We start from the raw sequence: 461,373 nt of genomic DNA on the forward strand, positions 1-461,373 counted from the left end.
AGCCATCACATCCGTACGTTGAGTGATGTTCATGGGCGAAATGCCCATCTCCACTTCCGTTATCCACGAACCATTTTGTACAGTGTGTGTCACCGATCCCACAAATATCTTCCCATTGAACCGTGCTCCCATGCCGGTCAGTTCGATGATACATCCCGGTGTAACAGATGCATTCCCCTGAAAAGAGAAGGTACCCCTGAAACGTGACAATCCCGTTTTCAACAATGTGGCATCCGCCCAGTTTTGCAGTACATCCTTTGCTGATAGCGCATCTGTCTGTAAAGTCACTCTATCCGTACCGGCAACAGAAAGAATATCTGCAGTCGAAAGATTTCCCTGCTTATTTAAAGAAGGAGTTGCCGCATTGGCAATAACTGCTTTCTGAGTAATCGGATCCCATCCCACGCTTTCTACTTTTGAAAATTGGTCTTCGACATACAGCTCACCGTCAAATGAAAGCAAGTCCGTGCCATACTCCACTTTCAGAACCGGAGCCTCCGACACTTTAGGTTTACCCACGGTTACTTTATTTCCGTCTGTTATCACAATCATACCACAGACATCGGCCCGTGACAAGGCAAAATCCCAATCGGTGCAATAATATTGTACCAGTTGAGTATGTTCCACATTCGTACCATCCACATCAACCGACAACCCGCAATCGGAAAGAACCGTTACAATGGCATCACTGTCTTTCTTCTTCTCAAATACCCGATTCTTACGGGCTACGGTAGCCTTGACCGCTTCGTTCTTACACTCTATAATTAATAATGCGGCCGCTTCCGCTTCTCGTGGAATATAGATTCTTTGAGCCACGACTATACCTTCAAAAACCGAGTTGTCCGTGCATTCATATCCCAACTCAATCTTTATTTTTTGACCGGGTTTGAAGTCGTCCGACTCACTTTCCGGCACATTCGATTTAGGCATATCCCCGGCATAAATCTTCAGTACAGCACTTCCTATCCGATTTACCTCACGACATACTTCTATATTTTTAAACTGATATTTATCACTTATTTTAGTCCCGTTGCTATAAACGGTATATGTGACCAGTTTTCCGGCATTTTTACTTAGTGAATTATCATTCATAGATTTCTATTTACTCGTTAGTTAATGGTGGAAAAAACAACTGTGTTCCGGGTTCAATGTACCTGAAACCCGTAAGCCCATTGATGCGCGCCACCTCCGTACAATAGGCTGTATTATCATAAATCTTCCGACAAAGGTCAGGAAGTGTATCTAAAGCGATGGGCACTCAAAGTATTGAACGTTCCGTCCTTATACCCGATAATTTCAAGTTTTTTAAGCCATCCGATATCCATTTTACCTGTCCTTTCTGATTTTTCCCGTTCTCATACTCCGGTTCTCCTGTCTCAATTCCTCGACCACTTCCCGCTTCATCTTCTCCATCCACTCCTTCGGGAAAGTCTCCTGTGGAGCCTTTTTAGACTCCACAGGAGTTCTTACAATTACTTCCTTAATAATAATAGGCATATCACAATACACGATTTACAGAATAATACGCAAACTCAATCGTCTCAATCGCTACATCATTTTTCTTTGAATCGAATGCGCCAACCTCCCACTTCACCGGATAGGCATCCGTAATCAGCCACCCGCATGCAGGCTCACCGAAAGCTCCCAACAGAGTCACCATAATCTCACTGGTCAATACCGGAGTGGTATACTCCATTTGCATCGTCGCTGTTGTCCACATCGACAGGGCACTTAATCCCAATCGCTTCATAGGTCTTTTACATACCAAGTTTCCATGTTTCCGGTAGCCCGGTAGTTTCACTCTCGGCCCTCCACCCTCTTCTATTTCTATGGTTTCCAACTTCATGGTAAGTCCGGATACTTCAAGAAAAGCCATATCCGGAATGGGAAAAGGAGCCAGAAACTGTACATTGAAGTAGAATACAGTAGGAGGCGGTATGATATGTCTAATTCGAGCATTCAGCTTATTTTTATTATCCGTTTTCAATAGTTATTCCTTCGTGCGCTATATCTAACTGCTCGATAGCCGCCTCGTTGCCATCCGACTTCAGGCTGACACCGCTCACTTTGATAGGCCACGCATTGGCAAGTTTCCATACCATTGTCGGATTTCCTTCCTCGTCCAGCAAACTGATCGTAACCGTCTCTCTTTGAATGGTATTCATCTTGATGGTATTAAACCAGTCGAATAGCTTGTTGTCCTGAGCGAAAACTCCTTTTTTCAGAGTGACATTGCTATATTTCTTGATGCCCGCCATCTTGATTGTAGAAAACTGCGGACTGTTTCCATGTCTGTACTCTATCACTTGTGCCTCAGCATCCATTCCCGAAACTTCTTTAAAGGCAATCTCACCCAAACTGCCAATCTTCACTTTGAAATAGAACACCGGCAACGGCCATACGCTATCTTGTTTTTCTCCTGCCATAATCTTTAGTATTAAATTATAAATAATCTGTTTATCTTATTTCGATAAAGGCCAAAGTGTTTTTCAGAAAGACTTAGACGTTTTCTGAAAAGACTTAAGAGTTTCAGTCCGAAGACTTAAGTCTTTTTGTTGAGAAACACCTTGCCTCCTCCTCCGCTAACTTTTTTGCATCTGCTGCTGGAATGTGATTTCGATAAACTCTGCCGGACGGACAATAGCTACCAGAACCGTCACGCGAAGAATACCCTCCAGCACATCTTCTGGAGTCATTGTGTCTCCCAAGCCGACATGTACGCTGAAGGCATCATCCGGAGTAGCTCCGGCCAGTCCTCCCCGCTTCCAGATACCGGTCAGGAAGTTTTGAATCATACTTTTCAGGTTCAACCAGGTAGACGCCACATTAGGCTCGAAAACATACGCCCGGCTTGCATTCTTCACCGACTCCTCAAGCATGATCATGGTACGGCGGACGTTAATATAACGCCAATCGAGCGAATTACCGTCCAATGTACGGGCACCCCATACCTTGATTCCTTCGCCCACAAACGTGCGTATGGCATTGATGGCTTTACCCGACAAAGGTACGTTCAGGTCTTCCTGTTCATCATGGGTGATATTCACAGCCGGAGAGATTACTGTATTAACCGAGACATTGGCAGGTGCTTTCCACACTCCTCGTGTGTTGTCCACCATTGTATAAATGCCCGCCATTGCAGCCGAAGGTGCAAGCAAGTTAAGTACCCTTTTGAGTTCCTTTAGCACGGCTATGTAGATCGGACAAATCAACATCAGCGTTTTATGCAGCCCGTCTTGTTCCACGTCAGTCATCTCCGTACCCAGTTTATCAATCTGTTCTTTTATCAACTGCTTTTTATCTTCCGGCTGTCTCTTCAATTCTTCTTCAAGCAATGCTTTCAGACTTTCAGCATCCAGGTTCAGGAAAGACAGGTCGCGATCCTGTACGACAGAAGTGTTAATCCAGGGATAATATGCGGCCCCGAAGTCGAGGAAAGCACTGCCTATCTTTTCGCGGAATTCATTCACCACATCTCCTTTAGGATCCCGACGGTCCTTGTAGCCGTCGTATATATCCAGAATCGTGATACGATTGCGCATCTTGTATCCGCAATGGCTCAGCATAGCAGTCTGCACACCGTAACATAATTCTTTGTCTTTCAGATTGACGGCTTCGGGACACAGTACCATTGTCGGTTCCTGCTCTTTCAGTAACGTGTCGATACCTGCCTTGAACGCATCAGCGTCGAGGCTGTCGGCTGTATAATCACCTACGGAAACAATGTAGCAAGACCTCCCGCCGTTTGCAAAGAACATCAACATGTGGTAGTACAGAGTAAAAGGTACACTGATACGCTTTGCCACCATTTTTTTAGTTCCGCAAACCATTGTCGGCATCTCACCGTCGGCCGCATCCTCCAAAGTAAACAAAGGAGTCGGCGCTCCTCCAAAAAAAGAGTGATATTCGGCCATCGAAGTGATACGGAAAGGTTTGTTCAACAACGAAACGTTACCGTTCAAAGCCATTTCGGTATACCCGATAAAAGCAGGCACATCCGTAGCCACTTCAACTGTCGAACTCGGAAATGCACTTTTCTCGACGATATATACGCCGGGTGTTTTCATTGGCCCCATAAGCATTTAATTTTTATATTAAGAAAATCGGTCTATTTCATATATACAATAATCGGCAAAGAATATCCTTATAAGTGTCGCCCATAATATTTCCGGGAACCGGATAGGGCAGTTGACGAAAGATCCCCCTTTTACCGGAAGGATAAATTTCCCACAGCCGCAAACGGTAATCCGGAAACTCTTTCATCTTCACCTTTTCTTTCGATCGGAAACGTATTACTTTCTTTCCCATAAAATCAACCTTTACAGGACCGTCAAACAGAATCGTATTCTCCATATCTTCTATCATCAATTTCCGTTCTGTATTTTCATCACGAAGCAAAAACAAATATTCCACCTGTCTATTGAAAGAATTAAATACAAGTTCGGTTTCATAAGGCAATGACTGATCCCTGATCTTATCAAATGAAAAAACAAGTCGAAAACAAACTCCGGGATGCACCGGCACCAGAGCTTCGTGGAGGGAGTTCATCATAATAGGTGCCCTGCTCTCCGACAGTTCCAGTTGTTCACATGCGCCTGCTAAGTTCCAGTCCCAATCCGTCACATACGATAACGATTTATCTTCCACACGAAAATCAATCACTACCCTGTCTCCCTCGGCCGGTTGTCCATGGTCACCGTCCAACGAAAACAAAAGCCATCTGCCGTTGCCATCATAACGCCACATCATTCCCCGCCTAAGTAAAAGCCGCCGCGATTCGTCCGATAAAATCAACGATAGCCCTCTCTCCGGAAATACCTTATAATATTCATGCTTCAGCCGAAGACTCCAAATAATCTTTATCATTTTTTTACGGTCGACTTATTGTCCGTTATATCTGCTATCACCTGTTTCACTTCACGGCCATCAAATGTCAACCTCCTGATTTTACAGAAGATAGAAGGATAGTATCGTCCACCAAACAGTGTCCATACATTACTTTGATCCTGAAGTGAAGGAGTTATCATTTCGATGGTATACTTTGTGTTTTCTACCATAAAAACTGGGTTAGACTGAAGAAAAGTAATTGCCAACGAGAGGGCCGACAGAGATTCACGATATCTCTTTTCATTAAAAACAGCAGCTATGATCACATCCAGGTTAACATGTATGAGCGGATAAGACAAACCGGAAAACTTTCCTGAAGTTCCCACTTTTCCCATATTCATCCCTTGGGCAGTTTCGCGCTCCACGTTCAACAAAGAGATCTGTATTTTACATGGTTCTTCGTCTACTTGTGCTCCGATCGCTCCAACCTCTACCATGCCTTCCGGCCGATGGAAGTAAGTTTCCATGTATTGTTCCATTTGACCGGCATACATGGTCAATATCCGGTTTATCATAATTTCCTACATTTTAGTCAACAAACATACTTTGCAACAATCTTCCGAAAAACATTGTTACGCATTCCCAAATTAAAACATTATATTTTTATTATGCAAATAATTAATAAAGAAAAAACACATGATTTTAAGATACTTAATTAAAAAGCGTCCGGTATCCCATTACAGGATAAGCGGACGCTTTTTATCATCTATGATAAACCGGATACCCTTCCGGCTTCAATTAAGACAGAAAAGAGATCAGCACCCCTGCCGCTACAGCAGACCCGATCACTCCCGAGATATTGCTGGCCATGCAATATTGCAATACATGATTTTTAGGATCATATTTCAAGGCAATGTCATTGGCTACACGGCTGGCCATAGGAACGGCACTAAGTCCCGTAGCACCAATCAGCGGATTAATCTTTTTCTTCGTAAACAGGTTCACCAGTTTCACAAAGAAGATACCTCCTGCTATAGACAACGCAAAAGCCAGGAATCCTCCTACTACAATACCGATAGTCGTCCAGTTCAGGAAGGCTTCACTCGTCATAGTGGCTCCTACCGACAAACCCAGGAAAATGGTTGCCGCATTCATTATACTATTTGAAGCCGCATCAAACAGACGGAAAGTATTGGCACCGATCTCTTTCACCAGGTTACCGAACATCAGCATACCGATCAAAGGCACTGCACTCGGTACAAAAAGAGCTACAACCGTAGTCACCACAATCGGGAAAACAATCTTCAGTACGCGGAGATTTTTAATTTCCGTTTTCGAAGGGTATTTCTTTTCCTGCTCTTTCATATTAATGCTCAGTTCCTTCTTGGTACACAAAAGCCGAACGACCAATGGTATGATAACCGGAACCAGTGCCATATAAGAATAGGCGGCAATGGCAATCGGACCCAACAGATGAGGAGCCAACTTGATGGTGGTAAAGATAGCCGTAGGCCCGTCCGCACCACCGATAATTCCCAAAGAAGCCGCTTCACTGGGTGTAAATTCCATCAGGATAGCTACCAACAATACGGTGAAAATACCCAATTGGGCCGCAGCCCCGAAAATCGACAGACGCAGATTGCGAAGCATCGGCCCGAAGTCCGTCAATGCTCCCACTCCCATAAAAATGATCGGGGGAAGAAACCCTGTCTTTATAAGCATATAATATACAAAGTTCATCAATCCCAATTCATGAGCAATATCATGGAGAGGCATCTCCCAGATATTCTTCATTACTCCGTTCACCAGGATCATGCCATTCTCGTCAGCCTGTATCACTCCCATCCCTCCGCCGGGGAAGTTAGCCAGCAATACTCCAAAGGCAATCGGTACCAATAAAAGTGGCTCGTATTGCTTCTTTATACCCAGATACAAGAGAACGAAGGCGATGACATACATCACCAAAAACTGCGGTTCGGCAACAATATTGCTGAAAGCAGTCATATCATATAATTTTTCAAATATTCCGTTCATCATCCTATCTTCATTAATACATCATCTTCAGAAACCGTATCGCCGGGATTTGCAGAAATAGCTGTTACCGTTCCACCAAATTCAGCACGGATGGCATTATAGGTTTTCATTGCTTCCACGTAGCAAAGCACATCACCTTCTTTTACCGCATCGCCTACCTTGAGCGGAGTCTCTTGCGCATTCTTCACCAGGAAGAATTTTCCTTCGAGCGGAGAAAGCACCTCTTTTCCCTCACCTGCAGCAGCAGACGGCTGTGAAGCCGGTGCAACAGGCAGTTCCGTATCTCCGTAAGCAACTGTCACCCGGTAAGCTTGCCCGTCTACCTGTACTGTAAGTGTTTTGGGTTTTGCCTCTTCAGCAGGTGCCTGTTCTTTCTCCGCCCTGCGTTTTGCCACATCGGCCAAGAAATCTTCTTTCGCTTTCCCGCTCTTATAAGCTTCATATTGAGCCGGATGCATCGCATATTCAAAGAGTTCTTCATCGTCCTCGCCTGTCTCCCACTTCTTTTCTTTCATCAGTTTGCGATATTTGTCAAGATCGTCCGGATAGTTATCCTGCGGATTTCCCTCGAAGAATTTCCTTCCTTCTCTCTCGGCTTTCTCTATTATCTCAGGAGCGAGCTTGCCCGGCAGGCGTCCGGCTTTACCCAGAATCATATCCCAAATATCATCAGCGATCATTCCCCAACGCTCTTTTCCTTTCTCCATCGCGATAACATTCATCATCGAGAGATTTTTCACATACTGGCTAAAGGGAGTTACCAAAGGAGGATATCCGACGCGGGGCCATACATAAGCCACTTCATTGAACAACTTGATCAGAAGCTGATCTTGTGTCATGAAAGGAAGATTGTGTTTTGCCTTATACTTATTAATGGATTCCAGATTCGTTTCCAAATCCGCCATCAGGCTTCCCATCATTCCGCCCGGAAGTCCCGGAGCTATCAATAATGAATTCATCAGCCGGTTTTTCGGACTGATATACAGCCCCAGAAAGTCGTCCATGAATTCCTGAATCAGGGCCCGCACCTTCATATAGGCCTCCATATTAATCTCAGGCACCCGGAATCCCGCATCCTTCAACATGGCCTGCACACTCAACAAATCGGCATGTCCCGTTCCCCATGACAACGGTTCCATTCCGACATCCACATAATCACACCCGGCCTCACATACTTCCAAAATGCTGGCCATATTAAAACCCGGTCCCGCGTGACTGTGATATTGAATAGGAATATCGGGATGTGCTGCTTTGATATTTGCCACAATCTTGCCTAAAGAAACGGGACGTCCGATACCTGCCATGTCTTTAATGCAAATCTCGTCCGCCCCCAATTTAATTAATTCTAATGCCATGTTGGTGTAGTACTCCACCGTGTGAATCGGCGAATGGGTGATGCAGAGTGAACACTGCGAAATCATTCCCGCTTCTTTGGCATAAGTGATGGAAGGTGCAATGTTACGTACATCATTCAGCCCACAAAATGTACGGGTGATATCCGTCCCCTGTGCTTTCTTTACTTTATAAAACAACTTACGCACATCGGCCGGGACAGGGCTCATACGAAGCCCGTTAAGGGCACGATCCAACATATGGGTTTGTATTCCGGCTTCATGGAAGGGCTTCGTCCATGCACGCACAGATTTATTGGGGTTCTCACCAAACAATAGATTTACTTGTTCAAAACCACCGCCGTTTGTTTCTACCCGGGCAAAACATCCCATTTCAACAATAGCAGGTGCTACCTTCACTAACTGGTCTACCCGAGGCACATATTTACCGGCAGACTGCCACATGTCTCTAAAAACCAGACTAAATTTTACTTCTCTTTTCATTTCCGTTTTCGGTATTATTCTATAAGATTAATTTTCAGATTTTCTCGATTTTAGTCACTTTCCCTTTTCCTTGTGTCACTACATTGACAGCCGCTGTAATGGCTGCAACAATATTACCGGGAATAGGAGCTGATACTTTAGCTCCCTGTTTCACAAGAGGTTGTTCCTCAGGGGCATATTTATTAACTAAAGAGATGAGTAATTTTCCTAAATAGATCACAAGAAGGAGAATAGCAAAGACAGTTGCCATTCCCACTACCATCAGCAGAAGCGCTGTTTCCAGATTTTCCATATAAATTAAATTATTAGTAAACAATGTCGATTTGCAAAAAATCGTTCGAATTTAGCAATAATTTATTAATAAGTGAAAGACAAAAAACTTAAAAAACACAAAAGCGACCAGACGGCTCAAAATGTGTAATTACATTTTAAACCGCCTGATCGCTTTCATCTTAGCTCTAATTTTTTACTTTTGCACTATGGGTATCGGTGCAGCCGCAGACGAAATAAACCCTTTCAGACTCTTCAAATAATCGATAAAAGCCGTAGTTGTTTCAAGTTTCTGATTATTAAAATCTCCTATTTCATAACCTGAAAATAATTTGCTGTCATAACCGTCACCACCGGAAGTAATGAAAGCATCCAACACAACAATACATTTATCGTCATCACGGATTATCTTATTGGTACGGCAGTCGGTTATCGTTTCAATATTTCCTTTAGAATTCAAATGTAATTTTAAGTAAGAAGTTTGCAGAAAACCATTTTTATTTCTGCGTCCATCGTCCAATAATTGCTTCAATCGTTCACCCGTAAACCGATAAGCCACCACATTGCCACCGAATGGAAGCACATTACCGGCACGCAGCCTTGTGACCTTTCCGGCCGGAATACCGGCACGTAAGCCCCCGTAATGATTCACTCCAATCACAGGTAATTTTTTCAGTTCATCCGCCACACATTCACTTTGCAAGAAACTCTGCACGTAGGCAGCAGTCACATAAGCTCCCACAGATGTATAGTCCCACTTATTAACGGTACGGTCATGGATCAAAGCATCCTCATCGCTGGCAAAGACTCCATGGAAATCGTTAAACGATACAAGTGACAAGGTATCTGTCACATTTCCCTTGACAGCAGGTATTACAGTATTCGATTTATGCTCTTTCCCTTTTCCACTTTGACAGGTGTCTGTGCTCCTACCCCCGTAAAAAAGCATAGCATCAACCCCAATGAAGCAATCTTCCGGATATGCAATTTTTCCATAAGTATATTCTTTTATTTATCAGCTACAAAGGTGAAAATTTATTGGATGCAACACTATATGTCAAAATTGGACGCTAACTCTATTTATATTTCATTAAATTGCTGTAAGAAAATTATAAATAAACCCAACTAACTAACAACTAATATGATTCATTTTCGGACACCCTCAATGATCATCGCATCATTCTACCATCTGATTTGATAATAATGTGGTATATTAAATCTATTGCAGCATTTATATCATCCAAATCACAAAGTTCTACGGGCGTATGCATATATCGGCAAGGAATGCCTAAACTTATTGTTTTGATGCCACTTTGAGTTTGTTGTAAAACAATCGCATTTGTACCGCCTACAGAAATCGGTCTTGCAGAAATTTGATACTTAATATTCTCTTCTTTTGCAATATCCTCTATTAGAAATGTCAGAAGAATAGTATTGTCAATACTTTTATGAATGACAACACCTTTCCCCAAAGAGATGTCTCCAAACTTCGATTTGGGGCAATTTGGAACATCTGTTGCAAAATCCACATCAATACTAATCGCAATATTGGGATTCATATTATATCCACAGATTATTGCACCTCTATGCCCGACTTCTTCTTGTACAGAGGCAACTCCGCACACTTGATAAGGCGTCCCTTTGTATTTAGATAATCTCTTTATTACTTGACTTATAATGTAAACACCGACTTTATTATCAAGCCCTTTAGATGAAATTCTTTTATCAGATAGGTATATCATATTAGGTTTCCATGCAACAACATCACCTATCGAAATCTTACTTTTTACTTCATCAGAACTTAATCCTGTATCAATCCACAATGTATGTAAATCAATATTTTTATTACGCTCTTCAGGACTTATTAGGTGTATAGGAGTTTTTCCTATTATACCATGAATTTCCTCTCCTAATGATGTTTGGATAATTACTTGTGAACCCGGAATGCACTGTACATCAACACCTCCATTTCGACGAATATAAACGTATCCATTATCATCAATATATATCACTTGGAATCCTATTTCATCTATATGAGCTTCTAATAAAAACTTTAGCTTTTTCTTGTCGTTACACTCATTTACTATGTTGGCATAGCAGTTCCCCATAATATCGGTATCCGTTGAATCGACATACGGAACAATATAATCTATAAAAAGTTTCCCTGCTTGATTCTCAAATCCCGAAACACTATTTATTGACAATAAACTATTTAGAAAATCCAATTCCATACGATATAATAATGAGTTATCTATTTAATCTTGCTCTCGTTTATTCTAAACTTTTTTCCAAATAACAGATAAATTATCGTCAAAGTTTTGATAAACAGCCATACACTCTTCCTCTACATTTTTACATTCATCAGTGATAATAGCACTTGTCCTAATAATGTTGGCAATTTCTTGAAATGACAATTTACCAGCAGACAAGGTAATCAAAGCATTTTCCAAATTACTATTCTTAATATTATCCCCTGATTTTGATATACGATAGAACGCAACTCCATCAGAACTTAAATGAGTGGTTCTATATGGTATTGCACACGATATATCCCTTTTGCATATGTCCTTAAATCCACAAAAACCGCCTCGGGCTATTGGCTCGAAATAATTTCTGTAATTTGCTTTTGATTTCAATATCATAGACCACGGCGTTTCGATGGAATAATTAGTATATAGATAAAAAATTTCTTGAATCTGTTCGTATGAAATAGATTCTATTAAAGATAAATATTCTTTATCAATCTCATTATTAAATTTATTTCTTAGTTGCCAAATCTTATATTGGTTCAGCTGCTCAGTTTCAGCAAAAACAAAGGAACAGCTTGCACCTCGTATGCTTCTTTTATCTATAATTTTCAAACCATACTCTTCAGGATGATTATACATTGGGGAGCCTGGTGTTGGAGTAAACACCGACGAACTAACCTCCACATGTCCTGGAGCAATATGTATCAATTTCTTGGCAAAATTTAATGTTTTCTCAAAAGTGTATTCTGTTTCAAACGCTCCGCCAATTATAAAGTTAACATAGATATATGGGATTCCTGCTTCCGCTATTTTTTGTGTAACAAACTCCAATTGCTCGATAGTTACTCCTTTTTTATATGCATCCAATATCTCTTGACATCCCGATTCTCCACCCAATTGAATTTTAACCAATCCCGCCTGTTTTAATAAGGGCAGAATATCTATATTTTTAGATAAGACATCAGCTCGTGCTTCGCAATACCATTTAATTCGACCTTGGTATTTATCTATCATTCTATTACAAAATTCCTCTGTTCGTTTCCTATTTAGAATGAATGTGTCATCCACAAGATTGATATATTTAATATCGTAAGTTTTAACAAGATAATCTATTTCTTCTAAACAAGAATCTATACTGCGAACACGTAAATTTGTATGCTCACGACCACCTTCATAACAAAAAGCACATCGTCCCATACACCCACGTCCTGTTATTAATTGAGAAAAAGTTACTTTGTCTGGATCTAAACAATACTTTTCCCTTTTAGGATAACCGAATTCATCTATGTTAGGATTTTGTTTCTGTGGTTTTGTTACAATTAATTTCTTGGACGAATTACAATAAATCAGCCCATCTATATTTGTAAGAATGTCTTCGCCCAATGCCTCTGATTGTATCAGTTTTAGGAATGGTACTTCTCCCTCTCCAATAATCCCACAAGTAACATTAGGGACTAATTGCATCGTCCCATACGGGTCACCTGTGACTTGGGGACCTCCAAGAATAATGTGAAGTTCTGGACAGTTTTTTTTCAACAAAGGTGTTAATGCTCTTAGCGCCCATACATTATCACTGTCCACATAAAACCCCAAAATACGGCATAAGGTTTTATTTATTAGTTTTGGAAGTAATTCAGAGATTTTATCAAAAGAATTATAGTATTTTACCTTTACATTATACCCATATCTGTCTGCATATTCCGCAAGGTAATATTGACCTAATTGACCTATGCAATACGAGGAAAGCATATCAAAATAAGGATTAGCAGACAATTGAACTAATAGTGCGTCAATGTTTGTTATTCTACCGACAACTTCATTTTTATTTTTCATAAATCCGTCCATCTAAAGTAATTTTACTTTCTAAAAATTGCTGATAAACAATGATGGGTAAAGTAAATATTAAAAGTCATTATATATCAATATTGACATTATAAAATAAAAATGGAGTCTGCTTAACCTTACTTGTTAAACAGACTCCTGCGAAACATTAGTCGCCGCCGTAGCCACAGATACTACAACCAGATGCGCACTCAACGTCAGCCTGAAGCTGTGCGATCTCTGCCTCATTAGAGTTTACCAATGCTACAGCATCCAAAAGCAATTCATTGTTTAACATATTATAAATGAATTAAAAATAACGCCTCCACTTTACGGCTATCGGCTTCTCCGGTTTCCTTATTCTGTTGCATAAAATTTCTTCTCAAAATCACAACACACTTGATAACACTTGATTGCTGCTTTAAGATTCAAAAGTTCCTGAGAATTCAAGTTGTCCTTATTCTGCATATATTTCCTGATTTGGTACGAACTTACAACCTTTGCTTCAGCAAGCATTATTTGACAAGTCCTTCTATCTCTATGACTGACATCACCTCTTTCATTGAAATTGCGTGCGCAACATGTTCTGCATAATTTTAATATGTCACATTTCATGCATTCATCATCAACGAATCTTGAAAAATCAGAGAAATCAATAGTATTCAGATAATCCAATATATCAGTTTTCCCATTAACATTAGGTAAAAAATGATGACAAGGAAACAAACGTCCTTCTACATCATATGCTACAAGTTCATCTACCGCACCGCATGTTTTTCCGTACTTTTCATTCGGCTCGTTATTAAGCAAATGAAGATAGGAAGCTTTCTTAAAAAGATTGATAGGGTTAACGCCTGGATGGGAAAGATAATAATCTGCAATCCTATTTAGCTGTTCTTCATATAGCTTTCCATCTCCTTTCTGCCAATCCTCACCCTGAGCCGGTTTTGCTTCAATATGGTAACCTTGTTCATGAAAATATATCAGTTCATCGGCAAATTTCGAAAAAGATTTTCTTGGTACAGTCATACTCAAGAAGCGATGGGGCATAGTATCTAACACCCAATTGATTGGTAATTCCGATGAATGGCAACCTCTATTACATTCCTGAACATCATCTTTACCATCAACAGACATAACAAGATTCAATTTCTCTTTATGTGCCTTAAACCAATCTTTCTTTTCATCATCAAGTAAAGTTCCATTAGTGGTTATGAAAATATCCACTTTGACATCTGTAATCGTGTCCCATATCCATGTACACAATTCTTTTATCAAATCGAATTTCAACAATGGCTCACCTCCAAACAAGTTAAATCGTACACCATCCTTATTGTTCGACTCACGTGCCAATTGAACTTCTCTTGACACAACTGACTTTGCAGTTTCCAAAGTCATGTTTTGAGACGTTTTATACTTCTGATAACAATAGATACAATTAAGATTACATCTATATGTCAGCAGCAAAAAACACACTTTCTGCATAATTCAAATATTTTAATGTTAAGTTCTTATATCGTAGCTATTTGATAATTCTTAGCGTTTTCGCGCATAGGTTACATTGTGACATTTATTGCATACCCAAACTTCAAAGTCTCCATCCTTCCCTGTAACATCTGTATCATAGCTTCCACAATGGGCACACTTATGTCCACCTACAGATTGAGCGTGCGACAATACTCCTATCAAAAAAAAACCTACAAGAAGTCCTACCCACCAATAAGATGATAATATACCTGCAGTTATACCACCAATAATTCCTATTATCCAAATTAAAGCAGGAAATTTTGCCATCAAAAAGCCTATTATTCCATACAAAAAGCAAAGGACAAAAAAACCTATAACTATTCCGATAATTGTTCCCATATAAGTTATTTTAGCATTATTCTAAATAGCCTTTAAACGAGGGTATTGAAAACAAAAAATGTTTCAATAGACGTTCGTCTTTTGAAACACCTTTTTTGTAAACAAATCAAAAGCAAGAAATAAACAAAATCAGACAGATAATAAATAGGTTTTTATTAATTCATAAACAACTATATATTAGTCCATTAATGTGATAAGCAAAAGAGAAAAATCATTTTTTTTTATTAAACATTTTGTAGTTCTAAAAATACCCTCTATCTTTGCGTTCAATTAAACGAACGTCTATTGAAACACTCGCTTTTTCATCTAATACAATACTATATATCAAATATTTACTCTATCAAAAGCGTTCATTTTTTCTTTAATTCCGCTTTTATTTGCCTGCCGATAGATTCCTTTCTACCTTTGCAACAAATTAACAACATTTAGTTATTAACAAAATAAAAGAAATTATGGACAAAGAAAAAGGATTATTTCAGATTGCGGACAAAAGTGTAAAAAAACGCCATTAGCAAAACACAAAAACCTAATACAGAATCAGTTAAAAAAGTCAGAGGTAGAAAAGAAGGAAAACCAATAGAAGGAATTACTTCGCACAAAGCAGAGCTTATCAGAGTGTTGATAGAATCTTACATAGAGGATGCAAACATACAAAAGATCAATACATGTCAGGCTTCACTCGCACGCTACATCTACGAAAAAGGACTAATCGGAAACATTAAAAACGGAATATTTAAACCATTATCCATCAGTTCAATATTGGTCTACATCAGCAGCATTTGGGAAGAAATAGAAAAAGACAAACTGCACAAAGCCATCATCCACAAAAATACGCACAATGAATTATCATAATCCGCCTTACATGAAACGCCCCCTATCTTCGTGGCGATAACATTTTATCAACTTAAAAAATATACGTATGAAACGGAAAAAAAGACCGGCATCACAAACTGAAGCCATGAAACTGAGATGGAAGAGACGGATTGTCTTTGAGAAAGGATATACCGAACAATGTGCCGAATGGATGGCGGAGCGCCTGGAAGCGTTGACCGACCACCTGCAATACGGGCACGCAGCCATCGCTTATCAGAAGCAGAACGGAGACTTCAGGTTGGTGAAAGCGACACTGATCTACTATGAAGCGGAATTCCACAAGAAGTATGATCCCACACAAATTGAAGGTGCAGTAGTCTACTGGAATGTGGACGAACAGCGATGGACGACATTCCAGGTGGAGAACTTCATGGAATGGAGACCGATCGTATAGGGCGCCACCACAGATTACACGGATTTTCACAGATGAATGATTTCTATTTTGAGGAATCAAGTGAAAACGTCTTTGGGAATCCGGTGTAATTCGGGATAAAAGTATTACGGATAAAAAAACAACTAATCTAAAAAAACAATGGCAATAGCATATGACGGGATCAACTATTTCCCGATAGGCGTAAACTTCATGGAAGAGAACGCAATGGAAGTGATAGAGGCAAAATACGGAATAAAGGGGTCGGCAATCGTACTGAAGCTGCTTTGTAAAATATACAAGGAGAGATACTTCATCCGTTGGGATGAGGAGCAGTGCCTGATCTTTGCCAACAAGGCAGGAAGGGAAGTGCAGGCCGCTGAGGTACAGGGGATCATCGAAATTCTCTTCATCAAAGGGATACTGGACAGAAACAGTTATCTGGAAAACGGAATACTGACTTCGGAAAGCATACAGAAGGTATGGCTGGAAGCTACGAAGCGGAGAAAGCGAGAGCTGTCGGAGCTCCCCTACCTGATGGTGAGACCGGAAAAGGAAAACGGCAAACCGGACAATGCATCCACACAACAGGAAATTGAGCAACTCAAGCCGCTTAAAGAAGGGAAAGCATCTGCCGGCACAGGAAATGTAGTACATGATGTAGCCGTTAACGCAAAAAATGCATGCAATTCCGGACAAAGTAAAGTAAAGAAAAGTAGAGCAAAGGAAAATAAAGAATTACCCCCCTCAGCTCCCCCCAAGGGGAAGGAGGAAGAAAGGATGGAGGATTCTGCTTCTCTCCCGATACCGGGATACGCTTTCAATACGATGACGCACAATTATCCGGGACTGACAGATACACTAAAAAGATTGGGGATTAACGAAGTGAGCGAAGTAAATGCCATTCTCAGGCTGTCGGACTATGGAAGAAAGGGAACGACGGTGTGGCGGCTGATTGCCAACACTTGCTGGAGCGATATAGGGGCTAAAGGAAGATATCTGATAGCGGCGCTAAATAAGGCAAAAAGGAAATAAACGGATAGTGCAAATCCTCCGTGTATAGTTGACAAAAAAGCAAGTATATCGGTTCCAGCCTGCAGAGACCTTCAGTGAGGCAAAGAAGTAAAAATCAAACTTAATAAGCTGAAATACAAACCATTAAAAATTCAAGACATCTGTCAGTAAAAGCTTTGTTTTAACACAAAGTTAAAGTTTATTCTTTGGATGCAAATAACAAGTGTTTTAAATGCAAAAGACTTGTTATTTGCATTTAAAAATAAAAATGGCCGGAAAAGAGGTTAACAATGTTAATTGTTACGATATTATTCTCACCTAGGGATATGTCCTTTATACACCATTAATATAGAACAAATCGTATTACCTATTTTCGATTTGGAACGTTCTGTTTGTGATGCGATTAAGTATCGCAACAAAGTAGGCATTGATGTGATGGCAGAAGTTATTCAAACCTATCTAAAGCTACCAGAAAGGATTATATAGAGAATCACGTTGTCCTCAGTTCTGCATTTGCAGAGAGCCTCAATTTGAACATCAGATGGAATGCGTTTATAAAAAGACTTAAGGCATCAACTCAACTTACTTTTTCTGAAGTGACAAGTTATCTTCAAGATCAACTCAAGCCTTATTGGGAAAAATTGAAGTAACAAGAAGGATAATATCTTATTCCTGTCACATGGAAAAAAAGTTTAAACCAGCATTACTCCTTGATATGTTGATATGTTGTATGAAATTATATACCAAGTGCCAACTTACGAATTCATCAACTAAAAATCCCTCAATAAGCCCCTATTCCGGGCTGCGAGGTGATAAATTACAATAAACTGGCAATAAATTCTTATCTTTATCACAGCATAAAGAGAGATTTTGAACTATCTTTGTGGTAGAATAGATTAGCAAACAAGCAGATCTATATAGTAAATCATATATTAACTACTTAAAAATCAAAAGAGAATATGTCAATGCATACTTGGTTTGAGTGTAAGATCCGTTACGAGAAATTGATGGAAAACGGAATGAACAAGAAAGTTACTGAACCTTATCTCGTGGATGCACTCAGCTTTACAGAAGCAGAAGCACGCATTATTGAGGAGATGACTCCGTTCATTACAGGAGAATTTACCGTATCGGATATCAAACGAGCCAACTATAGTGAACTTTTCCCCAGCGAAGAAGAAGCTGCTGACCGCTGGTTTAAGTGTAAACTGATTTTTATCACACTGGACGAAAAAAGCGGTGCCGAAAAGAAAACATCGACTCAAGTTTTGGTACAGGCCGCCGATCTGCGCGATGCTGTAAAGAAGCTGGATGAAGGTATGAAAGGTACAATGGCTGATTATCAGATCGGTTCTGTTGCTGAAACAGCAATTATGGATGTATATCCGTATAGTTCTGAGCCTAATGATAAACCGGAAGTATAATAAATGAATACGATTCACCACAGAGTACACGGAGGACACAGAGTTTTAATCTCTTGTTTATTAAGATGTTTAAGAGAAAGATATTCTCTGTGTTCTCTGTGTCCTCTGTGGTGAATAAAACTCAAAACCAATACAAAATGAATGTTACTGATAACTTAAAGCAGGTCCTGGCCGAATTGCCATCCGGCGTTCGACTGGTTGCGGTTTCGAAATTCCACCCGAACGAAGCTATTGAAGAAGCTTATCGTGCAGGACAAAGAATTTTCGGAGAAAGCAAAGTGCAGGAGATGACAGGCAAGTATGAAAGCCTGCCCAAGGACATTGAGTGGCATTTTATCGGGCACTTGCAGACAAACAAAATCAAATATATGGCTCCGTATGTGTCCATGATTCATGGAATCGACTCGTACAAGTTGTTAGCGGAAGTAAATAAACAAGCTATCAAAGCAGGAAGAGTCATTCGCTGTTTGCTGCAAATACATATTGCCCAGGAAGAAACCAAATTTGGTTTCAGTTTCGACGAATGCAAGGAGATGTTGAATGCCGACGAATGGAAAGCACTGGCAAACATACAGATATGCGGACTGATGGGAATGGCTACCAACACAGATTCGAAAGAACAAATCGAACGGGAATTCCGTTCTTTAAATTGTTTCTTCCACGAAGTGAAAAAACAATATTTTGCTGACGAACCGACTTTTTGCGAACTCTCAATGGGGATGTCCCACGATTATCACCTCGCCATTGCAGAAGGCAGCACGCTGGTAAGAGTAGGAAGTAAAATTTTCGGGGAAAGAGTTTATTAATAATTGAAACAATGAAACAGAAAATTCATTGAAAAACCATTAACAATAATTACCATGGCCGACTTAAAAACAACCTTTGCGGGATTGACTTTAAAAAATCCTGTTATCATCAGTAGTTCGGGACTCACTAACAGCGCTGCTAAAAACGCTAAGCTGGAAGCAGCCGGTGCAGGAGCTATTGTCCTGAAATCACTGTTCGAAGAGCAAATTATGCTGGAAGCTGACCGCTTGAGAAACCCGTCTTATTATCCGGAAGGAAGTGACTATCTGGCTGAATATATCCGCAATCACAAACTGGCTGAATATCTGGAACTGATTAAAGAAAGCAAAAAGGCCTGCACCATTCCCGTCATTGCAAGTATAAACTGCTATACTGACTCAGAATGGATAGACTTTGCCAAGCAAATAGAAGAAGCCGGTGCAGATGCGCTGGAAATCAACATTCTTGCTTTGCAATCGGACGTCCAATATAAATATGGTTCATTTGAACAGCGTCACATCGATATCTTAAGCCATATAAAGAAAACGATTCGTATTCCGGTTATTATGAAGTTGGGCAGTAACTTTACGAATCCGGTAGCCCTGATCGATCAACTATATGCCAACGGTGCAGCGGCAGTTGTTCTCTTCAACCGTTTCTACCAACCGGATATTGATGTAGAGAAGATGGAGCATACTTCAGGAGACGTGTTCAGCAACGCGTCCGACCTTTCGGCAACCCTGCGTTGGATAGGCATTTCTTCATCATTGGTTACTAAAATAGATTATGCCGCTTCGGGAGGTATTCATAAACCGGACGCAATCGTAAAAGCCATTTTAGCCGGAGCATCTGCCATAGAGGTATGCAGTGCCATTTATCAGAACACCAACTTGTTTATAGGAGAAATGAACCGTTTTTTGGGTGCATGGATGGAAAGAAAAGGCTTCAAACACATCTCGCAATTCAAAGGTAAATTGAACGCCAAAGATGTAGAAGGTATCAATATGTTTGAACGTACCCAATTCCTGAAATATTTTTCTGAGAAATAAAGATAATAACGATGAACGGTGAACAAGCTTCACAGCTTGCTCACCGCTCTTTTTAATCCATAGTTCTTTTTAAATTCAAATTTCATTGAGACGCTTCAGGTCTGTAATTGGCCTACAAAAATTTCTGGTAAGCTTTTGCTAATTTTTCATCATAACGATTCTCCTTATAAGCAGGACCATTGTAACGTCTGGCAAACTCTGCCCAGTCTTTGGCTTGCAAAGCGGGAAGCATTCCGGATTGTTTGATAAATCGGGCAGACAATATTAACTGGCTGCATTCACTCGCACACATAGCTTTTACAAAACTGTCGACACTCTTCTCTCCGCAGGCCGCATAGTTAAAACCCATAATCTGGAACATCCCCCAACTGGCAGAAGCATCCGCTGCTTCATGATTGATTTGGCGGGCTTGTTCCAAACGATCGTATTCACCCATACCGCCTTTATAATGTCCTTTCTCCCATTTGGGATAAAGAATGTTTTCATTCCCTTTCACATGCGATTCAGGATTGATATTCCGCTTTTTCAACTGATTCCAGAAAATATGACCTTCGAAAAGGATAGCGGGCTTACCGGGAGAAAAGAATCCTCCTTTTCCGCCTGTCTCCACTTGCTGTACGGCTTTTAAAGCAGCCACTTCCACATCGAGCAATCGGGCGACAAGAACGAAATCTTCTTCTGTCAAACGTTCAGTAGTGGGACGTCCTGTAAAAAACAGGGATTCCCAAGTACGGTATCCCACGATCCCATCAGCATCCAGTTGGCTTTTCTGTTGAAAATCAACAACCGATTCTTTCATTTCCTGTGTGAAAATCCGGCTTTCATTCACTGAATAGCCATTGCGTTTCAGCCCCTGACACAACAAGAGAGCTTCTTCGCCTTCATAATCCAATTTAATCGTTTTCATATTCCAATTAGTTTTTATTTATCATCTCATCTGTCCTGCCTTTTCCAGCTCGTAAAGCGACTTATAGGCACGATATATAAACTGGAAGAATTCATAACCGGTAAAATAACCGTCTGTACCAATACCGCTATTTCCCGATGAAGTACCACTAAAGAATTTTCCGTCCGGCAGAATGTCCGTCTGGACAAGTTTGGGATAATAAACTTCTTTCCATAATTTCATGTCTTCACCTGAGAATGAAGCACATCCTTTTTCTGCCGGAAATCTGTTCACGTACTTTTCCAGCATTGCCGCACACTCCATCAGGAGTTTTTTTTGTTCATTGGCGTTTGCGCCCATTTTATTTAATATAGGATTCATACTCTTTTATTTTTTAATGTTTAATTCAAATCTTATTTCACTAATCCTGGGTTTAAGACCCATATAGTCAATCTTTAAGACCGCAACTGTATTTTCCTTGTTACGACAAGTCACCTTGTTAGTAAAATACAAATTCCCGCTTTCGTCCGGAAAAACAGCAGTGCAATGCAAGTGCTCTCCTGTCTGGCGATAAGTCAGCAAACGCTGATCGCACATACGCAAGAAAAACAAAAAGGCATTTACAAAACTATCGACATGGATAATCCGTATTTCGGGATGATAACTACTGAGAGGCTTACCGACCAGTTTGTTATCTTTCAACAGAAAACAACGTGCCTGTTCCGCACATTTGTCTGCCGACATCGCAACGGAAGGTTCATTTATCGTTATTTCAGCTGCATTATCCACTTCCGGCTGAGGAACGGCTTCCGAAACTACAACAGTTTCCGTATTTTCCTTTCGGAACGGATGGCGGATCTTCTTCCCCACCCGTTTGAAAAAAGTTAATTTCATAGTCCGTACACTTAGCCGTTGAATTTGCTCTTTCTCTCCAGATTCTCTTGTGCATTCTGCACTTTCCGTAATGCGTCAAAAGCCGGTTTTGATTTCATACGGTCTATGTTCAGACGCAAGTGACAGGATGGACATTGCAAGGCATTGGATGTCAACAACTCAAAAATCGATGTTTCAATAAACGTTCCGCATTGCGGACACTTCATCCCGGCTTTCTGTTCACGGGCATGTTCTGCTACATTATTCATTTCTTTCCTCCTTCCGTTATTTCTTCAGTTTCAGTCTCTTCTACTTGCATATTGCTTGCCGTCAGATGTAGTAAGTTGGACAATCCGGCAGGCACATCTGCCTGACGCATCTTCACCTTTACTTTCATATTCGCCGACAAGCTCTGCTGCACATTTGAGGTGCTGCTGCCCTCTCCCTGTTTGGGAGCCAGCGAAGCCCGGAGTTTAAATCCTCCCCCGCTTTGCGGCTCACTCACGCTTTTGCCTTCTTCCAGCGAGAATTTCTCTTCTGCTGTCTCCGATAAAGCATCCAGGATTTTAATATCAAAATCGAAATCCGCCTCCTGCACTTGTAACAGTGGCAAAGGTACCAGCGTAAGTATCGGGATACTCACACTTTGTTTTCTTCCTCCACCGGCATCCTGACTCTGATAGTTGAACGTAAGCATACGTATCTTACCGGTCCGTCCTGTTGCAGGATCATAAGATTCAAATGCTATTTTCATCAAATAATCCAGATACCTTTGCGAAGATAATGAATCTGCTTCAATTGTTGCGATCAAAGGACCGGCAATTAATTGCTGAAGTTCCATTACCTGACTACTAACGCTCCTAACTTTCTTTTTATCCATATTGTACCAATTGATTAGGATTGATTATCGCATCACAAAATCTTCCAATAACGAATCATCGTCCGTTTGACTGACTGAATAATTGCGAGGACTGAACTTGATCTTAAAACTGTGTATCGCTTCTTCTGGCATATTCATCAGTTCATCAGCCGTGATGGCCACATCCAGCTGTGGAAATGAATGAAGGCTCTTGAAGTTAGCGTCTACCGAGAGCTTTTTCACAATAGCTTCCATCGCTTTTATAATGTTCTTTTCAGCGGTATCACGAAGTTTTTCTCCATCTTCTCCGGCAAAAAGATCATCAAGGTCCGTATCATAAAGAAACTTTTTACGCACGACATCCGTCAGCCTGCTGATCACAACATCGTTGTTCACAGAACCATTACTGCTGTCTACGGCATCATAGAGGTTATTCCGGAAAGAGTTTCTCATATTACGGCTCAGAAAAGTGCAGAATTCCTGATGAAGTTTGTTTTCTTTTTTAAGCCGTTCAAAGAAGTGTTTCTCTCCTTCATTTCTCTCTATATCCGAGGTCATCACTGTAGTGACGGCACTGCTGATAGCTACCCTCGCAACCTGTTCGCACAGTTCCTTGAGGAATTGACGGAACTTATCATATTTGATATTAAACTGTTGCTGACTTTCCGATGCACTTTTCACACCATATTTTAAATCCAGTTCCATATCGCTGACCATGACATTAGGCAGTTGAAAATCTTTCGCCTTTCCGTCTTTCCCGTAAGAGTCGCCAAGCGACAATGAATAAAGGTTGGCCTCGTGCTGTGCCGAAACAATATCACGCAATATAGAGCCGATTACTGAACTTAACTGAGCCATATTATGAGTTCTTAAGTTTTTAAATTAATGTTAAGCCTGTGTCCCAGTCTGAGGAGCTGCCGTATCTTTCTTCACTTCGATAATAACTTCCTTCTTGCTTCCCTCTGCTTTAACAGTATATTTACCTTCCGGCAAATCGATAATTTTACTGTCACCACTTACCTTAAAGTCAGCAGCGTTGGCACCGGTTCCGGAAATAGTCAGTTTTTCAGGAGCCAACAGACCGTTAGGATCCTTATAGGTAGCAATCAGCTGTACTTTCTCTTTGCCATCTTCAATCAGCAGCAAGTTGCTGTTCACTTCCAATGTACCGGTTGGATCGGAAACATCCAATGAATTACCCAGCAATTCCAGGATTTTAGAAAGACCTGCAGGCATACTGTCCTGTCCGGCTTTTACAGCCACGTCCATGGTATACTCTACACTGTACTTAGAATCGGAAGTCGCTTTAGAGTCCTTTTTCGATGAATAGCTTGCATTCATATTGGCATTCATCTTGAAGCATCCCAATCCCAAACTGGCCGAAGCCTTCAGGGCCGCATCTTTGGATACTGACTCGTTTGTTTCTGCTGCCGATGAAGAAGAAGCACTGATATTAGCCTTAAAATTGATGTCCACTTCACGGATTGCAATATAAGGAATAGGAACGATAGTCAGCAACGGAATATTCAACTGAACCAGGCGTCCGCCCTGAATGAATGAGAACGAAACGTTAACCGCTGTTTTCTCACCGGTTTCCGGATTCACATTAATACCCACGTTCTGAATAAACTCCCAAGTTGTTTTTGCTGCCAAAGCCTGTGCTTCCACACATGCCTTCAACGGGCCACCAATAATAGAACCAAACGGAATCGCCTGCAACGCACTGGTTGCAACTTGCGACGGTGTTTTGTCAACTGCCATAATAATTGTTTTTTAAATTTGTTACTTAATTGTTTTTTCTCTTTTGTAAGCTTACGATGCAAAGGTAGTGCACGTTCTTTGCGTAGTAAATTTTTAATTTTAGACGGAGCCGGATTTCTTCCCACTCCCTTTCGTCACTTTCCCAATGCCCGTTTTGAATAAATCTTATGGAAACAGGCTTGAAAGTCCTTTTTGTGAGATTCACTCACCGGCAACATCTTTTTCCCGATGTGTACGTAGTTACCGGCAAACCCGGTCACTTTAAAAAGATTGATAGCATACGACCGGTGGATCCTTTTAAATTTGTTACAAGGCAGATCATTGTTGAAAACACGATCCAAAGGATAGCTCACTGTTATCTCGGCACCATCCTCCATATAGATTACACAATAACTTCCGGATGCTTCCACCCATAAGATTTCATCCAGAAGCACCCTTCTGTACTCATCACTGAAGTACACAAAAATAGCATTATCAACCAATGAGTTTTCCGACTCACCACAATAACAATACGGTTTGATCAAGTTCTCTTTCATAATTATTTTATTGTTAGTTAACTGAAGTACGTCCATGCGATTATTTAGCATAATCTCCTCCGGGAGAAAAGTACAAAGTATGTTTCAGGCTGTCATAATAAAACAGAATACAACCCTCTGCCCGGATATACCCTTTTGTGGGTGAACTAAGATGAAGCGGATAGCGGACCGGACAGACTCGTCCGTCATTAATGCGATGATGAACAATAGCAAAATATCCTATGCTGTCTGTCCCTAATGTTATGTCCGGACGGTCTGTGGATGATTTCCATCTTCCATACATACCGTCCGGCATTTCTACCGGACTATGTCGGCAGCTTAAAAACACAGGCATGATAAAGACAAAATACAAAAACAGCCTGTATAGACCTCTATTTTTGCTCATAACTTAACTTATTAAATTTCATTTAGTGCAAAAATAGGATTTTATTAACTTATAGAAATTTTACGTTCTGTATAGTGCGCTTTTTTTTCCGAATACCAGATTATTCTTTCCGAAAGTATTCTTTTATAAGAGACATATAAAGTTTAAAACACCCTTTTATCAATAGAAAAACAAATATAAATTCACTTTTAATACTGAAATAAAAAAATACCATTTTATATTAATATCTGTCAATGTGTTTCTCCCATAGGTTTATACAGGATGGCATTGATACGCTGTTCTTCATAAATAATTAATTGATGGGTAACCTCTGCAAGATCAGACTTCATGTGATATAGATAAGTACGCCCGGTTAATCTTTCTTCCATAATCCGTTCCAACTCCTTACCTATATTATCAGAAGGATCGATCTCCATAACACGTGGTATGACGGCTCCGGAAACAGCAGATTCTCCTTCCTGCCCCTGCAAATAATCGTATTGGGACAGCGTATAGTCCATCAACTGCTCATAGTTCAGTTTTTTCCGGGAAGCCATCGTCTCCGCCAAAGGAATATAGTAAAGAATATCTTTGATAAAAGAACTGTATTCAGTCTGTATCCGACGCACCAATTGCATATATTTTTGCTCTTCCGGCGAAAGGCGGGAGGAGGTGAAAGAAAAGGATGCAGCAACCATCTGATATTCGAGGTTTTTGTTGATCTCGCTCAAGACCTCTTTGGCATATGCATAATTCTTCATGGATATGGATGAAACGATGGTATTCAACACATAGAGATCAATGGATTTCAGATTCTCTGCCAATTCTTGTTTAAAACCGGTAAACCAATCTTGTTGCTGAGTATAGATGATGGTATCCAACTGCAAAAGTTTCAGGTCATGGTGGAGTACACCGGTTTGACGAAGTGTCTTGTTTAAAATCAAGATTGAAATGACTCCGCCAATGATTCCTCCGATGTAACTACCTCCGAAACCAATCCAGGTGGGCACATCATCCGCACCCGGCATCAGGGTCAACGGATTCAGTCTGATCAATGCCCAGTTGATCGGAAAAGGAAGTACAAGAGTCAGCCCAAGCAAAATAAGAAGATCCTTCTTACCCAAAGTGAAATTGTCTGTCTGCATAGATACTTACTTAAAAAAAACAGTGATCAGTTGTTCCAGTGATTCGCCTTCCAGAAAGTGCCAATGATCTGTCGGTAATCGCAGGACAGAAGCATTCGGATAATATTTGTTCCACAATCTTTCGCAATTGTCATATTCAGTCCGGAATATACGGTAGTTTTCCTCTGTCCATACCTCTTCGGGAGACAATCCGGCCTGTTGATGGAATAATCCGGATAACAACACAATCACCTCTCCCTGATAAATCAGGTTGGGAGTCGTACTGAAATAAATATCAATGATTTCGTTCCGTTCACGTATCATCTCGTCAGTATCTCCGGGGAATATCAGTAAAGGATAATTCCGGCACAAAGCGGGATTCTGCCAGGCCTGTCCGTCGAGTGCGAAAACCTTCGGTGTTATCCCCATAGAACGGCGTAACAACTCGGCCAGGCCGATTGCCAGTTCGGCACCCATGCAGAAACCGGTAAGCGCGTAAACAGTACGTTCCCGGATCATTGGTTGTACCGCCCGGGCATAATATTCCAGCAATCCCGTAACATCCGCGGCCACTTTCCAGAAGTGATCGTAAACAGCATCTATCACAAGAATATCATATTTTTCGTATAAGCGGTCGGCAAAATGAAAATACCAATGATTGAAATAAGCAGACCCGCAAACCAGAATGATAACCGGCTTCTTGAGATTTTGCTGCTTATACCAATAAACGGGTTCTTGCCTGGGAACCACCAACAGCCGGCGCAGAGTATCGGTAGCATAAACGGCAGATACACTAATCGGGCATCCTCTTTTATTTGCCTCGGTAACCAGCCTCAGTATATCCAACGAAGTCATTCCGAGGTCATCAATCAAACCGGCCTCAACACTGACCCGGGGTAAATTCAGCATTTCCTTCAAAATATCACATAAAATGATTTCTCCCGGATGAACCGGAGGGACATACTCCAACTCCACCGGAGCAAAAGGCGGGAGTGAACGAGTGTCGATCTTATCATTCATTGTACGCTGAAAACGATCTACCACCTGCCATAAATTAGGTATCATGTAATAAGGAAGTTCCGACCGCAAACGTTCTTTTACATCTTCCGGATGAAAACAGCCGGGCACTGATGGTTGCAAGTAAGCACCCAATAATTGCCGTCCATTCTGCTCTACCACCACTACGTGAGCTTTCTCAACCTCCGGGTCCTTATTCAGGCATTCCGTTATCTCACTCAGTTCAATACGGAATCCCCGCATCTTGACTTGTGTGTCCTTTCGTCCGATAAAACGTATAGAACCGTCAGGCTGTTGCCGAACCAAATCGCCCGTCCTGTACAACCGTTCCCCATGATAGAAGAGAAATGATTTTTCATTCAACTCTTTATTCCCGATATATCCGGATGAAACCTGTGGACCACTCAAATAAAGCTCTCCTGTTGCTCCACCAACCACCTGTTGAAGATCTTCGGACAAGATATGGCAGGTGGTTCCTTCCAGCGGATAACCGATATTGTCGTACGAAGTCTCATCATTTACAATCCGTATGGTGCTGAGTACCGTATTCTCTGTCGGACCATAGACATTCATCAACCGGTATGGCTGTTGTTTCAGCCTATTAAACAACTTTTCACTGATAGCCTCAGCACCAAACAGCAAAGTCTTCATGAACGGAAAGTCAAGATTGGCAAACATGCCCAATAATGAAGGAGCGAAAAAGGCCACATTCACTTGCTCACGCCTGATCAGTCCGTCCAGCAAAGAAATGTCCCTGCGTTCCGCCTCCCCCGCCAAAACCAAAGTCCCCCCAATCGGCACACACATCATTAATTCTAATATGGAGGCATCAAAACTGATACTGGCAAAGGCAAGATACCTGTCCGAGGGGTTGGCTAAATGATAAAGTTCCGTATTCATCAGGTTCTTTGTAAATGTCCCCAGATTGGAATAACTGATCTGTACCCCCTTGGGATTTCCTGTCGTCCCGGAAGTATATATGATGTAGGCGCAATCATCGGGGAAGACCTCGGCATATCCGTCAATGGAGGGGCCGGAGAGTGCTGACAAGTCCAGATGAAGCTGGCAGGCTTCCGGAATTCCACTGACTCCATCCGGTGAATCGGTCAATAACAAAACCATACCTGCATTTTCGGCCATGTATCGTTTACGGTTATCCGGCAAAGCAGGATCTATGGGCAGATAAGTCGCCCCCAATCGAAAGATGGCCATAATAGCAGGAACCAGCGTTTTATTCCGTCCCATACAAACTCCGATACAGACATTACGGAAGCCGGATGCATGAGTCACCGGAAAATGTTGACGGACAATTTGTGCTATTTTCCCGGAATAACGTTCCAGTTCCTGATAAGAGACAGTACCGTCTTTCGCAATGACGGCCGTTTGGTCACCCCAAGTAGAGAATGACTGAAAAAAAGTTTCTTGAATATTTGTTTTCATTATTGTTTTTTGATTTAGAAATTATACAATATACTACCGGAAATCCACCGTCCTTTCTGCCGGATGGGGATATTTGCTCCTCCGCATTCATATCGGTTATTAAAGAGATTTTCAACTCCCAGACTGCCTTCTATCTGTTTGTACCTGCATCTGGTAGTGAAAGAGAAAACAGTATAGCCCGGCAGGCGGACAGTATAATTGGTGGCATCTCCGTTGAGTCCGTTTTCCAATACGCTGACCTGTGTATAGCAACGGCTATTACAATTCATTTTTACATGGGCAGACCAGTTCCATATTTTCTTCTTTACCAGGAAATAGCCGGCTACAAGGTTCACGGAAAAATCCGGCACATTGTTAACCGACCCGTCGGTAACAAAGAAATTGGTATAACCCAATACTCTCTGATAGCACAAGTTTGCATCCAGATTTAATCGGTTTGCCCGGTAACGCGTGGTTACCTCGATACCTCCCATATCCAGCAGACCGGCATTTTCGTAAATACGGGTTTCCGGTTGGGTAAACAGAAAATGGGAAGCCCGGTTGTAGAAAAGGTTGCATTCAACATCTATATGAAAGGGGCGATAATGATAGGCACAAGTCAACTGGTACGAACTCAGATATTCAGCCTGCAGATTCTCGCCACCGGAGTAAGTATCCATATCGTTGTTTCTGTAATAATAGGGTGCATCGACAAACGACCTGGAATAACTGGCTTTCAGATTCAGTCCGTCCCGAAGATAAATAAGCGATACACGGGGAGAAAAGGCCTGCATTATCCGGTTATTTCTCCGTTTCTTATAGTCGTATCTGATTCCGGCATTTACAATCCAGTTTTTATGCAGATTATGTTTGAATTGAAGAAATACGTTTGCGTTCATTTCGTGACCGGTGTAAAGCCGCTTGTCGGTCCATGTCCTGACTATTTCTCTGAAATTCATACCTTCCAGGTATTCAGAATCATAAAGTGCATACCGATTCCACTCCACGCCGCCAAGCATATTACCTTTTCCGTATCTTCCCCAATCGTAAGTATAGCTCACACGAGTGTTAAAGCCAACATTGAAGTCCATCCAGCGGATGTATTGAAAAACTCCACGATCCGGAAAAATGAGTTTGGTGCTGTCATTGGGATTGAGGTAAATAGGGTAATCCTGCAATGTATCTCCTGCGGTTTCATAACGTACATTTTTGTTCCAGTCGGTGTAGAACGTCGTACTGAAACTCACATTTTGCCACGTACGACTGTAAACCGCCTGCTCTCTGGCCGACCATCTGGAATATCCCGGACCGGCACCATCAAAAGTGCGGAACTTCTTATAAGAGTAGGGTGAAGCAAAAAGCCACATGCTATAAGGCTGCCTTTTTTTAGCATAGTTCATACTAAAACTGAAAAGTAAGTTTCCCCGTTGCAGTTTAATGCCGCCATCCAGAGCGGGCAGTTCGGAATAACCGTCCAGATAAATAAATCCGTCTCTCGGATAAAGGGCATATTGTTTGCCGGCAGGGACAAAAACCGGCTCTCCCGTTGCACGATACAAGGAAAACCATGCCATAAAATCCATGTTCATGTCGTGTTTGCCCAATAACAAGTCAGCAGCCAGCTGCCCCCGGTCTCCGGCACCGACAGATACGGCACCATTACGAATGTCCACCCCGTCCTTAGTGACAATGTTAATCACGGCTGTCAGCGCCACGCTACCGTAAAGCGAAGAAGCCGGTCCGCGAAGCACTTCTATCTGTTTGACTTTAGCCAGGCTAATGCCATAATCCGGCGAAACAGCATTCGTGATGTAACTGTTCAGGCGCTGCCCATCCTGCATAACCAGTATGTTTTCCTGTCCGGACGAATAGACTCCCCTCATAGCCAGATTCATCTCTTCATTGGAAGACAAACCGGATATGCCGGGAACATAAGCAATCAATACGTCACGCAGGCATCGGGCATGAATAGCCCGAATCATCTCCTCTGTAATCAGAGTGACAGGTACAGGAGCTTCTTCCGGAGTCTCCACCTGTTGCGAAGCCGTGACCAAGGTTACTTTAGTCTCCCTGTGCTTCCTGACCATGTCCGCAAAACGTTCCGGATCCTGTAACGAGATATAATAGTAGGGTTCGTCCTTCAACAACAATGAAACATATTGTTCCGCTTCTGCAAAACGGTCCAAAGCCAGAAGACATAAAGCAGTCAGGCGGCATGCCTCGGTGCGCATCGTCCCCCGAAAAGACGGCAGATTCTCCTCCAATATACGGCAGGCTTGATCAATATCTCCAGTTTTATAAAGCGCTTCTGCCCTTACAAATGAATTTCGGACACTGTCTGCCGATTGTGCTGTCAGTTGCACGGCAAAAAAACAGGAGAAGATATATAACAACAGGTAGCGTTTCATGTGACCGGGATGATAAAACGAAAACAAGTATATTCATGTTGAACCGAATCAAACAGCACCTTTCCGTGATGTTTGTTTTCTATAATATCGCGGACGATCGACATTCCGAGCCCTGTCCCCTGCCCGACCGGTTTAGTCGTAAAAAAAGAGTCGAACAATCTTTGCTTGACTTCCGGACTCATACCTTCTCCATTATCACGGATGGTAAGCACGATTCTTTTATCCAGCTTTTCCAGACTCACCGTTATCTCAGGAGAATATCCTTCGGGAGTATCCTGCCATTTTCTCCATACCGCATAGCAGGCGTTGTTCATCACATTCAGCACTGCCCTGCTGAAATCCTGCGGAATCAGCCGGACCGGAGGAATGTCTTTGGCATAGTCTTCATGAATGGCAATATTAAAATTCTTGTAGTTGGCACGCATTGCATGATAAGCCAGCCACACATATTCTTTGGTCAACTTCTGTATCTGTGAAGGCATAAACTCATCATCCTTACCCCTGGAATAGAGTAGAATGCCACGGATAATACTAATAGCCCGGTCACCATGTTCTCTGATCTTGTCCATGTTCTCACGTAATCCGGAAAGTATATCTTTAATATCTTCCAGCGATTCTTCCGGAATACGGTTCCCGGTTTCATCAACAATGGTATCCAGATCGGACAACAACTGCCCGGACAATTTACTGAAATTAATGACAAAGTTCAGTGGGTTCTGTATTTCGTGGGCTATACCGGCACTCAACAATCCCAATGACCCCAACTTTTCCTGTTCTCTGAGCCGTGCTTCCAGCTCTTCAATTCGTTTTTCTTGTGAAATGTTTCTTTCCATAATCAATCTTTTTAAGTACTATATCATTATTAGCTTATATAATCTGACGGGATACTACGCTGTTAATCAAAACAGTGCATTTACCGACTTATTACACCGGCAGGTAAATGCTTTTATGCCGGCATGTAAATGCTTTTACGTCGGCAGGTAAATGCCTTTACGCCGGTATGTAAAAGCATTTACCTATGCTTGTAAAAAGCAGGATGAACGGACGTTCCGTCCGGAAGGTACAGATCATCCTGTCCCGTCCTCCCATAGAGGCAAAGTAATGGCAAACTCCGTATATTCATCTTTCTCTGAGCGTACTGCTATCTTTCCACGATGATTGAGTATGATTTCCTTGCTCAGATACAATCCGATACCTGCCGCCTCACCGGTTGTCTTCGTTGTAAAGAACGGATCGAAGATTTTCTCAAGAATACTTTGTTCAATGCCCACCCCATTGTCGTATAAGCAGATGACTGCCTGTCCGTTTCGGCTTTCCAATGACAGACCAATCTCAGCCGGATATATATTCTTGCCATACTTCTTGATTATGGCATACATGCCGTTGTTAAGAAGACTCATAATGGTTTTCCCCAGTTGCTCGGCATTTCCGTTAATGAACAATGGTGTATCGGGAAGAGAAGTCCGGACTGAAATGTGCATATCACTGATCTCCTTCCGGTAATAACTCTCCAGCAGTTCCATGTCTTTCCGGCACAAACCCGTCAATTCTATCTTCTCCAGTTGCTTGTTACGGTCTTTCAAAACCTCCTCCATAGCCTTCAGCACACGAGTAGTATTGCTTCCGTGTTCTTCTATTTTTGCCAGGTTATCTTTCATCATGGCTATGACATCTACCGAATCCAGATAAGTGTCTTCATCCAAAAGCTTTTGTGCACTTTCCAGGTTCTGATATAAATCCTGCAATAACCCCGAAGTCAGGTGAGAAAAATTATTAATGTAATTCAACGGATTCAGGATACGGTCGATCAGCCCTTGTGTCAGTTTACCGACAGTGGCCATTTTCTCTTGTCGCACCAGATCATCTTGTGCCTGCCTCAGCTCTTTCAATGCCTCTTCCAGCTTCAGGGACTTTTCCTCTATTTCATTTTTTTGCCGCACCAACTGTCCGGTACGTTGGCCTACAAGATTCTCTAACCTTTCCTTCTCTTTCAGCAAGTTGTGCATCCGCCATTTAAACAGCAGGAACAGTATCCCTCCCAAAGTGACGGCATACAAAACGAGGCTATACCACTGTAAGTAAAAAGGAGGTGACAGCGAAAAACGGAATTGTTTTATTTCGCTTATCGTACCGTAAATATCACGTGCCTGCACGCAAAATGTATATGTACCCGAAGGAAGATTGGCATATTCCTTCTCTGTCCGGTAATCCCACGAACTCCATTCCGGATCGTAACCGACCAGACGGGATCTATATTCATTGGAGCCCGTGAAACAGGCCGCATCCGTGGCAAACGAGAAACGAATGGCGCGGACATCATCTCCAAAACGGGATATATCGTCGATACGTTGGTTTGCTGCCTCCGGATTTATCGGTAAATCCCCTCCCCGGTATATGGAATCGCGGTTCAGACAAACCTCACGAAGATAAATACGAGGAACAAACGGAGTAAACGCCTGTGCTTTGCCAAGATCCATCCGGATCAAACCAAAATCCCCCCCAAACCAGGCTGCATTCCTTTCTTCTATATAAATTACCCGCACAACATAGTTTCGAATTGCATGCAGGCATTGGTTTAATTTCCCGGTATTGTCCTGCGGATGCGTCACTTGCAACTCTTTACCCTTCAGATTCGTTTGCCAATTGTATCCGCGGCTGTCCGTATATCCGGTCATCACTTCTTCGTTTCCCCTTGGCTGAAGGACGAAAGAAGTTCCATCTCCTTTCTGCAGATAGATTTCTCCATACATGGTTTTTGCCCATACAGAATGATCTTTTTTCACTTCCAAATGTACCACCTTCTCAATTCCGGAAACTCTCCCGACCTTCCTTGTCCGGGTAGAATACCGATAAATCCCGTCCATAGCTCCCATTAAAATATCGGTGCCATCCGCGAATGCCAACGAATAGGCTGCAACCTCTGTAAGTTTTCTCAAACGGTCATAATCCCCGACAACATATATCCCATCACTGGTAGCCGCATATAACTCTCCTTCCGGAGAAAGCACAAGTTGCCAACAAGCTTGCGTAATCCCCCTGACAGGTACAAAGACATTGTGCCTCCATACATATAACCCCTGTAAGGTGCCGGCATACAGCATCCCCTTGTAGTGGATGACTGACACGACCTCTCCTTTCAAACCTTCATAGGAAGTAAAGCGGCTGAAAAAAGAAGGAGTGAATACATGAAATACCCCATTATCAGTGGCCCCCCAAAGGTTCCCCCGCCCATCGGTGGCAACAGAAGATACGGAATTGCTGCACAGACCGTTATTCTCGGTTATAGAAAGTAGTTCTTTCCCTTCACTGTCGTTCACCGACAATCCACGGCCGATGTCCTCCAATGTCGTTTGCTTCTGCCACTTCTCCTGCAACTGAACCGGAAGTATCTGTGTGGGAAACAGGAGGGTATCTTCCTGAACCGTATAGCATCGGCCCGATGTCGTTTTCAGGTAAATAAGTCCGTCAACTTCCGCCATATCATCCAATTCACCGAAAGAAGAAGGGTCCAGATCGGACACAATGGTTCTCAACACGACACATCCGCGTTCATCACGCTCTATCCTTCCGAATACATTGTATCCTCCTGCCCATATCCTATCCCCCGAATCGCGGAACAGACGGGTGACACGGGAAAATCCGGGCGTATAGATTGTTTCCCAACGATTGTAATCATAATGAAGAATACCCTCGAAATTGGCAAAATAAACATTCCCGCAGCTGTCACACACAACGTCGAAATTACGATTGTGCGCCTGATACACAGAAGACGGATAGTTCACAAAGAATGGAACTCCTTCTTGTGAATCCGCACATGTCGGGCAAAGACACAACATCAATAAGAGTATCTTTTTCATGGCTGGTACGTTTTTAAATAATAAGATTCAAATGGTATTTGCTTACCGACATAGTACTCCCATTCTTCCTGTGTGAAGTCGCGTCGCAATCCCTGACGGACAACAGTAGCCATATGATCGGGCGAAACGGGTATCCGGTATAACCGGCCCTGTTCGTCTCCCATAAAAATGGATGTACCATCCGGATGAAGGCAGAAAGTGTGAATCCATCCACTGCTTGTCATAATTACAGCAGATTCCGTCTTCCCTTTATGAAGATCCCATAAACGAAGCGTACAGTCATAACTGCTTGAAAACAGTTTATTCCCTTTCCGGAAAATGGCGGTGACGGCAGCCTGGTGTCCGATCAGCTTTTGCTGGACATTCCCATCTTTGTCACATATTAAAATGGTTCCTTCCCTACACCCCACGGCATACCTTTCATCAGAAAGAGAGCAAAAAGAGGTAACCCTCCCCCCTTGCGACCACCCCTCTATAAACCGGACAAATTGACCGGCAGATGAAAGCAAGGCTACTGTTCCATTCTTTAAAAAGACATAGAGGTTATCTCCTGACTTCCCGACACAAGTGACCGGATACTCCGGCTGAAAACAAAGCTGTATCTGATGGCTGATACAGTCAAAAGCATAAATACCCGTTGCAGAAATAGCTAAAAGCCGGTCGGAAGCAGCCGGAATCAATTGCCGGTATTTACCTTCAGGCAAAAGGTAAGCAGCCATACCGGCAGAATTCACGGAGACGAGGCATCCGTCATAGGACAGGGCATACACCAGAGAATCCGAATGGATCAGCACATCCCGAAAATCATAACGGGAATCACTCAACAGAAATCCGGATGTGTACGTTTGTCCATCTCCCGACTTCCAACATATCATTTCACCGTACTTACTGACAGTGACCAATCCCGGCAGAGAATCCCGGCAAGTCTGCGGGTTTCCAATTGTTTCGTGCAACAACCTGATGCCGGTGATAGCCCCCTTGTGTCTAAACCAAAGTTGATCTTGCCTGCAAGATAAGGACAAAGCGTTGAAGACAGCCGGATGATACACATCACCATCATAGTGTTTTGTGAACTGCCAGGAAGTATATGCCAGCAACGAGGCCAGTTCCATGTTGCCGGACCGGTATTGGGTGACAGAAAGCGTACCCAATGAACGTCCCAAGGCCAGAAAAGCCAACGTATCGGCCACTCTCTTCGATTGTTCAGCCTGTAGTTGTCGTTCCATTGCCAGATTCTTCTGTTCATCCGCCAACCGATAGGCTTTCTCAGCCTCCCATTGTGCAGTAAATGCCTTTTCACGAGCTATTTCCGCCTGCTGCTGCATTTGATTAGCTTTCCGAGTCTGCGCGACAGCTTCCTGCCTTCTCTTTTCGGAAATGTCTTTTTGCTGATAGGCAATCTCCTCCATTTGCTGACTGACACGTTGGATAAGAACCGACTGCCTTTCTTTGTCCTGAAACTCCTCCAAAGACAAAGTCAGACGGTCTCTCTCCAATTCCGAATGACGATAGGCCCGGTATAAAACCAGACAAACGGTTAACAGTACACAAGGGACTGCTATGATCCAACGGATTATATTTTGGCTTAACTTGATCATCATACAGGTTCATCTTCCGATTGTGGATACTTCTTTTTAATGGTTAACCGATTCTCTTTATTGACGTAGGCATACGCCACATCATCCATCATTTCACGTACCAGAAAAATCCCCAATCCCCCTATCTCACGCTGTTCCGGCGGTAATGAAATGTCCGGATCGGCTTTAGCCAGAGGATTGAACGGAACACCTCCATCTATGAATTCCAGGACAATCTCTCCACCTTCATCCCATAAACACAGAGTCAGGTAACCGTCCGTTTCCTGCGGATAAGCATAATTGATAATATTGACTATTATCTCCTCACTTACCAAACGGAGGGCATAAGACAGGGAGGGATGTGAAGTAACTTCACGGCTATGCATCAGCATATCGAGAATTTCATCCAACCTCCCGACGACAGGGCGAAACTGAAGTAACGTCATTGCTCAGGTATTTTTTAAGATTGTGATAATTCGTCAAGGGTCTGATAGAAACGAAAAAACTTATCGAATCCGGTCATGTGCATTACGTCCTTAATCTCTTGCGACACACCGACAAGACATACATTCCTGCCTTTAGCCTTTGCCAGTTTAAAGGCGTAGAGCATAACGCGTAATCCGGCACTGGATACGTAGGAACAATTGCTGAGGTCCAACGCCACAGAATGCCCTTGCTCAATAAGAGCTACAATTTTAGTTTGTTCGTCAGCGCTTGTATTTGAATCCAAAACGGCACCAACTGGATGGATTTCATACTTTTCCATAGTTTTCTTATTTTTTAGTATTATCTGATTCGTTGAAGAGACAGTAAAGTGATATCATCGGACTGAGGATAATCTCCGGAGAAAGCCCTGACAGAGTGGAGCACCTGCGTAACTACCTCTTTCGCTGAAGTATCTTCTTGCAAAGCACCCAGAACTTCCTGCAGTTTGCCTTCCGAAAATTGTTCGCGTTTATCATTAAAGGCTTCCGTTACCCCATCGGTATACAGAAGTAGAGTATCTCCGACTCCAAACTCCAATGTATTACTTTCAAATTCAATGTCATCGAACACTCCGACCACAAAATTGGAAGCGACGGGCAAGTACGCTGCCGATCGGTTTCTCCGAAGAATAGATGGAGGGTTATGTCCGGCATTGGTATAATCCATTACACCGGTCCTACAGTTATAGATCCCATAAAAAACCGTCACAAACATAGAGTCCATACTTTCTTTGCACAGCAGCTTGTTGGCATAAGTGAGACATTCAGCCGATGATACTCCCCGGAGAGCGGTTGCCCGAAGCAGTGTCCGGCTAACGGCCATGAACAAGGATGCGGGTACACCTTTCCCGGATACGTCGGCAATCACCAGACCTATGCGCTCGTCGTCAATCTGGAAAAAGTCGTAAAAGTCACCACCTACATCTTTGGCCGGGGTCATGGAGGCATAGATATCGACCATTCCCGCCAATTCAGGAAAAGGCGGAAAAGAACGGGGAAGAATGGTTTGCTGGATTTCTCCTGCAATGGCCAGGTCATTCTTGATAGACTCCAGTTGATTGTGTTCCTGCTGTGACTCCCGGATATAACGGACTTGTTCGATTGCTTTTTCAATAGTCCGCGACAAGTCTTCCAGATCTATCGGCTTGGTAGCAAAGTCGAATGCCCCTTTATTCATGGCAGAACGTATGTTGTCCATATCTCCATAAGCAGAGACCATAATACATTTCATCGCCGGATTTTTCAATTCATTGATCTTGGCCAGCAAGGTCAATCCATCCATCTCGGGCATATTAATATCACTCAGGATAATATCGAAATCAGGAGTTTCCAGAAGTTTCTGTAAAGCCTCCAACCCATTATGGGCAAAGGCAAACTCGTATTCACCTTTTCGTATCTGTCGCCTGAAGTACTGGGTAAGCAATACCTCTAAATCGAATTCATCATCTACACTTAATATTTTTGCAGCCATATCTGTGATTATTTATAAATTTCAATTTTCTATTCAGACTTTTATGACGGCAAAAATAGAGAGTGCCCGACCCGGTTACAATTTTATATTTTAAACCGGAAGAATGTTTTTCCGAATGAACGCTATTGTCTTATAAGCATACAGGGCCGCATGTCCTTGTCCCTCAAGGAAAGCAATCAAAAGACCGATCCCTCCTTTTAAAAGGAACTATAGCTTATTCGGAATTTATATTTTCAGGATAGGGCTTTTCTTTTCACTTTTGCTGTCGTAAGCTTACAAAGAATAAATAAAAACGGGCGGAACCGAAAAGCCGGAAATAGAGTAGGAAGAAAGTTCTCTTCAATACAGGAGAATAAAATATTTCTCAAGAAGAATTATGATTAAAGTAAATTTCTCGAAACCGCTGCTGATTCAATCAGTAGCTTTCAAAGATGTATTCCTTCGGATGGATGGAAATGGAATTACCCAAGCCAATGGTGCAGGTGCAGGAAAAGTAAGTTGCCAGAAAAATATGTCTCCTACCGGAGCATTTAAAGTACAAGAACAGAAAAATGGTACGTTTACCATTGAATCAGTAAAGTATCCCGGGGTATTTCTCCGCATGGACGGAAGTGGCATTCGTGGCTTTGCAGGATCGGGTGCAGGACATGTAAACTGTCAGTTTGGAGCGAGTGACTGGGAACACTTCAAGCTGCACGAACAGAACGACGGTTCATATACCATTGAATCAGTTGCCTTCCCGAATGTATTCCTCCGCATGGACGGAAATAACCGGTCGGGTAAAGAAGAAGATTTCGGTACAGTAAACTGCCAATACGGAGCAAGTACCTGTGAAAAGTTCTATTTATTGAATATGCCTGAAACAGGCAAAGTAAAAGATATGTTTAACAAATTTGCGAAATAGCAGAAGGTATTAATACATAAAAAAATCAGAAGTTATAGTTAAACCTATAGCTTCTGATTATATAATTAAGATCAAGATATTCCGGCAGGTTCTGATGATTAGTCTTTCTTATCCAATGCCTCAAAACAAGAGTTTTTACTCACAAACTCCGGAACAATATCTTTCATGGCAGCTACGATCTTCATCTGATCATAGGTGTAACTTACATCGATTAATTTCTGGATTCTCTCTTTCACTTCGTCATAATCATACTCACGCACAGTGGCAATCATAATCTTTTCGTGGTAAGTGGGCTTGGTCAGCTCTTTCACGTTGAGCAACTCTTCGTACAGCTTCTCACCATGGCGCAAACCGGTAAATTCAATCTTCACGTCCGTACGTCCCGAAAGGCTGATCATTCGCTTAGCCAGATCGACAATCTTCACGGGTTTACCCATATCGAAGATGTAGATTTCTCCGCCATTACCCATACTACCGGCTTCCAATACCAGACGACAAGCTTCGGGTATAGTCATGAAATAACGGATAATCTCAGGGTGAGTAACAGTTACAGGACCTCCACGCTGAATCTGATCGCGGAAACGGGGAATAACCGAACCGTTAGAGCCTAATACATTACCGAAACGAGTGGTAATGAACTGCACCGAACGAGTGCCTTCCTTCTGTAATTTTTTCGCTAATGACTGTACATAGATTTCACAGATACGCTTTGAACATCCCATTACATTGGTCGGATTGACAGCCTTATCCGTAGAAATCATCACAAATTTCTCCGAACCGAATTTAACAGCAAGATCGGCAAGCGTACGTGTACCCGACACATTAATCTGAATAGACTCCGACACGTTGTCTTCCATCATCGGCACATGCTTGTAGGCGGCTGCATGAAATATGTATTGAGGCTTGTATTCACGGAAAATAGCTTCCATGCGGGTAGCGTTCGATATATCAGCAACAATCGTCTCAGCATCGATATCACGCCAACGATCTTGTAATTCCAGACGAATGTCATGTAACGGAGTCTCAGCCTGATCAATCAGGATCAACTTATATGGGTTGAAAGATGCAACCTGACGCATAATCTCACTACCAATAGAACCGGCAGCACCGGTAATCATCACTCGTTTACCTTCCAAATGGGAAGCAATCTTATGAATATCTACCTCGATAGGTTCGCGTTGCAAGAGATCTTCAATCTGTATTTCCTTCAGTTGGGTTTTATTGAGTGATTGTCCGCCCCATTCGCTCAGAGGAGGAGCGGTCAGCAACTTCACGTTATTAGAGAGCAGCGTATCAATCATGTCGGACTTTTTCAGTTTCTCCATCTTAACCGGAGAAACGATGATGGTATGCACATCACGGTCGTTCATGTTTTCAATTAGTAGTTCGTCGTTTGGAAATACCTTAGCTCCCATCATAACTTTACCAATCAACTCCGGCTCGTCGGCTATAAAACCACGAAGACGATAATGATTACGCAAATTTACACGCAGAGACTTGGCTATGTTCACTCCGGCCTCTTTGGCACCATAAATAAATACGTTAGTGGTATGACTACCATCGAAGTTGAGCACTTCAAAAAACATCTTAACTACTATACGCGAACAAGCCATCATGGCAAAATTGATCACGTACGCCATAAACAGCACGCTGATGGCACCAATCCGGACACCCAGATAAGCGTCCAGCAGAACACTCAGAATCATCAGTACCCCATAAGAGACCGTAAGCGACACAAAAATGCGCATAATGTCCACAAACGAAGAAAAGCGAAGTACATTTGAATAGGTACGGAATACCCGGAAGAAAATCAAATTAGCCACTACTGTCCAAAGAATGGTCTTATCTATCGTAGACGAATCCAGAAAAATGCTGCGAAAATCGTAACGAAGCGAATAGGCAAGCAAACAGGATGCGACAATAATAAATATGTCAATCAATAGGATAGTCCAAATGGGCAGTACCTTCGCGGAAAGATACCGATGGAAAAAATTCTGTTTCATTTGTTTTACAGTTTTTGTTTTAGGCGGTGCAAAGATACACTATTTTCACTAACCCGTGCGTTTTTATTTGACAAAATAAAGTTTTTAACACAATAAAAGTGGAATAATAGTGTAAAAAAGGGACGGAATTCTCTTCTTCCGTCCCTTTAAAATATGGATATTACATTAAGTTACTTGCCAATTCACTCAATTCGCTGCGTTCACCTTTCACCAGATTGACATGTGCAAACAGGTTCTGATCTTTCATGCGATCGATCATATACACCAGACCATTAGACTGACTGTCCAGATAAGGTTGGTCAATCTGTTGGATATCTCCGGTAAACACCATCTTGGTTCCCTCTCCGGCACGGGTGATAATAGTTTTAATTTCGTGTGGGGTCAGATTCTGTGCTTCGTCAATTATGCAGTAGGTTTCGCTAAGGCTTCGTCCGCGAATAAATGCCAAAGCCTCGATCACCAATTGCTCGCTCTTCTGCATATCTTCCAACCGCTTCACTTCGGTAGAGTTTGAGGCAAACTGACGTTTTATTACATTCAGGTTATCGAACAGGGGTTGCATATAGGGTGCTACCTTTTCAGTCGCATCTCCCGGAAGGAATCCCAAATCTTTATTGGAAAGGGCCACAATAGGACGTGCCAGCAGAATTTGTTTATATTCAGTAAGTTTTCCCAAAGCTGCGGCCAGGGCAAGCAATGTTTTACCGGTTCCGGCCTTACCTGTCAAAGCCACCAGTTTTATATCGGGATCATTCAGAATTTCGAAAGCGAAACTCTGTTCCGCATTACGCGGTTCGATTCCATAATTTTTCGTTTTATTTACCCGGCAGACCATGTGTGTAAAGGGATTGTAACGGGCAAGCACACTGCTGCGATCACTCTTAAGAATGAAACATTCGTTGGGACGAAGAATGTCCTTAAAATCAAATTCATTGATATCCAGCCCTTCTCTGGACGAGTAAATACGGTCGATCAACTCCGGTTCTATGTTTTCGAATACCTCGTTCGATTTTTCGAAAACATCGACATTCACGACCTTATCGGTGATATAGTCCTCGCAAAGTATCCCTATGGAACGGGCTTTCATCCGTAAGTTGACATCCTTAGTCACCAGGATATTTTTCATTTTCGGATATTTCCGCGCCAGAAACTCGGCTACAGCCAATATCTGATGATCCGGTTTACGGGCAGGAAACGATTCATGTACTTTAGGAGCTTCCGAATCACCTGTTATAATAAACAACTTGCCCAGTCCTTCGCCCAAAGGGGCGCCATGGGTGAACAGGCTATCGTCGGTTATTAAATCAAGTTCGCGCACAAACTCACGCGCATTGTAATTGATTTGTTCATTACCTTTCTTGAATTTATCCAATTCTTCCAAAACAACAATCGGAAGATAAATATCATTCTCCTGAAAATTCTTCAGGCAATTGTAGTCGTGGAGAATAACATTCGTGTCGAGCACAAAATTTTTCTTTGTTCCCATGATTCTTAGATTTAAATGTTGATATTTGCAATCAAAAAGACAATCGACACCTCTGTGTTGAATTGTTGCAACTAAGATAACAAATAAAAAGGCAAACAAAAGAAGTTGCCCGTTAAATATTATAAAACATGAATTATCAGGAAACTTTAGACTACCTATACAACAGCGTTCCCATGTTCCAACAGGTAGGAAGCAGTGCATACAAAGAGGGACTGGGAAACACCCATGCATTAGACGAATATTTGGGACATCCTCACACCACGTTTCAAAGTATCCACATCGCCGGGACTAATGGAAAAGGCTCTTGCTCACACACATTGGCAGCAATTTTGCAGTCGGCCGGATATAAAGTCGGGCTCTATACTTCGCCCCATTTAGTCGACTTCCGCGAACGTATCCGCATCAATGGCGAGACCATTTCACAAGAATATGTGATCCGTTTTGTGGAAAGCCACCGTTCTTTTTTTGAACCATTGCATCCTTCGTTCTTCGAGTTGACTACAGCCATGGCATTCCGATACTTTGCCGACCGGCATATCGACGTAGCTGTAATCGAAGTTGGACTGGGAGGACGCCTGGATTGCACCAACATCATTCATCCGGATTTGAGTATTATCACCAATATCAGTTTCGACCACATGCAGTTTCTGGGCAATACACTGGCAAAAATAGCGACAGAAAAAGCAGGTATCATAAAAAAAGGTGTACCGGTTGTCATTGGTGAAACAACCGAAGAGACTAAGCCCGTATTTTTGCAGAAAGCTCAGGAAGTGGAAGCTCCTATCATCTTCGCAGAAGAAGAACAAAGACTAAAAGGAGCAACAAAATTCAAAACCTGTACGAACAGAAAATGGACAGAATGTCCGGAAAAACACTCCAGTGCTGTACAAGCAGAAGAAGCAGAAGCTGTTTCCGGCTGGATCTACGAAAACGAGACATATCCCGAACTGGAAGGAGTATTGGGAGGTTCATATCAACTAAAAAACACAAATACACTTCTGTCTGCTCTTCCCATCCTGAGGAAGTCAGGTTATAAGATCAGTGACAATGACGTAAGAAACGGTTTCCGGCAAGTAGACCAAATGACCGGACTACAAGGACGCTGGCAAAAATTGAGAAACTCTCCCACCATCATTTGTGACACGGGACACAATGTAGCAGGTATCTCTTATATCGTAGAGCAACTAAAGCAAATGAAATATGAACGTCTCCACATGGTCATCGGTATGGTGAACGACAAAGACGTCAGTGGAGTGCTGGCCTTACTGCCTAAAAATGCAGTCTACTATTTCACCAAAGCGAGCGTCAAAAGAGCTCTGTCAGAGACTCTGTTACAGCAAATCGGAGCCTCTGCCGGACTGCAGGGCAACACTTATCCTGATGTTCAATCGGCTGTAAAGGCCGCACAAGAAAAAAGCCTCCCGGAAGACTTGATCTTCGTAGGAGGCAGTAGCTTTATTGTAGCCGACTTATTATCGTGCCGCGATACACTCGATCTCGACTAAAGCATCTTTAGGCAAGGCTTTCACGGCAACAGCCGAACGGGCGGGAAATGCGCCTTCAAAATAAGTTGCATATACCCCATTCATTCCGGCAAACAAAGACATATCCTGGAGGAAAACTGTCGTTTTTACAATATCTGACATGGTCAGACCGGCAGCCTCAAGGATATGTTTTATGTTTTCAAGAGACTGGCGGGCTTGTGCTTCCACACCGTCGGGCATCAGCCCCGTAGCTGCATCGATAGGAAGCTGACCGGAAACAAATACCATTCCATTCGCTTCAATAGCTTGACTGTAAGGACCGATAGCTCCCGGTGCCTTATCACTGCAAATTACTTTTTTCATTTTACTTGGTTTATTAATGATTGACATTTATGGTAAAGTTGATATCCTGAGGATGATAAAAAACTCCTATCAGGAAAGTTCTTATGAAAACAAAGATAAGAAAAAAATATAAGAGCTATGCAGTATTTGGCAAACAAACGTATTTATATATATGAATACACAAAAGAATCAGAATAACTTTAACCGAATAAGACCTAAACTTTAACAAAATGGAGATGTTAGAAATGGATCTCCCCCATAAAGAAAGAGGTTATCGCAATGACGATAACCTCTTCTCTTTTATATTTCCGGCACTTTATTTACAATGCTTCTTAATCAGTTCATCCACATTAGGATCGCCAAGTTCTTTTGCTTTGGCAAAACTTGCACAAGCCTCTTTTTCTTGCTTCAACTGAATCTGGCAAATTCCTAACAAACGATATGCTTCGGCATATTTCGGATCAACAGTCAATGCATCTTTCAATACTTGCTCGGCCTCCGCATAGCGTCCCACACGCAGGTTGACCACTGCCAACTCTGCCCGATAAGTGAGATCTTCCGGATTCAGCTCGATTGCCTTTGTGATATCATCCAAAGCACGCTGGAATTGTTTGGCTTTGAAGGCAGCCTGTTCCCGATAATAATAAAACAAATCGTTAACGCTGCCATTCACTGCATTGAAATATGCATCATAATCGGCCAGCGCCGGACGATACTTTTCTACATTCATATACATCTGGGCACGTTCCAACAGATAGGGAGCCAAATCTGCTGTAATGGGCGTCGGACAATGGGCAATACAACTATCCAGCAAAGCAACGACCTCTTCGGGAGCAGCTTTACTCAATTCCTTTGCCTTGGCAGCACTGAAGAAGGAAGCCGGAGATGCCAATTCGGTTCCGTTCACTTTGTCATAGCTGGTAAATGCACCGGCATAATCCTGCTTGGCAAAAAGAATATCTCCTTCAAGTTGACGGTATACAGGTAAATCCTGAACAGCTATCGCGCTGCGCACATCCGCCAGAGCCTTATCATATGTCCAATCCTTATAAGTGGTTTCAGGTTTACTCAATTGGTAGTTGTATATCAACTTGGCTATGTTATAATAAACATCATCCTTTTTCTGTGCAACCTTCAGGGCATGCTCCAAATCGGCAGCCGCTTTGTCCATATCCTTACCTGCAAACACATAGTTCCCTGCACGGCGAAGATAGCCATCCGCACTGTTCGGGAAAGTTTTGATAAAATCATCAAGGGCAACGGCATAAGCCTCAGGAGTAGTTTGCGTAGAAGCGATAAACAGGTAAACCAAAGCCTGATCTTCATCTTCAGGTAAGCCTTTCTTTATACCGATTGCATTCAGTGCGGCATCGCTCAGTGCAAGAGCATTGATATTCTGTGACATGGCAAAAGCTGCACCTGCTGCATAACTAATAGAGGTAGTATCCTGTCCGGAAGCTTTTTGTGCCACTCCGAACACTTTACCGTCCGCTGTCGTTACCGGACAACTTACCATCTTATCTTTCAATACCATATCCAGTGTATAATAATGATATTTATCACCACCGATATTATCCACCTTTTTCACTTTGCCACTGGTCACGTTTCCACCTTTCTGAGTGGAATAAGGTAACAGATAGACTTCGGCACCTACAGCCGGAGCTACAGTGGACACCTGTAATGCCGGTACCTTCTTTACTGTAATGCCGACACGGAACTTTATGATATCATACATATCATTGGCTCCCAGAATACATTCAACCGGCATTTTCTCTCCTTCGGAATTAATGATAACAGCACGCTGAGCTCCTTTAAACAAAGAATAGTCAGACAGAGCCACTCCGTCTTCGGTCACAAAAAATCCGTTGCCGGTATTCTGAATTTTGTCGTCTTTATCATACGTAACGATGGAAAACACCGATCGTTTCGCCTTCTCTACCCATTTGGGGGCTTGCGCTACACTCCATTGTGACAGGAGACAAAGCACAAATGTGAATAATATGCTCTTTTTCATGTATTTGAATGTTGTTTTAGTTTGTACGTTGTTTCACGCCTTCATAAATCAGGATACCAGCGGCTACCGACACATTGAGTGACTCAATACTGCCCAACATCGGAATCTTGACCCATTCGTCGCATAACGCAAGGTTATCGTACGAAACACCGGTATCCTCGGCGCCCATAATGATGCACATCGGACCGGTATAGTCGGCCTTCGTATAATCATAATCACCCTTTTCGGTAGCAGCCACAATGCGGAATCCACTATCTTTCAGATATTGTAAAGTTGTCTTTAAGTTCTGTTCACGACAGACAGGCAAAGTATGCAGAGCTCCGGCTGAAGTCTTCATCGCATCCGCATTGACCGTAACACTTCCTTTCGCAGGAATAATGACAGCATCCACTCCGGCACATTCGCAAGTACGGGCTATGGCACCAAAATTACGCACATCCGTAATCCCGTCGAGCATAACAAAGAACGGACTCTTACCTTCCTCAAAGAGGAAAGGTACCATATCTTCGGTCTTCTGATACGTCACCGAAGATATGAATGCCACTACACCCTGATGATTTTTACGGGTGATGCGGTTGATACGTTCCACCGGGACGCGCTGAACAGGAATCAGCGTACCTTTCAGAGCAGCAAACAGCTCCTTGGACAAGTCACTCTGAATGTCTTTCTTCACCAAAATCTTGTCTATCTCTTTACCAGCCTGAATGGCTTCAATCACGGCACGGACGCCGAAAATCATTTCGCTTTTATCAATCATGTAATTGTCTGCATTTTTAGAGTATGCAACTCGCCAATGTTCATTGCACGCCACTATATACTTATTTTATTATTTTTCTCTCTTTCAAAGAAGGTTCCAGCAATGCCCTTGCATTGCTTAGTGCAGCCTCGGTCAAAGTGGCACCACTCAGCATATGTGCCAACTCTTCTACCCGTTCTTCGTCAGTCAGACGACGAATATGGCTATTCGTTTCCGTATCATTATCCCGCTTGTATACCTTATAATGGGCACGTCCACGGGCAGCAATCTGAGGCAAGTGGGTGATACTGATCACCTGCCTGTTTTGTTCACCCATCTCTTGCATGATGTCCGCCATGCGATCTGCAATCTCACCGGATACTCCGGTATCGATTTCATCGAACACAATAGTGGGCAATTTTACGGCTCCTGCTATCATTGCCTTGATAGACAGCATAACACGAGCTATTTCACCACCGGACGCAACTGAAGATATACTCTGCAGCGCTCCGTTCTTATTGGCAGAGAATAAGAAGTTCACCGTATCTTCTCCTTGGGGACCCAATTCTTTTTTCAGCCCCATTTCCACCTGGAAGCGGACATTGGGCATTCCCAAAGGAATCAGACGAGCTGCCATCTGCTTTTCCACTTTACGGGCAATCTCCGTACGGGCCTTCGTCAGGACAAACGCTTGTTTCTTTACCTTATTATATTGCACATCTCTCTGTTCCGTCAATTGAGCTATCCGATCATCATACGAAGTAATGGCAGCAAGTTTCGTTGCATATTGCTCTGAAAGGACGATCAACTCTTCTACTGTCTGAACACGGTGTTTTTGTTCCAAAGAATAGATCAGGTTCAACCGGTCATTCACTTCTTCCAGCCGGGATGGATTGAACTCGACACTCTCTCCCTGATCCGATATTTCCTGAGCTATATCTTTCAGTTCTATATAAGTGCTCTCCATCCGTTCAGCCAATTCTCCGGCAGGCTGGTATACCCGCTGCAATCCATTCAGAGTACCCAAACTCTCTTTCAAAGCAGGCAACAGTCCTCCTTCGTCTGAGGCAAGAGTTTGCTCTACCCGATATAATCCGGCTTTGATATCTTCGGCATGTGCCAATGTTTCGGCCTCCTGTTCCAATTCTTCCTGCTCTCCGGCAGAAAGATGTGCCTCCTCCAATTGTTCTAACTGGAAACGGATATAATCTTCATCCGTTTTGCTCTGTTCGGCCAGTACAATCAGTTCGTCAAGTTCTTTACTGAGCTTTTTCCATTCCTGATATAAATGATGATATACATCCAAAGCCTCTTCGTTGTGGGAAAGTATATCAAGTACATTGAGCTGAAAACCTTCTTTGTTAAGCAACAGATTCTGGTGCTGCGAATGTACATCGATCAATTGCTCGCCCAATTCTTTCATTTGTGTGAGCGATGCAGGCGTATCGTTAATAAATGCTCTGCTTTTACCGGAAGACTGTACCTCACGGCGAAGTATACATTCGGGCTCATACTCCAGTTCGTTCTCTTCGAAAAAAGCTTCCATATGATAAGCTGATATATCGAACCTGGCCTCAATAATACATTTCGAAGCACCTTGCCGAATAGCCTTCACATCAGCACGCTGTCCGAGTAAAAGTCCGATTGCGCCCAGAATAATGGATTTCCCGGCACCGGTTTCACCGGTAATCACAGAAAATCCGGTTTCGAAACGGATATCAAGTTTCTCAATCAGAGCATAATTCTGGATGTATAATGAACGTAACATAAATCACAATTCTTTTATCATTCGATCAATAATATCTCTGGCTACTTCAGTCTTGGATTTTAACGGATAATCGGTTCTGCCTCTACAACTGAGAATACTGATTTTATTTGTATCGTAACGGAAACCCGCACCTGCATCATTCAATGAATTCAGCACAATAAAATCGAAGTTCTTCCGGATCAGTTTTCCTTCGGCATTACGCTGTTCATCATTCGTTTCAAGAGCAAAACCGATTAATTTCTGCCCCGATGTCTTCAGTTTACCCAATGCAGCGGCAATATCGTGGGTGGGCTTGAGATGTAACATCAAATCATCTCCCTCCCGTTTTATCTTCTTATCGACTACAACATCCGGAGTAAAATCTGCTACTGCAGCACATAATATTCCGGCATCCACCAATGGGTATTGCGCCATAGCAGCCTCATACATTTCCTGAGCAGACTCCACATCAATACGGGTAATGTGTGAATGATATACCTTCTGTTGCACCGGTCCGGCTATCAGCACTACCTCCGCTCCGCGACGGGCACACTCCTCTGCTAATGCAAATCCCATTTTACCGGAAGAATAATTACCAATGAAACGTACCGGATCAATCTTTTCATAAGTCGGTCCGGCTGTAATCAGCACTTTCTTTCCAGCCAGCTCGCCCGTAGAGGAAAAGAACTCATCAAGTACCCGGATAATATTCTTCGGTTCTTCCATGCGCCCCTTACCTACCAAATGGCTTGCCAATTCTCCCGAAGCCGGTTCAATGATATGATTACCGTATGAACGCAGCGTATCCAGATTCTTCTGGGTACTGGGATGCGCAAACATATCCAAGTCCATGGCCGGAGCGATAAACACCGGTGCCTTCGCTGACAGATAAGTCGTGATCAGCATATTGTCTGCTATGCCATTTGCCATTTTACCAATGGTAGAAGCCGTCGCAGGCGCTATCAGCATAGCATCTGCCCAAAGCCCCAAATCTACGTGGCTGTTCCACGTTCCGTCCCGCTGGGCAAAAAACTCACTGATAACAGGCTTACTGGTCAAAGCGGACAAAGTTATCGGAGTAATAAACTCCTTTCCGGCAGGAGTAATTACGACCTGTACCTCCGCTCCCTGTTTAATCAAGCCGCGTATAATGTAGCAAGCCTTATAAGCAGCAATGCTACCGGTAATGCCAAGTATAATTTTCTTTCCGTTCAGCATAGTTATTTTCCCGTTAACTCACGCAGGCGAATCTTCGTCAACATGGCTTTTGTATTCAGCGTAAAGTCACTATTGAGAATCCAACTGTAATATCCGGGATCTTTTTTCAGCACTTCACTCACCGACTGGCCTTTGTATTTGCCAAAATTAAAAACCTCCACTCCATTGTCATCATACACCATACGTCCGGCAAAATCCACATTCTTGTTATAGCTTGAGTAATCGGCCAGGAAAGACATATCGTTTTGCAAATCTTCCGGATAGCGGTCAAGTTGAGCCATCAGGACCTCGTACGTGGCGCGGGTATCGGCTTCCGCTGTATGTGCATCTTCCAAATTACGGCCACAATAGAATTTATAAGCAGCCGAAAGAGTACGTTGTTCCATCTTATGGAAAATTACCTGTACATCAACAAATTTGCGCTTACTCATATCAATATCAACCCCGGCACGAAGAAACTCTTCCGCCAACACGGGAATGTCAAAACGGTTGGAGTTGAAACCAGCCAGATCACAACCTTCAATGTCATTCGCAATGCTTTTTGCCACCTCCTTAAAAGTAGGACAATCAGCTACGTCAGCATCAAAAATACCATGAACGGCAGATGATTCGGCAGGAATAGGCATTTCGGGATTAATACGGAGAGTTTTCGACTCTTCATTCCCGTTCGGATATACTTTAAGATAACAGATTTCTACAATTCGGTCTGAGTTGATGTTAGTCCCGGTCGTTTCCAGGTCGAAAAAGACAATAGGGTTCTTTAGGTTGAGTTTCATTATTTATACGGTTTTGTTTAAATTCACCACAGAGGACACCGAGTGCACAGAGCTTCAATTCCAAAGAATGATGCCTCTGTGATCTTTGTGTCCTCTGTAATGAATCCGATTCTATTTCTGTTCCGCAGTTAGTCGTTCAGCATCATCGGCATCAGCAGCATCAACAAATCTTCGTTTTCTTCCTGTTCTACCGGAATAATGACACCTGCTCTTGACGGATCAGCCAATTCGATAATCACTTCCTCTGCCGAGATATTATTCAGAATATCGATCAGGAAAGTAGATTTAAAGCCAATACTCATTGCTGCACCCGCATATTGGCACACCTGTGTTTCCTCTGCAGAAGTAGAGAAATCAATATCTTGAGCCGAAACCACGATCTGGTTTTCCTGCATACGGAGTTTGATAAGACTGCTTGCCTGTGAAGAGAAAATAGATACACGACGCAAAGCACCTATCAGCTGCATACGGTCTACCGTCACTTTGTGCGGATTGTTTTGTGGAATCACTGAATTATAATTGGGGTAGCGTCCTTCAATCAGACGGCAAACCATACGATAACTTTCGAGCGTGAAGACAGCATTGCGTTCGTCAAACTCGATCACCACCATACCCGATTCCTTAGGCAACAGGTTCTTCAACAAAGTTGCCGGTTTTTTGGGCAAAATAAATGCAGCACGTTCATTTCCGCGTGCAGCCAATGTTTTACAACGTACCAACTTGTGTCCGTCCGAAGCTACCATTGTAATGTCTTCAGTCGTAATGTCAAAGTAAATACCATTCATCACCGGACGGAGTTCGTCATCGGCAGTAGCAAATACCGAACGGTTAATGCCTCCCAGCAATATCTGTGCTTCCATCTCCACACGAACCGCATTATCACCGAGTGTAGCCGATTGCGGAAACTCGTCGGCATTCTGCCCCATCAGGCTATATTTACCATTTTGGTACTGTACCGTAATTTCATAGGTATCCGGCTTTATTTCGAATGTCAACGGTTGTTCCGGAATCTCTTTCAATGCATCGAGCAACGTTTTTGCAGCGACGGCAAACTTTCCGTTAGAATCACTCTCGTTCACCTCAACTGAGGTTACCATCGTAGTTTCACTATCAGAAACAGTCACAGACAGTGTTCCGTCCTCCAACTGAAAGAGAAAACAATCTAAAATAGGCAGCGCATTTTTTGAGTTTATCACACGGCTAACAGCCTGTAAATGGCTGGAAAGTGCAGTACTTGAAACGATAAATTTCATATAATCTGTGATTTTAAATTTTATATTTTTGCAAAGCACAAAGTTACAAAAAAGATCGAGGCAGCACAATAAAAGAGAAGAAAAAACAGGAGAATATTCGTCGGATATCCCTAAAAAATTGTAACTTCGCCGCACAATTTAAAATTATCGCAATGGAATTTACAGGAAAAATTATCGCTATACTCCAGCCCAGAGGTGGAGTTTCTAAGACAAGCGGCAACGAATGGAAGGCTCAGGAGTATGTAATCGAAAATCATGATCAATATCCAAAGAAAATGTGTTTCGACATCTTCGGAGCAGACAAAATAGAACAATTCAACATCCAGATGGGTGAAGAGTTGACCGTATCATTCGATATCGATGCACGTCAATGGCAGGATCGTTGGTTCAACAGTATCCGTGCATGGAAAGTAGAGCGTGTAGGCGCAGGCGCACCCATGACTCCGGGAGCTCCGGTTCCTCCTCCGGCACCATCTTCAGCACCGGAATTCATTGCCGGTGATGCAAAAGACGACTTGCCTTTCTAAGCAAACATGCCTTAGTATAAGACACAAAACCCCGAAAGCTATCCAATTTCTTTCGGGGTTTTGTGCCTCTTACCGTAGTCAGGAAACATCGTCAGAATCACCTTTATAAATCAAAACCACATTAGGATAGACAACTCCGTCAGTACAGGTAAACTGTGCAGAAAGAATAAAATGACGAAAGAACTCCTGATTGCGAAAGAAAAATGCAGGTATCAACCTGACGTAGTTCTCCGGCTGGGAAAAAGTTTCTCCCAAGTCAGCCACCATCATAAAGTTATATGACGGAGAAAGATTTACTACCGCTTCCTCGTATCCGGGAGTATCGTTCAGAATTTCTTTTTTATCCAGGCAACGGACATATGTGGCAAGACTCTCCGCATCCGGAGCCAAAATCAGTCTCTCTCCATAGAAACAAGCATAGACATATAAGGCAGATTCCGTAATTCCGGTCAATTGCGTAAACAATGTATTACGTGGCAACACATAAAGCGTATAAGCTCTTGAAGGCGTTTTACAGAAAGTAGTACGTGGCTTCGGAGGGCCGTCCACTTCTTTCGGAGCACTCCGGAGTACTCCTTGCAACACCCGCTCAGCCTGCTGGACATCCTTCAAGGGAATAGTCATCACCGCACAAGGATTCGCAAGAGTGTCCGCCGAATGGAACAGGCAGGTCACAAGTTCGCCTCCGGCATTATCCTTGAGGAATGCAAGCAGTTCTCCGTCCCGGTCCCTGATATAGTCTGAATAGGTTGATGTTGTATATTCCTGCCGGGCAGTAAAGTCAAGCATCGCCTGCATATCCGTCACCGACCGTTTATTGAAAAAGAAAGTAGAAGCCGGCAGGATGTCTCCCGGAAAGTCTTCTACAGGTTGTTGTTGCCGAAGCACGTTCATAAAAGTCATACAGGTATCAGTATCATGACTGACTCCAGAAAAGTAAATGGCATCCCCGTTCATTTTCATATCAAATTCGGTCCATCCCCCCAATTGTGTACACGAACGAATCCCATCGGTAGCCTTGCCCATACTCAAGGGTTGCATACGGGCATAAATAGTAGCCGCTACACGGGCACGCTTGTCTTCATGCACTTTTACAAAAGAGCTGTCGGTCAGCAAAGACTTTTTCGACAAACGTGCGTCGATCACTTGTTCTATCAGCTTCTTCTGATAGCTCACCGCCAAAAAATCGGAAGTGAAGTAGCAAGCTAAAAAGCTATCATCCGGCATCGGATAGATGCGTATCTCCTCCCCTTTATAATCAAACAGTTTTGATGGGAAACTGCTTGAACAGTATTTACGTATAAATTTCTCCACTAACTCATAATCACCATTTCCCAAACTGCAATACAACACCTGGTTGCGGTCATTATCCGGCTCATGAAAGCTCAACAACACCTTATTCATCTGTTTACTCAACCCGTGAGGCGTATCTTCCAACAATGTATAAAGATGGAGTTTCAAATAAGAAAATAATTTGGAAATATAAAGGAAATGCTGATCTTTGCTACAACTCAGTTCATTGATACTCTGTATCATCCCGGCAAGATCATCCGTTTCGAGAACCACAGTGGCCGAGCGCGGAACAAGCGTATAAAGATTAAAGTCTTTACGCCCCTCAACCGCCGATAATCTGAAAAAAGAAAACATAGCAAAGCCTGTACACAGTAGTACAACAGACGAGATTACGGCTATTTTCACTATCGTACGGAGTTTCATGGCATTCGTTGTTTATCGGCTCACTGCAAAAATAATAAATTCTCCAAATAAAACAAAATATACTTAAAGAAAGAATTATTAAGCATTAATCACTAACATTCTATTTCAAGCCCGTCGAATGCAAAATGCACAAGCGGAGGAAGTAGTTTTTCCACATCTGCCTGAAGTCCGATATGATGACTCATGTGAATAAACCAGGTTTCCTTTGCCCCAATGCGTTTCACAGCCTCCAGCGCTTCAGAAAGGCTTTGATGGGTGTTGTGTGGTGCTACACGCAATGCATTCATCACCAGCACATCTACCCCTTGTAACTGCTCAAACGATTCATCGGGCATGGTCAGCATATCAGTAATATATCCGAGCTTTCCGATCCGATATCCCAGAATGGGCAGTTTGCCGTGCATTACCCTCAAGGGTAACACTTCGGTATGATTAACAAGAAACGGACGATTGGGTTCAATCTCACGCAAAGGAATATTCGGAACTCCCGGATAAGTATGTTCCACAAAGCAATAAGGCATCCGGCTACGCAAACGCTCAGCCGTATACGTTTCGGCATAAATAGGTACCTCTCCGAAACGACAGAAAGGACGTAAGTCATCCAAACCTCCCACATGGTCATAATGTTCGTGGGAAATCAATACGGCATCAATTTTACCAAACGGGACATGTAACATCTGTTCCCTGAAATCCGGACCGCAGTCCAGCAATAAAGTAGCATCCCCGGTCTGCACCAACGCCGAGGTACGAAGACGATGATCTCTCGGATCTTTTGAAGTGCAAACCGCACAAGTGCATCCAATCTCGGGCACTCCGGTAGAAGTCCCGCTACCAAGTATTCTTATTTTCATTTCAGATAAAATTCACCTCCGGATGAATATCTATTCCAAACTTCTCTCTAACCGAAGCGCGTACTGCATCCGAAAGTGCTATAACATCCGCGCCTCTGGCTCCTCCGCGATTCACCAGTACCAGCGCTTGCTTATCATGTACCGCTGCCGGCCCCAAAGCTTTACCTTTCCAGCCACACTGATCAATCATCCAACCGGCAGGAATCTTTATCCGGTCGGCATCTATTTCGTAAAAAGGCATATGTGGATATTCTTCTTGCAACGCTTCAAATTTGATGCGGGACACAATCGGATTCATAAAGAAACTTCCCGCATTACCCATCACCCGGGGATCCGGCAATTTCTCCTCACGGATGGCGATAATCACCCGGCGCACGGTCTCCAATGTCACCGTAGGATACTTCTCCAATTCCCGGCGGATAGTACCGTAATCCAACGTATAATATTCCTTCTTACTTAACTTAAAGCTGACATAAGTGACAAAAACACTCTTATTTGCAGGACGCTTAAAGATACTGTCCCGATAGGAATATCCACACTCCGAAATATCATAAACACGTTCTTTCCCCTCAATGTTCAAGGTTTCCACCCGCACAATCAGATCTTTTACCTCAACCCCATAAGCCCCGATATTCTGCACCGCACTGGCTCCCACTTCTCCGGGAATCAGGGAGAGGTTTTCCGCACCGTACCAATTATGCTTCACGCAATAATCCACAAAGTCGTCCCAGACTACACCTGCACCTACACGAACGACAATTTCATCATCCGTTTCGTCCGCCACCTCTACTCCTTCGATACGCGAGTGTAAAACAGTACCTTCGTAATCTTTAGTAAACAGCAGGTTACTGCCCCCCCCAATGTGCAAATAAGGAGAAGTCACTTGTCCTGAATCAATCAACCGATGCAATTCATCCACTGAAGCGTACTCCAAAAAACGAGCTGCGGACACATCGATGCCAAAAGTGTTATGTGATAAAAGAGAGTATTTTTGTTCCATAATCATAAAAAGCAATCACTAAATACTTGTATCCTCAAACTTATACAGTTCCCATCCGCTGTCTTTGCGCTGAAAATAGAGGATATTGGAGAACCCGTTGCCAATACCTTTCAATGCCAATATCTTGCGTGAAGTATTGTCATCATTCTGCTGTCCGTAATTAATATTCGAAAGCTTATCAGTAGGCAATACCGGCTTAAAGGCAAACCACTGGTTCAAGTCAAGTGTAGTTTCGAGTATTGAGAAATCGTCATCCGGATCGGTGGTAACAAACGCAAGCGGCTGCCGGATTCGGTGACTCTGGAAGATACTGTCTGTTGCAAAGTGCCCATAGAATTCGACGAAATCCTCGTTCTCGCTTTTCTCAATCGGACGCAGATTGATTGCTTCAAGCATCCACGCCCCTTTAATTCTTTCAAAATAATATTTCTTCACCATTCGTTTCTTGATGAAAATCCATTCCACCTGAACGGAAGTGAGTGAAGTATCCCCTACCATGTCCATGTCCTCTTCCCGGTCGAAGAGCAAGGTATAATAACTCTGTTTAGTAAACAAGTCATCGTGCTTCCAGTACTTCTTATCAATTTTTGAAGCTCGTTCTCCGCTGTAGTAGGGCAACGGAAACACTACGCGCTGCCTTTGCAGAGCGTCATCAGAAGCAAAGTTATAGATAAAGTCGTCAAACGATTCGTCAGCTTCAATCGGTTTAGGTTCGTCCGAAGCCTTCTCTTTATCAATGGAGTCGGCTTTGTTCACCATAGCCGAATCTACCAGATGTGTAATAGATGCAAAGGGGTCAGCGTCAGTCTTTTTGTTGTTTCCACATGCGGCAAACAACACCAGGACGGTGACTCCCGCCATTATTGTTTTCATTTTAATAGTTAGCAATGTGTCGATATTCCCATGTGCCAACCGGTTTTCAAAACCATTTCATTATTCCGGCGGGCACATGGGCCTATATCATCACATTATTTTAATTTAGCTCTTAGTTTTTCAAGCATATCTACTGTCATACTCTCCAAATCGTAAGCCGGTTTCCAGCCCCACTCTTCGCGGGCACAAGAATCATCCATACTGTCAGGCCAGCTGTTGGCGATGCGCTGTTTCAGCGGGTCTACCTTATATTCCATTTCAAAGTCAGGAACATGTTTCTTGATGGCAGCATAAATTGTTTCGGGTGCAAAGCTCATAGAAGCGATGTTGAAAGCATTACGGTGTACCAGTTTCGTCGGATCAGCTTCCATCAGCGAGATAGCTGCGTTCAGCGCATCCGGCATATACATCATATCCATCAGTGTTCCTTCCGGAATCGGACAGATAAACTTCTCTCCTTTTACGGCAGAGTAGTAGATGTCTACTGCGTAGTCAGTCGTACCACCTCCCGGAGGTGTCACATTCGAAATGATTCCCGGGAAACGCACGGCACGTGTATCTACGCCATACTTATTAAAATAATAGTCGCTCAGCAACTCCGTGGTTACCTTGCTGATACCATACATAGTGCGCGGACGCTGAATGGTATCCTGCGGTGTCTGCACGTGAGGTGTGCTTTCGCCAAACGAACCGATCGAACTCGGAGTAAACACGGCGCATTTGTTTTCGCGGGCCACTTCGAGTACATTCCATAATCCGTCGATACCGATTTTCCAAGCCAGTTTGGGCTTCGATTCGGCCACAACAGACAGCAGGGCTGCCAAGTTGTAGATTGTGTCGATATTATACTCCTTCACTACAGAGGCGATCATCTCCTGATCTGTTACATCGACTACCGCCGACGGACCGGATTCTTTCAATTCCCCTTTGGGCTCTGCCCCGTGAATATAACCTGCTACTACATGTGTGTTTCCGTAGCGTTTACGTAGTTCCATCGTGAGCTCCGAACCAATCTGGCCGGTTGCTCCAATTACCAAAATATTTTTCATTATCTTTACTAATAAGGTGTATTAAGCTAAATGGTGCGCAAAGTAAGCACTTTTTTTTCATTTTTATACCAAATATATGTTGTTTATTCCAAGAAAAATTGTGTCCTTTGCAAAAGAAACTAAAACCCCAAACACTATGTACGGTAAAATGAAAGAACACCTCAGCAACACGATTGCTGAAATTAAAGAAGCAGGCCTCTACAAAGAGGAACGCTTAATCGAAAGTGCACAACAAGCTGCTATCACTGTTAAAGGCAAGGAAGTACTGAATTTCTGTGCCAACAACTACCTTGGATTGTCTAACCATCCCCGCCTGATCGAAGGTGCAAAGAAGATGATGGACCGTCGTGGATACGGTATGTCTTCTGTACGTTTCATCTGCGGAACTCAAGATATACATAAGGAGCTGGAAGCCGCAATTTCAGACTATTTCAAAACCGAAGACACTATTTTGTACGCAGCTTGCTTTGATGCCAACGGCGGTGTGTTCGAACCGTTGTTCACCGACGAAGATGCCATCATCTCCGACTCACTGAACCACGCTTCTATCATCGACGGAGTACGTCTTTGCAAGGCAAAACGCTATCGTTATGCCAATGCAGACATGGCCGACCTGGAACGTTGCCTGCAGGAAGCACAAGCCCAGCGTTTCCGCATTATCGTTACCGACGGCGTATTCTCAATGGACGGTAATGTAGCCCCAATGGACAAAATCTGTGATCTGGCCGAGAAGTACGATGCCCTGGTGATGGTAGACGAATCTCACTCTGCCGGTGTAGTTGGTGCAACCGGTCATGGAGTAAGCGAACAGTACAACACTTACGGACGTGTAGATATCTACACCGGAACTCTGGGTAAAGCCTTTGGTGGTGCTTTGGGCGGATTCACAACCGGCCGCAAAGAGATCATCGACCTGCTTCGCCAGCGCAGCCGTCCGTACCTGTTCTCAAACTCACTTGCTCCGGGTATTATCGGTGCCAGCCTCGAAGTATTCAAGATGCTGAAAGAAAGCAACGAAATCCATGACAAACTGGTAGAAAACGTAAACTACTTCCGCGACAAGATGACTGCAGCCGGATTTGACATCAAACCGACTCAGAGTGCTATCTGTGCCGTGATGCTGTACGATGCCAAACTGTCACAAATTTATGCAGCCCGCATGCAGGAAGAAGGTATTTATGTAACAGGTTTCTACTATCCGGTAGTTCCGAAAGACCAGGCACGTATTCGTGTACAGATTTCAGCCGGTCACGAGAAAGAACACCTCGATAAATGTATCGCTGCATTCATCAAAGTAGGTAAAGAATTAGCTGTATTGAAGTAAACCTTTATTTCTCTTCCATTGTTATTGTATATAAAAGTATGATAACAATGGAAGAACTTACACTCACGACACCCGCGCTGCTATTTTCAGCCGTTTCACTTATTCTTTTGGCATACACCAACCGTTTTCTCTCGTATGCCCAATTGGTACGCATTCTTCGCGACCGTTATATGGAAGATCCCTCTGATATCAATGTAGCTCAAATTGAGAATCTGCGCAAACGCCTCAACCTGACCCGCATGATGCAGGTGTTCGGCATTGCCAGCCTATTCTTCTGCGTAGTTACCATGTTTCTTATCTACATCGGGTTGTTCCTGCTTTCCATCTATATTTTCGGATTTGCACTGCTTCTGTTAATCGCCTCTTTAGGCGTTTCTCTCCGTGAGATACAGATATCGACTCGTGCCTTGGACATCTACTTGAGCACAATGGAAGGAAAACTAAAACATTAAAAATTACTTTTCCACACCACGCCCATAGGAGCCACATAAATAAAGTTCCGCTCCTCCCCACCGGAAGCAAGCGGAACTTTCACAAACAAAACAACAGATCGTTTATAACTTTATCAATCCATACCGGTCAGTCAGCCCGCTCCTGAATGCAACGCAGGGGAATCGCTTCACGTTCATGTCCACCATACACAATACTACCTTTGTCTGTCGGAGTCACCCTAACCTGAAAATATTTCACAGTACTCCCCCCACTGCCACTTAACGTATTCCCACACCAGATAAGCGCACTCTCTCCAATATATTGAAACTCTTGGTTCAGAAAATAGTATCCCGTAAACCGTATATAGGTACTCTGCCGCCCATCCGTATCATAAGTCAGTATCATCCCTCCATCTGCCTTTAAGCTTGCCGGGTTCTTCACATTTGCAAGAAAATCCCCTTTACCGGCCGATTGGCTTACATTCTTAAATAACGAAAGGTAGTTTTCAATCTGCGCCACACGCCATCCGGCAGGACACGGATCATGAACCGTCTTCGGAGCATTCCAGATATTTTTGTAGGTAGAATTATTCTCGGAATTATCAATCCAACTCAGGACATTTGTCTTTTTATATATGTTCAACGGATTCTGGTAAGCCGTCCGGTAAGTCGCCTGAGCATTTACAGCCGGATCAAAAGGCAGAAAAGTGACTCCATCCGGCTTATATAAGCTTAATATTCCCACAATCGGTTTTGCAATCGGAGAAGGAAGATCCACTTTCGTGATCGGCTTATTCGAATAACTGCTCGGATACGGATCTTTCCTTCCCCATTGATAATGGAATCCATGTGTCTTAAACTTCTCCACATCCGACGGCGGCACGCCGGCATATCCGGCCATAGCCCCCAGATTACGATCCATCATCGGTAACTGGTTTCCATGATTGCCATATGTAAATTTCAGTTTTCTTTTAGTCAATGGCTCTTGCACATCCGCATCACCTGTCGCGTCCGGGCGGTAGTCCGTCACCCACACATGCCAGCTCCAGAGTATCTTACCATCCGCACCATAAGCGGCAATCACCCCGCTACCACCGGTAGTGCCCGGAGCCACACGGCAATAAACACGGGCTTCCCCTTTATTCTTCACCGGATATAACGTCGGATCGGTTCCATCTGTCCGTTTCAAATCCACGATGTTCGTATGGTCATCCTCCGAAGTTACGATTCCCATTACCGGCTCACCGATGTCTCCATCCTCTTTGGTCTGCCAGAGCAGTTTCATCGTAGTGATTCCTCCGGAAGCCTCACACCAACCTTTCAATACATCGTTCGTTTTATCCGGATCTCCATTCTGTTGGTATGCCAGCGGATCAAAGCAGAAGCCACCTCCGGCGGATACCATAAAGCAATTGGCCGTAGGCACAAAGTTTTCATTATTTTCCGAAGCGGGTACAGGGTTGATATAGGTCACCCGTTTATCACTTGTCGGGATACCGCTATGTGCAAAGTTCACCGTATAATCATAATTCGCATTACTCTTAATGTCGAAATTCGTCGACTGCCTCCCGCCGATATAAACACGATAGTCCAGTTTAACTTTTGCATCCTGATCGCTCACCGCGACAAAGTTAAAGAAAGAACTTCCTTTAGGAGCATTCTCTTTTGTCCGTTGGGTTTCAGAGTTCGCTGCCGGTTTCTCTCCGCGCATATTGGCCGGTACCCAGCAAGAGTAACTTCCGCTTTGTGCCACATTTTTTATCTGCAAAGTAGTAAACTGATCCAGGATAGAAGGATAATTTCCCTCACTATCGGGGGTAGGGATAACCGCATAGTTCAACGGGACACTTTGGAGCAACAGTTGTTTCAAAGTATATCCGCTCACAGCATATGTCCACTCCACGGTGAGCCGGGCAGCCAGACGCTTCAGCAGCAAACGGGTATCATAGCTCCCCTCCGGACTCTGAATCACATACTTACCATCTACTTGCGCCACATTCACATGCTCCAGATAGAGTACATAAGGCATCTTCTTCATATCTTCACTATTCGAAGGATCAATCGCATTGATCACCGACGCATCTACCTCCATCGCCTGCACATCCGATAAAGATTTGTTATTACTCAGTGTAGCTATGGCATTTCCATTACCCCGCGCCACTAACAGCAATTGACAGCCATTCTTAGGAGTTAATGTCACGTTAAAACTCTGACCGATCTTTACATCACCGTATGCTCCTCCATTCAAACGGGCTTTTGTTTGCCCATCATACTGGTAGATTTCCAAATTATATAACTGGTCGGGTACGTCTGTCGAAGCACGAGTCACCGCCTTTAATGATCGTTTCACATCAAAAGCAGCTTTGCTGCTTTCAACGGCGAGCCGTTGAGGCGAGCCGTTGAGGCGAGCCGTTGAGGATTCATCATCACTTGAATCTTCGGCAAAGCCGAAGACCATCGATACCGTCACCTCTTCACCATCCGCCGGAGGAACCACCGGCTCTTCCGTTCGGTCCTCACATCCGCTCAATCCGCCGTTCAGTACCATTAGTCCCAACAGCATCCACCATTTGTTTTTCAGTCTCTGTTTCATATCATTATTTTTAAATTACTGTCTAATCCCGAAACCCCGGAAAACAGTCCGTCCCGCCTTGTGCATCTCCAGATACACAAAGCGGGACGGAAAACTATATTGTCCTGTCAGCCCTGCCTACTTAACTATCAGCCATTCCCCTAAATTACGCTGTTCCGCATCGAACGAAACACCAACCTTTACCAGTTTCCTGCCATCAGCCCCGTAAGGGAACGAATACCCTTTTTCCTCAATCTGCTGTAAAGCCGCCTCGGCACTGCCGTTCAGTTTGAATTCAAAAACATATGTATAATCAGCTGTTTTCACCACAGCATCCGCACGCCCCCGGGCAGAACGAACCTCTGCCTCCGTAAATTGTCCCATCAGCTTGAATACAAGATAAAATACCACCTGATAATGACGTTCCGTCTTTGTATTCAACTCATAAGGGAAATCAGCAAAAAAGCAACGCAGACGTTCAAGAAAAGCCTCCACATCACCACTTGTCAGCTCCCGGACAAACTTACCTATATAAAAAGCAGTATCCGTAGAAGCCACCGGAGTATAAAAAGGAGCCACAAAGTTAAGGAAGCCATACTTCACCTCTTCGTTGGGGAAGCCAAGCGTATACAGCCCGAATTGCGGATCATACTTCTTGATGGTAAGATAACCACTCTGATAAATCATCGGAACCGGATTATGTATATCGGCACAGTCGTCACTCAATGAAGCCGAGCTCACTTCAATACCATCCAGGTCACGCAGGTCAAAGTCCGTCTTACGCAACATTTCAGCCAGAAACGTAGGAGTACCACTCGCAAACCAAGCGTTCTCAAACAGACCGGTCGAAAAAGTATTCAGTACACTGAAAGGATTGAACATACCTTCCCAGTTACGATAATTAAAATGATAACCGTCATATTGCCGCCCAAGCTTATCCATTGTCTCTTCATACGTCAATCCGTTGCCTCGGGCAAGAGATTGAAGTTCCGGAGCAAAAACGGCTTCTATTTCCGCACGGGTCATACCACACAAAGTAGTATATGCCGGATGCAGACTGATGTCCTGCAATTGGTTCAGATTACTGAAAATACCCATTTGAGCAAACTTGGTCACTCCCGTGATAAAGACCAACTGCAAATAAGCATCGGCACTCTTTAGCACAGTGTAGAAAGCTGTCAACGTCTCACGAAAGTCACGTTGCAATTCCGGATTATCAAACGAGCGAAGCATCGGCTTGTCATATTCGTCTACCAGCACCACTACACGCCTGCCTGTCTGTTCATAGGCACGGCGGATGACGGTCATAAAACGAATCGAGTAACTTCGGTTAATCTCTGTTACCCCGTATTCCGCCTCCCACGCTTCAAGCTGGCTTTCGAGCAGATTGGCCAAGCGCTCGTTACTGTCATATTTCTCTGCATTGAGATCCAGGTGCAACACCGGATACACAAGCCAATCCTGCTCCAACCGCTCAATGGCAAGCCCCTTGAACAAGTCTTTCTTTCCCAAAAAGTAAGCTTCCAGCGTAGAGAGCAACAAGCTCTTGCCAAACCTCCGGGGACGGCTCAGGAAACAGGGGATCCCCGCCTTCGCCAGCCGGTAAACCAGTTCTGTTTTATCTACATAGAGATACCCTCCGGTACGAAGCTTCTCAAAGCTCTGTATCCCAATCGGAAGTTTACGGGACATCGTATTACATATATCCATATCGCCTCTGTTTTTTATATCATTGCTACTACACACAAAGATACTAATTGTTTTCCGTTATTCCAGTATGTCAAAGAGCAAAATTGATTCTTCTGTCAGTCCCTTTCCTGTATGCAGCGCAAAGGAAGCATCGCACTCAAAGTCCCTCCATTATTAATTCCATTGATACCTCTCCGTTGACTAGAGGATGTAGAAACCAACTGTAAATGCCTCGCCTGATAAGTATTACCAATTTTAGCACAATTACAGCACCATATAAAATCGAAATAACCTATTTGAACAAACTCTCCGTCAGCATAATATCCACACAATCGGAAATAAGTGACCTTCGACTGATCTGTCTTATCATATCGCAATACAAAACCTTTATCGTCCCCTTGCGTATTATAATTACTCATATTCATATTATTAGTCGAATAGCTCGGCAACGTCCCGCTATAATCCTTATCACTGAACAAAGAGTAATACTCCTCCGCCTTCGCTACCCGCCATCCGGCCGGACACGGATCATGCACAGTTTTAACGGTAGCAGACCAGGCACCGGATATCGAATTGGTGACCTCACTCGTGAACCAATACTGGCTTGTCGTCGGTTTATAGGCAGTCAAAGGATTCTGATATGCCGTCCGATAACTGGCTTGTCCGTTGTATGACGGATTAAATGGTAAAAACGTCACCCCGTCTGGCTGATATAAACTCATGATACCCACTATCGGTTCCGTTATTTTTTGCGGTAATTTTACAGTTATAATCGGTCTGTTCGAATAACTGCTCGGGTACGGGTCCTTTCTTCCCCACTGATATTGAAATCCATGCGCTTTAAACCTCTCTACATCCAAAATGGGAGCCTTTACATACCCTGCCATAGCTCCCAAATCCCGGTCCATCATCGGACGCTGCTCTGGATGGTTGCCATACGTAAACTTCAGTTTTCTTTTAGTCGACGGTTTCTGCACATCCACATTACCCGTAGCGTCCGGATGATAGTCCGTCACCCATACATGCCAGCTCCAAAGTATTTTACCATTATTATCATAAGCTGCAATCACACCGCTGCCGCCCGTTGTGCCCGGAGCCACACGGCAATAAACACGAGCTTCCCCTTTACCCTTCACCGGATACGACACCGGATCGGTTCCATCTGTCCGTTTCAAATCCACGATGTTCGTATGGTCATTCTCCGAAGTTACGATACCCATCACCGGCTCACCGATGTCTCCATCCTCTTTGGTCTGCCAGAGAAGCTTCACCCTAACGATGCCCCCCCCTTGGCACCAGTCCTTCAAGGTTTCATTCGTTGTCTCTGCTCCGTCACTCTGATAGGCCAGCGGGTCAAAGCAGAAACCCGTACCAGGGGCCACCATAAAGCAATTGGCCGTCGGCACAAAGTTTTCATTATTCTCCGAAGCGGGTACAGGATCGATGTAGGTCACCCGTTTGTCATTCGTCGGGATACCGGTATGACCAAAGTTCACCACATAGCTGTACTCCGTATTATTGTTCAGGCTGAAATCCGAGGATGTTTTCCCGCCGATGTACACACGATAGTCCAGTTTCTTTTTGGGATCCGTTGCATTCACGGCTACAAAGTTCAGAAAAGAGCTTCCCTTCGGCGCGTTCGCTTTCGTGCGCTGCAAATCGGAGTTTGCAGCAGGAGATTCGCCACGTACATTGGCCGGGATCCAGCAAGAATAAGAACTGCCTTTACTCATATCGATCTCTACTGTATGAAACTGATCCAGAATAGAAGGATAATTTCCCTCACTATCGGGGGTAGGGATAACCGCATAGTTTAACGGGACGCTCTGCAACAGGAGTTGTTTCAGTTCATATCCGCTCACGTTGTAGTTCCAGCTCACCGTCAGCCGTGCAGCCAGGCGTTTCAGCAACAGGCGGGTATCATAACTGCCCTCCGGACTCTGAATGACAGCCTTACCGTCGGTGCCCGTCACCACGTTTACGTGTTCCAGATGGAGCACATAAGGCATAGCGTTGATAGCGTTTGCCGTCGAAAGATCGATCTTATTGATTACTGAAGACTTAACGTCCATACTCTTTACATTATCCAAATTCTTATTAATTAAACTTCCTACCGCACCCCCATTTCCACGTGCCACCACCAGCAATTGGCAGTCATTCATCACATTCAGCGTCACATCCAGATGGGTGCCGAGGGTTATATCACCATAGTTTTTACCAGTCTTATAGGTCCCGCTTGCATCGTATTGGAGTATCTCCAGGTTATACAGCTTATCGGGAACGTCCATGACACTACGAGTAACCGCGTTCACTGCCTGCGTTACATCAAAAGCAGCTTTGCTGCTTTCAACGGCGAGCCGTTGAGGCGAGCCGTTGAGGCGAGCCGTTGAGGCGAGCCGTTGAGGCGAGCCGTTGAGGCGAGCCGTTGAGGCGAGCCGTTGAGGATCATTATCACTTGAATCTTCGGCAAAGCCGAAGACCATCGATACCGTCACCTCTTCACTATCCGCCGGAGGAACCACCGCCTCTTCCGTCCGGTCCTCACATCCACTCAACCCTCCCAGAAGGATCACTCCTCCCAAGAGCATTAACCATTTATTCTTCCAAGTCTGTTTCATATCATTATTATTCTTGTACACATCGAAACGGATAAGGTTCACCGAGAACTCCCCAACCATTAGCCGGAGTAGTCAATTCTCCTGCCGCTATTTTTGTATAATATATCCGGTAGTTATTGCCAGTCTTTGCTATCGTATTCGTTCCTTCGTATCCGGCGGCACTTCCATTAAATATCAAATTTCCATTGGCAAAAGACCGGTATGCCGTGACCGGGAACCAGGCTGTATTATCTTCCGTACGGGGAGAGGGCACACCACTTCCACCGGATACATTATACAGACGTCCACCCCGCTCGTGTGCACTACCATTTTGCACAAACGCTCCATTCGCATTAAACCAATACCCCTGCCCCGTGTTCCAGCCCTTGTACACTGTTTGATAGGGAGTCTTCCATCCTGCCGGACAAGGGTCATAAAGAGTTTTAGAGTTATTATACAAATACTGATACTCCGCGGTAGTTTCATTCAAACTATACCAAGAGCACCTGCTATTGTTCTGATCGCTGCCCGAACCTGTTATAATATGATCAGGATGCTCAATCACATATTGCAGCGTATTGCCATTTACTAATGTAATATTGGAATAAGCGACCTTTCCCAGTTTTACCCCTCGTCCTTCTCCGTCATAAATAACGTTGAGTTCATTCGCCGTTCCGTCTATCGACCCCAAGAACGGGTCCTTGCGCCCCCAATAGAACAGATAGCCTATCCGCTTTGCAAATTCCAGCAATGAAGCATTCTCACCGGGAAATCCTCCGGCAGTCGCGCACAGGTTCCGGTCCATAATAACTTTCCCGACATGCGCTCCTCCATCTTTGAAAGCATCAGTAGCATACTGATGTACACTCCCGTTCTGAGTCAACTGCTGTGCCTGGGCATAAGTGACAGAGGAAGTAATCCCCTGCGGTACATAATCGGTTATCCAAAGGTGCCAGCTCCATACAATCGTACTGCCGGAATAGGCAGCAATCAAGGCATTCCCCCCTTTGCTCACCGGCACTTTAACGTGGATACGGGCTTTTTGCAGATCACCTCCGTCGGTGATACGCGCCAGATTTGAATGATCGTCTCTACTGATGGCATACCCCATCACCAAATCGCCCGACGTAGCATCATCCTTGGTTTGCCAGATCAACTTAACATCCGTTATTTTTTTGTTATCGGCCAGCGTCGCACCATCCGTCAGATGTGTATTCCAACCACTCAACGGAACATTGTAACCATTCATCCCCGCTTCGTGCTTATACGGATTAAAACAGATATTCGTACCGGGCTTCATCATGAAGCAGTTGGAGGTCTCCACCAGGTTGGTGCTTAGCACCGGACTCTGATCTAACAGTTGGATGCGTCTGTCGGCCTGATAATTAGTCGATGTGATATGCACATCCCAGTTATAATCCTTATTCTCGTAAAGGTTGAAGTCCGTTGACTCCCGTCCGCCCAAATAAGCACGGTAGTAGAGGCGCTCCTTCTTCACCTCGTTGTCCACCACTAACTCCATGTACGAAGCGGCGGTAGGCGCATTCTCTTTCGTACGATAATAGGCAGAGGTAGCCTTGGCCGAAGTGCCCCGCACATTGGCGGGTATCCATACGGTTTTCTCTCCCCCCGCCAGATCAGCGGCATTCGTCAGGCGATAATAATCGACATACTCCACCATTTCGTCCGGATAGGTTTTCCCCCACTTCGTGTCTGTCTTCGCAGGAAGCAGACGGAAGGCAGCCGGCACCTGGCAGAGTTTTACCTCTTTCAGCACATACCCCTTTTGGGTGAGGTTTTTATCACCCACCGTCCAGGTCACTTTCAGCCTGGCAGCCAGCCGTTTGAGCAGCAAGCGGGTATCATAGTTGCCATCCGGACTCTGAAGTTTGCCGTCGGCCGTCACGTTGACGTGAGGCAGATGAAGTATATAGGGCATTTTGTTGATATCGGCTTGCGTAAGTCCGCCGGCCGGAATGGTATGTTTGAAGAGTGTAGTATCCATCATCTGTTTCTGCACATTGGCAAGGTTACCGCTAATGGCAGGTGTCGTATTCCCTTGCCCGCGGACTATCACCACCAACTGGCAATCCGTGGCTTGCTGCAAGGTGAGGGAAGTGGGAGCGGTAGAGAAATTCGCTCCGATTGGGACCGTCTCCTTATATTGTACGCTTCCCATCAGATTACCGCTCTGGTTATACTGCATCAGGTGGAACTGGTAAAGCGCGTCCGGACGGGTGACTTCCCCGGTCCGGGTCTTCGCCGCAGGCAGCAGGCGTGCGCTGAACGCTCCGCCCTCTCCATCCTCTCCGGCACGCGTATCGGCGGGCACCGAAAGCGCGTATCCATCCTCCTCGTCGGCAAAACCGAAAGAAAGAGAAACTTCTACCGGATTTCCTTCACCGGCTGCCGGAACAGACTCACTGAACCGCTCCTCACAAGACGTCAACCCCATCAACAGGGCCGTTACCGTGAGCATACATCCTAACCTATTCATACAACTGCTGTATTTCATCTTACCTCCTTCGTATTATCTAAAATTCACTTCATTCGGGATGATTTCCACTTCATCGAACATGATCACGTTACCATCCGTGATGGTCACCCTTACGTCCGCACTATTGGCTCCGCTGATGTTGACGGTCAAATCATACAGATAGCCCCGCTGGATATTATAATCATTCATTAAGTTACCTCCCAAATAAATACGGTATTTCATGCCGATTGCATCCGTTGCACCAGGATAAGTATAAGTTCCCTCCAAATCCAGATACGTGCATCCCGTCAACGCTCCACCGTCTCCCGGTCCTTTTCCTGTCAGGTTCTTTTCAGCGAAACTCCCCCCTGTACCTGTACCCCGAAGATTCTCAGCCATGTGGAAACTGCGGGTTGTGTTCACCGGAAAAACACTTGTGCCATCCGTAGATTTAATTTCCACAACTGAACCGCTAACCGACGACAGACCGGGATACCGAGCTGTCAATGCTCCACCCCCACGTGCATAAAGCGCACTCTTCTCAGGCAAGTTATATACTTTTAAAGCAGTGATTGCCGCCTTTGCACCATAGTTTGCTCCCTCCGTTGAAGTTATATCGGACGAAAGCCTCCATGTCACGTTTACCTTGGCGAATGCACGAAGCAACGGAGCTACCACCACCAGTTTACCCTCGGCACTGGCCGATGTCAACGGGCCGGAAGACAGCAAAGTAGGATTGCTACTCTGAAAATCAACAGTGACCGCTTTCAGTTTCGATTCTTTTTCAATTTCGCTGCCATCTGCAACCGTCTGTTCCGTAAACAAATCGGAACCGGCATTGGCTATCACGTAAAACCGGCTTGCCGCTGTCGAGAAGTCCGAAGTAGCAACTTCAATAGTCATGTTATCCTTCGGAATGCTCAGCTTTGAATTATCAAAATACTGGGCTTTCAGAAATGTTCCATCCACCAGCTGCGTTCCGCCGTCACCAGTCGTACTGTATTGCACTACCCATACATTATCAATCATCACCTCGTTCAGCGTTCCTCCTCCCCGTGTGTTCACCTCCAACACTCCCGGCAAACTCAACCGGAAGACCATGTTTCGCGATCCGGCGGAAGTCTCTTCCTCAGTGCAGCCTCCCATCGACGACAATAGAACCAATGCCATTGCCACTTGTCCCCAGAGATTCCTGAATCCTATTTTTACTCCATCCATATTGCTATTATAACTTTGTCTGTTTCTTCAAAACGATGATCCGGAAAAGCGTATCTATCCCTTTCCCAAATCATCGGTATTCAGCGTAATTGTATTATATTCTTTCACGGCCAGCGTCAGATCGGTTGGTTTCAGAATACCATAAAACGTTAACGTAAAGTCGAACTGATAAGTCATTCCCGGCAACAGCACTTTCTGTATCTCGGCAGGGAACGAACTGACATAAGGGGTATCCGTATAATAATCCACTGTCAGATCTACATCGAACTTTATCAACGTCGAACCATCAACGGGAAGCACTACCTCTTTGCTGCTCTCACGCCATGCAGTCGGATTTCCACCAGCCGGTTCCTGAAACGATTCAAAAGCGAATGAAGATTCATAACCGGAAGCTGTCCCCCATGCCGGTTGTCCCAGCGTATAAGCCAGCGAAGGCGGCAGTCCTGTTATGGTCACCCTATTGGCTTTCAATTTTTCCACACGTACCGGCGAGCCGTCTTTGGCTCTTACCCTCACCTGCACCTGTGCCCCCATTCTCTTAAACGGATTGGGCAGCGTCACGCTCATGTGGCTCTCTCCCATCTGGTTGGGTTGTACCACGATCCCTTTCAGCGTAGTATACATAAAGTCTTTGCCGTTCCCGACCGGAATCGTACCGTCCGTCTTTAGTTCCGGTACTTCGGTCGAGGAGTTATACGACACCAGATAAAGATCGTACGTCCCGCGATATAAATAGAGTTCACCCGTGGCCACTCCATTCTTCACCGTATAGGTCTTACCGTCCAGCGGTTGGGTCTTTGTTGTGGAAGCATTGGCCGGAAAAGCGTAAACCTGGAATGTCTTTCCGTCCGCCATATCCGCCGGATCACCGTCCACACGCGTCGACGCCTCTCCTGCCACCAAGCGGCAGAGCCGGAAACTGAGTGCCACCGGCTCTCCTTCATCTCCGCCGGAACCGGACGCCCCGGGCATGTCATCCCCCGAACACCCAGACAGCCCAAGACTCCCCAAGCAGCAAAGGCCACAACCTATCCAATATTTCAGTCTCTTATTCATCATCGTTCTATTTTTGTCACCACAGATTACACAGACTTCTCACGGATTAATAATTTATCCTGGTTGATATTGAAGAGTAAATAATCTGTGTTAATCCGTGTAATCTGTGGTGAAACTTAAATTCCAATACTCGTGTTCTGGTTCGCGTCACTCTTCCAGTCATCTATCTTCACCGAACTCAAGCTGCCCCCCATCTTGTCCACCGTAATCTGATAGACGTAGTGGTAACCGGCTTTCCATTCAGCACTTACCGATTTCGTCTCAAACGCATGGGCGTTTTCTGCCGACTCACCATTGATGCGAACCTTCAGGCGGAACGAAAGCACAGTTTCCTTTCCCGTCATCGGGGCTGTCAGGCAGCTCACATTCGGTGTAGCCTGCTGCTCTTTCAGCACGACCGGCCTTGCCGCATCGGCAAGCGTCAACAGGGAGGTGGACGACAGGCCATTGAGGACACCGGTCTTCAGGTTCATTGTACCCGTACCCGACTGCAAACGGCTGGTTCCGCTCTGTATCTCTATCTGCACCAACTCCAGCTTATCTTTATTCGCCGAAGCCGACTTCACAATCCGGAAGCTGACCTTTGCCAAAGCGTGCTTCATCCTGAAGCTGACCGCCCGGGCACCCGAAGTGGCCGTGACCGGTGCCAGCCCCGAAGCGGGAGATACTCCATAGAGATAGTCCGGCTGATCCGTCGCCAGAAAATCGGTGGCACCGGCGGTAGTCATCACCGATACGGGTACAGTGTGGTTGCCGTCAGCCTGATGGGTCACTCCCGCCACCGGAGGATGACAGGCATACAGAAGGGCATTGGCGGTAATCACCGGAGCAGGGTCCGCGCTCCAGGAGTTGTTCTGCAGCCGATACTCCGAAAACGGATTGCTGCCATAAGCCACGTGAGCCTCAGTAGTGGCATATACACTGATCGCCTCGACGGTGGTGACGGCCGCACGGGTGGCGGCACTTCCCTCTCCGGTTTCCACTTCCACCCCGGTCAGCCGCAAAGGGCCGCCCGCAGGCAACGGATCGTCCGCCCCGCACGAGGTGAATAAGGCTGCGAGTAGCAGTACGGCTCCCATCGTGCCCTTATGGGCTTTCCTATTCTTCATCGGTCTATATTCTTTCTGTTTCATCTCTCTTCTTTTCTCAGGTTGCGCTTCCCACATTTTCTTCCGCCACATCGCTGAAAGGCGCCACGGTGACACCCGTCAGAATCAGTTCGTTGGTGGCGGTGAAGTTATATTGGTAGTTATATCCCGCCTGTAGCGTAAACGGTGACGTGTCGGTATAAGTCTTTTGCGCCTCCGTCGTCGTTTTCAGCCTAATGGTGAACTGCCGCGAGCCGGGACAGACTATCGCCACATAGGTATGGCGAACGGAAGCCGTCGTGCTTCCCGAGGCGCAATACGGGGTTATGGTTTCCGAGGCACCTGTATCGGTACGAATCCCCGTCCCGGACAGAGAGGCGCTCTCAGGTGTCTGCGACGACTGATAAGTCACCACCACAGTCACCTTCGCCGCTGCCGGCGCAAAGGTGAAGCTGCATTTATTTCCGTTCAATACTCCTGCCGCCGTCAACCGGTTGCTTTTCCAGAAATTGGTTGGCGTGCTTTGATCGGCAAGGATACCGCTGAATTCCTCCGGAAAGGAAGCCGCAAAAGACTCTGATCCGGTAGTGGTCAGCGCTGTTTGTCCGTCGGCCAGCCCCCAGCCACCCTCCGCTTTGCGCTGATAGAGTGCACTTTCGGCAGCACCACCGGATTTCGATATTTTTATCCGGTCGCCGGTGACGAACGTCCGTTTGTCATAGTCAGTCGCGTGCGTGTCCCCGGCACGGGTCTCTCCTTGTCCTATTTCCGCCGATACTTCCAACGGAACAGGCAACGGATCCCCTTGGGCGCACGCCGCCAGAGCCAGCGCAATCCATACTCCTCCTATCCAATTCGTTCTCTTACCGTTCATTATTCATCATTTAATTTACCACAGAGTGACACAAGGTCACACAGAGGTTATTCGTTCATAATTCATTGTTACGTGAGACTTCCCGTATGCGACTCTCCGTTCTCCCATCCTTTGATCTCTTCTCCTACGGGCATCAGGATGTTGTTTTGCAACGTAAGGGTGTAACTGTAATGGCTGCCCGCCTTCCGCTCGCAAGTCAGGCTGGCGGTATAGCTCACTCCGTTGTAGTCGGTCACCGTAACGGTAACCTTCTTCTGCTCCGGCGTAGGTGATTCGGCTGTCAGCGGTGACAGGATGCCGTGCCAGGTGTATTTCGTCTCGTCCGGACGATACAGGTAGATATCTTCGTCAGCGGTTCCGCCGCTATAAAGCCCTTGACCTTGCACGGTCATATATGCGAAGGGTTGTGTCAACGCATTCTTACCCTCAAATGTCAATGTCAACTTGGTGTTGCGGTGCACAAAGGCATTCTCGCCTCCCGTGAAGGAGAGCACCCCGGTTGCACCGGAAGTCACCCCGGCACTGGTACGGAGCAAGTTACTGTTGCGGTAGTTCTCACCGTCCACACCTCCCGTTTTGTTTCGTTGATCGGCATAAATGCCGGAGTAATCGGCGGGATACATAGCCTGATAGGTAGCTCCCGACTCAAAAAGCAATTCCGAGCCCGCTGCCGAAGGGGTCCACTCTCCTGTGGCGGAAAGCGTATAATCCACCGGAGCAGACGAACTTCCGCCGCGAGTACGGGTGATACGGATGCGGTCGGCAGTAACGAAAGTGCTGCGGTCGTAACCATTGTCGGCGGCAACGGCACGGGTGGGCGCCATCGTCCGCGCCGCATCCGGCACACCTATTTCGGCGGTCACCGTCAGCGGAGTTCCCTCCGGTACGGAGGGCAACGCCGTGTCGTCGGCACATCCGGCCAGCACCGGCAGCAGACACACGATATAGAATTGAATTGCTTTCATACACATCATTTAAAAAATTATCATCCTATCGGCTCCATATCCTGGTCCACCGGAATCTCAGCATTCCAAGGCAGAATGGCCGCGTCCTGCAAGGTCAGTCCCCGCTTACCCAGCGTCAACGTATATATGTATTGGTTTCCCCGATCCCATGCCTGATTGAAGACATCGGTCGTAAGGGTCAGTTCACGTTCGGTGGCGGTGTTACCCAAACCGGCTTCGCCCAGCCGCAAAGTCAAAGTGACCCGTGCAGACGATGCTGCCGCCGTTTTCGGCGCCACCAGTCCATAGGCCACGGTAACAGCTCCGGTGGTTCCTATCTTCTGCGGGTTTGCCGAAGGGGTGAAGGTTAGCTTACCACTTGCAGACAATCCGGATAGCGTCCCATCCGATAAAGCCATCGCGCCCGAAGTGCCCGTAAGAAAAGGTGTAGCGCCTCCCTCGGCGGTCAGGTGAACGCTTTTTACATAGTCATACACCGCATCCGCAGGCCGGTCAGTCGCATTCTGGATGCGAAACACCAGTTGTGCCAACGCATGTTGCAAGTAAATGGCAGGAGTGGCACTTTGGCTGTTGGCAGTGATGGGCTCAGCCGATCCCTGAGTGGAAGTGGCGGAACCGTACAGATAGTCATGGACGGAACAACCGTAGTCATTGGCTCCGTCAAAGGTCTGCCCCTCAGGCAGAGTTACCGGAAGTGTGGGCAGAGTGGTTCCGCTACCGGCCGTCAACGTCACGGTGGCAGGCGACCAGGCATGGAGCCTTGCCGTCCGGAGACTGACATAGGTAGGCGGGGTGCTGCTCCAACTGTTGCCGGAACCTTTGGTAAAGGTGGCTCCCGTGGCACTGCTACCGGGATAGAGACTACCATCCGGAGCTGCGAGGTAGATGCCGATGCTATTGATCCGGTCTGCACCCGTACCGATGCCATTGACAAGGGTACGGCTGGAGACGAGGGTAGCACCGGCATGAATACCGGGACGCAAGGGGACGCGGTCTCCGTCGGTGGCGGAAGAGTCTTCGCCGGAACAGGCACCGAAAAACAGGGCTACGCTCCAAAGGAGTAAAAAGGTAAATGGTCGGGTCATCTATTATTTGGTTTAATTCACCACAGAGGGACACTGAGTTTCACAGAGTTTTACTGTTCTAAACTGTTCATCATTGATCATTGATCGCTGGTCGTTCATTGTTGATCGTTCCGTCCTCTGTGGTGAATGTATTTCATAACTATTGTTTATTGTATATCTAAAGAACCTCCGGGTGTTTCATTCCACTTAGTTACGGTCACGTTAGTGATAGAGAGTTCTTTACCACTGAGCTTGACGGTGTAGAGGTAATTGTTTCCGGCTGTCCAGGCATTCGTCGCAGCATTACCGAGACTGACCGCATAATCCTGATTGTCAATCTTAAGGGTGACCTCTACATTCGTTTTGTCCTGCGTCGATTCGGGCAGCACCAAGATACTTACTTTTTTCGAAGCGTTCTGGGCTGTGGTTCTGGCAGCGTCAGTGTCAGCCGAGGCTTTCTGCAAAGTATAATTCGAGATACCTCGTGTATAGGTCACTGCCGCAGGACTGCTTCCCGGGGTTATCGCACCGTCCGAGATCTTCATTGTAGGATTGGTACCACCACTATTTAGTATAGTGCCGCTTTTGTTAGCAAGCACCAACTTGGTTAACGCACCGGTATTCTTATAAGTATGATCCGCATATACCCGGAAACTGACCATGGCAAGGGCATGCTTCATGGAGAGAGTGACTTTTCCGTCTTTACCGGATACACCTTTTTTATAACTGGCTTTCGGAGTACTTGTTTGGTCGGCATACATATAGTCCACTTCTCCGGGAGCTGTGACAATCGCATCTCCGGTAGCATTATCAGCAGCGGTGATCTTTGAATTTTCATTAGACTCTGTCCCCGGAAATACGGAGATATTCACGGTAGAATTAGCAGTCACCTGCCCGCTTCCGTTCACCTTCAAAGCTTCACCGGATGTCGCAAGCACCCCGCCTGTCCCCGGTTTATAGGCCGGATAATGCGCATAAATGTTCGCCTCTTCTGCCGAGAGATAAATCTTATCCGTACCGCTATTACTCCAACTGCCACCACTATAGGCATAGAGCCCGTAATTATTCGTCGCATTGTTGGTCGTCGCGTTGCTTGCGTATACCGCGATGCTTCCCATCGCAGCTCCGTCCGTAGCCGCATCTGTGCCTTGTATCGCGCTGCGTGTCAGTGCCACCTGCGGTGACACCTGCAATTCTACTCTTTCCTCTTCGTCCGGCCCTTCTTCGGGCAATGCGCTCTCACCGCACCCTACGGCAAGAAGCATTGCCGGAAGAGCAAGCAGCCAATGAACTTTCATATTATGGTTCATCATGTTTCGTTTTTCCTTTAATATATAATTCGTTTTTCTTTTGAGTTCACCACGGAGGACACAGAGGACACAGAGTTTTTTTTAGTCTTTCTATCTATTACCTCTTGAATAAATCCCCTCTGTGTACTCTGCGTACTCTGTGGTGAAATTACTCTGTGGTGAAATTATTCCGCCTCCAGGTCACCGTCCACCGTCACCGTAGTCCACGGTTGCACGGTCACGGAGGTAATTCCTAATTCATGGTCACCGATGGTCAGCGTCACGGTATGGGACATGCCTGCCTGCAACAGATTCTCTCCGGCGGCGTAGTTCACCGTTAAACCGCTGAACGTGCCTATGGAAGTTTCTACAGTCAGTGTATAGGTGTCGCTCGCCTGTAAAGGGGGCACCTGTATCGTTCCTATTTCCACGGGAACGGTGCCGGTCACCTCGGTTCCCGGTCCGGCAAGGCTCAGTGAGAGTCCGGCGGGATGTTCCTCCGTAGCGCTGAACACCGGCACTCCCGTAGCCAACGTCAAGTCCGCGCAAGGCAGCGCCCCGTTCACCGTAATCCGGCGGATGCTTACAGCCACTCCGTCCGTCAGGCCCTTGCAGGCTTTGAAGCAGAGCTGTGTGAGCAGATGGCTGAACTCCAGCGGACGGTCCGCCTTCAAGCGGTTGCCGGCAAAGCGCTCACCTTCCCACTTGTTGCCACGAAGCTCGGCGGCATAAAGCAGGTCGGTCTGTCCCGTAAGCACGAAAGACGCCACGCCGCTTACCGGAACGGCCGCCGGAGCGAAAGCGGTCAGGTAGAGCCAGTCGCCCGAAGGGGGGAATACAGGCCCGGCTTCCGCCGCCGCTTTCCACTCCATAGCGCCGTCAGTCTTGACCGTGGCGTCCCAAGCGCCTTCGTATGCCTCCGATAAAGAAGCGTAGTCACCCTTCACAGTAGAAAGTGCCACCGTAGCTTCGAACTCCTGTTCCGGCAGATTGCCGGCAGCGGCATCCCTCGACAGCGCTCCGTCCCGGGCACAGAGCTGCACCGGGACCCTCTCTTCCGTCAAGAGAGAGTCGCCGGCGGCCGTACAGCCGGAAACCCATGCGCCCAGCAGGGCGAAGAGGCCTATCTGTGTAAAAGAGTGTTTCGTCAACATGGGCAACAGAGAGATTTATTCTAATGTCGCGCTGCCGTCAGCACCGGCCTTCCATGGAGTCACGGTAGCGGTAGCCGTCACTTTGGTAGCATTCGCACCCTTCGGCTCTTTCACTGTCAAGGTGATCAGGTGGGCTTCGCCTTTCACTGTAGCCAGATCGTCTCCGCCCGCAGCCTTAACGGGCACATTGTGGAAAGGAATGTCTGTGCCACCTACATTGATAATGGCGCAAACCGTCAGTTTAGCCGCAGGACGGATCATGACCGGTGTACCCACTTTCACGGCTTCCGCCGACAACACATTGTTAGAAATGCCCGGGACAGGAAGAGTACCGCTATTGATATTATCCCACGTCACATCGCCATTGGTGGCGTTCACCATGGTAGGACGATAAGCCTCCTGCACCTCAATGCTTTTCAGGCTGACCGTTTTACCTGCCCACTCTCCTTTGCTCTCGGCAATCGGTTCCAGTTTCATCGCAAAATTAAGCTGAGTGGTGAGGTGCTCAAAAACCAGGGCGGCTGTTTGCGATGCCCCGCTGTTGCCGGCCGCTACTTCCTTCGCATACATCACGTCCTGCTGTCCGTCTGTCTGAAGGATCTTTACTGTAGTCGCACTCACCTCGCCTGCGGGAGAGACTGCCGTCAGGAAAGAATTCTCACTCGTATTTGACGCATGATAGTAAAGAGTAGGGTTCAGCCCTAAATCGGCGGCAGAACCGCCTACCGTGAAAGTGGTGTTCGACACAGTGGCGCGTGCATTCAGCGCTCCGTCATCGCCAACCTCGTTCTTGGTGACCGGAGTAAAACCCGACCAATTTCCCGATGTTCCGTCGTGCATCAGCACGGTAGCTGTCACCTCGGCTCCTTCGGTAGCCACAGCACGGCTGGTGGCCAGGCCCTGTACGCTCTGCGACACCCGGATAGGAGTTGCGTTCACCGGACTCTCGGGCAGACTGTCCGTGTCATTGCTTGAGCAGCCCGCCAATAGGAATGCCATGGCCGCTACACTTAATTTCGTTTTCATCATTTTTTTTTAAGTTTATAGTTAATAATATAGTTGTTATTTTAAGGATTCACCGTTTACCTTGCTCCCATCCAGTTCGCCGCTTCCCGGTTTCCCCGCCTGCCACTCTCCTACTGTGGCCACGGCGCTTATCTCTGCAGGATCGGGTGCTGAAGGTGAGGGTAACTCCACCTTCACCGTATACGAGATGCCTCCCTCGCCTGCCCCGCCTCCTTCGAAACGGATGGGAAGTTCCCGGTAGACCCGGTCGTGCGTACGGTCATCGTCCACGGCCAGCGTCAGGTCGAGGGTGAACGTAGCCGAAGGTTGCACCAATACATAGCCCGGAAGAGAAAGTTTGCCATCGGTAAACCCTAATCCGTCCCCTCCTTCCTCAACGGTATAGATGGGCACCGAAACCGTTTCATCCGCAGCGGTAAGCAGTTCCGTAGCAAGCGAAAGGCTGACCTCGCCCGCCAGACCATTGAGGTGGAGCTCACGGATGCGAAACCCTTCGGTGTTTTCCGCCTCGATGGTGAGGGCAAAACTGAGCCGGGTCAGCAGATGGCGGTACATCAGCGATTGTTCTTCCGCCGGACCGAAAGGTGACGACAGCGAACCGGACTGTTCCCCGGTCAGCATCAGGTCTTCTTCGCCCGTGAGCCGGTAAGTCAGGCTGCCGTCCGCCTCCAGGGGAGCCGGGGGATAATATCCCCTCAGAAAGAGCGCCGAACCGTCAGCGGGATAATAGCGTTCGGGGGTGAGGCGGATTTCGTTGTCCGTAGCCACCCCGTCCCAAGCACCGTCGTACTCTCCCGTGCGGCTTCCATAGGCAATGCCCACAGAAGTTTCGCCAAAGGTGCTGACCAACGCACGGGTGCGGATGCCTGTGTAAAGCCGGATGGGGACAGGCTCTACCTCGGGACGCGGCTCAAGGGTGCGCTCGGTGCAGGAGCAGAAGCAGAAGCCAATAAGAGCGACCACTTTTATCATATATTTCGGCTTGAATATCATATTCCCAATTTTCTTGTTTTAGTTCACCACTATTATTAAAACCTATATCCCACGCCCACGTTGATCCCCGTCAGCCCCCAACGAACGGACGAGGCATCGTGATGATAGTATGCATGGGGCGGCTCGTTGTCATAGGCCTTCGCCGAGGCATTACGATAGCCTCCACGCACTCCGGCTTCTATCCCCCAATGGCGTGACAGGGGCAGATAGACACCGAAAGAAAGTCCGGTATGCCAGTAGCATCCCGTGCGGCTGGCACCTGTAGCGCCCGCATCTCCCGAAGGTGAAGGCTGATAGTCGAAGTCGCCCAGTTGCCCGTAAACTCCCAGATAGAACCGGCGGTAACGCCCGTCTCCCCTAAGCCACAGGCGGGGTTCGAGGCTAATGCCCGAAACACCCCAGAAACGGTGCTCCTTCCCCCCTTTCCAACCGGAATATGCCGCCGAGGCCACCACTGACCAACGACGGGCAAAGCACAGTTCGGCAGCCAGGTTGGGACGGAAAGCCGCCAAACGGCCCTCCGGCGTCAGACCCGCCCAGTCGGACAGATTGGTTTTCAGGGAGAAGATGACCCGCGAGGGCCCGACCTGCGCAGGGTATGCGTGCTCCGCCGCGAGCGGGCGGGACTGTTCGTGAAGAGCGGGTACCGGGCACGTTCCGCCCTCCGGCAACGAAGGAGCCCGTGCGGGCAAAAGCGGATAACGGGAGGCATACCCGGCATAGCGGGAACGGCTCAGGGTATCGGCCGCCAACGGTTCGCGCAGGCATACCACCACCACATCGCGCTCCTCGTCGGGACACGGCACGGCATGGTTGTGTGTCACAAACCAGGCTTCTTTCATCCCCTTGCGGGTGATAAGTTCGGATTTCACACGGCTGCTGCGTACATAACCCAGCCGGAGATTATCGCGCACACTGCTCCCCGACGTACAGTAACCGTCTACGTAGATGCGCATCTTTCCATCCACGATGGAGGAACGGAAAGCGGTGACTGCCGCAAAAAGCCGTTTCAGTTCGTGGTCGTTGCCACGATAGTCGGCATACAGCACATCACGCCCCTGTACAAAACGGAATGTATGCAGCGAATCGCACCGCCGGGCAGGGCAAACGCCGCCCCCTTGTCCCAAGGCAGGGGCGGAAAGCAGAAAGACATATAGGAGCAGAAGTAAAATCCGGTTCATGGCAGACAATCTCTAAAAATCAAATTACAAACACAATTCCGTCAAATGAATCTCACCGAAGATGCTGCGCATCATCTGGTTGACCACACCCATACGGGAAGCGACTACCCCATAGCGTCCGTAGACACGCTGTTCGTCCACGTCGGGAGAAACCGGGTGTACACCCTCGTTCAGTATCAGCAAAAGGGATAAAAGGTTGACAGACTCCAAAGGCTTACAGAGTTCGTACGACTCCGGCTTATCCGGAGCCTCCCGACAGACACAACGAACCAAGCCTCCGCCTTCTAATTGAAGCAGAAGTACGGAAGCATCTTCAAAAATACAGTCAGCAGGATGGTAAGGACAGCCGCAGGATGTGTCCCGATAATAGATATAACGCAAAAGCCTGATGGCTTCCTGAGTAATTGCTGTAAGCATATTTTCTTGTTTTGTTGTGTGATGGCCGTTACTTTGTAGGTAACGGCACATGACAGACCGAAGTGTCAGCGGGCGTCTTACTCTCTAAACATCAGAAATAAAAACATTTATACGTTTAGCAACCGGCATAAAATGTCAATATCGCATTTAAACATTTAAATGTGAAAGCCACTCACATGCGGTTTTTCTTCATAAAAAGATAAAAAGGCAGGTAAAAAAGACAGTATGGAAGATTATTTGGAGATTTAAACGAAATTATTTACGGTTTTATTTGGATATTTGCTTTGTTTTGTTCACTTTTGTGCAATTATATTCGTGCCGTTACCTACAAATTAACGGCTGATTATCAGCCAGATACTACTACACAGCAGCATTCATCTGTCCCATGGTGTACTTTATGATTCCTTCGTTGACACGGTTCAGCTCTTCCTCTTCAAAAGGTTTCAGGTACGTCTCCGTCACTTTAACGGACGAGTGCCCCATAGCATTGGCAATCAAGCCTATCGGTACTTTTTGACGGAAGGCGGTTGTTGCCCATGTATGGCGGATGGTATACGAACTGATGCGGACACCCAGCCCCAACACCTTGGAAAGCCTGTCCAGGCGATGGTTGAACTTGCGGAGTTCCCGTTGATACGTTTTATATCCCGCCTCGCTCCCCCATTCGCAAGTCCCCAGGATGGGGAAAAGATAGTCCGATCCCTCCTGAGGGTTTGCATCGAGATCGATCAGAGCCTGCGTCTCCGCCGAAACAAGGGCAGTCAGCGCACGCCCCGTCTTCTTACGCTTGTACGTCAGCCGCTTCTTGGGCTGCAAGCCCTCGGCAGGCAGATAGGCATAGTCGGCAAAAGACATCCCACGGAAACGATACATCAGGCTGGCGCGTACGCATGCCGTACGAAGCGACTTGGGAAGTGCGGAAAGGTCGGCATTGAGTATCCTGCTCATGACATCGGGTTCGATGGCACGCTTGATACCGGCACGCGTACCGGTGCCAACGTCGCTGAACAGCATAGGGTCATAGTCCTCTACTATCTTCTCGCGAACTGCCCTGCGATAAGCGGCTTTGAGCATACGGAGGTAGGTGGAAACCGTATTCTCCCTCTTACCCGCTCCCCTCAAATGATTTTCGTACCGTTTCAGACATTCGGGCGTGAGCACACCGAACGGAACAGCCTTATTTCCGCAAAAAGCGGAGAACGACTTCATGGCACAATCGTACACGTGGGCAGTGCCGTAACGCCCGCCCGACTTCATCTTTTTGACCAGAGAAGCCAAATAAAATGTTAAACTTTGTTTTTTCATATTTTATCAATTTAATTACAAATAACACCTCTCGCGCGTTCCGGTTCATTGCGGGCGCACGCGATGAAACATCAGGACAAATGACCAAATGCCCGATAAACAGAGGGATCGGGGGAAAAAGAACTATTCAAAAAATTCATATATCTTTGCGCCCCAAAATGTAAATTAACTGCTTTTCGGCAGAAATTATAAACATTTAAATGATTTAAAAACATGAACAATCAACACCCAAACTGGCTACTCGAAGGATTCCATCCGATATCCACCGTAGCCGTCGCTTATTTTCCGGACTTACAGGCCAACAGTTCAGCAATCCGCCGCTTCCGCAGCGAAATACAGAAGCACCCCCGACTTGCCCGGGAACTGGCGGAAGCGGAATACCACCCGCACACCCTGATGCTTTCTCCCAGACAAATCAGTATCATCATCCGGCATTGGGGCATGCCGGACGAAGCAGGATTATTGATCACCCGAAACCCGGAATTGAGGGAGACTCTGCTCAATCGTGACCGGAAATTCGACTGATATATTCATATATCTTTTTTTGTTAGTATTTATTATATGGCCCACCTGATATTTTTGAAGGGTGACAAGACACCGCATAAACATCTGTGAACCAAACAATAAGAGGCAGAGAAAAGGTGGCTCCGGCACTGGCCCACCTATGGAGGACGAAACGGGGAGGAAACGGAGCCTCAAACGCAGGCAAACAGAGCCTCCGTCACAGGCCGACAGAGGCTCTGCCGGAGAGAAACGGAGCCTCTGTAGCCACCCTCCCCAGCCTATCCCCCCGAAAAACAAACAGGAAGCAACAGAGAATGACTTGTTCCAACCAATCAGAACCCGTTTTTTGGAGAGAGGGCGAAGGGAGGGTACTTTTGCGGAGAGTTCACCACAGAGTAGCACAGAGCGACACAGAGTTTTTGTTTCTTTTTGATAACCGGTACACTTGAAAAAATATTTTCTCTATGTTACTCTGTGGTGAGAAATCAGATTAGAAATCCATTAAAAACAAAACTGCCATGAAAACACCAACTGTCGAAATGCTGAAAAAAGGCTATATCGTCATCCCAAAATCTCTGTTAGAAAACTATTTCGCCACTCACGGACAAACAGAGGGGCGATTCGAAGCCCTGATACGGGTATTGATGAACGTCAACTACTCGGATACGGAGTGCGACTCGTGCGGACAGCACTTCATCTGCCACCGCGGAGAATCACCTCACAGCCTGCTCCACTGGGCGAGCCTGCTGGGCTGGAAACGCACGCAAACCCGGCACTTCTTCAATGCAATGATCAAAGAAGGCATCATCGAGCGGCTACCCTCTCCCAACGGAATGATGCGGATACGAGTCAACAACTACGACTTATGGACGGGGAAGCTGAAAGCGTATGAAACGGGAAACAGTTCGTCGGACCGGAGTTTCCACCTCTTCTGGGAAAAGTATCACGAGATGACGCAAACAGCCAAAGTAAACATCGGACGTGCAAGGCGCGAATGGAAAAAGCTGAGCGAACCCGAACGACAGGCAGCCATCGAAAGCGTGGAGGAATACTATTGTCACTTGAATGACACACGGTTCTGCAAACAAGCAGCGATGTATCTGGCGGATAAAGCGTTTCTGAATGAATATGAAATGTAAGGTATACGCGCGCGTACATTATATATAAGCGAATCAGGGTTCACCACAGATCTCACAGATTAACACAGATTTAAATTTAAAAGGGGAACACCGAAAAATAGAACCGGAACTATGAGAGAAATCAATCGCTCACCACAGAGTACACGGAATACACAGAGTTTTAATGCTAATGAACGGAGTTCACCACAGATTACACGGATTAACACAGATTTATCTATTTCTCAATCTGTGTTAATCTGTGCAATCTGTGGTGAACAACCTTATCGCTGACCGAGCTGAGAGTCGATAAAGAAAATACCGGAATCACCGGCTCTCTTAATCTTATCGATAATGCCCTGTGCAGTAGCTTCTTCTTCTACCTGTTCGCGAACGAATCCCCAAAGGAAATCCTGAGTCGCTTTATCTTTTTCGGCTGCGGCCATGTCGACCAATGCATCCACTAATTTCGATACATGGCGTTCGTGCTCAAAGACGTGTTCAAACACTTCGAGGGGAGTACCCCAACCGGTAGGAACAACATCTACCTTATCTACTTTGGCCGTACCGCCACGTTTAATAATATATTCGGCCATGGCATAAGCATGCCCCATCTCTTCTTGAGATTGCTTCTTCATCCAATGTGCAAAACCGCTAAAACCTTCTCTTTCAAAATAGAAAGACATAGACAAATACAGATTAGAAGACCACATCTCGGCTGTAATCTGTTCGTTAATTGCATTCTGTAATTTCTCTGAAATCATAATCGTATTCATTTTAAGTTATTAAAATCACTACAAAAATAACAATTTTAAAAGATAGATTGTTCGGAGATTACACTAATTCCTCCGAAGTATAGCCCTTCGGTAATTCACGGCAGTTATAGCCGGAAGCCATAATCTCGCCATAAGCACCGGCGGAGCGAAGGGCAATCAAGTCGCCACGCTTCACCTTATTCAGATCGACGGCTTTGCCAAAAACGTCGGACGACTCACAGATGGGACCTACCACGTCGTAGGTTTCAACTGTCGTATCCTCGGAAGTCAGGTTCTCCATCTTGTGATGGGCCTGATAGAGTGCCGGACGAATCAGGTCGGTCATACCGGCATCGAGAATGGCGAACTGCTTGTTGGTGCCTTGCTTGACATAAAGCACCTTGGAGATCAGCGAACCGCATTGTCCCGTGATGGCACGCCCCAGTTCGAAATGTAAAGTCTGGTGCGGACGAAGTTTCAGATGTTCATCGTACGTACGGAAGTAGTCGGCAAAGTCCGGAATGGCCTGACGATTGGGGTGATCGTAATCAATGCCCAGTCCACCGCCTACGTTGATATGTTCCACGAGGATGTGACGGGCTTCGAGCTTATCCTGCAACTCGTTGACACGGTTGCAAAGCGCAATGAAATCCCCCATATCGAGAATCTGCGAACCGATGTGGAAATGAAGACCGATAAACTTCACGTTCTTCATGCCCAAAGCCACGTCGATCACCTTATCCATATCGTGCATGCTGATGCCGAATTTGTTTTCGGCCAGCCCGGTAGTGATATTGGCATGGGTATGCGCACCGACATTGGGGTTGATGCGGAAAGCAACGTTGGCTACTTTGCCCTTGGCAGCGGCCAGTTCGTTGATGACTTCCAATTCAGGAACCGACTCGACGTTGAAACAGAAAATATCGTAATCGAGTCCCAGGTTGATCTCCCAATCAGCTTTGCCTACACCGGCAAAGACGATCTTCCCGGCAGGAAAACCGGCTTTGATGGCAGCACGGATTTCACCTCCGCTGACACAGTCGGCACCCAGTCCGCTTTCGCGGATGATGGTCAGTACCTTGGAATTGGCATTGGCCTTGACGGCATAGTGTACACTGAAGTTGTCGTAACGTGCCACCTCACGGTTGACGCACGCCAGCGTGTCGCGAAGCACCTTTGTATCATAATAATAAAAAGGGGTCTGCAACTCGCGGAATTTATGAATGGGAAATACAGTTTTCATGTTGAAAAGTGACTAATGAGGTTTAAGTTGGAATCACCACAGATTACACGGATTTTCACAGATTAATAATTTATCTCGTCGATATTTTAAGATTAAAAGTTCTGTGTTAATCTGTGCAATCTGTGGTGAACCTAATTCATTTCTATTTGCCGTTGAACAGCATATCGCTGAGCGACTGCAAAGCAACCTTCTTGTCGCACTCACGAATCAGGAAGGAAATATTATAGTTGCTACCGCCAAACGAAATCATACGCACGGGAATGTCGCGCATAGCATCGAGCGCTTTGGCTTCGAAACCTACGTTCTCCCACTCCAGGTCGCCTACGACGCAGATGATACACATGTCTTTGTCGACTGTAACGGTACCGTATTTCTTCAGGTCGTCCAGGATTTCGTTGAGGTGCTTGGTATTGTCGACAGATACGGAAACTCCTACCTCCGACGTACAGATCATATCGATGGAAGTCTGGTAGCTCTCGAAGATCTCGAACACCTTGCGGAGGAAACCGTGAGCAAGCAGCATACGGCTCGACTTGATCTTGATAGCAGTAATATTGTCCTTGGCAGCTACTGCTTTGATCTTACCTTTTTCCGTATCGTTGGAGATCAGTGTGCCCGGCGCAAGAGGGTCCATGGTGTTCAGCAGGCGGACCGGAATGTTGGCATATTTGGCAGGCTGAATACAGGTGGGGTGCAGAATCTTGGCACCGAAGTAGGCCAACTCGGCAGCTTCTTCAAAATGCAGCTGGCGCACCGGTGCTGTTTTGTCGACAATGCGCGGGTCATTGTTGTGCATACCGTCGATATCGGTCCAGATCTGGATTTCGGAAGCACGGATAGCGGCACCGATCAGTGAAGCGGTATAGTCGCTTCCACCACGCTGCAAGTTGTCAATCTCGCCATAAGCATTGCGGCAGATGAAGCCTTGGGTGATGTAAATTTCAGCATCCGGATAGAGTTCCAGTTGTGCTTGAAGTTTATCTTTAATATAGATAGGATCGGGTTCCGCATTCTTATCTGTACGCATATACTCCAAAGCCGGAAGCAATACGGATTTCACGCCACACTCCTGCAAGTAGTAGTTGACCATAGCGGTAGAGATCAGCTCGCCCTGTGCCAGCACCACTTTCTCTTCGAACAGGGTGAAGAGGTCTTTGGTGTACGAACGGATATAGTCGAAATGAGATTTTATGATCTCCAACCCTTTCTGTTTATACTCCTCAGTAGCGTAAAGCTCGTCAACATGCTGTTTATATTTAGCCTCCAGCTTATTGATAATCTCGTTGGCACCTTCCGGATTCTTCTTGTACAGATAGTCGGAAATCTCCACCAATGTGTTTGTTGTGCCCGACATAGCCGAGAGGACAACAATCTTTCTTTCACCATCGGTAATCAATTTGGCCACTTCCTTCATCCGCTGTGCAGAGCCTACGGAAGTTCCTCCAAACTTTAAAACTTTCATTTTCGTTACTGTGTTAAAATTAGTATGTATATTAATTATTTTCTCTTTTCACAAATTCGTCCGTCACATTGACAATGCGGTGTTCGGCACACCGGTATACCTGTCCGGGATATTCGGTAACCAACTGGAGATTATGGGTGGTCATCACTACCAATGATCCCGCCTGACAGATGTTGTGCAGCAGTTCGACAATGGCCTTTCCAGTCTCCACATCGAGGTTCCCGGTAGGCTCGTCCGCTAAGATAATCTCCGGCGAGTTGAGCACGGCACGCGCTATCACGATGCGTTGCTGCTCGCCACCCGAAAGTTCATTAGGCAGTTTATAGCCCTTATTCTCCATCCCGACAAGGTTGAGCACCTCAGCGATGCGCTCCCTGATCTCTTGTTTATTCTTCCACCCGGTAGCGCGAAGCACGAATTCAAGGTTGTCGTTCACTGTACGGTCGGTGAGGAGTTGAAAATCCTGAAAGACAATGCCCAGCTTGCGCCGCAACTGCGGAATGTGCTTGCGTTTGATGGATGTCATCCGGTAACCAAGCACTTCGGCTTCGCCGGAAGCCACATCAAGCTCACCATAGAAGGTCTTGAGCAGACTGGTCTTGCCGGAGCCTACTTTACCCACCAGGTAAACGAACTCACCTTTGTGCAGTTGCAGATTGACATCGCTCAGCACACAGAGTTCCTGCTGATGTATCTCTACGTCGGTATAGTGAATCAGTGTTTCGTCCATGAGTCGCTATGTCTTATCTGCAATTCGCGTGCCAGATCTTCGATGCGGTATCCTTTGGAAGTCAACAATACAATCAGGTGATAGATCAGATCGGAACCTTCGTAGATCAGACGGTCGTCTGTGCCGTTGGTGGCTTCGATCACGGTTTCTACCGCCTCTTCACCTACCTTCTGGGCAATCTTGTTGATACCGGACTCGAACAGGCTGGTGGTATAGGACTTCTCGGGCATCTCTTCGTGACGTCTGTCAATGAAATCCTGCAGCAACTTGAGGAACATGACAGGTTCTTCGTTCTTCTCTCCCCAACAAGTATCAGTTCCGGTATGGCATACCGGACCGACCGGATTTACCTGAATCAGCAGAGTGTCTTTGTCACAATCTTCTTTGATAGACACGACATTCAGGAAGTTACCGCTCTCTTCGCCTTTAGTCCACAAACGGTTCTTGGTACGGCTGAAAAAGGTTACTTTCCCGGTTTCAACAGTTTTCTCGTAAGCCTCCTTGTTCATGAAGCCAAGCATCAGCACCTTGCGGGTGTCGTTGTCTTGTATGATAGCCGGAACGAGTCCGTTCATTTTATCAAAATCTAAATCCATGGTTCTTATGTTTTCGGGTTCACCACAGATTACACGGATTTTCACTGATTAATCTTTGATCTCTCTGATTATCTACGATTAAAAGTTCTGTGTTAATCTGTGTAATCTGTGGTGAACTCTTATTTAATTCATTTCTATATCGTCTTTTATCTTCAGGCTAAGATTTGCTTACGCTTTCTACCTGACGGTAATTCCCTGGCCGCAAAGATACGATTTTAATTCGGGAATTTTAATTTCTCCGAAGTGAAAAACACTGGCTGCCAGTGCGGCATCTGCTTTACCAAGTGTAAAAGCATCGCGGAAGTGCTCCATCCGGCCTGCTCCGCCCGATGCGATAACGGGTATGGAGAGTTGGGAAGCCAGCTCCGCCAGGGCTTCATTGGCGTATCCGGTCTTCACTCCATCGTGGTTCATACTGGTAAACAGCACTTCACCGGCTCCGCGCTCCTGAGCTTCTTTGGTCCACGTCATCAGTTCTTTGTCAGTCTCGATACGCCCACCGTTGAGATAACATTTCCATCCGTTTCCGGTCTGTCTGGCATCTACAGCAAGCACACATACCTGTGACCCGAAATGCTTGGCAATATCGTCTATCAGCTGCGGATTGCGAATGGCGGAAGAGTTAATGGAAATTTTGTCGGCACCGGCATTGAGCAGGCGGTCTACGTCACTCAGTTCGTTGATCCCTCCCCCAACGGTAAAAGGAATACTGATATTGGCAGCAATCCGCCGGACCAGTTCGGCAAAAGTCTTACGCCCTTCATGACTGGCGGTAATATCAAGAAACACCAGTTCGTCGGCTCCCTGCTCGCTATAGGCACGCCCCAATTCTACCGGATCACCGGCCTGGCGGAGGTTTACGAAATTCGTCCCTTTCACGGTCTGCCCGTCTTTGATATCGAGACAAGGTATAATTCTTTTTGCTAACACGATTCTATATTTACGATTTTACGTTTGATTAATGGTTGACCACAAAATTACACAGAACTCCAAAGAGCGCAACGATTAGAGAAAACAGAACTCTGTAAAACCCCGCATTACCCTGTGGTTAAATAAATGCCTGAAGCTCTTTAAGAGTGATACGCCCCTCGTAAAGAGCCTTGCCGAAAATGACGGCAGGCACCCCGGCTTCGTGCAACGCTTCAATATCGGCCACACTACTCACTCCACCACTGGCTATCAGGTAAAGGGTGGGATGCTCTGTCAGTATCTCCTTATATAGTTCGAGGGAAGGTCCGGCCAGCATACCGTCACAACTGATGTCGGTACAGATCACCTTTTCAACGCCCTTTTTCGTATAATCTTTTAGAAAAGGGAAAAGTTCACAGTCACTTTCGTCCTTCCAACCGTTGACAGCTATCTTATGATCTTTGACATCGGCGCCCAGAATGATTTTTTCACTACCGTAACGGTCTATCCAACGACAAAACACATCAGGGTTCCTGACGGCTATACTGCCGCCGGTAACCATCTGCGCCCCGTTCTCAAAAGCGATTATCAGGTCTTCGTCGCTCTTCAGCCCACCGCCGAAATCGATAATCAGCGAAGTGCGGCTGGCTATCAGGTCGAGTGTCCGGTAGTTGACCACATGATGTGAAGCAGCACCATCCAGATCCACAACGTGCAGACGCCGGATGCCGTTGGCCTCAAACTCCTTGGCAACCTCCACCGGGTTTTCATTATATACCTTTTTGCTATCATAATCTCCCTGGGAAAGGCGTACACACTTCCCGTCGATAATATCAATGGCCGGAATTAATTCTATCATCTGTCTGTTCTCAATTAACGGTTTAAACTTCCGGGGGAATCAGAGCTCCAGGAAATTCTTTATAATTCTCTCACCCGCCACCCCACTTTTTTCGGGATGAAACTGGGTGGCATAGAAGTTATCTTTATGCAAAGCGGCACTGAAAGGGTGGATATAATCGGTCTCGGCAGCCGTAAACTCACTGACGGGTACATAATAACTATGTACGAAATAAACAAATTCATCACGGGTGAATCCTTTGAACAAGTCACTCTTCAACTGACCGATGGTATTCCATCCCATGTGGGGTACCTTATCCTCGTGTTTCCGGGGCACAAAACGTTTCACGTCGGTATCGAAAATCCCAAGGCAACCGACGTTCCCCTCTTCGGAGAAACGACACATCAGCTGCATGCCCAGACAAATGCCCAATACCGGCTGGCGGAGTTCTTTAATGAAACGGTCCATACCACTCTCTTTGAGATGAAGCATAGTAGTCTCAGCCTCCCCCACCCCGGGAAAGATCACTTTATCAGCGGCTTTCAACACCTCTTTGTCAGAGGTAATCACCGCTTCCACTCCCAGGCGTTTCAATGCATAGTCCACAGAACGGATGTTACCTGCATTATATTTGATAACTGCTACTTTCATTTTAATGTACTACATTTAGTCCGCAAAAATAACGAATTATTGCAAAACCACGAAAAATCGGAGCAAGAAGTTTGAATTAAAAGATAGATTTATAACAGATAGAAAGATTTTCGGCATATAAAACGAATAAGTATTATCCGAAAGGGAAAACAGAAGGAAAACAGGAGACCAATTACACTATTATTTTTTCACACTTTTTTTTCAAACTAAATGGCTTAAAAATGAGGAACTAAGCCAAAATCGCTTCATTTTTTTCAAAAAACTTTTCGCTCAGCTATTGCAGGTTTCGGAAAAATGCCTACCTTTGCAACCGCAATCGAGAGAGATAGCGATTAAGAAATGAAATACTGGTGCGTTAGTTCAGTTGGTTAGAATACATGCCTGTCACGCATGGGGTCACGGGTTCGAGTCCCGTACGCACCGCATCTCAAATCTTAATAAAAAAAATAAAATTGGTGCGTTAGTTCAGTTGGTTAGAATACATGCCTGTCACGCATGGGGTCACGGGTTCGAGTCCCGTACGCACCGCGAAAGCAAATAGCAAATTAAAGCAAAGCTCTGAAATTCAAGGATTTCAGAGCTTTTTCTTTTTTCCTGCTTCGGCAAAAAATAGCGGTTTTAGGCAGTCCTCACGTGGCTTATTCGTGGGACTTTTTGAAAGCTGTTTTTGCTCCCACGAATTGACGCATTTGTCTTTGATTGTCAGCATTTTGCGTAGCTGGTTTTTGAGCGTAACAAACTAATTTTGTACCACTTAAAAATCAAAGAATTATGGGAGCAGTGAAAAGAAACACATTAAGCGTATTGTTCATCATTAAGAAATCAAAACTTCTGAAAAACGGTGAAGCTCCTGTTTGTATGCGCATCACCGTAAACAAGCGAGTAGCCGAAGTTATGATTAAACGGAGTATTCTTGCAGACTTATGGAATCAGAAAAAGGAATGTTCCAAAGGAAAAGACCGTGTAGCCACCGAACTGAACCACTATATCAATACGGTTCGTGCCAAAGTATTGCAGATACACCGTGAACTGGAAATAGACAACAAACCGATAACAGCCGATATAATAAAGGATTGTTTCTACGGACGGGACAAGGTTCAGCGCAGCTTGCTGGAAGTGTATGCAGAGCATAACGAAAAATGTCGTGCTCTGATTGGCAAAGAATATACGGAAAGCACAGTTACCAAGTTTGATACTTCCATAAACCGGCTGAAAGAATATATCCGTAGTTGTTACCACCGTGATGATATAATGTTGGCAGAACTGAACGGGCAGTTTATCCGTGATTTTGATTTTTGGCTGAAAACGGACAAACATTGCCAAAATAACTCTGCATTGAAACATTTGAAGAATTTGAAAAAAGTTATCCGCATTGCCTTGGCTAACGACTGGATAAAGAAAGACCCGTTTTACGGCATCCACTTTAAGCAGGATGAAGTAAATGTGGAGTTTCTTTCACGTGAAGAACTGGATGTTCTGATGAACAAAGAATTTACTATCAAACGGTTGGAGCAGGTAAGAGATGTTTTTGTCTTTTGTTGTTTTACCGCGCTCGCTTTCGTGGATGTGCAGCAATTAAGCCGTGAACACCTGATAAAAGACAATAACGGTGCTTTGTGGATACGCAAGGCACGACAGAAAACCAATCAGATGTGTAATGTTCCCGTTTTATCTATTCCTCAAAGGATATTGAGGAAATATGAAGATAATGTAGAGTGCATAAAGAAAGGAGTACTTTTGCCCGTAATCAGTAATCAGCGCATGAACGCCTATCTGAAAGAAATTGCTGATGTATGCGGCATAGCCAAACGGCTGACCACTCATGTTGCACGTCATACTGCGGCTACCGTTGTTTTTCTCGCCAATGATGTATCAATGGAAAATGTATCTAAGATTTTGGGACATTCCAATATCAGAATGACACAGCATTATGCACGGGTATTGGATAGCTCTATTATGCGTGATATGGTAAATGTAGAAAAGAATTTTATCTGAAAAACACAACAATATAAATAGCTATTAAAGCTATTTATATTGTTTCGACTAATTTCTTTATAACAGAATTACTAATTTCTTCAGAAGTGAATTTTATTGATTTAATTATTATAATATCCTTCAAAATTTTAATTAGGGATAAATAACCTACAATAGCGGGAGGGTAATTAAACTCTTGAGAATGTTTATCCATTTCTTCAAAAATGTGTTTGATGCCCTCTTTTGCCGTTTCATTGTCTAATAAACGTACTGCTTCAATTTCTGCACGCCATTTCATTATATATTGTTGTTGCTCATTCATGATTTGTTTTTTATATTGGCAAATATACATTAAATTTTGCAACTCGATATTTTTTTCCAAATAATTGCATTGTAATACTATTGTGATTTTCCAAAGCTGAATAAAACATTAACAAAGGTAAGCTCCGTATTCCGTCCGTTCAAGCCCAAGCCCTACGGGTTTGAAAGAAAATCTCCACACCTCACGATGTTCGGGTAGTATTTTCTTCCAAAGGCTTGCACAGACGGAATACTACACTAATACAGTTAATGTTCTTAGTCAGTTTCGGAAAAAATGTGTTTTTTAAGGATGATAGGTTATTCCTGCTGTTCCTTGTTGTAGTAGGTCTGCAAAAGCCGTTCTATATCGCTTTGACGGTAGATAATCTTTCCTTTTATCTGAATGTATGGGATAACGCCCGTATCTCTCCATTCTTGCAGCGTGCGGATGCTTACTTTCAGACATTTGGCTGCATCCCTGTTACTTAGAAACTTTTCACCGTTCAAATGTGGTTTGTTTTCCTTTGCCAGTCGGCTGATACCATCTAACATTCTTTCCATAGACTGAAAGAAATCCTTAATTATCTCACTATTGCTGTTTATAAGTTCCATATTGTTATACCGTTCTATTGATTTATAATTGGTTTGAATGATTGACATACGCATCTGTCAGTTACGCAGATACTCGCCATAGTAGGATATGGAAATACTATCTTTTACCGCATCATAACTGATATAAAGCCGTTTAAAGGCTTCAACGATAAAATAACGGCTATCTTCTTTCTGTATCTCGTAAATGGCTGGTTTTGCCTGTCCGTTATCTGATACATAGAGCATCGAAAGGAAATGTATTTTCTTGCTTTGGTATATCATTACCGTAGGATGAAGATTTAAACTTTCCCATATTCCGACAATAGCAGACAATTTGAATGACTGGTTTACTCCCGTATTATTTTCTTCTTTCTTTTCCATAGGACAATATTTATTTATTGTTTGATTTATAATTCGCTTTCTTGTTTTCCGTACATTCTGCAATCAGTCTTTCAATATCGGCAGATTTATAGTACAGTTTGTTACCGATTTGAGAGTAGCCCAGTTTGCCACTATCCCGATAGTTCTGCAAACTTCGGATGCTGATACCGAGCAGGGCACACACTTCACGACCTGATAGCCATTTATCCGGCTGACGGGTATTCTCTTTACAAATCCGTTCCACCTGACTGACAAAGCCGGAGAACCGCCCACACACCTGTTTAAAGGTCTGTTCCTCAATAGTTACGATATTCATATGTCTTTCTCTTTTGGCTGGTTGAATATCCCTTTTTGCATTTCTTCCCGATAGAGAACCGAAAGAATATCATTGTGCGTATTTAGATGCTGTTCCAGTACATTATCAATAAAATTGCCGATACTTATCTGTTTGCCTGTAATCACGCCTACAATCTGCATGATACGTTTCTGTATCTCTCCACTTATGTACACGCTTTGACGGTTGCAGACTGTCCGCTTTTGGAAAAATACCGCTTTGTAGCTTTCCTTTTCCTGTTGTAATGATTGATTTGCTTCTTCCATACTTTTAATTTTTAATGGTTTATAAATAGGTTGACTGATTTCTGATACTGATTAAAAGAAAGTGAACCAGTTTTATAGCTGCATTGCTTTATCTTTAAATAGCTTCCAAATACGATTTAAAGCCATTTCTAAATATTGTTTGGCAGTCTTATGTATTGCTTTCATTCAATCAATTTTCAGCAAAGAAAAGGGTAAAAACAGACGCTTTTCAAAATGGGGCTGCTTTGTCCGTTTGTGTCGCAATTTGGCGTTATACGCTATATTTCAGGGATAAAAGGCTGTCTGTAATTTTGCAACCGATAAACAGACATAGGAAGAAGCCGAAACGCTTGCTTGGGCAATCTGACCGTAGGGAAGATTTTTATGTTCATTAGAACATAGCAAGTTGTGTTTTGAGGTCCGCACTTCGTTTTTTGCACCTCAAAACCTTGCCACCTTATCGGGTGGTTAGGTTTACTCCGAAGTCGTAAACCTTGTAAAAATTATAATTATGGAACAGAAAAAGAAGTCATTTAACAAAGGTGGACGCAAGCCGAAACTTGACCCACGAACACACCGTTATTCGTTCAATTTGGACGATGTGGAAAACGCCAAATTCCTGTCATTCTTTGACAGGTCAGGTTATACGGTTAAAGCGCACTTCATTAAGAATTGTATTTTCGGTAAGTCGTTTAAGGTAATAGTCAGGGATAAAAGTAAGGTTGATTATTACATTCAGCTAACACAATTCTACTCACAATTCAGGAGTATAGGACAGAATTATAATCAGGTAGTGAAAGAACTTCATTCCAATTTTTCAGAAAAGAAAGCACTTGCTTTGCTTTACAAACTGGAACAATGCACGTTGGAACTGATAAAGACCAATGAAATGATAATAATGTTAAGCAGACGGTTTGAACAGTCCTATCAAAAAGAAGGGATAATATCGGCAGATGAATAGAAACAACTTGCCAAAAAAGAAAAATCCCGGAGTTGCCACGTGTACAACTTCGGGATAGTTTCTTTCTTAGTTGTCCGTTCCGTGTTGTTTTTCAAACTTGCGGAGCGTACCCACATCAAACCTTTCCTTTATGAACTCACGCACATCGGAAGCTCGATAATAAGCTTTTCCGCTAATCATCATAAAGGGCAGTAGTTTCTTGCTTCGCAATCGCTGTAATGTTCGGGTACTCACTTTGAACAATAGGCATAAATCCTGATTATCCAATAGCTTGTCACCCGGCATTACTTCGGGATTGGTCTGCAAACTCTTTACATCTTTTCCTACTTCTTCCAGTTTATCGAGTAGTTTTTGCATCCAGTCTTTAAACTCATAATTATCTACATACATATTTGCTTCATTTTTCAGGTTATACTTATATGATTACCAATCGATTGATGAAGCAAAGTTCAGAAAATGGAAGCAAAGAAATTACAGGGTAGTATATGCTACCCCATATAAATTGATGCTAAGTCATTGATTATCTATACCCTTTATTTTCGTGTTCCTTTCGGATAAAGGCTATTAATCCATTAAGAAATTCCGTTAGTTTGATAGATTTTCGCTTTATAACATCTTCATGTTTTTGGTAATAGTCCCCCAATTTTATATTAAAGAGCCATTCAAAGGCTTTACCTAAGTCTGTCAGGTGAACGGATTTTCCATTCTGATATACGATGCGTTTAGAAAGAAATAAACCGCTGACTATTTCCATGATATTGACAAGGCTCGTTTTGTCAGCCAAATGGAGAGGGGAAAGAAACAACTTGTTTGCGTGCTGTTTGAATTGTTCCGGGTATTTAATGCGCCATTTTACAATGCGCATTTCAGTGTTTAACAGTCCTATTGCTTCATCAATCAAATGCAAATAGGGCATTTTTTTCTTGCTCAAACCGCACACGATACGATTTAAGACGGTGTAAACCAAAGGAAAAATAACGTAGTAAAACGCTATAATCCTGTTCGTTGATACTAAAATCGGCTAAATGTATAGCCAATTCTTTAATGGCTTCTACAAATTCAGATGTAGAAACTTTGCGATGCGAACTTTCTGACAATAGTCGGAAAAATCTCTCTTGTAACATATCTTTCATATACTTTTATATTTAATGGCTACCAAATTGATAGCCCAATTCACTATTTGTATTAGTTTTAGTTAGAAGATATATAACTTTTTAATTGAAATAAATTAGGAGTTGCAACGCCATATTTTACACCACTATCTATTATGTCATCTATCATTTGCCTTATTTCAGCAGGAGAATGATTTATATGTCCTTCAAACATAAGTTGCAGAGCATCATTACTATAAATTTTCTTTGCTATTGGCACACTGATAAATAAAGGTAAAAGATATAATCTGTTTGCTTTTTCTGTTTTAGGATTGATACCCATTTTTTTACAGATAGATAAGCCTTCCCGAATAGCTTTCATTGCAGTTCTTATAATAGGTATGTTTTCTATAAATTGAGAGGCACTTCCGGCACTCATTATTCCGGCTGAAAGACCGGTAGCGACAGCATAATGTGTAATTAACCATACTAATATTTGATTAGAAATAACAGGTTTTAAGTCTGCTTTATCCAGTGCTACAAAAAGTTTTTCTACTCGTGGAGTTATTCGCCCATCTTTTTCCCCTAATGGGGTATTGGAATATTTTAAACCTGAAATAGCACAATGTATATTTTTATCTTCTTTTCCACCCCCGACCATAAAAGGAAAGGCAAAAAAGTATTGTTCAGGATTGAGATATTTATCTATTTCTGTAAAAACATCCCAGTTGTTTTGGAAAAATACGATATTTGCTTTTCCTGCTGACTTTGAAAGAGTTGGCAATATATTTGATAATTGCAATTTATTGGTGGCGACAATAATATATTCAAATTCATTATTTGACGAAAGTTCGTCTATTATTGTAGGCTTAAAGATTATATCGATATCTTTTCTTATTTGCTCTCTAAAGTCAGAACAAATAATATGAATACCATCTTTTTGTACAAGTTCTTTTTGCCCTTTACGCACCAATACAGTAACATCATATCCTACTTTGGATAATTGCCAGCCATAAGTACAACCTACTACGCCAGCACCGTATATCAATATTTTCATAAAGTGATATTGTTAAGTTTTTTATTTTCGTTGATAAATACAGAATTGAATACCGATAGATTTTCGGCATAAGTATCACAACTATCGAGTAATTGTTTAGGGGTATAACCCGTGAACATTTTAAACTCCTTTATTAAATGTGATTTATCGTAATATCCACAATCATAGGCAATTTTACTTATACTGATTTGTGGAATTGATTGCAAAATATGGAATGTCTTTTTAAATCGTGTGATTTGGATAAAATCTTTTGGATTTAGTCCTATATATTCAGCGAATATTCGTTTAAATTGCTTATATCCTAAACAAGCCGTTTGAGATAAAACGGATATATTTCCTTCTCCTTTATTGATATTTTGAACAGTAGTCATAATCCTGTTGGCGTTGCATGGAATATTTTTGCATAGTCTATTTAATAAATATTCTTCTATCAATCTGACCGTTTGATAAGTATCAGATGCTTCATTTATTTTCTCTTCCAATTCTACTAAATAGGTATTATCTAATAAATCAATGCCTATATTTTGATTAGTAAATTCTTCCATAGAATATGGAAAAAACATCCTGCACCCGATAGGCTGAAATAGAATAATGACCATATCTAAGAAAGAAAATTCTATGTTTGAATAAGTACTGATTTGTCCACTTATATAGGATTGTGGCTGTATCCCCTTATGAAAAGAAGAAATAATTTTGTTTCCTTTATGAAAAACAAGTGCTACGCAACCTGCTGGGATAGAACGCTGAAAGCCTTGCTTTACATCATCTATCCTTAAAAACCAATATTGCTTTATATAAGGAGCGAGCAATTTGGTAGGTTGTATTACTTGAATGTTCTCCATTTTGCCTTAACTATCAGACAAAAGTAAGATTTCTTAGATTGATAATAGGTGTAAAAAAGGGACATTCTAACAAAAAAGCCCTAAAAGCTAATAGAAAAATGTATCAGAATTGATTTTTAATCTCTGTTTGCTATAGAATTATTGAAAGAATACAAAGTAAATTAGGAGTAAATAAAAAAATAGTGCCCTACTTTTTCTAAAAAATATTTTTGTAATCATTTGAACTCTAGGAAATTAGCCAACAATATAATGGCGTTTACAAATTTGCGTTCTTATTAGCCATACCCAAAAATGAATAAAGGTCAAGTTTGATTGTGTATATTATTAATATTTTCTATTTAAAAATTTGCTTAATTCGTTGTAACGTAATACTTTTGTAAGTAACAAAAGACAATAATACTATGGTTAATAAAAAAGTAACATGCTATTCAGTGAATATTCCAGAAAGCATGGATTTTGTACAACTCCTTTTAGATAACGAAGAATCTTCGTTAAAACCCTTTGTTCTTGATCAATATAGAACAATCGAACTTAAATATACTCAAATACAGAAAAATGGAAGTATTGTTGGTCTATTTGTAACTACAAGTCGAAAAAATATTCCACCAGCTCATAAACCTGGAAATGGAGACGATTATACAGCATTGCCCTTAGATGATGGACAAGGCTTAGCCTATCCTAATGTATTTTTATATGATCCCCAATCTAAAGTACTATATTTAGAGACAAATAGAATGGGAGTTAGTCCGTCAAAAATATGTGCATATTTTGAGGCGAGGGCTATTAGAGACTCTATTCCTACTTTTTGGATTGAAATCAGTCCTCTTTTAAAAAAAGAGGCGTATGAAAGAGTTGAAAACATGGTGAGAATAAAATATGTAAATTTGAAATTAGCTAAACCAACCGGGCTTCTTAGAAATAATTTGTCTAAAGGGTCATTAAGAGGATTGGCAAGTATATCCGATCAGCTTAATGCAGATAAATATATGCAGTGTTCTTTTACTGCGGATAAAGTAAAAAGCTTAAAGAAAGGGGAAATCTTAAATATTATAGATAGTTTTGGACGTATTCATTCAGAGGCAACAGAATTAGGGCGAGAAAAAGGTAATAAACTTATAATTAAAGGAAATATCTTAGATGAAGATGGAACTGAAATAGAGGATATTGTAGATTTTTTACTAAATAAAATTGATTTTCGTTTTTCAATAGAAGAACCTATTATAGCTTCAAACCTTCAATTTATGGATAGAAAAAATGGTATTAATACGGTTTATATGAAACTTTATAATGAAGTTTCTACTGTGGTAGATAGTATTCAGCGTTTAAGAAAGGAGTAAAATATATTCAAAAATCTATAACTTAAGAATATGACCATATTCATAACAAATATCCATATTGCAACAAATATATTGTAATAAGGTATTTGGATTTCTAATGTTAATAAAAGCACACAGGTTAAGATAACAGATAAAAAAGAATATATTACTGCTGTCTTATTGTATTGTATTAACTCTGGAAATCTATTAGTATCAATTAAATTTTTAATAGCGGAATTGTTTAACTGCATCAAAGTTACCATCGTTGTCAATAAAAACCCAAAAACAATGCTTTCCGCTGTAACTAAAGCTGATATAAATGTTTTATCAAAACATTTATAATAACACTTATCTATTATTTCATTATCTTTAAAAAAGTACAATAGCAAACATATCATAGAAGAAAATAGTAATGGATATAATTTCTCCCATTTGTTGGATATGTATAATTTTATCTGTTCAAACATACTAAGTTTCTTTATTTGCAGTAAAGATACAATATTTTCCTGTAAAAATTATAGGCTATTTATGGTTATTATATGAACTATTTCGTATTTTTGTACCAACTCAAACAACCACCGCAACACCAAGCAATCCAAAGAATTGCACACGTGGGGTTATTAGTGGGAGAAAGAATTAAAGAGCTTGCTAAGATATTGAGTACGTGAAGAATAGAAGAAAAGTTCATCTTCCGTACGCACCGCAGATATTAATAATAATTTTATATAATCCTCTGTTTTATCAAAGAAAACAGAGGATTTTTAGTATATCTATCAAAATACAGAATTAAAAGCACCAAAGCCTTCCTTATTGCATTCAAAAACCGACACGACTAATACAAAAGCAAACCACCTATCCGGAAATTAAAAAATAACTTTTGTCCAACATATTTAAATACATGCCGAACAAAAGTTATTCATAGCAGACTACATCACGCACAAAAACAATCAGTTCGCTTCCATTTGCTTATCAAACGCTTGTTGAATCAACTCCATGATATCATCCAATTCATTCATATTCGAAATACCAACTTCTACATCCCCATTACCCCATCGTCCCAAGTTGGATACATCTTTGCACAAACCTTTTGGATCAAGTATATCTGCAAATGCTACATTTAGAGAAAGGCGCAACCGGGATTTCTGAGGCACGACATCCACAAAATTAGTATAAGCCTTAAAGGCAATATACAACTTCTTGAGTTCCTCCTTTACGGAAGGATCTATATTCATGATCCTTCTGCGCAAAGCCTGAAACAGAGCAAGTATGTCCCCCTTCAGATATTCATAGTGCTCCAACGTATACTCTGCAGAATCTCTCTCCGCAGATCTATAAACTTCGAGTGTCTCCGGCGATAATAACGGAAATCTCCATATTTCTTTAGCTTTCTCAGCCAATTGCCCTGCACGCACAAGTATCTGCTCTTCGTTCCACGAACTGATTTTCCTCAGATATGAATTGAGGCGAATAGGAGAATCGTCGAAACCTCCCTCCATACTCTTCTTTTCTTGGAACGGACGATCACTCAATTCCGAATTATAACCAGTCAGAGTCAGATTACCAAGTGTGTGTAAATATTTACCCTGAACTTCTACCCAACCTTCCCCTAACATTTCTTGCCACTCGTGTGATAGATTAGGATTTTGGGGCATGACATGCTCGATGGTATAATCAGAAATATTCACCATCTCCTTACGCTGAAAATTTTCCAACCGATTTAAAAGGTAGTTCCTGTTACGGAAATTATAAACATCTTTGGTTTGTAGGAAAGTAGTGAACTCCGTATCGTTCGGAAAGCGCTTATAACTATCCAGCAATAGGAATGCAGCTTTCAGGCCATCCATATAATTCGCTTTATCGAATGACTTATAGAGAGTAGCGAACGTCTTATTCAGGCTATTTGTCGGTATACCGCAAATGGCGCGTCTGAACACATAATTCTCAACCAGACAAAGAGCTTCGTAGAACTCGTCCCTACTGATAACTTCGTTGACATAATCGTTGTACAACGGTAATAAAAACGGGTAACTAACGTCAACCCTCAACTGGCTGATGCGTTTGAAAGCCCCGCAAAGCTGCTTATCCGGCTCTTTGTGAAGCACCATGTTGACGTAATATCCGGAATAAGTATAAATGTCTTTGACTACTTCGCTGATCGTATCGGGAGCTTTACCCCCTATCACATAGGCCTTGAAAGCATCGTACACCATATCGATACGAGGAATGGTGCCTGTCTTCACTGATAAGTAATCGCGCATGAAGCTATTAAACAGCGCCGCATATTCACTACCATATCCTTGTTCCATAGGATACCAATAAGATTCATAAAGTGAGGTCTGCAAGTGAACTTCTTGTCCCATCAGCACGTAATTGCGAATCAAGTCGGCTTGTGATAAATCAAGTCCCGTACTGTTCATACTTTCAAATATCAATTGTGGGTTGTCCTTCTCCTTTTCAAGAGCCACATCCACAACAAACAGTCGCTGTACCCCGCTATAAATAGCTACCACATTCTCCTTGTTTATCTTACTTTTAAAGAAATCATAGTTTTCAATGATGCGTTGTGACATCCCCTCGGACTGAGGAATCCCCTTCAATAAATTTATATAGGTCTCTTTATCTCTGCGGGTCAGCAGAAGTTTATACCGCAATTCATTATCTTCTTCCGGGTTAATCAGATAATAGTTCTGAAGTTTAGTGAAGCTGGTATCTATCTCTACTGCATTCTCTTTTATAAAATCGGCAATAGCCGCTATCAGCAAAGAGACGGTGGTCAAGCGCTGCTGTCCATCAATAACCAGAAGTTTAGGCACATCGGACACTGTATGTATACTCTCCTGAAAATAAACGATAGAACCGATAAAGTGCCCCTGCACGGCAGAATCGTTGCTAATACGCAAAATATCATTCAACAATTGATTGCATTGAACCAGTTGCCAACTGTATGTACGCTGATAAATGGGAATCACAAACTGTCGTGGTCCCTTTATAATACTTAAAAGATTATTGGAAGATGCTTTCATAGATTATGCTTATTTTACAATAACAAAAGTATTCTTTTTCCCGATTATAAGAGAATAAAATAGGAAAATTATCAATAGTTTCCTGTTTTTGTCCGTTCATTGACCAATAATATTTCTCACTACCTTTGATTGAACATAATAGAGACAGAGCTTAATGATTGTCCACAATTGAACAAGGAAGTCAGTTTCCATGATAAAACTACAAAATTTAAAAAGGAACTTAAAACTCTGATTAAAACATGGGACAAGTGCACGAAGGACTTGAGAATCTTCTTGTTCGTAGACAATATTGATAGATACTCTGAGAAGAAAATCATCCAATCGATTGATTCTTAACTCAGAATATTCTATTACCGATATTTAATAACAAAAAATTTACTAATCAATCAGTATAATAAGATACATCGAGAGAATATCTGGATCAGCAGCAAATATTTACGTCACTTAATCGAATTGTTAGTACTGGTCAGTAAAACTAAGGATGTATCTTTTGTCATCAGGCAAAAAGAGGAAACACAGGGAAATACGGTTGAAACATATTCCATCACTTTACTAAAAGATATCCATGTGAACCGAACAAACTACGCGATTCTATTGAATGTGCCCGATACACGGTTATAGCCTATTGAGAGCCGGCCATAGACTTGGGAAAATACATATAACTCGAAAAAAATACATTTTTTTTGCTCACTCCTGAACAAAATTGATTTCTTCTGCGTTTATAATTATGCAAATCGGCCTGAAGCGCTTTATGCCTATGGGAATATCCATAATAGTCGCACCGTATGCCTCCCCGGCATAGACAGGTAAGATTGCATAGTAGTTTTGTCGTGTTTTATTTTGTGTTTGTGTTGTGACGGTGCTGCGATGTGAATCGAAGTACCGTTTTTTTTGTACCTACCTCTCAGAAGCTAAAAGATTTACCATAAAAGAAGCAGAATACAGAGTAACGGGTTAAATGTTCCGATGGACGAATTGTCCGTCGATCCAGAACGTGGCATGCTCAGAACGGAACTTCAGTAAAACGTATTCCGGATCAGTCGGTCCCTTTGGAAAATGGGCGATAAACCAGTCTTGCCAATACTTCTGTTTGAGTCCGGCATCCGTCACTACCTCCACTTCACCCGTCAGGGCAACGCTATTCCCTTGTTCGTAGAAACAAAGACCCGCTTTCGGGTTGCTCCGGAAATCTTTCGTTTTCACAGAATGTTCTCCGGTTGCCATCCAAATCTCAGAAATACCTTCCGAAGCAATCTTGCTCAAAGGGACAGGGCGGGGATATCCCTCTTGATTGACTGAACTGAGTATTACCGTTTCACAACCTTGCAGCAAATCTACTGCTCTTTCGTTTAATGATTTCATTGTATATGATATTTAGATTGATAATCCCTGCAAATATAAGCTTGCCCACCTACCCCGGCGTTGTAAAAAAACGACTTTTGCAGAATAAGAAGCAGACTAAATTTCTTACAGACATAGTTTATTTTACGCTCGCGATACAATGCCTGTACCCGAAACCAAATCCGAAACGCTTTTTTAAAGGAGATTTCCTTTATCACCCAACCGATATTTTATTTCTCAATATACGTCAGCAGCCCCTCTTGCGGTAAGGTCGGAGAAAGGAATGATTCTGCCGTACCGCCGGACAGTGTCTTAACCTCTTTCAGGAAGTGCGAAACATCGTAATATCCGGCATTCACCGCTACCGAGAGCAGGTTATTTGCCTCCGTCGTACTTTTCAGCAGATCGATCGCCTGCCTGAACTTCACAATCCGACTGTATTCTTTAGGGGTAAATCCGGTAAACAGCTTGAACCGCCGTTCCAGATGCCGTTGACACAAACAGGCATCTTCTGCCAGCAAACGGATCTCCCGCTGACCGTGGTACAAATGAATGTGGTTTACCGCAAAAACAATCTGTTTGTCCACTACATCGTGCTTGTACATCGACCGCACCAATACTGTCTCAATACACTGAATCCTGCTCCGCAAATCCGGAAGCTCGTAGAGTCGCTCTGTAAACGAATTATCGAACAGCTTGATTCCCAAGTCGGCACTGCCGATCCGCTGACCGGCCAACTCCTGCACGGGCAAGTCCATGAATCGGAATAATCCGCAAGGATGAAAACGAATACCAACCATGTGAACCGTTTCGGTATACGCAACCAACTCCGAATAACGTTTCATCGGTCCCACGAAAAACGAACGGCAAGACGGCATGATCCGTCCTTCGTTGCCTACCGGTTGTGTTATCCCGCCCAAAGCGAAAATCAAATCGGTACACCCGTCCGGCAGGACGTTGATACGCATCCCATACTCAGGACTTCCTTTGAACTCCCAGATTTTATCGACGTAAGGAGCCAGCAGTCCACAAGGTTGATATTCTCTATACATACTTCAATTTCGGGCAAATATAGTGAGAATCACTCACACCTGCTATTTATCCGAATACAAACCGATATGGTTTCCTTCGCTATCGGCAAAAACAGCGAAATGTCCCCTGCCTTCAGCGTCGATCTTCGTCTCGGGGATAATGACTTTCCCGCCTTTCTGCAAGACACATTCCAGCGACTTGCCGATCTCTTCGCAATAGAAGTGAATCAATGTTCCCCGCTCCGAAGGCAGGAAATCGGGTGCCCACGACACCGCTCCCACCGCTTCGCCCTGCTCCATGAAGCAGGCCATCTTCTCCTCTTCATACTCCGAGACCGCCAATTTGATGTCCAACACTGTTTCATAAAATCCTACCGCCCGGTGGAAATCTGCCGCCGGAATCTCAAAAAACGCAATAAACTTTTCCATTTTCTTTATATTAATAAGATGAATACTGTATGCCGGAAGTCACGTCTCCCAAGCACACCGCAAAAGTAGGGCAATGCACCCGCCCCGGATAGTAAAAAACAGACATCATTCCTCCACGGAAAAATAATCGGAATAAGGAGCGCAAACAGCTAAGTATTCCGCCGGAGTATATCCCGAGAAGAGTTTGAACTCCTTAATCATGTGCGATTGGTCGAAAAAGCCACATTCGTAGGCCAGTTGCGCAAACGAAATGCCCGGCTGGCATTGCAGGGTGTACAACGCCCGCTGCATCCGCACAATGCGCAGAAACTCCTTGGGAGTAGCGCCTACATACTCCGCAAACACCCGCCCAAACTGCTTATTGCTCAGGCAGGCTACGTCCGCCAGTTGTGCCGTACGGATGTACGGATGGAGGGTTACCGCCTCCAAAGCGGTCGAAACCCGCTTCATGTTGTATTCGGAAAAAGCGTAGAGACGGCTTAACAGAAACTTTTCTATCAGGCGGATGCACGCCGCCTGATCCGGCATATCGGCTACCCGCCTGCCCAGATCAACCAGCTGAGGATCGTCCGTCTCTTCGGTATTTACATTCATCCCACGAAACTCGCTAACAGGCATGTGAAGGAAAGCTTTTGCGGCAAAGGGCTGAAAAACGACTACGATCATCTCCAGCATCCCCGTAGACTCGACATCGGAATAGCCGAACGCCTGCCCGCTGATGAAAGAAGAGGGTTGCAACCGGCCTTCGGTCAGCGAAAGCAGTTGCCGCCCCCGGTGAAAGACCATCTGGACGCACCCCACGGGCAGCGTCCGTTCGGATACCGGCGCAAGCGCATCGTCGCTCAATACCCAGTAATGCCGGACATAAGGGACAAGTGCCGCACCAGGTTTTATGATTCTGAATGATTGCATAGACTACAAATATATTGTTTTTTAGATCATCACGGCAAAGATAAGGTACGGGAAAAAGAAGGGATAGGAAAAAAGAGACAAAGAAAAGCAAGAATGGACAAACGCAGCTGATATTTAGAACGTACTTTTGTCCACCAAAACAAACAGGCATGAATATACAAGAAAGAAGCAGGATAGAATATCATTCCAGGATTAATAGGGTGATGGATTTCATCGACCGGAACCTGGAGCAACCGATCGAACTGAAAGACATCGCTGCCGTTGCCAACTTTTCACCCTTTCATTTCCACCGGATATTTACCTTTCTGATAGGTGAAACACCGACCGACTACATCCAGCGTCTCAGGGTAGAGAAGGCAGCATGGAAATTACAGAAAGATCCCTTCCCGTCCATCACCGAGATTGCTTACAGCTGCGGTTTCGGCAGTACATCCCTGTTCTGCCGGACCTTCAAAAAGTATTTCGGCATCACCCCTACCCAGTTCAGCCGAACGGATAAGCCGGTCTATGTATTCGAAGGAAACCTATTTAGCAAGAACGGGCAAGCGATCCGCAAGAATATGACACACAGTGCAGTGGCAAATTTCGACCTTTGCGGTGTAAAACTAAAACAACTATATTTTATGGAATCAATTGTAGAAGTAAAAGAAATGCCGGAAATGAAAGCGATCTATTGCCGCCACATCGGCCCGTTCCACCTGATTGGCCAGGCTTACGCAAAATTGGGACAATGGGCAACACCCAGGGGATTGTACACGCCTAATGTTACTAAAACCGCTACCGTCACACACGACGATCCTTCGATCACCGATGAAGACAAAATCAGGCAAAGTGCCTGCATCATTGTCGACAAAGAGGTGAAGGTAGAAGGCGAAATCGGTAAGATGACGATTCCGGGCGGTCAGTATGCAGTCGGGCATTTCGAACTTGGAATGGACGAGTTTCAGAAGGCATGGAACACCATGTGCCATTGGTTCACCGAAAGCGGCTACCAGCAAGGAGATGGATGTGCGTATGAATTGTACCACAACGACTACACCACCCATCCGCAAAAGAAACACATTGTTGACATCTGCATACCGGTAAAACCATTATAGATCAAAAGAAAGGTATGGAAGACTACCTTAAAGTAGAATTTAAGAGTTTAGTATCTTATTAGATTGAAACCACTTTAAGGATAATTCCCTTGTTTAAATATGAATATATTAAGTACCAATGCATATTTAGTTATCAATATCAATTTGAGTATAATATTAAAGACCAATAAATTATACTTCTAATAGATTCAGCTAATCCTGATTAACTACTTAATAATATTAGATGAAAGCAAGGGAATTAGTATGTTTCGACTTACAGCGTTATAAGTAACGCTGCCTTATTTTCCTATTATATTCTCTTTTTTTAAAAGAATCGTATCTTTGTGCATCTATAAACCTTTTAATCCTTTCGCCCATGATAGAAGCTCCCGAAGCTCGCCTGCTGTGCGAGCAACTGAACAAAACCGTATGCGGCAAACGAATCACGGATGTATTCGCCCAATATACACCACATAAATTTGCCTGGTTTTATGGTAAACCGGAAGAGTGTGCCGAACGCCTGGTTGGCAAGACCATTGACAAAGCCTGCCCACAAGGCGGAATGGTCGAACTAACGGCTGGAGACACGATGTTGGTTTTGACAGACGGGGTCAATCTTCGTTATTTCGAACCGGGAGCGAAGTTACCCTCCAAACATCAACTGCTGGTGGCATTCGATGACGAAAGTTGCCTGTTAGCATCTGTACGGATGTACGGAGCACTGTTGTGCTTTACCCGAGGGCATTTTGACGCACCATTGGCCGCCTATTACGAAACGGCCAGAACAAAGCCACAAGTGATGTCGGACGCCTTTGACAAGGAGTACTTTCTTGGATTGGTAAATGCGCCGGATGCACAGAAGAAATCGGCAAAAGCTTTTCTGGCCACGGAACAGACAATTCCCGGACTGGGCAACGGAGTATTGCAAGACATCCTGTACCATGCGCATATCCATCCAAAAACAAAGATCGACAAACTGGGCGCAGAGGAAAAGGAGAAAATGTACGAACAAGTGAAAGAGACACTACAAGATATCTACCGCCTGGGCGGACGAAGCACCGAAACTGATTTGTTTGGAGTTCCCGGGCAATATGTAGCCTCCCTGTCAAAAAATACAGCGGGACATGCGTGCCCCAAATGTGGTGAAACCATTGTGAAAGAGAACTATCTGGGAGGAAGCATTTATTATTGCAGGGGATGCCAGGTAATGAAATAAGCCCCTCACAGTCACTATTCAATTATAAAAACAAAAAAAAACAATGAAACAAGAAGTATTATTTATCATTCTCAACGAGTATGCCGATTGGGAAAGTGCTTTCGTAGCAGCGTCCCTTCATTCCGGACTAATGCCGGGCAGTGAAATCAAGTACGTAGTCAAAACAGTAGCCCCCACTTTGGATCCGGTCTGCTCTTTGGGTGGTTTCCGTACTCTGCCGGACTACAGTTTCGACAACCTTCCTTCCGATTATGCTGCCTTGGTCCTAATTGGTGGTATGCAATGGCAGTCTCCTGAAGCAGAACGTGTATTCCCCATCGTCCAGGATGCTTTTGAAAAAGGGAAAGTGATTGGCGGTATCTGCAACGCTGCTTCATTTCTGTGCGCCCATGGCTTCCTAAACAATGTTAAGCATACCGGAAACACCCTTGCCGTGCTCAAACAGTGGGGCGGAGAACGATATACCAACGAAGATGGTTACCTGGAAAAGCAAGCTGTCGGTGATAAGAACATAGTTACGGCAAACGGTACCGGTTATCTGGAATTCACCCGTGAGTTGCTATTAGCATTGAAAGCCGATACGGAGGAAAAGATCGAAGCATTTTATGATTTCAGTAAGAATGGACTTGTGAGATAGCAACATGTTCATCAAGCATACGGGACAACATGAAAAAAGGATTCACCATACTGCTTCTTTTACTCTCATTGGCAGAAGTGTACGCACAAACAGAATTCACAACCAGCCTGTTTGATTCAAGACGTAACCGGATAGTGCCGGTAGCTGTTTACCGGCCAAAAAAAGAAAGCGCCAGGACCGGAGTCATTATATTCAACCATGGATATGACGGAAACAAGAACGATAAATCGAACCAGAGTTATTCATATCTGACTCGTTTTTTGGCAGAAAAAGGATATTATGTGATAAGTATCCAACATGAATTGTCCGATGATCCTCTTTTGGCTATGGAAGGAAATTTTATGGAAACCCGTATGCCTAACTGGAAAAGAGGAGAAGAAAATATTCTCTTTACAATCCGGGAGTTTAAGAAGCTAAAACCGAACCTGCAATGGGAGAAACTTTGTGTGATAGGTCATTCAAACGGAGGCGATATAACCATGCTCACCGCAACAAATCATCCGGAACTGATAATGAAAGCTATCTCAATGGACCACCGGAGAATGATAATCCCAAGAACACAAAAGCCACGGATATACACGTTGAGAGGATGTGATTATGATGCTGATCCGGGTGTACTCCCAACCAGCGAGGAGCAACAGAAATTTCGAATAGAAGTTGTGCGACTGGATGGAGTTACACACAGTAACATGGGAGAAAACGGATCGGCAGAACAACACGATCTTATTAACCGACACATATATATGTTCTTAAATAACTAATTAATTTTCATGATATTATATAATACGCCATGACGTACCATGATACAATAAAACCCATAATCATAAGAAATCAGATCTATGAAGCAACAAGAAACTAATCCAGACAGCCTAATTGAGAACTATCTTCCGGCAGATTATTATGACTCCTTTTCAAAAGAGTTGCATAATAAGAATGCAATCTCCACTGACGAGTTTGCAGATATAGCTTTTAACCAACTACCCTTCTGGATTATCCGGCTTCTAAAAGTAAGAAATAGTATAGTCAAGCCTCTCGGACTCAATACAAACAAACGAATCACGGATATGGAGTGTGAAAGAAATCAACACGAAATAATCTTTGGCATGTCCGATAAACACTTGACTTTCTACGTATCCCTTTGGTGTAAGGTTTCCGAAACCAACAGCCAAACTTTACGAATCACCACGATAGTCAAATACCACAACCGTTTGGGAAAACTCTACTTTTTCGTGATTCGTCCTTTCCATAAAGTTATTATTCGATCATTATTGGAGAGAGTAGGAAAAAGGTATAAACTTATATCTCTGGAGAGAGAAGCGTCTTGATATCATGTAATTAAACATACTTTTTTATTGTTCCGAAATCTTTTTTACTACCGGTTTATCCGCTTCCGCCCAGTCCAATGTTACCATCTCCCCAGGAGAGAGCCACTGTGCAGCAATATGTTCTTTCAATACATATTGCTCCCCGATAGGATGACATAGAAAAGCGTGCATCGTAATTTCGAAATCAGGATAGATGTGATGGACTGTCAAAAGCTTTTCTCCCACTTCGATAGTATAATCCATTTCTTCCATAATTTCTCTTTGAAGTGCTTCCTGCAAAGATTCACCTTTCTCCACTTTTCCACCCGGAAATTCGTACCTGAAAGAAGTATATGAAAATTTAGTCCGTCCCCGTTGTACACAAAGATATTTTCCTCCAGATCTGATAACGGCTGCTACGACTTCTATACTTTTCATAATGACTGCGGTATTGGGTTTCGAAGATAATGGATGCAAAAGTAATAAAAGAATGTGGGAAAGGAGGAAATAAATATTCAGAAAAGCATATTTATAATGCTCGGTACATTTTTGTAAGACATATTTGTTACTGCAAAGAATTTTATGTAGATTTGTGGGATAACAATATGAACACTATGGATTTTAATAAAGTCACAAAAGAAGCTGTAATACAAGCTTTACAAGATATCAAGAAAAATGGCATTCCTAAAAATGCACACTCTTCTACTTATGACATTTTATATAAAGGCAAAAGATTTCCACCTAAACTGGTGATGGAATATGCATATCAGCATTCTACTGGAACACAAATAACCAGAAAAGATTTTGAAGGAGGAGAAAAAACACCATGTTTTAATAGATTGAAAGAATTAGGATTTACTATAGTTCTTAAAGATAAAAATTCAAACTTCTATGATATACTGATTAAGTTTATTGAACAAGCTAAGACTAAAAATCAAAAGTATAAGGACTACCCTAAAGAGTTTCTGGGACTGAATGTAAGTGTTAGTTTTGGCATAGGTGGACCTTCAAAAACTCCATGGATTTCTTTTTTATACAATGGACAAAAGACCCAACATGGTATATACCCTGTATACTTATATTACAAAGAATATAATACACTTTTTTTAGCGTATGGTGTAAGTGAAACCACTCCGCCAAATATAGAGTGGAAGTTTAACACTACTCCTGAAACAATTTCCAATTTCTTTGAAGAAAAAGGAATAAAACCTAAACGATATGGAAATTCATATGTATTTAAGGATTATGATATTAACAATTTAAATCCTTCTACAATCAATAAAGATTTATTTGAGATCATCGAATATTATAAAAATTTAATGGTTTCATATACAGAAACATCAACTAATACTAATGAAATGCAGAACCCTAATATAAATATAGATTATCAGGCTATTCCGGCTAATCTAAGACAATTTGTCACTGCTATCAAATCGAAACCATTCATACTGTTAGCTGGCATTTCAGGAACAGGAAAATCTCGTATTGTCCGCCAATTAGCTTATGCCACTAGTGGAGAAAGCCCGGAAAAAGTTCAAAAGCCATACAATTACGAAATGATATCTGTGCGTCCTAATTGGCATGATTCCACGGAATTGTTAGGATACATAACTCGGGTTTCCGGCAGTCCGGAGTATATAGTAACTGATTTCCTAAGGTTTATAGCCAAAGCTTGGTTCTACGAAGAAGTTCCATTCTTCCTTTGTTTGGATGAAATGAACCTAGCACCTATAGAACAATATTTTGCTGAGTATCTTAGCGTTGTTGAAAGTCGAAAATTGAGAAATAACAAAATCGTTACAGATCCAATAGTACCTCCATTGACAACTTGGGATAAAGCAGATCAGAAAACACTTGTTTCTGACCAAATACTTAAGGAATTATTTCATGATTTTTGGACGAATGAAGGTTGGAATGATTCTGCAGTAGCTACCCGAATTGAAAAACTGAAAAAGCAATTCAAAAATACAGGTATTTCTATTCCTCAGAATCTGATTGTTATGGGAACTGTTAATATGGATGAAACGACTTATAGTTTTAGTCGCAAGGTGCTAGATCGTGCAATGACTATTGAAATGAATCATGTAGACTTAGATAGTGGTCTCAGCAAAGCACAAGATAATATTACTCCTATCCCAGCTAAGGCACTTTTACCCGAAGCTGTTGAGGGATATGATGTTTATGAACAGAATCCAGAAATATGTAAATCTATTATCAAATATCTGCAACAAATCAATGATAAATTAGAAGGTAGTCCATTCAAAATAGCTTACCGTACACGCAATGAATTCCTTATTTATGTTTTAGCAAATTTACCATATCAAAGTAAAGATACTCAGGAACAGTGCATCACTCGTTCGCTCGATGAAATGACCTGCATGAAAATATTGAGCCGAATCGAAGGAGACAAAAACAAAGTTGGTACAGTATTGGATGACTTACATGCCATAATTCAAAAGAGAATCGAAGCTGGTGGGATTAGTTCTGAGAAATCTATCGCCCTTGATAAAATCCGAAGAATGAAAAATAAGTTGGAAACAGCCTATTACTGCGACTTTTGGAGCTAATCACTAACAAAAAGTTATGGAGGAACTACTCAAACTGAATCATCCGGACTATGAATTAATGGTCTATTGTCCTTCTTATGATAAAGTATTTAAGAAGGCACAAACTTGCATGCGAGTGAGGCAGAATGATGAAGCTCTTTACTCTATTTACACGTGGGATAAAGATGCATCAGCCCAAATCAATGGAGAGCAATTAATACAAGAAAAGAAGCACCGTTCTATCTTTTTTGAGAATACGGATTATCAATTCTGGATCAGTTTTAAAAGAATAGATATAGAAGATGCTTGGATCAACACACCTTTAAAAAATATTCAAGATAATTTTATGTTTAACCAAAATAATCAGATACTATTTGGGCATCTCAACTATGGTAACGATATTGGTAGAGCTGAATTTAATCTCGATTATAAACTGAAGAATGGGGAAGTAAAGCATTCAAATCTTTGTTATGATGTACTCTCAATCAAATTAGACTATCATAAAGACCTAAAAAAGATTATAGACGATATTGAGAAAGAATATCGAATGCTGTCTATTGACTTTCTGCGAAAGACATACTACACTTTTGATATAGATGCAACGGGTGAAACACCAGATATTATCTGGTGGAATCTATTTAAAGATATTCAAACGGACTTCATACAAGCCGTAAAAAGCATTGTAGACCGACCTCGTAATCGACTGATACAAGAAGAAATCTATCTTCGAGCTGACAAACTGAAACGATTAACTCCGCAGCTGGAAATACAACTGACTGAACATTGTAAAAATCCTGCGCACTTATACCGTACCGAACGCCCTATTGCCAGCATAGATACAATGGAAAATCGTTTTCTGAAGTACTGTATTATCTTTATTACCGAAAAGTTCTCAGACTTAAAATACAGAATCTTTAATAGCTACAAGCAATTGACAGATAAATACATTGCTGATCTGAATCAACAGCAGGAAGAATTACAACGATTAGTTCACCACCCATTTTTCAGAACAGTAGGTGAATTTCGCGGATTCGCACAAGAATCTTTGATACTAAAACAAGCTACTGGATATTCGGAAGTTTATCATGATTGGATCATATTAAGTTGTGGATATGATCTGAAAGAAGGAGCTAATAAGCTAGAGTTAAAGGACATAGCTAAATTATATGAAATATGGTGTTTCATTGAACTCAAGAATATTGTTAAAGAATTATTAGGAAACGAAGTCGAGACGAATTATTCTAAACGACCTGAAAAGAAGTTCATTACCCAATTGGGAAAAGGGAAATTATCTAGAGTCATTTTCTCTAAGCACAACATTGAGTTAGCAGAAATTTGTTATAATCCTAAAAGTAATGTTGGGAAAGAACAACAGTCAACAATTATTCCGTGTACAACCTCATATACAGTCCCACAACAACCAGATATTATCTTACAACTGGCAAGACGAGATATCAAACAGGGTATTAAACTCACCTATTTATTCGATGCAAAATATAGAATAGGGGATACTGAAGATAATGTAGACACTCCACCAGATGATGCAATCAATCAGATGCACCGTTATCGAGATGCGATATACTACATAGATGAACATACAAAACAGCTAAAGAAAGAAGTTATTGGTGGCTATATCTTATTTCCCGGAAATGGTGAAGACAGTGCTGTTGAAGAAATGAATTTCTATAAATCTATTGAAAAAGTAAACATTGGTGCTTTTCCTTTACGTCCACAGGATAATGAAAGTAAAGAATTGCTTAGAGGTTTTCTTAAAAGATTGATTTGGGAGTATCCAACCTATCAGATCTTAGAACAAACTTTTACTCACAAAGAAACAATGCTTACCTTTAATCAACCTGGAAGTGTTTTATTAGTTCCTATTGCAAAAAGCCGACCCTATTTCAAAGATTTCAATGAACGTAATAAAGAGATCCATTATTACTTTGGCAAAATCAAAATGGGAGGTGTATATGAACGTTTGAATTTCCAAAAATACGACTATTTTATTCCAGTAATTGAAGGAAAAATCAGGGATGTCTATCGTATTGAATATGCATCAGTTAGACATCGGAACGACATTCCTAGAATAGAGATAAAAGACACTGTGAATCTTTCTGATTTTAGAATTTATATGAAACTCACTTCTCCCTCTTATTTAACGGGTGCAAAACGATTAGTTCCTATACATTATTCAAAGGTTGATTATAAATGTTTTTTTAAAGAATATAATTCAATAACGGAAGTGATAAATCTTATAACTGAATAGATATAGGCAAATACCAATAATATACCGCCATCCCCACCTGCAATACCCCAATTACCGGTATACCATACTTAAATTTTATGCCGAAACGTATACATCCCTGCCCATGCACCTAACGAACCTCCCGCTACGGCTATTCCCAGCAGGTGGACTTCGGGAGTACGCCATCGTTTTCGGGATGCGTTCCGTTTATCGATACCGTACATAACAAAAGAAACGGTGTTCACGATTACCAGATATAAGATAAGTAACTTCAACGGTTGGCTCTTTTTTAATTCGCCGGCAAAGATACGCATTTTTAATCAAGCCCGATTTGTCGGCCGAAAGATTCTCTGTATCTTTGCCCGCATGGCAGAGAGAAACGAATTACATAAAAGGAACAAGCATAACGGACAGTACGATTTTTCAAGACTGATGGAAGAGTATCCCCCGTTGAAGAAGTTCGTTGCACCGAACGCATACGGGACGACAAGTATCGATTTCTTTAATCCGCAGGCGGTGAAGGCACTCAACAAAGCCTTGTTGATAAGCTGTTACGGCATACGATACTGGGATATTCCTAAGAATTACCTGTGTCCGCCCATTCCGGGAAGAGCAGACTATATCCATTACATAGCGGATTTGATTCAACCCGAAAACCCGATACAGACAGAAGCAGCTACAAAAGCCACTCACCCATGCAGGTGTCTTGATATCGGTGTAGGTGCCAACTGTATCTACCCCATTATCGGACAAACAGAATATGGATGGACCTTCGTCGGTTCCGATATTGACCCTATCTCCATCGATAATGCACGAAAGATCGCGACTTGCAACCCGGCACTGGCCCATAAAATAGAACTCCGGCTGCAACGGGACAGCCGAAAGATATTTGAAGGGATCATTGCTCCGGATGAATACTTCGATGTAACCATCTGTAATCCTCCTTTCCACAGTTCCAGAGAAGAAGCTGAAGACGGGACGCTGCGTAAACTCAGTAGCCTAAAGGGGAGAAAAATAACCAAAGCCCGGCTCAACTTCGGAGGCAATGCCAACGAACTCTGGTGCGAAGGTGGAGAACTTCGCTTTCTGCTGACCATGATCGAAGAGAGCCGAAACTACCGAAAGAATTGCGGATGGTTCACCAGCCTGGTATCGAAAGAAAAGAACCTGGGTAAACTGACCGCCAAACTCAAATCAGTCGGTATATCTGAACATAGGATTATCGAGATGCATCAAGGTACTAAAACCAGCCGGATTTTGGCATGGAGATTCTGAGAAAGATATAGTTACTAAATTAGCAAGTATCTACTCAAATCTTTCAAGGAGGCGGCCTTAATAAAAGATCATCCGCAATGCAGAGATATCATTGAGGTTAAACAGTTTATCACTCCAAACAAACAAATTCCGGAAAGCGTGTTTTAACACTGTATTAAAACTTGTTTTCTACAAACAAAAGACTTGTCCTTTAACTGTGAAAAAGAAGTCCTTTGTTTGCAAACAATCAGAATCATTCATTCCGAGTTAACACTGTTAATAGGAAAACGATACATTATTATGAACATATTAATCCTTAGCAATGCTGACAGTTGCCGCAGCCGGATCGCACAGGCTCTTCTTTCCTCGCTTGGAAAAGGTATGAAAATATATTCTGAAGGAGCAGTTGCTCCCGCGATGTACTTGCGGAGCCAACGACTTTTGCAGATGTGAGTGAGGGAAATTACTCCCTCACCTCTTGCTTTATCAGCCGTGTCACGCTTGTAATATTTCGCTTGTCTTTATTCAGGATATAAGTATATTTGTAATCGCTTGCCCGGTAAGAAGTAGGCGAACTATTCACCAGGATAATATTCCGGTTATTGGCAAAGTCCAAAATACCTTTAATATTATTGGGATGCAGTTTTCCGATCTCGTCCATCATGCAGTGCAGCTTGAAATCGTTGAACTGGTGCGATGCCTTTTCCTTGAACACATTCAGCAACATGATGTTAATCATGGCCTTCACCAGAATATCCGTTCCGTCGGAACCTACATTTGCCAGTTTCTCCACCCATCCGCTGTCATTATCGTTCTCCACAATGCGAAACTGAAGTTCGAAAGTATCAGAAAGCGTCAGTTCCTTTTCCTTGTTCAGTGCCAGTTCTTTCACCAGCGACTGCAATAAACTTACCGCCTGCCGATTCTGTTCCACAAGCTCCTCCTGACCGAACAGGCTAAACATGCCCAGAGCACCCGGTTGATTCCGGTCGCAAAACTCTTTGATGGTAACAAAATGTTGCATGATACGATTGCCACTGGGCACAATCTGTAAGGCAATGCTTTTGATGACCCCGGCGAAATTGCGTTCCACAAAGTCACTGTTGATGTCGTTGATAGTTTTGCGAATCAACCCTTCTTTTGAAAGCATATCCGCCGTCTCTTTCCCGATCCGGTGAATCAAGTCGGTATATGCTTCATTCGAACGACGTTCAAAGTCAATGATCTTATCATTATCAATGAACTCTTTGAGATCGGCAGCAAAGGTCATAAACTCATCGCGCTTTGTAAGACGTGTACGGAAGTTGAACGTATTCTGTTCGGAGAAGTTACCCGTAAAGCGGCCGACCGCTTCCCGGAAGTCCTTCTCTTGTTCAATCTGCCGATAATGATTCTGTGTCAGCTCCTCTATCACTTTTTTGCAACGCTTCACACTCTCTGCTTCCACTCCCGTTTGCAGTACAGGCGGACAAATATTGAGTGTTTTGAAGTTCTCAGTCTCCCGGATATCCTCTTCTAAATGCTTCAGGCGGGTATTTGTCTCAACTAATTGCTTGTTCAGTCCCGTTACTTTCTGATTCAGTTCTTCTTCCTTCAAGCGGAACTTCTCTTTCTCACCGTCCAGTTCTTTCTCGGCCAACTGCTTTCCATTTCTGAATTCGTCCATACGGTCGAAGAACTCCCGCTTATCCTTTTCGTAATCGTAAACCAGACGGCGGTGCTGCTCGATAAACGCCAACTCCTGTTCCGTGCGGGCCACTTCATTACGCAGGGCAGTGATACGTTCCGTATCCACCCCTTTTCCGGAAAGTTCATGCAACAGGTCCTTATCCATTGTCTCCAGCAGTTCATCGGTTTTCTTCTTTTCAGAAGCAATGGACTGATGAATCTCCTCCTGCTTGTTACGGATCAGAGTGTCTTCTTCCTGCATTCTCTGGTTACGTTCCTTCTCTTTCTGGCGGATTCGGGTTTCAAGTAAGTGATTGAACTGTTCCAGTTCCGCCGCTGACTCCTGCAAACTGTGTGTAGCCTCAGCCAACTGTTTTTCCAACTGTTCCAGCAATATACGTTTCTCTTCGCCTGCCTTCTGCTCCAGCATGATTTCATCTGCTTTCAGAACCTGAATACGCTTGTCATTCTGTTCCATACAGTAAGCGGACCGAGCCATCTCTTCCTTATAAGTATTAAGGACAGTCTGGTGTTTCTTCCGGATGACAGCCAGCTCTTTCTCTTTTTCCTCTATCGACTTCTCAAGATTCTGCTGCCATTCATGTATCTCCTTACGGATTGCTTCCTGCTCTACGGCATACTCCTGCACACTTTTCACTTCTTTCCGGATAGCCGAAAGATCGAGTTTGATGCCATAGAAAGAGTCTTGTCCGGTATCCGGAACAGATTGGGGATTGAGTTCCTTACTGAATAAAACAAGTTTTTCGTCTACCACCTTACCAATGGTATTCTCCCATCCCGGACAATTTCGGCTCAACCATTCATAGAGTGATCCCTGACAGTTATCAAGTAACCGGTCTATCTCCGCCACTTTTTCTCTACCAACCGCAATCTGCTGCTCTATTTCCTTCTGACGAACGCCCGACTGTTGCTCACAGGCAGCCTGATCCAGTTCCCATTGCCGACGTACCAGCCCCATTTGTTGTTCTGCCTCTTTCAGCTTCAACCGGTATTCGTGATTCTCCTTTTCCAATGCAACGCGTTCCGTCCGGCAGGCCTGTAACTCTTCTTCATGGAAAGTCCGGTGCAGGCACTTCTCCCGTTCCATCTTCAACTGATAGATGCCCTCTTTTTTCTTTTCTGTCTGCTCTCGCAGGAGGGTCAACTTCCCTACCTCATGCTCACGCACCTCTTTCAATATTTTATCGTACTCCTTTCGTACAGCCTCCTTACGTTCGATAGCACGTAAATGGAGCGTATTCAGCTCAGCATTTTTACCGTTACGGAAACGTTCAAAGGCACTGGAAGCCTGTTCCTTCAGTAGCTTATACTGGCTGTTGATGTCGTCAAAGCGGGCAGTCAACATGGTCAGCTGCTCCTCCAACATCTGTTTGTGGAGTATGGCTTCGGGCTCCGCATTCACCCGGTCGCACACATTATAAATATCCTGCGACTCATACCGTTCCTTTCGTTCACGCGCAGTTTTCAAGTTCTCGTTCTGTACCCTGACAAGCCCCAGCAAACGGTCGCGCTCACTCTGGAATTTCCCGGAAAGTTCCTCAAGCTGGTGTTTCTCTTTTGCCAACTCTTTCAACAGTTCCTCTTTCTTCTGTTGCAGTGAAGGGAGCAGTTCCTGTGCCATCCGGAAAGTATAATTCAGTTCCCCAGCCAGCGTACGCGCCTGTTGCTCCAGATAATGCATTTCCCTATAAAGCTCAATTACCCGGTCAGCCTGCCGGCGAACAGTAACCTCGCCGTTCTTGTTCTTCCTGAACCACTTGCTGATATCGGTCACCTCTTCATCGAACCGTCGCAGATGATGGGCATATTGCCCCAGATCGATACGCACATCTTCTTCGTTCAGTGACATGATGATGGTTTGCTTGATAAACTCAGCATCGAGCTTTGAATTCAGGAAAACATTCTGAATGGTACGCGGTATATTCTGGTACTGACGGCTCTCGGTAATGGCAAACTTCCGTAACTCCGGAGGAAGCCCCCGGTTGTTGCCGAAAATGATGTCACGATACTCCTCATACGTCTCTACGCGACGGCTCTTATAGACAAAGCTGCCAAGGGCATCGCGTATCTGATCCCACTCTTCGTAAGCCTTTCCTTCGGGAGAAATAAAATATTCTTTTTTGTAACCCGTTCCCAGAAAACGGAAACAAACTCTCCCCTGGGAGCGAAAAGCCAACACACAATACGATGCATCGTCTACGGTCACTTCATAAATAATATATGAATTGAGGTACGGAAAGTAATATTCGTCAAAGCTCTTTTTCTCTTTTGATATGCCCAGCTTCGTCTTGTCGGCATTGTAAAAGAAAAGCAGCGCACGTAACGCCGTACTCTTCCCCACCCCCTGTGTACCGATAAAGTGGACATTGCCGTCTATCTGTATTTCGGCATATTGTATACGGGCACTATTGATGAAAACAATTTTATTCAGGTATCTCATTCTGTATTTCTTCTGATATGTTAATACAAGCGACCAACTCTTCCAGATAGCCGAAAGCCGCTACTACTTTATAGGTGGAAGTGATCTCGTTCTCCAATTCAATGAAGCCGTCACGTTTCAAGTCATTCACTATTTTATCGATCATCTCTTCGTGCTTCTCCCGTCCGACAAGTTTCTTCAATCCGGCGAGTTTCTCTTTCAGTTCCAGGTCGGTACCTACTTTTACGACCATATCGGCCGGCTGGAAACGGAATCCGGATGAAAAAGCCGCATCGTAGGTTTTAATGAAATCAAGCACATCAATCCAGCGGGTGGCAATCTCTAACTTACGCTCCAGATCGACTTTATTTTCCCGACGGGAGAAATAATAATATTCATTCCCGCTCTCAAGGATAAAGTTGATGGCGGCAAAGAAATCGTACAACTCCGACTGATTATCTTCGATCACCGCATAGAGTTGGCGGATATTGGGATTGGTACTGTCGGAAGAGATGAATCCTCCTTTACTCAGTATTTCAAATATTTCAGCAGTTTGTTTAATCATTACTATAATGGTTATGGGTTCGGGTTCACCACCGAGGAGACAGTGGACACAGAGAATATCTTTCTCTTAAACATCCTGATAAACAAAAGATTAAAACTCTGTGTCCTCTGTGTCCTCGGTGGTGAATCGTATTCGTTTCTAAACTATTTCGCCTGTCCTTTCCGAATAAATCAGTGCATATTCCACCCCACCCATTCTGCCATAATCACCGGTGATACGGAGTTCTTCGTAAAACTGGGATACAATCTGGCAGTAGAACGTTATCCGCTCATCAAAAGAAACCTCTTGTGCGAAAGGATAGGCAGCCACAAACGAAAACAAATCTTCTTCAGCCTGCATAAACCGCTTCTTCACTTCCTCCAGATTGATATAAGCCTCTTCCGATATATGGGTCTCAAGAGAGTCTTCGGCAATACTGCCGGCCACATTCCGGGTCAGGATGGCACGCTTGCCGATCATGGTTATCACTTTACGGATGCTCTCCAACACTTCATCATCATTACGAAGATATTCTACGGAAAGACGTAACGGATAAGCCGGTGCAGGTTCGAACCAGACACTGTCTTTCTGCATCAACACCTCGCAGATATTGGTTCGTTCCTCCAGTTCGAACTGATCTTTCAGGTATTTCAGCTGCCGGATCTTAACCCGGATCTTGTTCTGATACTCTATTTTGTTCAGATAGCTGATAATCTGCTTTTGTATCTCGATCAGGTTGTGGAAACATTCATTGAGCTGTATCCGTACGTTTGCCACCACAAGCCCCAGTTCCTCGTCCGGTATCCGCCGGAAGAAGCGGTCTTCTTCATTGGCAAGAAGCTCCTCGCTCACTTTTATCAATGCCTCGATATCCCGCCGTTTCTCGTCCAGGCGAACCAGTTTTTTCTTCTTGATCTGATAGTTCGGCTCATTCTTGAAAGTGCTGTCGATGTTACGCTTCAGGTCGATCACATTGCGCAAGGTAGTCAGGGCGATATTACGTAATATCCGCTTGATGGTACGCAGATAGGTAGTTTTCCGTTTCTCGTGGTTTTCTTGCTGATAATAGGAGATAGTATCTTTGAGATAACTGATATGCTCGTTGACAAACGAAGTGTTGATCTCTTCATTCACTTCGAGTACCTGCTCGAAGAAATGCAGATAAATATCCTCCATCTCAAGAAACGAACCATTCTCACGAAGCACTCCGTGATCGATCAGGCTCTGTATACGTTGTAGTTTATATTCTGTCAGTTCCAGTGCATATTCCCGCCGGAAGGATTGCTGTTTCCGCTTGCTGAACATCTGTTTCAGCAGGAGCTGTTCTCGGCTCATCATCTTCAGCAACTCGTCGATAGAGTGAAATGTAGTCATGTATAACGGCTATAAGCTTTTCAGGATTCCTTATCTTATCAGTTTTTTCTTCATTCCCCGGGCTAACTCTTCCTTGATAAAAGTCATCAATGGCTTACCCACTACAATAAACATGACCGCTACCAGAATCATCAGAATGCCAAGCATTAATCTGGGAGTCAGCCGTTCGCCAAAAATCATCACCCCGAAGAAAAGTGCCGTCACCGGCTCCAATGCTCCCAAAATGGCAGTAGGCGTAGAGCCGATGCTATGAATGGAAACAGCCGTACATACCAATGATATGACGGTAGGCAAGAAAGCCATGGCAAGAATATTGCCCCAGGCAGGAAACGAAGGAACAGCCTGAAGATCCGCGCAGAAATTCAGGCGGACTATATAAATGGAAAGACCGAACAACAGCGCGTAAAAAGTCAGCTTGGCCGTAGACATCAACTTCAGCGTGGAATGGTTGACACCGACTATATAGACAGCGTAAGACAGTGAGGAAAGGATAACGAGCAACATGCCGACCAGACTCAGTGTTTCGCCTCCCTCCCCTTTGTAAAGCAGTCCGATGCCGGAAAGGGCAAGCAGAATGCAAAAGACGGTCAGCAACGACACTTTTTCGTGGAAAAACAGGAACATGATAAGCGCCACCATCACCGGATAGACAAATAAGATGGTGGAAGCAATGCCTGCATCCATGTGCTTATAGCTCAGAAACAACAGCAGTGAAGAGGCAGAAAAAAGCAGTCCGCCTGCAACCAGAGGCAATATCTCGTTCCTTTTCAGGGCAAACGACTGTCCCTGCACTTTCATCAGAATCCCCAAAATAAGTACGGCAAACCCGTAACGATAGAACAATACAGAGTCCACCGACATTCCTTCTTTATAGAGCGGCAGTGTAAACAACGGATTCATGCCGTAAGTAGCAGCAGCCACAGCTCCGCAAACAAATCCTTTAGCCTTACTATTAATATTCATTATTATATTCAATTTTCGGGGTGCAAAGATACAGTTTTTTGGAGATGTTGGTTACTTTTGCGTCAATTCTAACAGAGATTAAAATTGAGCAAAAACCGTATTGATCAGGAAAAGAGAGTGGTAGAGCTGATGATCCGTCTTTACTGCCGTAAAAAAGAAAAGAATGTCACGCTTTGCCCCCAATGCGAAGAGTTGCTTCGCTATGCGCATGCCCGGCTGGACCGCTGCCCTTTTGGGGAGAAAAAGAAAGCATGCAAGCAATGCAGCGTACACTGCTACAAACCTGCCATGCGAGAACGGATGAAACAAGTAATGCGTTTCTCCGGTCCCCGAATGCTGATTTATGCACCTTGGGAAGCAATCAGGCATCTGTTTGGATAAGCAGGCACAGAGAAGAATATTATTATTATAATTGCATTATTACTTTATAATAATTATCTTTGCTTATTAAAGTAACGAACCATGACTATCATCAGAAACCCCTTTATAACCAGTGGATATGTATCTTCCGATTATTTCTGTGACCGGGAGAAAGAGAGCGAAACCCTGATCCGGGAAGTAAGCAACGGAAACAATCTCGCCCTGATCTCTACCCGGAGAATGGGGAAAACCGGATTGATTCAGCATTGCTTCCGCGAAAGGAAAATCCGGAAGGACTACTATACCTTTTTTATAGATATATATGCCACCAAATCACTTCGTGACTTTGTATTCGCACTGAGCAAAGAGATTCTGGAAGAATTAAAACCTTCCGGCAAGAAAGCTTTGCAACTCTTCTGGAAAAGCGTCAAATCATTGCATACAAGCGTATCTTTCGACATCAACGGCACTCCTTCACTGAGTCTGGGACTGGGAGACATACAAGCTCCGGCAACAACGCTGGACGAAATTTTCCATTACCTGAACCATGCCGACAAGCCCTGCCTGGTAGCCATCGACGAGTTTCAGCAGATAGCCGGATATGCGGAGGATAATGTAGAAGCAACCTTGCGCACCTATGTCCAGCATTGCAGCAATGCCCATTTTATCTTTGCCGGAAGCCAGCGCCACATCATGGGAAATATGTTCCTCACCCCTTCGCGCCCATTCTATCAGAGTGTTTCCATGATGCATCTTGAAAGTATTCCTTTGGCAAAATACACTGCTTTCGCGCAACTGCACTTCGCCCAAGCAGGAAAAAGCATCACCAATGAAACGGTTGAAACCATCTACCGACGATTTGACGGCATCACCTGGTACATGCAGAAAGTGCTCCACACACTTTACGACATGACTCCCGCACAGGGAACCTGTGAAGTGAAGATGGTGGAGGAGGCCATCCGCCAAATCATCGACTCGTTCAAATTCACCTATTCTGAAATACTGTTCCGCATACCGGAAAAACAGAAAGAGTTACTAATCGCCATCACAAAAGAGGGAAAAGCGAAGGCCATTACTTCGGCAGCTTTTATCAAGAAGTACAAGCTATCCTCTTCCAGCTCCGTACAATCGGCTCTGAAAGGTCTGCTCGAAAAAGATTTCATCACTCAGGAGTTGGGAATATACCAGATATACGATCAATTTTTAGGTATCTGGCTAAAAGAGAACTATTAAGTCCTTCAAAAGCCAAACACTCCAAGAAAGAATTTCCAATAGATTTCTTTCAAAAAGACAGTAAAACCCCTTATCTGCCGACAGCCTCCATTTACAAAAAGAGACAAATAGAGAGATGGAGCGACAGATAATGAAAAAACATGCAAGGACAAGTCTTTATTCTCTCATAAAAATGCAATAAAAAGCAGATATATGCAGTCCCCCACTCTATCAGAGCCTTTGTTGACAGCAAAGAAAGGGTGCGTTAGTCCCAAACGGACGGTGCATTGGCTTCAAAGAGACGGTGCGTTCCTCTACGAGCAACGCCGCACGGGTAAAAAAGAAGAGTAAGATGGGCTGTTTACGAACTATCAGAGCCACCGTGCCGCACGAATCAAATCTACTAAAAGAAAGTAATCACACACAAAAAAGATCATTTACTAAGATCATAAAAACATATATCACACAATTTTCCAACAATATCCCAAATTCTCCATCACACTGCTTTACCTTAATCCTCCTACAAGCGTTTTTTCAGCCGCCACATCCTCCGGCATGAAACCAAGGCTGCCTGAGAGTGATAGAATATACAAAATGACATTTTATCGCCGCTACAATTTCCCCTCCTTTATTCTGCCAACCTTATAAAAACAGCATTTTAAAACGGAAGGTCGCATTTTAGAAAGATTTAATTATCTTTGTTGCCGCAAACCCAGTTATATTTCACCTTTTCGTAAGGAAATGATATACACAGCATCTTCCGCCGCCGACCAAACCGCCTGCTGGATTACAGGCATTGTTATTGCTGCCCTGATCTTTCTTTTTGTGAAGTTCGCGGCAAAAGGCAGCAAACCATTGGAGAAGATAATGCTGGCATCGGGCTGCGTAATCGTACTGCTGACTACACTCATCGTCAAGGTGCCGGCACCCGGCAGCTTCAACCCGGAAACCGGATTTTCGGAGAAAGAAAGAAGAAAAGACAGACGGATACTCATACGAATATTCTCGTCCATCGGGCTGACAGCCCTGTGGTTCATACCGATACGGAACACTGAATGGTTCGAAGCCCTGATTGAAAAACATATCTGGGTGACTCCCGCAATGCTGGCAGTGTTCCTACTCGCAGGATGGATCCTTACCGGACAACTGACCCGATGGTACACAAAAGAGCGCCGGACGGATAAACACACCGGACGGAAAAAACGTTCTTCTCAAAGAAACAGAACACCATAAAAGTAAATTCAAATATGAAACGAGCCGTTATCATAGGAGCTACTTCAGGCATTGGACGTGAAGTAGCCAAACAACTTCTCCTACAGGGCTGGCACCTCGGTATTGCAGGGCGCCGGCTTCCGTCACTCGAAGCTTTGCAGAGCAGCGCACCGGACCGCGTAGAAGTCGCCGCACTGGACGTTACCCAACCGGATGCAGCTCCCAAATTGAGTAACCTGATCAGGCGAGTCGGAGGTATGGATCTGTTTCTGCTGAGCTCCGGCATCGGTTATCAGAACATAGGGCTGAATCCGGACATCGAACTGGAAACTACCCGTACCAATGTGGAAGGGTTCACCCGTATGGTGGACACTGCTTTCAATTACTTCCGTGAGCACGGCAGCGGACAACTGGCTGTGATCAGTTCCGTTGCGGGGACAAAGGGATTGGGAGTGGCACCTGCCTACTCTGCCACAAAGCGTTTTCAGAACACCTATATCGACGCACTGGAACAGTTGGCATGTATGCAAAAACTGAACATCTGTTTTACGGACATCCGCCCGGGCTTTGTGTCTACCGACCTGCTGAACGACGGAAAACGTTATCCGCTATTGATGCAACCGGAAAAGGTAGCCCGGCAGATTGTACGGGCATTGCACCACCGGAAACGAGTGGCAGTGATCGACTGGCGCTATGCTGTCATTGTCTTTTTCTGGCGGATGATTCCGCGCTGGATATGGAAACGGCTGCCGATACGGACAGGAAAGACTATGTGACAAGAATATATATCCCTATTGAATAATTCATTAAAAACAAAGAAAGAATGGAACAGAAATTTTGCCAGAGCTGCGGTATGCCGCTTAGCCCGGAAGTATTGGGAACAGAAAAAGATGGTAGCAAGAACGAAGAATACTGCACCTATTGTTATGCCGACGGACATTTCACCGTGGATTGCACGATGGACGAAATGATCAACCATTGCGCACAGTTCGTTGACGAATTTAACAAGGATTCGGAAGTGAAAATGACGAAGGAAGAGGCCATTGCGAATATGAAGCAATTCTTCCCGATGCTGAAGAGATGGAAACAGTGAAACATAACTCAAACAGACATCTGTGACGCATAAACAAAGGAGAGTGTGTCAAAACTCACCACAGAGGGCACAGAGTAACACAGAGTGAATTTTAAGTCATCGATGATTAATATTCTAATCTGTGGCAATCTGTGTAATCCTCTGGTGAAAAGGCGTTTGACACATCTCCTGCTGTATCGGAAGAGGTACCGTTTATTCCACCGGATGCCGCTTCAGCCAGGCTACAGCATACGAACATGTCGCTTTCGGTTTCAGACCTTGTCCGGCAGCATATTTGTAGGTTGCTTCTACCAGAGCTGCCGCAATCCCCTTTCCTTCCAGAGGGGGAGGAACGATGGTATGCATAATGTCCAGCGTTCCATCTTCTACTTCATACTCCACAAAAGCAGTCATTCCATTCTTTTCCAGTTCAAAACGATTCCGCTCCGGGCGGTGAGTTACTTCATATTCTTCCATTTTCCAATCTCCTTTTTGTTTAGGTTAATATAGATTATTTAAAATTCTTCTCCCTCTGCTCCACCCAAATCAACTTATCCACATCATACCCCCTGCGGATGGCAGCATCCAGTAATTTCTTCTTTATCTCTTCCGGCAGAATGGGCGTACGGCTCAATATCCACAGATACTTGTCCGAACTGCTGCCGATCAGTACATAATTATACTCCTCCTGATCCAATTCCAAAACATAATAGTCTGAATAAAAGGACAGAAAAAAGGATACCTTCAGTTTGCCCGGTTGCGACGAATCGGGAACCTTTGCCCGTCCTTCCGCTGTTTTACAGACATCATACGGCTTTTTATGCTTACATCCCCGGTTCTCTACGCGAACGGTTCCGTCGGGCAGCAATGTGTAAGTTGCCGTCACCTCCGACAGTCCCCGCTCAAAGCGGTGGTCGAAACGGGCTATCTCGTACCATGTACCCATATAACGTTGCAGATCCAGTTCGTCCACCGTACTGTGGTCCGTGCCCTCAAAAAAGGCTTCGATGGTCGGTTTATCAAAGCGGAAACCTGCCTCGAGCAAGCGTGTGGGACGCACATTCTGCCCCGACGTTAAGAAGGAAGCCGCTTCACCATATTGCATCCGAAAAAACCAACGTGGTATCACCACCTTCATCCAGGCATGATAGCGCGCTGCCATCGCCCGGGTAAACGCATATTGTGAAACCTGTTGCGGAACCACCAGATTGAACACTCCGCTTAATACTTCGTGGTTGATGATGAACTCCATCGCACGGCAAAGATCCTGGATTCCAATCCAGGGAAAAGGCTGTGTGCCCGGAGCAATCACACCGGCTACCCGTGCTATCCGAAGCGGACGCAACATCTGCTCCATTGCCCCGCCATCGGGTGAGAGCACTATGCCAAAACGGGTGATAGCCAGCCTTGTCTGTGAAGGGCAACGGCGAGCCTCTTTCTCCCAGGCGTAGCAAAGTTCCGCCAGGAAACCGCTGCCGCGAGTATTGGTATATTCGTCAAACGTCCCATCTTCCGGATAATATCCTACGGCAGAGGCGGAAATCATTAACCGCGGCTTTGTCTTTACCGCATCCATGGCCCGGATGATGCGATGCGTCACCTTGATACGGCTGTCATAAAGCTCTTTCTTATACTCCGGCGTCCAGCGTTTACTGATGGGTGCTCCTGCCAGATTGATGACTACATCGCAATGCGACAAGGCCTGAATTAAATGTCCCGATGTACCTTCACGAAACATGGGTCTCCCCAGAGGGACTATCCGGTGCCCCCTTTCCGTAAGGTACTCTGTAAGATGCTTGCCTATGAAACCGGAGGCCCCGCTAATTGCTATATTCATCTGAATCTCCTTTTTTTAGGAATATAACGCAGGCAAAGCGGGTAAAGTTCACCTCATAGTCATCTTACGCAACTCTTCGAGCGAACCGTTAAATACATTCAAATCTACATCATGGTGAATACCGGGCACACTTCCGATATCTGTATGCTGCCAGAAATGCCATTTTCCCTGATACTTCACCGAGTCGACATAGTAATGGGCAATCCAATAGGGATAGGCATTGAAAAGCGAATCGTCCAGATAGTGGGTTTTGAATTTATATGAAGTATAGAGGATAGGCTTCACACCATAATGCGCTTCCACCCGGTCGAGCCATTTCTTGATGCTCTGCTGCAACTCCTTCTTAGATTTCTTGCCTGACAGCTCCACATCGAGCACCGGGGGAAGATCGCCACTATCGAGCTTTACGGTACGGATAAAAAAGTCAGCCTGCTTCAAGGCATCCGTACGGGGAGTAAAGAAATGGTAGGCCCCACGGATAAAGCCATGCTGGCGTGCCTGTTCAAAGTTTTGCTTGAAGGTATCATCGCCATGGTCGCCTCCTTCGGTGGCCTTCATAAAAATAAAGTGAAGCGGGAAATCAGTCTCCTTGTTCTGTTTCAGTTCCTCCCAGTCGATGTTTCCCTGATAATGGGAAATATCGATACCATGCACTTCGTAACCACAAGGAATGCAAACGCCATACTCTTTCCGCCCGTAGCATTCTTTCCAGCGATAGGAATAAGGACGGATAACGAAATAGTAAAAAGCAACAGAAAACAGACCGACAACAACGAGCGCAAGGGTGTTGCGCAACCAAACAGGCATGGTACGGGAGGCTTTCTTTTTCGCTTTTCTCTTCCGTACCGACGTATGGCGACGGGGAGCGGGTTTATTAGAAACAGAAGTGGTTCGTGAAGACTTCATTGATTGTATTCTTATTTTGAGTTAGATTCATTTCTAAATAGTGCCATCAGCTTCCGCCCTGACCCATTCCAGATAAATGCCCGGATCAGCCTCTGCTGGAGGAGCGATAAAGTGAACATAACTAATTCCGTTTTGCGACTTGTTTCTGAGTGGAAGACGCAGGGACCGAAGCCGTCCGTCTACCCGGACACGTGCCTGCGGACGTTTCTGAGACAAATCCCATTCCAAAGAAACTTCATGCCAACGGTCATCTTTCACTCCCAGTTGCTTGCGGGTCAGAGGAAGTTCGTACATCGATTCATAGCGGGCCACGGTGTCCGAAGGATTCATCCAGCGGTCATTCAGTAACAATGAAACCGAATGGCTTCCCTCTGGAATACGCAGGCTGGCAGTGAACGTCCCTTTCTTCATTGCCGGGAAGTTCCACACTGCCCCACGTGTATCTGCTACCAGCGAGGCATCCGGCTGATAAGACAAATGGAGCACCTGACAACCCTCTTTCTCGGGATGGGATTCGAGCCGGCACCCCTGTATGCGGTTATAGGCACAATGACCTTTAATACCGTCGATATAATTGAATGTGCTCCATTGAGAAAGAGAATCGCTGAAATTATTAAAACGGCTTTTCTCGTACAGCCAATTCACGTCGAACATCATCATGGCACGATGAAGGGGATGTTGACCGATGGACGCCAGCACCTTGCCCGGAGCTACTTCTACAAACTGCGCCTGATGGACACCACGGTCGATTCCACCGCCATTGACAGCATAATCGGAGTCATTGCGCATGGGGTCCATATAAAGTTCACGAAAACCTGTCCACGTCTTGCCGTCATCATCGGACACAGCTACGTGAGTCACGTCGCGGTTGGTGAAAACATCATCCCAGACACCATTCGTCCCTTCTTTTTCAGGCAGAGGAGTAGTATTGCACCAGAAAAGTAACAGTCTACCATCGGCCAACCTGCCAAGGGTGGGCATCGTGATAGTACCGTAAAAAGGCGAAGGTTCCGATTCACTCCATGTCAGACCGCCATCTTGCGAGAAAGCCTGGTAATGGCGGTCCTGTGAAGTACGCATCAGCATCCAGAGTGTTCCGTCTTTCAGTTCAACCACAGTAGGCTCCACAGCACCGTGATTCCAACGAATACCTTTGTGGAAGCCTCCTCCCCGATGGTCGGGCGAAGTGACTGTATTCGAGCACTTCCAAGTCAGTCCGTCATCATCGGAAACGTAAGTATAACAGCCTTTCGGTGTCACGCCTCCATGGGCAGCCACCACAATACGCTTGCCGTTCTTGATAAAAACGGGTGGTTTAATCATGATGGAACTGCGATCGGCCACTTTCGTAAGGGTACGTCCGCCTGCCAGTCCACCGGAAGTACGAATGCAATAAACACCCATCGCCCCCATATCTACCAAACGGATATACTCTTTGCTCACAGGGCTTTGACGGTCTGCAAAAGGCATCTCTTTAGCCCGGTTTACCCGTTTCCAGGTCAGACCGTGATCGGCACTCGACAGATAAACGGCTCCTGCCACTGCCTGTTCTCCATAGTTATAGTGTCTTACTTCACCATTGTCAAGAAGCGACAGACCGATATAAGCATCGGAAGGCGGAGTAGCTACTTTCAAGGGAGCACAGACCGAATCGAGCACTAACGGACGGGCTTGCTGCGCCTGCCCCGAAAGGAAAAAACCTGCCGCCAGCAGGCATAGAGTAGAAAGTCGTTTCATCATATAAATAAGGATATTCAAATGAACTAAAAACCCACCGAAGGGAATTGAATCAATCCGCCCCGATGGGTTTCTGTTATTGTAATGCGGAGAACAGCTTACTTAGCCTGTTCCAGCTGCAATGTCTTAGTCGGCTGGTCGCAAACTTCTGTCGGACCGAAGTACTGGATCGGACCCGGATAAACGTAGTCTGTAGTCAGCGCCCACTGATCGCGTTTGGCAGCAAATGTCAGGAACGGTTTGCCATCCAGTTTCACCAATGCTTTCTGGATTACCGGCTTCATTTCACCGTGACGACGTTCCATGTTCATCATCATCGTGATAGGCACACCGCCTGCGATCCATTCGGCAGCAGGGGCAGTTGTGTTGCGTACTGATGACATGTAACCGGTCTTACCGTTGGCAATCAGCATAGAAGCTGTATAACCCAGTGAATAGCAGTAGTCGGCATCGTAGTTTGACGGAGCAGCACAACGTCCTTCGTAACCGAAGAAGTGGTGCTGTGCAGCAAACTTGCCTACATATTTGCCTTCTTCTTTCCACTGAGCCAGTTTCGTACCAACCATTTCAGACAGCAATTTTTCTGTTTCGATCAGTGATACCTGTACGTTTCCGTGCGGGTCGCGGTCCAGAGAAAGCTGACGTGCCACACCTTCGGGAAGGCTTGCATAGATGTCAGCATTTTCTTTTGACAGCTTGCTGATAATATATTCACGCTGACGAGAACGTTTGATGTTGGCGAACTCAACTGCGTTAGCAGCCAGGAAATCGTTCAACTCAGCGATCAGACGTTTCATAGCCGGGATAAATTCAACCAGACCTTCAGGAATCAGCACAGTACCGAAGTTGTTTCCCTGAGCAGCACGGTCAGCCACGATCTTGGCAATGTAAGTCACTACATCATCCAATGACATGTCTTTTGCTTCTACTTCTTCAGAGATGATACATACATTAGGCTGAACCTGCAAAGCACATTCCAGTGCGATGTGAGAAGCCGAACGTCCCATCAGTTTGATGAAGTGCCAGTATTTACGTGCTGAGTTACAGTCGCGCTGGATGTTACCGATCACTTCCGAGTATACTTTACATGCAGTATCAAAACCGAACGAAGTTTCGATCATGTCGTTTTTCAAGTCACCGTCGATAGTTTTCGGGCAACCGATCACCTGTACACCGGCATTCTTTGCAGCATAATATTCAGCCAGAACACAGGCATTTGTATTGGAGTCGTCACCACCAATGATTACCAGTGCTTTGATACCCAGCTTATTGATGATTTCCAGACCCTTCTCGAATTGTTCCGGAGTTTCCAGTTTGGTACGTCCTGAGCCGATGATATCGAAACCACCGGTGTTGCGGTATTCGTCAATAATATCGGCAGTCAGCTCCATATAGTTATGGTCAACCAATCCGCCGGGACCCAGGATAAAGCCGTACAGCTTATTGTCTTTGTTCAGTGTTTTGATACCGTCGAACAGACCAGAGATTACGTTATGTCCGCCCGGAGCCTGTCCTCCTGAAAGGATAACACCTACATTCATGGCAGGAAGCTGGATAGCTTCACCTTCTTCGAATTTAATCAACGGCATTCCGTAAGTGTTCGGGAACAGTTTCTGGATAGCTTCCTGGTCGGCTACAGATTGTGTAGCTGCGCCTTCAACTGCTTTTACTGAGCCTTTCAGCGCTTTCGGAAGTTTGGGCTGGTAAGCAGCCCTGGCAATTTGCAATGCACTTTTAGTCATTTTCTTTATCTTATATTTAAAGGTGTTAGTAATTCGAACTTAAAAGCGTCGCAAATTTCGTGTTTTTTTCCGAATTATGAAAGAAAATGGTGATTTTGTTCTCTGCGGGTATGCCACAGAGCAAACGAAGGGCACAGAGCTAAAATCAACGATCTGAACTCTGTGCCCTTCCCGGCTACTTAAAGGTATATCTTACTTCCTCTTTAAAACGTCACCACTGTCTTGTCGCCTGTAGCAGAGACGGCATACACTTTAAAGCCGTCCTTCCAGGCTGTTTTCATGGTAAACGTAGCAGTATTTGAGGGTGCTAATACTCCATCGGAGATACAAACCTTTTTACCCGTTTCATCCACTACTTCATAAGCTACCACATTTTTCCAATTGGTCATGGTAAATGTCGAACCGCTTCGCGTAGCTGTTCCGGATATTATTCCGGGTTTGGTTTTATAGAGTTCTACCGAATTATCAGTTATATACTCTAAGGCAACATCCGGTTTCGGATATCCCAAAGCCTCTACACGCTTTTTTATCTCGTCGATACGGGACTGAGTGACAGTAAGTTTTCCAACTCCATAATCGTCCAGAGTGACATCTATCGGAGTCAGGAATCCCCATTTCGTGAAGAAATCCAGCAAATTGGCTTTAGCTATCAAACTACAGATATACACAAACTCAGTCTGTTGCTCTCCGGCAGTCTTCAGGTTATCGTGCGTACGTATATATTCGTATACATCCGGATAGAATCCTCCTTTATCAGCCTGCTGAAGCGGTGTCTGCCCAAGCACTTTGCCGAAATAAAGCTCCAGTTGCCAGAAAGGAACGAGTTTGCAGAAAACATCACTGTCACTGCCAAAGTTTCCGTGAGGAGCACCTGCCGCGATGATCTGGGTCCAGGCTTTGGAATATCGGTTCCGGCTACCATCTCCCATATTTTCTGTCTGCAGGCGTGAAGGCTGCCCGAAAATCGTAGTCTGAATATACTCCGACATAATGTTATTCGTCACTTCCGTAGTTCCCAGCCATTTCAATCCGGGACGTGTCTGGTTGCAATGCCCTATTTCATGTGCAGGCCCCCAGCATGAAGAAGTTTTCAGTTTATCCACATTACAAAGTTCCGCCAGTGTACCGTCATTGTACGCGGTGTGATAACTGGTGGCATACATATAGCTGGTATACATCACATGCAGATACATGCGGTTTTTAAACAATTTATTATACTTATACAGCCCCATCAGTTCCATCTCCGAATTCACGATCTGATCATAAGCATCGATCAATGCTTTTCCGTCCGGAGTGTGAGCACGGAAGCGCTCGGTAGGAAATGTGAGATGTGCATAATGTCCCACCACATCAAAATACTTATCGACCGCATTGCTCAACAATTTATTCCAATCGGAAGCCTGATGTTTGGCTACATCGAAATACCCGTTCACCTGTCCGGAAGCAATGTGTATCTTTACAGGCTGAGCTGTTTCATAGTCAGGGGTGTGATACAAAATATACATCAATCCTTTATTCCGGGCCGTAATCTTGTTGGCTCCTTCAGACAACGGATAGAAGGTACCTCCGAAGCCGTCACCACCGGGGACGTCAAGGTTCTGAATCACTGCACTGATAATTTGCCCGTGCGTATCGCCGACCAAGACCATCAACTGTTCCCCGTCTTTTACCGAAATTCCCGTAGGATTGTCGCGCAGGCTGTAGGGACTGGTCTTATGTGTTTTCGACTGATCATCCGGATTGGGCCACGCTTTATAATCTTGAATACGGAACTCTGTCGGATACTTACCTTGCTTCATATAGTAAGCTATGTTCTTGTAGAATGAATAAGGACAGTTTTCTATCTCTTCATCGGTAAGTCCGGGCTTCAGCTCAGAACAAGTTACATCAGTGAAAAGAGTTAACGGGTCAAATGCTCCCGGATTCTTTTTATAAAATTCCATTTCGGCACAGGCCGCAAATCCCTGTCCGTCTCCCGAACCTGATTTTACAATAAACTGAACGGATGTGACGCCGATTTGTGCCTTCGGAAAATTAATACGGACTGCGGCATTGGTACCTCCAAAGTTCTTAGTCATTACAGTATTCCATTCATCGGCCCCTCTGGTATTCGCATTTGACTTCACACGGATCTCTACTTCCTTGAAGTTACCATTCGGTCCCGAAGTACGGGGATAATATATAAAATAATCCATATCCGAACCCGCAGGGAAATTATAAGTCAACGTGATAGGAAAATAATGCTCTCCTGCGTTATTCCAATTAGAGTGGTAAATAGTACTCATATCTCCATCGAATGATTTATCGATATTCGAGCCTCCCTGGAAAGAACTTGCCTCGCCCGATTCTACCGGAACCTTAATATCGTCTTTAATACCTTCCATATCTCCGGATTCATATTCTCCCAGTCCTTTTTGAGTAACAGATACCAGAGCCTCAAGCTCTCCGCCTACCTCTTTTACAGTAATATTGCCAGTGCGTTCACCGTCTTCAGGATTGGCCAAGACAATATATCTATGTGTTGTAGTCACCATTTCGGATGCACGCGTATCCGCCGGTTTTTCTTTGACCCATTCCGGCAATGTAATCGTCACCGGCACGTTTGTAGTTACATCGAACGCAATATCACTTCCGCTGGCCTCAACAGTAAATGTCTGTTGGGATATCAGAATAGCAGGATCCGATCCCAATTGGCGTACGTTAACAGTTTCCGTCAATGCATCGGCAGTCACTCTGATCACTGCCTCTCTGGTCTCTTTCCCGTCATATCCGGATACATTCACCGTCAATGTACTTCCGTTGACAGCAACCGAACACCAGTCCTTATCAGACCGTGCCGTCCAATTATCCGCATCGGTGACAATAGCAATGTCACGGGTCCCTGCGTCACTTTTAAAGTCAATTGCAGACTGCGCCACCTCAAGGGTGGTCGATGTTACCATTTTCTCTTCTTCGGCAGAACAAGCATACAGCAACAAGGGCATGATTGCTGCAAAAATCATTGAAATTAGATGTTTCTTCATGTTATTAGGATAAATTAAACATAAGATAAATAAAACAAAGGAAATACAAATTTTGTTCTGGTAAAAAATGTCATTTGTATTTCCTTTTTGATAATTATTTGATTCTTCTATTTAGCATTCAGCCGACAGCCACCGGCTGCGCAGACTCATGCTACTTTATTTAGTCCCTATTGAATCCTGTTTTATTCAATGGTAGTCTCTCCGGTTTCCGGATCATAGGTTTTCACAATTACTTTAGAAAGGGCGAGTTCAGCCAGCGCAATCCAATTGGAACCGCTTGTAGACGATTTCACCTTAAACCAGAGATAACGGTAAGACGCACCCGCTTTTATAATATCCGACTCGTAAGATGCAGCCTTGGTATTGGGCAAATCACTTAAAGACGCCAACAGGGTTGTCTGGCTTTCATCGTAATTCTTTCCATCAAAAGTATTGCTTCCCAGAATATCCATCTCTTTGGGATTATCCTTATTGTTATTATCACGACAAACATAAGAGAACAGGAAAGTAGACAAAGCATTCTCCTCACCCAAGTCAACCACAATGTAATGTGGGAAAGGTGTGGGACTGCTCCATGACATGTGAAAATAAGTGTCGTTCTTTCCATCTATCAGATTGGCGATAGGACCTTCACTGCTTTCCTGATCATCCGTATACAACTGTTTAGCGGACAAAGTCACATCACTCCGGTCTGTTTTAATCTGCTTCGGGGCAGGCAAGGCCCGTGCTGTTATACTGCAACTCTGTGATCCTTCCCCCGCACGGTTGCATGGTTGCAGTGTAAAGTCAATGTCGCCATAGCGGTGCAACAAGTTATCCACCAGCATGGTATCGCTCTTCACACTCGCAAGTCTCAGGCATTTCTTTCCGTCTTCCGGCAACGTATAAGTCACTTTCACATAATAATAATTGGAATCAGCCGGCACTGTCCATTTCAGTTTTATAGCCCCGGCTTTGGCTTCAGCCGACAGTGAATTCTGGTCTATAGTGGTCGGCATGGGGTACTTCTCGTCACTGGAGCACCCTGTCATATTTATCAGGCCCAGTATCGCACATAGGCCAAGCAGTATTTTTTTCATCTTCAATTCTCTTTATAAAGATTAATAACCCGGATTGTTTACTAATTTTTCATTTCTATTAATGTCGTCAGAAGGTATCGGCAGCAGATATTGAGTCGGTGCCTCAAACTTACGTTCAAAGTCAATCGTCTTAATTGCCGCAAAATCTTCAATAGTGGTGGCGGCGATATTCAATCCCTTGGCTTTAGTTCCAAAATATTGCTCTGCCAGCAACCAGCGACGCATATCCCAGAAATTCTGATTCTCAAGATAGAGTTCGTTCATTCTCTCCTGACGAACAATCTGACGGAGCTTTGTCTGATCCAATGCAGCAACGCCACTCCATGCATTTTCTACCGTGGGGATACCGGCACGCTCTCTTACTTTATTCAAGTATTGTTTGGCAGTTTCCAGATCGTTGGTTTCCACACACGCTTCGGCATATGCCAGATAGAGGTCTGCAAGACGGATAATAGGCCAAGGATATGTATTCAGATTGGTCGAATTGGTAGATACAACCGTACTGGGGTCGACTCCTTTTTTATTCAGATAACCACTTGGAGTATAATTTCCGGGACGTTGTACGGTCGCAGTACCACGGCTACAGTTACCTCCCAAAACAAAATCACATATTAATCTGCTGTCCGAATTGTCTTTTTTTCCGTTACTCATCACATAAGCGGGATTAGTCGACCCGTTCATTACTTCGTAATATCCTCCCTGAAAAGCTACCCAAGCATAAAAACGAGGTTCACGTTCCAGATTGAACAGAAGCGTTTTACTACCTTCATGGGCCTCATCAGCATGGTCAGCATCCACATTTACAATCTTCAATTTGTCTTTATCTTTATACTCCGGATCTTCATCCCAAGGCAAACCGTTCTTGGTATAGAAACGATTCAACATAGTCCATGTCGGACCGATACCATTCCATGCCCAGCCATCAGTCACAAACGGCAATGACTTATTCTGTATACCGTATGAACCTTCGCTACGGGTTTCTGCAAGCAGTACTTCCGGATTACGAGAGTCCCAATCGACCAAACTGGTACGTAGACATCTTACGGGGCCGGCTGCCGGATAAGGGTTCGCATCCTCATTACCTATCTTATAGTCTTGCTTCGTATACAAAGCATGCCCATTCTGCTCGGCAAGGTCAATCGCCTCTTTTATGGCTGTTCTCGCTTTTACCCATTTGTTGGGATCGTAAGTAACAGGCATTAACATGTTGCCCGATTTGTCCGCAAAGTTACTGTAGAATGCCGAGTTTCCGTTGAACAACGGAGAAGCTGCATACAACAACATCTTAGCTTTCACCGCTTTTGCTCCCACACTGGTTGCCAGTCCGTAATCTTCTTTATTGGTACGTATGGCAGGCAATGAAGCTGCAGCTTCATCCAACAGATTGCATATCCACTCTACACATTCGTCATAGGGAGTCCGAGGCAAATATTCTGCCTGCGAAGCATTTACATTCGGCAGTTCTTTAATCAGGATAATAGGTCCGTAGCAACGTGCCAATTGATAATGATAATAAGCAATCAGGAATTTAACCTGTGCAATATAATCAGCCTTCACACTTTCAGTCAGATCGGGTACCTTGTCGACATTCTCTAAAAACAGGTAACATTGGCGCAATCCCTGAAAGAATGTATTCCAATAAGAAATCACCGGCGACGAAGCCGTATAGTTTCCTTTCGGAAAACTGGCAAACGTTTCATGTTCAAAAGCTGTAATCACTTCATCTCCCGTCAGCAAATCAAGACTTGCCGACGCCACATTGCTCTGAGGCAGATAACCATAACAAGAATAAACAAAATTCTTTGCTGCATTCCGATCTTTAAATGCATCTTCCTCGGTCGTTATTTCATCAGGAACGATATTCAGGAAATCACATGAACTATATCCCAGCATCAGGAAAAGCAGGAACAGGAGTTTATATATTATCTTCATAAGTATTTATTATTTAAAAGTTAATTGAATACCAACATTATATGTACGCTGTGTCGGATATTTCATACCGGCACCTCCACCCATTTCGGGATCCCACAACTTAAATGGAGAAAAGGTCAGCAGGTTACTTCCATTCACATAGATTCTTGCCCATTTGAAACGATAGCCAATTTCCGCATTCCGCAATTTCAGGAATGAAGCATCGCGCAGCCAATAGGAAGATGATGCAGTATTGTTGTTATTATTATATTGTGTCAACCTTGGATACTTTGCATTCGGATTCTGGTTATCTTTGCTCCAATGGTCATCAGCAATCCACTTCAGGACATTACTTTTACTCTGTGTTCCAAACGGTTCGAAACCACTCATCATTAGTGACACATGGGTTTGTCCCTGGAAGAAGAAAGAGAAGTCCCAATTCTTCCACGTAACAGAAGGGCCGAATCCGTATATTATCTCCGGAATTGTGGGATACCCCAATACCACTCTGTCATCCGATGTTATTTTCCCATCATAATTTCCGTTAGCATCCGGCTGGTCCACATATTTCACATCTCCCGGCGCAATGGCAATATTGCCGATAGTCGACTGAGGATTATTGGCAATATCAGCCTGATCAATATACAGCCCGTCTGCTACATATCCCCAAATCGAGTTCAAGCTCTTTCCAACCTGCGACAATGCCGGACGAAGTCCTGCCGCTTCATCGTATTTCAAAACTTCATTGTGCGCATAGGTGAATGTTCCTTTCATCTGGATAGAGAGGTCCCGGTTCACCTGTTTTCCGTAGTCCAAAGCAAGATCAAATCCCGTATTCTTCACTTTAGCAAAGTTACCGTAGATTTTAGTATTGGCAGTCCCCAAGTAATTCGGTATCGAATTTTTCTGTTGGAAAATGTTATCCCTGATCTCCCTGAATCCGTCGACAGTAATATTTAATGAATTGAAAAACTGCAAATCGGCACCCACATTCAGTTTATGTCCCACTTCCCATGTAAGTTCGTTATTCTGGAAACGATTATAGGTAGGACCCGATAATGAAGTTGTACTCCCGCCATATCCGGTTGTATAAGACGGGCTGCTGTTCAGATTCACAATTGCCAGATAAGCAAAACGATCGCTACCAATCTGGTCATTACCTACCAAGCCATACGAACCACGGACTTTGAAATTGGAAATAACCGGTTTAATAGATTTCCAGAATTTCTCTTCACTGATATTCCATCCCAACGATATGGATGGAAACAATCCCCAACGATGTCCTTTGGCAAAACTTTCGGAACCATTGTATCCGGCATTTACTTCAAGCATATAACGGTGATCGTAATCATATGACAAACGTGCGGCAACGCCCATCTTACGTTTGGGAAGTGAGCCAATAAGACTGCTGTTTACATTTGTATTATAATCATCCTGGTTATAAAGCAGCATACCGCTTACATTGTGTGAACCGAAGGAACGTTCGTAATTAAGATATCCCTGAATGTAAAACCTGCGGTCGCCGTTAGTACCAAAGAAAGCATCCATCGTATGATTGCTCGGTTCACCGATAGGTGTATTGGTAAAATCATAGGAACCGTCTTCATTTTGTTTATAGTCGGAAAGCTGGTAACTATTGTATCCCTGCAGACGGAACTTCTGATTGTAGCTCCAATTTTTAAATGAGACCAAAGCCCTGAAGCTCAAACCTTTCGTAATAAAATCCAGTTTCTGGTCCCAATTCACATTGGCCACTACCGTGCTCTCGAATGTATCTTTATATCCTGCACTTGAAAGGGCTACCGGGTTGAGCGGTTGATAGTTACCTGCAAGAATACCTCCCCAATGGTACCATGTATCCGATCCTTGCGGAAACATAACCGGGAAATCAACAGGATTGGTTCCCATAATAGCACTGAATATATCTCCTACTCCATTTCCGTCCTTTGTAGTCAAAGGGCCATGCATGTCATTCAACTGCACATTCAGATGCAGCGAAATAGTAGAAGACTTTGACAGATGAAAATCCACGTTGTTCTGAAACGCATATTTCATATAGTCTATATTGTTTTTATAAGAGAAGAAATCACTGGAACGATCCTTCAACATACCGGTTTCATGGTTCATATTGACATTCATAAAATAAGTGATTTTAGAAGTACCCCCACGTACATTAAAATTCGCCTTTTGATTGAATGTTGCATCTTTGAAGACTTCTTTATACCAGTCTACATTAGGATAGATATAGGGATTCAGATTATTGATCGTACCGTTAATTCTTTCATCAGAATAAAGTACGGCTCCTGTTCCCTGATTGGTAACCGCTTCGTTGTACAAACGCATATATGTAGGTCCGTCAACGATCTCCGGTTTCTTAATCGGAGTATTCACATATCCTTCTATACGCACGCCAATGATCGGCCTTTCAAGATCACTACCCGATTTGGTTTTAATAATAAGTACACCGTTGGCTCCACGAGTACCATACATCGCCGATGCCGTAGCATCCTTCAATACAGAGAAACTTTCTATTACTTCAGGATCCAACGAATTCAGGTCTGCTTTAGACACTTCAACTCCGTCTAAAATAATCAAAGGAGAAGTCGCCCCATTCATCGTCGCAACACCACGAATAAAAAAATCGGCAGAATTCTGACCGGGCTCACCACTACGCTGGTAAGCAATCACACCTGACAGGCGTCCGGCAAATGAAGAAGAAAGATTGGCGGAAGGCACCAAAAGGTCTGAAGGACGTACGGACTGAATAGACCCGGTGATAGTCTCCTTCTTTTGTCCTGTACCAAACGCTGTCACCACCACTTCATCCAACTGCTGGGCATCTTCGGATAGGGTGACCGAAATAACCTTTTGGCTACCTACTTTCACTTTCTTGGTAACATATCCTATATATGAAATTTGTATTTCATTTTTAGGAGTTGCCGCAAGTTCAAACTTACCATCCACATCGGTAATAACGCCTGTAGTAGTACCCAGTAGCTGTACAGTTGCTCCAATGATAGGTTCACCGGTTTTAGAATCTGTTACCACACCGATAATTTTGGCTTTTTTTTGTTGTGTGCTTTCCGTTTTCTCTACTTTAAGAATAACCTCATTACCTTTAATGACATAACTGATATTGCTCCCTTTAAATACTTCGTTCAGGACGTCGTTGATGGAACCTTTACAATCGATACTCTTGAGATTTGTGTTTTTCAAATCATTAGCGTTGTAGAAGAAAGTATATGTACTACTTTTCTCTATAAGCCGGATGGCTTGAGGAATGGTGAGAGACTGACCTTTAACCACAATCTGTCCTTGCGCAGCAAGTGCAGACAACGGATAAAGCAGCAGAGCCATGACGATGTATTTAAGACACCGCTTCTGGCAAGAAAATAAAAACTTGTTCATGCTTCAATTTTTAGATTTAACATTGGGTTAATAAATATTAGTTGTAAATAAGAATTCCTTCATTCATTTCTTTGCTTCTAAGATTCAGGCTAAAACAGATTTTATCAATAACGTCTTCCAAAGATTCATCATAGCGGATACTTCCGGTGAAAGCACAATTTTTATTCACTTTGTCGCTAATGGTGATATGAGAGCCATACATTTGATTCATAATACGGGTTAAGTGTTCCAAATTAAATTGGGTAAAGTTATAGCGCCCGTTTTGCCATTCTATGTTTTCTATCCGCCTCAGCTGAGTTCTTGCACTAACAGGATTATACACTAATTCCTGGAGTGGTTTCATTGCTATTTTATCATGGGTGGATTCTATATTAAATTCAATGCTCCCATTAAATAGTGTAATTTCATTCGCATTAGGGTTATTCTGTTTTATCAGAAAGCAGGTTCCTTTCACTTCGATAAATGCTTTATCAATGTATACTCTGAATTTACTACCCGAATTCTTGCGAACTTCAAAAAGTGAATTGCCTTTCAGCCATACATCCCTGCATTCTTTAAAGTTTTCGGCAAAACGTATGGAGCTCCCCGGCTGCATCCATACTTTCGAACTATCCGGCAATAGATACATTCTGCTTTCTTGTGCCGTAAATTCAATATATTTCTCTATTTGAATTCTACCCGTATTAGAGTACATCCAAAGTCCACCCACGATCAGAACAAGAGCTACAGAAGCAGCGATATACCATAGTTCTAAAGGAACTAACGTTATTACACATAAAAAAAACAAGCAATTATTATTACCGGACAAAAACCACATATAGCACTATAAAACAATAAATTAACATCCATAAAAACCAAGATATGTATGCTATCGATATCATCAGAGACGATTTTCAATTAAAAAGTTATAATTCACATGTGGTGGTAAGCAGGTCTGTTGTGTATTTAGTTTTAGATAACACAAAATAGATTTAAGAAATGGATAAAAACAACAAGGAAATAGATCTGATCAAAAAACTATTATCAGATCGATTAGACAAAAAAGGACGTAAAAAGCTCTATCATTCGAATTTGATAAAGAAACAAATGAGAAAACAATGGAATGAAAACAAAAATAATCCGGTAGATACAGAGATTGGAAATCAGATATGGAATAAGATCGAGAACAGATGCAAAAAAGTTCACAAAAGAATAGTTCCTTTAGAACTTATCCAATAAATATATGTTGCTATTATTTTATTTATATAATAAGTGGATACATTATTCTATTAAGTCCATATAATAAGACAATACAGCTATCATAACATAATATCAATTAAACAAAATATGTTATTTTTTAATATTCTTGTAGAAACTGCATCTATTTAGAACAAAAAGATTACTTTTGCACCTCTAATTACTAAAACAGATGCAAGAGAAAGAAACAGTCAGGAAATTAAAGCATGGCGATCAGGAAGCATTTGCTTTTTTATACAATCATTACTGGAAACAGGTCTATAATTTCACAAAGCTTTATTTCACCGCTTCAATGGACATTGAGGAGATTGTGCAGGAAGTATTTGTGAAAGTATGGGAATCTCACCATTTTTTAGATGAAAACAAAAGTTTTGAGGGCTATCTCTTTATCATAACCCGGAATGTTATATTCAATCATTCACGTAGATACTATAAAGAAACAGCCCTCAAAATAACTGCGATACAAGCAGTCGAGGAATCTTATGATATGGAAGGAGAACTGGATGCCGCTGACTTAAAGAAATACATCGATGAACTTGTCATGCAACTTCCTCCCCGCCAACAAGAAGTATTCCGTATGAGCAGGGAGCTGCACATGAGCAACAAAGAAATAGCAGAACATTTTTCTATTACCGAAAAAGCAATAGAGCGGCATATCAACCTGGCTCTGAGATTTCTAAAAAAGAATCTTAATCTTTTCATGCTGTTCATGGGAGCGTGACTAAAATCGGGATTCCATTATTTTATCTGCCATCCACCTCCCAGTGCCTTATACACCTGTACCACAGCAATCAGTTCATCCCGCATCGCATTGCTAAGTCCGATCTGGGCATCGAAATACCCACGCTGGGCATCGAGTACATCGAGATAATTCGTCACTCCATTGATATATTGCAATTGCGCCAGATCTACGTAACTCTTAGCCGAACGTTCCAATTTGGCACGAAGATCATATACTTCCTTGATTTTATTAAAGTTCACAATCGCGTTCCGAGTCTCTTTGAAAGCGGTCAGGACAGACTTTTCGTAGCTGTGCACTTCAGCCTCGTAAGCAGCTTTCTTAGCTTTGAGGGCAGCACGATTTTTACCCCAGCCAAAAATTGGTGTAAGCAAAGCGCCCTCCATTATACTATAAGGCGACTTCAACAGCTCGGAAAGTGCAGTGCTCTCCGATCCTACCCTGCCGGTAAGTGAAATGCGTGGAAACATATTTGTATAGGCCACCCCTACCCGGGCATTGGCGGCAATCAATTTCTGTTCAGCCTGACGAATATCAGGACGGCGTTCAAGCAGTCCTGAAGGCAAACCGACAGGTAATTCCTGCGGAAAATTGAACTCCTGCAACAAGCGGCTACGTGTAATCTTATTGGGATACTCACCAGCAAGGAAAGCTATATCATTCTCTTTCAACGAGATTTTACGCTCCAGATCGGGTACCAACGTAGCAGTACGTGCCAACTCTACCTGCGACTGGCGATAAGAAGTCTCGGAGGTCAATCCCCCTTCAAAGCGGATACGGGCAAGGCGCATCCCCTCTTCACGTGCCTTCAACGTTTGACGAACAATGTCCAGTTCGGTATCAAGAGCCACCAGTTCATAGTACGCCTGAGCCACTTCAGCTACAATAGTCATCCGAAGAGCGCGTTGTGCCTCAACGGACTGAAGATACTCGGCAATGCTGGCGGAACGTGCCCAACGAAGATTTCCCCAGAGATCGAGCTCCCAGGAGAAAAGAAGTTGCGCCTCGAAAGTATCGCTACGTTTGAAAGCATCTCCACCATGGTTTTCGTTTTCCCGTTCAGCAGTCACCGTACCTTTAATATCCGGCAACAGATTTGCTGTCGAAATGCGTTTTTGAGCTGCCATTTCCTTGACACGGGCAGCGGCTATCAACATATCTTTGTTATGCTCCAGTGCCCGGTCTATCAGGCTCCGGAGGGTACTGTCAGTATAAATCTGCCACCATTCCCTATCTCCGAAGCTCAGGGTATCCTGATGCTGTGCCAGACTATCGGGCAAGTTAAGGTCGGGACGGACATAACTTTTTCCTATCTTGCAAGAACCCAGGGTAAATGCAGTTAGTAAGAGAGTAATATATAAATAGCTTCTTTTCATAATTCAATCAATTTTCTTTTTAGACTTGAACGGTAACTTCACGTTCACATTCGGCACATTTCTCAGTTTTGCTTTTGTTTTATAGACCAGTACGAAGAAGAACGGAACAAGGATAATGCCCACTACAATGGCAAAAATCATTCCGAAGAATACTCCCGTACCGATGGCCGCACGGCTTGCCGAACCGGGACCGGTTGCCAACACCATCGGAAGCATACCCAGTACAAACGCGAGCGAAGTCATCAAGATGGGGCGGAAACGCAATTGTGCCGCATGGATGGCTGATTGCACCAGATCACCTCCCCGGTCCACCTGTACTTTCGCAAACTCTACAATCAAGATGGCATTCTTGGCCGCCAATCCGACAAGCATCACCAATCCGATCTGGAAATAGACATCATTTTCCAGTCCGCAAATCCATACCCCCAGATAAGCCCCCAAAGCGGCTACCGGCAGCGAAAGCAATACGGCAATGGGCACTGTCCAGCTTTCATACTGTGCAGCCAGGAAGAGAAATACAAAAAGGAACACTAATGCCAGTACCAATCCGGTCTGCCCACCTGCCTTTTTCTCTTGATAAGAGAGACCACTCCATTCCAAGCCGATATTATCAGGCAGATGGTCACGTGCAATCTGCTCCATAATCTCCATAGCCTGACCGGAACTATAGCCCTGCGCCGCCTCACCACGAAAAACAGCAGTGGTAAACATATTAAAACGTTTAATGCTACCCGGGCCGGTGGTATACGATGCGTTACCCAGAGAAGTCAGCGGGATCATCGCTCCATTAGAGGCCTTCACAAAAAACAGGTTGATATTGTCTTTATGTTCCCTATAGGGTGCTTCAGCCTGAATGTATACCTTATAAATACGGTTGAACATATTGAAGTCGTTCACATAGACCGATCCCGTATAGGCTTTCATGGTTGAGAAAACATCCGCCAGAGGCACACCAAGCATCTTCACTTTATCGCGGTCTACATCGAAGTAGAGTTGTGGGATATCCGACTGAAGTGAGGAGGAAAGTCCTGTCAGCTCCTTGCGTTGGGAAGCGTAATACATCAAAGTATCCGCTGCCTGCACCAAATTATCGAAAGTAGCTTCACCACGCGCTTCGAGTTGCATTTCGAACCCACCCGAGGTTCCCAAACCGGGAATGACAGGAGGAGTGGAGAGATAAACCTTACACTCCGGATACTCACTCAGATCGCGACGAACGTTTGTCATAATCTCGTCTATCGAAGTATTCTTGCGGTCTTCCCACGGCTTCAAAATTACGGTTAACTCACTCCGTGCCTGGTTGCTGCCCACACGGGGACTGCTTCCGGTCACATTCTGTACATATGCTATATACGGATTCTTTTCCAGATAAGTGATGGCACGATCCGTTACCTCCCGGGTACGCTCCAGCGTAGCCCCTTCGGGCAACTCCAATTCTATCTTGAAATAGCCTTGGTCTTCCACCGGAAGGAAACTTGTCGGAATCAGACGGTGAATCAACAGAATACCGATCAGCACCACCCCGAAACCGGCCAATACACGACGCGGATTACCAATTACCCGGCGGATAGCGACTACATACTTATGATTGCCCACGTTCAACCAGTGGTTGATTTTGCGGAAAACAATGTTCTTCTTTTTACCGTTATCCGGTTTCAGAATCAACGAACACATGACCGGACTCAGCGTCAACGCCACTACAGTAGAAATCAGTACGGATACAGCAATGGTAATAGTGAACTGACGGTAAAGCTGCCCCGTAATACCGCTGAGGAAGCTCACCGGAACAAACACCGCACAAAGCACCAGAGAAGTGGCAATCAACGCACCCGCCAATCCGTTCATGGCTTTCTTCGTAGCTTCGTACGGTGAAAGTTTCTCTTCCTCCATAATACGCTCCACGTTTTCCACCACGACAATGGCATCATCCACTACAATACCGATAGCAAGAATCAGCCCCAACAATGTCAATATATTCAGCGAAAAGCCAAAGATCAACATGAAACCGAACGTACCGATCAATGAAATAGGAACGGCAACTATCGGGATCAACGTAGCCCGCCAGCTCTGCAAAGAGAGATAAACGACGAGCACCACAAGAACCAGCGCCTCAAACAGGGTTTTGTATACTTCATGAATGGACTCGGAAATATAAGTCGTCATATCGAATGGCACCTCATAGCTCAACCCCTCCGGGAAGTTCTTGCTGATTTCATCCATCGCTTCCTTGACACTTTTTGCAACTTCCATCGCGTTAGCGCCCGGAAGCATATAAATGCCCAGAACGGCAGCATTCTTGCCATTGATCCCACTCTCCGTACTGTATGAAGAAGCTTCGAGAGAAACCCGTGCCACGTCACGCAGACGGATGATAGAACCATTCGTATTGGCACGGATCACAATGTTCTCAAATTGCTCTACAGTAGAAAGGCGTCCTTGTGTAGTGATAGGAATCGTTACATCGAGTCCCTTCACCGGCTGCTGACCAAGTACACCTGCAGCCGACTCACGGTTCTGATCTTTCAGCGCATTCTGTAAATCCTGTACAGTCAGTCCGAAGTTTGCCAGTTTATCCGGTTCCGCCCATATCTGCATGGCATAGTAACGGCTACCGATATTCGAAACACGTCCCACTCCCGGAATACGACGGATTACATCGAGTACATTGATCGTGGCAAAGTTACTCAAATAAATTTCGTCGAACTTCGGATCAGACGACATCAGCGTAAGGGTCATCAACTGGCTGGGTGCCTGCTTCTCTACGGAGATACCGTTCTGAATAACTTCAGCCGGCAAACGGCTTTCCGCCAGTTTCACACGGTTCTGGATTTCTACGGCCGCCAAATCCGGATCGGCAGAAACATCAAAAGTAACCGTTGCCGAAAATCCGCCGGAATTGGAACTGTTCGACTCCATATAAAGCATACCCGGTGTTCCGTTAATCTCCTGCTCGATAGGAGTTGCCACTGCCTGTGAAACCGTCAATGCGCTGGCTCCCGGATAAGAAGCACTGATCTTCACTACCGGAGGAGTGATCTGAGGATACTGGTCGACAGGCAACATGGTCAGACCAATGATGCCGATAATGACAATCAGTATCGAGATAACGATCGAGAAAACAGGTCTATCTATAAAAAAACTAACTTTCATATTCTATAAGGCCTCACCCCACCCCTCTCCCAACGAGAGGGAGGAAGAGTTTCTTTTAAATTATACGTTCTTATTTATCCACACTTGCCCTCACCTTCATTCCCGGCGTCAGTTTGTGATATCCTTCTATTACCACTTCTTCGCCTGCGGCCAATCCTCTCTCCACTACAAGTTTATTGCCAAATTCAGGTCCCAGCTCTATAAATCGTTTCTCTACCGTCGAATCTCTGCGCATGGTATAGATATAGGCTCCACCCTTCTCAATAGTTACCGCCTTGTGCGGCACCACAATCGCTCCTTCGCGTACATCCAGCAACAGCTTTACCTTTGTGAACTGTCCCGGAAGCAACACCTGCTTCGGATTCGGCATCTCTGCCCGGACTGAAAAAGTACCTGTCTGGGGATCTACCTGAGGTTCGGCAAAATCCACATATCCCTTGTAAGGATACACCGTATTGTCTGCTAATGTAATAGTGATGTTCGGCTGCCAGGAACGAGAAGAGTCCTGTTGCCCGATATTAATATTGCGTTCTTTGCTCTTCAAATAATCCAAAGCAGTCATACTGAAATCCACCAGTACAGTGTCACTTTTCACAACTGTAGCCAACAGCGATTTACCACCCGGTCCCACCAGAGTTCCCAAGTCCACGTTACGCTCACTGATATGACCCGACAGCGGAGAACGAACCAATGTATAACCCAGTTCTAACTCGGCCTGTGCCAGATCTGCCTCGCTCATTGCGACGGTCGCCACCGCACTTTCATAAGCTGCCTCCGCATTGTCCAGATCCAACTGACTGGCCGCATTTTGCGCATACAACGGCTTGATACGTTCCAAATCCCGTTTTGCCTTCAATGCTTGTGCTTCATCTTTTTTCAATTGTGCCCGTGCCTTATCTGCTTTGGCACGATACTGATCCTGATTGATCACAAACAGCACCTGATTTTTATTCACATACGTTCCTTCGGCAAAAAGCATACTTTCCAGATATCCTTCCACCCGCGCCCGAACTTCGACAAACTGTTGTGCACGTATACGCCCCACATACTCTCCGAAAATCTCTACATTGTCCCTTTCTGCCGGTTCTACAATCACAGTAGGTATCTCCGGCTTAGCTTTATGTGGCCGCGTCAGAACCCAGTAAATGCCTACCACCAGAGCCAAACAGACGATGCCCACTATTGTTCTTTTTCTCCTTAGTTTCAGCTCTTTTCTCGTTAAAAATAGTCTCATGCTTGTTTGTATTATTAAAATTAACTTATCCTTTCTTAGCTACTTTACAAATCAGATACCAAACTATATCCCGAATATATCTTTTTAACTAAAAAGCTCTCTCCAATGCCCTGCAGAAGCTGTTTTAGTGATTTTCGGAACATAACCGCCACTTATCCAAAGTGTGGAATCGTGTCCCTGATTGGGGAATTATTCCACAAAAGGGGCGCAAAGATAATTCTTTTCTGCATAAGTTCCATAACTTGCACTTTTAGTGTCATTCACTACTTACTTTGCAAATAATAATATAAATTTGTAGTGCATTCATAAAAATAACACTATAATGAAAAAACATTTGTCACTGATATTAGTTCTGTTACCGGCTCTTTTTCTGGCATTGCCCGCTATGGCACAGCAACGTAAAAAAGTCGGAGTGGTACTCAGCGGAGGAGGTGCGAAAGGGGTAGCACATATCCAGGCTCTGAAAGTCATTGAAGAAGCCGGCATCCCAATCGATTATATAGTAGGCACCAGTATGGGATCCATAATCGGTGGATTATACTCCATCGGATATACTCCGCATCAACTGGACAGTATGGTACGCAAACAAGACTGGATGTTTTTGCTCAGTGATCGTGTAAAGCGTAGTGCCATGTCACTCAACGAACGCGAAAAATCAGAAAAATATGTCTTTTCATTCCCCTTTACCAAAAGCCCCAAAGACGCCGTTTCCGGTGGAATCATAAAGGGACAGAATCTGGCCAACCTATTTACGGAACTGACAGTAGGCTATCATGACTCCGTTGATTTCAACAAACTGCCTATCCCCTTTGCGTGCGTATCACAAAACATCGTAAATGGCGAACAGATTGTATTCCACAATGGAGTGCTTGCCACAGCAATGCGAGCCAGCATGGCGATTCCCGGAGTGTTCACACCTGTGCGCAAGGATAGCATGATTCTGATTGACGGCGGCATGATTAATAATTATCCCGTAGATGTAGCCAAATCGATGGGCGCCGATGTTATCATCGGTGTAGATGTGCAAAACAACTTGAAAGGGATCGACAAACTTAACAGTGCTCCGGACATACTCTCCCAAATCATTGACCTGACTACCAAAAACAATCATCAAAAAAATATCAGCCTAACCGATACTTATATAAAAGTGAACGTTGAGGGATATTCTTCGGCCAGTTTTACCCCTTCGGCCATTGATTCTCTGATGCACCGGGGAGAAGAGGCAGCTCGCAAGCAATGGAACTCCCTGCTCGCTCTTAAAAAGAAAATCGGTATTGCAGACACTTTCAAACCCGAGTCACATGGTCCTTATACCTTATTTTCAAGCACCCGGACTTTGCCAGTGAAGGAAATTACTTTCTCTGATGTAGAAGAAAACGACAAGAAGTGGTTAATGAAAAAATGCAAACTGCAAGAAAACAGTGAAATCAGCATGCGACAGATTGAACAAGCGCTATTCATTCTGCGCGGGAACCAATCTTACTCAAACGCCAGTTACACGTTAACCAATACCCCTGAAGGCTATAATTTAACCTTCCTGTTAGAGAAAAAGTATGAGAAAACCATCAATGTAGGTCTCCGCTTCGACTCGGAAGAGATAGCTTCGCTATTGATAAATGCCACAGCACAATTAAAGACCCACATTCCTTCCAAAGTTTCTGTTACCGGACGACTGGGCAAACGATACATGGCCCGGGTAGATTATACCCTGGAACCCATGCAACAAAGAAACATCAATTTCTCGTACATGTTCCAGTACAATGACATCAACATTTATGATCATGGCGACCGTGCCTACAACACAACTTATAAATATCATCTGGGTGAATTCGGATTTTCGGATGTGTGGTATAAAAATCTCCGGTTTGGATTCGGCGCACGAATCGAGTATTTCAAATACAAAGATTTCCTTTTCAAGAAACCGGAATTTACAATGGATGTCAACTCCGAATACTTCATCAGTTATTTTGCGCAGTTACGTTACAACACCTTTGACAAAGGATACTTCCCATCCAAAGGCAGCAACTTCTCCGGTGCTTATTCATTGTATACGGACAACTTCGCCCGATATAACGGACATGCCCCCTTCTCCGCACTCAGTGCCTCCTGGGAAAGTGTGTTCTCTGTCAGCAACCGTCTGGCCCTGATCCCGGCTATTTACGGCAGAGTACTGATCGGGCAGGAAATTCCTTATGCCTACGAGAATGCGTTGGGAAGTGACGTGTTCGGACGTTATTTGCCCCAGCAACTCCCGTTCGCCGGAATTTACAATATAGAATTAACGCACAATTCCGTTGCCGTGGCTTCTCTAAAGCTGCGCCAACGCATGGGTAGCAAACATTATATAACGTTAGCCGGAAACTTTGCCTTGAGTGACGATAATTTTTTCAAGATCCTGAAGGGCAACCGGATTTACGGTTGTAGCATCGGATATGGCTTGGACAGCATGTTCGGTCCATTAGAAGCATCATTGGGGTATTCCAACCAATCCAAGGACGTAGGATTTTACGTAAACCTGGGATTTTCTTTCTGACAATACCAACCTCTTTCTTCCGGCAGGGGGTGTAGCCCCACGAGGTAAAGGGTGTAGCCCTCCCGCCAATAGGGTGTAGCCCCGGCATACGGATGGCTACACCCTCTGCTAAAATGCGTCTGTAACCACCAAACAACAAGACAGACATAGCACGGAATTATTTAATTATTTCAAATTTATTACTCAGAACCGAAGAAAGTCGTTATCTTTACCGAAAATATTTTCTATATACTCACATAAAACATTTAGAATTATGGCAAAGAGAAGAGAACTTAAAAAGAACGTAAACTATATCGCAGGTGAATTATTTTCAGAGTGTTTGATCAACAGCATGTTCGTACCGGGTACAGATAAAGCAAAAGCTGACGAACTGATGGCGGAAATCCTGAAAATGCAGGATGAATTTATCAGCCGTATCAGCCACACCGAACCGGGAAATGTGAAAGGATTCTACAAAAAATTCCGTGTAGACTTCAATGCAAAAGTAAACGAAATCATTGACGCCATCGCGAAACTGAACTAAGAATGAAAAAAGCAATATATAGCTTTATTTACTATCGCCTGCTGGGATGGAAGATGAACGTGACAGTACCCAAATATGATAAATGTGTAGTTTGCGCAGCTCCCCATACCACTAATTTAGATTTGTTTATTGGTAAACTATTTTACGGTGCCATGGGAGGAAAGACCAGTTTCATGATGAAAAAAGAATGGTTCTTTTTTCCTTTAGGGCTGCTTTTCAGAGCTGTAGGAGGTATTCCTGTAGATCGTAGTCGCAAGACCTCATTGGTAGAGCAAATGGTTCATCACTTCAATACCAGCAAAAAGTTTCACCTCGCTATTACTCCCGAAGGAACGCGTAAACGCAACCCCAACTGGAAAAAAGGTTTCTATTACATTGCGCTCAAAGCACAGGTACCCATTGTCCTGGTCGGCATCGACTATACAACCAAGACCATTACGTCGACTAAAGCAGTCATGCCAAGTGGAGATATTGACAAGGACATGCGTGAAATAAAACTTTATTTCAAAGATTTCAAAGGGAAACACCCCGAAAACTTCTCCATTGGAGACGTTGAATGATTTATGAAAATCTCGATTGTACAAACAGATATTATCTGGAAAAATAAACAGGAAAATCTCCGTTTGCTCCGCGAAAAGCTACTTCCTCTTCGCGGAACAACGGAGATTGTTGTTTTACCGGAGATGTTCACAACGGGATTCAGCATGAACAGCCGGACATTGGCCGAACCGATTTCCGGTTTCACCATCCGGACCCTCAAAGGGTATGCCGCAGAGTTTCAGTTCGCATTGGTCGGAAGTTTCATCTGCGAAGAAGCAGGTGCTTATTATAACCGGGCCTTTCTGATTACTCCGGACGGTCAGGAATTTTACTATGACAAACGCCATCTCTTCCGCATGGGATGCGAAACTGAACACTTTTCGGCAGGCAACCGGAGGGTGATCGTCCCCTATCGGGGCTGGAATATCTGCCTTCAGGTCTGTTATGATCTTCGCTTTCCTGTCTGGAGCCGGAATATAAACAACGAATACGACCTTCTTATTTACATAGCCAGTTGGCCTACTCCACGCATCCATGCATGGAATACACTACTTTGCGCACGCGCTATCGAGAACCAATGTTACGTATGCGGTGTGAACCGTACAGGACGAGACGGCAACGGACTTCACTATCCGGGATATTCAGCCTTGTATAGTCCTAAAGGCGAGATACTGACAGGGACTCCCGACTCAGAAGAAAAGATACAAACCATCGAACTTGATATAGAAACCCTCACTGCCTTTCGCCATAAATTCCCCAGCTGGAAAGACGCAGACTCTTTTCTCCTTTATTAAATCTACAGGACATAATTTCCGCATTTAATAAAAATATCTCTTGAATTATAGTATATAAATGCAAAAAAGTATCTAATTTTGCCAGACAATCAATTTATTGTACCAAAAAACAAACCCTAATTTAACTCATAACACGAATGTTAACCCAATTAATTAACGCACGTATACTCACCCCCCAAGGATGGATGAAAGACGGTTCCGTGCTTATCAGAGACAATAAGATTTTAGAAGTCACAAACTGCGATCTGGCCGTTATCGGAGCTGAACTTATTGACGTCAAAGGTATGTATGTAGTTCCCGGTGGGGTAGAAATCCACGTGCATGGTGGTGGAGGCCGCGACTTTATGGAATGTACGGAAGATGCCTTCCGGGCAGCGGTCCATACTCACATGAAACATGGCACTACAAGTATCTTTCCTACACTTTCATCATCTACAGTCCCCATGATCCAGCAAGCTGCTGAAACCTGCACCAAACTGATGGAAGAGAAAAACAGCCCTATTCTGGGACTGCACCTTGAAGGTCATTACCTGAACATGAAAATGGCAGGAGGACAAATTCCCGAGAACATCAAGAACCCTGATCCGAATGAATATATTCCGATCGTAGAACAGTATCATTGCATCAAGCGCTGGGACGCCGCTCCGGAACTTCCGGGAGCCATGCAGTTCGGAAAATATATTGCTGCCAAAGGCATTCTCCCTTCCGTGGCACATACACAAGCCGAATTTGAAGACATCCGTACGGCATATGAAGCCGGATATACCCATGCCACCCACTTCTACAATGCAATGCCCGGTTTCCACAAGCGCAGAGAATACAAGTATGAAGGTACAGTCGAAAGTATTTATCTGTTGGATGATATGACCGTAGAAGTAGTAGCCGATGGAATCCATGTACCTCCTACTATCCTGAGACTTGTATATAAAATAAAAGGTGTAGAAAGAACCTGCCTGATTACAGACGCCCTTGCTTGCGCCGACAGTGACAGCAAAGAAGCTTTCGACCCGCGTGTTATTATCGAAGACGGAGTATGTAAGTTGGCCGACCATTCTGCTTTGGCAGGAAGTATTGCCACAATGGACCGCCTGATTCGTACCGTCGTACAGAAAGCAGAAATTCCATTGGAAGACGCAGTCCGTATGGCTTCCGAAACCCCGGCACGTATCATGGGTGTATACGACCGTAAAGGTTCCTTGCAAAAAGGCAAAGATGCCGATATCCTGGTACTCGATGAGGACCTCAACGTAAGAGCCGTATGGGCCATGGGTAAGCTGGTGCCTGAAACCAATACGCTGTTTTAATCGAATAGACGTTTTTTGAACATAAACGGTGAACAATGAACAGACCATTATAACGCAGCCTGTTCATTGTCCACCGTTTATCGTTTAACCTTCATCGTTTTATCACTCCCCTCCTCCTCATTTATAGGTAAAAAAAGATTTTAATTTAAATTCCCTGTCAACCTTATCGCATAGTTGATTGTTTTTATATATATTTGTTCAGAGTTTCCGATAACGACAAAGACTCAGTCAAACTTAATTAATAACAAACTTATGAAGACAAATCTTAGTTCTCAGATTACACTCAACAGGGTCTCCCCCAGGTATTATAGACCGGAGAATGCATTCGAGAGATCGGTATTAACCCGATTAGAGAAAATTCCTACAGATATTTATGAGTCTGTGGAAGAAGGTGCAAATCATATCGCTTGCGAAATAGCACAGGTCATTCGCGATAAACAAAAAGCAGGACGTTTCTGCGTACTGGCATTGCCGGGTGGAAATTCACCACGCAGCGTATACACCGAATTGATTCGCATGCACAAAGAAGAGGGACTCAGTTTCCGTAATGTAATCGTATTCAATATGTACGAATACTATCCATTGTCCCAAGACGCTATTAACAGCAATTTCAACGCATTGAAAGAGATGTTCCTCGATCACGTTGATATTGACAAGCAGAATATCTTCACTCCGGATGGTACGATCGCTAAAGATACCATCTTTGAATACTGCCGCCTGTACGAACAGCGCATCGAGAGTTTCGGCGGTATCGATATCGCCTTACTAGGCATCGGCCGCGTAGGTAATATCGCTTTCAACGAACCAGGTTCACGCCTGAATTCTACCACCCGATTGATTCTGCTGGACAGCGGATCACGCAATGAAGCATCCAAAATATTCGGAACCATTGATAATACGCCAATCAGTTCCATTACAATGGGTGTGGCCACTATTCTGGCAGCAAAGAAAATCTATCTGCTGGCATGGGGTGAAGAAAAGGCGCACATGGTGAAAGAGTGTGTGGAAGGTAATGTAACAGATACCATTCCGGCATCTTATTTACAGACTCACAACAATGCACATGTAGCCATCGACTTGTCGGCAGCTTCCAACCTGACACGTATTCAGCGTCCATGGCTGGTCACCTCTTGCGAATGGAACGATAAACTGATCCGCAGTGCTATTGTATGGTTGTGCCAGTTGACCGGAAAACCAATCCTGAAACTGACCAACAAAGACTATAACGAAAACGGACTGAGCGAACTGCTTGCCCTATTCGGATCTGCTTATAACGTAAATATCAAGATATTCAACGATCTGCAGCACACCATCACCGGATGGCCGGGTGGCAAACCGAAGGCAGACGACACCTATCGTCCCGAACGTGCCAAACCGTATCCGAAACGGGTTGTCGTATTTTCTCCACACCCCGATGATGACGTGATCTCCATGGGAGGTACGATTCGCCGTCTGGTAGAACAGAAACATGAAGTCCATGTAGCATATCAGACTTCCGGAAACATTGCCGTAGGTGATGAGGAAGTAGTTCGTTTCATGCATTTCATCAACGGATTCAACCAAATCTTTATAAACAGTGAAGATCAGGTGATCAGTGAAAAATATGCCGAAATCCGTAAATTCCTGAAGGATAAGAAAGACGGTGATATGGATACACGCGATATCCTGACCATCAAAGGCTTGATTCGTCGTGGCGAAGCACGTACAGCTTGTACCTATAATAATATCCCACTGGAACGTTGTCACTTCCTGGATCTGCCTTTCTATGAAACCGGTAAAATCCAGAAAAATCCGATCAGCGAGGCTGACGTAGAAATCGTCCGCAATCTGCTCCGTGAAGTGAAACCTCACCAGATTTTTGTAGCCGGTGACCTCGCTGACCCGCACGGCACACACCGTGTGTGTACAGATGCCGTATTTGCTGCTGTAGACCTTGAAAAAGAAGAAGGAGCCGAATGGTTGAAAGATTGCCGTATCTGGATGTATCGTGGTGCATGGGCCGAATGGGAAATCGAAAACATCGAAATGGCTGTGCCTATCAGTCCGGAAGAATTGCGTGCAAAACGTAACTCCATCCTGAAGCACCAGTCCCAGATGGAAAGTGCTCCGTTCCTGGGTAATGACGAACGCCTGTTCTGGCAACGTAGCGAAGACCGCAACCGGGGTACCGCAGCTCTTTACGACAGCTTGGGATTGGCCTCTTACGAAGCAATGGAAGCATTTGTGGAATACATTCCACTATAATCAGAGCTTATTAGTGAAATAAAAATAAAGAAGAGTGAGGAGTTTGAGACTCTTCACTCTTCTTTTCTTTAATAAAAAGACAAATCATACATGAAACAAGAAGAATATCTCCGTCTTCTCCCTGTCGAGGGAGCATATAATATGCGCGACTTGGGAGGTTATCCCGCAGCAGGCCATAAACACGTAAAGTGGAAAACATTTATCCGTTCGGGCGATCTCAATAAACTGACAGAATCCGACCTGGCCTATCTTGCCTCTTTATCCATCCGTACGGATATTGACTTCAGAAGTATACAGGAAAAGAAAGTGGCAGCAGACAGAATACCGGCAACGGTAACGCAATACATTCCTCTGTCCATCGAAGCCGGTGACATGACCGACATGGCTCACTTCAACCTGAACAACATTCCGAAAATACTTGAACAGGCATACGTCTATATCATCCAAAATGCCCAGGATACTTACCGGGAGTTTTTCCGGATTGTTTCGGAAGAACGGAACACTCCTCTTTTATTTCACTGTTCGGCCGGAAAAGACCGTACCGGTATTGCTGCCGCATTATTATTGGGAGCATTGGGTGTAGACAGAAAAGTGATTATGGAAGATTATATGCTGTCTGCCGAATACCTAAAAGGCAAATACGATGCGATCGTACAGGCCCATCCCGAATTCGCGCCTCTTACCACCGTGCGTAAGGAATATCTGGAAGCAGCCTTCCAGACTATCGATTCCGATTACCAAGGCCTGGAGAACTTCCTGAGAAACCAATTAGGAGCAGATATCGACAGACTAAGGGCATTGTATACCGAATAAACGGTTCATTACCAGTCTGAATTGCTAATGACTTATCGGGATCACCGGTTTTTCATTTATTTCTTCTATTTTTGTACCCGGACTATTACTCAACCGAATATATGAAAAAACTATGTATACTCCTCCTGTTGCTTCTTACGGGCACAGGTATCTTATTTGCGCAAGAAATTGAAAAGAGCGTAAAAGAACGGCTTAGCAATTACTTTGAGACTTACATCCCGGCATCTGCCAATACCGGAAGTAGTAAGTTAAAAAGCGTAGATATTGACTTTGAAGGTAAAAAACTATCCATCTATGCTTCCGAAAGTTTTGCTTATCAGCCCTTTCTACCGGAAACAGTAGATGAAATCTACCATCAGATAGCAGAGTTACTTCCGGGTCCCGTACGCTTTTTCCGAACCACGGTTTATGTCAACGACCAACCCATCGAAGAGTTAGTCCCCAACTTCTTTCGTGGGAAAAAGAAAGATAAGTCGCGACTCTCGAATGCGGAATACAAAGGAGCACCTTGGGTAAAAAATGTTTCCCGCCCCTATGAAGTAACCAAAGGACTGCAAAACCGTCACATCTCCCTCTGGCAAAGCCATGGCAAATATTTCAAAAACGATAAAGGCGAATGGAGTTGGCAACGTCCACGACTGTTCTGTACCACAGAAGACTTATTCACGCAATCTTTCATCCTGCCTTATGTCATTCCCATGCTTGAAAACGCCGGAGCTAATGTTTATACTCCGCGTGAACGGGATACTCAGAAAAATGAAGTGATTGTAGACAATGACACCCGAAACGGTTCCATCTATCTGGAAATGAAAAGCCGCAAGGCCCGTTGGAATCAAACAAACGGTTATGGATTCGCACAAAGAAAATCTGTCTACAAAGATGGAGAAAATCCCTTCCTGACAGGTACCGCACGCTTCACCCGTACAGAAAAGAAAAAGAATAAGGCATTCGCCGAATGGATCCCTACCATTCCCGAAGCGGGAAATTATGCGGTATATGTATCTTACCAAACACTCCCCAATAGCGTTAGTGACGCCAAGTATCTGGTATTTCACAAAGGTGGTGTAACGGAATTCAAAGTCAACCAGAAGATAGGCAGTGGCACATGGGTATACCTTGGTACATTTGAGTTTGACAAAGGCAGCAATGATTACGGCATGGTGGTACTGAGCAATGAAAGCAATGAAAGCGGAGTTGTCTGTGCCGACGCCGTACGTTTCGGCGGAGGAATGGGAAACATTGTCCGGGGTACTACAGTGAGCGGATTACCCCGCTATCTGGAGGGTGCGCGTTATTCCGCCCAATGGGCAGGAATGCCTTATGACGTTTACGGAGGAAAACAGGGAGAAAACGATTATGCAGACGACATCAATGCACGCTCCAACACCATCAATTATCTGTCGGGGGGCTCCGTATTCAATCCCGTACAGAAAGGATTGGGTGTACCGTTAGAAATGAATGTGGCACTGCACAGTGATGCCGGATACAGCAAAACGGGCGATATAGTAGGGTCACTCGGCATCTATACAACCAACTTCAATAACGGACTGCTCAACTCGGGAAATAACCGATATGCTTCGCGGGATCTGGCCGACCTCATGCTTACCCAAATACAAAAGGATATTCGTGCCAACTTTAATATACAATGGACCCGACGCAGCATGTGGGACCGCAATTACAGCGAGACCCGCCTGCCTGCCACCCCATCCACCATCATCGAGTTACTGTCGCACCAGAACTTTGCCGACATGAAACTCGGACACGATCCGAATTTCAAGTTTACCGTAGGACGCGCCATTTATAAAGCCGTACTGCAATTTGTCAGCAGCCAGCACAACAAAGAGTATGTGGTACAACCACTTCCCGTAAGCAACTTTGCCATCGGATTCGGTAAAAAGAAAAATACTCTGGAACTTTCATGGCAGGGAGAGAATGATCCATCGGAACCCACTGCCCGTCCTCGTGAGTATATAGTATACACCCGCATCGGATATGGTGGTTTCGACAACGGGGTACGTGTGGACAAGCCTTCGTACTCTCTAAAAATAGAACCGGGCCTGGTTTATTCATTTAAGGTTACGGCTGTCAACCGGGGAGGAGAAAGTTTCCCGTCTGAAATTCTGGCGGCCTACAAAGCCAAGCGAGAACACGGAAAAGTGCTTATCATTAACGGTTTCAATCGGTTAAGCGGACCGGCAGTTATTGACACACCGGATGAAGCAGGCTTTGATCTGGAACAAGATCCCGGTGTCGCCTACCAATATAATATTTCGTTTTGCGGAGCACAAACAGACTTTGATCGCTCTCAAGCCGGAAAAGAAGGAAAAGGGAGCCTGGGTTATAGCGGCGGCGAACTGGAAGGAATGAAAATTGCCGGGAATACCTTCGACTATCCATTTATACATGGCAAAGCGATTCAGGCTGCCGGAAACTACAGTTTCGTTTCATGCAGTGACGAAGCCGTTGAAAACGGACGTGTCCAACTGGAACACTATCCGATCGTAGATTTCATTCTGGGCCTGGAGAAAGATGATATCCAAAGTGATCCGGCCCGCAAAACGTATTATAAAACATTCTCTTCACCTATGCAGCGCTTACTGACAGCTTATTGCCAGTCAGGAGGAAACCTGCTTGTCAGCGGATCCTATATAGGCAGCGACATGAGTAATTCGCAAGGTAACCGAGAATTCACAGAGACTGTACTGAAATACGGCTATCAGAGTTCATTAAGTGATACCCGTTCCGGACAGATCACGGGCCTGGGACGTACCATACAGATTCCCCGCTTGCTTAACGAAAAGTCTTATGCGGTAACTGCTCCCGACTGCATTGTGCCGGTAGGTTCTGCTTTCCCGGTATTCGCATATCAACCCGGGCAACGCAGTGCCGGAATTGCCTATAAAGGAGATTATCGGGTATTCGCAATGGGATTCCCATTCGAAAGCATTGAAAGCGAAACGGACCGTGCCACAGTAATGGCAGCAATACTAAAATTCTTCGGAGAAAAATAAACTTTCAATAAACATGGTTATGTCCCGGCATTGGGTATTAGTCTTTTGTCTGCAAAGAACTTGTTCTTTGCAGACAAAACTGTCATAATGTCTGTTATTTACGTGAATTTATTTTAAGACTTACTGCCATCTGACATAATGGCTGCTATCGTTTTTGTTCCTGTCATCATTCGGTTGTCCCATTACCATTACTGTTTTTGCCATCTTATCTTTTTCTAATTTCATAATAGAGTCTTCTAATCTGATTATTTATGGTTGGATAATCATTTGTGGCATTTTAGATGAACCAATTTTTTATAATTATGAAAACAAAAATGTTTTTTTTAGTAGTAGTCATGCTACTTTGTAGAGGCGTAGCTTATGCATACAGCCCTTCCGTGAACGTTCCGATTTTAAAGGTGGAAGGAATCGAACAAGATATTCCACCTCCTCATGTTCCGCCTCCCCCACTGCCAAGCCAGGTCTTTCTTCATGTGGGCGAAATAGCTGAAATTCCATATCCCATGTTTGGAGCAATGGTATGGGAATGCGACAACCCGCCGGAAGGCATAGAACAGGAAGCGTCATACGTACTTGGCTCCATGATTATTCTGCGCATCAGAGGAGTTTTGGCAGGAAGATATCAGGTTAATATGAAATGGTACAATCCGCTCAATCCGGGGCAGCCCCCATTAGGACGGCAAACCATTCAGATTATTGTTCAGCCATGGCCTTGACAATTGACGGATAAACAGTCATAAGGTTCCCTCCGTGAGCATGTCTGCTCACGGAGGGAATTCTATGAAAATATGAATTCATCAAAAAAAATCCCTGCTGCATACTCCATTCTTCATTTTAAATTCTATCTTTGCTCCTAATAATAACTATTAAAATAAAAACACTATGTACACAATACAAGCAAATCCGAGCGGTACACGCAGCATGGAAATATCTGAAGAGAATTTGGTAACCATCGAAAAATACTCTCTATTCCAGCATCTGATAGACAGCAATGGCATTGTAGATGAAGCCGTTCTGGAGAAGCTGAAACTGAATATACGTTCGCTGATAGCAAGTCAGGAAGAAGACAGTAAGGACCTGCTCGACCTCTGCATAGACGTGATTTATCACAATAATATGAAAGCATTCGGGTTGCAGCAACTCATCAAACTTTATCTCACCTGGCTATCGAAGCAGGAAGCAGAAGAAGAGGAGGAAGTATGATTACCATTGATACCTGCGGAATGACAAACTATAGCCCGTTGATTCCGGCCATAAAAGCGATGTGTAATGCCAGTTCCGGTGACAAGATGGAGATTGTAACGGATCAGGTAGCCGCATTTCAGGATCTTAAGGAATATTTATCAGAACAAGGTATCGGATTCCGCGAAATATATGATGGAGAGCGGATGACTTTACAGTTTACTATCTTATGAGCGAAGTACAAAATAAAATAAAGAAATGGCCGGTAACGGCAATCAAAAAAATAAAAAATACATTCGGTAGCGCAGAAAAGTTCTACGCTACCGTTTATCTTATTGCCCGCAACGAGCATCATTGTCAAATGATGGGAGTAGCCGGAGCCGAACAGCGCTTAAAAACGATTCATGCCTATCAGGGTATGATTCGTTTTATGCTTGATGAAGAAGGACTTAACGGTAAGGAAGTTCTTGAAGCCATAGCCAGCGACTATCTGGAGGATTTCGTGAACTATCGTGAGCAAGACTTCGGAATGACCAACGAGGAATTCATTGCTATTATTAAAAGAATCGGCTGAGCGCATGAATTTATTCCTGATTATTTTGGGCAGTATCTGCCTGCTTGTCGGATTGGCTGGATGTATTGTCCCCATGTTGCCGGGACCTCCTGTTGCCTATCTGGCATTGGTATGTCTACACTTCACCGATAAAGTTTCCTTCACTATTCCGCAACTGTTCCTTTGGCTGTTCATTGTGGTACTGATACAAATACTCGACTATTTCATTCCAATGTTTGGAGTGAAAAGGCTCGGAGGTACTTCATGGGGCAAATGGGGGTGTATCATCGGTACCTTTGCCGGTATTTTCCTGTTTCCTCCCTGGGGGGTATTCATCGGTCCGTTTGCAGGTGCAGTAGCAGGCGAATTGCTGGGCGGTAAAGAGACCAAATACGCCCTGAAAGCCGGATTCGGAGCATTTGCAGGTTTTCTGTTGGGTACTGTGCTGAAGGTAGCCGTATGTGGTTGGTTCATCTTCTGCTTTATCCGTGCCCTCGTATAGCAAAATTATCCGTATCTTTGCTCCCATGAAAGAATATCGACTTACTGATTGGTTACCCACCACTAAGAAAGAAGTAGAGCTTCGCGACTGGGACGAACTGGATGTCATCCTTTTTAGCGGTGATGCTTATGTAGACCATCCTTCCTTCGGAGCGGCCGTCATTGGTCGTATCCTTGAAGCCGAAGGTTTACGGGTGGCCATCGTACCTCAGCCCAATTGGCGTGACGACTTGCGCGACTTCCGCAAACTGGGACGTCCCCGCCTTTTTTTCGGCATCAGTGCAGGTTGCATGGACTCCATGGTGAACAAATATACAGCTAATAAACGTTTGCGCAGCGATGACGCCTACACACCGGACGGACGTCCGGATATGCGACCGGAATACCCCTCAATCGTGTACAGTCAGATCCTGAAAAAACTCTATCCCGATGTACCGGTCATTTTAGGAGGTATTGAAGCAAGTATGCGCCGCCTCAGCCATTATGACTATTGGCAAGATCAGCTTAAAAAAAGCATCCTTTGTGAAAGCGGTGCCGACATGCTGATTTATGGTATGGGTGAAAAGCCCATTTGCGAACTGGTCCGCAGATTAACAACACACAATGAATACCGGGACAGTACGACTTCACCGTTTAACATCTGTCGTTCTTCACTGACTACTATTCCGCAAATTGCTTATCTGACCGATGAATATGAGCCTGATGAGCAAGATATTGCCCTCCATTCCCACGAAGAATGCCTCGCTGACAAAAAGAAGCAGTCCGCCAATTTCAGGCACATTGAAGAAGAAAGCAATAAATATGCAGCAGCCCGGATTATTCAAGCTGTAGACAACAAAGTAGTAGTGGTAAACCCACCCTATCCACCGATGACACAGGAAGAATTGGACCATTCATTCGATCTTCCTTATACACGCTTACCCCATCCCAAATACAAGGGAAAACGTATTCCGGCTTACGACATGATTAAATTCTCCATCAATATCCATCGGGGATGTTTTGGAGGATGTGCCTTTTGTACGATCTCCGCCCACCAGGGAAAATTTATTGTGAGCCGAAGCAAAGAGAGCATTCTGAAAGAGGTAAAAGAGGTGGTACAACTACCCGACTTCAAAGGAAATCTTAGCGATTTAGGAGGACCTTCTGCCAACATGTATAAAATGGGTGGAAAAGACCTGGCACTTTGCAAACGTTGCAAACGTCCTTCGTGTATCCATCCCAAAGTATGCCCGAACCTCAATACAGATCATCGGCCATTGCTGGATATCTACCATGCAGTAGATTCTTTACCGGAAATCAAACGGAGCTTTATCGGCAGTGGAGTACGCTATGATTTACTGCTTCATCAAAGCAAAGACCCTTCCGTCAATAAAAGTACGGCGGAATACACCCGCGAACTAATAGCACGCCACGTCAGTGGCCGCCTGAAAGTAGCACCGGAACACACCAGTGACCGGGTACTGAGTATCATGCGTAAACCTGCCTTCAGCCAATTCGGGGAGTTTAAAAAGATATTTGACAGAATCAACCGGGAACTTGGCTTACGCCAACAATTAATCCCCTATTTCATCTCCAGCCATCCCGGATGTAGAGAAGAGGATATGGCAGAGCTGGCAGTAATTACCAAGCGGCAGGATTTTCATTTGGAACAGGTGCAGGACTTCACTCCCACCCCTATGACCGTAGCTACCGAAGCCTGGTACACCGGCTTCCACCCATACACACTCGAACCGGTATTCAGTGCCAAAACCCAACGGGAAAAATTGGCCCAAAGACAATTCTTTTTTTGGTATAAACCGGAAGAACGACGGAACATCATCAATGAACTGCGCCGCATCGGACGGGCAGACCTGATAGACAAGTTGTACGGAAAAAGATAATTCATGCTTTATTCACTCCGGAGAACATAGGAGACACAGAAGTTTTGTTGTTTAAAGATAAAATTTATCCTCTGTATATACTCTGTGTCCTCCGAGGTGAACTGTCTATTCTTTTTCTCTCACCGGCAATGCCACTATCTCCTGAAGCACACTGACGGCGGTTTCCACATTCGGAATGTCTTTCACCAACATAGACCGACGTCCGTTCTGCTCCCTCAAATCGCATCGGCGGGTATATTTCATCATATAATCGATCATCTTGCCAAAAGCGGCACTCTGATAATACGGGCTATCCGGATTGCTGACAAAGAACAGAGTCATACGCCCCCCTTTCAGGAATACTTTTTCCACTCCCAAACGTGCAGCCAGACGCCTTAGCGGTACAATACGTAACAATTCCTCCGTTTCGGGAGGAACAGGGCCAAAACGATCCTCCAACCGTAAACGGAAAGCATTTACATCTTTATCAAGAGTCAATCCGTCCAATTCACGATACAGTAACATACGTTCGCTGCTGCCTGTCACATAATTGGCCGGTAACAACAATTCCAGATCGCTTTCCACCTGACACTCTTCTACAAACTCTTCACCACTTATGATGCCTTCCCCCTTTAATTCGTCGGCATAGAGCTCTGCAAATTCATCTGTTTTCAGTTCATGTACAGCCTCGGATAATATTTTCTGGTAAGTTTCATAGCCCAGATCAGCAATAAAACCACTTTGTTCGGCTCCCAACATATTTCCTGCACCACGAATATCCAGATCCTGCATGGCAATATGAATGCCACTCCCCAAATCACTGAAATTCTCAATAGCTTGCAGACGACGTTTAGCTTCAGGCGTCAACGACGATAACGGGGGAGCCAATAAATAACAAAAAGCTTTTTTATTGCTACGTCCTACACGTCCGCGCATCTGATGCAAGTCACTCAGACCAAAGTTCTGAGCCTGATTGATAATAATAGTATTGGCATTCGGTATGTCGATTCCACTCTCAATAATGGTGGTGGCAATCAACACATCATAATCATAATTGACAAAACCGAAGATAATCTGCTCCAATTCCACCGGCTCCATCTGCCCATGCCCGATAGCAATCCGGCAATCCGGAATACGACGGAGAATCATCGCTTTGAGTTCCGGGAGATTGGCTATACGATTATTGACCAGAAAAACCTGCCCATTGCGGCTCATTTCAAAATTAATGGCATCGGCAATCACCTCTTCACTGAACGTATGCACTTCCGTCTGTATCGGATAGCGGTTGGGAGGCGGAGTAGAAATCACACTTAAATCACGTGCTCCCATCAATGAAAACTGCAACGTACGCGGAATCGGAGTTGCCGTCATCGTCAATGTATCCACATTCACTTTCATCTGGCGCAGTTTCTCCTTGACCGACACACCGAATTTCTGCTCTTCATCAATGATCAACAGGCCAAGGTCCTTGAACTTGACATCTTTACCCAGAATACGGTGAGTACCGATCAGAATATTTACATCTCCGGTTTCCAATCCTTTGATAACTGCCTTTGCCTGTGCTGCCGTACGGGCACGACTGAGATATTCTACCCGACAGGGAAGCCCTTTCAGACGGTCACGGAAAGTCTGGAAGTGTTGGTATGCCAATACCGTAGTAGGCACCAGGACGGCTACCTGCTTATTGTCCGCTACAGCTTTAAACGCGGCACGTATGGCCACTTCTGTCTTGCCAAACCCCACATCTCCGCACACCAACCGGTCCATCGGCATATCCCGTTCCATGTCCTGTTTCACATCTGCCGTAGCTTTACTCTGATCGGGGGTATCTTCATAAATGAACGAAGCTTCCAGCTCCCGTTGCAAAAAGCTGTCGGGACTGTATGCAAACCCCTTCTCCTCACGACGTTGTGAGTAAAGTTTAATCAGATCACGGGCTATATCTTTAATCTTTGTCTTGGTACGCTCCTTCAACTTCTCCCAGGCACCGGTGCCCAACTTGTTCAACCGGGGAGCTTCTCCTTCTTTCCCTTTATATTTTGAGACTTTATGCAACGAGTGGATGGAGACAAATACCACATCTTCATTCTGGTAAACCAGTTTCATCACTTCCTGCGTCGTATCTCCGTTAGGAATACGCACCAGACCGGAAAAACGTCCTACTCCATGATCGGTATGCACCACATAATCGCCGGGAGTAAACTGATTCAGTTCTTTCAGTGAAAGAGCAACTTTTCCCGAACGGGCTTTATCACTCTTCAAGTTATATTTATGGAAACGGTCGAATAATTGATGATCCGTAAACAGGCAAAGTTTCAGAGTGTCATCCGCAAACCCCTCATGCAGTGTCCGTTCCACAGCTGTAAACTGAATCCGGTCTCCACGGTCCTCAAAAATAGCCCTGATACGGTCTGTCTGTTTCGTACTGTCACTACAGATATAAAGTGTGTATCCCCGGCTCAGATAATCTTTGAAAGACTCTGCCACCAAATCGAAATTCTTATGGAAGATGGGCTGTGCCGTAGTATGGAAAGTCAACGTGGCATCCGGTGTACCGGTTGGCTTGTTGCCAAACTCCATCCGCCGGAAATCTAAGGCACGGACAGTAAATTCACTACCATCAATCAGTTTGCCTTCCAGAGTGATGCCTCCGTTCTCTTCCGCCTCTTGTGCAGCAAGAGCCTGTGGTGTAAGCGATTCATCGTGAACAGCCTGAATGCGTTCCCGCAACCAGAGAAAATCACGCATTGCCAGAGTCGTGTCTTTCGGAATAAAGTCAAGGAAAGAAGTAGTAACTTTTCCGGTTACGGCAAGGTCGGGTACAATGACAATGCTTTCCTTTTTCTCTTTCGATAGCTGTGACTCTACCTCAAAAGTACGGATACTCTCCACATCATCACCAAAAAAATCGATACGATAGGGATACTCGGACGAAAAAGAAAATACGTCAATAATACTGCCGCGAACAGCATACTGTCCCGGTTCATACACATAGTCGACATACTCAAACCCGTAACTATGTAATACATCCGTGATAAAACCGGTGTCCACCTTCTCGCCCACATGTAACTTCAATGTGTTTTCACTCAATTCCTGGCGCGAGACTACCTTTTCGGCCAACGCATCCGGATAAGTGACGATGCACAACCCTTGCTCACCTTTCTGAAGCCGGCTGAGTACCTCGGTACGCAATATCTCGTTGGCCGCATCTTTTTGTCCATACTTCACCGAACGGCGAAACGAAGAAGGAAAAAACAAAATCTGCTCCGTACCCAATACCTGAGTAAGATCATGATAAAAATAACCGGCTTCTTCCAGATCACCCAATATGAAAACAAACGGGCAAGGACTCTTCTCTACCAGTGCCGAAGCGAATAAGGAAGCAGCGGAAGCATACAGGCCACCGCAATAGATATGTCTGACTGCGGGCTCCCCCAACAGTTTGTTCAAGGCTTCCACATTCGGATGCCCGGCATATTGATGTTGCAGTTCAGTAATCGTCATAAATAGCATTTTAGTCCATCACAAACGCACCAACTCACACAGATCGCTCAAAATCAATTTCCAATCTGTGTGAATCCATGTAACCCGTGATGCAAATTCACCGCAAAAGTACTAAATTATCCTTAGTTTTAATGCGCTATCTTTGGTTAGTAGCGGAAAAGCGTTACATTTGTCTTCAAATTTAGACACAATATGCAGACATCGGACAGCATCGTAATCATCCCTACCTACAACGAACGGGAAAACATAGAGAACATTATCCGTGCCGTTTTCGGACTGGAAAAGATTTTTCATATTCTTATCATAGAAGATGGCTCTCCGGATGGAACCGCCACCATCGTAAAAACCTTGCAGCAAGAGTTCCCCGACCGTCTCTTTATGATAGAACGCAAAGGAAAACTGGGATTGGGAACAGCATATATCACTGGGTTCAAGTGGGCACTGGAACATTCATACGAATACATTTTTGAGATGGACGCCGATTTCAGCCACAACCCCAATGACTTGCCACGGCTCTACGATGCTTGTGCCAACCAAGGAGGAGATGTAGCCATCGGTTCCCGCTACGTAAGCGGAGTGAACGTAGTGAATTGGCCGATGGGACGCGTCCTCATGTCTTATTTTGCATCTAAATATGTTCGCATCGTTACCGGACTACCGATACATGACACTACTGCCGGTTTTAAGTGTTATCGTCGTCAGGTACTCGAAACCATCGATCTTGACCACATCCGTTTCAAGGGTTACGCTTTTCAGATAGAAATGAAATTCACCGCTTACAAATGCGGGTTCAAGATTATCGAAGTACCGGTGATCTTCATTAACCGTGAACTGGGCACATCAAAAATGAATAGCAGTATTTTCGGAGAAGCGGTATTTGGAGTTATCAAACTGAAAGTAAACAGCTGGTTCCACAAATTTCCGCAGAAAACAAAATGAATTAAGATATGAAAAGAACATTAATACAAAACGCCATCATAGTAAACGAAGGACGCTCCGCACGCGGTTCGGTAGTCATCGAAGGTGAAAAAATAGCCGAGATACTGGAGAAAGGACAGAAACCGGCCACTCCCTGTGAAGAGACAATCCATGCCAACGGATGCTATCTGCTTCCGGGTGTCATCGACGATCATGTGCATTTTCGCGATCCGGGCCTAACCCATAAGGCCGACATATCTACCGAAAGCCGGGCTGCAGCAGCAGGAGGGGTAACCTCTATTATGGACATGCCCAATACCAATCCGCAAACCACCACACTGGACGCACTCAATGCCAAGTTCGATTTGCTTGCCGAGAAATGCAGTGTCAACTATTCATGCTATTTCGGAGCAACAAACAATAACTATACCGAGTTTGACAAACTGGATAAAAGCCGTGTATGCGGAATCAAGCTCTTTATGGGATCAAGTACAGGCAATATGCTGGTAGACAAGATGAACAGCTTGCTGAACATCTTCAATGGAACCGATTTGCTGATTGCCGCCCACTGTGAGAATCATGAAACAATTAAAAAGAATACGGAAAAATACGTAAGAGAATATATTGAAAAATATCCTTATCAGTACTACCATGTTCACCACGAAACCCTTCCGATGGGTTACCATGCAAAGATACGTTCGATAGCAGCCTGCTACGAGTCGTCCGAACTGGCTGTACGCCTGGCACGCATTGCAGACGCTCGTCTGCATATCCTGCATATCTCCACAGCCAAAGAGCTTTCTCTTTTTGATAATGATATTCCATTGGAAGAAAAAAGGATTACGGCAGAAGCTTGTGTTTCGCACCTGTTATTCGACTCTTCGGATTATGCGGAATTAGGTACACGTATCAAATGTAACCCTTCCATCAAAGCTAAAACCAACCGGGATGCACTTCGTCAGGCTGTCAACTCCAACCTGATAGACGTGATTGCCACCGATCATGCACCACACCTGCTCAGTGAAAAAGAAGGAGGCCCGTTAAAGGCAATGTCAGGCATGCCTATGATCCAGTTCTCTCTGATCAGTATGCTTGAACTGGTGAACGAAGGTATCTTCACGATTGAAAAAGTCGTTGAGAAAATGTGCCATGCACCCGCCCAGATATATAATATCCATAACCGCGGTTTCATTCGTCCCGGTTATCAGGCAGACCTGGTACTGGTTCGGCCGGACGCATTATGGACGGTAAGTGCAGAACAAATCTTAAGCAAATGTGGATGGAGTCCGCTCGAAGGACGTACCTTTGACTGGAAAGTAGAAAAGACATTTGCCAACGGACACCTATTGTATACTGACGGACAGGTAGATGAAGCTTATCGCGGACAAGAAATCTATTTTAAACGATGAACAATTTCTGAACGATCAACCATCTAAATGATAAACAAGGAGAAGGGGGTAAACCGGGAACGATAAATGCAGAAGAATGGGAAATATATTGAAAGATAAAAGCAGGACCTTCGCGATACGAATGGTAAACCTACATAAGTCTCTGAATGAAAGAATTGTTATTTAAAACCGAATATTTATCTGAAACTAAATATTCAAGCATGTTTGCCAACGCAAACGGATCAATGAAACTTATTATCACCAGCATTAAAACAGTCAAATATGGAAAAGCATAACCCGTCATCATCCCCCGTCCATCGTTCAGAAACCGTTGATCGCTCAGCGTTTGAAAACCGTCTATCGTTCAGTGTTCATGATTTATCCCCCTACATCAACTGGATTTATTTTTTTCACGCCTGGGGGTTTCAGCCGCGTTATGCCGCCATAGCCAATATCCACGGATGTGACTCCTGTCGTGCTTCCTGGCTGACAACCTTTCCGGAAGAAGAACGGGGCAAAGCTTCCGAAGCCATGCAACTCTATAAAGAAGCCAACCGGATGCTGGACGAATTGGACAGGGACTTTGAAGTGAAAAGCGTTTTTAAACTTTGCCCGGCCAATGCCGACGGAGACAACCTGATTATCGACGGTATCACTTTCCCGCTGCTCCGGCAGCAAGTCAAGAAAAAAGAGAACGAACCTTTCTTATGCCTCAGCGACTTTGTACGCCCTCTGTCTTCGGGAATCACTGATACAGTAGGAGTTTTTGCCTCTTCCATTGATGCGGATATGGAGGGACTTTACGAACAAGACCCTTATAAACATCTTCTGGTACAAACACTCTCCGACCGTCTGGCCGAAGCTGCCACCGAAAAGATGCACGAATATGTCCGCAAAGAAGTATGGGGGTATGCAAAAGACGAAAATCTCTCTATTCCCGATCTTCTTGTCGAAAAATACCAGGGTATCCGCCCTGCTGTAGGCTACCCATCTTTACCCGATCAGTCTGTAAACTTTATTCTCGACGAAATTCTTGATATGAAACAGATCGGTATCCGCCTGACAGAGAACGGAGCTATGTATCCTCACGCTTCAGTATGCGGATTAATGTTTGCACATCCGGCTTCTCACTATTTCTCGGTGGGGAAGATCGGTGAAGACCAATTGGCGGATTATGCCGCGCGAAGAGGAAAAAGCGTTGGAGAGATGCGTAAATTTCTGGCAGCAAACTTGCAGTAAATCTTTTCTTTCGATATATTTGTAACTGATCCTATACTTTAAAATAGAAAAAGTTATGAAAAAGGTTCTTATTCTGTTATTATGGTTACTTCCCTCCTGTAGCGTAGTGATCCTTGCACAGACTCAGCGGATAGCGGGTACTGTTGTAGTTGGTGACGGCCAACCCGCCGTCGGTGCCGCCATTGTTGTCAAAGGCACTAATATTGGTGCCGTAACCAACGTGGATGGCAAGTTTATAATAGCAGAAGCACCTGCTTCAGCACAGCAGCTTGTTGTCTATCACGTAGGCATGGAACGCAAAGAGGTAGCCGTAGCTCCCAACGTCTATATTCAGCTCCAGCCCGTAGAGAAAGGTTTTTCATGGAATGTGAAAGCCGGAGTCAGCCTGTTCAGTTTCCGCCGCCCGGACGGCTTGGACGAACGCACCGGATTCAGTGCCGGTGTCGGTGCGGAATATAATTTCAGCAGGCATTGGGCTATCCAATCGGGACTGATGGTCACCAGCAAAGGAGCAACTGCCGAGTACGACGGGTATTCTCCGCTGTCCTCGTCTACCGAACCTATCTCTTATAAAGCCAAAATAGCTCCTATTTATCTGGACATCCCTATTCTGGCAGCTTTTAAGATGGATGTGTCAAACCATGTTAAGTTTGTAATCAATATCGGACCTTATTTAGCCGTAGGCATGGGTGGAAAGTATGAACTGACAAACAAAGGCGGCCATAAAGGTGAGTCGCATAACCCTTTCAAATCCTACTCTTCCTTAGCTGAAGCGAAAAATAAAGATGCCTTGTTGAAACGTTTCGACATCGGGGTTCAGGGAGGCATCGGTTTTGAAATATGGAAACATTACCTGGTCAATGCCTCTTTCCAGCACGGATTCATGGAGCCGGTTAAAGGAGGAACACTGTACGCAGGCGATACCGAGAAACATTACCCGATCGGAGGGATTCTGACAGTAGGATACAGATTTTAAATACAATACGTTATCACCACAGATTTCACAGATTATCACAGATCATAATTGCCAATAATCTGTGAAAATCCGTGTAATCTGTGGTGAACTTAGAAACGATATCCTATTTCAAAAGCGACATCCAGAAAACCTTCCGAGTGATTCCATGAAGTACACCCCACTCTTCCGGTTCCTCCTATCAGGAAGTGCCCGTATTCCACTCCGATTCCATAGGCAAATCCTCCGGTAAACCGTTTGCCGAACAATGACTGGCTTTCAGTAACATATTCCACTCTATTATAATTTCCACTACTATCATAAGAACGCTTGCGAAATTCTTTCTTAACGTCTCCACTGATCCCCAAGTCAATATAAGGACCGAAACTGAATACCAGATTCAGATCATTTCCTATTCTATACTTCAGTGCAAACAGTAAAGGAATCTCCAGATAGAATGGATTGTAAGTACCACTCACCTGATCATAAGAAACGGATGAAGAGCCATCACCGTTATTTTCCGTATAATAATCATAGAAATCATGCCCTTTCATTTTACGGGAAACCAACAAAAGCGAGGGTTGGAAAGCCCAGTGTTTCGACATCCGGATATCGGCCCCTACCCCTCCATAGATACTAAGACCGTCTTTCAGTTTCGATTCGGGTCCTTGCATAAACTTACCTGCTCCAATTCCAGCCTTCACGATCAACGAGAAGCGTTGCATCACTTGTGTACGCATTTGTATACGCATCGGGAGATCTACATATCCGCTGCGTTTACCTTTTGTCACCTGTAGTGAGTCGAAATAGACAGGTACTTCCTCCAGTACAAAAACTCCATTTTTATCGGTGACAGCCTGTTGGTTCGTACGTTTCAAGGTAACTACCGCCCCGTCTACCGGATAGTAATCTTCATCCACGATCTTCTCTACCACTTTTTGTTTTTGGGCCATAACGTCTGTCAGTGCCAGGCAGACCAATGCCAATGCTATATATCTTTTCATATCTTTTTATTTTTTACATTCAACATCCGATTATTCATATCCGCTTGATCAGAAACGGTAAGTAAGTCCCAAAGTAAGTGCCAGGTTATGTTCTTTCGCTTCAAAACCTTCATCATCCTGTCCCAAACACATACTCTTTCCAGAAACACCTACCAACCACTTCTTGTATTCCACACCTATGCCATAGGCAACACCAAAGCTGAAAGGATGTAACAAAGAATGTTTCCCGCCATAATAATCATATTCATACTCTTTGCTATAAATGTCATACTCTTCATCGGGTTTACCTGTTTCCGTAGCTTTTACTTTTCCTGCAAAGCCATACGAAAACACAGGTCCCACAGAAAAGGTCAGATTCATTTTACGGGCTACCGGATAACGAAGAATGAACAACATCGGCAAATCCAATGAAACCGGATTCCAAGTTTCCTGATATTTCACACCGTTTCTTTCGGCATTGAACTCTGCTCCACGGTTACAAATTTGCAGAGTAGGCTGGAAAGCCCATCGTTTTGACATGCGTACTTCGATACCTAAACCAAACTCATATCCCACCTTAAAATCGGAACCATATGTAGTGTACTTACTCATGCTGATCCCGGCATGTGCCACAAACGAAAGCTTCTTACGCTTTCCGGTGAGCTGTACCGGTACATTCAGGTCCACTTCCCGGGTCTCCATACCGATGGAAGTAACAATCACCTTTTTGACCGAAAGAGGAACTTCCTGCAAGAAGAACTTACCGTCGACATCGGTTATTGTGCTGATATTGGTCCCTTTGGCTGTGACTAATGCCCCCACAATGGGTTGCTGCTTTCTGTCAAATACTACTCCTTTTACATCGTGTGTCTGTACCTGGGCCATCACGGTGATTGCACAAATACAGGCAATCACTCCTATTATTATTCTTTTCATTTGTTTTCGTTCTTTAAATCTATATTTTATTCTGCAGGGATCTCAATGGTCCGGTAATTACTGTAACTAATCCCTACTCCATTTTTCGCATAAACACGGAAAGCATAAAGCGTCCCGGGACGCAATCCGGTAACGATTTCATCAAACGTCTGTCTATAATCATCAGTAAAAGGTACTTCTATCATCTGTTCATTCGTCACCACTCCCGTTTCCTGTGAATAAACGCCATAACTATAACCATAATTTGTAATAAGGAAATCATTTGTATAGAAAGAAGCATACAACTCTACCGCCGTACCATTATATTGATACAACGAAAAATTATTGATAACCGGCTCTGTACCCCGTTCGGTCGTGAACTCAGCCACCGGCCCATAGCCTGTCCCCTCCTCAGTAGTCACATAGGGGCGTATATAATAGTGGGTAGCAGGTAGCAGGTCCATCACCTCCACCTCAAAATTAGAGTAATTATACATCCGCGTTCCCCGTGCCAATGCCTTCTGATCGGTAATTTCCGGCAATTCTTTGACTGAACTATAACAAGCACCTTGCTCTATAATTCCGGCATCGGTTTTAAAACGTACTTCCGCAGATAAATAATAACTGTATCCTGTGAACTGGGTATCGTGTACAATCAGTTTTGGCAGACCAGAAAGGCGGAATGCTTTTACTTCACTAAAACGTTCTTTGTTTGAATTTTCGCCCAATACATGATCCAGCAACCCCGGGCGTCCGCTATAGCCATACTGATAATCGTTCATTGCACAATAATAAGTTTCGCCCAAAGTCAGCATATCCGGATCCAGAAAAGCATAAAAGGTATTTCCTGTATTATGACGGATATAGGCTTCCATAATCACTTCCTTCATTTCTTTATCTTTAGCAATCAGAAACCTGGGATAGTAATAATGACCTGCTTCCCCACCTGTCACTTTTCCTATCATGACAGCGTCTGCCCGATACAGTTCTTCTGTATTCACTCCCATAATATCAGATAGCAGATTTACGGAATCTTGTGAAAGCGTAGCCATATCACAAATGCGCTCCAGCGTCAATGTTGTCTTGGAAGTTTCCATGGCTCCCCAATAATCCCCCTTATTGTCACAGGAGGTGGCCAGCAATGCCATCAGGCAGAGCAAGCCCAGTAATCTTCTCTTGTTCATCTTTGTCTATTTATAGTGTTAATTGCCGGCAAAGTTACAATATTTATTATAAATATAACAAAAGAAAACAGTTTGATTCCAAACAAATCCGAAGTACCTCTGTCCTCTCTTCCAGTGACATACAAGAAGACGTGACAAAGCCACATATCCGAAAGAAGCATTACAAAGATACAGAGACAAACTGTTGTGAAGAAAGCATGATTCAGGTATGGATGGGATATTATGGAACGCAATATCCCAGCATCCTCCTGTAGGGAAAAGATCCGGCCATTCCCATTCTGTCCGCCATTATCAGGCAGGACAAAAAGACCAATGGGTATGTATGATTTTCCACTGTTCAGACGAATCCAGTTTATATACTTCCGTACAATGCATCCTGAATGTCCGGTCATCTCTATAAGCTTCATAATCATATGCCAGAACAGCGACATCGGATGACAGCAATACAGTGGGTTCTATCATATTATACCTGTCGATCTCGACTTTTCCCCGAATGCTGTTATAATACTCTTCCAGAGCCTTTTTACCTTCCAGTTTGTTCTTGAAAGCGGGGTCGATATAGACAACATCATCAGATGACAGTTCTATAAACCCATCCGGGTTTCCACGATTCCATAACTTCAGAGCTTGTTCTTCCAAAGATAAAATAAAGGCCTTCAGGTCCTCGCTATTTGAAGCCATACTTGTACATCCAGTCATAAAAATACGGATTTATTTAAAACGTTTCATACTTGACAAACTCCGTCACCCACAGATTCTTATCGTTTCCAAATATAATAAATATCCGGAAATAGTCCAAATTCCCACTAATTTCCGCTTTTATTTTGTGATTATTTCCTTTCCTTTGCGACTAACCATACAAAAGTAATCCCGAAAAGAAGACAATGAACCCCACCAGTCCGCCGCAAGCCAACGAACCCGTAGAACAAGAGTTCCTCTCCGTAGTCAGGGAGTACGAGCGGGTGATTTACAAGGTGTGCTATCTTTATACCACCCAGCACGCCACGCTCGGCGATCTTTATCAGGAAGTGATTCTCAATCTGTGGAAGGCTTACCCCAGATTCCGGAAAGAGTGCAAAGTCTCGACCTGGATTTACCGGATCGCACTGAACACTTGCATCAGCTTTATCCGCAAAGAGAAAAACATTCCGGAAATCGTGGCACTCACCCGCGAAGCCGACTGGCTGACGGAAGAAAAAGACGAACTGACGGAAATGCTCCGGCAACTGTACCGGATGATCAATCAACTGGGACAACTGGATAAGTCGATCATATTGCTTTATCTGGAAGAGAAAAGTTACGAGGAAATCTCGGAAATCACCGGACTGACAGTGACCAATGTAGCAACCAAGCTGAGCCGGATTAAAGACAAACTAAAAAAGATGAAAAAGGAGGAATAAGATATGGAACTGGATGATCTGAAGAAATCGTGGAACGCACTGGATGAACACCTCAAAGGCAAGGAGTTCATCAAGGAAGAAGAAATGAAACAATTGTTGGGACGCGCCCGGAACAACATTAACAGCATAGAACGGTTCAACAGAAAGCTGCGTTTTGCCGCAATCGGCATACTGGCATTGGCAGTGATCTTCTGGATATGTGATGATGCACTTACGGACTTTTATTATTGGATCGCCCTCTTCCTGTGCATCCCGGCCCTTTGCTGGGATTTGTATTCCGCCCATTACCTGGGGCGGACCCGGATAGATGAAATGCCTCTGGTCACAGTAATCTCCCGTATCAACCGATATCACAGATGGATGGTTCGCGAATGGATCATAGGCATACTCTACCTGCTTGTGATGGCTACCTTTTTCTCTTTCTACAAACAGGTCTGGCAATACGGTGCTGCAGGAATCATCAGCAGTCTGATCGTGTGGGCCGTCGGACTTGGAATCTGCCTGTGGGTGTATCGCCGGAACCTCAGACATATAAAAGAAATAAAGAAGAACCTAAACGAGTTAAAAGAATTAAATCATACAGCTTAACTTAAACCGTACTTTACAAATTCTCTCTAACTTTGAAGAGGCGTTCGCAAGTCCCCCCGAGACATACCCTACGCCTCTTTTTATTTATTCAACCCATAGCTAAGAAAATATGCTGCAACGAGTTTTAGGCTTTCTGATCGTAATCCTTGTATTGCCGGACATTTACATTTACCGGACATTTATCAAACAAATGACTCTAAGTCTTTTTTGGCGAATCCTTTACTTCTTCCCCACTCTTTTCCTGATGGCGGGAGTAGTATCGTTAGCTTTCTTTGCCAACTATGAATACGCCGAACAACATACGTTATGGATAGGACGCTTCGCCGTTGTCTTCTTCTTGTTTGCCTCTCCGAAACTGCTCTTTACGATCTGTTCCATCATCGGACGCCCGTTCAACCGATGGCTGCACTGGCCCCGGACTCCTTTTATAGCAACCGGACTGGTACTGGCCGTGCTCAACGCAGTCCTGATACTTTATGGTTCGATGGTGGGCAAAGACCGTTTTGAAGTAAAGGAGGTCACCTTCCGTTCTTCCCGCTTGCCCGAAGCTTTCAACGGATACCGCATTGTCCAGTTGTCGGACATACACATCGGGAGCTGGCAAGGAAATGCCAAGAGCCTGCAACAGATGGTGGACCTGGTTAACGCGCAAAAGCCGGACTTGATCGTATTCACCGGTGACCTGATAAACAACCGGGCCATAGAATTGGACGGATTTGAAGAGATACTCTCGCAACTACATGCCCGGGACGGCGTATACTCCATCCTGGGAAACCATGACTACGGCCCCTACTATCGATGGAAAAGTAAACGCGACCAGGTAAACAACCTGAACGACCTGAAGAAACGGCAAGCCGACATGGGCTGGGTATTACTGAACAACGAGCACACTCTACTGCACCGCGGAAACGACAGCATCGCCCTGATCGGGGTAGAAAACGAAGGAGAACCTCCTTTCTCACAGCACGGTGACTTGCCCAAGGCACAGGCAGGAACAAACGGCCTGTTCAAGCTGTTATTAAGTCATAATCCTACACACTGGAGACGTGAAGTGTTGCCCGAATCGGACATCGACCTGATGCTGGCGGGACACACGCATGCCATGCAGCTGGCCATCGGACATCATTCACCTGCTTCCTGGATCTATCCGGAATGGGGAGGCATGTACAAAGAAGGCAACCGGGGACTATACGTAAACGTAGGGATGGGATTCGTCGGACTGCCTTTCCGTTTCGGGGCATGGCCGGAGATTACCGTGATTACACTGGATAAATGAAAAAATACTGGCAAATACTGAAAGGCTACAAAGCAAGTCTGCTGGCATGTCCGCTACTGGTACTCGTGTCTGTAATGTGCGAAACCATTCAGCCGATGTACATGGCGGATATTATAGACAACGGAGTGATGCAGCGGGATCTCTCCGTCATTACTGCCGTAGGCGGAAAGATGGTACTTATCTCCATTGTCGGACTGATATTCAGTATTGCCAATGTATATGTCTCTTCGCAAGCCTCCATCGGTTTCGGAACCGATCTGCGCACCAAGCTGTTCGGCAAGATACAACAACTCTCTTTTTTCGATATAGACCGGTTCAGTACGGCTTCACTGATCACCCGGCTGACAAGTGACATCAGCCGCATTCAGCAAGTTATCCAGGTATCGATGCGTCTGATGCTGCGCTCTCCGCTGATGCTCGTCATGGCAGTGTTCTTCGTGGTACGTATCAACCCGGAACTGGCAGGCGTCCTGCTGGCTGCCATCCCGGTGTTGGGTTTCAGTGTATTCTTCATCCTGCGGAAAGGGTTCCCCTTCTTCTTGAAAGTGCAACAGAAAGTAGACCAACTGAACGAGGTGGTACGCGAAAACCTGATCAACATCCGGGTAGTGAAATCATTTGTGCGGGAGGACTTCGAAGCACGCAAGTTCAAGGACAAGAGCAAAAGCCTGCGCGACACGGTGATTCACGCTTCCAACATCATTGTCGCCATCTTTCCGGTGATGCAACTGGTGATGAACCTGTCGATCATCGCTATCCTTTGGATGGGTGGGCAGAAGGTGATGGCAGGAGAGTTGAAAGTGGGCGAACTGATATCATTTGTCAACTATCTGGCACAAGTGCTGATGTCGTTGATGATGCTGTCCATGATTATCATGACTTATGCCCGTGCCTCAGCCTCATCGAAACGTATCCTGGAGGTATTGGATACACAGCCTTCACTGACCGATACGCCCGAAGGAATGCGTAGCACCCGGCAGATCGAAAAGGGAGAGATTCGCTTTGAGAAGGTCAGCTTCCGTTATGGCGGAGGCGAGACGGATGTGCTGCGGAACATAAGTTTCCACGTTCGTCCGGGCGAGACAGTGGCTGTGGCAGGTGCTACCGGATCGGCTAAAAGTTCGCTCGTACAACTGATCCCCCGCCTGTATGATGTCAGTTCCGGTGAAATACGGATTGACGGCATCCCCGTACAAGACTACAACCTGCACGAACTTCATGCCCGCATCGGCATGGTGTTGCAGAAAAACGAGCTCTTTACGGGAACCATTGCAGAAAACCTGCGGTGGGGAAAACCCGATGCCACACAGAAAGAACTTGAAGAGGCCGCACGTGCCGCCGAAGCCCATGAGTTCATCCGCTCGCTGCCTGCCGGATATGACACGCAGTTAGGACGGGGCGGAGTAAACCTTTCCGGCGGACAGAAGCAACGCATCTGCATCGCCAGGGCTTTGCTGCGTAAACCCAAGATATTGATACTGGATGACAGCACCAGTGCCGTAGACTCTGAAACAGAACTCCGCATCCGGAACAACCTGAATGCATGGCTGCACGATACCACGGTGCTTATCATCACGCAACGCATATATACCATGCAATCGGCCAACCGGGTCATTCTGCTGGACGACGGAGAGGTAGAATCCATCGGAACACCGGAAGAATTGCTGGAACGCTCGGAGATGTACCGGGAAATCTATCACTCACAACAAATCGTTATCTGACCATGGCACACGGAGATCATCTGAAATACAGCGGAAAGCCTAAGGCGGGAAAGAAAACTTTCCTCCGCCTGGTATCGTACGTGGCCTGCGACCGACGGTTGCTGATCGTAATCGGTGTACTGATCGTTGTGAGCATCGCAGCCAATCTCACCGGATCGTACATGCTCCGACCGATTATCAATAACTACATCCTGCCGGGAGACTTCCACGGATTGGTACGCATCCTGCTGATACTGGCAGGCATTTACCTGACAGGGGTAGCGGCTACTTACATCGAATATATTCTGCTGAATAAGATCGGGCAACGCACCGTAACCCGGATGCGCGAAGAACTGTTCGGAAAGATGGAACGCTTGCCTGTCAAATACTTCGATACCCATCAGCACGGAGATGTCATGAGCCGGTACACCAATGATATAGACCGTATCAGCGACGCACTGACCGACAGCCTGTCCGACATGTTGTCGAGCGCACTGACAGTTGCGGGCATTTTCTGTCTGATGCTCTTCATCAGTCCGATACTGACAGCAGTAACACTGATTACTGTCCCCCTGATGTTCCTCAGCGCCAAAGGAATCGTAAAACGAAGCCGGAAATACTTCAAAGCACAACAGGAGTCATTGGGGATGATGAACGGCTATGTGGAAGAAATGATCAGCGGACAGAAAGTGGTGAAGGTCTTCGGACACGAACAAAAAGTGGAAACGGACTTCGGGATACTGAACCAAAGCCTGAAGGAGAAATCGCTGAAGGCACAATTCTACTCGGGTCTGATGATGCCGGTCATGCAAAACCTGAATACGCTGAACTATGTGATCATCACCATCGTGGGAGCCTTACTGGCCATCTTCCGCGGGTTCGACGTGGGCGGACTGGCGGCTTTCCTGCAATATTCCCGGCAATTCGGACGCCCCATCAATGAACTGGCGAGCCTCTACAACAGCATACAGGCAGCCATTGCCGGAGCCGAACGCATCTTCGAGATCATAGACGAAGCACCGGAGCAGGAGGATGCGCCGGATGCCATCACACTCGAAAAAACAAAAGGAGATGTAGCCTTGAAGAATGTATATTTCGGCTACCGTCCGGAAAAAACCATCCTGAAAGGAGTATCCCTGCATGCGGCCGCCGGAAAGAAGATAGCTTTGGTGGGCGCTACCGGAGCAGGAAAGACAACCATACTGAACCTGCTGCCGCGCTTCTTTGACATTCAGTCCGGAGAGATCACCGTCGACAATCATCCCATCGACCGTATCAGGCGTGACAGCCTTCGCCGATCGATGGCCATCGTACTGCAGGATACACATCTTTTCACGGGTACGGTACGGGAGAACATCCGTTTCGGCCGCCTCAACGCGACCGATGAAGAGGTAGTGGCGGCTGCACGGCTGACAGCGGCCCATTCATTCATCAAACGTTTGCCACAGGGCTACGACACGCTACTCGAAAATGACGGGGCAAACCTGAGTCAGGGACAACGGCAGCTACTGAACATCGCCCGCGCGGCAGTGGCCGATCCGGCCATCCTGCTGCTGGACGAGGCAACAAGCAACATCGATACACGCAGTGAAATACTGATTCAAAAAGGACTGGACCAATTGATGCAAGGACGCACCAGCCTGATTATTGCTCACCGCCTGTCTACCATCCGCAATGCTGATACGATTCTGGTGCTGGAACATGGGGAGATTATCGAGCAAGGCAGCCATCAGGAGTTACTCGCACTGAAAGGAAAATACTACTCGCTGAACGAAGAGCAGTTCAAGTAAAGTATCCGCCACAAAGGAGGATATGGAGGAGAACCGGGTTCGATATCCGGGACAGGGGAAATATCATAAAGAAAGGAATCACGACAGATAGGAATACATTAAGAAAGGAAATAAGCTGTTTTACAAACAGACTCTCTTTTAACAAACGGCAAACCAGAGGAAGAAAAGCCGGAAAGCCGGTCTTACGGAGATGAAGAGCCGGGGTTGAAGAGGTGAAGAGCCGGGATTTTCGGCAAAAGCAGTAAGCATTTCCCGGAAAAGAAGTAAGCATTCGGTCCGAAAGAAGTAAGCATTTTCGGAATATGCTTACTTCTTTTTCAAATATCTCCTATTGTTCTTATTCATTACATCTGTTGTTAGCGTTTTTTTAGCTTATCGGACCTGTTTTTTCTCCAGTTGTGAGTCCTTACAAGAGTTTACCCGAACAATAAAAAGACACGGTTCTTCCTTTCTTACGTACGTTACGGAAGAGATTGCGGAGCCTCACTTACATTCTACCGGCAAACACGAAAATTTTCTTTCCATCCGGTAATCAGAGAAGCTAAAATAAGGCGTTTTTTCCGTTCAGCTCGCCGTCCGCCCTGAAAAAACGCAGCCAAACGATTTCCGATTATCAATTTGTCAAAGTGATAGCACTCTTCCCATTCGCCGCACGATGGAGTTGTACCTGTACGGCAATGCGCTCACTCATCTCCTGCACATGCGAGATAACTCCGATCTTCCGTCCTTGCATCTGCAACTGCTCGAGAGCTTCCATCACAGTGCGTAAACTATCGGCATCGAGCGAACCGAATCCTTCGTCGATGAAAAGTGACTCCACTCTCAGGTTATTGCTCGAAAGAGACGACAGCCCGAGAGCCAGCGCCAGGGAGATAAGAAAAGATTCTCCGCCGGAAAGAGAGTAGACGGTACGCACCTCGTCACACATATCGCAGTCGATCACTTGCAGGGCGAGTGTTCCCGGCACCTGCTGCAAACGGTAACGTTTCGAGAGATAAGACAGATGTTTGTTGGCATGCATCAGTAACAGATTCAACGTATAGCTTTGCGCAATCACCTTAAATTTTGTCCCGTCCGCACTGCCAATCAGTTTATTGAGTTTTCCCCATCGGTTGGCCGTCTCCTGTTTTTCGGTCAGTTCCTGTTCCAGCTGCCTCAGCTTCTTCTGGTTTTGCTCCTGTTGCAAAAGACGTGCCTCTACGGTGGACAGACGACGTTCCGTCTCCTGATTGGTTGCTTGCTGGCGGGCGATCGTCTCCGGCAGATATTCCGGATCGGCTATCTGTTCTTTCCGAAGCATCAGTTCGTCGATGGAACTGTTCAGTTGCCTGATCTCTCCCTGTATGCCGGAAATACGCGACTGGACTTCTTCTCCCTCCTTGCGCACCTGTTCCAGGGAGTCGTTTAATTGTTTCTCTTTTTTCCGAATAGCGGCTTCCGCATCCTCGACAGATTTGCCTTTCAACAGAGGAGCCCGTTCCTGACGGAGAGTTATCAACCGCTCACTGACCACCCGGAACTGTTCCCGAGCAGTCATCTCCGCCGTTTTCAGTAACGTAAATTGCTCTTTAGCAGCCAGAACCTGCTGCATCAACAGATGGCAGCGGGCTACACCTTCACGCAAAGCCTCACAAGCCGAGCGAAGTGTCCTGATCCGCTCCTCGTGCTGTTGCCATTCCTTATGGAGTTGCTGGTATTGGCGCATTTTCTCTGCGAGCAGATTTAGCTTCCCTTGTACGGTATGCAGTTGTTTCTCAAAATAGTCCGGATTTTGCTCCTCTTCCGATGAAGGACGTTTCTGCTCAACCTCCTGGAGCAACGCCTGCAACTGTACGGTTATCTGTCCGGACAGTTCCGTCTGATGGAGCAAATCCTGTTTCAAGGCGATATTCCGGTTATTTAGTTGCTGATACTCACCAGATGCGGTTTGATACTCCAATTCGATGTTATGATACAGGGTATGGACTACCTGCTCCTCGTTTCTATAAGGATGATCAGTGCTCCCACATACCGGACACGGTTCATTCTCACGCAAATTCTGCCGCAATGTCCGAACGTCCTTTCCCATCGCGATACGGGCATTCTCAAAAAGGCGTTGCAGCACTTTCAGTTCAGTCTCCTTCTCCGCCAACCGGGTGGTCAGAGCGGCCATTTCTTTCCGCATCTGTTCTTGTTTGTGCACCACCTCTTCCTGCTGTACTTTCAGACGTTGGGCTTCTGTCCTCGCCTTTCCCCATTCCAACATTTGCTGGCGGGCATTCTGCAAACGGGTTTGTTCCTGCATCCATCGGGCTTGCTCGTCAGTCACCGCTTCAACCCCAAAAGCGTTCAGACGGTTCACACGCTCTTCGTTCTCTTTCTGAAGAATGGCAAGGTGGTCTTCCTGCTCTTTCAGCCTATTCCGAACAGATTCAAGAAACAGCCCCGTCTCTTCCGTAACCGGTAGATCGATCTCTCCCGTCAGGTTCTTCAACGCATGGCAGGAAGTATGCAGAGTTCCCTGCACAGATTGCAATTTATCGGCTTGTGCAGTCGCTGCCTTTTCAGCACCTTGCAGTATCTCCTCCGCCTGCTTAGATTGGCTGACCAGTGATTGGATCTGAACATCCAGTTCACGTGCCCGGCTAAGATCGGGTTGCACGGCTTCGCACTGTTCCCTGAAGTGAATAAGATAGTCGGACTGGCGTGTGTGTTCTTCCCGGAGCTTCTTACTTTTTTCTTCATCCAGCCGCATGTCCTGCACTTTCTTATCACGCTGCTCCTGTTGCAACTTCAAAGTATGCAGCACCGATAGTTGCGCATTCAATTCTACCAAGGTTTTACTTCCCTGTTCACGAAGGTTGGTCAGACTCTCTTTTTCGGTCCGTAGAAGAGTGATTTCCTCTTCGGAAAGCAGTTCGATCAGGGCGGCATTGCTTTTCAACAGATTCAGTTCTGCATCAGCTGTTTTGCTACGCAGATAGATTTCACTGGAAATACGGGAGTATATCTCCGTTCCGGTCAGCTTCTCGAGCAACTCGGCTTTGGCGGACTCACGGGATTTCAAGAAAGTAGCAAAGTCATTCTGGGCAAGCAGCACCGTACGGGTGAACTGTTCGTAAGTCAAACCGACCAAAGTCACCAATTGTGCCAACAACTCTTTCCTTGTTCCCTGTAGTTCCTGATTGGCAGTCAGATCGGTCACTTGTATCGTCTGCGACCGCAGAGAACCGTTAGCCCGGCTTCCTGTCCGGCGTACCGACCAACGAGAACGATAACAGTGTCCGGACGCTCCTAAAAAATCAACCTCGGCAAATCCCTCTCCCGTCCCTCTCCGAAGGATATTCTTCACATCGGCCTGATTCACCCGACTTTCACCGATATCTGACATATAAAGACTCTCGACCGAAGCGGAAAAGCGAGGTGTCTTATCATACAGTGCCAGACAGAGTGCATCCAGTATTGTCGATTTTCCGGCTCCCGTAGGACCGGATATCGCAAAAATCCCGGCAGAACGTAAAGGCTCGGCTTGGAAATCAATTTCAAAGGTTCCTTCTATGGAAGCCAGGTTCTTTAATCGTATGGTTAGTATCTTCATGGTTATTCGGTTTGCTTTCACCACAGATTACACGGATTAACACAGATCAATAGATGATCTCGTTGATAGTAAAGATTAAAAGATCTGTGTGAATCCTAATGGTGATCTGTGTAATCTCTGGTAATCTGTGGTGAATTCCTATTTGATTCATTCTAAATTGATGGTCCGGCAAGCCTCCTGGAACAAATTTACCAGTTCTTCCGGCATCTCCGCCTGGTAACTGTTCTCAAAGGTTGCTTTCACAATCTGTAAGGGATTCATCTCCTGCAATCCGGCGGTCAGGACTTCTTCTTCCACGCTCCCCTCTGCCGCCTGCCTGTAAGAAGAAACAATACGGGCCAGCCGGACCGGCTTGCCTTCCAGTATTTCTTCCACTTGCTGCCGCAACATCGGCTCCGGTTCGCTTAGTTTCACCTTGACTTCTAGATAGGGCATCGGTTCATCTTCCGGTAGTTCCAGCCCGCGCAATTCATCCAGCACCTCATCCGGAGCCGCAGCTTCTGTGGCAGGGATACTTAGCAAACGCACCAACGGAGTATATTCAAGTTTCTCTATCTCAACCGCCCAACCTTCATCCAGGGTCACTTTTACCACTCCGTGGTGATAATGCTTCTCGGCAAACGACATAGGTAAGGGACTACCGGCATAACGGATATTCTCCCTTCCCGATACGCGCTGAGCCTTATGGATATGCCCTAAAGCCGTATAAACAATCTGTTCGGGAAAAGACTCGGGCGATACACTCTCCAGACCACCGATGATGATGCGCTCACTATGATCTTTCTCGGCAATCTCCGAACCGGTTGCCAGCAGGTGTCCGACAGCCACCAATGCCTGTCCGTCAGTCCGCTTCTTCAACGCATATTTCAACAAACGGGCATACAGTTCCTTCACCCCTTCCGCATACGGATTGCCTTCAGTCTCTACCACCGGATAGTCTCCCTGTCGCAAGAAAGGTACCGCCAGGCATAGTGCTTCTACCTCCCCCGCCGCATTCTTCAATTCTACCAGCAAATGCTCATAATCTATTTTGCCATTCTGTTTACGGACAATCCCCTTAATCTCCGTCCGCATCTCCTGCAACAACGGCAGAGGTGACTCCAACCGGGCAGCCGAATCATGGTTTCCGGCTACAATGACCAACTGCAATCCCGGGTTCTCGGTTGTCACCCGGTGAATGAAACGATAGAACATTCGCTGCGAGGCGGCAGACGGATTGGAAACATCGAAAACGTCTCCGGCAACAATCAGTACATCAATTTTGTTCTTAGTCAGGACACCGGCCAGCCAGTCCAGAAAGTGTTCATGTTCCTGTGTCCGGTCATATCCGAAAAAGGTTTGTCCCAAATGCCAATCGGCTGTATGTAGTATACGTATCATGCTATTGAAATTTGAAACAAAGTTAGCAATTATTCAGGACAGCAATATTATTTTGTTTATTTTTGCACAAGCTAAAATCAAAATCATTATGAAGATACTATACTATATTTATCAAATCTGCATTGCATTGCCCATTTTGTTAGTATTGACTATCCTCACGGCGATTGTCACCATCATTGGTTCATTATTGGGAGGTGCCCACATCTGGGGATATTATCCGGGGAAAATCTGGTCACAGTTGATCTGCCTTTTCCTGTTGATTCCGGTAAAAGTGCGTGGACGCGAAAAGCTACATGGAAGGACCTCTTACATCTTCGTACCCAATCATCAAGGCTCGTTCGACATCTTCCTCATTTACGGCTTTTTAGGACGTAACTTTAAATGGATGATGAAGAAAAGTCTACGTAAAATACCTTTTGTAGGAAAAGCATGCGAAAGTGCCGGACATATTTTCGTAGACCGGTCGGGTCCGAAGAAGGTACTTGAAACCATTCGCCAGGCCAAAGACTCTCTGAAGGACGGTGTGTCATTAGTGGTCTTCCCGGAAGGGGCACGGTCTTTCACCGGGCATATGGGATATTTTAAGAAAGGAGCTTTTCAACTGGCGGACGACCTCCAACTTGCCGTAGTTCCTGTGACCATAGACGGATCTTTTGAAATCCTGCCACGAACCGGCAAATGGATTCACCGCCACCGCATGATTCTGACCATACATGACCCTATCCCCCCGAAAGGTCGGGGAGCGGATAACATTAAAGCTACCATGGCAGAAGCCTATACTGCTGTAGAAAGTGCACTCCCCGATAAATTCAAAGGGATGGTGAAGAATGAAGATCAAGACTTATAAACGGTTTTGAACGATGAACAGGATTCACCACAGAGAGCACAGAGTAACACAAAGTTTTTTTATTGATAAGCAGGGATATTCAGTAAATGTCCCTGCTTAAAGACACAAAAAAGGCAACTAACCCGCAATGAATCAGTTGCCTTTAATTTTCTTATTTTAGGAATATCCCCAATCAATAACTTCATTTCTTCTCTGTGTTACTCTGTGCCCTCTGTGGTGGAAAGAGTATTTGTTCATCGTTTCCCCACTCTCTTCTTCAGCACAAATACCGGAAGGAAGAAGAAGATTCCGATGATTGACATAACTAACCCACCGATGGTTCCTGCGGCCAATGGAAACCAGAATGCTTCCTTATCTGTACCTACCATGAAAGGAATAAAGCCAAGGATCGTAGAGACAACTGTCAGGAAGATAGGAATGATCTTCGCATTCCAAGCCTTGGTATAGGCCCTCAAGGCCGACATTCGGGGAGAACGTCTACGAATGGCGTTATACTCGTTAAGAATATAGATACTGGCGTTCACCGTAATACCACACAATAAAACAAACGAAGCAAAACCTCCCTGGTCAAAGTTCAGCTTAAACCAATAGAACGTCAGGAATACACCGATATATGACACCGGAATAATAAATATGATAGCCAAAGGCTGTTTCAATGAATTAAACAAGATACTTGTCGTGAAAAAGATAATGGCAATCACTACCAGCAAAAGCAGATATTGCTTATTATCTTTCTTTCCCCATCCCCAGCTATCCCGCTCCGATTGAGCCGTATACCCCATCGGGAGTTCTTTGTTAAACTCCTCCAGGTCACGTTTCAGAATTTTATTTCCTTGTTCCCCCGAACCGATATATTCGTATTGCAGGCACAACCTGTATTGCTGATTCTCTTTGGCAACCTGTTGCGGCATTTGTCCCTTTTCCATAGTAGCCAGTTCAGACAGTTTATACTGTTTGTCATCCGTTCCGTACGGAAAATATTGCATGGCCCAAATGTCATACTCCTGAGACTGTTTGGAGGAAAGCTTTATTTTTTCCGAACCATTATCCGCCACTACCGATCCGATCTCCATATTCTTACCATAAATAGGGCGGATCGTAGAGAACAGAATATTGGCATTGATGTTCTCCTGTGCCATACGTTCCCGGTTGAGGTCAAAGTAGAACTCTTGATAATCGTCTTTCCAATAAGAGAAATAAGAGTTTATTATAACTTCCTTGATCCGTCGGTGAGTCAGCAATTTGGCTTTCAACTTCTCAGCCCATTCATACAATTCATCGTAATTGTATCCATACATCTTCACCTGGAAGGAACCGGCTCCCTCACGCACATCATTACTGAACCCCTGATCCTGCAAACCGTATACCCCCCAGCTGCCTCCACCCAATTGCAAGGCTTTGCTGATAATATTTGCCTTCAGTGTATAGGGGAAACCGCTATTCTGATGCTCTTTGGTAAAATAGACATTAATATTACCACGACGGGCACTGTACACCGAAGTCTGGAACTGTTTGATTTCCTTAAACTGACTCAGATAAATCTCCATCTTTTTGATCAGTTCATTCATCTGCTCCAACGTACTGCCGTTCGGAAGATTGGCATGAACATACAATACCACTTCTTCGTTCCGGGTGAAATAACTGCCTTCGTATACCTTCTGGATAAACAGGCGCAAACTGCCTCCCAGTGCTTTGTCCACAACCGGTTTCACTTTTTCTTTGTAAGTAGATGATCCTAAGGTCTTGTTATACCACTCCACGGCACGCCCTTCACCTTCCATCTTTTCCGGCAGCATAAATACCGGAAGTCCGAACAACAGTACCAACAAGATGCAGACAACCACACGCCAACGGCATAATTTACGTATCATCCAGCCATAGAAACGGGTAAAGTAAACTGTTATTCTCCGCGGAAGAGAAGCACGAAGAAGGAAGAAACGGGATTTGGTCTGACGGCGCTTTCTCTTTCTTAACCCGATCTTTTCGATCAGAGCCGGTACGAAGAAAAGAGCTACGAACAGAGATACAGCCAGATTGATAATCACTACGGCTGCAAAATCTTGCAGATTCAACCGTATCTTCTCGTCAAGGAAGAAAATGATGACCAAAGCTCCCATTGTAGTCAGGGTCGCAGCCAGAATGGACATAAAGGCTTTCAGGTTACGCCGGTGCAGGATATGGTCGGTCATCACAATCGTATTGTCTATCACCAGATTGAGCGAAACCGTAATACCGGCGAGCGAGTAGAGCTGCATTTCCAGTCCGAAAAGGTAATAGAAAATCACCGCCACGGCTATATTGATACTCAGACTGACCACGATCAAAAACAAATAGCGTGGATTCAACGTGATAAGCAGCACAAAAAACAGCAGAATCAGGACCGTAAGCCCGGTACGCAAATAAATCTTATTCAGCTCTTCGTGAATAAATTCCGTAGCATCGTAGCTTGTGTGGATCTCATATCCGGCAGGCAACACTTTCTGTATCGCCTCCATCTCTTCTTTAACCTGTGTACTCAGTTGCAACTGGTTGGCAGTTTCCTCGGCTGTAATCGACAAATAAATGGAGTTAAGTCCGTTGATACGATAATAGCTCTGAGGAGCTTCCTCCATGTGGCTCACCGTTACAAGCTCGTTCAGACTGATCAATTTTCCTTCTGTACTTTTCACCCGGATACGGGAAGCATCGAATCCTTCCTCTTTATATTCGGGCATCAGGGCCAGCCGGATCCACTCTTTACCACCTGAAGCCGACTCGATATTATAAGTACCCAGAAACTCTTTTTGATAATAGCGGGCAACAGCCTGCTGAATATCGCTCAAAGAAATACCCAATCGTCTCAGTTGTTCGCTATCATACTCCAACACCCACTCCATGGGTGTGGCTCCGCTCAAGTCTATCTTATAGATACCCTGAATCTGTGCCAGCCTCGTCTTGATATGTTCATCGGCATATTGCTGAATCAAGATGGGAGTAGAAGGAGCATTAAGTGTAAACGACATAAAAGGACGTGAGGCATTATCGTCCGGACGCTTCATCCTGATATAGGGATAGCTCACTCCGTCGGGAAGCTGAGGCCAGGTCTGCCGGATAATGGTTGATGCCTCAAAACGTACCGCATCTATATCCGCATACTTGTCCAATTCAATGGTGATGCTCCCCGAACCGTTATCGGAGGTAGAATAGATGTTCTTTATACCTTTAATACGTGCCAACATGGCCTCCAGTTTACTGGTTGCCTCTATCTCCACTACCCTCGACGAAGTGCCGGGCATACTGAACTGTACCGTAAAACCCGGTAAAGTTCTTGAAGGATTCAGTTTTACGGGGAGCAGGGGAATCAAGGCCAAACCAATCAACGCCACGCATATAAAGGCGACAATCAGCGTGAAAGAAGAGGCTTTCGTCTGCGCTTTTATTTTAGAAGGATTATCCATCGTTTCAATGTTAGGTAGCACTATCTCACCAATTGTCCCCCCGCATAGTCAAACTTTTCAGTCAGCGGGATTCCGGTAACAAAGTCATGCAACGTCAGTTTACGTATCTTATAATAGTTCAGCCAATAGTTCTGTAAAGCGGAAATATAGTTCTGCTGTGCTTCCTGCTGACGGTTCAGGGACAGAGTCAGACTGTTGATGTCCGCTTTCCCGATGATAAACCGCTGGCGGGTTTCGTTATAAGCCAGAATGGAAAGATCAAGTGCTTCTTCGGCACTGGTTATCAGGTTTTGCTGGATATTGAAATCGTTTACAGTCATAATCACTTCTTCATCCAGACTGATTTCATCCTGACGGGCAGAAGTCTTCACCACATTCAGGTTATTGCGGGCCATGTTATACTTACCCTTTCTTACCCCCCAGTCCACCAATGGAATGCTGACACTGACCGACACCAAATCCTGCTGCATGGGTTTATGGTACACATCCCCAAAGTTATCAGCTACCTGGTTGAAACCGATACTGGCGTTCACACTCGCATTAAAACGTGATTCTTTTTTGGTTTTATCCACATTGCGTTCGGCTTCAAGTACATTCTGCTTCAATCCCAGTAGCTGAGGATTGTTTTCATGTGCCATCTGCAAAGCCTTATCCACAGGTATCACCAATTCCTGCGGACGTACGGGCAAATCGATATCAATAACCGTATTCTTATCCAAATTCAGGAAAGAAACCAAAGAAAACATAGCACGTTTCAAGGCACTCGCTTTATTTTGCAATGTATTGCGTGCATTTACCACGTCCAGTTTCAATGTCAACAGGTCCGCCTTCGAAATGGCTGCTATCTTCTGACGCTGTACTCCAATGCTGTATAACGTATCCGACGACACCATATTCTCTTTGGCCAGATTATATTCAGCCTGCGCCATTGCCAGGTTAAAGAAATAGGTAGTAGCCTGCACGGATACAGCCTCCACATTATATACAAACTCCTTCTTTACTTTCTCGTATTTAAGGGGTTCTATTTTTCTTTCCCACTTGAACGAATTATATCCTACCAGACTTTGTGAATATCCCAGTCGGATGGGCACACTGGTAAACTGTGTCGACTTACTTCCGCCAAAACTGCGCATATATCCCAATTGAGATTGCAGATAGAAAGTACCACCCGTCAAGTCGAAATTCTGCTGGATAGCCAGATTACCGGAAGCATAAAACGACTGTTGACTACGATAAACATCCAAGTCATTTTCCGAATCGTATCGCTTGGTAATATCCCGGTTATATTCGGCGGGAGTCATATTCAAAGTAAGGCTCGGCAGACGGTTGGCCTTGTAAGTCCGGTACTCCCAGTAACCGGAAAGATACATATTCTGTGTGCGGAATGCTTCCAGTGAACTATCATTGGCCAATTGTATCGTTTTCTGCAAATCAAGTTTTATATGATCCTGAGACTTCGCTACAGAAACTCCAAGCAGCAAAGTTGCCATTACTATATAATATCTTTTCTTCATATCTATCGTTTTACTTTATTTCTATAAATAAACCAGTACAGTAAAGGGATGATAAACAAACTCACCAGTGTACCGATCGTCATGGTACCAATCATGGCAATGGAAAGCGGCTTCTGAAGCTCGGATCCAAGGTCGTACGAGAACAGCAACGGGACCATTGCGAAGATGGTGGTCAATGATGTCATAATGATCGGACGTAATCTTCTGCGCCCGGCTTCGTGAATGGCTTCCAGCAAAGGTACCCCTTCTTTACGCAATTCATTAATAGCATCCAACTTCAGGATAGAGTCATTGATCACGATACCGCAAGTCACAATCAACCCGATGGCCGACATCAGATTCAATGTATGTCCGCATATCCAGAGCAGTACCAATGCAAATGCCACGTCAATCGGTATTTCCATCAATACCAGCAAGGGTTGCATAAAGCTCTCGAACTGGGCTGCCAAAATAAAATACATCAGCAACAATGAAATGAACAGAATCACGACCAACTCGTCCAGCATCTTCTGATTGGAAAAGAAACTACCGGAAAAGCCGATGTCCCAATCTCCTGTTTCATTAGTCACTTCTTTCACCTCAGTCATTAACTGTTCGGCATCCTCCACTCCATAGAATTTATAAGGAATATACTCTCCGTTTCTTCCGGCCGTGATGCTCTTTAAATCTTCGGCGGGAGTTACCTTTATCAACTCACGCAAGGGGATGAAGTTCACCTCTCCCGTCTTACTATCCGGTTGGGTCTGAATCAATGTTTCCTGCAAAACCTGATTGACCGTTTTTTCGTCTCCTGCAATGCTGATAGGCAGATATTGTTGATAAGAATGCAACATAGCTACACTGTTCTCTTTGAAAGCAGTTCTCAGCACCCGGTACAGTTCATTATAAGAGATTTGATACAACAATAACTTTTCCTGGTTAATGCTAAGGTTCAACTGATTTTCGAAAGCAATACCCGTCGGAGGTATTCCCGTTTTTTGCCTGAACGTCTGTTCCAGTCCGCGTAAGGTACCAGGTTCGGGTGCCTTGTCTTTATTACGGGCATACAACTCGGCCACAATATCAGCCTCCCCTGTCACAAACAGTTTTTCAAAAACAGTCTCCGGTGGAGAAAACGAAATTACCGCCAAGGGATAGCGCTCTTTCAGCCTTTTATAAATCTCTGACTGCAACGGAGCAATCTCCTTCGAAGTTTCTGTCTTAAAATACAGTTCTGCCTCTGATGACGACAACTCCTGCTCACGATTTAAGATGTAATCCTGCAGTCCGATGGAGGCCGTCTGCTCTACAGATTGCCCCTGCAACTCACGGAACAACTCGTCTACACGACGCTGATTTTCGTCCACATGGATGTTCTCGTTCCATTCGATACGGGTGATCAATTCATTTTCATCGATGTCCGGCATTCTCTCCTTATCAATAAAGAAGAAAAAGAAAATACATAGCGGGAAAGAAATAACGCAGAACAGTACACTCAGCGTTTTATGGCTAAATACCCAATCGACTCCTTTATCATAGAAACGATCCAAGGTATGTTCTTTCAACGGATTGTTAATCTTCAGCCTCAGCCACTTCGGCCCTCCTTTTATTCCGGTACGATAGACCAACATATACAAAACAGGAAGCAACATGATACCTGTAAAATATGAAACCATCAGTCCTACCGTTACGGCAAAGGCCTGATCGTAAAAAATAGCACCTGCGATACCGCTCATAAATACCAAAGGCACAAATACGGCAATTGTCGTAAAAGAAGAACTAAGCATAGGAGTTACCACCTCGCTTGTTCCTGCCACACAGGCTCTCCTCAACGAATAGCCCTTTTCCCGGTATTGTGATATATTTTCAGTTACAATAATCGAACTGTCGATCATCATACCCAATGCAAGGATCAATCCGGACAGGGAGATGATGTTGAGAGACATCTTACACAAGTAGAAAAACAAGAAACTGATGACGATGGATACCACCATACTCAGTCCAATAATAAAAGGAGATTTGATATCGCCCAGGAACAGTACGGCAACAATACAAATAAAGAAGAAACCAAGTGAAAGATTCTGCTGGAGATTGGATATCGTATAATCCAGCAGTTCAGTTTGATTTCGGCTCACACTAAACTCGATATCCGGATAGATCTTTTTGAAATAGTCCATCGTTTCCGACAGTGCCTCCTTCATTTTATCCATGTTTTCGTCAGCTTGCTTAATGATGGCAAGAGTCACCGCTCTCTTTCCGTTCGAAACGGATACTCCTTTTTCTTTAACCGGCACCACCGCTATGCGACAGAATTCTTTCAACTGTATGATACGGTCTCCCTTCCGGATATAAATGTTCTCCACATCTTCCGAGGTACGAAGTAAAGTAGAAAATTTAATGTTGTATTCATAGTATCCATCCCGCACAGTCATACTCCCCGGCTCCACATTGTTTTGTGCCAAAGCCGTTTCAATATCTTCAATAGACAATTCGAGCATAGCCAGTTTGTCCATATCAGGCACAATCTGCAACTGTCTTTCCAATAATCCGGTAACGTCTACCATTGCCACTTCGGGCAATTGTTCGATACGGCGCTTGATGACCGATTCGGAAAACTCACATAAATTCAGAAATGCCCTTTGATCTGTCTCTTCATAAGCACTGTCCGTCTTCAGGGTCAGGTTCAGATAGAACACCGGAATATCGGTTGCACTTGCCTTAATCACCTTCGGACGGTCTGTATCTTTTGGCAGATAATTCATAGCCGCATCAATTTTTTCATTGACCTCTATGAACGCCAAATCCGTATTGGTACCAAAATCAAAATTAAGCCGGATAATACCTGCACCATCACGTGTTTCGCTGGACATGTCTTTCAAAGCAGCCACTTGAATCAATTGCTGGCGGATAGGCTTCACTACTGTGTTTTCCAATTCACGTGCCGAAGTATTCTTCGCTGCTACCTGTACGGTAATCTCTGGGATAGAGATATCCGGCAGCAACGATACCGGCAACGTGAAATACGTCACCAACCCCACTATGAAGCAAGCCGTAAAAGCCATCAATACGGCAATGGGACGTTGTATCAGGAATTTAATCATAATTGTTTTGTGTTAGTGATTCATCCTTATTCAATGATAGTGACCGGAGCTTCGTGTGCCAGATTGATGTTTCCGGTTACAATTACAGTATCTCCTTCTGTCAGTCCATCGGCAACACTATAGCTGTCAGCATTTTCCAGAGCGGTATGAATATAGTTCCACTGAGCCATCTTTCCATCTTTCAAAGTAAACACAACCTGTTTGCCCGACCGAAGCACCACTGCACTTTTAGGAATCACCAACTGCTCTCCCAACGAACGGTGCACACTGACACGCACATTCATTCCGCTAAACAGTCTGCCTGCCCCGTTCACCCGGGCTTTCACCTTCACCATTCCTTTATCGTCCACCAATGGATTGATTTCCGATATATTTCCTTCATGTACTGTCGCCGCATCAGAATAAGGTTTAATCACCACCTTATCTCCATTCTTTATTAAAGGCAACTCACTTTCCAGCACGGTAAAGTCTACTTCCATTCCCTGCATATCGATCACCGTACAGAATATTTCCGAAGTATTCGCCAGATTATAAGGCTTCGAAAACAAGTTAGCAACTACCCCGGCAAAAGGTGCTATCAATGTAGCATGCTCTGCATTGTATTTTGCCATTTCATATTGCGATTTACTTTGGTCATAACCACTCTTCACCTTCGCCAATTTCATGGTTTCTTCAGGTACCTGACTGATATCATCTGCCGGATAACCTTGACTGATAAGCACATCACGCAACTCGAGCTCGGATTTTTTCAAAGCATCTTCTGCCTGTGACAACAGATTGTCAAGTTTGAACTTATCCAACTCTGCCAACTTTTGTCCCTTCTGCACCCGGTCTCCGTTCTTCACCCAAATATGAGCTATCACCTCACCACTTTCAAATCTCAGATCAGCCATTCCCTTGGCAGATACTTTTCCATTACTCACCAGTTCATGGTTGAATACCTGCTTCTTCAAGGTCATAACGGACACTTCATTTTTCGTGTCGGGCAACACAGTTTCCACTCCTTTTTCAGAAGCACTTTCTTTCTTCTCACCGGAACAAGCTGTCAGCATTGCCAATGCCAGGCAAAGCGTATAGAAGGGATATTGGTTTTTCATAATGTTATTAAACTTTTCTCTATTAATTTATGGTTGCAAATATAGTTGGTTATTTTCTAACACACAAAATAAATGGCGGACTAAATTCTGCTGGCACACTGCCATTAAAACACTGATAATTTGCCATTTACGATTTTTACGTTACAAACAGAGGTGGACAAAAAACATTTCACCCCGGTTAATCCGTAAAAAATCAGATAATCCTATCACATTTCATCCTCTATTCTCACTATTATGCTCATTCCTCTTCACGGTAGAAACCTGCTTATCTGATATCCTATTTCCGGAGAACAAATATAGCCGGCACTGAAACCAAAGCCGGAATGACCTCAATCGAGACCCTAAATATAATTGCTAATATTTAAAATGCCAAAAGAAAAAGCAGACTTTTTTTGCATTTAAAACATATTAATCATTTACTTTTCTGCTTTTTACGATTTTTTCGTTACTTACATTTACAAGTAACTTCCTAACTTCTTCTCTCATCTCTCTTACGGCAGTCGACTGCACTTTAGGTTCTTTAGTCAAGACCAATTCCGCCATTTTCTGTAATTTATCCCGTTGTAAATACTCAGGAACAGCATACAGTTTTGCCAGCAAGTAATATGGATAAATCCGGCCCGGCAATAAATGAGTGGAACGTAATAACCATTTTTCGGCTTCAGCATATTCTCCCTTTTCCTGAAAATTCTTACCAATAATATTTAGTATCATCGGATCGCAACTTCGGGTAGAAGCCTCTTTTAATAATAAGATTGAAGCATCCGCCTCCTTTAATTTATGCAAACAATGCCCGTACTCAAATAAAAAGGCCCCTCTTTTCTTCAACTTCGGATATAAACGCTCATAGCCTTCTTTGGCACTTTGATAAGCTCCTGCCTGATATAACATGCGACAATTAGCCCAGTCTTTACACTCTTTATATACGTCCGCCTGCTGCCAATAGTATCCGGAAATCCCCAATACACAGGCAAAGACCAGTTGCCAGGCAAGAAAACGATCTGCGACACAAGCCATCAATAAAACCACGAAAGAGATAACAAAGGCGGGCAACTGCATCGGATAAGAAGAAAAAGCAAACACCAGCAACGAGATTATTCCACCACATGCGCCTAAACGCTTCAAGCCGACACCTCGCCACAGGCAAAAACCAACAAAAGCCAGGAAACAGAACAAAACCGGAATTCCCCGTTCGACTGCAATCTGCAAATATTCATTAAAAGCATACTCCGGACTTCCTGCCACCAGTTCTTCACGTAGAGAATAATCTCCTTTTGCAAAGTAAGTTTCCTGAGCTGTCCCGTATGCAAGTGCAAAACTCCCTTGACCATACCCTGTAAATGGTTTTTCCATAACAGCCTGCGTACTGATTTTCCACATGAACAATCGTCCACTGGCTGAATCTTTTTTCAGATAAAACAGACAAACTCCCCCCACCAGCACGACTATGCACAGAGCCGAAGCAATTGCTATCATCTTTGCTTTTTTACGCATCCATATCCTCTTCAGATGTACCGGCCAGGACTTATGTACACCATATACCCAAATACCGGAAACAATGGCAGCCAACCATGCCGAACGGCTCATACCTGCCGGAAGCACACAAAGTATAAGAAACAATACTGCCAATGTCCCATAATATCCGGTCCACTCGATCCAGTTTTTATTTATCCTTTTTCGCAATTTTAGCCATTGATCCAGACAAAGCGGAAAGACCATGGCCAGATAACCGGAATAAGGCCCCGGATTAAAAAAAGACCCGGTCAGGGAATATAGAGAATGATGGGAAGAAGTAAAACCATAAAGTTGTCTTAATCCATAAACAGCCTCGGAAGCGGCCAACGCTATAAGACTCCAGACAACTACCTGATAAAAATCCCTCCCCATATCATACCTCTTTTTATAATAGACAAAAGCCAACAATAAAAGTCCTGTAGCAGCCCCCATAGCGGCCTTTGCCAGATAAGCCCATTGTCCGGACAGTTCACCTGCCGGAAGCATCGGATCATTTACCCATACCACAGACAGCAATGTGCACACTATCGCTAAAAGTCCCCCACGGAGTATAATATGTATATAATCTACCTTCATCTCCGTCATTTTATTTTTTTAAATACCCTATCCCAACGAATTTTTTCACGCAAAGGATCATCCGAACGCCATATCGTAAATGCTCTTCCCACAATATATGATTCGGGCAGCATGCCCCAGTAGCGGGAATCTTTTGAGTTTTCCATATTATCCCCCGATACGAAATAATAATTCTCCATAAACTTATATTCTCTTATCACACTATCGCCCAGACAAACTGAATTCCCCTTTTGTTGCAATCTCTTTTTCTGTTCCCAATGAATCAATCTTCCATAAAGTAAACGGGACAACGTATCAATCTTCACTACCTGCCCCTTTGCCGGCACCGGAAGAGGACCGAACTCCTGAATGGTCCATCCCAAACGTCCGTCCCACGGAAAAGCATCTATCACAATCCCTCGCGAATCCTCTCTTCTGACCCGGGAAATCCGATGTTGTGCCTTCACATTCCCCAAACTGTCTTTTATCCCCTTGATATGATAATATCCCCTGCGTATTTCCAACGTATCTCCCGGAAGAGCAATGCACCGCTTCACATAATACTTCATTATATCGAATCCGATACTATCACTCCCATCCTGATAAGGGAAATTAAATACAAGCACATCGTTCCTTTTAAACGAGCCAAAGCCCGGCAGACGATAGATAGGAACGTCCTCACCCCGTAACGATGCAAAGATATTGAACAGTCGTGCCCCTCCGGTCCATTTATCCACTAATATCTTATCTCCCGAAAGTAAGGCCGGTTCCATCGAGTTTGAAGGGATCTTGAAAGAAGTCAAGCAAAATACCTGTAATACCATCCAGGCTACAAAAGCCACACAAGAATAGAAACAGATATTCACAATCCAGTTTCCGATTCGTTTCATCGTTTTCATCCAAACTTCTTTCTTCATATCTACATATATATTTTAATACGATCTCCCGTCAAGAATCGAAAGTAAAAGAGACCAAATAAAATTCCCGGGTTTTAGAAAAAGCAATCCCATAAAGTTTATTAGGTTCCCGGATCGAAGCACAAATTCTCAGAATGAGGCAATCAGTATTATATTTGATTAATTCCCGGCCGTCCCAATCAAAAACAGATAAGTTATTGAATAAATTGGGATTCTTGTCACCTATAAATACACTATAAACCTTTTCATCCGTGGCACATAACGCAGAGAAGCCCCAAACAGTCTCCCCTGTGCTTTGGATAGTTCCGGATAAATATTGCACAACCGGAGGATAAAATTTTCGGATTGCTTTTAATTCTATGCCTTTTGATAAATCAAATAATTCAAGGACTCCTCCATATAAAGTTCCCACAACCATTTTTTTACAATCCGGAGATACCGCAATTGCAGGCGATGACCAAACGGCACGTTCTTCCGGAGTATCTATAGGAAAATCACTGTAATCAGCCACCACTTCGGCATCTGCCAGCATCTGAAAACGTTTTTGCTGATCCGACTTTGTTCCCAACTGACCATCCACCAGAAATTTATCATCCCGAAGTCCCCACACCCGGCGTACTGTAGCTCCTAAATTATAAAAAGGCTGTTCTTCTATCAATGTTCCCCAATTATCATCCTCTTTATCAAACTGATAAGTCAATAACTTCATAGAAGATTCATCATACACCGAAATGTTCTTTTCACGTGCATCATAATAGCACATGTTTGCAGTAGTCACTTCACCCGGTCCCTGTCCCCTTCTTACAAAACTTCCAAGCAATTGGCCTGTGCTCTTATCATATACTTGCAACCATGTATTATCAACCAAAGCCAATATAAAGATATAGTCCTCACTAACAGCCATATCCAAAGGATAGCTAATCAGCAGTTCGTCCGACAAACGATGAGCATGTATGTTCTTTACTTCCGGAAACGTAGGAGGTGCATAAGCACTATGTTGTTTCTGACAAGAACACAAAATAGTTATTAAACAAACACACAATAACAACTTCTTCCACATATATTAGTCAAGGCTACATATTATGATATTTTTTCTATACTCGCAAAAATAATACATTTTAAATTATAAACACATCTTATTCGTAAAAACATTACCAAATGTTTTAGATCCTGTTTAAAAATGATTGAAACAAAAGATTAAGAAGGTTTCCGTATTGTGCAATCCTGTGGTGAAAAGACACTTTCCTACAAAAAACGCATTTCGATCTTCCATCTTCCACCTTTTTAAGTTTAATTTATTAATAATCAATACAATAGCATGGTGGAAGATCGTGTTTTTAAGCCATTTATCTTCCACCTCCATCTTCCATCTTCCACCTCCGTTTTTAAGGGATAAATAAGCTATAAATATCTGATATGCACATACATATAGTTGGTTTTTTATCTATTTATGTCTATTATTGTATTTTGTTTTTCTTGCTATCTTTAGTGAAAATGGTCTTTTCTTTATCCCGTCCCGCATACCTGTGCCCATGAGCCCAGGTATGCAGGCCCATAAGCCCGGGTACACAGGCCCACAAGCCCGGGTACACGGACTCAGATAACGGTGCAGAATAAAGACGTAATATTCTTATTATAAGCGTGTTAATAAAGCAATATTTTCGATATCATTTTAGAATAATCTTCGTTGTGGATATGGATAGTTTGTTCAAAACTGTTCCCTGGATCCCCAAAATCCCACTCTACTTTTTTAGGATTGCTAACCTGCAATACTATCATTTATATTCCTTTTCAAAAAAGCCTCTGACTCCGAAATACATCCACCACAGCCCACATTAGATATAATCACAATATTTCCATACTATATCCAGTTTCCTCATAATTTTAATAGTTCAAATGTTTTAAAACGCATTATATCATCATCTTCTGACTCCACTTGAATGTGAAATCCATCCGGACCGACAAAACATTGATTTAATAAATAAAGTTCTTGGGGTAACATTGTTTCTCCCACAATTTGAAAGTTCTTATCTAAAATAGTCACTGACATTGGTTTGCGTAGCACCCCCTCTTTAGGATCAATACTACTGTCTGGATGTCCTGCCAAACGATAGTAAACCTCTCTATATGAGTCATAGTGAATACATCCATAATTCAAACTATGGACATAGTGATCTCTATCGGCTTCTGGAGAAAAATGTTCGAAATCAAGACTTTTCTCAACTGGTTCAATAACGATATCTTCTTTGGTTCCGGCATAAAACTCATGATATTGCAGTGAGTTTACATGATGTACTCTTATATTATGATCGGCAGCAAAACTAATAACCAGTTCATTATTAGGAGACAAGGTATAATAAGGGAAACGATATGTAAAACTTCCTCCCCAATTTCCAGAATGATACATAGATGGATAACTATCAGAATACCTAATAGTGTTCTTCTGCAAATTATAGAAAGCCATCACAGGACGATTTGAATCATTCTCACCCTCAAATTCATAAAAAAGAGTTCCGGACAACAACAATTCATCACCTATTTTTAAAATAGGAGAATTTGTACGCGGAAACAATTCAGAAGGTGCAAAAATGGAATCTCCTTTCAAACGTCTGACAATGTCTATTCGTTTCTTATCTTTCACATGACTACTATCATTCGTCAGGTACAGATAACGTGTCATCCTATCATACAAATAAATCGAATCTTTATTCAAAAACAAGTATGAAGTAATACTGCCAACTCCATTCGAGCCCTCCTGCTCAAACCTAATCTTACCCATATTTTTCACAGTCCCGTAATCATACAGTACAATCGAGTTATCATAGTTATTTATAAACGAAAAAACCAGTTTTCCATCCATATAGATCAATTGTAAATAATCTGATAATTGAACCGTTTCACTGTCCAACGGAAAACATTTATCTTCCTTCGCTACTAATGTATAATCATCAGTTCTATGAATTACAGTTTTCTTATCCTGCTGACAAGAACCTACAACTATCCCCAATAAAACTACAAATACAAAACTCCTAATCATTATCATAATACCAATAAAATGCTATATTTATACTATACTAAATTATCAATTCCGCTCAGATTTCCTTTAACGATGCTACAATCCCTTTGACCTGTGGAAGTAACTCCAGAAACATAGAACAGGATGAGAAACTAATATAATACACGCATTTATTCCCTTGCAAATACCATTCGACTTTCTGTAGCGCTGATAATTCATTAGTTTCCGGATGGCGATCGGCTTTATAAGAAGAGACAATCATCTTTTTTCTACCATTAATCGATCTATATATAACCTTTACCCGAGTAGCATCTGCTAATGCCGAAACACTGTCTCTCTCAAATATTTCCTGATAACATTTACAGTTTTGTACTTCTATAATAGTCAAAACAGAACCACAACGATCTTTACGCTTAGAATATACCCTCATAAACTTTGTCGTTTCATACCCTTCTCTTCTACGCCTCAAAGGTTCATCACAGGAACGCACAGCAGAAGGGCGATTCCATCCTTTAGGCACTTCAATCACATACGTCTCACCACGCAAAAGATCTCCGTGGGGTTGAGAAACTTGCGCAACAACCTGAGCACAAAATAAAAAACTTAAAAGAAGCAAGGCTGTCAATTTCATAACTGGGGTAAATTGAATACATAAATATGATCTTCGTCCTCCACAAAAACGCCATAAATCTTATGTGCAACTTCATCAACAGCAAAAGTGTTAATAAAACAGTCGAGTTTATATTGTATGAGTGGTTTCCCTTCCCAATCAAAGACTTGAATATTAGGGGTTGTTTTCCTATCCTCTACATCTTCTGTTGTCATATCCAGATTTAGCGTATAAATGTAATTATCCGTCGTGTACACACATATAGGATGTATAAGCCTCATATTATCATCTACCTCCGGACATTCCTGTCCCGGGAAAAGATCTAAAATTACATCTCTTTTTAGTTTTCCATCCTGGCCATAAATTCTGAAACGGCGTATATGTTGGTAGAACGAAACGAAACAACTCTTATCAGGCTTGGCGACGGTCATCTTTATATACGCTTGATTCCTGCCCAAAACAGATCCGAAACGTTCCTCTGTTTCGGGATATTCTCCCCATGATTCATGATTTCCGTCAGGATAAAGAAACCTAAATTCTTTTTCATTCTCAAAGCCGCCATTACAACAGTAGCTGCTATCGGAAATACTTATCAAGTCATTAAAACAATTAAATCCATAATTTAAAGTCGAAGTCTGTACGGTAGCTTTATCTTTCTCAACACTAATATGTTTCAGGTTAATTCCGTCTAACATGACAAATCCATTCTTTTGATATTTCACAGGGGTAATAGAAGGGAGAACGAAATCATTCGGTCCCTGCCCCTGTGTTCCAAAACTATATTGAAAAGTCAAATCCGGCAAATGGAAGCATTGAAACATAGTATCCATTTTTTCATTGAATACTATCAGATTACTATCACATAAAACTAAACTCCGTGGATACAATAACACCGAAGGAACCTGTATTCTATCGGATTTCAAATTTATGGTATGCTCAAATTGAGCATAATGCATAATCCTATCAGATTCTATACAACTTGATACAGTTATCAATAAAATCACCCATAAAATTCCACGAACTCTCAATCTTTTTTTCATGATAATCAAACTTTTATGTCAGCTTTACGCCACAAAGTTTGAGAAAAAAAAGGGCTTTAAGGGACAATTACAGGTCAAAAAGCAGTAAATTCAGGTCATTTGAGCATTTGTATCATACCCGACAAAGAAAATCAACATAGTTTTCTTTTTATGGTCTGATATTTTCATCTTTCTACCACTTCACAAAGAAAACCTGCCGACCTGCCTCGTTCCGAAATACAGTTTCCTCTTTTCCTCTTGATAAATTTCGGAGCCAAAGCACTGCATTTTGGGGAATATTATCATAATGCAATGTTAATTCTGTAGCCACTTGCTCACCCAACGAGATCCAACCATTAAATCCATCCTGATAATACAACTCATACTGATCTCCTAACCGAATAAAGTTATCATCGTTACGAGGCATATAGACAATCTTTCCGATCTTTTCCGCTTTCCCTAAATCAAGTGTCACAAAAGCTCCTTTTTCTTTGGTGAGAAAAAAAGTTAGCCCATCGCCATCATTCACTTTTAAACTATCGAACCGGTCATCCGCAATAAAAGTATTACTGCCACCAACAACTTTCGCAGAAAGCTTCTCTTGATCATCTGAATTTCGGAACAACTGTAGTTCAGCCAGTTGAAGTGGCTTATCGGGAGGTGATGTGTAACGAATATACCGATACTTCTTTTCCGATGGCGGATAAGCTGCCTGATAGCTTACTTTAGGAGTATCTACTATCTGATACAGCAGGCAAGCATCCGAGAAGTCCAAATGATTAGCCCCTTCTATCTTACTTCCCACCACAGCACTGAGATAATCTTTCAGATATTGCCGTAACAAGAATTTACGATTCAGATCCATACTTTCTTTTTTGGAAAAATCAGGCTTATGATACTTCACCTCTCCCTTTTCATCCACAAGAAAAGGGTATCCGGCCGCTACCCACTTAAGGCCATTAAAATAAAGTGGTTGAAACAAAATGCCCGGTTCCACATTTGTAAATGTAGCTTTGTTTCCTTTCTGCAATGTAATATCTATTGGCATACACCCTTCCAACGTAAACACGCCTAAACAAATGTATTTCTTGTTAACCTGAGAATCAATTTCGATTTCAACCTGGTTTGCCGGAAAATAATCATCAGTCACATCTTTCAGATACGGATCTTTCAGTGGGAACGGAACCGACTGATCACGCCGGATACCCGATATCTTTTCTTGCTGCGCTCCAAAGCATTGCCTGTACACCTTCCCTTTTTCACGTTTATCATTTCCTCCCCGTTCCACTTTAGTCTGAATAAACCAGAAAGGTACATATCCCCCTGTTGTATCCCTCAATACATTCCAGACATGTCCGGCCCCTTTCCCGGGACCATAATGATAAATGTCTGTAGCGGCGGGAATACCCAGAGCACGTAAGACATAAACCGTAAAATCACAAGAAGCCTCACAACTTCCAACCCTATTGGCCAGCAAAAATCCTGCACCCAGATGCGGTAGTTCCAGCTCGACACTATACCTGAAATCTTTTTCCTGACGCAAATAAGCTCCCAAACAATCAGTAGCTTCCACAACATCTGTCCCTTGGTAGAGTGAATCCAATATAGATTCATAACGCTCTTTATACCAACTACGCCACTCCTCTAAAGGTTCATCCCCGACCCGATACGGTAAAATCAACTCGCAAAAATCATCAAACGGCAAATATTTATTCCAAGGTCGTTTTTCCCAAACCTCAAATGCTTGATCAATGTGATGAATCAGGAACTCAGCTCTAATTACCTTAGCATCATATACCCTTTTTAAAGTCCGATAAGAGAAATGCTCCCACTTTTTACGAGCTTCCTTATTTACCCAACCATCCGTATGTACTGTAGCCGCATGAATTGCTTTTAAAGTATCCAACTGCCACCCTTCATAACTAAAATAACGAGGCATATTTTCAATCAGAAATCGTGCGGCATCCTGTTTCAGCCCGCTATCCTTATAGTGTTCCAAAACTTTCTCAAGTTCTCCCCTATTCTCTCCGGCAAACTCCAAAGCATACTTCAGCCGCTTGTTCTCCGTACAAGAACAGCAGACAACAGCACTCAATAATCCGCAAAGCAAATAGATCTTCATCATAATTTTCTTCTTTCCAGACATAACAAGTATATAAATTTATATACTTTCTTGATTATCAAATAATTAACAAGGCATCAATCCACAATAGCACTAATAAGATATTTATTTAAAAAAAGTTCTCATTCTATTCGAAATTTATAAAAAACAAAACGTATATCATTTTCCGTTTCCAAAGGTAACTTACGTACTCCATAGTACCAACCGTTGTTATATCCAAGAAACATAAAATAATCAGGCATATCCACATCAGCCAACATGTTTGAGTTTTGATAAAACTGTATTCCAGTTTTTCTTGTAATCCTTTCTTTCACATAAGTTCGAATTAACATGTTAGTTTCCGGTACATAATCTAATCCAGCACTTGAGCCAACAGTTTTATAATCTTTCATAAATGTCTTTCCCTCATCAAGCTCCGTAGTCTGTGTATAGTTACGATTAATATTCCTACCTTCAAACCCCATAGTATAAATAAGCTTATCCGGATATAAATACACATAAATTAACGAATCCACGTAATGATTCACATACACAGTATCTCCCTTCATTGCAAAACGAAAAGACTCAAAATGCGGTATAGGTTTTTCATGATAAATTTCAGGCATTTTCCCTGTAACACGTTCAACCATCATAGTATTTACATTTAACTCACCAAAAATATGCAATTTGTCATAACGATCTGACCCTATCTGCTTCTCTGAAACAAAACGATCTACTAAATTTACAGGGAAAATTAGAATAGAATCATTCAGATAGTAGAAATCAACTCCATAATCAGTTAAATATATCATATTATAAACTCTTGGAGACTCATAATCTTTACATATCCCATCCCAACCAAAATCAACTTTCCCATGATGAAACAATTCATGGTCCCACCGTTTAAAAGAATGGAGCATGATTGAATTATCAACAATTAAACACTGTTCTTTTTTATTACGAACAGGATAGGCAAACATAAACTCATTTAATTCTCCAGGACCATTTCCTTTTCTAAAATACTCTGCAATAGAATCTCCAGAATTAGCCTTATAGTCATAAAACTTAGAATAATATGTATCAGCAAATGTTATAATAGAATCAACCAAATAAAAATTTCCCCAACCACTAGTATAACTAGCATCAACAACTACAGAATCCAAATATATTTCTTTATTTGACAAACGTTCTCCTGAATGAAGAATATCTTCTGCTTGCCGATTACATGCAAACAAAAAGCCTACGAACAACAAAAAGATTATTTTTCTCATAACATAGATTTTAACTTTATATTAAAAAGCCGGCTTACAATGAATTGCAGCAAGTTTACCAACTACTCCTAGAAATAAACCATTGAACAAAATCGCCCCCCTTGGTTATTTGTCCACCACAACCCGATCGTCAGCCGGCAATATTTTTAGCTTTATTTAGCGTCTCCTTTTATCTTCAGTTGCAAAGGCGAAGATTCCGAATTGCAATAAACCGTGATTGTTTTGTTAAAATGCTCCGGATGCTCAGCTTTATAAGTTACCGCTATATCTATCGATTTTCCTGATTGAACCGGTTCTTTTGAATACTCTACGGTAGTACATCCGCACGAAGTGTTGATATCATCAATCACTAATAGATTCTTACCGGTATTCTGTATAGTAAAAATACATTTTTGTTCTTTCTTAGAATCGAAAATTCCCAAATCCACTAATGTGTCTTCAAGCTCGACATCAGTCTGAGTGCGATTTTCTTTTAAATCAGCTTTACCACCGGAAATAATCTTTAAATACAAATCTTTTATTTGAGGATTTTGCACAGGATTACCCATTGCCACAACCTTATTATCTTGATTAAGTAAAAAGGTCTGGAATCTTACATCTGAAGGAAAATGATTTAATTGGTTGAAATGATCAAGAGTATCAATGCAAACCGGATAAGTAAATTTATCCATCCGCATAGTATGATATATATCTCTACCATTCTTAGAAAAAAAGAAAAACAAAAACTGCACATGCTCAGGCTGCACAGAATCCATATAGTGAATTAACTCTTTCCATTTAGATAAATGTAACTTACAACTGGTGCAACCGGCAGAATCAACATAGGCGACAATCTTATATTCGGTGTCTTTTATACGAAAATCAACATTCTCTTTACCTTGAATACTAAAATACATTTTCTTTGGAAAAACAATTTCCTTATTCATCCATTCTTTCAAAATAGACTCCGCTTGTTTCTTGTTCTCATCTTTACAAGAAAACAAAAAGGAAAAAGCTAACAATACATACAAATATTTCATAAATATCTACTAATTTATATCCAAATCGAGAAAATAAAAGGACCGCTCATGATTTGAATTAATACCACAAAAAAGATTTCGGCCGGAATCGATAAAAAAGAAAAATATCTTTTCATCCAAACGATAACGCGCTATTGGCCTGCCTTCCCAATCTACTATAACCAAACTGGATTTCTCACCTTCCGGACATAGCAAATAAATGTATTTATCGGTAACAAAACAGTCTCTAATAAACGTCGTCCAACGATTAGGGTCTGCATCCACAACATATTTATTAGGTGCATAATCAAGACATACATCGTGCAATAACCGAGCACCCGAATCATAAATCCGAAAACGACGGGTCCTCACATAGTTAACTAAAATGCGACTTCCATCCGGTTTTGGCCATACACCGTGCGCATAAGCAAACTTAAAGTCAAATATCGTTTTAAATCTTACCCCAGTACGTTCAGGATAATACCCTTTAGGATATAAAACATTGCTTTCAGCATCAAGCATGTAGAACTCATTTAAATTAGTATCATTATAAGAAGGATCTGTATATGCATAAGCTATATATATTTTATCATTCAATTTCTTAATGTTAGATAATCGAATTTTATTACTATCATACAGAAAATGAGTTGTCGCTTTCTGTAACAAATCCTTATCAGTTAAATGATATACACGTAACGAATCATCTTTTACTAAATAAAAGCCTTCGTTGCATTTAGCTAATATCTGTTTATATTCTGACAAGCTGCCTGTATAGCTCAAAAATCTCATTTCCGGATAAGCAAACACGGCATAAATAGAATCTGAAGTCGACGTACGAACCAATACCCGCTTATCACCATCCCACACCATACACCGTGCATTTACCTGTATAGGATCCATCTCTACTTCAGAAAGCATAACAGTAGTATCTTTCAAAAGGAAAGACGAACAATAAGTAACAGGTACATCAACCTCCGCGGGTTTACATGAGACAAAAAGTACACAAGCTATCCCAATGCCCCCAAGCCAATTTCTATAAATCATATTTCGCCAACACAAAATCAGGATTAACTCCTATCGCATACAGGGCATTGCTTCGTCCGTCGGCAGCAATACGCATTACAGGCATGCCCAAATCTACTATTTTCAGTAATTTGCCATTATAATCATATACAAAAACCGTACGGGGACATTTACTTGCATTACGTCCAACAGTCCTTTCATCCAACGGATCAACTTCCCGGTCGCGCTCCAGAGTAACAATATACTCTTTAGTCATACATATGTCTCTCACTCCCATCACACTACGATCAAACCTAATTGCCCCATCAACAACAGAATAGTTTTCTTTTTCAGGCATACGCTCCCATAATAACTTAAAATTGTCTCCTTCCTTTTTATATAAGGCCAAATAAGAAAAATTAAAAGGACCAAAAGCAAGCAGTCCACGATCTTTATCGTAGGTTTTATAAGTACCCATATGCTGTTTCACTTCACGAACCGGATAGACTCCAAATGTAGATTCTTTCCCATTTGAACTCACTTTGAAATAATCGTTCTCGCCATTTTCTGTTTCAATCAGATACAGTTGTTTGTCCAGTTTAGCCATTCGTATATTCCGGTCAAAATCTGATAAAGACATAAAAGGTTCTTTTCCGGCAATTAAACTGTCAATAGATAAATAGCCTCTGGTTTTCCCGTTAGCATCATGAGCGGCAATACAGCGATTAATGGAAAAGCGATTGATCAAAGGACTTACAAATTCCTGCGGACCCTCTCCCTTCTGTCCCATAGAACCGATATATTTTCCATCGGAAGAACGATGTACATGCAGAAACTTGTTATCAGAGAAAGGATCAGACCATACTAAATAATCATCTATTAGCAATAAATCACCAGGCATAGTCGTCAAAAGACTATCATTCATTACCTGGGGTTGTAAACTCATCTTATCAGGTACATCTGTGGATGTACAGGAAGTAAACACTGTTAAAACAGAAATAATATAAAAAGCAATCTTGTACATAACTATAATAAATAGATAAAAAACTTCTTATATCTCACCTCTTATTTTATTCAAACATAAGACAAATGCCCCTTGATCTATCTTGTTTTTTAACTCAAAGTTCAATTCATCTGATTGAGAATAGCTCGAATATATATCTTTATTAAAATAAGATACCAAAAAATTAGATCCTATAGAAGTAATCGGAAGATTAATATTCTTACAAGAAAAATCAGCTAACCTATTTAAAGCCATTTCATCTCGTTTCTGATCATAAATGAAAGTATACAATTCCCCTTTCTTATTAAGAACCCCCATTATCATACTATCAATCATAACCGGTGGGCAAGCTATGTAGCAATAATCTTTATCCGAATCCAGTAGAGCATTGATATCTTTCAAATCCTCCGCAACAATATTATAATCGCCAAAATCAAAGTGAAGAATCTGCTTATTTTCACCTTTGCTTCCCAATATATATATATTATTATTTATGACACGATTGTAAATTACATCATCACCAACAGGAATCATTGGAGAGAAAAATTCATAATTGCTATCTATATTTTTATCATATTCCAATGCCGTGGCAAGAAGAGCAAACTCATTATCAGTATACGCTATTTGCTTGCCTAATGTCATATCATCCTGATTATATGGAGCCAATCCAAATAGAAATCCATCTTTAGTTGCCTGAAATTGTTCTGCCTTAAATGATATCGGATAATCTCTCAAAAAATTTGATTCTTTACCATATACAAGTATTTTGTTACTCGCACTATCATAAATATAAATGCTCCCATCTTTTTTTACACAAAAATCCGATAAAGAAGCAAACTCTCCGGGGCCCCCACCTAAATTTCCTATTTTTCCTAATATATTTCCCTGCATATCATACATAAGCAATCGCTTCAGATAAGTATCAGCAATATAAATAGTATCATTTAAAATGATTATTTTATCTAACTGTCCTAAAACAAGATCGTTTTCAACATCTTCTGCTAATGCTATTAACAAAGTTGTATCTACCACATTTAATCTCTTGAAATTTTCAAAAGAAACTTCACTGAAATCAACACGAATGTTACTAATTAACGCTGACTTGTTTTTAAGTTTTTGATCACAAGCTGTTAATACTAAAGTTATAATCAAAAATAAATAAAAGATTCTATTCTTCATACATCTATATAAAAAGTAGTAAAAGCATATCATAAATCTCTTTATCAGTATTTATGATATGCCATACATTTAATAAGCACAATCTACCTGATTCTCATTTTTACAATATTTTTTTCCTAAGAAAGGATTTCTTGTTGGACCATGATTATGAGTACCAGGTTCACCACCTCCTGTAGCCAATGCTTCAACATTAGCTAAAGCCAAATCCGACAAAGTGGCTTCCGCACTCTGGCCCTGATAAATATTGTAACCTGTAAACAGTGCAACAACAGCGACTATCGGTATCGCAAATATTTTTTTTTGCATTTTTCCAAATTAATATAAATTAAAGACTAAACATTTTCTGTCTCCTTTCTCGGAAGAGCTAACTCCCTCCAGCAGAAAATCTAAATGCTTCATTAATATTTTTCATCAGTTTTTTTTTATTATGCTTGTGCCTGTTAAACCTCCTTTTCTAAAGGTTGTCAGGAGCGGAGAAATAGCTTCCCTATCGACAAGTCGGCTTCACCCGCTCCTTTTCGAACCTGTTACACTTGACCTTAACTAAAGCGGAACTCCACAATGGGCTGGTCATTATTAACATCTGTCGCTGTAATAGTCTTATTTTTTTCATCTACATGGAAACCTGTGATATAACGATCTAAGGTGTATTTACACAAAGGTTCACCCTCAAGATTAAATACATAAATATACTGTCCACCGTCTGTAGCTCTTCCTTCCTTCTGGTGTTGCGCCATGATCTCTTTAAATGTGCGTCCATGAAAAATAGCATAAATAGCATCATCTGTAACCTGTACATCCGAGAATCCCATGATCCCGTCAGGAATTGCATAGCCACCTGCCAACTTAAATTCCGGCTCCCCTTTTGGACCTTGACAGACTTTATGAGAACCATTTTGAAGATTATAAATTTCAAGAACCTCTCCTAATTGAGTAGCAGCAATCAACACACCATTGTGAGGATTGTAGTCGATAAAACTACGCCAAGCTTGTGCCAAAGCCGGACGAGCTTCCTTCAAGGCTTCTTCATTGGAAGAAGGAATTGTTCCACTTTTCTTCAAGAACTTTCCCTGCCGGTTCACCCAGCAAAAACGACTATCTCCCGAATAGTCGGGAATTAGAAAAGTAGTATCATTGAATGCAACAAAATCGAGAGCACGCAGAATGCTGTCTTTATCGAAAGAGATCGCTTCTGCACGCAGAAGCGAATCTCTATCCGAAACAAACTCAAACCTAGTTAACTCGCCTTTGTTGGCATCTAAAGTCCAATACGAACCATCTATACATTTCACTGTTTCTACTGAAAGCATCTCTTCCGGTGAGTCTCCCCGCCTGCCAAACGAAGACAGATAGTGGAAATCAGGGTAATGAAAAAGATGACAATACACATCACTACCATGTAAATCCAAGACGACCGCCTGATCACCGGATACATGAATCCGAAACGGATAACGCATATAAACAGAATCAAGCTGAATGACCTTGGAGTGTAGTGTCTCTTCCTTAGGGAAAGAAGCATACAGCACTCGATCTTTTGGCAAATCCGAAGTGCACCCGGTAAATATTACCAAAAGAACGAGAAATGTCAGATAGTATTTCATAATTCTTATTACCGATAATATAATACTTTGGATCCGTCATTGGGACAAACCACTGAACCATATCCAAAACATATAGCAGGTGAAGTCCCTTCACCTGTCGCCAATGCCTCTATGTTCATCATTACTAATGATGAAGGATTTTCTCTCTTTTCTCTTATAAACATAGAGACTATAACTACTGTAATAACGGCCAATACTGCCAAAATCTTTATTTTCATTTTACCAATAAATTAATAAATATCAGCAAAGATAAGCGAGCAGACAAAAGCATGCAAACATTCTACGTCAACACTTTTATTGATAACGTCATTTTATTTGATGACGTCTAAATATCAATATATTAAGTTCTAATAAAGTAGTAATTGATTTTATCACTAATTCAACAAATAAGGCGGTAAATTAAAACTTTTAAAGTAACTTTGCAGCACCAACACAAGATATGGCAATATGAATAAAAGAATATTTTTAATAATCGGAGTCATTATACTATTTATTATGATTGCTATGGGTGCTTCAACCTATACAATTATCCACTCCCTTATTCAAAAAGAAAAAGAAACATTCAAGCCACAAGTCGAAAATATTTTAAAAGAAGCAGTAATTAACAGCATAGCTCAAAAGTGCAAGGATTTACCTTTGAATGGACTTAGTAATTCACCTAAGAAAATAGGAACATACGAAACTCGTACTTTTTGTTCAAAAGATACGCTATTTACTTATCAACATAAAATTCAAGATATCGATACCGAAATATTCTTCGCCCGCCAATTAGGGTTACTTATGATGGACCGTTTACAAAGCTATGATATAGAAGATCTAATAATTAAGCACTTAAATAAAAACGATATACAGGGATATGTCAATACCGGAATCATTGTTTCCAAACATCTACAGAGAGAAATATGGAGTCAGCCCCCAAGTAGTATCCCTCATAATTCAGAAAAGATTATCTACCATTTGGAGGATGAAATTATTAGCGTAGATTACATTATGTATATCGACTATAATTTCTCAACTTTGTGGAAGCGAATGCCTAAAACCAATATCTACATCAATTTAATAGTGGAACTGATTCTCATCTACATCATCATTCTGTTTATACGGTATCATAGGAAGTATCGAAAAAAGACATCAGTACCAGCAGCCGATACAGCAGAGCCTGCACCTCATATCATCGAAACCATACCAGTCGGCAGTAGTGTAGAAACAGAAAAGCAAACTAATTCTACCATAAAAGAAGAGTTATCATTAAAGGATCAATTTGTTTTTGAAAAAGATTTTGTCTTATTCAACAACCATCCGATCAAAATGCCTAATCAGCAACAAAAAATATTAACTTTTTTCTTAAACAGTCCAAATTACAGAATAAATAAAAGTGATTTAAAGAAAGAATTCTGGCCTCAAAATGCTGATCCAACCAATAATATGACAAGTGCCATCAACAAATTAAAAAGAATTTTGGAAGAAATAGGCAGCAAATATACGATCATAACAGATAAAAAGAACGAAGAATGTTATATATTGGTAGATGACAAAACCACATAAAAACAGGAAGTTAACATTGTAACTTTACGAAGTTAACATCGTAATTGCAAGAAATTAACTTCGTAATTGCAAGAAGTTAACTTCATAAAATTACGATGTTAACTTTTTGTAGACTATCTTATTAATTTCTTCCTCTTCATAAGAACCCTAAAAGCATACAGAATAAAAAAATGTGCGAGATACATCACGCACCCCGCACATAGCAACCATTTAAGTATTAAACAATTAAACTAAAAACATATGATAGTACTATATAAAAAAACAAGTCCCAATCCAGTGTTACATCAATGTTAACACCGAGATGAAACTACTCTTAGAATTTTCTCACACATATACTCATTCTCCTGTAGGAGTTTATTAGAGCAACTTTTCAACTCAGACTGCTCCATTTCAAATGCCTTATTTATCGCAATAGATAAATCATATAATGGAAAATACCCTCTATCACTCTGAACAGGTTTTGCAGTAAAACCGGCAACATATTGACTCATAAACGTAGCATCAGTAACTAAACCATTCCAACCATAAGAATCAACAATAATCACAGGCTTATGATTTAAAACAGCTTGAGCAGCGAAAAGTCCATCACTTATGATTAAATCAGCCTTCGAAGCATGCTCCATCACTTCGGAGGTCTGGCATAGCTGCGCTTGGAAAGTTTGTACAACCCGAGTGAAATCACGTAATTTCAAATCGACTACAGACGTAGTACTCCACGTGGAATATCCTTTCAACAGAGCTAAGACCCTCAATATAGAATGAAACTCATTAACCCAAATCAAAATAGATTTCTTTTCATTATCATCCACATTATTCGTCCATCTGTCATGAGAGGGCAACAAACAAGTATCACCCATTAATTCATTGATTGACAACAAATTGTTTTGCAAATTCATTTCTTTAACACGAACATACTCTTCATCTTTAAAAGTGATAATCAAAGGATAATTTACCCACTCTTGTTCACTTACTTCCGATGTATAGTTCACGTCATACCCCGCACCTTTCAATAAGGAAACCAAGGCTTCCTGATTACCTAATTGCGTATACGTTCTGTCGCATGTTGATAATAAAATTCTCTTCATTATAACAACTATTCTACAATAAACTGTCCATATACATACCCACCAGCTGCATTGGTAAATTCAAGCACATAAGTTCCCGGAGTTAAATCAGCAATAGAGAACGAAGTAACCTGACTGGCAGCTGTTACATCCATAGAAGACGAATAAACTTCTTTTTTAGCATCAGTAATTTCTTTCACTGCAATATCTACATTACCTATAGCTTCTATAAACTCAATAGATAAAATAGTACCATCAATATCTGCAGAAATAGGAATGGATGGCTTTAAGGAACGAGTTCCATTATCAATCAATTCACCATCAAGAACAATAGGTCTACGGAGGACTTGAGTTGACATAGCACATATGGATTGCCCAATGAGCAATACCATAATTAACGATAAAATAACACGCAATTTCATATTCTATATTGTTTTGGTTTCGTCAAATGTAGTGCATTTGAATAAGATAACAAAAAAAATTACCCGGACAAATACAGGAAGGGTTAATACAAGATAATATACTATATATAAACAATTTAAGTAATCGAACATAGATATATACCCGGACAATTCAAATCTGCCAAAACTAATATTTTCGCAAAAAATCATCCAAATCATCGGATGTAGATAAGTTTAATCGTTTTTTTAAACGTCCTTTAGCTTTTGTCACCGACTCAGAAGTTGTTAGAAAAGCGAGCCCCAAAACATCATGCGTAATGCCAAATCTCAGCAAGCAACAAATTTCAAGATCGTGCTTAGTCAAATTAGGAAATTCCTTCTTAATACGCATGATGAAATCATTGTGTAAAGCATTGGAAAGATGAAACAACTTATCCCAATCACCATCCAAAAGTTGTTTTTTATCAGGATTATTATCCATATCCTCCTTCTTTCTCAACATAAGCAGTATACGAAGTCCTTGCATGTAGATAGCATAAAGATCATTATCGTCACTATCTGGTATGTTCCCTTTCTTTTCAACTAAATGAATAGATAATGTCTTATTCTGGTCCTCAAGCACAGACACTTTTCCTTGCAATTCTCCTATCTGATTTCGATAATCTTTTAATGTTTCTTTTTGTAAATTTCTATAATTGAGTATTTGCTCTTGATACATCTCTATCTCAGTAGCATTCTGACGAATCCTTTGGCTGATATCTCTGATTAACTTCTGGTTAATTCGATATTTATAATAAATATATATAATGACTAATATAGCAATAAAGCCTACAAATGAACCTGTCAAAAGAATATTCTTTTTCTCAATACTGGCTTGCAAACTTTCTTTTTGCCATTTTTCACTATCATATTTACTCCGCAAATCAGCTATGGTATTTCGAATATCAATATCTTGAGTTATTGATTGTAAAGAGTCAGCTATATCTTTATAACCAATAGCTACTCCAAAGTTATTTAATTCTTTCTCTAAATCATATAAACATTCACAAGCATCTCTCTTTACAATAATATTTGGACTTTTAAGACATAAAGCTAAATACATTTTAGCCTCTTTTAGCCGATTCATATAAAGATATAAGTTTCCCAAAGCTAAATAACCTGAATACAGGTTGTCTTTATTAATTTCCCTTTCTATAAAAGATAAAAAACAATTCTCAGCGCCCAAATAATCATTTGCAGACCGATGTATTACTCCGACTTCTAACAATATCGAGGATGCAGACGGATATTTTTTAATATCAGCTATATGCAAAGCTTTATCAAAATAGTGATATGCACTATCCAATTGTTCTTTATATAGAAATACCCTACCGATATTCCTATAAGCAAAACTAATCCCTAAAGAATCTGGTATTTGAGAATAAAATTGTAAAGAAGCTCTGAAGTCATTTAATGCAGCATCAAAAAGCTTTTGTTTTCTATTTAAGTTTCCTATTCCCTCAGACATCAATCCTAACAATTTATATTCATGGCTATTTCCTAATACATCTTTCGCCTTCAAATAAAATTTCATAGCGTCTTCCACTTTATCAAGACTTTCCATCACTCTTCCATAATAATAGAAAGCTTTTCCTTTGGATACAATATCTTCAGTATAAGATCCATAATAACCAACCGCAAATTTAATGAGGGAATCCGAAGTAAATTTCATGTAATTCTTGTCCATAGCCTGAGTCATTAGCAGGCTATAATCTGCTTGAGCTTTGCCATGAAGGCTTTCAGGAGTTGGGATGTGCTTTAAAATAGTCATAGCACTATCCGGATCAGATTCCATTATTCTCTCAGCTTGAGACAATGATAATACAACTGTATCCGGTGTCGAATGACATGATACAACCAAAAGACCAAATAAAACAACAAAAAGATAACTAAATCGTAAGTGCGTGTTCATTTTCATTAAGTTTTTCGCAAAAATACGGAAAAAACTTAAAGTTTAACGATTTAAAGTTGCATTTTGTTCCATGCGCTGATGCTCTTCAATCAGCTCCATGTTTGATTTCGCTTTTGTAATAAAATCTTTTACTAATTTATTATTTTTAAAAGAATAAGGAGCATCTTTCATGATGTCCTCAATTTGGGGAGTCATAACCGGATAAGGCAAAGTACTGCAAAGCATCATAAATACACTTGGACCTAAAACCGTTTCGTAATTATCGGAAATAAATTTTTTGATAAAACCATTCATATCCTGCATCAACGAATCACCTTCGTGAGTCAGTTGTTCATGAATATCTGCCAAGTCAGCACCATCCATCACCATGCGTGCCTCTTTACGTTGCAACTCTTCTATCTGGATATCTAATGAGTTCTTTTTATCAATAAAAGCATAAAGTGCATTGTTCAAGGAGGTGCCTTTCGCAACCAATTCAGTATTTGTAATTGAAACTTGAATATTACCTTTTTCAATTACCAAAGGCATGATACTCTCGTCGCCAATATAAAGTGTAGCCATCACTACCGAATCCACTTTGCCTTTCATCGAAAACAATCCATGTATCACTTCTGCAGAATCAATATTAAGCCACTCACCGTTCTGAAGCACTTTAATAAAAAGCATCTTACCATCCAGGCTGGTTACAGAAGAGGCGCCTTCAATCTTATACTTACGGCTACAAGAAGTGAAAACAAAAAGCAAAAGTAAAAAAGGCAATACTTTATTCATAGGATACACAACTTTTTCGGTGACAAAGGTACAACGGATTCGTAAGCAAATGAAACATTTTATCAATATTTAAAACTTGTAAGACTCTTTTCTTTAATAATCCTTATAAACATCTATATAAGGACGGATTTTTCATTTACTTTATCTAAATTTGCACTTTCGGAGTTGACAAATAGTCAATGAGTTATTGAATTAGTCAGCCCGTTAACCCGTAAAATTGTAATCGTATAATATAGAAAATGTCTACTACCTACGCACCCTTTGCCAAGCCGCTATACGTAATGCTCAAGCCCGTAGGGGCTGTATGCAACCTTGCATGTGATTATTGTTATTATCTGGAAAAGTCCAGACTTTATCAAGAAAATCCCAAACATGTGATGAGTGATGAATTACTCGAAAAGTTCATCGAACAATACATCAATTCGCAAACTATGCCGCAGGTACTCTTCACCTGGCACGGAGGAGAGACATTGATGCGTCCACTCTCTTTCTATAAGAAAGCGATGGAACTGCAAAAGAAATATGCTCGCGGAAGAAGCATAGACAACTGTATACAGACCAACGGTACCATGCTAACCGACGAGTGGTGCGATTTTTTTCGTGAGAACAATTGGTTGGTAGGAGTTTCGATAGATGGGCCTCAGGAATTTCACGACGAATACCGAAAGAACAAACTTGGAAAGCCATCGTTTGTGAAAGTCATGAATGGTATCAATCTTTTAAAAAAGCATGGAGTAGAATGGAATGCCATGGCGGTAGTGAATGATTTTAATGCAGACTATCCGCTCGACTTTTATCATTTTTTCAAGGAGTTAGATTGCCATTATATTCAGTTTGCCCCAATAGTGGAACGAATTTTCCCCCATAAAGACGGACGCCATCTGGCATCCCTGACACAACGGGAAGATGGAAAAATAGCTGAATTCTCCGTTACTCCTGAACAATGGGGAAACTTTCTCTGTACACTTTTCGACGAGTGGGTGAAAGAAGATGTAGGTAACTATTATATCCAACTTTTCGACTCTACTCTTGCCAACTGGGTAGGAGAACAACCGGGTGTCTGTTCTATGGCAAAAACTTGCGGACATGCCGGTGTAATGGAATTCAATGGTGATGTATATTCATGTGACCATTTTGTGTTTCCGGAATTCAAATTGGGAAACATTTACAATCAGACTCTGGTAGAAATGATGTACAGCGAACGCCAGACGTCTTTCGGACAAATGAAACAGAATTCACTGCCCACCCAATGCAAGGAATGCGAATTTCTGTTTGCCTGCAATGGCGAATGCCCTAAGAATCGTTTCAGCCGCACAGCAAGCGGCGAACCGGGGCTCAACTACCTGTGCAAAGGATATCATCAGTTCTTCAAACATGTGGCTCCTTACATGGACTTTATGAAAAATGAACTAATGAACCAACGTCCGCCCGCTAATGTGATGGATGCTATCAAAGGAAACAAATTGATCATAGATTAAAATAGAAAAGCAACAAATCATACTAATTTTTTAATAAACTAATGAACAGACTCAAACTTTACTTACTGGCGCTGACTGCGTTGGTCGTTTGTTCCGCAAAGGCGGACGAGGGTATGTGGTTACTGCAACTGATGCAGGAACAACACTCTATCGATATGATGAAAAAACAGGGACTGAAACTTGAAGCCCAAGACCTGTATAATCCGAACGGAGTTTCACTGAAAGATGCTGTAGGTATCTTCGGTGGGGGATGTACCGGAGAAATCATTTCACCGGAAGGATTGATATTAACTAACCATCACTGCGGATACGCTTCTATCCAACAACATAGTTCTGTTGAACACGATTATCTGACAGACGGCTTTTGGGCAACCTCAAGAGACAAAGAACTGCCTACACCGGGGTTAAAGTTTACATTTATCGAACGTATAGAAGACATCACTAATATCGTAAATGCCAAAATCGCCGCAAAAGAAATCACCGAGACAGAATCATTCAGCAGTGCTTTTCTCAATAAACTGGCCAAGGAATTGTTCGAAAAGAGTGATCTGAAAGGAAAAAAAGGAATCGTTCCGCAAGCATTGCCTTTCTATGCCGGAAACAAATTCTACATGTTTTATAAGAAAGTATATCCGGATGTACGCATGGTTGCCGCCCCGCCTTCATCAATCGGCAAATTCGGCGGAGAAACCGACAACTGGATGTGGCCACGCCATACCGGTGACTTCTCAATGTTCAGAATCTACGCCGATGCCAACGGAGAACCGGCAGAATACAATGCTTCCAATGTACCCTTGAAAACTAAAAAGCACCTGAGCATTTCTATCAAAGGGCTGAAAGAGGGAGATTATGCAATGATTATGGGATTCCCGGGAAGTACCAGCCGTTACCTCACTGTATCGGAAGTGAAAGAGCGTATGGAAGCAAGCAATGCTCCCCGTATCCGCATCCGCGGCACCCGTCAGGACGTACTGAAAGAAGCCATGAATGCCAGCGACAAAGTACGTATTCAATATGCCAACAAATATGCAGGTTCCAGCAATTATTGGAAAAATTCTATCGGTATGAACAAAGCCATTATCGATAATAATGTTTTAGGCACGAAAGCAGACCAGGAAGCAAAATTTGCACAATTCGCCAAAGAAAAAAATAACACTGACTATATACAGGTTGTATCTAAGATCAATGAAGCCGTATCAAAAACCTCTCCGATCAAATATCAGCAGACCTGCCTGACCGAAACATTCTTCGGCGGTATTGAATTTGGCAGTCCTTATCTGGTGATGGATAAACTGAAAGAAGCGTTAGAGCAGAAAAACGACTCTAATATTCAGGCTAACATCACGGTATTAAAAGAGGTGTTTGACAACATCCATAATAAAGATTACGACCACGAAGTGGATCGTAAAGTAGCCAAAGCTTTGCTACCACTTTATGCAGAGATGGTTCCTGCCGGACAGCGTCCCGCTATCTACGAGGTGATTGAAAAAGAATATAAAGGAGACTACAATGCATACGTGGATGCAATGTATGATACTTCAATTTTAGCAAATCAGTCTAATTTTGATAAGTTTATCAAAAAGCCAACTGTAAAGGCAATCGAAAAAGATATAGCCACACAATACTCACGTGCTAAATTTGATAAATATACCGACCTGGCTGCACAGATGGGCAAACTGCCGGAAGAACTGGCTTTATTACATAAAACATATATCCGTGGACTGGGTGAAATGAAATTGCCTACACCATCTTATCCCGATGCAAATTTCACAATCCGACTGACTTACGGAAATGTGAAGCCATATAGCCCCAAAGACGGTGTATATTATAAATATTACACAACAACCGATGGAATCCTTGAAAAAGAGAACCCGGAAGACCGTGAGTTCGTGGTCCCGGCCAAACTGAAAGAGCTGATTGAGAAAAAGGACTTCGGACGCTACGCATTACCGAATGGTGAAATGCCTGTTTGCTTCCTATCTACTAACGATATTACCGGTGGTAACTCCGGAAGTCCGGTACTGAATGAAAATGGAGAACTGATTGGTTGTGCGTTTGATGGTAACTGGGAATCACTGAGTGGCGACATCAATTTCGATAACAACCTGCAACGCTGTATCAATCTGGATATTCGCTATGTACTATTTATTCTTGAAAAACTGGGAGGATGCGGACATTTGATTAACGAAATGACGATTGTTGAATAATGATGAAAAAGCAATTATTATCTACTACGTTCGCACTGATGGCACTGACCATCAGTGCCGACGAAGGAATGTGGATGCTTACTGACCTGAAAGCGCAAAATGAAGCTGCTATGATGGACCTTGGATTACAAATCCCCATTGAAGAGGTTTACAATCCGGACGGAATAGCTTTAAAAGATGCTGTTGTGCATTTTGGAGGCGGATGTACCGGTGAAATTATCTCAGCAGAAGGATTGGTACTGACCAACCACCATTGCGGATATGGGGCGATCCAGCAACACAGCAGTGTAGATCATGACTATCTGACAGACGGATTCTGGGCAATGAGCCGAAACGAAGAGTTACCATGCAAAGGACTGACAGTAACCTTTATCGACCGTATTCTCGACGTAACGGACTATGTAAATGAACAGCTCAAAAAAGATGATGATCCTAACGGAGTCAATTATTTGTCTCCCAAATATCTGGCAACGGTTGCCGACCGTTTCGCAAAGGCGGAAAAAATCCAAATCACACCGGCAACACGCCTGGAACTGAAACCGTTTTATGGCGGTAACAAGTACTATCTGTTTGTAAAGACCGTCTACAGTGACATCCGCATGGTAGGTGCTCCTCCCTCCTCTATTGGCAAATTCGGAGCTGACACAGATAACTGGATGTGGCCGCGTCACACAGGAGACTTCTCTTTATTCCGCATTTACGCAGACCCAAGTGGCCAGCCGGCAGAATATTCTAAAGACAACGTGCCCCTACAAGTAAAAAAACACCTGACAATTAGTTTGGCAGGAGTAAAAGAGGGTGACTTCACCTTCGTTATGGGATTTCCCGGACGTAACTGGCGCTACATGATTGCCGACGAAGTAAAAGAACGGATGCAAACCACCAACTTCATGCGCCATCATGTACGCGAAGCAAGACAAGTTGTACTGATGGAACAAATGCTGAAAGATCCCGCGGTGCGCATACATTACGCAAGCAAATATGCCTCTTCAGCTAATTACTGGAAAAATGCCATTGGCATGAACGAAGGGCTTGTTCGCCTGAAAGTGTTGGATACCAAAGAAAAGCAACAAGAACAGTTATTGGCAATGGGACGTGAGAAGAAAGATGATTCTTACCAGAAGGCCTTCGACGAAATACGTTCGATTGTAGCTCACCGCCATGATGCGATGTATCATCAACAAGCTATTAACGAAGCATTGGTAACTGCACTTGATTTTATGAAAATCCCTTCAACCGACGGATTGAAAAAAGCGCTTGAAAGTAAAAATGCTTCAAAAATTAAAGAAGAAACCGATAAACTGAAAATTGCAGCAGATAAATATTTTGCATCTGTCCCTTTCCCGGAAGTAGAACAAATCGTAGGCAAAAAAATGCTCGAAACCTATGCCGGATATATTCCGGAAGATCAACAGATCGGTATTTTCAAAGTAATAAACAGCCGTTTCAAAGGAGATAAGAATGCCTTTATCGATGCTTGCTTCAAGTATTCAATCTTCGGGTCGAAAGAAAACTTCGACAAGTTTATCGCTCGTCCTACCCTGAACAAACTCGATAAGGACTGGATGGTTCTCTTCAAATACTCCATCACAGACGGATTGCTGCAAACAGCTCTCGCAATGAAAGATGCCAATAAAAACTATGATGCCGCCCACAAAGTATGGGTAAAAGGTATGATGGACATGCGCCAAGCCGCCGGCACACCTATCTATCCGGATGCAAACTCGACTCTCAGATTGACTTATGGTCAGATATTGCCGTACGAACCTGCTGACGGAACAGTATACAACTACTATACGACTCTGAAAGGTGTGATGCAGAAAGAAGATCCTGGCAATTGGGAGTTTGTAGTACCCACCAAACTGAAACAACTATATCAGGCGAAAGACTTCGGACACTACGCTATGAAAAACGGAGAAATGCCAGTATGTTTCATTGTCAATACAGACAACACAGGAGGAAACTCCGGAAGTCCGGTATTCAATGGAAAAGGTCAACTGATTGGTACCGGATTCGACCGTAATTATGAAGGTTTGACAGGAGATATTGCTTTCCGTCCTTCTTCACAACGTGCAGCAGTGGTTGACATCCGCTATACTCTATTTATTATTGATAAATATGCAGGTGCTTCACATATCATCAAAGAACTCGATATTGTGGAATAATATAAAAAGAGAGTGCACTTCACTTAAAGTGTACTCTCTTTCTTTAAAATATCAATGGAAGTATTTCTCAATAAAATTCTTCACTCCCACTGATTACCTGATAGCTTCAGACAAAATCTTCTACCAAATACATCTCTTCAACCATATCTTCCATGGTTTGTTCCAGATTTATTACCGCTTCTTCAGGTGAATCACCATACGCATTACACTGCATACTTACAGTAAGCCAGGCATAATAACCTCCATCGGATGTACGTTCAAGCACATAATCAGTTTTATTCAATTTCATATCGGAAAATAATTAGTTAATGTAGGTACAGTAATGACCGACTGCTGGTCGATAAGTCGTTCGAGTTCTCCTATAATCTGCCGCTCACTACTACGGGCCCAACGAATAAACTCTTTGTTGGGAACATACGTCCCGGCAAAACGTAGCAACGACTCCAAATCAAAAGATTCGCCAATAATTCCGGCACCGGACCGGTAAGCATCATAGGCATTGCAATCCTGTTCGATATGGGCAGGTACCATTAGTACAGGTTTTCCCAAATACATTGCCTCACAAATAGATTCAAAACCGGCCGTACTGGCATATGCTCTGCAACCGGCCATTCGGTTGAGGAATTTCACATCATCAATCTGGTGGAAACTTAGGGTAGCATCTACCTTGATTACCTCGTCAACATCCTGTTTATCCCAGAAAAAATGCATAGGTACTTCAGGATGTAAGACATGAAAGGCTTCTACACTATCTGCAAAACCGGAATTAACCATATATCCGTGAATATAATTGCCTTGTTCCGGTTGGATGGCAGTCACTTCCCTACGAAGCAGAGGAGGAACGACGGTTATACCTTCTGCTCGGTCCGGATTCATCTTATGGAAAGAAAGCGCTAACCGCCTATTGGCACGCAGACTCGTCAAACGTGTAAAAAAGCGAAGTATGGAAAGTTGGATCATAGATTTCCGTGGAAACTCAAAGTTTTTATGCAAGAACAGATATTGATGCCCGACGCAGACATAAGGAACAGAGGGACGGAAGAGTGCGTAGGTAAGTCCGGTCAGAAGTTCGTAGAAGTTGATCACGACTTCCGCCCCTGTTTCCTTAATACGCTGATCGATATAACACATGCTGCGAAAGTATTCCGGTGTACGTATCAGGTTATAAACAAAACTCTTTTTCAGATTAGCCCGCTTATTTTCAGTGGTAGGCAAAAAATTCGGACTAGTGAAGCGCTTTACGGGTGCCTGAATACTTCGGTTAAAGAAACCGGGTAAAGTACGTGATGAACTTTTCCCGACAAGTACTTCCACTACTTCGTGTCCATTACGCAACAACATATCTTCCAGAGTAATGGCTTGGGTAAAATGTCCCCTCCCCTCTCCTTGAACGATAAACAAAAATTTCATGATGCTTTAGTTATTGGTGTAGTTTTTTTCTCTTTGTTATTATTTTCTTTCAATAGTTCACTATCAAAATAACGGATAGTCCAGTTTCCTTCTTCATCTTCTGTCAAAGCCGAAAGTGTTTCTACCCAGTCACCCGAATTAAGATAATGAATACCATCACAATAAGTATTGGCAGGGTGATGAATATGCCCGCATATCACCCCATCACACCTTTTAACTTTTGCCAGTCCTACAAGCTCTTTTTCAAAATCAGAAATATAAGAAACAGCGGTCTTCACTTTATTCTTGATAGATTGAGAAAGAGAATAATAAGGCTTACCCTGCTTCATTCTGCGGGCGTTATAAACTTTATTCAACCACAACAGAAAAGTATATCCAGTGTCCCCCAGTTTCGCCAACCACTTCATTTGGGTGGTCACTGTATCGAAAATATCTCCATGGGTCACATAATAACGTTTGCCATGACTCTCATAGATGCAGTCTTTCACAATTTGGACATTATAAAAGTTCAAAGGTGCCAGATTATCCAGAAAGTCATCATGATTGCCACGAACATAAATCACCTGTGTTCCGAAATTCTCCATCATTTTCATAATCACTTTAAAGAAGTCCGTATGTTTAGCTTTCCATTTGCCCAAACCGCTTTTCTGTAAATGCCATCCGTCGATGATATCACCATTCAGGATCAGGCGGTCACAATTAATCGATTTCAAAAAGTGAGTAACCTCTTCTGTTTTGGAATGCTGTGTTCCCAGATGAATATCCGAAAGAACTACTGTGGGATAATACGTGCGTAAATGCATAACTTTTTGTTTTTTCGTTACGCAAAGATCCTGTTTCCAGATTACAGGAGGATGAATGCAAGGTTACTATATGATGAACAAAATCGGGGTTTCTCTGTTATTATAATAAAACAAATAGCTATATTTGCCCTGTCTAAACGAGGGCTTATATTTATCAAAAGAAAGGAAAAAATTATGGAAAAATTCGAAGATTTGATACAGTCACAAAGTCCCGTTTTAGTAGATTTTTTTGCAGAATGGTGTGGACCTTGCAAAGCAATGAAACCGATTCTTGAAGATTTGAAACAACAGATAGGAGAAAAAGCCCGCATTGTAAAAATAGATGTGGATACCCATGAGGACTTGGCGGTAAAATACAGAATCCAGGCAGTGCCTACTTTCATCCTTTTCAAAACGGGAGAAGCAGTCTGGAGACATTCCGGTATGATCCAAGGTAGCGAACTGAAAGGAGTTATTGAACAATACACAATAAAAGACAAAGAATGAAGAAAGTATTATCATTAGTAGCTTTGGCCATGATCAGCACCATTATGTTTGCTGTAAACGATGGAGCCAAGACAAATCAAAACAAAAAGGAAGCAAAAAGCGGTGAAGTCATTGTGATGAATAAAGAGATGTTTATCAACGATGTGTTTGATTACCAAAACTCAAAAGAGTGGAAATACAAAGGTGATAAACCTGCTATCATCGACTTATATGCCGATTGGTGTGGTCCTTGCCGCATGACAGCCCCTATCATGAAATCGCTCGCTAAAGAGTATGACGGGAAGATCGTGATATATAAAGTGAATGTAGATAAAGAAAAAGAATTGGCTGCCCTGTTCAATGCAACAAGCATTCCTCTTTTTGTATTTATTCCCATGGAAGGCGAACCTCAATTGTTCCGTGGAGCAGCAGATAAAGCCACTTATAAAAAAGCAATAGACGAATTTTTGCTGAAACAGAAATAAAGTTTTAATAAAAAACATGATAAAAGGGTATGGTGTCGTCTTTGGCAAACCATACCCTTTTATCAATTACTTAAAGTATCCAACCGGATGATTCATCATCGGAATCTGACCATCTTTCAATTTCAAAGCACTTCTGAGCCGGGTTGTATCCATTGTTGCGCGTGGAACCGTAGCCAGTCGCGCTGCGGAACAAAATAATGAAATATTCTGAGAAACAATCCCTGCATCCATAGCTCCTGTCATTTGAGTGCGATTATTTTTCACATCTCCCAATTTTGATAAATCACTGACCAGTACCAATGATAGCGGAGCACTATTGACAAAAGCCTGTCCCCCTGCAACTGCCGAACGATAATCGCCCTCAGAAATCAAGTTAAGCTTATGTCCTTTAGCATCATACAAATAAGTACCTTGCGGAAGGACTACGTAGATATCGACATCTTGACGATTCATGGCCGACGGAGCAGTGCGCTTGCCCTCTGCCGGACGACTAATTCCATTGGCGGCCCACAACAGGTCGGATAAATCGGTGTTGCTCAGAGCTTGGGAAGCATATTCACGGACAGAATGGCGCTCGGATAACGCTTTCATTAACTGTCCGCTACGATTTATATTGGGCTTGGGCAGCTGAATCACCTGATCGGCAGCATAAATTGTCATTGACAAAAGAAGAAAACACACTAAAGACTGTAGTTTTTTCATAATCCTTTTTCTTTTAAGTGAAATACAAATATAAAAAAATCATCAGTTAACGGCCCCATTTCAAAAGAAAGTTTAACAAAAAAGGCCTGTATCCGTATAGATACAAGCCTTTTTCTATAATCATCTATATGATTTATTTCTTACCGAAATAACGGTTATAAAGTCCTTCAAAACCTTTACCGTGACGAGCTTCGTCTTTACACATTTCGTGCACTGTATCATGGATAGCATCCAAATTCAAAGCTTTAGCACGTGTAGCAATGCGCTTTTTATCTTCGCAAGCACCGGCTTCAGCATTCATTCTCTTTTCAAGGTTTGTCTTAGTATCCCATACGCAATCTCCCAGCAGTTCGGCAAACTTAGAAGCATGCTCAGCTTCTTCCCAAGCGTAACGTTTGAAAGCCTCAGCTACTTCAGGATAGCCTTCACGGTCAGCCTGACGGCTCATAGCCAGATACATACCAACTTCAGTACATTCGCCCATGAAGTGATTGTTCAAGTCTTTGATCATTTCTTCGTCACAACCCTTAGCCACACCGATTACGTGCTCGTCAACAAAAGTGAGTGCACCACCTTCTTCTTCAACAACTTCTACGAATTTGCTTGCAGGAGCTTTACACAAAGGACATTTCTCAGGAGCTGCGTCACCTTCATAAACATAACCGCAGACAGTACATCTAAACTTTTTCATTTCGTCTTAATTTTAAATTAATTAGTCAATACGTATATCATTTAAACAATTCTTACAAATACCTTTATAATAGTAATGCATTTCACTTACTTCATGTCCATTCATTTGAAGTCCTTCTACTTGTTTCATTTCAACCTGGCACTTCAAATCATAAATACGTCCACAACGTTTACACAAAAAATGAGCGTGTTGTGAAGTATCTCCGTCAAAATTGGTATTCCGTTCGTCGATAGTAAGCATTTGTGCCGCTCCCTGTTCCGAAAACAGTCTAAGAGTATTATAAACCGTTGTCTTCGAAAGTGTTGGCATAGAGGGAGATAATGCAGTGTATATTTCATCAGCCGACGGATGTGTCCTATGTTCCATCAAATAGTTCATGATAGCAATACGCTGCATGGACGGTTTAATGTTATGCTCTAATAATCGGTTGTATGATTCCATCTTCTTCCTCTTTTACAAAATTGTATTCATTACAATTTTAAATCTGATGCAAAGATAAAGAGTTCTTTTATTTTCGCAAACAAAATACGGATATTTTTTTGATAAAATAGAAAAACGGCATACAAAATGACTTTTGCATGCCGTTTCTTATGACAATAATATGTACGTATTAAACTCCTTTGGGATTTTCACCATATTGGTTGCTGCCCGGCTGTCCATCCTGGATAGTCAGGAAGAGATACCAAAGGCTACCGATTACCGGCACAAAAGTGATAAACAACCACCATCCACTTTTACCGATATCGTGCATACGACGCACGCTAACAGCAATCATAGGCAGGAGCATAGCCAGATAATAAAGCCCTACAAATACACAAACTGTACCTAAAATGCCATCAATAATACCTGCAACAATAGCGAAAATAGCCATAAACAAGACAAACATCCAGTATTCACGTCTTCTGGCTCTTCCGTCAAAGTCTTTCCACTTCTTCAAAACATCAATGTACTCTTTCATTTTTCTAATTCTTTTAATAGTTAATAATTGTTGGTATTTTGTGTTTATTTCAATAAACCGCTGCAAATATAATAACTATTATTTGTATTTTTTATATTTTCTGCGTTTATTTTTAGCAAAAAATAAAAGGGGAAGATTGTTTCTTCCCCTATAGTACAATGTAAAAGCCCTGTATAAGCCAATCTACAATCCTCTGTTCCGTAACAAAGGTTCTATACCCGGTTCCTTTCCGCGAAAGTTCTTATACATATTCATAGCATCGTCAATTCCTCCCGGAGTGAGAATATAGCGACGGAATCTGGATGCTACTTCCTGATTAAAAAGATCTCCAGTCTCCCTATAGGCTTCAAAAGCATCACTATCAAGCACTTCAGCCCAAATATAGCTATAATAACCAGCCGTATATCCACTATTCATAATATGGTTAAAATAAGTAGTACGATAACGGGGAGGTATCTGATTCGGCAACCCTCGTTCTTTAAGTACAGTTGTTTCAAATTTAACGATATCCATATCTCCGGGAATTTCTTTGAGCACATGATAATCCATATCAAGCAAAGAAGCAGCAAGATATTCGGTCGTAGCAAATCCTTGTCCATACTTGCCACTCTTATCAAGTTTTTCAATCAAAGCAGAAGGAATCACCTCACCGGTCTGGTAATGTTTTGCATATACCTTCAGTACTTCCGGCTCAAATACCCAATGTTCCATAACTTGGGACGGTAGCTCTACAAAATCGCGCGGCACTCCGGATACTCCATAAAAACGTACATCTTTAAACAAATTGTGCAATGCATGCCCAAACTCGTGGAATAAAGTGCTGGCTTCATCTGCACTGAGCAAAGCAGGCTGACCCGAAGAGGGTTTGGTGAAGTTGCACACAATTGTTACTACCGGTGCCAAACGTTTGCCGTCACGATAGGTTTGAGAGCGGTAAGTCCCGCACCATGCACCTGCTCGCTTGCTTGAACGGGGAAAGAAATCCATATAAAGCACCCCCAGATGACTACCGTCCTTATCTTTGCACTCGAAAGCCTGTGCTTCTTCATGCGGTTTTGGTATGTCATTTATTTCGGAAAAAGTGATACCATAAAGTTTATTAGCCACATAGAAGGCGCCGTCACGAACATTATTCAATTCAAGATAGGGACGTATTTCATTTTCGTCCAGACTGAACTTTGCTTTCTTTGCTTTCTCAAAATAGTAGCGCCAGTCCCATCCTTCAGGGGTGAAGTTAGCTCCTTCTTTTTTAATTTCAGCCTGAATGTCAACTAACTCTTCCTTAGCTTTCGCAACTGCAGGAGTCCAGATCTGATTCAGTAAACGATACACATTCTCCTCGTTCTTCGCCATACGGTCTTCCAAAACATAAGAAGCATAATCGGCATATCCCATCAGTTTAGCTTTCTCCAGACGTAAAGTAACCAATTTCTTCACAATTTCATTATTGTCTGTCTCGTTACCATTATTGCCACGATTGATGTATCCCTTAAATATCTTTTCACGCAACTCACGATTATCTGCATATTGCAAAAAAGGCATCACACTCGGATTGTGTAAAGTAAAAAGCCACTCTCCTTCCAGCCCCTCTGACTTAGCTGCTTCGGCTGCAGATGCCACGAGACTTTCCGGCAATCCGGCAAGGTCCTCTTCCTTATCTATAACCAACCGGAAGGCATTGGTTTCTTTCAGCAGATTCTGCCCAAAAGTCAACTGCAACATTGAAATCTCGCTATTCAACTGGCGCAACTTTGCCTGGTCAACAGAATCGAGATTAGCACCTCCACGAACAAATTTCTTGTAAGTCTCTTCCAGTAATTTATTCTGTTCTTTATCTAAACCCAATTGCTCGCGTCGTTCATAAACCTCTTTCACACGAGCAAACAGAGCAGGGTTCAGACTAATATCATCACGGTGTGCCGAAAGCAATGGGGTAAGCTCTTTGTTTAGGGTCTGCATTTCATCGTTCGTATTACAACTGTTCAACCCATAAAATACTGTATTCACCTTATTTAATAACTCTCCACTCTGATCGAATGCAGCAATAGTATTATCAAAATCCGGAACCGAACGTTGATTTACAATAGCATCGATTTCTTTTTTCTGCTCTTCCATCCCTTTCAGGAAAGCCTCTTTGTAATGCTCTACTTTGATCCGGTCGAACGGTGGAACACCAAAAGGAGTTGAATACTCAGCCAGAAAAGGGTTTCCGGCATCGGTGGCTGCTTTCTGTGCACTTGTGCCGCAAGCAGTCATCACGGCAGCCATTCCGGCAGCCATAAGCATCTTCTTCATGTTTTTGTGCGATTTAATATTATAATGTATCAATTCAAATTTGACAAAAATACAAAGATTCGATTTAAATGCCTACTTTTGCCGGTAGAAATGATAAACCCTGATAGAAAATGAACTACGGATTCGTAAAAGTTGCGGCGGCTGTTCCCCGCGTAAAGGTTGCAGATTGCAAATTTAATTCAGAAAGACTGGAGGGTCTTATTGCCATTGCCGAAGGCAAAGGGGTGCAGATCCTTACTTTTCCCGAAATGTGTATTACCGGATATACCTGCGGAGATTTGTTCGCCCAGCAACTTCTGCTTGAACAAGCAGAAATGGCGTTAATGCAGATTCTGAACAATACCCGCCAGTTGGACATCATTTCTATATTGGGTATGCCGGTAGTAGTCAATTCCACGATTATCAATGCCGCAGTCGCTATCCAGAAAGGCAAAATACTGGGAGTAGTACCTAAAACCTATCTACCTAATTATAAAGAGTTTTATGAACAGCGTTGGTTTACATCTGCTTTGCAGGTCTCGGAAACCAGTGTACGTTTGTGTGGACAAATTGTTCCGATGGGCAACAACCTGTTGTTTGAAACAGCAGAAACAACTTTTGGAATAGAAATATGCGAAGACCTTTGGTCTACGGTTCCTCCAAGTTCTTCACTGGCGCTGCAAGGGGCTGAAATCATTTTTAATCTTTCTGCCGACGATGAAGGGATCGGCAAGCATAGCTATCTTTGTTCTCTGATCAGCCAGCAATCCGCACGGTGCCTCTCCGGTTATGTTTTTTCATCCAGTGGTTTCGGCGAATCAACGACGGATGTGGTTTTTGCAGGAAACGGACTCATATACGAAAACGGTGGCCTGCTTGCACGAAGTGAACGGTTCTGCCTGGAAGAGCAATTAGTTATCAGCGAAATAGATGTAGAATGTATCCGTGCCGAACGCCGTATTAATACAACTTTTGCTGCCAACAAAGCCAATTGCCCGGGTAAAGAAGCAATCAGAGTCTCTACGGAATATACCAACAGTAAAGATCTGAATCTTACCCGTACATTCAACCCACACCCTTTTGTTCCACAAGGAGCTGAACTCAACAATCGTTGCGAAGAAATCTTCTCCATACAGGTCGCCGGACTGGCACAACGCTTAGTACACACAGGAGCCAAAACAGCTGTAGTGGGAATTTCCGGAGGGCTCGACTCTACACTGGCATTATTAGTATGCGTCAAAACATTCGACAAGCTGGGATTATCCCGTAAAGACATTTTAGGTATAACCATGCCGGGGTTCGGAACGACCGACCGCACTTATCATAACGCCATCGCTTTGATGAACTCGTTAGGGATTTCGATTCGCGAAATCAGTATTAAGGAAGCATGTATCCAGCACTTCAAAGACATCGGACATGACCTCAACGTACATGATGTAACATACGAAAACTCACAAGCGCGCGAACGCACGCAAATCCTGATGGATGTAGCCAACCAAATCTGTGGATTAGTAATCGGGACGGGTGATCTCTCTGAACTTGCATTGGGATGGGCCACATACAACGGTGACCACATGTCGATGTATGGCGTCAATGCAAGCATACCCAAGACACTGGTACAACATCTTGTACAATGGGTAGCTGAAAATGAAGTCGACGGGAAATCTAAAATAACCCTGCTGGACATTGTAGACACTCCTATCAGTCCTGAACTGATACCGGCAGATGATAATGGAGAAATCAAACAAAAAACGGAAGATCTGGTAGGTCCTTATGAACTCCACGACTTTTTCCTGTACTATTTTCTGCGATTCGGCTTCCGCCCGTCGAAAATATACTTTCTGGCACAAACCGTATTCAACGGAATATACGATGCTGAAACCATAAAAAAATGGCTGCAAACCTTTTTCCGCCGGTTCTTCAATCAACAATTCAAACGTTCGTGTCTGCCCGATGGTCCAAAGGTAGGAAGTGTCTCCATCAGTCCGAGAGGTGACTGGCGTATGCCAAGCGATGCCAGTTCGGCTGCATGGTTGAAAGAAGTATCCGAATTGTAACAATGACGATACCTCTTTTTAATATGATGTCGCGACCTTTGCAACGTCATATTAAAAAGAGGTAAAGTTATGAAAAGACAATTTATTTTAGCATTTGTACTATTTGTATCCAGTATTGCCCTGAACGCTGCAAATTCAGTGCCGGATGATGACAAATCCGACAACAAGAATAAAGCGGAAGTAAGCTCAGTCGTAAAAACAACATGGGAGTTCTATTCTGCCATTAAACAGCCATCGGCAGAAGCACTGGCCAATGTAACTAATTACAAATTCGGACAAGAAGCCGGTTATCTCTATAACCAGTTCATGAATATCTATGTGGTAAGGGAAGAAGTAGTTCCGGGTGATCCTACCCGTCGTACCGTCATTCGGAAACCTACTATCTACAATGCCGTACGTTCTATCGAAAAACAACTGAACAGAGAACTCAAAAGTAACAAAATGGGGCAGGAACAAGTAACTGCCGAATTTACAAATGTACTCAAAATAGCCATCTCTGCTTTCGACTCTGAAACCGAATCATTCGAAGACGTTTTACAACAAAATCGCAAAAATGCAGCCGCCCTTCTTTCCGTTTTCCAAAACGTAAAACTAACCGATATTTAAACTTTTTCAATAGGTAAACTTATACTTGTAGCAAGCCTCGGACAATGGTAAATCTCTTGTCCCGGCATCTGCTATGCCCAAACACTAAATTAGTACATAACTTATGAACAGTAAATTTTATCTGTTTCTTTGTTGTATGTTTTTGTGCACATCACTTGCTTTTGCACAGACAATCAAAGTAACAGGAACAGTAACAGACAAAATGGGACCGGTAATCGGTGCCACAATCATGGTAAAAAACTCAACGAACGGTACGGTCACCGACATAGACGGACGTTACCGTCTCGAGGCCTCCATAGGTGATATCCTGACTTTCTCTTTCGTCGGATACAATACGGTAGAAAAAGAAGTGAAAAGCAATAATCCTATGATCAACGTTGAACTGACAGACGATGTACAGGCTATAGATGAAGTAGTAGTAACTGCTATCGGTATCAAACAACAAAAGAAAAAGATCGGTTACACCACCCAGCAAATCAACAGTGACGTGTTGAATGCAACTCCCAACCTGAATGTCGGTTCTGCACTTTCCGGGCAAGTAGCCGGCTTATTGGTAGCCAATCCGACCGGTATTTTTCAGGCACCAAGTTTCAAATTACGCGGTAATACTCCTTTGATTGTATTAGACGGTGTTCCGGTAGAAACGGACTTTTTCGATATATCGAGTGAGAACATCGAAAGTGTCAACGTGTTGAAAGGTACAGCAGCTTCGGCGTTATATGGTTCACGCGGAAAAAACGGAGCTATCTTAATTACCAGCAAAACAGCCAAGAAAGAAGGGTTGGAAATCAACTTTTCCACCAACAATATGATTACTGCCGGTTTTGCCGTATTACCCGAAACACAGCATCAATATGGTAGTGGTTCGAACGGCAAATACGAATTTTGGGACGGTGCCGACGGTGGTATCTCAGATGGTGATATGACATGGGGTCCCAAACTAAACGTCGGGACCAAAGTAGCCCAATGGAATAGCCCCATCCGAGACAAAGTGACCGGGAAAGAAATTCCTTGGTGGGGAGATGTGAAAGGGACTCAATATGATGACAAATCACGCTACGAACGAGTTCCTATCGACTGGGTATCTCATGATAACCTGAAAGACTTCCTGCAAACAGGATTAGTAACCAACAACAACATCTCTATCGCCTATAAAGGAGAGAAAGCACGCTACTTTGTAACCGGACAGTATGCTTATCAAAAAGGACAGGTACCCTCTACACAAATGCACAGCGGAGGGGTCAACTTCAACTCCACTTTCGATCTTGCTCAAAACCTGCAACTTGACGCCAATCTGGCGTATAACAAGGTGGTTTCTCCAAGCTATCCACGCTATGGATACGGACCTAAAAACCATATGTACACCATTGTTGTATGGATGGGAGACGATGTGAACGGTAAAGAACTCCGTAAACATAAATATGTTCCGGGACAGGAGGGATATCGCCAGGCCAGCTATAACTACGCATGGTACAACAACCCTTATTTTGCCGCCGAAGAGCTTCAGCAGTCGGAAAACCGTGATGTAGTGAACGGTCAGCTACGTCTCAATTATCAACTCCTGCCCAACCTGAACATTCAGGGACGCGCAGCCTTACGTCAGAAGACAATTCTACAGGAAATGAAAGTTCCCAAAACTTACATGAACTATGGTGACTCACGTGAAGGCGACTACAAAGTCTGGAATGACCACCAGACCAATGTGGATGCTGATATACTGGCTACCTATACACAAGACCTTACTCCCGATATTCTTTTTACACTGAATGCGGGTAGCTCTGTATTTTACCGAAATTACCGTCAAGAGTACCAGTCTACCGACGGTTTGATCGTTCCTTTCGTATACAGTATCAAAAACACCCAAGGACCATCCATTACCGATGCCAACCGGAACGAGAAATCCATCCGCAGTATTTATGGCTCTGTCAACCTCGACCTTTATAAATATGCTTACCTGACCCTGACGGGACGTAATGACTGGTCATCCACTCTCGCAAAAGGCAGCAATTCTTACTTTTATCCTTCCGTAGCAATCAGTACAATGGTGTCTGAATATGTCAAACTACCTACATTCATGGATTATCTTAAAATGTATGGCTCATGGGCAGTCGTTTCTACCGACTTGTCTCCATACCAGATTATATCTACCTACACTAAAGATACCAACTATGGTTCAAACCCGTCTATCTCCTATCCCTCGTCTCTGGTGAACTATTACATCAAACCCCAGAAAACGACCTCTTGGGAAGCAGGTTTATCAACTTCTTTTTTCCGGAACCGTCTCTCCTTCGACCTGACATATTATCACACGATTGACGAGAACCAGATCATCGACCTGAACATATCGAATGCTTCGGGTTTCACCAGCCGTAAAGTGAACGGTAATCAATATACCACTAACGGATGGGAAATCATGGCAAACGTACAGGCAATCCAAAATAGAGATTTCCAATGGGAATTTGCCCTGAACTGGAGCAAAAGCATAAAGAAGCTGACAGAAATATATGGTGGACAAAAAAAATTCGGTGACTTGAAAGTAGGCGACCGTGCCGACGCATTCTACGGTTCACAATGGCAAAAAAGTGCTGATGGAGAACTGATTCTCGATGAAAATGGCATGCCGACCAAAGACGCCTACAAACAATATCTGGGACATCTGGACCCCAACTTCCGTATGGGTATGCAGAATACGTTCCGTTATAAAGACTTCACCCTGTCTGTCGATCTGGATGGTGCGTACAAAGGAGTCATCTATTCCGTACTGAGCGAAAAGTTATGGTGGGGTGGTAAACATCCGGAGTCTGTTGAATACAGAGATGCACAATACGCAGCCGGACATCCGGTATATGTGCCCAACGGTGTAGTGGTAACCGGAGGTGAACTGAAACGTGACATTGACGGAAATGTCATCTCGGATACCCGTACATACAGACGTAATACAACAGCCGTCGATTGGCAGCAATGGTGTCAGAATTACCCTTATCAGGCTTATGTGTCATCCAAAGAGAATGCGAAGTTTGCCAATGTATTCGACCGTAGTTACATTAAATTGCGCCGAGTAGCCCTGACCTACAACTTCACTAAATTACTTTCAAAACAAAGTCCCGTGAAAGGACTGACTGCCACAATCTTCGGCAACAATCTTGCTGTATGGAAGAAAGTTCCTTTCGTCGATCCTGACTATACGGGAGACAGCAATGACGGAGGGGCCAACGATCCTACTGCACGCTATATCGGTATGGGAGTCAACATAAAATTCTAAACATGTTATGAAACCAATAAGAATTTATAAAATGAAAAAGATATTATTATTTATGGCATCCATATGGATGTGCGTATCCTGCGGAAACCTGGAAAAGATGAATATAGATCCGGACAACGCCACTCAAACCCATCCCAAACTTTTGCTGACACAAATCAGTATGAATGCATTCAAAAGAGGAACCGACGGAATGTATGCTACTAAAAAAGTGATTCAGACTGACGGAGAAAGTGCCGACCAATACTACAAATGGACACGGGGAAGCTTTGGCTACTACGATAACCTGAGAAATGTACAAAAAATGGGTGAAGAAGCCGAACGTGTGAACGCTCCGGTATATACGGCGCTTACCAAATTCTTCCGTGCCTATTACTTCTACGAACTGACCTTACGCTTTGGGGACATTCCTTACCGCCAAGCCTTAAAAGGAGAAAAAGAAGAGATCTATACTCCTGAATACGATACTCAGGAAGATGTTTTCACGGGCATCCTTCAAGAACTGAAAGAGGCAGATGAAATACTGGCAAATGACGCCTCTGTAATTGATGGTGATATTATTTACAATGGTAATGGCAATCAATGGAGAAAGCTGATCAACTCTTTCCGGTTGAAAGTACTGATGACTCTTTCGAACCATACGACTGTGGGGAATCTTAATATTGCCTCCGAATTCAAGGCCATTGCAACAGGCAGCCCACTAATGGAAAGCCTGACCGACAACGGGCAGCTGGTTTATCTGGATCAACAAGGGAATCGATACCCTCAGTTTAACGCACAATGGTCCGGCTATTACATGGATGATACTTTTATCCAACGAATGCGTGAACGTCGGGATCCACGGCTTTTTATCTTCAGCGCACAAACCAATAAAGGAAAGACTGAAGGAAAGGCCATCGACGATTTCAGCTCTTACGAAGGAGGTGACCCGGCAGCTCCTTACAGTGATGCTATCATTAAAGTAAGTGAAGGAACCATATCACCTATCAATGACCGTTTCCGCACAGACCCTATTGTAGAACCAACCATGTTAATGGGGTATGCAGAACTGCAACAGATTCTCGCCGAAGCTGTCGTACGAGGATGGATCAATGGCAATGCGCAAACATATTATGAGAATGGTATCCGTGCCTCTTTCTCCTTTTATGAAACACATGCCAAAGCCTACGCCTCTTATCTCAATGCCGATGCGGTCAACCGATACTTACAGGAACCTTTGGTCGCCTTCGGCAAAGCTGCCAACGTAGACGAACAGATAGAGCGCATCATTATGCAAAAGTACCTTGTAACCTTCTATCAAGGCAACTGGGATTCTTTCTACGAACAATTGCGCACTGGTTACCCGGACTTCCGCCGGCCTGCCGGAACAGAGATCCCTAAACGTTGGATGTATCCGCAAGGTGAGTACGACAACAACGGAGCTAACGTAGAAGCGGCCATCATGCGGCAGTTTGGTACAGGAAATGATAAAATCAATCAAACCACCTGGTGGCAAAAAAAAGACTAACCCAAATTCAAAAAAGTTATAACGATGAAAAAAATAATTCTAAGCAGTGCACTGCTACTGGCAAGCTTATGCGGACAGGCACAACAGGCTCCAGAAAAAATAAACTTCAATAAGAACGGAGAATTCAAGATTGCACAGTTTACCGATATGCACCTGGGACATGACCAGGAAAAAAACATGATTGTAGCAGACATGATAAAAGAAGTACTTGACTCTGAAAAGCCGGATCTTGTGGTTTTCACAGGAGACATTACCACGATGGACGAGGTCAGCCAGGCATGGGAAGCCATAGCCGGCGAACTCGCCACTCGCCAGCTCCCCTGGACTGCCGTCTTGGGTAACCACGATGATGAATATGCAGTAAAACGGGATGAGATTATACGTATCATCCAGCAACAACCTTATTGTATGATAAAAAACATCGCTGAAGGTATTAAGGGAGAAGGTAATCACATTATCCCAATCTATGGTTCGGCAGATAACAAAAAAGTAGCTGCACTGCTCTACTGTCTGGACACGAATGCCTACTCAAAACTCAAAACAGTGAAAGGATACGATTGGATCGGACAATCACAAATCAACTGGTATACCCGTGAAAGCCAAAAATATACCGAGCAGAACGGAGGACAACCTCTGCCCGCATTAGCTTTCCTCCATATTCCATTGCCGGAATATACTCAGGCATGGGAGTCATTTGATACCAAACGATACGGCGACCGCAACGAGAAAGAATGCAGCCCAAACATAAATAGCGGAATGTTTACCCAAATGCTGGAATGCGGTGATGTGATGGGAATTTTTGCCGGTCATGACCATGTGAACGACTACATCGCTACACTTTACAATATCGCTTTGGGGTACGGACGCGCTTCGGGCGGTAAAAACACTTATGGTGACAAAACACCCGGCAGCCGTATGATCGTTCTTAAAGAAGGTAAACGGGAATTCGACACTTGGCTTCGTGAGAAAGAAAATACGGAAAAGCTAAATGTCTGCACCTATCCGGACTCGTTCGTGAAAAAGAAATAGAGATCCTTCTTTTTCAGCTTACACAAAACGTTCTATAAGGAAAGTTACAGAGTTATTCATAAATCCCCCTTTTATAATAAACGTGCATTTATTACAAAAGGGGGATTTATAATTAAAAAAGCAAAGATAATCCTTAATTCTTTACAGTACCCCTTTACTGGATGGCAATTCAAAATGATAAATATCCCGTTTCAATGCCATTTTCAGTGCACGGGCCAAAGCTTTGAAAATACCTTCTATCTTATGATGTTCATTCTGTCCCTCGGCTTTGACATTCAAATTCATCTTGGCAGCATCGCTCAACGACTTAAAAAAGTGTAGAAACATCTCAGTGGGCATCTCTCCTATTTTTTCACGTTTGAATTCGGCATCCCATACTAACCAAGGACGACCTCCGAAATCAAGGCATACCTGGCAAAGGCAATCATCCATGGGTAAAGCATAGCCATAACGTTCAATTCCACGTTTACTGCCCAGCGCCTGATAAATACAATCGCCCAAAGCTATGGCCGTATCCTCTATGGTATGATGCTCGTCTACCTCCAGATCACCCTTCACCCGAATGCTCAGATCCATGCCGGAGTGCTTACCGATCTGCTCAAGCATGTGGTCGAAAAAGCCCAATCCGGTAGAAATTTCACAGGCACCATTACCATCCAAGTTGAGAGCTACCCAAATATCCGTTTCCTTTGTCGTACGATGCACTTCTGCTTTTCGTTCTCCTGCAAAAAGAAATTCAGTTATCCGGTCCCAGTCTGTAGTAGCAAGGACACAGTAGGATTCTAACCCCTTTTCTTTCAATAAGTCAGTGTTCTCCTGAAGATAGATAGCACAGCAACCTAAATTTTTGGCAAGTTCGACATCTGTCGGACGGTCACCTATGACAAAACTGCCTTCCAGATCATATTCCGGATTAGAAATGTATTTAGTCAGCATACCGGTACGCGGCTTCCTCGTAGGTGCATGATCTGCCGGCATACTACGGTCTATCAATATATCATCGAACGTAATACCTTCTCCCTCTAAAGTTTTCAGCATCAGATTGTGGGCCGGCCAGAATGTCTCCTCCGGAAAAGAAGAAGTACCCAGTCCATCCTGGTTGGTCACCATAACAAATTCAAAGTCGAGTTTACTATGGATAAATCCCAGATTACGAAAGACTTTAGGATAAAACTCAAGCTTCTCCAAAGAATCGAGTTGATAGTCGATGGGAGGTTCGATGACAAGAGTGCCATCACGGTCTATAAACAGTACTTTTTTTTTCATTTTTCCTATTGATATTTTTTCAGTGCTCCAATCAGTCTGGCATTCTCAGCCCGTGTACCTACAGTTACACGAAGACAATTACCACACAATGAAATGGAATTTCTGTTACGTACAATAATTCCCTCTCCCACCAGGTAGTTATAAATCTTCACCGCATCGGTTACACGCGCCAGGAAAAAATTCGCATTCGACGGAAACACCTGTAACACGCAAGGCAGCTCAATAAAAGCTTCTTCCAGATATCCCCTCTCCTCTTTCAACGTTTTTACCCAACGTTCTATCTCGTAATATTTGTGAAGCATCTCTATAGCTTGCTGCTGGGTCAACTGATTCACATTATACGGATATTTAATTTTGTTCAGGATTGCGATAATCCCTTCGGAAGCAAAGGCCATTCCCAAACGAATGGCTGCGCACCCAAATGCCTTGGAAAAGGTCTGTAGAACAACCAGATTCGGATATTTATCCAACTCGGATAAGAATGACGGTTGGTCAGAGAAGTCATTGTAAGCTTCATCCAAAATAACCAATCCTTCGAATCCGCCAATGACCTTTACTATCTCAGAACGAAGCAGATCGTTTCCCGTGGGATTATTAGGAGAACAAATAAAAATCATCTTTGTCCGTTCATCCGCCGCCGCCAACAACTCTTCAGCCGAAAACTGGAAATCATCGTGGAGTAACACTTTGCGATATTCCACATCATTGACATCGGCACAAACCTGATACATGCCGTATGTAGGATCAATGGCTACTACGTTATCTTCACCCGGTTCACAGAAAGCACGGAATACCAGGTCGATAGCTTCATCACTGCCATTCCCGAGAAATATATGGGCGGGAGGTACTTTTTTGATTTTGGATAACTCCGATTTCAGATCCCGCTGCATCGGATCGGGATAACGATTGTGCGGTAAGTTATAGGGATTCTCGTTAGCATCCAAAAAGACGGATGCAGCCGCTCCGTTATATTCGTCACGAGCCGAAGAATAAGGTTTTAGCCTCCAGATATTCGACCGGGTTAATTCTTGCAATGTTCTCATTTTCTTATCTCCTTTAATCTAACGGTTACTGCATTTTTGTGTGCATCCAAATGTTCATTTGCAGCCATTACTTCGATAGCCGGACCAATAGCAGCCATTCCATCAGGAAGTATCTCCTGAAAGGTAATTTTACGGATGAAACTGTCGAGACTTACCCCACTATAAGCTTTGGCATAACCATTCGTTGGCAGGGTATGATTAGTTCCCGAAGCATAATCACCTGCACTTTCGGGAGAGAAGGCTCCCAGAAATACAGAACCGGCATTAATGATCCGTCCGGATACTTCCATGTAATTCTTAGTCTCAATAATCAGATGTTCTGGTGCATAAGCATTAGTCAATTCCAGCGCCTCATCCATATCCTTCACTAATATCAACTTACTGTTGGCCAAAGATTTCTCGGCAATGTCGCGGCGGTTCAGATAGCCCAACTGTCGCTCAACTTCATATACGACTTCCGTTTGCAATTTTTCAGACGTCGTAATCAACACAGCCTGACTATCCACTCCATGTTCCGCCTGAGACAGAAGATCAGCGGCAACAAACACTGGATTAGCAGATTCGTCAGCCAGCACTTCTACTTCTGAAGGTCCGGCCGGCATATCAATGGCTACATCCCTCAAGCTGACAAGTTGTTTGGCTGCTGTAACATACTGGTTTCCCGGACCAAATATCTTATAAACCTTAGGAATACTCTCTGTTCCGTATGCCATGGAAGCAATGGCCTGTACTCCACCCGCCTTAAATATTTTGCTGACTCCGGCCAGATGGGCAGCAAAAAGGATTGCCGGATGCACTTTCCCATTTTTGTCAGGTGGTGTGCAAAGTACAATCTCTTTGCAGCCGGCAATCTTGGCAGGAATTGCAAGCATAAGCACGGTAGAGAATAAAGGAGCCGTTCCTCCGGGGATATATAAGCCGACCTTTTCAATGGCTACTGCCTTCTGCCAACAAGTAACCCCTTCCATAGTATCTACCTTTTTTCCCTCAAAACGCTGTGCAGCATGGAAAGCTTCAATATTGCGTTTAGCCAGATAAATGGCAGCTTTCAATTCTATAGGAACCTCTTTTTCAGCTTCTTCAATCTCTTCGAGTGTAACGGCCAGTGAAGTGAGTTCGGCTTTATCAAACATAGCTTCATACTCCATCACCGTCCGGTCTCCACCAACTCTTACACGATTAATAATATCACGTACAGTATCAAAAAGGCTTTCTGTGTTGAGTACGGGCCGCTTCAGAATTTCATCCCACTGCGATCTATCGGGGTATTTAATCAGTTTCATTATTTTTTAATTAAAAGTTCAACAAACAGACTCGCCTAAATAATCATCTTTTCAATAGGCAATACTAAAATTCCCTCTGCTCCCAGTGCTTTCAGTTTACCTATAATCTCCCAAAATCGTTTTTCATCAAGTACTGTATGCACAGAGCACCAGCCTTCCTGTGCCAATGGCATTACGGTAGGACTCTTCATCCCCGGCAATACGGCAATAATATCGTCCAGCTTATCTTTAGGTGCATTCATCAATACATATTTTTTATCTTCGGCTGTTTTCACGGCATCCATACGGAAAAGCAATTCGTCCAATACCTCTTTCTTCTCTTTACTCATATTCTTATTGCCTATCAGCAGAGCTTCCGACTTCATCACGACCTCCACTTCTTTCAGACGATTGCTGACCAACGTAGAACCGGAACTGACAATATCAAAAATAGCATCCGCCAGTCCGATGCCTGGAGCAACCTCTACAGATCCGGTAATGACATGAACCTCGGCTTTAACTCCATTACTTTTCATAAAATTATCCAGAATTCCCGGATATGAAGTAGCAATTTTCTTTCCATTAAACCAACTTAGACCGGGATATTCAATATCTTTGGGCATAGCCAGAGATAAACGACATTTGCTGAATCCAAGACGCTTAATAATTTCTGCGTCTTCTTGTTTTTCTACGAATTCATTTTCTCCCACTATACCAAGATCAGCAACTCCCGTAGCCACAGATTGTGGAATATCGTCATCACGGAGGAAAAGCACCTCAATTGGAAAATTAGACGACTGTACGAGTAAAGTACGTTTAGTTGTGCTCAGTTTGATGTCTGATTCTTCAAGAAGGGCCATCGTTTCTTCAAAAAGGCGCCCCTTGGCTTGTACTGCGATTCTTAACATAATTACAATATCTTAATTTACAATTTAAATTCAATATCCGGAAAATAAAAAAGGCCCACCTTATCGGTAAGCCTCGTATTCTATCATATATATACACAATATCATCCTGCCCACCGAGTTATTCGATCGAGTAATGATGATGGCGATGTGTAATAGTAATGTTCATATCTTCATTCTTTATGCGACAAAAATAAACTATTAGTTCCGAATCACCAAACAATTATCAGAAAAACTTCCGTTTTTCTTTCAAATCAAAGGGAGTATCTCTTCATCTTCTACTCCACATGATAAAAAGTGCATCTCTTCTTTAGCTTTTTCCTTCGGAAAAGTGAAATAAGTGCAGATCGCTTCCGTACACAATTCTCCATTTTTGTTATAAAGACGTGCCTCTATCAGTACAATATTGCGTTTCACCTCTTTAATATGTGCCTTGAGTACTACATGCGAATCATTAGTATTGATCGACTTACGATAGCGAGTTTCCATTTTCGATGTCACTCCTGTCGTCTGTAACTTCCGGAGAACCACCCAGGCACAGATTTCATCGAGAAGTACCGCCTGAATGCCTCCATGCAACGTATCAATCCATCCTTGGTATTCGGGACGCGGACGCCAGATACTTATCACTTCATCATCCTCTTCATAAAATTCCATTTTCACACCGGCTTCATTGTTGGGAGCACAACCAAAGCAATTATATCCTTCCATTCCCTTCCAAGGATTAATAATCTTTTTCATACTTTCCTATTTTAAATTGCTCAAAGATATAAATCTTTTTGTAAAATGCACAATTCTCGCTACCAGAACTTTATCTATCATTCATTTGTTATACGAATATTCTATTGAAGAAAGGAAAAATATGAAAACAGTAGTAGACAAAGCCTCCTCCAGAGGTTATTTCAATCATGGCTGGCTTAAAACCTACCATACATTTAGCTTTGCAAACTATTACAACCCATCGAGAATGCATTTTGGCGCATTGAGGGTGCTGAATGATGACAGTGTAGCTCCATCAATGGGATTTGATACACATCCTCACCAGAATATGGAAGTGATTTCTATTCCCTTGAAAGGTTATCTGAGACATGGTGACAGTGTAAAAAACACCCAAACCATCACTCCCGGCGATATCCAAGTAATGAGTACGGGTAAAGGTATCTTTCACAGCGAATATAATGGCAGCGATAAAGAACAGTTAGAATTCCTACAAATATGGATATTTCCGAGAATCGAGAATACAGAACCGGAATATAACAACTACGATATCCGCCCCTTACTGAAAAGAAACGAACCGGTTTTGATTATCTCGCCTGACGGTAAGGTACCTGCTTCCATCAAACAAGATGCCTGGTTTTCCATGGGAACATTTGATGCCGGAAAAAGCTTTGAATACAAATTGCACCAAGAAGGCAACGGAGTTTATATCTTCATCATCGAAGGGGATGTGAAGGTTGCAGATAATCTGTTATCAAAGCGTGACGGTATCGGACTCTGGGATACGAAGAACTTTAAAGTGGAGGTAATCCAGGAAGCAACTTTATTGTTAATGGAAGTACCAATGCGATAAAGCAATAATAAAACATAAGAAAGGCTGCCCCGCTTTATGCGAAGGCAGCCTTTCTTTTCATTCATTGAACACACTATTTATTTTTCTTTCCGGTAGTTCTCAAGTCCGGTCTGCAAGAAGTCTATATACTTGGATATATCTTCATCATAAGCATATGACTTGTTCAGCGGCTTACCTTCATTATCAATCAGAACATAAAAAGGCTGGGCATTGGCACCAAATTTCACACGCTGCAGATAACTCCATTTATCACCTACCGTACGCAGAGTACGTTCTGTTCCATTCTCTGTAATCTTCACCGGTTCGGTAAGTGGAGTCTTGTTATCAACATAAAGGGTAATCAATACATAATCATTATTGATAATGCTACTTACCTTCGGATCAGTCCATACGGCAAGCTCCATCTTACGACAGTTCACACAACCATATCCTGTAAAATCGAGCATCACCGGTTTGTTATGCTGGCGGGCATATTCCATACCCAAGTCATAATCGTCGAACTTAGCATGTACCTCATTGGTATAAAGATTAAAGTCCTGAGTCTTCATAGGTGGTGCAAACGCACTGACAGCCTTCAAAGGTGCTCCCCACAGGCCCGGAATCATATAAATGGCAAAAGCCAAAGAGATCAGTGCCATGAAAAAACGAGGAACGCTCACTTTCGTATCATCGTCATCGTGTGGAAACTTGATCTTGCCTAACAGATAAAAACCAAGCAAAGCAAAAATCACAATCCACAAAGCAAGGAAAGTTTCACGATCCAGAATTCTCCATCCATATGCCAAATCGGCAACAGACAGGAATTTTAGAGCAAAAGCCAATTCCAAAAAGCCCAATGTTACTTTAATCACATTCATCCAGCCTCCTGACTTAGGCATTGATTTCAGCCAAGACGGGAATAAGGCGAATAAAGTGAACGGCAGAGCCAGCGCAATGGCAAAACCGAGCATACCAATCGCAGGAGCAACTACGCTGCCGGTAGTAGAAACCTGTACTAACAGGAATCCGATAATAGGGCCTGTACAAGAGAAAGATACAAGCGATAATGTAAATGCCATCAAGAAAATACTCAGTAATCCGCTGGTAGCTTCTGCTTTACTATCTACAGCCGTACTCCATTTTGCAGGAAGTGTCAGTTCGAAAGCTCCAAAGAAAGAGGCGGCAAATACGATCAACATCAGACAGAACAGAATATTGAAGACCGCATTGGTAGAAAGAGCATTCAACGCACTGGCACCGAATATCAAAGTAATGGCAAGTCCCAATGCCACATAGATCACAACGATAGATGCACCATAAGTCCATGCATCACGGATACCTTTCTTTTTATCTTTGCTCCTTTTTAAAAAGAAGCTTACCGTCATCGGTATAATAGGCCATACACAAGGAGTAAACAAGGCCAGCAAACCTCCCAGGAATCCTGTAATAAAGATATAGATCCAGGACATATCTTCCTGAGAATTTGCTTCTCCGAACTTCTTCAAATCATTAATAACCGGCTTCCATAAATCAATGCTGCCTACAGCAGAAGTTACAGCAGTAGCTACCGGTTCTATAATACTATCAGAAACTGATGCGACAGGCTCTTCAACCGATGCTGCAGGAGTCTCTTTTACCGAAGCTGCAGAGGTCGCAACCGCCTTACCCGAAAGTTTGAAAGGGACTTGTGTAGGAGGCAGGCAATTCTCATCGTTACAAGCTCCGTACTCCAGATAACCTTCAATCGAATAATCACTGCCGGTAAACTTTATCTTTTGTACGAACTGGGCCGTCTTTTCAAAATAACGCACTTTCATTTCGAACAGTTTGTCAAAGCTCGAAACTTCTTTTCCCCTCGGGGCCAATTTACCAACCACTTCGGCACCTGATATCTTCTCTACATTAAAAGTTGCAGAGATAGGGCCGCCATCACCCAGATCGGTAGAATATACGTGCCAACCGGCATCAATCGTACCAGTAAAAACGATTTCCGCTTCAGCTCCCGACAGGGTTTTCAGCTCTGTTTTAAACTTTACAGGCTCTTGTATCTGCGCCTGTGCCGTAAACACAACCAGCAGTAAAAGCAGAAAAGAGGATAATTTTTTCATTCTTTAAATTGTTTATGATGTTTCTAAAAATATAACAGCTATCCAAATTTCCGGGTTTGAGTTTTCGGCAAATCTTAAATAGCTATCATTTTTTATAACTAAAATTCATAATCTACACACGCCCGGCTCTCTTTCGTTTCCGCCAGAATTTTACCGGCAGCCACATGTTCGGGATGGGTAGCGTAGAACTTTACATCATCCAGATTATCAAATTCACTATACAACGCAATATTCCAGGTTTCCCCCGGGTTCATATTCAGCCCGACCTCAATCTTACGGATCACAGAGATTTTAGCAGGCAATGCTTCGATAGCCTCTTTAAAACTATTCATCACAACGAGTTTCTTTTCTACAGAAACATCGTCTCTTAACTTAAATAATACAATGTGTTTTACCATTACGTTGTTATTTTAATTATTTGTTTTTATATTTGTCAGCCAAAGTTGTTTTTTACAGTTGCAAAATTACTCTATTTGTTTCAAATATACACTATAAAAGGATGTTAATAATAGGAATAGCAGGCGGAACAGGCTCAGGAAAGACCACCGTCGTACGGAAAATCATTGAGAGTCTGCCGGCTGGCGAAGTAGTATTACTGCCACAGGATTCATACTATAAAGACAGCAGTCATGTGCCGGTGGAGGAACGGCAGAACATCAATTTTGATCATCCGGATGCTTTTGAGTGGAGCCTTTTGTCTAAACATGTTTCCATGCTGAAAGAAGGCAAGTGCATTGAGCAGCCCACCTATTCCTATCTGACCTGTACCCGTCAGCCCGAAACAATACATATTAAGCCACGTGAAGTTGTCATTATCGAAGGTATCCTGGCCCTATGCGACAAAAAACTGCGTAATATGATGGACCTGAAAATATTCGTCGATGCCGATCCGGATGAACGGCTGATACGCGTCATCCAACGTGATGTAGTGGAACGGGGCCGTACGGCAGAAGCTGTAATGGAGCGATACACACGCGTCCTGAAACCCATGCATTTGCAGTTCATCGAACCTTGTAAGCGTTATGCCGACCTGATTGTCCCTGAAGGGGGAAGCAATCAAGTAGCTATCGATATATTGACCATGTACATCAAAAAACACATCGGTTAGTCATGAAACGGCACCTCGTAGTTTACTTTCTCTTTTTCCTGCTCTTCTGTATACTGTCCTGCCGTAATAAGCAGGTAATCGTTACAGAAGATACCTCGGCACACGATCTGGAGCAAATCAAAGATAGTGGCGAACTCGTCGTTCTCACTCTTTACAGTTCAACATCTTATTTCATTTACCGTGGGCAAGACATGGGTTTCCAGTATGAGCTCAGTGAACAATTCGCTAAAAATTTAGGCGTAAAATTACGCATAGAGGTTGCCAAGAATGTACCGGAATTAATCCGGAAATTGCTGAATGGTGAAGGAGATCTTATCGCATATAATATTCCAATTACCAAAGAATTAAAAGACAGTCTGATTTATTGCGGTGAAGAAGTGATCACCCACCAGGTGATTGTTCAACGAAACACCGGAAAAATAAAACCACTGAAGGATGTAACCGAATTGATCGGCAAAGATATATACGTGAAACCTGGCAAATATTACGAGCGGTTGGTCAATCTGAATAAAGAGCTTGGCGGGGGTATTCATATTCATAAAGTAACTAATGACAGCATTACCGCTGAAGATCTGATAACTCAGGTTGCACAAGGTAAAATCCCCTATACAGTTGCGGATAATGATGTAGCCAAACTGAATGCTACTTATTATCCCAATCTGAATACCGGCCTTTCTATCAGTTTTGACCAACGGGCTGCATGGGCAGTGCGTAAAGATTGCCCGCAACTGGCAGAAGCAGCAAACAAATGGCATAAAGAAAATATGACCTCACCTGCGTATACAGCCAGTATGAAAAGATATTTCGAAATCAGTAAAGCAATGCCCCACTCTCCCATCTTGTCCCTAAAAGAAGGCAAAATCTCTCACTACGATAACTTATTCAAAAAATACGCCAAAGAGATTGGCTGGGACTGGCGCCTGCTGGCATCTTTAGCTTATACAGAATCCAATTTCGATACTACTGCCGTATCATGGGCGGGAGCAAAGGGATTGATGCAATTAATGCCTGCTACCGCACGTGCAATGGGAGTCCCACCGGGAAAAGAACAAAATCCGGAAGAAAGTATCAAAGCTGCCGTAAAATATATTGCAGCCACAGACCGTAGTCTGAGTATAGTTCCGGATAAACAGGAGCGGATTAAATTTATCCTCGCTTCATATAATGCCGGATTGGGACATATTTTTGACGCTATTGCACTGGCAGATAAATATGGCAAAAATAAAACGGTATGGACCGATAATGTAGAAAATTACATCCTACTGAAAAGCAATGAAGAGTACTTCACCGATCCGGTGTGTAAAAACGGATATTTTCGTGGAATAGAAACATATAATTTTGTGAGAGATATCAATTCGAGGTACGAATCGTACAAGAAAAAAATAAAAAGCTGAAATGCTTCTAAAGTCTGCAATCAAAAAAATTGCAGACTCTTGACAACGCATTTCTATTTTTTTCCTTTTCCTGTCAGCAAACTTATAATGATAACAGCTACCACTGACAATGGTAATGCAAACAATATAGGATCTATCATCGGAAAAGGATAGGTTTCAATCAACACATCCTTACCGAAAATCCATCTGCATACCCCCATAGCTGCCGCTTCTTTCTGATGAAGAAAGGCTAAAGCAAATAAGCTTCCTATAGTTCCTATCCAAAGGCTTGCCATCACTCCCTGCCGGGTAGCGCGTTTCCAATATAAGGCACAAAAATATGCGGGAAGGAAAGCTGCTGCACAGATACCCATAAAAATAGAAGTTCCACGGGCAATAATATCATTGGGCAACATATAACAAATGATATAACTCACTAATATTGAAAACAGCACTCCCAGACGAATTACATTAGTCAGTTTGCCACGTGAACGAGGCTTGTAAGTACCATAAATATCAGAACCGACCGAGGCACCCATCGTATGGAACTGTGAACTCAGTGTAGACATACTGGCAGAAAGAATGCAAAGCATGAAAAGTGCGGCAAACCAGTCCGGCATTGCTTTATTTATAAAGTATGGAATAATTTTATCCATATCTTTGACTGCTTCTGTAGCCACTACACCTTCGGTTTTAAGAAAGAAAAGATTACTTAGTGCCCCTGCATGATAAATAGCACCTACGGTGATAATCAGGAAAAAACATCCGATAAGGACTCCCCGGTTCAGTTGTTTACTACTCTCTACAGTCATAAAACGAACCACCAGTTGAGGTTGAGCAAGACAACCGATCCCAACTCCCAGAATCAAAGAAGTGACCAATGTATACCATTGAGGTGAACCGGTAACAGGCATGGCAGTCCATCCCTGATGTCCTAACGCTTTGAATTTCTCCGGAACCAAAGGAGCAATATCTGTCAGCGCCTGATTAGCTTCCGTAAAGCCCATATCCAGTACCCGATACAATGAAAAAAGCAAGAACAGCATACAGCCAAACATAATAACCGCCTGCAAAGCATCCGTATACATCACACCCTTCATTCCTCCAGCTATCACATAGGCCGCTATTACCAGGGTGAATATCAAAAGCGAGACATTAAAATCAATCTGAAAAATCTGTTCGATAAAAACTGCTCCTCCCTTCATTACCACTGCCGCATACAAAGGCATTCCAAGAAAAATAACTGCGGCCACAAACACCTGTATCCCCCGTGAACGATAATGCCTGCCCAACAATTGTGGAAATGTACTAACATTCAGTCTGGCTCCCATCCTGCGTGTCCGGAGGCCGAAAAAGATAAACGCAATCACCACCCCGATAAACATATTCAGAAAACAAAGCCACTGAATACCCATACCGAAGGCAGCAGCCACCCCACCAAAACCGACAATGGCAGAAGCAGATATGAAAGTAGCACCATAAGAAAGTGCCATGACAAATGGATTCATCTGTCGTCCCCCTACCAGATAATCACTGGCGGAAGTTGTCTTTTTATAACCTAAAAAACCAAGATAAGCCAATGATAGCAGATAAGCTATCACAATCAGTCCAAGTGTAAATGTATTCATCGTGTTTTATCTTTTTCGTCGTCTTTATTCCAATATTTAAGACCAAACCAGGCAGCAAAAAGCACACATACTACCGAAAGCAGATATGGCAAAATGATAAGAGAGTCGCTTATTCCAAACATTCTTGTATTAGATTTCGATTAATATTGGTGCAAATGTAAGGAATTTATTGAAATGGAAAAACAAAATGCAGAATTTATAAAAAAGAAAAGGAACAAAAATAAAAAAAGCCGCCTCTTTTTATCAGGGCAGCTTTCAGAAAAATCAATTTACGGTTTAATATTTCTCGTAATGAACCTTCTTCTCATCGTATTTCTGCTTAGGTTCCTGCAGAGCAGCCGGATACCCGAAAGGAATCACACATAAGGGCACTATGTTTCCCGGAAGCTCCGTATACTTGCGGACAACCCGGATGCGGTCTTCATAAGGATAAGCAGCTGTCCATACTGCACCCAATCCCTGAGCCTCAGCAGCTAACAGAATATTCTGCGCAGCAGCCGAACAATCCAGATACCAATAAGAAGAACGGGCTACATCACCACATACAACAATGGCATAACGAGCCTGAGTCAACATCTTTGCATAAGGCAATGCAGAAGCCATAGAATCGAGAGCAACCCGATCAGTGACCAGCACAAACTCCCAGGGACGAAGGTCTTTTCCTGACGGAGCAGCCATACCGGCACGTAACATCAAGTCTATTTTCTCTTTCTCTACTTCCTTATCCAGATAAGCACGTACACTCTTACGCGCAAAAATATTATCCAAAGCAGCATTGGATGCTGACGGGACTTCTTTTGGGGAAGAAGATGAACAAGCAGCGAATGAAATCATCCAAAGCAATCCAATCGCCCATGCATAAATCACTTTCTTTGTTCCCATAGATTCTTTTTTATCAAAATAGTTTCAACCTTTTTTCTTGAGCTTCTTTCAATGAAACAGTTTCCCGCTTCATCAGACCACTCTTATCACGGAGTACCTGATATTCACCAGACAGCTCCTGCGCCAGTTCTTCTTTCAATTTCGGACTCATCAACCGGGCAGCGACACCGGCATTCTGTGAAGCATCTTTCAGATGAACCACCGGTGCATGATATACCGGAGCAATTTTCAGTGCAGTATGTAGTTTGGATGTGGTTGCTCCACCTATTAATAATGGAATATCCAGTCCGGCTTTCTCCAACTCCATAGCCACATGCACCATCTCCTCCAACGAAGGAGTAATCAATCCACTAAGGCCTATCATATCTACCTTTTCCTCTATGGCTTTTTGGACAATCGATTCAGCCGGCACCATCACTCCCAAGTCAATGATATCATAGCCGTTACAAGCCATCACAACCGAAACAATATTTTTACCGATATCATGCACATCTCCCTTCACTGTAGCCAACAGAACCTTTCCGGCAGAAGAGGTCCCTTCCACCTTTTCCGACTCTATGACCGGTTGTAAGATTGCAACGGCTTTCTTCATCGTACGGGCTGTTTTTACCACTTGCGGAAGGAACATTTTACCTTCACCGAACAACTCGCCTACATGATTCATTCCATCCATCAACGGTCCCTCAATCACATCTACCGCCTTATCGTATTGTGGCAAGGCTTCTGCAAGATCTTCTTCCAGAAAATCTCCGATCCCCTTTACCAAAGCATATTGCAACCGTTCTTCTACCGTCCCGTCCCGCCAGGCATCATGCTTCACCGGTTGTCCTGCTGAAGCATTACCTGCCGAAGCCTCCTTCAAATTATCAGCCAATTCAATCAATCGTTCGGCAGCATCAGGACGCCGGTTCAATACCACATCCTCTATTCTCTCAAGCACATCCGCCGGAATATCCGTATACAGCACAGAAGTACCAGGGTTTACAATCCCCATATCCATACCTTTCTGAATGGCATGGTAAAGGAATACGGCATGCATAGCTTCACGAATATAATTATTTCCACGGAATGAGAACGATAAGTTACTTACTCCTCCGCTGATATGTGCTCCGGGAAGATTCTTTTTAATCCAGGCAGTTGCTTCTATAAAGTCTACCGCATAATTATTATGTTCCTCAATACCTGTTGCTACAGCCAGCACGTTCGGATCGAAAATGATATCGTGCGGGTTAAACCCAATCTTATCTACAAGTAAACGATAAGCACGTTCACAAACTTCTATTTTACGGGCAGCCGTATCAGCCTGTCCTTTTTCGTCAAAGGCCATCACTACTACAGCCGCGCCATACTGACGAACTGTTTGAGCGTGTTCAAGGAATTTTTCCTCTCCTTCTTTCAACGAAATGGAATTCACAATTGATTTTCCCTGGAGACACTTCAAGCCGGCCTCGATAACCTCCCATTTTGAAGAATCGATCATCACAGGGACACGAGCTATTTCAGGTTCCGAAGCCACCAGATTCAGGAAAGTTGTCATCTCTTCTTTCGCATCCAGCAGTCCGTCATCCATATTGACATCGATAATCAGCGCCCCGTCTTCCACCTGCTGCCGGGCTATAGACAATGCTTCATCGTATTTCTTTTCATTTATAAGACGGAGGAACTTACGGGAACCCGCTACATTGCAACGTTCACCAACGTTGACAAAGTTAATTTCAGGCTTTACTTCCAGCAGTTCCAATCCCGAAAGCCACATACAATCCGGCCTACGAGCCGGAACATGCGGTTTGGCACCGGCAATCAACGCGGGATATTCGGCAATATAAGCATCGGTAGTACCACAGCATCCGCCGATAATATTAATCAAACCTTCATGGATATATTCTTTTACTTCATGTGCCATATCCGCCGGGGTCTGGTCATATTTTCCCAGACTGTTAGGCAAACCTGCATTCGGATATGCACTGATATAGTAAGGAGCACGTGCGGCCAGTTGCTCCAAAAACGGCTTCAATTGCTTTGCACCAAATGAACAGTTCAGACCGACAGAAAAAATATCGGCATGTTGTACCGAAGCCAAAAAAGCTTCCAGTGTCTGGCCGGAAAGAGTACGCCCCCCTGTATCAGAAACCGTCACCGACAACATAACCGGTACTTTAAGCCCGGTTGCCTGCATAGCACGCTCCGCTGCCAGAATAGCAGCTTTTGCATTCAGCGTATCAAAAATAGTTTCTATCAACAAAGCATCTACCCCACTTTCAAGCATCGCTTCCATTTGCTGTTGATAAGCATCGGCCATTTCATCATAAGTCACGGCACGATAGGCCGGATTATTCACATCCGGAGACATGGAACATGTTTTATTGGTAGGACCAACCGAACCGGCCACAAAACGAGGTTTATCGGGATTGAGTGCCGTATATTCATCGGCTACTTCTCGTGCCAGCTTCACAGCCGTCTGATTGATTTCACGCACATACTCCTGTACATGATAATCGGCCATAGAAATTGTGGTGGAACTAAATGTATTCGTCTCAATGATATCGGCACCGGCTTCCAGATATTTACGGTGTATATCCTGAACCACGTCAGGGCGTGTGAGACAAAGTAAATCATTATTCCCTTTCAGTTGACCGGGAATATGCGCAAAGCGCTCACTGCGGAAATCCTCTTCTCTAAGATTATATTGCTGAATCATAGTACCCATAGCTCCATCCAATATAAGGATACGTTCGGGTACCAGCTGTTGAATAGTTCTTTTCATTGCTAAAGGTACAAACCTATCATCGTTTAAACATTCTGTCCATATCGCGACGGTCGTCTTTTTCTTTCAAAGCCTCCCGCTTGTCATATTGCTTTTTACCTTTTGCCAAAGCCACAACTACTTTGGCCAGACCTCTTTCATTAATAAACAAACGAACCGGGACAATGGTAAATCCGGCGTCTTTCGTCCCTCGTTCCAACTTATTCAGCTCCTTTTTGCTCAGTAACAATTTACGGTCACGTCGGGCCGCATGGTTATTATACGAACCATAAAAATATTCGGCAATGTGCATGTTCTTCACCCACAATTCACCTTTCGCAAAATAACAAAACGTATCTACAAGACTTGCTTTTCCCAAACGGATGGACTTAATCTCCGTTCCTGTCAGCACAATACCTGCTGTATAAGTATCGATCAACTCATAGTCGAAAGTAGCACGTTTATTCTTTATATTTATAGGAGCCAGTTTCATTTTATTTTCTTAATTTAATATAGCTGTTAGCTTGTTGAACACAACTTGTATTACCGCCGGACATAGTATTAACAAAATCGACGAGAAAATGGTGTAACGCAACCGATTCTTTTCTTCCACCAGCATCACGACTCTTGCTCCTTCCCATACCACATAAACGATATAAAACTGGAGCAACCAACCGATAATACTGAAATCCGGAAGCAATCCGGTCACTATATGCAACAAAAAGGTGACAACTAATGCATAGCCTGCAAACTGCTGTGCCAAAGGGATATCATTGGACATGCCAAACATTTTTATCCCCATCTGATTGATGGCATAAGCTGCCAGAAAATAGCCTCCGAACAAAGCTACCGCCACTGCACAACACTGCGTCATGGCCAATTGAAAACTTTGCGGTCCTCCCCATCCATTGGTCCACAAAGCACCAATGAATACGGATAAACCGCATAAACCAATCATAGGATAGACAAAAACAGTAAGAACTGCCCGCCTATCCTCTAAACGAATTTCCTCCCAAGCCTTGGCCGGAGAGGAAATCAATGACATTGCTATTTGAAATAATGCTTTGTAATTCAAATTATTTAGCGGTTTTGTATTCTATTTCATACTCCTTCACTGTAGTAGAAGAATCTTCTATTTTATTGTTGTATTCATTCTGCTGTGCCACCACAATAATTTTGGCTGGTTTATCTTGTCCACTCTTCTGCTTATATTCCCTCAAAAATTCAGTGATATCATAAGCTTTAAAGCTGGAAGTACGTGTCGCACGTTCTACTATAGCAGTAGTTTCATCATTAACAGCATAACGCAAATGGAGTTTCAGTTCTGTAGCACCTAAAGTAATATCATCTGTATAGCAAACCAGAGTAAAAGAATGTTTAGCGAGTTCATTCTTAATATCTTCCGGAGTACTTACATTTTTCACACGGTAAAGTACCGGCAATACAATTGTATTTTCACTAAACTGGAATGGGGCTACCGTTGAATATCCTGATGCAAAACTCAATGAACCAATTGGTGCATTAGTAGTCACATCTCCCGAACCACCGACAGCCGTAGTAGTAACTGCAGGAGCATCGATTCCAGTCGGATCTGCTAAAAGTGTAACCTTAATCTGTTTAGGATTTGTCGAGAGGTCCTGACCTTCATCAACCTGACAATAAATATAGGCCATTCTTGCACTCAATGTAACAGGAACCGTGTTAGTGGGTATAAGTTCCGTACCGGCGGCATCTATAAACGTAACATAACCCACTCTATCATTCACTTTCACCACACCAGCCCACTGCTGAGGACCGTTTTCTCCGGAATCCATACATGAAGTAAACATAGTACCCATCAACAGGGTTAAGGCCAACACCATTAATTTCAATTGTTTCATAAATCTATTTTTTAGAGTTTGCAAAGATATAAATTCTAATTCACAATAAGTAAATGCAGAGACTTAAAAAATACTGCATCCATCACTTAACTATTTTTGCAAACAACTCCAAATGATCGTCTACATAGCTTGCTACCAGTGCTGTAACCTCCTCCTCAATATCCAGATATTCTTCTTCAAGATCATCAAAGGCCTCATATTGCTCGTACATCGCCATAAATTCATCCTCCGTACGCTCTTTCTCCAGATCCTGGCGATGAGCATCGTATATTTTCTTAGCTTTATAAACCAACTTCGAGAAATCCTCGGCTCCCCACAAACGCATCACTTTTGCAAAAGGATTATCAAAGATATAACCTCCATACCCATTCTGAATCAATTGACAAAAACCACCAAACATGACTTCATCCCGAAAAATCTGATAGGCCAACAAAGAGTGCTGCTCTCCTGTCAATAGTGGCATTGTTTCGGCAGTAAGCTCCCCGCCAATCACTTCTTTATACTTATCTGTAAACACCTGAATAAATTCATCCATTCCCTCGCCCGCAGCTTTTTGCAAGGAGGCATCCGTAACTTCTATCATTTCCACTATATATAATAAGGTGAATTCTACATTTATAAATATCAGGAAACAAAAATACGGAAAAATATGGTTCAGAAAGGCTTTTTGAAGAGTTTTTTAGAAACTGTCCTATTTTTAAAGCCCATAATTAAAAACTCCCCAATCGCTTTGGGATATATCCCTTGAGCTCTTCAATGGTTCTCTTACGGGATAATTCTTCATCTTAGCGGCTGAGATGAAGCTTTATTACTTTCTCTAATAAGGTTATTTTCAATGATGCAACGACATACCAAGATATACGCCTATACAGTAGGGTATCAACCAAATGCACCACACCACAATACTGAAACGATTGAAATGTTCTTTAGCCCTTTCACTCCCCTTCACATACGTCCAGATAGCCCACATAGCGTGAACAAACATCAACAAGATAGCGATAATGCCGGTCACAGTATGTATTTCATCATGCAGGTGTGTGAGTCGCGCAATATTCTCCATTAAAGCTGTTCCCACAGAATCAGCCAATAGCCCCAATAAGAAAAAGACCAGATGCCAAAATTTCAGTTTCTTCTGCAACCGCTCTCCCCACACTCCTATTGTGTAAAACACCAATGCAGAAGTTATCACACAAATGGCTGCTATTAAATAATGTATATCTACTTCATTCAAATTCATAACCGATCAATTTTTCTCAAAAGAAACAAAGAATCAGAGTAATAGTTCAACAAAATAAAGATTATCTAAAATGTCATCTCCACATTACAATCTAACGAAACCGAAATTTCTATTTTTCTCTTTTCATAAAAAAGTAATAAAACCCGATTTGCAAAAACAAATAAAACGACTACCTTTGTGAGCGATTTGAGAATCGTGACTACGTATTTTTAATTATATCACTTAAAAAAAGAGCTAATTATGACTTATTCACACGAAGTGGAACACATGTGTGTTGTAAAGAAGGGTCCTAACCATGGACCGGCTCCCATACCCGAAGAAGGAAAATGGGTAAAATCAAAAGAAATTGTTGATATTTCAGGTCTGACACACGGTGTGGGTTGGTGTGCTCCTCAGCAGGGTGCATGTAAGCTGACTCTGAACGTAAAAGAAGGTATCATCCAGGAAGCTCTGGTTGAAACTATCGGCTGTTCAGGTATGACTCACTCAGCTGCTATGGCTGCTGAAATCCTCCCGGGAAAAACTATCCTCGAAGCATTGAACACAGACTTAGTTTGTGATGCCATCAACACTGCTATGCGCGAACTCTTCCTGCAGATCGTTTACGGACGTACTCAGTCAGCTTTCTCAGAAGGTGGTCTGATCATCGGTGCAGGTCTGGAAGACTTGGGTAAAGGTCTGCGTAGCCAGGTAGGTACATTGTACGGTACTTTGGCTAAAGGTCCTCGTTACCTTGAAATGGCAGAAGGTTACATCAAGACAATTGCTCTTGACAAAAACGATGAAATCTGCGGATACGAATTCGTCCACATGGGTAAATTCATGGACGAAATCAAGAAGGGTACTGATGCGAATGAAGCATTGAAGAAAGTTACCGGTACTTACGGACGCTTCACTGCAGAACAGGGAGCTGTTAAACACATTGATCCACGTCACGAATAATATAAGGAGGAAAAGAAATTATGATTAGAGAAGTAAAATTTGAAAGTCAGGACCGCCGTATCAAAGGCATCATCGAAGCCTTGAACGCTAACGGTATCAAAGACATCGAAGAAGCTAACGCTATCTGCGAAGCTGCTGGAGTTGATCCTTATAAAACGTGTGAAGAAACTCAACCGATCTGTTTTGAAAATGCTAAGTGGGCTTACGTAGTAGGTGCTGCTATCGCTATCAAGAAAGGTTGCAAAAATGCAGCTGACGCTGCCGAAGCTATCGGCATCGGTCTGCAGGCATTCTGTATCCCGGGTTCTGTAGCCGACGACCGTAAAGTTGGTATCGGTCATGGTAACCTGGCTGCTATGTTGTTGCGTGAAGAAACTAAATGTTTCGCTTTCCTGGCAGGTCACGAATCTTTCGCTGCTGCCGAAGGTGCTATCAAAATCGCTGCAAAAGCAGACAAAGTACGTAAAGAACCTCTGCGTTGTATCTTGAACGGTCTTGGAAAAGACGCTGCTCAGATCATCTCTCGTATCAACGGCTTTACTTATGTTCAGACACAGTTTGACTATTTCACAGGCGAACTGAAAGTAGTACGTGAAATTGCTTACTCTGACGGTCCTCGTGCAAAAGTAAAATGCTATGGTGCAGATGATGTACGTGAAGGTGTAGCCATCATGTGGAAAGAAGGCGTGGACGTATCTATCACAGGTAACTCTACTAACCCGACTCGTTTCCAGCACCCGGTTGCAGGTACTTACAAGAAAGAACGTGTATTGGCCGGTAAGCCATACTTCTCAGTAGCTTCAGGTGGTGGTACAGGTCGTACTCTTCATCCGGACAACATGGCTGCTGGTCCTGCTTCTTATGGTATGACAGATACTATGGGTCGTATGCACTCAGACGCTCAGTTCGCCGGTTCATCCTCAGTTCCTGCTCACGTAGAAATGATGGGATTCTTAGGAATTGGTAACAACCCGATGGTAGGTTGTACAGTAGCTTGTGCAGTTGACGTAGCTCAGGCTTTGGCAAAGTAATTTAAGCCATTCTATATTGACAAACTCCTGCAGTCATATGATTGCAGGAGTTTTTTATTGTATAAATCAGAATAGATTATTTCTTCCTTTTTTAAACAAAAAACACCTCTCCTTTTCTCTATCATTTCCCTAATTCTATTTTCAGTATTATAACTTATCCTAATCTCACTACGAAAATCAATGCATTTAGATTACAAAATATAGAATAAGTCTTTCTTTTCTGTATATTTGCGCCCGGTATTTTAGATGCAATTCCGAAAAGTCGTAAGTTTTCGGAGTCATTTTATACTTCCCCCACTTAAGAACTTACTTATTTAGACAAAGTTAATGAAACAAATCAATGCAGTAATTACAGGAGTTGGAGGATATGTACCCGATTACATCCTGACTAATGATGAGATATCCAGAATTGTAGATACCACCGATGAATGGATCATGGGGCGTATCGGCATCAAGGAAAGACGTATTCTGAATGAAGAAGGTCTTGGCACTTCATACATGGCACGTAAGGCTGTGAAGCAATTGATGCAACGTACAAAAAGCCATCCGGATGACATCGATCTGGTAATTGTCGCTACAACCACTCCCGATTATCGGCTTCCTTCAACAGCTTCCATTCTGTGTGAAAGAGTGGGATTGAAAAATGCATTCGCCTTTGATATGCAGGCAGTATGCAGTGGTTTCTTATATGCTCTGGAGACCGGAGCCAACTTTATCCGTTCGGGAAGATACAAAAAGGTTATCATAGTTGGTGCCGATAAGATGTCATCGGTGATAGATTACACCGATCGCGCCACTTGTCCTATTTTTGGTGATGGTGCAGCAGCTTTCTTACTGGAACCTACTACGGATCATTTAGGCATTATAGATTCTGTTTTAAGAACAGACGGCAAAGGACTCCCTTTTTTACATATGAAAGCCGGCGGCTCCGTATGTTCTCCTTCTTATTTTACGATAGACAATCACATGCACTATCTTTATCAGGAAGGCCGTACAGTATTCAAATATGCTGTAGCCAATATGTCAGATGCTTGTGAATCGATTATCGAAAGAAATCAGCTAACGAAAGACCAAATCGACTGGGTTATTCCCCACCAGGCCAATCAACGCATTATCAATGCTGTCGCCCAACGCCTGGATATGCCATTAGAAAAAGTCATGATCAATATCGAACACTATGGCAACACCAGTGCCGGCACACTTCCATTATGTATATGGGATTTCGAAGATAAGCTCAAAAAAGGTGATAATTTGATCTTTACCGCTTTCGGAGCCGGATTTGCCTGGGGAGCCGTCTACGTGAAATGGGGATATGACGGAAAGATAAATAACGCCACCAGCACACAAGCTTAGCCACAGAAAGTCATAATCACGCCACCGTCAACATCAGATAGCTTTTTAAAGCAAAATAGCCCAAAGTGCTTTTTTGCAAATACAAAGGAACCTTATGCCGTTTTTTTTGTTATTTGCTGATAATTAAATGCATTAAGATGATGGAAAATGGCGTAATGATGCAGTATTTTGAATGGAATCTGCCTAACGATGGAAAGTTGTGGAAACAATTAAAAGAAGACGCATCACATCTACATAAAATCGGTGTGACAGCAGTTTGGATTCCGCCTGCTTATAAAGCCGACGAGCAGCAAGATGAAGGTTATGCAACCTATGACTTGTATGATCTTGGCGAGTTCGAACAAAAAGGAACCGTAAGAACGAAGTATGGCACAAAAGATGAATTGAAAGAAGCGATCGACGAGTTACATAAAAACCATATTTCAGTATATCTGGATGTAGTACTCAACCATAAAGCCGGAGGTGATTTCACTGAAAAATTTATGGTTGTGGAAGTCGATCCCCATGACAGAACCCAAGGATTGGGAAAGCCGTTCGAGATACAAAGCTGGACCGGATATAGTTTCCATGGACGCAAGGATAAATATTCTGATTTCAAATGGCATTGGTATCACTTCTCCGGAACCGGTTTTGACGATGCCAAAAAGCGGAGCGGCATCTTCCAGATACAAGGAGAAGGCAAAGCATGGAGCGAGGGTGTAGATAGCGAAAATGGAAACTATGATTTCCTGCTATGTAACGATATCGATCTGGATCATCCGGAAGTAATTGCCGAACTGAATCGCTGGGGAAAATGGGTTTCCAAAGAACTGAACCTTGACGGAATGCGTTTGGATGCCATCAAGCACATGAAGGATAAGTTCATCGCACAATTTCTGGATGCGGTAAGGAGTGAAAGAGGAAACAACTTTTACGCTGTAGGTGAATACTGGAACGGAGATCTGAAAACACTCGATGCATACATAGAATCTGTGGGCCATAAAGTCAACTTATTTGATGTTCCGTTACATTACAATATGTTTCAGGCTTCACAAGAAGGCAAAAATTATGATTTGCAGAATATCTTGAAGGGCACATTGGTCGAACATCATTGCGATTTAGCAGTCACCTTTGTCGACAATCACGATTCACAATTGGGCAGTTCGTTAGAATCACAAATAGAGAACTGGTTCAAGCCACTGGCCTATGGTTTGATATTATTGATGAAAAACGGTTATCCCTGCCTGTTCTATGGAGACTATTATGGTGTAAAAGGCGAAAAGTCTCCCCATGCCCCGATCATTGATATTTTACTGAATGCAAGGCGAAAATATGCCTACGGTGATCAGATCGAATATTTCGATCATCCTTCTACCATTGGTTTCATCCGTACGGGAGATAAAGAACACACCGGTTCCGGCCTGGTCTTTTTAATGTCAAATGATGAAGCCGGTAGCAAAATGATGAATCCGGGTGAGGAACATAAAGGGGAAGTATGGCATGAAATCACCGGAAGCATTCCCGAAGAGGTCACTTTAGATGAGAAAGGAAACGGAAAATTCTCTGTTAATGCCCGTAATATTGCCGTTTGGATAAAGAAAAGTTAAAATGGAAATTCATTCGGAGAGAAAGAAAAAGCTTAGTTTACCCCTACTGTTCAAAATAATAAAAGATACAGTTTGGGGATTTATAGACGACAGCGTTATGAGGCTGAGCGCTTCATTGGCTTATGCGACATTGTTTTCAATTATCCCTTTTCTTTCTCTCCTGGTCACTGTCGGAGTCTTTTTCCATATGGATTTGGCCAACCAGCTTTATGTACAGTTACAACCCATTGTAGGACCGGAAATCACCGAAGCACTTCGCTCCATTATAGAAAATGCAGAACATACAGATTCTTCCAGATCTGCTGCCATTGTCAGCTTAGGCATTTCTATTTTCGGTGCTACCACCATCTTTGCAGAGATACAAAGTTCATTGAACACAATTTGGGGAATAAAAGCTGTTCCTAAAAAAAGCTGGCTCAAGTTTATCAAAAACAGAATACTCTCTTTTTCCATAATACTTGTATTTGCTTTCATCCTTCTGATTACATTTACCATCACCAGCATCATCGGAGAATTGAGTAAAAAGTTTATGGTTAATTATCCCGAAATAGCCGGGTCATTGGTTCAGGTAGTAGGAATCATTATAAATATAGGTGTAACGGCCATCATTTTCACATTGATTTTCAAAATATTGCCCGATGCCAAAATAAAAAGCAGAGATGTTTTTATTGGAGCGATTGTGACCACATTACTGCTACTGGTAGGTCAATGGGGAATCTCATTTTATATAGGGATTGCAAACGTAGGAACCGTTTACGGAGCAGCAGCATTCATGGTCGTTTTCGTTACGTGGATTTATTATTCTTCCATCATCATATATACAGGCGCAGAGTTCACCAAAGCATGGGCAAACGAAATGGGTGGTAAGATTTTTCCCGATGAATATGCGGTAGCCACTAAAACCATAGAAATACACGAAAACAAACCAATCGGATTGGATGATTGAGAACAGGGATTACTTCTCCTGCAATGACTTACTCTCAGCCTCACGACATGTTTTCGTATACTGTTTCAGATGCTTTCTCATCTGCCCGAAGCGGACAAAGCCTAAAAAGAATAAAATGATCCCGGCCATAATACACACCCACGCCAGCCCATGCAGACGTGAGATACTTTCAACTTGAAAGATCCCTATTCCTACAGTCAAGAGATAAAGTGCCATGCGGATATATGCAAACAAAGTTCTTTCATTGGCCAACTTTGTTCTTTCAAGTGCCAAATGATCACGGAGTATCAACTCTTTATCATTCTCAAAGTTATCGGTAAATGTCAACATAGATATTGAGGAAATTGTGTTCTATACGTTTTTCTTTAAAAACAAAGATAGAAAAGAATAGTTCCCCAAAACAGAATCTCAATTAACAAAAACAACCTTTTACCAGCAAGTAGATTAACGTAAACTATACCGATTGAATAGTATCTACCACCCTCCTGATATCTTCATCTGTCAATGTAGGTCCCGAAGGTAGGCAAAGACCGATATCGAACAACCTCTCACTCGTACCGTTCCCGTAAAACGGAGCATCCGTGAACACAGGCTGAAGATGCATCGGCTTCCACAAAGGACGAGTCTCTATGTTTTCGACATCCAGCTTCAAACGGATATCTTCACGACTCTTGCCCGCAAGATTCGGATCAACCAGGATACAAGTCAGCCAAAAGTTGGAAGCAAACCGTGAATCAGGGTTCTCCATGACCGTAATACCCACAACATCTTTCAGCAAATCAACATACAAAGAGTGAATGGCACGGCGACGGGCAATATGATCTTCCAGAACGTACATCTGCCCACGGCCGATACCCGCACAGATGTTGCTCATACGGTAATTGTAGCCGATATGGGTATGCTGATAATGCGGAGCGGCATCACGAGCCTGCGTCGCATAGAACTTTGTCTGTCGGGCCTCCTCAGACGTACGACAGATCAGAGCACCTCCCCCGGAAGTGGTAATCATCTTGTTGCCGTTGAAAGAGAGTGCGGCCAACTCACCGAATGTGCCACACTTCCGTCCGTTCAGTTCCGAACCCAAAGCCTCCGCGGCATCCTCCAATACGGGAATACCATAACGACCCGCAATATCCATGATCTCGTCCATCTTGGCAGGCATACCGTAAAGGTGAACAGGGATAATAGCCTTCGGAAGCTTACCCGTCTTGCGCAAACGGTCCTTTATGGCCTCCTCAAGCAATACCGGATCCATATTCCAGGTATCTTTCTCACTATCCACAAAAACAGGTTTGGCCTCCAGATAAGAAATCGGATTGGCAGAGGCGGCAAAAGTAAAACTTTGGCAGATCACTTCATCACCGGGTTTTACATCCAGAAGAATCAAGCCCAAGTGAAGTGCAGCCGTTCCAGCACTCAAGGCCACCACATGGCGGTCTTCATGCAAATATTCAGCCAAAGATTGCTCAAAAGCATCCACGTTAGGTCCCAAAGGAACTACCCAGTTCGTATCAAAGGCCTCTTTTATAAAGTCTTGCTCACGGCCACCCATGTGAGCAAGCGAAAGCCAGATTCGTTTGTTCATAATAAACTATTTATTATAATTTCATTTTCTTACGTAGTAGGGAATCAAGAGGAAAAGTAAAATTCTATATATCTTTTCCCAAAACGGTATAAACGATGATTTTAATATCATTCCAAAATGACCAGTTATCCAAATACTCTATATTTATTCGCACTTTGTCAGGAAACAAAACTTCATCATTATATTTTTGAGGATTATCCTGCCCCGCCAGCAATTCTTCTTCATTACGATATTTCAAACTGGCAGGTCCGGTAATACCCGGTTTTAAAAGCAACATTCTCCTATCGTCTCCCAGTAGATTGTCAGCATATCCCGGGACATCAGGACGAGGACCGACAAAACTCATATCTCCTATCAGTACATTCCACAGTTCCGGAAGTTCATCAATCTTATATTTTCTCAATTTGGCACCCAATGGCGTGATCCGGCTTTCTCCCTTTACAGAAACAGAACTACCGGAATGCCCAACCGTCATAGAACGAAATTTATACATGGTAAATAATCTACCATACCGCCCAACTCTTTTCTGTTTGAATATAACAGGACCTCCAGGCATCTTAACACGAATAAGAATAGCTGTTACTAATAAAACTGGAGAAAGAAAAAGGAGACCGAGAAAGGCAACGATATGGTCAAAAAGAGATTTCAATAGCACATCAACAAAATTCAATATTAATTTTCTTTACTAATAATTCAAGCACTCCGATTAAGGATCCCCAACCATAAGATAAATGCAATGCCACAAAAGCAGTTAACAAATAAAAGAAGTTCAATCCCTTATTCAGACTAAGCGAAATACAAATACCAACCAACATGGTCAAATAGAGAAATAGAGAAAATAGTGTAAGGAAAATGATCGGAAAATATAGGATAGATAATAATATCGGAATTAATAATGATAAAACAAACAACAGAGGAATAAAATGTCTCGTAGAGAGAGAATCGAACTGCCCAGTATAATACACTGTCAGAACATTCCACTTTCCATTCAAATAATTGTTATGAGAGATACCTCCGAACGTTTCCCTTGCCAAATATGTACAATAAGTATCAGATACAATATAAATATGTCCTCCGCCACGAATAATTCGCTTATTCAGTTCAATATCCTGATTGCGTATCAAACGGACATCATAATATCCATATTTCTCAAAAACATTCCGTTTCCAACAACCAAATGGAACAGTATCGACTTCCATAACTTTACTGACCCCCAAACGAAAGCTCGAATTTCCCACGCCAAACTTATTACTTAGAACTTCCCTTATGGCCAAAGTTTTAGAAGTCTTATTCAAAACATCTGTTCGACAAGCTGCTCCAACATTATCCGCACCAAGTCTGTTAAGTTCACTCACAAGGGTAGAAAAATAATTAGAGGGATATAAAGCATGTGCATCTAAACGCATAATGATGTCTCCAACAGCAGACTCTATTCCAATATTCATAGCAAATGGAACAATCCGATGGGGGTTATCCAGCAGTTTTATAAATGGATATTCAACACTATATCTTTTGATTATGTCACGAGTCCCATCAGAACTCAGCCCATCCACAAATAGAACTTCTAAATTCCTTTGGGAATAATCTTGAAGTAAAATAGACCGAATGCAAACATCGATATACTTTACTTCATTGTAAACAGGACAGATTACAGACAACATAATTTACAAGCGACCGTCAATTGCCTCAGTGCCCAGCACCCCCTTGACATCATATACCACCCCATACCCATGAGATAAAAATCGCCGTACATCTATATTCTTAAACTGACTATGAGCAACTCCCAATACAACAGCATCAAACTTTTCTTGTAAATCATCTATATCATTATTTATCACCCGAATACCATATTCTCGAAAAACTTTCTCGCTATCAGCCCATGGATCATAAACAACAATATTACTTGAATATTCATTTAAAGTAGAGTATATATCAACAATCTTTGTATTTCGAATATCCGGACAATTTTCTTTAAATGTTATTCCAAGAATCAATATCTTTGAGTCTTTTACAAGTACTCCTTTTTTATTCATCAATTTGATTACTTGATTAGCCACATAATCTCCCATTCCGTCATTCAGTCTACGAGCAGCAGACATAATCCGTGGCAATACACCATATACTTGAGCTTTTTGAATTAGATAATAAGGATCTACGCTGATGCAATGACCTCCTACAAGACCCGGTTTCAACTTTATAAAATTCCATTTGGATGAAGCGGCTTCGATTACATCATTGGTATCAATGCCCATAGCATTAAATATCTTAGCCAATTCATTCATAAAAGCGATATTAACATCACGCTGTGAATTCTCTATTATTTTTGAAGCTTCAGCCACTTTTATAGTAGGAGCCTTATGAGTACCATTTACTAATACAGAATTATATACTGCATCTACAATATCTGCTGTTTCCGGTGTCGATCCAGACGTAACCTTTTTAATTTTTTCAACAGTATGCTCCTTATCACCCGGATTTATACGTTCCGGAGAATAGCCCGCAAAAAAATCAATATTATATTTCAATCCCGAAACTTTTTCAACAACAGGTAAACATTCTTCTTCTGTAACACCTGGATAGACAGTCGATTCATAGACTACAATATCTCCTTTAGATAAAACTTTTCCAACAGTGGTACTTGCACCAATTAAAGGAGTCAAATCGGGACGGTTATTAATATCAACAGGGGTTGGGACAGCTACTACATAAAAATTACAATCTTTAATATCATCAAGTTTCGTCGTACAAAAGAAACCATTTTCCTTTATTGCAGATTGCAATAATTCATCACTAACTTCCATTGTTGAATCATGTCCACCCATCAATGAATCAACCCGTGACTGATTCATATCAAAACCAATAGTTTTATACTTTGTTGAAAACAAACGAGCCAAAGGAAGCCCTACGTAACCAAGACCGATTACGGCAATTTTAATGTTATCCATACTAATTATGCTTAAATATTTATATCGCAATTAATACTATTAATCAAAAAGTTTAAGGAATCCTCACGCAATAAATCAATCTTACTATTCACAGCTTTATAATCAATAGGTTCATATACTTTATGTAAACTCATAGAATCAGACAAGATCCTATCTTCCAAGCCCAAAAGATGTAATATACTAAGTAGTCTTTCATCTTTACCTTTATTCCCAGATAATATAGCGACAAATGGTTTATTCAAAATAATAGATAGAGAGACACAGTGAAAAGAGGCCGATACTATTAGCTCTGCATTATTTATAACACTAATAAACTCCAAAGGAGACATTGTATATTTTACCCTAATATCCTTTGATATAAAATCAGATATAGAAGTAGCTCTCGCTAATTTATAATGCTTATATTTACCTATTTCAAAATTTGTTTGAAATAAAAAATCCGAAAATTGTTGACTCCGATTTGTATATGAAAATACATACTTTTCATTTATAGTATGTGACAACAGATTCCAATCACTCTTTCTTAACAAAAATACAGGATCAAGTACCAGTTTTGCCTTTTTATTTATTAAATCCTCAACGATTTTCACACCATAACTTTCACGAACTGATATAAATTTTATATCGTTCAAATATTTTTTATATTTATTGATTAATTCATCAGGTATTGAACATAAACCAAAACTTGAAGAATAAGAAATTTTATCTTGAGGAGCAGAAACAAAATCTAATAAATAGGCAAAATCCATTCCATTATTTTCATAATTCCAGACTTGATCACTTCCTACAATAAATTTATGATATTTACCATTCATTTCTAAAGCAGCTTCAGAAGATGTATATATTTTCTTTGTACATTTTAAAAAGTTACCATAGAACTTTCTAAACCTGAATTTCCTTAAAGACATAAATGGTAATCCCAGAAAATACAATAATGCAGATCTAAAATCACCTTTTTTAATGCTCTCGGTAATATGATAAGTCATACTATAGGCATGACGTCTATGAGCATTTTGATAATTAATATATTCACAGCTATATCCTAATTGATTTAAAGCTTCTTGTAAAGCATATGCCTGCAATGCTGCTCCATAATTAGCTGCATTATGAAATGACAGAAGAGCTATTTTTTTCATTTTCAATCACCTTTTTATATATTTCATAATATTGTGTAGATATAGCTTTCCAGCTAAACATTTTTAATAAATCAAGCTCTATTATATTAGAAGATATTAATTCATAATTTTGAATAATTTTCTCTATTTTCAGTGCTATGTCATCAACATTAAAGGCATTTGCAGAATAACCAACTACTCCCTCATCAAAATAGCCATCAAAGCCCTCACCCTTTGCATACAAAATTGGCAATCCTTGAGATAATGCCTCAACGTAAACCAAACCGAAAGTTTCTGGCTTAGAAGGCATCACGAAAATATCGCTTATAGAAAAAGCTTCTCTTAACTGTTTTTTTTCCATAAATCGGCGCAGAACAACCCAATCATATTTTTGTGACAATTTGTTTATTTCGTCAATATATTTACTATTTTCCTTTCTAAATGGAAGACCTTTTCCTATAGCCTCAAACGTTATTTTATATCCCTTTATTCTTAAAAGAGCTATTGCTTCCACAATCTCTCTTAGTCCTTTGCTCCTAACAAAAGCAGAAGCAAAAACAATTTTTATAGGGTCCGAAATTTTTCTTTCTTTATGACGCTTTGCATTTAAAAATAAAAGATCAATTCCATTAGGTATTATCAATGATTTCTGTGATGCACTCTGAACTTTATTTTTGCTGATGTAGGAAGCTAAATATGATTTTCGATACTGTGGACATATAAAAATAATATTAGACGCATTGTCGAATATTTCTGAAAAATAATGGTGTTTCCATTTAAAATACTTGTAATAAGTTGATATATCAGTATTTCTTATAGCAGTAATATATGGTATATTATATTTTTTCTTTAATTCATATGCAACAGCACCATCTACGCATAAAGTTGCAGAATGTATTATTGATATAGTAGTTAAATCAATATTTTTTTCAATTTCACGAACTATTACACTAATTTTATCACTATAAAGATACCTATGATAAGAGTTTAGCACAATAGAATAAATAATTTTTGATCCAGAGACAGCAAAATCAATTTTATGATTGCCTATTCTATCATGATTATTTGAATTAAGAGGAACGAAAACAGTCTGTTGTATCCCCAATTGATCTAAAGAGGAAAATAAATTCTTATATACCTCAGTACCTCCGTATGATCCTACAATATGTAATATATGCATAAAATAATTATTTCATAAAACGAATCTCTACTCTATATTTACACAAAAATAATTTACTAATCTTAATAACTCGATTCACTAAAGTTTCTATATTTTTTGCAGTTGCACCATTGATATTTGAAATCCAATTAGGTGTTTTTTTAGAAAAGATTGCTCCTCCACATTTTGCCCCCATAAACATCCTTATAATAAAAGGATTAACATGACAAAAAACAGAACCACAGCTAGGTTTATCAGCAGAGAGAACTTTTTTTGAGTACAATAACCTTTCTTTAACCAATGCTGATGTTTCTATAGCACTCTGTGATTTAAAACGAAATCTAACTCTTAGAATTACAACATTCATCTTTTGAAATGGAGAAACACGATAAGAAAATTGCTCATTACCTAATAATGTTTTAATCTCCATATCAGATAGGTCCAAATAATCAACAGAATGTATGTAATCAGAAATAGATAGATTCATTTTCCGTCCTCGACCTGCATTCATAAATACAGCTCCACCCACACTTGAAGGAACAGAAGCTAAATATTCAATTCCTCCTAATGAATAAGTTTTCAATTTCGATATCAAAGATTGTATTCTAACAGAAGCTCCACATTGTATCTCATTACTACCCATATATTCTACATCTCGAGCAAAAAACATTACATTAATTATCGGAGTAACTACCTCTTCAGAAAAAATGATATTACTTCCTGCCGCCAAAATATGAAAATCTATATTCAAATCCCTGAGTTCTTTAATTATGATAATCAATTCTTCTAGTGATTCTGGAATATACATTACTTTAGCTATTGAATGTAATCGCATAGTATTATATTTATATAAATCAATATCTTTATAAATTTTCATACTAATATATCTTTTTATTTATAAATTATTTATTTGAATAAACTATGCCAAAAAACAGACAGCGCTGCATCTATAAAAAAGTCATCAATGCGATAGGGAAAAATAGTAAACAATAATCTGATAATAAATCATACTAAACACAAATAGTTATCAAATTTCTTTATTAGTATTTCTCCAAACTATTTTCAGAGAAAAACATATAGTCTACACATTCCATCCAATTATGAGATATTAAAATATCTTCCATAGCAAAAACATCTTTAATCCCAGGCCAAAACTCTTTTAAAGTTAAATAAGCTATATTGGGTAAACCATTCCTATATCTCTCAAAGCTAAATCCTGTAGCTGTAAAAACATTCTCAGAGTCTATTTTAACTAGATACTTAGATAGTGCAGAAATAATAAATCGTATATCGTCATTAGAAAAAATATTAGTATTATATTTAATGACCATCAATGCAGGAATATCAATAGCGCCATAATTTTCTGTTTCCATCCAATTTACTGTACCAGATGGATCTTCCCAATATTTCCAAACATATCCATCTTTCAATGGAATAAGACAAGACATAAAATAATTTCTCCACTTTTTCAAAATATCTAAATACATTTTATTTCCAGTAGCAGCATACCAACGAGCTAAAGTTTCGCAGAACACAAACTGTTCATTAAATGGCAAAACAGCTCCTCCACCATAAAAACAAGGACTATTAAGTGGAGAATTAAAGCAACACATATTATCCGAAAGATCACATAAAAACAAAGTTAATAATTCGTCAATCGATTCTGTAATAATCTTTTCATATTTCTTGTTAGCAGAAGGGTTTATATTATAATAATTAATTAGTAGATTAATTATTATTGCATTATTAGCAAGATGAGGAACATAATAACTAGATAAAGGAGTATGCTTTTCATCTTTTAAATAGATGTTATTTTCATCAAATATTCGTACTGAAAGAACTTTATTTCCAGGAAGAGGAGAAACATATACCGTCCAATCAATATCATTAAGAGCATTTTCAAAAGAAGTTAAAGATACATTCAGTAGTTCGTATTTTTGATTGTTATTTTCAATTAAAAAATCAAATTCCTCTCCATGAGGTTTTAGTGAAACATAAGTATCATCAAAGCCACTTCCATGAAAATCAACAATTGCACATACTTTTCCATATATATCTTTAATTTCAAAATACGCATTATGCGAACGACGTCCCGACGCCCATAAAGGATATATCTTCCCATTCCAGGAAACTACACTACGAATATCATCCCTACTCTTTACAAGTTCTTCCGTCATTTCTCCCAAAAGATCAGAAAAATAAGAATCGTTAGTCAACCTATATGCATGATATAAAGAAATAAAAGGTCCCATAACTTTCCAACCCAGAGCAGGAATTTTAGGTGTATCAAAAGGATGTTTGCTAACAATTGATCTCCAGTCTGTCACTTCATATTTAAAATACTCAAATTCAGGCCCTTCTTTAACAGCATCATATATAAAACGATATTTTTCATCAATTTTTCTATCAGAAAAATCAGACTTATCAATTTCTGATGCACATGAAAACAGTGACAAAAGCACAATCAAATAAACATTATATATCATACATTTTCGCATATAACAATACATCATACATTAAAAACTATATTTTTTATATACCATATTTACTGAACAGATAAATAACAGACAGAATGTAACTCCAACTCTTAAATCCACCAAACTACTAGATTTACTATATCCTAATAAAAAGTATAAAACCACATATCCACTTATATAAAGTCTCTCAACAGAAAATCGCCAAAACAGACTAGCAAAAAAGCAAATTAACAGTATAACCCCTATAATTCCCAATTCAGTCCAAACCTCTAATATTATGTTATGCGGATATCCTCTGCCATCAATCCCCATAGTTTCAATGGAAAAACTTCCTATGCCAGTACCAAATATAAAGTTCCCGATAGATTCAGTAATTAAATTATAACTATTCTCAAAATGTTCAACACGAGTATTGGCAGATTTTCCCATATCGCCATCTCCCAATATACCTTCTACTATAAGAGATAATCGCTCAATGGAACGCTCATAAAGTGTTGTAAACATACCCCTATCTTCTGAATTCGCCAGAAATATTATAAAAAGGACTAGACCCACTAAAACAATTAAAGATTTACAAATTGAGGAAATAGTAAAAGAAATCTTTCTTTTATTTATCAGATATAAGATAACACATAAAACTGTAAAGATAAGTGGTCCTCTAGCTCCGATTATTAACAAAATAAAAGCACTAATAGCAATGAGTATTTTATCAACATATGGATTAAAAACATTCTTCTTAGTTGTTAAAAATGTAACAACAATAGCTCCTAAATATCCACCTAAAGTTAAATATAATCCACCCACAGATTCATGAATTTCGTCATTAGATCCAAATTCAAGATACATATCAAGAAAAGGTAAATAGAGTATTGTCAGTAACAATGTAACAATAGAGAAACTTTTTAAAAATAATCGAACATTAAATTCTCTACTCACAAATATTACAATTAACGGGACAAAGTTTGTCAAAAAAAGAAATGTTTTTTCAAAAGAATATTGTGGAGATGTAGTATACATCAAGGTACATAACATCCAAAGCCACAACATCAAAAAAAATAAAGAAGTCTTCTTTCTCCCAACATGTAAATACAAAGAATGCGTTCTAAAGTTTAGATTTCTAACCAACAATGAGATTACTGTAAATAAAGCTAGAAGAAAAGTTAAATCTATAGGAAATATGATTCCAAAAAGTAAGGCAAATGCCTTAAAAACTCCAGATAACAAAAATAAAGTAAACAATGATTCCATTTACTTATTTTAGACTTTGATATAGCTGTTCTTCGCATTCTATTATATTTGATAATGAACCAATCACATACATTTTATGGCTCAGTCCCATTTTCAAAACACAATTACGAATAAAAGCATTCATACGTAAAATAAAAGCTTTAAAAACATAATGAGGTAAAAATAAATAATCAACAATATTCATCAATTTAAGTACCAATTTATATTCCGGAAGATGAAACACAATAAATCTTCCATACATAGATCGATAGTTAAAGTAATTAAGAAGTTTTCGTTCACCCATCCGTTTTAATGATTTCACAGCTGATTCTGCATAAATAGTCTCTCCTGTCCAATATTTAGGAATTTTACTTTCCCACAACTTATCTGTATCTTTGGGTAAAAAAGACATATTTTTCAATTCATTCTTATGTTGATGTTTAGCTCCCATTCCACCAGCACTCTTTGAACCATGCCCAGAAATAACTAATGGAATATCATAATAAATATGCTTGGAAGAGCATATACCCAAAGCAATTGCATTAGCCATATCAGGACTTGGACCAGGAAAAAAAGAGCCTGTTCTAACATAAATTTTATCAAGGATTTCCCTCTTAACAATACCATGATATACGCAAGGCAATTTTCCTAAAGTTGAAGCTCCATTCTTTAAGACTTTTTTCAATTCATCTTTTACATCAATTAACGAAGTTGACTTTTTATATTTCTTAATTCTAACAGTTCCTGAAAAATCAAAAATCAGTCCATGCAATTCGGGCCATTTATATGCAGGCTTATTAGCTATTAAGGAATCAATATCATTATTCTTCATATACTCCACATAACTTTCAATTGTTCGCAAAAAGCCATCATCATCACCAATCATACACACATATTCCCCCAAAGAACTTTGTATAGCTTTATCACAATTTTCACATACAGATAAATGGGTGTTATTATAATAATATCTAATATTTTTATATAATTTAAATTGCGATATAAAACTCAAAAATGCTGAATTATCATCTGAATTGTCTTGTATTACCAATTCTGTATTTTTCAATTGGAATGAAACAAACATCTTCACTAAATCAGTCAGATATGCATAACGGTTTTTTGTAGGTACTACTAAACTTAAAATCGGTTTCATTATATTCTATTTCTCTTAAAAATTAACTGCAACATTTTTCTTTTTTCCTTCACCAAAAATAAAGTATTAACAGATAGTGAAAATAATACTGTAAAGCAAATCCATAGCAATATCATCCATCTCCCAGATATGTTTGATAAAAACAGTGAGAGAAATCCTGTTGTTAAACAGGATATTAATAAGGGTATTATAATCATTCGCCAGACGAAATTAGTAGTTTTAACATCGAAAAAATATCGTTTATGTATCTGGATTAAATAAATAGGAAAGATCAAGAATTGAACAGTTCCCCACACTAAAGCAGCACCAATAGCTCCATAAATATTAGTCATTATCCAATAGCCTGGTAAGGTGACAGTAAGGCTCAAAATACCCAATATATTATTTAATCGGGTGTATCCATTAGCGATTGCTAAATTATATGGAATTATGGATAAAGCTAAAAAAACGGCACCACCAATAAGAAACGGGATAAACTTACTTGACGCTTTAGCTATTTCTAAATTACCAGTCCATACAAATAGAACTTCTTCACGATAAAAGACTAAACATACCCCTACGGAAAACACTAAAATAGATGTTAATAAAAAAATCTTTTTATATAAAGTAAAAGCCTCTTCTGTTTTATGTTCTGAAAATAAAGCTGTTAGTCGTGGGAGAAAAGCAACAGATATTGGACTTACCAGAATATTCAAACTACTAGTTAATGACACTGCCAATGTATAAAATCCAAGAACTGTAATTGGAAGTATCTTACTAATCGTTAACTTATCCATCTGAGAATTAAGTCCCGCAACTAATGATATTAATAACATCCCTGATGCAAATCGGCCAACTTTACGTAACACCTTTAAATCAATACTAAGTTTATGAAAAAAGGAATATTCTGAAGATAAAACACCAATAACCTTATACCTAAGAAGTATAACATAAAAAAAAGTAACAGTGGCTTGCCAAATAAAAAACAGTTTCAAAGAAGGAATAAATAGTATTGGTATAATAATTAAACCATTACGAACTACACTCCAAGAAACCTGATAAATATTTGCAATTACCTGTTTTTCTAATCCTAATAATCCCCCCATATAAAACTTACTAAGAAACTGAAAAGCAATACCAATTCCCATTATACGAATATAGGATGCAACTTCTAAAGGATCTAAGCCATCAAGTTTTAGCCACTTGCTGGCAAAAGCATTGGAGGTTAATAAAATTATTACAATAATTATTAAAGCAATAATAAAATAACACGTTTCTAAGGATGAGAATATATCTAATTTATTTTTAGCAGAGTTTGTAGATAAAGCAAACTCACGAGACAGAGAAGCCGTAAGTCCGACATCTAAAACAACCATCAGCCCTGCAATCACTAAAGTTAGACTAATAATGGAATAGTTTTCTATGCCCAAAAACTTAATATACAGAGGTACAAAAAGAAAATTAGACAAAGCACTCCATGATCTCCCCAAAATATTAGCTATTATATTTTTATACATGGACTAATAACATAAAAACTCGCAATGGCAATTTAAATAGATACATATGCAGTTTAATTTCTAACAAAAATTATCTCTTAAACCACCACCCTGAAGGTAAAGCTAAGAATTTAGAATAAAAATTTTCTACACCAGGTAGAATAATACGTTTACCAAACACTGAATAATAATTATTAGGGAGATGTACACCGGAAGAATAATATCCTAAAGATCTAAAGTTTATCAAATCAATAGATTTTCGTTCAGACAATATACCAAAAACCCAATAATTTGGTTCTATTTCATCTCGACTTAATAATGAAGAACTTCCTAATTCTGTTTCCCAAGATAAGGCATTTTCTTTCTGGTATTTCAGTAAAGACTCAATCTTGTCAATTTGAGAGTAACCGATATAACTATTAATTTCATTCATCATAGCTCCAAATCCAGGCAACCTAATATCACAATTAATAGAAATTTCTCCATTTTTATCCCTGAATCTTTCTCTTTCTATCCCATAATCTCTCATTAGAAGAGCCTGCTCATACAATTTACTATCATTAAAAATGACAGCACCTCCTTCAATAGTATTCGGTAAACGGACTGTTTGAAATGAAAATAGACTTATATCAGTTCCTAAATTTCCCGTATATTTTCCTTTATATTTTGTTCCAAAAGCTTCTACACAGTCATCTATAACAGGAATACCCAATTGCTTGCCTATTGAATTTATCTCATCAACATAACCTACATAACCACAAAAATGATTGTGAAATATTAGTTTCGTTTTAGAAGTAATCTTTTCTTTAACACTATCTGGGCATAAAGTCCCTGTTTTCGGATCAATATCAGCCCAAACAATTTTTAATCCAAATGTCAACAATGGTTGATTGGAAGCCAAACAACTCATTGGAGAAGTTATAACTTCGTCTCCAAAAGAAAGTCCTAAAACTGTTAAAGCTAATTGAATGGCTGAAGCATAAGAATTTGTCGTTAGTAAATAATCATTTCCTATAAACTCACATAAACTACATTCAAATTTTTTACCCCATTTACCATAAGAAAGAGCTCCAGAATGAAGAATATTATCTAATTCAGGTAATGTTTCAGGTACATATGGCTTAAATAATGGAATCATAAATATTAAAAAAGTTTGCCCTCATAACTTAATTTTTCAAATATCCTTTTGTGGTTATATAACATAACCTCAATGCTAGAAAGATCAACAGATGCCAAGATTTTATCATGTGGAATATCGATCCAATCAAAACGAGAATAGAAGTTTACCAATTTAAATTTACAAAATAACAAACCTACTCTTGACTGCTTTTTTATAAACTGATTAACCATTTGCATTAATGCAGTTCCATCACCTCTCCCTCTATCAACACAACAAACATTTCCAACCCCATATGCTTTGTTAACTATACCCTCAATTTTTAATTCAGTATCGATTAAATTTAAATATGCGACATTTGTGCCATCTTTTAATAAGATACAATGTATATCAAAAGGAGAAATATGATGATTAATCCATGACAATTGTCTATCCAATGGATAATTCCAAGCTGATGATTTTATTTTAATAATATCCAGCAATTTTGAATATAAAATATCTTTATGATAAATAAACTCCATTGAATACATCTACTACCAGCCTTTTTTTATGGTTTCAACAATCATTTCACGAGTTTCACTTGAAACCCACCAGCCACACGGAATATGTACAAATTCATTATACCATTTATCCATATTAGGTAATTCTCTTTTAGATTCCTTGAAAATACTATGAGTATCACTACGATGGTGTAATGGAGAGGCCATAATACCAGCAGCTTCCATTGCTTTCATAAAATTGTCTCTATCCTCAACACGCATAGTATATAACCAATAGGAAGATTCTGTATTAGGAGAGTAATCGACTAAATGAACTCCATCTACAAAAGCTAAGGATTTATCATAATATTTGCCATTATCTATATAAGAATCAATTATTTTATCAACAAATTTCATCTGTATATTACCGATAGTAGCATTAACATTGTTCATACTATATTTATACCCAACTTCTGTTATATCATTCTCTAAACGAGTGCATTTTTTATCTAACCCAAACCATCTTAATCTTCTAGCTCGATCTAATTCCGCTTCATTTTTGACACATAAAAAACCACCATCGACTGTAGTCATATGTTTGATTGCTTGCAAAGAAAATATAGTATATGGAGAATTACAACCGACCATCCTACCAGCATATTTACTACCTAATGCATGAGCAGCATCTTCTATAATAGGAATATTATATTCTTTAGAAATGATATTAAAAGCATCCATATCACATACCATTCCTGCGTAATGTACTAATACAATTGCTTTCGTTTTTTCTGTTATTAGACTTTTTACACTATCCGGATCTAATAATCCATTAATAGGATTAACATCACCCCATACAACCTTACCACCTACCATTGCTATAGAAGTATTAGTTGGTTCAGCTGTCATTGGAGTACTTATTACTTCATCACCTTTTTGTACACCCGCCAAAATAAAAGATAAATGAAGAGCATCTGTACCAGAATGAAGTGCCAAACAACAGGGATTTCCTATATAATTCCTAAACTTATTCTCAAAATCATACACAGGTTGCCCTTCGGCAATGTAACCACTATACAAGATTTTTTCTAATTCAGGCATCAATATATTCCGATCCGGAATAAATGGCTTTACTAATGGTATCATAGATTATCTATTTTTAAGTTCCTGTTGTACATAATCTAGTGTCAAAAGCAATTCTTTCAACTCATTTGCATTCAACCGACGAGTATTTTCAGAATTATATTCTTCTGACATCAAGCGAGGATAGTCACGGTCAATATATTTTGTATAGTTCAAATCACGAAAATCCGCCGGTACACGATAGAAATTTCCCATATCAGTGGCTTTTGACATTTCCTCCTTCGTACACAATGTTTCATACATTTTCTCTCCGTGACGAGGACCGATAACTCTAATCTCATTATCTGCATTAAATAATTCTTTTACAGCTATTGCTAAATCATGTATTGTAGCTGCCGGCGCCTTTTGAACAAATAAATCACCGGGATTAGCATTTTCAAAGGCAAATAAAACTAGATCTACAGCTTCATCCAAAGACATCATAAAACGAGTCATATTAGGTTCTGTCACTGTCAATGGCAATCCTTCTTTAATCTGCTTAATAAACAGTGGAATTATGGATCCCCTAGAACACATTACGTTTCCATAACGAGTGGCACAAATAACCCCATCATTTGCTTGAAGACGAGCATCCCGAGCTTTAGATATAGCCAACTTCTCCATTAAGGCTTTTGTCATTCCCATGGCATTTATAGGATAAGCAGCCTTATCTGTACTCAAAACAACAACTTTTTTAACATTATTACGAGCAGCAGCTTCAAATACATTCTCAGCACCATACAAGTTAGTACGAATAGCCTGCATTGGATAAAATTCACAAGAAGGTACTTGTTTTAATGCAGCGGCATGAAATACATAGTCAACACCTGCCATTGCATTGTTAATACTATCAAAATCGCGAATATTACCTATGATAAAATTTAATTTATCATTTTTATATTCAATGCGCATATCCTCTTGTTTCTTTTCATCACGGCTAAATATGCGAATCTCTTTCAAATCGGAATTAACAAAATGGCGTAAAACCGCATTACCGAAAGAACCTGTTCCTCCAGTAATCATTAAAACTTTATCTTTAAACATACTTAAATATTATTCTATTTAATAATCAAATGAATACATGTTTCTTTCAGTACCTCGAAGAATCTTCCAATATTCTCCGCGTCTTTCTCTCCCAACGCACAAAGCCGTGTATTCGTTAGTGTACATACTGTTAGTATCGGCATAACGGGGACTGAGACAGGTCTCTATCTGGGGAAATCCGCCTGAAGGGCTTCATAAGCCTCTTTTTTTATAACCCGTACCGAGGATGATACGTTCGATACCGCAAGAAAGAAGGGTTTCGATAGAGCGGATAATCATAGGTTTTCCACCAACTTCCACAAAACTTTTGGGCACAAGCTCGGTATAATGCCCGAAACGGGTACCAAGACCGACAGCCATGATCATTGCTATTTTAATCATGAATATTACAATAAACGTCCAAAACATGGTATACGTCTTTCATACAAGTGTCTATTGGCACTCGGCATTTGTCCAGGATCGTAAGTTTTTAATTGTTTTCACTAATTTGTTAGCCCAACAGCATAAATGATTCACCTCAATCGGCTTGTCATCAAGATACATATGCACATATAGAAATCTATACTATTCAATATGGGGAGCACCCCACCGCTTTATCACTTACTCTTCAACATACTCCCACGGATAAGGATTATCCACCACAGTCTGAAACTCGTCAATAGCCTCTTGCTGTTCAGTAGTCAGTGACACTGAATCCCAAGAAGCGATAATTGCACGGGCTTCGTCGGCCAAAGGCTCGTCGAATACCTCACCATAGCAGGCGGTAAGCAGGCGGAGCTTCAATAGCGAAGCGGGAAGAGTATCGAGGATACCCCAGCAACGATCTAATATTTCCTGGATATGCTCGCGCTTTTCTCCGTGGTCGATGAACGATGCGTTGTAACCCATCAGGAGAGCGAGACAGACAGAGGCCTGTTCTTCAACCGTAGAACCTTTGATACCGGAATTATACAATGTTGTGGTCAAGCGGTAAACTTCATTGTTACGGCGGGACAAGTCATCGCTGTAAATGGGACTCCCGTCCATGCCCAAATACATCAGGTCGTGCGCGGCACGCTGAAGGGAAGCTACTTCTTCGGAAAGAGTCATAATAAATTTGAATTATGAATTATTTGATTACTTCTATAAGATCAGGATGAATGGTGGCCATGGCAACTGCTATGACACCTTGTATGGCAATGACCACGCGACGATCCCGAGCGCCTTTCACTTTCAGGAAAACACCTTCCTGACCCTCGAAGTCACCACCCGTAATACGGACTTTGGTGCCTTTGGACAGGTTGAGTTCATCGGGTTGAAAATATAAGAGGTGGTCACTGTAGGTGCCGGCTACAGCGATGAAGCGCTGCATTTCATTGTCGGGGATAATTATCTTCTTGCCGCTACGGGTATCGGTGATATACTGTAAATAAGCAACCATAGACTTGACACGCTTCACTTCGGAAGGACAAGCGTGAATAAAAATCAGATTGTGAATGATAGGAACCAAGACACGGACTTTTTTCCCTTTCTTTATACTTATCTTGTATTGCATAGGGACAAAACAGCCCAAGTTCTCCTTCGCAAGCAACTGCATAGCGTCAGTCTCACGACGGTAGGTGGCACGCATAGCGAACCATATTTCGGTCTCTTTCTCCACTTCCATTATTCGATTATTTCAGAAAAGGACATTCTCCCGGGGCTTTGAACTTCTTGCACATACTTGAAATTCAATCACTTGCGAGTACTTTATGTAATATACGGCAAGCTTTGTACTCTCTTGCCACAGTTTCTTGTAGTTACTCATTACCTGTCTGGTAAGAAACTATAAACAAACGAATTACACTAAAAAAACGTATTTTTAAACGTTCGTCTTTTGAAACACCATTTTTGTAAACAAATCAAAAACAGAAGATAAACAAAATCAGACAGATAATAAATAGTTTTTTATTAATTCATAAACAACTATATATTAGCCCATTAATGTGATAAGCGAAAGAGGAAAATCATTTTTTTTATTAAACATTTTGTAGTTCTAAAAATACCCTCTATCTTTGCGTTCAATTAAACGAACGTCTATTGAAACACTCGCTTTTTCAATTAATATCATACTATATACCAAATAGTTATCCAATCAGAAGCGTTCATTTTCTCTTTAATTCCATCTTTACTTGCCTACCGATATATTCCTTTCTACCTTTGCAACAAATTAACAACATTTAATTATTAACAAAATAAAAGAAATTATGGACAAAGAAAAAGGATTATTTCAGATTGCAGACAAAAGTGTAAAAAAACGCCATCAGCAAAACACAACAATCTAATACAGAACCAGTTAAAGAAACAAGAGGCAGAAAGAAAGGAATACCGATACGTGGAATAATTTCGCATAAAGGAGAACTTATCAAAGCGTTGATAGAATCCTACATAGAGGATGCGAATATACAAAATATCAATACATGTCAGGCTTCACTCGCACGCTACATCAATGAAAAAAGACTAATCGGAAATATTAAAAACGGAGTATTTAAACCATTATCCATCAGTTCAATATTAGTCTATATCAGCAGCATTTGGGAAGAAATGGAAAAAGACAAACCGCACAAAGCCATCATCCGCAAAAATACGCACAATGAATTATCATAATCCGTCTTACATGAAACGCCCCCTATCTTCGTGGCGATAACATTTTATCAACTTAAAAAATATACGTATGAAACGGAAAAAAAGACCGGCATCACAGAGTGAAGCCATGAAACTGAGATGGAAGAAACGGATTGTCTTTGAGAAAGGATATACCGAGCAGTGTGCGGAATGGATGGCGGAACGCCTGGAAGAGTTAACAGACCACTTGCAATACGGGCACGCAGTTATTGCTTATCAGAAGCAGAACGGAGACTTCAGGCTGGTGAAGGCGACACTGATCTATTACGAAGCGGAATTCCACAAGAAGTATGATCCCACAAAAATAGAAGGCGCCGTAGTCTACTGGAATGTGGACGAACAGCGGTGGACAACGTTCCAGGTGGAGAACTTCATGGAATGGAGGCCGATGGCATAGGGTGGGCACCACAGAATTACACGGATTTTCACAGATGAATGATTTCTATTTTGAGGAATCAAGTGAAAACGTCTTTGGGAATCCGGGGTAATTTGTGATGAATGTTTTATTGAAAGTACAAACGATTAATTTGAAAATACAATGGCAATAGCATACGACGGGATCAACTATTTCCCGATGGGCGTAAACTTCATGGAAGAGAACGCAATGGAAGTGATAGAGGCAAAATACGGAATCAAAGGCCCCGCAATCGTACTGAAGCTCCTTTGCAAAATATACAAGGAGGGATACTTCATACGGTGGGATGAGGAGCAGTGCCTGATCTTTGCCAACAAGGCAGGAAGGGAAGTGCAGGCCGAGGAGGTGCAGGGAATTATCGAAATTCTCTTTATCAAAGGGATACTGGACAGAAACAGTTATCGGGAAAACGGAATACTGACTTCAGAAAACATACAAAAGGTATGGCTGGAGGCAACGAAGCGAAGGAAGAGAGAACTGTCGGAACTCCCCTACCTGATAGTAAAACCGGAAAAGGAAAACAGAAAACCCGATACTCCTTCTATAACACAGGAAATTCAGCAACCGGAGCTGTTCAAAGGGGAAAAAACACCTGTTAACCCGAAAAATGTAGTACATCATGTAGCCGTTGACGCAAAAAATGCATGCAATTCCGGACAAAGTAAAGTAAAGCAAAGTAAAGCAAAGGAAAATAAAGAATTACCCCCCTCAGCTCCCCCCGAGGGGAAGGAGGAAGAAAGGAAGGAGGATTCCGCTTCTCTTCCGATACCGGGATACGCCTTCAATACGATGACACACAATTATCCGGGACTGATGGACACGCTGAAGAGATTGAGCATTACCGACACTGGGGAAGTAAACTCCATACTCAGGCTGTCGGACTATGGAAGGAAGGGAACGACGGTGTGGCGGCTGATTGCCAACACTTGCTGGAGTGACATAGGGGCAAAAGGAAGGTATCTGATAGCGGCGCTAAACAAGGCGAAAAGAAGATAGCAGGAAGTGTTAGTCTCCGATTTGTAGTTGACAAAAAAGCAAGTATCCAGACTTTTGGTCTGAAAGGGATTCAGTGAAACAAAGAAGCAAAGAGCGTACTTAAAAAACTAAAACACAGCGCTTTTAATGTACAAGATTCCTGTCGGTAAAAGCTTTGCTTTAACACAGAGTTAAAGTTTGTTCTTTGGATGCAAATAACAAGTGTTTTAAATGCAAAAGACTTGTTATTTGCATCTAAGAATAAAATGGCCGGAAGAGGGCGTTAACAATGTTAATGAAGAGCACTGATACACCCAACCGGAAAATGAGGAAATTAAGATTAAAAGTCAGTGCTCCGACCTTTTTAAAGCAATGTACAAGGATCTTTCTGCTTAACAAAGCATTGTGACAGCAGCACGGCAAACGGAGTATCGTATACTCTTGCTTTCTGAGGACACCCCTTTACACAGGCACAGCATTTAATGCAGCGTTCGGCATCCGTATTCAACTCGTCACCTTTTATAATAGCACTCACGGGACACATCTTCGCACATGCACCACAATGAGTACACAAGGATTCGTCTTCTACCCAAGGAGTACGCGGAAGTGGGACACCGCTCTTACGCAAAGCAATCACCTTTCGCAAAAAACGGAACAGCGGAAAGAAAGGCTGGCGCGGACGCCGGATTTTACGGACATCCACTGCATACAGCTTCTCCGGCTCGGCAGCAGATGCTATTTTATCCGAGATCTGCTTTCCAAAATCAGCTGCCAAAGTAAGATCACGTTCATCAGGACGTCCGGCAGCTACGGGATATTTCTCTGTACTATATGAATGTTCTCCGATGAAGGTTGCACCGGCAATCACCTTAAATCCCTGTTGAATAGCCCAATAATCAAGTTCCATCAACGATTTTTCATAAGCGCGATTACCATATACCACCACGATAACTGCCGGAGTATTATTCCCGCGTACACTTGCCAGACGATCCATGGCCAGAGGAGCCACACGCCCTCCATATACAGGTACGACAATAATGGCTAACGCAGATTCGGTAATTACTAAATCCTGAGCTGCCTGTTGTGTTAAATTCGTGTTTATCACATTTGTTATTCCAGTTCCACGAACAATTGCCTCTCCAACTTGTTTTGAGGTGTGGGTAGGCGAGAAATAAATCAGATGGACTTCGTTTGCTGTCATAATAGTTATGTTTTGTGCAACAAAGGTACACTTTTATGAAGAAAAAAAGAGTAAACGATCATAAAAACCAAATTTATTTATTATCTTTGCGGCGTTGAAACATTCCGATAATCCTCCAACGGGAGACGAAACTCGGATTTCCGATTCAACAAAACATCCCAAATTCATCATATAAAAACTGTTGCGTTTGTTAAGCTTCCGGCCATTGCGTCGTAGCTTCGGCCGTACGTATTTCAACAAATAAAATTAAAATATTAAATAACTCACATATACTGTATGTATAACATTATCCAATTGAACGACAAAAATTTGTCGGAACTACAAACTATTGCCCAGGAACTGGGTATCAAAAAAACAGACTCACTTAAGAAAGAAGAACTTGTCTACAAAATCCTTGATGAACAAGCTATAGCCGGAGCTACTAAAAAAGTAGCAGCTGACAAACTTAAAGAGGAACGTAAAGAAGACAAGAAAAAACGCTCTCGAGTGACAGTAAAGAAGGAAAACGCCGACAAGGTTTTCTCTTCTACCAAAAATGGTGAACTGACCAAGACAGATGCCAACGCACCTGCAACCAAAGCACAAGCTAAGACAACAGAACCGACTAAGGAAGCAACTAAAGAGATGAGTACTGAAACGAGCGCCACTCCGGCAGAATCGATAAAGGTGACCCCTTATGCCACTCCGAAAAAGAAACCGGGACGTCCCCGCAAAAACGCAGTGGAAGCAGAAACCAAACCTGCAGAGGTTACAGCAGACAAACCTGTAACAGCCCCAGCGGTACAGGAAGAAAAGCCGGCTGCTCAACCGGAAACGGAAAAACGCCCTATCAGCAAACCGATCCTCAAACCGAAACCAACCGTTGTAGACGAAGAAAGCTCAATCCTCTCGGATATGGATGCAGATGATGATTTTATCCCCATCGAAGATCTGCCTTCAGAAAAAGTAGAACTGCCTACCGAATTATTCGGCAAATTCGAATCAACAAAAACAGAACCGGTAACCACCACTCCCGAACCGGCTGCACAACCTCAACGTCCCCGTGTCATTCGCCCACGCGACAACAACAATTACAGCAATAACAATAATAACAACAATAATAACAATCAGCGCAACAACAACCAGCGTCCTCCTGTACAACAACGTCCCATGCCGCAACAAAATGCAACTGAGCCCGCTCCTGTTCAGGAACGCCGTGTGATTGAACGCGAAAAACCATACGAATTCGATGATATCCTCACCGGAACCGGTGTATTGGAAATCATGCAGGATGGCTACGGATTCCTCCGTTCATCAGATTACAACTACCTCTCTTCACCGGACGATATCTATGTATCTCAATCACAAATCAAACTATTCGGACTGAAAACCGGTGATGTAGTAGAAGGTGTAATCCGTCCGCCCAAAGAGGGTGAGAAATACTTCCCATTGGTGAAGGTTTCTAAAATCAACGGACGTGACGCTGCTTTCGTGCGTGACCGTGTGCCGTTCGACCACCTTACTCCGCTTTTCCCGGACGAAAAGTTCAAGCTTTGCAAAGGCGGCTATTCCGACTCCATGTCGGCACGTGTGGTAGACCTCTTCTCGCCCATTGGTAAAGGACAGCGTGCACTGATCGTAGCCCAGCCTAAGACGGGTAAGACCATCCTGATGAAAGAAATTGCCAATGCCATTGCTGCCAATCATCCGGAAGTATATATGATTATGCTGCTGATTGACGAGCGCCCGGAAGAAGTTACCGACATGGCCCGCAGCGTCAATGCCGAAGTGATTGCTTCTACATTCGACGAACCCGCCGAACGCCACGTAAAAATAGCCGGCATCGTTCTTGAGAAGGCCAAAAGACTGGTAGAGTGCGGACACGACGTAGTTATCTTCCTCGACTCGATTACACGTCTGGCACGTGCATACAACACTGTATCTCCGGCATCGGGTAAGGTACTTTCGGGTGGTGTGGATGCAAACGCACTTCACAAACCGAAACGTTTCTTCGGAGCAGCCCGTAACATCGAAAACGGAGGTTCGCTCACAATCATCGCTACCGCCCTGATCGACACCGGTTCTAAGATGGACGAAGTGATCTTCGAAGAGTTCAAGGGTACAGGTAACATGGAGTTGCAGCTCGACCGCAACCTGAGCAACAAGCGTATCTTCCCGGCTGTCAACATTGTGGCATCGAGCACACGCCGCGACGATCTGCTGCTCGACAAACAGACACTGGACCGCATGTGGATCCTGCGCAAGTACCTGTCGGATATGAACCCGATCGAAGCAATGGACTTTGTAAAAGACCGACTGGAAAAAACCAAAGACAACGACGAGTTCCTGATGAGCATGAACAGTTAAAAAAGTCCTTTTGTGAACAAAACATAAAAAAAAGAGTGAGATTCTGTTTGATTCTCACTCTTTTTATTTAGCTTTGCACTACATGCATCATAAACAAGCATAAAACAAACACCGGAAGTACAACAATTACTGTGGGAAAGTTTATTAATATAACGTTTATAGCAGTAGTAACCCTATACTCTGTCACTACACATGCTGCCAATAAAGCAACAATGCACGTGTCAGCACTCCAAAACCTGATTGACAACAGCCTCAATTATAGTAAAGAAGCTCCCAACGACAGTATCATCCAATGGGGTCATGAACTGGCTCCTATCCTGAAAAAACAGAAAGAGTACAAAACCCTCTTCCAGTTGAAACAGCTTATTGCGACTGCCTATGCCACACGCGGAGACATGAACATGGCCATCGACCATGCCCGCCAGATGTACAAGGAAGCCAAAGAACTGAATTACCCCATCGGCATTGCCCTTTCCAGCCGCGCCATCGGGGATGCTTACCTCAACGCCAACATGCAGGAACCTGCCATTGAATCCTATAAGGAAGCCCTGGAATTGCTGGACAAGATACCGGGCAGCGAAATCCTCGAACAGGAAATACTTCCGAAATTCATTCTGACCCTGATCCAGACATCACACATGGACGAAGCACGTACCTATCTGAAAAGATTCGAGAACCTGCATACCGCCACTCCAATTCCTACATTCCACTTTTTTTTATGTACGTGTAAAGCTTACTATGACATTGAAGCAGGCAATCCGGAGAAAGGAAAAGCCAGTTTGGACGAAGCAAGGAAAATCAGTGACCAATTGAAATTCCTCTATCTCCGCAGTATCTTTAACTACATATTGGGACAATACTACCAGGCTATCGGTGAGTATGGACTCGCCTTGCAACAATATGAACGCCTGATAAATACCTCTAAAGCACCCGCTCCCAACAAACACATCGGATTGCAGTTGGAGTGTGCGCAGCTACTGACTAAGATGGGAAGGACAGAAGAAGCCTGCCTGATCTACCAAAAGGCCAACGAACAAAAAGACTCGCTGAACGCTTTGAGTTATGCCCGGCAAATCAATGACCTGAGAGGCATGTACCAGATAGACCAGATGGAAATCCGGAACCAGATACAACGCAACCAGATCACCCTGTGGGTTATCATAGCTTCCATTTTCATATTAGTGCTTATTTTGTTGCTGATCGTCCGCATCCGGCAGGAAGCCAACCGCCTTCTCCATTCCAAAGAAGAGTTGGAGATTGCACGCAAGTATGCCGAAAACGCCATACATACCAAAAGCCTGTTCCTATCCAATATGAGCCACGAAATACGGACACCGCTGAATGCCCTTTCCGGATTTTCGTCCATCCTGACCGAAGAGTCTATCGACAATGATACACGACGTCAATGCAACGACATCATCCAGCAGAATTCCGAGCTGCTGTTAAAGCTGATCAATGACGTGATAGATCTGTCGAGTCTCGACCCGGGTAAGTTGACTTTCAACTTTAAGGAATGTGACGCAGTCAATACATGCCGCAACGTAATCGATACTGTAGAAAAGGTGAAACAAACCCAGGCCGGAGTCAGTTTCATCACTTCACTGGACAAACTGACTTTGCGTACCGACGAATCACGTCTGCAACAGGTATTGATCAATCTGCTGATCAATGCCACCAAATTCACCACCGAAGGCAACATCACCCTGACACTGGAGAAAGAGTCAGAGACCATGGCCCTGTTCACAGTAACGGATACCGGATGCGGCATCCCCCCGGAAAAACAGAATCAGATATTCAATCGTTTCGAAAAGCTGAATGAAGGGGCACAGGGAACAGGACTGGGACTCTCCATTTGCCAGCTTATCATCGAACAAATCGGAGGAAAGATATGGATTGACCCGGAGTACACCGGAGGTGCACGCTTCCGGTTTACACACCCCATCGGACCCACAAAAGAAGAGGAGGCAGAAGGATGAAACGATTCATGCTGATCCTTATTGCATGCTGTTGTCTGGCCTCAGGAGCGTACGCGGACGGACAAACAGAAGCCGACAGCCTGTATCGGGTGGCACAGACACTTCCGCATGATTCCACACGTCTGGAAATGCTCAAGAAACTGGCACAAATAGAACAGTTGACACCGAAATGTATCACATATTCAAACCTGCTGAGAGAAGAAGCAACTCTACAGAATAACGATAAATACAACACCATAGCCGCCTATCTGCACACAGTGTACTATTATAACCAAAGCAACCGGGACAGTGTAAAGAAATGGCTGGACATTATGGAGCCTTATGCCCGGAAGTCGAAAACCTGGGATCTGTATTTCGACGCTCTCCGCTTCCAGACAGACCTCTACACTTATGAAGAGCAGTATGAACTTGCCATCAACGAGGCAAACCAGATGTTCGAAAGGGCAAAGAAAGTGGACTGTGTCCGCGGACTGATCGGAGCCAAACAATGTCTGGGCAATGCCTATATCGGCACGGAGCGATGGGACGAGGGAATGAAAGCATTGGAAGAAGCCTATCAACTATCTTCGCGAACAGACAATGCCGTGGTACGGATCTCGATCCTTTGCCAACTGATTGCGGTAGCCAAGGATAAACAGAACAACAAACAGCTGTCCGAATACCTCGGAAAGTTAAAAGAGACTTTGCAACAGCACACTGCCACAAACCCGATGCTCAAAGAGGCATTTTATGATGTTTATCTGTTCGGTGAGGTGTACTACACCTATTATTATCTGAATACCGGCCAATCGGAACAGGCACACGAAAGCCTGGAAAAAGCCGGGAAATATCTTACTCCCAATACTTTCTTCATGTACCGGGTGCTCTATTACGATGCCTATGCAGCTTATTACCGAACTCGAAAAGAGTATGACAAAGCACTTGCGAAGATTGACTCTACCGTCATTTTATTACAGGAAGACCGGAACAGCAATTATATCCACCAGCAGCTGTCTAAAGCCGATCTTCTGGTAGAAGCCGGGCGGAGTGCGGAAGCTCTTCCGTTGTATATCGGGACACTCCACCTGAAAGACTCCATCGAAACGACTATTTTCGATAAACAGATGCAGCAGATAAAGGCCAAATACAATATCGACAAAGTAGCTTTGGAAGAAGAACAGTTGAAAAGCGATATCCAACTGACGGCTTTGGTCATTGTCAGCATTGTCCTGACAATCCTGATTGTCTTCATGCTTCGTATCTCGCACGTTCGTAAAGCATTGGAGCTATCGGAAAAAGAGACACGGAAGGCAACCCGCATGGCAGAAGAAGCCAACGAGATGAAGAACCGCTTTTTGTCGAACATGAGTTACCACATCCGTATCCCGCTGAACGGCGTAGTGGGCTTCTCGCAACTGATAGCTTCCGAATCCAACATGACCGACGAAGTCCGGAAAGAATACTCCTCCATCATCCAGAAAAATTCGGAAGAGTTGATGCGCCTGGTCAATGATGTACTCGATTTATCGCGGCTTGAAGCAGGCATGATGAAGTTCAATATTCAGGAATACGGACTAACCGAACTCTGTAACGAAGCTCTCTACATGGCGCATATGCGCAACGAAGAGAACATCTGTATCCGGCTCGGAAACGAAACAGCCCCCGGCCTGGACATCCGTATCGATACGACCCGTTTCAGCCAAGCGCTGCTGAGTACTTTAACTTATCCGCAGAAGTGTGAAGAAAAACGGGAGATCGACTTCAAAGTGACCCATGACACAGAAAAGAACATGATCCGTTTCCGCATCATTAACTCCCCGTTGGCCGACGAAAGATTTGCCTCACAGGAGGTATACATCCGCCACGAAATTAACCGGTTGTTGCTGGAGTATTTCGGAGGAAGCTATAAAGTACAGGCAAACGCAGGCGAAAAACCGACCATCCTCTTCACCTATCCGTTGGGAAAAAATTGACTTCTTTTCCCGGTGGCTCGTCAACTTCTGCAGAAAGTTGTATCTTTGCGGCCTGCAAACTAAAATCCTTATTTATGTATACCAACAAACAGATCTGGAGTGTCAGTTACCCGATTCTCCTGAGCTTGCTTGCGCAAAATGTCATAAATGTCACCGACACCGCCTTTCTGGGACGCGTCAGTGAGATAGCTCTTGGTGCCTCTGCCATGGGCGGGCTTTTCTATATTTGTATTTTCACCATTGCCTTCGGATTCAGCACCGGTTCACAGATCGTCATTGCCCGCCGCAACGGTGAAGCGCGTTATACCGACGTGGGGCCTGTCATGATCCAGGGAGTCTTGTTCCTGCTTGCCATGGCTCTTCTGCTTTTCGGCTTTACCAAAGCATTCGGTGGCAACATCATGCGCCTGCTGGTATCTTCCGAAAGCATTTATGACGCCACGATGGAATTTCTCGACTGGCGCATTTTCGGCTTTTTCTTCTCGTTTGTCAACGTCATGTTCCGGGCACTCTATATCGGAATCACCCGCACCAAGGTACTTACCATCAATGCGGTAGTAATGGCTCTGACCAATGTGGTACTGGACTATGCCCTGATATTCGGACACTTCGGATTGCCGGAGATGGGCATCAAAGGAGCCGCCATCGCCTCGGTAATAGCCGAAGCGGCTTCTCTGCTGTTCTTCCTGATTTATACGTATATCACCGTCGACCTGAAAAGATACGGTCTCAACCGTTTACGCTCGTTCGACCCGGCTTTGCTGATGCGCATCCTCAGCATATCGTGCTTCACCATGTTGCAGTATTTTCTGTCAATGGCCACCTGGTTCATTTTCTTCGTGGCTGTGGAAAGGTTGGGACAGCGTGAACTCGCCATTGCCAACATCGTACGAAGTATCTACATCGTCATGTTGATTCCGGTAAATGCACTGGCAACCACCACCAACAGCCTGGTGAGCAACGCCATCGGCGCGGGAGGCATCGAACACGTGATGCCCCTGATAAACAAAATCGGGCGTTTCTCTTTCCTGATCATGCTGGGACTGGTCATCGTAACCGCCCTTTTCCCACAGGCATTGCTTTCGGTATACACCAACGAGGCAGCGCTGATCAATGAATCCGTACCATCGGTATACGTTATCTGCGCGGCCATGCTGATTGCTTCGGTAGCCAATGTGGTATTCAACGGCATATCGGGCACAGGCAACACTCAGGCGGCACTGATGCTCGAAGCCATCACCATCGCAATCTACGGATCGTATATCATTTTCATCGGAATGTGGGTAAAAGCTCCCATCGAATGGTGCTTTACAATTGAGATACTGTACTATACACTGTTGCTCGCCACAAGCTATATTTACTTCAAAAAAGCAAAATGGCAGAACAAAAAGATATAAAGTACAAGAGATTTTTGTACATTTGCGGCTGATTTCACCACAGATTACACAGATTAGCACAGATACTCTCTATTTCAAATACAAAATCCGTGTTAATCCGTGTAATCCGTGGTAGATTTTACACATCATTAGTAATTCATAATTCAAAGATATGTTCGACAATTTAAGCGAAAGACTCGAAAGGTCGTTTAAGATTCTGAAAGGTGAAGGCAAAATCACCGAAATCAACGTAGCAGAAACCCTGAAAGACGTGCGCAAGGCACTGCTCGATGCCGACGTTAACTATAAAGTAGCCAAAGGCTTCACGGATACGGTGAAGGAAAAAGCATTGGGACAAAACGTGCTCACAGCCGTAAAACCAAGCCAATTGATGGTGAAGATCGTTCACGACGAGCTGACTCAACTGATGGGTGGAGAGACTGTCGAGATAGATACCAAAGGCCAACCGGCAGTCATCCTGATGTCCGGTCTGCAAGGTTCGGGTAAGACTACTTTCTCAGGCAAGCTGGCACGTATGCTGAAAACCAAGAAGAACAAGCGCCCGTTGCTCGTTGCCTGTGACGTTTACCGTCCTGCCGCTATCGAACAGCTTCGTGTATTAGCCGAACAAATCGATGTACCGATGTACTCGGAAATCGACAGCAAAGATCCCGTTGCCATAGCTCAAAACGCCATCAAGGAGGCACGTGCCAAAGGTTACGACCTGGTAATTGTCGATACGGCCGGACGTCTGGCAGTCGACGAGCAGATGATGAATGAAATCGCAGCCATCAAGGAAGCCATCCAACCGAACGAAATTTTGTTCGTGGTAGACTCCATGACCGGTCAGGATGCCGTAAACACCGCCAAGGAGTTTAATGAGCGTCTCGATTTCGACGGCGTAGTGCTGACGAAGCTCGACGGTGACACCCGTGGTGGTGCCGCCCTCTCTATCCGTTCGGTTGTGAACAAGCCTATCAAATTTGTAGGTACAGGCGAGAAACTCGATGCCATCGACCAATTCCACCCCGCCCGTATGGCCGACCGTATCTTAGGTATGGGTGATATTGTTTCGCTGGTGGAACGTGCGCAGGAACAATATGATGAAGAAGAAGCCAAACGCCTTCAGAAAAAGATTGCCAAGAACCAGTTCGACTTCAACGACTTCCTCAGCCAGATTGGCCAGATCAAAAAGATGGGTAACCTGAAAGAGCTTGCATCGATGATTCCGGGTGTAGGCAAGGCTATCAAAGACATCGACATTGACGACAATGCTTTCAAGAGCATTGAAGCCATCATCTACTCCATGACTCCGGAAGAGCGCAGCAATCCGGCTATCCTGAATGGCTCGCGCCGTACACGTATCGCCAAAGGTAGCGGTACGACTATCCAGGAAGTGAACCGCTTGCTGAAGCAATTCGACCAGACCCGCAAAATGATGAAGATGGTAACCAGCAGCAAAATGGGCAAGATGATGCCGAAGATGAAATAAAACTGCACTTTTCGTCCCGAAAGCTTGACTTTGGCTTTGGGATGATGTATCTTTGTCAATGTAATCATTCAATAGATTCAATCAGAATGCAATAAAAGGAGGAAACCGTGGTTCCTCCTTTTTTTATGCACCTGACCGAAAGGAGAACCTACAGCCCGCAGCTTAAGCCTCCGAAGACGGTTGCTATACTCCCGAATGCCGGTTGCATTTCCTCCAAATGCTTACTGCATTTCGGCAAAACCCCGGCTCTACTTGTATCGGACCGAGGCTCTATCCCGAAAAGTACCTCCCTGCTTTCGCCCACTCCCCTCTTCCTGTTAATAATCTATAAAGCTACTCTTGACAAAAAACAGGAGATGGTAAATGATATTACTTTTGTCTGATACCATAAAAACATTGAATCAATGAAACACATTCTCTTCACTCTGGCGCTTGCTTCCGTAGCCGGGATGGCCGACCGGACGGAACAATCATCGCACGTGACCTCAGGGGTGAAGCCATGATAAAGAAAGTGACTGAAGTACTCAATATTAAATAACCCAATAAACAGATAAGAAATGACTCTAATTGATGGAAAAGCCATCTCCGAACAAGTAAAACAGGAGATTGCAGCCGAAGTGGCAGAAATAGTAGCCCGGGGTGGCAAACGCCCGCATCTGGCAGCCATCCTCGTAGGACACGACGGAGGCAGCGAAACATATGTAGCCGCCAAAGTGAAAGCCTGCGAAGTGTGCGGATTCAAGTCGTCACTGATTCGTTACGAAAGTGACGTGACGGAAGACGAACTGCTCGCCAAAGTACGTGAACTGAATGATGACGAAGATATAGACGGATTCATCGTACAACTTCCGTTACCGAAACATATCTCGGAACAAAAGGTAATTGAAACCATTGACTACCGCAAAGATGTAGACGGATTCCATCCGATCAACGTAGGACGTATGTCTATCGGACTGCCTTGTTACGTATCAGCTACCCCGAACGGCATCCTCGAACTGCTGAAACGTTATCAGATAGAGACCTCGGGTAAGAAATGCGTCGTACTGGGACGCAGTAACATTGTCGGTAAGCCGATGGCAGCACTGATGATGCAGAAGGCCTATCCGGGAGACGCAACGGTAACCGTATGCCACAGCCGTTCGAAAGATCTGGTGAAAGAGTGCCGGGAAGCGGATATCATCATCGCCGCACTGGGACAACCCAACTTCGTGAAAGCGGAAATGGTGAAAGAGGGTGCTGTGGTTATCGACGTAGGTACCACTCGTGTGCCCGATGCCAGCAAGAAATCGGGCTTTAAACTGACAGGTGACGTGAAGTTCGATGAGGTGGCCCCGAAATGCTCCTACATCACCCCTGTTCCGGGAGGTGTAGGCCCGATGACCATCGTCTCTCTGATGAAGAATACTCTGCTGGCAGGTAAAAAGGCGATCTATCAATAACCCATTCCTCCGTTTCCCTCTTCATAGAGGGGGGGAACGGAAAATTTTTCAATACCTTAGCATCATGAATACGATATTTAAAACTACAAGCTTGTGCGTCCTTCTCTTCGCATGTCCCCCATGGGCTACCGCACAAAATTTCTCTATCGACTATCCTTCATATCAAAAAAGAAATACCGACGCACTTGAAATCAGCCGGATCGTCCGTAATGACACAGCTACCATTTTGTATATGGATGCTTACTCGCGCCCTAACTATTGGATACGGCTGGCTTCGGGGCTCTCTCTACACGGAGTGCAAAGCGGAAAGAATTACCCTGTCGTCCGATCGCAAGGTTTCGAGCTGGACAAGCAAGTATACATGCCGGCTTCGGGCAATGTGACGTTTATCCTGCAATTTGCCCCTATCGACCCGCAGGACCGGACGATAGACTTTGCAGAAAGCAACAATGAAGAGGACTTCCGGATCGAGGGGATTTGCCTTGACGCATCTGCCCCCCAAAAGAAAGTACACTGCCACCTGACCGGAAAAATGGCAGACCGCCCACAAACCAGCCGCCTGATACTCATAGAAAGCAACAAGAATACGAACGGTACCCCGTGGATTTCGATACCGGTACGCAACGGCATCTTTGAGTACGACTTCTATACCGACCACGAAAAGGCTTACGAACTTATCTGCTGGGACGACCTGCTGAACGGCTGTTGGTATCCGGTCACTTTCTTCGCAGAGAATGGAACGGTATCTTTCACCATATCTCCCATAGACGCACACCCACCCTATCGCATAGAGACCCTCAACCCACTGACCACGGCCCTCCGGCAATTTGAAGCGGAAGGGAAGGATAAGTTCAGTTTCGATGAACTCAACGCACGAAGAGATACGCTCGAGAAATACGGACGTTTTGAAAGCGAAGCCATGCAAGCACTCTGGAAAAAGTTCGATCAGGTGAAAGACAATCCCGAAGAAAAGAACAAGTTCTTCAGAGAAAGGGACCGCCTGGAAGAAAGTGGCGAAGCATTCACAGAAGAAGCAAAAGCACTGATGAAGGAAAGGGAACAACTCTTCCGGAAAAAGACTCTTTGGGAAACGGAACAAGCCTCGCAACACCCTTCGCTGTTAGGACTATTCATCTTGAAAATAAAGGTGGAGAACGCACGGAAAGGCGAAGACGTCACCCCCTATCTGGAAGCATTTCAAAAAGTGTACGCCTCCCGCTATCCCGAACATCCTTATACCCGGGAAATGCAAATGTTTGTCGACAATAACCAGCCCAAAGCGGGAAACCGTTTCATCGACTTCTCCGCTCCCGACCTGAACGGCAACATGGTTCAGTTGTCCGAACAGATCCGGGGCAAAGTGGCTCTAATCGACCTATGGGCCTCCTGGTGTGGTCCGTGCCGTACGGCCTCCAAGCAATTGATTCCCATCTACGAAAAATACAAAGACCGTGGATTCACCGTCATCGGCGTAGCGCGCGAGCAGAACAGCGATATCCGTATGAGAGAAGCCATACGGAAAGACGGTTACCCCTGGCTGAACCTTATCGAACTGAATGATGTTCAACAGATCTGGTCAAAATACCGGATACCGAATGCTGCCGGAGGAACTTTCCTGGTGAACGCCCAAGGAATCATTCTTGCCGTGAACCCTACAGCCGAGGAGGTGGAACACATTCTTCAGAAAGAACTTTAATACCTGTTGCTTATGAAACATCTGATTCTTCTTTCCCTGTTTTTCTGCTCTGTATCTTGCAGCAGCAATGCACAAGAACAGCCCGTCCCTGTCCCGGCGCCCGATACGATATCTGCGCAGAAGATTACACTCCTCTTTGCAGGCGACTTAATGCAGCATCAGGCACAGATAGATGCAGCCCGGACCACCAAGGGATACGACTACACGGACTACTTTAAACTGGTAAAAGAAGAAATCAGTAAAGCAGACATTGCCATCGGCAACCTGGAGGTAACTCTCGGAGGAAAACCTTACCGGGGTTATCCCGCTTTCAGTGCTCCCGACGAATATCTGTCCGCCATAAAAGACGCCGGCTTCGATGTATTGATAACCGCCAATAATCATTGTCTCGACCGGGGCAAAAAAGGGCTGGAACGAACTATCCTGATGCTGGATTCGCTACAAATTCCTTATGCCGGAACTTACACTGACAGTACGGCCCGCGCTTCACGCTATCCACTATTGTTGGAACAGAACGGCTTTCGGATTGCCCTGCTCAACTATACATACGGCACCAACGGCATTAAAGTTTCTCACCCAAACATAGTCAACTACATCGACAAGGCTGTCATGACACGGGACATTGAAGCTGCTAAGGCTCTGCATCCGGATGTATTGATTGCCTGCATGCACTGGGGGATCGAATATCAGTCACTGCCCAATAAGGAGCAGACCTCCCTGGCCGACTGGCTACTTAGTCAAGGAGTTACCCATGTGATCGGTTCCCACCCCCATGTAGTGCAACCCATGGAGCTGCGGACCGATACCCTCACCGGTCGGCAGAATGTAGTCCTCTACTCTTTAGGCAATTTTATTTCGAACATGTCTGCCCGTAAAACAGACGGCGGACTGCTCTTTAAACTCGAATTAATGAAAGACAGCACGGGCATATCTGTCAGTAATTGCGGATATGGTCTGGTATGGACGGCACGCCCCATACTCTCCAAAAAGAAAAATTACGTTTTATATCCCGCAAGTATTCCGACAGACTCTTTATCGGCAGAAGAACGTAACCGCCTGAAAATCTTTATTAATGACACGCGTGAACTCTTCCGCAAGCATAACCGCGGAATTAATGAATACATTTTTTGAAGAAAAAAGTTCGCGAAATGTTTGCAGATTTAAAAAGAATCGCTACCTTTGCATCGCATTTGAGAGAGATGCTAACATGGTGGATGTAGTTCAGTTGGTTAGAGCGTCAGATTGTGGTTCTGAATGTCGCCGGTTCGAGTCCGGTCTTCCACCCAACGAAGAAGAGGAAATTCAATAATGAATTTCCTCTTCTTCGTTATATATCAGGCTTTCCAGAAAATTATATTACTTTAGAGGCAGGGCTTTGACCCTGCCTCTAAAGTAATATATAGTCATTAAAATGAAATATATTTTATCATGCCGCATTTAAAAACGCGGCATGACAAACTTATCATCAGGAGATGTAAAGGACAATCCCGGAACAGAACGACGCATATCTTTATAGGCATGTTCTTTAATCAGTGAATAATCTGTAGCATCCAGGGCATAGTAATAATCATCTTTATCTGTCGATAACTTTACAGTCCAATCAAACATATTTCCAAAGATGGTCAACTCATCTTTTGCCGGATCGAAACCGGGGAGAGCTGATTTCACCAAACTTCCATCACTATTGATAACATAAAAATGATGCTTGCTATCAACCATATACCCCAAAGTCCGGCGACTACGGAACTCAGTAATAAACACATATTCCGGCAAGACTCCTTCAGGCAACTGAATAGCTTTCACATACGGACGTCCCTTGGTGCACTTCAGATGGAACAGTTTATGGTTGGCATCTAAAACCAGATATCCCTCATCATAGTCTTTACGGGTAGTCGGATTGCCCGAAGCATAGCTTGCGGGAAAAGCAAACCCTTTCTGAACCAGCATATCCGTAAACAATTTGCTCTTCGCCTCATCTATACGATTCGTCTCCATACGAATAAATTCCATACCTTTATCGGTAAAACGGAATGCATCTTCGGGCATTTTTAAATCCACCCGTTTGGACATGGACTCCATCAGGAAATAAAGTCCTGTCTGGGGAGCATTGATGGCTGACGGCACACTCTTGAAAGTAAAGTTTGTCAATTGAATATCTTTCGGACTAACCGCCTTGCCACAAATGGTATCAGGGAAACGTTCGTCCGCCGTAAGCTGGCGTACATAGAGAGAAGGCAATAAACTGTCCACCTGCTGCTGTGTATATGTATTGCCTTTTGTATCATAGCGGTGAAGTTGCTTATTCTCATCCAGTTGTGTAATAACAAAATCACCAAGTACGGAACTATACATAGTAAAAGGAGCTTTGACAGGCTTCAGTGTGAGAAAAGCATAGCACCAAGGCAACTGCCATACAAGCAGAACAGCCACAGTAACATAAAAAAATATTTTGCTGAATCGAATCATGTTTGTTTGATTTTTTAGTAATAAACATTCAGTTAGTCTTGCTTACCGGCCTTGAACCGTACCACAGAAATCCACGAAAGAGAAGCGATAAGCAGCGTATAAAGTGTCAGCCAGGGCAAGAAACTGTTATAAGCCTCCGCTCCCGGAGCCAGAAAGTAGACACGGAAAATCAATGCCGCAATAATCAGATTCAAAACCCTGCGTTTCCATGTGGGCTCCAGGCAAATCCATGAAACAAGCAGATAACCGGCAAATCCGGCAAGGAACCATGGAGCTGCAGATAATAAGATACGCTGCACCAACTCACTTGTAAAATGTTGTGGCAGATAAACTCCCATAATAATAAAACTCATAGCAAAACAGGTTACCAGTGCAAGTACACCATAGGCCAACATCGACATGACCATCTTCTTCTGTGAATAAGGCAAATGCAAAGTAAGTTTCAAACACTTACGTTGCATCTCGGGAAAAAACTGTACGGCAGCAAGCAAGATACCGATAAGTAAAGGGACAAATTGCAACAAATCAATAAATATAGCATCCTTCTGAACCATTACCACCCATAAATGATCGATTCCCTGTATGGCAATGGTGCGGCCAATACGAAGCATGGAATATCCTGTGATTCCTATCATAAAAAGAGTTGCCAGCAACAAATACCAACGCGTTTTTATCCACTCTTTATAAAATATGGCTTGTATCATATTTCTTCTATTTATTTACATATTAATACTTTCCGGTAAGACCGATAAAGGCATCTTCCAGACTTACATTTTCGTGCTGTAAACCAGTAAAGGGAACTTGACTTTCCTTCAATAGTTTCTCCACATCCATGGGAGGCAAAAAAGAATACGTCTCCAAGGTCTGACGGATGACAGCCGGATGATAGCAAGTTGCCGGCAACTGAGGCTGATAACCCTCGGGCACAGTACAAGTATATCTTCTCAGTTCTTTCATCAACGTTTCAATAGGTTGTTGAATAAGGATAGAACCATAATCCATAATAATACAATCATCAATCAACCGCTCCATATCCTGAATAATATGGGAAGTCAGGAAAACAGTCTTGTTCTCGGAACGGGCATAGTCACGCAAATAATCCACAAAAAGGCGGCGATAACCCGGATCAAGTCCTAAAGAGAAATCATCCAGAATCAACAACTCCGGATTTTGTGCCAGGATCAGTCCCAATGCCACTTGCGAACGCTGTCCGTTCGACATTCTTGAGATACGTTGCCCCGGAGCTACCTTCAGTTTATTCATCAAGTCATAATAAGCCTCCTTTTTCCATTGTCCCGGATAAAAAGAAGCATAAAACTTTTCTATCTGTGTGATATTCATAAACTGATATTGAACATGACCTTCCAGCAATAAGCCGATATTCCTGCGTAAAGCAGGGTCCATGGTCTGAATGTTCTCACCAAAGATGCGACATTCGCCCGAACGTGGCTGAAGATAACCGCTCAATATATTAATGGTTGTCGTTTTCCCTGTGCCATTTTTACCCAACAATCCCAAGATACGCCCTTGAGGTACTTCAAAACTCAAGTTCTCATAAATTTTACGTTGACCGTAATAATGAGTCAGGTTCTTACATTCTATAATTGCACTCATGCTTTATAAATCATTTTTCGTTTGTTATTAGAAACACGTCAGGAAAAGAATAGGAATCAGAATACCGGCCACCAACTCGACTCCCCCTCTACCCCACAATCCTTTAGGACCTTTTATCATCACCATACCGCTGACAGTGATAATAATCAGACAGACAGCAAAGGCATCGGCAAACCAAGTCCACCACTTGCCCGGATTGAAATGGAGTTGTACCATGGAAGAGATCAGCGGACGGCGCTTCACCCCCTCGTAGACAGCATCTTTTGTCCGGGTATTAATCACCAGACTTGAACCTCCTTTCAGAAAAACCTTAATCCGATCCGGTTTCGGATAATAATATTTAGTAAAATTTCCGGCTTCGTCCAGTGGTTCCAACAAAGCCAAAATCATCTTCTTATTGACTTTATTCTTGTCCGACAGGTCCTCTGTTATTTTATATTCCGTTCGTGTCACTGTATAATGGGGATTTATGCTATCCCTATGGTTCATCACGATACCCGAAATAGCATAAATCAAAATCATTCCTGCAAAGAAGAAAGACAGATCACGGTGGATAATCCGGCTCCATTTGCGGAATGCAGCACCTTTATTCTGCGATTTCATAAGAACTGGCTTCCATATAGTAGAATGACAGATAATCTTTTCCGGTAGCTGCTTTTCTTTCTGCTATCTTTGCGCGAAAGTCCGCAATACGGGCTTCAGGAGTGTTGGCTGTTTCGCCGCGTGCTTTTTTTTCCGAATCACATCCGGCAGCAGTTTCTCCATGAGATTTTTCGGTCCGGGCTTTCAGTTTAGCCTCCCAGTTTTGCAAGTAAGCTTCATCTACCCGCTGTTCCTTTAACGTTCCGGTCACTGTGACAATGGCATTGATACATTTGGTGTCAAACGAACCCAAAGGTCCGGCTTCCACACGAATCGTTTTGGTATCATCACTGCCCATCAGGAATATTTTTGTAGCTCCGTGCTTGCAGGTATGTGTGCAGATTCCTTCTATAGTCACCTCCCGGTTAGCCAGTGAATCGGCATGCGCCAGCAGGTTATCGATGCTCAATGCCTCCGGAGCCGCCTGCTCCGTTTTTTCGGACTGACTCTGTTTGTTACTGTTTCCACAAGAAGTAGTAGTTACTAAAGCTGCCATTAAGGTTGCAGCGACCATAAACTTAATTTTCATATGCTAACTGTTTTTATTTTTCAGAAAAAGATGCCCAGTGAACAAGCGGCATACCGGGCCGTTCCGCATTTTTTATAATATGCAGTCTGCCATTGAACAGACAAAGACAGGTTATACTGTTTCATGATAGGATAATCCCCTTGCAGACGAATCCCTACCATACTATAGCTATCAGATAAATAGTCAATATTCGCCAACAAAGTCTGGGCGGACGACTTCGTGGCCTCCAATCCCGGTAAAGAATATTCAGCCGATAAATTGGCATAATATCCACCGTTAGCTTCTGCGGTCAATCGCAGCTGCCTCTTCTGATACTGCAAACGGGCACGCAAAGAACCCTCCAGAGCAGACAGGTGAACAAACCGGGATACGGCGTTGTAATCCGTCTCCAACCGATGGTAGATTATGTTTGGAACAATTGCTCCTCCCCATACACCTTTATCGGTCAAAAGCTTCTCCCACAAACCACTTACGGCAATCCTACTATTCGTGACCTTCATTCCCGGAGATGTGCTGATTAATGCTCCATAGGAGCTTCCGCCCGCCTCTCCGTAAATATTCTCCGTTCCTTTACGGACTGTATAGCCTGCATCCAGTTTCACTGCAAGATGTTCTGCCTGCTGAAGTTCCCGCATCCAAGTCACGTTCCCTTTCAAATCAGTCGTATTCAATTCCAGCAAAGTGAGATTATTGGCATTGCTCAATTTCTTGTCCATCGACATACGGTCAATTGAGACTGTGGCCGATATCCCCTTCTCCGTATCAGCCGGCAGAATGCCTATGCTTCCTCCCCACCGGGTGCCTTGATGCTTCGTTCCGGTCTGGTTTCCGGCAAAACGTACATAATCCATGCCCAATCCCAACATATGGTATACCGAAGTGGAACCTTTATCTGCAAGGAATGAAATCTCACTTTTCTGTTGATAAAGCCGGAAATCTGCGGAAACTCCCAAACGATATGTCCCCAGACGATATCCTGCTCCCAAAGCAAAAGAGAGATCGGAAGCTGTATTACGCGGACGCGGATCTTTATCCCGATAATTATGAGACGCCCTGTAACCACCGGTGATTCCCCACGTCCAGGAACCCGACTCACTGGCGTAACCTCCATTGAAATAATAAGTTTCTCCTTTCAGGAAACCGCCAATGGAATCACCGGTCACGTAAGGAGCGATCAGTTTCCAGTCTATATTTTCATTCCATAACACATTCTCCTGCTTCTCACTTCTGTATCCTGCTGAACCAAATACACGATCACGTTCCGAAAGAATGACGAAAGAGTTGACATCTACCCCGATACGGGTATCCTTATCACCTTCCTGTTTCAAAGATGCTTTTCCTTTATCATGATAAGCTCCATTTACGTCCAGCCTTGTCCATGTATACGGAGTATAGTAATAATAAAGTGCCGGATTCCGCCATACCTCACCACGAAATCCGGTCGCGAATGAAGCGGTACGGATTACCTTATCGGACAGGGAGAATGTGTCGGCAGTCTGCCCGAAGGCTTCCTGCCGACTCTCCACAAATAAAGCAATCAGCAACGTAATGATAATTCGGATTCGCATCATGAATAATAAAGATTTATATATCAATAGGGTGGATTCAATTATTTGTTAAACAGGCTCGGAGTAGCCGCAGGTGTGAAATCAACGGTAGAGTTATTTGTATCCTGCAATACTTCCCGATCACCATCCTTATAGGCAGCTTTACGCATTACGCACTTTCCGATGTTTTCTGCAACGGTATTGTTCACACCGATATAAGTATGCCCCATATCCAACCCGGTAGAGGTAACATTCCACTGCCATTCATTGGAAGCACCTACATTTACAGCATCAATCACCCACTCATTGGGGAACTTATATTTGCTTTGCGGTTTACTGGCTGTTCCATTTTGCATGATATACGTATAGTTGTATGCATAGTCTGAAATATACTTTTCTTTAGTCATGCCTTTGGGTAATCTGCCGATAGCATAGGCGCGATTTCCCTGTTTATTCAACACCCAGATAGTTTTGGAATAACAATAATAAACATCCAGATTGGGAACAGCCGGATTATCCACATCTTGCTTCGATTCAATATACCACTCAAAATTGGCTTTACTTAAATCTATAGAATTCGGATTAGCCTCTTTATGATTGATCGCATTGTCACAAAGGATAAAGGACTCTCCCGGTTGTACCGGATAATCTGTTCCGCTGCCCGGCACCGCTACAACAGAGCCTACCGCAATAGCTTCATTCATAATATCCGGATCTACCGACTGATATTTCTGGGTAGTTTGGAATTGTGATTCCATAAATATCAATCCATCCGCATACAAAACTTTATCCGAGTTATTATAGATACGTACATACTGGTCGCCATTATATTGCTTGCCTGCTTCATTATAGGTTCCGGGAATAAATATCTCGGCAATCACAAAATCGGGGTCACCTGTATTGAGTACATGAACTTTCAGTTCCAACTTGTATGACCCTCCGGATACGGCCACATTCTGTTGCACTCCCTGTACATCGACTTCCACCGGAGTTCCATTCTGTGAGTAAGTTCCCTTACCGATGAAAGTTACATTATACAACCCGTCCGCCAATTCAATACTTTGAGCCGGATAGGCAATGTCTGTCTTGACAGATGTATTTACATTTTCAAAAGTATAGGTCCCACCGGTCAGTTGCAGACCCTCGATAGTTGTATCTACAGTAGTGGTAATACCTACAGTGGATATGCTCACTTTGTCATCATCACTACATGCGGTAAATCCCAGCATTGTCGCAAAAAGGATTGCGATTGTCAATTGATTCTTTTTCATCTTCATTTCTATTTTGTTTTATTATTCATTTACTAAAAAGTCAAGTTCATTTCCATACCGAAATAAGGCGATTCGGACGTTCTCCGTTGCAGTACGCCCCGTAACGTATAATCAGGATAAATACCCAAAAGCCGGTTTACATAAAAAGCCAGATTCAGATACTTACCGATCCGTTTACTCGCCTTCAGATTGATATCCATATAAAAAGGCACAGTAGTACGCTCAAAATAAGTGGCTGAATATTTCTCCACCAGATGCTGTAACTGAATATTGTTTTTATCTTCTTCGCGAAACGGATGCGTTTCACCGGATTGATCGATATAGCTTACCGGCACGCCGTTATTCCACAAGTTCCGTCTGTTGGTATACCAAGTGCATTGTGCCGACGTGGAGAAAGTAAGTCCCAAACGCTGTATATAGGTATCAAACATAAAGTTCGTATTGAATGCCTGGCTTTCTGTTCCGTTGTCCCCATTGTACAACCCCACATATTTCAACTGTTTGTTGTCCAACAATATAGAAGAGGCCTTATATTTGGGAGAGTCCGAATTATAAACTGTCTTTATCCAGGCTCCATACATAGTGACGCGGGTCTTGAGCGATTCGATTCGTTTGGAAGCGAACTGAAACTCCACTCCTTCTTTACGCACCTTCATTACATTGCCTTGTGTGGAATACACATCCAGATTATATTCATTTGCATAAGTCAACTGAGAAAGTTGGGGAGGAGCCGTCAAAGCTGAGCCGTCGATACTTGCAGGATCATATAGCTTATACGCCAATGATTTATAATAAGTGATATCATCAAAAGCATTGTTCATCCGTTCGCGGAAATAAGTCATCGACAGACGGTTTCCCTTATAGCTGACGTCGGCCCGCACTTCCCATTTCATGTTACGTGCCGGTTCCAACTGATAGTTTGTATTATCCCATTTATACGTCATCATATTGATACGGCGATAATCCGGGTTGGTATGGTAATAATTCAGCTGGATCAAGTCTACATACTTAAAATCCGGATATAGCTGTGCGGTGGTCGGCATACGGCTGATCCAGCCCAAACCTCCCGAAAAGGCAACATTCCATCCGTTTGATACCGGCAAACTCCATTGCAAGTCCAGACGGAGATCGGGATATATCTTACCCTGCATCTTATATTTAGTGTCCAGCCCCAATAAGGACTGCAAGCGGATACCGGCCGTAAAAGCCAATTTATGTCTATTTACAGGAAGATTCAACACCTCCTCGGCATAGAAGGCGAAAGGTTGCAGCCCCGGTATGTCCTTAAAACGGCGCGGACGTGTACTCAAACTTTCACTGATGGGCCGTGTCACATCGAATACCTGGCCTTCTCCCAAATTCTTCTGATAATTCCATTCCACCCCTATATTCATTGCATTTTGCAGCATCCCCAGTGGAAAAGCCAATTGCGTACGGGCAGAAGCCGTAACATATAAAGGTTTACCGTCAATTTCCATCTGCGCCACATAATTATAAGGCAGATAGATGCCATCAGATTCTCCGGTCTCTGTCTGAGTAGCAATAGCGGCCGGACGATTCAGAGACACAGATTTCGTTTCACGCATCTTCTCCCACTGCCAACTGACAGAAGTTGCCGCGCTAATCTCACGAATCCACGAATGGTTAGGGAATTTCAGGTTCCATTTTCCTGCCATCTTCAAACTACTGAAGTCTGATTTATAAGAGTCCTCCTTTACGGTTGCATCTTTATCCCGCTTCGCATCATCAAACGATCCGGTATAGTCGGTACTGATATTCCAATGAATATTACGTTCATTCCATAACCATTTTCCATCCAGACGGGTGGAGGCTGTGAGACGGGTATAGTTTTTCACGCTGTTGCGCGGATCTATTTTTGAATCCAGATAGCTCAAATCGGCATTCAAAACATAACGTCCGTTCCCGCCCAACCGGAATCCTTTGCCCACTGAAAACAGTTTGCTGGTCTTATCAGCCTTGAAGCGTGCAGATAACGGACTTTCGCTGGTTTTACGCTGGATAATCACAGCGCCGTTTGCCACGTTACCATAAGCTACAGAGGGAATACCACGAATGATCTCCACCTTTTCAATATTATCAGTCGGAATGGTACGCATATCCAGTCCCTTTGACATCGTACTCGTCGCATTTACAGCAGAAGTGCTACTCGGCATATACTGCAGATTGGCATCCGTATTCTGAAAAATACCATCAATGTAAAATCCAACTCCCAATGAAGAGATATCTTCCGTATTACCCGTTTCACGTATACGAATCAGATTGGCCTGTCCCATCTGAGGATCAGCCGATTTTCCTCCGGGTATCAGTTCCATCAAATCACTGAAACTACTGGGTTGAAGATGTTTCATGGCAGTACGGTCGACTATGGAAGCACTGGTAGCACGCTTTGATTCGGAAGCAGTCACTACCACTTCGTTCAACGCCATGTTTGAGGGCTTTAAATGAAAGATTTCTGAAGTATTTCCAAGCACTTTAATCTCTTTTTCGGTAGAATCATACCCTAAATAAGATACGACGATCCGATAGGTCCCGGGCTTGATATGAAGAAGTTCAAAATGTCCGTTTGCATCTGTTATTCCGCCATAAGCAAACTGTTTCTCCACAAACAACTGAATGGTGGCATAATCCAATGCTTTATGAGTTTGTTCATCCAATACAGTACCCCGGAATACAAACGTCTGCCCCCACGCACGAGACACATTACAGCAAATTATAAATAAAAAAAGTATATATGCAATTTTACGAATCATCTCACCTTCTATTAGCTCGCAAAAGTACAATATACCCACAGCGGGGACAATACCAAAATTTAGGTATAATATTGTATCTATATGCAAACACAATACCTACATTTAGTTGTTTTACCTAATCTTTATCAATGTAAAATCACCTTTGATGAAATCTTTCTATTATAAGATTACCATTCTGACATTAGCTATGACTCTTTTTTATTTACTGTCCTTATCTTCCTCCAAGCACCTTTATATATAGATAACATCCGGTCAAATACGGGACGTTCCTATTTCGGCTTACCTCACAGGAAGCTTGATCCAATATATACCCCTATGAAATAACAATATATGAAACGCCCCTTAACAATATATGTTATTCCGATTACATATATTGTTAAGGGGCGTTTCGTGTATTCTACCCGACAGGTAGGATACAAAGTGTTTAAAGTCTGTTCAGGTGATTCTTACCTGTCGACCGCACACTCGGATTTCCTTTGTATGAAACTTCACCGCTTCCTTGAATATTAGTCACAAGTGTCTTTGTAGCTACACAGGTAATATCTCCGGAACCGTTGACACGGGCTGTTACATTCTCTGCATCCAACTTACGCGCATTAAGTTCTCCCGACCTGCTCAGCACCAGTGTGGCATCGCGGGTAGAACCGGACAGAGTCATATCACCCGAACCGGCCAATTGTGCAGCTACATTATTGGCACGGATACCCAATACATCCATATCACCCGATCCGCTCAATTTTGCCGTTACGGTCGATGTGGTATAAGCACTTCTTACTTTCAGATCACCTGATCCCTGAAGCATTGCACTGATTTCGCTCCCGGTAACACCGACAACATTCAAGTCACCCGAACCCTGCAAAGTCAGACTCACACTTTTAGCACGAATCTGTCCTTTCACATCAATATCTCCGGAACCTTTCAACAAAGCAGAAAAATCACCATTGCATGTTACATCTCCCGCAACGATGTCTCCCGAACCGGCCAATGATACCTCAAGTTCTTCTGCCTTCAGATTACCTAAATAGATATCGCCCGACCCCTGAAGGAAAGCACTTCTTAAAGACGGACTGGAAACCAGGACTTTCAGCCGTCCCGCTTTACCATAAGAAATATTAGTATGTGGCTTCATATTCACTATCAGCGTACTTCCTTCTACCCGGCATTCTATCAAATCGACCAGATTGTCCGATCCTGTAACCTGAACCTTGGTTCCTCCCGACGACTGTGTGTATTCAATGGTCGGACTTCCTTTCAGCTGAATCCGATCGAATCCCGACACTTTAACGTTCTTCGTTATGTATTTACCACTTGCCACAATCGCTCCTTGGGCACTTACCAACGTTGCCGACATCAACAAAGACAGAAAAAGAAATGCACTGATCCCTCTCTTACGAATTGTTTTCATATTCATTCTATTTTTTGATTATAGCTATTAGACGTAACAAGTATCCGGAACGTTGCACAGAAACCTGTATTTCTTGCAAAAAAACGGATGGTTGCTTTCCTTAATACAGTTCCAAACCGAACTCTTCCTTCAGTTGCAACAATGCGCTGTTCTTTTGTGCCATCATCTGGAACTTTTCCACACGGCTGACCGCACGTACATTCTCCGTCGCTTCGCTGACACGAACGGTCATTGTCACTTTGCGGTTCTTTAATGAACCACGCAAATATGCTTGTATGTTGGGAATCAGTGCCGTGAAATCTTTCGCAATGATTTCATTGTCTACCACCACCTCAAAAGTCGTATCATTGAGCAATGACAGACGCATGTTCTGCATACGCATGGCAATCGCTTTCTGTTCTATCGGCATACGTCCGGCGTATTCCTGCCAGTAATAATTCAAATCGCGTTCATTGAAGATGAAATCTTCTTCAATCTGCTGTGTTTGCACCTGGACAGTATGGACCGCTCCCGATCCCTGCTGCTCTTCCTCCTTCTGAGGATGCTTGATGGAAAGTCCGAGACTGGATTTCTTCATCACAGGAATCTTCTTTTCTTCTTTAAACTGCGCCATCCGTACCGCATCGGGCATAGCTCCCGGTGGAGAAACCGCTCCGCCCGGACGTATGTTGACAGCCGGAGAGGCAGTGGCCTGCTGGGGCGCAACCTGCGGAGCAGCAGGTGCAGCGACATTCGTACTCCGAGATTGCGAAGCGGCAGGTGCTACCTGAGGCTGCTGTGCAGCGGCGGGTTGCGTGAAGACGGGTTTTATGGCTTGTTTAGGGCCACGCCCACCACTGCTGTCATCCCCCTCAACGGTAAGCTGAGCAACCTGTATCAAGGTCAGTTCCACCAACAGACGTTTATTTTTGCTGGCGCGATAGTTCATATCACAATCGTTGCAAAGTTTCATGGCCCGGTACAGGAACGGCAATGTGCACTTCTGTGCCTGCTCCTGATAACGTTGGCGGATACTGGCACCTACCTCAAGCAACTGGAGTGTAGCAGCATCTTTGCTCACCAACAAATCACGGAAATGTGATGAAAGTCCGGTGATGAAATGGCTACCGTCGAATCCTTTGTTCAGTACATCGTTGAACAATAGTAAAGCATCACTTACCTTATTTTCAAGGAAGCAGTCTGTCAGGCGGAAATAGTATTCATAATCCAGCACATTAAGATTCTCGATCACACTCTTGTAGGTGATATTACCTCCGGTGAAACTTACTACCTGATCGAAAATGGAAAGTGCATCACGCATACCTCCATCCGCTTTGAGCGCAATCACGTTCAAGGCTTCAGGTTCGGCCGTGATTCCTTCTTTCGATGCCACATAAGACAGATGATTCACGGTATCATCCACACTGATACGGTTAAAATCGTAAATCTGACAACGCGACAAAATGGTGGGAAGGATTTTATGCTTCTCCGTTGTAGCCAAAATGAAAATGGCATGGCGGGGAGGTTCTTCCAATGTCTTCAGGAAGGCGTTGAAAGCCGAGGCCGACAGCATGTGTACCTCGTCAATGATATACACTTTATACTTACCTATCTGTGGCGGAATACGCACCTGTTCCACCAGTTGGCGGATATCGTCTACCGAGTTGTTGGACGCCGCATCCAGTTCATGAATGTTGTACGAGCGTTGCTCGTTGAAAGCGACACACGACTCACATTCGTTGCAGGCTTCGCCATCTGCCGTAAGATTCATACAGTTGATGGTCTTGGCAAAAATACGTGCACAAGTAGTTTTACCCACTCCGCGCGGTCCGCAGAACAGATAAGCATGCGCCAGTTTCTGGGTGGCGATAGCATTTTTCAGTGTAGTGGTCAGTGCCCGTTGCCCCACGACCGACTCAAAGGTGGAAGGACGATACTTACGGGCGGATACGATATAGTTTTCCATATTCCGGATGATCTCTGTTTTTTGAGTTTGTGCAAATGTACGCAAAAAAGTGCAAGGAGAAAAAAGGAAGCGGAATAAGTTTTAGAGCGGAAATGCTACGTTTTAAGTTATTAGTTTTATCTTTGCATCTGGAATTAATGAGAAAATCATGGGCAAATTAATCACAATCTGGGAGTTTATAGGCAGACATAAATACTGGATCACCGTCCTGGCATTCGGAGTCATCATCGGCTTTTTGGACGAAAACAGTATGATCCGCCGCATCGGCTATGCACGCGAAATCAGCCGCTTGCAGGGAGAGATTGATAAATACCGCGCAGAGTATGAAGAAAACACGGAGCGCCTCAACGAGTTGAGCACCAATCCTGAAGCCATCGAACAGATAGCGCGCGAAAAATATCTGATGAAAAAGCCCAACGAAGACATTTACGTATTTGACGAGAACGAATGAAACAACTGATACCCGCACTTTTCGCCGTAGGCGCCGTGATGGCTCTCGTAGGAGCCGCCGTCTTTATCACCGGATGGGTGTATGCACCTTATATATATACCATCGGGGCAGGCTTTGTGGCATTGGCCCAGGTCAACACTCCGCTCCGGGCAAAAAGCAAAACACTCCGCCGCCTGCGCATTCAGCAGATATTCGGCGCACTGGCATTGATACTGACAGGTGCATTCATGTTCACCACACGCGGCAACGAATGGATTGCCTGCCTCACCATAGCAGCTATATTGGAACTTTATACAGCTTTTCGCATTCCGCAGGAAGAGGAGAAAGAGCTCTCTAAATAAAAAAGAGCTCCCCTTTTTCAAAGTTTCCTCTCTACCTTTCACTTGCATCAGCAATTGAAACCGAATGATACACTACTTTAAATGAATAACCATCGTAGTGTCCCGTTTGAGTTCAAAACAGCATTTTTCAAACGAAGGAGCTCCCAAGACTCCTTCGGCATCATTGCTGAACCCGAACTTTTCCAAAGGACGCCCGAATGCACCGGTATCCAACTTCCCGTTTTCATTTTCATCCTGAAAGAGGGAAATGGCATAAGTACCGGCAGGAATTCCCTTACAGGGTATCTCTATCGTCCGGTCCTTCACTCCTACCCGAAAACCGAAAACAGGCTTCTTCATAAAGGTCTGTTTGGAAGAATAGATAGCCACGTAAACAGATCCGTCCACATGCTCCACGTCTTTGACAATCAATGTCAGATTCTGACCCGCTACGGACACACTCGTTAGTACTGCAAACAGCAAAATAATCATTGTCTTCATAATGGTAAATATTTAAAAATTAGAAACATCATAAGCTACTTTCTTACCTAAAGTGATATAAACTCCCAGATAGAAGAAACGGTCACTGGAAGCACGGACGGCCTGTCCGTTAATCCGTCCATATTCGTTCTTACGCCCCGTCAGATTAGTGGCAGAGGCATGTACGATAACCTTCTTACTCGCCAGCACAGTGATACCCAAATCGAAAGAATGACAGGGTTTTACTTCATCATTCATCAACCCCGGCAGTTCCGGATTATGATAAGGACGCCCACTTGCCAACCGGTCGGTCACGCTGAAGATGGTTCGCAGAGGGGGAACACTGTATTTCAGTACCAATGACACATTATGACGGGTAGCGTATTGCGGAACGGTCAGTTCAGTATATTCCCGGTATTTCCGTTTTGAAAGATTATAAGAATAGGACAAACGGTATTCAAAATTCTTCCATAGGGCATTGTCACAAAAATATAGGTCAACGCCTTTACTATGTCCGTATCCATCGGGAACCATACCTTGGGGAACAGACAATTCCAGCCTTTTATAATTTTTGTAATAAAACTCCGCTTTGTAAAATCGCCCGCTCTGTTCGTATTGGAGACTGAAGAGAGTCTGCCTACAGATATTAGAGGGCAAAGCAGTGTTTTTTATCAGGTATTTATTTTCCGGTAATTGAGTGTATTGCCCTGCCACAACCGAGATTGCCAAACGATTCCACGCATAACTGACAGCAGCTCTGGGAGACCAGTTCATCCGCCGGTTCAATGAAACATACTCCGGACGGAAAGACAGTTCTGTTTTGAAGTGTTCCGACAGATAAAAAATGGACGAAAGAAATCCTGCACAGATCGTGGGGTACATACGGTTTTCATCATAGAGCAACTCAAACCGATAATAATCCCGATATGACCGGATAAAAGTTTCAACTCCCGCATCCAGACGTAGCCAAGGAGTAAATTGCCGGAAGGACCTGACTTTCAAATGAAGTTCCTGCTGCCGCTCACTCCATGCATCCCCGCCTGTCACTGCACCTCCCACTCGCCGGTCATAAAAAGAATACGCAGCCCCGAAAAACCAATTCCAACCGGAAGCGGCACGTTTGCGGAAGGTAGTGTTCAGATAAACATTGTTTTCACCCAAACCGAAGAGATGACGGTCTGCATCTGCATAATTCGAAAAGGAAGTACGGTCATACCCTGCATATAATTTGAATACAGTCCTTTCATCCGGCGTGTACCGATATTGGGCAGCACCGGAAAACATACCGTATGGCTGCTTGAAATCAGTCCGGGAAGGATAAACCCGATAATAAGGTGACAGATTCTGATAATCGAGATTCAGCGAAAGTGAAGAGTGCCCGAAAGCCCGCGTACCACCTCCTCCCAACCCGACGGTAGAAACATTCATCCCCAGTTTATTGACCGTACTATGGTCCTTGGTTTCCAGAGGAAGTACAGCAGACAAGGCCTCTCCATACTCCTGTGACTGTCCGCCGGAAGCCAGATTGACACCACTGAACATAAAAGTGGAATAGCGTCCTCGTGCAGGAGTATCCGCTCCGGTTGTAGTATAAGGATTCAACACATGCATGCCGTCTATATAGGTCTGTGTTTCGTTACTGCTCCCGCCACGCACCAGCAGACGACCGCTTTCACCCTGAATTTGAGCCCCCGGAAGGGTTTGCAAAGCCCGATATAAATCCCCGTTAGCTCCTCCTACCGTTACCAGATCGACCGGTCGCAAATCGCTCCAGCGGCTGTTAGCCCTGGGAGTTTTATGTGCTTTGACGACTACCTCGTCCAACAATATACTATCACCTAAAGTCGTGAAAAAAATGGTATCCGTAGTTACGTTTTGGGCTACGAGTGAAACCGGGAGAAGCATCAAGCTTCCAATCACTGTTACATAGAATCTCTTCATTGTGGTCTGTTTGCTAACATTTTCACCGGCAAACATAAAGGATCGGTTCCAAGCAAAAAAATATCCGGGACAGACAGCCCGGATATGTGACAAGCAGCTCGTCCTATGTGACGAACTGCATCTTTTTGTGACCAACGGTTATTTGCCGACTATAGTTTCCATCAGCTCTTTAAACTGTTTGGAATAGGCCCGTGATACAGGTATCTCTTCCGGATAACCTTCCAAAAGCAAACGGTAGCCCTGTGAGTTTCCACTAACCTTTACCACCTTACGGAGATTGACCAGAAAAGCACGGTGACACTTCGCTACTAACGGAGACCCACCGGTTACTTCCTCCGCCTGCTTCATGGTCATCCGCAACAGACACTGCATAGTTCTGCCTCCTTTCTGATAGTTCACCCGGATATAGTTTCCATCGGACTCTATATACAACAAGTCCTTAGAGTCCAATTCCAAAGATTCCCTGGTACCGCCCTGGAACGAAAGCAAAGAAACTATTTCAGTTGTTTCTACAGATTCCGTCGCAGATACCGACCGCTGTAAATGGAGGTTCATCTCCGTCGCTTCCTCTAAATGGATAGCCAACAACCTGTTTTGATTCAATAAAATGAAAAGTACTGTAGGGAAAAGTCCGATAACCAAAGTGAACAATGCAAAAACACAAAAGACATCCCAACGCAGCCCCCAGCCAAAAACAAATGTTGAATAAAGCCAGTTACCGACAGCAATAAATAAGATTACCATCAACAGATTGACTATCTGTTTCCATACAGTCCACCCCTCTTCTTTGTAAAACTCCGGAAACAGACAGGCAAAAAGATACACGGGGATGCTCAGAAATACTGCTGTCACACCCATAAAGCCCAAAAGAATCCAAAACTTATGCCCCTCAATGCCCGATATTCCGAAAGGCTGTAAAACCAGTAATATAAGGAATACGACCAACGAAGAAATCAATACCACCTTCCATCTTTGATACACAACCGGATAAGGACTTTGCAGGTATCTTCGTATTTTTTCACTCCAATGATTTCCCATTTGTATTCTGTTTTTCACTCTTATTGCAAAGTAATATAAAATATCGCACGGACAGCTATAAATCGAGAGATAATCTTAAAGACAAAAAGAGGCAATCCTCTTCAGAATTGCCTCTCCTATTTCATAATATGATAAACCGGATTTTACTTCTTACCCACAGGAGCATATCTTGCGTTAAGTCCGTCTACAATTTCTTTTGTGATGTTCAGTGTGCTGTCGGCATACAACAGATTATCAAAACTGGTATTGCTGATAATCAGGTTATAACCTTTAGTCTTATTGTATTCTTTCAGGAAAGCATTGATAGAGTCACGCAGAATCTGGCTGTTTTTAGCATTTTCAGATGCCATTTCGGTAGCCAGTTTGTTTTGCAATGCCTGCAAATCCTGCTCCAATTTACCTAAGCGTGCATATTCCTGTTGTGCTCTTTCCGGAGAAATAAAAGCATTGCTTTCATATTTCTTCTGGAATTCCTGCTGTGATTTACGCAGTTCGTTAGCTTTTTGATTTAATACCATACGGCTGTTCTCTTCCTTACTGATCATATCAGCATTCAGATCTTTGCAGAAATTATATTGAGACAACAATGTATCTACTTCTACATAAGCGATTTTCAGACCAGAAGTGGCATTTGCATTTCCGGAAGCAGCAGGAGCAGCAGCATTGTCGGCTTTACCAGCGCATTGTGAAAAAAGAAAGAGGAATGCAAGAGCAGCAAATCCGTTAATGAGGTAATTCATTCTCTTCATACTTGTAAAATATAGTTTTTTAATTAATTAGTTCATACTATCGTTTAAGGTTTTCTCAATTTCATCAATAGAAAAGCGCCGTTTCTTTTGTGCTTCCCGATCTTGAGACTGTGCACAACTTATGCCTCTCTCCCTTAACGCTTTATTGCCGCTGACGTGCCCGTTGGGAAATTTTCCGCCTTTTGTAAAGAAGACTTTTATGCCTAATAAACCAAGGCAAATAGCAACTATTAACAGAGTTATCAGTATTGTATAGAGCATTTCTATTAATTTTGTGGGTGCAAATATAGACTTTTGTACTGACTAAGCCTCCTTTTTTACCATAAAAAAAGAGAAACGGGTTCAAAATTCGCAAGCAAATTAACCATATTTAGCAATAAGGGGTTAAAATTGAATTTTTAATTCCATAAAAAGAAAAGAGAATGGAAAAATCAGAACTGAAACCGGCCGGCGTATTTCACTTCTTCAACGAAATCTGCCAGGTGCCCCGTCCTTCAAAGAAGGAAGAAAAGATAATCGCTTATTTAAAAGCGTTCGGAGAAAAATATAATTTAGAGACAAAAGTGGACGAAGCCGGTAATGTACTTATCAAGAAGCCGGCTACTCCGGGTAAAGAAAACCTGAAGACAGTGATCTTGCAATCACACGTAGACATGGTGTGCGAAAAGAATAACGATACGGAGCATGACTTCCTGACCGACCCTATCGAGACGGAGATTGACGGGGAATGGATGAAGGCAAAAGGAACAACTCTGGGGGCTGACAACGGTATCGGTGTAGCTACTGAGTTGGCCATTCTGGCCGACGACAGCATTGAGCACGGTCCTCTCGAATGTCTGTTCACTGTAGATGAAGAGACAGGTCTGACCGGTGCTTTTGCCCTGAAAGAGGGGTTCATGAACGGGGAAATCCTATTAAACCTCGACTCGGAAGATGAAGGTGAACTTTTCATCGGTTGTGCAGGTGGTATCGACTCGGTTGCCCAATTCAAATACGAAACGGTGATGACACCCATCAGCCACCTTTGCTTCCATATCACCGTGAAAGGTCTGAAAGGCGGGCATTCCGGTGGAGATATCCATCTGGGACGTGGCAATGCCAACAAGATTCTGAATCGCTTCCTGTACCTGATGCAGAATACTTATCAGGAAGACTTCTTCCTCTTCGAATTCAATGGAGGTAACCTGCGAAATGCCATTCCGCGTGAAGCTTCAGCTGTATTCTCCGTACCGGAACATTATAAGCACGATGTGCGCACAGCCTTGAATGTCTTTATTGCAGAAATAGAAGACGAACTTCATAAGATAGAACCGGATCTGAGTATTCTTCTTGAAACGGAACCTCGTCGTGACTGGGCTATCGACCCAAGTACAGCCTATCGCCTGATCACTTCGTTGTATGCCTGCCCGCACGGAGTTTATGCCATGAGCCATGACATCCCGGGTCTGGTGGAAACATCGACCAATCTGGCATCTGTCAAGATGAAACCGGAAAATACTATCCGTATCGAAACCAGCCAGCGCAGTTCCATTCTTTCTTCACGCGACGATGTAGCCAACACTGTACGTGCAGTATTTACTTTGGCAGGCGCGCAAGTGACTTGGGGTGACGGATATCCCGGATGGAAACCCAATCCGGACTCGGAAATCCTGAAAGTAGCTGAAGAGTCATATAAACGTCTGTTCGGTGTAGATGCCAAAGTGAAAGCAATTCACGCCGGACTGGAATGTGGTTTATTCCTTGATAAATATCCTGCATTGGACATGATTTCCTTCGGTCCTACATTGACAGGAGTCCACTCTCCGGACGAACGGATGCATATTCCTTCAGTAGATAAATTCTGGAAGCATCTGTTGGATGTATTGGCACATATTCCGGCAAAGAACTAAATCAATTTCACCACAGAGGACACAAAGAAGAATTCACTTGATAATTCTAAAATTAAAAATCTGTGTGCTCTGTGGTGAATCAAAACGAGAACTAAAATCTATGCTCCGTCTTTTCTTTTTATTGCTGATTTCCTCCACTTCCCTTTTTCTTTCTGCACAAAATCAGCCTCCTTTTCGTGTCGTCTTTTGGAATACCGAAAACTTCTTCGATACCCGGCACGATTCACTCAAAAATGACAGGGAGTTTCTGCCCCATTCACTCCGGCATTGGGGCTATAGCCGATATAAAAAGAAGATAGATAATGTGGCCCGCACTCTTGCAGCAGTCGGAGAATGGAACTTTCCGGTATTGATAGGATTGTGTGAAGTGGAAAATGATACGGTTATGCGCGATCTCACGCTTTATTCTCCACTTAAGGAGGCAGATTATCGTTATGTGATGACACACTCTTCTGACCAGCGCGGTATCGACGTAGCACTGCTTTACCAACGCGACCGGTTCAAACTCCTTACCTGTTCTTCCATCCCTGTCGGCAATTTTGAGAATCATCGTCCGACAAGGGATATCCTGCACGTCAGCGGATTATTGCTGACAGGTGATACACTGGATGTATTAGTGGCACATCTACCCTCCCGCTCGGGCGGAGCACGTCAATCAGAACCTTATCGCCTTTTTGCGGCACAAAAACTGAAAAATGCGGCAGACAGCCTAATGTGTGTCCGCCGTTCTGCCAAATTGATTATTATGGGAGATTTTAATGATTATCCCACTGACAAATCTGTAAAACAAGTCCTGAAAGCCCTTTCTCCCGAAGAGAATCCTGACCATAAACAACTGTACCACTTACTGGCGCGAAAAGCCAAGAACCGTAACTTCGGTTCCTATAAATATCAGGGTGAATGGGGATTGCTGGATCACCTGATTGTATCCGGTACACTGCTTGATACTTCCGGTACACTTTTTACCGAAGAAAAAAAGGCAAGCGTGCTGCGTTTGCCTTTCCTTCTGATAAAAGATGAAAAATACGGAGGCATGCAGCCTTTCCGCACCTACATCGGAATGAAATACCAGGGAGGATACAGTGATCACTTACCTGTATATACCGATTTCGAAACCAATCAATCCGAATATTGATATACCTTCAGTTCAAACTTGGGTACCATAGCAAAAAAATGATCGAAAATATCGGATTGGATACGTTCATATTCTTTCCAAACCTTGTTACGGGAAAAGAAATAAATCTGAATAGGTACCCCGTATTCAGTAGCTTCCTTCTGGCTGATAATCAGGTCGAGATCCTGATTTACCACAGGCAAACTGCAAAGATAACGTTCTACGTATACCCTGAATACTTGCGAATTTGTAGGCACCACTCCTTCCTCCGGCTGATAATCTGCCAACAGAGGTATCTCTTTGCGAAAGGTATCAAGCATTTCGGGGGTGCAGAACTTCAAAGTTGTCAGATCAAGAAAAATGCTCTTCATCACCCGCCGTCCTCCGGATTCCGTCATTCCCCGCCAGTTCTGGAACGAGCCGTTCACCAAAGAATAGGGAGGAACGGTAGAAATAGTATTATCGAAATTCTGAATCTTAACGGTATTCAATGTAATCTCTTCCACAATGCCGTTTGCATTGGTTGAAGGGATGGTCACCCAGTCACCGGGACGTATCATATCGTTGGCAGACAACTGAATGCCTGCCACAAACCCCAGAATGCTATCTTTAAAGACCAACATCAGAATAGCGGCAGAAGCCCCCAACCCGGCGAACAGCGTAGCAGGAGATTTATCGACAATTATGGAGACAATCACAATGCCGCCAATAAAGAAGACAAGAACCTGTAAAACCTGAATAAAGCCTTTCATCGGACGATTCTTCAACTTTTCTTTTCCATTGAGTATATCCAGCAACATCAACAGACTGCTGTTGAGAGCCAGTAACAAGGCAAAGATCATATAGATAACACAAATTTTCTGCGAAACCAGCAACAAAGTCTTTCCGTGTACAAATGCCATAGGCAAAAGCATATACATCAGAATACCCGGCAGAATATGGATCAGGTGGTGAATCACTTTATGTTTGACCATCAATGTATCCCATTTATAAGGAGTCCGCCGTGCCAGACGCTTTATTCCACCCACAAAAATGGCCTGGCAAAGATAATCCAGCCCGACCGCAATAAAAATCATCAGGATGGCAATAATCGTTTCATCAAAGGTATTCGCTATTTTCGGGTCCACTCCCCAACCTATAAGGATTTTATTCATCCAACTTCCTAAATCTATCATAACTATCGTCTTTATTTTAACATGTTCACTTTATCAAAATAACATCTGAATGGGCTTTAGGTTTAGCCCAAATAAAAAAGGCTGTATTGAAAAACGGTATTTTCAATACAGCCAGCTTCATCTGTTACCAGAAATCCTTATCCATTTACCTTTTTATAATCTTCCAGAAATTTCTTCAGCCCGGCATCTGTCAACGGATGATTCAGCAGCCCCTTAATGGCACTCAACGGGCAAGTCGCCACATCGGCACCGGCTTCCACACATTCCATAATATGCTTGGTGCTACGGATGGAGGCCGCCAACACCTGAGTAGGATAATTGTAGAAACGGTACATCCGCACAATATCGGCAACCAGTCCGACACCATCTTCACAAATGTCATCCAGGCGTCCTACGAAAGGAGAAACATACGTAGCTCCCGCTTTGGCAGCCAGCAAAGCCTGACCGGCAGAAAAGACCAGCGTACAGTTGGTGCGAATGCCCTGTTCGGAAAAGTGCTTGATGGCTTTGATGCCGTCGGCAATGCAGGGCACCTTCACCACAATGTGGGGATTGAGGGCTGCCAGCTCTTTTCCTTCCCGAATCATTCCTTCGTAATCAGTAGCGATCACTTCGGCACTGACATCGCCTTGCACGATGTTACATATCTCCACGTAATGCTTCCGCTGGTTCCCGACTCCTTTTATCCCCTCTTTAGCCATCAGAGAAGGATTAGTCGTTACTCCGTCCAAGACTCCCAAATCGTGTGCTTCCCGGATTTGCTCCAAGTTAGCCGTATCAATAAAGAATTTCATACCTAATAGTGTTTAATATCTTATATTCAAACAGATAACCTGGAGCAGTTGTTCAATGGAACGACTTACTTCTGCAAACGGATACCGATTTCGTTCAAAGCGACCTTTGCCGGAGTAGCGTCCGGTGTAGTGGCATCGAGTTTGATGTAGCGGGCACTGACCTTGTTGCCGAACGAAACGGTCTGCGGAACAGGGTTGTGCATAATGTTGCTGAACTCCCCGGTAGTCGGCACTTCTTTCCAGTCTTCACCATTGATACTTACATAGAATTTATAACGGAAAGCCATTGTCGGCTTCGCTTCCGCATTGGCAGGAGCATATACGAAACCTGCCATCTCTACGGCTTTTCCAAGATCAATCACCAACGGAGAGGCAGTCACTTGTTTCCATGTAGCACGAGGCAGATCGTTCCAATTTTCTTTCGCAGACGCCTCTTCCAACGGACGGGCATAGTAGGCAGCCACTTCGCTGATATTAGCCGTCAGACGGCAAGCATCAATCTTCACTCTCAGTTGAGTGGCCTCGATAGCCGGAATACGTATCAGACGTTTATAACCCACGGTAGTACCTTTGGCTATCTCCTTCCATCCTCCGGCAGTCAGTGCCTCGACAGTAAAAGCTTCTGTACGCTGTCCTTTCGAGATATCCTCACGTAGCATCACCACGTTGATTTCCGATTTCGGTTTCAGCTGATAGGTATGGGTATCACCCGGTTTGGCAGCCCATGGTTTCAATCCGCCTTTCACACGGTTATCGGCAAAAATTTCTTTGCGATAGTCGGCAAACTCTTTCAGACGGTTAACGTCGGCATCGCTGATGCGTCCGCGCCGATCGGGAGGGATATTGAGCAGCAACACTGAGTTGTAACCCACAGATTTGAAATAAATATCGGTCAGATGCTTGAGGCTCTTCACCTTACCGTCCTCCTGCTGATGATAAAACCATCCCGGACGGATCGATACATCCACCTCGGAAGGATACCAGAAGAGTTCCCTGGCATTAACCAACATGTCGCGTCCGCCCAAATCTTTGGAAGTCGCTTTTACACCTAACGCTTTGTTCTGCTCTTCACAACGGGCATAAGTGCCCGGAGTCAATACGGTGGCACTCCACTCCGTTTCACGTCCCAGTCCGCGTTCGTTGCCTACCCATCGTACATCGTCACCCATAATGGCAGTCACTGCATGGGGTTGAAGACGACGGATGGTAGAGAGGATGGCGGTCCAGTCATATTCCTGTTTCTTTCCGTTGGGACCTTCACCATTGGCTCCGTCGAACCAGACTTCGTGTACTTCACCATAATTGGTAAGCAGTTCAGTCAGCTGTTCGATAAAGAATTCGTTGTATTTCGGAGAATCCCCATAACAAGATGCATTCCGATCCCAGGGAGAGAGGTAAACACCGAACTTGATACCGTATTTATCACAGGCATCACGGAGTTCACGCACCACATCACCCTTTCCGCCTTTCCAAGGAGAAGAGGCCACGGAGTGGTTAGTAGTCCTGGTAGGCCACAGGCAAAATCCATCATGATGCTTGGCAGTCAGGATAGCCATCTTGAAACCCGCCTCTTTGAGTGAACGCACCCATTGTTCCGCATCAAGTTCGGAGGGATTGAAGAGTGCGGGATCCTCTTTTCCGTCTCCCCACTCACGCCCGGTAAAAGTATTGATACCAAAATGAAGGAAAGCAGTCAGTTCCATCTGTTGCCACGCCAGCTGTTGCGGAGTAGGTACAAGACGCGCTGCCATATCGACTTTCTGCTCAAGGGTAGCATCTTGCGGAAATTCCACGTGCTTCACATAGTAGTCGTCTTTTTTTTGGGCCTGTCCGGCTGTACAGATAGCTGCAAGCAGAACCGTCGATAAAATAAGTTTCTTCATAAATGTATTGTTTTAAGTTTGATTCACCACAGAGTAACACAGAGTCTCTCACAAAGGATTTTCCTCTCTTCAATATCCTATTAACAAGAACTTAAAAACTCTCTGAAACTCTGTGGTAAACCGTATCCTTTTCTATTCCACGTTAAATATTCTGTCTATTTCACTCCTCTCAGCGTGAACTCAAAACTCTGCTCCGTCAGCGGCACACGGTATTGCGGTTGTACACCGGGACCACAGGTTGCTGTCCCTACACCTGCCTGTTCGGCATCCAGATGAACAGTGATACGGCCGTTACGTTCCAGATCGTTAATGTGGCGGGCTTTCTCCAGCACATCGTCAGTAAACGGAACGACACTGAACTGGAACGGACGGTTCGAATCGACAAAGATTCCTTGTCCGGCTTCATCCTCCAATTTCATCCAGCGGACATCCGTACGATTTCCGGTAGACTGCGGAGTCACGTAATAGTGGAACATCCTTTCGGCAGTAGTCCGATACAGCCCTATCTTGCCCGACTGCATACGGTCAGCGTAAGTCTCGTTATCACCGCGTCCCAGATAAGCCACATTGCCAAACGTATCGTTCATCTCGAAGGCCAGCCCCAGGCGTGCCATTGATTTCACCACAGCCGTATCGGGACGGAAAGTCACTTTCACCTTCAAAGCCCCGGCAGCATTCAGTGAGTAAATGAAATCGGCATCCCCCACTTTAGTTCCCTTCGCATTCAGGACTTCTACTCGTGCAGTAGCGGTACTCTTGCTCTCCTTCAGTGACACCACTTTCTGGCTCAGCTGATCGAGTCCGGATTTACGCCAAAGATATGCACCGTTGCGATCGCGGTTATCATTGTCCGTAGCGGGACGGAAAAGACTCAGTGTAACAGGAGTTGCCAGCAATTCCTGCCCGTCCAGTGTAAAAGAGTTCAAAGCACCAGTCGCCTTATCCAACGTAAAAGCAGTCTGTCCGGCCTTGGCAGGCAGATGAGCCGTACTGTTCTTTGTTCCGGGCAATACAAACTGGTCGTAAGCCACCTCCCAATCAGTACCCACCATCAGTGAAGCTTCTTTACGAGTCCAGCTCAGGTTGAGATATCCTTCACGCACATTGGCAGGCAAGACAACTTTTCCTAATGTCACATCAACTGTAGCATGTGGCGCACAATTCACTTCTTTTGTTCCTTCTGTGACCGTTTGTCCGTTATCGCCCACCACCTGCCAATGCAGGATATATTCGTTCAGATTGGAGAAGTCGAACCAGTTTTTCACTCTTATGGTCAGATTACTCTTATAGAGCAAGGTACACTTGATGTTCTGATAAATCTTTTTCACTTCAAGCAAGTGCGGATGCGGGACACGGTCAGCGCTTACCAACCCGTTGCAGCAGAAATTACCGAAACTCGGAACTCCTTTGGGACCGTAGTCCCCACCATACGACCAATACCAACGCCCATTCGCGTCTATCTCACGGAACGACTGGTCTACCCAGTCCCACACGCAACCGCCTTGTGCCATCGGATTATTTTCGAACACATCCCAATACTCCTTCAGGCCACCTACGCTGTTGCCCATGGCGTGCACGTATTCGCAAAGAATGAACGGACGGTAAATATCTTTCTGTGCCAGATAGGTTTTGATTTCATCGACACTGCGGTACATCCGGCAATAAATATCGGTGTTATAATTCTGCTCGGCACGTTCGTATTGAACGGGACGATTCTTTTCTACCGATTTCAACCAGTCATAGGTACGTTCGAAGTTAATTCCGTTTCCGGCTTCGTTACCCAACGACCAAATGACGATGGCAGGATGGTTCTTCGAACGCTCGTACATACGGTGTGTACGATCCATGTGTGCTGTCAGCCAAGTGCTGTCCTTGGCAAGCGAAGCAGGACCGTAGCCCATACCGTGCGACTCGATGTTGGCCTCGTCGATCATATAAAGTCCGTAGCGATCGCAAAGCTGATACCAGTACGGATGAGTGGGATAATGTGAATTACGCACGGTATTGATATTGTGCAGCTTCATCAATCGGATATCCTGCTCCATCAGCTCTTTGCTGACAGTACGTCCCAATTGCGAATGTTCATGCCGGTTGGTTCCCTTCACCAGCACAGGTACACCATTGATGCAGAAACGTCCGTCCTTGATCTCCGAAGTACGGAAACCCACTTCGCAACCAGTAACTTCCGTCACCCGTCCTCCCGCATTTTTCAGTTCCAACACGAGCGTATAGAGATTGGGGTGCTCGGCACTCCAAGGCTTCACGTCTTTCAGGCGCTGTTCACCGAAAGTGATGAAGTTACTCAACCCACGTGATTTGACAGGCATTTCGCCCGAAAGTACGGGACGTCCGGCTGCATCATTCAGGGTATAAGTTATAGATACCGCTCCATTGGCAGGTCCCTCAACGGTAACATCGAGTCCGAAGATACCATCTTTGTAACGCTCCTTCTCGAGGGTGGCATTTACTTTATAGTCGGCAATGTACTGCTTCGGAGTACTGTACAAATATACATCACGTTCAATGCCACTCAAACGCCACATATCCTGACATTCCAGGTAAGAGCCCGAACTCCAGCGGTAGACTTCAAGTGCGACGGTATTCTCGCCTTCTTCCAGCTTGTCAGTAATGTCCCACTCGGCTGCCGTCTTTGAGCCTTGGTTGTAACCGAGGAAATGGCCGTTCACCCATACATAATAGAAAGAGGTGACACCTTCACAACAGAGAACCACCCGACGGTCTTTCCATCCGGAAGGCACAGTGAAAGTTCGTCGGTAAGAGCCAACTTCGTTTTCTTCAGACGGTACGAGAGGAGGATTCTTCTTGAAGTTGAACATCTTATCATCGAATTCATAAGTCTCGTTCACATAAATAGCAGTTCCATATCCCTGACGCTCCCAGTTTCCGGGTACGTTAATGTCTGCCCACCCTCCGGTATAGAACGAAGGTTTATAAAAGTCTTTCGGACGGAGGTCGGGATTCTTCACCCAATGGAACTTCCATTTGCCGTTCAGGCTCAAATAATAGGGAGACTGTTCATAGTCCCCTTTTTTCACATCGGCAGCATCTGCGTAAGGCCACACATAGGTGTGAGGGGCCAACTTGTTCAGGCCTACCGCATATTGGCTCTGCCATTCGGGAGTCTTCTGCGCCTTTGCGGGGACCATAACCAGACAGGCCAGTAGCAGTAGAAAGGTTAGTTTGATAGGTTTGTTCATTGTTTATCAGGTATTTAATATTCAATTATCTTTCTCGGGGATGTGTCAAAACTCGCCACAGAAGACTTTTGACACATCCCCATTTGATTTTTAAAGGTAAATACGGATCCTATTCGATCATAACTTCGTCAAAAAAGACGCGCGCTTCCTGTCCGGGACGCACATGATCAGGAGGACATTTTCCGGCTCCACGAACTGTAACGCGCACATATCTGGCCTTTGCCGCTCCCAGATCGAATTTCAAATCATCCACATAAGTTCCTTCACGGAAAATATCTTCGGGAGTAAACCGTTTCTCTCCCACTGCCGTAAAATTAATGTTATCCGAAGACAACGCAACACTGACGGACTCCGGTTTGTGCACAGCCATTCCGTACACTGTAATAGAACCCAGCGTAAAAGTATGGATATTTTCTTCTTTTTGCAAATCTATCGTAAAAGAAATACTATCATTGTCTGTCCACGAGCACCATTCGGAATCGGTTTGTTTCAAGCTGCCACGCACTCCGTTGGTTAAAACCGGAACACCGGAAGCCCCCCGGGTGAATACCGGTTTCGCAGTAGCCTTATTGTATGACAAAGGCAACACGAGGGTCTTTCCCACCTGCCGCCCATCGGCAAAAGTGGCACACTTCAAGGTCTGTGCGGTACGGAACGTGAGCGACTGAGTATAGAGAGCAGAAGTTGCTCCCGGCTCAGTGCCATCAGTTGTATAACGGATTTCCACATCGGGACGCATGCACTCCAGTTTCACTTGCAATGTACCATCAACCGGAGTAGACGTATGTTGTATGTTGTACATAGAACGGGCGTATCCCACCCCTTTGACGGCAAGGTGTTCGTTATAACGATCCATCGCTTTCAGAAACGAAGCCCAGTTTTTCTGCTCCGGGCGACTCCATCCCACTTCGGCAAGTGCTGCCAGACGGGGGAAGACGAGATAGTCCACATCCTCGGGACGGTTACAGAACTCCGTCCATAACGATGCCTGTACGCCCATCAGTAACGAAGCATATTCGGGCTTCCAATTCTTCTGCACAGGTTCGTATTGATAAACGTCTTTCAGCGTATTGTTACCAAAATAAGTGAGTGGTTCAAACCATTGCGGTCCTTGATAACGAATCAGGTACATCACACGGGCCGGAGTCATCACAAAACGATGTCCCTGCGCAGCAGCTTTCAGGGCAGCGTTGCCCATCCCTTGCCAACCGAAGACAACGGCTCCCTCGGGGATGAAGCTGTTTGTCAACTCGTCCCATCCCATCACCTCTTTACCTTTACTGCGCACATAGTCGCCTATCCGCTTCATGAAATAGCCTTGAAGGTCCTCTTCATGGGCAATGTGTTCTTTCTTCATACGATCCTGGCAAAGAGGACACTTTTTCCAATAAGTCTTCTGCGCTTCGTCGCCACCCAAATGGATGTAATGTGAAGGAAAAAGCGCAGCCACTTCATCAATGACATCTTGCAGAAAAGTGAATACACTATCGTTTCCGGCACAGTAGATGATTCCTGCATGGTCTCCACCCAGACCGGGCAATACACCGATAAACCGGTCTACCACGGGACAAGCCAGATGCGGATAAGCAGCCAGTGACGAATTGGTATGTGCCGGCATCTCTATCTCGGGAATGATCTCTACCTGACGGTCGGCAGCATAAGCTATCATCTCCCTCATATCCTCCTGGGTATAAAAGCCACCGATGGGAGTCGGTTCTCCGGGCAACGGATTCCGGCGCGAATGGAATGGCACATCGGTATGATCCACCCGCCAGGCACCGACCTCGGTCAGCCGGGGATATTTCTTAATTTCAAGCCGCCAGCCATTATCGTCCACCAGATGGAAATGGAGTTTATTCACCTTCAGCATGGCCATGCAATCGATGATTCTCAACACATATTCTTTGGGAAGAAAAAATCGGGAAACATCAAGCATTAGCCCCCGGTAACCGAAACGGGGCTCGTCCTGAATGCTCAAACAAGGAACCGTCCACAGTGCATTGACTGTATGATGATTTTCAATATCGGGAGGAAGCAACTGACGGATGGTCTGCAAGGCATAGAAAAACCCTTTCACATCCGATGCTCTGACCGTAATCTGTTCCGGAATGATATCCAACCGATAGGCTTCGCTTTTCAATGACTTATCGGTAACGAAACGTACATCGCCTTTCATCTTTCCCGTTTTCAATACGGGAGTAAACCCGGCAGCTTTGGTGAAGAGGTTTATAAAATTCCGTACCACTTTCGCCTGCTCGGCATTTTCCACAACCAGCGTAGTACCTCCGGAAAAACGGAAATGCCCGGTGCCCGATACCATTTGTACCGGGCAGGGGACTATAGAAACTGTTTGTGTTAAGTCATCAGCCTGCAACGCTGCAAGGGGGCAGAGCATCAGCAGGAGTATGCATATTATAATGTGTTTCATATATCCGGGATTTCCACTTATTCTTTATCTCTCTCCGGCGAGAAACGTACCGGATCATTATACTGTTCCTGAAGTTGCAGCATCTGCTCTTTGAGTTCTTTCACTACAGGTTCGTATTCTTTCTGCCCGTACAGATTATGCATCTCCGTCGGATCAGCCTGCATATCATAAAGTTCCCACCAGTTGATGTCATTGTAGAAATGAATCAGTTTATAGCGTTCGGTACGTACCCCGTAGTGGCGTTTCACCATATGTTCGGCAGGATACTCATAGAAATGATAGTACAGCGCCTTCCGCCAGTCTTTGGGTTGTTCGCCCTTCAGCAACGGTAACAGAGATACACCCTGAATATCGGCAGGAACGGGAGCACCGGCCAATTCGAGGAACGTAGGTGCATAGTCGATGTTCTGAACCATTTCGGTAATGTCGCCACGACGGTCAAAACCCTTCGGCATACGCATGATCAACGGTGTACGCATCGATTCTTCGTACATGAAGCGTTTGTCGAACCAGCCGTGTTCGCCCATATAGAAGCCTTGGTCAGAAGTGTAGACTACCAGGGTGTTATCCAGTAATCCTTCCTTTTCAAGATAGTCGAGCACACGTCCCACATTGTCGTCCAGCGACTTCACTGTCTTCATATAGTCACGCATGTAACGCTGGAACTTCCAGTTGGCAAGTTCCTTTCCACTTAGATTCTGCTTGTAGAAGTCATCGATCAACGGACCGTAGAATTTATCCCATGCCGCACGTTGTCCTTCGTCCATACGTCCCAGAAATCTCTGGTAGAGCGATTTTAAACGTGAATCTTTATCGGGGCGAAGCATCTTCAGGTCATAAATCATATCCATATCCTTCACAATACTCATCTCTTGCGCTGCGGCAGCCGGACGGCCTTCGTAATCGTCAAAGAAATTGTCGGGCAGCGGGAAGGTTTTGTCTTCGTACAAAGCCAGGTTACAGGTATCCGCCATCCAGTTGCGGTGGATAGCTTTATGGTGAATCAGCAGACAGAACGGTTTGCTCTCGTCACGTTTGTTCTCCATCCAATCGATAGCGTCATCGGTAATCAGGTTGGTAATGTACCCATGTCTGTGAACGGTGTCGTTGTCCTGAGTGATAAAGTCGGGGTTATAATAGTCACCTTGTCCGGGCACAATCTCCCAATAATTGAATCCTGAGGGCAGACTCTCAAGGTGCCACTTGCCTACGAGTGCAGTTTGATAGCCGGCCTTCTGAAGCAGTTTCGGGAAAGTTTGCTGGGCACTGTCGAACACGCAGGTAGTATTGTCATAAAACTTGTTGCCACAACTATGCTTGCCTGTGATCATACAAGCACGGCTGGGACCGCTCAGAGAGTTTGCAACGAAGGAATTTGTAAAACGCACGCCGTCACGGGCAATACGGTCGAGGTTCGGAGTTTCCATATAACGGGTATCGTAGCAGCTCATCATTTGTGCCGTATGGTCGTCCGTCATAATATAAACAATGTTCAGGGGCTTTTGCTCTTCTTTCTGTTTGCCTGTGGCACATGAAGCCAAAGAAGCTACTGCCGCCGCACCTGTCAGCGAGCAGAGAATTCCGGAAGATAGGTTGTTCATCATAAAGTAGTTTTTCTATTAGGGATTAATTAGTGGTACAAATATAAAGAGTTTTAACACCCCATAGAGTTCAAAAACAACTATGATTCTTCTGAAAACGTCTAATAATGGAATAAAAAGGGCATTTATAGACGTTTTTGAACATCGGATAGACAAAATCGGAAGCCTGTCGTGAACGAGTCTTAACTGAAATTTGTATATTTGCAGACATAGAAGCCTGACAAAATGGAATAGAAACGAATCGAGTTCACCACAGATTACACAGATTAGCACAGATTCTTTAATCTAATTCTCAATGAAATAAATCATTTATCTGTGGAAATCTGTGTAATCTGTGGTGAATAAAACTCAAAACCAATACTGAATGAACTAAATACAAACCTAATCAACAAACTCTTTTTATGAATCAAAAATTATTGCTCAGCAGTGCGCTGCTTGTCGGCATGGCCGGAACACAACAAGCGTTTGCACAAAAGAAAAAAGTTCAGGACCCCCAAAAGCCGAACGTAGTTTTCATTTTGGCCGACGACCTCGGATTCGGTGACCTGAGTTGCTACGGACAAGAGAAGTTCGAAACTCCCAACATCGACAAACTGGCCCAGGAAGGAATGCGCTTCACCCAATGTTATTCGGGAACAACGGTAAGTGCCCCCTCACGCTCTTGCCTGCTGACAGGCACTCATAGCGGACATACGGCTATCCGTGGTAACGTCGAACTCGATCCGGAAGGACAATTCCCTCTGCCGGCAGATGCACAGACCATCTTCCACGATTTTCAGAACGCAGGATACAAAACCGGCGCTTTCGGTAAATGGGGACTGGGATTCATCGGCTCTACAGGCGATCCGAAAAAACAGGGAATCGACGAATTCTACGGTTACAACTGCCAATTGCTGGCACACAGCTACTATCCCGATCACTTGTGGGACAATGACAAACGGGTAGAATTAAAAGACAACACACTGGATGTGCAGTATGGCAAAGGTACTTACTCACAAGACCTGATCCACTCAAAGGCACTCGACTTCCTTGACCGGATGGGAAAAAGCGGAGAATCGTTCTGCATGTGGTATCCTACCATCATCCCTCATGCCGAACTGATTGTGCCCGAAGACAGCATTATCAAAAAGTTCCGCGGCAAGTATCCCGAGAAGCCTTTCCATGGCACCGAACCGGGTAGCCCGGCATTCCGTAAAGGCGGATACTGCTCTCAGTTCTACCCTCACGCAACGTTTGCAGCCATGGTTTACCGCCTCGACGTATATGTAGGCCAGATTGTACAGAAGCTGAAAGATATGGGTATCTATGACAACACCATCATCATCTTTGCCAGCGATAACGGACCGCACATGGAAGGAGGAGCCGATCCGGACTTCTTCAATAGCAACGGCATCTGGCGCGGATATAAACGCGACCTCTACGAAGGAGGAATCCGTGTACCGATGATCATCTCTTGGCCGGAACGTGTACAACCCAGCACCCAAACCGACTTCATGTGTTCGTTCTGGGATGTAATGCCCACTTTCCGTGAAATATTGAACCCGAAAGCCAAGAACCAACAGATGGACGGTGTGAGCCTGTTACCACTACTTGAAAACCGCAAAGGACAGAAAGAACACGAATATCTGTATTTTGAGTTCCAGGAGATGAACGGACGCCAGGCCGTACGTAAAGGCCCGTGGAAGTTAGTTCACATGAACGTTCGCGGCAAAAACCCGTATTTCGAACTCTACAACCTGAATTCCGATCCGTCGGAACGCCACAATGTACTGAACCAGTTCCCGGAAAAAGTGGCCGAACTGAAAGGCATCATGCAGGCTGCACATGTGCCAAATCCTAATTTCCCACTGTTACCGGGAGAAAAATAAGAAGAAACCTTTTACTTCATTACAGAATACACAGAGGGCACAGAGATAATTTCTTTCAATGGAAAATCTCTGTGCCCTCTATAGTTATTGCTTCACTGCCACCGTATCTGCCGCAAAGACATCTTTCCGGTAGCCATACCCCAGGTCGGAATAAATCTTCAACATCTCAGGCAGACGTTCCATGAAACGGTCAAAATTTTTATGTTCCGGCAATGTCCATTGTATTTCGGACAAAGCAGCCATTCGAGGTAAAATCTGCCACTCCATCTTGGTTGAATCGGCAGTCCACTCCGTCCAGATACAACCTTGAGTACCGATTACAAACTTCTTTTCGGCATCGGTCAGTTCGGCAGGAACAGGTTCGAAGTTATATACACGATTCATCCATTCGAATCCGGTCATCTTATTAATGCGCGGATTGCTGAAATAGAGCCGCTGGATAGGAGTCATGATGACATCGTGATGCTGGCGCGCAGCTTCGATGCCTCCTTGAATACCCCTCCATGACATGATGGTAGAATTCGGGGTCAGACCGCCTTCCAATACTTCGTCCCATCCCAACATACGGCGTCCGTGGGCGTTGATCTCTTTCTCCAGCTCAGACATGAAATAGGTCTGCAACTGATTCTCTTTCGAATGTTTAGGCAGCGCTTTGATACCCAGTTCCTTAATTTTAGCCTGACATTTAGGGCATTTCTCCCAACGGCTCTTCGGACACTCGTCTCCACCGATATGAATGTATTCGGAAGGGAAAATATCCATAATCTCGTCCAACACGTCTTTAGTAAACTGAAGTGTCTGTTCGTTACCGGCACAAAGCACATCGGAAAATACACCAAATGAACAAAGCACCTTATAGGGACCACCCGTGCAACCCAGTTCCGGATAAGAAGCCAGAGCGGCTGTAGTATGTCCCGGAAGGTCTATTTCGGGAACTACCGTAATGAAGCGATCGGCCGCATAACGGACAATCTCACGGGCTTCATCCTGTGTATAGAAACCACTGTGAGGCTTTCCATCGAACTTCTTGGTTTCCCAGTCAATAATGGTAGAATCTCGTCTGGAACCTATTTCCGTTAGTTTGGGATACTTTTTGATTTCAATTCGCCACCCCTGGTCTTCGGTCAGGTGCCAATGGAAATAGTTGATGTTATGCAATGCCATCAGGTCAATCATCTGTTTGAGGTAGCTGACGGGGAAGAAATGGCGACCTACGTCGATCATGAATCCACGATAACGGAAACGGGGAAAGTCGGTAACCGTCCCGGCAGGAAGAGCTGCCGCCACTTTTCCGTCCTTCGGAATCGGAAGGGCTTTGTGAATGGTTTGGGTACCGTAGAATACTCCGGCCTCACTGCCTCCGGTGAGAAGAACCTTCTCGGGGGTGATCTCAAGTTTATAACCTTCCGGGTGAGTCATTGTCGTATCTACAGCAAGGATAATGGCGTTACTGCCCTTCTCTTTATCGGACACACGGACTTCGGTTCCGGTCATCTCTTTTATAAAGGTAGCCAGAAAATCGGCAGTACGATGCATTTTTTCATTAGCTGCCGGATAGATGATCGTAGTACTGTGATTGATAACAAAAGGTGTAGTGTCTTGGGCAAGGACAATCTCTTGCGGCTGAGGAATTACGTCCAGATTCCCCTTTTCGATAACTGCGGGGCGACAGGCACAGAATAGCACAACGGCCAACAAACCGGGAGCTAAACGGAATAATAATCTCTTGTTCATAGTGTTTTGATTTGCTCACCACAGAGTCACACCGAGTTCCATAGAGGAAGGAAGCATAGAAGATACGCTCTATGGGACTCTGTGTACTCTGTGGTTAATGTTATTCATTTCGGCAAAGATAAGATTTTATTTCCATTTTTTTGGTCACGTCTATGCAAACTGTTACTTTTGCCGTTAACGTGATAGATATGCATCCATGAAAAACAACCCATATACCGGCTTTCTCTGTTGGTTGACCATACTTCTGGCAGTCTGCTGCCTCCCGCTGAAAGCCGGCCATTACTACTATAAACAGATTTCCCTGAAGGAGGGACTCCCTTCTACCGTGCGATGTGTCTATACCGAACCCAAAGGTTTCGTATGGATAGGCACCAATGCGGGATTGGGAAGGTTCGACGGAGAAAAGCTGAAGAAATATATCCACCGGAAAGAAGATGCGCACTCGTTGCCACACAATTACATCCATCAGATCATTGAAGACAATCAACACAACATCTGGGTACTGACCGATGACGGAATAGCGCAGTATTGCAGGCAAAGCGACGATTTTACAACTCCACAAGACGAACAGGGACATTCCATCCTCGCCTATTCCGCTTGCCTGACGGAACAGGGGGTGATCTTCGGCGGCCGCAACCGCATCTATCGTTACGATTATGAAAACCGTTCCGTAAAACTTCTGCTGGACTTCAGTTCCGACCCTTACTTCGCCATCTCCGCCATCAGCCGATGGGACGAAGAGACGCTGCTATGTTGCAGCCGGTGGCAAGGTCTCAGGTTGATCAATCTCCGTTCGGGAGAACGCCGTCTCCCTCCATTCGACTGTGGGAAAGAGATCATGGCACTCCTGATCGACTCGCACAACCGCATCTGGGTGGCCCCCTACAATGAAGGCTTGCGCTGCTTCAGTCCCGAAGGCAGATTGTTAGCCTCGTACACTACCGCAAACTCCCGCCTTAGCAACAACGTGGTGCTTAGCATAGCCGAACGGGACTCGCACATCTGGGTAGGAACAGACGGAGGAGGTATCAATATCATACGTCCGGACAACCATCAGATCAGCGTTCTTGAACATATCCCCGGAGATAACTATTCACTTCCCGTCAACTCTATCCTATCGCTCTACAACGATACCTATAACAACATGTGGGCCGGAAGCATTCGCAAGGGTTTGATCAATATCCGTGAAGTATCCATGAAGACCTATACCGATGTCTTTCCCGGAAGTAGCAAAGGGCTGAGTGATCCCGCCGTACTGAGTCTTTATCAGGACGAATCGGACGGACGGATCTGGATCGGTACAGACGGCGGAGGTATCAACAGTCTTGACCCCGACACGGAAGAGTTCCGTCACGACCGGTCTACCTGGGGAGACAAAGTAGTCTCTATCGCCGGTTTCACCCGGGAAACACTCTTACTCTCTGTCTTTTCAAAAGGATTGTTTGTTTACAACAAAGCGAATGGAGAACAACAGTTACTGACCATCGACCATCCCCGCCTCAAACAATATCTCTACTACAGCGGAATGGCGGTAAATGTCTATCAGGACGAACCGGGCAGCGTCCTCTTGCTGGCAGGACATATTTACCGATACGACACCGGCTCGCAGAAAATACGCGTAGTGAATGAAGAAGAAGGTATGGAGATTGCCGGCAGCATGAATGCCATTGCCCACAACGAGCGTTTCACCTACCTCAACGACAGCCGTACCCTCTACGAACTGGACCGGACAAACAACTGTCTGAAAAGACTTTTCAGCTGTACGGGCGATACATTATTATATTCTGTTTCGATGGACGAGAAAGGTGATTTCTGGATTGGCAGCAACACCGGACTGGGACAGTATACGCCGTCGACCAACCGGTATCATCCGTTGCCAACTTCCCTGTTCGGTGAAGTGAGTTCGGTCATTTGCGATCATCGGGGAAAAGTATGGATCGGGGCAGACCACATGTTGTTTGCCTGGATGCTGCAATCCCGGAAGTTCATCCTTTTCGGCGAATCGGACGGAGTTATTCCGAATGAATATCTGGCAAAACCCCGGCTTGTCTCCGGCAAGGGAGAAGTTTATATGGGAGGCGCAAACGGACTGCTCTGCATCGATAACCGTTTTTCGACAGCTCCATCCGACTTTCCGGAAGTGGAACTGACCGACGTATACATAAACGGTGAGCCGGCCATTAAGCAGATAACAGGACAGCCGGAGAAACTGACCCTCCCGCAGGACAGCCGGACCATAACCTTACGCATAATGTCCCACGAACAAGATATTTTCCGTAAAAAAAGATACCGTTATCAGATAGAAGGATTGAACGACGAACCGATTGAATCGTACGATCCGGAACTGATTATCCGTTCACTTCCGGCAGGCAAATATCGGATATTGGCCGCATGCAGTACCAAGAATGGCGACTGGACTCCCTTCCGTCCTATCCTGTCACTCACCATACTACCTCCCTGGTACCGGAGCGGATGGTTCATCATCTGTGTATTGCTTATTGCATCGGGTGCTATTGCTGCCGTCATTCTCACCATTCTGCGCCGCAGGCAAAACCGGTTGAAATGGGAACTAAAAGAGCGGGAGTTACAGGAATATGAAGAAAAAATCCGATTCCTGGTCAATGTCAGCAACGAACTCCTCCCCTCGTTCACCGAGACGGGTGAAAGAGAACTGCAAATCGTAGAGCTGATACGAAACCGGCTCCGTAATGGAGAGAAAAGTAAAACGGACACCGACATTAAAAATATACCCAAAGAGGAAAAGAGCGAACTCAGCCAACCAGACGAGACTTTCCTACGAAAACTGAACCGGCTAATCACCGACCACCTGGACAGTCCCGAACTGGACGTCACCTTCCTCTGTACGGAAATGGGATTGAGCCGTGCTTCACTCTACAACAAGTTAAAGGCCATGACCAACATGGGTGCCAACGATTACATCAATAAATTCCGCATGGAAAAGGCCATCCAACTGATCTCAACCACCGATCTCACCTTTACAGAGATAGCGGAAAAAATAGGATTTACAACATCCCGTTATTTCAGTACTTCATTCAAGCAATATACAGGAGAGACACCGACTCAGTATAAAGAGAAAATAAGGAAAAAGCAATAGGGTGTAGCCATCCAATGCATAGGGTATAACCATCCGGAGTATATGGCTACACCCTATGCATCGGATAGTTACACCCTTTCAGCCCGGCATATTTCTTATCCGAATATAACTTCACTGAATAAAAAAATGGAGCACGACACAGCCATACTCCATTCTAACAATCAAACTCAATCAAGCAATGGTGACAGATGCATCCAGATATACATCCTGGATGGCATTGAGCAATTCCACTCCCTCTTTCATCGGTTTCTGGAAAGCTTTACGTCCGCTAATCAACCCCATACCACCGGCACGTTTATTCACTACCGCCGTAACAACAGCGTCTTTCAGGTCGGAAGCTCCATGTGATTCGCCACCGGAATTAATCAAACCGACACGTCCCATATATCCGTTGGCTACCTGATAACGGCAAAGATCAATCGGGTGATCGGTAGTCAGTTCGGTATACATTCTTTCGTCTGTCTTTCCAAAATGAATTGCTTTGAAGCCACCGTTATTAGTAGGCAACTTCTGCTTCACAATATCCGCTTTAATGGTAACTCCAAGACGGTCTGCCTGCCCGGTTAGGTCGGCGGCAGCATGATAGTCTACCCCGTCTTTCTTAAAATCATTGTTGCGCAGATAACACCACAAGATAGTGGCCATGCCCAATTCATGCGCATAGTCAAAAGCCTCGGCAATCTCTACCAACTGACGACGGCTTTGCTCGGAACCGAAATAGATAGTAGCTCCCACAGCCACCGCTCCCATCTCCCATGCCTCCTTGACGGTGCCAAACAACACCTGATCATACGAATTGGGATAAGACAGCAGTTCATTATGGTTCAGTTTCACTACAAACGGAATTTTGTGAGCGTACTTACGGGCAACAGCCCCCAAAATACCGAAAGTAGAAGCAACGGCATTACATCCGCCTTCAATGGCCAGTTTTACAATATTTTCCGGGTCAAAATAGATGGGATTCGGAGCGAACGAAGCTCCGGCTGTATGCTCAATATCCTGGTCGACAGGAAGAATGGACACATATCCCGTATTTGCCAGACGACCATGTCCCAGCAAAGTCTGCAAGCTGCGCAAGGTCTGTATGTTACGGTCCGAGTCGATCCATATCTTATCGATCGTATCCGGTGACGGCACGTGAATCAGTGATTTATCAATGGTTTTACAAGTGTGGTTCAGGTAGTATTCAGCCTGATTACCCAATAGTTCTATAATTTTATTCATAATTGTAATGGTTTTGAGTTTTATTCACCACGGAGTACACAGAGAACACAGAGAATATCTTTCTCTTAAACATCTTAATAAACAAGAGATTAAAACTCTGTGTCCTCCGTGTACCCTGTGGTGAATAATATTCATTTTTATTCCGTAATGAGGGGTTTCCTCTTATCTTATTTTTTCTTTCCCTGATTGGCAACCGCTTCCATCAGTTTCCGGATTTCTTCGGGGTCACCCAGGAAATAGTCTTTTTCCAGATTCAGTTCGTCACTGAATTCAAATACGTAAGGAACAGCAGTCGGCAGATTCAGTTTCACGATCTCTTCATCGGAGATGTGCTTCAAGTGCTTGATAATGCCCCGCAAACTGTTGCCGTGGGCAACCACCAGAATTTCATCAGCGGTTTTCAGATTCGGGAAAATGATACATTTCCAATAAGGCATGATGCGGTCGATGGTATCTTTCAAAGATTCCGTCCGGGGAAGTTCTGCATCGGGCACTTCCCGATAGCGGTTCTCAAAACGTGGATTTCTCGGATCGTCTTCCGACAGGGCATTGGGAGCTATATCATAACTCCTGCGCCAGATAAGTACCTGTTCGTCACCGTATTTGGCAGCCGTCTCGCTTTTATTCAATCCTTGCAGATCGCCATAATGCTTCTCGTTCAGACGCCAACTCTTCTCCACCGGAATCCAGTCCTGATCCATCCGGTCGAGCACACAATTCAGCGTTTTCACCGCTCGTTTAAGGTACGAAGTATAAGCTTTATCGAAATTAAATCCATTTTCTTTCAGTAGTTCACCCGCTTTGCAGGCCTCGGCAATTCCCTTTTCTGTCAGATCGACATCGGTCCAGCCGGTAAAACGGTTCTCCTTGTTCCATGCACTTTCTCCATGACGGAGCAATACAATCTTTTTCATTCAACTCTCCTTTCTTTAGGTGTTTATTATAGAACATTTGTATTGAGTACAAAGTTCACGAAACTTTTTCTAAATATCTATGCTGAAGTATGCTGAGAAAAGTTACCTTTGTACACTGTAAGTAACCTTTTTATTTAATTTCTAAATGAACAACACATGAGAAAACTCTTTTTTCCATTACTACTATTCGTATCCGGTCTGCTATCCGCCCAAACAGAGATAACACTCTATGTATCACCTTCGGGCAGCAACCATCATCCCGGAACAGCGGAAAAGCCGATGGCTACTTTAGAATATGCCTGGAAAAAGGCCTCACGGCAGGCCGGCCGGCGTTCCATCACCATCTACTGCGAAGGCACCAACTACCTGTCCACTCCGATTCTTATCACAAACGAGACTTCGGGCACACCCGAACATCCGGTCCGTTTTTCTTCGTATCCCGGACAAAAGGCGGTCATCAGTGGTTCACGTATACTCCGGAACCTGTGTTGGAAAGAGTATAAAAACGGTATCATGCAGGCCCAAGTGGAAGAAGAACTGATCCCCGACCAGCTCTTTGTGAACGGGAAAAAACAGATATCGGCACGGTATCCGAATTTTGATCCGAATATACGCATCTTCAACGGATATGCAGCTGACGCCTACTCGCCCGAACGTGTGAAAAACTGGAGCAACCCCGCGGGAGGTTATCTGCACGCCATGCACAGCAGAGAATGGGGAGGCTACCAATACAGCATCGAAGGCAAAGACGCCAAGGGCGAACTGATACTGAAAGGCGGATTTCAGAACAACCGCCAGATGGGTATGCACGACACTTACCGCATGGTAGAAAACATCTTTGAAGAGTTGGATGCCGAAGGGGAATGGTATTTTGATAAAGAAACCCATACACTCTATTTCTATCCGCCACGAGAACTCAATCTGCAAACCGCCTTGTTCGAAGTGCCGCAGGCAGAAAGTCTCTTCGTCCTGAAAGGGAAACCCGGAAGTCCGGTCCGTCACGTATCCGTAGACCATTTAGAACTGACACAAACCCTGCGCACCTTTATGAAGACCGACGAACCCCTATTGCGCAGTGACTGGAAAATCTACCGGGGAGGAGCCCTGATGATTGAAAACGCCGAAGAGTGCTCCGTGACCGGATGTTGCCTGTACGACGTAGGAGGCAATGCCATCTTCTTCTCCAACTATAACCGCAACCACCGTGTCAGCCAAAATCACATCACCCGCGTAGGAGCCAGTGCCGTTTGCTTTGTCGGCTCTCCGGATGCTGTCCGCTCTCCCCTGTTCGAGTACGGAAAGTCGCAAACCTGGGAGGAGATGGATAAAGGTACAGGCCCCCTCACCCCCAACTATCCCTCAGACTGCCTGGTGGACGACAATCTGATTCACTCGATCGGAGAGACAGAAAAGCAGGGAGCCGGTATCCAGCTATCTATGTCCGCACGAATCACTATCCGCAACAACAGCATTTACGATCTGCCCCGTGCCGGTATCAACGTCAGTGAAGGTACCTGGGGAGGACATATGATAGAAGGAAACGATGTGTTCGACACCGTACTCGAGACAGGCGACCACGGTTCCTTCAACTCCTGGGGACGCGACCGCTATTGGCATCCCGACCGGAATGTGATGGATGAGTTCGCAAAAGAACATCCTCAAATGGTATTTCGGGACGCTACCGAAACGACTGTCATCCGCAACAACCGCTGGAGGTGCGACCATGGATGGGACATCGATCTGGACGACGGTTCTTCCAACTATCACATCTACAACAACCTCTGCCTACACGGAGGATTGAAATTGCGCGAAGGCTTCGCGCGAACGGTGGAAAACAACATTATGGTCAACAACACATTCCATCCGCACGTTTGGTTTGCAAACTCTCAAGACATTTTCCGTCACAACATCGTCACGACTCCCTATCGCCCCATTCAGGTAAAAGAATGGGGAAAGGAAACAGACACTAACTTTTTTGTCACCGAGCAAGGACTGGAGCAGGCGCAAAACAGAGGAACGGACCTCCATTCACTTTACGGTGATCCGCTCTTCATTGCTCCTGAAAAAGGAGACTACCGGGTAAAAGAAAATTCGCCTGCCTTGAAGACGGGTTTCCGGAATTTCGATATGGAGCACTTCGGCGTACAATGCCCACACCTGAAAGCTTTGGCGGCTACTCCGGAATTGCCGGTTTTCAAAATTCCGGAAGAAAAACCAGAGACAGTACAGACGTATTCGTGGAAGGGGTTAACCTTGAAAGAGGTGTCGACCGAAGGAGAACGTTCGGCCACGGGACTCGACAAAATACGAGGTATACTGGTAGTGAAGATCGAAAAGGGAATAACCGCCCTGCAAGCCAATGACGTGATTCTGAGCATTAACGGCAAACCAATGAATAACCGGACGGATATAGAAACCGAGACCCGGAAGTCACCCGAAGGCAGCAAGTTCCGGATCATCTTCTTCCGAAATCAGAAAGAAAATGAGGTAACGATGTAAAGCAAGATACGGCTAAGGGCATCAGTGGAGCCCGTTTCGGCGAAGGACACCCATCACGCATACGGGCATGCCTGCCTTTTAAACCAAAGGACCATAGGTTTGAAAGGCAGGAGGCGTTGGTTTAAAATATAACAGAGTGTATATCACCATGCGCCACAGGGAAAGATTAATCCACTGATAAACAACATAACCCAAAACAGGCGTTGCCGCCCGTCACGCTCAACGATTTCTCTTTAGAAAAAGGCGATCGGTAATGACAGAGGGCAGTTCCGACTCATAATGGGTTACCATAATCATCGTTTTATCTTCACGGCAGCAGAAGGCCTCGATGATCTTTTTCACCCGCCGGCGATTGTACGTATCGAGTCCGTGCAGCGGTTCGTCCAGAATAAGTAATTCCGGATCTTTCACGAAAGCACGGGCCAGCAATGCCAAGCGCTGTTCACCACTCGAGAGTTGAAGAAAAGGTCTGTCTTTCAGAGCGGCAATGCCAAACACATCCATCCACCACTCGCAGGTGGCCATCTGGCTTTCCTGTGGACGCTTATACAAGCCGATGCTGTCATGCAACCCGGAAGCTACAATCTCAATGGCTGGTAGATTCTTTAGATAAGCACGGTGCATTTCGGGACTGACGTAACCGATATGCTTTTTTATCTCCCAAATGCTTTCACCTGTGCCCCGCTTGCGTCCGAAAAGGCTGATGTCACAGGCATACGACTGAGGATTATCCGCACAAACCAAACTAAGCAACGTAGATTTGCCGGCACCGTTTTCTCCGCTCAATGCCCACTTCTCGCCCCGACGGACAGTCCAGTCGAGTTCTTTCAGGATGGTACGGTCATCATAACGGATGCTGACCTTATTTAATTTTACCACCTCCCCGGAATCATAGTTGGTTCCGTCATAAGGCAATCCGGCTATACGTTGTTGCAATGCGTCCAGAGTCACGGGTACATCGGTCACACGAAATGCAGCCAGGTAAGCCCCTCGTTCCATTTTCGGAAGCACAGTCAAGTCTTCTACTGGAATCACATGGGTAATGAACGAAGGAATATCATCGAGCATCGAAAGCACAAGGATGATTTGCACAGACGACAGCCGGGTGAGGCGTTCGAGCAGGGAGAAAAGCAGTTCACGGGTCGGTGCATCCAAACCAATAAAAGGATTGTCCATTATCAGTACCCGGGGGGCAGTCAGCAAAGTTTTAGTCAGCTGAAATTTGCGCAACTCCCCACTGGAAAGGAGAATGATCTTCTTGTCCAACAACGGCTCGATGCGGAAGAGTTCAAACAATTCCTCTTTCAGCCGTTCATCTTTGATTTCCCCCAGCATCTCCCGCACGGAGGGGGCATCTTCCTGATCGTGGGCATTCCAGCGTTGCTGATAATAATAGTTAGCATCTGCTGCACCGTATGTATCACGAAAAGCAATGTATTTCACGTTATCATATACTGTCTGAGTAGAAGAAGGAGAAAAATCGTATTTCACCGTACCTTCACGCAAGGGATATTTACCCAGAAGCGTATCTACAAACAAACTCTTCCCTCCGCCGTTGGGACCTACGATAGCAATGTGTTCGCCGGCAGCGATTTGTGCTGTGACAGGTTGTGCCAAACGTACAAGCGGGTTGCGTGCTACGCCACCCGCTATACTGAATGTGTATTGTTCCATTATCCTATTTCATTATTAGGCGGAGCAAAAGTATATCAAAATCCGCACAAAGAGACAGAATAAGAGTAAAAAAAATCGTAGTATTGGGCAATCGTAGCCGGTCAGAACCTGAATTTAGGGTTTTCCGGTTCGGTATGCGACTCTTCCATCAACTTCGTCAGTTTCCGGACAATTTCCGGATATTCGCCTGCCACATCGTGCTCTTCCCTGAGATCCTTCTCCAGATCATATAACTTCATTGTAGAGTTTCCCTTCCGGATATTGTCGATAATTCCCTTCCACTTACCCATACGAATGGCTTTCAGACCGATCACCGGATCGGGATATTCCCAATACAGATATGCATGTTCTTTCTGCTGTCCGGTCTTGCCGAGCAAAGTGGGCAGGAAACTGATTCCGTCAGTCGGCGGACAATCAACCTTCGCAATATCCGCCAAAGTAGGCATCACATCCTGAAATCCGCAAATGTGATCGCTTTGAGTGGAAGGTTTGATCTTTCCGGGCCAGGTAACAATGGCAGGTATCCGTATTCCCCCTTCATGAACAAAACATTTTCCCCAGCCATACTCCGACTTGAAAGGGCCTCCGCTATCGAACCACGGTGAATCGCTTCCGCCGTTAAAGGTTGGACCGTTATCGGAAGTGAACATGATAATGGTATTATCATACAGATGATCTGCCTTGAGTTTCTCTATCAGTCTACCGATCTGTTCGTCGAAGTAGCTGATCATGGCAGCATAAGTCGCATGTGGATATCGGCAAGGCATATATCCGGTTTTCCCGGTGTAAGGCGCCTCGTCTCCAAACTTTTCGACATAGTGTTTCACCCACTTCTCCGGTGCCTGTAATGACACGTGCGGAAGCGGAGTAGTCCACATCAAAAAGAAAGGCTTCTTCTTATTCTGTCCGACAAACGAAATCAGTTCATCAAAAATAAGATCATTAGCATACTCCTTCTGTGAAAACTTGGCATAACTGGCTTCATCGCGGGGATCTGTTCCGGGATCCAGCCGGGCAGTGTGAGGGTCGAGCACTTTATTGTTCAGATATACACGGTCTTCATCCTTATACAGAAAGGCCGGATAGTAACTGTGCGCTTGCCGCTGGCAGTTATATCCGTAAAAACTGTCGAATCCCTGTTTATTGGGAGTACCCTCCGATCCCGGAGCACCCAATCCCCATTTCCCGTAACATCCGGTGACATACCCCGCCTGCTGCATCATCCTTCCGATAGTCATCGTATTGGCCTTCAAAGGATACTGTCCCTCCAGATTCGGATGCACATACATGGAGTCATAATTCATGATGGCTCCCCGGTATGCCATTTCATCATTGGCCCGTATCTGTGCATGTCCCGAATGCATACCTGTCATCAGCACACAGCGTGCCGGTGCCGAAACAGGCGATCCGGTATAGTGCTGGGTGAAACTGATGCCGTCTTTACACAGCCGGTCTATGTTCGGAGTTTCTATTTTTCCGGAACCATAACAACCAATATCCCCATACCCTAAATCGTCCATGATAATATAGATGATATTGGGTTGAGATTCTTTAACCTGACTTTTTGCCGATAAAGCAAATACGGATAGTCCGATATAGATTTCTATTCTTTTCATGCTAAGTTTCTTTTTTTAATCCCATTTATAATTTACGTCTACCTCCTTTTTCAGGGCAGGGCCGAATGAATACCCCTGTTGTTCGAACCATGGTTGCTTCAGAAGAACTTTACCGTAAAACTCATCGAAACTCAACGGTTTGCCGGAATACCACATTTGTTCGGCAAGCGCAAGAATACGCGGAAAGACACGACGGTCGATCCTATCTTCGGTTACTCCATCGTCTGTCCACAGTGCAGAACTCATTCCGAGGATAAGCGGGTTTTCTTCCCGTGGCCTGTAAGAGGGATTATGCAGATACACATCTTCCAGATCGAAAGTGCGGTCTTTGGCATATCCCCTCCAAGGAGTGAGCGGGAAGTTCAGATAGGTGTAATAGTTCGTACCGCAAATCACCGGGTAATTATGCCTGACAGCGTTCTTCAAAGCCAGATCCTTGTGCCCTCTCCAGTTCCACCACTGTATAACCACATTATCCGGCAACGGATAACCGTCCTTATAAATCACATCGCCCCAAAAGATAGCCTTCCGTCCTTTCTGTTTCAGGTAATTTGCCATTCGGGCCGAAAACCATAATTGCAGGTCATGGCTGTCCTTCAGTTTTTCTTTCGCAATCCGTGCCTGACAATCCGTACATTTATCCCAGTTTCCCTTAGGAGCCTCATCACCTCCGAGATGAATATAAGCGGATGGAAACATCCGGCACACTTCGTCCAGTACATTCTGCAGGAAGGTGAGTGTACTGTCTTTGCCGGCGCAAAAAATATTCTGTGTAAAACCGCTTTGGGGCACTTTCACCGGAATGTTGAAACATCCCAACCGCGGATACGAATTAAGTGCGGCCTCCGCATGTCCGGGCATGTCGATCTCGGGAACAACCGTGATACCGAGGTCTGCCGCATAGCTGACAATCTCCTTTACCTCTTCCTGGGAATAAAATCCCTGTTGCTCCGGTCCCTGTCCTACGAAAGCTCCGATCCGTGTCAAAAGCGGATAGCGTTTTATCTCGATACGCCAACCGAGACCCTCGGTCAGATGCCAATGAAAATAATTCATTTTCAGCATCGAAGCCATATCGATATATTTCTTGATGGTAGAGACCTTTTGATACTGGCGTCCCGAATCCAGCATAAAGCTACGCCATTTCACCCGTGGAAAGTCAGTGATTTCCGCACAAGGAAATATAAGTTTGTCCCCTTCCCGTGTACCCCATTGTCTCAGGCTCTGAACGGCATAAATAAAACCGGCGTTATCTGCCGCACGAACAGTCATTTTCTCGGGAGTAACAAGAATGCGATAACCCTCTGCGGGAAGTGTGGCATCTTTCTCCCAGGAGATTTGGCTGTGCCCCTTTTCACTACACCATTCCACAGCACTTTTCGGTATCAGTTTTTCATAAAACAAATGCAGGAAAGAAGCGGAAGCATCTTGAGCATGCATCCGTATCTTGCCTTGGAGTTGCAACTGTCCATTGGCTTTTTCGAGGTAATCAGGTGTAGGTAAGATCGTTTGTCCGCACAGACGGACGGCGTGCGAACCGAGGAAAAGCAGTATTAAAATCAGGTATTTCATCTAAACATAGTATTTATAGTGTGACAAGAAACTGTCCAAAGATAAGAATTTCTCGGGACAGTTTCTTATCACACGGTTAAAACCATTTATCAATCAGGAAGGGGCTACTCTACTCCGTCATCCCAACCCGGATTTTGAGCAAGCTGAGGATTCAGCACCCTTTCATTACGTGGAATAGGATTCAAGTAATAATATTCGGGCCAAGTATGGGTTTGTACAGGATGGAATTCAAGATATCCCTCTGCGCCACCTCCGTCAATCGTCACCTTCGTTCCAGCGGGAAAGTCCGATGTCTTGACATACATACCCAACTTCTTCTTTAACGCGTAATGGCACTTCTTCCATCTCCGCAGATCGTCGAACCTGAACCCTTCGGAGAATAACTCGATACGCCGTTCGCGGCGAATCTCCCATAACAAAGGATTGACAGCATAGTCACCCGGATAAGCAGGATCGCCCAGATCGCGCTTAGGATCGAAAGCGGCGTTGATTTCCGCCACTTTCATAGGTGCCACGTTAGCACGGATACGCAGTTTATTAATTGTCTGATCGGCCGCGGACTGATCGAATTCACCCAACTCACACGTTGCTTCAGCATAATTCAGCATCACCTCTTCTACCCGGAAGATGGGCATATCGGTCTCTTCATTTCGCTGCGATCCCATCGACAAATAAGTACAATAATACTTCCAGTTATTATACCCGAAAGCCGATTTGTACCAAGGCTGATTTTCCAAATAGAAATCGAAATGCGGAACTGCTCCCAGAATACCTCCGTCATAACCCTGGCGGAAAGGTAACGTCTTCTGTCTCTCTTTGCCGCTTCCATACCCTATTCCCAACCGGATATTCAGGCTATCGATAAAGCTCCTGTCCTTAGCGACATCGGTAAACTCCCACTTATTCCCCCAAGCATCGGTAGAAGCCGATCGGTCAATTCTGTATGGAGGAGTCACTTGCAGCCAGAGTCGATGATCCCGGCAACTGAACTCACTGTACATATCCTTATCTCCCTGGAACAACGGACTGTTCCAGCGGGTTTTCCCATCCGAACAGAGATAGCTGTCCACCAAGTCACGAGTCGGGTTATAGTAGGACGATCCGGTTGTTCCCTGAATGCTGGTATCATGTACTACGTTTTCCGCATTCGAGAACTCCCGATAGAGTATGACTCCCGGTACATCTTTCAGGTCGAGTGAACAAAACAGATCATCGTAGTTACTGCAAATTTCAGGATAGCTGTTCATAACCTCGGCAGACACCCGTTTACATTCTTTCAGAAAAGTTTCGGCATCATTCAACCCATGATATTTTCTCCATGTTCCTTCAAAAAGACAGAAACGGGACATAAATGCCTGTACGACGGCTCTGTTAATCGTATTACTGCCATCACCATTGACGTTGATATGCTGCTCGGCATATTGCAAATCTTCAAGAATATGCTTCGCGATTTCGTCTCTGGAAGCACGGGGACCGTTGATCAACTCTGTATCATTATCACTTAATACTCGGTCTATCCAAGGTACGCCGCCGTAAGCAGACAGTAATGAAAAATAGCGGTATGAACGAAAGAAGTATCCGACACTTTTCCAATGCGCCTTCTCAGTCTCAGTCATCTGGGAACCGTCTATCCGTCCCAACATCAGATTGACACGACGGATAAAACCATAATAATCCCAAGTTGTATTATTCCTCTTATCAGGCACAGTGACCAGTCCCCTGATCCAGTTGCTTTCGCTGCTTCCCCGCGTCTGATTATACGAGATATCGTCTGTTGAAGTATCACCGTATCCTAATTTCGGAAGTGTTTCATACAATCCCCAGGCATATGCCTTAAAGTTATCATACGTCACAAAGGCCGTCTCTTCCGTCGGATTGCCCAACGGATACCTTTCCATAAAATCATTGTTCAGGCAACCGGTAAAAGCGATCGCACTGAGTATAAACAAGGCAAATGTATATTTCTTCATACTATTTCGGTTATTTAGAATGTGACATTAAATCCAAGTGAAAATTTCTTCATAAACGGATACTCCCATGCTCCTTTTGAAAGCATATCCGACTCCAGACCTTCCGGTAAATGATCCCATGTATGAAGGTTTTCCCCACTGAAGAAGACCTTGACTTCGTCAAAGTAAACTTGTTTAGACCACGCTTTAGGCAATGTATAAGACAAGGTGATATTTTGCAGTTTCACATAAGCCGCATTGGCCAGATACTTGGTTTGCTTCCAGCGATTCGAACCGGTATTCACACCATTGTTTGCATATACTCTCGGAAAATAAGCATCTGTATGCTCCGGTGTCCAGAAGTTAAGGGTTTCTTTAAACAAACTTCCCCATGTACCTGTAGGCCATGCAATCTGGTCAGTACGCCAAAAGTCACGCTTACCCACACCACGAAGAAAAATGGAAAGATCGAATCCCTTCCAGCTCAAACCTGCATTGATTCCGTAATGGAAACGCGGTGTAGAATTACCGATAATACGTTGGTCACCCGGATCGTCTGCTGTCCCTTTTCCAGTCCAGATGGTACTGGCATCATCATCAAAATTCTTATAAAGCACATCCCCCGGATACACTTTTCCAACTCCCTTCGGGATAGGAATACCTTCTTTAAGGGTTCCGTCGGCATTGAAATCATCTTCTTTATAAAAACGGTCGGTTACATACCCCCAGATCTCACCAATCTTCTGTCCTTTCCGATAAGTACCCAACAAATTGGTTTCATTGTTAAACTTAGTAATCTCACTCTGTGAATCATAGAGATTAAATCCGATACGGTAACTGAAATCTTTGATACGGTCTCTCCAGTTGAGTTCCAGTTCCCAGCCATAGGTCTTCAGATCTGCGGCATTTTGCTTGGCGGCAGCTACTCCCACCACCCAAGGCAAATCCATACCCGGTGCCAGCATACCTTTCGTATCACGCCGGTACCAGTCGAAAGTTCCGTTCAGCCTGTTATCAAAAAATCCGAAGTCGACACCGAAGTCAAGCGTATATACTTTCTCCCAGGTAAACGTATTGCTGACCATAGCCGGCGTAGACAGAGTCGTAGGTCTTTTGCCGTCTACCAGCCAATTGGTTAGTCCCGGAGCCATTTCCGGTATATACGGATAATTGTCCGGTGTACCGTCAGACAGCAAAATGATCTGATTTCCTATCGATCCCCAGGACGCACGAAACTTTAAATTAGACAGAACACTCCGGGTTCCTGCCATAAAAGGCTCTTCCGAAATGCGCCACCCTCCCGAGAAAGAAGGGAAAAAACCGAAACGATTGTTTTTAGGGAAACGTGAAGTTCCGTCATAACGTCCGTTAGCTTCGACCATGTACCGATCCTTGTACGAATAATTAACGCGGTAAAAGAGTCCCCTAAGGGCATATTCATTGAATGTGTCTGTAGCCGTTGTAGTTCCAGTAGCTCCCGATATGGACGGCAGGTTGCTCAACAACACATCTTTTCTTTCCGTCCACTGTGATTCAGCATGATTCTCTTCCTGGTTGAATCCACCCATCACCCCTATATTATGATTACCTATTGAAAAGTCGTAATTTGCAAAAACGTTGATCGCATTGTAGTTGTTAAATCCCTGAGTCAGTGCATACCGCGTGTTCTCCGTATTATTCAGGACACCGGTAAAATTCATTCCGATGTATTTATACTGGTTCACATACATGCGGTTGTAATTCGTCACCCTGTTATATGTGTATTCACCTGTTATCTTCAGGTTCTTCAGAGGTGAAATAATAATGCGTCCCAAAGCCCTGAAGTCAGTTTTTTTAACGATGCGCGGTTCTCCATAACGGATGTAAGTGGCAGAAGTTTCAGCGGGATAAGTAATCCCATCCTCTTCATAAGGCGAAATATTCTGATAAGAAGGGAGTTGCATGGCACTTCCCCAAATTCCGTTCCTTCCGCCTTGTTCCACTTTGTTCTGGGTAGAATTGGCATACCGTATATCCAATTGGGTCGTCAGCCATTTGTTGACCTCCACACTAAGGAAGCTCGACAGATTGGCACGTTCATATCGGTCCTTATCGGTAATCAGGATTCCGTCTTCGTTGGTATATCCCAAACCGATGCGGTAATTCGTTCTGGACCCTCCTCCCGAAACCGAGAAACTATGGTTTTGCATAAAGCCATAATTGTCCATCATATCCGCAAACATGTCGTTTTCTCTCATCAGGAACAGATTCCCGTTTTCGTCGAAAACATACCCTTGAGGATATTTGGAAGGATTATCCATATAATCACGTATATACGTTTCCCACTGAGGTATATTCTTACCATCCACATACGTATCATTAGGCCATCCCATTTCCTTATATGCCAATATGGACTCCAGCGGGTTCGCCTTTTGCGGTAATTCCAATGCCTTGGAGAACGAGAAATTGTTATTATAATTAAACTTAGGCGCCATGTCCTTTTTTCCCTGCTTAGTGGTGATAAGAATCACTCCAAACGCTGCACGCGCCCCGTAAATGGCTGCAGAAGCCGCATCCTTCAAGACAGAGACCGATTCAATATCCTGCGGATCGATCATATTGATATCCATCGGAACATTATTAACCAATACCAGAGGACCGCCACCATTGATAGAAGTAGTTCCACGGATGTTATACGACAAATTGTCACCGGGTGTACCGGTTGTACCTTCAATTTTTAATCCCGGAACAACTCCCTGCAGAGCTGCCGTAACATTCGTTATCGGACGGTCACCCAGTGTCTCCTGTATATTGACGGAGGTAACGGCTCCCGTCAGATTGACTTTCTTTTGTGTTCCAAAGCCGACCACCACCACTTCATCCATCAACTTTGAATCCTCTTTCAACTGAATGACGAGTTGGGTTTTCCCATTGGCACTGACCTCTTGTGGCAGATAACCGATATACGTAACCTGCAGCTTGCCGTCCGCAGGAACTTCTAACGTGAACTCTCCGTTGAGATTCGTGATCGTAGCCTGCTTACTGCCTATGGCAAGTACATTGGCCCCTATGAGAGGCTCACCGGTAATGCCGGTTACCTTACCCATTATTTTTTTCATCTGGACAGTTTGTTTGGCAGCAGCTTTCTCTTTTGGCTGCACAGAAGGAGTAATAACTATATGTTCAGGTTCATAGTTACAAGTAAACCCGGTATTCTTCAAAAGAGCATCCATCACAAAAGAAAGCTTTTTGTCTATAAAGTTTTCCTTAATTTTCTTGTTTACATCCAGCTTGGTCTGATTGTATGTCACACTTAACTTGGTTTGCTGCTCTATCTGTTCGAATACTTTTTGCAAAGATTGATTGTTACCATATACACTTATTCGCTGATTCTGCCCGTAAGCAGTGTTATAAATGCATAAAGCGAGAAGTAAAAGGACTATTTTATGAATTTTTACGGATAGAATATTCCTTAAATTGATTTTTAATTTCATAATTTTGTGAGTTAATCAATTAATACTGTTTAAAGTCTCTAAAGGTTAAAAAGTTTTTGATTGATTTCGGGGATCGGAAATGGGTGTGGTAATTTGTTTCCGGTTCCCTTTTTTTCATATGGCAGCTCTCCTTTCTTTTATTTTAGCGGACAAATAGATATGGTTTCGTCCTTCCCCACTTTATAGGTGATACCTCCTACAGTTTTTGTCACAATGTCCAAAACATGAAAGATACTATCACGGTACTTAAACTTTATTGTATAAAGATCCGAGTTGATACGGTCCGATTCTGTCAGATCGGATGATAACCGGATGGATACGGCATATCTTCTTTCCAGCGTTTTCAGGATTTCCCTAAATGATTGAGAGACAAAATTCATTTCACCCTTAGTCCAGCCCGAATAGACGGAGGCGTCTATATTCCTTTTATAAAACTTTCCATCCCGGTTTTCATACTCCAGTTGCTGGTTGGGTTCTAAAGTAACAAAACAATCCGTCTGATTCTTCTTCCTAACAGCAACAGAACCGGTCTCCAATGTGGTAATCGTTCTCTTATCCAAAGGATACGCCTGCACATTAAACTGAGTACCCAGCACACAGACATCCAGGTGATTAGTCTCTACCACAAAAGGAAGTTTCTTGTCTGGTGCAACCTTAAAATGCCCCTCGCCCGAAAGATATACGGAACGAGTGTCGCCTGTAAAATGTGTGGGATATAAAAATACAGACCCGGAATTCAGGGTGATGACCGAACCATCGGGAAGTGTGACCTCTTTTTGTTCACCCTTGGGGACAATACATTCGACAAAACGGACATCGTGCGTATGCAGCCTGACATATACATAGGCAGTAGCAATGGACACCAACGGAATAAGTAGAAAAGCTGCTATGCGTGCCCACCGATAAAGGTTTGACGGCTTACATAAAGGAAAGCCTGCTTTTTTTTGAAACTTCCGTAAAGAATGTCGGGTACAGGCATCTGCCGCAGGATGATAATCATCCCATATCTGATGGAGTGCTTTTTCTTTCCGTTCCTTGCCGGACGAATCAAGAAGCCATGTCCAGACTTTGCTTTTAAGATCCGGACTGGCTGTAAAAGCCATAAAGTTGCGTATAATTTCGTATGCGTCAGACATAGTATATTTTATGGGTTATGTATATAAGATACATAACCCGCCAAACACACACAGTCCGAAAGAGATTTTTTTGGAATAAACTACTAAGTTTATACGATGGTAGCCATAATAACCAAGAGCAATATTTTGCGTATATCGGCCAGAGCCTGGGTCAGATGATTTTCAACCGTACGCTTACTAATGTTTAATTCACGGGCTATTTTCTCATTACTCAGTCCCTGTTCGCGGCTCATCCGGTAGATCTTTTTCCTTTGGGCAGGCATTCTCTCCACAGCGATGGCTATGATCAGTTCCAATTCTTTTGCATCAAGTTCCGCCTCTGTTTCACAATGTTCCGGATGATCATCCGATGTTTGCCAGGATTGATAATTCTGAAATAGCAGGGAACGTTCGATATGCCGGAAAACCGCATTCCGGGCAATACGGAACAGGTATGCATCCAGATTGTCTATCAATTTCAAGTTTCCCCGATTCTGCCACAATAATGCAAAAATATCCTGAGAGATATCTTCCGCCTCTTCAGCATTCTGCAACAAGCCATTAATGAACCCTTTTATTCGAGGGTAATAATCCAGAAAAAAAGCCTCAAACTTTTGAGGACTTTCCAGATTATCCATATCGGCCGGAGACTTCCTTATAAATTTCATCATACAGATATTTTAAGATTGCTCTATGCACACATATCCCACAAATCAGGACAGTTTTTTTAGAGATAATCCACTTAGGTTAACTTTATATTTGTTTTTTATGCCCTTACAATTTTTTATTATCAGCATTTACAAAGTTAAGCCCGGATTATCTCCGGGCTTTCTCCATATCACTGATACTACTGGTGAATGATCAGTGCCGACTGTGCCGGAACCGTTATCTCCGGACCGTACAACAGCCCCAAACCTCGCTCATCAATTACCCCATCTTTGCAGACAACGGTGTATTTGCCTTCAGGTATTGTCAGTTTGGCAGGAACGGAACGAGCATTGAGCACTACGATTATATTGTCCCAAGAGTCTCCGTTCGCACGGTCTTTCAAACGAAAAGCTATCAGGTTAGTGCCCTCCACCGGAAGAAATTCCAGATATTTACGCACCATCTCCGCATCGCCCATACGGAAAGCGGGATGTGCCTTACGAAGACTGATCAGACGTTTATAGTAAGTGAACACATCTTCATGGAGGGTTTTGCGGTTCCAATCGATGGCATTAATGGAATCGGGGCTTTCAAAACTATTATGCACCCCTTTCTTATCGCGCATCACCTCTTCACCGGCATAAATGAACGGAATACCTTGCGAGGTAAACACCGCCGTTTGTGCCAGTTTATCGAGCCGTGCAAGCTGTTCGGGAGTAATATCGGGAATACTTGACTTCAGACGGTCCACCAGGCACATATCATCATGGCAGGACACGTAACTGATCATTTGAGTCGGCTGGGCAGCCCAAGGAGCTTTGCTGTAATTCACAGAGTCATTGTTGACTTGAGGATGCTGGATAGCTCCGACAATTCCGAATTTAATGCTTTCTTCTCCACCGGGAATTCCGGCGAGGAAAGCCCCTTTATGGTTATCATTGAAAGGACCACGCAACGCATCACGCAGTTCGTCGGAGAAAGCGGCAATACCGGGCATCTCGAAAGTATTGGCCTTCATAGCCAGCGAATCCCCCGGATACTGTGGTGCCTCCGCAGCCCAACCTTCACCATAAATAATGATAGAAGGATCAATGGCATTGACTGCCTTGCGGATTTCATTCATTGTCTCGATGTCGTGAATGCCCATCAGGTCGAAGCGGAAACCGTCTATATGATATTCTTTAATCCAGTGGAGCACGGATTCGATCATATACTTACGCATCATGGGACGGTTGCTTGCCGTTTCGTTGCCGCAAGCCGAACCATTTGCCAGCGAACCATCGGGTTTCTGACGGTAGAAATATCCCGGAACCGTACGTTCAAAGTTGCTTCCGTCAGTATTGTACGTGTGATTGTACACCACGTCGAGTACTACCCGAATACCGGCTTTGTGGAGCGCCTGCACCATCTGTTTGAATTCACGGATGCGAACAGCCGGATCATAAGGATCAGTAGAATACGAACCATCGGGCACATTGTAATTTTGCGGATCATATCCCCAATTGTATTTATTTTCATTCAGTTTGGTTTCATCCACTGAGGCATAGTCATAAGATGGCAGGAGATGTACATGGGTGACTCCCAGTTCCACCAGATGGTCAATACCGGTAAGCAACTTGGCAGGATTCAGTGTCCCATGTTCGGTCAGAGCCAGAAACTTCCCTTTGTTCCGAATGCCCGACGTGGAGTCAACAGAAAAATCACGATGATGCATCTCGTAGATGACTGCATCCGCAGGTGATTTCAACGGCGGACGCTGATCGTTTTCCCACCCCTGCGGATCGGTGGATTTCAGGTCGATAATGGCGGCACGCTTTCCGTTTACCCCCACCGCTTTGGCATTGATACCCGGCGTATCTCCCATCCATTTATCGTTTACCTTGACATTGAATGTATAGAATTTCCCCATCAGATCTTTACTGACCGTTGCTGTCCAAGTGCCTTCCTCCCCCGGCTCCATAGGAATTGTTTCGTAAGCATGCCCTCCTTCACCCGAATCAAACAACATCAGACGAACTTCATCGGCGGTAGGTGCCCAAAGGATAAACTTAGTAGCCTCCGGTGAATACTCCATCTCCGTGAGACTGCCCGAACGCACCGGATACAGCTCGTAAGACGCATATTCTTTCTTGGCAGGAGTACAACTGACTACAGCCGTGGCCGCAGTCACTCCGATAAAGGCAAGATAGTTCATTTTCATGGTTTTTCTCTCTATTAAATTATTATCTGATTAATTGAGTAGCCCGCGGCTACTTCACCCTTTCCGGGTTTTTGGCTATAAAATCTTTCCAACCGCTATACCCTTTCTCCATCACAGGACGCCCCATTTGCAGGAAATGACAATAGGCAGCTGCCAGTCCGTCGGTAGCATCCATAAAGACAGGCATGTCTTCTTTGGCAAAATGCAGCATGCGTTGCAGCATGTCGGCCACTTGCTCTTTTGAAGCCTGCCCGTTACCGGTAATAGCCATTTTTATTTTAAGCGGAGCATATTCGGTAATAGGAATATCTCGACTCAGTGCGGCAGCCATTGCCACTCCTTGTGCACGTCCGAGTTTCAGCATAGACTGCACGTTTTTCCCGAAGAAAGGGGCTTCAATCGCCAGTTCATCCGGCAAGTAGCTTTCAATGATGCTCAGTACCCGTTCATGTATATGGCGCAGTTTAAGGTAATGATCGCCGAATTTACGCAGGTCGATAATCCCCATAGCAATCATCTCCGGCTTAGTCCCCCGGACACGCAGCACTCCGTATCCCATGATCGTTGTACCGGGATCGATACCCAGAATAATCTTCTCTTTAACCGGCTGAATCACTCCAATACCTCCATCAATGTCGGAAATCCGACTACTTTATCCTTGAATATCTTTACCAACTCTTGGTTAAGCCGTGCACCTTGTTCCTGATGCCAGCGATGCAAAAGGCTGGAATTATCCACCTCCCATTGGAGTGAATAAGAAGTGCCCTCGTCACGATGGCTCAACACACGGCAGATACGTGGTGCACGGAGTACTCCGTGTTTCTCTACTTCAGGGATATAACTTTCTTTGATCCAGATCAGGAAATTGTCATGAACCTCGTCATCCACCTGAAAAGTGGTATTGTATATCAGCATATTTTTTATCTTTTGATGATTATTTCCGCAAACATAGCAATTATTTCAGAATAATGCATTATATTTGCCGCATCAAAACAGATAAACGTTCGCAAACGTTATCATGAAAACAACGGGGGGTTAGCTCATCTGGCTAGAGCGTAACACTGGCAGTGTTAAGGTGATCGGTTCGAGTCCGATACTCTCCACACCCAATTAATAAAAATAGTAAATATTTCATCATTAAAGTGGGGAAATCCGTGAGGACTTCTCCACTTTGTTTTTTATCCGGTTCTACATCAGTTTGCCACAGATCATGGACCAATGTTCCTTCCACACTCGATAGCCTCTCCCCTATCTCTACAACACGAAAAGTTTTCGTTTTATTCGGAACTGAGGATCAAGGGGAAAAAAGAGCAACTACACAATTAATGACCGAACCGGAAACGAAGTTTATGCCAAAAGCCATCTTCTTTCTTTTTTCCTTCCACCGATGCAACCTCGGAGTCTGTATGTGTCGTGGTCTCTGCTTCCACTTCTGTTACCACTTCTTGTATAGAGACCTTCACCTTTTTCTCAAAATTCCTTTTAATCCAAACTTCAAGGACTATTCCGGCATAATTCCAACTGCGTATAATTTTCAAATGATTTTCCAATAGCTGTATCTCCCACTCGATTTTTCTTACCTCTTCACGCAAACTAATGATCCGGTCATACAGCTTTGATTTGCAGCATTGCAATTTCCCCACTTCAGAACGTTGACTGCGCAGGTCTGTCGGCACCTCCGATGTCTCTACAAGCGCTTCTCCGGAGCTTGCGGCATCTTCGTCCTTTTCCGGCCCGGCTATTTTTATACGCTCCCGTCCGCCAAGTACCTCTTCCAGTGTTTTTAGACGATTAGACAATTCATCTTTCTCTTTCTCCAAGCATCTATTCTGCTTGGACAGACTCTCATTTCTGTTCCACAAATCGGTATTACGTCTGCACGCAGCTTCTATCATTTGCCACTCTTCCATCTGTTGCTTCTTGAACCACTCAACGCTCTTCCGACTTCTGGAAAGTTCTGATTGAAGCCCATTGATGATTTCGTTTGTACTTGCGGGCAGATCACTCAACGTCTTCCTGAATTCCTTGATGTATTCGCATACAGAATCGAATCCCATTCTGGCGGCCACCTTTGAAAGAGGAGAGGCGGCAAAGGCACTATTAAACAGTTTTTGCTCTTCGGTACTCAAGCCACCCACCACCATAGACAATATCCGGCGCACGATGGGCGCAAAGTCATCAAAGAGGCGCATCTTAAGCGCGGCATCTTCGTCCTTCTCAAGTTCCGCCTCGATGCGCCGTTCAAACTTCCCACAAAGTTGTTCGTAATTAGTGGTCAGGCGCGCCAACCGCTTCTCGTTTCCGATCAATCTCTGCACACTCTCGTCGTCAATCAACACCACGCTGCCCACAGTCGAAGAGGTTATCTCACACTCCCGTATCCATCCGAGCACCCGCGATTCGCTGATCCCATACTTATCAGATATACTTTTTACTGACATCCAATCGGCCATATCCATACAATTTAAGGTCTGCAAGATTGTACATAAGATCCGAAGCATCCGTAATTCACCTTATGACGAAAAGAATAGCTATCGTGCCCAATCACTCCCCCGCATCGGCTAAAATAATCATTTTTCACAGAACAACCTATTATTTGTAAAAAAAGAAAGTTATTTTTATTTTATCTCTTATATATGTCAATATGGTAGCGGTTGGAAAACCATTGAAAGGCATGCACGTTACCGACTCACTGCCCGAACTTATCTTGAAGTATCAACAAACCGAAAAAAGAAAGAAAAACATCTCTACCCTTCTGATTATTATACACCAATGAAAAACTGAAAAGCCACAGAAGTCATAAAGTAATTACCAAAGAAACATCTTTTTCCTTTATCATAGAGTTTCACTTCTTTGTTTCTCCTTTGTGTACCCCAAGTACTCTGTGATGAATTCAGCCGACTGACACATTTTATTTCTTTCTATCTCCTTTGATTGCAATATTATTGTTACTTTTGCAGCAATTTAAAGAAAAACCGAATAACAATAAATCGCAAGATATGATAGCTAAGATTAATCAACTTCTTGAAGAGGTAGCAGCCTTGAAGGCTGCCAATGCCGAAGAACTCGAAGCTCTCCGCATCAAATACCTTAGCAAGAAAGGAGCCATCAACGACTTGATGGCAGATTTCCGTAACGTGGCTGCCGAACAGAAAAAAGAAGTCGGCATGAGGCTCAACGAGCTGAAAACTAAAGCACAAGAGAAAATCAACGCACTGAAAGAACAGTTCGACAACCAAGACAACGGACAGGACGATCTGGACCTGACCCGTTCGGCTTACCCTGTGGAACTGGGCACACGTCACCCGCTCTCCATTGTACGCAATGAAATCATCGATATCTTTGCCCGTCTGGGATTCAACATCGCCGAGGGTCCGGAAATCGAAGATGACTGGCACGTGTTCTCGGCACTTAACTTTGCCGAAGATCATCCGGCACGCGACATGCAGGATACATTCTTCATCGAATCACACCCCGACGTGCTACTACGCACACACACTTCGTCGGTGCAGAGTCGCGTAATGGAAGTTTCACAACCACCTATCCGCATCATCTGCCCGGGACGCGTTTACCGTAACGAAGCCATCAGCTATCGTGCACACTGCTTCTTCCACCAGGTGGAGGCGCTGTATGTGGACAAAGACGTTTCTTTCACCGACCTGAAACAGGTGTTGCTTCTCTTCGCCCAGGAGATGTTCGGTGCCGATACGAAAATCCGCCTGCGTCCATCCTACTTCCCGTTCACAGAACCCAGTGCTGAAATGGACATCAGCTGTAACATCTGCGGCGGAAAAGGTTGCCCTTTCTGCAAACATACCGGATGGGTGGAAATCCTGGGATGCGGCATGGTAGACCCCAATGTGCTTGATGCCAACGGAATTGACAGCAAAGTCTACAGTGGCTATGCCTTAGGTATGGGTATCGAACGTATCACAAACTTGAAATATCAGGTGAAGGACCTCCGGATGTTCTCCGAAAACGATACCCGTTTCCTAAAGGAATTCGAAGCGGCATATTGATTTACGATCAGGCGATTTACAATTTACAATTGAAATTACCTCCCGACATGAAGGAGGTAAGAAAGATGTGTAGAGAGTAAATCGTCTAATTCGCTTCAAACTTCGTGTTCTTCACAGGATGAAGTGGCTTCAATCGCAAATCGTCCAACTGTTAATTATGAAACCATAATGAAAGATAGGCTTGTCACTCCCGGTTATGTCTTGATACTGGCAGCAAACTTCCTTTTATACTTTGCCTTCTACTTGATTCTGCCTGTACTGCCTTTCTATCTGACTGAAGTTTTCCAAACCGGAAATGCGGCAGTAGGCGTTATTTTATCATGCTACACTGTGGCCTCGCTCTGTATTCGCCCCTTTTCAGGCTATCTACTGGACACACTGGCACGCAAACCGCTCTATCTGATCGCTTATTTCGTGTTCATAACCGTGTTCGCGGGATACATCCTGGCGGGAGTACTGTCATTATTCATTATGCTCCGTGTAGTGCACGGACTGGCCTTCGGTATGGTGACCGTAGCAGGAAACACCATTGTAATCGACATCACTCCTTCTTCACGACGAGGAGAAGCAGTAGGCTACTACGGACTGATGAACAACACCGCCATGAGTTTCGGACCGATGATCGGGCTTTTCATGCACGACACTTGTTCATTCGAAACCATCTTCCTCTGCTCACTCCTCTCCGGCACAGCCGGTTTTGTAGCTGCATGTCTGGTGAAGACTCCTGTCAAGCAACCGGTCAAGCGGGAGCCAATCTCACTTGACCGCTTCGTTTTAATAAAAGGTATACCGGCCGGCGTTGCCCTGCTCTTGCTATCTATCCCCTATGGCATGACAAGCACTTACATAGCCATGTATGCCAAAGAAATAGGAATCACACTCAGCTCCGGTCTGTTCTTTACGTTCATGGCAATAGGCATGGCCGTCTCACGTATGTTCTCCGGACGGCAGGTGGACAAGGGACACATCACGCAGGTTATCACTCTGGGACTTTATCTGGTGTGCATTTGTTTCTTCACTCTTTCTGCCTGTGACAAACTGATGCAGATAAATCCCGAACTAACCGATGTGCTTTTCTTCATGGTAGCACTGCTGCTGGGAGTCGGGTTTGGCACCATGTTTCCAGCCTTCAACACGCTGTTTGTCAACTTGGCTCCGAACAGCCAACGCGGCACAGCCACTTCCACCTATCTCACCTCGTGGGATGTAGGCATCGGAATCGGTCTGGTTCTGGGCGGCTATATCGCCCAATTTACCTCGTTTGACATGGCCTATCTCTTCGGAGCCTGCCTGACAGTGATCTCCACCTTCTATTTTAACTTGAAAGTCGCACCTCATTATCATAAGAACAAATTAAGATGACAAAGAAAGAACGTTATGAAAAAGTAATCGCCTGGTTTCAGGAGAATGTACCCGTAGCCGAAACGGAACTGCATTACAACAACCCGTACGAACTGCTGATTGCCGTTATCCTCTCCGCACAATGTACTGACAAGCGGGTGAACATGATCACCCCGAAAATCTATCAGGACTTCCCCACCCCGGAAGCACTGGCCGCTACTACTCCGGAAGTGATATTCGAGTACATCCGCAGTGTCTCTTACCCTAACAATAAGTCAAAACACCTGGTAGGCATGGCACGAATGCTGGTGAGTGACTTTAACAGCGAAGTGCCCGGTACCCTTGAAGAACTGATCAAACTGCCCGGAGTGGGACGCAAAACGGCCAACGTCATCCAGTCTGTCGTATTCAACAAGGCGGCCATGGCTGTAGACACACATGTATTCCGAGTGAGCCACCGCATCGGACTCGTGGGTGATGCCTGCACGACTCCTTTCAGTGTAGAAAAAGAACTGACGAAAAACATCCCCAACGAATTGATTCCCATTGCTCACCACTGGCTTATTCTACACGGACGTTATGTCTGCCAGGCACGTACACCCAAATGTGAAACCTGTGGTTTGCAATTAATGTGTAAATATTACTGTGAGAAGTATAAAGTTAGCAAAGACACACCGAAGAGGAAGAATAAATAACGATTTCATAGCAAAAAAGAGAAATTAATACTAACTTTGCGGTCATCATAAAAGAAACTAACACTTTTAAAGTAAATAAATAAAGTATTATGCAGACAATTGACAATTTCAATTTTGCCGGTAAAAAGGCATTCGTTCGCGTGGACTTCAATGTACCCTTGGACGAAAACTTCAACATTACAGACGACACTCGTATCCGTGCTGCACTTCCTACGCTAAAGAAGATTCTGGCAGACGGTGGCAGCATCATCATCGGTTCTCACCTGGGCCGTCCGAAAGGCGTTGCCGACAAATTCTCTCTGAAACATATCGTTAAGCACGTGTCAGAACTGCTGGGCGTTGAAGTTCAGTTTGCTAACGACTGCATGGGCGAAGAAGCTGCCGTGAAAGCTGCCGCTTTACAACCGGGCGAAGTGCTGTTGCTCGAAAATCTCCGTTTCTACGCTGAGGAAGAAGGCAAACCGAGAGGACTGGCTGAAGACGCAACCGACGAAGAAAAAGCCGCTGCCAAGAAAGCCGTGAAAGAAAGCCAGAAAGAATTTACAAAGAAACTGGCTTCATACGCTGACTGCTACGTAAACGACGCATTCGGTACGGCTCACCGTGCACACGCTTCTACGGCATTGATCGCCAAATACTTCGATGTGAACAATAAGATGTTCGGTTACTTGATGGAGAAAGAAGTGAAGGCCGTTGACAAGATATTGAACGATATCAAACGTCCGTTTACAGCCATCATGGGTGGTTCTAAAGTGTCTTCTAAGATCGAAATCATCGAAAACCTGCTGAACAAGGTAGACAACCTGATCATCACAGGCGGTATGACATATACTTTCACCAAAGCTATGGGTGGACAGATCGGTCTGTCTATCTGCGAAGATGACAAACTGGATCTCGCCCGCGAACTGATGCAAAAGGCTAAAGACAAAGGTGTAAATCTGGTATTGGCTGTTGACGCTAAGATCGCCGACTCTTTCTCTAACGATGCCAACACTAAATTCTGTCCTGTGAATGAAATTCCTGACGGATGGGAAGGTCTTGACATCGGTCCTAAATCAGAAGAAATCTTTGCCGAAGTGATCAAGAATTCCAAGACTATCCTTTGGAACGGCCCGACAGGCGTATTCGAATTCGAAAACTTCACTCACGGTTCACGCTCGGTAGGCGAAGCTATCGTAGAAGCTACTAAGAACGGAGCTTTCTCACTCGTTGGCGGTGGCGACTCTGTAGCTTGTGTCAACAAGTTCGGCCTGGCAAACGGTGTATCTTATGTTTCTACCGGCGGTGGAGCATTGCTTGAAGCAATCGAAGGAAAAGTTCTTCCGGGTATTGCCGCTATTCAGGAATAAGACTAAAGTGAATCACTATAAAACAGAAAAGGCAGCCCCTCACGGAGTTGCCTTTTTTAAAAGGAAAAAGTCAAGAGTGAAACCCTTTTTCAGCATCATATTACTGCTTTTTTTATCAGCCTGTGCAGACAAAAAAGAGGGACATACGCTGTCATCCGAACTTCAGCCTCTGACTTTCGGACTAATGCCTTCTTTCGACGGACTGCCTCATCTGATTGCCGCCCGCTACGGTGTTTATGATTCGCTGGATATAAAAGTCAACTTCATCACTTATGCCTCGGCAACCGATCGTGACGCTGCTTTCTTATCGGGCAAACTGGATGGTATGCTCACCGACTATCCGTGTGCCGCCCTTTTACAGACCAAAGGAGTCCGTTTGCGTCTGGTTATGGAAAATGATGGCTGCCTTAGCCTGATAACAAGCAAAAAATATGATGTCAGGAATCCGGAAGACCTAAAAGGGAAAAACATTGCCATCTCTTGCAATACCCTAATAGAGTATGCCACCGACGAAGTAATGAAACAGGCCCGTCTTACTCCCGGTGAAGCGAACAAACCCGAAATCAACAACATTTTTTTGAGGCTGATGATGTTGGAAAACGGACAGATCACAGCATCTTTCTTGCCCGGTCCGGCAACGGCAATCGCGGTAAACGACGGACACACAGTATTGCTGAATACAATCCAAATGGGGATACATTCCGCCGGAACGGCTTTCACAGAAGAGGCCATCAAAGAAAAAAACGAAGAAATAAGGAGGTTTATCACCGGATACAATCTCGGCGTGAAATACCTGCAAACTTATCCCCGGGATAAATGGGGGGAGATATTAACACAAGAATTCGGACTGCCGGAAACAGTGGCTGCCCAGGTGGACTTGCCCGATTATCGACCTGCCATGTGTCCGTCTTCTCACGACATAAAAAAAGCTATTGCCTGGCTGAAGAACAAAGGAGCAATCCCCGGTAACTATCAGGGTGAAAACTTAGTAGATACGACCTTCATTCCCGGCCAATTCAAACCATAATAAATACAACAAAGTAAAGATGAAAAACACATTCCTATTAACACTTGTGCTGCTACTGGCAAGCGGCAACCTGAATGCACAGGAAAAAAAAGAGGGTATGACGGTAAACAAAGTCGTCAATACGCTAAAAGAACGGATCACCCTTGCCGGATATGCGCAGCTGGGATATACTTATGACGATGCAGCGAAGAAAACCAATACATTCGACATCAAACGAATCATTTTCATGGCTCACGGACGAATCACCGACCGTTGGACCTGCGATTTCATGTACGACTTTTACAATGGAGGTATGCTGCTCGAGGTTTATACCGATTATCAGATTCTACCCGGACTGAAAGCCCGCATCGGAGAATTTAAAGTCCCTTATACGATCGAGAACGAATTATCACCCACGACAGTGGAACTGATTAACTGCTACTCACAGTCTGTGTGTTATCTGGCAGGGGTAAGCGGCAGTGACGTAGCTTGTGGCATGACATCGGGACGCGACATCGGTGCGATGATTCCACGGAGGATTACTGAACGACCTGCTATATTACAAACTGGCGGTGATGAACGGACAAGGACTCAATATCAAAGATAAAAACAATCAAAAAGATATCATCGGCAATCTGATGGTAAATCCACTGAAATGGCTGTCGGTAGGCGGTTCGTTTATAAAAGGAACAGGACATGCCGTCGCCGATTCGGAAATAACCGGTATCCCGGCAGGGGAAAACTACACCAAAAATCGCTGGAGTATAGGAGGTATCATCACGGCAAGCCCGTTCAGCCTCCGTTCCGAATATCTGGCGGGAAAGGACGGAACTGTGAAAAGTGACGGTTTTTATGCCACCGGAAGTTGCCGGCTCCTACGCAACTTCGACCTCGTAGCTTCATATGACTATTTCAACGCAGATAAAGCCATCGGCCGAAAACAGACGAATTACATAGCCGGACTGCAATATTGGTTCTATCCCAAATGCAGACTGCAAGCACAATATACTTTTTGCGACCGGAATAAGGGAAAAGACAGTAACCTGTTTCAGGCGCAGGTACAGGTAAGATTCTAAAACGATAATCAATGGAACATAAAATCAGCGAACCCAATGCCCGTGTAGACGTGGCCGATGTACTGAGAGGACTGGCTGTGATGGGGATCATCATCCTGCATAGTATCGAACATTTTAATTTCTACTCCTTTCCGGATGCTATCCCCGGCGAATGGATGAAGTTTACTGACAGAGCTATCTGGAACGGGCTCTTTTTTGTCTTCAGCAACAAAGCTTATGCCGTATTTGCCCTGCTGTTCGGCTTCAGTTTCTATATTCAGGATAACAACCAACAACGCCGTGGTAAAGATTTTCGCCTCCGGTTCATCTGGCGGATGGTGCTACTGTTCATCATCGGACAGTTCAACGCTGCTTTTTTTACAGGTGAAATACTGACGATGTATGCCATGCTCGGTCTGATACTCCCTCTGTTCTGTCGCCTCGGTAGCCGCAGTGTAGCCATCTTCGCCACCCTGCTTATCCTGCAACCGATAGATTGGTTCAAAGTGATCTATGCTCTCTGCAACCCGGATTATGTACCCGGTCCCAGCCTGGCTTCCCACTACTTCGGGATTGCTTTCGACGTGCAGAAAAACGGTACCTTCCTTGAAACGATCCGCATGAACCTCTGGGAAGGGCAACTTGCCAACCTGACTTGGGCATTGGAGCACGGACGCATTCTGCAAACGCCTGCCCTCTTCCTCTTCGGTATGCTGGTGGGACGTAAGGGACTATTCCTTTATAGCGAACAGAACGAACAACGCTGGCTCAAAGCATTAGGTATGTCACTCTTATGTTTCTTTCCATTATATGGTCTGAATAACATGCTGCCGGGATTCATCACGCGCGATGCCCTCCTGATTCCCTTGCAACTGATCATAAGCTCTTTGAGCAACCTCAGCTTCATGGTATTGCTGGTCAGCGGACTGCTTATCACTTTCTACCGTGTCAAAGACCGCAGATTCCTGATGCGTTTCACCTCGTATGGCAAGATGAGTCTGACAAACTACATCGGACAATCCGTCATTGGCTCACTTCTTTTCTACCACTGGGGGTTTGAATTGGGACGTTTCTTAGGAATTACTTACAGTTTCTTTTTTGGCATTCTTTTTGTACTTCTTCAAATGGCCTTCTGTTCCTGGTGGCTCGGTCACTCTAAACATGGTCCCTTCGAAGGCCTATGGAAACGCCTCACTTGGATTGGAAACAATAAACGAAAGTAAATTATGAACGAACAACTTATCAACGAACAATATCAATACATCCTCCGCCTGATCGGACAAAAACGACTGAAGGAGGCGCTGACTCAACTGGAATCATTCCTCTGGAAGTGTCCGGAATGGTCGCTCCGTACCCGCCTGGAGCAGATACAGACTTCGTACAACTATATGCTGCAATACATGCGCCAGGGGGTAGAAGACCCGGAGCGTAAGAAATTATATCAAAGATTGCTGGCCGATACTCTTGAAATCACCGATCAGGCACGTATTACACTACTCGACAGCGTATCAAGCCATTATTATCATCAATATCGTACGCGACGTACTGAGGAACTTTCTCCCCTTACCCTGGAGATGCTGATACACACGCTTGAATCGTTCAATGATGACCTGGCCGTAAGCGGATTCATTTCGGATCAAAACATGGATGAAGTTTTGAAACGTCACGAAGATAATCTGCGGATTCTGTTCTTGCAAACCTGGACCAATAGCAACTGGAGTACGGAAGAAAGTACAACTGCACAATCCATGCTTCAGTCCGAGTTACTTCCGGTGAACGATCTTTGCCTTTTTACAAGTGCCGTTACCCTTAGTCTGATGGAATGTTTCGATCTCCGAAAACTTCTGTGGCTGATAGATGCTTACCGTCACCCCAATGTACAGATCAGCCAGCGGGCTCTGGTAGGAATCGCTTTTATTCTCCATGCCTATTCACCACGTATCGATTTCTATCCGGAAATCAATTTACGTATCACGGCACTGATGGAAGAAACCGCGTTCGAAAAAGAACTGCTACGCGTACATATCCAAATACTTCTCAGTCAGGAAACGGAGAAAATCGACAAAAAAATGCGTGAGGAAATCATTCCCGAAATGCTGAAAAGCATGTCTCCCATGCGCAACATGAAGTTTGGTTTCGAAGAGTCCGATGAAGAGAAAGATGACACCAATCCCGACTGGGCCGATGCTATAGAGAAATCCGGACTGGGTGACAAGTTGCGTGAAATGAACGAATTGCAACTGGAAGGTGCCGATGTATATATGAGCACATTTGCACAACTCAAAAGCTATCCGTTCTTCAGGGAAATCTCCAATTGGTTCTATCCTTTCGACAGGCAACAATCGGCTGTCATTAAAGAGTTTCGTAACCGGGAAACAGAAGGAGGAAGTCTGTTGGAAATCATCCTGCAGTCTGGTTTCTTCTGTAACAGTGACAAGTATTCGCTGTTCTTCACCATGCAGCAATTGCCGCAATCACAGCGTGACATGATGTTGAGCCAGCTCACGGAACAACAAATGGAAGAATTGGCAGATCAGTCGAAAGCCGAAACACTGAAGAAATTTTCCGAACGCCCCGATACGGTAAGTAACCAATATCTGCACGACTTATACCGCTTCTTCAAATTGAATATGCGAAGACAGGAATTTCGCGACTTGTTCAAAGAGACCATCTGCCTGTACAGCAATCCGGCATTGGAAGACATGTTGTTCAACCCGGATGCCCTGCTGGCTTTAGCCAACTTTCACTTCAGAAAAGAGCACTGGGAAAAAGCAGCCGAAGCCTATGACAAAGTCGCCTACATGGTCCCACGAGAGAATGAAGCTGAAGTTTACCAAAAGCAGGGCTACTCTCTGCAAAAACTAAAACGATATGCACAAGCCATCGAAGCCTATCGGAAAGCAGATACCCTCAAACCGAACAACTTATGGACTAATCGCCATTTAGCCATTTGTTATCGTCTCGACCGACAATTCCACAAAGCTTTGGAATATTACCGAAAAGTGGAAGAAGTATTGCCGGAAGACACAAAAGTAATTTTCTATATTGGCAACTGCCTGGCAGAGACATGGAACTACGAAGAAGCACTGAACTACTTCTTCAAACTCGATTTCCTGGAAAGTGATTGCATCAAAGCATGGCGTGCCATCGGTTGGTGTTCGTTCATGACAGGAAAACGTGAACAAGCCATGAAGTACTATGATAAAGTGATTGCCCAAAAGCCGATGCCGGTAGACTACCTGAATGCCGGTCATGTGGCATGGTCATTGGGAGATATAGAGAAAGCCGTGCCTTTCTACTCCAAAGCCGCAGAACTCTATGGCAGTAAAGAGCAGTTCCTTGAGATGTTCCGCAAAGACGAGGATATCATCATAGGAAAAGGTATTACCCCCGATGATATTCCATTGGTTCTTGATCTGATTTAAAACAAACAAGAAAGAAAAAACGAACAGGGTGTCCGATTGTGGACACCCTGTTTTTTTTATAACCTATTAATAATGAAGCTTCTAAATTCTGGCATACCTATTGATTCTTACTCTACAGAAAATAATCTGAAAAAAGATTGTATACCCGTGCAACTTAAATTCAAGTAGCAACGTCTAATAAACAAAGAAAGATATAAACTAATTAAACAATAAAGGATATGAAAACAATTACATTTTTCAAAAGAGTATTAGCCTCTGCAGCATTAGTTTCGGTATGTGGATTTGCTTGTGCAACAAACAACGGTAAACAGTTTGTCCATAACGATACGATGGAGAAGGGAAGACTCGTCTGCCGTGAAATATATTCTATGGATAATCCCGTTTCAGGCATACTCAGTCCGGTAAAAATGCATAAATACAGCTACGATACCGACCATCAGAAAACGGTGAAATCCACCTATACATGGAATGTATTTAAAAACGCATGGGAAAAAGAATCTTTGACGGTTGTCTCCCGATATGAAACAGAAACTTCGGTAGAGTATTCTGTATGGAATAAAGAAAAAGAATCATTTAGCCCATCAGAAAAATATATATACATAACCAACAGTAATAACCAACTGATAGCCCAATACGCATACAAAATGAACTCCCGCACCAACCAATGGATATTGGAGAAAGACGCCTTAGTACCCATTTACGAGAACATTTATGCAACAACCCGTTAATGAAGATTCCGGATTTCACAGATACGGAAAAATCAGGTAACATAATCAAAGAAACCGGGACATCAAAGAGAAAGAATTTAAAATCCGGAAGTTGATAAAAAAGTAGTTATCCCCATCTCCTCTTTGCCAAGACTCTCTTGGGAGTTCAAAACATCGAATCAAGACAAAGCATTTATAACCAAACAGATAAATACACTTGGTATCTGAATATAGAAAGTTAGTTTTAACACTGTATTAAAGTTTGTTCTTCAAACACAGACAACAAGTCTTTTGCATGCAAAAGACTTGTTGTTTATATTCGGGAAAGCAAAAACGGAAATTATACATTAACAATGTTAACGATCCACAGGTTGACTTACTTTTACCCAGTCTATCTCCATCTTCGCAGGCAGTTCACTATCCGTTATGGTACCAGGCCAAGTACCTGCACCGCCCAAAGCATAATTTAAAATCAAATAAAAAGAAGTATCAAACGGCCATTGCTTTTTGACGCTCTCATCGGCCAAATGCAAGTTAGGATAAACTAAAGTGGTAGCTCCATTCACTTTAAAAGTAAGAGACTCGGGAGTCCATTCGATACCAAATACATTGAATTGCCCTTTATTGTAAGGAACTGTTTTTGTTGGAACAGGCTTAGTGAATCCCAAGTCATTTTTGTAGTGGCTGTGAATTGTTTGATATACAATGCCGTCATGATTCAACTGCTCCATAATATCTATTTCACCACAAGCAGGCCATCCACTGTAAACGGGTTTGGCAGGCATCATCCAGATGGCAGGCCATCCCCCCTTTGCCGTCTTGGTGAAACGGGCACATATCTCTATTTTACCATATTGAAATTCTGCTTTACCTAATGACTGCACCCCTCCCGTCTTATATACTCCATTCACTTTCTCGGCAATCAGTACTAACTTCCCATCGTGTACATAAGCCTGATCATAACTTTCGGATAAATATTTGCTCCAGGCAGGACTGCCTTTTTTGCACAAACCCCATTTTGTTTTGTCGGGAATACTATCTGTCTGGTTGAAGTCATCTTGAAAAACTATCTTTTCCGAAACAGCATCTGACCTTGTCAGAGGTGTAACCATCGAATCATCAGAAGATGAACAAGCATAGAAAGAAAGTACCGACATGACAGCACCGCATGATAAGACAAGAGATCTTTTCATAATACTAAGGTTTTAGAGTTAAACATAAAATTACTGATAAATAACAAACTGTATATTTATTTAGTTCATCAACTCTCTGTGATTTTTTATACGATTCAATAGAGACAATCTAATCTAACTTACCAGAATCTATAAAAGGTATCAATAAAGAGAGCGTCGTTTATGTTATTCAAAACTATAAGAAACATTACACCAAGCTATTTCATCATTCTCAGATGTCATCTGATTAAGGTCTTCAAATACAGGATAATAATAAAAAAAATCAGAATAGTTGGCTATAAATCCGCCATCATGTCCCCTCCCAAAAGAAGTGAAATGCCCGGTCGAACTGTAAGTCCAGAAATGAATTGAGTAGGTCAGCTGTAATTGATCACTATTGACATTATGATTTACCTTACCATAAAATTCCCAACAATTTTCGGCATGGGAACGCATGAAAAGAGAATCATTCCGCATCTGAAAATACTTTTCGTATGAAAGTGAAGTACCATCTTCAAAGTCGGAAGAGAATCTCAACTTATCAACAGATATAAACTCAATCTTATCATTTGGAAAACCCTTAATAAATCCATCCGAACTATTGAAACGGCTTTCCCAGTAACTGTCTATCTCCGGAAAGATTTCTACACCTCCTTTACTACTGCCTTGATAGCATCTGAAACCTTCAAGCCGGTATTGTCCGCTATAAGCCACAGACCGGGACGCAACAGCCACCGGAATAATATGCTCTTCTCCCCGATAAGATACACAGATATGAGTTTTTCCAACCCCAGTCACACGAACTTCAATGCATCTTTTTCCTAAGTAATCCGGATTATACGTAGCGTCGACCACCGCAGTATCTTCCGAACGGACTTTTATCTGATCTCCGGATGCAGCTTTCAGAAAAATCATAGCCGGTGTTTGCAAAATATCCATCAAGAGTCCCTCTTCTCCCAGGAGACGCTCTTCAGAGCCATTACCGGTATAAAAACGAATTTCATTTTCATCATCTTTCTCACAACCGCCAAGCACTATCACAACTACCATAGCAAAGAGAACATAGTACAGACTTTTAAGTAAGGGTAAGGGTAAGGTTACAGGTTTCATATTATTTTCAGTTTTAGTAAAATCCCTATTCGGATAAAATGCAAATATAACGAATTAAAGAAGGAAAGCAAGGTTAAGAATACGTTATCACACAATTAACGTTCTTTAATTCATTGCCCGTAGGGAGATCAGTTCATTTCCCTGTCTTTTTAATAAATAATCTCAAGAAGATAGAAGGAATTCCTAAACCCAAAACATGAATAAAAACTAATGGATATGACAACATCTCCCCGGAAGGATATTACCAATGATATTCTTTCCGCCATGCAACGTTATCCCGAAAACGAAGCATTTATCATTGACGATAAACATTATACTTATGCCCAACTTGGCAAAATAACAGCCTCCGTCGCCCATTCGCTATCAGAGATAGAAGATGAAAGAATCGGGATCATTGCGGAAAACCGGATTGAAACCTACGCAGCCATTCTGGCGGTACTGGCCAGTGGAAAAACATATGTCATTCTGCATCCTGCTTACCCGGAAGAACGTAATCTCAAAATAGCCGGACTGGCCGGATTGCATACTTTGCTCTGCACAAGCCATGTCGAACGCCCGGCATTCGGAACCGACCTCTTCAGAGTAATCAACACAGACAAGCTGTCGGGAAAAGCACCGTCGGAATTGTCAAGGCTGCAATTCTACCCGCCGGAAGAAGAAAAAAACGCTTATATCATTTTTACATCGGGAAGCACAGGCGAACCCAAAGGAGTCCCCATCACACGTGCCAATCTGAACACTTTTTATCAGGCATACGATTCCCTTAACTGGAACCTGGATGAACACGACCGCATGTTACAAATGTTTGAGCTGACATTTGACGTATCCGTCGTATCATTACTTTATCCCCTGACTTTAGGAGCTTCCGTTTATACAGTGGCCCATCAGGATGTAAAGCATTTCAAGGTGTTCGAACTTCTGGAGAAGTACGAGCTGACCTTCGCCACGGTCACCCCCTCTCTATTACAACTTCTTTCACCCTATTTCGATGAAATCAGCCTGCCTGCTCTGAAATATCTGGGAGTATCGGCAGAGGCTTCGCAAACCGAACTGTTGGAACGATTCAGAAAATCGGCACCCAACGCAGAGTTCGTCAACCTGTACGGCCCGACAGAGGCTACGATTTACTGTACCTGTTACCGTATTCCGGCTTCCGGTACATGCAAGCATTACAACGGAATGGTGGCTATCGGAAAACCATTTCCCGGTATCCGCGTCATCATTGTTGACGAAGAAGGAAATGGTCTGCCTCAGGGAGAGACGGGAGAACTTTGGGTATCCGGTCGGCAAGTAATGAAAGGCTATCTGGATGATCCGGAAAAATCGGCATCGGCTCTAATACACCGTCCTGACGGACAAATTTATTACCGGACCGGAGACCTGTGTATTTTAGACAACGATGGAGATATCATTTATTGCGGGCGTAAGGACTATCAAGTGAAAATACAGGGCTTCAGAATAGAACTAAGCGAAATAGAATACACTGCCCAGTCGTTTTTCAAGACTCCTTGCAACGTGGCTGCCCTTCCGTTAATCTGTGACGGAATTTGCAACGAACTGCATCTGGCAGTCGAAACGACCGAATGTGACCAAAACACATTGATAGAATATCTGAAAGAAAAACTGCCACAATACATGTTACCGAAACAAATTCATTGTATCCCTCAGTTTCCGGTAACCAATAGCAATAAAACAGATCGAAAAAAAATTGTTGAACTGATAAGAGAGAAGGAACTCTAAAAACAATATAAATATGAACCGAGAAGAAGTATTAAAACAACTACAAAGCATTTTCCGTGATATTTTAAAGAAGGACAACGTCTGTATCAGCGAATCATCCACCTCTCAAGACGTAGATGGCTGGGACTCACTGACCCATATGCAAATTATAGCCCAAATCGAGAAACGTTTCGGAGTACGTTTCAACTTTCGGGAAGTAATTAAATTCAAGAATGTCGGCGACCTATGCAGTGCCTTATTAACCAAAATGGAATAAATCATGCAGTTTCTCTCCTTTAGTTTCCTGGCTCTGATTACTCTCTGTTTCTTTCTCTACTATGCAGTCAAAGGACGTGCCCGCAACTTCATACTACTGGCAGCCAGTTGCATCTTCATCGGATGGTATTATCTGCCATTCCTGTTGACGGCAGTAGTGGTGGCACTGTTCACCTTCTTCTGGGCACAATGGATGGAAAACAGGGCAAAATCCGGGAAAAAGACCAAAGTAATCTATATCGCAGGAATCATCGGTCTGATAGGCGGATGGCTCCTACTCCATGGCACAGTGATAGATGACATCATCTTTCCACTTGGAATGTCATTCTACACATTCCAGGCCATCGGTTATCTGACAGATGTGTACTGGCAGGAGCAACGTGCCGAAAAAAACTGGGTAGATTTCCTGATCTATATGCTTTTCTTCATGAAATTCCTCTCCGGTCCCATCGAACGGGGTGGAGACTTGTTGCCACAACTGAAAGACCCTCGCCCGTTCATCTACTCGAACGCAGTGACCGGACTGAAATATATTTTGCTGGGACTGATAAAGAAACTGCTTATAGCCAATCAGATAGCCCCGCAGACGGATATCATGTTTCATTCGATCCATGACCTTTCGGGTGTCCAACTACTGATGACCTGCCTGCTCTATCCTATCGAACTGTATGCCGATTTCTCCGGCTATACGGACATTGCCATCGGAGGAGCCTACCTGTTCGGCATCAAGCTATCGCCAAACTTCAACCGCCCGTTTGCCGCACGTTCCACCGCCGATTTCTGGCGCCGGTGGCACATGTCACTCTCTTTTTGGGTACGCGATTATCTCTATGTGCCGTTAACCGCCGGTACCCGTAACTGGGGACAGTGGGGAGTCTACTTCAGCCTTATCATCACCTTTCTGGCATTGGGATTATGGCATGGCTCCGGATTAACCTTCGCCATATACGGACTGATTCAGGGCATATTGATCTGCTGGGAAATGAAAACCTCTGCTTTTCGCAATAAGTTACCCCAATATATCGGGAAATATGCATCCGATAGCCTGTTGATAATCCGTACCTATCTGTTGTTTGCGCTCTCACTTATTTTCTTCCGTGTACAATCATTGAGCGATGCCTGGTATTTTTTACGGAACATCTCGTTCGAAGTACATTCTTCCTGGAAGGAAATGAACATCGGCATACGCGACCACAATTGCATTGTAGCAGGTTCGGCCCTGTTACTGGTATTGATCTATGAATATTATGCATCTAAATATAACCTGATGGAAACACTCGAACGCCAGCCCGCATGGCTACGGTGGAGTGTTTACTATCTGCTGGTATTTGCCCTGCTGATGTTAGGTAAGTTCGATACGGAAACTTTTATCTATTTACAATTTTAATCGAAACCAATTACACCCATGCTACATTCACCGAAAATCTCTCCCAAAACACGTTTCTGCCTGAAACTCCTGTTATTGGCATTACCGCTTTTCCCGATAGTGGCCATCTATTTCATTTTCGACCCTTATATGGTGCTGCACTCCTACAAACGATTCGATAACTCTCCCGTACTGCTCAACGAAGCGCATGTGGGATGGCAGAATTATCTTCAGAATCGTGATTCGATAGCCTATAACTCGTTTATACTCGGCAACTCCTGTACCATGGCATTCCTGACAGGAGAATGGGAGAAGTATCTGGATAAGGACGATCATGCCGTGCGCTTTTATGACAACTGGGAAAGCCTGGGCGGTGTGCGCCAGAAGCTTCAAGCACTCGATTCCGTAGGTGCCCCTCTGAAAAATGTATTAGTCGTTTTGGATAAAAAAGCACTGGATAGAAGTAAGCCCCTGTCGGGCAACGACCATCTGTTTTCGGCTGAGGCAGCCGGTATCAGCCAGTTGGGATTCCATCTGAGATTTTTGCAGGAATTCCTCTATCCTGACAAAACAATTCCTTACATAGGCTACCTGATCGGACATAAGTATGCTCCTTATATGAAAGGGGTCATAAATCCGGGAGATCCCATTCGGGAACCTTACACGAACAACTTTATCAATCCCAGAGAAAAAGAGATCGGACAGGATGGCGAATTGTACTGGACCCATCATGAAAAAGAATTCAAAAAACGAACGGATGCAGGCAAAGAAGAACTGCCGGCTGTGTCTGTCAGCCAGATTCAAGTACTTCGTGCCATTAAAAAAATTTGTGATAAGCATCATACAAACCTGAAATTCATCATCGGCCCGGATTATTTTCAGAAAAAAACGAACCGGGAAGACATCAAAAGAATGAAGGAGATACTGGGTGCTTCTGCCGTATGGGATTTCACGGGAACTAATGAATATACAGCCGATATACATCATTACTATGATCCCGGTCATTATCGTCCTCTGCTGGGGGCACGCCTGCTGAAAGTTATTTATCAAGATTCGGCACCTGCCGGCAATGAAAACAACCCCAAAACGTCTTTTACACAAAACAGATAAATATATCAGAGAAAATAATTATATAACATCAAAAACTTAATTTATGAAAAAGATTTTATTATTAGTATCCATCTGCATTTCATGTTCATCTTGCTGTACACTATTCAGCAGTTCCAAACAAGACATCACTTTTACGGGAATGAATGGAACTAAAATCTACGAAGCATCGACCAAACAGAAAATAGCGGAAATCAAAGAAGACAACAGTGTTACCGTCCAGATCAAAAAGAAAAGAGAAGACAAACAGTTATTGGCCAAAAAGGAAGGATACCAAACCACTCCCTTTGTCTTGGAATCTACTTTCAACAATGCCTGCCTGTGGAATATTTTATTCTGGCCCGGCTTCTTAGTCGACCTGGGCACGCAAAAGATGAACAAATGGGACAACACGATTATCAACATCGAAATGGAGAAAGAGAATACAGAAAACAAATAATCAACTCTCAGAATAGTGACCGTTACACAACTCAAGTTACCATCCTGATCCCTCCAAGGCAATAAACACGTATGGCATTCTCCTCCTTCCGATGAACGAGGAAAATGCCATACGAAATCAAGCGATATGAAGTTAGCGTCAGAAACAGCCTCCTACAGTTGTTTCAACTCCCGGTATAGCCTCTGGATAGGAAGCCCCATTACATTGAAGTAACTGCCGGAAATGGATTCAACCCCGACAAAACCGATCCACTCCTGCACGCCATACGAACCGGCTTTGTCCATTGGCTGATAGTGATCGACATAATAAATAATTTCGTCTTCATCAAGTGTTGCGAAACGGACATCTGTCACAGCAGCGAAACTCTTTTGCCACTCACAGGTGGTGAGGCATACCCCAGTGATCACCTGATGAGACTTACCGGAAAGATTTCGCAACATCTCTATGGCATCTTCACGTCCGGAAGGTTTCCCAAGTGCCTTACCTTCGTGCCAGACTATGGTATCGGCAGTTATCAAAAGTTCCTCCGGGTGCATCACAGACTGATAAGCGGCCGCTTTCTCACGGGCTATGAACAGCGGAATCTCTTCGCCTTGCAGAGAGTCGGGATAAGACTCATCGACATCGGGCAATGTTTTTACCACATAATCTACCCCCAAGCCGGTCATCAACTCTTTCCGTCGTGGAGAATTAGATGCCAATACGATTTTATAACGATTCAAGTTAGCAAGCATACTAATAAATTAAAGAGTTATATACTAAAAATCACCACCCGAAAGCATCATCCGACAACCATTTGCCTTGCGCTTTAAGTACTTGCTCCACCACATCACGTCCGCAACCGTATCCGCCGTCGGCATATGAAATGTAGCAGGCAACGGCTTTCACCTCGGGAGCGGCATCTTTGGGACAACAGGGCAATCCGCACTCACGCATCACTTCCATATCGGGAACGTCATCGCCCATGTAGAGTATCTCCTCGTCCGCGAGTCCATGCTTGTCACGGAAATCACGATAATCGTGTATCTTTATGGCAGAGCCTAAATAGAGATCGGATACCCCCAATCCGGCAAAGCGCTTCCGCACCGCATCGGTCCGTCCACCTGTGATAATGGCAATATGAAGACCTTTTTTCACAGCCAGCTGGATCGCATAGCCGTCTTTTATATTTACCGTACGCATCGGTTCACCCGACGGATGGAGTGGAATCACATCTGCACTCAACACTCCGTCTACATCAAAAGCAAGTGCTTTAATCCGGGTGAGGTCGTAATTGATAGTACTCATTCTTATTTATATTTGGGGTTAATGTCTTTCGTGGATACTTCGGCTAAGTAATTCATATAATTGTTGCATCCCGGGATCATCGGCAAGCATCCGCAAATGATTGCCGATGACGTTCTCGTCATAACGGATCGCAGGTCCCGTCTGTGCTGCTTTAGGTTCCAATTCGTGCACTTTACGGGCCGTTTCATCAATTAGCGGCAACATCACGTCGAACGGCAAGTTATATTTCTTAAGCAGTTCGGCGGCAAGGGCATACATGTGATTAGTGAAATTGCATGTGAACACAGCAGCCAGATGAAGGCTCTTGCGTTGTTCCGAATCGGCATCATATACACGGTTCGACAAGGTAGACGCAATAGCTTTCAGAAATGCGGCATCTTCGGTCGAAGAAGCTTCTATAAAGAAAGGAATCTCCTTAAAATCGACTTCCCGTTGCTTACTGAAAGTCTGCATGGGATAGAACACCCCATAATGTGACGCATGTCCTTCCCAAATACTCATCGGAATGCTGCCTGCCGTATGCACCATCAATGCCTCTTTCCGTTTACCGGCTACGATAGCGGGAAGAAGTTCGGCAAAGGCGGAATCTTTGAGCGAAATGATATACAACTTTGCATATGGATTCACCTCTTCAAGGCTCGTCGTATACTCAGCTTCTACTTTCTGCGCCAGCTCACGGGCCGACTCTTCCGTACGGCTATATACCTGTACGATACGGAATCCTTTCCGATAAAGAACCTTTGCCAGATTTGTGGCAAGATTCCCGGCACCGATAAACACAATCGGTGTATCTTCTATACTTCTTTTCATCGTGTTGAAATCAAATACAATATACCTCCGATTATCAATAAAGCCAAGGGCAGCAGGTAACCGGACATCGAACCAAGCAGTGAGACAATCAAGCCGATATTCAGTACCAGCCACAATCCGAGCAGCACCAGGCCGACGGATTTGTCCCGTTTGATAAACAGGAAAATAACCGCAGTGTAGAGCAAAAGATTATCTTTATTCATCACCCAGGGTATACCCAATGCAGAAAAGTGTATCAGTTTGTCTATCAGATAGAGCATCCCTATCACAATAAGGGTGACTGCCGTGGCTTTATATGTATCTTTATTGTTTGCTTTTACCGCACTCACCGCTACTTGCCTCCAAACTTATTAATATGGATTTTCTCCCATTGCAGATTATCTTCATTGAAGGGCTTACGCTCCATGCCTTTGTGCCCGATCGCAATGATGGACAACACCTGTAACTGCAAAGGAATGTCGAGCACACCACGCACAAACTCATCGGAAGGCATTCCGGCAGCAGTATAACGCTCGCGTACCTGCACCCAGCAACTGCCCAATCCCAAGTCTTCGGCCTGAAGCTGAATCATGATGGAAGCAATGGAAGCATCTTCAATCCAAACATCGCTTGCCAAAGGATCGGCAGTAACCACAATTGCCAGCGCGGCATCGGCAATGAAAGCAGAAGCCTGCTCTTTACAGTGCGAGAGTTCGCCAAGCAGCTTTTTATCATCGACCGCGATAAACTGCCAACTATTGCTACGTTTAGAAGTGGGAGCCATCAGAGCCGCTTTCAGCAAAGCGACTACCTCCTCCTGAGAAAGTTCTTCTCCTGTAAATTTCCGCATACTGCGGCGTTTCTTTATCAGTTCACTGAAATTTTCCATATACTATAAATGCATTGTTTTTAATAAACGAACATTTACCGCAGACTTATACAGAATCATAATAAAAAGTCCGATCTGTATGAATCTGCATAACCGGTAATGATTTCCCTGCAAAGATAGGCAATTTATTCCACTCTCGTCAATTCACCGGTCAGTGAATCGATGATAAAGCCATGCACCCGGACGTCTTTCGGGATCAGCGGATGGTTCTCGATAGAACGGACCGTCCCCCTGACAGACTCAACCGGATCGTCGAAACCTCCCAGCCACGAACTGAAGTCGACACCGCAGTAGCGTATCATGTCGATCGTTTCAGATTTGATTCCCCGCTCTTTCATGTGGGCAATCATTTCATCACTGTTCATGTGGCAAGCACCGCAATCCGAATGGGCAATGACCATAATTTCTTCCACCCCCAGTTCGATGATGGCTACCAGCAAGCTACGGATGACACTGCCGAAAGGATGGGAAATGACGGCACCGGCATTCTTTATAATCTTCACGTCTCCGTTGTGGATTCCCAAAGCAGCAGGCAGCAACTCAGTCAGACGGGTATCCATGCATGAAAGGATGGCGATCTTCTTATCGGGGTACTTGTTAGTAATATACTTTTCGTATCCCTTGTTCTCAACGAACTTTTTGTTGAATTCAAGAATTTCTTCTAACATAATCGAAACGGATTTTATTGTAGTATATCTACAAAGATAATCACAAAATAACAGGTCAACAAAATAAGCCCCGCAAATGTTGTAAAGAGAAATAAAAAATGTAAATTTGTCCCGATATGCCATTAAAACTGACTACATATTACCGAGGGAGTGAAATTCCGGATTTTCCCGGAACCAATACATTTCATTCAAAGGAGTTATTTCAGATTTATGAAGAAACTCCGGGCTACACTCCGCTCCTGATCATGGCTTCGGAAGATGGAAAACCAATTGCCCGGCTGCTTGCCGCCATCCGCAAAAGCATACGCATGTTTCCTCCTTCCCTTATCAAGCGATGTGAAGTTTATGGCACCGGCGAATATCTGACAGCAGAAGCCGATAAGGAAAAAATATTCGGTGAAATGCTGGAGCATCTCACCACAGAAGTATTGCGGAGTTCGTTCCTGATAGAATTTCGCAATCTTGAAAATGCCATGTTCGGTTACAAATACTTCCGGTCGAACAAATACTTCCCTGTCAACTGGCTGCGGGTACGCAATTCACTACACGGCACCGAAAGTGCGGAACAGCGTTTCAGCCCTTCCCGTATCCGCCAAATCAAGAAAGGGCTGAAAAATGGCGCATCGGTAGACGAAGCACACACGATAGAAGAAATCCGCGAATTCTCGAACATGCTGCGACATCTCTACTCGTCCCGCATCCGTAAGCACTTTCCCAATATCATCTTTTTCCAGCACATGGACACACGGCTGATCCACAGCAAGCAAGGTAAAATTTTCATTGTCCGCTACAAAGGAAAAATCATCGGAGGATCTGCCTGTATCTATTCAGGCAACGATGCCTACCTGTGGTTCTCGGGAAGTATGCGGAAAACCTATGCTCTGCAATACCCGGGTATACTGGCTGTATGGAAAGCTTTACAAGACGCACATCAAAACGGGTTCCGTCACATGGAATTCATGGATGCCGGACTCCCCTTCAAGAAACACGGTTACCGCGACTTCGTACTCCGCTTCGGCGGCAAACAAAGCAGTACCCGACGCTGGTTCCGCTTCCGCTGGCAGTGGCTGAACAATCTGCTGATCAAAATATATGTCTAAAAATCAAGCATCCTCTGGGTTTAAAACCAAAGAAGAATTGGCTTGAAACCAACAATGCCTACCTTTTAAAGTAACGCCCCTTGGGTTTTAAACCTATTTTCACCATAATTAATTGCAGAAAAATTTCTTTATTAAACAAGAATTGATTTTCTTTGTGCTGTTTTATACCATTCCAAAAAGACGATTAAAACCAAAATTAAAAAATATAGTTATGAAGATTTCACACATTGAACACTTGGGCATTGCCGTAAAAAGTATCGAGGAAGCCCTTCCGTATTATGAAAACGTATTAGGTTTGAAATGCTACAACATCGAAACTGTAGAAGATCAAAAAGTAAGAACAGCCTTCCTGAAGGTAGGTGATACCAAAATCGAATTACTGGAACCGACATGTCCGGAAAGTACCATCGCCAAATTCATCGAAAACAAAGGCGCAGGTGTTCATCACGTTGCATTTGCCGTTGAAGACGGTGTGGCTAACGCTCTGGCAGAAGCCGAAAGCAAGGAAATCCGCCTGATCGACAAAGCCCCGCGCAAAGGAGCCGAAGGCTTAAATATCGCTTTCCTTCACCCGAAATCAACTTTGGGCGTACTGACCGAACTCTGTGAACACTAAAAAAGAGATACGACTTGACAAGCACAGAATGTATGATTGAAAACACCTTTGGTTATCAATTTTCAACCGTACATCGCAAATCGTCTAATCGTAAATATTATAACCCTTTAAATTAAGAAAAACTCATGAGTAACCAGCTTGAAAAAGTAAAAGAGCTTATTGAACTTCGCGCTCAGGCTCGTTTAGGTGGTGGCGAAAAGGCTATTGAAAAACAACACGCCAAAGGCAAATATACGGCCCGCGAGCGTATTGCACAGTTGCTTGACGAAGGTAGTTTCGAAGAACTGGATATGTTTGTTCAACACAGATGTACTAACTTCGGACAAGAAAAGAAACATTTCCTCGGCGACGGTGTAGTAACCGGTTATGGAACAATAGAAGGTAGATTAGTATATGTTTTCGCACAAGATTTCACCGTATTCGGTGGTTCACTGTCGGAAACCATGGCACAGAAGATCTGTAAAGTAATGGACATGGCCATGAAGATGGGTGCTCCTGTTATCGGTATCAACGACTCGGGTGGCGCACGTATTCAGGAAGGTATCAACGCTCTGTCCGGTTATGCTGAAATTTTCCAGCGTAATATCATGGCATCGGGTGTTATTCCACAGATTTCGGGTATTTTCGGTCCGTGTGCCGGAGGTGCGGTTTACTCTCCTGCCCTGACAGACTTCACGCTGATGACCGAAGGTACATCTTACATGTTCCTCACCGGACCTGCTGTAGTAAAAACAGTAACAGGTGAAGACGTATCTCAGGAAGACCTGGGAGGTGCAAGCGTACATGCCAGCAAGTCGGGTGTAACCCACTTCACAGCCGAAACCGGAGAAGAAGGTCTGGCGATCATCCGCAAACTTCTCAGCTTTATCCCGCAAAACAATCTGGAAGAAGCCCCATTGGTGAACTGTACCGACCCGATCGACCGTATGGATGACCTATTGAACGAAATTATCCCCGACAGCCCGAACAAACCGTACGATATGTACGAAGTGATCGGTGCCATCATCGACAACGGTGAATTTCTGGAAGTACAGAAAGACTACGCCAAAAATCTTATCATCGGTTTTGCCCGCATGAACGGACAGTCGGTAGGTGTGGTTGCCAACCAACCTAAATATCTGGCAGGCGTGCTCGACAGCAACGCATCACGCAAAGGCGCCCGTTTCGTTCGTTTCTGCGACGCATTCAACATCCCGCTGGTAACATTGGTAGACGTTCCGGGATTCCTTCCGGGCACAGGTCAGGAGTACAATGGTGTGATCCTGCACGGAGCCAAATTGCTGTATGCTTACGGCGAAGCCACTGTACCTAAAGTGACCGTAACCCTGCGTAAGTCTTACGGCGGTTCACACATCGTAATGAGTTGCAAGCAACTTCGCGGTGACATGAACTATGCATGGCCGACAGCCGAAATCGCCGTAATGGGTGGTGCCGGTGCAGTAGCGGTATTGTATGCCAAGGAAGCCAAAGATCAGGAAAACCCTGCTCAATTCCTGGCAGACAAGGAAGCCGAGTATACCAAACTCTTCGCAAACCCGTACAATGCGGCCAAATACGGCTACATCGACGACGTTATCGAACCGAGAAACACTCGTTTCCGCGTGATCCGCGCTTTGCAACAGCTGCAAACTAAGAAATTAACCAACCCTGCTAAAAAGCACGGTAATATTCCATTGTAACAAATAAAAATCGATTGTTATGAATAAGAAAAGAATCGGGATATTTATCGCTCTGCTGGCAATGGTTTGCATGGGGCTCAGGGCGCAAAGTGCCACCAGTCTGAAAATCAATGAAGTTTTGGTCATCAACGACCAGAACTATCAGGATGATTACGGACTGCACAATGCGTGGATAGAGATATTCAATACCTCTTTCGCTTCGGTAAATCTGGAAGGTTGCTTTCTGACGAACGATAAAAACAATCCGACCAAATATCCTATTCCCAAAGGCGACGTGCTGACGTTAATCAAGCCACGCCAACATGCTTTGTTCTGGGCAGACGGGATGCCTAACCGGGGTACGTTTCATGTAAACTTTACGCTCGATCCGGACAAAGAGAACTACATTGCTCTGTATGATTCCAACGGTAAAACTTTGATTGACGAGGTAACCATCCCTGCCGGTCAGCTTGCCGACCGTTCATACGCCCGTGAAAAAGACGGAAGTGCTAACTGGGTAGTAAAAGGTGGCGGAGAACATAGTTATGTCACTCCAAGCACCAACAATATGACTATCGACAAAAACCCGAAGATCGAGAACTTCAAAAAGCACGACTCTATCGGTATTGGTATGGCCATCATTGCCATGTCAGTCGTATTCATTGGTTTGGTACTTTTGTATCTTTCATTCAAGGCGGTAGGTAATATCGCTGTCAGACTGGGTAAGAAAAACGCAATGAAAGCCACCGGTATCACCGACAAGACGGAAGCGAAGGAGAAGAACCTGGGTAGCCACACAGGTGAAGAGACCGCCGCTATCGCCATGGCTTTGCACGAATACCTGAATGACGCTCACGACGTTGAAGACATGATTCTGACTATCAACAAAGTGAAACGCACCTACTCACCGTGGAGTTCGAAGATCTACACACTGCGTCAGACTCCGAGAAGATAATTACTAACCCTAATAAAATGAAGCAATGAAACAATATAAATATAAAATCAACGGCAACCTTTACAACGTTACAGTGAACGATGTAGAAGATAACATAGCCAATGTTGAAGTAAACGGAACCTCTTACAAAGTAGAGTTGGATACTCCCGTCAAAGCTGCTCCGAAACCGGTTACCCGTCCGGCAGCCGCTCCGAAAACCGAATCGGGAGCTCCGGTAGTGACCAAACAGCCGACAGCTTCCAAGAGAGACGGCGTGAAATCTCCGCTGCCGGGTGTCATCCTCGACATCAAGGTGAAAGCAGGAGACACTGTCAAGAAAGGCCAGACTATCATCATCCTTGAGGCTATGAAGATGGAAAACAACATCAATGCCAATAAAGATGGAAAAGTAGCAGAAATTAAAGTTAATAAAGGAGATTCTGTACTTGAAGGTACAGACCTCGTAATCATTGAATAATTATGGGAGATTTCGTATCATTCTTAGGGAATAACCTTGTTGACTTCTGGGGATACACCGGTTTCGCAAACGCGACACCCGGACATCTTTTCATGTTGCTAATCGGTCTTTTCTTTATCTACCTTGCCGTAGCCAAAGAATTCGAACCGATGCTGCTGATCCCCATTGGCTTCGGTATTCTGATCGGTAATATTCCATTCAATATGGAAGCCGGATTAAAAGTGGGTATTTACGAAGAAGGTTCGGTACTGAACATCCTTTATCAAGGTGTAACCTCCGGTTGGTATCCGCCGCTTATTTTCTTAGGCATCGGGGCCATGACGGACTTCTCGGCACTGATCTCCAACCCCAAACTGATGCTGATCGGAGCTGCCGCACAGTTCGGTATCTTCGGCGCTTACATCATTGCCCTCCTCATAGGATTTGAGCCTAACCAAGCCGGTGCTATCGGTATCATCGGTGGTGCCGACGGACCGACGGCGATCTTCCTTTCGTCTAAACTGGCTCCGAACCTGATGGGTGCCATCGCCGTATCAGCCTATTCTTACATGGCACTGGTACCGGTGATACAACCGCCCATCATGCGTGCGCTGACCACTAAACACGAACGCCTGATCCGCATGAAACCACCAAGAATCGTATCGCATACCGAAAAAGTGATTTTCCCCATCGTGGGTCTGTTGCTCACTTGCTTCCTGGTTCCGTCGGGTCTGCCTTTGCTGGGTATGCTGTTCTTTGGTAATTTATTGAAAGAAAGCGGTGTAACCCGTCGCTTGGCAAATACTGCCAGCGGTCCGTTGATCGATGTCATCACTATCCTGTTGGGACTGACTGTGGGAGCTTCTACCCAAGCCTCACAATTCCTCACCTGGGATTCTATCCTGATCTTCATCCTCGGTGCATTCTCTTTCATCATTGCCACTACCTCGGGTGTCTTGTTTGTGAAGTTCTTCAATCTCTTCCTGAAGAAAGGCAACAAGATCAATCCGCTGATCGGTAATGCAGGTGTATCTGCCGTACCCGACTCGGCGCGCATCTCACAAGTGGTCGGTTTGGAATACGATCCGACTAACTATCTGCTGATGCACGCTATGGGTCCGAACGTGGCGGGAGTAATCGGTTCAGCCGTAGCTGCCGGTATCCTGCTCGGATTCCTTATGTAGTTTAAAAGCTTTTTCATAAAATAGAACCGGGGCGTCTCTCTTTGCGAAAAGAGAGGCGCCTTGCATTTTACGTTAATCTATCTAAAAGACGTTACGAACCCTTCGTAGAAACGATATTTTTACTAACTTGCAGGCAATAAAACATACGCCCTATGAAAACAAAAGCTATGAAACCACTCATCTTTATCTTTTGCTTGTGTCTTAGCCCCATACTAACGGCACAGAACACGAATCAAAACAAGATTCAGGAAGCAATGGCAAACTATGATTACGAGACTGCCATTGAACTGATCAACAAAGAGAAGCCTACCATCCCGCTATTGATGCAGCAAGCCAAAGCCCTGAAAGGAATCGGCAACAACGCCGAGGCTCTCCGTGTCATCCGCCAAGTAATTACGGCAGATTCTACCAACCAACAGGCACACATCGAAGCCGCGGAATGTTGCAAAGCAATGGCTAAATATAACGATGCATTGGACTATTACCGGAAAACCATCACCTTGAATCCCAAGAACAAGTATGCCCGCTTGCAATTTATCAACTTGCTTTGCAATACGAAAAATTATGCCGAAGCTTTTGGAGAGAGCTCAATGATGTCCGAAACGGACAGTTCGGCCGTGGTACTCCACCTACAGGCACAGAGCCTTGAAGGAATGCAACAAATACTGCCTGCCATCGGCTGTTATGAAATCATTCAGGACAAATACCCGGACGACTATTTAGCAGCGGCCAAACTGGGAAATCTGAACATAGCGGCAGGATATCCCGAATACGCGATCAAAGCAACCGAACGCTACAGAGAACGGGATTCAACCAACCTGATCGTAAACCAGCAAAACGCACTTGCCTATTGTCGTGCCCAACAATACCCGATGGCCATCAAACGTTACGAAAATCTATGCCAGCAGGGAGACAGCAGTACACAAACATTATACTATCTGGGAATCAGCTATTATGCCGATGAATATTATTATGAAGCACACGCATGCTTCAGCAAACTGTACAAAGATATGGAAGAAGATCCGAACTTGCTCTATTATCTGGGACGATGTTGCGCCAAGACTTCCTGGAAAAAGGAAGGCATAGAACATCTGGAGAAAGCCATCGAACTTACCATCCCCAAAGACAGTGCCATGATCCGTCTTTACAAAGGCTTGGTCGATTGCTGTAAACTGGCAAGAGACACACCCAAACAAATCCAAGCCCTCAAAGAGCTGTATAAATATGATAAGACGAACCATAAACTACTTTATGACATCGCCTGGAATTATTCATATCAGCTAAAAGACCACAAATCAACCGAACGTTATTTGCAGGCCTTCTTAAAGACCCGGAACAAAGACGCCAAAAAGGAGGAAGCCACCGCCGAAACAGGAGAACTCGTTCTGGGACTTGAAAACTACTACAACGCTGCCGATAAGTGGCTGAAGGACTTACAGAAAGAAAAATTCTTCAACGAGGGAATACCGGAACAAAGCCCGAAATAACAAAACCTATATTTACTCATATGAAATACCTCCTGATCCTCCTCTGTCTGGGCTTCAATGTAGCATTGTCCGCTCAGAACGTAACTTCTATCCAGGAAGCAATGGCAAACTATGACTACAAAACGGCCATCAGACTGATCGATGGAGAAACTGCTTCATCGCAATTATTATTACAAAAAGCCAAGGCTTTAAAGGGATTGGGACACACTGCCGAAGCCTTGTCCACTTTACAACATATCATTTCCGGATTACCCGAAAACCAGCAGGCATTGATAGAAGCCGCTGAATGTTGCAGGCAACTGAGCAAGTACAACGAGGCCTTGGAATACTATCGGAAAGTTTTGAAGTTAAATCCGGAACATACTTACGCACACCTGCAATACACCCGTCTACTATACAACCAGCAGCGATATGGAGATGCACTGCACGAAAGCGTCACATTGGCCAAGAAAGACAGTTCCGCTACCGTATTACGATTAATGGCAGAAAGTATGGAAGGACTTAACATGCCGATAGAAAGCATGTTATGTTACATTTCCATCATCAGAAAATATCCTTCCGACTATCTGTCTGTTGCCAGATTGGGCAGCATACTCAATACGATGCAGGATTATGAAGGGGCAATCGCCCTGACAGAAGGATATCGCCAAATGGATAGTACCAATGTAAAGGTAAACCGACAGAACGCCCTGGCTTATTGTCTGCACAAAAACTACCCCATGGCAATCAAACGTTATCAAGATCTGACAAGCCAGGGAGACAGTACCCTGCTGACATGTTATTATCTGGGGGTCAGCTATTATGCCACGAAAGAATACTTTAAAGCACGCGATTGGCTGCTTAAAGCAAAATCCCGCCAGTCCCCCAGCGCCAACCTGCTCTACTACTTGGGACGCTCCTGCTCCAAGACTTTGTGGAAACAAGATGGGATTGAGTATCTGAATCAGGCCATCGACCAGACTATCCCCACCGACAGTATAATGGAACGTCTCTATTTCGGACTTGCGGATTGTTATAAAGAGGCCAAACAGACCCGCGAGCAGATAAAAGCAATCAAAGAACAATATAAGTATGCCCCCGACAGGCATATATTGCTTTATAACATGGCCTTTCTATCCGATAAAATCAAAGATACAAAAGCCACAGAGCGCTACTTGCAAGCTTTTTTACGAACAAAGTCCCAACAGAAGGCAATAGAGCTGCAACAAGATAGCGACGTCGAAGAGGAGGAGCCCGCACCTCGCATAGACTATTATAAAAGTGCCGCCAATAAACTGGAAAGTATCCGAAAGGAAAAATTCTTCAAAGGAGAAAAGTAGGTATCCAAAGTGGCTTTTGTGCACATTACAAATGCCCGATTCAGGTTTAAGCATCTCCTATGAAAACGTTTGCATAAATAGATGGCGGACAGTAAGGAAGAAAACAGGAACCAATCCGATGATTTATCCTATATTAGCAGCATCTAAATAATAACGAGCTAATATCATGAAAAAATTATTGTTCTTCTTAGGTTCTCTCTTACTTTCATTAAGTACTTATGCAGCCATGAACGTATCAAAAATCGATCCGCCCTTCTGGTTCACCGGCATGAACAATCCGGAACTCCAGTTAATGGTATACGGCGAAGGCATCGGCCAGGCATCCGTATCAGTAAACTATCCCGGAGTATCACTCAGCAGCGTCGTGAAGCTGGAAAGCAACAATTATCTGCTTGTCTATCTTCATCTCGATAAAGATGTTAAACCGGGGAAAATGCCTATTACATTCACTCTCGGAAAGAAAAAGCTGGTTAAGGATTACGAATTGAGAGCACGTAGCAAAGCAGGAGCCGACCACAAAGGCTTTGACGCATCGGATGCCCTATATCTGTTAATGCCGGATCGCTTTGCCAATGGAAACCCGGACAACGACCAGATAGAAGGCATGGCAGAATATAAAGTAGACCGCAATGACCCGAACGCCCGCCACGGCGGTGACCTCGCCGGTATTGAACAAAACCTGGACTACTTTACCGACCTGGGAGTGACCGCACTCTGGTTCACCCCGGTACTTGAGAACAATATGAAAGGTGGTTCGTACCACGGCTATGCCACGACCGATTATTACAAGGTAGACCCACGTTTCGGTACCAACGAAGAATATCGCTCGCTGATAGACAAAGCTCACAACCGGGGCATTAAAGTCGTAATGGATATGATCTTCAACCATTGCGGAGTAGAACACCCCTGGATCAAGGATATGCCTTCGAAGGACTGGTTCAACCACTCCGATTTTAAAGACAACTTCGTACAGACGTCTTACAAACTGACTCCTCACGTAGATCCGTACGCCTCACAGTATGACTTCGACCAGATGAATGACGGCTGGTTTGTGGAAGCCATGCCCGACTTGAACCAGAAGAACCCTCACGTATACAAATATCTCCTGCAAAACAGTTTGTGGTGGATTGAATATGCCGATATCGACGGCATCCGGATGGATACTTACCCGTATGCCGACTACGATGCCATGAGCAACTGGATGAAGGAACTGAATGAAGAATATCCCAACTATAACACGGTAGGCGAAACCTGGGTAACCGAACCTGCCTACACAGCCTGGTGGCAAAAAGATTCCAAACTCTCCGCCCCACGCAACAGTAACCTGAAAACTGTGATGGACTTCAGTTTCTTCGACAAAATCAACACAGCCAAGAACGAAGAGACCGACACCTGGTTCAAAGGTCTGGATCGGGTATACAACAACTTTGTATACGATTATCTGTATCCCGATCCCGCATCCGTGCTGGCTTTCATAGAGAATCACGATACCGACCGCTTTCTGGGTGAAGGTGAAAATCTCGACATGCTGAAACAGGCCTCTACCCTTTTGCTGACCACCCGGCGCATTCCGCAGCTCTATTACGGAACCGAAGTCATGATGAACGGAGTAAAGAGCAAAAGCGACGGTTATGTCAGAAAAGATTTCCCCGGCGGATGGGCCAATGATAAAGAAAACGCTCTTACTCCGGAGGGACGTACCAAACTACAGAACGAAAGCTATAACTTCTACCGCAATTTGCTGAACTGGCGCAAAGGCAACGATGTGATTGCCAAAGGCAGCATGAAACAGTTCATGGTTCAGCACGGTGTATATGCCTATGCACGCGAATATAACGGAAAAACAGTATTTGTCCTGTTGAACGGTACGGATAAGGAGGTGAAACTCCCTCTGAAATATTACGCTGAAGTACTGAAAGATAAAACTCAAGGCAAAGACGTCATTAGCGGAAAAATGATAATGCTGAACGAGGAACTGACAATGGCTCCACGCCAGTCAATGGTCATAGAGCTTTAGCCCCGTTCACCCCAAAGCAGGCTCGGGGTGTCAAAAGTCTTTTTACCACGGAGTAACACAGAGTAGCACAGAGTGTTTGCAATAATAATCAGCAACTTAAATCACCTCTGTATTACTCCGTGTTACTCCGTGGTGAATTTTGTCACGAATAATAATAGTCAAACATTTGACTATTATCGAAGAATATTGCTACCTTTGCACCGACCAAAAGAATACAACGATGACAAACAACGAATCGGCACGCGAGCTTATTCTACAAATCCTGCGAACCCGGATGGCTTTCCGTCAAACCCTTCAACGGGTGCTCAAACGGCACAACGTAGATATGACCTTCGAAATGCTGCAAGTAATGAATTGCCTGTGGAACGAACAAGGTATCAGCCAGCAGTCTCTGGCAGAGAAAACGGCAAAAGACAAAGCTTGCCTGACTAACCTGATCAATAACCTGGAGAAAAAGAATTGGGTGATACGGAAAGAAGATTCATCCGACCGGAGAAACCGGCTGATTTTTCTTACAGCACAGGGCGAGGAACTTGCCCTTACAGTGAAACCGCTGATCAACGATATCTATACCCAAACGGGAATAGAGATGGAGGTCAGCCGGATAAACGAATGTACCGAAGATTTAAAAAGACTGTACGAAGTTCTCAACGAAATCTAAAATCAACTCAGGCCATGTCCACCCATCAAGCGAAACAAAAAGAATTAAGAAAGCTGAAGTACAGAAACACCTTTCTCAACACGGTATGCATATTATTAGCACTGGCAGGTATCTCGTGGACAGTAAACTATTTCTGGAAATATGCCCGCTACGAAATAACCAATGATGCCGTAGTAGACCAATACATCGCTCCGCTCAACATCCGGATACCGGGATATATCAAAGAAGTACGTTTCACCGAGCACCAGTATGTACATGCCGGCGACACGCTCCTGATTCTGGATGACCGTGAATACCGGATCCGACTCAAAGACGCGGAAGCCGCTTTGATGGATGCCTTAGGCTCCAGAGAGGTTTTGAACTCCGGCATCCGGACCTCAGGAGTGAACATTGCCGTACAGGACGCCAACATAGCCGAAACCCAAGCACGGCTTTCACAGCAGGAAGCCGAACTGAACCGATACACCCGGCTCCTGAAAAAACAGGCCATCAGCCAACAGGACTACGAACTGGCAAAAGCAAATTTTGAAGCAACCCGAGCACGTTACAATGCCCTCCTGCGCCAGAAAGAAGCCGCCCAATCGCAGTACTCTGAAACCAGTAAACGCAGTACCAGTGCCGAAGCCAATATCCTCCGTAAAGAGGCCGAAGTGGATATGGCTAAACTGAACCTATCATATACCGTCGTCACCGCACCTTATGACGGATACATGGGACGGCGCACCCTTGAACCGGGACAGTTCGTACAAGGGGGACAGACTCTCTCGTATCTGGTACGAGGCAATGATAAATGGGTAACTGCCAACTATAAAGAGACTCAGATAGCCCACATCTACATCGGACAAAAGGTTCGCATTAAAGTAGATGCTTTCAGCGGCCGGACCTTTCATGGAACCGTCACGGCCATTTCCGAAGCTACCGGGTCAAAATACTCCCTGGTGCCTACCGACAATTCGGCCGGGAACTTCGTCAAAGTACAGCAGCGCATTCCTGTCCGCATTGACCTCAACGATGCCTCACCCAAAGAGATGGAATGCCTCCGTGCCGGAATGATGGTAGAAACGGAGGCGGTCCGCCCATAAGCCTATGGTAAAGCTCAACCTCCCTACCCGCCCCTGGGTGCCCCAATGGTTGGGCATCGTAACGATGTTCATCGTCATTTTTCCCATCACCCTGCTCAACGGAGCTTACACAGGCAGTATGATCGAAGTGTCGAACACGCTGGGAGTGATGAGCGAAGATATCACGATGGCCTATTATTCAGCTTCGGTGGGGATGGCTGTAGCCTACCCCATCGTACCGAAAATACGTGCTATAGCCACTTCGAAGACCTTGTTGCTCACAGACTTATTGCTACAGGTTTTCTTCAGCCTGATCTGTGCACAGACAGGCAGCATGGACGTCATCATGGGATGCTGTTTCTTCATGGGATTCCTCAAAGGTTTCGTCATGCTCGAGTTCATCATCCTGATCCGTCCACTCTTCAGTCCCAAAAACATACGAAGTGAATTTTACGCCTACTTCTATCCCATTGTCTTCTCCGGAGGACAGTTGTCAATGGCTATCACGGCACAATTGGCCTATCATTATCAATGGCAGCACATGTACTATTTCGTCACCATCCTTCTACTGGTTGCCATTCTGTTTGTATTGTGTTTTTTCCGTTACGCACAACGTCCCGTCCACATCCCGTTCAAGGAGATGGACGGAAAGAGCATGTTCATCATTGCCGCTGCCTATCTGCTGACACTCTATACCTTCACTTATGGCAAAACACTCGACTGGTTCGCATCCCCTAAAATAAGAGTATACGTATTCATCATCCCTCTCCTGATAGCTCTTTTCATCTACCGGCAACGGACACAGCCGAAGCCTTTCGTCAGTCTGAAACCACTTACTCTGCATAAATCCATCATCGGATACGGCTTCATGGTACTCGCCATGTTTCTGACAGCCACCAGTTCACTGGTGACCAACTACATGAACAGTATTATCCGGGTAGACAGCATTCATGCCAATTCACTCAGCCTGTGGCTGTTGCCCGGCTATGTCGTGGGAGCGATTATTTGTTTCTGGTGGTTCCGATGGCAACGGTGGCGGTTTCGCTTTCTGATTTCAGGCGGCATGTTCTGTTACGTCATTTATCTGGCAATTCTCTACTTTGGCATAACCCCGTATGGCACTTACGAAATGCTCTACCTTCCTATCTTATTCCGAGGAGTGGGCATGATGGTCCTGTTTATCGCATTCGGCGTTTTTGTCGTCGAAGATTTAGACCCGCGCCTGACACTGTCCAACGCTTTCTTCCTGATTTCCTTCCGGTCGGCACTGGCACCGGTCCTGTCGGCCTCGTTTTTCAATAACATGCTCTATTATCTTCAGGTGAAAGGCATGAATGTTCTTTCGGAAAATATGACGCTGACCAATCCAATAGCCGAACAGAAATATAACCAGGCACTGAACAGCGCCCTGGCACAGGGGCACGAATTCAGCGAAGCCGGCCAGTTGGCAACCAACAGCCTGTACTCCATTTTGCAACAGCAATCTCTCTTGCTGGCTCTGAAAACACTGATCGGTTATGTGCTGATACTGGCACTGGTGGTTGCAGTCGTTGCAGCTTTTATCCCTTTCCATAAGACATTGAAAGTGGCTGTCGTAAAGACGGGAGACGATATGGTATAACGAACGAGGAAAGAATAAAGATTCCTCCGGCAAATATGTAGTTTGACAACCGTCCCGATAAATTTGATAATCAACAGATTATATTTACCAATATTTTTCTTTCAATGTAAATCCATTTATCCCGGTATGTAAAGACATTATCTCCGGTATGTAAAGGCTTTTATCCCGGCATGTAAAACCATTTACCCCGGTACGTAAAACCATTTATCCCGGCATGTAAAACTTTGATAAGCCAGTCCCGAAAACCCGGTGAATTTGATTATTCACCACAGAAGAGAATAACGTCTCACAGAAGAGAATTTCTCTCCGGAACCTTTCATAAACAAAAGATGAAAACTCTGTGCCTTCTGTACCCCTCGTAGTGAATCAAAACCCGAACCGAATGGCAACCGGATTTTCGGACCGACCTAAAAAAAGCCACTCAATCGCTTGAGTGGCCTTCCAAAAATGTAAATTAAATAAACATGAACAACATCATGTTTTTTTATTCAGCCAATTTATTGTCTGAACCCAGCACATTGATGATTTTGTGCTTGTAGAGTTTTTCCATGTTGTCGCGAGCCGGTCCCAGGTATTTACGTGGGTCGAACTCAGCCGGTTTTTCTGCAAATACCTTACGGATAGCAGCAGTCATAGCCAAACGAGAGTCTGAGTCGATGTTGATTTTGCAAACAGCAGAAGCAGCAGCTTTACGCAACTCGTCTTCAGGAATACCGATAGCAGCTTTCAGTGCACCACCAAATTGGTTAATGGTTGCAACTTCTTCTTCAGGAACTGAAGATGATCCGTGAAGAACGATAGGGAATCCCGGAAGTTCTTTCATTACGCCATCCAATACGTTGAATGCCAACGGAGGAGGAACCATACGGCCGGTTTTCGGATCGATGTGGCACTGTTCCGGAGTAAATTTATAAGCACCGTGAGAAGTACCGATAGAGATAGCCAATGAATCGCAACCTGTTTTAGTTACGAAATCAACTACTTCATCCGGTTCAGTATATGTGTGGTGGTCTGAAGAAACTTCATCTTCTACACCGGCCAATACGCCGAGTTCACCTTCTACAGTTACATCGAACTGGTGAGCGTAGTCAACAACTTTCTTAGTCAGAGCAACGTTTTCATCATAAGGAAGGTGAGAACCGTCGATCATTACAGAAGAGAAGCCTGAGTCGATACAGCTTTTGCAAGTTTCGAAAGTATCTCCGTGGTCGAGGTGCAAAACGATTTCAGGATTTTTGCAGCCCAATTCTTTTGCATATTCTACAGCACCCTGAGCCATGTAACGCAACAGTGTAGCGTTAGCATACTGACGAGCACCTTTTGATACCTGCAAAATAACCGGAGACTTAGTTTCTACAGCAGCCTTGATGATAGCCTGCATCTGTTCCATATTGTTGAAGTTGAATGCAGGGATTGCATATCCACCCTTGATAGCCTTAGCAAACATATCTCTAGTGTTTACCAGACCTAAATCTTTGTAATTAACCATTTTGTTTAAAAGTTTATTGTTAGTGAATCAAAAATTCTACGCAAAAGTAAGAATAATCCTTTGAATAGAGAAACCGTCGGACGGAAATATCCGCCCGACGGGTGCAATTCAATCCTATTTCAATTTATTTCCCATCCTTTAAGAGCCGTTTGTAATGTCTACGTAGCAAATAAAGGGTTTTATTGTTTCCTCATATATATTATGGTAGGCAAGTGGTCACTGTAACCGTCCAACCATACCTTACCGCCGTAGGTGCGCAACGGTGAACCCTTGTATCTGCCCTCCTGCTGGAACAGGTATTCACGCAGAAAGACTTCGTTATGATCATATTTCAGTCCTTTTGCAGCCTGAAGCAGACTGGGTGAAATAATAATCTGATCGAACAGATTCCATTTGCCGCGATACAGCAAAGTGCCGACTCCTTTATCTTCCAGCGTCACCCACCAAGGATTATAGAGGTCATCCTCCGTCATATCTTCGACGTGTTTCTTAGCTCCCAGCACGGCAAGGCTCTGATCCATCGGGTCGTCGTTAAGATCGCCCATAATAATCAGTTTCAGGTCTTTGTCCGAACGCATTAACGAATCCTTCAATGCCTTCACCTGCATGGCGGCATGCATACGCACAGGCTCTTCCGCCCCACGGGATGGCCAATGGTTTACAATCATACATACCTTATCGCCTGCCAGTTCACCACCGACGATCAGGAATCCACGGGTCTTGTGAATCGTATCTCCTTCGAACGGAGTGGAAAGAACCAATGCCGTCGTACGGGGAGTAAACTGTTTGGGATCATACAGCAACGCACAGTCGATTCCCCGTTTATCGGGTCCTTCGTAATGTATGTAGCGATAACCTCCCGCAGCCATTTCCGGTTGGCGAATCAGGTCTTCAAGTACATTCCGGTTTTCAACCTCGGCCACCCCAATGGCGGCAGGTCCGGCAGGTACTTTATCGCGCGATAGTTCACCCAGCACTTTGGACAGTTTTTTCAGTTTGGAGTGATACTTCTCCGAGTTCCATCCCTTAGCAGCATCCGGCAGATATTCATAATCGTTTTTTCCGGCATCGTGAATGGTATCAAACAGGTTTTCAAGATTGTAAAAGGCAACGCTGTACAGCCCGTCTTTGTGCTCCTGCGCACGGACACCGACAGACAGCAACACTAAAAAGCCGAATGCAATAATCAGTTTCTTCATAATTTTGTTTTAAGTTTGATTCACCACAGAGCAACACAGAGCCTTAAGTTCTTGTTATCAGGATATTGGAAAGAAGAAAAAATCTCTATAAGACTCTGTGTTGCCTTGTGGTGAATTTAGTTCATTTCTTAACTATTTAATGTCCTTTTGGGATTTCAAACCAGCGGGACCTTGACTTTAAACCAACGGATTTTCTCCGTCAACCCTGCAAAAGTCTTAAAAAAAAGCGAGAATACGACTTTTTTTCCGAAACTTTTTTCCTAAGAAACAAAAAAGCATTATCTTTGCGCTCTGAAAAATGACCATTACACTATTCTTACCAAATAGTAAAACGATATAATAATTTAAAAAACAAATATTGAAATGAAAAAAGGTCTTCATCCTGAATCATACCGTCCGGTAGTATTCAAAGATATGTCAAACGGTGATATGTTTTTGTCTAAATCAACTGTGGCAACTAAAGAGACCATCGAATTCGAAGGTGAAACTTATCCGTTGCTGAAAGTCGAAATCTCAAGCACTTCTCACCCGTTCTACACAGGTAAATCTACATTGGTAGATACAGCCGGACGTGTTGACAAGTTCATGAGCCGTTACGGTAACCGTAAGAAATAATCAAACGGACTTCCGATTGATAAAAATAAGCTGCCTCCTTTGCGGAGGCAGCTTATTTTTTTGCCTATATGGAAGAAGAGATTATGGAAATCATCCTTCCGAATTCCTTATTAACGGAAGCACCAGAGTAAAACGACTGCCTTTTCCGACCTGAGACTGCACTTCGACACGTCCGGACAGCCGTGTGGCAATCACCTTGCAGATAGACAATCCCAATCCGGTGCCCTGCGCAAATTCATCCGCTTTATAAAAACGGTCGAAAATGGCGTTCAGGTGTCCGGTGTCGATCCCTTTGCCGGTATCTTCCACATAAATGCCTACTTCGGCCCGCCCGGGATCCACTTCGCATCCCAGCGTAATGCTACCCTCCGCAGTAAACTTGTTCGCATTGCTGAGGAAGTTGGAAATGACCTGTATCAGGCGGAGCTTATCCACTGCCACATACACAGTCCAGCTATCGTCCATCTTCAACCGGAACTCTACAGGAGGATGGATGATCACCTGATGGGTACGATAAATTTCAGAAACAATCTTCGCCAGGTCATACCGTTCTATGACAAATTCCTGATTATTGGAGTCCAGTCGCGAAATATCCAGCACATCACTGATCAGCTTGAGCAACAACTCGCTGTTATGATTCACAATTCCGATCATATCCTTCTTCTCCTCCTCGTCAAGCTCCCCGGCCGTCTCGTCTACCAGGATGTTGGTGAAGCCGACGATGGCATTTAGCGGTGTACGTATTTCATGGCTCATATTAGCCAGGAACGACTGCTTCAGTTCAGCGTTTTCCGCAATCTCTTTCGCCTTGATCAGTTCGTCCTCCCTTCGTACCAGTTCCTGTACATTCTGTATGACACCTGCTATCACCAATTCTCCCTGATTATCCTTCAGGCTGTCGCAACGGCATTCAAACCACTCGTACCCTTTCGCCTCATCAAAGCAGAACCGCAGCCGCTGCAGAGCCATCACCTGCAACTCTTTCGTCTCCCTGAATAATTTCTCAATACACTGCATGTCATCGGGATGCAGATACTTTAAGAATTGCCTGAAAGCATAGCGCCGGCACTTGATACCGGTAAGCTGTATAAAGTTCTCGTCCAGGTTCAGCTCTCCCCTGCGTATATACCACAAAGAGATATTTCCTCCCGAGGTGGAAAGAGACAGATGCTCGTGTGCGCTCTTCAAAGCCTGTATATCTTCATGTTCACAACGGACTTTGCGGCGGATGCGCAGCAGGGCAATAAACAAGACAATAAACAAACAGACAAAGACAGCTCCGGAGACATATATTTCACGACGATATTTATCGTAAAAAGGCCGATTGAGTATTTTTACATTCTCCGGTACATTGGCTACATCAAAAACTTTAAAAGCAGAAAAAGGGGTCCAGTCCAAGATATATTCCTTGGCAAGCTCGCGGCGTTTAGGCCCTTTAACTCCATTCCCCACCCAAAATTCTTCTGCCAGCAAAGCTACGGCCCCTGCCGATATTGCATCGGTAGCCATATATCCACCTACAATGCCGATATTTTCATTAAACCCCTCACGGATGCAACTGAATGAAGGAATATTCAGCACGCGGGAAACAGGCATGGTCGAAACATCCCATTTATCCAGCAAAAAAGCCGTATCATGTTGCCGTTCTTCGGGCATGCCGGTAATCACAAGCAGAGACAACCCTGCCATATAACGGAAAGGAAACATCTTTATCGTAAAATCCTTGGTATCCTCATTTCGGGAAAAACGGTCCATTATGGCCAGATTTTCTTTCTGAGCCAGACCATAAAGAGTCTGATAGATGTTCGAATCAAAAATACCATTCTGTCTCCCCCATATAACAATATTCTTTTTATCCTCCTCCTCCAGTAACCTCTTCATAGAACATTTTCCCAAAAATGTTAAATCCAGGTTATATACCACAGTGATATTGTTACGGCCAAACAGCCGCTTCATGAATTCGATGTTCGTTTTGAAATCGGGTCTATCGGAAAGTAAATATACCGGTGCATCCTCGTATTGCCTCAACTGCTCTTCGTTGGGAAAATGAATGTTACTCAGCACAACAGGACGCTTCCGCAGCAAAGGGTGTGCCGACTTCAAAACCGAATAAGCAGCCTGATCTCCTACAACCAGCAGCATATCCACACTTTCGTCACCAACAGAATCCAGATAACCGCGCATGCGTTCTACTTCCTCCTGCTCGTTGTAAAACTCACAATTTAAATAAAATTCTGTAATCCGTGGAGTAATCCCTTTTGCTTTCAGTTCCTCTTCCAGATTTTGCCGGAACTTACCATATCCTATATCATTTGGACCGAACGAATAAACCAATTGTATATTCTTCTCCATCTGTTCCGTCTGGTGACTTTGTACAGAATATGCCCAACCGGCGGCTAAAATCAGGATAAGGCCGATAACGGCAATGTATAGAATTCTGGAACGTTTCATTAAGACTCTTGCTGACGTTTGTTTTCCCTTTCAATTTTAAAATGTACAAATATAAAGTATATTATTTATATCTAAATACAAAGAGGCATATTCTTTATAGGGAAAATCCTATTGCACAATAGGGAAAAAAGCTGTGACAGAGGGAACTTCTTTTGTATCTTCGTAACATCTAAATAATAAATTTACTAAAAAAGATACGACTATGAAACGACTTGCTATTCTGTTTGTGCTTGTTCTGACATCGTGCATCCTGTATGCCAGAAGTGGAAAAGGGGATAATCTCAGCGGTCCTATCGCGCTGAAAGGCGAATTGACGGAGAAATATCAAAACTACTCAAAAGGGACTCCGGTCGTCATACGCGGAGTGCGAAAGATGAGAATTTCACCCAACGATGCGGTGGGCATCACTTACGGAGTGGAAATCGACGGACTGCAATATCCTATCGGAGAGGAAGAAGCCAACAAAATCATCCGATTGAAACCGGAAACGGTCCTTGAGTACTGGCAGGGGATTTACCTGTCACAAGGCATGTACGATTACTACGACCGGAAAGGATACCGCTATGACATGCGGCAAGAGCTGGACGAGGAGTGCCTGGACTATCTGGACAAATTAAACGAAATCAGTTATAAAGACGCTTACATCGAGGATTACGTACAAGCCATTTTTGCCAAAGTCAATCCGGGAGAGGTGGATTCCAAACGTCCGGAACGCCTGAATGTACGCATCATCCAGTCGCCCGAACCGGATGCTTATATGTTGCCCAACGGCGCTATGCTGGTAAGTACCGGTTTACTGTGCACACTCGACTCCGAAGAGGAGCTGGAAGCCGTCATTGCCAACGAAATGGTTCACTTCATCCTCGATCATCAGGTGAACAACGTGTCACGTGCCGAAACCCGTGCCAAACGTGCCGCTTTCTGGGCAGACGTGCTCGGTACGGTAGCCATGGCGGCCGATGACACCAACTGGATGTACGGATACGACGAACGGGTGGGCGCCATTGAACTGGCCGCCAGCATCGGAACCATTGCGGCATTGGTCAACGTACGGACAGTAAACCGCCTGGGAATGGATTACAACAGCAAACAAGAGATACAGGCCGACCGGATTGCAAGAGACTATCTGGCGTTCAAAGGATTGAACCCCGATGCATTATCCTCGGCTATCGCAAAAATAAAAGATTTCTATGGTTCAACGCACCGTTACAACAACCTGACACGATATGACAGCTATGCACGACTGAAAGAACGACTTGCCAAACTGGGAGAAAAAGAAAGCATCCACAGCCATGCTTATCAGAAAGCGACATCGGATATCGTGACGTTCAACGCAGCCATGTACCAGGGAGACAAACGCTACAAAATGGCCGAACAGCTTGTATGCAAGAACATAGACAACAAGGTGGCTTCGGACCACGATTACGTAATTCTGGTGAAAGCACGCATGGCACAGGAAAACACTCCCGAAAGCAATGAATCCTGCCTGAAACTGCTGGAGAAAGCCAAAGAGATCGCTACCGCCCGCAACCTGGACATCAACAAACAGGAGATCCTGCTGCTGATGCGCATGAACAAACAGGTAAAGGCTGCCGATAAGCTGAAGGAATACAGGGATCTGCTGATGCAATACCAACAGCAGAACGCGCTCGGTTCGGAAGAATCCGGATGGATCGGTGAAGAGATGAACTGGACAGAGAAGATGCTGTCGAAGATCAGCCTGCTGTAAAGCCCAGTCACCAATATTTCAAAGGGTGTAGCCACAGCGGTCGGATGGCTACACCCTTTGCTGTGTATGAGGCTGTGTCAAAACTCACCACAGAGGACACAGAGTAACACAGAGGCGATTTTAAGTTATTGATTATTAATAAAAGACTCTGTGATACTCCGTGTTACTCCGTGGTGAAAAGAGTTATGACACATCTCCCTTTTTATAATCAGAAGTTAGTATAGACGCGACATCCATGGGCAGGTATCGTCAGGCCGGTCTGCATCGAGGTCACATGGAGTTTCGTACCATTCAGATACTCCGTCCAGACTCCCGTTGCCGGGAAGGTAGTGATTGCCTCTATCGGCTTAGCGGTGAAATTGCCCACCACCACCAACTTCTTGCCGTTGGCTGCCTCGAGGGTGAGAAAACGTCCTCCGGTCCAGTTGGCCGTCTTCACCAGCCAGGAGAACGTGGCTCCGGGATCAAAGAGTTCAGCATGTTCCCTCCGCAGTTTCAACAGCTTTGCGTACGTATCACACAATTCTTTCCGGGCTCCATTATCCAGATATTCCCAATGCAGGGGTTTCTTACCGGTCCGCCCTCCCTCTTCAATCGATACATCATATCCCATTTCACCAAACTGCCAGACCATCTTAGGCCCGGGTGCCGTGAAAAAGAATGAAGCATTCGTGGCAAGCTGTTTCATACGGGCATTCAGATCCGATTTTAAAGGCTCCCCGCTGTAAGCAATCTGCTTGAAGGCTGTCCGTTCTTCGTCATGGCTTTCCATAAAACCAACCCATCCTCCGTAGGGCATGGTAGTTCCGAAAGTGACCAACGGAGTAAAATCACTGTCCGACTGATAGCCCATTGCCGACTGGCAATAAGCATTGTTCAGGTTGCGCCAAAGCTGCATGCCTTCTTCCGCCAACTCGCTCTCCTCTTTTTCGTCACAGAAATGCTCAAGGATGACGACAGCCTGCGGATTCACTTCACGAATTGCCCCGTTATAATCTTTCAGGATGGCAATACGCGAAGCATCATATTTTCCGGCGGTGGCCTCCGTACTGCTGTTCTGCGTGAACCCTTTCGTCATGTCGAAACGGAAACCATCGATGTGATACTCTTCCAGCAGGAACTTCAGATTCCGTTTTACAAATGCACGCACCAAGGGCGATTCATGGTTGAAATCGTGGAAGACACCGTAAGGATGGGGCTCTTTCACATTAAACCAGGGGTTATCGGCTGCCGTACGGTTGTTTTTGGTATCCCAATACAAACGGGCAAAAGGATGCGAACCACTGGCATGGTTGTAGACAACATCAAAAAGGACAGCCATACCCGCTTCATGGCATTTATCGATGAAAGCCTTATACATGCGGTCCGTACCGTAAGCCTTGTCCAGAGCGAAATAGAAACAAGGATTGTATCCCCAACTGTCGTTTCCGTCGAACTCCTGCACCGGCATCAGCTCGACGGCATTGAAGCCCAGACTTTTCAGATACCCTATCTTCTCCATCGCCCCGTTCAGGTCGCCTGTAGCAGTGAAGTCGCGCAACAACAGTTCGTAGATCATCAGGTTCTCTTTATCGGGTATCCGGAAGTTTTTGACCTTCCAGTCATAAGCATCCTCCCGTATCTTGAACACAGAGGCAATGCCGACAGCCCCCGAAGGATACTCTTTCGCATCGGGATAGGTAGAAGAGGATATGTATTTATCATTATCCGGATCGAGTATCTTACGGCTGTAAGCATCGGCCAGACGAAGGGTCTCCCCTTCCCTCGTACCTACATAATACTGAAAAGCATATTCACGGGCGGGCTGAAGTCCGGTCAGCGTAATCCACCAGCACCCCGCAGCGTCATCCCGGTTCATCTGGCTGTTGCTTTCATTACTCAGCTTCCAGTCATTAAAGTCGCCCACGACATGTGCAAAGTCCTTATGTCCTCCCTTTTTGTCTTTATCATACAGCACCAGTGTGACAGTCGACGGGTCCACCGGATTGATGCCTTCCTGCAAACCGCCGGGCATGGAGGCATATTTGACAGCCGCCGGCTCAAAAGGTTTGTACAAACGATCGGTAACAGTGACAAACGAGTCCCCGTCCAGTCCCTTTTTGCTGCCGTCGGCACTGCGGATGACGATGCCCAGCTGCCGGACCGGAGTCTCGCCCGAACCGAACCATTGGCGCATCGAAGGCTCCAGCGTAATGCTCCAGATATTATCTGCCACCCGGTTCATTTTGCACTTGTCCACATTGGTATTCCAGTCCGCAGGCACATGCATCCAGCTCCCTTCCGACACCACTCCCGCATGTACATAAACATCACCCGTATAGTCATAAAGCGGAGAATCCTTCGTTGCTTTAAAGTACAGGGTCAGTGGGAGATCGGCATCCGGAGTCCCGGGCCGGAAACTCAGCCCGTCGTCACAGCTCCCCTCCTGTGTGATCCGGAGCTTTTCCGAAAGGCTGCCGCTCCTGATCACAATCTCTCCTTCACGCCCGGCCGGCCCCTGATTGGGAGCCACCGCAAAAGTCAGGTTGGCAGACACCAATCCGCGGGTATTGACCTGAGAAATCCAACTGCGGCCCGCTTCCGGGATTTCGACCTCAAATGCGATATTGGCTTTTACTTCCACCTGCACATTTCCTCCTTCTTTGCCTATTTCGAAGCGGGAGGCCGTCAGTGTCAGCGCATCTTTCTGCTTTTGTGAAACGGTAAAGCTCTTTTCAATTCCTCCTGTCACCAAGGTCAGTTTCACGCTCCGGCTGTCATAACCGGTGTTTTCCTGTGTACTGACAGTGACGGAAGCGTCGCCCGCCCCACCCGAAGACGGAGTCACCGTACACCAGTCTGCCGCCGTACGTGTATCCGCACCGGTCAGCGAGATCCGCCACGGACGCCCTGCCGAGAACGACAAAGTCCGTGTTCCCGAAACGGCGGGAAAGTCAATGCCTTGCTCAAAATAAGTTTCACTATCAGACGAAAGGATCAGAGAATCGGTTTCTTCTTCATCCGACGAACAACCGAAACCAATCAGCGGAAGCAGGAGAAGCAGAAACGGAAAAGATAAATATTTCATAGATTAAAAGGTATTATTGTATATAAAAAGAAGAGAGGGGTATATAAAAATTCACCACAGAGGGTACAGCGTAACACAGAGTCGATTTTTATGTCACTGATTATCGACATGAATACTCTGTGTTACCCTGTGTTCTCTGTGGTGAGAAAATTACCTGTGGTAAAAAATACAGGATTATTTCTTAGTCATGGTAGCCGTTTTGGCATCCGGATTCAGCACAATGGTATAAGTTCCGGCTGTCACCTTCATATTGTCACCATCTTGAGTCAGTGCTCCCAGAGTGCCGCCCAGATTGACAGTCCATGCACCATCCCATCTGAACTTCATCTCACCGGCCACCAGAACAACATCCACCGACCAGAGTTTGGTTGCCGGATCATAGTTCATCAAGGTTCCTTTATCCCATCCGCCGGGCGTGGCGTCACCGATCACTTCCCATCCGGTCTTGGTCAACGAAGCTGTCAGCTTCTTCATATCGGCACCTACCCGATAGTAACCGGCTGTTTCAATCTTGATGTTATCGCCGTCGCTGGGTTTCACAGTAAATGTCCCTACGTTCTTATCTCCATCCCAACTGATAGGGTCCATCATACCGATCCATACCCCGGCATCCCAGAATTTGAATTTGGTATCGGCATCGAAATAGTGTGTCCCGGTATAGATAAAGTCGCGGGCGGCAGACACTACTTTGTAGCAATCGTCTTTCTCGGCATCCCATCCCTGATAGCTTCCCGGCAATGCCATTTCCGCACTCGACAATTCAATGGTAGTTTCTACCATGCTATAAGAATATTTACCGGCATTTGTCAGATTCAGGGTAATCACGTACGGGCTGGCTTTCAGCACCTTGAAGTTAGTAGGCCCTGCTACCAGTTCGCCTTCAAGCTCAGACTCCTTACCGGGCACTGCTCCGTAGTTATCGGAATCCCAGCTATTGTTCGACCTGAATTTAAACTCTTTGTCAAGCAACGAAGTAGTCACCGTCCATAAGCGGGTGGTGGCGTCATAGTCCATTTGCGTATCTTTATCCCAACCACCGGAAGTAGCGTCTCCTACCACTCCCCATACAAGGGGTTCGGTCTGTTCTACCTTACCTTCGGCATCTACTTTGATTCCGTAAAATCCTTTTTTCGCAACCGTCAGGTCCTTTGCCAGAACCTTGGTAAGATCACTTCCGTCCACAATGGCATACGAAGCGCCGTCCGCGTCAAAGTTGGCATATCCCTGATATACCCCGTCGCCATCCGGATCACCCAGGAGGTAAGCATTCATATAGTCCCAATCAGGATACCCTACGGCCACATAAGCAAATTTCCAGTCAACCGCATTCGGATCAAAAGGAGTAGCCTTGAAAGTAATCGAGTTCGAAGCCGGATCAGCTGTCAGGTCATACGCCTTAGAAGTCAGCGTAATCGTAAAGTTATAAGTCTGTCCCGGATAAGCGCCCACTTTGGCCATCATAGCGTTCATCTGCGCATTGGTAAACTTCAGGACGGTAGCCCCGGTTTCACCTAATAAAACGGTTTTCGCATTCGCGTCATTCGTCAGCGTAACGTCATAGTTCACCACTGCCTTCACTCCATAGTCCGCCGGCGTCCACTTAATCTCAGGAAACTCCGCCGCAGCATTTTCATCGTTGAAAGTAAAGTCGCTTTGAGAGAAAGGCTCAAAAGCAGAGGCTTTCTGCAACTCCATGACGGGCGACTTCTCGTCTTCGCAAGCCGTAAAAGCCAGGAGCCCTAACAACAGTGTATAGAAATATATTTTTTTCATAATCTTATTCGTTGTTTTTAATGGTCATTCGATTTTAGTATCCTTCATTCTGCTTAAGATTGGTGTTAGAACCGATATCGTCTGACGGAATCGGGAACACGTTGTAGAAGTTCTCTACAGCCTTACCTTTAGCAGCACCGCCCTTCCAGGGCCATACGTAACCGGCAGTAGTAAACAGTCCGAAACGTACCAGGTCCGTACGGCGTTGTCCTTCGAAGAAGAATTCACGCCCCCGCTCGTCAATGATGAAGTTCAATGTCAAATCGGAATCGGAGATAGGAGCCAGCGTTTTATCACTGTATGCTCTTTTACGCAGATCGTTCACATAACGGAGAGCAGTAGCTCTGTCGCCACCCTGACCGCCTCTGAGCACAGCTTCCGCATACGTCAGGTAGATCTCACCCAGACGGAAGAGCGGGAAGTCAACGTAAGCTTCCTTAGAAGGAGGCAGCGTTCCGTCCTTGTTCACATTGAAGTATTTGGTAACAGGAATACCATTATTCTGGAATGTATTTTCGTCAATAATTTCAATACTGGTTGTCAGATCGGTACGAAGCATTGCCTTACGGGTATCCGCATCGCTGCCGCTCTCTTTAAGGAACAGGTTGTAGAGTGAAGATTTTGCCCTCACACCCTGCCATGCTCCTTTGGCGTTGACTTCATCCTGAGTTGCCGTAGCCCCCCAACATAAGAAGGCGGTCATACCACCCCAGGTCATCGTCTGGTCGCCTTCATAGCGTACAGGGAAGATCATTTCGTTAGACAAGTGATTGTCTGCCTTGAACATATCCACATAAACAGGTTCCAACTGATAGCCCACTTCGATCACCTTCTTTGCATACGTGATACATTCGGTGTATTTGTTCAGGCCGACGTAAGTCTCCGCATTGAGGTACAAGCGTGACAAGAGTGCCCATGCGGCAGCCTTGTTGGCATGTCCGTAGTCCTGGTTGTATCCCACTGCCGGTTCCAACATATCTTCCACACACTCAGTCAGTTCTTTCTCAATCCAGTTGAACAGGTCGGCAGCCATGATCTGCTTCGGCGGAATGCTTCCGATCGGGCTGTTTTCGTCTACAAACGGTACATTGCGATACAGGTCGAGCGCATACTCATAGCTCAGTGCACGCAAGAAACGGGCTTCGGCACGCCATGTCTTGATCGAGGCTTTCAGTGAAGCGTCGCAACCGCGGGCATCCAGTTTATCTTCGGTCGTCTCGCGCAGATAGGCGTTGGCTACGTTGATCTGATAGAACAGGCGGTAATATGAACCCTTGATCCACGGACTGGATGCACCCCAGGAGATGTGGTTGAATTCAGGGATACCGGGGTCGTTCCATGCACAGTGTGCGATGTCCGAAGGCAGATCCTGCATATTCCACAATACACGGAGGAAGGAAGCCTGGCTACCGCCGTCGATACCTACCACATCCTGATCGGAGTCACCTCCGCTGTTACCACCGATGGCCATACCCGCATAAATCTTAGCAAGGCTCTGTTCATAGGCTAAAGGCTCGTTCCCGAAAACAACGTCGGAAACCAATTCGTCTTTGTCCAGTGGAACCGTATCGAGGTCGTTCACACAAGACGCTACTCCTAACATCATTCCCAGCAATGCACAGGGAAGAAGATATTTAAATTTTATTGTTTTCATGTTTTACAGATTTAAAAATTGAGATTAAGGCCAATCATGAATACACGGGGGCGAGGATAGATGTTGTTATCGATTCCTTCACCACTGATTTCCGGATCCAGTCCCTTGTACTTAGTGATGACAAACGGATTCTGTACCGTAGCATATACGCGTGCACTCTGTTTATCATTGAAGAGCTTGTTGAACGTATATCCCAAAGAGATGTTGTCCATACGCACGAACGAAGCATTCTGAACGTAATAGCTCGAACGGTATTGAGCGTTCTTGAAGTCGGTGCTGCGGGCAGAGGTCAGACGGTTCTTCAGGAATCCGGTCTGGTCATACATATTGGCGCCTTCGTATGCTTCACGGTTGGACTGTACGTTGTTGTAAACATAGTTACCAAAGCTACCGCGCAAAGCAAATGAAAAGTCCCAGTTTTTATAAGAAAGTTGTGAGGTCAGCCCCATGAACACGTCGGGAGCAGCTTTCTTGAAGCAGATCAGGTCGGCGTCGTTAATCTGGTTATCGCCATTCTGGTCTACATAAGCACCTTCGATAGGTTTACCGTCGGGACCGTAAATCTGCTCGAACACGTAGAAGGAGTTGAATGCCTCGCCTACCCGGTGGATCAGGGCGTTGTATCCTGTACCACCGTCGATACCGCCATGGATGACACCGGCATAGTTGGGGTCGTCGTTGAAGGTCATCTTGGTGATCTTGTTCTTATTGTAAGAGATGTTGTAGCCGATGTTCCAGTTCCAGTCTTTGGTTGAAACGGCATGGGCATTGATGCTGAATTCAAAACCCTTGTTCTCCAATGTACCTACATTGGTCAGCAGTTGATTGCTGAAGTTGGTTCCGGCAGGAGCTGTAACGGTGTTGAGTAAGTCCTTCGTTTTACGGAAGTAATAGTCGATTGTACCCGTGATGCGTCCATTCAGGAAACCATAATCGATACCTACGTTCCAGGTAGTGGTTTCTTCCCACTTCAGGTTCTGGTCGTAAGGTTGCGGAGCAATCAGAGAGTATTCGGTGTCACCGAAATAATAGTTGGCACCTGCCTTGGAGTACATATAGCGGGCCATATACGGATAGTCTCCGTTACCCAGGTTCTGCTGTCCGGTCACACCATAGCCCAAACGCAGCTTCAGGTCCGAGATAGCGTTCACATTCTTCAGGAATGACTCCTCGTTCAGTTTCCACGCCAGTGCTACGGACGGGAACAATCCCCAGCGGTTGTCCGGGCTGAAACGTGAAGAACCGTCGTTACGCAAGGTGAATGTCACCAGATAACGGTTCAACAATGTATAGTTGAGACGTCCGAAGAAAGAAACCAGGTAGCTTTCGCTCGCATAGTCATCCCCCTTCTTATAGAATTCTTCCCCGGTCTTCTCTGCATAAGCGGCCGAGTAGGGATAAGAGTTGGTAGTCGAATTATAGAAATGCTGCCAGGAGTAACCTGCCATGACGTCGATGTAGTTGACTCCGAACGTATTGGTATAGTTCAGGTAGAAATCGAGCAAGGTGTTGCGCTTCAACTGTGTATAATGGCTGTTTTCGCCAAAACCGCTTTTGAAGTTACCCGTACAGTAAGTCAGCGGTGAATTGTCGGCGATAATCACGTCACCCTTACTCTTCGATACGTCATAACCTAAATTCAGGTTAGCGCGCAGTTCGGGCAAGAAGTGGAATTTATAATCGATCTGCGCGTTGCCGATACTGCGGTAAACGGTCGATTTATCATCTTTCTCTTCAAGCATGGCAACAGGGTTGGCCAGACCGATATCAATCGGAGAAATCTTGTCTCCCTCCTGCTTCATATACATAAAGTATCCGTTTCCGTAAGGGTTGCCTTCCATATAGACAGGCTGTGTGGGGTCATACTGGGTAGCCAGACCGATAGCTGCACGGTCGGCAAAACGGTTCTTGTTGTACACTCCCTTCACATTCAGCTGGATGTTGAGCTTCTTGTCGAAGAAGTTGGGGTTCAGGTTAATGGCACCTGTCAGACGTTGCATGTTCGAAGTCTTCAGTATACCGTTTTCGTTTGTATACGCCACAGACACACGATAAGGCATATGCGGAACGGCTCCGGATACACTTACATTATGGTCGGTGCTGAAAGCCGTGCGGAATATTTCATCCTGCCAGTCGGTAGAGGTTTTGCCCAAAGCGTTGGCCTGAAGACTATTCTCGCCAAACTTCTCGATCACGAAATTACGGAAATCGTCTGCCTTCATCACATCGACCGTATTCGACTTCGTACTGATAGAGAACGTGCCGCTGTAGTCCACCTTCACGCGTCCCGACTGTCCCTTCTTGGTGGTAATGATGATAACACCATTGGAGGCACGCGAACCGTAAATAGCAGTAGCAGAGGCATCTTTCAGAATCGTAAACGTCTCGATGTCATTGGGGTGGACGGTAGAGAGCGGATTGCCCATACCTTTGATTTCGGTGTTATCGACAGGCACCCCGTCAATAACGATCAGCGGGTCGTTGCTGGCCGACATGGACGAACCTCCGCGCACACGGATCGTAGCCCCGGCTCCCGGAGCGCCGCCGTCGGTAATCACGCTGACACCTGCGGCCTTACCCACCAACAGGTCGGAAGCCGAAGTAGCCATACCTTTTACCATCTTGTCCGCATCGATTGCCATCACCGAGCCGGTCACGTCATTCTTCTTCACGGTACCATAACCGATCACCACCGCTTCCTGAAGCATCACCGCGTCATCTTGGAGGGTCACCGTCACACTGGGAGCAGCTTTCACTTCAACCGGCTTGTAACCGATGAAAGAAATCACGAGGGTAGAATGTTGAGGAACACTCAGAACAAAGTTTCCGTTCAGATCGGTAATCGTACCGATAGAAGAATTATCCTTCACAACCACATTCGCGCCGATTACGGGTTCACCCGTTGAATCTTTCACATGTCCCTTGACAGAGACTTGCTGTGCATAAGCGCTCAATGACAAGAATAGCCCAAACAACAGGGGCAGAATCATACGACAGATTCTAAGATTAACTTGCTTCATGCATTTAAAAATTAAAGTTAACAATATAAATATTAATATGATTTCTAAACTTTACATAGAGAATGAACGACTCCATTCCCGTTCTTGATTACGTAGCAAAAATAGTATATTAAGCGACAGCCACTTATTTAATGTCCGACAAATCCGCTCCCGCAACTACGCAAACGATTGCACCGTAAAAGCGGGGTTATAGCACATTGTCACCGAACTTTTTAGCCTCCTTTACACTATTTTTGTATCATATTAAACAAATCCGTAAATATATTGGTTTTGTTTTTATATAAAATCATTTACCTTTGGGTGAAAAACGAATTATTCACCACAGAGGGACACAGAGTTTCACAGAGATTAATCAGCTGCGCTCTATTTGTTTTCAGACAACAGAACAGATGAACAAATAAAGGATAGTATGTCCTTTGGTTCTTATGTCTAAAAAAAACTCTGTGCCCTCTGTGTCCTCTGTGGTGAATTTCAAAACCAATCAACCATGAATAAACCGCAAATCACGATCAAAGACATCGCCCGCGAACTGGGAGTCTCCCCCTCCACCGTATCGAGGGCCTTGAAGGACAATCCCGACATCAGCCAGGAAACAAGGGACGCTATACATAAGTACGCGCGCGAACATAATTATAAGCCTAATGTATTGGCACTGAACCTGCGCACGAGCCGTTCCAACACCATCGGGGTCATCATTCCACAACTCGTGCACCACTTTTTTTCGTGTGTGCTGAGCGGCATCGAGGAGACGGCGGCAAAAGCCGGATACAACATCCTGGTGGCACAGAGCAACGAAGAGTATGAACGGGAAGTGAAAATCGTCCACTCTTTTCTCGCGGCACGGGTTTGCGGGGTCATCACTTCCCTGGCCAAAGATACCTCCCAATACGACCATTACCAAGAGTTGCTGGACAATAATATCCCCATCGTGTTTTACGACCGTATCTGTACCGGAATCAATACCGAACGGGTGGTGGTGGACGATTACGCGGGCTCGTTTGCGGCGGTGGAGTATATGATACAGACCGGATGCAAACGCATCTTTTTTTACAGCGCCGCCCCTCACCTCGAAATCTCCAAGAACCGGCGGAACGGTTACCTGGATGCCATGAAGAAGTACCGGATTCCGGTAGACCAGAGCATGATCAAGCTGTGTGATACCCGCGAGAAAGCAATTGCCATTACTCCCGCCCTGCTGGAAGGCCCCGACCGTCCGGACGGTTTCTTTGCCATCAACGACGAAACGGCATCGGGCATCCTCTATTCCTGCAAACTGGTGGGACGGAAAGTGCCGGACGAAGTGTCCATCTGCGGGTTCACAGACGGAGCCATTGCCCAAAGCACAGACCCGAAACTGACCACGGTAGAGCAGCACGGCGAGGAGGTAGGCAAAAGTGCCATCAAGCTGCTGATAGAAAAACTGGAGGGAAACGATGAAGGAAAAAGCAGCAACAAAATCGTGCGGACCAACCTGGTGGTACGAGGAACAACGAAATAAACCGGGTTCACCACAGATTACACCGATTTTCACAGATTCTTTAATTTTATTGGTAATAAATAAGGCAAATTATCAATCTGTGTTAATCTGTGCAATCTGTGGTGAACTCAAAACAATATAATTATAGATTCACCATGAAAGTAAAACCTGACTTAAGTTTTTGGAAGCTGTGGAACATCAGCTTCGGTTTTTTCGGCGTACAGATTGCATACGCACTGCAAAGCGCCAACATCAGCCGCATATTTGCTACATTAGGCGCCGATCCGCACAGTCTGAGCTATTTCTGGATACTCCCTCCGTTAGCGGGAATCATCGTACAGCCCATCATCGGTTCGGCAAGCGACAAAACCTGGACACGCTTCGGGCGGCGCATCCCTTACCTTTTTGTAGGTTCGCTGATCGCGGTGCTCGTGATGTGCCTGCTGCCCAACGCAGGCAGTTTCGGCATGGCAGTGGGCACGGCGATGACCTTCGGACTGGTGTCGCTGATGTTCCTCGATACTTCGATCAACATGGCCATGCAGCCTTTCAAAATGCTGGTGGGCGACATGGTAAACGAGAAACAGAAGGGACTGGCCTACTCCATCCAGAGCTTCCTATGCAATGCCGGCAGCCTGGTAGGTTATCTGTTCCCGTTCATCTTCACGTTTATCGGCATCAGCAATACGGCGGGCAAGGGGACGGTACCCGATTCGGTGATTTACTCGTTCTACATCGGTGCCGCCATCCTGATCCTGTGCGTCATCTACACCACGGTAAAAGTGAAAGAGATGCCCCCGAAAGAGTTTGAAGAATTCCACGGTATCACAGCCGACGAAAAGAAAGAGAAAACCGACTTCATCTCTCTGCTGAAGCATGCCCCGAAAGTATTCTGGACGGTAGGCCTGGTACAGTTCTTCTGCTGGGCGGCCTTCATGTACATGTGGACGTATACCAACGGTGCCATCGCAGCCACCGTATGGGGCACCACCGACGTGCAGAGCGCAGGCTATCAGGAAGCGGGCAACTGGGTAGGCGTGCTGTTTGCCGTACAGGCCATCGGCTCGGTCATCTGGGCAGTGGTGCTCCCCCTGTTCAAGGCACGCAAGCAGGCCTACGCACTGAGCCTCGTGCTGGGTGGCGCCGGATTTATATCCACCCTCTTCTTCCACAACGAATACCTGCTGTTCATCTCCTACCTGCTGATCGGATGCGCCTGGGCAGCCATGCTCGCCCTGCCGTTCACCATCCTGACCAATTCTGTTTCGGGCAAGAACATGGGCGCTTACCTGGGATTGTTCAACGGGACCATCTGCGTTCCGCAAATTGTAGCGGCACTCGTCGGCGGAGGCATCCTCCACCTTGTCGGCGGACATCAGGTGAACATGCTGGTATTGGCGGGCGTACTGCTGATCGTGGGAGCCGTTTGCGTCTATTTCATCAAAGAGACGGTGGTGCATCACGAAGGGTAAGCCGGAGAGGCTGTGCGATAAATACTTGGCAATCGGGGGAAAGGCCCTAAAAAGTAATTCCTCCGGACTCACTTGTCCGGAGGAATTATACAAACAAAACAAATACTGTCCGTGTCTCCCGACAGGGAAGTCAATTATCGGCCTGCATGAATGCCATTAATTCACATGGACAGTACCCGATTCTTTCTGGATCAGACGGTAAGTCTTCACTACCGGCGCCCCATTGGCATACGTAGTCACGGTAAAGTTCATTTCGCGGGCATTTCCGAAATTCTGAGGGAAACGTGCCTTTACATTATACGAACCGTTAGCTGTTACCATATTGACTTTTCCTTCCGACTCTACCCATCGGTTATCTGCCTCTCCAAACGAGACAAGCACCGGACGTATCTCTTTTTTATCGGTAGAAGGAGTGCCGCTGATGGTAAACATATATTTTTTTTGCTCTACAGAAAGCCCAAGATTATCAGGAATCTCTCCCGCTATAATAATCGTGTTTCCGTCCATCTTGATGCAGCCGGCCGCTGCCAGATCGGCATTCAGTTGTATCTCGGCGCTTTGGCAAAGCGTCGCCTTGTCTACCGTGCCGCTCTGAATGATGGTCATGTCCTTGGTCTCCATTGCTCCGCTGCCCATGTTGGCGGACGCATCCCAATGTCTCAGCGTCAGCGTGGCACGGCGCTCTTCTTTACCGATATTATCGGTCATGGAAAGGGCATGTATGCTTTGGGAGCCTAATAGAATATTAGATTTCTGTATCCAGTCGCAATCTTCGGGAATCACCACATCCACTGCTGTCAGGGTTCCCCCTTGTTCCAATCCAAACACGAACGCTACGTCCAGGCCAAAAGGCGAACATTTGTAAACGTCCTCACCCTGCTTTAAAAACATGTTTGCCACCAGCGGACCAAAGTCAGTAGTGAAATCTCCCGTATACTCCGTAATGTCCAGATAATCCTGGTAAACGATATATTCATCAACTTTCTGCTTGCGATCAGTAGTATTGTACGTCACGAGGGACAGCTTTGCCGTACGCGGACGTCCGGTATTGTTCGCTTTCGTGACTTTCAGTTTGTAAGAGATCTTGCTCGAGTTTAAAGATCCGGCACTCTCTAACCCAACTTCCAGCCAATCACAATCTTCCGGCAATACGATACCGATCGGATTGATATCGTTATTGTTCGTGCCTTCGATAGTGGCGATCTTCACTGCTGAGAAACTTGGAGAAGGATACTTGATGGTCAGCGTCTTTGCACCGGCATCCAAAGTCGCATTAGTAGATTCCTCTGTCAACTGGGCATTCGCATTCAATTTCCCCATCACGTCCTCCGTATCTACAGATTCTCCGTAGTTCCATTCGGCAACGGTGATGTCGGCAGTGACATTACCGGCACTGTTGTTGAGGTTGACAATGTAGCGGGTATTGACATCCATACCTTTGAAAGTACCGGTCATGCTGCTACCGAACTCGGCTTTCACCTTGATATCACCGCTACCGCCTATGCTGCCTGTAATTTCTACACTTGGGATATAACCATTAGTAGTCTCCGCCTCTATCGGCAAAGCGTACAGTGCGGCAGGAATCAGTTCCGCGTTCACCACGTCTGCCGCCGCCAAAGCTACAATATCGTAGTCCCCGGAGGTGGTTGCCTGCGGCACATTGCCGAACATCGTAGAGTTCTTCGCTCCCGAGAGTGTTACCTTTTTCACCGTGAAGCCTGTACCTACAGGGTTCTTGATGTCGATACGGGCCACACGGCGCACCAGCGTGGCATTGAGAGCCGTGCCTTCGGCAACGTCCTGATTGGTATACAATGTATTGAAATTCTGCGCCCCTGAGCCATCGTATTCATTACGCCCGATGACGGCGGTCATAGGCAGCCCATTCTCAGCAGTGATGTTATTGCCATTTGCGCTGAGTGCGGTTTCAAGGATTTTCAAGTCATCCAAGCCGGAAAAGACCGACGCAGTGCTGCGGTCATTCCCCACCCCGGCGGTGGTGACGGCGAGAGCAGTCAGATTTGAAGTGTTACGCTCACCGTCGTTCACCACCAGCACAAATCTGCGGGTGCGCCCGTCGCCCTTAGGCACGCCATACGAAACCCGGTATCCGTCGCCCACGGGGGTGAGCACCAGGTCGTTTTCGTTGCCCAAAGCTTTATACCGGTAGATACGTTCCAGGGTATATTTCTTCAAGTCATCCGCACTGGTCCCGGTAATCGCCGCACTTGAACTCTGGTTGTACAGGTCCACAAAACTGTACAGGTCCAGCTTTTCGATTTTCACTTCACCGGGCAAAGCGATGATGTTGTCGCCTGCCGCACGGGTGACCACAGTCCCTCCTAACCCATTGATTTTCATACTTACCAACTGTTCGCCACTCTTCAGCGGGACATCCGGCCGGTTTTCATTCTGCAACTCTTCGTTGCTGCAAGATGCCAATCCCAATAAAAAGGTGAAAGCCATCCATTTAAACAAAGAACTTCTTTTCATACACGTTCGTTTTTTAGTGTGTTAATACTATCTGTTGTAAAAGAATCATTTTACGCCGTGGGGTTCTTGCCTCACAGTCAGCTTGCGTGTTTCACCATTGCGCAGCTCCACGCTGACCGTCGCCGTGCGGGGAGGCAGGTTGCCTATCTCCTCTACCGTCACAGGCACATACAAATCCGCCTTCAGGCTGATGCAAGGAGCGGTCATTTCGTAACCGGCATGCAGCCAGGACGCATCGACAGTCACCTTCACCGGTGCGGACAGCGCCGGATAGAGCAAGCCTACACAGAAGGGATTATCATTCACTTCGGTGACAGTCGACTCAAGCCTGTTCACAATGGCCTTTAATTGCTTTCCGGCTGCGGCAGCCCCACTCTCCCGAAGGGTCCGGATGTACGCTTCATAGAATCTTACCTCATTGTATCCATCATCTCCCACACGGATCGGGTCACGCATGGCAACCCGGATTTCACTTCCCTCCATCCGGAGTTCGCCGGCTTCGCGCAGCGGGAGTCTCACCTCCACGTCATCGGCCATCTGTGCCGGGTCCGGATCGGCTTCCTGCACCACAAGCCAGTCGGCCTCCACCGGCGCGTCATCGTTGTTCGCATCCCGATAGCGCATCCGGAAGGTGGCTTCACGAGGTTGTCCGGTCCTGTTTTCGTCCACCCGGAAGTATAAGCTAACCGCACCGGGTGATGACACCGATACCTTCTTCACCCAGTCATAATCTTCCCAGGCAAAAAATTCCAGATAGGAATCGCCGCCCCCGCCTGTCGCTCTCGTAACCACCTCGTGCCCGATCACCCGGAACGCAGCACCTCCAAACGCCGGCAAGCGGATGACCCGCGCGTCCGGATCGACACGACACAGATCCTTCATCAGCCCCACTCCCCGGACCTCCACCGAAGCCAACGCAGGACTGTGCGCCGCTGCCGGTTCCAGACAGACTGTATACTCCACAAAGCAGGTCTTCCCGTCTTTTTCGTACACAAAGCTGACAGGCACACGCAACGGATAATCGTTGCCGACGGTAACAAAAGAACCTCCGCCTATTCCGGCTCTAACCGTACGGGTTACGGCAGGTTGCTTCATCTCTAAAGTAGTTTGAAACGTTTCCGATGAAGGGTTGCCGGTTACCTGTCCCGTCCCGGCCGCCAGCCAGTCACATCCCTCGGGAATTTGAATCCCGATCGGTTTCGTATCTCCCGAGGCTCCGGTCAGGGTGACAATGGCAGGATTCGCTTCCCTCAGAATACCGTCCCTCAGTGTGATAGTGGTACCTGCCACCGTCACACCCGTTGCCGACGGTGCCACCTCCACTGTACATCCGGCGTTGAGCCTGTCCGAAAGATCGCCGGTATCTATTCCGTTCCCTTCGTCCCAGTCCGCCACCTCGAGGCTTACCCCCAGGTTGGCATCATCGTTCCGCACCCGCAGCAAGTAACGGGTATTGGGCTTCATGATGCCCCGTGCCGTCAGCGGCAGTTCGTTGTTCATCAACTTCCCGGTGAGGCCGATCTCCACCTCCGTATCTGCTTTGAGCGGAAAAAGGTAGCAGGCTCCGGCAGTCTGTACGGCAGTGACGGATAGCGGAACGGCCTTATATTCCGTTGCAGCAGCGCCCGCCGGTTCAGCGAAAAGAGCCATTTCCGCCGCAGCTTTCACCTGTATCCCCTCCACCCGGTATCCCGTAATGTCGGGATTCACAATATCGATGCGGCTCACCCCGCGCACCAGCCGCACCGAGAGCCCCCGATCGAGTTGCTGCGGGCTGAAAACGGGATCATCGCTTATCACTCCGTCGGAACTGATCACCCGGTGGGTCACTTTCGCGCTCATGGGCAGCAGCGGACATGCCGGAGGCAGATACGCCGTCCCGCCCGATTCCCGATCGGGTGTCCACTTGAAGGTGCTGATTGCAGTGCCATAAGTCAGGTTTGCCCAATCCCCGGGCGGGTTGGCTATCCCGCGGTTGGCGCACACCAGGAAGGCCCGTTGGTGCGCGTCCCCTTCGGGCACCCCGATACCGGCATGATATCCGTCGGCATCGGGCAGCAACAGGAAGTCATTGTCTGTTCCGCCCGCCTCATAGCGGTACGTCCGTTCGTGCTTGAAGTTCGTCACATCTGTCTGCTCCGCAGTTCCGTCCCAGCTCACAAAGCAATAGACGGTGAGCGACCTCACCTCACACTCTCCCGCCAGTGTCAGGCTTTCGTTACCCGCACGGGTAGGCACGGCGCCTCCACCTGCCAGCCCGGTAAGCGAAAGATTCACGATCCGCTCACCGTCCGCCGGGGAGACCGGGAGGAAACCATCCTGCTCCGATACGTCGGAACAGGCGGAACCGCCCAGGGTGAGCAAAGCGGTGAGAAAAATAATAGGTATAGTCTGTTTCATAATTGTTTTGAGTTCACCACAGATTACACAGATTAACACAGATATTTTAGTTTAACTCCCAGTAAAATAAATTATTAATCTGTGAGAATCCGTGTAATCTGTGGTGAGTTGTATTCATTTCTATTCCGTTACTGAGAAAGCAAGCTTCCGCCTCCCGAAGAATCCGCCTGATATATGGGGCGTTGCACCAGCGTATAAGTCGATGTCCGGATTGCTCCTCCTTCATAAGTCTGCACACTGAAGCTGACACTGCGGTCCGCGCCCGTCTCGTTGGGCAGCAGCCGCAGCTGACGGACAAAGCCGGGCGGGGGACCGTCCCCCTCGTCTCCGTCACCTGTCAAGACATCCTCCCGGCTTACATACACAAGGCTCTCGTACAGCCAGCCGCACCCCGTGGGGATGATGACCCTCACCGGCTTCCGGCCTTCGCTGACCACGTGGCAGGGATTGGATATCGTCCACCGGGTATTCCTCTTGCCCACGTAGATGGTGTTTCCATCCATGTAGAGCTCGTCCACCGGATAGCCGTTTCCCAACCGGAGCCCGGCCGACGACGCCATCCGCGCATGCACCGCGGCAGACACCGGGGGTTGCACCAGCGTGTAGCGCCGCTCCTCCAATGACGTGCCATCCAGCACCGTCGGGTCGGCGACGGTCGTCGAGAGAGACCTTATGTCCCCACCCCCGCCACCGGTGCCGGAGGACCCGGAATGCGTGTTACGGCGCACCACAAGCACGGCCCGCCGTTCCGCGCCGGTCAGGTTATCCTGCACTGCGGTCAGTATCCGCCGCCGGGGCATCAGGGCACCGATGTCCAGCACATCTTCCAGGAAGACCGCCGCCCATGGGTCGCCCGGCGTCTCGACGTAGGCCGATCCGTCGGACTCGGGGCTCAAAGCCGCTTCCGCCGCCGTCCTTGCCGTCCCCACGCCACCCTGCGCCGTTTCAGGGTCGAGGCACAGGCTGACCTCCCCCATATAGGGAGAGAGCAGGATGGGAGTGGCTTCGTCCAGTGTCCAAGGCCGGGATAGCCACGAAGGGGTATCGCGCAGGCTCCCCCCCGCGGGCCACTCCCGGGGAATGGACGTGTTTTCCTCCGCCCCATAGCTGAAGCAGTCTTCCACCACCCTCCAGTCTTCGTAGCGCAAAGCGCCGGTGGCCGCATCTTGCAGCACCAGGGTGAAGGTGGCGGGAGCCGTCGGGACTCTCCTCCGCCACACGGAGACGGAACGCATCGGGCCGCTTCCCGTTTCCCTCAGGTCGGCCACCTCTTCTTCGGTGGGTATCAGGTAAAGCCTCACTTCGGCGGTATTATCATCGGTCTGACTGTGCACCACCTTGACGCGGCCCTGTAGCGGCGCCGAGAGGATGACACCTATCGGGTCGGAATTGCCCGATGCGCCGGTAAAGCGGACGAAGGGATAACTCACGATCTGGTACGTGCGGTCCGATCCGGCCGGCACGAACTCCTTCGCCACCCACTTTTCGGTGGCCGGGACGGCATCGGACAGCGCCCCGGACATCAATCCCCCGCGCCCGGCAACGCAGGTATACGAATTTTGCGCCACACGGACCGTCCGCGTCGGCAGCTCTACCAGCCCGAAGCAAGACACGACGGGCCCGAACCCGGTCCCGGCCGGCAACCGCCCAGTGACGGAGGCCACCTCGGTATTGTAGGTCGTCGCCGTCACCTCGGCGTCGATATCCGCCCCCTCGTCCCAAGGCAACACCTCGAGGGTGGCGGCCACATTGTTTTCGGCACTTTTGACGCGCACCACGTAACGGGAATTTGCCTCCAGCGCAGCGGCAGGGATGGACACGGTGGTCTCCGCGCCCAGATAAGTCCCCTTCAAGGTGAGCGTGAAGGCTCCCGGAAAACTGTATACCGCCGCGGGCAGCCATTCGGCATCCGTCAGTGGCAACTCTATGGCGGCAGTGGCTGACGTACTTCCCGCTGCTCTGTCGAACAAGTCTGCCTTGTCCTGCCGGGTATAGCTCAGCCCGCTCAGGACAAACCGGCTGACAAACGGGTTACTGATGTCGATGCGTGCCACCCGCCGCCTGAGTTTCACCTTCAGCCCCCCGGCAAGGTCGGCCGCGGTGAAGACTGCCCCGTCGTCATACCGATAGGTTCCGTCGTTCATCAGCACCGGTTTGGGCACGTTGCTCGACATCGGGAAAGGAGCCGCCAGTGCGGCGGGCGGCCCGGCGGCGACGGCGGTCTGCCGTGTCAGTACCCCGCTCAATGGGGTGGCCGACGAACGGTCGGCCTCCGTAGCGGCCACCGCGGTGAGGTCCGCCGGCGCAGGCGTGTTAGCCAACATCAGGAAGCGTCGCTCGTAGGCATCCTCGGGCACCCCGATACCAAACCTATAGCCACCCGCCCGGGGGCTGAGCGTAAAGTCATTGGCGGCCCCGCCCTGCTCATAACTGTAAATCCGCTCCAGAGTGAGCGACGAAGCATCGGACTCGCTGCCCGAAGTATTGACAAAACTGTATATCCGCAACGCCTGTATCTCGTTCTCGCCGGCGATCGTCTCTCCCGCATCCGCCTCCGTACGGCTGACAGGCACGCCTCCACCGGAGCTAATTCCGTCGAGGCTGAACATCACCGCCTGCTCTCCGGGACGCAGGCGGACATCCCCGTTGATTTCCGATCCGGGTATGCCGTCGGCAGTGCACCCGGACAGCAGCAGGCAGATACCTGCCAGAAGAGCCATCGTAGTTTGTTTCATAATATGTATGTTTTTGATGTTCACCACAGAGGACACAGAGGACACAGAGAATATATTTCTCTTAAATATCCTAATAAACAAGAGATTAAAACTCTGTGTCTTCTGTGTCCTCTGTGGTGAACCGTATTCATTTCTATTAGCGTTAAAAGCCGCTCCAAGTACCGACGGCCCCGCTGTTCTTCCCCTGGTTGACGGTGAGCGTTTCGGTTTTCAGTCCGCCGCTCCCGTCGTGGTAGCTGATGTTGATCCGTCCGGTGCGGGCTGAGGATGCGCTGTTGGCATCTATATACAGCCCCATCATGTAGTGGCCGGCATCGGCAGTATCGCCACCAGACGTTCCGTCTATCCTTCGCGAACAAGGTACCAACTTCATCCACGCGGCCCCCTGCACAATCTCCACCAGGATGGGGTACCGGTCTTTGCTGCGGATACTTACGCAATATCCATCAGGATTAGCCACCCCTCCATTATCGGCAATGCTCAGCGTATTTCCGGAGCAGGAGACACCGGTGACCGTTCCGCTATTCATCGTCTGGGAACAATCCACTTCATAGCCGGCGGAGGTGAGTTTCGTCGCGTCTCCCCCTCCCGCCTCCTGCTCCAGGGTATAGACGGTAGTCTCCAGCCGATTGGTGGAGGCGTTCCAGCACCGGAGTGTCAGGCTCCCGGTGCGGGGCACGGAGCTGTGGAAATTGTCGGACATCAGGAGAAAGTTCTGACTCTGACCCTCACCCATCATTATCTTCCTCTGCCACTCCAGCCATCCGGCCTGTTCTGTCCAGCCGGACGCGAATCCCGCATCTTCCAGCACGAAAGGCATGCTTCCCGAATAGGGAAAGACGGGAAGAGTGATTTTATGATTCACCTCGTCCACCCGCCACGTGTCGTCGGGCGGAGTGATGGTGACAGGCGGAAAGTATTGCGCAGCCCCCGCAGCATCGCCCAAAACAGTGTTCAGCAGGGATGGCAGCAGATAGTCCACCTTCAGGGTATATTCGTCCACCTGCTGGGTTTTCGCCCCGGTAGCGGCGTCCGTACGGTGAGTCACGAGGCTGATCTTATAGGTTTCGGGAGCCCGGAAACTTTCCATCAACTGCTTTCCCGAAGCGGCATCCGACTTGGCCAGCCTCAACGGCACGACGTAGGTGCCTGTAGCGGTACTTGCCGTTCCCATCGAAAACAGGGGGGCATCCGCCGGCATGATCACGCCGATAGGGTTTGCGTCTCCGGCAGCTCCGGTAAAGGTGATCAGAGGCATCCAAGGGTCTGCCACCCTCTCTCTGCCGCCGCCCGAAAGCCGGGAAAAATGGATCACCCGGTTGTCGGCATCTATTTCCGCTATGCTGCCGGCCTCGCCCATGTCGGCATTCAGCGCCACCGTCGCCCCGGCGTTCAGTTTCCCGAAGACATCGCCCTCGATGCCGTGCCCATCGTCCCAGGGCATGGCACGGAGAGACGCCACCGCGTTTCCGGCGGAATTCTTAATGGTTATCAGGTAGCGGGTGTTGGGCTTGAACCAGCTTCGGCCGTCGGTAATGACCAGCGTCGTCTCCACCCCGTAGAGCACGCCCGCCAGTTCGATCTTGAGCGTGCCGCCGTCATTGCCTGTTCCGCCCCAATAGTCAAGCTGGGGCAGATAGAACACCGCCGGGAGAAATTCGGCATTCTCCACAGGGAGATCGGGATAGTATCCGCGGGTGGAAATCTGTTCTCTCCCTTCCGCGTTGAATTTCCACTCACCGATGTCGCTGACCTTGACCGAGCGGAGCTCGAAACCGGAGGCGGCGGGATTGTCAATGTCAAAGCGCGCCGCCTGCCGGGCGAGATCCACCCGGACGCCTTGCGCCAGCTTTTCGGCGGTAAAGTAGTTTTTCTCCTGATAGCCTCCTCCCGTCAGTTCCTGCCGCCAGTATCCGGTTCCCATCATGCAGAGGGGGCAGGCGATGGGGGCCAGGCTAAGCGGGGTGCCCTCCCGCCCTCCGGCCGGGAAGAACTGCGGGCAACCCACACTCACGAAACGGGTGGCCGTGCTGCGGTCGGCAAGCGCACCCGTGCCGCTGTCCTTAATGGAGACCGCCACCACATCGGCAGGCACACCACCCCCATTCGCCACCAGCTTGAAGCAACGGCGGTATTCGTCCCTGGGCACGCCGAACGTGACCCGGTAGCCATCCCCGTCGGAGATCAGCAACAGGTCATTGTCCGCCGCTCCCTCCGTATAGCGGTAGACACGCTCCAGAGTCGATTCCCCGGAAGAACCCGGCATTTCCATCTCCTCTTCGGAGAATACCGTCCCGTCCTGCCGGATATTGACGAAGCAATACACCAGCAATTCTTTCACCTCGTTTTCGCCCGGCAGCACCACCGCATCCGTAGCCGCCCGGCTGACGGGCACTCCGCCACCTCCACCCAGGCCGGAGAGCCGGATACTGGCTTCCATCTCTCCGGGGCGCAACGTTATCTGTCCGCTCCCGGACGCTCCCCCCTGCTCCACCTCTACCGTACAGGCGGCAAGCAGAAAACAGCAGAGGGATGTTAGTAAAGATCGTTTCGTATTCATTTTCATCTGGTTTTGAGTATTATTCACCACAGAGGACACAGAGGGCACAGAGGATATATTTCTCTTAAACATCCATATAAACAAGAGATTAAAACTCTGTGTCCTCTGTGTACTCTGTGGTGAACTCTATTCATTTCTATTTTAGTTTTTCATTTCCATTCCGTCTAATTGGCCCCTATGCTTCCTCCCTCCTGCCATCCGGAGGGGTGGGTTTGCATAATCAGCGTCTGGTCTTTGCCGATCCGCACCGTGAGATCGAACTCCTGACAAATGTTCCGGCTCAGCCCGATGCCCATGACATCGAAATAGCGGCTGAGGTCTATCTCTTTCATCAACCCTTCTCCTTGTTCGGTGAGCTCCAGTACGAGACGGCTCCCGTCGGTGAGGCGGAGGGTGACAAAGGATGCCTTGACCTGAAAACCGGACTCGATGACGGCAGCAGCCCGATAGACCGACAGAGGTACACCGGTATCCTGCTTCGGGAAGGTATAATCTCCCCAGGTTTCGCCGCCGCAGAAGTGGTAGGCGGTATGCAATCCGCGCAGGCGCATCACCGGCGACCGGGCCGAACGTACCTCCGCAGGGATGTCGTCCTTCCACTCCACTGTCAGGTTAAGCCGGGCATGGGCATGCATCAGCCCCACGGTCAACTCGTTCACTCCATATTCGGATACCTTGAATGTAGCGGTTCCATAATAAAGCCTGCCTACGTTGGCATACTCCGCCGAAGCCTCTTTGCCACCATAGGGCAAGGCATGCAGCCTGCCGTCCTCCATACGGCTACCGTGCGGATTTATCTCCTCCATACGGCAACTTCCGCCGGGCGCATTGCCCCACACCACCAGCCGGTAGGTGCCGGGCGGCAGTGTAAGCATGCCCACCCCCGCCTCGCACGAATCACCCGGAAACTCTCCCACCAGCACACTGTCCTCGGTATAAACAAACTGGCGGAAGTCCTCCACCGGATAATCTCCCGTAGCAAAGCCGCGCCCGTCGGAAGTCACATAATGTATCAGCACATTGTAGGGACATGTCCGCATTTCATACTCCAGGGTACATGAAGCCAGGAAGAGGAGGTATACAAAAGCCGGCCACTTCCAATGCCTCCACACCTCCTTCCGCCGCAGGAAAGCGGAAGGAGAAGCGCTTAAAGTTGCAAATATGTCTGTCGTTGTTTTCAAGGTTGCTCACTTTTTTTTCTTTCCCATTCCACCACAAACTCAGTGCGCCTCAGTCCGGGGAACCAATCCTTCAACATCGTCCGGTAAGGATCACCGTGTCCTATCTCCATCAGCCGCAGTTCACGTCCGTCAAAAAGAGGCACTTCGCGGATGATACGCAAGGCATCCGCCGCCCACGACGGATTTCGGCGGATCACCATCTCTTCAAGCCCTTCCCAATCCTCGGCAACCGCTTTCAGATTGAATACCGAATGATTAGGCAAATCATATACCTCGCTCAGATATTCCATCACACCCACAATGCGGCGGTTAGCCAAATTCACGTTATGATCATAACGTCCCTCGGGCGAAGCATAGCCGGTGAGCCGGATGGAGCGCACCGTCACTGTAGTATCCGCCAGCAGAGGACGCAGCAGGCTGTCGATGCGCGCCAGCTCCCTCCGGTTAGTGGAGAAAGCAGGCAACACCCGGGTGACATTGACCGGGTATTGGATATACATCACGCCCCGCCCCGACTCTAACCGCAGGTTGCCCGATGCCGTGAGTGTATCGCGTCCGGCGTGCAGGCTGTCCAATGCCCGGCGATAACGTTCGTTCTGTTCTTCTATCCGACTCAGCACCAGGCGGAGACTATCCGCTTCGCGCCGGTCGCGGAGCGACATTTCGTAGGCAGTACGTGCATCGGACGGAGCCGTAGCGGCAGGCGGGCATCCCAGACGATAAACCAGGGAAACCGCCGCACGGGTAGGCCCCCAATAATGTCGCTTAAAACGTGCTTCCATCACAGCGCATCCCCGGCAACGATAACGATCGTACTTCAGAAGGGCATATCCCACACCGAGCGACGCCTCTATCCCCCAACGTCCCGCCAGTCGGTGATAATATCCATAAGTGAGCCCGCCTCCATAGACAGTACCCCGATAATGATGGTGTTTCAGCGCATGTATAAAAGGGATGCCGCCCACATCGAACCGCCCCGCCAAAGCATGTGCCCCCACAAAGTGGCGGCTAAACGGACGATCGAACCAATAACGCGTCTCCACTTCAGCCAGATAATGCCTCAAACTGAAGTCTCCCCGGAAATCAATCAGATTGTAGGCGCCCCAGATCTCCGCACTCATACGAGGCGAAAAGGCATACTCCACTCCGAGGTTAGGCGTGGTGGTAGCCGCATGCAGCAAGTTCACCTTCAACGCCAACCGTTGCTGGGCCCGAAAGGGTAACACCCCGATTGCCAACATAAGAATAGAGATAAGTATCCGGTTCATATTCACTCGTTTTTCAGATTTTTCAGATAGGGATAATGAAAACGTGCCAAGTCTTCGAAAGGATAGTGCACATACACTGCGAGAAACATATCGAAAGGGTCAAAGGGCCAATCGGAACTGCCGGTGCAAAGTTGCCGGCGTAAATCGGTCACCAGTTCACACACTGCAGGGCACATACGCAAAACTCCAAAACGATAGGTTATCTGATCGGCCACCATTTCAAGTGCTTGTAAAAAAGGACGGAAAGGAGCATGACGCAAATGCCGGAAACTGACACAAAGAAAATAACAGCACTCTTGGGCAGAAACCAACCAACGGGTATACGAAGGAATAAATACCATTTGTTTGGATCTGACTTCCGTCTCCATGCCGCTATCCGGCAAAGACACCACTGCCACTCCCCGCTGCAGAAAAAGCAGGAGGAACTGTTCACCTGAGTTCTCTTCCATGCAGTTTTGTGCAGGACAAGTGTATTCACAGAATCGAAAATCGGATTTAACATCTTGATATTCAATCCACTTAGTCTCAAAACTATAATTCATACCGTTTCGTTTGTGTTTCAAAAAACGTACGTCTGTTGAAACACTGTTTTTCGTCTTTTCGCCTGTATCTCTCTGTATCAGCTTTTCAAGTCCATCGGGCATTGAGCAGAAGTTCCAAACAAGCGAAAGCACCCACCAACACGGCTTTTGACAGAATAAAACATATTTTTCAAAAAATATTATTTATAAATTATTTGGATAAACAAAAAGAAGACATTATTTTTGTGCCAAAAGACGTACGTTTTTTGAAACACTAATACTTCAATACCACACTTATAATCAATGATATATAATAATGTATATGAAGTTTCCAAAATTGTTAAACAACGTTATCGTCTCTCTTAATATGTTCGTATTTCACTAATATACCTTAATTTTGCAGCTTCATTTATTGTAAATAATAATAAAAGAATGAAGAAAGAATTTTTTTTAAATGTGAGGCTGAAATCAACGAAGGAAGCCTGAAATTAGTGTTTGAAGACCCGGAAGAGATTCTGGAAGTATGTAACAAGATTTACTCTACGAAAGAGGATCGAATTGTCATACAAAGAGAAAGAAATCAGTTACTTACGTTTGCTCTCCGGAATGCGGTCAGTCTTGATACCTTCGATCCGGACAAGCCGTTCATCCCCCATCTGACACACCAGCTATGCCGTGCCTATGACTTCCGGAGCATCTACCGTCCCCAACAGTCCGTATCGGAGGAATACATTGAAAGAGAGCTGTTTAAGCTCTGGAACGAGATGAAAGAGAAAAACAATGAAGAAACACTCCGGAAGGCGTAGAACGCCCCCGGAGGATTATATGGAAATACGCACCCGAAGCCCTACCTTTGCTGCTGCAGAATAGGTTTGAAAGAAAGCATTCTGCACAGAATCAAATCATTTAACTTGCACTATTATGAAATACGAATTATTTTTCCGCTATCGCGTCAGCATGATGTCCGACGACCGGGTGATCGCCCTATGCGAACAGAACGGCATAGAAGGCATAGGCATCTATACCGTCCTGCTGGCCGAGTTACGACAACACGAGGGGTATCGCTGCGCCTTTGCTTCACTGCCTGCACTGGCACGCCGCTGGAATGTATCCCCGGAAAAGCTGCAAAAGATAGTGTGCGACTTCCGCCTGTTCCGCCTCTACGCGGAAGACGAAAACGGGCGCAGCTTCTCAAGCATCTATCTCGACGAAGAGATGAACACCGAACCGGATACCCCCGTCCGGAACCGCATTTCAACCGGGACGGACCGTCGAGAATCCGCTGCAACCGGGACTGCGGTTGCCGGAGCCACCACCGCGGGTGGGGTGAAAGTCACCGTGAAACGTGCTGCCAACGGGCGTTTCACCGCAACACGGTGTAAGAAAAAGAATATATTAAAAGAAAAAGAAGAAGAAGAGATAATCAGGGCTGCCCCCGAGCCTCCTTCCGTCCCAATAACGGAACCGCCCCGACAGCCCTCGCCGCAAAGCTGGGAAACATACGTGGAGAGTGCTTTCGGCGAACAGTCGTGGCTGGAGGTGCAGGCCATGCACTCAGGCATGGGCTTCCGCTTCATGGAGCTGCTGCCACACATCCGGACATTCTTCAAGCAACATATCGTGACGTATGGCAAAGAGCAAACCCTCTTCTCCATAGCCGACGCCAAAAGTTACTTCAGCAACTTCATCCGTCGCGGCTCTGCCACCCGGCAGGCGCTGGACACTGTACTGAACCGCCTGGAAGCAACCGAACGCCGAGCAGACGCTTACCGCTTTGAGCAGCGCGACCCGCTGACAGGAGCCCGCTCTTATTGCGGAGAGCACATCCCGGACGAAGCACCGCCCCGCCCGTCGGAGAACGCCGTGTGGAGCTCCGAGTCGGGGAAGTGGACGGAATGACGGCACCACCGGAGACTAATGGCGGCAGGGAGAACGGTCTCTGCCGGCAGGAAACGTAAAGAAAACCAATATCGCTCTTTGACTTATCGGAAACGGACATTCACCACAGAGTAACACGGAGTTTTTTTAGACAAAAGAACAAAAGAACAAATTATTCTTTATGTGTTCATCTGTTCTTCTGTCTGAAAACTCACCACAAAGTATCACAGAGTTTTTTTAGACAAAAGAACAAAAGAACAAAAGATTCTTTATGTGTTCTTTTGTTCTTCTGTCTGAAAACTCACCACAAAGTATCACAGAGTTTTTTTTAGACAAAAGAACAAAAGAACAAAAGATTCTTTATGTGTTCATCTGTTCTTCTGTCTGAAAACTCACCACAAAGTATCACAGAGTTTTTTTTAGACAAAAGAACAAAAGAACAAATTATTCTTTATGTATTCTTTTGTTCTTCTGTCTGAAAACAGGCAGGGCGCAGCCAATTAATCTCCGTGTGAGACTTTGTGATAAATTAAACAGGCTCTAATTTGGAATCATCCCTTTTAAAAGCTATATTTGCGGGATATGAATACAAAGAGGAGGTACGATAATGGATTATACAGACAGATATATCCGATTTGACTGGGCGGTGAAACGGCTGTTGCGCAATAAAGCCAACTTCGGCGTGCTGGAGGGTTTCCTCACAGTGCTGCTGAACGAACCGATACGCATCGTAGAGATACTGGAAAGTGAAGGAAACCAACAGCGCGAAAACGAGAAATTCAACCGCGTGGACATCAAGGCCCGGAACAGCAAAGACGAAATCATCATCGTAGAGGTGCAGAACACCCGCGAAATCTATTATCTGGAGCGAATCCTCTTCGGAGTGGCAAAGGCCATCACAGAGCATATCGAACTGGGAGAACTCTACTCGGAGGTAAAGAAGGTGTACTCCGTCAGCATACTCTATTTCGACATCGGACGGGGAAACGACTACCTGTATCACGGGCAGAACACTTTCGTGGGGGTACATACAGGCGACTTCCTTGAAGTGACCACTAAAGAGAAGAACGCCATCATACGGAAACTGCCTGCCGAAATCTTCCCCGAATACTTCCTGATCCGGGTGAACGAATTCAATAAAGTAGCCGTCACTCCCCTCGAAGAATGGATTGAATATCTCAAAACCGGTATCATCCGCCCGGATACGAAAGCACCCGGACTGGAAGAGGCACGCCGGAAACTGATTTATTACAACATGGATAAAAAAGAACGACTGGCGTATGACGAGCATATCAATACTGTCATGATACAAAATGACGTGCTGAGTACAGCCGCACTGGAAGGCAGACAAGAAGGCAGACAGGAAGGACTGGCGGAAGGCAGACAGGAAGGATTTGAGAAAGGACGGATCGAAGAGAAAAGAGAAAACGCCCGAAAGATGAAATCACTGAACCTCCCGCCCGAAACCATTCACCAAATAACGGGCCTGCCCATTGAAGAAATAGAAAAGCTATCTTAAGGATACTCACCACAGAGTAACACAGAGTAGCACAGAGTTTTTTTTTAGACAGATGAACAAAAGAACAAAAGATTCTTTATGTGTTCTTATGTTCTTTTGTCTGAAAACTCACCACAAAGTATCACCAAGTTTTTTGGACATAAGAACAAAAGAACAAATTATCCTTTATGTGTTCTTCTGTTCTTTTGTCTGAAAACTTACTACAGAGCGCAGCCAATTAATCTCTCTGTGCCCTCTGTGTCCTCTGTGGTGAAATCAAAACCATTACCCAGATTTCCGTTTCCGACAAGTTTAGAGCAAACGCCTAAAAACAAATGGAAATCGACCATGAAATCATTTAATTTTCGTGAACTCGGCATCGAATTTGATGCCTACGGCCGCACAGCAGGCCACATCAAGACCAAATGCCCCCGATGTATCGGGCAGAGAAGCAACAAAAGTGACAAGTCCCTTTCGGTGGACCTGGACTCAGGACTCTACAAATGCCATTACTGCGGATGGAGCGGAGTGGCAGACGACGGAAGCGGAAAGCATGGCGGACGAAAGACAGGAGATCCGCTGGTGGACTTCCCCGCCGAAAGAAACCGGACAAGCCCCCGGACAACAGCCCCGGACGGCACCGCTGTCCCCCAACGTCCCCAAAAACCTGCCAACGAAACCCCTCTCACTCCGGTGCAACTGAAATGGCTGGCGGACGAACGCCACATCAGTGCACACGCGGCGGAACAACTGCACATCACCTCGTCGGTGCAATACATGCCCCAAAGCGGACTTGAAGAATCCTGTCTCTGCTTCAACTATCTGGAGGAGGGACGGCTGGTAAACATCAAGTTCCGTGCCACGCTCCATAAACACTTCAAAATGCTCACCGGAGCGGAACTGATTCCCTACAACATCGACGGCATCAAAGGCACCCCGGAATGTATCATCACCGAAGGGGAGTTGGATGCAGCCGCCTTTGTCACGGCAGGGCGCACTGACGTGATATCGGTGCCCGGAGGTGCCAACCGTAACCTGAAGTGGATGGACCGCTTTGTGGACAGCCATTTCGAAGATAAGCGGGTGATCTACATAGCCGGCGATGCCGACCCGAAAGGGGAAGAGCTGAAACAGGAGTTGCTCCGCCGCCTGGGACGCGAACGTTGCAGGGTGGTCAGCTACGGCGAAGGGTGCAAAGACGCCAACGAGCTCTTGGTAAAGGCAGGTCCGGAAGCATTGTCGCAGGCGCTTGCCGACGCTCCGGAGATCCCGTTGGAAGGCGTATATACAGTGGCCGATGTGGACGAAGAGATGCGCATACTTTTTGAAAACGGACTGTCACGGGGAGCGGAAACGGGACTGAAGAACCTGGACGACCTCTGCACCTTCGAGACCGGAAGGCTCTGCGTCATCACGGGACACCCGGGCGACGGAAAATCGGAGTTCACGGACGAACTGGTGCTGCGCCTCTGCCTCAACCACCAATGGCGGACAGCTTATTTCAGCCCCGAAAACCAACCACTCCCCTATCACCTGGCCAAACTGACCGAAAAACTGACCGGACAGCGTTTCCGCAAGGGACTGATGACCGAAATGCTCTACGAGAAAGCGCAACGCTATCTGGCGGAAAACATTTCGAGCATCCTGCCCAAAGAAGATTTCACCGTAGAATCGATACTGGAACGGGCACGCCAACTGGTGAGGAGGCGGGGCATCCGCATACTGGTACTGGACCCTTTCAACCGGCTGGAACACCGCATCCCGGGCGGACAGACGGAAACGCAATATATCTCGGCATTCCTCGACCTGCTGGCAAACTTCGCCCAAAGGCACCAATGCCTCGTCATCCTCGTGGCACATCCACGCAAGATGCAGACAGACCCGCTGACGAAACGCCTGCCCGTACCCACGCTGCAGGACATCAACGGATCGGCGGCATTCGTCAATAAATGTGACTTCGGACTGGTGATAGAGCGCGACCGGCAGGCAGGGGTGACACGGGTACACGTGAAAAAAGTGAAATTCCGCCATTTAGGGAATATCGGCGAGTGCAGCTTTGTGTTCAACCCGGTGAACGGGCGGTACTCACCCTGCGAAGAGGACGCCACGGCGGAACGCACCGGCGACCGGATACGGAACACACAGTTCGACTCCAAACACTGGTTCGGAATGGGCGGAAATGCGGAGACTGAAAAAACACTCGATTTCCTGCCGTGAAAGGCCGCCCCGCCATCGTCATCCCGGTTCGCCGATCGCCTCTACGATCAGTTCCACCTGGGCGGGCGTATAGCGCTTGTCTTTAGTACGCAGCCCGGTAGCGGAAAGGGCCTCCGTCAGACCGGGAGACTTGCCGATCCATTTGCGCAATTCGCTTGCGGCACTCTTAGGACTGATTTCGGGCATATAGAGCGAGGCCAGTTCGGACTTGCCATAACTCTTTATCCGGAACTTTTTCTCTGTGGTTTCTGGTTTCTTTTCCATACTGTTTTTTTGAGTTGGGTTCACCACAGAGGACACAGAGGACACAGAGAATATTTTTCTCTTAAATATCTTAATAAACAAGAATTTAAAACTCTGTGTCCTCCGTGTACTCTGTGGTGAACCGGATTCATTTTTGCTTTGTGACACTTATTGATTCAGAGTACTAAGATACTAAAAAAGCAGTGGACGGGCAAGGCTTCTTGTCCGTTTTTATCTTCAAAAAGGCACTTACGGGACCAAAGAGCCGCCAATGCCCGCATCTTGCCCCGGACAGCCTGTGGGATAAAGCATAAGTACTACCTTTACATCGTAATCAGAAAGGCCTTGATGTATTACAGAAAGAAAACATTTTATGAATCCAAAAAACATTTTATTATGGCAGTACCAGTGATGCGCTATCAGCGCTACAAAGATCTGAGCGACAAATCGTCGCCCCAAAAGTATTATCTGAAACAAGAGCCGGGCAGCTCCAAAACAGCTACCATCGCCTCCATCGCCAAAGAGATAGAAATCACCGGAGCCCTGAGCGCGGAAGACGTGACACACGTCATGCAGGCATTCGTCCGGCAACTGAAAAAGTCGCTGGTGGAGGGAAACAAAGTGAAGGTGGACGGGCTCGGTACGTTCTACATCACGCTGACTTCCGCCGGAACGGAAACGGAAAAAGAGTGTACCGTAAAGGGTATCAGGCGTGTGCATATCCGCTTTGCCGTGGACAACAGTCTGCGACTGGCAAACGACAGCACGGCTACCACCCGCGGAGGAGAGAACAATGTGTCGTTCTACATCAAGAGTGAAACGCCCTCCGGCGACGGAGGCGACGGAGATATTGTAGATGATCCGACGGCATAAAAATGAATATTTTAAAACACACGAAGCAATGAAAAAAACAATCTGGCACAAAGTGCTGAAAGTGGTGATAGCCGTGGCTACTGCCATACTCGGAGCATTGGGAGTCAACGCAATGAATCCTTAGACGATCGATTATCGACATGAATACCCTGCGGGACCCTGTGTCCCTCCACGGTAAAAAAAAGACTTTTGATGCACAATGATTGTGCATCAGAAGTTTTTTTTGTATCTTAGGTGCCGATCTAAAAAACACAATCCCAATGACCATGAAAAAATTCCTCAAGGTAGACGAATGGAACATCATAGAAGAAGGTTTTCACGCCGACAACCTTCGCGCTTCGGAAAGTATATTCAGCCTCGGTAACGGACGTTTCGGACAGCGAGGCAATTTTGAAGAGTCCTACAGCAGCGACTCCCTGCAGGGATCATACGTAGCAGGAATCACTTTTCTGGACCGCACCCGTGTGGGATGGTGGAAAAACGGTTACCCGCGATTCTTCTCACGCATACCGAACACTCCGGACTGGAGCGGCATCTACGTGCGCCTGATCGACGAGGAACTGGATCTGGCACACTGGGATGTGGAGAGCTATGAACGCAGGCTGGACATGAAGGCGGGAATCTCGTACCGTGACTTCAGGGTGACTTCGCCCAAAGGCAACACGCTGGAAGTGCACGTAGAGCACATCAACAGCATGGACAACCAGAACCTGTGTCTGATAAAATACAGTGTGACATCGGTGAACTATGAAGGCAAAATCTCGCTGGTACCCTATCTGAACGGCGACGTGAAGCACGAAAGCGCCAATTTCGACGAAAAGATGTGGAACATCCTGCGTGCCGAAACCACCAACGACTACGCTTACCTCTGGGCGCAAACCCGGCGGGAAGATTCACAAATCTGCTGCGCACTGACGTACCGTTTTTTCAGGAACAGCAAGCAGATAAGCGTCAGCCCCATCAAGATAGAAAAAGAAAAACTGACAGGATTCAGCGCCGGAGCGGACGTGAAACCCGGCGAGAAGGTGACTCTTATCAAGTACACCGCCATCGTGTCGTCGCTGCAATGTGACCGTCAGGAGTTGGTAGAGCGCGCTGTGAACGAAGCCAAAGCAGCCAGGGAGCAGGGATGGGAATCGCTGACGGCAGCCCATAAGGAGCGGTGGGCAAAAATCTGGGAGGAGACGGACGTGGAGATCAAAGGAGACCCGGAAGCACAGCAGGGCATACGGTTCAACATCTTCCAGCTGAACCAGAGCTATCAGGGAGACGACGAGCGGCTGAACATCGGTCCGAAGGGATTCACGGGAGAAAAATACGGCGGCAACACGCAATGGAACACAGAATTGTGCTGTGTGCCCTACTTCCTGCTGTCCACCCCGAGAGAAGTGTGCCGCAAACTGTTGCTCTACCGCTATAACCAGTTGCCCAAAGCCATCGAAAACGCACGTAAACTGGGATTTACCGACGGGGCGGCACTCTATCCGATGGTGACCATCCACGGAGAAGAATGCCACAACGAGTGGGAAATCACTTTCGAAGAGATACACCGCAACAACATCATAGTATATGCCATCATGCAGTATGCCAGGGTGACAGGCAACAAAGAGTACATTGCCCGCTACGGACTGGAGGTGATGATTGCCATCTGCCGGTTCTGGAGCCAGCGGGTATCCTACTCGCAGGCACGGCAAAAATTTGTGCTGTTGGGAGTGACGGGGCCTAACGAGTACGAAAACAACGTCAACAACAACTGGTACACCAACTTCTCCTGCGTGCAATGCCTGCAAAGCACCATAGACAGCATCGAGATGGTGGCCCACGAATTTCCGGAAGAGTATGCACGGGTGCGCCGTGTCACCCGCTTCAATTATGCCGAAGAGACTTCGCGCTGGCAGAAGATCATCGACGGAATGTATCTCCCCCGGGACGAACAACAGGGCATCTTCATACAGGATGACGGCTATCCGGACAAGGAGCTGACCACGGTGGACGATATCCCGGCAAACGAACGGCCGATCAACCAATGGTGGTCATGGGACCGTATCCTGCGTTCGTGCTACATCAAGCAGAGCGACGTGCTGTTAGGACTGTTCCTGTATTACGAAAACTTTGACCGTGAAACGATTCTCCGGAACTTCCGGTTCTACGAACCCCGCACCGTACACGAATCATCCCTGTCACCTTTTGTCCACGCCATTCTGGCTGCCTGGATAGGCGACACGGAAGAAGCCTACCGCCTCTTCCTGCATGCCACGCGCCTGGATCTGGACGACTATAATAATGAGGTACACCAAGGGTTGCACATCACAAGCATGGCGGGAAGTTGGCAGGTCATCGTACGCGGATTTGCGGGAATGAAAATACTGGACGGACAGCTCGACTTCAACCCCATCATCCCCCAAGCGTGGGACAGCTATACATTCAAAGTAAATTTCCGTGGATGCACCCTGCAGATGAAAGTCGAAAAACAGGCGATAAAAATCTCTCTTTTAGAAGGATGTGAGTTGAACATCCGTATCTCCGAAGTTGTTTATAACCTGAAAAAGGGTAAAGATTTGACTGTACCGAGGCAGAAATAAAACGGTTTTCAACGATGAACGAGGGCTCACCACGGAGGACACAGAGGACACAGAGTTTTAATCTCTTGTTTATAGGATTATTTTAAGAGAAAATCTTCTCTGTGTCCTCTGTGGTAAGTTTCCGTTCATCGTCGCCAAGCCTCGCCACACCCGCCTCAGGTTGTTAATAATATTAAATTATCAAACCGGAAAACTGTTTATAGTTTTTCAGTTTCATATCTTTGCCCCCTCAAAATGAGACTAAACAGACTCTTAATCAATGGGAAATATGAGAAAAAACTATGGATGTATCCTCGCAGCACTTATTCTATTAACGGCTTGCGGACAAAAGAAAGAAGACAATGCGGCAACAGTACGCCCCGTAAAGACGGCCAGGGTAGAGTCCCGGTCGGAAATCAGAAAGGACTTTTCGGGCATTGTAGAAGCTGTAGACTATGTGAAACTGGCCTTCCGCGTGAGCGGACAGATCATCAACCTGCCGGTGGTAGAAGGACAACGGGTCAAAAAAGGACAACTGATTGCGGCCATCGATCCGCGCGACCTGGCCTTACAGTATGCAGCAGACAAATCGGCTTACGAAACCGCCGCTGCCCAAGTGGAACGTAACAAACGATTATTGGCACGGCAGGCTATCTCGGTACAAGAATATGAAATCAGCGTATCGACTTTCCAACAAAAGAAATCGGCTTACGAACTTTCGAGCAACAATATGCGCGACACCAAACTGACCGCCCCTTTCGACGGGTCTATCGAGAAAAGGTTGGTGGAGAACTATCAGCGCGTGAACTCGGGCGAAGGCATTGTGCAGCTGGTCAACACCAAGAAACTGCGCATCAAGTTCACCATCCCCGATGCTTACCTTTATCTGCTCCGTTCCAAAGACCAACACTTCCGCGTGGAGTTCGATACATACCGCGGACACATCTTCAATGCCAAACTGGAGGAATATCTCGACATCTCGACGGACGGTACGGGTATCCCGGTGACGATCACCATCGACGATCCCGCTTTCGACCATGCCCTGTATGAGGTGAAACCGGGTTTCACGTGCAGCATCCGCTTCTCGGCCGATGTAGGTCCGTTCCTGGAAGAAACCATGACGGTAGTGCCCCTGAGTGCCATATTCGGTGAAAGCGAAGGAAACAAAACCTACGTGTGGGTACTGAACGGGAATCAGGTAAACCGCCGTGAAGTAACCGTTTACTCTCCGACGGGAGACGCACAGGCCTTTATCTCGAAAGGACTGAAAGCAGGGGAAACGGTAATAATAGCCGGCGTAACACAACTGGTGGAAGGCGAAACGGTGAAGGAACTGAAATAAGAGTGCCCACTCAACGCAATAGAAATGAATACGATTCACCACGGAGGACACAGAGGACACAGAGTTTTAATCTCTTGTTTATAGGATTATTTTAAGAGAAAATCTTCTCTGTGTCCTCTGTGGTGAATCAAACTCAAAACCATATACAATCATGAATTTAGCCAAATATTCATTAGACAATACCAAAGTCATCTACTTCTTTCTGGCTGTATTGCTGATCGGAGGTATCTCCTCTTTCAGCAGCCTGGGCAAGAAGGAAGATGCTCCTTTTGTCATCAAATCGGCCGTCATCATGACGCGCTATCCCGGTGCCGAGCCCGCCGAAGTGGAACGGCTGATCACCGAGCCCATCTCCCGTGAGATACAGAGCATGAGCGGAGTATACAAGATCAAGTCCGAATCCATGTACGGCATTTCCAAAATCACGTTCGAACTGCTCCCCTCGCTACCGGCTTCCTCCATCCCCCAAAAATGGGACGAACTGCGGCGCAAAGTGCTCAACATACAACCCCAATTGCCAAGCGGAGCTTCGGTACCCACAGTATCGGACGACTTCGGTGACGTATTCGGTATCTACTACGGCCTGACAGCCGACGACGGATTCAGCTACGAAGAAATGAGGGACTGGGCCGAACGCATCAAGACACAGGTGGTCACTGCCGACGGGGTGATGAAAGTCGCACTGTTCGGCACACAGACCGAGGTGGTGAATATATTCGTCTCGGTGAACAAGCTGGCAGGCATGGGTATCGATCCCAAACAGCTGGCAAGCCTGCTGCAATCGCAGAACCAGATTATCAACACCGGAGAAATCAGCGCCGGCGAACAACAGTTGCGCATAGTAGCCAACGGTATGTATACCACGGTGGACGACATCCGGAACCAGGTAATCACCACCCGCGCCGGACAGGTAAAACTGGGTGACATCGCCGTCATAGAAAAAGGATACATGGACCCGCCGGGCACCATCATGCGTGTCAATGGCAAACGTGCCATCGGTATCGGCGTATCTACCGACCCGCAACGCGACGTGGTGCTGACGGGTGAGATGGTAGACCAGAAACTGGCCGAACTCCTCCCACTGATGCCTGTGGGACTGAACCTGGAAAGCCTTTATCTTGAAAACGTCATAGCCAAAGAGGCGAACAACGGATTTATCATCAACCTGATTGAGTCGATCCTGATCGTAATTGTCATCATCATGCTGGTGATGGGGATGCGTGCCGGAGTATTGATCGGCTCTTCACTGGTCTTCTCCATCGGAGGTACGCTGCTTATCATGTCCTTCATGGGTGTAGGACTCAACCGTACGTCACTGGCGGGATTTATCATCGCCATGGGTATGCTGGTGGACAACGCCATCGTGGTGACGGACAATGCGCAGATAGCCATCGCCCGCGGAGTGGACCGCCGGAAAGCATTGATCGACGGAGCCACCGGACCACAATGGGGATTGCTGGGAGCCACGTTCATCGCTATCTGCTCGTTCCTGCCGCTTTATCTGGCACCTTCGTCCGTGGCGGAAATCGTGAAGCCGCTTTTCGTCGTACTGGCCATCTCACTGGGATTGAGCTGGGTGCTGGCACTGACACAAACCACCGTATTCGGAAACTTTATCCTGAAAGCCAAGGCCAAAAATGCAGGCAAAGATCCGTACGACAAACCGTTCTACCACAAATTCGAAAAGATACTGAGCGTCCTGATCCGGCGCAAAATTGTGACGTTAGGGTCGATGATCGTGCTCTTCATCGTCTCACTGGTGGTGATGGGAATGATGCCGCAAAACTTCTTCCCGTCACTGGACAAGCCCTACTTCCGCGCCGACGTGTTTTATCCGGACGGATATGGGGTGAACGACGTGGCACGGGAGATGAAGAAAGTGGAAGCCCACCTGCAAAAACTGCCGGAAGTGAAAAAAGTATCGATCACCTTCGGAAGCACTCCGCTGCGTTACTACCTGGCGTCTACCTCCGTAGGGCCGAAGCCGAACTTTGCCAATGTATTGGTGGAACTGAACGACAGCAAGTATACCAAAGAGTATGAAGAACAGTTCGACGGTTACATGAAAGCCAACTTTCCGAACGCCATCACCCGTACGAGCCTCTTCAAACTGTCGCCGGCTGTGGATGCAGCCATCGAAATCGGTTTCATCGGGCCCAATGTGGACACGCTGGTGGCACTGACCAACCGGGCACTGGAGATCATGCACCGGAACCCTGACCTTATTAATATACGTAACTCGTGGGGAAATAAAATACCCATCTGGAAACCGATCTACAGCCCGGAACGGGCACAACCCCTGGGAGTCTCCCGCCAAGGCATGGCTCAAAGCATCCAGATCGGGACAAACGGCATGACTCTCGGTGAATTCCGCGAAGGAGACCAGGTGCTGCCGATTCTGCTGAAAGGCAACAGTGTGACGGATTCCTTCCGCATCAACGACCTGCGTACATTACCGGTATTCGGCAACGGGCCGGAAACCACCAGCCTGGAGCAGGTAGTGTCGGAGTTCGACTTCCGCTATCGCTTCTCAAATGTGAAGGATTACAACCGCCAGATGGTGATGATGGCGCAATGCGATCCCCGGAGGGGAGTGAATGCCATCGCGGCCTTCAACCAGATATGGTCGCAGGTGCAAAAAGAGATCAAGGTTCCGGAAGGATACACCCTGAAATACTTCGGCGAACAGGAAAGCCAGGTGGAATCGAACGAAGCTCTGGCAAAAAACCTGCCGCTGACCTTCTTCCTGATGTTCACCACCCTGCTGCTGCTGTTTAAAACCTACCGCAAGCCGACGGTAATCTTGCTGATGCTGCCGCTGATATTTATCGGTATCGTACTGGGATTGCTGCTGTTAGGCAAGTCGTTCGACTTCTTCGCCATCCTCGGTTTGCTGGGACTGATCGGTATGAACATCAAAAATGCCATTGTACTGGTGGACCAGATCGACATCGAAAGTCGATCGGGACTCGATCCGCGCGAAGCCGTGATAAAGGCAACCGTCAGCCGTATCGTACCGGTGGCCATGGCTTCGGGTACAACGATCTTAGGTATGCTTCCGTTGCTGTTCGACGCCATGTTCGGCGGAATGGCGGCTACCATCATGGGCGGACTGCTTGTGGCGTCGGCACTGACACTGTTTGTGCTTCCGGTAGCTTATTGCGCCATCCACAGGATTAAGGGATAAAGAAATGAACTAAAATTTAAAAGTATATGATGAAGAATAAACTTATACTTCTGTTTGCATTGGGACTTTGTACACAAGTGCAGGCACAAGCCCCGCATCTGAGCCGTGAGGCATATCGTGACCGTGTGGAAGCTTACAGCCAGGTGCTGAAACAGCAGCATCTGAAATCAATGGCAAGCACGGACGCACGGAAAATAGCCTTTACAGGATTCCTGCCCAAAGTGGACATCTCCGCCGAGGGAACACTGAACCTGAAAGAGATGGACTCCTGGGACGGACCGGCCGGACAATACCGCAACCACACTTATCAAGGGGTATTCGTCGTGTCGCAGCCACTCTATACAGGCGGTGCCCTGCAAGCCCAGAACCGTATAGCCCAAGCTGACGAAAAACTCGATCAGCTGAGCGAAGAGCTGACACGCGACCAGATTCACTATCAGAGTGATGCCTTTTATTGGAACGCCTCTTCAGCCCGTGCCATGCTCGACGCTTCGGCACAATATCAGGAAATCGTAGAGAAACAATATGAAATCATCCAAGACCGTTTTAAAGACGGCGCTATCAGCCGCACCGACCTGCTGATGATTTCGACACGCCGTAAGGAAGCCGAACTTCAATACATCAGCGCACGCCAGAATTATACACTGGCTCTACAGAAACTCAATATCCTGATGGGAGAAGAACCCAACGCTCCCGTAGACAGCCTTTGCTCCATCGGTGTCGTGTGTCCGCCTGTCACCTTGCTCCCACTGGACGATGTGCTGCAACGCCGTGCCGACTTTGCCAGCACAGAAGTCAACATCCAGAAAAGCGAGGCGCAACGCAAGGCAGCCCTGAGCCAGTACAATCCGCAAGTAAGCATGTACGTCACCGGCGGATGGGCCACCGCTTCTCCCAACATGGGATATGACGTGAAGTTTACCCCCATCGTAGGCATGAGCGTAAATATCCCCGTGCTACGCTGGGGAGCCAGGTTCAAGACCAACCGGCAACAGAAAGCCTACACGGGTATACAGAAGTTGCAGCAAAGCTACGTAGTAGACCAGATCAACCAGGAACTGGCTGCCGCACTGACCAAGCTGCAGGAAACGGAAGAGCAGGTGAAGACAGCCAAAGAAAATAAAGAGCTGGCAGAAGAAAACCTGGACCTGATCACCTTCTCCTACAACGAAGGAAAAGCAAATATGGTCGACGTACTCTCGGCACAACTTTCGTGGACACAGGCACATACCAGCCTGATTAATGCTTACCTGGCAGAGAAAATGGCAGTGGCAGAATACAGAAAGGTTATCAGCGAATAAACGAAAGCTCTATTTTATACAGACAGAGGCTCTATTCCGGGTGAATAGAGCCTCTGTTTCGTATATACGCAGCCTCTATTCTGCCAAAAGTTGACTATTCCAACCATACATTTGCGTAGTAAATCAACATTTTATATAAAAATCAGACATAAAGTAACACAATATACAACTTTTCATTGTATATTTGCAGTCACAAACGAACAAGTAAATAATCCTAATCACAAAAATAATGAAAACAACGCATTGGATGATGTACACCCTACTGGGAGCAACACTTGCTTTAACAGCATGTGTTGAGGATGACAAAGACCTCTCACAACCCAAAGAACCGGAAAAAACGACAGATCTGGTCATACCGGATGACGCGGACTGGACCACTACAAGGAGTGTCAATCTCTCCATTACTTCGCCCGTGGCAACACGAGTGGCGATTTATACCGACGAATCATGCACCGACGCAAGTTTACTGACAGAACTGCCTGTATCCGAAGTTGCCAAAAACATCCGCCTGGATGTAGCCAAGGCAGACCGGGCACTATACGTACAGTATGCTACAAGCAAAGGGAAAGAAATGATGAACATCCCCCTCAATACGGCTTCTACACGTGCAGAGACCTTGGTCAAACTGCCGGAAAACGTGAGTGGATTTGACACAAACGGAGGAGAGGGTGCATACAGATATCAATGGTATCCCGCAAAAGGAGAAACGGCAACCCTGATGATGGAAGATAACTGGCCCGAAATGGGAGATTATGATTTCAACGATTTCGTTATCTGGTATCACGCGCAAGCGATCTTCTTTGACGGCGGCAACGGAAGCAAAGATTCTTATGATGCAGACGGAGTTGAATTTGAAATCACTTTCCGTGCAATGGGAGGCTATCTGCCTTATCGCCTGGGACTGCAATTGGACCAAACATCTGCCAAATATATCGACGAGGTGATCGAAATAAACGGGAACGACCTTGTTAAGATGGAACTTCAGAATCCCGGAGAAGACGCTCCTGCTATCTTCATATTCACCGGCACCGATCAATTACGGAAACAGAATAACGGCGGAACATTCTATAATACCGAAGCTGACCATCAGATAGCAGCCAATGACCTGGTAACGATTAAATACAGATTAAAGATCAACTGTTTCAACAGCTTAGAAAGAACAAAGGCATTATGGGCGGCGGCAATCTCAGAAAATCAGAACTTCTTCCTCCAGAAAGAAAAGAACGGAGGACGTGAAATTCACCTGAGAGGTTACGAACCGACTGCTTACTACAGCGATTCATACGCCGGTGAAGCCGGAAACAATATGCGCAGTGACATCAAATATTGCAGTACCGACAATTTCGTGTGGGGTATCAAAGTGCCTGTTAAGCTTGCACATCCACGCGAAAAGAAAGATATCATGGAGGTTTACGGCAAGTTCAGAAGCTGGATCACTAATCCGAATCTCTCACCGGACAGTCCGGACTTCAACGAAAACTGGTTCAAATATCTCGATTCATCTCAAGCAATAAAATAAGCCATCAAACATTTCATACCCTAATCCTATTATTCAAATAGGTATTTGTTTGATTTATTTTTCAGCCTGTCCGGTCATTCCCCCCTTGACTGTGGCAGGCTGAAGTTTTTCTTTATTGATTCTCTTCGCACGAATAGACTATCAGACCCTTAAAAGTTGAACATTTCAACCACTTTTGCCACATTCTTTGCGTGATTTGACAATATATACAATAAGTTTGTATCAGGATTCAAACAGAACACACAGCAAACTTACATGAATATACAATAAAATTATGAAAAGAATGAAAACCGCAATGTACACATTAGCAGGACTAATGTGTCTTTTGACATCTTGTGTAGACGACGACAAAGACCTTTCGGTACCACCCACCGGAAACACCACTGACCTGGTTATACCGGATGGTTTCGACTGGTCTACAACACGCACCGTCACCCTTGCGACCAATGCGCCGCATGCCGTTTCCGCTTCCATCTATCTGGACGAAGCATGTTCCGAACAGATAGCAGACCTTGCGATCCCGGAAGGAGACAACAACACTTCTTTGGAAGTGCCGAGCGCCAATAGTGCCATCTGGGTCAAATATCCGGTAACCAACGGGGGATACGAGACTCAAAAGATAAGCATCAAGTCGAAAAACCTCACACGAAGCGCATCGAACCGTTGGGAAGCCGACTGCTTGTTTCCGGATAGCGCAACCCCAATACAAGGAAGTGATTATTCAACACACATATATAAGCCCGCTAAAAATAAATATGGTACACTTATGTTTGAAGACATGTGGCCTGAATTGGGAGACTATGATTTCAACGACTTCGTGATAAACTATCAGACGCAAGTGACTTGGGGAATAAATGGCGGTTGGTCTAATAACTATTTGGATATTACCATCAGCCTGAAGCTACGTGCAATGGGAGGAAGTCTGCCTTATCGTTTCTGCATTCAGTTGCCGGGTAAAACAACGGACATGCAGGGAAATCCTATCTATTCACCTACATTCAGCAGAGGGCAGATCACAGATTTTAACATTGAATCGGCTACCAAAGGCATTGGTGTAGAGTTTCTCGCAAATGCTTCAAGCCCCATATTCGCCTTGACAGGACTTGATAACCTAAAGGGACCGGACGGAAACCAATTCTACAACACACAAGCAGGTAAATTGATCGCATCCAGTGCGGATACACCGACCCTGGTTTTCTCCTTCAAATTACAATTAGACCAGAAGACAGCAAACAATATATTTAACAGTTTCTCTTCCTCATACGACTTTGACTATTTCCTCCAGAACACCCAGAACGGACGTGAGATACACTTCGTCGGATACAAGCCGACTGAATTATATAAAAGTTATGAAGCTGACCGGAAAGAGGCTGGAAAGAACTATTATTGCAATAAAGACGGTTTTGTATGGGCACTGAAAGCACCTGTTGAAATGGGATGGGCAATAGAGAAAGATCAATTGCTGAAAGTTTATCCACTCTTTAAGAATTGGTTGGAGAGCGGAGGATATGAGTTGGAAAATGCCACACAAGAACTTCAATGGTATAATCACCCCGACATGCGTATTCCCTACATCGATCCCCAAAAACACTAATCCTTCATCTCAATAGTAAAAATTAGTATCGGTTTTCTAAGGATTGCGCGAAAGTTGTTGGCAGAATTCGCCCTCAAGCCGGCAACTTTCAGAATCACAAATCAGATTAGTTTTTGCCTTCAGCCTGCCCGTTGTCTCATTCCACGGCAGGCTGAAGTTTTTTTATTGCATTTCTTTCTCACCACCAACGAATTTGCTTATCTTTGCACGCAAAGAAAACAAAATCGTATATACACACATGATTCTTTTTTTCAGAACCCCTTCCAAGAGCGTGATTGCCGTAGAGAGCAACCACGAACTTAACGCGAACGACAACAACAAACTCTGCTGGCTTTTTGGTGAAGCCGTGCCGGAAAGTGAAGAAAACCTGCAAGGCTGCTTTGTTGGGCCACGACGTGAGATGATTACTCCATGGAGTACCAACGCAGTAGAAATCACCCAGAACATGGGACTCGAAGGTATCAGCCGTATCGAGGAGTATTTCCCTGTAAAAGATGAAAATGCCGACTATGACCCAATGCTGCAACGCATGTACAAAGGTCTCGACCAAAACGTATTCACGACCAACCGCCAACCGGAAGCCATTATCTATATCGACGATCTGGAAGCCTACAATGAAAAAGAAGGTCTCGCCCTGTCAAAAGAAGAAATGGACTACCTGAAAAAGGTAGAATCGGATCTTGGACGCCGCCTGACTGACTCGGAAGTTTTCGGATTCGCACAAATCAACTCGGAACACTGCCGTCACAAAATCTTTGGCGGAACATTTATCATCGACGGCGTAGAGCAGGAATCGTCCCTCTTCCAGATGATTAAAAAGACTACTCAGGAGAATCCGAACAAAATCATCTCAGCTTACAAAGACAACGTGGCTTTTGCCGAAGGTCCGGTAATTGAACAGTTTGCCCCGGCAGACCACTCCAAACCCGATTTCTTCCGGATAAAAGATATCAAAAGCGTCATTTCGCTGAAAGCGGAAACCCATAACTTCCCCACCACAGTAGAACCTTTCAACGGTGCATCGACAGGCACAGGAGGAGAGATTCGCGACCGTATGGGCGGAGGTAAAGGTTCATGGCCGATTGCCGGAACAGCCGTCTACATGACTTCTTATCCACGCACGGAAGAAGGACGCGAATGGGAAGAAATCCTGCCGGTACGCAAATGGTTATACCAGACTCCGGAACAGATCCTGATCAAAGCTTCCAACGGAGCGAGTGATTTTGGCAACAAGTTCGGCCAACCATTGATCTGCGGTTCGGTACTGACTTTTGAACATACGGAAAACAATGAAACTTATGGTTACGACAAAGTAATCATGCTTGCCGGAGGCGTAGGTTACGGCACACAACGCGACTGCCTGAAAGGACAGCCGGAAGCCGGAAACAAAGTAGTAGTGATCGGCGGTGACAATTACCGTATCGGATTGGGCGGCGGTTCGGTTTCGTCGGTAGATACAGGCCGTTACAGCAGCGGTATCGAACTGAATGCCGTACAGCGCGCCAATGCGGAAATGCAGAAACGCGCCAACAATGTGGTTCGTGCCCTTTGCGAAGAGGACGAAAACCCGGTAGTATCTATCCATGACCACGGTTCGGCCGGACACGTAAACTGCCTCTCCGAACTGGTGGAAGAGTGCGGCGGGCTTATTGACATGAGTAAGCTGCCTATCGGTGACAAAACGTTGTCGGCCAAAGAAATTATAGCAAACGAAAGCCAGGAACGCATGGGACTCCTTATTAAAGAAGAGGCCATCGAACACGTACGCCAAATTGCCGAACGTGAACGCGCTCCGATGTACGTGGTAGGTGAAACGACCGGAGATCATCGTTTTGCTTTCCAGCAAGCCGACGGCGTCCGTCCGTTCGACCTGGCCGTAGACCAGATGTTCGGTTCTTCTCCCAAAACTTACATGATAGACAAGACCGTAGAACGTCACTATACAATGCCGGAATATGAAACATCCAAACTTCACGAATATCTGACCCGGGTGTTGCAGCTGGAAGCCGTGGCTTGTAAAGACTGGCTGACTAATAAGGTGGACCGTTCGGTTACGGGTAAAGTAGCCCGCCAGCAGTGCCAGGGAGAAATCCAGTTGCCTTTGAGCGACTGTGGTGTCGTTGCACTCGACTATCGTGGCGAGAAAGGTATCGCTACTTCTATCGGACATGCTCCGCAGGCCGCACTGGCCGATCCGGCAGCAGGTTCCATCCTTTCCGTATCCGAAGCGCTGACCAATCTGGTATGGGCTCCGCTGGCCGAAGGTTTGGACAGCGTATCACTTTCCGCCAACTGGATGTGGCCTTGCCGCTCTCAGGAAGGGGAAGACGCCCGTTTGTATACAGCCGTTAAAGCACTGAGCGATTTCTGCTGTGCATTGCAGATCAATGTTCCGACCGGAAAGGATTCTTTGTCTATGACTCAGAAGTATCCGAATGGAGAGAAAGTAGTTTCTCCGGGAACGGTAATCGTATCAGCCGGCGGTGAGGTTTCGGACGTGAAGAAAGTGGTTTCTCCCGTCCTTGTCAACAATGCCAAAACTACACTCTACCATATCGACTTCAGTTTCGACAGCCTGAAACTGGGCGGCTCGGCATTTGCGCAGTCATTGGGTAAGGTAGGTGACGAAGTGCCTTGTGTACAGGATGCCGAATACTTCCGCGACGCTTTCCTGGCAGTACAGGAGTTGGTGAACAAAGGACTGATTCTTGCCGGACACGACATTTCGGCAGGTGGTCTGATCACTACGCTGCTTGAAATGTGCTTTGCCAACCTAGAAGGTGGCCTGGAAATCGAACTTGACAAGATGAAGGAAACGGATATCGTGAAGATTCTGTTTGCCGAAAACCCGGGTATCGTTATCCAGATCAGCGACAAGCACAAAGACGAAGTGAAGAAAATCCTCGAAGATGCCGGCGTAGGCTTCATCAAGTTGGGTAAACCGACGGACGAACGTCATATTCTGGTAAACAAGGACGGTGCTACTTACCAATTCGGTATAGACTATATGCGTGATGTGTGGTATTCTTCTTCTTACCTGCTCGACCGCAAACAGTCAATGAACGGATGCGCCAAGAAACGTTTTGAGAACTACAAGATGCAACCGCTTGAATTCGCATTCATGCCGGGCTTCAAAGGCAAACTGTCTCAATACGGCATCACTCCGGAACGTCGTACTCCGAGCGGTATACGTGCCGCCATCATCCGTGAAAAAGGTACGAATGGCGAACGTGAAATGGCATACTCGCTCTATCTGGCAGGTTTCGACGTGAAGGATGTCACCATGACCGACCTTATCAGCGGACGCGAAACACTGGAAGATGTAAATATGATCGTTTACTGCGGAGGGTTCTCTAACTCAGATGTATTGGGTTCTGCCAAGGGATGGGCCGGAGGTTTCTTGTTCAATCCAAGAGCAAAAGAGGCGCTCGATAAGTTCTACGCACGTGAAGACACACTGTCATTGGGCATTTGCAACGGTTGTCAGTTGATGATGGAGCTGGGATTGGTAAATCCGGAACACGAGAAGAAAGGAAAAATGCTGCACAATGAATCACATAAGTTCGAATCGACCTTCATCGGCGTCACTATCCCTACCAACCGCAGCGTTATGTTCGGCTCACTGAGCGGCAGCAAACTGGGTATCTGGGTAGCACACGGAGAAGGAAAATTCTCTCTGCCATACGATGAAGACCAATACAACGTAGTAGCCAAATACTCCTACGACGAATATCCGGGCAACCCGAACGGTTCCGATTATTCGATAGCTGCCTTGGCCAGCACAGACGGCCGCCATCTGGCAATGATGCCTCACCTGGAGCGTGCCATCTTCCCATGGCAAAACGCCAATTATCCTGCCGACCGCGTACACAGCGATCAGGTAACTCCATGGATTGAAGCTTTCGTAAATGCACGTAAGTGGATCGAAGAAAAGACTAAATAACAGGATATGCAACAATAAAGAAGGGCGGGTCTCAAAGTGAGGTCCGCCCTTTTTCGTCATTCAGCGTCCGTAACAAATCCTTTCGTAAAGTTTGCACTTCTCCACTCTTTTTATTAATTTTGTAAAATCATTCGCCCCCCGAAAGAATAATCATTAAAGGATTCCAGCTTGTATGAAAAAAATTCTTTTTCTTCTGCTCTTATTGCCTCTTATGGTCTCTGCACAAACCTACAAATATATCGGTGTAGAGGATGGGTTAAGCAACCGGAGGGTATATTACATCCAAAAAGATAAAAAGGGATATATGTGGTTCCTTACCCATGAAGGAGTGGACAGATATGATGGCAAAGAGTTCAAACGATATAAATTGATGGATAACGGTGAAGAACTGAATTCACTGCTTAACCTGAATTGGCTATATCTGGACCACGAAAATACCTTATGGGAAATAGGAAAGAAAGGAAAGGTGTTCCGTTACGACCCGTTACGGGATGAATTCACACTTGTCTACAAGCTACCGGAAGACGTGGTCAAAGACCGCCCCGCTCCCATCAGCTACAGCTTCATCGACAAGAATAACAACATCTGGCTGTGCAACGATGAATATCTTTATCTATACAACACCCATACGCAGCAAACCCTGCAGATCAGAAATGAAATTGAAGAAGATATCACTGATATCGAACAAATAGACGAAACACATTTCTTTATCGGTACGGAACAAGGCATTCATCACGCCGAACTAAAAAATCGGGCATTGCATCTGCTTCCGTGTGACAAACTGGACAATCTCCCGATACAGATCAACGAACTTTATTTCCACCGCCCTTCACGCAAATTATTCATCGGTACTTTCGAACGCGGCATATATGTCTATGACATGAACACCAAACGAAGTACCCAACCCCGAATGAGCCTGACAGACGTCAGCATCACACGCATAAAGCCACTGAACAATAAGGAACTGCTTGTTGCAACAGACGGTGCAGGAGTATATAAGATAAATGTAAACTCTTATCAGACCACTCCATACATCGTAGCCGACTACAACCAACACAACGAAATGAACGGCAACAACATCCCCGACTTTTATGTGGATGACGAACAGCGCATCTGGCTTGCAAACTATCCAATCGGCATCACGGTACGCAACAACCGCTATTCGGGCTATAACTGGATAAAGCATTCCATTGGCAACAAACAATCACTAATCAATGACCAAGTAAACTCAATCATTGAAGATAGTGACGGAGATTTATGGTATGGTACCAACAATGGAATCAGTTACTACAACTCCGCCAACGGGACATGGCATTCGTTCATGAGTTCCTTCGAAAAGGACGAACGTAATAAGAATCATATCTTCCTTACTGTGTGTGAGGTAGAACCGGGGATCATCTGGGCTGCCGGCTATAGTTCGGGGATTTACCAGATAAACAAACGGACCCTGTCTGTGGAGTATGTTACTCCGTCTTCACTGTATGGAATCAATATCCAGCCGGACAAATATATCCGTTCTATCATGAAAACAGCCAATGGCGATATATGGTCGGGAGGTTATTACAACTTGAAGCGCATCAACTTTAAAAACAGAACTCTCCGCCTGTACCCAAGACTCAACTCCATCACCTCCATTATCGAAAAAGACAGCAAACAAATGTGGATAGGTACGGCAACCGGGCTTTATTTACTCGAGAAAGAATCCGGTAAGTATCAACGCATCGACCTGCCGGTAGAGTCTATGTATATTTATTCGCTGTACCAAGCAAAGAATGGACTTTTATATATCGGGACAAGTGGTTCGGGGCTATTGATATACGATCCGGAAAAGAGAAGCTTCACCCATTACCACAAAGATAACTGTGCATTGATTTCCAACAATATATATGCAATCCTCTCGGATGCGGATGAAGACATCGTCATGAGTACCGAAAACGGGCTGACCAGTTATTATCCGGCAGAGAAGCTGTTCCATAACTGGACCAAGGATCAGGGATTGATGGCCAGTCATTTCAATGCCGGAGCAGGCACGTTGCGTAAAAACGGAAACTTTATATTCGGCAGTTCCGACGGTGCCATCGAATTTAACCGAACGATGAAGATACCCAGAAAGTATTATTCCAAAATGGTACTCAGCGATCTGAAGATTTTCTACCAGACTGTTTATCCCGGCGAAGAAAGTTCTCCGCTAAATATGGATATTGATGACACCAAGGAGTTGAAACTGAGCTATAGCCAGAATATATTCTCACTCAAAGTATCGTCTATCAACTACGACTATCCGTCGAACATTTTATACTCGTGGAAACTGGAGGGGTTCTACGACCAATGGAGCCGTCCCGGAAATGAAAACATCATTCGCTTTACGAACTTGAGCCCGGGTGAGTACACCCTCCACATCCGTGCGGTATCCAATGAAGACAAACGCGTCGTACTTGAAGAGCGTACCATGGAAATCAGTATTGCCCAACCCATCTGGCTCAGTTTTTGGGCTATGCTGATTTACGCCGTCGTACTGGCGGTGATAGCCATCATTGCCCTACGCATGATCATCCTCCGGAAACAAAGGAAAATATCGGATGAAAAGATTCACTTCTTTATCAATACGGCACATGACATCCGTACTCCGCTGACACTGATCAAAGCTCCGCTCGAAGAGATACGCGAACGGGAAGCATTGACCAAAGACGGTATCAGCAACATGAACACGGCTTTACGAAACGTGAATGCACTGTTGCGCCTCACCACTAACCTTATCAACTTTGAACGGGCAGACGTATACTCGTCGGAACTTTATATTTCGGAATATGAACTGAATACTTACCTGACGGAAACCTTCAATGCGTTCCGTCCATACGCTACCGTGAAACACATCAACTTCACTTATGAAAGCAATTTCCGTTACCTGAATGTATGGATCGACAAAGAAAAGATGGATTCAATCCTGAAAAACATCATCTCGAATGCCTTGAAATATACTCCCGAAAACGGCAGCGTACACATTTACGCTTCCGAAACGAACGATACGTGGAGCGTTGAGGTGAATGATACTGGTATCGGAATCCCTGCCAATGAACAAAAGAAGCTATTCAAGATACATTTCCGGGGAAGCAACGCAATCAACTCCAAAGTGACCGGAAGCGGCATCGGGCTGATGCTTGTATGGAAACTGGTTCATCTGCACAAAGGAAAAATCAACCTTAACAGTGTAGAACATCAGGGTTCGTCTATCAAAGTGACTTTCCCGAAGGATAACAAGCATTTCCATAAAGCACATCTGGCTACCCGCGCACGCGAACTCAGCACGGAGCAAGTACCTCCTGTTTCTCCCGCTGA

At 44.4% G+C, this 461,373-nt stretch carries 375 protein-coding genes, 4 tRNA genes and 3 pseudogenes (2 of these 382 only partly in view); 143 read left to right on the plus strand and 239 right to left on the minus strand.

What is annotated here, in order from left to right; translation table 11 throughout:
• From vgrG to G7Y45_RS15690, 16 genes and pseudogenes are all read right to left on the minus strand, one after another.
• Positions 1 to 1,092, minus strand: partial view of a type VI secretion system tip protein VgrG gene (vgrG, locus tag G7Y45_RS15620; protein WP_165017657.1) — the 5' portion only. The gene continues 705 nt to the left of window position 1, outside the view; 1,092 of the gene's 1,797 nt are visible here — the first part of the coding sequence; the start codon lies at positions 1,090 to 1,092; the stop codon falls past the left edge of the window.
• Between the two features lie 234 nt (positions 1,093 to 1,326).
• Positions 1,327 to 1,497: a DUF5908 family protein gene (locus tag G7Y45_RS15625; protein ID WP_165017653.1), complete on the minus strand. Its 171-nt coding sequence runs from the start codon at positions 1,495 to 1,497 to the stop codon at positions 1,327 to 1,329.
• Between the two features lies 1 nt (position 1,498).
• Positions 1,499 to 1,987 (minus strand): phage tail protein, encoded by a 489-nt coding sequence (locus G7Y45_RS15630; RefSeq protein WP_234070262.1) that lies wholly within the window; start codon positions 1,985 to 1,987, stop codon positions 1,499 to 1,501.
• A complete protein-coding gene (locus G7Y45_RS15635; protein ID WP_165017650.1) occupies positions 1,974 to 2,426 on the minus strand; it encodes a phage tail protein in 453 nt (150 codons plus the stop codon). The genes G7Y45_RS15630 and G7Y45_RS15635 overlap by 14 nt, the downstream gene beginning before the upstream one ends.
• A gap of 156 nt (positions 2,427 to 2,582) precedes the next feature.
• Complete coding sequence (locus tag G7Y45_RS15640) at positions 2,583 to 4,076, minus strand: phage tail sheath C-terminal domain-containing protein (protein WP_165017647.1); 1,494 nt, start codon at positions 4,074 to 4,076, stop codon at positions 2,583 to 2,585.
• 37 nt (positions 4,077 to 4,113) lie between these two features.
• Positions 4,114 to 4,866, minus strand: a complete 753-nt coding sequence (locus G7Y45_RS15645; RefSeq protein ID WP_165017644.1) for a hypothetical protein — start codon at positions 4,864 to 4,866, stop codon at positions 4,114 to 4,116.
• Positions 4,863 to 5,402 carry a Pvc16 family protein gene (locus G7Y45_RS15650; protein WP_165017641.1) on the minus strand — a complete coding sequence of 180 codons (540 nt, stop codon included), beginning with the start codon at positions 5,400 to 5,402 and terminating at the stop codon, positions 4,863 to 4,865. Before G7Y45_RS15650 ends, G7Y45_RS15645 begins: the two co-directional genes overlap by 4 nt.
• Before the next feature lie 223 nt (positions 5,403 to 5,625).
• Complete coding sequence (locus G7Y45_RS15655; protein WP_165017762.1) at positions 5,626 to 6,861, minus strand: sodium ion-translocating decarboxylase subunit beta; 1,236 nt, start codon at positions 6,859 to 6,861, stop codon at positions 5,626 to 5,628.
• Positions 6,861 to 8,696, minus strand: a complete 1,836-nt coding sequence (locus tag G7Y45_RS15660; protein ID WP_032530457.1) for a biotin/lipoyl-containing protein — start codon at positions 8,694 to 8,696, stop codon at positions 6,861 to 6,863. The genes G7Y45_RS15655 and G7Y45_RS15660 overlap by 1 nt, the downstream gene beginning before the upstream one ends.
• Before the next feature lie 34 nt (positions 8,697 to 8,730).
• Positions 8,731 to 8,988, minus strand: coding sequence for an OadG family protein (locus tag G7Y45_RS15665; RefSeq protein ID WP_005820754.1), 258 nt, complete (start codon positions 8,986 to 8,988; stop codon positions 8,731 to 8,733).
• 174 nt (positions 8,989 to 9,162) lie between these two features.
• Positions 9,163 to 9,759: pseudogene (locus tag G7Y45_RS15670) on the minus strand (5'-nucleotidase C-terminal domain-containing protein); the annotation flags it as partial.
• Between the two features lie 80 nt (positions 9,760 to 9,839).
• The gene (locus G7Y45_RS20055; protein ID WP_255504374.1) at positions 9,840 to 9,962 is read right to left on the minus strand and encodes a hypothetical protein; all 123 of its coding nucleotides are present in this window, start codon (positions 9,960 to 9,962) and stop codon (positions 9,840 to 9,842) included.
• Positions 9,963 to 10,135: 173 nt separating this feature from the next.
• Positions 10,136 to 11,197, minus strand: coding sequence for a M42 family metallopeptidase (locus G7Y45_RS15675; protein ID WP_005806896.1), 1,062 nt, complete (start codon positions 11,195 to 11,197; stop codon positions 10,136 to 10,138).
• A 45-nt stretch (positions 11,198 to 11,242) separates the two neighbouring features.
• Complete coding sequence (locus G7Y45_RS15680; RefSeq protein ID WP_165017638.1) at positions 11,243 to 13,060, minus strand: radical SAM protein; 1,818 nt, start codon at positions 13,058 to 13,060, stop codon at positions 11,243 to 11,245.
• Positions 13,061 to 13,393: 333 nt separating this feature from the next.
• Complete coding sequence (locus G7Y45_RS15685) at positions 13,394 to 14,521, minus strand: radical SAM/SPASM domain-containing protein (RefSeq protein ID WP_165017635.1); 1,128 nt, start codon at positions 14,519 to 14,521, stop codon at positions 13,394 to 13,396.
• Positions 14,522 to 14,572: 51 nt separating this feature from the next.
• Entirely contained in the window at positions 14,573 to 14,902 is a 330-nt protein-coding gene (locus tag G7Y45_RS15690) for a hypothetical protein (RefSeq protein ID WP_005806905.1), read from the minus strand.
• 615 nt (positions 14,903 to 15,517) lie between these two features.
• Between G7Y45_RS15690 and G7Y45_RS15695 the strand changes: the two genes are divergently transcribed.
• From G7Y45_RS15695 to G7Y45_RS15720, 6 genes are all read left to right on the plus strand, one after another.
• Complete coding sequence (locus tag G7Y45_RS15695) at positions 15,518 to 15,754, plus strand: hypothetical protein (RefSeq protein ID WP_241159079.1); 237 nt, start codon at positions 15,518 to 15,520, stop codon at positions 15,752 to 15,754.
• Positions 15,755 to 15,821: 67 nt separating this feature from the next.
• On the plus strand, positions 15,822 to 16,169 hold the full coding sequence (locus tag G7Y45_RS15700) for an SH3 beta-barrel fold-containing protein (RefSeq protein WP_165017632.1): 348 nt from the start codon (positions 15,822 to 15,824) through the stop codon (positions 16,167 to 16,169).
• Between the two features lie 138 nt (positions 16,170 to 16,307).
• Positions 16,308 to 17,180: a DUF4373 domain-containing protein gene (locus G7Y45_RS15705; RefSeq protein ID WP_209377332.1), complete on the plus strand. Its 873-nt coding sequence runs from the start codon at positions 16,308 to 16,310 to the stop codon at positions 17,178 to 17,180.
• 938 nt (positions 17,181 to 18,118) lie between these two features.
• On the plus strand, positions 18,119 to 18,583 hold the full coding sequence (locus tag G7Y45_RS15710; RefSeq protein ID WP_005788684.1) for a DUF4494 domain-containing protein: 465 nt from the start codon (positions 18,119 to 18,121) through the stop codon (positions 18,581 to 18,583).
• A 137-nt stretch (positions 18,584 to 18,720) separates the two neighbouring features.
• Complete coding sequence (locus G7Y45_RS15715) at positions 18,721 to 19,389, plus strand: YggS family pyridoxal phosphate-dependent enzyme (RefSeq protein WP_005779953.1); 669 nt, start codon at positions 18,721 to 18,723, stop codon at positions 19,387 to 19,389.
• 54 nt (positions 19,390 to 19,443) lie between these two features.
• The gene (locus G7Y45_RS15720; protein WP_005806914.1) at positions 19,444 to 20,418 is read left to right on the plus strand and encodes a dihydroorotate dehydrogenase-like protein; all 975 of its coding nucleotides are present in this window, start codon (positions 19,444 to 19,446) and stop codon (positions 20,416 to 20,418) included.
• A gap of 112 nt (positions 20,419 to 20,530) precedes the next feature.
• On the opposite strand, the gene G7Y45_RS15725 is transcribed toward G7Y45_RS15720, so the two are convergent.
• The 18 genes from G7Y45_RS15725 to G7Y45_RS15810 form a co-directional block, all read right to left on the minus strand.
• Positions 20,531 to 21,325 (minus strand): N-acetylmuramidase family protein, encoded by a 795-nt coding sequence (locus tag G7Y45_RS15725; RefSeq protein WP_022011874.1) that lies wholly within the window; start codon positions 21,323 to 21,325, stop codon positions 20,531 to 20,533.
• 21 nt (positions 21,326 to 21,346) lie between these two features.
• Positions 21,347 to 21,685 (minus strand): hypothetical protein, encoded by a 339-nt coding sequence (locus G7Y45_RS15730; RefSeq protein ID WP_005779958.1) that lies wholly within the window; start codon positions 21,683 to 21,685, stop codon positions 21,347 to 21,349.
• A gap of 6 nt (positions 21,686 to 21,691) precedes the next feature.
• Positions 21,692 to 22,198 carry a hypothetical protein gene (locus tag G7Y45_RS15735; protein WP_165015942.1) on the minus strand — a complete coding sequence of 169 codons (507 nt, stop codon included), beginning with the start codon at positions 22,196 to 22,198 and terminating at the stop codon, positions 21,692 to 21,694.
• 11 nt (positions 22,199 to 22,209) lie between these two features.
• Positions 22,210 to 22,446 carry a hypothetical protein gene (locus tag G7Y45_RS15740; RefSeq protein ID WP_005779961.1) on the minus strand — a complete coding sequence of 79 codons (237 nt, stop codon included), beginning with the start codon at positions 22,444 to 22,446 and terminating at the stop codon, positions 22,210 to 22,212.
• Positions 22,443 to 23,057, minus strand: a complete 615-nt coding sequence (locus G7Y45_RS15745; protein ID WP_005779963.1) for a DUF2589 domain-containing protein — start codon at positions 23,055 to 23,057, stop codon at positions 22,443 to 22,445. The genes G7Y45_RS15740 and G7Y45_RS15745 overlap by 4 nt, the downstream gene beginning before the upstream one ends.
• A 24-nt stretch (positions 23,058 to 23,081) precedes the next feature.
• Entirely contained in the window at positions 23,082 to 23,894 is an 813-nt protein-coding gene (locus G7Y45_RS15750; protein WP_005788697.1) for a hypothetical protein, read from the minus strand.
• 30 nt (positions 23,895 to 23,924) lie between these two features.
• On the minus strand, positions 23,925 to 24,797 hold the full coding sequence (locus G7Y45_RS15755; RefSeq protein WP_165015939.1) for a DUF2589 domain-containing protein: 873 nt from the start codon (positions 24,795 to 24,797) through the stop codon (positions 23,925 to 23,927).
• A 134-nt stretch (positions 24,798 to 24,931) separates the two neighbouring features.
• Positions 24,932 to 25,333 (minus strand): LytTR family DNA-binding domain-containing protein, encoded by a 402-nt coding sequence (locus G7Y45_RS15760; RefSeq protein WP_122200463.1) that lies wholly within the window; start codon positions 25,331 to 25,333, stop codon positions 24,932 to 24,934.
• 40 nt (positions 25,334 to 25,373) lie between these two features.
• Positions 25,374 to 25,718, minus strand: a complete 345-nt coding sequence (locus G7Y45_RS15765) for a DUF3876 domain-containing protein (RefSeq protein WP_005779973.1) — start codon at positions 25,716 to 25,718, stop codon at positions 25,374 to 25,376.
• Positions 25,719 to 25,948: 230 nt separating this feature from the next.
• A complete protein-coding gene (locus tag G7Y45_RS15770) occupies positions 25,949 to 26,842 on the minus strand; it encodes a hypothetical protein (protein WP_005806926.1) in 894 nt (297 codons plus the stop codon).
• Positions 26,843 to 26,848: 6 nt separating this feature from the next.
• Entirely contained in the window at positions 26,849 to 29,278 is a 2,430-nt protein-coding gene (locus tag G7Y45_RS15775; protein ID WP_165015937.1) for an amino acid adenylation domain-containing protein, read from the minus strand.
• Positions 29,279 to 29,292: 14 nt separating this feature from the next.
• Entirely contained in the window at positions 29,293 to 31,665 is a 2,373-nt protein-coding gene (locus G7Y45_RS15780) for a TonB-dependent receptor plug domain-containing protein (protein ID WP_165015934.1), read from the minus strand.
• On the minus strand, positions 31,662 to 32,498 hold the full coding sequence (locus G7Y45_RS15785; RefSeq protein WP_022011880.1) for a sensor histidine kinase: 837 nt from the start codon (positions 32,496 to 32,498) through the stop codon (positions 31,662 to 31,664). Before G7Y45_RS15785 ends, G7Y45_RS15780 begins: the two co-directional genes overlap by 4 nt.
• A 234-nt stretch (positions 32,499 to 32,732) precedes the next feature.
• Positions 32,733 to 35,522, minus strand: a complete 2,790-nt coding sequence (locus G7Y45_RS15790; protein WP_165015931.1) for a sensor histidine kinase — start codon at positions 35,520 to 35,522, stop codon at positions 32,733 to 32,735.
• Complete coding sequence (locus tag G7Y45_RS15795) at positions 35,519 to 37,120, minus strand: WD40 repeat domain-containing protein (protein WP_032541049.1); 1,602 nt, start codon at positions 37,118 to 37,120, stop codon at positions 35,519 to 35,521. Before G7Y45_RS15795 ends, G7Y45_RS15790 begins: the two co-directional genes overlap by 4 nt.
• A complete protein-coding gene (locus G7Y45_RS15800; RefSeq protein WP_005779989.1) occupies positions 37,120 to 37,545 on the minus strand; it encodes an ATP-binding protein in 426 nt (141 codons plus the stop codon). Before G7Y45_RS15800 ends, G7Y45_RS15795 begins: the two co-directional genes overlap by 1 nt.
• 14 nt (positions 37,546 to 37,559) lie before the next feature.
• Complete coding sequence (locus G7Y45_RS15805) at positions 37,560 to 37,865, minus strand: STAS domain-containing protein (protein ID WP_005779990.1); 306 nt, start codon at positions 37,863 to 37,865, stop codon at positions 37,560 to 37,562.
• 20 nt (positions 37,866 to 37,885) lie between these two features.
• Positions 37,886 to 39,055: a PP2C family protein-serine/threonine phosphatase gene (locus tag G7Y45_RS15810; RefSeq protein WP_165015928.1), complete on the minus strand. Its 1,170-nt coding sequence runs from the start codon at positions 39,053 to 39,055 to the stop codon at positions 37,886 to 37,888.
• A 376-nt stretch (positions 39,056 to 39,431) separates the two neighbouring features.
• Between G7Y45_RS15810 and G7Y45_RS15815 the strand changes: the two genes are divergently transcribed.
• The gene (locus tag G7Y45_RS15815; RefSeq protein ID WP_005806944.1) at positions 39,432 to 39,959 is read left to right on the plus strand and encodes a hypothetical protein; all 528 of its coding nucleotides are present in this window, start codon (positions 39,432 to 39,434) and stop codon (positions 39,957 to 39,959) included.
• A 98-nt stretch (positions 39,960 to 40,057) separates the two neighbouring features.
• Here G7Y45_RS15815 and G7Y45_RS15820 read toward each other — a convergent pair whose 3' ends face one another.
• Positions 40,058 to 41,962, minus strand: a complete 1,905-nt coding sequence (locus G7Y45_RS15820) for a nucleoside-diphosphate sugar epimerase/dehydratase (RefSeq protein WP_005806946.1) — start codon at positions 41,960 to 41,962, stop codon at positions 40,058 to 40,060.
• A 160-nt stretch (positions 41,963 to 42,122) separates the two neighbouring features.
• Positions 42,123 to 43,448 (minus strand): PhoH family protein, encoded by a 1,326-nt coding sequence (locus G7Y45_RS15825; protein WP_022011885.1) that lies wholly within the window; start codon positions 43,446 to 43,448, stop codon positions 42,123 to 42,125.
• 128 nt (positions 43,449 to 43,576) lie between these two features.
• Here G7Y45_RS15825 and G7Y45_RS15830 point away from each other — a divergent pair, with 128 nt between their 5' ends.
• Complete coding sequence (locus G7Y45_RS15830) at positions 43,577 to 44,953, plus strand: folylpolyglutamate synthase/dihydrofolate synthase family protein (protein WP_165015926.1); 1,377 nt, start codon at positions 43,577 to 43,579, stop codon at positions 44,951 to 44,953.
• On the opposite strand, the gene G7Y45_RS15835 is transcribed toward G7Y45_RS15830, so the two are convergent.
• From G7Y45_RS15835 to dnaN, 7 genes are all read right to left on the minus strand, one after another.
• Positions 44,921 to 45,295 (minus strand): RidA family protein, encoded by a 375-nt coding sequence (locus tag G7Y45_RS15835; protein WP_005806951.1) that lies wholly within the window; start codon positions 45,293 to 45,295, stop codon positions 44,921 to 44,923. The two genes, G7Y45_RS15830 and G7Y45_RS15835, sit on opposite strands and share 33 nt — an antisense overlap.
• A 295-nt stretch (positions 45,296 to 45,590) precedes the next feature.
• Positions 45,591 to 47,288, minus strand: a complete 1,698-nt coding sequence (locus tag G7Y45_RS15840; RefSeq protein WP_122200455.1) for a serine protease — start codon at positions 47,286 to 47,288, stop codon at positions 45,591 to 45,593.
• 16 nt (positions 47,289 to 47,304) lie between these two features.
• Positions 47,305 to 48,045, minus strand: a complete 741-nt coding sequence (gene rlmB / locus G7Y45_RS15845) for a 23S rRNA (guanosine(2251)-2'-O)-methyltransferase RlmB (protein ID WP_165015923.1) — start codon at positions 48,043 to 48,045, stop codon at positions 47,305 to 47,307.
• Positions 48,046 to 48,106: 61 nt separating this feature from the next.
• Positions 48,107 to 49,792 carry a DNA repair protein RecN gene (recN, locus tag G7Y45_RS15850; RefSeq protein WP_122330420.1) on the minus strand — a complete coding sequence of 562 codons (1,686 nt, stop codon included), beginning with the start codon at positions 49,790 to 49,792 and terminating at the stop codon, positions 48,107 to 48,109.
• 3 nt (positions 49,793 to 49,795) lie between these two features.
• The gene (gene coaBC / locus G7Y45_RS15855; protein ID WP_165015920.1) at positions 49,796 to 50,989 is read right to left on the minus strand and encodes a bifunctional phosphopantothenoylcysteine decarboxylase/phosphopantothenate--cysteine ligase CoaBC; all 1,194 of its coding nucleotides are present in this window, start codon (positions 50,987 to 50,989) and stop codon (positions 49,796 to 49,798) included.
• 2 nt (positions 50,990 to 50,991) lie between these two features.
• The gene (locus G7Y45_RS15860) at positions 50,992 to 51,765 is read right to left on the minus strand and encodes a 3'-5' exonuclease (protein ID WP_022011889.1); all 774 of its coding nucleotides are present in this window, start codon (positions 51,763 to 51,765) and stop codon (positions 50,992 to 50,994) included.
• A gap of 128 nt (positions 51,766 to 51,893) precedes the next feature.
• A complete protein-coding gene (gene dnaN, locus G7Y45_RS15865) occupies positions 51,894 to 53,018 on the minus strand; it encodes a DNA polymerase III subunit beta (RefSeq protein ID WP_005806961.1) in 1,125 nt (374 codons plus the stop codon).
• A gap of 152 nt (positions 53,019 to 53,170) precedes the next feature.
• On the opposite strand from dnaN, the gene G7Y45_RS15870 reads away from it, so the two are divergent.
• Entirely contained in the window at positions 53,171 to 53,545 is a 375-nt protein-coding gene (locus G7Y45_RS15870; protein WP_005780004.1) for a DUF3127 domain-containing protein, read from the plus strand.
• A gap of 78 nt (positions 53,546 to 53,623) precedes the next feature.
• Here G7Y45_RS15870 and G7Y45_RS15875 read toward each other — a convergent pair whose 3' ends face one another.
• The 5 genes from G7Y45_RS15875 to G7Y45_RS15895 form a co-directional block, all read right to left on the minus strand.
• On the minus strand, positions 53,624 to 55,261 hold the full coding sequence (locus G7Y45_RS15875) for a hypothetical protein (protein ID WP_005806963.1): 1,638 nt from the start codon (positions 55,259 to 55,261) through the stop codon (positions 53,624 to 53,626).
• A gap of 92 nt (positions 55,262 to 55,353) precedes the next feature.
• Positions 55,354 to 56,112, minus strand: a complete 759-nt coding sequence (locus G7Y45_RS15880) for an MBL fold metallo-hydrolase (RefSeq protein WP_005806965.1) — start codon at positions 56,110 to 56,112, stop codon at positions 55,354 to 55,356.
• A gap of 1 nt (position 56,113) precedes the next feature.
• Positions 56,114 to 57,112, minus strand: coding sequence for a UDP-N-acetylmuramate dehydrogenase (gene murB / locus G7Y45_RS15885; protein ID WP_032530492.1), 999 nt, complete (start codon positions 57,110 to 57,112; stop codon positions 56,114 to 56,116).
• 18 nt (positions 57,113 to 57,130) lie between these two features.
• Positions 57,131 to 57,985 (minus strand): DUF4348 domain-containing protein, encoded by an 855-nt coding sequence (locus tag G7Y45_RS15890; protein WP_165015917.1) that lies wholly within the window; start codon positions 57,983 to 57,985, stop codon positions 57,131 to 57,133.
• Between the two features lie 95 nt (positions 57,986 to 58,080).
• Entirely contained in the window at positions 58,081 to 59,034 is a 954-nt protein-coding gene (locus G7Y45_RS15895) for an NAD-dependent epimerase/dehydratase family protein (RefSeq protein ID WP_005780013.1), read from the minus strand.
• A 136-nt stretch (positions 59,035 to 59,170) separates the two neighbouring features.
• On the opposite strand from G7Y45_RS15895, the gene kbl reads away from it, so the two are divergent.
• Positions 59,171 to 60,358 carry a glycine C-acetyltransferase gene (kbl, locus tag G7Y45_RS15900; RefSeq protein WP_165015914.1) on the plus strand — a complete coding sequence of 396 codons (1,188 nt, stop codon included), beginning with the start codon at positions 59,171 to 59,173 and terminating at the stop codon, positions 60,356 to 60,358.
• 47 nt (positions 60,359 to 60,405) lie between these two features.
• A complete protein-coding gene (locus tag G7Y45_RS15905; protein ID WP_165015911.1) occupies positions 60,406 to 60,810 on the plus strand; it encodes a DUF2721 domain-containing protein in 405 nt (134 codons plus the stop codon).
• A gap of 127 nt (positions 60,811 to 60,937) precedes the next feature.
• Here G7Y45_RS15905 and G7Y45_RS15910 read toward each other — a convergent pair whose 3' ends face one another.
• The 17 genes from G7Y45_RS15910 to G7Y45_RS15995 form a co-directional block, all read right to left on the minus strand.
• Positions 60,938 to 63,382 (minus strand): fibrobacter succinogenes major paralogous domain-containing protein, encoded by a 2,445-nt coding sequence (locus G7Y45_RS15910; RefSeq protein WP_241158991.1) that lies wholly within the window; start codon positions 63,380 to 63,382, stop codon positions 60,938 to 60,940.
• A 117-nt stretch (positions 63,383 to 63,499) separates the two neighbouring features.
• Positions 63,500 to 65,071, minus strand: a complete 1,572-nt coding sequence (locus G7Y45_RS15915) for an ATP-binding protein (RefSeq protein WP_165015908.1) — start codon at positions 65,069 to 65,071, stop codon at positions 63,500 to 63,502.
• A gap of 95 nt (positions 65,072 to 65,166) precedes the next feature.
• Positions 65,167 to 67,362, minus strand: a complete 2,196-nt coding sequence (locus tag G7Y45_RS15920) for a DUF4906 domain-containing protein (protein ID WP_165015963.1) — start codon at positions 67,360 to 67,362, stop codon at positions 65,167 to 65,169.
• Positions 67,363 to 67,675: 313 nt separating this feature from the next.
• Positions 67,676 to 70,144, minus strand: coding sequence for a DUF4906 domain-containing protein (locus tag G7Y45_RS15930; protein ID WP_241158989.1), 2,469 nt, complete (start codon positions 70,142 to 70,144; stop codon positions 67,676 to 67,678).
• Between the two features lie 33 nt (positions 70,145 to 70,177).
• A complete protein-coding gene (locus G7Y45_RS15935) occupies positions 70,178 to 71,341 on the minus strand; it encodes a DUF4906 domain-containing protein (protein WP_165015902.1) in 1,164 nt (387 codons plus the stop codon).
• Positions 71,342 to 71,395: 54 nt separating this feature from the next.
• Positions 71,396 to 72,397 (minus strand): fimbrillin family protein, encoded by a 1,002-nt coding sequence (locus G7Y45_RS15940; RefSeq protein ID WP_165015960.1) that lies wholly within the window; start codon positions 72,395 to 72,397, stop codon positions 71,396 to 71,398.
• Between the two features lie 116 nt (positions 72,398 to 72,513).
• Positions 72,514 to 73,530 carry a fimbrillin family protein gene (locus G7Y45_RS15945; protein ID WP_241158987.1) on the minus strand — a complete coding sequence of 339 codons (1,017 nt, stop codon included), beginning with the start codon at positions 73,528 to 73,530 and terminating at the stop codon, positions 72,514 to 72,516.
• A 13-nt stretch (positions 73,531 to 73,543) separates the two neighbouring features.
• Positions 73,544 to 74,359: a fimbrillin family protein gene (locus G7Y45_RS15950; RefSeq protein ID WP_032535812.1), complete on the minus strand. Its 816-nt coding sequence runs from the start codon at positions 74,357 to 74,359 to the stop codon at positions 73,544 to 73,546.
• Between the two features lie 68 nt (positions 74,360 to 74,427).
• On the minus strand, positions 74,428 to 75,333 hold the full coding sequence (locus G7Y45_RS15955; RefSeq protein WP_165015899.1) for a fimbrillin family protein: 906 nt from the start codon (positions 75,331 to 75,333) through the stop codon (positions 74,428 to 74,430).
• 11 nt (positions 75,334 to 75,344) lie between these two features.
• On the minus strand, positions 75,345 to 76,409 hold the full coding sequence (locus G7Y45_RS15960; RefSeq protein WP_165015896.1) for a fimbrillin family protein: 1,065 nt from the start codon (positions 76,407 to 76,409) through the stop codon (positions 75,345 to 75,347).
• 146 nt (positions 76,410 to 76,555) lie between these two features.
• Positions 76,556 to 77,701, minus strand: coding sequence for a fimbrillin family protein (locus G7Y45_RS15965; RefSeq protein ID WP_165015893.1), 1,146 nt, complete (start codon positions 77,699 to 77,701; stop codon positions 76,556 to 76,558).
• 161 nt (positions 77,702 to 77,862) lie between these two features.
• Entirely contained in the window at positions 77,863 to 78,831 is a 969-nt protein-coding gene (locus tag G7Y45_RS15970) for a fimbrillin family protein (RefSeq protein WP_165015890.1), read from the minus strand.
• Between the two features lie 15 nt (positions 78,832 to 78,846).
• Entirely contained in the window at positions 78,847 to 79,860 is a 1,014-nt protein-coding gene (locus tag G7Y45_RS15975) for a fimbrillin family protein (RefSeq protein ID WP_165015887.1), read from the minus strand.
• A gap of 33 nt (positions 79,861 to 79,893) precedes the next feature.
• Positions 79,894 to 80,850: a fimbrillin family protein gene (locus G7Y45_RS15980; protein WP_165015884.1), complete on the minus strand. Its 957-nt coding sequence runs from the start codon at positions 80,848 to 80,850 to the stop codon at positions 79,894 to 79,896.
• A 35-nt stretch (positions 80,851 to 80,885) separates the two neighbouring features.
• Positions 80,886 to 82,031: a DUF3575 domain-containing protein gene (locus G7Y45_RS20060; RefSeq protein WP_165015881.1), complete on the minus strand. Its 1,146-nt coding sequence runs from the start codon at positions 82,029 to 82,031 to the stop codon at positions 80,886 to 80,888.
• A 24-nt stretch (positions 82,032 to 82,055) separates the two neighbouring features.
• Positions 82,056 to 82,448, minus strand: coding sequence for a hypothetical protein (locus G7Y45_RS15990; protein WP_005806999.1), 393 nt, complete (start codon positions 82,446 to 82,448; stop codon positions 82,056 to 82,058).
• A 360-nt stretch (positions 82,449 to 82,808) separates the two neighbouring features.
• Positions 82,809 to 83,753, minus strand: coding sequence for a site-specific integrase (locus tag G7Y45_RS15995; protein WP_005807001.1), 945 nt, complete (start codon positions 83,751 to 83,753; stop codon positions 82,809 to 82,811).
• 213 nt (positions 83,754 to 83,966) lie between these two features.
• On the opposite strand from G7Y45_RS15995, the gene G7Y45_RS16000 reads away from it, so the two are divergent.
• On the plus strand, positions 83,967 to 84,278 hold the full coding sequence (locus G7Y45_RS16000) for a DUF4248 domain-containing protein (RefSeq protein WP_005780047.1): 312 nt from the start codon (positions 83,967 to 83,969) through the stop codon (positions 84,276 to 84,278).
• A 497-nt stretch (positions 84,279 to 84,775) separates the two neighbouring features.
• Positions 84,776 to 85,396, plus strand: coding sequence for a hypothetical protein (locus tag G7Y45_RS16005; protein ID WP_005780050.1), 621 nt, complete (start codon positions 84,776 to 84,778; stop codon positions 85,394 to 85,396).
• 260 nt (positions 85,397 to 85,656) lie between these two features.
• On the opposite strand, the gene G7Y45_RS16010 is transcribed toward G7Y45_RS16005, so the two are convergent.
• The 8 genes from G7Y45_RS16010 to hisH form a co-directional block, all read right to left on the minus strand.
• On the minus strand, positions 85,657 to 86,136 hold the full coding sequence (locus G7Y45_RS16010; RefSeq protein ID WP_005807003.1) for a ferritin: 480 nt from the start codon (positions 86,134 to 86,136) through the stop codon (positions 85,657 to 85,659).
• Positions 86,137 to 86,206: 70 nt separating this feature from the next.
• Positions 86,207 to 87,370 (minus strand): diaminopimelate decarboxylase, encoded by a 1,164-nt coding sequence (gene lysA / locus G7Y45_RS16015; protein ID WP_005780054.1) that lies wholly within the window; start codon positions 87,368 to 87,370, stop codon positions 86,207 to 86,209.
• A gap of 142 nt (positions 87,371 to 87,512) precedes the next feature.
• On the minus strand, positions 87,513 to 88,832 hold the full coding sequence (locus G7Y45_RS16020; protein WP_005807007.1) for an aspartate kinase: 1,320 nt from the start codon (positions 88,830 to 88,832) through the stop codon (positions 87,513 to 87,515).
• Between the two features lie 31 nt (positions 88,833 to 88,863).
• Positions 88,864 to 89,562, minus strand: a complete 699-nt coding sequence (locus tag G7Y45_RS16025; protein ID WP_005780058.1) for a cell division ATP-binding protein FtsE — start codon at positions 89,560 to 89,562, stop codon at positions 88,864 to 88,866.
• Positions 89,547 to 90,158, minus strand: a complete 612-nt coding sequence (gene hisIE / locus G7Y45_RS16030; RefSeq protein WP_005780060.1) for a bifunctional phosphoribosyl-AMP cyclohydrolase/phosphoribosyl-ATP diphosphatase HisIE — start codon at positions 90,156 to 90,158, stop codon at positions 89,547 to 89,549. The genes G7Y45_RS16025 and hisIE overlap by 16 nt, the downstream gene beginning before the upstream one ends.
• Positions 90,159 to 90,335: 177 nt before the next feature.
• Complete coding sequence (gene hisF, locus G7Y45_RS16035; RefSeq protein ID WP_005807011.1) at positions 90,336 to 91,088, minus strand: imidazole glycerol phosphate synthase subunit HisF; 753 nt, start codon at positions 91,086 to 91,088, stop codon at positions 90,336 to 90,338.
• Positions 91,089 to 91,206: 118 nt separating this feature from the next.
• Complete coding sequence (gene hisA, locus G7Y45_RS16040; protein ID WP_022011221.1) at positions 91,207 to 91,926, minus strand: 1-(5-phosphoribosyl)-5-[(5-phosphoribosylamino)methylideneamino]imidazole-4-carboxamide isomerase; 720 nt, start codon at positions 91,924 to 91,926, stop codon at positions 91,207 to 91,209.
• Positions 91,927 to 91,965: 39 nt separating this feature from the next.
• Positions 91,966 to 92,556 (minus strand): imidazole glycerol phosphate synthase subunit HisH, encoded by a 591-nt coding sequence (gene hisH, locus G7Y45_RS16045; protein ID WP_005780065.1) that lies wholly within the window; start codon positions 92,554 to 92,556, stop codon positions 91,966 to 91,968.
• A 349-nt stretch (positions 92,557 to 92,905) separates the two neighbouring features.
• Between hisH and G7Y45_RS16050 the strand changes: the two genes are divergently transcribed.
• The 3 genes from G7Y45_RS16050 to G7Y45_RS16060 all read left to right on the plus strand — a co-directional run bounded on the left by G7Y45_RS16050 (position 92,906) and on the right by G7Y45_RS16060 (position 94,551).
• A tRNA-Asp gene (locus G7Y45_RS16050) sits at positions 92,906 to 92,979 on the plus strand.
• 31 nt (positions 92,980 to 93,010) lie between these two features.
• Positions 93,011 to 93,084: transfer RNA gene (locus tag G7Y45_RS16055), tRNA-Asp, on the plus strand.
• 243 nt (positions 93,085 to 93,327) lie between these two features.
• Positions 93,328 to 94,551, plus strand: coding sequence for a site-specific integrase (locus G7Y45_RS16060; protein WP_165015879.1), 1,224 nt, complete (start codon positions 93,328 to 93,330; stop codon positions 94,549 to 94,551).
• Positions 94,552 to 94,585: 34 nt separating this feature from the next.
• Here the strand turns inward: G7Y45_RS16060 and G7Y45_RS16065 are convergent, their stop codons facing one another.
• The 5 genes from G7Y45_RS16065 to G7Y45_RS16085 all read right to left on the minus strand — a co-directional run bounded on the left by G7Y45_RS16065 (position 94,586) and on the right by G7Y45_RS16085 (position 96,402).
• Positions 94,586 to 94,852: a hypothetical protein gene (locus G7Y45_RS16065; protein WP_165015877.1), complete on the minus strand. Its 267-nt coding sequence runs from the start codon at positions 94,850 to 94,852 to the stop codon at positions 94,586 to 94,588.
• A gap of 296 nt (positions 94,853 to 95,148) precedes the next feature.
• Entirely contained in the window at positions 95,149 to 95,442 is a 294-nt protein-coding gene (locus tag G7Y45_RS16070; RefSeq protein WP_165015874.1) for a helix-turn-helix domain-containing protein, read from the minus strand.
• 57 nt (positions 95,443 to 95,499) lie between these two features.
• A complete protein-coding gene (locus G7Y45_RS16075) occupies positions 95,500 to 95,802 on the minus strand; it encodes a DUF3876 domain-containing protein (protein ID WP_165015871.1) in 303 nt (100 codons plus the stop codon).
• 10 nt (positions 95,803 to 95,812) lie between these two features.
• On the minus strand, positions 95,813 to 96,118 hold the full coding sequence (locus G7Y45_RS16080; protein ID WP_165015868.1) for a helix-turn-helix domain-containing protein: 306 nt from the start codon (positions 96,116 to 96,118) through the stop codon (positions 95,813 to 95,815).
• Positions 96,115 to 96,402, minus strand: coding sequence for a DUF3408 domain-containing protein (locus G7Y45_RS16085; RefSeq protein WP_165015865.1), 288 nt, complete (start codon positions 96,400 to 96,402; stop codon positions 96,115 to 96,117). Before G7Y45_RS16085 ends, G7Y45_RS16080 begins: the two co-directional genes overlap by 4 nt.
• 490 nt (positions 96,403 to 96,892) lie before the next feature.
• Between G7Y45_RS16085 and mobA the strand changes: the two genes are divergently transcribed.
• Positions 96,893 to 97,342: a conjugal transfer protein MobA gene (gene mobA, locus G7Y45_RS16090; protein ID WP_165015862.1), complete on the plus strand. Its 450-nt coding sequence runs from the start codon at positions 96,893 to 96,895 to the stop codon at positions 97,340 to 97,342.
• A gap of 66 nt (positions 97,343 to 97,408) precedes the next feature.
• Here mobA and G7Y45_RS16095 read toward each other — a convergent pair whose 3' ends face one another.
• From G7Y45_RS16095 to G7Y45_RS16115, 5 genes are all read right to left on the minus strand, one after another.
• The gene (locus G7Y45_RS16095) at positions 97,409 to 97,732 is read right to left on the minus strand and encodes a helix-turn-helix domain-containing protein (RefSeq protein ID WP_165015859.1); all 324 of its coding nucleotides are present in this window, start codon (positions 97,730 to 97,732) and stop codon (positions 97,409 to 97,411) included.
• Positions 97,733 to 97,862: 130 nt separating this feature from the next.
• Entirely contained in the window at positions 97,863 to 98,282 is a 420-nt protein-coding gene (locus tag G7Y45_RS16100) for an RteC domain-containing protein (RefSeq protein ID WP_165015856.1), read from the minus strand.
• On the minus strand, positions 98,236 to 98,475 hold the full coding sequence (locus tag G7Y45_RS16105) for a hypothetical protein (protein ID WP_165015853.1): 240 nt from the start codon (positions 98,473 to 98,475) through the stop codon (positions 98,236 to 98,238). Before G7Y45_RS16105 ends, G7Y45_RS16100 begins: the two co-directional genes overlap by 47 nt.
• A 58-nt stretch (positions 98,476 to 98,533) precedes the next feature.
• Positions 98,534 to 99,490 (minus strand): ketopantoate reductase family protein, encoded by a 957-nt coding sequence (locus G7Y45_RS16110; protein WP_165015850.1) that lies wholly within the window; start codon positions 99,488 to 99,490, stop codon positions 98,534 to 98,536.
• Positions 99,487 to 100,332, minus strand: a complete 846-nt coding sequence (locus G7Y45_RS16115; RefSeq protein ID WP_165015847.1) for a helix-turn-helix domain-containing protein — start codon at positions 100,330 to 100,332, stop codon at positions 99,487 to 99,489. The genes G7Y45_RS16110 and G7Y45_RS16115 overlap by 4 nt, the downstream gene beginning before the upstream one ends.
• A gap of 401 nt (positions 100,333 to 100,733) precedes the next feature.
• Between G7Y45_RS16115 and G7Y45_RS16120 the strand changes: the two genes are divergently transcribed.
• Positions 100,734 to 101,669: a DUF6731 family protein gene (locus tag G7Y45_RS16120; RefSeq protein ID WP_165015844.1), complete on the plus strand. Its 936-nt coding sequence runs from the start codon at positions 100,734 to 100,736 to the stop codon at positions 101,667 to 101,669.
• 926 nt (positions 101,670 to 102,595) lie between these two features.
• Here G7Y45_RS16120 and G7Y45_RS16125 read toward each other — a convergent pair.
• From G7Y45_RS16125 to G7Y45_RS16145, 5 genes are all read right to left on the minus strand, one after another.
• Positions 102,596 to 104,671 carry a DUF262 and DUF1524 domain-containing protein gene (locus G7Y45_RS16125; RefSeq protein WP_165015841.1) on the minus strand — a complete coding sequence of 692 codons (2,076 nt, stop codon included), beginning with the start codon at positions 104,669 to 104,671 and terminating at the stop codon, positions 102,596 to 102,598.
• Between the two features lie 954 nt (positions 104,672 to 105,625).
• Positions 105,626 to 106,033: a pyridoxamine 5'-phosphate oxidase family protein gene (locus tag G7Y45_RS16130; protein ID WP_005807284.1), complete on the minus strand. Its 408-nt coding sequence runs from the start codon at positions 106,031 to 106,033 to the stop codon at positions 105,626 to 105,628.
• A 209-nt stretch (positions 106,034 to 106,242) separates the two neighbouring features.
• Positions 106,243 to 107,064: a helix-turn-helix domain-containing protein gene (locus tag G7Y45_RS16135; protein WP_165015835.1), complete on the minus strand. Its 822-nt coding sequence runs from the start codon at positions 107,062 to 107,064 to the stop codon at positions 106,243 to 106,245.
• Positions 107,065 to 107,106: 42 nt separating this feature from the next.
• Positions 107,107 to 107,472, minus strand: a complete 366-nt coding sequence (locus G7Y45_RS16140) for a VOC family protein (protein WP_032539947.1) — start codon at positions 107,470 to 107,472, stop codon at positions 107,107 to 107,109.
• A 105-nt stretch (positions 107,473 to 107,577) separates the two neighbouring features.
• A complete protein-coding gene (locus tag G7Y45_RS16145; RefSeq protein ID WP_165015832.1) occupies positions 107,578 to 108,384 on the minus strand; it encodes a helix-turn-helix domain-containing protein in 807 nt (268 codons plus the stop codon).
• A 149-nt stretch (positions 108,385 to 108,533) separates the two neighbouring features.
• Here G7Y45_RS16145 and G7Y45_RS16150 point away from each other — a divergent pair, with 149 nt between their 5' ends.
• The 5 genes from G7Y45_RS16150 to G7Y45_RS16170 all read left to right on the plus strand — a co-directional run bounded on the left by G7Y45_RS16150 (position 108,534) and on the right by G7Y45_RS16170 (position 112,638).
• Complete coding sequence (locus tag G7Y45_RS16150; RefSeq protein ID WP_032541704.1) at positions 108,534 to 109,481, plus strand: GyrI-like domain-containing protein; 948 nt, start codon at positions 108,534 to 108,536, stop codon at positions 109,479 to 109,481.
• Between the two features lie 355 nt (positions 109,482 to 109,836).
• Positions 109,837 to 110,676: a formamidopyrimidine-DNA glycosylase gene (locus G7Y45_RS16155; RefSeq protein ID WP_005780101.1), complete on the plus strand. Its 840-nt coding sequence runs from the start codon at positions 109,837 to 109,839 to the stop codon at positions 110,674 to 110,676.
• Between the two features lie 43 nt (positions 110,677 to 110,719).
• A complete protein-coding gene (locus G7Y45_RS16160; RefSeq protein WP_032542496.1) occupies positions 110,720 to 111,313 on the plus strand; it encodes a type 1 glutamine amidotransferase family protein in 594 nt (197 codons plus the stop codon).
• 29 nt (positions 111,314 to 111,342) lie between these two features.
• Positions 111,343 to 112,074: an alpha/beta hydrolase gene (locus tag G7Y45_RS16165; protein ID WP_005807303.1), complete on the plus strand. Its 732-nt coding sequence runs from the start codon at positions 111,343 to 111,345 to the stop codon at positions 112,072 to 112,074.
• Between the two features lie 78 nt (positions 112,075 to 112,152).
• A complete protein-coding gene (locus G7Y45_RS16170; RefSeq protein WP_165015829.1) occupies positions 112,153 to 112,638 on the plus strand; it encodes a DUF2867 domain-containing protein in 486 nt (161 codons plus the stop codon).
• Positions 112,639 to 112,662: 24 nt separating this feature from the next.
• Here the strand turns inward: G7Y45_RS16170 and G7Y45_RS16175 are convergent, their stop codons facing one another.
• The gene (locus G7Y45_RS16175; RefSeq protein ID WP_005780108.1) at positions 112,663 to 113,055 is read right to left on the minus strand and encodes a (deoxy)nucleoside triphosphate pyrophosphohydrolase; all 393 of its coding nucleotides are present in this window, start codon (positions 113,053 to 113,055) and stop codon (positions 112,663 to 112,665) included.
• 29 nt (positions 113,056 to 113,084) lie between these two features.
• Here G7Y45_RS16175 and G7Y45_RS16180 point away from each other — a divergent pair, with 29 nt between their 5' ends.
• Both G7Y45_RS16180 and G7Y45_RS16185 read left to right on the plus strand, forming a co-directional pair.
• The gene (locus tag G7Y45_RS16180; RefSeq protein ID WP_022012422.1) at positions 113,085 to 115,184 is read left to right on the plus strand and encodes an MrcB family domain-containing protein; all 2,100 of its coding nucleotides are present in this window, start codon (positions 113,085 to 113,087) and stop codon (positions 115,182 to 115,184) included.
• A 16-nt stretch (positions 115,185 to 115,200) separates the two neighbouring features.
• Entirely contained in the window at positions 115,201 to 117,429 is a 2,229-nt protein-coding gene (locus G7Y45_RS16185) for a restriction endonuclease-like protein (RefSeq protein WP_165015826.1), read from the plus strand.
• A 68-nt stretch (positions 117,430 to 117,497) separates the two neighbouring features.
• Here the strand turns inward: G7Y45_RS16185 and G7Y45_RS19990 are convergent, their stop codons facing one another.
• Positions 117,498 to 117,683 carry a DUF1294 domain-containing protein gene (locus G7Y45_RS19990; RefSeq protein WP_241158985.1) on the minus strand — a complete coding sequence of 62 codons (186 nt, stop codon included), beginning with the start codon at positions 117,681 to 117,683 and terminating at the stop codon, positions 117,498 to 117,500.
• A gap of 91 nt (positions 117,684 to 117,774) precedes the next feature.
• Here G7Y45_RS19990 and rlmF point away from each other — a divergent pair, with 91 nt between their 5' ends.
• Both rlmF and G7Y45_RS16200 read left to right on the plus strand, forming a co-directional pair.
• Positions 117,775 to 118,683 carry a 23S rRNA (adenine(1618)-N(6))-methyltransferase RlmF gene (gene rlmF / locus G7Y45_RS16195; protein ID WP_165015822.1) on the plus strand — a complete coding sequence of 303 codons (909 nt, stop codon included), beginning with the start codon at positions 117,775 to 117,777 and terminating at the stop codon, positions 118,681 to 118,683.
• A 279-nt stretch (positions 118,684 to 118,962) separates the two neighbouring features.
• Complete coding sequence (locus tag G7Y45_RS16200; RefSeq protein ID WP_005820910.1) at positions 118,963 to 119,115, plus strand: hypothetical protein; 153 nt, start codon at positions 118,963 to 118,965, stop codon at positions 119,113 to 119,115.
• Positions 119,116 to 119,125: 10 nt separating this feature from the next.
• Here G7Y45_RS16200 and G7Y45_RS16205 read toward each other — a convergent pair whose 3' ends face one another.
• The 4 genes from G7Y45_RS16205 to G7Y45_RS16220 form a co-directional block, all read right to left on the minus strand.
• Positions 119,126 to 122,791: an ATP-binding protein gene (locus G7Y45_RS16205; protein WP_101603303.1), complete on the minus strand. Its 3,666-nt coding sequence runs from the start codon at positions 122,789 to 122,791 to the stop codon at positions 119,126 to 119,128.
• Complete coding sequence (locus G7Y45_RS16210) at positions 122,775 to 123,335, minus strand: hypothetical protein (protein ID WP_101604336.1); 561 nt, start codon at positions 123,333 to 123,335, stop codon at positions 122,775 to 122,777. The genes G7Y45_RS16205 and G7Y45_RS16210 overlap by 17 nt, the downstream gene beginning before the upstream one ends.
• Positions 123,336 to 123,473: 138 nt before the next feature.
• Entirely contained in the window at positions 123,474 to 124,688 is a 1,215-nt protein-coding gene (locus G7Y45_RS16215) for a hypothetical protein (protein WP_005780125.1), read from the minus strand.
• 30 nt (positions 124,689 to 124,718) lie between these two features.
• On the minus strand, positions 124,719 to 125,651 hold the full coding sequence (locus tag G7Y45_RS16220; RefSeq protein ID WP_005807317.1) for a DMT family transporter: 933 nt from the start codon (positions 125,649 to 125,651) through the stop codon (positions 124,719 to 124,721).
• 84 nt (positions 125,652 to 125,735) lie between these two features.
• Between G7Y45_RS16220 and G7Y45_RS16225 the strand changes: the two genes are divergently transcribed.
• The 6 genes from G7Y45_RS16225 to G7Y45_RS16250 all read left to right on the plus strand — a co-directional run bounded on the left by G7Y45_RS16225 (position 125,736) and on the right by G7Y45_RS16250 (position 129,528).
• Positions 125,736 to 126,032: a nitrous oxide-stimulated promoter family protein gene (locus G7Y45_RS16225; protein ID WP_005780129.1), complete on the plus strand. Its 297-nt coding sequence runs from the start codon at positions 125,736 to 125,738 to the stop codon at positions 126,030 to 126,032.
• 81 nt (positions 126,033 to 126,113) lie between these two features.
• The gene (locus G7Y45_RS16230) at positions 126,114 to 127,244 is read left to right on the plus strand and encodes an ATP-binding protein (protein WP_165015820.1); all 1,131 of its coding nucleotides are present in this window, start codon (positions 126,114 to 126,116) and stop codon (positions 127,242 to 127,244) included.
• A 192-nt stretch (positions 127,245 to 127,436) separates the two neighbouring features.
• On the plus strand, positions 127,437 to 127,574 hold the full coding sequence (locus G7Y45_RS16235) for a hypothetical protein (RefSeq protein ID WP_005807324.1): 138 nt from the start codon (positions 127,437 to 127,439) through the stop codon (positions 127,572 to 127,574).
• 390 nt (positions 127,575 to 127,964) lie between these two features.
• Complete coding sequence (locus G7Y45_RS16240; RefSeq protein ID WP_005780134.1) at positions 127,965 to 128,456, plus strand: accessory gene regulator B family protein; 492 nt, start codon at positions 127,965 to 127,967, stop codon at positions 128,454 to 128,456.
• Between the two features lie 14 nt (positions 128,457 to 128,470).
• Entirely contained in the window at positions 128,471 to 129,211 is a 741-nt protein-coding gene (locus G7Y45_RS16245; RefSeq protein WP_032535797.1) for an SDR family oxidoreductase, read from the plus strand.
• 47 nt (positions 129,212 to 129,258) lie between these two features.
• Complete coding sequence (locus G7Y45_RS16250) at positions 129,259 to 129,528, plus strand: zinc ribbon domain-containing protein (RefSeq protein ID WP_005807327.1); 270 nt, start codon at positions 129,259 to 129,261, stop codon at positions 129,526 to 129,528.
• A gap of 192 nt (positions 129,529 to 129,720) precedes the next feature.
• On the opposite strand, the gene G7Y45_RS16255 is transcribed toward G7Y45_RS16250, so the two are convergent.
• The 10 genes from G7Y45_RS16255 to G7Y45_RS16300 all read right to left on the minus strand — a co-directional run bounded on the left by G7Y45_RS16255 (position 129,721) and on the right by G7Y45_RS16300 (position 145,844).
• Positions 129,721 to 129,984, minus strand: a complete 264-nt coding sequence (locus G7Y45_RS16255) for a GNAT family N-acetyltransferase (RefSeq protein ID WP_005780139.1) — start codon at positions 129,982 to 129,984, stop codon at positions 129,721 to 129,723.
• A 34-nt stretch (positions 129,985 to 130,018) separates the two neighbouring features.
• A complete protein-coding gene (locus G7Y45_RS16260; protein WP_165015817.1) occupies positions 130,019 to 131,344 on the minus strand; it encodes a TIGR01777 family oxidoreductase in 1,326 nt (441 codons plus the stop codon).
• Positions 131,345 to 131,392: 48 nt separating this feature from the next.
• Entirely contained in the window at positions 131,393 to 132,250 is an 858-nt protein-coding gene (locus G7Y45_RS16265; protein ID WP_005780142.1) for a glycoside hydrolase family 25 protein, read from the minus strand.
• Between the two features lie 33 nt (positions 132,251 to 132,283).
• Positions 132,284 to 133,987, minus strand: coding sequence for a sialidase family protein (locus G7Y45_RS16270; protein ID WP_165015954.1), 1,704 nt, complete (start codon positions 133,985 to 133,987; stop codon positions 132,284 to 132,286).
• A gap of 98 nt (positions 133,988 to 134,085) precedes the next feature.
• Complete coding sequence (locus G7Y45_RS16275; protein ID WP_005780146.1) at positions 134,086 to 135,729, minus strand: diphosphate--fructose-6-phosphate 1-phosphotransferase; 1,644 nt, start codon at positions 135,727 to 135,729, stop codon at positions 134,086 to 134,088.
• 203 nt (positions 135,730 to 135,932) lie between these two features.
• On the minus strand, positions 135,933 to 138,752 hold the full coding sequence (locus G7Y45_RS16280; RefSeq protein ID WP_165015814.1) for a M60 family metallopeptidase: 2,820 nt from the start codon (positions 138,750 to 138,752) through the stop codon (positions 135,933 to 135,935).
• Between the two features lie 182 nt (positions 138,753 to 138,934).
• Positions 138,935 to 139,831 carry a discoidin domain-containing protein gene (locus tag G7Y45_RS16285; protein ID WP_005807335.1) on the minus strand — a complete coding sequence of 299 codons (897 nt, stop codon included), beginning with the start codon at positions 139,829 to 139,831 and terminating at the stop codon, positions 138,935 to 138,937.
• 21 nt (positions 139,832 to 139,852) lie between these two features.
• Positions 139,853 to 141,763 carry a RagB/SusD family nutrient uptake outer membrane protein gene (locus tag G7Y45_RS16290; RefSeq protein WP_005780152.1) on the minus strand — a complete coding sequence of 637 codons (1,911 nt, stop codon included), beginning with the start codon at positions 141,761 to 141,763 and terminating at the stop codon, positions 139,853 to 139,855.
• A gap of 9 nt (positions 141,764 to 141,772) precedes the next feature.
• Positions 141,773 to 145,150 carry a TonB-dependent receptor gene (locus G7Y45_RS16295; RefSeq protein WP_005780154.1) on the minus strand — a complete coding sequence of 1,126 codons (3,378 nt, stop codon included), beginning with the start codon at positions 145,148 to 145,150 and terminating at the stop codon, positions 141,773 to 141,775.
• Between the two features lie 37 nt (positions 145,151 to 145,187).
• A complete protein-coding gene (locus G7Y45_RS16300) occupies positions 145,188 to 145,844 on the minus strand; it encodes a FecR family protein (RefSeq protein ID WP_175414004.1) in 657 nt (218 codons plus the stop codon).
• 284 nt (positions 145,845 to 146,128) lie between these two features.
• Here G7Y45_RS16300 and G7Y45_RS16305 point away from each other — a divergent pair, with 284 nt between their 5' ends.
• Positions 146,129 to 146,368, plus strand: coding sequence for a hypothetical protein (locus G7Y45_RS16305; protein ID WP_022012434.1), 240 nt, complete (start codon positions 146,129 to 146,131; stop codon positions 146,366 to 146,368).
• 190 nt (positions 146,369 to 146,558) lie between these two features.
• Complete coding sequence (locus G7Y45_RS16310) at positions 146,559 to 147,107, plus strand: RNA polymerase sigma-70 factor (protein ID WP_005780158.1); 549 nt, start codon at positions 146,559 to 146,561, stop codon at positions 147,105 to 147,107.
• A 17-nt stretch (positions 147,108 to 147,124) separates the two neighbouring features.
• Here G7Y45_RS16310 and G7Y45_RS16315 read toward each other — a convergent pair whose 3' ends face one another.
• The 3 genes from G7Y45_RS16315 to G7Y45_RS16325 form a co-directional block, all read right to left on the minus strand.
• Positions 147,125 to 148,501, minus strand: a complete 1,377-nt coding sequence (locus G7Y45_RS16315) for an efflux transporter outer membrane subunit (RefSeq protein WP_005780160.1) — start codon at positions 148,499 to 148,501, stop codon at positions 147,125 to 147,127.
• 3 nt (positions 148,502 to 148,504) lie between these two features.
• On the minus strand, positions 148,505 to 151,651 hold the full coding sequence (locus tag G7Y45_RS16320; protein ID WP_005780162.1) for an efflux RND transporter permease subunit: 3,147 nt from the start codon (positions 151,649 to 151,651) through the stop codon (positions 148,505 to 148,507).
• Between the two features lie 70 nt (positions 151,652 to 151,721).
• Entirely contained in the window at positions 151,722 to 152,885 is a 1,164-nt protein-coding gene (locus tag G7Y45_RS16325) for an efflux RND transporter periplasmic adaptor subunit (protein WP_022012436.1), read from the minus strand.
• A gap of 322 nt (positions 152,886 to 153,207) precedes the next feature.
• Between G7Y45_RS16325 and G7Y45_RS16330 the strand changes: the two genes are divergently transcribed.
• The 14 genes from G7Y45_RS16330 to G7Y45_RS16395 all read left to right on the plus strand — a co-directional run bounded on the left by G7Y45_RS16330 (position 153,208) and on the right by G7Y45_RS16395 (position 168,763).
• Positions 153,208 to 155,418: a patatin-like phospholipase family protein gene (locus G7Y45_RS16330; RefSeq protein WP_005780166.1), complete on the plus strand. Its 2,211-nt coding sequence runs from the start codon at positions 153,208 to 153,210 to the stop codon at positions 155,416 to 155,418.
• A gap of 253 nt (positions 155,419 to 155,671) precedes the next feature.
• Positions 155,672 to 155,941 carry a hypothetical protein gene (locus G7Y45_RS16335; RefSeq protein WP_005780168.1) on the plus strand — a complete coding sequence of 90 codons (270 nt, stop codon included), beginning with the start codon at positions 155,672 to 155,674 and terminating at the stop codon, positions 155,939 to 155,941.
• A gap of 2 nt (positions 155,942 to 155,943) precedes the next feature.
• Complete coding sequence (locus G7Y45_RS16340; protein ID WP_005780170.1) at positions 155,944 to 156,501, plus strand: 1-acyl-sn-glycerol-3-phosphate acyltransferase; 558 nt, start codon at positions 155,944 to 155,946, stop codon at positions 156,499 to 156,501.
• A gap of 3 nt (positions 156,502 to 156,504) precedes the next feature.
• A complete protein-coding gene (locus tag G7Y45_RS16345; protein ID WP_165015812.1) occupies positions 156,505 to 157,275 on the plus strand; it encodes an amidohydrolase in 771 nt (256 codons plus the stop codon).
• A gap of 137 nt (positions 157,276 to 157,412) precedes the next feature.
• The gene (nagA, locus tag G7Y45_RS16350) at positions 157,413 to 158,579 is read left to right on the plus strand and encodes an N-acetylglucosamine-6-phosphate deacetylase (RefSeq protein ID WP_005780176.1); all 1,167 of its coding nucleotides are present in this window, start codon (positions 157,413 to 157,415) and stop codon (positions 158,577 to 158,579) included.
• A 252-nt stretch (positions 158,580 to 158,831) separates the two neighbouring features.
• Positions 158,832 to 160,823 (plus strand): glucosamine-6-phosphate deaminase, encoded by a 1,992-nt coding sequence (locus G7Y45_RS16355; RefSeq protein ID WP_005780179.1) that lies wholly within the window; start codon positions 158,832 to 158,834, stop codon positions 160,821 to 160,823.
• Between the two features lie 90 nt (positions 160,824 to 160,913).
• On the plus strand, positions 160,914 to 161,636 hold the full coding sequence (locus tag G7Y45_RS16360; protein WP_005823386.1) for a tyrosine-protein phosphatase: 723 nt from the start codon (positions 160,914 to 160,916) through the stop codon (positions 161,634 to 161,636).
• 101 nt (positions 161,637 to 161,737) lie between these two features.
• The gene (locus G7Y45_RS16365) at positions 161,738 to 164,647 is read left to right on the plus strand and encodes an N-acetylmuramoyl-L-alanine amidase (RefSeq protein WP_005807351.1); all 2,910 of its coding nucleotides are present in this window, start codon (positions 161,738 to 161,740) and stop codon (positions 164,645 to 164,647) included.
• Positions 164,648 to 164,961: 314 nt separating this feature from the next.
• Complete coding sequence (locus G7Y45_RS16370; RefSeq protein ID WP_005807355.1) at positions 164,962 to 165,363, plus strand: hypothetical protein; 402 nt, start codon at positions 164,962 to 164,964, stop codon at positions 165,361 to 165,363.
• A 166-nt stretch (positions 165,364 to 165,529) separates the two neighbouring features.
• Entirely contained in the window at positions 165,530 to 165,850 is a 321-nt protein-coding gene (locus tag G7Y45_RS16375; protein ID WP_005780191.1) for a hypothetical protein, read from the plus strand.
• Entirely contained in the window at positions 165,847 to 166,062 is a 216-nt protein-coding gene (locus G7Y45_RS16380) for a sulfurtransferase TusA family protein (protein WP_005807358.1), read from the plus strand. The genes G7Y45_RS16375 and G7Y45_RS16380 overlap by 4 nt, the downstream gene beginning before the upstream one ends.
• The gene (locus tag G7Y45_RS16385) at positions 166,059 to 166,403 is read left to right on the plus strand and encodes a hypothetical protein (protein ID WP_165015809.1); all 345 of its coding nucleotides are present in this window, start codon (positions 166,059 to 166,061) and stop codon (positions 166,401 to 166,403) included. Before G7Y45_RS16380 ends, G7Y45_RS16385 begins: the two co-directional genes overlap by 4 nt.
• Before the next feature lie 4 nt (positions 166,404 to 166,407).
• Positions 166,408 to 166,884, plus strand: coding sequence for a DUF456 domain-containing protein (locus tag G7Y45_RS16390; RefSeq protein ID WP_005780197.1), 477 nt, complete (start codon positions 166,408 to 166,410; stop codon positions 166,882 to 166,884).
• A 25-nt stretch (positions 166,885 to 166,909) separates the two neighbouring features.
• Positions 166,910 to 168,763, plus strand: a complete 1,854-nt coding sequence (locus G7Y45_RS16395; RefSeq protein ID WP_165015806.1) for a YgiQ family radical SAM protein — start codon at positions 166,910 to 166,912, stop codon at positions 168,761 to 168,763.
• Positions 168,764 to 168,868: 105 nt separating this feature from the next.
• Here G7Y45_RS16395 and mfd read toward each other — a convergent pair whose 3' ends face one another.
• Entirely contained in the window at positions 168,869 to 172,246 is a 3,378-nt protein-coding gene (gene mfd, locus G7Y45_RS16400; protein ID WP_032535783.1) for a transcription-repair coupling factor, read from the minus strand.
• A gap of 192 nt (positions 172,247 to 172,438) precedes the next feature.
• On the opposite strand from mfd, the gene G7Y45_RS16405 reads away from it, so the two are divergent.
• The 4 genes from G7Y45_RS16405 to G7Y45_RS16420 all read left to right on the plus strand — a co-directional run bounded on the left by G7Y45_RS16405 (position 172,439) and on the right by G7Y45_RS16420 (position 176,767).
• Entirely contained in the window at positions 172,439 to 173,185 is a 747-nt protein-coding gene (locus G7Y45_RS16405) for a polyprenol monophosphomannose synthase (protein WP_005780203.1), read from the plus strand.
• A gap of 8 nt (positions 173,186 to 173,193) precedes the next feature.
• Positions 173,194 to 174,573 carry a dihydroorotase gene (locus G7Y45_RS16410; RefSeq protein ID WP_101603311.1) on the plus strand — a complete coding sequence of 460 codons (1,380 nt, stop codon included), beginning with the start codon at positions 173,194 to 173,196 and terminating at the stop codon, positions 174,571 to 174,573.
• A gap of 261 nt (positions 174,574 to 174,834) precedes the next feature.
• Positions 174,835 to 175,791, plus strand: coding sequence for a vitamin B12 dependent-methionine synthase activation domain-containing protein (locus G7Y45_RS16415; RefSeq protein ID WP_032535781.1), 957 nt, complete (start codon positions 174,835 to 174,837; stop codon positions 175,789 to 175,791).
• Positions 175,792 to 175,846: 55 nt separating this feature from the next.
• Positions 175,847 to 176,767: a porin family protein gene (locus G7Y45_RS16420; protein ID WP_005807371.1), complete on the plus strand. Its 921-nt coding sequence runs from the start codon at positions 175,847 to 175,849 to the stop codon at positions 176,765 to 176,767.
• Between the two features lie 89 nt (positions 176,768 to 176,856).
• Here the strand turns inward: G7Y45_RS16420 and G7Y45_RS16425 are convergent, their stop codons facing one another.
• From G7Y45_RS16425 to G7Y45_RS16440, 4 genes are all read right to left on the minus strand, one after another.
• Positions 176,857 to 177,747 carry a porin family protein gene (locus G7Y45_RS16425; RefSeq protein ID WP_022012443.1) on the minus strand — a complete coding sequence of 297 codons (891 nt, stop codon included), beginning with the start codon at positions 177,745 to 177,747 and terminating at the stop codon, positions 176,857 to 176,859.
• A gap of 48 nt (positions 177,748 to 177,795) precedes the next feature.
• Complete coding sequence (locus G7Y45_RS16430; RefSeq protein ID WP_005823404.1) at positions 177,796 to 178,662, minus strand: porin family protein; 867 nt, start codon at positions 178,660 to 178,662, stop codon at positions 177,796 to 177,798.
• A 26-nt stretch (positions 178,663 to 178,688) separates the two neighbouring features.
• Entirely contained in the window at positions 178,689 to 179,825 is a 1,137-nt protein-coding gene (locus G7Y45_RS16435; RefSeq protein WP_005807380.1) for a fibronectin type III domain-containing protein, read from the minus strand.
• Between the two features lie 291 nt (positions 179,826 to 180,116).
• Positions 180,117 to 180,524: a DUF4440 domain-containing protein gene (locus tag G7Y45_RS16440; RefSeq protein ID WP_165015803.1), complete on the minus strand. Its 408-nt coding sequence runs from the start codon at positions 180,522 to 180,524 to the stop codon at positions 180,117 to 180,119.
• A gap of 185 nt (positions 180,525 to 180,709) precedes the next feature.
• Between G7Y45_RS16440 and G7Y45_RS16445 the strand changes: the two genes are divergently transcribed.
• The 5 genes from G7Y45_RS16445 to G7Y45_RS16465 all read left to right on the plus strand — a co-directional run bounded on the left by G7Y45_RS16445 (position 180,710) and on the right by G7Y45_RS16465 (position 186,579).
• Positions 180,710 to 181,225 carry an RNA polymerase sigma factor gene (locus G7Y45_RS16445; RefSeq protein WP_005780219.1) on the plus strand — a complete coding sequence of 172 codons (516 nt, stop codon included), beginning with the start codon at positions 180,710 to 180,712 and terminating at the stop codon, positions 181,223 to 181,225.
• A 3-nt stretch (positions 181,226 to 181,228) separates the two neighbouring features.
• Positions 181,229 to 181,813: a hypothetical protein gene (locus G7Y45_RS16450; RefSeq protein WP_005807385.1), complete on the plus strand. Its 585-nt coding sequence runs from the start codon at positions 181,229 to 181,231 to the stop codon at positions 181,811 to 181,813.
• A gap of 109 nt (positions 181,814 to 181,922) precedes the next feature.
• A complete protein-coding gene (locus tag G7Y45_RS16455) occupies positions 181,923 to 183,089 on the plus strand; it encodes a metallophosphoesterase (protein WP_005823407.1) in 1,167 nt (388 codons plus the stop codon).
• Entirely contained in the window at positions 183,086 to 184,810 is a 1,725-nt protein-coding gene (locus tag G7Y45_RS16460) for an ABC transporter ATP-binding protein (RefSeq protein ID WP_165015800.1), read from the plus strand. Before G7Y45_RS16455 ends, G7Y45_RS16460 begins: the two co-directional genes overlap by 4 nt.
• Before the next feature lie 2 nt (positions 184,811 to 184,812).
• Positions 184,813 to 186,579, plus strand: a complete 1,767-nt coding sequence (locus G7Y45_RS16465; protein ID WP_165015797.1) for an ABC transporter ATP-binding protein — start codon at positions 184,813 to 184,815, stop codon at positions 186,577 to 186,579.
• 613 nt (positions 186,580 to 187,192) lie between these two features.
• On the opposite strand, the gene G7Y45_RS16470 is transcribed toward G7Y45_RS16465, so the two are convergent.
• Together G7Y45_RS16470 and G7Y45_RS16475 are read right to left on the minus strand one after the other, a co-directional pair.
• Positions 187,193 to 190,156: an AAA family ATPase gene (locus G7Y45_RS16470; RefSeq protein ID WP_165015794.1), complete on the minus strand. Its 2,964-nt coding sequence runs from the start codon at positions 190,154 to 190,156 to the stop codon at positions 187,193 to 187,195.
• 147 nt (positions 190,157 to 190,303) lie between these two features.
• Positions 190,304 to 191,536: an exonuclease SbcCD subunit D C-terminal domain-containing protein gene (locus G7Y45_RS16475; RefSeq protein ID WP_165015791.1), complete on the minus strand. Its 1,233-nt coding sequence runs from the start codon at positions 191,534 to 191,536 to the stop codon at positions 190,304 to 190,306.
• 88 nt (positions 191,537 to 191,624) lie between these two features.
• On the opposite strand from G7Y45_RS16475, the gene G7Y45_RS16480 reads away from it, so the two are divergent.
• Positions 191,625 to 192,383: a 1-acyl-sn-glycerol-3-phosphate acyltransferase gene (locus G7Y45_RS16480; RefSeq protein ID WP_165015788.1), complete on the plus strand. Its 759-nt coding sequence runs from the start codon at positions 191,625 to 191,627 to the stop codon at positions 192,381 to 192,383.
• Positions 192,384 to 192,616: 233 nt separating this feature from the next.
• Here G7Y45_RS16480 and G7Y45_RS16485 read toward each other — a convergent pair whose 3' ends face one another.
• The 19 genes from G7Y45_RS16485 to G7Y45_RS16575 all read right to left on the minus strand — a co-directional run bounded on the left by G7Y45_RS16485 (position 192,617) and on the right by G7Y45_RS16575 (position 218,516).
• Positions 192,617 to 195,820 carry an efflux RND transporter permease subunit gene (locus tag G7Y45_RS16485; RefSeq protein WP_005823413.1) on the minus strand — a complete coding sequence of 1,068 codons (3,204 nt, stop codon included), beginning with the start codon at positions 195,818 to 195,820 and terminating at the stop codon, positions 192,617 to 192,619.
• A gap of 20 nt (positions 195,821 to 195,840) precedes the next feature.
• Positions 195,841 to 197,334, minus strand: coding sequence for a TolC family protein (locus tag G7Y45_RS16490; protein ID WP_165015785.1), 1,494 nt, complete (start codon positions 197,332 to 197,334; stop codon positions 195,841 to 195,843).
• A 2-nt stretch (positions 197,335 to 197,336) separates the two neighbouring features.
• Positions 197,337 to 200,414: an efflux RND transporter permease subunit gene (locus tag G7Y45_RS16495; protein ID WP_005780238.1), complete on the minus strand. Its 3,078-nt coding sequence runs from the start codon at positions 200,412 to 200,414 to the stop codon at positions 197,337 to 197,339.
• A gap of 26 nt (positions 200,415 to 200,440) precedes the next feature.
• Entirely contained in the window at positions 200,441 to 201,511 is a 1,071-nt protein-coding gene (locus tag G7Y45_RS16500; RefSeq protein ID WP_005780239.1) for an efflux RND transporter periplasmic adaptor subunit, read from the minus strand.
• Positions 201,512 to 201,919: 408 nt separating this feature from the next.
• Positions 201,920 to 203,611: an O-antigen ligase family protein gene (locus tag G7Y45_RS16505; RefSeq protein ID WP_005807397.1), complete on the minus strand. Its 1,692-nt coding sequence runs from the start codon at positions 203,609 to 203,611 to the stop codon at positions 201,920 to 201,922.
• Positions 203,608 to 204,498: a signal peptidase I gene (gene lepB, locus G7Y45_RS16510; RefSeq protein WP_044301888.1), complete on the minus strand. Its 891-nt coding sequence runs from the start codon at positions 204,496 to 204,498 to the stop codon at positions 203,608 to 203,610. Before lepB ends, G7Y45_RS16505 begins: the two co-directional genes overlap by 4 nt.
• 31 nt (positions 204,499 to 204,529) lie before the next feature.
• On the minus strand, positions 204,530 to 205,558 hold the full coding sequence (locus G7Y45_RS16515) for a BF3164 family lipoprotein (protein ID WP_101603321.1): 1,029 nt from the start codon (positions 205,556 to 205,558) through the stop codon (positions 204,530 to 204,532).
• 816 nt (positions 205,559 to 206,374) lie between these two features.
• The gene (locus G7Y45_RS16520) at positions 206,375 to 207,541 is read right to left on the minus strand and encodes a DUF4221 family protein (protein WP_032542524.1); all 1,167 of its coding nucleotides are present in this window, start codon (positions 207,539 to 207,541) and stop codon (positions 206,375 to 206,377) included.
• A 49-nt stretch (positions 207,542 to 207,590) separates the two neighbouring features.
• Positions 207,591 to 208,145 (minus strand): hypothetical protein, encoded by a 555-nt coding sequence (locus G7Y45_RS16525; protein WP_165015782.1) that lies wholly within the window; start codon positions 208,143 to 208,145, stop codon positions 207,591 to 207,593.
• Positions 208,142 to 209,152 (minus strand): BF3164 family lipoprotein, encoded by a 1,011-nt coding sequence (locus G7Y45_RS16530; RefSeq protein ID WP_032530592.1) that lies wholly within the window; start codon positions 209,150 to 209,152, stop codon positions 208,142 to 208,144. The genes G7Y45_RS16525 and G7Y45_RS16530 overlap by 4 nt, the downstream gene beginning before the upstream one ends.
• Positions 209,153 to 209,336: 184 nt before the next feature.
• Positions 209,337 to 211,268 (minus strand): transglutaminase domain-containing protein, encoded by a 1,932-nt coding sequence (locus tag G7Y45_RS16535; RefSeq protein ID WP_241158984.1) that lies wholly within the window; start codon positions 211,266 to 211,268, stop codon positions 209,337 to 209,339.
• Between the two features lie 119 nt (positions 211,269 to 211,387).
• Positions 211,388 to 212,515, minus strand: a complete 1,128-nt coding sequence (locus G7Y45_RS16540; protein ID WP_032542526.1) for a hypothetical protein — start codon at positions 212,513 to 212,515, stop codon at positions 211,388 to 211,390.
• Between the two features lie 152 nt (positions 212,516 to 212,667).
• Positions 212,668 to 213,534, minus strand: a complete 867-nt coding sequence (locus G7Y45_RS16545) for a DUF1573 domain-containing protein (RefSeq protein WP_032542527.1) — start codon at positions 213,532 to 213,534, stop codon at positions 212,668 to 212,670.
• Positions 213,535 to 213,543: 9 nt separating this feature from the next.
• On the minus strand, positions 213,544 to 214,557 hold the full coding sequence (locus tag G7Y45_RS16550) for a hypothetical protein (RefSeq protein ID WP_165015776.1): 1,014 nt from the start codon (positions 214,555 to 214,557) through the stop codon (positions 213,544 to 213,546).
• A complete protein-coding gene (locus G7Y45_RS16555; RefSeq protein ID WP_165015773.1) occupies positions 214,547 to 215,539 on the minus strand; it encodes a BF3164 family lipoprotein in 993 nt (330 codons plus the stop codon). Before G7Y45_RS16555 ends, G7Y45_RS16550 begins: the two co-directional genes overlap by 11 nt.
• A 27-nt stretch (positions 215,540 to 215,566) precedes the next feature.
• Entirely contained in the window at positions 215,567 to 216,697 is a 1,131-nt protein-coding gene (locus G7Y45_RS16560) for a 6-bladed beta-propeller (RefSeq protein WP_233501987.1), read from the minus strand.
• Between the two features lie 69 nt (positions 216,698 to 216,766).
• Positions 216,767 to 217,003, minus strand: a complete 237-nt coding sequence (locus tag G7Y45_RS16565; RefSeq protein ID WP_032542529.1) for an NVEALA domain-containing protein — start codon at positions 217,001 to 217,003, stop codon at positions 216,767 to 216,769.
• A 233-nt stretch (positions 217,004 to 217,236) separates the two neighbouring features.
• Positions 217,237 to 218,298: a TolB-like 6-bladed beta-propeller domain-containing protein gene (locus G7Y45_RS16570; RefSeq protein WP_101603327.1), complete on the minus strand. Its 1,062-nt coding sequence runs from the start codon at positions 218,296 to 218,298 to the stop codon at positions 217,237 to 217,239.
• Positions 218,299 to 218,306: 8 nt separating this feature from the next.
• Positions 218,307 to 218,516 carry an NVEALA domain-containing protein gene (locus G7Y45_RS16575; RefSeq protein WP_005780273.1) on the minus strand — a complete coding sequence of 70 codons (210 nt, stop codon included), beginning with the start codon at positions 218,514 to 218,516 and terminating at the stop codon, positions 218,307 to 218,309.
• Positions 218,517 to 218,745: 229 nt separating this feature from the next.
• Here G7Y45_RS16575 and G7Y45_RS16580 point away from each other — a divergent pair, with 229 nt between their 5' ends.
• Positions 218,746 to 219,843, plus strand: a complete 1,098-nt coding sequence (locus G7Y45_RS16580; protein WP_165015770.1) for a helix-turn-helix domain-containing protein — start codon at positions 218,746 to 218,748, stop codon at positions 219,841 to 219,843.
• Between the two features lie 290 nt (positions 219,844 to 220,133).
• Here G7Y45_RS16580 and G7Y45_RS16585 read toward each other — a convergent pair whose 3' ends face one another.
• From G7Y45_RS16585 to G7Y45_RS16600, 4 genes are all read right to left on the minus strand, one after another.
• A complete protein-coding gene (locus G7Y45_RS16585) occupies positions 220,134 to 220,928 on the minus strand; it encodes a hypothetical protein (RefSeq protein ID WP_165015767.1) in 795 nt (264 codons plus the stop codon).
• Between the two features lie 8 nt (positions 220,929 to 220,936).
• Entirely contained in the window at positions 220,937 to 221,329 is a 393-nt protein-coding gene (locus G7Y45_RS16590; RefSeq protein WP_165015764.1) for a DUF3244 domain-containing protein, read from the minus strand.
• A 166-nt stretch (positions 221,330 to 221,495) separates the two neighbouring features.
• Positions 221,496 to 223,259: a tetratricopeptide repeat protein gene (locus tag G7Y45_RS16595; RefSeq protein WP_165015761.1), complete on the minus strand. Its 1,764-nt coding sequence runs from the start codon at positions 223,257 to 223,259 to the stop codon at positions 221,496 to 221,498.
• A 42-nt stretch (positions 223,260 to 223,301) separates the two neighbouring features.
• On the minus strand, positions 223,302 to 224,030 hold the full coding sequence (locus G7Y45_RS16600) for a DUF4369 domain-containing protein (RefSeq protein ID WP_005807430.1): 729 nt from the start codon (positions 224,028 to 224,030) through the stop codon (positions 223,302 to 223,304).
• Between the two features lie 239 nt (positions 224,031 to 224,269).
• On the opposite strand from G7Y45_RS16600, the gene G7Y45_RS16605 reads away from it, so the two are divergent.
• From G7Y45_RS16605 to G7Y45_RS16615, 3 genes are read left to right on the plus strand one after another with little or no spacing between them, the layout of a single operon-like run.
• Complete coding sequence (locus tag G7Y45_RS16605; protein ID WP_122296209.1) at positions 224,270 to 225,508, plus strand: anaerobic sulfatase-maturation protein; 1,239 nt, start codon at positions 224,270 to 224,272, stop codon at positions 225,506 to 225,508.
• A 41-nt stretch (positions 225,509 to 225,549) separates the two neighbouring features.
• On the plus strand, positions 225,550 to 227,715 hold the full coding sequence (locus G7Y45_RS16610; RefSeq protein WP_165015758.1) for a S46 family peptidase: 2,166 nt from the start codon (positions 225,550 to 225,552) through the stop codon (positions 227,713 to 227,715).
• 2 nt (positions 227,716 to 227,717) lie between these two features.
• Positions 227,718 to 229,880: a S46 family peptidase gene (locus G7Y45_RS16615; protein WP_165015948.1), complete on the plus strand. Its 2,163-nt coding sequence runs from the start codon at positions 227,718 to 227,720 to the stop codon at positions 229,878 to 229,880.
• Positions 229,881 to 229,986: 106 nt separating this feature from the next.
• Here the strand turns inward: G7Y45_RS16615 and G7Y45_RS16620 are convergent, their stop codons facing one another.
• Genes G7Y45_RS16620 through G7Y45_RS16630 form a run of 3 tightly spaced genes read right to left on the minus strand, consistent with a single transcriptional unit; the run spans position 229,987 to position 232,093 of the window.
• The gene (locus G7Y45_RS16620) at positions 229,987 to 230,169 is read right to left on the minus strand and encodes a type II toxin-antitoxin system HicB family antitoxin (RefSeq protein ID WP_005780291.1); all 183 of its coding nucleotides are present in this window, start codon (positions 230,167 to 230,169) and stop codon (positions 229,987 to 229,989) included.
• On the minus strand, positions 230,166 to 231,290 hold the full coding sequence (locus tag G7Y45_RS16625) for a glycosyltransferase family protein (RefSeq protein WP_005780293.1): 1,125 nt from the start codon (positions 231,288 to 231,290) through the stop codon (positions 230,166 to 230,168). Before G7Y45_RS16625 ends, G7Y45_RS16620 begins: the two co-directional genes overlap by 4 nt.
• Positions 231,287 to 232,093: a UDP-2,3-diacylglucosamine diphosphatase gene (locus tag G7Y45_RS16630; RefSeq protein WP_005780295.1), complete on the minus strand. Its 807-nt coding sequence runs from the start codon at positions 232,091 to 232,093 to the stop codon at positions 231,287 to 231,289. Before G7Y45_RS16630 ends, G7Y45_RS16625 begins: the two co-directional genes overlap by 4 nt.
• Positions 232,094 to 232,267: 174 nt before the next feature.
• Between G7Y45_RS16630 and trxA the strand changes: the two genes are divergently transcribed.
• Together trxA and G7Y45_RS16640 are read left to right on the plus strand one after the other, a co-directional pair.
• Positions 232,268 to 232,579 carry a thioredoxin gene (gene trxA / locus G7Y45_RS16635; protein ID WP_005807441.1) on the plus strand — a complete coding sequence of 104 codons (312 nt, stop codon included), beginning with the start codon at positions 232,268 to 232,270 and terminating at the stop codon, positions 232,577 to 232,579.
• Positions 232,576 to 233,043, plus strand: coding sequence for a co-chaperone YbbN (locus G7Y45_RS16640; RefSeq protein WP_005780298.1), 468 nt, complete (start codon positions 232,576 to 232,578; stop codon positions 233,041 to 233,043). The genes trxA and G7Y45_RS16640 overlap by 4 nt, the downstream gene beginning before the upstream one ends.
• 66 nt (positions 233,044 to 233,109) lie before the next feature.
• Here G7Y45_RS16640 and G7Y45_RS16645 read toward each other — a convergent pair whose 3' ends face one another.
• The 5 genes from G7Y45_RS16645 to G7Y45_RS16665 all read right to left on the minus strand — a co-directional run bounded on the left by G7Y45_RS16645 (position 233,110) and on the right by G7Y45_RS16665 (position 237,689).
• Positions 233,110 to 233,745, minus strand: a complete 636-nt coding sequence (locus G7Y45_RS16645; RefSeq protein WP_122141812.1) for a SagB/ThcOx family dehydrogenase — start codon at positions 233,743 to 233,745, stop codon at positions 233,110 to 233,112.
• A 133-nt stretch (positions 233,746 to 233,878) separates the two neighbouring features.
• Positions 233,879 to 234,436: an NADH peroxidase gene (locus G7Y45_RS16650; RefSeq protein WP_005780311.1), complete on the minus strand. Its 558-nt coding sequence runs from the start codon at positions 234,434 to 234,436 to the stop codon at positions 233,879 to 233,881.
• Positions 234,437 to 234,457: 21 nt separating this feature from the next.
• Positions 234,458 to 234,877 carry a Fur family transcriptional regulator gene (locus tag G7Y45_RS16655; protein ID WP_005780312.1) on the minus strand — a complete coding sequence of 140 codons (420 nt, stop codon included), beginning with the start codon at positions 234,875 to 234,877 and terminating at the stop codon, positions 234,458 to 234,460.
• 169 nt (positions 234,878 to 235,046) lie between these two features.
• Positions 235,047 to 235,394 carry a DUF805 domain-containing protein gene (locus G7Y45_RS16660; RefSeq protein ID WP_005780313.1) on the minus strand — a complete coding sequence of 116 codons (348 nt, stop codon included), beginning with the start codon at positions 235,392 to 235,394 and terminating at the stop codon, positions 235,047 to 235,049.
• A gap of 183 nt (positions 235,395 to 235,577) precedes the next feature.
• The gene (locus G7Y45_RS16665) at positions 235,578 to 237,689 is read right to left on the minus strand and encodes a M3 family metallopeptidase (protein ID WP_032540764.1); all 2,112 of its coding nucleotides are present in this window, start codon (positions 237,687 to 237,689) and stop codon (positions 235,578 to 235,580) included.
• A gap of 110 nt (positions 237,690 to 237,799) precedes the next feature.
• Between G7Y45_RS16665 and G7Y45_RS16670 the strand changes: the two genes are divergently transcribed.
• From G7Y45_RS16670 to G7Y45_RS16690, 5 genes are all read left to right on the plus strand, one after another.
• Positions 237,800 to 239,725, plus strand: coding sequence for an NAD(+) synthase (locus G7Y45_RS16670; protein WP_165015755.1), 1,926 nt, complete (start codon positions 237,800 to 237,802; stop codon positions 239,723 to 239,725).
• A 69-nt stretch (positions 239,726 to 239,794) separates the two neighbouring features.
• On the plus strand, positions 239,795 to 240,331 hold the full coding sequence (locus G7Y45_RS16675) for a hypothetical protein (protein ID WP_032530723.1): 537 nt from the start codon (positions 239,795 to 239,797) through the stop codon (positions 240,329 to 240,331).
• Positions 240,332 to 240,434: 103 nt separating this feature from the next.
• Positions 240,435 to 243,593 (plus strand): SusC/RagA family TonB-linked outer membrane protein, encoded by a 3,159-nt coding sequence (locus tag G7Y45_RS16680; RefSeq protein ID WP_165015752.1) that lies wholly within the window; start codon positions 240,435 to 240,437, stop codon positions 243,591 to 243,593.
• A 31-nt stretch (positions 243,594 to 243,624) separates the two neighbouring features.
• Positions 243,625 to 245,097 carry a SusD/RagB family nutrient-binding outer membrane lipoprotein gene (locus G7Y45_RS16685; protein ID WP_005807453.1) on the plus strand — a complete coding sequence of 491 codons (1,473 nt, stop codon included), beginning with the start codon at positions 243,625 to 243,627 and terminating at the stop codon, positions 245,095 to 245,097.
• 24 nt (positions 245,098 to 245,121) lie between these two features.
• Positions 245,122 to 246,126 carry a metallophosphoesterase family protein gene (locus G7Y45_RS16690; protein ID WP_005780325.1) on the plus strand — a complete coding sequence of 335 codons (1,005 nt, stop codon included), beginning with the start codon at positions 245,122 to 245,124 and terminating at the stop codon, positions 246,124 to 246,126.
• A 141-nt stretch (positions 246,127 to 246,267) separates the two neighbouring features.
• Here G7Y45_RS16690 and hisB read toward each other — a convergent pair whose 3' ends face one another.
• The 5 genes from hisB to G7Y45_RS16715 form a co-directional block, all read right to left on the minus strand.
• Positions 246,268 to 247,392, minus strand: coding sequence for a bifunctional histidinol-phosphatase/imidazoleglycerol-phosphate dehydratase HisB (gene hisB, locus G7Y45_RS16695; RefSeq protein ID WP_165015749.1), 1,125 nt, complete (start codon positions 247,390 to 247,392; stop codon positions 246,268 to 246,270).
• Between the two features lie 5 nt (positions 247,393 to 247,397).
• Entirely contained in the window at positions 247,398 to 248,435 is a 1,038-nt protein-coding gene (gene hisC, locus G7Y45_RS16700; RefSeq protein WP_005780328.1) for a histidinol-phosphate transaminase, read from the minus strand.
• A complete protein-coding gene (gene hisD / locus G7Y45_RS16705) occupies positions 248,432 to 249,718 on the minus strand; it encodes a histidinol dehydrogenase (RefSeq protein WP_032540763.1) in 1,287 nt (428 codons plus the stop codon). Before hisD ends, hisC begins: the two co-directional genes overlap by 4 nt.
• Before the next feature lie 35 nt (positions 249,719 to 249,753).
• Positions 249,754 to 250,605, minus strand: a complete 852-nt coding sequence (gene hisG, locus G7Y45_RS16710) for an ATP phosphoribosyltransferase (protein ID WP_005807457.1) — start codon at positions 250,603 to 250,605, stop codon at positions 249,754 to 249,756.
• 246 nt (positions 250,606 to 250,851) lie between these two features.
• Positions 250,852 to 251,343: a PaaI family thioesterase gene (locus G7Y45_RS16715; protein WP_005780335.1), complete on the minus strand. Its 492-nt coding sequence runs from the start codon at positions 251,341 to 251,343 to the stop codon at positions 250,852 to 250,854.
• A gap of 121 nt (positions 251,344 to 251,464) precedes the next feature.
• Here G7Y45_RS16715 and G7Y45_RS16720 point away from each other — a divergent pair, with 121 nt between their 5' ends.
• Positions 251,465 to 252,172, plus strand: coding sequence for a pirin family protein (locus tag G7Y45_RS16720; RefSeq protein ID WP_005780336.1), 708 nt, complete (start codon positions 251,465 to 251,467; stop codon positions 252,170 to 252,172).
• Positions 252,173 to 252,249: 77 nt separating this feature from the next.
• On the opposite strand, the gene G7Y45_RS16725 is transcribed toward G7Y45_RS16720, so the two are convergent.
• Entirely contained in the window at positions 252,250 to 254,259 is a 2,010-nt protein-coding gene (locus G7Y45_RS16725; protein WP_165015746.1) for a cytochrome c biogenesis protein CcdA, read from the minus strand.
• Positions 254,260 to 254,357: 98 nt separating this feature from the next.
• Positions 254,358 to 254,657 carry a Dabb family protein gene (locus G7Y45_RS16730; RefSeq protein ID WP_005780342.1) on the minus strand — a complete coding sequence of 100 codons (300 nt, stop codon included), beginning with the start codon at positions 254,655 to 254,657 and terminating at the stop codon, positions 254,358 to 254,360.
• 101 nt (positions 254,658 to 254,758) lie between these two features.
• Here G7Y45_RS16730 and udk point away from each other — a divergent pair, with 101 nt between their 5' ends.
• Positions 254,759 to 255,367, plus strand: coding sequence for a uridine kinase (udk, locus tag G7Y45_RS16735; RefSeq protein WP_005807461.1), 609 nt, complete (start codon positions 254,759 to 254,761; stop codon positions 255,365 to 255,367).
• A 2-nt stretch (positions 255,368 to 255,369) separates the two neighbouring features.
• Positions 255,370 to 256,761: a transglycosylase SLT domain-containing protein gene (locus G7Y45_RS16740; RefSeq protein WP_165015743.1), complete on the plus strand. Its 1,392-nt coding sequence runs from the start codon at positions 255,370 to 255,372 to the stop codon at positions 256,759 to 256,761.
• 53 nt (positions 256,762 to 256,814) lie between these two features.
• Here the strand turns inward: G7Y45_RS16740 and G7Y45_RS16745 are convergent, their stop codons facing one another.
• The 9 genes from G7Y45_RS16745 to G7Y45_RS16780 all read right to left on the minus strand — a co-directional run bounded on the left by G7Y45_RS16745 (position 256,815) and on the right by G7Y45_RS16780 (position 265,110).
• Entirely contained in the window at positions 256,815 to 258,368 is a 1,554-nt protein-coding gene (locus G7Y45_RS16745) for a sodium:solute symporter (protein WP_032540757.1), read from the minus strand.
• Complete coding sequence (locus G7Y45_RS20165) at positions 258,365 to 258,490, minus strand: symporter small accessory protein (protein ID WP_005780350.1); 126 nt, start codon at positions 258,488 to 258,490, stop codon at positions 258,365 to 258,367. Before G7Y45_RS20165 ends, G7Y45_RS16745 begins: the two co-directional genes overlap by 4 nt.
• A gap of 154 nt (positions 258,491 to 258,644) precedes the next feature.
• The gene (locus tag G7Y45_RS16750; protein ID WP_032535755.1) at positions 258,645 to 259,250 is read right to left on the minus strand and encodes a nitroreductase family protein; all 606 of its coding nucleotides are present in this window, start codon (positions 259,248 to 259,250) and stop codon (positions 258,645 to 258,647) included.
• A gap of 13 nt (positions 259,251 to 259,263) precedes the next feature.
• The gene (metH, locus tag G7Y45_RS16755) at positions 259,264 to 262,014 is read right to left on the minus strand and encodes a methionine synthase (RefSeq protein ID WP_022012482.1); all 2,751 of its coding nucleotides are present in this window, start codon (positions 262,012 to 262,014) and stop codon (positions 259,264 to 259,266) included.
• Between the two features lie 19 nt (positions 262,015 to 262,033).
• Positions 262,034 to 262,486, minus strand: a complete 453-nt coding sequence (smpB, locus tag G7Y45_RS16760) for an SsrA-binding protein (protein WP_005780358.1) — start codon at positions 262,484 to 262,486, stop codon at positions 262,034 to 262,036.
• Positions 262,487 to 262,495: 9 nt separating this feature from the next.
• Entirely contained in the window at positions 262,496 to 263,038 is a 543-nt protein-coding gene (locus G7Y45_RS16765) for a Yip1 family protein (RefSeq protein ID WP_005780359.1), read from the minus strand.
• A 31-nt stretch (positions 263,039 to 263,069) separates the two neighbouring features.
• Complete coding sequence (locus tag G7Y45_RS16770) at positions 263,070 to 263,873, minus strand: hypothetical protein (protein WP_165015740.1); 804 nt, start codon at positions 263,871 to 263,873, stop codon at positions 263,070 to 263,072.
• A gap of 82 nt (positions 263,874 to 263,955) precedes the next feature.
• Complete coding sequence (locus G7Y45_RS16775; RefSeq protein WP_005780361.1) at positions 263,956 to 264,456, minus strand: DMP19 family protein; 501 nt, start codon at positions 264,454 to 264,456, stop codon at positions 263,956 to 263,958.
• A gap of 249 nt (positions 264,457 to 264,705) precedes the next feature.
• Entirely contained in the window at positions 264,706 to 265,110 is a 405-nt protein-coding gene (locus G7Y45_RS16780) for an HsmA family protein (RefSeq protein ID WP_165015737.1), read from the minus strand.
• Between the two features lie 240 nt (positions 265,111 to 265,350).
• Between G7Y45_RS16780 and G7Y45_RS16785 the strand changes: the two genes are divergently transcribed.
• The 5 genes from G7Y45_RS16785 to G7Y45_RS16805 all read left to right on the plus strand — a co-directional run bounded on the left by G7Y45_RS16785 (position 265,351) and on the right by G7Y45_RS16805 (position 270,968).
• Positions 265,351 to 266,052: an iron-sulfur cluster assembly scaffold protein gene (locus G7Y45_RS16785; protein ID WP_005780363.1), complete on the plus strand. Its 702-nt coding sequence runs from the start codon at positions 265,351 to 265,353 to the stop codon at positions 266,050 to 266,052.
• A 20-nt stretch (positions 266,053 to 266,072) separates the two neighbouring features.
• Entirely contained in the window at positions 266,073 to 267,083 is a 1,011-nt protein-coding gene (locus G7Y45_RS16790) for a GGGtGRT protein (RefSeq protein WP_005780364.1), read from the plus strand.
• Positions 267,084 to 267,410: 327 nt separating this feature from the next.
• Positions 267,411 to 268,436 carry a beta-ketoacyl-ACP synthase III gene (locus tag G7Y45_RS16795; RefSeq protein ID WP_032531336.1) on the plus strand — a complete coding sequence of 342 codons (1,026 nt, stop codon included), beginning with the start codon at positions 267,411 to 267,413 and terminating at the stop codon, positions 268,434 to 268,436.
• 140 nt (positions 268,437 to 268,576) lie between these two features.
• Complete coding sequence (locus tag G7Y45_RS16800; protein ID WP_032540783.1) at positions 268,577 to 270,022, plus strand: alpha-amylase; 1,446 nt, start codon at positions 268,577 to 268,579, stop codon at positions 270,020 to 270,022.
• Position 270,023: 1 nt separating this feature from the next.
• Positions 270,024 to 270,968 carry a YihY/virulence factor BrkB family protein gene (locus G7Y45_RS16805; protein WP_032540754.1) on the plus strand — a complete coding sequence of 315 codons (945 nt, stop codon included), beginning with the start codon at positions 270,024 to 270,026 and terminating at the stop codon, positions 270,966 to 270,968.
• A 9-nt stretch (positions 270,969 to 270,977) separates the two neighbouring features.
• On the opposite strand, the gene G7Y45_RS16810 is transcribed toward G7Y45_RS16805, so the two are convergent.
• The 19 genes from G7Y45_RS16810 to upgY all read right to left on the minus strand — a co-directional run bounded on the left by G7Y45_RS16810 (position 270,978) and on the right by upgY (position 289,505).
• Positions 270,978 to 271,298 (minus strand): DUF202 domain-containing protein, encoded by a 321-nt coding sequence (locus G7Y45_RS16810; protein ID WP_005780368.1) that lies wholly within the window; start codon positions 271,296 to 271,298, stop codon positions 270,978 to 270,980.
• Positions 271,299 to 271,422: 124 nt separating this feature from the next.
• Positions 271,423 to 272,553, minus strand: coding sequence for a DegT/DnrJ/EryC1/StrS aminotransferase family protein (locus G7Y45_RS16815; RefSeq protein WP_165015734.1), 1,131 nt, complete (start codon positions 272,551 to 272,553; stop codon positions 271,423 to 271,425).
• 64 nt (positions 272,554 to 272,617) lie between these two features.
• Complete coding sequence (locus G7Y45_RS16820; protein ID WP_165015945.1) at positions 272,618 to 273,208, minus strand: sugar transferase; 591 nt, start codon at positions 273,206 to 273,208, stop codon at positions 272,618 to 272,620.
• A 1-nt stretch (position 273,209) separates the two neighbouring features.
• A complete protein-coding gene (locus G7Y45_RS16825) occupies positions 273,210 to 274,214 on the minus strand; it encodes a glycosyltransferase family 2 protein (protein ID WP_101603339.1) in 1,005 nt (334 codons plus the stop codon).
• Positions 274,215 to 274,217: 3 nt separating this feature from the next.
• Positions 274,218 to 275,498 carry a nucleotide sugar dehydrogenase gene (locus tag G7Y45_RS16830; RefSeq protein ID WP_032593747.1) on the minus strand — a complete coding sequence of 427 codons (1,281 nt, stop codon included), beginning with the start codon at positions 275,496 to 275,498 and terminating at the stop codon, positions 274,218 to 274,220.
• Positions 275,499 to 275,509: 11 nt separating this feature from the next.
• Complete coding sequence (locus G7Y45_RS16835) at positions 275,510 to 276,634, minus strand: polysaccharide pyruvyl transferase family protein (protein ID WP_165015731.1); 1,125 nt, start codon at positions 276,632 to 276,634, stop codon at positions 275,510 to 275,512.
• The gene (locus G7Y45_RS16840; protein WP_165015729.1) at positions 276,603 to 277,793 is read right to left on the minus strand and encodes a glycosyltransferase family 4 protein; all 1,191 of its coding nucleotides are present in this window, start codon (positions 277,791 to 277,793) and stop codon (positions 276,603 to 276,605) included. Before G7Y45_RS16840 ends, G7Y45_RS16835 begins: the two co-directional genes overlap by 32 nt.
• Positions 277,794 to 277,800: 7 nt before the next feature.
• Positions 277,801 to 278,649 (minus strand): FAD-binding protein, encoded by an 849-nt coding sequence (locus tag G7Y45_RS16845; RefSeq protein ID WP_122200519.1) that lies wholly within the window; start codon positions 278,647 to 278,649, stop codon positions 277,801 to 277,803.
• 163 nt (positions 278,650 to 278,812) lie between these two features.
• Positions 278,813 to 280,258 carry a hypothetical protein gene (locus G7Y45_RS16850; RefSeq protein WP_147336349.1) on the minus strand — a complete coding sequence of 482 codons (1,446 nt, stop codon included), beginning with the start codon at positions 280,256 to 280,258 and terminating at the stop codon, positions 278,813 to 278,815.
• 30 nt (positions 280,259 to 280,288) lie between these two features.
• On the minus strand, positions 280,289 to 281,497 hold the full coding sequence (locus tag G7Y45_RS16855; RefSeq protein WP_165015726.1) for an O-antigen ligase: 1,209 nt from the start codon (positions 281,495 to 281,497) through the stop codon (positions 280,289 to 280,291).
• Between the two features lie 4 nt (positions 281,498 to 281,501).
• Positions 281,502 to 282,626, minus strand: coding sequence for a glycosyltransferase (locus G7Y45_RS16860; protein WP_122200516.1), 1,125 nt, complete (start codon positions 282,624 to 282,626; stop codon positions 281,502 to 281,504).
• On the minus strand, positions 282,626 to 284,122 hold the full coding sequence (locus G7Y45_RS16865; RefSeq protein ID WP_122200515.1) for an oligosaccharide flippase family protein: 1,497 nt from the start codon (positions 284,120 to 284,122) through the stop codon (positions 282,626 to 282,628). The genes G7Y45_RS16860 and G7Y45_RS16865 overlap by 1 nt, the downstream gene beginning before the upstream one ends.
• Positions 284,123 to 284,192: 70 nt before the next feature.
• A complete protein-coding gene (locus tag G7Y45_RS16870; protein ID WP_122200514.1) occupies positions 284,193 to 285,239 on the minus strand; it encodes a DegT/DnrJ/EryC1/StrS aminotransferase family protein in 1,047 nt (348 codons plus the stop codon).
• Positions 285,240 to 285,244: 5 nt separating this feature from the next.
• Positions 285,245 to 285,739, minus strand: coding sequence for a hypothetical protein (locus G7Y45_RS16875; RefSeq protein WP_122200513.1), 495 nt, complete (start codon positions 285,737 to 285,739; stop codon positions 285,245 to 285,247).
• A 12-nt stretch (positions 285,740 to 285,751) separates the two neighbouring features.
• The gene (locus tag G7Y45_RS16880; protein ID WP_122200512.1) at positions 285,752 to 286,840 is read right to left on the minus strand and encodes a DegT/DnrJ/EryC1/StrS aminotransferase family protein; all 1,089 of its coding nucleotides are present in this window, start codon (positions 286,838 to 286,840) and stop codon (positions 285,752 to 285,754) included.
• A gap of 3 nt (positions 286,841 to 286,843) precedes the next feature.
• The gene (locus tag G7Y45_RS16885; RefSeq protein ID WP_165015723.1) at positions 286,844 to 287,860 is read right to left on the minus strand and encodes a polysaccharide biosynthesis protein; all 1,017 of its coding nucleotides are present in this window, start codon (positions 287,858 to 287,860) and stop codon (positions 286,844 to 286,846) included.
• Positions 287,861 to 288,052: 192 nt separating this feature from the next.
• Entirely contained in the window at positions 288,053 to 288,241 is a 189-nt protein-coding gene (locus G7Y45_RS16890) for an NTP transferase domain-containing protein (RefSeq protein WP_241158983.1), read from the minus strand.
• Between the two features lie 219 nt (positions 288,242 to 288,460).
• On the minus strand, positions 288,461 to 288,949 hold the full coding sequence (locus tag G7Y45_RS16895) for a UpxZ family transcription anti-terminator antagonist (RefSeq protein ID WP_165167618.1): 489 nt from the start codon (positions 288,947 to 288,949) through the stop codon (positions 288,461 to 288,463).
• A gap of 19 nt (positions 288,950 to 288,968) precedes the next feature.
• Complete coding sequence (upgY, locus tag G7Y45_RS16900) at positions 288,969 to 289,505, minus strand: capsular polysaccharide transcription antiterminator UpgY (RefSeq protein WP_005807520.1); 537 nt, start codon at positions 289,503 to 289,505, stop codon at positions 288,969 to 288,971.
• A 746-nt stretch (positions 289,506 to 290,251) separates the two neighbouring features.
• Between upgY and G7Y45_RS16905 the strand changes: the two genes are divergently transcribed.
• From G7Y45_RS16905 to G7Y45_RS16915, 3 genes are all read left to right on the plus strand, one after another.
• Entirely contained in the window at positions 290,252 to 290,485 is a 234-nt protein-coding gene (locus tag G7Y45_RS16905; RefSeq protein WP_005780393.1) for a hypothetical protein, read from the plus strand.
• A gap of 67 nt (positions 290,486 to 290,552) precedes the next feature.
• Complete coding sequence (locus G7Y45_RS16910; protein ID WP_032531700.1) at positions 290,553 to 290,900, plus strand: SH3 beta-barrel fold-containing protein; 348 nt, start codon at positions 290,553 to 290,555, stop codon at positions 290,898 to 290,900.
• Between the two features lie 141 nt (positions 290,901 to 291,041).
• Positions 291,042 to 291,914 carry a DUF4373 domain-containing protein gene (locus tag G7Y45_RS16915; RefSeq protein WP_165015702.1) on the plus strand — a complete coding sequence of 291 codons (873 nt, stop codon included), beginning with the start codon at positions 291,042 to 291,044 and terminating at the stop codon, positions 291,912 to 291,914.
• A gap of 343 nt (positions 291,915 to 292,257) precedes the next feature.
• On the opposite strand, the gene G7Y45_RS16920 is transcribed toward G7Y45_RS16915, so the two are convergent.
• Positions 292,258 to 293,094: a 4Fe-4S binding protein gene (locus G7Y45_RS16920; protein ID WP_005807526.1), complete on the minus strand. Its 837-nt coding sequence runs from the start codon at positions 293,092 to 293,094 to the stop codon at positions 292,258 to 292,260.
• 276 nt (positions 293,095 to 293,370) lie between these two features.
• Here G7Y45_RS16920 and rho point away from each other — a divergent pair, with 276 nt between their 5' ends.
• The 9 genes from rho to G7Y45_RS16965 all read left to right on the plus strand — a co-directional run bounded on the left by rho (position 293,371) and on the right by G7Y45_RS16965 (position 306,656).
• Complete coding sequence (gene rho / locus G7Y45_RS16925; protein ID WP_032531699.1) at positions 293,371 to 295,440, plus strand: transcription termination factor Rho; 2,070 nt, start codon at positions 293,371 to 293,373, stop codon at positions 295,438 to 295,440.
• 212 nt (positions 295,441 to 295,652) lie between these two features.
• The gene (locus G7Y45_RS16930) at positions 295,653 to 297,416 is read left to right on the plus strand and encodes an ATP-binding protein (protein WP_222618891.1); all 1,764 of its coding nucleotides are present in this window, start codon (positions 295,653 to 295,655) and stop codon (positions 297,414 to 297,416) included.
• Positions 297,413 to 299,368 (plus strand): HAMP domain-containing sensor histidine kinase, encoded by a 1,956-nt coding sequence (locus G7Y45_RS16935; protein WP_165015696.1) that lies wholly within the window; start codon positions 297,413 to 297,415, stop codon positions 299,366 to 299,368. Before G7Y45_RS16930 ends, G7Y45_RS16935 begins: the two co-directional genes overlap by 4 nt.
• Before the next feature lie 74 nt (positions 299,369 to 299,442).
• The gene (locus G7Y45_RS16940; protein ID WP_032540090.1) at positions 299,443 to 300,765 is read left to right on the plus strand and encodes an MATE family efflux transporter; all 1,323 of its coding nucleotides are present in this window, start codon (positions 299,443 to 299,445) and stop codon (positions 300,763 to 300,765) included.
• 151 nt (positions 300,766 to 300,916) lie between these two features.
• Complete coding sequence (gene ffh / locus G7Y45_RS16945) at positions 300,917 to 302,236, plus strand: signal recognition particle protein (protein ID WP_005780411.1); 1,320 nt, start codon at positions 300,917 to 300,919, stop codon at positions 302,234 to 302,236.
• A 557-nt stretch (positions 302,237 to 302,793) separates the two neighbouring features.
• Complete coding sequence (gene folD / locus G7Y45_RS16950) at positions 302,794 to 303,675, plus strand: bifunctional methylenetetrahydrofolate dehydrogenase/methenyltetrahydrofolate cyclohydrolase FolD (RefSeq protein WP_005807539.1); 882 nt, start codon at positions 302,794 to 302,796, stop codon at positions 303,673 to 303,675.
• Between the two features lie 64 nt (positions 303,676 to 303,739).
• Entirely contained in the window at positions 303,740 to 305,371 is a 1,632-nt protein-coding gene (locus tag G7Y45_RS16955) for a TlpA disulfide reductase family protein (RefSeq protein WP_165015693.1), read from the plus strand.
• Between the two features lie 12 nt (positions 305,372 to 305,383).
• Positions 305,384 to 306,502, plus strand: a complete 1,119-nt coding sequence (locus G7Y45_RS16960; RefSeq protein WP_005780417.1) for a CapA family protein — start codon at positions 305,384 to 305,386, stop codon at positions 306,500 to 306,502.
• Positions 306,503 to 306,580: 78 nt separating this feature from the next.
• Positions 306,581 to 306,656: transfer RNA gene (locus G7Y45_RS16965), tRNA-His, on the plus strand.
• 152 nt (positions 306,657 to 306,808) lie between these two features.
• On the opposite strand, the gene G7Y45_RS16970 is transcribed toward G7Y45_RS16965, so the two are convergent.
• The 10 genes from G7Y45_RS16970 to G7Y45_RS17015 form a co-directional block, all read right to left on the minus strand.
• A complete protein-coding gene (locus tag G7Y45_RS16970) occupies positions 306,809 to 307,837 on the minus strand; it encodes a DUF4857 domain-containing protein (RefSeq protein WP_005821108.1) in 1,029 nt (342 codons plus the stop codon).
• Between the two features lie 32 nt (positions 307,838 to 307,869).
• A complete protein-coding gene (locus G7Y45_RS16975) occupies positions 307,870 to 308,541 on the minus strand; it encodes a hypothetical protein (RefSeq protein ID WP_005807545.1) in 672 nt (223 codons plus the stop codon).
• Positions 308,542 to 308,563: 22 nt separating this feature from the next.
• The gene (locus G7Y45_RS16980; RefSeq protein ID WP_005807547.1) at positions 308,564 to 309,451 is read right to left on the minus strand and encodes an ABC transporter ATP-binding protein; all 888 of its coding nucleotides are present in this window, start codon (positions 309,449 to 309,451) and stop codon (positions 308,564 to 308,566) included.
• A gap of 27 nt (positions 309,452 to 309,478) precedes the next feature.
• Complete coding sequence (locus G7Y45_RS16985) at positions 309,479 to 310,054, minus strand: PepSY-associated TM helix domain-containing protein (protein WP_165015690.1); 576 nt, start codon at positions 310,052 to 310,054, stop codon at positions 309,479 to 309,481.
• Positions 310,038 to 310,622, minus strand: coding sequence for a hypothetical protein (locus G7Y45_RS16990; protein ID WP_165015687.1), 585 nt, complete (start codon positions 310,620 to 310,622; stop codon positions 310,038 to 310,040). The genes G7Y45_RS16985 and G7Y45_RS16990 overlap by 17 nt, the downstream gene beginning before the upstream one ends.
• Positions 310,623 to 310,642: 20 nt before the next feature.
• Positions 310,643 to 312,193, minus strand: a complete 1,551-nt coding sequence (locus G7Y45_RS16995; protein WP_165015684.1) for a DUF6850 family outer membrane beta-barrel protein — start codon at positions 312,191 to 312,193, stop codon at positions 310,643 to 310,645.
• A 38-nt stretch (positions 312,194 to 312,231) separates the two neighbouring features.
• Positions 312,232 to 313,446, minus strand: coding sequence for a DUF4876 domain-containing protein (locus tag G7Y45_RS17000; protein ID WP_005780509.1), 1,215 nt, complete (start codon positions 313,444 to 313,446; stop codon positions 312,232 to 312,234).
• Between the two features lie 26 nt (positions 313,447 to 313,472).
• Positions 313,473 to 316,211 (minus strand): carboxypeptidase-like regulatory domain-containing protein, encoded by a 2,739-nt coding sequence (locus G7Y45_RS17005; protein WP_165015681.1) that lies wholly within the window; start codon positions 316,209 to 316,211, stop codon positions 313,473 to 313,475.
• Between the two features lie 424 nt (positions 316,212 to 316,635).
• Positions 316,636 to 317,616 (minus strand): head GIN domain-containing protein, encoded by a 981-nt coding sequence (locus G7Y45_RS17010; RefSeq protein ID WP_032531706.1) that lies wholly within the window; start codon positions 317,614 to 317,616, stop codon positions 316,636 to 316,638.
• Positions 317,617 to 317,716: 100 nt separating this feature from the next.
• On the minus strand, positions 317,717 to 319,561 hold the full coding sequence (locus G7Y45_RS17015) for a DNA polymerase III subunit gamma/tau (protein ID WP_165015678.1): 1,845 nt from the start codon (positions 319,559 to 319,561) through the stop codon (positions 317,717 to 317,719).
• A gap of 148 nt (positions 319,562 to 319,709) precedes the next feature.
• On the opposite strand from G7Y45_RS17015, the gene G7Y45_RS17020 reads away from it, so the two are divergent.
• Positions 319,710 to 320,012 (plus strand): septum formation initiator family protein, encoded by a 303-nt coding sequence (locus tag G7Y45_RS17020; protein WP_005807565.1) that lies wholly within the window; start codon positions 319,710 to 319,712, stop codon positions 320,010 to 320,012.
• A complete protein-coding gene (locus G7Y45_RS17025) occupies positions 320,009 to 320,353 on the plus strand; it encodes a hypothetical protein (protein ID WP_005807567.1) in 345 nt (114 codons plus the stop codon). Before G7Y45_RS17020 ends, G7Y45_RS17025 begins: the two co-directional genes overlap by 4 nt.
• A gap of 72 nt (positions 320,354 to 320,425) precedes the next feature.
• Here the strand turns inward: G7Y45_RS17025 and G7Y45_RS17030 are convergent, their stop codons facing one another.
• The 5 genes from G7Y45_RS17030 to G7Y45_RS17050 form a co-directional block, all read right to left on the minus strand.
• On the minus strand, positions 320,426 to 320,833 hold the full coding sequence (locus G7Y45_RS17030) for a DUF2141 domain-containing protein (protein WP_032540098.1): 408 nt from the start codon (positions 320,831 to 320,833) through the stop codon (positions 320,426 to 320,428).
• Between the two features lie 12 nt (positions 320,834 to 320,845).
• A complete protein-coding gene (locus tag G7Y45_RS17035; protein WP_165015675.1) occupies positions 320,846 to 322,789 on the minus strand; it encodes a TonB-dependent siderophore receptor in 1,944 nt (647 codons plus the stop codon).
• Positions 322,790 to 322,891: 102 nt separating this feature from the next.
• Positions 322,892 to 323,791 (minus strand): LytTR family DNA-binding domain-containing protein, encoded by a 900-nt coding sequence (locus tag G7Y45_RS17040; protein ID WP_165015672.1) that lies wholly within the window; start codon positions 323,789 to 323,791, stop codon positions 322,892 to 322,894.
• 143 nt (positions 323,792 to 323,934) lie between these two features.
• A complete protein-coding gene (locus G7Y45_RS17045; RefSeq protein WP_005780522.1) occupies positions 323,935 to 324,540 on the minus strand; it encodes an OmpH family outer membrane protein in 606 nt (201 codons plus the stop codon).
• Positions 324,541 to 324,567: 27 nt separating this feature from the next.
• Positions 324,568 to 324,801, minus strand: a complete 234-nt coding sequence (locus G7Y45_RS17050) for a hypothetical protein (protein WP_005807575.1) — start codon at positions 324,799 to 324,801, stop codon at positions 324,568 to 324,570.
• A gap of 161 nt (positions 324,802 to 324,962) precedes the next feature.
• On the opposite strand from G7Y45_RS17050, the gene G7Y45_RS17055 reads away from it, so the two are divergent.
• Together G7Y45_RS17055 and G7Y45_RS17060 are read left to right on the plus strand one after the other, a co-directional pair.
• A complete protein-coding gene (locus tag G7Y45_RS17055; protein WP_005780526.1) occupies positions 324,963 to 326,429 on the plus strand; it encodes an aminoacyl-histidine dipeptidase in 1,467 nt (488 codons plus the stop codon).
• 100 nt (positions 326,430 to 326,529) lie between these two features.
• Positions 326,530 to 327,564 (plus strand): endonuclease/exonuclease/phosphatase family protein, encoded by a 1,035-nt coding sequence (locus G7Y45_RS17060; RefSeq protein WP_032541742.1) that lies wholly within the window; start codon positions 326,530 to 326,532, stop codon positions 327,562 to 327,564.
• Here the strand turns inward: G7Y45_RS17060 and G7Y45_RS17065 are convergent.
• From G7Y45_RS17065 to G7Y45_RS17090, 6 genes are all read right to left on the minus strand, one after another.
• Positions 327,549 to 328,718, minus strand: coding sequence for a mechanosensitive ion channel family protein (locus tag G7Y45_RS17065; protein ID WP_005780530.1), 1,170 nt, complete (start codon positions 328,716 to 328,718; stop codon positions 327,549 to 327,551). The genes G7Y45_RS17060 and G7Y45_RS17065 overlap by 16 nt on opposite strands.
• Positions 328,719 to 328,855: 137 nt before the next feature.
• Positions 328,856 to 329,512: a fructose-6-phosphate aldolase gene (gene fsa, locus G7Y45_RS17070; RefSeq protein ID WP_005780531.1), complete on the minus strand. Its 657-nt coding sequence runs from the start codon at positions 329,510 to 329,512 to the stop codon at positions 328,856 to 328,858.
• A gap of 65 nt (positions 329,513 to 329,577) precedes the next feature.
• Positions 329,578 to 331,395 carry an alpha-L-fucosidase gene (locus tag G7Y45_RS17075; RefSeq protein WP_165015669.1) on the minus strand — a complete coding sequence of 606 codons (1,818 nt, stop codon included), beginning with the start codon at positions 331,393 to 331,395 and terminating at the stop codon, positions 329,578 to 329,580.
• 155 nt (positions 331,396 to 331,550) lie between these two features.
• Positions 331,551 to 334,613 (minus strand): glycoside hydrolase family 2 TIM barrel-domain containing protein, encoded by a 3,063-nt coding sequence (locus G7Y45_RS17080; RefSeq protein ID WP_005807583.1) that lies wholly within the window; start codon positions 334,611 to 334,613, stop codon positions 331,551 to 331,553.
• A 109-nt stretch (positions 334,614 to 334,722) separates the two neighbouring features.
• Entirely contained in the window at positions 334,723 to 337,041 is a 2,319-nt protein-coding gene (locus tag G7Y45_RS17085) for a glycoside hydrolase family 20 protein (protein ID WP_165015665.1), read from the minus strand.
• Positions 337,042 to 337,058: 17 nt separating this feature from the next.
• Positions 337,059 to 338,645 carry a sulfatase gene (locus G7Y45_RS17090; RefSeq protein ID WP_165015662.1) on the minus strand — a complete coding sequence of 529 codons (1,587 nt, stop codon included), beginning with the start codon at positions 338,643 to 338,645 and terminating at the stop codon, positions 337,059 to 337,061.
• A gap of 398 nt (positions 338,646 to 339,043) precedes the next feature.
• On the opposite strand from G7Y45_RS17090, the gene G7Y45_RS17095 reads away from it, so the two are divergent.
• Entirely contained in the window at positions 339,044 to 340,510 is a 1,467-nt protein-coding gene (locus tag G7Y45_RS17095) for an arylsulfatase (protein ID WP_165015659.1), read from the plus strand.
• An 84-nt stretch (positions 340,511 to 340,594) separates the two neighbouring features.
• On the opposite strand, the gene G7Y45_RS17100 is transcribed toward G7Y45_RS17095, so the two are convergent.
• Positions 340,595 to 342,244 carry a beta-N-acetylhexosaminidase gene (locus G7Y45_RS17100; RefSeq protein WP_165015656.1) on the minus strand — a complete coding sequence of 550 codons (1,650 nt, stop codon included), beginning with the start codon at positions 342,242 to 342,244 and terminating at the stop codon, positions 340,595 to 340,597.
• Positions 342,245 to 342,440: 196 nt separating this feature from the next.
• Here G7Y45_RS17100 and G7Y45_RS17105 point away from each other — a divergent pair, with 196 nt between their 5' ends.
• Positions 342,441 to 345,359 carry a two-component regulator propeller domain-containing protein gene (locus tag G7Y45_RS17105; RefSeq protein WP_165015653.1) on the plus strand — a complete coding sequence of 973 codons (2,919 nt, stop codon included), beginning with the start codon at positions 342,441 to 342,443 and terminating at the stop codon, positions 345,357 to 345,359.
• A gap of 171 nt (positions 345,360 to 345,530) precedes the next feature.
• On the opposite strand, the gene G7Y45_RS17110 is transcribed toward G7Y45_RS17105, so the two are convergent.
• Together G7Y45_RS17110 and gpmA are read right to left on the minus strand one after the other, a co-directional pair.
• On the minus strand, positions 345,531 to 346,583 hold the full coding sequence (locus G7Y45_RS17110; RefSeq protein ID WP_005780549.1) for a class I fructose-bisphosphate aldolase: 1,053 nt from the start codon (positions 346,581 to 346,583) through the stop codon (positions 345,531 to 345,533).
• Positions 346,584 to 346,750: 167 nt separating this feature from the next.
• A complete protein-coding gene (gene gpmA, locus G7Y45_RS17115) occupies positions 346,751 to 347,497 on the minus strand; it encodes a 2,3-diphosphoglycerate-dependent phosphoglycerate mutase (RefSeq protein WP_005807593.1) in 747 nt (248 codons plus the stop codon).
• Between the two features lie 156 nt (positions 347,498 to 347,653).
• Between gpmA and G7Y45_RS17120 the strand changes: the two genes are divergently transcribed.
• Positions 347,654 to 349,996 carry a PDZ domain-containing protein gene (locus tag G7Y45_RS17120; RefSeq protein ID WP_165015650.1) on the plus strand — a complete coding sequence of 781 codons (2,343 nt, stop codon included), beginning with the start codon at positions 347,654 to 347,656 and terminating at the stop codon, positions 349,994 to 349,996.
• Between the two features lie 219 nt (positions 349,997 to 350,215).
• Here the strand turns inward: G7Y45_RS17120 and G7Y45_RS17125 are convergent, their stop codons facing one another.
• From G7Y45_RS17125 to G7Y45_RS17170, 10 genes are all read right to left on the minus strand, one after another.
• Complete coding sequence (locus G7Y45_RS17125; RefSeq protein WP_022012009.1) at positions 350,216 to 351,670, minus strand: ATP-binding cassette domain-containing protein; 1,455 nt, start codon at positions 351,668 to 351,670, stop codon at positions 350,216 to 350,218.
• 101 nt (positions 351,671 to 351,771) lie between these two features.
• Complete coding sequence (locus G7Y45_RS17130; protein ID WP_165015647.1) at positions 351,772 to 353,286, minus strand: arylsulfatase; 1,515 nt, start codon at positions 353,284 to 353,286, stop codon at positions 351,772 to 351,774.
• 15 nt (positions 353,287 to 353,301) lie between these two features.
• Positions 353,302 to 354,858: a beta-N-acetylhexosaminidase gene (locus G7Y45_RS17135; RefSeq protein WP_005780558.1), complete on the minus strand. Its 1,557-nt coding sequence runs from the start codon at positions 354,856 to 354,858 to the stop codon at positions 353,302 to 353,304.
• Positions 354,859 to 354,962: 104 nt separating this feature from the next.
• On the minus strand, positions 354,963 to 356,828 hold the full coding sequence (locus G7Y45_RS17140; protein ID WP_032531681.1) for a RagB/SusD family nutrient uptake outer membrane protein: 1,866 nt from the start codon (positions 356,826 to 356,828) through the stop codon (positions 354,963 to 354,965).
• 14 nt (positions 356,829 to 356,842) lie between these two features.
• Positions 356,843 to 360,280 (minus strand): TonB-dependent receptor, encoded by a 3,438-nt coding sequence (locus tag G7Y45_RS17145; protein WP_165015644.1) that lies wholly within the window; start codon positions 360,278 to 360,280, stop codon positions 356,843 to 356,845.
• A 137-nt stretch (positions 360,281 to 360,417) separates the two neighbouring features.
• Entirely contained in the window at positions 360,418 to 361,416 is a 999-nt protein-coding gene (locus G7Y45_RS17150) for a FecR family protein (protein ID WP_165015641.1), read from the minus strand.
• Positions 361,417 to 361,505: 89 nt separating this feature from the next.
• Positions 361,506 to 362,063 (minus strand): RNA polymerase sigma-70 factor, encoded by a 558-nt coding sequence (locus G7Y45_RS17155; RefSeq protein ID WP_005807607.1) that lies wholly within the window; start codon positions 362,061 to 362,063, stop codon positions 361,506 to 361,508.
• A 179-nt stretch (positions 362,064 to 362,242) separates the two neighbouring features.
• Entirely contained in the window at positions 362,243 to 364,243 is a 2,001-nt protein-coding gene (pulA, locus tag G7Y45_RS17160) for a type I pullulanase (protein ID WP_005780569.1), read from the minus strand.
• A gap of 49 nt (positions 364,244 to 364,292) precedes the next feature.
• Complete coding sequence (gene ruvC / locus G7Y45_RS17165) at positions 364,293 to 364,859, minus strand: crossover junction endodeoxyribonuclease RuvC (RefSeq protein WP_005780571.1); 567 nt, start codon at positions 364,857 to 364,859, stop codon at positions 364,293 to 364,295.
• Positions 364,856 to 365,158: a DUF4286 family protein gene (locus tag G7Y45_RS17170; RefSeq protein WP_005821157.1), complete on the minus strand. Its 303-nt coding sequence runs from the start codon at positions 365,156 to 365,158 to the stop codon at positions 364,856 to 364,858. The genes ruvC and G7Y45_RS17170 overlap by 4 nt, the downstream gene beginning before the upstream one ends.
• 114 nt (positions 365,159 to 365,272) lie before the next feature.
• Between G7Y45_RS17170 and G7Y45_RS17175 the strand changes: the two genes are divergently transcribed.
• A tRNA-Ala gene (locus G7Y45_RS17175) sits at positions 365,273 to 365,346 on the plus strand.
• Between the two features lie 219 nt (positions 365,347 to 365,565).
• Here G7Y45_RS17175 and G7Y45_RS17180 read toward each other — a convergent pair.
• Positions 365,566 to 366,702 carry a hypothetical protein gene (locus G7Y45_RS17180; protein ID WP_241158980.1) on the minus strand — a complete coding sequence of 379 codons (1,137 nt, stop codon included), beginning with the start codon at positions 366,700 to 366,702 and terminating at the stop codon, positions 365,566 to 365,568.
• A 540-nt stretch (positions 366,703 to 367,242) separates the two neighbouring features.
• Here G7Y45_RS17180 and pheS point away from each other — a divergent pair.
• The 9 genes and pseudogenes from pheS to G7Y45_RS17225 all read left to right on the plus strand — a co-directional run bounded on the left by pheS (position 367,243) and on the right by G7Y45_RS17225 (position 377,861).
• Positions 367,243 to 368,262 (plus strand): phenylalanine--tRNA ligase subunit alpha, encoded by a 1,020-nt coding sequence (gene pheS / locus G7Y45_RS17185; protein ID WP_005780578.1) that lies wholly within the window; start codon positions 367,243 to 367,245, stop codon positions 368,260 to 368,262.
• Positions 368,263 to 368,430: 168 nt separating this feature from the next.
• A complete protein-coding gene (locus tag G7Y45_RS17190; protein WP_005780580.1) occupies positions 368,431 to 369,624 on the plus strand; it encodes an MFS transporter in 1,194 nt (397 codons plus the stop codon).
• On the plus strand, positions 369,621 to 370,298 hold the full coding sequence (gene nth, locus G7Y45_RS17195) for an endonuclease III (protein ID WP_005780583.1): 678 nt from the start codon (positions 369,621 to 369,623) through the stop codon (positions 370,296 to 370,298). The genes G7Y45_RS17190 and nth overlap by 4 nt, the downstream gene beginning before the upstream one ends.
• 89 nt (positions 370,299 to 370,387) lie before the next feature.
• On the plus strand, positions 370,388 to 371,647 hold the full coding sequence (gene pgk / locus G7Y45_RS17200) for a phosphoglycerate kinase (protein ID WP_005807633.1): 1,260 nt from the start codon (positions 370,388 to 370,390) through the stop codon (positions 371,645 to 371,647).
• Between the two features lie 7 nt (positions 371,648 to 371,654).
• Positions 371,655 to 372,674 carry an ABC transporter substrate-binding protein gene (locus tag G7Y45_RS17205; protein ID WP_005821165.1) on the plus strand — a complete coding sequence of 340 codons (1,020 nt, stop codon included), beginning with the start codon at positions 371,655 to 371,657 and terminating at the stop codon, positions 372,672 to 372,674.
• Between the two features lie 19 nt (positions 372,675 to 372,693).
• Positions 372,694 to 373,729 (plus strand): annotated as a pseudogene (locus tag G7Y45_RS17210) (porin).
• Between the two features lie 11 nt (positions 373,730 to 373,740).
• Positions 373,741 to 374,931 (plus strand): DUF418 domain-containing protein, encoded by a 1,191-nt coding sequence (locus G7Y45_RS17215; RefSeq protein WP_165015636.1) that lies wholly within the window; start codon positions 373,741 to 373,743, stop codon positions 374,929 to 374,931.
• A 3-nt stretch (positions 374,932 to 374,934) separates the two neighbouring features.
• Positions 374,935 to 377,133: a tetratricopeptide repeat protein gene (locus tag G7Y45_RS17220; RefSeq protein ID WP_165015633.1), complete on the plus strand. Its 2,199-nt coding sequence runs from the start codon at positions 374,935 to 374,937 to the stop codon at positions 377,131 to 377,133.
• Between the two features lie 218 nt (positions 377,134 to 377,351).
• Positions 377,352 to 377,861: a DUF3836 domain-containing protein gene (locus tag G7Y45_RS17225; RefSeq protein ID WP_165015630.1), complete on the plus strand. Its 510-nt coding sequence runs from the start codon at positions 377,352 to 377,354 to the stop codon at positions 377,859 to 377,861.
• A gap of 335 nt (positions 377,862 to 378,196) precedes the next feature.
• Here G7Y45_RS17225 and G7Y45_RS17230 read toward each other — a convergent pair whose 3' ends face one another.
• Both G7Y45_RS17230 and G7Y45_RS17235 read right to left on the minus strand, forming a co-directional pair.
• Positions 378,197 to 379,033, minus strand: a complete 837-nt coding sequence (locus tag G7Y45_RS17230) for a glycoside hydrolase family 16 protein (RefSeq protein ID WP_005780598.1) — start codon at positions 379,031 to 379,033, stop codon at positions 378,197 to 378,199.
• A 165-nt stretch (positions 379,034 to 379,198) separates the two neighbouring features.
• Positions 379,199 to 380,122 (minus strand): hypothetical protein, encoded by a 924-nt coding sequence (locus G7Y45_RS17235; protein ID WP_165015627.1) that lies wholly within the window; start codon positions 380,120 to 380,122, stop codon positions 379,199 to 379,201.
• 216 nt (positions 380,123 to 380,338) lie between these two features.
• Between G7Y45_RS17235 and G7Y45_RS17240 the strand changes: the two genes are divergently transcribed.
• The 5 genes from G7Y45_RS17240 to G7Y45_RS17260 are packed head-to-tail and all read left to right on the plus strand — an operon-like array spanning position 380,339 to position 385,029.
• Positions 380,339 to 381,862 (plus strand): amino acid adenylation domain-containing protein, encoded by a 1,524-nt coding sequence (locus G7Y45_RS17240; RefSeq protein ID WP_165015624.1) that lies wholly within the window; start codon positions 380,339 to 380,341, stop codon positions 381,860 to 381,862.
• Positions 381,863 to 381,875: 13 nt separating this feature from the next.
• Positions 381,876 to 382,118 carry an acyl carrier protein gene (locus tag G7Y45_RS17245; protein WP_005807656.1) on the plus strand — a complete coding sequence of 81 codons (243 nt, stop codon included), beginning with the start codon at positions 381,876 to 381,878 and terminating at the stop codon, positions 382,116 to 382,118.
• Positions 382,119 to 382,121: 3 nt separating this feature from the next.
• A complete protein-coding gene (locus G7Y45_RS17250) occupies positions 382,122 to 383,504 on the plus strand; it encodes an MBOAT family protein (RefSeq protein WP_005807657.1) in 1,383 nt (460 codons plus the stop codon).
• 18 nt (positions 383,505 to 383,522) lie between these two features.
• Complete coding sequence (locus G7Y45_RS17255) at positions 383,523 to 384,593, plus strand: hypothetical protein (RefSeq protein WP_032540159.1); 1,071 nt, start codon at positions 383,523 to 383,525, stop codon at positions 384,591 to 384,593.
• A gap of 43 nt (positions 384,594 to 384,636) precedes the next feature.
• Positions 384,637 to 385,029: a hypothetical protein gene (locus tag G7Y45_RS17260; protein ID WP_005807659.1), complete on the plus strand. Its 393-nt coding sequence runs from the start codon at positions 384,637 to 384,639 to the stop codon at positions 385,027 to 385,029.
• Positions 385,030 to 385,181: 152 nt separating this feature from the next.
• Here the strand turns inward: G7Y45_RS17260 and G7Y45_RS17265 are convergent, their stop codons facing one another.
• The 6 genes from G7Y45_RS17265 to G7Y45_RS17290 all read right to left on the minus strand — a co-directional run bounded on the left by G7Y45_RS17265 (position 385,182) and on the right by G7Y45_RS17290 (position 388,662).
• Entirely contained in the window at positions 385,182 to 385,763 is a 582-nt protein-coding gene (locus G7Y45_RS17265; protein WP_005807660.1) for a Maf-like protein, read from the minus strand.
• 31 nt (positions 385,764 to 385,794) lie between these two features.
• Positions 385,795 to 386,316, minus strand: coding sequence for an HAD family hydrolase (locus G7Y45_RS17270; RefSeq protein ID WP_022012026.1), 522 nt, complete (start codon positions 386,314 to 386,316; stop codon positions 385,795 to 385,797).
• Between the two features lie 18 nt (positions 386,317 to 386,334).
• Positions 386,335 to 387,126 carry a Rossmann-like and DUF2520 domain-containing protein gene (locus tag G7Y45_RS17275; protein ID WP_005780614.1) on the minus strand — a complete coding sequence of 264 codons (792 nt, stop codon included), beginning with the start codon at positions 387,124 to 387,126 and terminating at the stop codon, positions 386,335 to 386,337.
• The gene (locus tag G7Y45_RS17280) at positions 387,123 to 387,455 is read right to left on the minus strand and encodes a hypothetical protein (RefSeq protein ID WP_005780616.1); all 333 of its coding nucleotides are present in this window, start codon (positions 387,453 to 387,455) and stop codon (positions 387,123 to 387,125) included. The genes G7Y45_RS17275 and G7Y45_RS17280 overlap by 4 nt, the downstream gene beginning before the upstream one ends.
• A 2-nt stretch (positions 387,456 to 387,457) precedes the next feature.
• Complete coding sequence (locus G7Y45_RS17285) at positions 387,458 to 387,994, minus strand: nitroreductase family protein (protein ID WP_005780618.1); 537 nt, start codon at positions 387,992 to 387,994, stop codon at positions 387,458 to 387,460.
• Positions 387,995 to 388,119: 125 nt separating this feature from the next.
• A complete protein-coding gene (locus tag G7Y45_RS17290) occupies positions 388,120 to 388,662 on the minus strand; it encodes a carbonic anhydrase (protein ID WP_005780619.1) in 543 nt (180 codons plus the stop codon).
• 116 nt (positions 388,663 to 388,778) lie between these two features.
• Here G7Y45_RS17290 and G7Y45_RS17295 point away from each other — a divergent pair, with 116 nt between their 5' ends.
• The 12 genes from G7Y45_RS17295 to G7Y45_RS17350 all read left to right on the plus strand — a co-directional run bounded on the left by G7Y45_RS17295 (position 388,779) and on the right by G7Y45_RS17350 (position 402,777).
• Entirely contained in the window at positions 388,779 to 389,762 is a 984-nt protein-coding gene (locus tag G7Y45_RS17295) for a GNAT family N-acetyltransferase (protein ID WP_005807663.1), read from the plus strand.
• A 211-nt stretch (positions 389,763 to 389,973) separates the two neighbouring features.
• Positions 389,974 to 390,378, plus strand: coding sequence for a methylmalonyl-CoA epimerase (gene mce / locus G7Y45_RS17300; protein ID WP_005780623.1), 405 nt, complete (start codon positions 389,974 to 389,976; stop codon positions 390,376 to 390,378).
• A gap of 125 nt (positions 390,379 to 390,503) precedes the next feature.
• Positions 390,504 to 392,057: an acyl-CoA carboxylase subunit beta gene (locus G7Y45_RS17305; RefSeq protein ID WP_005780626.1), complete on the plus strand. Its 1,554-nt coding sequence runs from the start codon at positions 390,504 to 390,506 to the stop codon at positions 392,055 to 392,057.
• 19 nt (positions 392,058 to 392,076) lie between these two features.
• Positions 392,077 to 392,991, plus strand: coding sequence for an OadG family transporter subunit (locus G7Y45_RS17310; protein ID WP_005780627.1), 915 nt, complete (start codon positions 392,077 to 392,079; stop codon positions 392,989 to 392,991).
• Between the two features lie 25 nt (positions 392,992 to 393,016).
• Complete coding sequence (locus tag G7Y45_RS17315; RefSeq protein WP_005780629.1) at positions 393,017 to 393,448, plus strand: biotin/lipoyl-containing protein; 432 nt, start codon at positions 393,017 to 393,019, stop codon at positions 393,446 to 393,448.
• Positions 393,449 to 393,450: 2 nt separating this feature from the next.
• Positions 393,451 to 394,611: a sodium ion-translocating decarboxylase subunit beta gene (locus tag G7Y45_RS17320; protein WP_005780630.1), complete on the plus strand. Its 1,161-nt coding sequence runs from the start codon at positions 393,451 to 393,453 to the stop codon at positions 394,609 to 394,611.
• 152 nt (positions 394,612 to 394,763) lie between these two features.
• Entirely contained in the window at positions 394,764 to 396,098 is a 1,335-nt protein-coding gene (locus G7Y45_RS17325; protein WP_032531667.1) for a lipopolysaccharide assembly protein LapB, read from the plus strand.
• Between the two features lie 20 nt (positions 396,099 to 396,118).
• The gene (locus tag G7Y45_RS17330; protein ID WP_165015621.1) at positions 396,119 to 397,417 is read left to right on the plus strand and encodes a tetratricopeptide repeat protein; all 1,299 of its coding nucleotides are present in this window, start codon (positions 396,119 to 396,121) and stop codon (positions 397,415 to 397,417) included.
• 166 nt (positions 397,418 to 397,583) lie between these two features.
• Entirely contained in the window at positions 397,584 to 399,434 is a 1,851-nt protein-coding gene (locus G7Y45_RS17335) for a glycoside hydrolase family 13 protein (RefSeq protein WP_022012320.1), read from the plus strand.
• A 220-nt stretch (positions 399,435 to 399,654) separates the two neighbouring features.
• On the plus strand, positions 399,655 to 400,095 hold the full coding sequence (locus tag G7Y45_RS17340; protein WP_005780636.1) for a MarR family winged helix-turn-helix transcriptional regulator: 441 nt from the start codon (positions 399,655 to 399,657) through the stop codon (positions 400,093 to 400,095).
• 14 nt (positions 400,096 to 400,109) lie between these two features.
• Positions 400,110 to 401,177: an HlyD family secretion protein gene (locus tag G7Y45_RS17345; protein WP_122296179.1), complete on the plus strand. Its 1,068-nt coding sequence runs from the start codon at positions 400,110 to 400,112 to the stop codon at positions 401,175 to 401,177.
• Positions 401,178 to 401,181: 4 nt separating this feature from the next.
• The gene (locus G7Y45_RS17350) at positions 401,182 to 402,777 is read left to right on the plus strand and encodes an MFS transporter (protein WP_022012322.1); all 1,596 of its coding nucleotides are present in this window, start codon (positions 401,182 to 401,184) and stop codon (positions 402,775 to 402,777) included.
• Positions 402,778 to 403,261: 484 nt separating this feature from the next.
• On the opposite strand, the gene G7Y45_RS17355 is transcribed toward G7Y45_RS17350, so the two are convergent.
• Positions 403,262 to 404,266: a class II fructose-bisphosphate aldolase gene (locus G7Y45_RS17355; RefSeq protein WP_005807673.1), complete on the minus strand. Its 1,005-nt coding sequence runs from the start codon at positions 404,264 to 404,266 to the stop codon at positions 403,262 to 403,264.
• Positions 404,267 to 404,445: 179 nt separating this feature from the next.
• Positions 404,446 to 405,465, minus strand: a complete 1,020-nt coding sequence (locus tag G7Y45_RS17360; RefSeq protein WP_005780642.1) for an endonuclease — start codon at positions 405,463 to 405,465, stop codon at positions 404,446 to 404,448.
• Between the two features lie 363 nt (positions 405,466 to 405,828).
• On the opposite strand from G7Y45_RS17360, the gene G7Y45_RS17365 reads away from it, so the two are divergent.
• Positions 405,829 to 406,080: a type B 50S ribosomal protein L31 gene (locus tag G7Y45_RS17365; RefSeq protein ID WP_005780644.1), complete on the plus strand. Its 252-nt coding sequence runs from the start codon at positions 405,829 to 405,831 to the stop codon at positions 406,078 to 406,080.
• A 90-nt stretch (positions 406,081 to 406,170) separates the two neighbouring features.
• Here the strand turns inward: G7Y45_RS17365 and G7Y45_RS17370 are convergent, their stop codons facing one another.
• Positions 406,171 to 408,531 carry a HAMP domain-containing sensor histidine kinase gene (locus G7Y45_RS17370; protein ID WP_165015618.1) on the minus strand — a complete coding sequence of 787 codons (2,361 nt, stop codon included), beginning with the start codon at positions 408,529 to 408,531 and terminating at the stop codon, positions 406,171 to 406,173.
• Positions 408,532 to 408,733: 202 nt separating this feature from the next.
• Here G7Y45_RS17370 and G7Y45_RS17375 point away from each other — a divergent pair, with 202 nt between their 5' ends.
• Positions 408,734 to 410,260, plus strand: a complete 1,527-nt coding sequence (locus G7Y45_RS17375; protein WP_005780648.1) for a M48 family metallopeptidase — start codon at positions 408,734 to 408,736, stop codon at positions 410,258 to 410,260.
• 208 nt (positions 410,261 to 410,468) lie between these two features.
• Here G7Y45_RS17375 and G7Y45_RS17380 read toward each other — a convergent pair whose 3' ends face one another.
• From G7Y45_RS17380 to G7Y45_RS17395, 4 genes are all read right to left on the minus strand, one after another.
• Complete coding sequence (locus G7Y45_RS17380; RefSeq protein WP_165015615.1) at positions 410,469 to 413,327, minus strand: alpha-amylase family glycosyl hydrolase; 2,859 nt, start codon at positions 413,325 to 413,327, stop codon at positions 410,469 to 410,471.
• Between the two features lie 174 nt (positions 413,328 to 413,501).
• A complete protein-coding gene (locus G7Y45_RS17385) occupies positions 413,502 to 415,100 on the minus strand; it encodes a SusF/SusE family outer membrane protein (RefSeq protein WP_032543181.1) in 1,599 nt (532 codons plus the stop codon).
• A 34-nt stretch (positions 415,101 to 415,134) separates the two neighbouring features.
• Positions 415,135 to 416,754 carry a RagB/SusD family nutrient uptake outer membrane protein gene (locus G7Y45_RS17390; RefSeq protein ID WP_122296175.1) on the minus strand — a complete coding sequence of 540 codons (1,620 nt, stop codon included), beginning with the start codon at positions 416,752 to 416,754 and terminating at the stop codon, positions 415,135 to 415,137.
• A gap of 11 nt (positions 416,755 to 416,765) precedes the next feature.
• Positions 416,766 to 419,774 (minus strand): TonB-dependent receptor, encoded by a 3,009-nt coding sequence (locus G7Y45_RS17395; RefSeq protein WP_005807680.1) that lies wholly within the window; start codon positions 419,772 to 419,774, stop codon positions 416,766 to 416,768.
• 487 nt (positions 419,775 to 420,261) lie between these two features.
• Here G7Y45_RS17395 and G7Y45_RS17400 point away from each other — a divergent pair, with 487 nt between their 5' ends.
• Positions 420,262 to 421,272: a LacI family DNA-binding transcriptional regulator gene (locus tag G7Y45_RS17400; RefSeq protein ID WP_005780657.1), complete on the plus strand. Its 1,011-nt coding sequence runs from the start codon at positions 420,262 to 420,264 to the stop codon at positions 421,270 to 421,272.
• A 134-nt stretch (positions 421,273 to 421,406) separates the two neighbouring features.
• Positions 421,407 to 422,723 (plus strand): SLC45 family MFS transporter, encoded by a 1,317-nt coding sequence (locus G7Y45_RS17405; protein WP_005807682.1) that lies wholly within the window; start codon positions 421,407 to 421,409, stop codon positions 422,721 to 422,723.
• Positions 422,724 to 422,879: 156 nt separating this feature from the next.
• Here the strand turns inward: G7Y45_RS17405 and G7Y45_RS17410 are convergent, their stop codons facing one another.
• The 7 genes from G7Y45_RS17410 to G7Y45_RS17440 form a co-directional block, all read right to left on the minus strand.
• Positions 422,880 to 425,216: a hypothetical protein gene (locus G7Y45_RS17410; RefSeq protein ID WP_165015612.1), complete on the minus strand. Its 2,337-nt coding sequence runs from the start codon at positions 425,214 to 425,216 to the stop codon at positions 422,880 to 422,882.
• Positions 425,217 to 425,261: 45 nt separating this feature from the next.
• Positions 425,262 to 427,616 carry a hypothetical protein gene (locus G7Y45_RS17415; RefSeq protein ID WP_165015609.1) on the minus strand — a complete coding sequence of 785 codons (2,355 nt, stop codon included), beginning with the start codon at positions 427,614 to 427,616 and terminating at the stop codon, positions 425,262 to 425,264.
• Between the two features lie 128 nt (positions 427,617 to 427,744).
• The gene (locus G7Y45_RS17420; protein WP_165015606.1) at positions 427,745 to 430,351 is read right to left on the minus strand and encodes a hypothetical protein; all 2,607 of its coding nucleotides are present in this window, start codon (positions 430,349 to 430,351) and stop codon (positions 427,745 to 427,747) included.
• 142 nt (positions 430,352 to 430,493) lie between these two features.
• Positions 430,494 to 432,911, minus strand: a complete 2,418-nt coding sequence (locus G7Y45_RS17425; protein WP_165015603.1) for a hypothetical protein — start codon at positions 432,909 to 432,911, stop codon at positions 430,494 to 430,496.
• Between the two features lie 164 nt (positions 432,912 to 433,075).
• Positions 433,076 to 434,092, minus strand: coding sequence for a FimB/Mfa2 family fimbrial subunit (locus G7Y45_RS17430; RefSeq protein ID WP_032535713.1), 1,017 nt, complete (start codon positions 434,090 to 434,092; stop codon positions 433,076 to 433,078).
• Entirely contained in the window at positions 434,089 to 435,360 is a 1,272-nt protein-coding gene (locus tag G7Y45_RS17435; protein WP_165015600.1) for a DUF3575 domain-containing protein, read from the minus strand. The genes G7Y45_RS17430 and G7Y45_RS17435 overlap by 4 nt, the downstream gene beginning before the upstream one ends.
• 2 nt (positions 435,361 to 435,362) lie before the next feature.
• Complete coding sequence (locus G7Y45_RS17440; protein WP_137570179.1) at positions 435,363 to 435,809, minus strand: hypothetical protein; 447 nt, start codon at positions 435,807 to 435,809, stop codon at positions 435,363 to 435,365.
• Positions 435,810 to 436,372: 563 nt separating this feature from the next.
• On the opposite strand from G7Y45_RS17440, the gene G7Y45_RS17445 reads away from it, so the two are divergent.
• The 5 genes and pseudogenes from G7Y45_RS17445 to G7Y45_RS17460 all read left to right on the plus strand — a co-directional run bounded on the left by G7Y45_RS17445 (position 436,373) and on the right by G7Y45_RS17460 (position 441,474).
• Positions 436,373 to 436,687 (plus strand): hypothetical protein, encoded by a 315-nt coding sequence (locus G7Y45_RS17445; RefSeq protein ID WP_005807684.1) that lies wholly within the window; start codon positions 436,373 to 436,375, stop codon positions 436,685 to 436,687.
• Between the two features lie 115 nt (positions 436,688 to 436,802).
• A pseudogene (locus G7Y45_RS20065) lies at positions 436,803 to 437,024 on the plus strand (Lin1244/Lin1753 domain-containing protein); the annotation flags it as partial.
• Positions 437,025 to 437,207: 183 nt separating this feature from the next.
• A complete protein-coding gene (locus G7Y45_RS20000; protein WP_234071302.1) occupies positions 437,208 to 437,780 on the plus strand; it encodes a hypothetical protein in 573 nt (190 codons plus the stop codon).
• 583 nt (positions 437,781 to 438,363) lie between these two features.
• Entirely contained in the window at positions 438,364 to 439,278 is a 915-nt protein-coding gene (locus G7Y45_RS17455; RefSeq protein ID WP_165015717.1) for an Rpn family recombination-promoting nuclease/putative transposase, read from the plus strand.
• A 327-nt stretch (positions 439,279 to 439,605) separates the two neighbouring features.
• Complete coding sequence (locus tag G7Y45_RS17460) at positions 439,606 to 441,474, plus strand: bifunctional DNA primase/helicase (protein ID WP_165015595.1); 1,869 nt, start codon at positions 439,606 to 439,608, stop codon at positions 441,472 to 441,474.
• 18 nt (positions 441,475 to 441,492) lie between these two features.
• Here the strand turns inward: G7Y45_RS17460 and G7Y45_RS17465 are convergent, their stop codons facing one another.
• Positions 441,493 to 441,738 carry a DUF4248 domain-containing protein gene (locus tag G7Y45_RS17465; protein ID WP_005807688.1) on the minus strand — a complete coding sequence of 82 codons (246 nt, stop codon included), beginning with the start codon at positions 441,736 to 441,738 and terminating at the stop codon, positions 441,493 to 441,495.
• A 372-nt stretch (positions 441,739 to 442,110) separates the two neighbouring features.
• Here G7Y45_RS17465 and G7Y45_RS17470 point away from each other — a divergent pair, with 372 nt between their 5' ends.
• From G7Y45_RS17470 to G7Y45_RS17515, 10 genes are all read left to right on the plus strand, one after another.
• Positions 442,111 to 442,590 carry an HU family DNA-binding protein gene (locus G7Y45_RS17470; protein ID WP_227559558.1) on the plus strand — a complete coding sequence of 160 codons (480 nt, stop codon included), beginning with the start codon at positions 442,111 to 442,113 and terminating at the stop codon, positions 442,588 to 442,590.
• A gap of 28 nt (positions 442,591 to 442,618) precedes the next feature.
• On the plus strand, positions 442,619 to 442,714 hold the full coding sequence (locus G7Y45_RS17475; RefSeq protein ID WP_005807693.1) for a smalltalk protein: 96 nt from the start codon (positions 442,619 to 442,621) through the stop codon (positions 442,712 to 442,714).
• Positions 442,715 to 442,856: 142 nt separating this feature from the next.
• A complete protein-coding gene (locus tag G7Y45_RS17480) occupies positions 442,857 to 445,172 on the plus strand; it encodes a family 65 glycosyl hydrolase domain-containing protein (RefSeq protein WP_005780672.1) in 2,316 nt (771 codons plus the stop codon).
• 268 nt (positions 445,173 to 445,440) lie between these two features.
• On the plus strand, positions 445,441 to 446,493 hold the full coding sequence (locus tag G7Y45_RS17485; protein WP_005807695.1) for an efflux RND transporter periplasmic adaptor subunit: 1,053 nt from the start codon (positions 445,441 to 445,443) through the stop codon (positions 446,491 to 446,493).
• Positions 446,494 to 446,644: 151 nt separating this feature from the next.
• Positions 446,645 to 449,680, plus strand: coding sequence for an efflux RND transporter permease subunit (locus tag G7Y45_RS17490; RefSeq protein WP_005807696.1), 3,036 nt, complete (start codon positions 446,645 to 446,647; stop codon positions 449,678 to 449,680).
• A 26-nt stretch (positions 449,681 to 449,706) separates the two neighbouring features.
• Complete coding sequence (locus G7Y45_RS17495; RefSeq protein ID WP_032530678.1) at positions 449,707 to 450,981, plus strand: TolC family protein; 1,275 nt, start codon at positions 449,707 to 449,709, stop codon at positions 450,979 to 450,981.
• Positions 450,982 to 451,210: 229 nt separating this feature from the next.
• On the plus strand, positions 451,211 to 452,500 hold the full coding sequence (locus G7Y45_RS17500; protein ID WP_165015592.1) for an LruC domain-containing protein: 1,290 nt from the start codon (positions 451,211 to 451,213) through the stop codon (positions 452,498 to 452,500).
• Between the two features lie 274 nt (positions 452,501 to 452,774).
• Positions 452,775 to 454,094, plus strand: a complete 1,320-nt coding sequence (locus G7Y45_RS17505; protein ID WP_241158979.1) for an LruC domain-containing protein — start codon at positions 452,775 to 452,777, stop codon at positions 454,092 to 454,094.
• A 238-nt stretch (positions 454,095 to 454,332) separates the two neighbouring features.
• Positions 454,333 to 458,037 (plus strand): phosphoribosylformylglycinamidine synthase, encoded by a 3,705-nt coding sequence (gene purL / locus G7Y45_RS17510; RefSeq protein WP_165015589.1) that lies wholly within the window; start codon positions 454,333 to 454,335, stop codon positions 458,035 to 458,037.
• A gap of 172 nt (positions 458,038 to 458,209) precedes the next feature.
• On the plus strand, positions 458,210 to 461,373 hold the 5' portion of the coding sequence (locus tag G7Y45_RS17515) for a two-component regulator propeller domain-containing protein (protein ID WP_022011633.1). The gene runs 832 nt beyond the window's last position; only the first 3,164 of its 3,996 coding nucleotides appear in the window; its start codon is at positions 458,210 to 458,212; its stop codon lies off the right edge, out of view.

The sequence above is a fragment of the Bacteroides sp. ZJ-18 genome, from assembly GCF_011038705.2.
In the GTDB taxonomy this organism is placed as follows: domain Bacteria; phylum Bacteroidota; class Bacteroidia; order Bacteroidales; family Bacteroidaceae; genus Bacteroides; species Bacteroides hominis.

Coding starts and splice junctions, on each gene's coding strand:
- G7Y45_RS16600 (WP_005807430.1), bottom strand. CDS start 224,030: ATGAATAAAGTATTGCCTTTTTTACTTTTGCTTTTTGTTTTCACTTCT.
- G7Y45_RS17385 (WP_032543181.1), bottom strand. CDS start 415,100: ATGAAAAAAATATATTTCTATACACTGTTGTTAGGGCTCCTGGCTTTT.
- G7Y45_RS16855 (WP_165015726.1), bottom strand. CDS start 281,497: ATGGAATCATTGTTTACTTTATTTTTGTTATCTGGAGTTTTTAAGGCA.
- G7Y45_RS16630 (WP_005780295.1), bottom strand. CDS start 232,093: ATGCATTTACGCACGTATTATCCCACAGTAGTTCTTTCGGATATTCAT.
- G7Y45_RS17350 (WP_022012322.1), top strand. CDS start 401,182: ATGGTAAAGCTCAACCTCCCTACCCGCCCCTGGGTGCCCCAATGGTTG.
- G7Y45_RS16650 (WP_005780311.1), bottom strand. CDS start 234,436: ATGAAAAAGTTTAGATGTACTGTCTGCGGTTATGTTTATGAAGGTGAC.
- G7Y45_RS17010 (WP_032531706.1), bottom strand. CDS start 317,616: ATGAAAACAATTCGTAAGAGAGGGATCAGTGCATTTCTTTTTCTGTCT.
- nth (WP_005780583.1), top strand. CDS start 369,621: ATGACAAAGAAAGAACGTTATGAAAAAGTAATCGCCTGGTTTCAGGAG.
- G7Y45_RS16310 (WP_005780158.1), top strand. CDS start 146,559: ATGCAAGAGAAAGAAACAGTCAGGAAATTAAAGCATGGCGATCAGGAA.
- G7Y45_RS15635 (WP_165017650.1), bottom strand. CDS start 2,426: ATGGCAGGAGAAAAACAAGATAGCGTATGGCCGTTGCCGGTGTTCTAT.
- G7Y45_RS16990 (WP_165015687.1), bottom strand. CDS start 310,622: ATGAAAATTAAGTTTATGGTCGCTGCAACCTTAATGGCAGCTTTAGTA.
- G7Y45_RS17235 (WP_165015627.1), bottom strand. CDS start 380,122: ATGAAACCTGTAACCTTACCCTTACCCTTACTTAAAAGTCTGTACTAT.
- G7Y45_RS16770 (WP_165015740.1), bottom strand. CDS start 263,873: ATGAAACAATTGAAATTAATGGTGTTGGCCTTAACCCTGTTGATGGGT.
- G7Y45_RS15800 (WP_005779989.1), bottom strand. CDS start 37,545: ATGACGTTACTTCAGTTTCGCCCTGTCGTCGGGAGGTTGGATGAAATT.
- hisH (WP_005780065.1), bottom strand. CDS start 92,556: ATGAAAGTAGCAGTTATCAAATATAATGCAGGTAACATCCGTTCTGTG.
- G7Y45_RS15810 (WP_165015928.1), bottom strand. CDS start 39,055: ATGGCTGCAAAAATATTAAGTGTAGATGATGAATTCGATTTAGAGGTA.
- G7Y45_RS16750 (WP_032535755.1), bottom strand. CDS start 259,250: ATGGGAACAAAGAAAGTGATTTATGCATGGGCGATTGGATTGCTTTGG.
- G7Y45_RS17345 (WP_122296179.1), top strand. CDS start 400,110: ATGTCCACCCATCAAGCGAAACAAAAAGAATTAAGAAAGCTGAAGTAC.
- G7Y45_RS16275 (WP_005780146.1), bottom strand. CDS start 135,729: ATGACTAAAAGTGCATTGCAAATTGCCAGGGCTGCTTACCAGCCCAAA.
- G7Y45_RS15835 (WP_005806951.1), bottom strand. CDS start 45,295: ATGAAAAAAGTAATTTGCAGTGATAAGGCACCGGGAGCTATCGGTCCT.
- G7Y45_RS16620 (WP_005780291.1), bottom strand. CDS start 230,169: ATGAAATTGAATAAAACTGATTATGTGCTTGAACGTACATCCGATGGA.
- G7Y45_RS16320 (WP_005780162.1), bottom strand. CDS start 151,651: ATGAAAGTTAGTTTTTTTATAGATAGACCTGTTTTCTCGATCGTTATC.
- udk (WP_005807461.1), top strand. CDS start 254,759: ATGTTAATAATAGGAATAGCAGGCGGAACAGGCTCAGGAAAGACCACC.
- G7Y45_RS16580 (WP_165015770.1), top strand. CDS start 218,746: ATGAATAAAAGAATATTTTTAATAATCGGAGTCATTATACTATTTATT.
- G7Y45_RS16180 (WP_022012422.1), top strand. CDS start 113,085: ATGGATGCAAAAGTAATAAAAGAATGTGGGAAAGGAGGAAATAAATAT.
- G7Y45_RS15795 (WP_032541049.1), bottom strand. CDS start 37,120: ATGATCAAGTTAAGCCAAAATATAATCCGTTGGATCATAGCAGTCCCT.
- G7Y45_RS16875 (WP_122200513.1), bottom strand. CDS start 285,739: ATGGAGTTTATTTATCATAAAGATATTTTATATTCAAAATTGCTGGAT.
- G7Y45_RS17245 (WP_005807656.1), top strand. CDS start 381,876: ATGAACCGAGAAGAAGTATTAAAACAACTACAAAGCATTTTCCGTGAT.
- rlmB (WP_165015923.1), bottom strand. CDS start 48,045: ATGATTGATAAAAGCGAAATGATTTTCGGCGTCCGTGCCGTGATTGAA.
- G7Y45_RS16980 (WP_005807547.1), bottom strand. CDS start 309,451: ATGAGTGCAATTATAGAATGTAAGAACCTGACTCATTATTACGGTCAA.
- G7Y45_RS15860 (WP_022011889.1), bottom strand. CDS start 51,765: ATGAAACTCAACCTAAAGAACCCTATTGTCTTTTTCGACCTGGAAACG.
- G7Y45_RS16125 (WP_165015841.1), bottom strand. CDS start 104,671: ATGAAAGCATCTTCCAATAATCTTTTAAGTATTATAAAGGGACCACGA.
- G7Y45_RS16540 (WP_032542526.1), bottom strand. CDS start 212,515: ATGAGAAAAATAATCTTTTTGTTGTTCGTAGGCTTTTTGTTTGCATGT.
- G7Y45_RS16230 (WP_165015820.1), top strand. CDS start 126,114: ATGACTATCATCAGAAACCCCTTTATAACCAGTGGATATGTATCTTCC.
- trxA (WP_005807441.1), top strand. CDS start 232,268: ATGGAAAAATTCGAAGATTTGATACAGTCACAAAGTCCCGTTTTAGTA.
- G7Y45_RS16330 (WP_005780166.1), top strand. CDS start 153,208: ATGAAAAAACATTTGTCACTGATATTAGTTCTGTTACCGGCTCTTTTT.
- G7Y45_RS15690 (WP_005806905.1), bottom strand. CDS start 14,902: ATGGGAACAATTATCGGAATAGTTATAGGTTTTTTTGTCCTTTGCTTT.
- G7Y45_RS16260 (WP_165015817.1), bottom strand. CDS start 131,344: ATGAATATAGCAATTAGCGGGGCCTCCGGTTTCATAGGCAAGCATCTT.
- G7Y45_RS17295 (WP_005807663.1), top strand. CDS start 388,779: ATGCCATTAAAACTGACTACATATTACCGAGGGAGTGAAATTCCGGAT.
- G7Y45_RS16730 (WP_005780342.1), bottom strand. CDS start 254,657: ATGGTAAAACACATTGTATTATTTAAGTTAAGAGACGATGTTTCTGTA.
- G7Y45_RS17120 (WP_165015650.1), top strand. CDS start 347,654: ATGAGAAAACTCTTTTTTCCATTACTACTATTCGTATCCGGTCTGCTA.
- G7Y45_RS17340 (WP_005780636.1), top strand. CDS start 399,655: ATGACAAACAACGAATCGGCACGCGAGCTTATTCTACAAATCCTGCGA.
- G7Y45_RS16870 (WP_122200514.1), bottom strand. CDS start 285,239: ATGATTCCATTATTTAAGCCATATGTACCTGAAACATTACCTGAATTA.
- nagA (WP_005780176.1), top strand. CDS start 157,413: ATGTTAACCCAATTAATTAACGCACGTATACTCACCCCCCAAGGATGG.
- G7Y45_RS16890 (WP_241158983.1), bottom strand. CDS start 288,241: ATGATTAAAATAGCAATGATCATGGCTGTCGGTCTTGGTACCCGTTTC.
- hisG (WP_005807457.1), bottom strand. CDS start 250,605: ATGTTAAGAATCGCAGTACAAGCCAAGGGGCGCCTTTTTGAAGAAACG.
- G7Y45_RS16170 (WP_165015829.1), top strand. CDS start 112,153: ATGAAGCAACAAGAAACTAATCCAGACAGCCTAATTGAGAACTATCTT.
- G7Y45_RS17365 (WP_005780644.1), top strand. CDS start 405,829: ATGAAAAAAGGTCTTCATCCTGAATCATACCGTCCGGTAGTATTCAAA.
- G7Y45_RS16060 (WP_165015879.1), top strand. CDS start 93,328: ATGGGAGCAGTGAAAAGAAACACATTAAGCGTATTGTTCATCATTAAG.
- G7Y45_RS16375 (WP_005780191.1), top strand. CDS start 165,530: ATGTACACAATACAAGCAAATCCGAGCGGTACACGCAGCATGGAAATA.
- G7Y45_RS16155 (WP_005780101.1), top strand. CDS start 109,837: ATGATAGAAGCTCCCGAAGCTCGCCTGCTGTGCGAGCAACTGAACAAA.
- G7Y45_RS16545 (WP_032542527.1), bottom strand. CDS start 213,534: ATGAAATATTTGTATGTATTGTTAGCTTTTTCCTTTTTGTTTTCTTGT.
- G7Y45_RS15740 (WP_005779961.1), bottom strand. CDS start 22,446: ATGAATAATGTAGCAGAACATGCCCGTGAACAGAAAGCCGGGATGAAG.
- G7Y45_RS17225 (WP_165015630.1), top strand. CDS start 377,352: ATGAAAACAATTACATTTTTCAAAAGAGTATTAGCCTCTGCAGCATTA.
- G7Y45_RS16095 (WP_165015859.1), bottom strand. CDS start 97,732: ATGTATGTAGATAATTATGAGTTTAAAGACTGGATGCAAAAACTACTC.
- G7Y45_RS17055 (WP_005780526.1), top strand. CDS start 324,963: ATGGAAAAATCAGAACTGAAACCGGCCGGCGTATTTCACTTCTTCAAC.
- G7Y45_RS16810 (WP_005780368.1), bottom strand. CDS start 271,298: ATGTTGACATTTACCGATAACTTTGAGAATGATAAAGAGTTGATACTC.
- G7Y45_RS15675 (WP_005806896.1), bottom strand. CDS start 11,197: ATGGAATTGGATTTTCTAAATAGTTTATTGTCAATAAATAGTGTTTCG.
- G7Y45_RS17395 (WP_005807680.1), bottom strand. CDS start 419,774: ATGAAGCAAGTTAATCTTAGAATCTGTCGTATGATTCTGCCCCTGTTG.
- G7Y45_RS17465 (WP_005807688.1), bottom strand. CDS start 441,738: ATGGAAAAGAAACCAGAAACCACAGAGAAAAAGTTCCGGATAAAGAGT.
- G7Y45_RS16605 (WP_122296209.1), top strand. CDS start 224,270: ATGTCTACTACCTACGCACCCTTTGCCAAGCCGCTATACGTAATGCTC.
- G7Y45_RS15705 (WP_209377332.1), top strand. CDS start 16,308: ATGGCAATAGCATATGACGGGATCAACTATTTCCCGATAGGCGTAAAC.
- G7Y45_RS16355 (WP_005780179.1), top strand. CDS start 158,832: ATGAAGACAAATCTTAGTTCTCAGATTACACTCAACAGGGTCTCCCCC.
- G7Y45_RS16740 (WP_165015743.1), top strand. CDS start 255,370: ATGAAACGGCACCTCGTAGTTTACTTTCTCTTTTTCCTGCTCTTCTGT.
- G7Y45_RS16610 (WP_165015758.1), top strand. CDS start 225,550: ATGAACAGACTCAAACTTTACTTACTGGCGCTGACTGCGTTGGTCGTT.
- G7Y45_RS16955 (WP_165015693.1), top strand. CDS start 303,740: ATGAATACGATATTTAAAACTACAAGCTTGTGCGTCCTTCTCTTCGCA.
- G7Y45_RS16265 (WP_005780142.1), bottom strand. CDS start 132,250: ATGAAGTCTTCACGAACCACTTCTGTTTCTAATAAACCCGCTCCCCGT.
- G7Y45_RS17270 (WP_022012026.1), bottom strand. CDS start 386,316: ATGAGTACTATCAATTACGACCTCACCCGGATTAAAGCACTTGCTTTT.
- G7Y45_RS15760 (WP_122200463.1), bottom strand. CDS start 25,333: ATGAAAGAGAACTTGATCAAACCGTATTGTTATTGTGGTGAGTCGGAA.
- G7Y45_RS17170 (WP_005821157.1), bottom strand. CDS start 365,158: ATGCTGATATACAATACCACTTTTCAGGTGGATGACGAGGTTCATGAC.
- murB (WP_032530492.1), bottom strand. CDS start 57,112: ATGGAACAAAAATACTCTCTTTTATCACATAACACTTTTGGCATCGAT.
- G7Y45_RS16880 (WP_122200512.1), bottom strand. CDS start 286,840: ATGATACCATTAGTAAAGCCATTTATTCCGGATCGGAATATATTGATG.
- G7Y45_RS16410 (WP_101603311.1), top strand. CDS start 173,194: ATGAAAAGAACATTAATACAAAACGCCATCATAGTAAACGAAGGACGC.
- G7Y45_RS15935 (WP_165015902.1), bottom strand. CDS start 71,341: ATGGATGGAGTAAAAATAGGATTCAGGAATCTCTGGGGACAAGTGGCA.
- G7Y45_RS16535 (WP_241158984.1), bottom strand. CDS start 211,268: ATGATGAAGATCTATTTGCTTTGCGGATTATTGAGTGCTGTTGTCTGC.
- G7Y45_RS17370 (WP_165015618.1), bottom strand. CDS start 408,531: ATGAAACGTTCCAGAATTCTATACATTGCCGTTATCGGCCTTATCCTG.
- purL (WP_165015589.1), top strand. CDS start 454,333: ATGATTCTTTTTTTCAGAACCCCTTCCAAGAGCGTGATTGCCGTAGAG.
- G7Y45_RS16790 (WP_005780364.1), top strand. CDS start 266,073: ATGATTAGAGAAGTAAAATTTGAAAGTCAGGACCGCCGTATCAAAGGC.
- G7Y45_RS16245 (WP_032535797.1), top strand. CDS start 128,471: ATGAAACGAGCCGTTATCATAGGAGCTACTTCAGGCATTGGACGTGAA.
- lepB (WP_044301888.1), bottom strand. CDS start 204,498: ATGAAGAAAGAAGTTTGGATGAAAACGATGAAACGAATCGGAAACTGG.
- G7Y45_RS16285 (WP_005807335.1), bottom strand. CDS start 139,831: ATGAAAAAAATACTGCTTGGCCTATGTGCGATACTGGGCCTGATAAAT.
- G7Y45_RS16465 (WP_165015797.1), top strand. CDS start 184,813: ATGGCACACGGAGATCATCTGAAATACAGCGGAAAGCCTAAGGCGGGA.
- G7Y45_RS16645 (WP_122141812.1), bottom strand. CDS start 233,745: ATGAAAAAACTACAGTCTTTAGTGTGTTTTCTTCTTTTGTCAATGACA.
- G7Y45_RS15870 (WP_005780004.1), top strand. CDS start 53,171: ATGGAATTTACAGGAAAAATTATCGCTATACTCCAGCCCAGAGGTGGA.
- G7Y45_RS15790 (WP_165015931.1), bottom strand. CDS start 35,522: ATGAAAAAGATACTCTTATTGATGTTGTGTCTTTGCCCGACATGTGCG.
- G7Y45_RS16655 (WP_005780312.1), bottom strand. CDS start 234,877: ATGGAATCATACAACCGATTATTAGAGCATAACATTAAACCGTCCATG.
- G7Y45_RS16295 (WP_005780154.1), bottom strand. CDS start 145,150: ATGAACAAGTTTTTATTTTCTTGCCAGAAGCGGTGTCTTAAATACATC.
- G7Y45_RS16595 (WP_165015761.1), bottom strand. CDS start 223,259: ATGAACACGCACTTACGATTTAGTTATCTTTTTGTTGTTTTATTTGGT.
- G7Y45_RS15965 (WP_165015893.1), bottom strand. CDS start 77,701: ATGATGAACCATAATATGAAAGTTCATTGGCTGCTTGCTCTTCCGGCA.
- G7Y45_RS16570 (WP_101603327.1), bottom strand. CDS start 218,298: ATGAAATACTATCTGACATTTCTCGTTCTTTTGGTAATATTTACCGGG.
- G7Y45_RS15975 (WP_165015887.1), bottom strand. CDS start 79,860: ATGATGAAAACGAAATTAAGTGTAGCGGCCATGGCATTCCTATTGGCG.
- G7Y45_RS16550 (WP_165015776.1), bottom strand. CDS start 214,557: ATGATTTATAGAAATTGGCTTGGGGGCATTGGGATAGCTTGTGTACTT.
- G7Y45_RS17190 (WP_005780580.1), top strand. CDS start 368,431: ATGAAAGATAGGCTTGTCACTCCCGGTTATGTCTTGATACTGGCAGCA.
- G7Y45_RS16390 (WP_005780197.1), top strand. CDS start 166,408: ATGAATTTATTCCTGATTATTTTGGGCAGTATCTGCCTGCTTGTCGGA.
- G7Y45_RS16615 (WP_165015948.1), top strand. CDS start 227,718: ATGAAAAAGCAATTATTATCTACTACGTTCGCACTGATGGCACTGACC.
- G7Y45_RS16565 (WP_032542529.1), bottom strand. CDS start 217,003: ATGCAAAAAAAAATATTTGCGATACCGATAGTCGCTGTTGTTGCACTG.
- G7Y45_RS15910 (WP_241158991.1), bottom strand. CDS start 63,382: ATGAAACAGAGACTGAAAAACAAATGGTGGATGCTGTTGGGACTAATG.
- gpmA (WP_005807593.1), bottom strand. CDS start 347,497: ATGAAAAAGATTGTATTGCTCCGTCATGGAGAAAGTGCATGGAACAAG.
- G7Y45_RS17090 (WP_165015662.1), bottom strand. CDS start 338,645: ATGATGAACAACCTATCTTCCGGAATTCTCTGCTCGCTGACAGGTGCG.
- G7Y45_RS20055 (WP_255504374.1), bottom strand. CDS start 9,962: ATGGAAAAATTGCATATCCGGAAGATTGCTTCATTGGGGTTGATGCTA.
- G7Y45_RS16975 (WP_005807545.1), bottom strand. CDS start 308,541: ATGATACAAGCCATATTTTATAAAGAGTGGATAAAAACGCGTTGGTAT.
- G7Y45_RS16365 (WP_005807351.1), top strand. CDS start 161,738: ATGAAAAAACTATGTATACTCCTCCTGTTGCTTCTTACGGGCACAGGT.
- G7Y45_RS15720 (WP_005806914.1), top strand. CDS start 19,444: ATGGCCGACTTAAAAACAACCTTTGCGGGATTGACTTTAAAAAATCCT.
- hisA (WP_022011221.1), bottom strand. CDS start 91,926: ATGATAGAATTAATTCCGGCCATTGATATTATCGACGGGAAGTGTGTA.
- G7Y45_RS16405 (WP_005780203.1), top strand. CDS start 172,439: ATGCAGACATCGGACAGCATCGTAATCATCCCTACCTACAACGAACGG.
- G7Y45_RS16205 (WP_101603303.1), bottom strand. CDS start 122,791: ATGAGATACCTGAATAAAATTGTTTTCATCAATAGTGCCCGTATACAA.
- G7Y45_RS16470 (WP_165015794.1), bottom strand. CDS start 190,156: ATGAAGATACTAACCATACGATTAAAGAACCTGGCTTCCATAGAAGGA.
- G7Y45_RS16000 (WP_005780047.1), top strand. CDS start 83,967: ATGAACAATCAACACCCAAACTGGCTACTCGAAGGATTCCATCCGATA.
- G7Y45_RS16865 (WP_122200515.1), bottom strand. CDS start 284,122: ATGTATAAAAATATAATAGCTAATATTTTGGGGAGATCATGGAGTGCT.
- G7Y45_RS15660 (WP_032530457.1), bottom strand. CDS start 8,696: ATGAAAAGAGAAGTAAAATTTAGTCTGGTTTTTAGAGACATGTGGCAG.
- G7Y45_RS17485 (WP_005807695.1), top strand. CDS start 445,441: ATGAGAAAAAACTATGGATGTATCCTCGCAGCACTTATTCTATTAACG.
- G7Y45_RS16220 (WP_005807317.1), bottom strand. CDS start 125,651: ATGAATATTAATAGTAAGGCTAAAGGATTTGTTTGCGGAGCTGTGGCT.
- G7Y45_RS16440 (WP_165015803.1), bottom strand. CDS start 180,524: ATGACTGGATGTACAAGTATGGCTTCAAATAGCGAGGACCTGAAGGCC.
- G7Y45_RS17305 (WP_005780626.1), top strand. CDS start 390,504: ATGAGTAACCAGCTTGAAAAAGTAAAAGAGCTTATTGAACTTCGCGCT.
- G7Y45_RS17075 (WP_165015669.1), bottom strand. CDS start 331,395: ATGAAGAAACTTATTTTATCGACGGTTCTGCTTGCAGCTATCTGTACA.
- G7Y45_RS16625 (WP_005780293.1), bottom strand. CDS start 231,290: ATGAAATTTTTGTTTATCGTTCAAGGAGAGGGGAGGGGACATTTTACC.
- G7Y45_RS15765 (WP_005779973.1), bottom strand. CDS start 25,718: ATGAGCAAAAATAGAGGTCTATACAGGCTGTTTTTGTATTTTGTCTTT.
- G7Y45_RS17400 (WP_005780657.1), top strand. CDS start 420,262: ATGAATAAACCGCAAATCACGATCAAAGACATCGCCCGCGAACTGGGA.
- G7Y45_RS17220 (WP_165015633.1), top strand. CDS start 374,935: ATGAACGAACAACTTATCAACGAACAATATCAATACATCCTCCGCCTG.
- G7Y45_RS16215 (WP_005780125.1), bottom strand. CDS start 124,688: ATGACTACATTTCACTCTATCGACGAGTTGCTGAAGATGATGAGCCGA.
- G7Y45_RS17360 (WP_005780642.1), bottom strand. CDS start 405,465: ATGAAGAAACTGATTATTGCATTCGGCTTTTTAGTGTTGCTGTCTGTC.
- G7Y45_RS16840 (WP_165015729.1), bottom strand. CDS start 277,793: ATGCATATATTACATATTGTAGGATCATACGGAGGTACTGAGGTATAT.
- mfd (WP_032535783.1), bottom strand. CDS start 172,246: ATGACGATTACTGAACTGCAACATCAATATGCCGGGCATCCGAATGTG.
- G7Y45_RS17390 (WP_122296175.1), bottom strand. CDS start 416,754: ATGAAAACAATAAAATTTAAATATCTTCTTCCCTGTGCATTGCTGGGA.
- G7Y45_RS15755 (WP_165015939.1), bottom strand. CDS start 24,797: ATGGCAGTTGACAAAACACCGTCGCAAGTTGCAACCAGTGCGTTGCAG.
- G7Y45_RS17130 (WP_165015647.1), bottom strand. CDS start 353,286: ATGAAAAGAATAGAAATCTATATCGGACTATCCGTATTTGCTTTATCG.
- G7Y45_RS17335 (WP_022012320.1), top strand. CDS start 397,584: ATGAAAAAATTATTGTTCTTCTTAGGTTCTCTCTTACTTTCATTAAGT.
- G7Y45_RS15995 (WP_005807001.1), bottom strand. CDS start 83,753: ATGAAAAAACAAAGTTTAACATTTTATTTGGCTTCTCTGGTCAAAAAG.
- G7Y45_RS20060 (WP_165015881.1), bottom strand. CDS start 82,031: ATGAACCGGATTTTACTTCTGCTCCTATATGTCTTTCTGCTTTCCGCC.
- G7Y45_RS15725 (WP_022011874.1), bottom strand. CDS start 21,325: ATGAAAACGATTAAATTGGATTATGAAGGCGAAGAAGCTCTCTTGTTG.
- G7Y45_RS16075 (WP_165015871.1), bottom strand. CDS start 95,802: ATGGAAAAGAAAGAAGAAAATAATACGGGAGTAAACCAGTCATTCAAA.
- G7Y45_RS16675 (WP_032530723.1), top strand. CDS start 239,795: ATGAAAAGACAATTTATTTTAGCATTTGTACTATTTGTATCCAGTATT.
- G7Y45_RS16370 (WP_005807355.1), top strand. CDS start 164,962: ATGTTTTTTTTAGTAGTAGTCATGCTACTTTGTAGAGGCGTAGCTTAT.
- G7Y45_RS16385 (WP_165015809.1), top strand. CDS start 166,059: ATGAGCGAAGTACAAAATAAAATAAAGAAATGGCCGGTAACGGCAATC.
- G7Y45_RS16590 (WP_165015764.1), bottom strand. CDS start 221,329: ATGAAATTGCGTGTTATTTTATCGTTAATTATGGTATTGCTCATTGGG.
- G7Y45_RS15840 (WP_122200455.1), bottom strand. CDS start 47,288: ATGAAAAAGAGCATATTATTCACATTTGTGCTTTGTCTCCTGTCACAA.
- G7Y45_RS16515 (WP_101603321.1), bottom strand. CDS start 205,558: ATGTGGAAGAAGTTGTTATTGTGTGTTTGTTTAATAACTATTTTGTGT.
- G7Y45_RS20165 (WP_005780350.1), bottom strand. CDS start 258,490: ATGTTTGGAATAAGCGACTCTCTTATCATTTTGCCATATCTGCTTTCG.
- G7Y45_RS16150 (WP_032541704.1), top strand. CDS start 108,534: ATGAATATACAAGAAAGAAGCAGGATAGAATATCATTCCAGGATTAAT.
- hisD (WP_032540763.1), bottom strand. CDS start 249,718: ATGAAACTGATTAAATACCCCGATAGATCGCAGTGGGATGAAATTCTG.
- G7Y45_RS17020 (WP_005807565.1), top strand. CDS start 319,710: ATGGGCAAATTAATCACAATCTGGGAGTTTATAGGCAGACATAAATAC.
- G7Y45_RS16085 (WP_165015865.1), bottom strand. CDS start 96,402: ATGGAAGAAGCAAATCAATCATTACAACAGGAAAAGGAAAGCTACAAA.
- G7Y45_RS16460 (WP_165015800.1), top strand. CDS start 183,086: ATGAAAAAATACTGGCAAATACTGAAAGGCTACAAAGCAAGTCTGCTG.
- G7Y45_RS15890 (WP_165015917.1), bottom strand. CDS start 57,985: ATGAAAACAATAATGGCGGGAGTCACCGTCCTGGTGTTGTTTGCCGCA.
- G7Y45_RS15730 (WP_005779958.1), bottom strand. CDS start 21,685: ATGAATCCTATATTAAATAAAATGGGCGCAAACGCCAATGAACAAAAA.
- G7Y45_RS16280 (WP_165015814.1), bottom strand. CDS start 138,752: ATGAAGAAACATCTAATTTCAATGATTTTTGCAGCAATCATGCCCTTG.
- lysA (WP_005780054.1), bottom strand. CDS start 87,370: ATGAAAACTGTATTTCCCATTCATAAATTCCGCGAGTTGCAGACCCCT.
- G7Y45_RS15945 (WP_241158987.1), bottom strand. CDS start 73,530: ATGAAACAGAAAGAATATAGACCGATGAAGAATAGGAAAGCCCATAAG.
- G7Y45_RS16210 (WP_101604336.1), bottom strand. CDS start 123,335: ATGATTAAACAAACTGCTGAAATATTTGAAATACTGAGTAAAGGAGGA.
- G7Y45_RS16995 (WP_165015684.1), bottom strand. CDS start 312,193: ATGATGCGAATCCGAATTATCATTACGTTGCTGATTGCTTTATTTGTG.
- G7Y45_RS17330 (WP_165015621.1), top strand. CDS start 396,119: ATGAAATACCTCCTGATCCTCCTCTGTCTGGGCTTCAATGTAGCATTG.
- G7Y45_RS17425 (WP_165015603.1), bottom strand. CDS start 432,911: ATGAATACGAAACGATCTTTACTAACATCCCTCTGCTGTTTTCTGCTT.
- rlmF (WP_165015822.1), top strand. CDS start 117,775: ATGGCAGAGAGAAACGAATTACATAAAAGGAACAAGCATAACGGACAG.
- G7Y45_RS15700 (WP_165017632.1), top strand. CDS start 15,822: ATGAAACGGAAAAAAAGACCGGCATCACAAACTGAAGCCATGAAACTG.
- G7Y45_RS16435 (WP_005807380.1), bottom strand. CDS start 179,825: ATGAACAAGAGAAGATTACTGGGCTTGCTCTGCCTGATGGCATTGCTG.
- G7Y45_RS17250 (WP_005807657.1), top strand. CDS start 382,122: ATGCAGTTTCTCTCCTTTAGTTTCCTGGCTCTGATTACTCTCTGTTTC.
- G7Y45_RS17000 (WP_005780509.1), bottom strand. CDS start 313,446: ATGAAGATGAAAAAGAATCAATTGACAATCGCAATCCTTTTTGCGACA.
- G7Y45_RS16360 (WP_005823386.1), top strand. CDS start 160,914: ATGAAACAAGAAGAATATCTCCGTCTTCTCCCTGTCGAGGGAGCATAT.
- G7Y45_RS17285 (WP_005780618.1), bottom strand. CDS start 387,994: ATGGAAAATTTCAGTGAACTGATAAAGAAACGCCGCAGTATGCGGAAA.
- G7Y45_RS16080 (WP_165015868.1), bottom strand. CDS start 96,118: ATGAATATCGTAACTATTGAGGAACAGACCTTTAAACAGGTGTGTGGG.
- G7Y45_RS16860 (WP_122200516.1), bottom strand. CDS start 282,626: ATGAAACCGATTTTAAGTTTAGTAGTACCTACAAAAAACCGTTATGCA.
- G7Y45_RS16680 (WP_165015752.1), top strand. CDS start 240,435: ATGAACAGTAAATTTTATCTGTTTCTTTGTTGTATGTTTTTGTGCACA.
- G7Y45_RS16765 (WP_005780359.1), bottom strand. CDS start 263,038: ATGTCATTGATTTCCTCTCCGGCCAAGGCTTGGGAGGAAATTCGTTTA.
- G7Y45_RS17100 (WP_165015656.1), bottom strand. CDS start 342,244: ATGAACAAGAGATTATTATTCCGTTTAGCTCCCGGTTTGTTGGCCGTT.
- G7Y45_RS17035 (WP_165015675.1), bottom strand. CDS start 322,789: ATGTTTGCCGGTGAAAATGTTAGCAAACAGACCACAATGAAGAGATTC.
- G7Y45_RS17420 (WP_165015606.1), bottom strand. CDS start 430,351: ATGAAACAAACTACGATGGCTCTTCTGGCAGGTATCTGCCTGCTGCTG.
- G7Y45_RS16830 (WP_032593747.1), bottom strand. CDS start 275,498: ATGGATAACATTAAAATTGCCGTAATCGGTCTTGGTTACGTAGGGCTT.
- G7Y45_RS15950 (WP_032535812.1), bottom strand. CDS start 74,359: ATGAACGGTAAGAGAACGAATTGGATAGGAGGAGTATGGATTGCGCTG.
- G7Y45_RS16850 (WP_147336349.1), bottom strand. CDS start 280,258: ATGATATATAATGTTTATTTGATTGTGCTTTTGTCACTGTTTTCATGT.
- G7Y45_RS16185 (WP_165015826.1), top strand. CDS start 115,201: ATGGAGGAACTACTCAAACTGAATCATCCGGACTATGAATTAATGGTC.
- G7Y45_RS16070 (WP_165015874.1), bottom strand. CDS start 95,442: ATGGAACTTATAAACAGCAATAGTGAGATAATTAAGGATTTCTTTCAG.
- G7Y45_RS17310 (WP_005780627.1), top strand. CDS start 392,077: ATGAATAAGAAAAGAATCGGGATATTTATCGCTCTGCTGGCAATGGTT.
- G7Y45_RS16160 (WP_032542496.1), top strand. CDS start 110,720: ATGAAACAAGAAGTATTATTTATCATTCTCAACGAGTATGCCGATTGG.
- G7Y45_RS17490 (WP_005807696.1), top strand. CDS start 446,645: ATGAATTTAGCCAAATATTCATTAGACAATACCAAAGTCATCTACTTC.
- G7Y45_RS17315 (WP_005780629.1), top strand. CDS start 393,017: ATGAAACAATATAAATATAAAATCAACGGCAACCTTTACAACGTTACA.
- G7Y45_RS15805 (WP_005779990.1), bottom strand. CDS start 37,865: ATGGAAAAGTATGAAATCCATCCAGTTGGTGCCGTTTTGGATTCAAAT.
- G7Y45_RS17230 (WP_005780598.1), bottom strand. CDS start 379,033: ATGAAAAGATCTCTTGTCTTATCATGCGGTGCTGTCATGTCGGTACTT.
- G7Y45_RS16115 (WP_165015847.1), bottom strand. CDS start 100,332: ATGGAGAACATTCAAGTAATACAACCTACCAAATTGCTCGCTCCTTAT.
- G7Y45_RS17320 (WP_005780630.1), top strand. CDS start 393,451: ATGGGAGATTTCGTATCATTCTTAGGGAATAACCTTGTTGACTTCTGG.
- rho (WP_032531699.1), top strand. CDS start 293,371: ATGTATAACATTATCCAATTGAACGACAAAAATTTGTCGGAACTACAA.
- G7Y45_RS16250 (WP_005807327.1), top strand. CDS start 129,259: ATGGAACAGAAATTTTGCCAGAGCTGCGGTATGCCGCTTAGCCCGGAA.
- hisC (WP_005780328.1), bottom strand. CDS start 248,435: ATGAGAACATTGCAAGAATTAACCCGGTCGAATATCTGGAGGCTAAAA.
- G7Y45_RS17325 (WP_032531667.1), top strand. CDS start 394,764: ATGAAAACAAAAGCTATGAAACCACTCATCTTTATCTTTTGCTTGTGT.
- G7Y45_RS15645 (WP_165017644.1), bottom strand. CDS start 4,866: ATGATAAAGATTATTTGGAGTCTTCGGCTGAAGCATGAATATTATAAG.
- G7Y45_RS17440 (WP_137570179.1), bottom strand. CDS start 435,809: ATGGAAGAGAACTCAGGTGAACAGTTCCTCCTGCTTTTTCTGCAGCGG.
- G7Y45_RS17050 (WP_005807575.1), bottom strand. CDS start 324,801: ATGCTCTATACAATACTGATAACTCTGTTAATAGTTGCTATTTGCCTT.
- G7Y45_RS17025 (WP_005807567.1), top strand. CDS start 320,009: ATGAAACAACTGATACCCGCACTTTTCGCCGTAGGCGCCGTGATGGCT.
- G7Y45_RS17240 (WP_165015624.1), top strand. CDS start 380,339: ATGACAACATCTCCCCGGAAGGATATTACCAATGATATTCTTTCCGCC.
- G7Y45_RS16505 (WP_005807397.1), bottom strand. CDS start 203,611: ATGACGGAGATGAAGGTAGATTATATACATATTATACTCCGTGGGGGA.
- G7Y45_RS17085 (WP_165015665.1), bottom strand. CDS start 337,041: ATGAAACACATTATAATATGCATACTCCTGCTGATGCTCTGCCCCCTT.
- G7Y45_RS15750 (WP_005788697.1), bottom strand. CDS start 23,894: ATGGCTCAGTTAAGTTCAGTAATCGGCTCTATATTGCGTGATATTGTT.
- G7Y45_RS17380 (WP_165015615.1), bottom strand. CDS start 413,327: ATGAAATATTTATCTTTTCCGTTTCTGCTTCTCCTGCTTCCGCTGATT.
- G7Y45_RS16175 (WP_005780108.1), bottom strand. CDS start 113,055: ATGAAAAGTATAGAAGTCGTAGCAGCCGTTATCAGATCTGGAGGAAAA.
- G7Y45_RS15940 (WP_165015960.1), bottom strand. CDS start 72,397: ATGAATAAGAGACTGAAATATTGGATAGGTTGTGGCCTTTGCTGCTTG.
- G7Y45_RS15680 (WP_165017638.1), bottom strand. CDS start 13,060: ATGGACGGATTTATGAAAAATAAAAATGAAGTTGTCGGTAGAATAACA.
- G7Y45_RS16895 (WP_165167618.1), bottom strand. CDS start 288,949: ATGACTCTTTCCGAAGAAGTAGCTTCCCTTCAGCGTGCCGCGCACGAC.
- G7Y45_RS16120 (WP_165015844.1), top strand. CDS start 100,734: ATGGTTAATAAAAAAGTAACATGCTATTCAGTGAATATTCCAGAAAGC.
- G7Y45_RS15710 (WP_005788684.1), top strand. CDS start 18,119: ATGTCAATGCATACTTGGTTTGAGTGTAAGATCCGTTACGAGAAATTG.
- G7Y45_RS17060 (WP_032541742.1), top strand. CDS start 326,530: ATGCTCCGTCTTTTCTTTTTATTGCTGATTTCCTCCACTTCCCTTTTT.
- G7Y45_RS15640 (WP_165017647.1), bottom strand. CDS start 4,076: ATGGGGCCAATGAAAACACCCGGCGTATATATCGTCGAGAAAAGTGCA.
- G7Y45_RS16395 (WP_165015806.1), top strand. CDS start 166,910: ATGAAAGAATATCGACTTACTGATTGGTTACCCACCACTAAGAAAGAA.
- dnaN (WP_005806961.1), bottom strand. CDS start 53,018: ATGAAATTTATCGTTTCAAGTACTGCACTTTCCAGCCATTTACAGGCT.
- G7Y45_RS17180 (WP_241158980.1), bottom strand. CDS start 366,702: ATGGATATGGCCGATTGGATGTCAGTAAAAAGTATATCTGATAAGTAT.
- G7Y45_RS16200 (WP_005820910.1), top strand. CDS start 118,963: ATGAACATATTAATCCTTAGCAATGCTGACAGTTGCCGCAGCCGGATC.
- G7Y45_RS16455 (WP_005823407.1), top strand. CDS start 181,923: ATGCTGCAACGAGTTTTAGGCTTTCTGATCGTAATCCTTGTATTGCCG.
- upgY (WP_005807520.1), bottom strand. CDS start 289,505: ATGGAAGTGGAGAAAGAGACCGAAATATGGTTCGCTATGCGTGCCACC.
- G7Y45_RS15780 (WP_165015934.1), bottom strand. CDS start 31,665: ATGAAACGCTACCTGTTGTTATATATCTTCTCCTGTTTTTTTGCCGTG.
- metH (WP_022012482.1), bottom strand. CDS start 262,014: ATGAAAAGAACTATTCAACAGCTGGTACCCGAACGTATCCTTATATTG.
- G7Y45_RS16660 (WP_005780313.1), bottom strand. CDS start 235,394: ATGAAAGAGTACATTGATGTTTTGAAGAAGTGGAAAGACTTTGACGGA.
- G7Y45_RS17275 (WP_005780614.1), bottom strand. CDS start 387,126: ATGAAAAGAAGTATAGAAGATACACCGATTGTGTTTATCGGTGCCGGG.
- G7Y45_RS17215 (WP_165015636.1), top strand. CDS start 373,741: ATGGAACATAAAATCAGCGAACCCAATGCCCGTGTAGACGTGGCCGAT.
- G7Y45_RS15980 (WP_165015884.1), bottom strand. CDS start 80,850: ATGATATTCAAGCCGAAATATATGATAAAAGTGGTCGCTCTTATTGGC.
- coaBC (WP_165015920.1), bottom strand. CDS start 50,989: ATGCTGAACGGAAAGAAAATTATACTTGGCATTACCGGTAGCATTGCT.
- G7Y45_RS16525 (WP_165015782.1), bottom strand. CDS start 208,145: ATGAAATTGACAGCCTTGCTTCTTTTAAGTTTTTTATTTTGTGCTCAG.
- G7Y45_RS17150 (WP_165015641.1), bottom strand. CDS start 361,416: ATGTCTGACGCATACGAAATTATACGCAACTTTATGGCTTTTACAGCC.
- G7Y45_RS16555 (WP_165015773.1), bottom strand. CDS start 215,539: ATGTACAAGATTGCTTTTTATATTATTTCTGTTTTAACAGTGTTTACT.
- G7Y45_RS17415 (WP_165015609.1), bottom strand. CDS start 427,616: ATGAAACAGACTATACCTATTATTTTTCTCACCGCTTTGCTCACCCTG.
- hisIE (WP_005780060.1), bottom strand. CDS start 90,158: ATGGATTTAGATTTTGATAAAATGAACGGACTCGTTCCGGCTATCATA.
- G7Y45_RS17030 (WP_032540098.1), bottom strand. CDS start 320,833: ATGAAGACAATGATTATTTTGCTGTTTGCAGTACTAACGAGTGTGTCC.
- G7Y45_RS15960 (WP_165015896.1), bottom strand. CDS start 76,409: ATGACCCGACCATTTACCTTTTTACTCCTTTGGAGCGTAGCCCTGTTT.
- pulA (WP_005780569.1), bottom strand. CDS start 364,243: ATGAAAATGAACTATCTTGCCTTTATCGGAGTGACTGCGGCCACGGCT.
- smpB (WP_005780358.1), bottom strand. CDS start 262,486: ATGAAACTGGCTCCTATAAATATAAAGAATAAACGTGCTACTTTCGAC.
- G7Y45_RS16420 (WP_005807371.1), top strand. CDS start 175,847: ATGAAAAAGGTTCTTATTCTGTTATTATGGTTACTTCCCTCCTGTAGC.
- G7Y45_RS16775 (WP_005780361.1), bottom strand. CDS start 264,456: ATGATAGAAGTTACGGATGCCTCCTTGCAAAAAGCTGCGGGCGAGGGA.
- G7Y45_RS16690 (WP_005780325.1), top strand. CDS start 245,122: ATGAAAAAAATAATTCTAAGCAGTGCACTGCTACTGGCAAGCTTATGC.
- G7Y45_RS17355 (WP_005807673.1), bottom strand. CDS start 404,266: ATGGTTAATTACAAAGATTTAGGTCTGGTAAACACTAGAGATATGTTT.
- G7Y45_RS17500 (WP_165015592.1), top strand. CDS start 451,211: ATGAAAACAACGCATTGGATGATGTACACCCTACTGGGAGCAACACTT.
- G7Y45_RS16520 (WP_032542524.1), bottom strand. CDS start 207,541: ATGATAATGATTAGGAGTTTTGTATTTGTAGTTTTATTGGGGATAGTT.
- G7Y45_RS15745 (WP_005779963.1), bottom strand. CDS start 23,057: ATGGATAAAAAGAAAGTTAGGAGCGTTAGTAGTCAGGTAATGGAACTT.
- G7Y45_RS16025 (WP_005780058.1), bottom strand. CDS start 89,562: ATGGACGAAACACTGATTCACTATACCGACGTAGAGATACATCAGCAG.
- G7Y45_RS17140 (WP_032531681.1), bottom strand. CDS start 356,828: ATGAAGAAATATACATTTGCCTTGTTTATACTCAGTGCGATCGCTTTT.
- G7Y45_RS17460 (WP_165015595.1), top strand. CDS start 439,606: ATGAAATCATTTAATTTTCGTGAACTCGGCATCGAATTTGATGCCTAC.
- G7Y45_RS15650 (WP_165017641.1), bottom strand. CDS start 5,402: ATGATAAACCGGATATTGACCATGTATGCCGGTCAAATGGAACAATAC.
- G7Y45_RS16235 (WP_005807324.1), top strand. CDS start 127,437: ATGCAGTCCCCCACTCTATCAGAGCCTTTGTTGACAGCAAAGAAAGGG.
- G7Y45_RS17290 (WP_005780619.1), bottom strand. CDS start 388,662: ATGTTAGAAGAAATTCTTGAATTCAACAAAAAGTTCGTTGAGAACAAG.
- G7Y45_RS15735 (WP_165015942.1), bottom strand. CDS start 22,198: ATGAAATTAACTTTTTTCAAACGGGTGGGGAAGAAGATCCGCCATCCG.
- G7Y45_RS16915 (WP_165015702.1), top strand. CDS start 291,042: ATGGCAATAGCATACGACGGGATCAACTATTTCCCGATGGGCGTAAAC.
- G7Y45_RS15875 (WP_005806963.1), bottom strand. CDS start 55,261: ATGAAACTCCGTACGATAGTGAAAATAGCCGTAATCTCGTCTGTTGTA.
- G7Y45_RS15625 (WP_165017653.1), bottom strand. CDS start 1,497: ATGCCTATTATTATTAAGGAAGTAATTGTAAGAACTCCTGTGGAGTCT.
- G7Y45_RS16815 (WP_165015734.1), bottom strand. CDS start 272,553: ATGAACAAACGAATCTGGCTTTCGCTTGCTCACATGGGTGGCCGTGAG.
- G7Y45_RS15665 (WP_005820754.1), bottom strand. CDS start 8,988: ATGGAAAATCTGGAAACAGCGCTTCTGCTGATGGTAGTGGGAATGGCA.
- G7Y45_RS17435 (WP_165015600.1), bottom strand. CDS start 435,360: ATGAACCGGATACTTATCTCTATTCTTATGTTGGCAATCGGGGTGTTA.
- G7Y45_RS17265 (WP_005807660.1), bottom strand. CDS start 385,763: ATGCTTGCTAACTTGAATCGTTATAAAATCGTATTGGCATCTAATTCT.
- ffh (WP_005780411.1), top strand. CDS start 300,917: ATGTTCGACAATTTAAGCGAAAGACTCGAAAGGTCGTTTAAGATTCTG.
- G7Y45_RS15880 (WP_005806965.1), bottom strand. CDS start 56,112: ATGAAAATAAGAATACTTGGTAGCGGGACTTCTACCGGAGTGCCCGAG.
- G7Y45_RS17495 (WP_032530678.1), top strand. CDS start 449,707: ATGATGAAGAATAAACTTATACTTCTGTTTGCATTGGGACTTTGTACA.
- G7Y45_RS16805 (WP_032540754.1), top strand. CDS start 270,024: ATGGAAATTCATTCGGAGAGAAAGAAAAAGCTTAGTTTACCCCTACTG.
- G7Y45_RS16335 (WP_005780168.1), top strand. CDS start 155,672: ATGGCAAAGAGAAGAGAACTTAAAAAGAACGTAAACTATATCGCAGGT.
- G7Y45_RS17145 (WP_165015644.1), bottom strand. CDS start 360,280: ATGAAATTAAAAATCAATTTAAGGAATATTCTATCCGTAAAAATTCAT.
- G7Y45_RS16445 (WP_005780219.1), top strand. CDS start 180,710: ATGAACCCCACCAGTCCGCCGCAAGCCAACGAACCCGTAGAACAAGAG.
- G7Y45_RS16715 (WP_005780335.1), bottom strand. CDS start 251,343: ATGAAAAAGATTATTAATCCTTGGAAGGGAATGGAAGGATATAATTGC.
- G7Y45_RS16940 (WP_032540090.1), top strand. CDS start 299,443: ATGTATACCAACAAACAGATCTGGAGTGTCAGTTACCCGATTCTCCTG.
- G7Y45_RS16795 (WP_032531336.1), top strand. CDS start 267,411: ATGAAACAAATCAATGCAGTAATTACAGGAGTTGGAGGATATGTACCC.
- mobA (WP_165015862.1), top strand. CDS start 96,893: ATGGAACAGAAAAAGAAGTCATTTAACAAAGGTGGACGCAAGCCGAAA.
- G7Y45_RS16665 (WP_032540764.1), bottom strand. CDS start 237,689: ATGAAGAAGATGCTTATGGCTGCCGGAATGGCTGCCGTGATGACTGCT.
- G7Y45_RS16010 (WP_005807003.1), bottom strand. CDS start 86,136: ATGATTTCAGAGAAATTACAGAATGCAATTAACGAACAGATTACAGCC.
- G7Y45_RS16165 (WP_005807303.1), top strand. CDS start 111,343: ATGAAAAAAGGATTCACCATACTGCTTCTTTTACTCTCATTGGCAGAA.
- G7Y45_RS16430 (WP_005823404.1), bottom strand. CDS start 178,662: ATGAAAAGAATAATAATAGGAGTGATTGCCTGTATTTGTGCAATCACC.
- G7Y45_RS15955 (WP_165015899.1), bottom strand. CDS start 75,333: ATGATGTGTATGAAAGCAATTCAATTCTATATCGTGTGTCTGCTGCCG.
- G7Y45_RS15815 (WP_005806944.1), top strand. CDS start 39,432: ATGATTAAAGTAAATTTCTCGAAACCGCTGCTGATTCAATCAGTAGCT.
- recN (WP_122330420.1), bottom strand. CDS start 49,792: ATGTTACGTTCATTATACATCCAGAATTATGCTCTGATTGAGAAACTT.
- folD (WP_005807539.1), top strand. CDS start 302,794: ATGACTCTAATTGATGGAAAAGCCATCTCCGAACAAGTAAAACAGGAG.
- kbl (WP_165015914.1), top strand. CDS start 59,171: ATGTACGGTAAAATGAAAGAACACCTCAGCAACACGATTGCTGAAATT.
- G7Y45_RS16480 (WP_165015788.1), top strand. CDS start 191,625: ATGAAGATACTATACTATATTTATCAAATCTGCATTGCATTGCCCATT.
- G7Y45_RS17480 (WP_005780672.1), top strand. CDS start 442,857: ATGAAAAAATTCCTCAAGGTAGACGAATGGAACATCATAGAAGAAGGT.
- G7Y45_RS17260 (WP_005807659.1), top strand. CDS start 384,637: ATGAAAAAGATTTTATTATTAGTATCCATCTGCATTTCATGTTCATCT.
- G7Y45_RS16845 (WP_122200519.1), bottom strand. CDS start 278,649: ATGAAAATTTATAAAGATATTGATTTATATAAATATAATACTATGCGA.
- G7Y45_RS16725 (WP_165015746.1), bottom strand. CDS start 254,259: ATGAAAAAATTATCCTCTTTTCTGCTTTTACTGCTGGTTGTGTTTACG.
- G7Y45_RS16745 (WP_032540757.1), bottom strand. CDS start 258,368: ATGAATACATTTACACTTGGACTGATTGTGATAGCTTATCTGCTATCA.
- G7Y45_RS16960 (WP_005780417.1), top strand. CDS start 305,384: ATGAAACATCTGATTCTTCTTTCCCTGTTTTTCTGCTCTGTATCTTGC.
- G7Y45_RS15820 (WP_005806946.1), bottom strand. CDS start 41,962: ATGAAACAGAATTTTTTCCATCGGTATCTTTCCGCGAAGGTACTGCCC.
- hisB (WP_165015749.1), bottom strand. CDS start 247,392: ATGAAAAAAAAAGTACTGTTTATAGACCGTGATGGCACTCTTGTCATC.
- G7Y45_RS16910 (WP_032531700.1), top strand. CDS start 290,553: ATGAAACGGAAAAAAAGACCGGCATCACAGAGTGAAGCCATGAAACTG.
- G7Y45_RS16005 (WP_005780050.1), top strand. CDS start 84,776: ATGAAAACACCAACTGTCGAAATGCTGAAAAAAGGCTATATCGTCATC.
- G7Y45_RS15930 (WP_241158989.1), bottom strand. CDS start 70,144: ATGAATAGGTTAGGATGTATGCTCACGGTAACGGCCCTGTTGATGGGG.
- G7Y45_RS15915 (WP_165015908.1), bottom strand. CDS start 65,071: ATGGATATATGTAATACGATGTCCCGTAAACTTCCGATTGGGATACAG.
- G7Y45_RS16785 (WP_005780363.1), top strand. CDS start 265,351: ATGACTTATTCACACGAAGTGGAACACATGTGTGTTGTAAAGAAGGGT.
- G7Y45_RS16140 (WP_032539947.1), bottom strand. CDS start 107,472: ATGGAAAAGTTTATTGCGTTTTTTGAGATTCCGGCGGCAGATTTCCAC.
- G7Y45_RS16670 (WP_165015755.1), top strand. CDS start 237,800: ATGAACTACGGATTCGTAAAAGTTGCGGCGGCTGTTCCCCGCGTAAAG.
- G7Y45_RS16500 (WP_005780239.1), bottom strand. CDS start 201,511: ATGAAAAACCAATATCCCTTCTATACGCTTTGCCTGGCATTGGCAATG.
- G7Y45_RS16475 (WP_165015791.1), bottom strand. CDS start 191,536: ATGATACGTATACTACATACAGCCGATTGGCATTTGGGACAAACCTTT.
- G7Y45_RS16325 (WP_022012436.1), bottom strand. CDS start 152,885: ATGAGACTATTTTTAACGAGAAAAGAGCTGAAACTAAGGAGAAAAAGA.
- G7Y45_RS16380 (WP_005807358.1), top strand. CDS start 165,847: ATGATTACCATTGATACCTGCGGAATGACAAACTATAGCCCGTTGATT.
- G7Y45_RS16135 (WP_165015835.1), bottom strand. CDS start 107,064: ATGTATAGAGAATATCAACCTTGTGGACTGCTGGCTCCTTACGTCGAT.
- G7Y45_RS17255 (WP_032540159.1), top strand. CDS start 383,523: ATGCTACATTCACCGAAAATCTCTCCCAAAACACGTTTCTGCCTGAAA.
- G7Y45_RS17065 (WP_005780530.1), bottom strand. CDS start 328,718: ATGATAGATTTAGGAAGTTGGATGAATAAAATCCTTATAGGTTGGGGA.
- pheS (WP_005780578.1), top strand. CDS start 367,243: ATGATAGCTAAGATTAATCAACTTCTTGAAGAGGTAGCAGCCTTGAAG.
- G7Y45_RS16110 (WP_165015850.1), bottom strand. CDS start 99,490: ATGAAAATATTGATATACGGTGCTGGCGTAGTAGGTTGTACTTATGGC.
- G7Y45_RS16685 (WP_005807453.1), top strand. CDS start 243,625: ATGAAAAAGATATTATTATTTATGGCATCCATATGGATGTGCGTATCC.
- G7Y45_RS15970 (WP_165015890.1), bottom strand. CDS start 78,831: ATGTTGACGAAACACTCTTTTACACAGATAGGCCTCTTCGCCCTGCTG.
- G7Y45_RS16825 (WP_101603339.1), bottom strand. CDS start 274,214: ATGTTGTCTGTAATCTGTCCTGTTTACAATGAAGTAAAGTATATCGAT.
- G7Y45_RS17105 (WP_165015653.1), top strand. CDS start 342,441: ATGAAAAACAACCCATATACCGGCTTTCTCTGTTGGTTGACCATACTT.
- G7Y45_RS16560 (WP_233501987.1), bottom strand. CDS start 216,697: ATGAAGAATAGAATCTTTTATTTATTTTTGATTATAACTTTAGTATTA.
- mce (WP_005780623.1), top strand. CDS start 389,974: ATGAAGATTTCACACATTGAACACTTGGGCATTGCCGTAAAAAGTATC.
- G7Y45_RS16020 (WP_005807007.1), bottom strand. CDS start 88,832: ATGAAAGTTTTAAAGTTTGGAGGAACTTCCGTAGGCTCTGCACAGCGG.
- G7Y45_RS16575 (WP_005780273.1), bottom strand. CDS start 218,516: ATGAAAATAAAGATTTTGGCAGTATTGGCCGTTATTACAGTAGTTATA.
- G7Y45_RS16255 (WP_005780139.1), bottom strand. CDS start 129,984: ATGGAAGAATATGAAGTAACTCACCGCCCGGAGCGGAATCGTTTTGAA.
- G7Y45_RS16780 (WP_165015737.1), bottom strand. CDS start 265,110: ATGAATTTGAATGAAGTAGATATACATTATTTAATAGCAGCCATTTGT.
- G7Y45_RS16145 (WP_165015832.1), bottom strand. CDS start 108,384: ATGCAATCATTCAGAATCATAAAACCTGGTGCGGCACTTGTCCCTTAT.
- G7Y45_RS17045 (WP_005780522.1), bottom strand. CDS start 324,540: ATGAAGAGAATGAATTACCTCATTAACGGATTTGCTGCTCTTGCATTC.
- G7Y45_RS16490 (WP_165015785.1), bottom strand. CDS start 197,334: ATGAAGAAAAGATATTATATAGTAATGGCAACTTTGCTGCTTGGAGTT.
- G7Y45_RS16495 (WP_005780238.1), bottom strand. CDS start 200,414: ATGATTAAATTCCTGATACAACGTCCCATTGCCGTATTGATGGCTTTT.
- G7Y45_RS16985 (WP_165015690.1), bottom strand. CDS start 310,054: ATGAAATCGCAGAATAAAGGTGCTGCATTCCGCAAATGGAGCCGGATT.
- G7Y45_RS16640 (WP_005780298.1), top strand. CDS start 232,576: ATGAAGAAAGTATTATCATTAGTAGCTTTGGCCATGATCAGCACCATT.
- G7Y45_RS16425 (WP_022012443.1), bottom strand. CDS start 177,747: ATGAAAAGATATATAGCATTGGCATTGGTCTGCCTGGCACTGACAGAC.
- G7Y45_RS16970 (WP_005821108.1), bottom strand. CDS start 307,837: ATGATTCGATTCAGCAAAATATTTTTTTATGTTACTGTGGCTGTTCTG.
- G7Y45_RS17080 (WP_005807583.1), bottom strand. CDS start 334,613: ATGAACAAACCTATCAAACTAACCTTTCTACTGCTACTGGCCTGTCTG.
- G7Y45_RS17135 (WP_005780558.1), bottom strand. CDS start 354,858: ATGAAATACCTGATTTTAATACTGCTTTTCCTCGGTTCGCACGCCGTC.
- G7Y45_RS16450 (WP_005807385.1), top strand. CDS start 181,229: ATGGAACTGGATGATCTGAAGAAATCGTGGAACGCACTGGATGAACAC.
- fsa (WP_005780531.1), bottom strand. CDS start 329,512: ATGAAATTCTTTATTGATACGGCTAACTTGGAGCAAATCCGGGAAGCA.
- G7Y45_RS16340 (WP_005780170.1), top strand. CDS start 155,944: ATGAAAAAAGCAATATATAGCTTTATTTACTATCGCCTGCTGGGATGG.
- G7Y45_RS16345 (WP_165015812.1), top strand. CDS start 156,505: ATGAAAATCTCGATTGTACAAACAGATATTATCTGGAAAAATAAACAG.
- G7Y45_RS16835 (WP_165015731.1), bottom strand. CDS start 276,634: ATGAAAAAAATAGCTCTTCTGTCATTTCATAATGCAGCTAATTATGGA.
- G7Y45_RS15990 (WP_005806999.1), bottom strand. CDS start 82,448: ATGCTTACAGCAATTACTCAGGAAGCCATCAGGCTTTTGCGTTATATC.
- G7Y45_RS16920 (WP_005807526.1), bottom strand. CDS start 293,094: ATGACAGCAAACGAAGTCCATCTGATTTATTTCTCGCCTACCCACACC.
- G7Y45_RS17475 (WP_005807693.1), top strand. CDS start 442,619: ATGAAAAAAACAATCTGGCACAAAGTGCTGAAAGTGGTGATAGCCGTG.
- G7Y45_RS16300 (WP_175414004.1), bottom strand. CDS start 145,844: ATGTACTCTAATACGGGTAGAATTCAAATAGAGAAATATATTGAATTT.
- G7Y45_RS15895 (WP_005780013.1), bottom strand. CDS start 59,034: ATGAAAAATATTTTGGTAATTGGAGCAACCGGCCAGATTGGTTCGGAG.
- G7Y45_RS16720 (WP_005780336.1), top strand. CDS start 251,465: ATGAAAACAGTAGTAGACAAAGCCTCCTCCAGAGGTTATTTCAATCAT.
- G7Y45_RS15715 (WP_005779953.1), top strand. CDS start 18,721: ATGAATGTTACTGATAACTTAAAGCAGGTCCTGGCCGAATTGCCATCC.
- G7Y45_RS16130 (WP_005807284.1), bottom strand. CDS start 106,033: ATGAAATCATTAAACGAAAGAGCAGTAGATTTGCTGCAAGGTTGTGAA.
- G7Y45_RS16270 (WP_165015954.1), bottom strand. CDS start 133,987: ATGAAACGACTTTCTACTCTATGCCTGCTGGCGGCAGGTTTTTTCCTT.
- G7Y45_RS16585 (WP_165015767.1), bottom strand. CDS start 220,928: ATGAAGAGAATTTTATTATCAACATGCGACAGAACGTATACGCAATTA.
- G7Y45_RS16885 (WP_165015723.1), bottom strand. CDS start 287,860: ATGTTTAAAGATAAAGTTTTAATGATTACTGGAGGAACAGGTTCTTTC.
- G7Y45_RS15825 (WP_022011885.1), bottom strand. CDS start 43,448: ATGGGAACAAAGAAAAATTTTGTGCTCGACACGAATGTTATTCTCCAC.
- G7Y45_RS15785 (WP_022011880.1), bottom strand. CDS start 32,498: ATGGAAAGAAACATTTCACAAGAAAAACGAATTGAAGAGCTGGAAGCA.
- G7Y45_RS15685 (WP_165017635.1), bottom strand. CDS start 14,521: ATGCAGAAAGTGTGTTTTTTGCTGCTGACATATAGATGTAATCTTAAT.
- G7Y45_RS16800 (WP_032540783.1), top strand. CDS start 268,577: ATGGAAAATGGCGTAATGATGCAGTATTTTGAATGGAATCTGCCTAAC.
- G7Y45_RS16105 (WP_165015853.1), bottom strand. CDS start 98,475: ATGAAAGATATGTTACAAGAGAGATTTTTCCGACTATTGTCAGAAAGT.
- G7Y45_RS16305 (WP_022012434.1), top strand. CDS start 146,129: ATGGATAAAAACAACAAGGAAATAGATCTGATCAAAAAACTATTATCA.
- G7Y45_RS17505 (WP_241158979.1), top strand. CDS start 452,775: ATGAAAAGAATGAAAACCGCAATGTACACATTAGCAGGACTAATGTGT.
- G7Y45_RS17405 (WP_005807682.1), top strand. CDS start 421,407: ATGAAAGTAAAACCTGACTTAAGTTTTTGGAAGCTGTGGAACATCAGC.
- G7Y45_RS17040 (WP_165015672.1), bottom strand. CDS start 323,791: ATGGGAAATCATTGGAGTGAAAAAATACGAAGATACCTGCAAAGTCCT.
- G7Y45_RS17110 (WP_005780549.1), bottom strand. CDS start 346,583: ATGAATAAAATTATAGAACTATTGGGTAATCAGGCTGAATACTACCTG.
- G7Y45_RS16930 (WP_222618891.1), top strand. CDS start 295,653: ATGCACGTGTCAGCACTCCAAAACCTGATTGACAACAGCCTCAATTAT.
- G7Y45_RS17095 (WP_165015659.1), top strand. CDS start 339,044: ATGAATCAAAAATTATTGCTCAGCAGTGCGCTGCTTGTCGGCATGGCC.
- G7Y45_RS16290 (WP_005780152.1), bottom strand. CDS start 141,763: ATGAAGATAATATATAAACTCCTGTTCCTGCTTTTCCTGATGCTGGGA.
- G7Y45_RS17410 (WP_165015612.1), bottom strand. CDS start 425,216: ATGAAAAGAAGTTCTTTGTTTAAATGGATGGCTTTCACCTTTTTATTG.
- G7Y45_RS15775 (WP_165015937.1), bottom strand. CDS start 29,278: ATGAAAACAAATATTCAAGAAACTTTTTTTCAGTCATTCTCTACTTGG.
- pgk (WP_005807633.1), top strand. CDS start 370,388: ATGCAGACAATTGACAATTTCAATTTTGCCGGTAAAAAGGCATTCGTT.
- G7Y45_RS15905 (WP_165015911.1), top strand. CDS start 60,406: ATGGAAGAACTTACACTCACGACACCCGCGCTGCTATTTTCAGCCGTT.
- G7Y45_RS15770 (WP_005806926.1), bottom strand. CDS start 26,842: ATGCAGACAGACAATTTCACTTTGGGTAAGAAGGATCTTCTTATTTTG.
- G7Y45_RS17125 (WP_022012009.1), bottom strand. CDS start 351,670: ATGGAACAATACACATTCAGTATAGCGGGTGGCGTAGCACGCAACCCG.
- G7Y45_RS16415 (WP_032535781.1), top strand. CDS start 174,835: ATGGAAAAGCATAACCCGTCATCATCCCCCGTCCATCGTTCAGAAACC.
- G7Y45_RS17015 (WP_165015678.1), bottom strand. CDS start 319,561: ATGGAAAACTATATCGTATCCGCCCGTAAGTATCGTCCTTCCACCTTT.
- G7Y45_RS17375 (WP_005780648.1), top strand. CDS start 408,734: ATGAAACGACTTGCTATTCTGTTTGTGCTTGTTCTGACATCGTGCATC.
- G7Y45_RS16935 (WP_165015696.1), top strand. CDS start 297,413: ATGAAACGATTCATGCTGATCCTTATTGCATGCTGTTGTCTGGCCTCA.
- G7Y45_RS17005 (WP_165015681.1), bottom strand. CDS start 316,211: ATGATTCGTAAAATTGCATATATACTTTTTTTATTTATAATTTGCTGT.
- G7Y45_RS15655 (WP_165017762.1), bottom strand. CDS start 6,861: ATGAACGGAATATTTGAAAAATTATATGATATGACTGCTTTCAGCAAT.
- G7Y45_RS16240 (WP_005780134.1), top strand. CDS start 127,965: ATGATATACACAGCATCTTCCGCCGCCGACCAAACCGCCTGCTGGATT.
- G7Y45_RS15830 (WP_165015926.1), top strand. CDS start 43,577: ATGAATTATCAGGAAACTTTAGACTACCTATACAACAGCGTTCCCATG.
- G7Y45_RS16065 (WP_165015877.1), bottom strand. CDS start 94,852: ATGAATGAGCAACAACAATATATAATGAAATGGCGTGCAGAAATTGAA.
- G7Y45_RS16485 (WP_005823413.1), bottom strand. CDS start 195,820: ATGGATAATCCTTCTAAAATAAAAGCGCAGACGAAAGCCTCTTCTTTC.
- G7Y45_RS16315 (WP_005780160.1), bottom strand. CDS start 148,501: ATGAAAAGAAGCTATTTATATATTACTCTCTTACTAACTGCATTTACC.
- G7Y45_RS17155 (WP_005807607.1), bottom strand. CDS start 362,063: ATGAAATTTATAAGGAAGTCTCCGGCCGATATGGATAATCTGGAAAGT.